This window comes from Streptomyces cylindrosporus, assembly GCF_022698165.1.
In the GTDB taxonomy this organism is placed as follows: domain Bacteria; phylum Actinomycetota; class Actinomycetes; order Streptomycetales; family Streptomycetaceae; genus Streptomyces; species Streptomyces cylindrosporus.
This window is the reverse complement of record NZ_JALDAY010000012.1, coordinates 57,672-406,385: the sequence shown is the minus strand read 5'-3', so window position 1 is coordinate 406,385 and position 348,714 is coordinate 57,672. Positions and strand designations below refer to the sequence as shown.

The window sequence follows — 348,714 nt, the reverse complement described above, 5'->3', positions numbered from 1 at the left end:
AGCGATCGCGTCCCGGTTCGCCTCCAGCAGCGCCCGGAACCTGAACAGGATCGAGGTCCGCTTCGCCAGCGACGAGGTACCCCAGGTCGCGAAGGCGTCCTTGGCGGCCTGCACCGCCGCGTCCACCTCCTCGACCGTCGCGAACGCGACCTTCGTGGTGACCGCGCCGGTGGCCGGGTCGGTGACCGGCCCGTAGTTCCCCGACGCGCCTTCGACGGTCTTCCCGCCGATCCAGTGGTTGACGATCTTCGTCATGCCCAGTTGCTCCTTTACAGATGGCGGCGTCGGGTAGAGACGTGCCGTTCGTACAGCTCTCGTGCCTTGACCGCCGACGGTCGGGTCGCGGTCTCGGCCACAGGTACATCCCACCAGGCCTGCGCCGGAGGCGCGCCCGACACTGTGTCTGCGGTTTCGGTCTCGACGTAGACACATGTGGGAATGTCGGCCGCGCGGGCCTCGGCGAGCGCCTCGCGCAGGTCCGACACGGTCTTCGCGCGCAGTACGCGCATGCCCAGACTGGCCGCGTTGGCGGCGAGATCCACGGGCAGCGGACGGCCGGTGTACGTGCCGTCGTCCGACTGGAAGCGGTAGGCGGTGCCGAACCGCTCGCCGCCGACCGACTCGGACAGGCCGCCGATGGACGCGTACCCGTGGTTCTGGATCAGCAGGACCTTGATCGCCACGCCCTCCTGCACGGCCGTCACGATCTCCGTCGGCATCATCAGGTAGGTGCCGTCGCCGACCAGCGCCCAGACGTTGCGCTCGGGGGCGGCCAGTTTGACGCCGATCGCGGCCGGGATCTCGTAGCCCATGCAGGAGTAGCCGTACTCCAGGTGGTACTGGTCCCGCGAGCGTGCCCGCCACAGCTTGTGCAGGTCGCCGGGGAGGGAGCCGGCCGCGTTGATGACGATGTCCGACTCGTCCACCAGGGCGTCCAGCGCGCCCAGCACCTGCGGCTGGGTCGGGCGTACGTCCGGCTCGTCGGCCTCGTAGCAGGCGTCGACGCGCTGCTCCCAGCGCTCCTTGTCCTCGGTGTACTCGGCGACATAGGAGGCGGCCACCCGGTGGTCGTGCACTTCCAGGGCCTCGGTCAGCTCCGCGAGGCCCGAGCGCGCGTCGGCGATCAGCGGGAGGCCGGCCAGCTTGTGGCCGTCGAAGGGCGCGATGTTGAGGTTGAGGAAGCGGACGCCGTCGGCGCCGAAGAGGGTGCCGGAGGCGGTGGTGAAGTCGGTGTAGCGGGTGCCGACGCCGATCACCAGGTCGGCGGTGCGGGCGAGTTCGTTCGCGGTCGCGGTGCCGGTGTGGCCGATCCCGCCGACGTCCTGGGGGTGGTCGTAACGCAAAGAGCCCTTGCCGGCCTGGGTGGAGGCGACCGGTATGCCGGTGGTCTCCGCGAACTCGGCGAGCGCTTCCTCGGCGCGGCTGTGGTGGACGCCGCCGCCCGCGACGACGAGGGGCCGGCGGGCCGACCTGATCGCCCGTACGGCCTCGGCGAGTTCGGTCGGGTCGGCGCCCGGACGTCGTACCACCCAGGTGCGCTCGGCGAAGAACTCGTCCGGCCAGTCGTACGCCTCGGCCTGAACGTCCTGCGGGAGAGCGAGAGTCACGGCGCCCGTCTCGACCGGGTCGGTGAGGACGCGCATGGCCTGGAGGGCCGCGGGGATCAGCTGTTCGGGGCGGTTGATCCGGTCGAAGTACCTCGACACCGGGCGCAGGCTGTCGTTGACCGACACATCGCCGGTGTACGGGACTTCGAGCTGCTGCAGGACCGGGTCGGCGGGGCGGGTGGCGAAGACGTCGCCCGGGAGGAGCAGGACCGGGAGGTGGTTGATGGTGGCGAGAGCGGCGCCCGTCACCAGGTTCGTCGCGCCCGGGCCGATCGACGTCGTCACGGCGTGGGTGGACAGGCGGTTCGATTGACGCGCGTAGCCGACTGCCGCGTGCACCATGGCCTGTTCGTTGCGCCCTTGGTGGTACGGCATGACATCCGCGTACTCGATGAGCGCCTGGCCGATCCCGGCGACATTGCCGTGGCCGAAGATGCCCCAGGTGGCGTCGATCAACCGCCGCCGTACGCCGTCGCGTTCGGTGTACTGCGCGGACAGGAAGCGGACGAGCGCCTGTGCGACGGTGAGTCGTATCGTCATCGATACCCCTCCGTGTGGTGGTCCGGGTGGAAGCAGATCCGCCACTCCCGCGTCTCACCCGGTCCCGCCATGACGTTCAGGTAGTACAGGTCGTGGCCGGGCTGGGCGATGGACGGGCCGTGCCATCCGTCGGGGACGAGGACGGCGTCGCCGGAGCGGACCTCGGCGAGGACGTCGGATCCGCCCTCACGGGAGGGAGATACGCGCTGATAGCCGAAACCGTTCGGGCCGTCGACCTCGAAGTAGTAGATCTCCTCCAACTCGGCTTCCACGCCCGGCCGGTGCTCGTCGTGCTTGTGCGGCGGGTACGAGGACCAGTTGCCGCCGGGCGTGATGACCTCGACGGCGATCAGCTTGTCGCAGTCGAAGGCGTCGGCGGAGGCGAAGTTGCGGACGTGGCGGAGCTGTTGGCCGCTGCCGCGCTGCTCGACGGGGACCTCCGGCGCGGGGCCGTAGCGGGCGGGGAGTCGTCGCTCGCACTTCGCTCCTGCCAGGGCGAAGCGGCCTCCCGCGCCGGAGGCGATCTGGACCTGGGCGTCCCGGGGCGCGTACGCGAAGTCGGTGGCCGACGCGAACACGCTTTCCCTGCCCAGGAGTTGGAACCGTTCATCCGCGATTCGCACGGTACCTCCGCCTTCCAGCGGAAGCACGATCCACTCGCTGTCACCGGTGGTGAAGGTGTGGGTGCCGTCCGGCCCCAGCTCGACGATCCGCAGACTGCAGTACTCCCAGCCGGCCCGCTTGGGGTCGATGTCGAGCACGTAGTTCGCGTCGGCGGTGGTGCCTCGCGGGATGTACAGCTCCGTACTGCTCATGCGGCCCTCACAGCAGTCCTACGGCGGTGTCCACGGCGGCGGCCACATCGCCGTCCGCCGGGTACAGCAGCGAACGCCCGACGACCAGGCCGCGCACGGTGGGGAGTTGGAGGGCGCCGCGCCACTTCTCGTACGCGCCGTCCTGGTCGTCCCCGACCTCGCCGCCCAGCAGCACGGCGGGCAGCGTGGACGTCTCCATGACCTCGGCCATGTCGTCGGGGTTCTCGGTGACGGGGAGCTTCAGCCAGGTGTAGGCGGAGGTGCCGCCCAGCCCGCTGGCGATGGCGATGGACTTGGTGACCGCCTCCGCCGACAGGTCGTTCTTCAGCCTGCCGTCGTCCGTGCGGCGGCTGATGAACGGCTCGACGAAGAGCGGGAGTCGGCGCGCGGCCATGTCGTCGATGGCGCGGGCGGTGGACTCCAGGGTGGTGAGGGAGCCCGGGTCGTCGTAGTCGATGCGCAGGAGCAGCTTGCCCGCGTCGAAGCCGAGCCGCTCGATGTCCTCGGCGCGGTGGCCGGTGAAGCGGTCGTCGAGTTCGAAGCTGGCGCCCTGGAGGCCGCCGCGGTTCATCGAGCCCATGACGACCTTGCCGTCGAGGGCGCCGAGCAGCAGCAGGTCGTCGAGGATGTCGGCGGTCGCGAGGACGCCGTCCACGCCGGGGCGGGAGAGCGCGAGGCAGAGCCGTTCGAGCAGGTCGGCACGGTTGGCCATGGCGAACTTACGGTCGCCGACGCCGAGCGCGCCGCGGGCCGGGTGGTCGGCGGCGACGATCATCAGCCGCCCGGAGTCACCGAGGAGGGGCCTGCGGGTGCGGCGGGCGGCGGCCTCGGCGATCGCCTCGGGTTGCTGGGCGCGCAGGCGGACGAGCTCACCGACGTCGACGCTCTTCGGCGCCGCGGGCGTCACGCTCGCGGCCGTGCCGCCGCCGGTCCGGTCGTCCGCGGCCCCGTGGACCCGGCCCGCCCTCACAGCACCGCTCCGGCCTTGAGGGCGGCGTCGATCTCGTCCGGCGTCGGCATCGCGGAGGAGCACTCCAGGCGGGAGGCGACGATCGCGCCGGCCGCATTGGCGTGCCGCATGATCGTCTCCAGGTCCCAGCCCTCCAGCAGGCCGTTGCAGAGGGAGCCGCCGAAGGCGTCACCGGCGCCGAGGCCGTTGAGGACGTTCACCGGGAGCGGGGGCACCTCGGCCGACTCGCCCTTGCTGTTGACGGCGAGGACGCCCTTGGGGCCCTGCTTGACGACCGCGAGCTCGACACCGGCGTCCAGCAGCGCCTGCGCGGCGGCCTGCGGTTCGCGGACGCCGGTGGCGACCTCCACCTCGTCGAGGTTGCCGACGGCGACGGTGGTGTGGCGCAGGGCCTCGGCGTAGAACGGGCGGGCCGAGTCCGGGTCCTTCCAGAACATGGGTCGCCAGTCGAGGTCGAAGACCGTCGTACCGGCCCTGGCCCGGTGGGCGAGGGCCGCGAGCGTCGCCGTACGGCTCGGCTCCTCGCTCAGGCCGGTGCCGGTGACCCAGAAGATACGGGCGTCCCGGATGGCGTCGAGGTCCAGCTCGTGGGCGTCGATCTCCAGGTCGGGCGCCTTGGGCTGCCGGTAGAAGTACAGCGGGAAGTCGTCCGGCGGGAAGATCTCGCAGAAGGTGACCGGGGTGGGCAGCCCCGGAACCGGGGTGACCCAGCGGTCGTCCACGCCGAAGCCCTGGAGGGCCTCGTGCAGGTAGGTGCCGAAGGGGTCGTCGCCGGTGCGGGTGATGACCGCGGTACGGCGGCCGAGGCGGGCCGCGGCCACCGCGACGTTGCTGGCCGAGCCGCCGAGGAACTTGCCGAAGCTCGTCACCTGCGGCAATGGGACGCCGGTTTGCAGTGGATACAGGTCCACCCCGATCCGCCCCATGGTGATCAGGTCGTACGCCATCGGCTTCCCTTCGTCACGGCTCTCCTCCGCGTTTGTAGTCCCGAGCCCCGAGCCCTGTCAATGTTTTGTCCAGACATTCGGACGAGACCTTGACAGCGCTTACCGCTGCCGCGGAGGCTGGCCGCCATGAACGCGCCCGCGACCCAGTCCTCACTGTCCCGCATCCGGATCGGGTCGGCTCCCGACTCGTGGGGTGTGTGGTTCCCCGACGACCCTCGGCAGGTCCCCTGGCAGCGGTTCCTCGACGAGGTGGCCGACTCCGGGTACGAGTGGATCGAGCTTGGCCCTTACGGGTACCTGCCGACGGACCCCGAGGTGCTGACCGAGGAGGTCTCGCGCCGGGGTCTGAAGGTGTCGGCCGGCACGGTGTTCACGGGGCTGCACCACGGTGAGGCCGTGTGGGACAAGACGTGGGCGCACGTCGCCGACAACGCGGTGCTCGCGCAGGCCATGGGGGCTTCCCACCTGGTCGTCATTCCGTCGTTCTGGCGGGACGACAAGACCGGTGAGGTGCTGGAACCGGACACGCTGACGCCGGAGCAGTGGCGGAATCTCACCTCTCTGACCGAGCGGCTCGGGCAGCGGGTGCGGGAGGAGTACGGGCTGCGGATCGTCGTGCATCCGCACGCGGACACGCACATCGACAGCGAGGAGAACGTCGTCCGGTTCCTCGACGGGACGGATTCCTCGCTGGTGTCGCTGTGTCTGGACACGGGGCACTACGCGTACTGCGGGGGCGACAGCGTGAAGCTGATCGAGACGTACGGGTCGCGGATCGGGTATCTGCATCTGAAGCAGGTGGATCCGGAGATCCTGGCGGACGTGCGGGCGAAGGGGACGCCGTTCGGGCCTGCTGTTGCACAGGGGGTCATGTGCGAGCCGCCTACTGGTGTGCCTGCGCTCGGGCCTGTGCTTGAGGCTGCGCAGAAGCTGGATGTGGATCTGTTCGCGATCGTGGAGCAGGACATGTATCCCTGCGAGCCGGACAAGCCGTTGCCGATCGCTCAGCGGACTCGGGCGTTTTTGAGGTCCTGCGGGGCGTAGTTCGGCTGCGGGTACGTTGTGGCTGGTCGCGCAGTTCCCCGCGCCCCTAGGCATGTCTGTGTCGGCGTAAGACGATAAGTGCATGTCGGATGCTGTGCGCCGCAGGTCGGGACAAGGGCCCTGGGGTTCGTGGGAGACCGTGCTTGCGTGGCCCGATCCCAGGTTGCGGCCCGGGGTCATCAGTTATCGCGGGCTGCGGCTGGCGCTTGACCGGCCTCGGCGGCGGCTGGAGGCGCCCATCGGGGCCGCCACCCTGTTGCTCGGGTTCGAGGAGCCGGTGACCATCACCCGGGCGGGGCGGCCCCCGACGACGCTCGTGTCCGTGTTCGCCGGGCCCACGACCACGCCTGCGCTCGGTGAGCACTGCGGGCGGTTGTCGGGGATCGAGGTGTTGATGACGCCTTGGACTGCGTTCACGCTCTTCGGGACGCCCTTGCACGAGCTCATCGACCGGACCCTTGATCCCGACGATCTGCCGCATGTGCTGAGGGCCCGGCGTAACAGCAGTGTCCGCGAACTCTCCGCCGCGCTTGCCTCCTTGCCCACCTGGGAGCAGCGGTTCGGGCTGCTCGACGACGTGTTGGTGCGGTGGTCCGGGGCCGGGACGCCCAGTTCGGCGCGGGTCGTGCGGGCCTGGGGCGAACTGGTCCGCACCGGGGGCACGGTGCCGGTGCGGTCGCTCGCCGATGAAGTCGGCTGGAGCGTACGGCAGTTGGAGAACCGGTTCCGGGAGCAGATCGGGCTCGGGCCCAAGGTCGCGGCCCGGGTACTGCGGTTGCAGCGGGCGCGGCGGCTGCTGGCGGAGGGGCACGGGCAGGCGGAGACCGCGGCCATGTGCGGGTTCTACGACCAGGCCCATCTCAGCGGGGAGTTCCGGGTGATGACCGGGTGCACCCCGCGCGAGTTCACCATGGCCCGCGGTGTCGCGCCGGTCTCGCAGCCCGGGGTGCCGGCCGCCGACCGGATCACCGGGGAGGCCACGAGTCTGCTGCTGACGTCCGCGCGCAGTGCGGTTTTCTCCAAGACCGGCCGGGTCCGGTCCGTGCAGGCTGATCGTCGTCCGGCCGGTTGATCCCCGGACAGCGGTCTCCCACGGCCACGGCACAGCCAAGGGGGGCGGGGGAGCCGGTGGGCCGGCCCCGGCGCAGCGGGTCCGGCCCACCTCGCCGACTCGTTTCGGCAGGAATGTCAACGCGCCGCGCCTTTGAGCCCGCGTACGCCCTTGCAGCACTCGTGTCACAAACGCCCCCTTCGTGTCACACATGTCGCGTGTACGCGGGTTCTCCGTCACACCCCGCGCACAGGCCCTGACCGGCCCTCACTCTGCGTCGTTCACGGGGCACAGGCTTTGTGATCGCCAGCGCTGCGCCCGGCTCCCCCGACGGCCGCCCCCGGCCGCCCCCGCGGCGCGCGCAGGGAGGTGCTCCTCATGACCGACCGACGGCTGTGGTCGTACAAAGAGATCGCGGCGCACATCAGCGTGCAGCCCGACACCGTGCGGTCCTACCGCAAGCACGGGCTGCTCCCGCCGCCCGACCACGTCGAGGGCGGCAAGCCCTTCTGGTACGCCGACACCGTACGGAAATGGGTGGCGTCCCGGCCCGGCAATCGCGGACGCAGAGAGGACTGAGGAGACCGAGGAGGCGGAGGAGGAGACCGGGGAGGCGGAGGAGAGGGGGCCGGCGGAAAGGGCCGTGGGTCGGGCTCAGGCCCACGGTTCGATGACCGTCACCCCCGCTCCGGGTGCCGTGCCCATCGCGGCCAGGGCCGCGGGGGTCGCGTCCAGGGTGATGGTGGAGGTGACCAGCAGGTCCGGCCGGAGTACGCCCGCCCGTACCAGCTCCAGCATCGCCGGGTAGGTGTGCGCCGCCATCCCGTGGCTGCCGAGGATCTCCAGCTCCAGGGCGATCGCCCGGGCCATGGGGACGGGGGTCGTACCGTCCGCCGACGGCAGCAGGCCCACCTGGACGTGCCGGCCCCTGCGGCGCAGGCCGTTCACGGAAGCGGCGCAGGTGACGGGTGAGCCCAGGGCGTCCAGCGACAAGTGGGCTCCCCCGCCGGTCAGTTCGAGGACGGCCGCGGCTGTGTCCGGCGTTCGCGACGCGTCCACGCACTCCACCGCGCCGAACTTCCTCGCCAGGTCCAGGGCCTGCGGCGATACGTCGACGGCGACCACCCTCGCGCCGGACGCGGCGGCGATCATCACGGCGGAGAGGCCTACACCGCCGCAGCCGTGCACCGCCACCCACTCGCCCGCGGCGGCCCTGCCCTGCTGGACGACTGCGCGGAACGCCGTGGCGAAACGGCAGCCGAGCGCTGCCGCTGTGGCGAAGGACAGTGCTTCGGGTACGGCTACCAGGTTCACGTCCGCGTGGTCCAACGCCACGTACTGGGCGAAGGAGCCCCAGTGGGTGAAGCCGGGTTGGGTCTGGTGCTCGCAGATCTGGTGGTCGCCCGCGGCGCAGGTCGGGCAGGTGCCGCAGGCGCAGACGAAGGGGACGGTTACTCGGTCTCCCGGGTGCCAGTTGCTCACGCGGGGGCCGACGGACTCCACCGTGCCGGCGAGTTCATGGCCGGGGACGTGCGGGAGGGTGATGTCCGGGTCGTGGCCCTGCCAGCCGTGCCAGTCGCTTCGGCAGAGGCCGGTGGCTTCTACGCGGACGACTACGCCGTGAGGGGTGAGGTGGGGGTCGGATACCTCACGTACGCTCGCGGGTTCGCCGTACTGTTCGAAGAGCACCGCTCTCATCTGCCGTCCCATCTTCGTCGCGGTCTGCGGGTGCATTGTGGCTGGTCGCGCAGTTCCCCGCGCCCCTTAGGGCGTTGCGCTCGCCGTCACCTTCGCTCAGACCGAACCTTTCGTGGAACCTCCGCAGCGGCCCCGGCGCCCACCAAGTCGCCGCCCCCGTCAGGCGCATCACCGCCGGGACCAGGAGGCTTCGGACGATCATCGCGTCCATCAGGACCGCCAGGGCTATGCCCAGGCCCAGCATCTTGGTGTTCGTCACGCGGGACGTGCCTATCGCCACCATCACCACCGCCAGGATCACCGCCGCCGCCGTGATCAGGCCGCCGGTGCGTTGCAGGCCGTGGCGGACCGCCTCGTTGTGGTCGCCTGTTTCGTCGTACTCCTCCTTGATGCGGGAGAGCAGGAAGACGCCGTAGTCCATGGAGAGGCCGAAGGCCACGCAGAACATCAGGACCGGGAGCGTTGTCTCTATCGAGCCCGGGCTGGTGAAGCCGAGGAGGGACGACAGGTGGCCGTCCTGGAAGACCCACACCACCGCGCCGAACATCGCCGTCAGGCTGAGGGCGTTCAGGACCACCGCCTGGACCGGGATCAGGACGCTGCCGGTCAGGAGGAAGACCAGGATCAGGGTGACGACCGCTATGAAGGCCGCGGCCCACGGGAGGCGGTCCGCTATCGCGTGCTTGGAGTCGACCAGGACTGCTGCCGTGCCCGTCACGCTGGTGTCGAAGGGGGCCTTCGCGGCGCGTACTTCGCCGACCAGGCGTTGGGCCGTGTCGTCCACCGCCTCGCCCTTCGGGAGGACCGTGAAGTAGGCCGAGTCTCCCTTCACCAGGGGGCCGTCGACCCTCAGGGCTCCGGGGAGGGCCGCCAGTCGGCTCTTGTAGGTCGTGTACTGCTCCTGGGTCGCCCTGCCCTCGGTGAGGACCTCCAGGCCGCCGCCCGGGTTGCCGGGGAAGCCGTCGCGGATGTGCTGCTGGACGATGTGCGACTGGGCCGTGGAGGGCAGTTGGCGGTCGTCCGCCGTGCCGAACTTCACGCCCAGGAAGGGGAGGCCCAGGACGATCAGGACCGTCGTCGTCGCCACGGCGAAGAGCGGGGCCCTGCGCATCACCAGCGTGGCCATGCGTGCCCAGGCCGTGCCTTCCTCGCCGGAGGTGCGCTGTGGGCGGCCACGGCGGAACAGGCGGCGCAGGTCCAGGGAGTTGACCCGGTGGCCGAGGAGGGCCAGGGCCGCCGGGAGCAGGATCAGCGCGGCTGCCGCGGCCAGCAGGACGACCGCTATGCCGGCGTAGGCGAAGGAGCGCAGGAAGTACTGCGGGAACACCAGCATCGCCGCCAGGGAGACCGCGACCGTGAGGGCCGAGAAGAGGACCGTGCGGCCGGCGGTGCGGAGGGTGGTGCCGACCGCCGTCAACGGGTCGGCTCCTGTGGAGAGTTCCTCTCGGAAACGGCGGACTATGAACAGGGCGTAGTCGATGGCCAGGCCCAGGCCCAGGGCCGTGGTCAGGTTCAGCGCGAACACCGAGACGTCCGTGAACTCGGTGAGGCCGCGCAGGACCGCGTTCGTGCCGAGGATCGCGACGATGCCGATGCCCAGCGGGAGCAGGGCCGCGATCGCCGAGCCGAAGACCATCACGAGGAGCACGAGGGTGACCGGCAGGGCGATCATCTCGGCGCGGGCGAGGTCCTCCTTGATGATCGTCTGCATGTCGTGGCGGACCGCGACCATGCCGCCGACCTCGACCTTCACCGGGCCGTGCGCGCCCCGGTAGCGGGGTGCGATGCGGTCCAGGGTGTCGGCCGCCGCCTTCTCGTCGCCCGAGATGTGGGCGGCGATCAGCGCCTCGTGGCCGTCCTTCGCCCGCAGCTCGGGCGACTTGGTCCCCCAGTAGGAGCCGACGCCCGTCACGCCCTTCTCGCCCGCCAGCTGGGCCGTCAGGCGCTCGGACTCGGCGGCCACCGCTGGGGCGTCCACGGACGCGCTGCCCGAGTCCACCAGGAGCAGCAGGTTCGGCTGGGAGGCCGGGAACTCGCGCTCCAGGGCCTTGGTCGCGTACGTCGACTGGGCGGCGGGGTCCTCCCAGCCGCCGCTGCCGAGCCGGTCGGCGACCCCGCTGCCGGCCAGCACGGCGAGGGCGGTGATCAGCAGGGCGAGGAGGAGGGACACGCGCGGGCGGGCGGTGACGAAACGGGTCCAGCCGCCCGGCCTCGGTGGCTTGTTGACTTCGGTCATCGGGCGGTGTCCCCTTCTTCGTGGCACCATGAAAGTGCAAATACGAGAGAGTGCTCGCGTTTCGCCTGGATCCAGAATGCGAGCGACCGCTCGTGTTTGTCAATGACGTTCGGAGAGCTGGGGATAACGCGTGTCCGAGAACGAGCAGAAGGAACAGCCGCGCCGCCGCCAGGCCCGCGGCGAGCGCCGTATCGCCCAGCTCCTGGAAGCGGCCGCGAACGTCTTCTGCACCACCGGCTACACGGCCGCCAGCACCAACGCGATCGCCCGCGAGGCCGGCGTCTCACCGGGCACGCTCTACCAGTTCTTCCCGAACAAGGAAGCGATCGCGATCGAGCTGGGCGAGCGGCTGATGCACGAGATGCGGGAGACGTACGGGGAGGCACTCGCGCCCGTCGATCCCGCGACCCCGCTGGAGGAGGCGGTCGGGGCGGCCGTCGACCGGTTCATCGCGTTCAACTGCGACCACCCGGTGTTCTTCGCGCTGATGCACGGGCCCGATCTGCCGGGCCGCATCACCGAGGAGCACGACGCACTGCACGCGACGCTGCTCGCGCGGGTCGAGGACCTGCTCGGCAGCCTCCTGCCCGACGCTTCCCCGGCCGACCTCACCCGCACCGCGCAGGTCTGCCTCAGCGTGCACAAGGCGGGACTGGAGCTGGTGCTGGCCCACGAGGGCGCCGAACGCGACGCCTACGTACGGGAGTTGAAGGACGTACTGATCCGCTACCTGGAGCCCCTGGTCGGCGACCGCCTCGGCCGTCCGGCGGCCGTCACCACGACTCGGTCTGCCTGACCGCCCGCTCGGCCGGCGTCCGCTCCCCGCGCAGCCGCAGTCCCGCCAGCGGGAAGACCAGCACCGACACCATCGCGGCGCCGACCAGCGCCGCCGCCTCATCGGTCGCGAGGATGCCGTCGTCGACGCCGATCGTGGTGATGGCCACGACCAGGGGCAGCGCGGTGGACGCGAAGAGGGTCAGCGCGCGCCGGTCCCGTCGTACGAGATCCGGCGGGGCGAGGACGTACACCGGAAGGCCGCGGATCAGCACGAACAGCAGCAGGAAGACCGGCAGGAGGAGCAGCGCCCTGCCGCCCGACAGCAGCGCGTCCAGGTCGAACTCGATGCCGGTGACGACGAAGAACACCGGCACCAGGAAGCCGAAGCCCATCGCCTCGACCTTCTCCAGGACCGTGTCCGCGCTCTCGGGCGCCGCCCCGTGCAGCACGAGGCGGGTGAGCAGCCCGGCCGCGAATGCGCCGAGCAGGATGTCGAGGCCCAGGGCACCCGAGATGCCGAGCATGGCCGCGAGCAGCAGCACGACCAGGCGTACGGCGAACTGGGCGCTGCTGTGCAGCGTCCGCGCGATCACCCGGGAGAACCACGGCGGGCGCGGCCGCATCGCCCACCACACCGCACCGGCCGTCAGCAGCGCGAACGCGGCGAGGACGGCGGCGGAGCGGCCCGGTGAACGCCCGCTGAGCAGCAGCGCCATGGCGATGATCGGGCCGAACTCCCCCACCGCGCCGAACGCCATCATCACCGAGCCGAACCGGGAGCGCAGTTCGCCCGCGTCGCGCAGCACCGGCAGCACGGTGCCCAGGGCGGTGCTGGTGAGGGCCGTGCCGACGTAGACGCCCTTGGACCAGCCGGACAGCAGCGTGGCCACGCCGAGCGCGACGGCCAGCGAGGTCCCCCAGGCCGCGAGCGAGCGCTTCAGGGTGTCGCCGCGGACCTTGTCGAACTCGATCTCGTACCCGGCGAGGAAGATCAGCATCGCCAGGCCCAGGTCGGACAGGGTGTCGATGACCTGCCCGTCGCCCGCCCAGCCCAGTACGTCCGGGCCGACGAGGACGCCCAGCAGGATCTCGAAGATGGCCAGCGGGACCGGCAGCCAGCGGCCGATTCCGTACGCCAGCAGGGGTGCCAGCACGGCGATGGTCATGATCAGAACGAGCGTCCCGGACTGCGACATGATCGGTATCTACCATAAAGTGCCGGTAAATCTGCCCTGTATGAGTACGAGGGGATTTGCCGTGACCTACTCACCGCCGCCCGGCGCACCCCAGGCCCGCATCCCCGGCCCGCAGCAGCCGCCGCCGACGTATCCGCAGATCCGCCCCGGGCTGTGGAAGCGGTGCCTGTGGGGCGGGCTCGCGCTGTGGGCGCTGACCGCGCTCGTCACGTACGCGACCAGGAACACGACCCTGCTGCCCACCCTGATCCTGCTCGGCAGTTTCCTGGTGCCGGTCACCTTCGTCCTCTGGGCGTACGAGCGCCACGGCCGCGATCTCGGGGTCAGCGTGATCCTCGGCTGCTTCCTCACCGGCGGCACGCTCGGGGTCCTCGGCGCCTCGGTCATGGAGTACTACCTGCTGCACCCCTCCCTGTGGATGTTCGTCGGCGTCGGCCTCATCGAGGAGGCCGTGAAGCTGGGCGCGCTGATGTTCGTGGTGCGCCGTCAGGTACGGCTGCGCGGCATGCGCGCGGGCCTGGTGCTCGGCGCGACCGTCGGCTTCGGCTTCGCCGCCCTGGAGAGCGCGGGGTACGCCTTCAACGCGGCCGTCTCCACCCAGGGCATCGACCTGCGCGCCCTGCTGGAGACGGAGATCCTGCGCGGGGTGCTCGCCCCCTTCGGGCACGGCCTGTGGACGGCGATCGCCGGTGGCGTGCTGCTGTCGTACCGCCGGATGAACGGGCGCTTCCACTTCGCCGGGCCCGTGCTCGGCGCGTATCTCGGCGTCGCGCTGCTGCACGCGCTGTGGGACTCGACGCACGGCATCGCGATCTGGCTGGTGGCGCGGCTGGCCGGAACGGATCTGCACCGGCAGTTGTTCGCCCAGGGGTACATCCCGCGCCCGACCGAGCAGCAGGAGCACCTCTTCACCCTGTTCTCGGTGGGCGGGCTGGTGCTGGTGTCGCTGCTCGGGATCGGCTGGGTGCGGTCCCTCGCCCGGCGCGACCCCTCTTGGAGAAATACCCCCTAGGGGTATAGTGTGAGGTATACGGGAAACCACCGTGGGTCCCGTCCGCCCCACATGCCTCGACGAGGAGAACGACATGACCGCCCAGACCGACACCCAGGGTTCCGTCACCACCGTCTACAAGGTGACGGGGATGAGCTGCGGACACTGCGAGGGCTCCGTCTCCGGCGAGATCTCCGAGATCCCCGGCGTGAGCTCGGTGAAGGCGGTCGCCTCCTCCGGCGAGGTCACCGTCGTCTCCGAGGCCCCGCTCGACGAGGCCGCGGTGCGCGCCGCGGTGGACGAGGCGGGCTTCGAGCTCGTCGGCACGGTCTGAGCGGCAGTGCAGGAGGCCGGGTCATGACCACCACCGCAGAGACACCCATAGCCGACACGTCCGAGGTCGAGCTGCTCATCGGCGGAATGACCTGCGCCTCCTGCGCGGCCCGCGTCGAGAAGAAGCTCAACCGGATGGACGGCGTCACCGCCACGGTGAACTTCGCGACGGAGAAGGCGAAGGTCAGCTACCCCGCGGGCATCCAGGTCGCCGACCTGATCGCCACCGTGGTGAAGACGGGGTACACGGCCGAGGAGCCCGCACCACCCGTCCAGGAGGAGACGCCGGCCGCCGAGGAGGACTCCGAACTCGCGGCCTACCGCGAGCGCTTCACCGTCTCCGCGCTGCTCGCGGTCCCGGTGATCCTCCTCTCGATGATCCCCGCCCTCCAGTTCGACAACTGGCAGTGGCTCGCGCTGACCCTCGCCGCGCCCGTCGTCGTCTGGGGCGGCCTGCCCTTCCACAAGGCCGCCTGGACCAACGCCCGGCACGGCGGCGCGACCATGGACACGCTGGTCTCGGTCGGCACGCTGGCCGCGTTCGGCTGGTCGCTGTGGGCGCTGTTCTTCGGCGACGCGGGCATGACCGGCATGCACGACGAGTTCCGGCTCACCGTCTCGCGCATGGACGGCGCGTCCACGATCTACCTCGAAGTGGCCGCCGGGGTCGTCGCGTTCATCCTCCTCGGCCGCTATCTGGAGGCCCGCGCCAAGCGGCGCTCGGGGGCCGCGCTCAGGGCGCTGATGGAGCTGGGCGCGAAGGACGTGTCGGTGCTGCGGGGCGGGCGGGAAGTGCGGGTTCCCGTGGCGCAATTGGCCGTCGGCGACCGTTTCGTCGTACGTCCCGGGGAGAAGATCGCGACCGACGGGACCGTCGTCGAGGGCACGTCCGCGGTGGACGCGTCCATGCTGACCGGCGAGTCGGTGCCGGTGGACGTGACCGTCGGCGCCGCCGTCACCGGCGCGACCGTGAACGCCGGCGGGCGACTGGTCGTCGAGGCCACGCGCGTGGGCGCCGACACGCAGCTCGCGCGGATGGCCAAGCTGGTCGAGGACGCGCAGAACGGCAAGGCGGAGGTGCAGCGGCTCGCCGACCGCATCTCGGCGGTCTTCGTGCCGGTCGTCATGGCCATCGCGCTCGGCACATTCGGGGTGTGGCTCGGCGTCACCGGCGACACGGTGTCCGCGTTCACCGCGGCCGTCGCGGTCCTGATCATCGCCTGCCCCTGCGCGCTGGGCCTGGCCACGCCGACCGCCCTGATGGTCGGCACCGGCCGCGGCGCCCAGCTCGGCATCCTCATCAAGGGCCCGGAGGTACTGGAGTCCACGCGCCGCGTCGACACCGTCGTACTCGACAAGACCGGAACGGTCACCACCGGCCGCATGACCCTCCAACAGGTGTACGTCGCCCACGGCGCCGACGAGAAGGAGGTGCTGCGGCTCGCGGGCGCCGTCGAGCACGCCTCCGAGCACCCGGTCGCCCGGGCGGTCGCCGTGGGCGCCGAGGAGCGGGTCGGCAGGCTCCCCGAGGTCGAGGGGTTCGAGAACGTGCCCGGGCGGGGCGTGCGCGGGCGGGTGGAGGGCCGCGAGGTGGCCGTCGGGCGGCTCGCCGAGTACGCGGAGGCGCTGCCCGAGGAGCTGGTCCGCGCCAAGGACGAGGCCGAGCGGGGCGGTCGTACGGCCGTCGTGGTCGGCTGGGACGGGGTGGCACGCGGTGTCGTCGCCGTCGCGGACGCGGTGAAGCCGACCAGCGCGGAGGCGGTGCGTTCGCTGCGTGCGCTGTGGCTCACGCCGGTGCTGCTGACCGGGGACAACCGGGCCGTGGCGGAGGCGGTGGCGCGGGAGGTCGGCATCGAGCAGGTGATCGCCGAGGTGCTGCCCGAGGACAAGGTGGACGCCGTACGGCGGCTGCAGGGCGAGGGGCGCGTGGTCGCCATGGTGGGCGACGGGGTCAACGACGCGGCCGCGCTGGCCACCGCCGATCTGGGGCTCGCGATGGGCACCGGGACGGACGCGGCGATCGAGGCCGGTGATCTGACGCTGGTGCGCGGGGATCTGCGGGTGGCGGCGGACGCGATCCGGCTGTCCCGGAAGACGCTGTCGACCATCAAGGGCAACCTCGTGTGGGCGTTCGGATACAACGTGGCGGCGCTGCCGCTGGCCGCCGCGGGGCTGCTGAATCCGATGATCGCGGGGGCCGCGATGGCCTTCTCGTCGGTGTTCGTGGTGACGAACAGCCTTCGGCTGCGGACGTTCCGCTGAACGGCCGGAAAGTTACCGGCGGTTATGGCCAAGTCGAGGTGAGAGCCCCTCTGGAGTCCTGGGCCGGGCTCACATAAGCTCTTCACAAGGCTCGCGCATCATCCTTACGCTTGGGTCCCGGCCAGTGCATCGGGGCTCTTGCGTATCAAACGGACAAATGCAAGAGACGCAGATCACAGTGATGTGAACGTAACCATCGAAGGGGTTCGAAGGTCTAAGTTGACGATGTCAGGGAGCGTCTTGGGGGGCGCGAACTGGCATCTGGGGATGTCTTGGGGGACCTCCTCAGAGTTGCGTTGCCGGGGCACGTACTTCGGGAAGCTTTGAGCGGCCCTCCCGAGCGTGCGTTGTCCCGGCAGACCGCACACAGGAGTAGTACGAGGAGTTTTGCTCGTTCTGCTCAATCGGCAGTACACCTGTTTGGAAAGACAGCGATTCAGGCGCTGTCCTCTCAGGCGCCCGGCCGGATCCCGTGGGGGGAATCCGCACCGGGACATGGGAAGGCGCCCTGGACGTCGGCCCGTGGGGGGACCGGCGCCAGGGCGCCTTCTGCTTTACGTCTGTGTCAGCGCGCCGTTGTCAGCACTGCTCGACGCGTCAGCGCTGCTCGACCGGGATGAAGTCCCGCTCCACCACGCCCGTGTAGATCTGGCGCGGGCGGCCGATGCGGGAACCCGGCTCCTTGATCATCTCGTGCCACTGGGCGATCCAGCCCGGGAGGCGGCCGAGGGCGAACAGGACCGTGAACATCTCGGTCGGGAAGCCCATCGCGCGGTAGATCAGGCCGGTGTAGAAGTCGACGTTCGGGTAGAGGTTGCGCGAGACGAAGTAGTCGTCGGAGAGCGCGTGCTCCTCCAGCTTCAGCGCGATGTCCAGCAGCTCGTCGGACTTGCCGAGGGCCGAGAGGACGTCGTGCGCCGCCGCCTTGATGATCTTCGCGCGCGGGTCGAAGGACTTGTACACCCGGTGGCCGAAGCCCATCAGGCGGACGCCGTCCTCCTTGTTCTTCACCTTGGCGATGAAGGAGTCGACGTCACCGCCGGTGGCCTGGATGCCTTCCAGCATCTCCAGCACCGACTGGTTGGCACCGCCGTGCAGCGGGCCCCACAGCGCGTTGATGCCGGCGGAGATCGACGCGAACATGTTCGCCTGGGACGAGCCCACCAGGCGGACCGTGGACGTCGAACAGTTCTGCTCGTGGTCGGCGTGCAGGATGAGGAGCTTGTCCAGCGCCGAGACGACGACCGGGTCGAGCTCGTACTCCTGGGCGGGGACCGAGAAGGTCATCCGCAGGAAGTTCTCGACGTAACCCAGGTCGTTGCGCGGGTAGACGAAGGGGTGGCCGATCGACTTCTTGTACGCGTACGCCGCGATCGTCGGCAGCTTGGCGAGCAGCCGGATCGTGGAGAGGTTGCGCTGCTTCTCGTCGAACGGGTTGTGGCTGTCCTGGTAGAACGTGGACAGCGCCGAGACGACCGACGACAGCATCGCCATCGGGTGGGCGTCGCGCGGGAAGCCCTTGTAGAAGTTCTTGACGTCCTCGTGCAGCAGGGTGTGCTGCGTGATCTCGTTCTTGAAGGAGGAGAGCTCGTCGACGGTCGGCAGCTCGCCGTTGATGAGCAGGTAGGCGACCTCCAGGAAGGTGGAGCGCTCGGCCAGCTGCTCGATCGGGTAGCCGCGGTACCGGAGGATGCCCGCCTCGCCGTCGAGGTAGGTGATGGCGGATTTATAGGCGGCGGTGTTCCCGTAACCGCTGTCCAGTGTCACCAGACCGGTCTGGGCGCGGAGCTTCCCGATGTCGAAGCCCTTGTCGCCGACGGTGCTGTCGATCACCGGGTAGGTGTACTCGCCGTCGCCGTACCGCAGTACTACAGAGTTGTCGCTCACGTCTTCCCTCACCGACGTAGTGCCTCATCTTCGAGGTTGCCCTGACTGTCTCTACCATCCCCCAATTGGCTCAGGAGAGTGCACTCGGGGTCGACCATCGGGCCTATCGGCGGCACTGAGTGCCGCCAACTTGCTCATCCTGCCCCCTGTCCTTCCCATCCGGAAGAGCTCTGTGACCTTCACGACTCATTTGATCGATCATTTTTCGAGATGGGTCGAGCCGAGCCGGAAGTCGAGTGCCGTACAGCGTCGTCCCGCCGACACCGTGCGCACCGCCTGGCCGATCGCCTTGCGCGAACCGACGAGGACGACCAGCTGCTTGGCGCGGGTCACCGCGGTGTACAGCAGATTCCGCTGGAGCATCATCCACGCGCCCGTGGTGACCGGGATCACCACGGCGGGATATTCACTTCCCTGCGAGCGGTGAATGGTCACCGCGTACGCGTGGGCCAGCTCGTCCAGCTCGTCGAATTCGTACGGAACCTCCTCGTCCTCGTCCGTCAGCACCGTGAGGCGCTGGTCGACCGGGTCGAGCGAGGTGACCACGCCCACGGTGCCGTTGAAGACACCGTTCTTGCCCTTCTCGTAATTGTTGCGAATCTGGGTGACCTTGTCGCCGACCCGGAAGACCCGGCCGCCGAACCGCTTCTCGGGCAGGTCTGGCCGGCCGGGCGTGATCGCCTGCTGGAGCAGTCCGTTGAGGTTGCCGGCGCCCGCGGGGCCCCGGTGCATGGGCGCGAGGACCTGCACGTCCCGCCGCGGGTCGAGCCCGAACTTGGCCGGAATTCGCCGCGCCGCCACGTCCACGGTGAGCCGCCCGGCCTCCTCCGTGTCGTCCTCGACGAAGAGGAAGAAGTCCTTCAAGCCGTCGGTGACGGGGTGCTGCCCGGCATTGATCCGGTGCGCGTTCGTCACGACGCCGGACTGCTGGGCCTGGCGGAAGACGCGGGTGAGGCGTACGGCGGGGATGGGACCGCCGTCGGCGAGAAGGTCCCGGAGCACTTCGCCGGCCCCGACGGACGGCAGCTGGTCGACGTCACCGACGAAGAGGAGGTGGGCGCCGGGAGGGACGGCTTTCACCAGCTTGTTGGCGAGGAGAAGGTCGAGCATGGAGGCCTCGTCGACGACCACCAGATCGGCGTCGAGCGGGCGGTCCTTGTCGTACGCCGCGTCGCCGCCGGGCTTGAGCTCCAGGAGCCGGTGGACCGTGGAGGCCTCGGCGCCGGTGAGCTCGGCCAGCCGCTTGGCGGCGCGGCCGGTGGGGGCGGCGAGGACGACCCTGGCCTTCTTGGCGCGGGCCAGCTCGACGATCGAGCGGACGGTGAAGGACTTGCCGCAGCCGGGGCCGCCGGTGAGGACGGCGACCTTCTTCGTCAGCGCGAGCCTGACGGCGGCCTCCTGCTCGGGGGCGAGGTCGGCGCCCGTGCGGTCCCTGAGCCAGCCGAGCGCCTTGTCCCAGGCCACGTCACGGAAGCCCGGCATCCGGTCCTCCTCGGTGCGCAGGAGGCGCAACAGCTGGGCGGCGAGGGCGACTTCGGCACGGTGGAAGGGGACGAGGTAGACGGCGGTGACGGGGTCCGAGCCGGGATCGGGTCCGGGGACCTTCTCCCGTACGACACCGGGGTCTTCGCCGTCCTCGGGCGGCCAGGCCAGCTCGGCGAGGCACTCGATGACGAGCCCGGTGTCGACCTGGAGCAGCTTCACCGCGTCGGCGATGAGCTGTTCCTCGGGGAGGTAGCAGTTGCCCTGGTCGGTGGCCTGGGAGAGGGCGTACTGGAGGCCGGCCTTCACGCGCTCCGGGCTGTCGTGCGGGATGCCCACGCTCTGGGCGATCTTGTCGGCGGTGAGGAAGCCGATGCCCCAGACGTCGGCGGCGAGGCGGTAGGGCTGGTTCTTGACGACGGAGATGGAGGCATCGCCGTACTTCTTGTAGATGCGGACGGCGATGGAGGTGGACACCTCCACGGTCTGGAGGAAGAGCATGACCTCCTTGATCGCCTTCTGTTCCTCCCAGGCGTCGGCGATCTTCTTGGTCCGCTTGGGTCCGAGGCCGGGGACCTCGATGAGCCGCTTGGGCTCCTCCTCGATGATCTGGAGGGTGTCGAGCCCGAAGTGCTGGGTGATGCGGTCGGCGAAGACGGGGCCGATGCCCTTGACGAGGCCTGAGCCGAGGTAACGCCGGATGCCCTGGACGGTGGCCGGGAGGACGGTGGTGTAGTTCTCGACGGTGAACTGCTTGCCGTACTGGGGGTGCGACCCCCAGCGGCCCTCCATCCGCAGGGACTCCCCGACCTGGGCGCCGAGCAGCGCGCCGACGACGGTGAGGAGGTCGCCGCCGCCCCTGCCCGTGTCCACGCGGGCGACTGTGTAGCCGTTCTCCTCGTTGGCGTAGGTGATGCGCTCGAGTACGCCTTCGAGGACGGCCAGTCGCCTTTCACCCGTGGGATTGCCCGCCTGTTGAGCCATGATCCGACGGTACCGGTGGGGTCTGACAGAGCGGGGCGAGATCCTCGGTTGCGGCCGGGCTCGGGGGGCGGCGGCCTGCGAGGAGGGCGGCCAGGAAGCCGCTGCGTGGCGGCACCGGCCTTCAACCACGCCGGCGCGGTGGTCACGGCGATCAGCGTCTCGGGGCCAGCGTCACGGGTGACGCGGGAACGGCTGCCGGAGATCGGGCGCCGGGTGACTGAGACGGCGCGTGAACTCACGGACCTGCTGGGGGGACCGACGCCTTGACCGCGTCAGGGGTGGGGGTGCCGGGACTTCTTGAGGGCTTCGAGGAAGGTGGTGAAGGTGGGGGTGGGGAAGGTGAGGGTGGCTCGGGTGGGGGTTTTGGAGTCGCGGACGGTGGTGTGGGTGGGGGTGGGGGCTATCTCCACGCAGTTGTTTCCGTCGCCGCCGCCGGAGTAGGACGACTTCCGCCAGTTGTCGGGGGTGGTCACGGGTGCCTCACAGTTCCTTGCCCAGTCTGTGGATGAAGTCACGGGATCGCTCGGGGTCCAGCGACGCGGCTTCCACCTTACGGAAGAGCGTTCGAAAGACGCCGAGTTGTGCTTCGGAATCGACGAAGGCGGTGCCGTGGGGTGCGTCGCGCACGGCAGTGTCCAGCCTGGGGACGGCTCCGGCGGCCAGCATCATGGTGGTCCAGGTTCCGCCGAACCCGTCCAGATCGAAGGGGATCACCCGCACGGTGACGTGATCGGCCTCGGAGAGTTCCAGGACGTGGGCGAGCTGGGCCCGTGATGCGGCACGGTCACTGAGCCTGATACGCAGGGCCGCCTCGTGAATGACCGCCTCGTACGGGACGGTGATCCGTCGGCGCTCCATTCGGTGCTGGACACGGAGTTCGAGCTCCTCGGCGGGCAACTCGGGGATCCTGGAGGAGAACGCGGCGCGGGCGTAGTCGGGCGTCTGGAGCAGGCCGGGGATGAACAAGAACTCGACGTCACGCCGGTACGTGGCGTGGTACTCCAACTCGGCGATGTCCAAGAACGGGGTGGGCAGCAGGCCCCGGTACTCCTCCCACCAGCCGCGTGTCCGGTCCGTGGCCATCGCCACCAAGGCGTTGATGAACTCCTCGTCCGTGCACGCGTAGTGGGAAGCCAAGCGGCGGAGCCGTTGCTCGCTCACGCCCGTCAGCCCGGATTCGATGTGGCTCATCTGGACCCGATTCGTCCCGAGCAGCGTTGCCGCCTCGGTGGCCGAGAGCCCTGCCGCCTCGCGGAGCCTGCGCAGCTCGGTCGCCAGGCGCATCTGACGTGCGGTCGGTTCGCGCCTCAGGACCATCAGTCGCTCCTTGTTCAACAGGCCTTCTGGGTCTGCTCGTTCGAGGTCAGATTACGCGACCACCTTGCTACGGATGACACTTTAGGTCTACCGTCGGTTACGCAACGCACACGCTGCGGAAGTGCACCGCTCCGTCCCGCCTGCCCCGCACCGCCCTGACGGTCGCGGCGATGCCACCGCCAACCTCCCACCACCGAACCGGAGTTGACGCATGCCCGAAAACACCCCGAAGCCTGGGAGTACTGCCTCTCCATCCCCAACGACCTCCGTGCCGTCACCGTCAGTCGTCGCACCCTCCGGCTGATCCTCACCGCGCACGGGCTGATCGGCCTCGTCGACGTCGCCGAGCTGCTCGCCACCGAGCTGGTGACCAATGCCGTACGGCATACGAAGGGGCCGGCCGCGCTGCGGGTGCGCTGGGCGCCGCCCGGGACGCTGCGGATCGGAGCCTGGGACGCCGATCCCGAACCGCCTGAGCCGCCAGTGCCGTTGGCGCGGATCAGTGAGGCGGAGGAGGGGCGGGGGTTGGTGCTGGTGCGGGCGTGCGCCGACGTGTGGGGGTGGCATCCGCTGTCGCGGCACGGCAATCGGGGCAAGTATGTGTGGTGCGAACTTGCGGCGGCCTAAGGCTTGTCCCGTAACGCCTGTTCAGGGCAAGGCCATGTCCAGGAGTTGTTGGTGGAGTCCGGGGCGCGCGAAGAGTGCGGCTCCGGTGTCGGTCCGGTGCTGGCCGGTGAGGTCGCTGAAGGTGCCGCCCGCTTCTTGGACGATGGGAATGAGAGGGGCGATGTCCCACGGGCCGGCGCCGAGGAGGAGGAAGGCGTCCAGTTGACCGGTTGCGACGAGAAGAGCGCCATGACAGGTGCCGGATCCGGTGGACGGTTTGCGGGGCGCTGGCGCGGTGGGGTCCGCTGTGGTCCAGTCCAGCAGCGGCCGGACCTGCCTGACGCCCCGGGCGAGTCTCGCGGCTGCGGCGCGTTCCTGCTGGTTCAGTCTGGACGGAGGTGGCCAGATGCCGATGGCTGCGTTCTGGGCGCTTGGGCCTTCGGTGAGGGCCAACCGGTGTGCTGGTGTGTCCGGGTTGGAGGGGCATGACCCTGTCCACGAGCCCGAGTCCGGCCTGGCCCACCACCGGCGGCCCAGGGCAGGGGCGGAGACCATGCCCAGGGTGATGCGGCCGTCCTCCTCCAGGGCGATCAGTGTGCTCCATTCCGGTTCGCCGGCGATGAAGCTCGCGGTGCCGTCGATGGCGTCGATGATCCAGCGCCGTCTGCCGTGTCCAAGGGCGCCGAACTCCTCACCGATGAACGCGTCGCCGGGACACTCCTGGCGGATCAAGGAGCGAAGGACGAATTCGATCTCCCGGTCGGCATCAGTGACAGGGCTGCCGTCGCTCTTGGCACGGGATTCGATGGTGGCGCTCGAGAAGTAGCGTCGGGCGATGGCATCCGCCTCATCGGCCAGGCGGTGCACCAGTTCCAGGTCTGCCAGGTCCGTCACGAGGGCGCCCTTCCCATTGTGATTCGCCATTAAGCCCCGCATGGACCGTGCAGACGCGCTGACCTCTGCCGCCTCAAGGGCGGTGGAGTACACCACGCCAGGCTCGGCATCGCCCGCCTGTGCAACGTTGCCCTCGCCAGATAGAGGGGCGGATCTCATCGCCGCTCAGCGCACGCATCGACCTCAAGATCAGTTACGGGACAAGCCTTGGCTCGTTGATCAGCTCGGTGGAAAGGAGAGCTGATGGTCAGCTCGTCGCATGAGGCGCTGCACCGGATCTTCCAGAAGGATCCGACGCTCCTGACGAAGGCGTTACAGAAGGTGCTGCGCGTACCCTTCCCCGAGCCTCGGGAGATCGCCGCGATGAATGTGGATCTCACCGAGATCGAGCCGGTCGAGCATCGCGTCGACACCCTGCTGCGTGCGGAGACGGACGAAGGCACGTATCTGCTGGTGGTGGAGTCGCAGCGGAAGGTGGACGAGCGCAAGCGGGGCAGCTGGCCGTACTACCTCAGCTACCTGTACGAGAAGTACCGCTGCGAACCCGTACTCATCGTCACCACCCAGAGCAGTACGACAGCCAAGTGGGCGTCCCAGCCGATCCGGTTCGGCTTCCGGGGCTGGCACTCGATGACGGTACGGCCCTTGGTGCTCGGGCCGGACAACGTGCCGCTGATCACGGACGAGCGGCAGGCCGAGAAGGACGTACCCCTTGCGGTGCTGTCGGCGATGACACACGGCCGTGGGCCGCAGGCTCCGGCCATACTGGAATCCCTGGCCGCCGCCCTGCGGACCATCGACCCGGACAGTGCCGCAGTCTTCGTGCAGTTTGTCGACTCCTGCCTGGCCGACCCCCAGGCGAAACAGATGTGGAGGGACCTGATGACGGCGATCCAGTACTTCTGGCGACACCCGCTGGCAGAGCAGGTGCGTGAGGAGGGGCGGGAGCAAGGCCTGGAGCAAGGGCGGGCCGAAGCCAAGGCCGAGATGGTCCTGCGCATTCTGGAGTGGCGCGGTATCTCCGTACCCGACTCCATCCGTGAGCGCGTGATGGCCTGCACGGATCTGGCGCAACTGGAGGCCTGGGCCCAGCGGGCCGTCGGCGCTACGGACGCGGCGGAGCTGTTCGCCGAGGAGTGAGGACGAAACCGCAGGGGCAGTGTGGTGGCCACAGTTGTTGTGGCCACCCGGCCTCGGCATGATGGACCACGCCGTACGCACCTGACGGCACTCGAGTCGACGTCGGACCAGGACGGAAGCATGTCGGGAGATGTCTCGCCCGCCGGGAAGCGCTCCGGCGCCGGCTCGTCGCCCGAGTTGCGGGCCTCTCACGCGGACCGGGACCGGGTAGTGGATGTGCTGCGGGTCGCGGCGGGGGACGGTCGGCTCACCGCGGAGGAGCTCGACGAGCGGCTGGAAGCCGCGCTGTCGGCGCGGACTCTGAGCGAACTGGCCCCGCTCACCGCCGACTTGCCGCCCGTCTCCGCCATGGGCGGCGCGACCGGCGTCGAGGCCAAGGACCTGGTCCGGATCGAGCAGGTGCACAGCGGGCCCATCGAACGCGTCGGGCGGTGGGTCGTGCCGCGGAGAATGGAACTCGCGGTGACCTACTGCCAGGTGACCCTCGACTTCACCGAGGCCGTGATCACGCACGACACCCTGCGGATCGACCTGGCCATGACCGGGAAGACCCTGACGCTCGTGACGAGGCCGGGGGTCGTCGTCGACACCGACGGTCTGCAGCTGGTGCATTCGAGGGTCAAGTCCCGTCCGGCTCCGGCGGATCCCGGTGCGCCGGTCGTTCTGCGCGTGGAGCTGGTCGGGCAGAAGGCCCACGGCCGTGTGGTGATACGGCCGCCGCGGCGGACCTTCGGGCAGTGGCTGCTGCGGCGCAGGCCGGCGCTCCCTTCCGCGAACTACTGAACGCGCCCCCCGTCACGCCTCCACCACGTCATGCGCCACGTCCTCCGCCTCCCAGCGCAGCAAGTCCCCCGGCTGGCACTCGAGTACCTCACACAGCGCGGCGAGTGTCGTGAAGCGCACCGCCTTGGCGCGGCCGTTCTTGAGTACCGCCAGGTTGGCGGGGGTGATCCCGACGCGGTCCGCCAACTCCCCCACGGACATCTTCCGCTTCGCCAGCATCACGTCGATGTCGACGGCGATCGGCATCAGATCACCTCGTTCAACTCGGCCTGCATCTGCGCCGCTTCGACGTCGCGCGCGACGGCCTGGGCGAGCAGCATGCGCAGCACGAGCACGATGAGCGCGACGCCCAGGATGGCTACGCCGATCCCGGCCATGATGACGGTGACGCCAGGGTCGTCCCGCTGGCCCGGCGCGTTGATGCCCGTGACGGTGAACCACACGAGCGCCGCCGACACGATCGCGCCGATCACGATGTCCACGTAACGGAAGGCGTCGTGGGAGAACACGGTCCCGCGGCGCACCATCGTCACCAGCCGCCATACGCAGACCACGGCGACCTGGACGGACACCATGCCGAGGATCGTGACGATGCGCAGCGGGGTCAGCGGGACCGAACCGTCCTCCGGGTCGTTCCCGCTGACCAACGTCCACACCAGCCCCGCCTGCACGAACAACGTGCCGGCGAACACCACCCCGAGCACGGCACACAGCGCCCGCACTGCCAGCTTGCCCATGGCCCACCCTTCCACCGACTTACGATTCCATCGACTTACGATGGGAATCTATCGAATTTCGATAGGGTGGGCAAGGGAGCCGGGACGTCCGGGAGGTGCCAGTCGCCTCCGCGGTCCTCTCCGGACAAGCGCGCCACCAGGTCGGGGACGCGCAACGCCGTCGCCAGGCCCGTGACGGTGAGGAAGGCGTCGATCGCCCGGCGGGTCATCGGGAGGCCGAGCCGCAGGATGCGGGGGTTGACCTCACCCTGGATCTCGTCGACGAAGGGCCGGAGTGTGGTGTCGTAGTTCGCCAGCGCTGTCGGCAGGTCGTCCGGGTGGCGGTTGATCTCGCCGGCCAGGACGTACGCGCCGACCAGGGCGCCGGAGACGCCCATGCCGCTGTACGGGGAGGCGCAGTGCGCGGCGTCGCCCGCCAGGACCACGCGGCCCCGGGACCAGGTGTCGGTGCGCACCTGGACGATCTCCTGGGAGTAGAAGAACGGGCTCGCCTTCATGCCCTCGACGAATCGCTCGGTCTGCCATCCGGCGTCGCGGAACCTGCCGGCCCAGAACTCCTGCTGCCGCTCGACCGGCTCGCGGTGGACGCCCGAGGCCTCCTCGGAGTCCTCCCGCAGCACGAAGTACACCTGCGTCTCGGTCGGGTTGTGACTGCGGCGCATGATCTGACGGCCGCCCGGGACCATGTACGTGTCCCGGATGTTGCCGTCAGAGGCGATGCGCGGGACGAACCAGTAGGCCATGTGGATGCCGACCCGCCAGTACGGGTCGAGGCCCTCCGGGAGAAGCGCCCGCCGGATGCGCGAGCCCTGCCCGTCCGCGCCGACCAGGAGGTCGAACTCCCGGGACGACCCGTCGGAGAAGTGCCCGACCACCGGCCCGGCCGCGTGTCCGGCCGCGTGTCCGGCCGCATGTCCGGCCGCCCGCCCGACCCCGTGCTCGTCGTCCTGGTCGAAGCCGTCCACGCCGAGCCCGAAGACGTACTCCACGTCGTCCTTCGTGGCGTCGTGCAGGATGCGCACCAGGTCCCCGCGCATGATCTCGTACTCCGACGTGAGGGACTGCCGGCCCCGGCCGGAGGTGTTGGCCATGATCGTCGCCCGGGGTCTGCCGTGGGCGTCGACGAAGGCGACACCCGCCTCGTCCACGAGTCGGCCGCGCACCGCGTCGAGCAGGCCCATGCGCTCGACGGCCTCGATGCCCTGGCCCCGCAGGTCGACCTGGGCGCCGGCGGCGCTCAGCGCCGGGAAGCGCTCGGCGACGGTCACCCGGTGGCCGCCCCGGGCCAGCCAGAAGGCCAGGGCCTGCCCCGCGATCCCGCCACCGGCGACGAGAACGCGCAGGGACTTCGTGCGCGGTCCGGATCGCTGGGCGTGCGCCATTGCCCCCACCTGCCCTCACCTCAAAATCTATCAGTGAATGATTTTCTCCAGAGTCGTCTATCGGCGATAGATTGTCAACGTGACCAAGATGAACCGAGAGACCGTCGTCACCGAGGCGCTCGACCTCCTCGACGAGGTCGGGCTGGACACCGTCAGCACCAGACGGCTGGCGAAGCGGCTGGGGGTCGAACAGCCGTCGCTCTACTGGTACTTCGGCACGAAGAAGGACCTCCTGGCCGCCATGGCGGAGGTCGCCATGGCGCCGCACGCGGAGGCGCCGCTGCCGGAGCCCGGCGACGACTGGCGCGCGTGGTTCCTGGACAACATGCGCAGCTTCCGGCGCACCCTGCTCATGCGCCGCGACGGCGCACGGCTGCACGCCGGCAGCACCCCGACCGCCGACCTGGACCGGATCCACCGCAAGATGGACTTCCTCATCGCCTCCGGCGTGCCCGAGCAGCACGCCCGGACGGCCATGCTGGCGGCCGGTCGCTTCACGGTCGGCAGCGTCCTGGAGGAGCAGGCGGAGGCCCGGTACGGCGACAGCGCGGAGCCACCGGCGGGCGTACCGGTGATCGACCACGAGTCGGCGTTCGAGGCGGGGCTGGCTCTGATCGTGGATGGCCTGGCGCAATACGTGGACACGCGGCCCCGGCCCCTTCCCTAGCCGGCTCCCCTGGTGCTCTGACCGCTTAGACACCTCAGGCACGTAACTCGTCAAGCCAGGGCGGTCGTTGTTCGAGTGTTCGTCGGTAGTGTTACGGACATGCCCGAGGCGTGGATCGGCTTCAACTCCCGTGATCGGCAGCGACTCTGGTGGCGGACCGGCATCCTGACGTCGGCGCTCGTCGGTGTGATCGGGACGATGAGCCTGACCACGCATGAACCGGGCAGATGGTGGTGGGTCGGTGGCATGGGGGCCTTCTCCGTAGTCGTGCTGTTGAGCACGATCAACTTGATCTATGGCCAGGTCCTTCTGACCACGACGGGGCTGGAATTCCGCACCTTCGTCAGCAGGCGAGTGGTTCCCTGGAGCGAGGTCGCACGCATCGAGGAGCGACAGCGGGTTTCACGGAGCGGAACCTGGTCGGAACTTCGTGTCATCAGGGCCCATGGGCGCTCGCTCACGCTTCCGGGGACCCTCACCAATCGCGTGATGGATGCGGAACTTCAACGGAAGCAGGCCGTCATCCAAGAGCGCTGGTCCCTCGCAATCGGCGGCTGAGGGATCTCATGTTGCGAGAGCCTCGGTTGCGATGGGGAGGGTGACGGCGAGAAGGGCATCCGCTGGGGCGGACGCGCGCGACCCGACCGACCCTCCCTCTCAACTCGGCGAACCATAGCGGTCAGAGCGCTGGCCGACTCCCCTCAGCCGGCCGACGCGCCCCCCATCGCCCCGTCCAGATGCGTGATGACCGCCGACACGTCGTCCTTTTCCGTCCTCCGGATCAGTTCCAGGGCCGGCCGGACCAGGCCCCCCGGGTGGGCTATCAGGCGGGCCAGCACGGCCGCCCTGATGTCGAGGCGGTCGATGGTCGTCGTCTGCTGCTCCTCGGTCTGGCCGGCCAGCAGGACCGCGTTGTACCAGGCCTCTTCGCGGGACTGGCGGATGCTGAAGTCGAGGATCTGTTCGTCCGTGCGGCCCCCGACCTTGTCCAGCAGCGACATGAACGGCGACAGCGCGTCGACCGAGTCCTGCACCGCCAGGACCACGCTCGCGAGGATGTCGTTGATCAGCAGGAAGTCGTTGCGCAGCGCCTGGATGTCCGCGCCGGGGCTGGTCCGCGCCGCCGCCACGGCCAGGTCCAGGTTGATGTGGGCGTTCACGCCGAGGAGCAGGTGCTGGACGATGACGGTGTCGGCGTCGTCGAGCAGCCCGAAGGTCTCGCGCCAGCAGCGCGGCCCGCTCCCGTCGCGGCGCCAGGCGTCGTACGCCTCGAAGTAGCGGTTGCCGAAGTGCGTGTCGAAACGGTCCATGCGGGGGCCGTCCTCGAACCGGCCGGCGTGGATCGCCTTGCGGACCTCGACCGTCACCTGCCGGTACAGCGCCGCGAAGTACCCGACCCGGTCGCCGGCCCGTCTCGCCTCCGCCACGATTCCGGCGAGCCCGTCCACGACGTCGTCTATGTTGTCTGCCCTCACACCCAACTCCCTCTCCCGGCATGACAGTTCGGGCCGCAGTTCGGGCGACAACCGAGCGCCGCTGCCCGTAGTGGCGATTAAAGCGCCGCCCCACCCCCGCGCACCGGGGAACATCACGATCCGGTCTCAAGGTCTTGCGTCCCCGCCATGTAATCGATTCCAATCCTCGGTACACGGAGTCGTGTAATCGATTCCATGAGGTTTCACGAAGTTCCACGAGGAGGTGGGGCGGCGATGGCGAGCATCAAGGACGTCGCTGCCGAGGCGGGGGTTTCCGTCGCCACGGTGTCGCGGGTTCTGAACGACCATCCGTCGGTCAGCGCCGACGCACGCACGCGCGTGCTCGCCGCCGTCGAGTCGCTGGGCTACCGCCCGAACGCCGTCGCCCGCTCGCTGCGCACCGACCAGACCCACACCCTCGGCCTGGTCATCAGCGACGTGATGAACCCGTACTTCACCGAACTGGCCCGCTCCGTCGAGGAAGAGGCCCGCGCGCTCGGCTACAGCGTGATCATCGGGAACGCCGACGAGCGGCCCGAGCTTCAGGACCACCACGTACGGACGCTGCTGGACCGTCGTATCGACGGACTGCTCGTCTCCCCCACCGACGGCGGGTCGCCGCTCATGCTGGACGCGGCGCGGGCCGGGACGCCCATGGTGTTCGTCGACCGGTGGATCCCGGGCGTGGATGTGCCGGTCGTCAGGGCCGACGGGCGGGCCGCTGTGCGGGATCTCGTCGCGCATCTGTACCGGCTGGGGCACCGGCGGCTCGCGATCATCGCGGGGCCCGCGGCCACCACGACCGGGCAGGAGCGTGTCGAGGCCTTCCGGGAGGCGCTCGGCGCGTACGGGCTCGGGCTGCCCGACGACTACATCGGGCAGGGCGACTTCCAGGCCGAGAGCGGGCGGCGGGTCACCGAGGGGTTCCTGGACCTGCCCGAGCCGCCCGAGGTCGTGTTCGCGGCCGACAACCTGATGGCGCTCGGCGCGCTGGACGCGATCCGGGCGCGCGGGCTGTCAGTGCCATGTGACATAGCACTGGCCGCCTTCGACGACATCCCGTGGTTCGTGCACACCGATCCGCCGATCACCGCGATCGCCCAGCCCACGGGCGAGCTGGGCCGGGCCGCCGTACGCGCCCTGGTCGACCGCATCGAGGGGCGGCCCCCGCAGTCCGTCACCCTCCCCGCCCGCCTTGTCGCCCGCCGCTCGTGCGGCGAGGACCGGGACCCCGGGCAGAACCAGACCCCTGTGCAAAGGAGCACGTCGTGAGCAACCGGGACGAGTTGCTGCGCATCGAAGGCATCCGCAAGACCTTTCCCGGCGTGGTCGCGCTCGACGGCGTCGACTTCGACCTGCGCCGGGGCGAGGTGCACGTGCTGCTCGGCGAGAACGGCGCCGGCAAGAGCACGCTGATCAAGATGCTGTCGGGCGCCTACCACCCCGACGAGGGCCGCGTCCTGGTGGACGGCGAGGAGGTGCACATCCGCGGGGCGCAGGACGCCGAGCGGCTGGGCATCGCCACGATCTACCAGGAGTTCAACCTCGTACCCGACCTGACGGTCGCCGAGAACATCTTCCTGGGGCGGCAGCCGCGCCGCTTCGGAATGATCGACCGGAAGACGATGGAGGCCGACGCCGAGGTGCTGCTCAAGCGCGTCGGCGTGAATGTCTCGCCACGCGCGCGTGTACGTGAACTCGGTATCGCGCGCCTTCAGATGGTCGAGATCGCCAAGGCGCTGAGCCTGAACGCGCGCGTGCTCATCATGGACGAGCCGACCGCCGTGCTCACCTCGGAGGAGGTGGAGAAGCTCTTCGTCATCGTGCGGCAGCTGCGCGAGGACGGGGTGGGGGTCGTGTTCATCACCCATCACCTTGAGGAGATCGCCGCCCTGGGGGATCGGGTCACCGTCATCCGGGACGGGAAGTCCGTCGGGCAGGTGCCCGCCACGACCGCCGAGGACGAGCTCGTACGGCTGATGGTGGGGCGGTCGATCGAGCAGCAGTACCCGCGTGAAGTGCCCGAGAAGGGCGCCGCGTTGCTCACCGTCGAGGGGCTGACCCGGGACGGTGTCTTCCACGACGTCAGTTTCGAGGTGCACGCCGGTGAGGTCGTCGGCATCGCGGGGCTCGTCGGGGCCGGGCGGACGGAGGTTGTGCGGGCCGTGTTCGGGGCGGATCCGTACGACAAGGGTGATGTGAAGGTCGCCGGGGCGCGGCTCAAGGGGCATGACGTCAACGCCGCCATGGCCGCCGGGATCGGGCTTGTGCCCGAGGACCGCAAGGGGCAGGGGCTGGTGCTCGACCAGACGGTCGAGGAGAACCTGGGCCTGGTGACCATGCGCGCCGCCACGCGCGCGGGGCTCGTCGACCTCAAGGGGCAGCACGAGGCGGCCGCGCGGATCGCCGGGCAGCTCGGGGTGCGGATGGCCGGACTCGGGCAGCACGTACGGACGTTGTCCGGCGGCAACCAGCAGAAGGTCGTCATCGGCAAGTGGCTGCTCGCCGACACCAAGGTGCTCATCCTCGACGAGCCGACCCGCGGCATCGACGTCGGCGCCAAGGTCGAGATCTACCAGCTGATCAACGAACTGACGGCCGCCGGGGCCGCCGTACTGATGATCTCCAGCGATCTGCCCGAGGTGCTCGGCATGAGCGACCGGGTGCTGGTGATGGCCCAGGGCCGGATCGCGGGCGAACTCGCCGCCGCCGACGCCACCCAGGACGCCGTGATGGCCCTCGCGGTCAGCAACCCCACGAACGAGAAGACCGAAACGGAGGCCAGCCGTGGCCACTGACACGCTCAAGAGCCGGGCGGGCGCCGACAGCCCGACGAGCGGACTGCGCCGCCTGCTCCTCGACAACGGCGCGCTCACCGCGCTGATCGTCCTGGTCATCGCCCTGTCGGCGCTGTCCGGTGACTTCCTGACCACCGACAACCTGCTCAACGTCGGCGTCCAGGCGGCCGTGACCGCCGTCCTCGCCTTCGGCGTCACCTTCGTGATCGTCTCGGCGGGCATCGACCTGTCGGTCGGCTCGGTCGCCGCCCTCTCGGCCACCGTCCTCGCCTGGAGCGCCACTTCGCACGGCGTGCCGGTCTTCCTGGCCGTGATTCTGGCCGTCGCGACCGGCATAGCGGCCGGTCTCGTCAACGGTTTCCTGATCGCGTACGGCAAACTGCCGCCGTTCATCGCGACGCTGGCCATGCTGTCGGTGGCGCGCGGTCTGTCCCTGGTCATCTCCGAGGGCTCCCCGATCCCCTTCCCGGACTCGGTCTCGCACCTCGGCGACACCCTCGGCGGCTGGCTGCCGGTGCCGGTGCTCGTAATGGTCGTCATGGGGCTCATCGCGGCCTTCGTGCTGGGACGGACATACATCGGCCGCTCCATGTACGCGATCGGCGGCAACGAGGAAGCCGCGCGGCTGTCCGGTCTGCGGGTGAAGAAGCAGAAGCTCGCGATCTACGCGCTGTCGGGCGTCTTCGCGGCGGTGGCCGGCATCGTGCTCGCCTCCCGGCTCTCCTCCGCGCAGCCGCAGGCCGCCGACGGCTACGAACTGGACGCGATCGCCGCGGTCGTCATCGGCGGTGCCTCGCTCGCGGGCGGCACGGGCAAGGCGTCCGGCACGCTCATCGGCGCGCTGATCCTGGCGGTGCTCAGGAACGGCCTGAACCTGCTCAATGTCTCCGCCTTCTGGCAGCAGGTCGTCATCGGTGTCGTCATCGCGCTCGCGGTGCTGCTCGACACGCTGCGGCGCAAGGCGGGCGCGACCCCGGTGGCCGCGGGCACGGGCGGCAACAAGGGCAAGCAGGCCGGGACTTACGCACTCGCGGCCGTCGTCACGGTGGCCCTGGTCGGCGCGACCTCGTTCCTCCACAACGGCGGCTCGTCCTCCACCACCCCGAAGATGGGCCTGTCCCTCTCCACCCTCAACAACCCCTTCTTCGTGCAGATCCGCTCCGGCGCGCAGGCCGAGGCGAAGAAGCTGGGCGTCGACCTGACCGTCACCGACGCCCAGAACGACGCATCGCAGCAGGCCAACCAGCTGCAGAACTTCACCAGTTCGAACCTGGGCGCGATCATCGTCAACCCGGTGGACTCGGACGCGGCGAGCAACTCCGTGAAGGCCGCCGACAAGGCGAAGATCCCGGTCATCGCGGTCGACCGCGGCGTCAACAAGGCGAGCGTGGACGCCCTCGTGGCCTCCGACAACGTCAAGGGCGGCGAGCTGGCCGCGCAGACGATCGCCGGGAAGCTGGGCGGCAAGGGCAAGATCGTCATCCTCCAGGGCCAGGCGGGCACGTCGGCCGCCCGTGAGCGCGCGGCCGGTTTCGCGGCGGGCCTCAAGGCCTACCCGGGCATCCAGGTCGTCGCCCAGCAGCCGGCCGACTTCGACCGCACCAAGGGCCTCGACGTGATGTCGAACCTGCTCCAGGCCCACCCGGACGTCCAGGGCGTCATCGCCGCCAACGACGAGATGGCGCTCGGCGCGATCAAGGCGCTGGGTTCCAAGGCCGGCAAGTCCGTGCAGGTCGTGGGCTTCGACGGAACTCCGGACGGCCTGACGGCCGTTGAGAAGGGCACGCTGTACGCGTCCGTGGCACAGCAGCCCTCGCAGCTGGGGAAGATCGCGGTGGACAACGCGCTCAAGGCGCTGCAGGGCAAGAAGGTCGAGGAGACGGTGAAGGTGCCGGTGAAGGTGGTCACGAAGGAGAACGTGGCCGGGTTCAGCGGCTGACGACGGGGAACGGGCGGGCGGTCACGGGGGACCGCCCGCCCCAAGTCACTTATCCGGGGAGTCTTTTGATGTGCGGGGAGTCTTTCTGATGTACGACTACGACCTCCTGGTCGTCGGTTCGGCCAACGCCGATCTGGTGATCGCGGTCGAGCGGCGGCCGGGCGCCGGTGAGACGGTGCTCGGCGGTGACCTCGCCGTCCACCCCGGCGGCAAGGGCGCCAACCAGGCCGTCGCCGCCGCCCGCCTCGGCGCCCGTACGGTCCTGCTGGCCCGGGTCGGCGACGACGCGCACGGCCGGCTGCTGCTCGAGTCGCAGCGGGCGGCCGGGGTCGACACGGTGGGCGTGCTGGTGGGCGGGGCGCCGACGGGGGTCGCGCTGATCACCGTGGACCCGTCCGGGGACAACAGCATCGTGGTGTCGCCGGGCGCGAACGGGAAGCTGACGCCGGGCGACGTCCGGGCCGCGGCGAGCCTGTTCCAGGCCTCGAAGGTGGTCTCCACACAGCTGGAGATCCCGCTGGAGACGGTGGTGGAGGTCGTACGCAACCTCTCCTCCGAGAGCCGCTTCGTCCTCAACCCGTCCCCGCCCCGGCCCCTGCCCTCCGAGCTGCTGGCGGCCTGCGACCCGCTGATCGTCAACGAGCACGAGGCGAAGGTGGTCCTCGGCGAGTCCTGCGTCTCCGACCGCCCGGAGGACTGGGCGCGGCTGCTGCTGGCCAAGGGCCCGCGGTCGGTCGTGGTCACCCTGGGCGCGGAGGGCGCGCTGGTGGCGTCCGCGGACGGGGTCGAGCGGGTGCCTTCGGTGAAGGTGGACGCGGTGGATACGACGGGTGCGGGCGACGCCTTCACGGCGGCACTGGCGTTCCGGCTGGGCGCGGGGGCGTCCCTGGCCGAGGCGGCCGGGTACGCGGCCCGGGTCGGCGCGGCCGCGGTCACCAAGGAGGGCGCGCAGGTGTCCTTCCCGACGGCCGAGGAGGTCGAGGCGCTGTGAAGAAGGCGGGGATCCTGAACCGTCATCTCTCCGGGGCGCTGGCCGAGCTGGGCCACGGGGACGGGGTGCTGGTCTGCGACGCGGGCATGCCGATACCGGCGGGACCGAGGGTGGTGGACCTGGCGTTCCGGGCCGGGGTGCCGTCGTTCGCGGAGGTGCTGGACGGGCTGCTGGCGGAGCTGGTGGTGGAAGGGGCGACCGCGGCGGAGGAGATCCGGACGGCCAACCCCTCGGTGGCCGCGCTCCTGACGGACGCGCTCCCCGACCTCGATCTCGTCTCGCACGAGAAGCTCAAGGAGCTGTCGGCGGGGGCGCGGCTGGTGGTACGGACGGGCGAGGCACGGCCGTATGCGAATGTGCTGCTGAGGTGCGGAGTGTTCTTCTAGTCGACAAAACAGACGTTTTGGACAAATTCGAGGGGGCCCGATCCGTCGACCGGGCCCCCTCGGGTTTTCCCCTCCAACATCAGAACCCCCGCGATCCCCCCAGATCCCCCTCCAGAAGTCCTGATGCCAAGTACGACCCGCGAGGTGGCGGAAGGGTTGCACGCCGTCTTCAGAATTTTTTCGGGGGGCTCTGTGCAGCCTTCGGGCGGGGGCGCCGCGGCCGACGGTCCGCCGACCGGGCCGGTGATAAATTCGGGCCCGTGATGTCTGCGGGGGCCTTGAGTCGTACGGCGGCCAGTGGGTCCGCGGTCGTTCTGAGTCGCGTCACCCTGGTCGGGGAGCGACGGCGTATCGAGCTCGTGTTGCCGGCGCGGGAGCCGGTCGGCGCCCTGTTGCCCGAGATTCTGCGCGTGCTGGACGACGGGACGGGCGGCCGGCCCGGGACACGGCGGCGGCTCGTGACGGCGGACGGCTCCGAGCTCGGCCAGGACAGCAGTCTTGAGTCGGCGGGTGTGCCCGACGGGGCGGTGTTGCGGCTGCTGCGGGACGGGGACGGTCCGTATCCGCCGGTCGAGGTCGCGGAAGGGCCGGGCGGATGGGCCTCCTGGTGGGGGCCGGGGCCGATGCGGGTCACCGCTGGGGTGCTGGCGGTTGGTTGGGCCGGAGCGGCGGGGCTGTTCGCGAGTTCGGCGTACGCGGCTGGTGTCGTCGCGGGTTCGCTGTTCCCCCTGGCCGTGGTCGCCGGTCTCGCGGGGGTGCTGGTCGCGCGGGGGCCGTGGAGGGGTGGGCTCGGTGCGACCTTGTTGTGCGTCGCCGGGGTGCTGGCGCTGCTCGGTGGCTCCGCTCTTGCCGGTGCCCTGGGTTGGCCGGCTCCGGCGCTGGTGGCCGTGTGGGCCGCCGTGGGCGTCGTAACCCTCCTGCTGCTGGGGCTTTTCACCCGGCTCGGGCGTGGTGGGCTCGTCGGGGCCGCGGCCGTCGGGCTCGTGGCGGTCGGCTGGGAGGCGGTCGTCGCGCTGGAGTCGGGGGCCGGGACGGAGGTGCGGCAGGCGCGGGTCGGCGCGGTGCTCGCCGTCGCGTCCGTGGTCGCGCTCGGCGTGCTGCCTCGGCTCGCGTTGCGGGCCTCCGGGCTGGCCGGGCTCGACGACCGGCGGGCGGGTGGGGTCTCGGTGAGCCGGTACCGGGTGTCCTCGGCGCTGGCGGCGGCTCATCGGGGGCTGGTGCTCGCGACGGTGGTCGTGGCCGGGTCCGGGGCGGTCGCCGCGGTGTGGGCGCTGCGGGTGCCGACGGTGTGGACCGTGCTGCTCGCGGTCGTCGCGGCGGTGGTCATGGTGCTGCGGGCGCGGGCCTTTCCGCTCGTGGCCGAGGTCGTGGTGTTGCTCGCGGGCGGGGCGCTGGTGGGCGTACGGCTGCTGGGCGTGTGGGCGGAACGGGTCGGCGCGGGCGGGGCGGTCGCCGTGCTCGTGGTACTGGCCGTACTGCCACTCGCCGCGCAGGTCGTACGGCCGACAGAACAGCTGCGGGTACGGCTGCGGCGGGCGGGTGACCTCGTGGAGTCCGCCGGGGTCGTCGCCCTGCTCCCGCTGCTCATCGGGGTCTTCGGCGTGTACGGGCGGCTGCTCGACACCTTGGCTTAGGGGGCGGGGACGGCATGAGTGCGGAGCAGGGGGAGCGGGAGCGGCAGGGCGGCGGCAACGGCAACTGGCGGAGCGGCGACGACTGGCAGCTGGAAGTGCTGCGGGAACTGGGGGAGTTGGGGGAGTTGGGGGCGGGCGGGGCCTCGGTGCGGATGGAGGGGGCCGAGGGGGCCAAGGAGGCCGAGGGCCCGGAGCTTCCTGAGCCCGCGAGTGAGCCGACGCCGGGGCTGGCGAAGGCGTCTGGGGCTGGGGAGTGGGAGGGGGCAGTCGCGGAACAGGGCGGGGCGGTGGCGGAACGGGCCGGAGCCATCGCGGAACAGGCCGGGACGGCCGTGGAACAGGCTGGGCGGATCGCCGAGCAGGCCGGGGCGGTCGCGGGGGAGGCCACGGCGGTCGCGGGGCAGACCGGGCCCATGGCGGAGCAGACCGAGCCGAACACCGAGCAGGCCGGGGCAGTCGCAGAGCTGGCCGGGCCGATCACGGGACAGGCCGGACCGATCGCCAAGCAGGACAGGCCGAACACGGAACAAGCCGGGGTGCTCGCGGAACAGGCCGAGCGGAACGCCGAGCAGGCCGGGCCGAACACCGGGCAGGCCGGGGCGGTCGCAGAGCAGGCCGGGCCGATCACAGGACAGGCCGGACCGATCGCCAAGCAGGACAGGCCGAACACGGAACAAGCCGGGCCGGTCGCCGAGCAGGACGGGTCCCTCGCCGGACGTGCGCCGCTCCCGTCTGCCTCAGACGCCGCCGAGCAGACCAGTCCCGTCACCAGTCCCTACGCCGTACCCGCGCCTCTCCCTCCCGTCGTCGCGTCGGCCCCCCACCCCGCGCAGCCCACCCCTGCCGCGCTCGACACGGGCTACCCGCTCCCGCCTCCGGCACCCGCCGTCCCCGCGCCCTCCGCAGCCGCCCCCACCGCGCCGCTCGGCCCGCCTCCCGTGGCTCCCCTCGCCGTGGCCGACACACCCGCGCGCCCAGCCCACACCCCAGCAGGCCCCGCATCCCCGTACCCGGCTCCAGCAACCCCCGCTCCCCCGCACCCCAGCCCCACTCCCCCTCCCCGCACCCACATCCCCCGAACCTCACCCCAACCCCCCTCCCTCCCCTCCCCCGAATCCGTCCCCACCCTCGACCCCCGCCTGGCCGTCGCCCTCGGGCGCCCCCAGCACGGGGACTCGCTCGCCCACCGCACCGGACGTACGCTCCGGCGGCTCACCTCCTCCGTCTCTCAGGACGTGGCCGAACAGACCCGTGTCGCGCGGGAGTTGCAGCAACCCTTGGCTACCGGGCGGGTCGTCGCCGTCACCTCCATCCGCGGTGGCGTCGGCAAGTCGACCGTCGCCGCGCTGCTCGGCCGTACCTTCAACCACTACCGGCACGATCCGGTGCTCACCCTGGAGGCCGACGCCGCGCTCGGCACGCTGCCGGTGCGGATGGGCGCCGAGTCGGTCCGCTGGTCGTGTGCCGACCTCGCCCGGATCCTCACCCCGGCCATGCAACTCACCGACGTCATCGGCTATTTGGTGCCCGTGTCCAATGGCGGGTGGCTACTGCCCGCCAGCCAGGGACGAGTCGGCGCGCCTCTCGACGTACGGACGTACCGGACCGTGACGCTCGCCCTGCGCCGGTACTTCGCCGTCACCGTCGTCGACTGCGAGACCCTGCCCGGCGAGGTCGCCCGTACCGCGATGGACACCGCCCACGCCCGGATCGTGGTCGCCCCCACGACCGCCGAGGGCGTCGGCGGCACCCGGCAAGTCCTCGACTGGCTCGGCCAGTTGCCCCACTCCGCCCTCTCCACGACCGTCGTCGCCCTCACCGCCCACTCCCCCGACATGACCCTGGACGTGAAGGCGGCCCGCGCGCACCTCAAGGAGACAGGCGTCAGCGTCGTCGTCCTGCCGTACGACCGCCACCTCGCCGCCGGCGGCCCCATCCACACAGACCTGCTCGCCGCGGCCACCCGCGAGGCCACCCTCGAACTGGGCGCGGAGGCGCTTCGCAGGGCGGCGGTACGGGGCAGTTGAGGACGGGGCCCGTCGGCAAAACCCCACCCAGCCCGGTACTCAGATTCGCACCGCGTCACCCTCCCGCACCCACCCACCCCGCACCACCTGCGCATACACCCCCGCGCACGGCTCCGCCGCCCGCCCCGGAAGTGCCGGCACCCGGTTGTGGTGGGCCAGGACGCGCAGGGCGTCCGGGTCTCGGGGGAGGTGGCCGTGGGCCAGGGTGGGGACGGCGCAGCGCGGGGTCGAGGCGATGACGCGGAGGGTCAACTCCTCGCCGATGTGCAGCTCTTGGCCCACCCAGGTGTGTTCCACGAAGCCGCTGCCGTCCGTCCCGCCCGTGTCGATGAGCAGGTTGGGGCGGTAGCGGGCCGCTTCCGCCGTTCCCCCGGGGCTCAGCTCGGCGATCCGTGCCAGCGTGGACGTCGTGATCAGGTGGACCGGCGCGAAGTCGAAGAACGTGCCGGGCGGGGACGCCGAGCCGAACCGGACGATGTCCGCGGCGACCTGGGCGTCCGGGCCCGCCGCCAGGACCTCGTCGGGGCGGGAGCGGTCCAGCTCGCCGCCCGGTGGGGGTACGTCGGTGAGGGCGACCTTGCGGCCGAGGAGGACGGAGAGGGCGTCGGCGTCCGGGAGTTCGGTGCCGTCCGGGGTCGTGATGCGCGGGCCCGTCGGTGTGAGCGTCGCCGTGCAGGTGAGCAACTGCCGCCACAGGCGCGGGGACTTGGCGCTCGCCACCTTGCCCGTCTCCTCGTCCAGCAGCGCGTACCCGCGGTCGCCCGTCAGGCCGCGGCCGGTGATCCCGACGGCGTCGAGCCGCTCGCCGAGCATGGACTTCACGGGATAGCGGTACAGGGCGGCAACGGGTCCGAGGGTCACGAGATCACATTCTGCATACGTCCCTGGGCGGGTCCAGCGAATATGCAGGACTGTGCAGGACAATCTATGAGCCTGCCCCACCCCGGATCGGACGGGGTGGGGCAGGGTTCATGGGGTCTCAGCGAGCGGTCGTCGCCGTCACTTGACGGTGATCGTCACCGTCTTGGAGACCGTGGCGCCGTCCTTGACGCGCAGGACCTCGACGCCCTTCTTCTCGAACTTGTCGGTGAGCTTGTAGGCGCTCTTCTTGACCTTGGTGGTGACCGGCAGGGCCACCCACTTCTTGCCGTCCTTGACCTGGAGGGTCACCTTGCTGCCTTCCTTCACACCGGTGGTCTTGCCGGTGAAGGTGACGATGTCGCCCAGCTTGACGCCGGTCTTGCTGGCCTTGAGGGTGATGGACGGCGCGGGCGCCGGCGCGGCGACGGCGGCGGTGGCCCCGGTCGCGACCGCGGCGGCGGAGAGAACGGCGACGGCTGCAATACGTACGTTCACAGAGAACTCCTCGTGCGTGAATAGGGATGGCAATTCCACCGCATTTTCCAAGCCTTTTGCCTGGCCCCTGCGGCGAGCCTGATCCTATAGACACACGCAGGTCAGGGTCGGTTCCCTATGGTTAGAAAAAATTGAATTGACAGCACAATCACAGGAATTCGGATATGCCGACAGGCCTTGAACTGCATTGATTAGCGGGACCTGTGTGAAGGTGTCCTCACAAATGACCCCGCCCCGCACCGGTCAGGTTCGGTGCGGGGCGGAGGACCGTGGTGGAGCCGGGGTTAGACGGCGTGCTCCACGAAGCGGCGGGCCGTCTCCGCGAGAACCTCGCGGCCGTCCCGTGCCCACAGGGCGTCGTTGAAGAGTTCGACCTCGATGGGGCCGGTGTAGCCGGCCGCCTCCACGTACCCCTTCCACTCCCGCATGTCGATCGAGCCGTCGCCGATCTGCCCGCGGCCGTTGAGCACGCCCTCGGGCAACGGGGTGGTCCAGTCGGCGAGTTGGAAGGTGTGGATACGGCCGCCCGCGCCGGCCCGGGCGATCTGCGCGGGCGCGTTGTCGTCCCACCAGATGTGGTACGTGTCCACGGTGACGCCGACCTGGTGGGCGGGGAAGCGTTCCGCCAGGTCGAGGGCCTGGGTGAGGGTGGAGACCACGCAGCGGTCGGCGGCGTACATCGGGTGGAGCGGCTCGATGGCCAGCTTCACGCCGCGCTCCTCCGCGTACGGGCCCAGCTCCGCCAGCGCGTCGGCGATGCGTTCCCGCGCGCCGTGCAGGTCCTTGGAGCCGGCGGGCAGGCCCCCGGACACCAGGACCAGCACCTGCGTGCCCAGCGTCGCCGCCTCGTCGATCGCGCGGCGGTTGTCGGCGACGGCCGCCGCCCGCTCGGCCGGGTCGATCGCCGTGAAGAAGCCGCCGCGGCACAGGGTCGTCACCGCCAGGCCCGCGTCGCGGACCAGCTTGGCGGTCGCCTCCACGCCGTACGCCTGGACGGGTTCGCGCCACAGGCCCACGCCGGGGACGCCGAACTCCAGGCAGGCGTCGACCAGTTCGGGCATCGACAGCTGCTTCACCGTCATCTGGTTGACGGAGAAGCGGGCGAGGTCTCCGGCAACGGTCACTGGGTCACTCCGTACAGGGCGAGGAGGTTCTTCATCCGCTCCTCGGCCAGCTTCGGGTCCGGGAACAGGCCCAGTCCGTCGGCGAGTTCGTAGGCGCGGGCGAAGTGCGGGAGGGAGCGGGCCGACTGGAGGCCGCCGACCATGGTGAAGTGCGACTGGTGGCCCGCGAGCCAGGCGAGGAACACGACGCCTGTCTTGTAGAAGCGGGTCGGGGTCTGGAAGAGGTGGCGGGACAACTCGACTGTGGGGTCGAGGAGTTCACGGAAGCCGACAGCGTTCCCTGTGTCGAGGACCCGTACCGCCTCTGCCGCCAGCGGGCCCAGCGGGTCGAAGATGCCGAGCAGGGCGTGGCTGAAGCCCTGCTCGTCGCCCGCGATCAGCTCGGGGTAGTTGAAGTCGTCGCCGGTGTAGCAGCGCACGCCCTGCGGGAGGCGGCGGCGCAGGTCGATCTCGCGCTGGGCGTCGAGGAGGGAGACCTTGATGCCGTCGACCTTGTCGGGGTGGGCGGCGATGACCTCCAGGAAGGTGTCGGTGGCCGCGTCCAGGTCGGACGAGCCCCAGTAGCCCTCCAGCGCCGGGTCGAACATCGGGCCCAGCCAGTGCAGGATCACCGGCTCGGCGGCCTGGCGCAGCAGATGGCCGTAGACCTCCAGGTAGTCCTCGGGGCCGGAGGCCGCGGCAGCCAGCGCGCGGGAGGCCATGAGGATGGCCTGCGCACCCGCTTCCTCGACCACCGCGAGCTGCTCCTCGTACGCCGCCCGGACCTCCGCCAAGGACCCGGCCGTGAGCTGGTCGGTGCCGACGCCGCAGGCGATCAGGCCGCCGACCGCCTTGGCCTCGGCGGCACTTCGCCGGATCAGCTCGGCCGCGCCCGCCCAGTCCAGGCCCATCCCGCGCTGGGCGGTGTCCATCGCCTCCGCGACGCCGAGCCCGTGGGACCACAGGTGGCGGCGGAAGGCGAGGGTGGCGTCCCAGTCGACGGCGGCGGGCGAGTCGGGCGACACGTCCGCGAAGGGGTCCGCGACGACATGCGCCGCCGAGAAGACCGTACGAGAGGTGAAGGGGGTGCCGGGAGTGACGGCGAGGGGTTCGGGGCGGGGCTCGTACGTCCGCAACGCGCCTGTGGAGTCCGGGAGTTGGATGGTCACAGCTGGATCTCCGGTACGTCGACGCGGACGCCCTCCGCCGAGGACTTCAGGCCCAGTTCGGCGAGCTGGACGCCGCGGGCGCCGGCCAGGAGGTCCCAGTGGTAGGGGGCGTCGGCGTAGACGTGCCGCAGGAACAGCTCCCACTGGGCCTTGAAGCCGTTGTCGAAGTCGGCGTTGTCGGGCACTTCCTGCCACTGGTCGCGGAAGGAGTAGGTGGCCGGGATGTCGGGGTTCCAGACCGGCTTGGGTGTCGACGAGCGGTGCTGGACACGGCAGTTGCGGAGACCGGCGACGGCCGAGCCTTCCGTGCCGTCGACCTGGAACTCCACGAGCTCGTCGCGGTTGACGCGCACCGCCCAGCTGGAGTTGATCTGGGCGATCGCGCCGCCGTCGAGCTCGAAGATGCCGTAGGCGGCGTCGTCGGCGGTGGCGTCGTAGGGCTTGCCGTTCTCGTCCCAGCGCTGCGGGATGTGGGTGGTGGCGATGGCCTGGACGGACTTCACCCGGCCGAACAGCTCGTGCAGCACGTACTCCCAGTGCGGGAACATGTCGACGACGATGCCGCCGCCGTCCTCGGCGCGGTAGTTCCACGAGGGGCGCTGGGCGGTCTGCCAGTCGCCCTCGAAGACCCAGTAGCCGAACTCGCCGCGGACGGACAGGATCCGGCCGAAGAAGCCGCCGTCGATCAGGCGCTTGAGCTTGAGCAGGCCGGGGAGGAAGAGCTTGTCCTGGACGACGCCGTGCTTGATGCCGGCGGCGTTCGCCAGGCGCGCCAGCTCAAGGGCGCCCTCCAGGCCGGTGGCCGTGGGCTTCTCGGTGTAGATGTGCTTGCCCGCGGCGATCGCCTTCTTGATCGCCTCCTCGCGGGCCGAGGTCACCTGGGCGTCGAAGTAGATGTCGACGGTCGGGTCGGCGAGGACCGCGTCGACGTCGGTCGAGATGTTCTCCGCAGCCAGGCCGTGCTGTTCGGCGAGCGCCTTCAGGGCGTGCTCGCGGCGGCCGACCAGGATCGGCTCGGGCCACAGCACGGTGCCGTCGCCGAGGTCGAGGCCGCCCTGTTCACGGATGGCCAGGATGGAGCGGACCAGGTGCTGGCGGTAGCCCATGCGCCCGGTCACGCCGTTCATGGCGATACGCACCGTCTTGCGTGTCACTTGCTTTCCCTTCGTTCGCCCTAGCCACCCATGCAGCAAGCGCTTTCTATCCAAGAAGAAGCTAGCCTCTGAGCGGTGGTCTGTACAAGGCTGTGACGGGGTCGAGTTGTTCGAGGGGGCGAACAATGGGGGGCTGGGGCCGTATGGTCTGCTCCTTGGGACGCCTCCGCAAGGATGCCCCGCCCAAGACGAAGCGATGCGCGACCGGAGGACGACGAGATGACGGTGACCCTGGCGGACGTGGCGGCCCGCGCGCAGGTCTCGCCCGCGACGGTGTCGCGCGTGCTGAACGGGAACTATCCCGTGGCGGCCTCCACCCGTGAGCGGGTGCTGAAAGCGGTCGACGAGCTGGACTACGTACTGAACGGCCCGGCGAGCGCGCTCGCGGCGGCCACCTCGGACCTCGTCGGGATCCTGGTGAACGACATCGCCGACCCCTTCTTCGGGATCATGGCGAGCGCGATCCAGGCGGAGATCGGGGGGCCCGGGGGCCGGGCGGGTGGCGAACGGCTCGCGGTGGTGTGCAACACGGGCGGTTCGCCGGAGCGCGAGCTGACGTATCTGACCCTGTTGCAGCGGCAGCGGGCGGCGGCCGTCGTACTGACCGGTGGGGCCGTGGAGAACGAGCCGCACGCGGCGGCCGTCGCGTCGAAGCTGCGGAAGCTGACGGAGGCCGGGACGCGGGTGGTGCTGTGCGGGCGGCCGCCGGCCCCGGACACCGGTGCGATCGCGCTGACCTTCGACAACCGCGGGGGCGGGCAGCGGCTGACCGAGCACCTGATCGGGCTCGGGCACCGGCGGCTCGGCTACATCGCGGGCCCGGAGGAGCGGACGACGACCCGACACCGGCTGGAGGGGCACCGCGCGGCCCTCGCCGCGGCCGGGATCGAGGAGGACCCGCGGTGGACGGTGTGGGGCCGCTACGACCGGCAGGCCGGTTACGAGGCGACGCTGGAGCTGCTCCGCCGGGACCCGTCCCTCACGGCCGTGGTGGCGGCGAACGACTCCGTGGCGCTGGGTGCTTGCGCGGCGCTGCGGGAGTCGGGGCTGCGGATCCCGGCGGACGTCTCGGTCGCCGGGTTCGACGACCTGCCGTTCAGCGTGGACGCGGTGCCGGCGCTCACGACGGTACGGCTGCCGCTGGCGGAGGCGGGGGCACGGGCCGGGCGGATCGCGATGGGGCGGGAGGAGCCGCCGCCCGGGGGGATCGCCACGGTTCGGGGGGAGTTGATGGTGCGGGGGTCTTCGGGGGTGCCTCGGGGCTAGGACGTTCCTGTCGTCGGCTGATGGTGGGCGCCGATGAGTTTCGGTGTGCCGGGCGGTCCAAGTCGGCGCATCCGAACAGAGGGAGAAGCTGATGGGTATGACGCGCCTGCAACCGACGACTCACGTCGCCCGGCGTATGTTCGAGCTCCTGGAGCCGGTCTGCCTGGTCACTTTCATGGCCGAGGAGTGCAACGAGGAAATGGCCGCCCTCGGCCACCGCACCTACTGGGACGGCTACTTCGCCAGCCGGGCCGCACCGCTGGGACGGGTGCCGGCCGAGGTCGTGCACGCGGCCTTCTACAACTTCGCCGAGGGGGAAGCCGCACGGCACATCCCCAGCGCGTGGGAGACGATCCCGCCCGAGGCCTCCCTCGCCGCCCGGGAGCGGGGCAGCGCGGCCTCCCTGCGGCGCATCCTCGGCGCCGAACTGGCCGGCTCCCCGGGCCTGGTGCGCGCCGCGGACCTGACCACCAAGGCCGCGACCAGCGCGCCCACCGAGGGCCGGGTGATGTACGCCGGCATGCGCACCCTGCCCGTGCCGGCCGACCCGGTCGCCCGGCTGTGGCACTCCGCGACCATGCTGCGTGAGCACCGCGGTGACGGGCACATCGCCGCTCTCGTCGGCGCCCGCATCGGCGGCACGGAGGCTCACGTGCTCTCCGCCCTGGACCAGGGCATCCACCCCGCGGAGTCGTTCGGACGCATCCATCACCTGCCGAAGAAGCGCCTGGCCGCGGTCATGGACGGCCTGCGCGAACGCGGACTCGTCGACGCCGACGGCCACTTCACCGACGCCGGCCGCGCGACCAAGCAACGCATCGAGACCCTCACCGACGAACTCGCCGTCGCGCCCTACGAGGCCCTGTCCCCCGCCGAGCTCGACGAACTGATCACCGAGCTGGAACCCATCACCGCGGCGCTGGTGGCCACGGGTTCGCAGTGACGCGCAGCCCTCTTCACGCGCTCTCGGCCGCTTTCCTCGCCGCCCGCTCCACCCGCTCCCGGTGCTCGGCCCACCAATCCGCGTCCCCGGATGGCAGGTTGTCGCCCGGGCCGCGCAGCCCCGCCGCCCCGTCGACGAGTTCGCGCACGATGTCGGCCTGGCCGGTGTGGCGGTGGGTCTCGCCGATCATGTGGACCAGGATGCGGTGGAGGGTGAGTTCGGGGTACGGCGGCCAGGGGACGCGGCCGACCGCGTCCAGCGGCAGCGCGGCGATCGTCTCGTCCGAGTGGGCCCATGAGCGCCGGTACTCGCCGACGATGTGCTCGCGCGTCTCGTCGGGGGTGGCCCACAGGTCGGCGTTGGGTTCGGCGGCACCCGTGACCCACAGCGGCGGGCCTCCGTCGAAGGGCCGCCCGAAGGTCTCGCCGAAGTAGACCGCCTCCGCCCCGGTGAGGTGCTTGACCAGGCCGAGGAGATTGGTACCGGTCGGCGTCATGGGCCGCCGGACGTCGTACTCCGAAAGCCCGTCGAGCTTCTGGAGCAGGCAGTCCCGGGCGTCCTGGAGGTAGCGGCGCAGGTCCGCTGCGGCGTCGAGGTCGGTCATCGGGTCAGTGTGGGGGACGGGTGATCGTCGGCGCACCGGGTTTTCTCCGCACCGAATGAAGGCTGGCGCCCAGGGCGTGGGCGTCCTACAGTCGACCCATCGATATCTCTGACTGAGTCAACTATCCGGGGGTCGATGACCATGACTGTCCAGGACGTCCGCGCCTTCAACCGTTTCTATACGAACGTCATCGGCGCCCTCGACTACAGCCGCCACCTGTACGCCCCGTACACCCTCACCGAGTCCCGCGTCCTGTACGAACTCGCGCACTCCCCCCGTACGGACGCGGCCGATCTGCGCAGCGAACTCTCCCTGGACGCCGGTTACTTGAGCCGCATCCTGAACAAGTTCGAGAAGGACGGCCTGATCGAGCGCACCCCCTCCCGCCGCGACCCGCGCCGCATCCGCATCACGCTCACCGCCCACGGCCGCGAAACCGCCGCCCTGCTCGCCGAGCGGGCCAACGAGTCCGTCGGCGCGCTGCTCGCCACCGTCCCCTCCGCCGAGCGCTCCCGCCTGACCGAGGCGATGTCGACGGTGCGCGAGCTGCTGTCCGACGGGCGCCCGCCGCGCCGCGAGGACGTGCTGCTGCGCGAGCCCGGCCCCGGTGACCTGGGGTGGATCGTGTCCCGCAACGCCGCGCTGTACGCCGCAGAGTACGGCTGGAACGCCGACTACGAGGGGCTCGTCGCCCGGATCGTCGCCGACTTCGCCGAGGACCACGACCCGCATCTGGAGCGGGTGTGGATCGCCGAGCTGGACGGCCGGCCGGTGGGGAGCGTGATGTGCGTACGGGACGACGCTCCCGCCACCGCGCGGCTGCGGCTGCTGCTGGCCGAGCCGGAGGCGCGCGGGCTCGGCATCGGCGACCGGCTGGTGCGGGCGGTCATCGACTTCGCCCGTGACGTCGGCTACCGCGACCTGGTCCTGTGGACCAACGACGTCCTCAGCTCCGCCCGCCGCATCTACCAGCGCCACGGTTTCGTCCTGGTCGCCGAGAAGCCCCACCGCTCCTTCGGGAAGGACCTGAACGGCCAGGACTGGCGACTGGACCTGCACGGGGCACCCGAGTGACAGTAGGGGTCATGAGACTGGCGTTCTCCACCCTCGGCGTCCCCGGCCTGCCCATCCCGGACGTGATCCGGCTCGCGGCCACCCACGGCTACCACGGCGTCGAGCTGCGCGCACACCCGGAGGAACCGGTCCACCCCGGCATCGGCCTCACCGAACGGGCCGACGTGGCCGCCGAGTTCAAGGCCGGCGGCATCGAGGTGCTGGGCCTCGCCGGGTACGCCCGGGTGGCCGCGCCCGGCGACGACGGCCCGGTGATCGACGAGATGCGCGAGCTGCTCGACCTCGCCCGCGACCTCGGCGCCCCCTACATCCGGGTCTTCCCGGGCGGCGGCCACGAGCAGAGCCGCGAGCGTGCCGACGCGACGGCCGCGCGGCGGCTGGGCACGGCCGCGGAGTACGCCGCCGACCTCGGCGTACGCATCCTCCTCGAAACCCACGACTCGCATCGCACCGGCGCGGACGCTATCCGTGTCCTCGGGCGGGTCGGGCACCGGCACGTCGGTGCGCTGTGGGACGTCATGCACACGTGGCTCGGCGGCGAGCAGCCGGCGGAGAGCTTCGCCGCGCTGTCGCCATACCTGGGGTACGTCCAGGTCAAGGACATCGCGTCGGCGGAGGACACGACGCCGTTGGGTCTCGGGGCGGGGGTGCTGCCGCTCACCGACGTGGTGGACGTGCTCTCGCGGCACGGGTGGGACGGGTGGCTGTGCTGGGAGTACGAGAAGCGGTGGTACGAGGAGGCTGCGCCGCTTGCGGATCAACTGGCCGCCGGGAGGGAGCATTTGGGGCGGTTGCTGAATGACTGTGCGTAGGCCTGTCGGGTAGTTGGTCGTCTGCGGCGGCGTGGGGGCTGGTCGCGCAGTTCCCCGCGCCCCTGAAGGGGCGCGGCCATCAGCGTCACTAAATGAGTCGCCCGGCGATTGGTGCGCCTTATAGCGTCCCCGGCATGTCTGTGCTGCTCCCTCTGCCCTCATGAGTCTCAGCCGTACGTTTCTCGACGTTCGGCCGCTGCGCAGCTCGCCGGTCTTTCGGCGGTTGCTCGTGGGGCGGACCGTGTCGGTGCTGGGTGGGTTCATGACCATGGTGACGGTCATGTACCAGGTCTGGGACATGACCCGCAGTACGGCGTGGACCGGGGCCGTGGGGCTGGCGCAGGCCCTGCCGTTGGTGGTGTTCGGGCTGTTCGCGGGGGCCTGGGTGGACCGGGCCGACCGGCGAAGGGTCTTTCTGGCGGCCACGGTCGGGCAGGCGGTCTGTTCCGTGCTGCTGGCCGTGCAGGGGTTCACCGGGCACGTCCCGGTGGGCGCCGTACTCGGCCTCGTGGCCGTCCAGTCCGCCTTCGGCGCGCTCGGCGCCCCCGCGGCCGGTGTCTTCGTGCCGCGGCTGCTGCCCAAGGACCAGGTCGGCGCGGGCCTCGCCCTCAACCATGTCGCCGCCCAGGCGATGATGTTCCTCGGCCCGGCGCTGGCGGGCGTCCTGCTCGCCCGCTACGGCATCGGCGTCTGCTACCTGCTGGACGCCGCGAGCTTCGGTCTCGCCTTCTACGGCGCCTTCGGCCTGCCCGCGCTGCCGCCGCAGGGCGAGCCGTCGCGGGCAGGCCTGCGCGGCGTCCTTGACGGCCTGCGCTTCCTGGCCGGCCACCGGGTGGTGCGCGGCGCGCTGATCACGGACCTGGCCGCGACGGTCCTCTCCTTCCCGGTCAGCCTCTACCCCCTGGTCAACGCGGAACGCTTCGGCGACGACCCGCGCACCCTGGGCCTGTTCCTGTCCGCGATGGCCCTCGGCGGCATCACGGCCACGGCCCTGTCCGGCCCGCTGACCCGCCTCGCCCGCCCCGGTCTGGTCATGCTCTGCGGCGCGGGTACGTGGGGTGCCGCGCTCGTCCTCTTCGGCCTCGCCACCAACCCCTGGAGCGGCCTGGCCCTGCTGGTGCTGGCAGGGGCCGCCGACGCCACGTCCGTCGTCTCCCGCTCCACGATCGTCCAGACCCGCACCCCGGACGCCCTGCTCGGCCGGGTCACCGCGGCCGAGGCGATCGTCGGGCAGGCGGGCCCCAGCCTCGGCAACGTCCGCGGCGGCCTCCTGGCCGGCTGGACCTCGGGCACGACCGCGCTGATCTCGGGCGGCCTGATGTGCCTGCTCGCGGTCGCGGCCGTGAGCGTCACGACTCCCGAACTGCGGGGCGGGGCAGGTCGGTTGGACGGACCGTGAACTCGGCGGCCGGGTCCAGGCACCACTCCAGTACGGACGGCCAGGAGCCGTAACCCGCGTTCAGGTCGAGGTGGCCTGCGCCCGGGAGGAGGTCGGTGGGGATGCCGAGCGGATCGCCGTAGACGACGCGCGCGCCCTCCGGGCAGTACGGGTCGTCGTCGCCGGCGACCAGCCGGGTGGGCGCGGGGAGGGTGAAGTCGAGGGCGGGCGGGGTGAATTCGACGACCTCGGGGTGCGGGGCCAGGACGGACGCGGACGGCGGTCCGACCAGCAGCACCCGGTCCACGGCCCCCGCCCCCACCATCCCGCGCGCGACGGCGTGCAGCCACAGCAGGGCGGAGGCGCTGTGGGCGACCACGACCCGCTCAGGGCCGCGCAGTTCGCCCAGGTACCGGTCGAGTTCGCCGAGCCAGCCCTCCAGGCTGGGGTCGTCGGGGTCGGGCAGCTGCGGGTAGAGGACGTGGTGGCCGAGTTCCGTGAGCCGGTCGGCGAGCCAGTGCTGCCAGTGGTCCTTGGGCCGGTGGTTCTGCCACCCGTGGAGGATGAGGAAGGTCATGACGCCGATCGTTCCGGCCCCCTGACCTCACGTCCAGTTAATCTTTTACGGTGGAACAGGTAAGCGAACCCTTCACTGTCGACCTACGCCGCCTGACCGTCCTGCGCGAGCTGGAGCGCCGCGGCAGTCTGGCCCGCACCGCCGAGGCCCTGCACCTGACCCCCTCCGCGGTCTCCCAGCAGATCGCCGCGCTGGCCCGCGAGACGGGCGTACCGCTGACGGAGAAGGACGGCCGGGGCGTACGGCTCACCGGTCAGGCCCGCGTACTGCTGGCCCACGCCGAGCTCATCGCGGCCCAACTGGAGCGGGCCCGCGCGGACTTGGCGGCGTACGGGCAGAGCGGGCGCGGCTCGGTGACGATCGGCTGCTTCTCCAGCGGCATCCTGGGGTTGTTGCCGGGCGTGCTGCGGGGGCTGGCCGAGCGGCTCCCGAAGGTGCGGGTGGACGTGCTGGAGGCGGAACCCCCGGACCTCTTCACCGCGCTCGACGCCGGTCAGGTGGACGTGGCGGTGGCGGTGGACTTCGCCGCGGCGCCGCCGCACACGGACGGGCGGTACGAGCGGGTCGACCTGTTCACGGACGTACTGGACCTGGTGGTACCGGCCGGCCACCGGCTGGTGGGCCAAGGGCCGGTGGCGCTGCGGGAGTTGGCGCGGGACACGTGGATCGTGGGGGCGGCGGAGAGCTGTTGCGGCGCGGTGGCGCGGTCGGTGTGCGCGGCGGCGGGGTTCACACCGGACGTACGGCACGCGGTGAACGACTGGGCGGCGTTGGCCGCGCTGGTGGAGGCGGGGGTGGGGGTGGCTCTCGTGCCGCGGCTGGTACGGGAGTTGTACGCGGGGCGGCGGGTGGCTGTGGTGCCGTTGGAAGGTTCACCGCCGTCTCGTAACGTCTTCGCGGCGGTGCGGGCGGGGGCGGAGGGGGACGCGGTGCTGGCGGCGGTACGGGATCAGCTGACGACCCGGGCCCAGACCGACTTCCCGAACTCCCGCTCCCGGACGCCCCATTCCTCGCACAACGCGGCCACGAGGAGCAGGCCGCGGCCGGAGGTTGCGTCGGGGGCGTAGCCCCTCAGGACGGGGTGGCGGGGTGATCCGTCGAAGACCTCGACCTCGATGGTCTTACGGCCGTCGTGGGTGAGGGCGACGGTGAAGGTGCGGGCGGGGCGGCAGCCGTGGCGGACGGCGTTGGTGGCGAGCTCAGTGAGGACCAGGGCGACGGTGTCGGAGACGTCGTCGGGTACGCACCAGGAGGCCAGCACGAGTTGGGCACCGAGCCGGGCCTCGGGGATGTTCTCGACGACCGGCATGAAGGAGCGGCGCCAGGTGTGGAGGTGACTTTCCGTGTTCACGTTACGACTGTCGGTCCTGGTGGCTAACTTCGATAGAGATCGCGCCTCGACGATCGGGTACGGCGAGTGACGTTGGGGGTGCGTTGAATGGGGTTGAGGTGCGTTGAGGGGGTCGTACGCGATGGGGCAACCGAAGAAGAAGGCGGCGTCGCCTGCGGCGCAGTACTTCGCGGAGGTGCTGCGGTTGCTGCGCACGGCGAAGGGGCGTTCCCAGAACGAGTTGGGTGACGTGATGGGCTACTCGGGGGCGGCGGTGAGCGCGGTGGAGACGTGCGCGAAACCGGCGACGGACGAGTTCATCGAGGCTGCGGAGAAGGCGCTGGGGGCCGGGGGGCTTGTTTTGGCCGCCGCGAAGTATCTGCGGCTGGAGAGGTACCCGGAGCACTTTCAGGGGTTCGTGCAGTTGGAGCAAGAGGCGTTGAGCGTGTCCTCGTACTGTCCGCAGGTCATTCACGGACTGCTGCAGACCAAGGAGTACGCCCACGCGCTGCTGAGCTGCGCCTTCCCTCCGCTTGAGGACGACGAAGTCGAGCAACTCGTCTCGGCACGAATGGAGCGCAGGGCGCTGCTGGACAGGAGGCCGATCTGCGTCATCAACATCGTCATCGAGGAAGCCGCACTCCGGTGCCGGGTCGGCGGCCCCGAGGTCATGCGGGCCCAGTACGAGTACCTCCTCGCCTGCGCCCAGCGGCCCAACGTTGTGCTCCAGGTGATGCCTTCGAGCACGACAGGGCACGCTGGACTGCAAGGGCCCCTGACGGTGCTCGAGACCCCGGAACTGACCACCCTCGTCTACATGGAGGGCAACGGCCACAGCATGCTCGTATCCCAGCCGGACGAGGTCGGAGTCCTCGCCCGTCGCTATGCGATGATCAGTCGACAGGCCCTCCGCCCGGAGGAATCCATCGCCCTGATCGAGCAGTTGGCAGGTGAGCTATGACTGAACTGGCGTGGTTCAAGAGCAGCTACAGCGACAGCTCCGGCGGCGAATGCCTGGAAGTCGCCCTCTCCTGGCGCCGAAGCAGCCACAGCGACAACACCGGCGGCGATTGCGTCGAGGTCGCAACCCCCTCCGCCCCCTCCCCCGCCATCCACATCCGCGACTCCAAGACCCCAGCCGCCCCCCACCTCACCATCTCCCCCACCACCTGGTCAGCCTTCCTCGCCGACCTCCACGAGTGACCGGCGCCGCGCAACGAACCGTTCCACCCGCTCCTCCAACCGCCCCCGGCACTCAGGCCACTCCTCCGCCGTAACGGAGAAGATCGCCGAGTCACGCAACCGCCCGTCCTCCCCCGGCGCCCAAGACCGCGACCACTTCCTCAGCACGCCCTCGAAGCGCGCGCCGACGCTCTGGATCGCCGCGCGGGAACGTTCGTTGCGGGCGTCGGTCTTGAGGTCGACCCTCGACACGCCCCACACCTCGAAGGCGTGCCGGAAGAGGAGCAGCTTGGCCTCGGCGTTGATACCCGTGCCCTGAGCCGTCGCCCCGAGCCAGGTGAAGCCCACCTCGACGGCGTCCAACCGATCCTCGGCCAGCCAACACCGCGGCTCCCAGTACGACGTCGCCCCCACGGCCCGCCCCGTCGCGTTGGACACCTGGGCGTACGGCAGCAGGCGACCCGTCGCGGCGCGGGCGAGCTGCGCGTCGACGTACTCGCCGACCTCATCCGCTCTCGGCACCCACGTGAACGCGTACGTGCCCCGGTTCTCCTCCGCGGCGACCGCGAGGTCGGCCTCGTGCCGGTGCGTCAGGGGTTCGAGTCGCACCAACCGGCCCTGTAGCAGCGGTGCTTCGCATCTGAAGGTCACGGCTGGAGTCTGCCCGTACCACCCTGCTCCGTCGAACGGATTTCAAGAGGCCCTCGCGCCTAGACTGGGTGGGCAGATGAGCAGGGGGAACTGGGGGACGAGGTGGCCGTGGCCGACCGTATGCGTCTGGTGCTGTCCAGCGGGGACGAGCTGGATGTCGAGGAACTCGATTCGCTCACCGGGCAGTTGAGGAAGAGGCTGCTCGAACTCGACGTGGATGACGTGAAGGTGGAGCGGTCGGACGCGGCACCGCCGCCCGGTGCCAAGCCCGGTGAGCTCATCACCGTCGGCGCACTCGCCGTGACCCTCGCTCCCGCCGTCTTCCGGCCTGCTCTGCGGGTGGTGGAGGCATGGCTGCGGAACCGTCCCGTTCGCACGGTGAAGGTCGAGGTCGACGGCCGCATCCTCGAACTCGGCCAGGCCTCCCCGGAGGAGCAACGGCTCCTGGTCGAGGCCTTCCTGGAGGGCATCCGGGACGAGTCCGCGGTACAGCCGTCCACCGACCCGGAGTGACGGGAGCGGGCCGCACATGACCGACTTCGCCTTCGGCCCGGGCCGCAGGGACGCCCTGCTGATCGCGACCGGCGCGTACGACGACCGGACCCTGAGCACCCTGCGCTCGCCCGGTCAGGACTGCGCGAGCCTCGCCGGTGTGCTCGCCGATCCCGGGATCGGCGGCTTCCGTACCGAGCAGTTGAAGGACGCGCAGGCCCACCAGGTCATGCGTGCCGTCGAACGCTTCTTCATGGACCGCAGCCGTGACGATCTGCTCCTCCTGCACATCTCCTGCCACGGCATCAAGGACGACGACGGGCACCTGTACTTCGCCGCCCGCGACACGGACCGGGACCTGCCCGCGTCCACGGCGGTGCCGGCGGCGTTCCTGCGCGAACGTATGGAACGGTGCCGGGCGCGCACCGTCGTCGTCCTGCTGGACTGCTGCTACAGCGGGGCGTTCCTGCCGGGCGCGAAGGGCGACGACCAGGTCCACGTACGCGACGAACTCGGGGGACACGGGCGGGCGGTACTGACCGCGACCAACCGGATCGAGTACGCCTGGGAAGGCGAACACATCGAGCTCAAAGGGCCGCAACCGTCACCTTTCACAGGCGTGCTGGTCGAGGGTCTACGCACGGGAGCGGCGGACCTGGACGGAGACGGCCGGATCACCGTGACCGAATTGTACGAGTACGTGTACGAGACACTGCACCGCGCCGGGGTGAGGCAACGGCCACAGATGTGGGTCGACCTGGAGTATCAGGTCACAGTGGCCCAGGCAGTCGGGGCACCGGAGCCTGTCGAACCAGAGGCACCGCTCACCCAGCCGACGGTGTCGCCTCGCGGACAGAAGGGTCGGGACGTCTTCGTCCGGCTCGAGCTCACGCTTGTGGAGACCACGCGCGGCGCGGTCAAAGGCGTCGCCGTGGAAAGACGCATCCTGTGCTCGACATGCCACGGCTTGGGCGGGCGCACGGTGGAGGAGTGCGGCTCCTGCCACGGAAGCGGCAGCGGACGGGGCAACCTCGGGCAGCATCCACCCAATTGCTTAGCCTGCGACGGCACCGGATGGGGTCTCGGCCCTCCTTGCTCGGAATGTGCGGGCAACGGCTGGCTGGACACGGTCTCCACCCTGACTGTCGAGATCCCGGCCGGCGTCGAGAGCGGGACACACATCCAACTGGCCGACGAAGGCGACGACAGCGCCGACGGCGGCCCACCGGGCGACCTGTACATCGACGTGGTGGAACTCCCGCACCCCGTATACCAACGCGTCGGTGACGACCTCCACCGCAGCCTGACGATTCCCGCGGTCACGGCGAGGGCCGGCGGAACGGTCGAGTTGAAGACCCTGGATGGCCGCAGAACCCTTCGTATCGCCCCGGGCACGCACGAGGGCCAGACTCTCCTACTCCCTGGCTTCGGCGCCCCGCGCTCCGGAGCGTTCGGCCGCGGGGACATCGTGGTGCACGTGGCAATCCGAGACTAACCCCGAAGCCCCGCCCGCAACTCCCCGAACACCTCGTGAAACCCCGGAAACGTCTTCCGCACGCACCCCGGGTCGTCGAACGAAATACCCGGCACCCGCAACCCCGCCACCGCGAACGCCATCACGACCCGATGATCCCCGTACGACTTGATCTCCGCCCCGCCCGGCGCCCGTACTCCCGGCCGGATCTCGATCCAGTCCGGGCCGGTCGCGACCTCCACGCCCAGCCGCCGCAGGTTCTCCGCGCACGCCTCCAACCGGTCGCACTCCTTGACCCGCGTGTTCGCCACGTCCTCGATCCGCACCGGGCCGTCCGCGAACGGCGCGATCGCCGCCAGCGTCGGCATCGTGTCCGAGATGTCCCGCATGTTGACCGTCAGGCCGTGCAGGGCGCCCGTCCCCCGTACCGTCGTCGCATCCGCGCCCACCGTCACGTCCGCGCCCATCCTCCGCAGTACGTCCACGAAGCCCAGGTCGCCCTGAAGCGCCCCGGCCCCCAGCCCCGGCACCGTCACCTCCGCCCCCGGCGTCACCGCCGCCGCAGCGAAGAAGTAGCTCGCGGTGGAGGCGTCCGGCTCGATGGAGTAGACAGTCGCCCGGTAGCCGCCGGGCCGGACCACGAACACATCCCCCTCCCGCTCCACCTCCACCCCGAACGCCCGCATCATCGCCATCGTGATCTCCACGTACGGGACGGACACCAGGTCCGTGACCCGGATCCGCAGCCCCTTCCGCGTCAGCGGGCCCAGCAGCAGCAACGCCGTCAGGTACTGCGAGGACTGGCCCGCGTCCAGGACCACCTCCCCGCCCTCCACCCCGGCCGCCCGGACCGTGAGGGGGTGGTGGCCCTCCGCCTCCTCGTGCCGCAGGTCCACGCCCAGGTCGCGCAGGGCCCGGGTCAGGGGCAGCAGCGGCCGCCTCCGCATCTGCGGCGACGCGTCGAAGCGGTACGTGCCCCGGCCCGTCGCCGCCAGCGTCGGCAGGAAACGGGCCGTCGTCGCGCCGTCCCGGCAGTACACGTCCGCCTCCGGGAGCGCCGGGCCCGCCGGGCGGCCGTCCACCTGCCACGCGTCCGGCGTGCGGCCGACGCGGTAGCCGAGCCGTACCAGGCCCTCGGCGAAGCCCTCCGTGTCGTCCGAACGCAGCGGGCGGACGAGGGTGGTGACACCGTCGGCCGCGGCGGCCAGGAAGAGGGCGCGGGCGGTGATGGACTTGGAACCGGGGATGGCTACTACGGGCATGCCTTCATGATCGGGCGGGCGCGGGCCGCGATGCCGTCGCGTCCACGGGATGGACCACTCCCGGTCGCCTGCGCGTCACCGACGCCAGCGCCACCCCGCCCACCAGCAGCGCCGCCGCGCACCACCGCAGCGGGCTCACCGACTCGCCCAGGAACAGCGCCGCCGACGACATCCCGAACACCGGGACCAGGAGCGAGAAGGGCGCGACCGTGGATGCCGGGTGGCGGCGCAGCAGCCAGCCCCATGCCCCGAAGCCGAAGACGGTCGTGACCCAAGCGACGTAGACGACCGTGCCGGCGCCCTGCCAGTCCAGGGCGTGCAGAGCCTCGTAGTCGCGGGTCGGGCCCTCCAGCAGCAGTGACAGGCAGAGGAGAGGCACGACCGGGATCGTGCTCACCCAGACCATGAAGTTCAGGGCGTCCGGTGGGGACGCCTTGCGGGTCAGGACGTTCGAGACTCCCCAGCAGGCCGCCGCCGCGATGACGAGCGCGAAGGCGCCGAGGGGGCCCGATGCGCCCTCGTCCAGCGCCGCCACGCCAATGCCCGCCAGGGCCACCGCCATGCCCAACAGCCGGACGCGGGAGGGGCGTTCGCCCAGGACCACGAAGGCCACGCCCGCCGTGAACACCGCCTGGATCTGCAGGACGAGGGAGGACAGGCCGGCCGGCATTCCCTGGTCCATGCCGACGAAGAGGAGGCCGAACTTCGCCACGCCCAGCACCAGGCCCACGGCCACCACCCACCTCCACGCCACCTTCGGGCGGCCCACGAAGAAGACCGCGGGGAGGGCCGCCGTGAAGAAGCGGAGGGCCGAGAAGAGGAGGGGCGGGAAGTGGTCGAGGCCTATCTCGATGACGGTGAAGTTCACGCCCCAGACGGCGGCCACCAGGACGGCGAGGGCGAGGTGTGCGGGTTTCATGCGTCGAGCATCACTTCCCACGACCGTGAAGCACCAGCGATGATTGCTGCATGGTCGGATGAAGCAACGCTAAGCATTGGAGTTCCCTCGTGCTCGATCTCCAGCGGCTGCGCGCCCTGCACGCCGTCTCCGTCCACGGCACCGTCGGAGCTGCCGCCGCCGCGCTCGGGTACACGCCCTCCGCCGTGTCGCAGCAGATCGCCAAGCTGGAGCGGGAGACGCGGACCGTGTTGCTGGAGCGGGAGGGGCGGGGGGTGCGGCTCACCCCGGAGGCCCATCAACTCGTCGACACCGCCAAGGAGTTGCTGGCCATCGTCGAGCGGGCCGAGGTGGAGATGGAGGAGCGGCGGGGCATGCCCTCGGGGCGGCTGACCGTCGCCGCGTTCGCGTCCGCCGCGCGCGGGCTGATGCCCGCAGTGCTCGCCGATCTGGCCGTACGGCATCCGGCCCTCGACGCGCGGCTCACCGAGGTCGACCCGCATCTGTCCGTGGACCTGGTCGCCAAGGGGGCCGTCGACCTGGCCGTCGTCCACGACTGGGACGTCGCTCCGCTGTCCGTGCCGGCCGGTGTCGAGCAGGCGAAGATCGGCGACGACCACAGCACCCTGCTCGTGCCCGTCGGGCACGCCTTCGCCGGGCGGGAGTCGGTGCGGCGGGAGGAGCTGGGCGGGCAGCGGTGGGTGTGCCAGCCGCCGGGGCGGGTCTGCCACGACTGGCTGGTGCGGACCATGCGTGCCGCCGGGCACGAACCGGAGATCGTGCATCAGGCCGACGAGAACCCGACGCTCGTGGCGCTGGTCGCGGGCGGGCTCGGCGTGTGCCTGGTGCCGCGGCTCGGGCGGGGGCCGCTGCCGGACGGGGTCGTCGAGGTGCGGCTCGACCCGACCCCCGTACGGCGGCTGTACGCCCTGTGGCGCAAAGGAGCCGCCCGTCGTCCGGCAATCGCAGAGAGCGTACGCACCTTGCAGGAGCAGTGGCCGAAGATCGGGGCACAGGCGTCCCGTTGACCCCTCCGGCACCGACTTCCGGGATTCACCGGGAACGCGGGAACCCTCCCCCCGTACGGTTCGTCCAACCCGCAAGCTGCCGGATGAGTCTCCGCCGTGCGGTGTCGGCCCTCGCTGCTGGCTGCGATCGCTGACCTACCCTCTCCGCCGTACTGCGGCCGGCAGCACAGCCGCCATCGGCGCGCCCCCCTCCAACAGCGCCGATGGCGGCCCCTCTCCGGCCACGCCGGTGCGTGCGCACTCCCTTGACTGGCAGAAACTTCCCGGATATTGCTTCCCCGACGGAAGTTTCCTTCAGTGGATCAGTCAGGATCACTCCGGATCACTCCGGAAGGAGCGCACGTGCCCACCAGACGTACCGTCCTCGCCGCCGGCGCAGGCGTCACCGCGGCCCTGGCACTCGGCACCCCCGCCTACGCCGACACCCCCGACGACAAGAAGCTCCGCTCGCTCATCTCCCGGATGACCCTGGAGGAGAAGGTCGGCCAGCTCTTCGTCATGCGGGTGTACGGCGACTCCGCCACCGACCCCGCCCAGGCCGACGTCGACGCCAATCTGAAGGAGATCGGCGTCCGCACGGCGGCCGAGCTGATCGCGAAGTACCGCGTGGGCGGCATCATCTACTTCACCTGGGCGCACAACACCGAGAACCCGCACCAGATCGCCGACCTGTCCAATGGCGTTCAGCGCGCCTCGCTCACGCAGCCTCGCGGGCTGCCGCTGCTCGTCACCACCGACCAGGAGCACGGCATAGTGTGCCGCGTCGGCAAGCCCGCCACCCTCTTCCCGGGCGCCATGGCGATGGGCGCCGGCGGCTCCCGCGCGGACGCCCGCACCCTCGGCCGTATCTCGGGCGCCGAGCTGCGCGCGATCGGCATCAACCAGGACTACTCCCCCGACGCGGACGTGAACATCAACCCCGCCAACCCGGTCATCGGCGTCCGCTCCTTCGGCGCCGACCCGGACGCGGTGGCGGGCCTGGTCGCCGCGGAGGTCCAGGGGTACCAGCGGTCCTCCGTCGCCGCCACCGCCAAGCACTTCCCGGGGCACGGCGACACGGCCGTCGACAGCCACTACGGCTTCCCGGTCATCACCCACACCCGCGAGGTCTGGGAGAAGCTGGACGCGGTCCCCTTCCGGGCCGCGATCAAGGCCGGCATCGGCTCGATCATGACCGCGCACATCCAGTTCCCGGCCCTGGACGACTCCGGCGACCCGGCCACCCTCTCCCAGCCGATCCTCACCGGCATCCTGCGGGGCGAACTCGGCTACGACGGGGTCGTGGTGACCGACTCCCTGGGCATGGAGGGCGTGCGGACCAAGTACGGCGACGACCGGGTGCCCGTGCTCGCCCTCAAGGCCGGTGTCGACCAGCTCCTCAACCCGCCCGACCTCGCGACCGCCTGGAACGCCGTCCTGAAGGCCGTACAGGAAGGGGAGTTGACCGAGGCGCGGCTGGACGAGTCGATCCTGCGGATCCTGCGGCTGAAGGCGCGGCTCGGGCTCTTCGAGAAGCCGTACGTCAGCCGGGCTGGCGTCGACCGGGTGGTCGGCACGGACGCGCACCTCGCCGCCGCCGACCGGATAGCCGAGCGGACCACGACCCTGCTGGTCAACAAGGGCGGGCTGCTGCCGCTGTCGCGGCGGACGCGGAAGAAGGTGCTCGTCGTGGGCGCCGATCCGGCCTCCCCGTCCGGCACGACCGGGCCGCCCACCGGCGTCCTCGCGACCGCCCTCACCGAACTCGGCTTCACGGCGACGGCCCTGTCCACGGGGACGGCCCCCTCCGCGGCCGCCATCGCGAAAGCCGTCGCGGCGGCCCAGGAGGCGGACGCGGTCGTCATCGCCACCTACAACGTCACCGCGGGCAGCTCTCAGAAGACGCTCGCCGAGCAGTTGGTGGCGACCGGGAAGCCGGTCGTCGCGGTCGCCGTCCGCAACCCGTACGACGTGGCCCAACTCCCTTCCGTCCCGGCCTGCTTGGCGTCATACTCCTGGACCGACGTCGAGCTGCGCGCGGCCGCCCGCGTCATCGCCGGGAAGGTGGCCCCACGCGGGAAGCTGCCGGTGCCGGTGCAGCGGGCCGACGACCCGGCCCAGGTGCTGTACCCCATCGGTTACGGGCTGTCGTACTAGAGGTGACGTAGGGGTCGTACGCCGCGCAACGGGCGTACGACCCCCAAAGTGCTCAAAGCATCCCGCGCGTCTGGCGTGCGCCCGCTGTGGCGGGTCACGCTGGATGCGGGTCATCTGGGGAGGTGCCCGGGGGGATTACGATGCGTGAGAGATGTTCCGCGGGGGTGGTCTGCGCACTGCTGATGCTGGTCGCCGCCCTGCTGACCGGCTGCCAGGCCTTCTCGTCGGCCGCCGAGAAGGACGACACGCCCACGTCGACACCGCGGGCGGCCTCGACGCGTCCCTCGGGCTACGGGGCGGTGTTCCTCGCGGTCGACGAGTGCAGTTCGTTCGGTACGACGAGCTTCACCGAGGTGCCGTGCACCAGCGAGCGGGCCGCGGCGCGGGTGGTGGCCCGGTTCGACGGGACCGTCGGGTCGGGGCCGTTGTGCCCGGCGACCACGGACTTCGTGCTGCACATCAGCCAGCAGAGCCCCGGCTCCGACGAGGACGGCGACGGGGCGGTGCCGCAGGGCTATGCGTGCATGCGGAACCTGGAGCCGCCGCATCCCGGGGATCCGGGCGGCGGGGGCGGTCCGCGCACCATCGTCGGGGACTGCGTCTACGGGTCCGGGAGCGGGCAGGTCCGGGAGACCGCGTGCGACGGGAGCGGGAAGCGGAAGCCGCAGTACGAGGTGGTGAAGGCCGTCGGGAAGCGGGCCGACTGCCCGGCTGCCACCGCGTTGTACGTGCACCTGGAGGGTCCGCGGGCCGTGGGCTGCGCCCGGCGGGTGTGAACGCTGGATGACGGGATGACCGAAGTGGCGTGAGCGCGCCCTAAGGTGGGCCGATGCGTGCGGACATCGGGCTCAAGGAGGTTGCGGAGCGGGCGGGCGTGTCCATGCGGACCGTGTCCAACGTGGTGCGGGACACCGGACGTTTCTCCGAGGCCACCCGTGAGCGCGTGCTGCGTGCCGTCGAGGAGCTGGGCTACCGGCCCAACACCGCCGCGCGGCGGCTGCGCACCGGCCGCAGCGGGGTGCTGCTGCTGGCCGTGCCCGAGCTGTCGATGCCGTACTTCGCCGAACTCGCCGGGCATGTGCTGCGGGAGGCCGCGGCGCAGGGGTGCACGCTGCTCGTGGAGGCGACCGGGGGGCATCCGGAGGCCGAGCTGGAGATCGCCCTGGGGCGTACGGATCCGCTGGTGGACGGGGTGATCCTCAGCCCGCTCGCGCTGGACGACCGGGCCGCGGCGCAGGTGGGGGTGCCGCTGGTGCTGCTCGGGGAGCGGGTGCACGAGCTGCCGTGCCCGCACATCACCATCGACAACACGGGCGCGGCGCGGGAGGCGACCGCGCATCTGCTGGCGCGGGGGCGGCGGCGGGTCGCCGTCATCGGGCGGCAGACCGTGCCGCACGCGGCGACCTCGGCGACGCGGCTCGCCGGGTACCGGCAGGCGCTGGAGGCGGCCGGGCTGCGGTACGAGGAGGCGCTCGCGCCCGCCGTGGCCGCGTACGGCCGGGCCGACGGGGCGGCGGCGATGCGGGCGCTGCTGGAGCTGGCCGAGCCGCCGGACGCGGTGTTCTGTTTCGCCGACGCGATGGCGGAGGGGGCGCTGGCCGTCGTACGGGAGCGGGGGTTGGGCATTCCCGGGGACGTCGCCGTGGTCGGGTTCGACGACGTCGAGGCCTCCCGCTACACCGCGCCGCCGCTGACGACCGTCGCGCCGGACAAGGGGGCGCTGGCGCGGTTGGCGGTGGGGGCGCTGGTGCGGCGGATAGGGGGTGCCGAGGCGAAGGAGCCGTCCGTGCTGCTCGCGGGCCATCGGCTGGTCGTACGGGAGAGCGGCTGACTTCGCGTCCCGGTGGTGGTCAGCCCCGTACCGCGCCCGCCGTGAGCCCCGACACGAAGTGCTTCTGCAGCAGGACGTACACGACCACCACGGGCGCCGACGCGATCACCACGCCCGCGAACAGCAGCGGGTACCGGGTCAGGAACTCGCCCTGGAAGTTCAACAGGGCCAGGGGCAGCGTCCGTTGGTCTTGGGAGCGGACGAACAGCAGTGGATACAGCAGGTCGTTCCAGTCCATCACGAAGAGGAAGATGGCCGTCGTCGCGAGCGCCGGGCGGGTCAGCGGCAGGGCGATCGAGCGGAACGCCCGCAGCGGGCCGGCGCCGTCCAACTCGGCGGCCTCGTACAGCTCTTCGGGGATGGAGCGCAGGAAGCCGCCGAGGATGAACACGGCCGTGGGGAGGGTCATCGTCGTGTCGACCAGGATCAGGCCGAGGAGGCTGTCGGTGAGGCCGAGGCGGTCGAAGAGGACGTACTGCGGCACGATCGCCGCCTGTGCCGGCACCGCGAGGCCCGCGACGAGGACACCGAACACGATCCAGCCCGCCCGCCCCGGCACCCGCGCGCAGAAGAACGCGGCGAGGCTCGCCACCACCAGCGTCAGCAGCACCGCTCCCGCGGTGACCACCGCGCTGTTGACGAACGCCGTGCCCAGACCGCCCTCGTCCACCGCCTGCCGGTAGTTGTCCAGCGTCGGCGAGGACGGCGGGGACAGCGGCGAGTCGAACAGCTGCGGCAGCGTCTTGAAGGTGCCGAACAGCACCACCAGGAGCGGGAGTACGACGACGGCCACCCCGAGGGTGAGGACAGCGGGCCGCAGGGTCTTCGTCATCAGGCGGTCGCCCTTCGTATCGCCCGCCGCTGCACCCAGGTGAGCAGCGCGATCAGCGCCATGAACACCAGGGACTGGGCGGCCGCGTAGCCGAACTGGTTGTTGGAGAAGGTCGTGTAGACCCGGGTGGACAGGATGTCCAGGGCGGGTCCGGGCGGGTTGCCGCCGAGGCCGAGGACCAGGTCGAAGGCCTTGAAGGACTGGACCGTGGTGTAGGCGAGGACGATCCCGGTCGCGGGGGCCACCAACGGCCAGGTGACGTAACGGAACCGGCTCCAGCGCCCGGCTCCGTCCAGCTCGGCCGCCTCGTACAACTCCCTTGGTATCGCCTGGAGTCCGGCGATGAAGACGACCATCATCTGGCCGGCGTGGAACCACACCTGGGTCAGCGCCAGCCAGAACACGGCCGTGTTCGGGTTGCCGAGATAGACGGACTGCCAGCCGCCCAACCCGACAGCGCGCAGCGCGGAGTTGAGGAGGCCGCCGTCAGGGTCGTACACGAAACGCCACACGAAGGCGACCGAGACGGAGGACAGGACCGTGGGGAGGAAGAAGACGGCCCGGAGGAGGGTGGAGGCCCTGGTCGTGCGGACCAGGTACAGGGCCAGCCCGAGGGCCAGTGCCGTCTGGGCCAGCACGACCACGACCGTCAGCTTCAGGTTGTTCTCGGCCGCGTTCCTGAACGTGTCGTCGGCGGTGGCCAGTCGGGTGAGGTTGTGCAGGCCGACGTTGTGGTAGGTCGCGCTGTAGCCGTCCCAGTCCGTCAGGGCGTACTGGAACGCCTGGAGGGTCGGGTAGGCGAAGAAGAACAGGTAGAGGGCGAGCGCGGGCACCGGGAAGAACCACAGTGCCCGCGCCCGGCGCCCGCTACGACCGCTTCTGGTCGATGACACGCTGGGCCTCCTCGGCCGCCTGCGCCGGCTTCTTCCCTCCTACGACGGCCACGGCCGCGTTCTCGACGGCGGTCCGGATGTCGAGGTTGAGGAACTGGAAGCGGGGGGCGAGCTGGGTCTTCTTCGTCAGCCAGGGGGCGACCGCCTTGAGGTCGGTGTTGGTGTAGTCGACGCCCTCGACAGTGACGTGCTGGCCGGTGCCGTTGGCGTAAGTACCGGCGTTCGCGGGGGCGCTGAGGAACTCCAGGAAGGCGTAGGCGGCCGGCTGGACGTCGGAGGCGCTGTTCACGCCGAGGATGAAGGTGGTGTTGAAGACGCCCTGGTACTTGGCCTTCGCGGCGGTGGTGGTGATGGGGGCGACCAGGTCGAAGGGGAACTTGGCGCCCAGTGCCCGCACTCCCGCCATCTGGAAGGAGCCGACCGCCAGCAGGCCCGCCTTGCCCTCCGCGAACAGCTGCGTGACGGCGTCGGTGGTGGAGCCGGTGGCGCGGGCCTGGAAGTAGGGCGTGAGCTGGGCGTACTGCTTCAGCGTGGTGAGGAACCAGTCGTCGGTCACCTTGTACTCGCCCGACTCGATCTTCGTGAACATGTCGTCGCTGGGCGCGTTGTTCATGACCATCGTGTTGAGCAGCTGGCCCGCGTTGGCCGTGTCGCCGCCCGGCCAGGCGATCGGGGTGTAGCCCTTGGACTTGAGGTCGTCGAGGAGCTGGAGGGTGGAGTCCCAGTCCGTCGGCGCGCTGGTGTGGCCCGCCTTGTCGAGGGCGTCGGTGTTGGCGAGCGGCATGTTGAAGACGAGCTGGTACGGAAGGCCGTACTGAACCCCCTTCTGCGCGCCGGGAGTTATCAGGCTCGCCTGATACTTGGCTATGACGTCCGTGCCGGTGAGCGGGCTGTAGACCCCGGCCTTGACGATCTGCTCGAACTGCGCGCCCCGGAAGGCGGTGAACAGGTCGCCGGTCTTGGAGCCCTGGATGCGGCGCAGGGCGGTGGTCTGGTAGTCGGCGGACGGGGAGATGTCCTGCTCGACGCCCGCGTCCGGGTACTTCTTCACGAACGCCTTGATCAGCTGGGCGATGACCGCCTTGTCCTCGGCCCGCCAGTGCGCGAAGGAGACCGTGCCCTTCACGGTGCCGGAGGTGGCGAGGGCGGAGCTCTTGGCGCCGGACGCGGTGGACCCGCCGCCCGGTCCGGCGCAGGCGGCGAGGCCGAGACCGAGGCCGGAGGCGGCGAAGAGACGGAGGGCGGTCCTTCGATCGAGGCTTCTGTCGAGCGTGCGGGACATGAGGGGTCTCCCTTTCGGACGTTTCAGAGGGCGGTGGTGGCGAGCTGGCGAGAGAGCAGCGGCCGGACGCACTCGCCGAACCGGATCGCCTCCTCCAGGTGCGGCTGGCCGGACAGGATGAAGTGCTCGATGCCGAGGGCGGCGTACTCCTCGATGCGCTCGGCGACCTGCTCGTGGCTGCCGACGAGGGCGGTGCCGGCGCCGGGCCGGACCAGGCCGAAGCCGGCCCACAGGTTGGGGTGGATCTCCAGCCGGTCGGTGCGGCCCCCGCTCAGCGCGGCCATCGCCCGCTGGCCGGTGGACTCCGAGCGGCTGAACCGCTCGTGGGCGGCCTTGATCGCCGCCGGGTCGAGGCTGTCCAGGATGCGGTCGGCCTCCGCCCACGCCTCGGCGGCGGTGTCCCGGCTGATGACGTGCAGCCGGATGCCGTACGACAGCTCCCGGCCCTCGGCGGCGGCCAGGTCCCGCACGCGGGCGATCTTCTTCTCGACGGCGGCCGGGGGCTCGCCCCAGGTGAGATACGTGTCCGCATGGCGGGCGGCGACCGGGAGGGCGGCCTCGGAGGAGCCGCCGAAGAAGACCGGCGGGCGGGTCAGCGGGGGCCTGCGCAGGCGTCCGCCGGCGACCCGGTAGTGGGCGCCCTCGAAGTCGTACGACTCCCCCGACCAAGCCCGGTGGAGCAGTTCGAGGAACTCTCCGGTACGGGCGTAACGGTCGTCCTTGGCCAGGAAGTCGCCGTAGGCGCGCTGCTCGTCGGCGTCGGAGCCGGTGACGATGTTGAGCAACAGCCGTCCGCCGGACAGCCGTTGGTAGGTGGCCGTCATCTGGGCGGCGAGCGGCGGGGCGATCACGCCAGGGCGGAACGCGACCAGGAACCTCAGCCTGCTGGTCTGCGGGATCAGGGCGGCCGTGGTCAGCCAGGAGTCCTCGCAGTCGCTGCCGGTCGGGGTCAGCACGGCCTCGAATCCGGCCGACTCGGCGGCGCGGGCGACCTGGGCGAGGTAGTCGAGCGTGGGCGGGCGGGCGGTGGAGCGGGACTGGAGCGAGTCTCGGGCGGTCACGCCGACCACGCTGCGGTCGTCGCCGGTGGTGGGCAGGAACCAGTGCAGACGCACGGTCATGGGGGTCTCCGGGTCTCCAGAAGGAGCAGGTGCAACGTTGAATCACGCCGAGGACAGCGGGTCAGGGGCGTTGGAGAGAAGGGGAAAAGGCGCCGAAAAGCCGAAAAGGGGCGCGTGGGGTCAGCTACACAGCGACGCGGCGACCCTGAGCAGGTCGACGTGCGCGCGCTTCACGAGCTCGACACCGGAATCCATGGGGCCGGACTATACACACCGGAAGTGACACGCGAGATGGGAGTCTCGCAGCGTGGACAGCGGGATTGTTGCGGCCGTGTTGCACGCGGTTTGACCGCGGTGACGGGAGCGTGGACGGCCGTTGCGAGCTCATGGCGGGCGTGCGGCAGGGCTTCCGGCGGCTGGTTACCGGCGCGTAGAACGCCGTGTCGTGAAGATCAGACACGGTGCCCTCCTGCTGGCCCTGCTCCTCGGCCTGCTGCTCCCCGCCCCCGCCCGGGCGGCCACGCAACCCGACCCCATCGTCTTCGTGCACGGCTACTCGGCCCCCACCTCGGTCTGGGACGAGTGGATCGCCGACTTCGAGGCCGACGGTTACGCGGCCGACCGCCTGTTCACCTTCGACTACGACAGCACGCGGTCCAACGCGACGACGGCGGCCGAACTCGCCGACTACGTACGGTCCGTGAGAGCCGAGACGGGCGCCGACAAGGTCGACCTGGTCACCCACTCCATGGGCTCCCTCAACAGCCGCTACTACCTGAAGTTCCTCGGCGGCACCCAGTACGTCGACCGCTATGTCTCGCTGGCCGGCCCCAACCACGGCACCAGCACCGCCCTGCTCTGCGCCTGGCTCTACACCTCGTGCTCCGAGATGGTGGCCGGCAGCGACTTCCTCACCGCGCTCAACGCAGGGGACGAAACCCCGGGCGGGACGGCCTACTTCACCTTCCGCTCGACCTGCGACCAGTACATCAACCCCGACGACAGCACGGTGCTGGCGGGCGCGGTGAACGCCACGTCCGGGTGCCGGACGCACAGTGACATGAACGACGACTACGACGTGTACGTGCAGGTGCGGGACGTGCTGGGGTAGGTCGGGTGTGGCTCCGGTGCGCCTGGCTGGTGTGCGGCGCACCGGAGTCGAGGCCGTCACGGCCGCAGCGCGGGCTCCCGCTCCACGTCACGGACGTCCAGCTTCGTATCGTACGTACGCGCCCTTCGAACCCTTACGAAGTTCCGGGGCGGCTCGTAGCCGTACCGGACGTACTTCTTCTCGATGTACGGGAATTGACATCCTCCCCCTCAAAGAGGGGGATTCCAACCCAGGCGGGCTGAGGTTCACGGGCGTTCGAACGGCTCGTGGCCGCCGTCACCCCTCCGGCACCGGCTATACGCCGGGGGCGGGGGATCCCGCCCTGTCCTGCCGCGACATTGACGCTCGCGTTCTCATCGGCGTTACAGGTGAACCCGCAGGACACGCAGACGAAGTCGGCTTGACTCTTGCGCGACCTCTTCTCGATCCATCCGCAGGCGCTGCACCGGAGAGATGTATAAGGCGCGGGGACATCCTCGACCCGGCCGGGAGCCTTGTGCCCCGTTCGCTGCCGGAGCAGGCCCCAGCCCTGGGCAAGGATCGCCCGGTTCAGTCCGGCCTTCTGCCGGACGCCTCGGCCTGGCTGCTCGACAGTTCCCCTGGCCGCGCGGGTCATGTTCTTGATGTTCAGCTTCTCGAACCGCACAAGATCACAGGTGCGGGCGAGCATCGTCGAGCTCTTCTCACACCAGTCTTTGCGTCGGTTCACCTCGCGGGCTTTGAGCTTGGCGGCCTTGGTGTACTCAGCCGTCTTCCGCTCGCTGCCCTTGGGGGCGCGGGCCGCGCGACGTTGGTGCTTGCGGATCTGGGCGCGTTCTTTGACAGTGAGCTGCGGGCAGTTCAGCTTCCGTCCGTCGGAGAGCGCCGCCGTGATGGCAACGCCCCGGTCGATGCCGATGACCGCGCCCGTACCCGGCGCGGGAACCGGCTCGGGGACGACGGCGAACGCCGCGTGCCACTGGTTGTTACGAAAGGTGACCCGGAACGTCTTCGCCTCAGGCAGCTCCGCGCCCTTGCCCTTCGCGCTGAGGCGGAGGCGGACCCAGCCGCAGCCAGGTACTTTCACCTGAGCCCACCGGCGGTTCAGCCTCTGCACCACGACCGAGCGGCCCATGACCCGCCTGCCGGTCTTCGCGTTCACCAGCGGCGCACCGTCCGCGTGGTACTCAGGCACCCGGTCGGTGCCGATGACCCTGAAGCCCTCGTGCCGGTGCTTCCTGCGCCAGGTCGGCTCACCGAACCCAGAGGCGAAACGGGCACTCTTGGCCTTCGCGAAGTCCTTGAGCGCCTGCTGCTGCACATCCGCGTTCCCGGCGGCCAGCCACTCGTTGTCGCGCCGGGCCTCGGTGAGCTGGCGGCACTGCTCTGCGAAACCGGGCGCCGCCTTCCGGCCCGGCTGCCAGTACCCATGCTGCTCGACAGCGAGGTTCCACACGTACCTCGCGTGGGCGCAGTGCAGCAGCATCCGCCGCTCCTGCTCGTCCGTGGGGTACATCCGAAACCGTGTCATACCCGCGAATCTAGATCGCACGTTCCCCGGACATGCACACTATCGATCATCATCACCCGTACGAGTGATCACACTTCGCCGGACACCATCTGCGAGTGTGCGTGCCCGCCTCATGCCTGTGAGTCAGCAGAGGATCCAGCCGGAGCTCACCTTGCCCGAGCCCACCGAGCCCTTGATCCACACGCAGCGGTGTCCGGCGTGCACGGTGATCGGGCCGGCGTGGTGGCTGTAGCGGCCCTTGTCGACGACCGGGCGGTTGCCGCGGGCCTGGACGCTGACCGACATGGGGCGCTTGGCGGTGGAGGAGTGCTTGGGGAAGGTGACGGCGCAGACGTATCCGTTGGCCTTGTAGACGTGCACGGTGCCGGTGGAGAACGGCAGGTCCTTCACCTTGCGTCCGGGGCAGTACGAGTCGGCCGCCTGCGCGCTGCCCGGCGCGGCGAGCGCGAGCAGCCCGGAGGCGGTGAGCACGGCCGTGCCGAGCGCGATCCGGCGTCGTATCGCAACACTGTCCACTGTCGTCCCTCCCGTGCAGCCGTCAGAAAGCGTACGGCTGTACGGACGCACGACGTATGTCGGACGGTTGCACGCCGGTCAGCGGGAGGCCCCGACCGGCTCCTCCGTGTCCGGCGCCCCCACGAAGGTCCGCCACAGCTCGGCGTACCGCCCGTCCAGGGCCAGCAGCTCGTCGTGCGTGCCGTCCTCCACGACCCGCCCGTGGTCCATGACGACGACCCGGTCGGCGCGGGCCGCGGTGGTCAGGCGGTGGGCTACGACGAGGGTGGTGCGGCGGCCGGTCAGGCGGTCCGTGGCCTGGTTGACCTGGGCCTCCGTGGCCAGGTCGAGGGCGGCCGTCGCCTCGTCCAGGAGGAGGATGTCGGGGTCGACCAGTTCGGCGCGGGCGAGGGCGATGAGCTGGCGCTGGCCCGCGGAGAGGTTGCGGCCGCGCTCGGCGACCTCGTGGAGGTAGCCGCCGTCGAGGGTCGCGATCATCTCGTGCGCGCCGACCGCGCGGGCCGCCGCCTCGACCTCGGCGTCGGTCGCGTCCGGGCGGCCGTAGGCGATGGCGTCGCGGACGGTGCCCTGGAAGAGGTACGCCTCCTGCGGGACGACGCCGAGCCGGTGGCGGTACGAGGTGATGTCGAGGGCGCGGAGGTCGGTGCCGTCGACCGTGACCCGGCCGCCGGTCGGGTCGTAGAACCGCGCGACCAGCTTCACGAGCGTGGACTTTCCGGCGCCGGTCTCGCCGACGAACGCCACCGTCTGCCCGGCCGGGATCCGCAACTCGATGCCGCCCAGCGCCTCTTCGCCGTCCCCGTACGCGAAGTGCACGTCCTCGAAGGCCACTTCGCCCCGCAGGGAGAGCACTTCGAGGGGCTCGTCCGCGGCCTTGGTGGAGGTCGGCTCCTGGAGGAGTTCCTGGATGCGGCCGAGGGAGACCGTGGCCTGCTGGTAGCCGTCGAAGACCTGGGAGAGCTGCTGGACCGGCGCGAAGAACAGGTCGATGTAGAGGAGGTAGGCGACCAGCGCGCCGGTGGTGAGCGTGGCGTCGTCGACCCGGCCCGCGCCCGCGATCAGCACGGCCGCGGCGGCCACCGACGACAGCAGCTGCACGAACGGGAAGTAGACCGAGATCAGCCACTGACCCCGGATGCGCGCCTTGCGGTAGCTGTCGCTGCGCTCCGCGAACCGCGCCCCGCCGTCCCGCTCGCGCCGGAACGCCTGCACGATCCTCAGGCCGGACACCGACTCCTGGAGGTCGGCGTTGACCAACGACACGCGCTCACGGGCGAGTTCGTACGCCTTCACGCTCGCCCGGCGGAAGAAGAACGTGCCGACGACCAGCGGCGGCAGCGTCGCGAAGACGACCAGCGCCAGCTGCACGTCGATCACCAGCAGCGCGACCATGATGCCGAAGAAGGTGACGACCGAGACGAACGCGGTGACCAGACCGGTCTGGAGGAAGGTGGAGAGGGCGTCGACGTCCGTCGTCATCCTCGTCATGATCCGGCCGGTCAACTCCCGCTCGTAGTAGTCGAGTCCGAGCCGCTGGAGCTGCGCGAAGATCTTCAGGCGGAGCGAGTACAGCACCCTCTCGCCGGTCCGCCCGGTCATCCGGGTCTCGCCGATCTGCGCCGCCCACTGCACCACCACCGCGAGCAGCCCGAGCAGCGCCGCCGCCCAGACCGCGCCGAGCGCCATCGCGGTGACGCCCTTGTCGATGCCGTGCCTGATCAGGACGGGCAGGAGCAGCCCCATGCCGGCGTCCACGGCGACCAGCCCGAGGCTGACGAGCAGGGGGAGCCCGAAGCCTCGTAGCAGCCGGGTCAGTCCGTACGACTCCTCGGGCCGCACCGCCCGCGCCTCGTCGATGTCCGGGGTGTCGGTCGCCGGGGGCAACGCGTCGACCTGGGCGAGGAGTTCGGGCGTGGCCGGCATGCCCTCCATCGCGGTGTCCCGGGGGACGCGCTCGCCCGCCCACAGCCGCGGGGTGATGCCGCGCTCGGCGTCGAACTCGGCGTCCAGCTCGTCCCGTACGGAGGTGTCCTCCTGGGGGCACGCGGGCTGGGTGTGGCCGGGCGAGACTCCGCCGAGTTCGTCGGGGTCGGTGAGCAGGCGGCGGTAGAGGGGCGAGCGCTGCTGGAGCTCCTCGTGGGTGCCGATGTCGGCGAGACGGCCGGCGTCGAGGACGGCGATGCGGTCGGCGAGGTTGAGGGTGGAGCGGCGGTGGGCGATGAGGAGGGTCGTGCGGCCCCGCATGACCTGCTTGAGGGCCTCGTGGATCTCGTGCTCGACGCGGGCGTCCACGGCGGAGGTCGCGTCGTCGAGGACGAGGAGCCGCGGGTCGGTGAGGATCGCGCGGGCCAGGGCGACGCGCTGGCGCTGGCCGCCGGAGAGGGTGAGGCCGTGTTCGCCGACCTTGGTGTCGTAGCCGTCCGGGAGCTCCGCGATGAAGCGGTCGGCCTGGGCGGCGCGGGCGGCCTGCCGGATCCCCTCCTCGGTCGCGTCGGGACGGCCGTACGCGATGTTGTTGCGCACCGTGTCGGAGAAGAGGAAGGAGTCCTCGGGGACCAGGCCGATCGCGGCCCTCAGCGAGTCGAGGGTCAGCTCGCGGACGTCGTGGCCACCGACGAGGACGGCGCCGTGGGTGACGTCGTAGAAGCGGGGCAGCAACAGGGACACGGTCGACTTGCCGGAGCCGGAGGAGCCGACGACCGCGAGGGTCTCACCCGGGCGGATCTCGAAGCTGAGCCCGTCGAGGACGGGGCGTCCGTCGTCGTATGCGAAGGACACGTCGTCGAACTCGACGGTCGCGGGGGCGTCGGCGGGAAGCTCCTTGGTCCCGTCCGTCATCGAGGGCTCGGTGTCGATGAGCTCCAGGACCCGCTCGGTGCCGGCGCGGGCCTGCTGGCCGACCGTGAGGACCATGGCGAGCATGCGGACCGGGCCGACGAGCTGGGCGAGATAGGTGGAGAAGGCGACGAAGGTGCCGAGGGTGATGTGCCCGCGGACGGCGAGCCAGCCGCCGAGGGCGAGCATGGCGACCTGGCCGAGCGCGGGGACGGCCTGGAGGGCCGGGGTGTACGTGCTGTTCAGGCGGATGGTGCGCAGCCGCCCGGCGAAGAGCCTGCGCCCGACCTCCCTGAGCTTCCCGGTCTCCTGGTCCTCCTGCCCGAACCCCTTCACCACGCGTACGCCGCTGACGGCGCCGTCGACCACGCCCGCGACGGCGGCGGCCTGGGCCTGGGCGTACCAGGTGGCGGGGTGCAGCCGGGAGCGGCTGCGCTTGGCGATCCACCACAGGGCGGGGGCGACGGCGAGGGCGACCAGGGTGAGCGGCAGCGACAGCCAGGCCATGATCACGAGGGAGATCAGGAAGAGCAGGAGGTTCCCGATGGTCATCGGGAGCATGAAGAGGAGGCCCTGGATCAGCTGGAGGTCGCTGGTGGCGCGGCCGACGACCTGGCCGGTGGACAGCTCGTCCTGGCGGCGCCCGTCGAGCCGGGTGATCGTCTCGAACATCTCGGTCCGCAGGTCGTGCTGGACGTCGAGGGCGAGACGGCCGCCGTAGTAGCGGCGGATGTAGGTCAGGACGTAGACGACGACGGCGGCGGCCAGCAGCAGCCCCGCCCAGGGGGCCATGTCCCGGCTGTGATCGCCGATGACGTCGTCGATGATCACCTTGGTGACCAGCGGGACCAGCGCCATGACGGCCATACCGCCGAGCGAGGAGCCGAGGGCGAGGAGGACGTCCTTGGGATACCGCCAGGCGTATCCCGCCAGCCGTCGCGCCCATCCCCGTTGCACTGCCACGCCGGTGCCTTCCGTCAGTACTCCTGATCTACCGGAAGGCACCAACACCCACGGCACCGGATTTCATCCCTCCGCAACACTCGGGGCCGCTGCCGGGAAGCGGATCATGATCTCCAGGCCGCCGTCGGGGTTGGCGGTCGCCGTGATCCGGCCGTGGTGGGCGAGCACCACCGCCCGGACGATGGAGAGCCCGAGCCCGGCGCCGTCGTCGCTGGTGGAGCGGCTGTCGTCGCCGCGGACGAAGGGGTGCAGCAGACGGTCGACGCGCTCGGCGGGGACGATCGGGCCGGTGTTGGCCACCCGGAGGAAGCTGCCGTCCGCGGCCTGGCCGGTGGTCACCGTGATCCGGCCCCCGGGATGGTTGTGCCGGACCGCGTTGGTGATCAGGTTGGCGGTCATGCGTTCCAGGAGGACCGGGTCACCGCGCAGGGGCGCCGGGCGCAGGTCCTGGCGTGCCGTGAGGCGTTTCGCGCCCAGCCCGGCGGCGGCGCCCGCGAGTGCGCCGGCGGTGACCGTGGCGAGGTCCACCGCGCGGGTCTCGCCCAGGCCGGCCTGGCTGTGGGCCAGCGCGAACAGGCCGTCCAGGGTGCGGTGGCCGCGGTCGGCGGCGGCCCGGACGTCCTCGGCCATGGCCAGCAGCTCGGCCCGGTCCGGCGCGCCGTCGAGGGTCACGTCGATCGCCGTGCGCATGGTGGCGAGCGGGGTGCGCAGCTCATGCGCGGCGTTGGCGGTGAACAGCCGCTGGCCCTCCAGCGCCCGGTCGCGTTCGGCGATGCCTCGCTGGATCCGGTCGAGCATCCCGTTGACGGTCTCGGCCAGGGCCGCCAGCTCGTCGCGGGCCGGGCTCACCGGTACCCGGTCGGACAGGTTCTCCGCGGACAGCCGTCGGGCGGTGGCGGAGATCGTGCGGATCGGCCGCAGTATCCGGCCCGCCAGCAGCCGGCCGAGCAGGACGGCCAGCAGGGTCACCGCGGCCAGGGCGATCCACTCCTGGCGCACCAGGGTGGCCAGGGTGTCGTCGCGGACCTGTCTGGCCAGCTCCGACGGGTCCAGCGGCGGGGGCGGACCGGCGCTGCCCGGTGCGGTGGCGTACTGCATGACGATCTTGTGCTCGCCCAGGCTCCGGCGGGTCAGGAGATAGGTGAAGAGGCTGAGCAGCGCTCCGGTGGTGAGCACCAGCGCGGCACACAGCAGGGTGAGCCGGCTGCGCGCGGTCAGGCGGAGGGATCTCACCGTGTCACGCCCGCAGCCGGTAGCCCGCGCCCGTCACGGTGTCGATCAGCGGCGGGTCGCCGAGCTTGCGGCGCAGGGTGCCGACGGTGATCCGGACCGCGTTGGTGAACGGATCCGCGTGCTCGTCCCACACCTTCTCCAGCAGGGTCTCCGCGCTCACCACCGCACCGCCGGCCGACAGCAGCTGGGTGAGCACGCCGAACTCCTTGGGCGCCAGGGACAGCGGCCGGCCCGCGCGTTCGGCGGTGAGCCGCGCGGGGTCGAGGGTGAGGTCGGCGGCCCGCAGCACCGGCGGCCGGGCGGGGGCGCTGCGCCGCGCCAACGCGTGCACCCGGGCGACGAGTTCGGAGAACGCGAACGGCTTGCCGAGATAGTCGTCGGCACCGAGGAGCAGCCCGTCGACCCGGTCCTCGACCGCGCCGAAGGCGGTGAGCATCAGGATGCGGGTGACGCCCCGGCCCGCCAGCCGACGGCACACCGTGTCGCCGTGCACCACCGGCAGGCTCCGGTCGAGGACCACGACGTCGTACGAGTTGACCTCGCTCTTCTCCAGCGCCGCCCCGCCGTCCAGGGCGAGGTCGACGGCGAAGCCGTGCTTGCGCAGACCAGCCGCGATGTAGCCGGCCAGGGGCTGTTCGTCCTCCACCAAGAGCACCCTCATGGGCCCGGATTATCGCCACCGGGACCTATGGATCACATATGGCCGGACGAACGATCACGCATAGGAGCGGCCCGGTAGACCTGCCGTCGGTCCCCCCAACGGCGAAAGGAATCAACCATGTTGGCCCGACCCTCCCGGCGTTCGGTGATCGGCGCGCTCGGCGTCGCCTCGGCCGGCCTCGCCCTCCCCGCCACGGCCTCGGCCGACGAGCGCCCCCTCCCGGTGCCCTCGGGTCTCCTGCCCGGCGGCAGGTTCGACGCGTACGTGGCGGCCAAGGCGGCCGCCGACGAGTTCTCCGGCTCGCTGCTGCTGACCCGCGACGGCCGGACCGTGCTGAGCCGCTCCTACGGCATGGCCGACAGGCAGCGCGCCGTCCCGAACGGGCCGGACACGCTCTTCGCGCTGGCGTCGGTGACGAAGCTGTTCACCGCGCTCGCCGTCCACCGACTGGCCCAGCAGCGGAAGATCACCTACGGCGCCCGGCTCGGCACCTACCTCGACGGCTTCCCCTCCTCCGTCGCGGAGAACGTCACCGTCCACCATCTCCTCACCCACACCTCGGGGTTCGGCGACGTGCACATGCTGCCGGGCTACGAGGACGCCGAGGCCCGCTGGACCACCCCCGAGCAGACCATGAAGGGCCTCACGGACCTCATACGCCACTCCGAGCCCGGCTTCGAGCCGGGCGCGGGATGGGGTTACAGCAATTCCGGTTACGTCCTGCTCGGCGCGATCGTCGAGGCGGTGACCGGGATGTCGTACTACGACTACGTGCGCGAGTACGTCTTCGCCGCGGCCGGGATGACCCGGACGCGCTTCCTCACCAGACCGCAGTGGGAGGCCGACCGGCGCATCGCGCACCCCTACTACCCGGACGAGCAGGGCAGTTGGACCGACGGGGTGTCCGAGGCCCGGTACATCGTGGGGGATCCGGCCGGGGACGCGTTCACGACCTGCGCGGATCTCGACCGCTTCGGGCGGCTGCTGTGGCGGGGGAAGCTCCTCGACCCGGGCTGGACACCCCTGATGCTGAGCGGGAAGGTGCCGCTGCCCCCGGCGCCCTCGGCCCCGACCGGCGACGGCACCGGCGTCCCCGCGCAGGCCCTGTTCCAGTGCTACGGCCCCGTCGGGGCGCTCGTCTCGGGGCAGTGGACGTTCAGCCACGGCGGGGGCAGCACCCTCGGCGTCTCGACCTCGGTCGAGGTGTTCCCGGAGACCGGCTGGGGCGTGGTGGTGCTCTCCAACCACGCGGGCGCCGTCGTACCGGACATCGCGAGCCTCGCGCGGAAGCTGATCACGGCCGGGCGGTGAGGGCCACGCCCGGCCGGCCGGTGTCGGCGGATCAGTGGCCCGGCTTGACCGTGAGGTAGTAGAAGCGCGTGGTCTGGGCCGTGTTCTGGTTGTCGTCGCTGACCAGGAGGACCTTGAAGCGGTCCTTGTCGTGGCCCGTGACGACCATGCCCTCGATGTTGTCGAGGAGGGGGTTGGGCTGGGGCTGCTTGGCGGTGGCGCCGAGGGACGGGCAGGTCGCGATGTCCGTGAGCAGGGTCTTCTTGATCAGGCGGACGCCTGCCTGGCCGGTGAGGTTCTCGATGCCGCTGGTGTCCGTCGCGTGGCGCGGGTCGGCCAGGAAGAGCCGGACGGTGTTGCCGACGCCGGAGGTGAAGCCGCGCTCCAGGACGAGCAGCCTGCCGTCGGGGAGGGCCTGCACCTCGGGGACGCCGAGGATGGCCTCGTCGGTGCGGTAGGCGTACTGGGCGCCGAGCCGCCAGTGGTCGCCCTTGGTGCGGTTCCAGGTCTGGAAGCGGACGATGCCGGTGGAGTCGCCGGAGATCGCGTACTCCATCGACGCGAGCAGCGTGCGGCCGCCGGGGAGCAGGGTCAGGCCCTCGAAGGTCTGGTTCGTCGTGGCCCGCCCGGCGGGGGCGACGAGCAGCGAGGACGGGACCGGGAGCCGGTCGAGGATCTTGCCGTCGGCGCTGTAGCGGCGGATCGACGGCTCGGTCTCGGAGGTGATCAGCCGGGTGCCGTCCCGGTCGATGACCAGGCCCTCGCTGTCGAGCGCGGCGCCGTTCTCGTCGGCGAGCTGTACGACCCGCTTCGGCGCGAGCGTCTTCGCGTCCAGGTCGAACAGGGACGACCTGTCCTCCAGGGCCGCGAGCGAGCCGTCCTTGTCCACGGCGAGCGCGGAGAAGTTGCCGACGAAGGTGCCGTCGTACGTCGTCTTGTCGAGCGCGTCGGAGAAGCGGTCGATGGAGACGGACGGCGAACAGGCGTGGGCGGCCGACGAGTTGGTGCCGGTGTCGGCGTCGGCGGTGGCGGTCCCGGCGGCGGACAGACAGGTGGCCGCCGCCAGGGCCACGGTGGCGGTCGCGAGTACGGTTCTCAGGCGCATGGGCGTCACCGTAGGGCGGGTCGGTGACGGACGGGAGACCGCCGCGTGAAGCGTCAGCTTGCGGCCAGATCCTTGTGAATTGCCTTTGCGACGCCCTGGATGGTCGTAATGCCGTAGTTCATGGTGCTGTTGTCCCAGGTGAGCACCGTGATCATGTAGTCGTGGCCGCCGCCGGTGAAGGTGCCGACGCTGTGCACCCGCCAGCCGTGCGTGGAGCGCTGGAGCCAGCCGTTCTTGACGTGCCAGGTGACCCCGGACGGGCGGCCGTACGGGGTGCCCCAGCGCTGGGACGAGATGACCTGGCCCATCAGCTTGAGGATGTAGGCGCGGGAGTTGTCGCTCAGCACCGAGTTCTTCGCGGTGATCAGCTTGAGCAGCTTCTGCTCGTCGGTGACGTTGATCTGGGTCAGACCCCAGTAGCCGTTGGCGCCGGGGACGGTCTTCGTCATGCCGGCCGCGCTCAGGAAGCCCTTGATCTTCGTCAGGCCGAGCTGCTTCCAGAGCTTGCTGGTCGCGTCGTTGTCCGACTTGGTGATCATGGCCTTGGCGCGGGCGGCCTCGGTGTCGGTGAGGTAGCGGTTGTGCTTCTTCGCGTCCCACAGGAGGGTCGCGAGCACGGTCACCTTCACGACGCTCGCGGAGTCGTAGGAGTTGGTGGCCCGCAGCGAGCAAGTGGTGCTGGTGGAGCGGTCGTAGAGGCCGACCGCGACCGTCCCCTTGCGGCCCGCCAGCGCGGCCGTGATGTCCTTCTGCAGCTTGGTGGCGAGGGCCGCCTTGGAGGACGTACAGCTGACGGTGGGGGTGGCAGCGGCGGCGGGCGCGGCGGCGGCCACGCCGGGTATGAGCACGCCGAGGCCGAGAGCCCCGGTGGCGAGCGCTCTGGCACGTCTGGTGGATCTCCCGTGAGTCATACCCCTGTTGACACACAAGTTCGGGTGAATGGTTGTACGTATCGGCGGACCCGTTGGGCAAAGGCTGCCCAAGGCGTTACCGCCCCCTTTGCCAATTCACAGCCAGGAGCCAGGTTCGGCACAGCGCGCACCCACGCCCCCTTTGCACGATGCGGTCGTGACGTCTGCCACCGATCCCCACCCCCACGCCCCGACCGTGTCCGCCGACTGGCCGCCGCCCACCCCACCGGCGGCGCCACCGGACAAGGCACCCCGCTGGTCGCTGCCCGCCCTGATCGCGATCCTGGTCCTGGCGGCGGTCCTGTACGCCTGGAACCTCTCCGGCTCCAGCCTGAACACCTTCTACAGCGGAGCCATCTGGGCCGGCACGAAGAGCTGGAAGGCCTGGTTCTTCGGCTCGCTGGACCCGGGCAACTTCATGACCGTCGACAAACCGCCGTTCGCGACGATGGTGATGAGCCTGTCGGCGCGGATCTTCGGCTTCGGCACCTGGCAGATGATGCTGCCGCAGGTGCTGGCCGGCCTCGGCGCGATCTGGATCCTGCACGCGTCCGTGAAGCGGGTGTGGGGCCACGGCGCGGCGGCCGTCGCCGCGCTGGTGTTCGCGCTGACCCCGATCACCGTCGCCATCAACCGCGACAACAACCCCGACACCATCCTGGTGTTCCTCATGGTCGCGGGCGCGGCGCTCGCGCTGCGCGCCACCCGTGACGAGAAGCTGCTGCCGCTGCTCGGCTCGGCCGCCTGCTTCGGCCTCGCCTTCAACACCAAGCTGCTGGCGGGCTGGATCGCCCTCCCGGCCGTCTTCGCGCTCTACCTGTACGCCTCGAAGGCCCCGTGGGTGAAGCGCGCCGTCAACCTGCTGCTGGCCGCGGTGGTCCTGGCCGTCTTCAGCTTCTGGTGGGCGCTCGCGGTCTCCCTGGTGCCCGCCTCCGACCGCCCGTACATCGGCGGCTCCACGGACGGCACCGCCTGGGACCTGATCATGGGTTACGACGGCCTCGGCCGCGTCTTCGGCGGCGAGGGCAACGGCGGCGGCGGCGGAGGCGGCGGGGGCGGCGGCTTCTCCGGCACCGCGGGCCTGGGCCGGATGTTCAACGACATCCTCGGCGGCCAGATCTCCTGGCTGCTGCCCTTCTCCGCGATCGCCCTGATCGGCGGCCTGGTGCTGTGCGGGCGCGCCCCGCGCACCGACCTCAGGCGCATGGGCCTGGTCCTGTGGGGCGGCTGGACCCTCCTGCACTACGTGATCTTCGCGACCGCGCAGGGCACCATGCACCCGTACTACACGACCGCGCTCGCCCCGGGCATCGCGGCGCTGTGCGGCGGCGGTGGCGTGATGCTGCTGGACGCGTTCCGCCGCGACAAGCGGTGGGCGTGGGTGCTGCCGGTCGCCTTCGGTGTCACCGGCATCTGGGCGATCGTGCTGCTGCGCCGGGCCTCCGGCTGGAACACCTGGCTGTGGCCGGCGATCGCCGTGGTCATGGCGCTCGCGATCGCGGGCCTGCTGGTCTTCCGCTCGGGCAACAGGGCGCGCCTGCTCACCGTGTCCGTCGCCGCGGCGGCCGTGGCGGCCCTCGCGGGCCCGACGGCGTACGCCGCCTCGCCCGCCTTCGGTTCCTCGACCGGCGGCGGAATGGGCGGCTCGAACCCGACGGCGGGCCCCTCGACGGGCGGCGGCTTCGGCGGCGGACCCGGCGGTGGCGGCAACCGGGGCGGTTTCCCGGGCGGCGGCGAGATGCCGGGCGGCACCCAGAACAACCAGGCGGGCGGCCAGGCCGAGGGCGGCTTCCCCGGCGGCGGTCAGAACGGTGAGCTTCCGGGCGGCGGTCAGATGATGCCGGGCGGCGGGAACGGCGAGCTGCCCCAGGGCGGCAACGGCCAGGCTCCGGGCGGCACCGGCGAAGCCGGCGGTACGGCACCGGGCGGCACCGGCGAGACGGGCGCGGGCGGCACGGCCCCGGGCGGCGGCACGGCTCCCGGCGGTGGTACGACCGGTCAGCGCGGCGGCTTCGGCGGCGGTGGCGGGATGGGCGGCGGCGCGTCCAGCGAGCTCATCGCGTACCTGAAGAAGCACCAGGACGGCGCCAAGTGGCTGCTGGCGGTGTCCAATTCGCAGAGTGCCGCGCAGATCGAGCTGAGCGCGCAGGAGCCGGTCATCTCCATGTGGGGCTTCACCGGCTCCGACAACGGGATGACGGTCGCCAAGCTCAAGGAGATCGTGAAGAAGGGCGAGCTGCACTACATCCAGATCAGCAGCGGCGGCATGGGCGGCGGTATGGGCGGCAACAACCAGCTCGCCACCGCGGTCGCCAACTGGGTGAAGGCGCACGGCACGGCGGTCAAGGAGAGCGCGTACAGCAAGAGTTCGACGTCGGGCTCGACGTCGAGTACGACCTCGACCTCCACCACCGCGTCGATCTACCGCCTGGACCCGTCGGACGTCAGCTGACGCACACAGGCACGACAGCACCACGGCCTGACAACGGCCCCCGACCACACGGTCGGGGGCCGTTTTTAACGTTCCGTTAACCACCGAGACCTCATGTCCATGTCACTCTCCCTCTTGCCGCCTCCATTCAACCCGCGTAGATGGGACAACCTTTATGCTGGCGACAGGCATACGCCGCTGGAAGTCGGTGGCCCTGGCCACCGCCGCCGTACTGGTCGGGCTGGCCGCCCCGGCCGTGACAGCGACCCCGGCCGCCGCGACGACGACCGCGTACGACTCGACGTACTACAAGAACGCGATCGGCAAGACGGGCACCAGCCTCAAGTCCTCCCTGCACACGATCATCAGCTCGGGGGTGTCGAAGCTGTCGTACTCGGCGCTCTGGGACGCGCTGAAGGTCACCGACCAGGACCCGAACAACAGCAGCAACGTGATCCTGCTCTACTCGGGCATCTCCCGCAGCAAGTCGCTCAACGGCGGTGACAGCGGCGACTGGAACCGCGAGCACGTGTGGGCGATCTCGCACGGCGACCTCACCACCTCGACCGGGCCGGGCACCGACCTGCACCACATCCGCCCGGAGGACGTCGCGGTCAACGCCAAGCGCGGCAACCTCGACTTCGACGAGGGCGGCTCCACCTTCACCAACAGCGGCGGCAGCAAGGTCGACTCGGACTCCTTCGAGCCGCGCGACGCCGTCAAGGGCGATGTCGCCCGCATGATCCTCTACATGGCCGTCCGCTACGAGGGCGACGACGGCTTCGCGGACCTGGAGCCCGACGACAAGGTCGCCAACGGCTCGACTCCCTACATCGGCAAGCTCTCGGTCCTGAAGCAGTGGAACGACGAGGACCCGCCGGACTCCTTCGAGGAGAACCGCAACAACGTCATCTACAACACCTACCAGCACAACCGCAACCCGTTCATCGACCACCCGGAGTGGGTGGACGCGATCTGGTAGGCGACGCGCCGCGGGCGCAACTGGGCGGCAGGACCGCTCAGTTGCGTCTGAAGCACACTGTGTAGGCGATGTCCGGGAACGCGCCGGAGCGCCAGGTGGTCCAGCCGTTGGATCCGCAGTAGGCGGTGTCGTCGTATGCGGACACACGGCCGGTGACCACCACGTTGGCGACACCGCACGAGGCCGCCTGGAAGCTGTGCCGCTGCCCGGAGCCGGTCATCAGCAGGCAGGATCCGACCGGGGCGCGGCCGGCGGCGTCGGGGAAGTTCATCGAGAGACAGTGCACGACGTTCAACTGGCTCCACTTGGTCGTGCTCTTGATGCTCTCCTCGACATTGGCGTACGCCTGGCAGCGGGACGGGTCGTCCGTACCGGTGAGCCGTGCCTTCACGGTGAAGTTGCCCGTGGCGCAGGACTGCTGGTACCAGGCGCTGCCCGCCGAGTTGGGGCCGAAGACGCACTCGCCGGCCTGCGCGTGGTAGGCGCTGGTGGCCTTGTAGGAGAGGCAGAGCACCCGGTCGTAGTAGGCGTTGCCCACGGTGTAGTCGCTGTCCGGGGTTCCGGAGCACTCTCCGGTGTCCGAGGTGTCGTCGAACGCCCGCACCACCTTGAAGTCCCCACCCGAGCAGCCGACCTTCCGCAGCACGGGCTTCTCGTACGTGCCCTCGTTGGCGACGCAGTCGCCCGCACCCGTCGTCTCCCAGAAACTCGTCGGACTGGGACTCGGCGTCGGTGTGTCCTCGGGTTCGGTCGTCGGATCGTCCGGGGTCGTCGGATCCGGTTCCGGTGCGGTGTACGAGGATGTGTCCACCGTCGGCCGGGTGGAGCCGGAGCTCTTGTCGTCGTCGCCCGAGCCGGCGTCGGCGAAGTGGACCGGCAGCCAGATCAGCAGCACCAGGCAGACCAGGGCGAGCAGGGCGCCGAGCGCTCCCCGGGGCACCTGCGGGGTGGGTGGCGTCGGGGGCGGTGGCGTGCCGGGACCGCCGGGACCGGGTGGCTGGGGCGGTGGCGGGGTGACGGGCGACCGTTTGACGGCCTCGGTCTGCATGAGGCGGCGCAGCGCCTGGTTGCGGGCGTGGATGCCGGGTGCGGCCTTCTCGACGGGCAGATAGGCGCCGGGCTTGAGCGGGCCGGTGGCCGCCGCGCAGATCTCCACCACCCCTGCGGCGGTGGGCCGTTGGTCGGGGTCCTTGGCCAGGCACTGCCGGACGAGGTCCCGGACCTCCTCGTCCAGGGCGTCGAGATCGGGTTCCTCGTGCGCGATGAGGTTGATGACCCCGAGCGGGTCCTCGGCCGCGAAGGCGTCCTTGCCGGTGGCCAGGTGGTAGATCGTGGCGCCCAGCGTGAAGATGTCCGACTTGACGGTGACCGGCTGCCGTCCCGTCGCCTGCTCCGGGGACCGGTAGGCCGGGGTGCCCAGCTGCGTGTTCGTGTGGGTCATCCGGGTGGCCGTGACGGACTTGGCGATCCCGTAGTCGATGACCTTGGGCCCGGTCTCGTCCAGCATGACGTTGGCGGGTTTCAGGTCGCGGTGGACGGCGCCGACCGCGTGGATGTCACCGAGGCCCCGGGCCATCCCCGAGGCGATCAGCATCACGTCGCGGGCGGGCAGCGGACCGGCTTCCCTGACCAGTTCGAGCAGCGACGGCCCGCACACGTAGGCGGCGGCGAGCCAGGGCGGGTCGGACCAGGGATCGGCGGCCACCAGTTGCGCGACATGGTTGCCGCGCACCCGCTGGGCGATGTCGACCTCGCGGGCGAAGCGTTTCGCGAACTCCGGGTCCTGGGCCAGGTCGTCGTGCAGGACCTTGACGGCGAGCGGCTGCCCACCGGGCGTGAACGCCAGGAAGACGCGGCCGGCCCCGCCCTCGCCCAGGCGTGCCTTGAGGAGGTACGGGCCGACCTTGCGGGGGTCGGTGTGCTTCAGCGGCTCGAAGCGGAACTCGTCGGCGGCCCGCACCGCGGCCTGGCCGCGCACGAACAGGAACTGGTCCGGCTGCCCGCTGTAGTGCAGGTCCGGCATCGGCGGAATGCTCACGTCCGGCAGGCTCGTGCCGCGCAGCCGGCCGCGGACGTCGGCGTGGAGGTCGGCCACGGTCGCCCCGAGCGAGTCCTCGGCGTGCGCCTCCCGGACCGCTTCCGCCAGGAACTTGGTGAAGTAGGTCAGGCCGCCGGCCTTCTCCTCGAAGTACGTCTTCTGGGTGTGCTTGCAGGCGGTCCAGATGTAGGTGCCGGCGCCGCGCGTCGGGGTGGAGCCGTCGGCGTGGCCGGTGAGGCCGGCGGCGGGTTCGGCGTAGCGGGTGGCGATGCCGGCGCAGCAGCAGTCGAGGACGAAGATCTTCATGCGGGCGTTGCTGCGCTCCAGCAGCTCGCGCACCTCACGGAAGCGGAGCGAGGTCAGGGCCCGCTGCGAGGGCTCCTCGCTGGTGTCGGTGAGGGCGAGCCCGAGGTCGTGACGCCCGCTGTTGCTCATCAGCAGCTGGCCGTGGCCGACGTAGTAGAACAGCAGCACGTCGTCGACGTCGTCGATCAGCTTGGCGATGTCCCGCAGGACCTTGCTGCTGTCGCGCCGGTCCGCGAAGGAGCTGATGCGCTTCGCGGGCCACTCGGCGGGCCCGGTCAGTACCCGGCGCATCTCCTCCAGACTCTTGAGCGCCGCCGGCATGGGGCTGCGGTCCTGGAATCCGGCCGTGTACTTCGAGGTGCCCAGCAGGATGGCGCGCGACCGGCCGAAGTCGATGTCGTCACGCCGGGTCATCCGGGGCCTCCGCCGGCGCCTCCAGTGCCCTGGCGACCTCCATGACCTCGCGGAGCTTGGCCTCGGCGTTGCGCCCGTTCACCCGGATGCGCCGCCCGTCGACCTCCACCTCGATCTCGGTGGTCTGGGCGCCGATCCACAGCTGCAGCGCGGTCACCGCGGCGACGATCGGCCCGCCCGCGGCACACACCACCGACAGGAAGTCCCACACGGTGCCCTGGCTGTTGCGCTCGGGCGGCGGCTCCACGACCGTCACCTCGACGCCGGCATGCCCGCCCATCCACTCGCGCAGACCGTCCAGCTGCCCGACGCCGTTCACGTAGACGCGTAATTCGACTGTCATGCTCAGTAGCAACTTCCCCCGTAGATGCGCACCGAGACTAGATCGTCACGGGGCGTCAGTCCAGGGCGCCGTCAGTCGAGATGCGTAGGCGCGAACATCCGCAGCACCGCCGGGAGTACGACCACCGAGGGGCCCGGAGCGGCGAGCGCCTTGGCCAGGTCCGTCTCCAGGGTCTTCGGGGTCGTCCGCACCCCCGGCACCCCGAAGGACTCGGCCAGGGCCACATAGTCCGGCCGCGTCAGCTCCGTTGCCGTCGGCTCGCCGAACGCGTCCGTCATGTACTCGCGGAGGATGCCGTAGCCGCCGTCGTCGACGATCAGCCAGGTGACGTTCAGGGCGTACTGGCGGGCCGTCGCCAGTTCGGCGATGGAGTAGAGGGCGCCGCCGTCGCCGGAGACCGCGAGCACCGGGCGGGTCGGGTCCGCCGCCGCCGCGCCGAGCGCCGCCGGGAAGCCGTAGCCGAGGCCGCCCGCGCCCTGCGCGGAGTGCAGCAGGTTGGGGCCCTTGGCGTCGAAGGCGGACCAGGCCCAGTAGGCGAGGATCGTCATGTCCCAGAAGGACGGGGAGTCGGCCGGCAGGGCCCGGCGGACCGACCTCAACACGTCCTGTTCCAGGGTGAGTTCCTGGGCGGCGATGCGGTCGGCGACCTTCGCGAGCAGCGCGCTCACCCGGTCGGCGGCGGTCGGGTCCTCGCGCTCGGAAACCGTCTCCAGCAGGGCCTGCAAGGCCAGGCGCGCGTCCGCGTGGATCCCCAGCGCCGGATGGTTCGACTCCAGCTTGCCGAGGTCCGCCTCGATCTGGACGACCCGGCCGCGCGGCTTGAACGTGTGGTAGTTCGAGGAGAGTTCGCCCAGGCCCGAGCCGACGACCAGCAGTACGTCGGCGTCCTCCAGGAAGTCCGTCGTGTGCCGGTCCTCGATCCAGGACTGCATGGACAGCGGATGCTCCCACGGGAACGCGCCCTTGCCGCCCGGTGTCGTCACCACCGGCGCCCGCAGCACCTCCGCCAGCCGGCGCAGCTTGCCGCTCGCGTCCGCCCGTACCACTCCCCCGCCCGCGATGATCGCCGGACGGGCGGCACGCGAGAGCAAGTCGGCTGCCACGGCGGTGAGTTCGGGGCGCGGGGGCAGGTCTTCGGGGAGGGCATCGCCGCCCGTGACCACGGGGATCGCGGTCTCGGACAAGAGGACGTCCTGCGGGATCTCCACCCACACCGGGCCGTGCGGGGCCGTCAGCGCCGACTTCCAGGCCGCCGCGATCGCGGACGGGATCTGGGACTGGGTGCGGACCGTGTGGACCGACTTCACCACGCCCCGGAAGGACGCGGCCTGGTCCGGGAGTTCGTGGAGGTAGCCGTGGCGGCCGCCGCCCAGGCCCAGGGTCGGGATCTGGCTGCTGATGGCGAGGACGGGGGCGGAGGCGGCGGCCGCCTCCTGCAGCGCGGCCAGCGAGGTCAGCGCGCCCGGGCCGGTCGAGAGGAGCAGCGGGGCCGCCTCGCCGGTGACCCGGCCGTACGCGTCCGCCGCGAACCCCGCGTTGTTCTCCACCCGCAGGCCGATGTACCGCAGGGAGGAGCGGCGCAGGGCGTCGAACATGCCGAGGGCGTGCTGGCCGGGCAGGCCGAAGACCGTGGTCGCGCCGAGCCCGGCCAGGGTCTCCACGACCAGGTCTCCGCCGTTGCGGCCGGGAGGAGGGTTCAGGGCGGCGGAGATCTGCGCCTCCGTCGGGCGGAGCTCCAGGTCGTGGTCGTGGGTCACTGCGCAGCCTTCTCCTGAGCCCTCGCCGCGGCGATCTGGCGGGTCATGATCGTGGTCAGTTCGTACGCCGTGTGGGACGCGGCCACCGACGTGATCTCGGCGTGATCGTACGCGGGCGCCACCTCGACGACGTCGGCCGATACGAGGTTGCACCCCGCCAGGCCGCGCAGGATCTCCAGCAGCTCGCGCGACGTCATGCCGCCCGCCTCCGGCGTGCCCGTGCCGGGCGCGTGGGCCGGGTCCAGGCAGTCGATGTCGATGGAGATGTAGAGGGGGCGGTCGCCGATGCGCTGCCGCAGCTGGTCGGCGACCTCGTCGGCGCCGCGGCGGTAGATGTCCGCCGAGGTGACGATGCCGAAGCCCATCTTCTCGTCGTCGGTGAGGTCCTGCTTGCCGTAGAGCGGGCCGCGGGTGCCGACGTGGGAGAGGGCCGAGGTGTCCAGGATCCCTTCCTCGACCGCGCGCCGGAACGGGGTGCCGTGGGTGTACTCCGCGCCGAAGTACGTGTCCCAGGTGTCGAGATGGGCGTCGAAGTGGAGCAGCGCGACCGGGCCGTGCTTCTTCGCGACGGACCTGAGCAGCGGCAGGGCGATGGTGTGGTCGCCGCCGAGGGTCATCAACCGGGCGCCGGTGCCGAGCAGTTCGTCGGCGGCCGCCTCGACCGTCTCGACGGCCTCGTTGATGTTGAACGGGTTCACGGCGATGTCCCCGCCGTCCGCGACCTGCGCGAGGGCGAACGGGGACGCGTCCTGCGCCGGGTTGTAGGGCCGCAGCAGCCGGGACGCCTCGCGGATCGCGTTGCCGCCGAAGCGGGCGCCCGGCCGGTACGAGACGCCCGAGTCGAACGGCACGCCCACGACGGCGACGTCGGCGCGGCCGACCTCGTCGAGGCGGGGCAGCCGGGCGAAGGTCGCGGGTCCGGCGTACCGCGGGACGCGGGAGGAGTCGACGGGGCCGCGGGGCGTCTCGTTGCTGCTCATGGTGGAGTGCCTTTCTAGCGGGAAGCCGAGATCGGTTCGGATGTGGGTTCGGGAGCCGCGCGGCCGTCGAGCCGTTCACGCCAGGTGGCCAGCACGGTCGCGTCGGTCGGCTTCGTCACGAGGGATACGACGGCGTAGGCGGCGAGGGAGGCGAGCAGGCCGTAGTAGACGGGCTCGTTGGCGAGGATGCCGTAGCCCGCCATCAGGCCGATCACCGCCAGGCTGCCGACGGTCACGGCGGCCAGTGCCCCCTGCACTGTGCCGCGCTTCCACAGCAGTCCGCCCAGGATCGGGACGAGGAGACCGCCGACCAACAGGTTGTACGCCACCGTCAGCGCCTCCACGACGTTGTTCAGCGCGATCGCCGTACCGATCACCCCCAGGCCCATGATCAGGATGAACGCCCGGTTGCCCTGCACCTCATCATGGTCACCCGAGGTGGCCTTCCCCCGCAGCCGCGACCAGATGTCGTTGTTGGCGACGGTGGCGCAGGCGATCAGCGCGCCGGACGACGTCGACATCACGGCGGCGAGCGCGGCGGCCAGCACCAACCCGCGGACGCCGACGGGGAGTTCGTCCTTGACGATGGTCGCGAAGGCGTCGTCCGGGCTGCCGAGCTTCGGGTACAGCACCCGGGCCGCCGTACCGATGACGGCACCGGCGAGGGCGTACGCGAGACAGTACGTGCCCGCGACCGTGCCGCCCCACCTCGCCGTCCGGTCGCTGCGGGCGGTGAACACGCGCTGCCAGATGTCCTGGCCGATGAGCATGCCGAACGTGTAGATCAGGACGTAGGTGAAGATCGTCTCGCCGCCGATGCCCAGCGGGTCGAAGTACGAGGTCGGCAGCTCGGCCTTCATCTCGGAGAAGCCGCCGGCCTTGACGACCGCGATGGGGAGCAGGAGCAGCAGGACCCCGATCGTCTTCACCACGAACTGGACCATGTCCGTCAGGGTGATCGACCACATGCCGCCGAGCGTGGAGTACGCGACGACGATCGAGCCGCCGAGGATGATCGCGACGGTCCGGTTCATGTCGAAGAGGACGTCGAAGATGGTGGCGTACGCGATGGTCGAGGTGACCGCGAGCATCAGGGTGTACGCCCACATGACGACGCCGGAGATGACGCCGGCCCGGCCGCCGTACCGGAGGTCCAGCATCTCGGAGACGGTGTAGACCTTCAGGCGGGCGATGCGGGCGGAGAAGAAGACGGAGAGGGCGAGCAGTCCGAGCCCGATCGTGAAGACCATCCAGGCGCCGGACAGCCCGTACTGGTACCCCAGTCCGACCCCGCCGATGGTGGAGGCGCCGCCGAGGACGATCGCGGCCATGGTGCCGGAGTACATGGCGGGGCCGAGGCGGCGCCCAGCGACCAGGAAGTCGCTCTTCGACCTGGCGCGGCGCATGCCCCACCAGCCCATGGCCAGCATGCCGGCCAGATAGACGACGATCACTGTGTAGTCGACGGCCATGGGGCCCTCCTTCTGCCGGGTCTGGATCGACAGTAGGTGGCCGGAAAGCGACTGCGAAGTGTACGTTTCATCCATTCGAGCGGTACTGGATGGAGGGAACGTCCATCATGCCGGACCCGGCAGTCCCACCCACCCCACCGGTCCCCCTGGCCGCGCTGCTGGCCCGTGAGGACCTGGCCCTGCGGCAGATCGCGGGCCCCGTCGACCCCGACACCGTCATCCACTGGGCGCACACCTCGGAGATGGCCGACCCGTACCCGTATCTGCTGGGCGGCGAGCTGCTGCTGACGGCCGGGGTGCACATCACGGAGGCGGCGGGCAGCGGCACGTACTTCGACGACTACGTCTCGCGGATCGTGGCGGCGGGCGGCGCGGCGCTCGGCTTCGGGGTGGCGCCGGTGCACGACACGGTGCCGCGGGCGCTGGTGGCGGCCTGCGACGCGTACGAGCTCCCGCTGATCGAGGTGCCTGAGCAGACGACCTTCTCCGGCGTGGCCCGCGCGGTCTGGCAGCTGATGGCCCAGGCGCGCCTCGCCGAACTCCGCCGCGTGACGGAGGCCCAGCAGAGCCTCGCCGCGGCGGCCTCCCGCCCGGATCCGGTGCCGTCGGTGCTGCGGCAGCTGGCCCAGCGGGTGGGGGGACGGGCGGTGCTGTACGGCCCGGAGGGCGTGGAGGTCGCGGCGGCGGGCCGCGTCCCGGAAGGGCCGGGCGTCCACGACTCGTTGGCCGGACTCGCCGAGGTCGTACGCCCCTCGGGTCCGGGCACCCCCACCTCGGCGACCGACTCGGCGGCCGGCACCCACCTGGCCGCCTACGCCCTGGGCGCCGGCCAGGGCTTCGTCCTGGGCGTGGCGTCCCCGCACCGCGAACCGGGCGACCACACGATCGCCTCGGTGGCGGCGGTCCTGCTCTCCCTCCTCACGGGAGAACACCAGAGCGGCACGGGAGCGGCCCGCTCCTCGGCGCTGGTACGGGTGCTGCTGGGCGCGGCACCGGAGGAGGTGGCGCCGCTGCTGGGTGGCGAACGGTGGCTGGTGGTGCAAGCCCGGACCGACGCGGGGTCTGTGGACCCGGTGTCCGCCTCCGCTCTCGGTGCTGCCCTCGGCTCGCCTCTCGTGGATCTCGCCGGTGACGTCGTCCGCGTCCTCCTCCCCGCCGACCGTGACCCCGTGCCGCCCCCCGGCTGGGTCCTCGGCGTCAGTGCCCCCGTCGGGCCCGACTCCTGGGCCTCCGCCGACGCCCAGGCCGGACGCGCGCTCGCGCGGGCGCGGGCCACGCGGGTCGCTCTCGTGCGGCACGGGGAGCGGGGCGGGCTGGCCGAGTTGGTGGGGGCCGAGGAGGCCGCCGCGCACGCCCGCGCCGTGCTCGCGCCGATCGCCGGCACCCCCGCGCTCGCGGAGACCCTGCGCACCTGGCTCTCGCTGCACGGGAGTTGGGACCGTACGGCCGTCGCCCTGTCCGTGCACCGCAACACCGTCCGCCAGCGGATCGCCCGTTGCGCGACGCTCCTCGGCACCGACCTCGACGACCCCGACGTACGCATGGAGTTGTGGTTCGCCCTCCGGCAGCAATAAGTCTCCGGCAGCAACAGGTCCCGTGACGGCAATAGGTACCGCGGCTCATCACCATGAGTACGTGACCCACGTCGCAGCGTCCGGGACGCCAGGGACGCGCGCGGTCCGCTGCCTCACAATGGGTTTCATGCCGATACCCGGGACCCCCAGCCGCGCCGAGCTCGTCGACCACCTCGTACGGACCCGCATCGCGGGCGACGTCGCGACGCCCCGCGAGAACAACCTGAACCACTACCGCAAGCTGGCGAACGGCGACCGCCACTACTGGTTCGGCCTGGAGCTCGGCGACCGCTGGAGCGACGAGCAGGACGTGCTCGCGGTGATGGCGGAGCGGGTGGGCGTGAACGACGACCCGGAGTACCGCTACGGCCAGGACACCATCGACCCCGAGCTGACGGTCGCCGCCCTGGAGCGGCTGGCCGGCCGGCTGCGCAAGGCGGCCGAGGGCCGGCAGCGAGTGCTGTTCGCGACCGGCCACCCGGGCGGCCTGCTGGACGTGCACCGGGCGACGGCGGCGGCGCTGCGGGCGGCCGGCTGCGAGATCGTGGTCATCCCGGAGGGGCTGCAGACGGAGGAGGGTTACGTCATGCAGTTCGCCGACGTGGCGGTCCTGGAGCACGGCGCCACGCTCTGGCACACCCACTCGGGCGAGCCGATGAAGGCCATCCTGACGGGACTCGAGCGCGAGGACCGCCCGCTGCCGGACCTCGTCGTCGCCGACCACGGCTGGGCGGGGTACGCGGGTCAGCACGGCGTGGACTCGGTCGGTTACGCCGACTCCAACGACCCGGCCCTGTTCCTCGCCGAGTCCGAGGGGACCGTACAGGTGACCGTCCCGCTCGACGACCACGTGGTCAGCCCGCGGTACTACGACCCGATGACGGCGTTCCTGCTCGCGGAGGCGGGGCTGGCCTAGATCCCGCTGGGATCCCGTTCAGATCCCGCTCAGATCCCGGAGATCGAACCCGGCGCTCGCTCGTCCCGGGTGAGCGCCCGCACGACCTTGAGCGGGCCGTGTCGGCGGACCGAGAGCCGGGTGAGCAGCTCGATCACCGGCGCCGTCACGTACTCCGGGAACTCCGGTGCCGGCAGGCCCACGCTGCATGCCAGGTCGTCGCTGTGGACGACGAGTTCCAGCATCCGGGTGAGCAGCAGGTCGTCGAGTTCGAGGGACCAGTCGCCCCAGGTGGGGATGTGGACGGGGCGGGAGGCGGGGACGTCCGGCAGCCTGCCCCACAGGTCGGCGGTCGCCCTGTTGATCTCCCGGCGCAGGGCCGCGTGCCCGTCCGCCGCCGCGGCCTCCCCGCCCTGCCGGATGCGCTCGCCGACGGGCGAGTCGGCGCCGCCGTCCAGCCAGGTCACCCGGTCCAGGTAGTACTCGCGCAGCGGGATCACCGGCTCCGTGGGCACGGGCGCGGTGAGCATCCCCGGCAGGGCGAACTCCTGCCAGAACATGTGCCCGGCCAGCCCCCGCACGCTCCACTTCCTGAGCACGCTCGGCTTGTCCCACGCGTCGGCGACGGCGGGCCTGCCCACCAGCTCGCCCGCGATGCCCGCGGCCACGATGAACGCGTCCCGGATCCGTCCGCCCCGCCAGTTCCACGACTCCTCGGCCATGACGGCATCCAACCGCCCACGGCAGCCGGCCTCAACCGCCTTTCACGGCCAGGGACTCAGCCCCTCCTCGCGCCGCTGCGCGAACCCCGGCGTCGGGTCCAGGTACACCCTGCTCACCGCCGGGTACACCGCGCGGATCCGCTGCTCGGCCTGCTCGCAGGCCCACTCGATCTGCGCCGCCGTGGACACGTCCCGGAAGTCCACCTTGGCGGCCACCAGCGCCTCGTGCGGCCCCTGCACGAGCGTGGTCAGCTCCAGTACGGCCTCGACGTGCTCGCTCGCCAGCAGTTCGGTGCGGATCCGCTCCCGCATGGCCTTCGGCAGCGGGCGCCCGATGAGCAGCTCGGCGTTGGAGCGGCCCAGCACCCAGGCGACGACGAGCAGCAGCAGGCCGATGAGGAGGGAGGCCAGGCCGTCCCACACCCCGGAGCCGGTGAGCTGTCCGCCGAGCAGTCCCCCGGCCGCGAGGACCAGGCCGATCAGGGCGGCCGAGTCCTCCAGTACGACGGCCTTCACGGCGGTGTCCGGGGTGTGCCGCAGGTAGAGCTTGAAGGGCGCCTTGAAGCGGGCCGCCTCGCCGCGCGCCTGCCGCAGTCCCGTCCGCAGGGAGTAGCCCTCCAGGAGGAAGGCGACGCCGAGGACGACGTACGAGACGAGCGGGTCGCCCGGCTCCTCGCCCGCGACGAGGGTGTGGACGCCGTCGTAGAGGGAGAAGACCGCGCCGCCGACGAACGTGGCGACCGCGGCGAGCATCGCCCAGATGTACCGCTCGGGGCCGTAGCCGAGCGGGTGGTCCTCGTCGGCGGGTTTCCCGCTGCGTTTGAGGGCGGTGAGCAGGAGGACCTCGGTGACCGTGTCGGCGACCGAGTGCGCGGCCTCGGAGAGCATCGCGCTGGAACCGCTGATGACGCCGGCGACCGCCTTGGCGAGCGCGATCCCGAGGTTGGCGAGGGCGGCGACGACCACCGTGAGAGTGCTCTCGCCGCCGCCGTCCGCTGCTGAGGTCATGCCCTCAGTCTTTCCCCCGGTCCTCCCGGGGGACGCGCACCACGCCTTCCTGGACGACCGAGACCGCCAGCTTTCCGTCCTGCGTGTAGATCCGGGCCTGGCCGAGGCCCCGGCCGCCGTACGCCGACGGCGACTCCTGGTCGTACAGCAGCCATTCGTCGGCGCGGAACGGGCGGTGGAACCACATCGCGTGGTCCAGCGAGGCCCCGACCACGTCACCGACCGCCCAGCCGCCGCGGCCGTGCGCGAGGAGGACCGAGTCGAGCAGGGTCATGTCGGAGACGTAGGTGGCGAGGACGACGTGCAGGAGGGGGTCGTCGGCCAGCTTGCCGTTGGTGCGGAACCACACCTGCGAGTGCGGCTCGCGCGGCTCGCCGAACTTCCCGTACGGCGGCTCCTCGACATAGCGCAGGTCGACGGCCTCGCGCGCCTCCAGGAACCGCTCGGTGATCTCGGCCGGGATGTGGTCGTAGCCACGCAGCCGCTCCTGGGAGGTGGGCAGCGTGACCGGGTCGGGCGCGGGCGGCATCGGCGCCTGGTGGTCGAGGCCTTCCTCGTACGTCTGGAAGGACGCCGACAGCGCGAAGATCGGCCGGCCGTGCTGGACCGCGATCGCCCGGCGGGTGGTGAAGGAGCGGCCGTCGCGGATGCGCTCGACCGTGTACACGATGGGCGCGCCCGGGTCGCCGGGGCGCAGGAAGTACGCGTGCAGGGAGTGGGCGTGCCGGTCGGCGGGGACCGTACGCCCGGCGGCGACCAGCGCCTGGGCCGCCACCTGCCCGCCGAAGACGCGCGGGACGACGGCGGACCGGGAGCGGCCGCGGAAGATGTTCTCCTCGATCTGCTCCAGGTCGAGCAGATCGAGGAGATCCTGTAGTGCCTGGCTCATGGTTACTGGTTGTACCGGGCAGTAATTGCCGGGACCTTACAGACCCATGTCCTTCGCGATGATCGTCTTCATGATCTCGCTGGTGCCGCCGTAGATGCGGTTGACGCGGTTGTCCGCGTACAGGCGGGCGATCGGGTACTCGTTCATGAAGCCGTAGCCGCCGTGCAGCTGGAGGCAGCGGTCGATGACGCGGTGGGCGACCTCGGTGCAGAACAGCTTGGCGGAGGCGGCCTCGGCGGGGGTGAGCTCACCGGCGTCGAGGGCTTCGAGCGCGCGGTCGGCGACGGCCTCGGCGGCGTCCACCTCGGCCTTGCAGGCGGCCAGCTCGAACTTGGTGTTCTGGAAGGACGCGACCGGCTTGCCGAAGACGGTGCGGTCCGTGACGTACTGCTGGGCGAACCGGACGGCGGCCTTGGCCTGCGCGTAGGCGCCGAAGGCGATGCCCCAGCGCTCGGAGGCGAGGTTGTGGCCGAGGTAGTAGAAGCCCTTGTTCTCCTCGCCGAGGAGGTCCTCGACCGGGACCTTGACGTCGACGAAGGCGAGCTCGGCGGTGTCGGAGGTGCGCAGGCCGAGCTTGTCCAGCTTGCGGCCGATGGAGTAGCCCTCGGACTTGGTGTCCACGGCGAACAGGGAGATGCCGTGGCGGCGGTCCTCGGCGGTCGGCGCGGCGGTGCGGGCGCAGACGATGACGCGGTCGGCGTGCACGCCGCCGGTGATGAAGGTCTTGGAGCCGTTGAGGACGTAGTGCGTGCCGTCCTCGGAGAGCTTGGCGGTGGTCTTCATGCCCGCGAGGTCGGAGCCGGTGCCCGGCTCGGTCATCGCGAGGGCCCACATCTCCTCGGCGGTGACGAACTTCTCCAGGTAGCGCTTCTTCTGCTCGTCGGTGGCGAGCATCTTGATGTACGGCAGGGCGAGCAGCACGTGCACACCGGAGCCGCCGAAGTGGACGCCCGCGCGGGCCGTCTCCTCGTACATCACGGCCTCGAACTTGTACGAGTCGATGCCGGCGCCGCCGAACTCCTCCGGCACGTTGATGCCGAACAGGCCGAGCTCGGCGAGCTTGTAGTAGAAGTCGCGCGGCGCCTGGCCGGCGGCGAACCACTCGTCGTAGACGGGGACGACCTCGGCCTCGATGAAGGCCCGGAGGGTCTCCCGGAACGCCTCGTGGTCCTCGTTGAACACCGTACGGCGCACCGCCGGCCCCTCTCTGCGCCTAAACCGGCGCCGCTCTCGCGGATGTGGTTGCTCGCCGTCGGGGTTGCTCAATTGATGGTTGCGGTCCGATGGCTAAGCGCTTGCTCAGAGTCCAACCGTACCGGCGGGTAGGAGGGGCGTCCAGAGGGGTCGTCCCGTAACGCTCGTCACTCCGCCCCGGCCGCCTCGAAGGCCCCCCGTGCCATCCGGTGCAGCAGTTGCGCCGTCGCGCCGCGGCCCGGCAGGGAGCCGGGGCGGCCCAGGTGCGGGGTCGAGTTCAGGAGGCCGAAGACCGAGTGCACGGCGGAGCGGGCGGCGGGCTCCGCCAGCCCGGGGTGGACCTCGCGCAGCACGCCGACCCACAGCTCCACGTACTGCCGCTGGAGCTGCCGCACCAGCTTGCGGTCGCTGTCCCGGAGGCGGTCCAGCTCGCGGTCGTGCAGGGTGATCAGGGGACGGTCGTCGAGCGCGAAGTCGATGTGGCCCTCGATGAGCGAGTCCAGGACCGCCTCCGAGGCGACCCCGTCCGCCTCCGCGAGGCGCCGCTTGGCCCCCGTCAGCAGCTGGCCGCTGATGCCCACCAGCAGCTCGGCCAGCATCGCGTCCTTGCCCGCGAAGTGGCGGTAGAGACCGGGGCCGCTGATGCCGACCGCGGCGCCTATCTCGTCGACGCCGACCCCGTGGAAACCGCGCTCGGCGAACAGCCGCGCGGCCTCCTTGAGGATCTGCTCGCGGCGGGTGGGGGCGTCGGTTCTGGTGGCCATGGAAGTAATTCTAGACAGGGAGGTTAGCGGTCGTTAACCTGAGGGAGATGGTTAACGCTCATTAACAGTCGGCCACTGGGTGAGGGGACCGCAGGATGCACGAGGCACCGGAGCTGACGAGCGCGGCAGACCCCGCGTCGGAGGCCTGGCGGGCCAACGAGGCGGCGCACCGCGCGCTGGTCGAGGAGCTGCACGGCAAGCTGGCCGCGGCCCGGCTCGGCGGCGGCGAGAAGGCGCGGGCCAGGCACACCGCGCGCGGCAAGCTGCTGCCGCGCGACCGGGTGGACACGCTGCTCGACCCCGGGTCGCCGTTCCTGGAGCTGGCGCCCCTCGCGGCCGACGGGATGTACGACGGGGCGGCCCCGGCCGCCGGGGTCATCGCCGGGATCGGGCGGGTGAGCGGGCGCGAGTGCGTGGTCGTCGCCAACGACGCGACCGTCAAGGGCGGGACGTACTACCCGATGACGGTGAAGAAGCACCTGCGCGCCCAGGAAGTCGCCCTGGACAACCGCCTCCCCTGTGTCTACCTGGTCGACTCCGGCGGCGCCTTCCTGCCCATGCAGGACGAGGTGTTCCCGGACCGCGAGCACTTCGGGCGGATCTTCTACAACCAGGCGCGGATGTCCGGCGCCGGGATCCCGCAGGTCGCGGCCGTCCTCGGCTCGTGCACGGCGGGCGGGGCGTACGTGCCCGCGATGAGCGACGAAGCGGTCATCGTCCGCGGCCAGGGCACGATCTTCCTGGGCGGCCCGCCGCTGGTGAAGGCGGCGACCGGCGAGGTGGTCACCGCCGAGGAGCTGGGCGGCGGCGAGGTCCACTCCCGCATCTCCGGCGTCACCGACCACCTCGCCGAGGACGACGCGCACGCCCTGCGGATCGTGCGGAACATCGTCTCGACGCTCCCCGCGCGCGGGGAGCTGCCCTGGGAGGTCACGCCGGTCGCCGAGCCGAAGGTCGATCCGTACGGGCTGTACGGCGCGGTGCCGGTCGACCCGCGCACCCCGTACGACGTCCGCGAGATCATCGCGCGCGTGGTCGACGGCTCGCGTTTCGCGGAGTTCAAGGCCGAGTTCGGGCAGACCCTGGTCACCGGCTTCGCCCGGATCCACGGCCACCCGGTCGGCGTCGTCGCCAACAACGGCATCCTGTTCTCCGAGTCCGCCCAGAAGGGCGCCCACTTCATCGAGCTGTGCGACCAGCGCGGCATCCCGCTGCTGTTCCTGCAGAACATCTCCGGCTTCATGGTCGGCAAGGACTACGAGGCGGGCGGCATCGCCAAGCACGGCGCCAAGATGGTCACGGCCGTGGCGTGCACGCGCGTGCCGAAGCTGACGGTGGTGGTCGGCGGCTCGTACGGCGCCGGCAACTACTCGATGTGCGGCCGCGCCTACTCCCCCCGCTTCCTGTGGATGTGGCCCGGCGCCAAGATCTCGGTGATGGGCGGCGAGCAGGCCGCCTCGGTCCTCGCGACCGTCAAGCGCGACCAGTTGGAGGCGCGCGGCGAGTCCTGGCCGGCCGAGGACGAGGAGGCCTTCAAGGCCCCCGTCCGGCAGCAGTACGAGCGCCAGGGCAACGCCTACTACGCGACGGCCCGCCTCTGGGACGACGGCGTGATCGACCCGCTGGAGACCCGCCAGGTGCTCGGCCTGGCCCTGACCGCTTGCGCCAACGCGCCGCTGGGCGACCCCCAGTTCGGCGTCTTCCGGATGTGAGGACCGATGTTCGAGACAGTACTGGTCGCCAACCGGGGCGAGATCGCCGTCCGCGTGATCCGTACGCTGCGCTCGCTGGGCGTGCGCTCGGTGGCCGTCTTCTCCGACGCGGACGCGGACGCCCGGCACGTCCGTGAGGCCGACACGGCGGTACGGATCGGTCCGGCACCGGCGGCCGAGAGCTATCTGTCGGCGGAGCGCCTGCTGGAGGCCGCCGCCCGCACCGGCGCCCAGGCCGTCCACCCCGGGTACGGCTTCCTCGCCGAGAACGCCGGCTTCGCCCGCGCCTGCGCCGACGCCGGGCTGGTCTTCATCGGGCCGCCCGCCGAGGCCATCTCCCTGATGGGCGACAAGATCCGCGCCAAGGAGACGGTGGAGGCTGCCGGGGTGCCGGTCGTGCCAGGCGGCCGCGACCCCGAACTGGCGGATGCCGCCCGGCAGTTGGGCGCGCCGGTGCTGCTCAAGCCGTCGGCCGGGGGTGGCGGCAAGGGCATGCGGCTGGTGCGGGACCTGACCGTCCTGGAGGAGGAGATCGCCGCCGCCCGCCGCGAGGCCCGCGCCTCCTTCGGCGACGACACGCTCCTGGTCGAGCGGTGGGTGGACCGGCCCCGGCACATCGAGATCCAGGTGCTGGCGGACGGCCACGGGAACGTGATCCACCTCAGCGAGCGCGAGTGCTCATTGCAGCGCCGGCACCAGAAGATCATCGAGGAGGCGCCGAGCGTGCTCCTCGACGAGGCCACGCGCGCGGCGATGGGCGAGGCGGCGGTGCAGGCGGCGCGCTCGTGCGGGTACCGGGGCGCGGGCACGGTGGAGTTCATCGTGCCGGGCGGCGATCCGTCCTCGTACTACTTCATGGAGATGAACACGCGGCTCCAGGTGGAGCACCCGGTCACCGAGCTGATCACCGGCCTGGACCTGGTGGAGTGGCAGCTGCGGGTGGCCGCGGGCGAGGAACTGCCGTACGGGCAGGGCGACATCGGGCTCACCGGGCATGCGATCGAGGCGCGGGTCTGTGCCGAGATCCCGTCCCGCGGGTTCCTGCCGTCGGGCGGCACGGTGCTGAAGCTGGCCGAGCCGCAGGGCGACGGGATCCGCACCGACTCGGGGCTCAGCGAGGGCACGGAGGTCGGTTCGCTGTACGACCCGATGCTGTCGAAGGTGATCGCGTACGGGCCGGACCGGGAGACGGCGATCCGCAAGCTGCGGGCGGCGCTCGCGGAGACGGTGACGCTGGGCGTGCAGACGAACGCCGGGTTCCTGCGCCGACTCCTCGCCCATCCGGCGGTCGTGGCGGGCGAGTTGGACACGGGGCTGGTCGAGCGGGAAGTGGACGCGCTCGTGCGGGACGAGGTGCCCACGGAGGTGTACGCGGCGGCGGTGCTGGCCCGCCAGGCCGCGCTCGCGCCTGCCGCCGACGCCGGTTGGGCCGACCCGTTCTCGGCGGCGGACGGATGGCGGCTGGGCGGCGAGCGGGCGTGGACCCCGCACCACCTTCGGGTGCCGGGCCACGAGCCGGTCACCGTGCGCGTGCGCAGCACGCCGCACGGCGGCGTCGAGCTGCTGCTCCCCGGCGCGGACGAACCCCTCCGGGGGTCCGGGGGCGTGCCCCCGCGTCCTGGGGCCGAGGGCCGGCTCACCTTCATGCTCGACGGAGTCCGCCACACCTTCCACCGCGCCGGCGACTGGCTGGGCCGCGACGGCGACGCCTGGCAGGTGCGCGACCACGACCCGGTCGCCGCGTCCCTCACCCGCGCGGGGCACGCGGGCGCCGACTCGCTGACCGCGCCCATGCCCGGGACGGTGACCGTGGTGAAGGTGGCGGTCGGGGACGAAGTGACCGCCGGGCAGAGCCTGTTGGTGGTCGAGGCGATGAAGATGGAGCACGTCATCTCCGCCCCGCACGCCGGCACGGTCGCCGAACTCGACGTCACCCCGGGCACCACGGTCGCCATGGACCAGGTGCTCGCGGTCATCACGCCGGCAGAGGAGGACCAGTGACACTTCCCATGGTCGTACCGGCCCCGGACCTGCCCGCGCGGGTGCGGATCCACGAGGTCGGCGCACGCGACGGTCTGCAGAACGAGAAGTCGACCGTGCCGACGCAGGTGAAGGCGGAGTTCGTCCGCCGGCTGGCCGACGCGGGCCTGACGACGATCGAGGCGACCAGCTTCGTACACCCGAAGTGGGTGCCCCAACTCGCCGACGCTGAGCAGCTGTTCCCGATGGTGGCCGAGCTGCCGGTGGACCTCCCGGTGCTCGTGCCGAACGAACGCGGCCTGGAGCGTGCCCTCGCGCTCGGCGCCCGCCGGGTCGCCGTCTTCGCCAGCGCCACCGAGTCCTTCGCCAAGGCCAACCTCAACCGCACGGTGGACGAGGCGCTGGCCATGTTCGAGCCGGTGGTCGGCCGCGCCAAGGAGGCGGGCGGCCATGTCCGCGGCTACCTCTCGATGTGCTTCGGCGACCCGTGGGAGGGCGCGGTGCCGGTCCCGCAGGTGGTACGGGTGTGCCGGGCCCTGCTGGACATGGGCTGCGACGAGCTGAGCCTGGGCGACACGATCGGGGTGGCGACCCCGGGTCACGTACGGGCGCTGCTGACCGAACTGGACGTACCCGTCGAGAAGATCGGCGTGCACTTCCACGACACCTACGGGCAGGCGCTCGCCAACACCTACGCGGCGCTGCAACACGGCGTCACGACGGTCGACGCCTCCGCCGGGGGCCTCGGCGGCTGCCCGTTCGCCAAGTCCGCCACCGGCAATCTCGCCACCGAAGACCTCGTGTGGATGCTGCGGGGCCTCGGCATCGACACCGGAGTCGACCTCGGCCGCCTCGTCGCCACCAGCGTGTGGATGGCCGAACAACTGGGCCGACCCAGCCCGTCCCGCACCGTCCGCGCCCTCTCCCACCAGGAGCAGTGATCACAGCCATGGACTACCGCCTCACCCCCGAGCTGGAGGAACTCCGGCGCACCGTCGAGGAGTTCGCGCACGAGGTCGTGGCGCCGAAGATCGGCGAGTTCTACGAGCACCACGAGTTCCCCTACGAGATCGTCCGCGAGATGGGCCGCATGGGCCTGTTCGGGCTGCCGTTCCCGGAGGAGTACGGCGGTATGGGCGGCGACTACCTGGCGCTGGGCGTGGCGCTGGAGGAACTGGCCCGCGTCGACTCCTCCGTCGCGATCACCCTGGAGGCGGGGGTCTCGCTGGGCGCGATGCCGATCCACCTCTTCGGCACCCCCGAGCAGAAGCGGGAGTGGCTGCCGCGCCTGTGCTCGGGCGAGATCCTGGGCGCCTTCGGCCTGACCGAGCCGGACGGCGGCAGCGACGCCGGGGCGACGCGCACGACCGCCCGGCTGGACGAGTCGACGGACGAGTGGGTCATCAATGGCACCAAGTGCTTCATCACCAACTCGGGCACGGACATCACGGGGCTGGTGACGGTCACGGCGGTCACCGGTCGCAAGCCGGACGGCAGGCCCCTCATCTCCTCGATCATCGTCCCGACCGGCACACCGGGCTTCACGGTGGCCGCGCCGTACTCGAAGGTCGGCTGGAACGCCTCCGACACCCGCGAGCTGTCGTTCTCGGACGTACGGGTCCCCGCCGCGAACCTCCTGGGCGAACTCGGCCGCGGCTACGCCCAGTTCCTGCGGATCCTCGACGAGGGCCGCATCGCGATCGCGGCGCTTGCCACCGGGCTCGCGCAGGGCTGCGTGGACGAGTCGGTGAAGTACGCGAAGGAACGCCAGGCCTTCGGCCGGCCCATCGGCGCCAACCAGGCCATCCAGTTCAAGATCGCCGACATGGAGATGAAGGCTCACACGGCCCGCCTCGCCTGGCGCGACGCGGCGTCCCGCCTGGTCACGGGCGCCCCCTTCAAGAAGGAGGCGGCCCTGGCCAAGCTGTACTCGTCCACGATCGCGGTCGACAACGCCCGCGACGCCACCCAGATCCACGGCGGCTACGGCTTCATGAACGAGTACCCGGTGGCCCGCATGTGGCGCGACTCCAAGATCCTGGAGATCGGGGAGGGGACGAGTGAGGTGCAGCGGATGCTGATCGCGCGGGAGTTGGGGTTGGTGGGCTGAGTCTCACCCCTGGGACAGCCCCGCGGACAGCGCGAGCGAGATGCGGGCGGTGTGGTCGTAGGCCCGGCGGGCGGCGTCGAGGACCCGGTCCTGGGTCTCGGGCTCGGCCAGCGCCTCGTTCATGCGCGCGGTGAAGCTCGCCCACCGCTCGCGGTCACCGCTGCCGTAGTAGTCGAGGCCGCCCCTCTCGCCGAGACGGTAGGCCTCCGCCACGTGCCGACGGAGAAACCGGGCGCCCAGCGTGGAGCCCTCGAAGACGTACAGGAACCCGAGCAGCTCCCGCGGTTCCGCGGCCGCCGTACGCCGGATCTCCCGCACCAGCGCCTGCGCCTCCTCGGCCGCGCCGGGGCTCGGCGCCGTACCCGACTCCGCGAAGTACCGCAGGTCGCGGTCGATGAGGGGAACCTTGGCCAGATCCGGCGACCAGACCGAGGCGACGGCCGGGCAGGTGGTGCGGGACAGTTCCTCCTCCAGCGCGTCCAGGACCGGGCGGTAGGCGGTGAGCTGGCCCACGTAGCGTTCGAACGGGAGGGTGCCGGCGAGCATCGCCATGGCGAACCCGGTGGCCTCCAGGGCGTCGTGCCACCCGCGTAGACCTGACCGCAGCCGTTCGGTCAGCGTGCCCGTCATACGCCGCTCCGCTGCCGGACCGTGCTCAGGAGCCGGTCGATGAGGTGGCCCTTGCGCTCGATCGTCACATCGAAGTAGGCGGCGCCTCGCTCGGTCCGGCACACCCCGTGCACGGCTTCCTTGGCGACGCGCTTCAGTTCGACGGCCCGCTCGGCGAGGGAGAGCAGTGTGCGGTCGAGATCGGGATGGCCGAGGATGTACGACTTCAGGTCCTGGCCTGTGAGTTCGGCGGGCGGCGGGTCGTCGTCGAGAAGTTCGAGGAAGACCCGGTTGCCGAGGCCGTCGAAGTCCTCGTGGGTGTTGGCGCCGCCGAGTTCCGGTACGACATCGGTGAGGTCGTTGAACAGCTGGCTGGCCAGGCCGAGTTGACGCATCGCCGCGTCGAGGGCGGCCTGTTCGTCCGGTACGACCCGCAGGGCGGCCAGCGCCGCGTGCAGCGGCATCCAGAAGAGAGTGCCGGTCTTGAGCGCGGCGGTCGACTCCCAGAACTCGACGCGCTCGGCGCGGGGCGCGGCCAGCAACTCGGCCCGCGTCTGCTGCGAGCGGGGGGCCATGTCGGCGGCCTGACCGGTGAATCCGGCGCCGACGGCCCGCAGCAAGCTGTCCACCACGGCCGGATCGGCCGCGTGCCGGAGGGCCGACGTGATCAGCCAGGCACCGGTGTTGAGGGCGACGGGCACGCCGTGGGTGGCGTGCAGCGCGGGCTCGCCGTAGCGGATTTCACTGCCGTCCTGGATGTCGTCGAGCGCGACCGCCGCCTTCATCAGCACCCGCACCGCCACCGCGGCTCGGCGCACCGCCGCGAAGTCGGCCGCTGCGGAGGGGCTCTCGAACTCGCCGGGGAATCCCCGGTAGTTGCGGTAGGCCCAGTACACCATCGAGGGCCGCAGTGGGGCCCTGCCGCCCGGCGTCCCGGCGACCGGGCGCAGCGCCTCCTGTCCCACCTTGGATCCGACGGCATCGGCGACCGGTTCGAACAGGGACCGCCGAAGTGCTCCGCGGTACACGGATCCGGCGTCCGCCGGCCCCGGCGACCTCCCCGACCCGTCGGTCAAGGCCCCCAGGAACGCGGCCAGATCCTCCTCCAGCAGCGCCGCGTCCTCGCGGACCACCGCCTCCACCCCGGTCACATCCAACGTGGCAGTCACACCGGTCTCCGAACATCTCCGCACATCACCACACGTGACTCAACTTCGTGCAGGATGCAGGGAGTTGGCGTGCACGACAAGTGACTTCAAGGCCAACCGCGACCGAAACACGACATGGCAAACACACAGAAACCAACACGGGGCCAGGCGGAGGCCTCGGTGAGGCAGTTGATGCGGACGAGCGCACACCGTCCGGAACGGGCCCGCCGGGTAATCGGGATCCACCGCATCCGCGTCGATGTGCAGGAAGGCGTGATCCCCGTTCGGCGCGGCCCGCCGGAAGATCCTGCCCTTCTTCGTGAAACCGGCCGCCTTCATCGCGGGGGCCGCATGCTCCCGGATGAGCGTGTCCAGGGGGTTCACCGGATCCGCCTCAGATACCGCTCGCGTCCTCGAACACCACTCGGAGGTCCGGGCGGGCGGGGTCGTCCTGCGGGATGCCCGGCGGCAGTACCGGTGCCAGGGTGTGGAAGACCGCGCGCATCGCCCGATCGTCGTACCCGGCGAGCGTCTCGGTCGCCTGCAACAGCAGGCCGCCGCAGCGCAGTTCCCGTACGGCATGGAAGGCACCGGTCGCGGTCAGGCCCAGGGCGCCGCCGAGGCGGGCGGCGAGTTCGGCCGGGACTCCGGTGACCCAGGAGTAGCCGCGCAGGTGGGTGCGGGATTCGGCGAGGTACCGGCGGTGAGTCCGCCCCAGCGCAGCCTCCAGGTCGGAGGTGTCGTGGACGTTGAGGTGGTCGACGCGCGCGAAGACCGGGTCGGCGCCGTCGAGGGCGGCGGCCAGGAAGTCGAGCAGGCGTGAGCAGAAGTCCGGGTCGGCGATCCGGTCACCACCCCGGAGGGACGCGGAGAGCTCGGTGTGCGTACCGCCGCGACCCCGGTGCCGGCTGCCGACCTGTCCGTGATCATCAACCCATTCGTCCTCGTCCGCCGATGGCTCGTGGAAGCCGACGCAGGCGTGGAAGGGATTCGGACGCAACGCGTCGGCGAGCGACGGCCAGTTCTCCCGGACGTCCTTGAGACGGATGTCCCTTCCGCCACCGCGGGACTCGGCGACGACCGCGTACGACTCGCGGAGTCCCTTCGCCCCGTCGGAGAAGAGGAAGTCGATCGCCGTCCGGAACCAGTGCACGACGAGGTCCCCGCGCGACGCGGCCGCACGCTCGTCGAGCGTGGCCCAGATGGTCACGTCCATGGCTCCCCTCAGCCCGACTTCACGAAGTCGAACAAGAACGCGCTGAAGGAGCCGGCCACGCGCATCGGCACGGCGGAGTCCTCGGTGAGGCAGTGAACCGCGCCGTCGGCCAGGTCGACGCAGTAGTAGATGTAACCCTGGTGGGAGGCGACGAACAGGGCGCGGCTCAGGTCGCAGTCGATGCCGGACTCCGTGCACATCGCCTCTGCGCCTGCCCGGATGCCGAGCACCGCCGGATGGAAGACGGTCTCCCCGGCGAGTGTCCGGCCCGAGCCGGCGACCATGCACCGCAGGAAGTCGGCGTATTCGGGATCCAGCGGCGCACCCTGGTCCCGGGAGACCTCCTCCAGTTCGCCCTCGGAGAGGCCCCGGGACTCGCGGTCGTCGATCAAGCCCTCCGCGACCAGCCGCGCGTACACCGTAATGAACGGGCCCGCCGGGTACGCGTGTTGATCGCCGGACGGCACCATCACTCAGCCGTGTCCGATGCCCAGTTGGTCCAGCATCCGGAAGAGCAGTTCCTCCGCGAAGTCGCTGTCCTCCTCCGTGAACGTCGCGAGGAGGCCCGCTGCGTCGGGGGTGAGGCCGGCTTCCCGGGCCCATGTGGTCGCGGCTTGCGCGGCCTGCTCGGGGAGGGGGAACTCGGCGTCGAAGTCCTCGTCGTCGTCCTCGCAGTAGGCCTCGGCGGCCTCACGGGCCAGGCACGCCCGCCAGTAGCCGCCCCCGCGGGAGTACCCCTCGACGAACACCGTGTCGCTGTCCAGCACGAAGCCGGTCAGCGCCGGTGCGCCCGTCTCCTCGGCCAGTTCGGGGAGCATCGCCGGGCCCTCGTCGGCGAGTTCCGGGCCCGGGTAGCGGCCGATCTGCCAGCCGCCGGGCCGGTGTTCGTGTTCGTCGATGCCGTCGTGCCGTTCGATGACGGCCCGGAGGTCGTCGAGCGGGGTTTCGCTGCGGCAGACGACGTAGGAGCCCCAGAAGCCCACGGTCAGCTCTCCTTTGCGGCGCGGCAGGCCAGCCGTTCGCGGGCCCAGGCGGCGAACGGCGGAAACAGCCCGTCCGCCTCGGCCTTGTCGATCAAGGCTGTCAGGTCCCCGACCGGATCGTCGTCCACCCGCAGCACGATCCGACTGATGACCTCGTCCTTGAGCCTCACGAGTCCGTCGTTCGGATTGGTGCGGGTCTCCTCCAGGAGGGTCCTGCGATCCAGGAGTCGCACCATCCGCGGAATCGCGTCCTCAGTGAGGACGCGGGCCAGTTCCCGCCCGCAGACGTCACGCGTGTCCGGCTCCGCGAAGGCCCACCGGTTACGGAAGTGCCCGTCGTCGTCGGGCTGATGGGCCACCCCTCTCGGCGGCACCACCGGAAAGGTCGCCAAGGCACCGCTGGCATTGGGCACGGACGTCTTGGTGAACTCCCGATGGAGAAACTCCCAGTACGGCAATGGAACCATCCACGCGCTCACGTCGAAGACGTACTTCTCCGGGTCCACCGCGTCCGCGTCGACCAGCACGACAGCGGTGTCGCCGTGGGGAGCCGTCAGACGGAAGCTCCTGCCCTTCTTCGCGAAACCGGCCGCCTTCATGACCGGGACCACGTGCTCCCGGATGAGCGTGTCCAGGGGGTTCATAGCCCTCGCTCGCCTTTCTTGCTCACGCCGCCAGTTCGAAGAGACTAGCTGCGACACCCGCGGAGACCGAGACCGCAGCCGCGGTGCCGCCACCTTCGACGATGAGCGGTGCGCCTACGACGACGATGGGCACCAGCAGCGGCCACTGGTTCACTCCGTCCGTCGCCTGGGGGACGATTCCCAGCCCCGGCTGGTCGATGGTCCCGGGGTAGGGGCCGGCCGTCGGCCCCGGGGTCGGCTGTGGGGTGGGCTGTGCGGGCTGGGCCTGCTGGATCGTGGTCATGGGGCTGGGTGTCGGGATCCGCTTGAATTTCTTGTCGTTGGGTTTGCCGTAGATGACGGCGCCGGGCTCGGGGCCGATGACCCTGTCGCCGTTGACCACGGGATAGGGACCGCCGATCGTCCAGCCCAGCACCGCCTTGTCACCATTGGCCCGCATCTTGCCCACGTACCAGTTGGCCTCCGGCACGGCCTTGGCGGCCACGCCCGCCGACTTGACCTCCCACACGTAGTAAATGTCGTGGTTGGGGTCGTAGCCGACGATGTCCGGAACGCCATAGCTGCCGCACGGCAAGGCAGGCGTCTTCATGCACTTCTTGGCGGCCCCCTGGACCTGCAGGTTCTTGTAGATCACGAAGTTCTTCACGCCCAGCTTCTTGACCTGCATCTTGATGATCTCGATGGCGACGTCCCTGGCCTGGTTGTGCCGGGTCGTCTTGTTCCCTGTGGCGGCACCCAGCACCGGCGGCGCGGGACCGTCGTGGCTCGACCCGTCGTACTGGTCGGACTCCGGGTCGTTCTCCGGCTTGTACGTCCCGTACGTGCCGTTGCTGCCCGAGCAGAAGTGGGGGTAGCAGGACTCGAGGCCGGTCGGGTCGGACTGGGTGACCGGGTTGTTGTTGGCGTAGGTGTAGCCGTTGAGGGACTGGCCCTGGTCCGTGGTGAGGACCGGGTCGACGCTGACGAAGCGGCCGGTGACCGGGTCGTACTCGCGGGCGCCCAGGTGGGTCAGGCCGGTGTCGGTGTCCGACGTCTTGCCGAGGAAGCCCTTGTCGTCCGCCCACGTGCCGGTGCCGCCGGAGCGGTTTCCGCCGAAGGGGGTGCTGTAGCGCTTGGTGACGGCCTGCGTGGCCGACTCGAGCGCCAGGGTGGAGGTGCCGTGCCGGTCGGCGGCGAGCCAGGTCAGGGTGTTGCTGCCCGACTTGTTGCTGCGCAGGGCGACGGTGGACTCGCCGGCGGTGTAGTAGCGCTGCGCCCAGTACTTGGCGGTCGAGGTGCTGGTGTCGAGGTGGACCTCGGTGGCGCCGAGGTAGAGGACGGTCTCGCCGGCGGTGTTGCGGCGGATGAGGAGGCTGCCGTCGGCGTCGTAGACGTAACCGGTGGTGCTGCTGCCCTCGACGAGCTTGCCGAGGTCGCCCTCCTCGTTCCAGACGAGGGTCTGTGCGGCGCTGCCGTCGGGGCGGGTGGTGGTGTTGCCGGTCGTGTCGTAGGCGTAGGCGGGTGTCACGCCGGTGCAGGAGGCGGCCGTGATGACCGCCGCCAGGGCGTGCTTGCGGGTGCTGTCGTAGCAGTAGGTCTTCTTGGTGTCGCCGCCGGTGGCGTGGGTGGTCTCGGTGGACCGCAGACCGGAGTCCTGGTACTCGTACGACGTCCAGTAGGGGCTCGCCCCGCCGAGGTTGGCGGTGGTGCGGCCGGCGGCCGAGCAGTCGGCCGTCTTCGGGGTCCAGGCCTCGGTCAGCCGCTGGTGGCCGTCGTAGGCGAAGCACTGGTTGTCCGCCGCCGAGGCCCCGCCGCGCGTGGTGGGGTCGAGGATGGACGTGACGTTGCCCGCGTCGTCGTAGGCGTAGTTGAGCTCCTGGAGCTCGTAGCCGTGGGTCTGGTCGGTGACCGCGGACTGCTTGAGACGGCCCGTGCCCTCCTCGAAGGTGTTGGTGATGTACGCCTTCTTGGTGCCGGTGGCGGAGGAGGTGCCCAGGGTCAGCTGTTCGGTCTCCCCCAGCGCCGAATAGCTGGTGCCGAGGACGTAGCCGCTGGCGCCGGAGACGGTGGTGGGCAGGCCGACTGCGTTGTAGTCGGTGTTGATCTGCTCGGCCGCCAGGCCGCCGGCGGCGGGCTCCTTGGTGTACTGACGGGTGCCGTCGACGTTGTAGTACGAGGAGAAGTCGAGGGTGGCGGACGGCACCGCGCCCGAAGTGACCAGGGCGTCACCGGCCGGCAGGACGATCTGGGTGCCGGTGGGGTGGTACAGGGCGTCGTAGGCGGTGACCTTCTTGGTGTAGGCCGTGCCCGAGCTGCCGCTGCCGCCGACATAGCGGACGGCGGTGTCCAACTGCCCCTTGGCCGCGGTGTCGTAGGTGTAGGCGGTCAACTGGTTCGCGGCGACCTGCTCCTCGGTGGTCGAGGTCAGGTCGGCGGTGGCGGGGGCGCTCCAGGTGCCGGAGACCCGGCCGAGGGTGTCGTAGGCGGAGATCACCACGCGCCCGGCGGCGTCCTTGATCCAGGAGACCTGGTCGAGGTTGGTGTAACCGGTGGTGGTCTTCCCCTTGTCGGGGTCGGTGGAGGTGACCTTGCGGCCGTAGAGGTCGTAGCCGTACGACCAGACGGAACCGTCCGGTCCGGTGATCGTCGACTCCTTGCCGTCCAGGGTGTAGCTGAAAGACGTGGAGGTGTACGCGGATCCGGTGCCGGCGCCGTAGGCGGAGTCCGCCGGGGAGGTGCCGGCGTACTCGCGCCGCTCGACGGTGCGGCCCAGGGCGTCGGTGATCAGCCGGGTCGCGGAGCCGCCGGCCAGGGCGGTCGTCGCGGTGGAGTCGCCGGTGTATTCGGTCGACGTGGTCCAGCGCTTGACGCCGTAGACGTACAGCGAGTTGCCGGTGGCCCGTTCCGCACCGTCGAACGTGGTCGCGGTCTGCTGGGCCGCCTCGCCGTACTCGGCCCGGGTGTAGGTGCCGTTGGGAGTCTTGTCCTGGTCGAAGATCTGCGCGTACGTCTCGTAGGCCAGGCCGCGGCTGTCGTAACGGGTGTCGGTCAGCAGCCGGCCGCCGAGCGGGCTCGGGGACTGGGTCTGCAGGGGTCGCAGCAGTGCGTCGTAGATGCTGTAGGTGGTGTTGTAGGTGCTGCCGTCCGCCTTCAGCGTCGAGGTCGACGTCCAGGACGGAGCGTCGGGCGTGACCGAGTAGGCGTAGGTGTAGTTCGCCGACTGGTCGGAGGAGTGGGAGCGGTTGGGCAGCCAGACCGAGGTGACCCGGCCCAGGGCGTCGTACGCGGTCTCGGTCAGCTTGGTGTTGACGTCGTAGACCTTGGTCTTGGAGCCCCGCGCCGGGTCCAGATAGGTGTAGCTCTTCTGGCTCTTGGGGTTGGTGATCACCGTCCGGGTCAGCGGCCCGGCGTCGGTGGGCGTGTAGGCGGCGCTCGTGGTGTTGCCCGCCGCGTCGGTCACGGACACGGGACGGCCGAGCTTGACCGTCGATGTGTCGTACGCGGTCTTGCTGACGGTCTGCCAGGACGTGGGCGGGCGTTCGCCGTCGGTCGCGCCGGCCGGGTAGGCGGAGGCGCGGCCCTTCCAGGTGGCCAGGCCCAGCGTCGGCGTCTGGGCGGCGCTCCACGCGGTCGCCGAGGTGTTGTCGTAGACGGTCGCGGTGTCGGACAGCACGTCGCCCGGGCTCGCGGCGGACGTCGGCAGGTTCAGTGCGGTCTCGGCCACCGAGCAGGACCGGCCGACGACCCGGGTACGGGAGGGCAGGGCGGTGATGCCCAGGCTGTCGTTGCGCGCGTACCAGTTGCGGGTACAGGTCTCGTCGCCCGACTTGGCGGTGTCGCCCGCGTCGTCGACGGTGGCGGCCATGCCGTAGGCGTCGTACGTGGTCGCGGTGGTGCGGGTGCGCCACTTGGCCGTCGCGGTCAGGTAGGTGTGGGTGTACGCCTTCGCCTCACGGACGAAGTACGCCTCGGTGTCCGCGTACGACTTGTGCTGGGTGGCCGTCTTCTTGGACCAGGGATCGTGGACGGTGACGCTCACCGGTGTCGAGCCGTCGTAGCTGATCTTCTCGCGCAGGAAGCCCGCGTACGGCTCGTTGTCGGTCTGGTCGGCCACGTCGAGACCGCTGACGTCGACACCCGCGACGCTCGCCGAGCGACGGGCGCTCGCGTCGAGTTCGCCGTCCGCGTCCAGCAGCCGGTCGCCGTTCATGCCCTGCAGGTAGAGGGAGACGGTCTTGCTGCGGGTGGTGCCCGTGCCCTTGGTCGCGGTGACCTGGCCGTAGCCGCGGAAGACCGACCAGGTGCGCTCGTCGGCGGGGGTGAAGGGGTTGTCGTCGTAGTGCCAGGCCGGATCGGTGTACGAGTACTGGTACTCGACCGCGTCGTTGTGGCCGGTGGGGTCGGACACGTCGACGGCGAGGACGCGGTACTTGTGGAACCAGTCGATCGACGCCTCCTCGGCGCCGTTGATGTTCCAGAACTGCGGGTAGCAGGACTTGGCGTTGTGGTCGGCCTTGGCCGGGATGTTCGAGCCGCGCACGCACTCCGGCTCGGAGAGCGTGACCCGCGTGATCGAGCCGGTCTCGGAGGTGACGGACTCGATGCGCGGACGGCTCAGCGGCAGGATGTCGTCGGTGGCGTCGACGCGGTTCTCCCGCATCTGGTACGTGAAGGTCACCGGGGGCAGGGTGACGGCGGTGCCGTTCTTGCCGGTGTGCCGCAGGCTCTTGAGCACCAGCGTCTGGTCACTGGTGTCGCCGATGTCCCCGCCGTCCAGGAACTCCTGGGTCAGCGCCCAGGTGTCGACGGCCGTGAACGCGCTGGACGCCGCCGACCAGGCGTAGGTGTCGACCTGGGTGAGTCGCTTGCGGGTGAAGAAGAACGGGCCGCGGACGTCGCAGTTCGCGTCCTTCTTGCAGATCGCGTCGGCCGGCACGTCCGGCCAGTTGTCGGCCGTGGAGTCCTTCAGCTCCGAGCAGTCGGAGGCGGTGCAGCGCTCCTCGTAGGTGAAGGTGACCTTGTCCGAGGTGACGCCGGTGAACAGGGTGTCGGCGCGCTGCCCGTAGAGGATCTTGTCGAGGTGGCCGCCGCGGATGTACTCGGTGGTGGCGGTGGAGGCGCCGTTCTTGCCGTAGTAGTTGGTCTCCGGCGTGTACCAGTACGTCATGGCGTTGCCGTTGAGGTCCTCGACGTAGTCGAGGTTCCAGCGCCAGGCCTGGGTGGTGGAGCGGTCGGCGAAGGCGGAGCCCTGGTCGTAGCCGGGTTCGCCGGAGTCGTCGCCGTAGACGGGCACGGTCCACACGGAGTTGGTGCGTTCGGTGCCGGCGCCGGTCAGCTTGTTCAGGCCGAAGACGTATTTGGTGCCTTCGCCGGTCGTCACCGTCCAGTACTCGCCGTTGCCGTCTCCGTTGTCGGCTCCGGTGGAGTGCGTGACGGTGGAGGCGTCGTCGTTCTTCAGCCGCCACACGCCGGTGGTGTCGTCCTTGACCAGCTCACTGGACTTGCCGCCCAGGACGAGGGAGGCGTTGTCGTACTTCCAGCACAGGTCCGACTTGCCGCTCTGCCCGTCCTTGTCGCAGCTGCCGTAGGACCGCTCGACGTACGAGCCCGAGCTGAGCTCGAAGCCCTCACCGACGGACGTGGACTGGTTGTTGGTCGAGGCGGTGCGCCCGTCGATGCCGCCGGAGTCGTACGACAGCTCCAGGTCGGGCTGGGGGCCGACCGCGGCGGGCGGTGTGGACAGGGGATACGACCAGGTGAACGCTCCGGACGAGCCGCCCGCCTCCCAGGTCGAGGACGAGGACAGCGAGGTCGCCGAGTAGTCGCCCGCCCCGGACGTGGAGGTGCCGGAGGTGGCGGCCAGCGCCAGCACGGTGGCGGAGGAGGCGGAGGCGAGCGCCACGTCCGCCGAGACGGTCTGCCCGTCGACGTCGTTGTCCGAGGACAGCGGCGTACGAGTACGGCAGGCGGCCTTCTCCGGGGTGGTCAGCGCGCAGGCGGGCAGCCGCACCAGCCCGAGCCGCCCCGACCACCCACCCCCATAGGCAGACGCGAACCCCGAGTAGTCCAGCGTGAGATGGGCCCGCCCCGGCTCCGTGGCCGTCGCCGTCAGCAGGACGCCCTTTACGCCCGCGGCCGCCGTGGCCCCGCGGTCCAGCACGCGGATCGACGCGTCGCCGCCGGCCACGTTGCCCACGCTGCCCGGCGCCACCGTCACCGGCAGCCCGCCCGGCTTCGTCGTCGTGCGGGCCGAGCGGCCGGCGGGCACGGGGACGGTCGTCCGGGCCGGCTTCGGCCAGGCCGCGTGCTGTTCGGCGGTGGCGCGGCGGGCCTGCGCGGAGTTCCGCGCGCGGGCCGCGGCGACGGCCGTGCGGGCCTTCTGCGCGCCCAGGCCGGTGACGGCGCGGACGTCGCTGTCCCGCTGCTCGGGCAGGTCCGGCCGGCCCAGACCGCCGCTCGCGGCCTGCGCCGGCTGCACCGCGGGCAGCGCGCCCGTGGCCAGGGCGACGGCCAGCGTCACCACGATCCCGGCGCGTCTGCCGCGCAGCCAACGAACCACTCTCGTACCGGTGTTCACGACAAACCCCTGTCAAGGCACGGCCGCGGGCGCGACCACGGAGGGAATGGAGTCGAAGGGAAGCGGGCGGCGTCAGCCGCCGATCATGGTGTCGACCTGGGTGCCGTCGGCCGCCGCGCCCACCCACATCCGGATGTCGGAGATCCGGCCAGGCAGGTAGTGGCCCCAGGCGCTGTTCACGAAGGCCTTGCCGGCCGCGAGTTCGCCCGAGCCGACGACCGCGGTGTACGGGGTGTCGGTGTCGTTCTGGGTCGAGTCGAGGTAGAGGGCGATGGTGCCGGCCTGCGCGTCGTAGACGCCGGTCAGCCGGACCCGGCTGCCGACCACGGCCGCGCTGTCGGAGTCGACGGCGGTGAAGGTGCCGTCGGCGGCGAGGCGGCCGAACCGCCAGAAGCCGACCGGGACTTCGTAGGGGTTGTCGTCGTCGTCGAAACGGGTCTCGGTGCCGGTGGTCTCGTACCACAGGCCCCAGGCGGAGCCGTCGGCCGTGCGCTGGCCGAGGACCTGGCCGATGAAGCCGGTGCCCTTGGCGTTCAGGGCGGTCTGGTCGAGTTCGACCTCGGTGGTGACGGTGAAGGAGCCGGTGTCGTCGAGGACCGGTCCGGCGGTGGTGGCCGCGTCGTCGGTGCCGTCGAGGACGATGGCCTCGCCGTCGAGGGAGGCGCCGCCCGTCAGGGTGAGGGTGCGGGCGTAGCCGGTGACCGTGTCGGCGAGCGAGGTGCCGCTCGCCCCCTCCGGGTTCCAGGCGGCGACCATCTCGGTGGCCGTCGCGGTGTCGGTGGAGTCCAGCAGCCTGGCCTCGGTGGCGACCTCGGCGGGCGTGAGCGCCGTCTGGAAGACGGCCGCCTCGTCGATACGGCCCTTCCAGTACTGCTCGAAGGTGCCGTAGACGTAGCTCGCGCGGCCGAACTGCAGCGGTGCGTCGGGGGTCTGCTTCTCGCCGCCGCTGGGCACGCTCACCGGGTCGCCCTGGGCGCGTCCGTTGACGTACAGCTGGATGGTCCTGGCGTCGGCGTCGTAGACGCCCGCGACATGCGTCCACACCTTGAGCGGCGGGCCTTCGGCGAGGGCGCCCTTGGTGACGAAGTGGCGGGTGCCGCTGCTGTCGGACCAGTTGAAGCGGAACACCCAGCGCTTGACGCCGCCCGACCAGTAGAGCGAGAAGCCGGAGCTGTCGCTGCCGGTCTGGGACAGGACGGTGCGGTAGGCGCTGCTGTCGGTGAGGTACGTCCAGGCCGAGACGGTGTACGAGGACTGGGTGTTGACGGCCGCGGAGGCGGTCGCCGCGTATCCGGACTGGCGGGTGGTGTCGGAGGTGTCGTTCAGCCACAGGGAGCGGTCGTCGGAGCCGCGGCGGCCCCAGCCGGACCAGCCGGCGCCGGTGGTGTAGAGGGTCGCGGGGTGGCGGGTGCCCGGGGCGGTCGCCTCGTCGGCGGCGAGGGTCCCGCCGGAGCCGACCGCGCTGTCGTTGAAGTGCCAGCGCCCGGTGGCGCCTTGGCTCTCCTGCACGTTGAACTTGACGCTCGCGATGGCGCCCCAGCGTCCGCTGCCCACGTTGTCCAGGGCCCGCACCTGGAGCACCTGGGTGCCGGCCAGGTCCGGTGCGATGCTGCGCACCACCGTCGTACCGGAGACCGTGGGCGACCAGGAGGTGGCGGAGGACAGCTTGTAGCGGTAGCCGACGACCGTGGCCGCGTCACCGGAGGCCGGGGCGAAGGTGAAGGTGCCCTTCACGCCGGGGCCGCCGGCGGGCGGGCAGTCGTTGGCCGTGCAGACGGAGTACGGGGTGCCGAAGGTGATCACCGGGGCCTTGGGGGCGGTGGTGTCGACCTTGAAGTAGCACCAGCCCTTGGTCGTGACCGTGCTGTGCGACTCCAGGTAGCTGGCGCCGCCGTTGTAGTAGGAGCGGGTGAAGACCGCCATCCGGTACGTGCCGCCGTCCGCGAGCGTGACCGGGGAGCTGACCTCGACCTTCTTGCCGTCGCCCGTGTAGCCGGGGCTGACCGGGCGGACCGGTTCGGTGACCAGGCTCCAGGTGTTGTCGCTGTTCTTCTTCTGCACGTAGAAGTGGGTGCGCAGGTTCGCCTCGGACTCGCCGCCGGCGAGGGTCTGGGCGACCGCGCTGAACGTGGGCGTGGGGTCGGACAGGACGGCGGGGTCGCTCGCGTCCGTCTCGCACGAGGAGATCTCGCCGGACAGGACGCCGGGGCTGGTGGGCGGGGCGGGGACGCCCACGTAGTCGACGTCGAGCACGGCGTCGTCGTCGAACCGCTTCCAGCCGTTGGGGTCCGACTCGTTGTACGCCTTCAGCATCAGGGTGAGGCGGGAGAAGTCGCCGGCCGCGAAGGCCTTCACCGTGTTGGTGAGGTTCTCGTAGCTCTGCGAGGGGTCGTCGTTGAACTCGATGGGCGCGTCGGGCTGGCTCGGGTCGCAGGCGGTACCGCGGCCGGCCGACACGGTGCGGTCGCCCATGATGTCCCAGTTGCTGGTCGGGCCCGGCCAGCGCGTCGCGGAGGAGATGTTCGGGGTGCGCACCAGCTGCACGGTGGTGTGCGTGCACGACATCGACCAGCGCTCGGTCACCCTGAAGGTGGCGTCGAGGACCCGCTTGCCGCGCAGTGCGGTCGGCGCGAACTCGAAGTACATGCGCTGCTTGTAGCCGGAGCCGCAGTAGTAGGCGTAACCGCCGGTCACGTAGGTGCCGCAGTAGCCGACGCCCTCGCCGTCGTCGCCGCCGGAGAAGTTGTAGAAGGTGTCGCCGTCGGAGGAGAGCAGGGTGCGCTCGGACTCTCCCCAGGAGACGTCGGGGTCGATGTAGAGCGGGTAGACCGTGTCGTCGCCGGTCAGCAGCCCGGTGTCGGGTACGACGGTGATGGAGTCGGCGTCCGCGGTGACCGGCAGCACCGCGGAGGCGTCGCCGTCGCTGGGGCCGGCCGCCGGGTCGGGGGTGTGGTCGCCGTCGGAGGGGATCTGCTCGTCCGCCGCGGTCAGCGACATGGTGGTCGGACCGGAGGAGGCCGCCGCGTCGCCCGCGCTGTCCCACTGCCGCGCGGTCGGCGTGCGGAAGACGGCGTTGCCGTTGTCGTCGAGGGCGTTCAGCCCGCCGCCCGCGCCCTCGCTGAGGGTCAGTCCCTCGGCCCGCACGGGGAAGTCGAGCTTCTTCAGCTCCTCGCTCGCCGCGGCCTCGGGCGTCTTGACGACGAGGACCTCGCGGTAGCCCTCGGTGGTCGCGGTCATCCGCAGGTCCACGCCGGGCAGCACCTCGGGGTAGACGGCCGACGCTCCGTCGAGGGTCGGCTCGGGCAGGGTGCCCGGCCAGCCGACGGTCAGGGAGTGGTCGCCCTCGGCCACCGTCACGAGGTCGGTGCCGACGCCGCCGCCGGAGAAGGACACGTCCGCGACCGAGGCGCGCGGGCCGACCGTGCCGTCGGCGCGGCGCTCCAGCGTGGCGTCGGGCGTCGCCCAGGAGCCGTCGGGCTGCCTGGCGCGGACCGGGACGGTGGACAGGCTGAGGGAGAAGGTGGAGCCGTCCGGGTTGGCGTAGGTGGTGGCGTATTCGCCGCGCTCGCTCTTCACCTCGACGCGCTCACCGCTCTCGACCGCTTCCTGGGCGGCTTTCTGAGCGTCGGTCAGTTCCGGCTGCTTTTCCTGCTCTTCGGCGGCGGAAACGGACGTCACGGCGGACGCGGGAATCGCGTTGAGCGTCCCCATTCCGACCGCGAGGACCGTGACGAGCGTCAACCAGCGTCTGCGCGCAGGTCTTTGACGGCATGCCAGAACAGTTGCCACTACAGCCCCCCGTGAGCCACAAGTCCCCAACTGGCGCAATTTTTACGCACCTTGACCGTTCATAGTCAAGGTTGATCGGCGAATTACCCGCCCTTTGATCAATTCCGCCGAATAAAAGGGGAGGCAAAGGAGAACGCACGGAAAACGAGGCCTGAACCGCGGGCGATGTGGCGCCGGTCACAGGGACCCCCACCCCTGGACATCACGTGAGGTTAGGCTAACCTACCTTCGAACTTGCCCTCGGGCGCTCCGCCCCGTTCGAAAGCAGCCACACCATGTCCAACGCCAGAGTCACCCACCTCACCCGACGCGGCATCCTCGCCGCCGGCGGCGCCCTCGGCCTCGGTGCCGTGCTCGCGGCCTGCGGGGACGACGACGCGAAAAGCGGTGGCTCCGGCAAGGAAACGGCGGCCGCCGAGTCGGGTCCCTGGTCCTTCAAGGACGACCGCGGAGAGACCGCCAAGGCCGACAAGATCCCCGCGAACATCGTGGCGTTCGTCGGCGTCGCCGCCGCCCTGCACGACTACGGCATCGAGTCCAAGGGCGTCTTCGGCCCGACGAAGACCAAGGACGGCAAGGCCGACGTCCAGGCCGGCGACATGGACATCAGCAAGGTCACGATCCTCGGCAACGAGTGGGGCCAGTTCAACATCGAGAAGTACGCGGCCCTCGCGCCGGACGTGCTGATCTCCACGATGTTCGACGACGCCGGCACCCTCTGGTACGTCCCGGAGGAGTCGAAGAAGAAGATCCTCGCCGTGGGCGCCCCGAGCGTCGGCATCTCCGTCTACGACCGCCAGCTCACCGAGCCGCTCCAGCGCATGCTGGAGCTCGCCAAGTCCCTTGGCGCGGACACCACTTCGAGCAAGGTCACCGCGGCCAAGAAGGCCTTCGAGGACGCCGCCGCCCGGCTGCGCGCGGCCACCAAGGCCAACCCCGACATCAAGGTGATGGCCGGCTCCGCGAGCGCCGACCTGTTCTACGTCTCCGGCTCCAACCTCTCCATCGACCTGGAGTACTTCAAGGCCCTCGGCGTGAACTTCGTCGAGCCCTCGGAGAAGTCCAAGGCCAAGGGCGGCGGTTGGTACGAGTCGCTGAGCTGGGAGAACGTCGACAAGTACGACGCGGACGTCATCATGATGGACAACCGCACCTCGGCCATCCAGCCCGCCGACATCACCGAGGCGACCTGGAAGAAGCTCCCCGCGGTCAAGGCCGGCCAGGTCATCGCCCGCAACCCCGAGCCGATCCTGTCCTACGACAAGTGCACCCCGCTGCTCACCAGCCTCGCCGAGGCCATCGAGAAGGCGAAGAAGGTCAGCTGACATGACTACGGCCGTAGCCGCCCCGTTCCGTTTCTTCTCCCTCCAGGTCGTACGGACGAGGCGGCTCGGCCCGTCCCTGGTCCGGGTCACCTTCGGCGGCGAGGAACTCCAGCACTTCTTCTCCGACGGCCGCGACCAGTCCCTGTCGCTGTTCGTGCCGCATCCCCACCAGAGCGAACCCGTCGTACCGGTCGAGCTCGGCGACGGCTGGTGGCAGGCCTGGCGTGAACTCCCGGACGACGTACGGGCCGTGATGCGCTCGTACACGCTCCGGGCCCTGCGCCGGGACCCCGACGAGATCGACATCGACTTCGTGCTGCACACCCCGGCCGGACCCGCCTCCGCGTGGGCCGCCGGGGCCACGGCCGGCGACCGGGTCTTCCTGCTCGGCCCCGCGATCGCCGACAACCGCGCGATCCGCTTCCGCCCGCCCGCCGACACCGACCTCGTGCTGCTCTGGGGCGACGAGACCGCGCTGCCCGCCGTCTCGGCGATCCTCGAGTCCCTGCCCGCCGGACAGCGCGCCCGCGTCTGGCTGGAGGTGCACGACGCCGGGGACATCCTCGACCTCACCACCGAGGCGGACGCCGAGATCACCTGGCTGGTCCAGGACGAGACCCGCGCCGAGGGGTCCCCCATGGCCCTCGGCGCGCTCCGCGACACCCAACTCCCGCCCGCCGAGCACCCGTACGTCTGGATCGCGGGCGAATCCGGCTCGGTGAAGGCGCTGCGCCGGCACTTCGTCGGCGAGCGCGGGATCGACCGGCGCCGGGTGACCTTCGTCGGGTACTGGCGGCAGGGCATGACCGAGGAAGAGCTGCGCGCGGCCGAATAGTCACGAGCATGACGGGAGTGATCACCGTCACGATCAAGGCTGCCCTCACCTTGCACTACTTAGGTTAGGCTTACCTAAGTAACTGCTTCTCGAAGTTCCCCGTAGCTCCCCCACCGGAGGACACCCCACATGCGCTCGCACCTGCTCAATGACACGACCGCGGAGCAGTACCGTCGCTCCGTCACGGAAGGCGTCGAGCGGGTGGCCGCCAAACTCGCCGCCACCGAAAGTCCGTTCACCGGCGTCACGGTCGACGCCCTCGCTCCCCGCATCGACGCGATCGACCTGGACCAGCCGCTGCTCGACACCTCGGCCGTGCTCGACGAGCTGGAGGAGGTCTACCTCCGGGACGCGATCTACTTCCACCACCCCCGCTACCTGGCCCACCTCAACTGCCCGGTCGTCATCCCGGCCGTGCTCGGCGAGGCCGTCCTGTCCGCCGTCAACTCCTCCCTGGACACCTGGGACCAGTCGGCCGGCGGCACCCTGATCGAGCGCAAGCTCATCGACTGGACCACCGCCCGCATCGGCCTCGGCGGGAACGCCGACGGCGTCTTCACCTCCGGCGGCACCCAGTCCAACCTCCAGGCCCTGCTGCTGGCCCGGGAGGAGGCGAAGAGCGACTCCCTCGCCAAACTGCGCGTCTTCGCCTCCGAGGTCAGCCACTTCAGCGTGAAGAAGTCGGCGAAGCTCCTCGGGCTCGGGCAGGACTCCGTCGTCTCCGTTCCCGTCGGCGCCGACAAGCGGATGCAGACCGTCGCCCTCGCCCACGAACTGGAGCGCTGCCGCCGCGACGGCCTGATCCCCATGGCCGTCGTCGCCACCGCCGGCACCACCGACTTCGGCTCGATCGACCCGCTGCCCGAGATCGCCGAGCTGTGCGAGCAGTACGGCACCTGGCTGCACGTCGACGCTGCCTACGGCTGCGGACTGCTCGCCTCGCTCAAGTACCGGGACCGGATCGCCGGCATCGAGCGCGCCGACTCGGTCACCGTCGACTACCACAAGTCCTTCTTCCAGCCGGTGAGTTCGTCCGCCGTGCTGGTCCGGGACGCCTCGACCCTGCGGCACGCGACCTACCACGCCGAGTACCTCAACCCGAAGCGGATGGTCACCGAGCGCATCCCCAACCAGGTCGACAAGTCCCTGCAGACAACCCGCCGCTTCGACGCCCTCAAGCTGTGGATGACCCTGCGCACGATGGGCGCCGACGGCATCGGCCGGCTCTTCGACGAGGTCTGCGACCTGGCCGTGGAGGGCTGGCGGCTCCTGGCCGCCGACCCACGCTTCGACGTGGTCGTGGAGCCCACCCTCTCCACCCTCGTCTTCCGCTACATCCCGGCCGCCGTCACCGACCCCGCCGAGATCGACCGCGCCAACCTGTACGCCCGCAAGGCCCTGTTCGCCTCCGGCGACGCGGTGGTCGCCGGCACGAAGGTGGGCGGCCGCCACTACCTGAAGTTCACCCTGCTCAACCCCGAGACGACGACCGACGACATCGCCGCCGTCCTCGACCTGATCGCCGGCCACGCCGAGCAGTACCTGGGAGAGTCCCTTGACCGCGCGTCCTGAAAACCCGAGCAAAATCTACGACTTCGTCGGCATCGGACTCGGCCCGTTCAACCTCGGCCTCGCCTGCCTCACCGAGCCGATCGACGAACTCGACGGTGTCTTCCTGGAGTCGAAGCCGGACTTCGAGTGGCACGCGGGCATGTTCCTGGACGGCGCCCACCTCCAGACCCCGTTCATGTCGGACCTGGTCACACTGGCCGATCCGACCTCGCCGTACTCCTTCCTCAACTACCTGAAGGAGAAGGGCCGCCTGTACTCGTTCTACATCCGCGAGAACTTCTATCCGCTGCGGGTGGAGTACGACGACTACTGCCGCTGGGCCGCGAACCGGCTGAGCAGCGTGCGCTTCTCCACGACGGTCACCGAGGTGACGTACGAGGACGGGCTGTACGGCGTGCGGACCGAGGCCGGTGCCGTGTTCCGCGCCCGCCACCTGGTCCTCGGCACCGGCACCTCCCCGCACTACCCGGAGGCCGTGCGCGGTCTGGGCGGTGACTTCTTCCACAACTCCCGCTACATGCAGAACAAGGCGGAGCTGCAGAAGAAGGAGTCGATCACGATCGTCGGCTCCGGCCAGTCCGCCGCCGAGATCTACCACGACCTGCTCAGCGAGATCGACGTCCACGGCTACCGGCTGAACTGGGTGACGCGCTCGCCGCGCTTCTTCCCGCTCGAATACACCAAGCTCACGCTGGAGATGACGAGCCCGGAGTACATCGACTACTACCGCGAGCTCCCCGAGGCCACCCGCTACCGGCTCACCCAGCAGCAGAAGGGCCTGTTCAAGGGCATCGACGGCGACCTCGTCGACGAGATCTTCGACCTGCTCTACCAGAAGAACCTCGGCGGCCCCGTGCCCACCCGTCTGCTCACCAACTCCGCGCTGACCGGCGCGCGTTGGGAGAACGGCACGTACACCCTCTCCTTCCGCCAGGAGGAGCAGGAGAAGGACTACGACATCGAGTCGCAGGGCCTGGTCCTGGCCACCGGCTACAAGTACGCCGAGCCGGAGTTCCTGGCCCCGGTGAAGGACCGGCTGCGCTACGACTCGCAGGGCAACTTCGACGTCGCCCGCAACTACTCCATCGACACCACCGGCCGCGGCGTCTTCCTGCAGAACGCCGGCGTCCACACGCACAGCATCACCAGCCCCGACCTGGGCATGGGTGCCTACCGCAACAGCTACATCATCCGTGAGCTGCTCGGCACCGAGTACTACCCGGTCGAGAAGACCATCGCGTTCCAGGAGTTCGCCGTATGACCTTCACGTTCCGTGCCCTCGACCCCCTGAAGGACGGCGAGCTCCTCCACTCCTGGGTCACCCACCCCAAGGCGGCCTTCTGGATGATGCAGGACGCGAGCCTGGTGGACGTCGAGCGCGCCTACATGGAGATCGCGGCCGACGAGCACCACCACGCGCTGCTCGGCCTCGACCGGTACGGCGTCCCCGCCTTCCTCATGGAGTACTACGACCCCCGCCACCGCGAACTCGTCGGCCTGTACGAGCCGTTGCCGGGCGACGTCGGCATGCACTTCCTCACCCCGCCGACCGACACGCCCGTCCACGGCTTCACCCGCGCCGTCATCACCGCCGTCATGGCGCACCTCTTCGAGGACCCGGCGACCGAGCGCGTGGTGGTCGAGCCGGACGTCTCCAACAAGGCCGTCCACGCCCTGAACGAAGCCGTCGGATTCGTGCCCGAACGCGAGATCCAGAAGCCGGAGAAGAAGGCCCTGTTGAGCTTCTGCACGCGGGAACAGTTCCTGGCGGCGACGGGAGTGCCCGCATGACCCTCGCCGACTCCGTCGCCCACCTCTCCCCCGAGCGCTGGGAGAAGGCCAACCGTCTGCTGATCCGCAAGGCGCTCGCCGAGTTCGCCCACGAGCGGCTGATCGCCCCGGAGCGGGACGGCGACACGTACGTCGTCCGCAGCGACGACGGCCTCACCCGCTACCGCTTCACCGCCACCCGCCGCGCCCTCGACCACTGGCAGGTCGACGCCGGCTCCATCACCCGCCACCGCGACGGCGCCGAACTCCCCCTCGCCGCCCTGGACTTCTTCATCGAGCTGAAGAACACCCTCGGCCTGACCGACGAGATCCTCCCGGTCTACCTGGAGGAGATCTCCTCCACCCTCTCCGGCACCTGCTACAAGCTCACCAAGCCGCAGATCCCGGTCGCCGAGCTGGTCCGCTCCGACTTCCAGGCCATCGAGACCGGCATGACCGAGGGCCACCCCTGCTTCGTCGCCAACAACGGCCGGCTCGGCTTCGGCATCCACGAGTACCTGTCGTACGCCCCCGAGACCGCGAGCCCGGTCCGGCTGGTGTGGCTCGCCGCGCACAGGTCGCGCGCCGCGTTCACCGCGGGTGTCGGGATCGAGTACGAGACCTTCGTACGCGAGGAGTTGGGCGAGAAGACCGTCGAGCGCTTCGAGGGCGTCCTGCGCGAGCAGGGCCTCGACCCCGCCGACTACCTCCTCATCCCCGTCCACCCCTGGCAGTGGTGGAACAAGCTCACCGTCACCTTCGCCGCCGAGGTCGCCCGCCGCCACCTGGTGTGCCTGGGCGAGGGCGACGACGAGTACCTGGCCCAGCAGTCCATCCGGACCTTCTTCAACAGGTCCAACCCCGAGAAGCACTACGTGAAGACGGCCCTGTCCGTCATCAACATGGGCTTCATGCGCGGGCTTTCGGCCGCCTACATGGAGGCGACTCCCGCCATCAACGACTGGCTGGCCCAACTCATCGAGGGCGACCCGGTGTTGAAGTCGACGGGGCTGTCGATCATCCGCGAGCGGGCCGCCGTCGGCTACCGGCACCTGGAGTACGAGAAGGCGACGGACCGCTACTCGCCGTACCGCAAGATGCTCGCCGCGCTGTGGCGCGAGAGCCCGGTCGCGGGCCTCCGGGACGGCGAGTCCCTCGCCACCATGGCCTCCCTCGTGCACGTCGACCACGAGGGCGCGTCCTTCGCGGGCGCACTGATCGAGCGGTCGGGCCTGGCGCCGACGGAGTGGCTGCGGCACTACCTGCGGGCCTACTTCACCCCGCTCCTGCACAGCTTCTACGCCTACGACCTGGTCTACATGCCGCACGGCGAGAACGTGATCCTCGTCCTGAAGGACGGCGTCGTGCAGCGCGCGATCTACAAGGACATCGCCGAGGAGATCGCCGTCATGGACCCGGACGCGGTGCTGCCGCCGACGGTGGAGCGGCTGCGCGTGGAGGTCCCCGAGGAGAAGAAGCTGCTGTCGATCTTCACGGACGTCTTCGACTGCTTCTTCCGCTTCCTCGCCGCGAACCTCGCGAGCGAGGGGATCCTGGCGGAGGACGACTTCTGGCGGACGGTCGCCGAGGTCACCCGCGAGTACCAGGCGTCGACGCCCGAACTCGCCGACAAGTTCAAGCAGTACGACATGTTCGCGCCCGAGTTCGCCCTGTCCTGCCTCAACCGGCTCCAGCTGCGCAACAACAAGCAGATGGTGGACCTGGCGGACCCGTCGGGCGCCCTCCAGCTGGTCGGAACCCTCAAAAATCCCGTCGCGGGGTTCTGACCACGACGGACGGGCACCCCGGAGTACGGTCCTCCGGGGTGCCCGTCGACGTCCGGCACTTGCAGCGCCCTCAGGGGCGCGGGGAACTGCGCGACCAGCCCCCACCGGCGATCAGACGAATCACCAAGGCACCTGCGGCGACCGGTAATACCCGATCCCCAACGCCTCCCACCGCGCAGCCTGCGCAGCAAGCCGCACCTTGTAGGTGTCCCAGTCGTGCGTCGCGGCCGGCGACCACCCGAGCTCGGCGACGCCCGGCAGCCTCGGGAAGGCCATGTAGTCGATGTCCGCGCTCGTCACGATCGTCTCGGTCCACAGCGGCGCCTCGACCCCCTTGACCGCCGAACCCGGCACCCCGGCAAGGTAGTTGCCCGGATCCCAGTCGTACGACCGCCGCACCTCGACCAGTCCCGCCCAGTCCTGCCCGAGCGGGGTGTCCTCGGTGTACTTCATGTCGAGGTAGACCCGGTCGGCGGGCGAGAGGACCAGTCCCGTCCCGTTCTGCGCGGCCTTCACGACCTGCGCCTTCTCCGCCGCGTCGGTGTCGTCGAGACCCCAGTACTGCGCGATGGCCCCCTTGGCCGGGTGCGCGCCGGTCAGCTGGTGCCAGCCGATCACCGTCTTGCCGTACTTGGCGACGACCGGCTGCACCCGGTCCATGAACTTCACGTAGTCGTCGTGCGGGGTGGAGTGCGCCTCGTCGCCGCCGATGTGGAGGTAGCGGCCCGGGGTGATCGCGGCCAGCTCTCGGATGACGTCGTCCACGAAGTCGTACGTGACGTCCTTGTTCACGCACAGGCTGCTGAAGCCGACATCGGTGCCGGTGTAGAGCGGCGGTGCCACGCCGTCGCAGTTCAGGTCGGCGTAGGAGGCGAGGGCCGCGTTGCTGTGGCCGGGCATGTCGATCTCGGGGACGACCTCCAGATAGCGGGAGGCGGCGTACCGGACGATCTCCTGGTAGTCGGCCTTGGTGTAGTGGCCGCCCTCGCCGCCGCCGACCTCGGTGGAGCCGCCGTACGTGGCGAGGCGCGGCCAGGAGTCGATGGCGATGCGCCAGCCCTGGTCGTCGCTGAGGTGCAGATGCAGCGTGTTGACCTTGTAGAGGGCCAACTCGTCGATGTAGCGCTTGACTTGGGCCACCGTGAAGAAGTGGCGGGAGACGTCGAGCATCGCGCCGCGGTAGGCGTAGCGCGGGGAGTCGGTGATGGTGCCGCCGGCGATCTGCCAGGGGCCGGGCTGCACGGTCCTCTTCTCCACGGCGGCGGGCAGGAGCTGGCGCAGGGTCTGGACGCCGTGGAAGAGGCCGGCGGGGTGGGCGGCGGTGAGGGTGACGCCGGCGAGGCCGCTGTGGAGGCGGTAGCCCTCCGCCCCGAAGTCGCCCTTTGCGAGCCGGAGTCGGATGCCTCCGTCGCCGTGGGTGGTCAGCGGGAGCCGGTAGCCGGTGGACGGGCGCAGGATGTCCGCCAGGTACTCCCCGATCCGGCGGACCTCGCCCGGTCCGTCCACGTGGATGGCGGTGGAGTCGGTGATGCGGTACGCAGAGCCTCCCGACGTGACCGACGCAGGTGCCGGAACCACGCGGTCCAGCGGAGTCGGGCTCGCTTTCGTCACAGTGGTCGCTCCTACCGTGAAGGTGCCGGCCGCCGCCACGAGCAGCAGCGATCCCAGAACGCGGTGCAGTCTCACATGCGCTCCCTTCGATTGGTAGAGACCACTCTCCCGCAGATCCGGTGAAACAATCCCCCCATGGCGGAAATCATCCAGAAGGACGGCACGTGGGTCTTCGACGGCGACGCCCTGCGGCTGACACCGGGACGGGACCGCAACGTCAGCCTGCTCCGCCGCACTCTGGGTGAACTCGTCGTCCCGCTGGGCGCGTTGGCCGGTGTCTCGTTCGAGCAGGGCAAGAAGTCGGGGCGGCTCAGGCTGCGGCTGCGCGACGGCGCCGACCCGCTGCTGCACGCCTCCGGCGGCCGGCTGACCGAGCCCAACGACCCGTACCAGCTGCTCGTCGAATCGGACCGCTACGGGGTCGCCGAGTACTTCGTGGACGAGGTCCGCAACGCGCTGCTGCTGGACGAGGTGCCGTCCGACCCGGTGGACGGGTACCTGCTGCCGGGCCCGCCCGTGCCGCTGTCCGTTTCCGCCGGGGACGGCACCGCGAGCTTCGACGGCGAGCACGTACGGCTGGAGTGGAACTGGAAGACCGAGGACGCGAAGGCCGCCGCCGGCACCCGCACCCTGCCGGTCGCCGATCTCGTCGCGGTGGAGTGGCAGCCCGCGGTCGGCCTGGAGAACGGGCATCTGCGCTTCACCGTGCGCCACGCGCCGACCAAGGCGCCGCCCAAGTACGACCCCAACTCCGTTGAGCTGTGGGGCTTCAAGAAGGACCCGCTGATGGCGCTGGTCGCGGCGGCGGTGCAGGCACGGCTGCCGCATCCGTCTGCGGCCGCCGTGGACGTACCGCCGAAGCAGTTGGAGGAGCCGCCCCAGGACGACCACGACGCTCTGCTACGGCGGCTGCGGGAGCTCGGCGAGCTGCACCGCACCGGGGTGCTGACCGACGAGGAGTTCGCCATGGCCAAACAGGCGATCCTCAAACGCATGTGAGGACCGCCTGTTCGACAGGGTCACTTGGCCCGGCGGGCCACCGTGAAGTGGTCGATGCGGTCACCGGTCTCGGCGATGCCCGACACCTTCAGCTTGGCGTAGCGGCCCTTCGACGCGGGCTCGACGTCCACGCGCAGGAAGGAGTAGTTGAGGTAGCGCACCCGGGACCAGGCGACGGTCTCGTTGACCTTGCCGTCCTTGGTGTTGATGAAGGAGGCGACGGAGTCGACCTCGTTCAGGTGCCCCTCGTAGGAGTCCGGCGCGGTGAACGCGTACAGGCTGCGGCCCGCGGCGCCCGCCGTCACGTAGACGACGCCCTCGGTCTCGGGGTACGCGGTCTCGCCGATCGGCAGCTTCTTGACGACCTTGTTGCCCTTGATGACGTCGGTGCGCTCGTACTGGTGGTTGTGGCCGTTGATGACCAGGTCCACCGTGTACTTCTCGAACAGCGGCACCCACTCCTGTCGCACGCCCCCCTCCGAGGCGTGCGCCGTGGAGGTGCAGTAGGCGCAGTGGTGGAAGAACACGACGATGAAGTCGATGTCCTTGGAGGCGCGGTACTTCTTCAGCTGGCCCTCGAACCACGTGGTCTGGGTGCCGCCGGAGATGCCGAGGTTGGCGGGGATCTCGAAGGACACGTCGTTCGGGTCCAGGGAGATGACGGCGGTGTTGCCGTACACGAAGGAGTAGACGCCCGGCAGGTGCGCCTTGTCCGGCCCGTTGTCGGGGAGCGTGAAGCGGGCCTCCTCGCCGCCGTAGCCGTTCGGGGAGTACCAGGCCTCCATGTCGTGGTTGCCGTAACTCACCATCCACGGCACGGACTTGGCGACCGACTCGGTCTGCGCGAGGAACTGGTCCCAGACGCGGGAGTCGAAGCCGGTGTCGGCTGCCTTGCCCGCACCCGCCGGGTCGGCGTACGCGATGTCGCCGGCGTGCAGGTGGAAGCTGGGGTTCTGGCCGAGGATCAGGCTGTCGTTGGCCAGGCCGTGGTAGCTGACGCCCTGGTCGCCGAAGGCCGTGAAGGTGAACGGCTCGCTGCGGCCGGGGGCGGTGGTGAAGGTGCCCAGGGTGCCGAGCAGGTGCGGCTCGGCCGGGTCGAAGCCCTGGTGGCCGACGCCGTAGTAGTACGTCCGGCCGGGGCGCAGGTGGCTGAGCTTGGCGTGGACGTAGTACTGGGTGTGGTCCGCGCTCGCACCGACGCCGGCCGGCGTGTAGAGCGTGCGGATCTCGGCCTCGATCTTGCGGGAAAGGTCCCACGGGTGGGCGCCGATGCGGATGAAGGGCTTCTTCACCGCGACCGGGACCTGCCAGGAGACGGTCATCTCGGTGCTCGCGTCGTTGCCGAACGCGAGGTGGCGGCCGAACGGGGCGACGAGGGAGCCGTCGACGTACTCGGTCGCGGGGGCGGTGCTCTGCGTCGGGACCGCGGCCTGGGCCACGGCACCCGGCACGAACGCGCCACCGGCGACGGCGCCGATCGTCACGGCACCGCCTCTCATCAGGTTGCGCCGCGAGAATCTCGCGCGCAGGTACTCGTGCTGCTCGGCCATGCTCATGCGCTCGGCGAGCTCTTCGGGTACTCCCATACGAGGAATGTCCATGGCGTCTGAAACTCGTCTCCACAGACGACAAACCGCAAGACGCGGAATGGACAGCCTGCGAACAGAGTGCCATGAGAGATTCAACGTTAGCCCAAAGATCCTTAACAGCGCCCTGCCCGAAATCGGGCAGGATTCTTGCGAAAGCCTCTCCGGTACCCCAGGATCTACCGGGTGCACGACGAACTCGTTGATCATCTGACGCGCTCCACGCCCCTGAGCCGGGGCGAGGCGCTGCGGGTGATCCAGGACGTGCTCGCCTTCTTCGACGAGACGACCACGGAGTACGTCCGTCGCCGCCACCGCGAGCTGCAGGCCCAGGGCCTGGTGAACGCGGAGATCTTCGAACGGATCGAGGCGGACCTGAAATACCGGGCGGTCGCGCCGCCGGAGCTTACGCTCAGGCAGCTGCGCCGCATCGTCTACGGCTAGGAACACGTATATATGTGCGGAATCGTCGGATACATCGGCAAGCGTGATGTGGCCCCCCTCCTCCTGGAGGGCCTGCAGCGGCTGGAGTACCGGGGCTACGACTCGGCGGGCATAGTCGTCACGTCTCCCAAGACGGCGGGCCTGAAGATGGTCAAGGCCAAGGGGCGCGTGCGCGACCTGGAGGCGAAGGTCCCGGCCCGCTTCAAGGGCACGACCGGCATCGCCCACACCCGCTGGGCCACCCACGGCGCCCCGTCCGACGTGAACGCCCACCCGCACATGTCGGCCGACCAGAAGGTCGCCGTCGTGCACAACGGCATCATCGACAACGCCTCCGACCTGCGGCGCAAGCTGGAGGCGGACGGCGTCGAGTTCCTCTCCGAGACGGACACCGAGGTCCTGGTCCACCTGATCGCCCGCGCGCAGGCCGAGACGCTGGAGGAGAAGGTCCGCGAGACCCTGCGGGTGATCGAGGGCACGTACGGCATCGCGGTGATGCACGCCGACTTCGCGGACCGCATCGTGGTGGCTCGAAACGGTTCCCCGGTGGTCCTCGGCATCGGCGAGAAGGAGATGTTCGTCGCCTCCGACATCGCGGCCCTCGTCACCCACACCCGCCAGATAGTGACTCTGGACGACGGCGAGATGGCCACCCTCAAGGCCGACGACTTCCGCACGTACACGACGGAGGGCACCCGCACCACGTCGGAGCCCACCACCGTGGAGTGGGAGGCCGCCTCCTACGACATGGGCGGCCACGACACGTACATGCACAAGGAGATCCACGAGCAGGCCGAGGCGGTCGACCGCGTCCTGCGCGGCCGCATCGACGACCGCTTCTCCACCGTGCACCTCGGCGGCCTGAACCTGGACGCCCGGGAGGCCCGCCGGATCCGCCGCGTGAAGATCCTCGGCTGCGGCACCTCGTACCACGCGGGCATGATCGGCGCCCAGATGATCGAGGAGCTGGCCCGCATCCCCGCGGACGCCGAGCCCGCCTCCGAGTTCCGCTACCGCAACGCGGTCGTCGACCCCGACACCCTGTACGTCGCCGTCTCCCAGTCCGGCGAGACCTACGACGTCCTCGCGGCCGTCCAGGAGCTCAAGCGCAAGGGCGCGCGGGTCTTCGGCATCGTCAACGTGGTCGGCTCGGCGATCGCCCGCGAGGCGGACGCCGGCATCTACGTGCACGCGGGCCCGGAGGTCTGCGTGGTGTCGACCAAGTGCTTCACCAACACCACGGTCGCCTTCGCACTGCTCGCCCTGCACCTGGGCCGCACCCGCGACCTCTCGGTCCGCGACGGCAAGCGGATCATCGAGGGCCTGCGCAAGCTGCCCGAGCAGATCACCGAGGTCCTCGAGCAGGAGGAGGAGATCAAGAAGCTGGCCGAGCAGTACGCCGACGCCCGCTCGATGCTCTTCATCGGCCGGGTCCGCGGCTACCCGGTGGCCCGCGAGGCCTCCCTGAAGCTCAAGGAGGTCTCCTACATCCACGCGGAGGCCTATCCCGCCTCCGAGCTCAAGCACGGCCCCCTGGCGCTGATCGAGCCCGCCCTCCCCACGATCGCGATCGTCCCCGACGACGACCTCCTGGAGAAGAACCGCGCCGCGATGGAGGAGATCAAGGCCCGCAGCGGCCGCATCCTGGCGGTGGCCCACCAGCACCAGGAGAAGGCGGACCAGACGATCGTGGTCCCGAAGAACGAGGACGAACTGGACCCCATCCTGATGGGCATCCCCCTCCAACTCCTCGCGTACCACACGGCCTTGGCCCTGGGCAGGGACATCGACAAGCCGAGGAACCTCGCGAAGTCAGTGACGGTCGAGTAGCGGCTTTTGTCTTTAGGGGCGCGGGGAACTGCGCGACAAGCCCCCACGCACCCGCAAGCGGCCGACGAAACGGAACGGACCCCCACGTGATGCCACCATTCACGGGGGGTCCGTTCTCATCGCCGGGGAGCCGCCCAACCCCCCAGCCTGCGCAGCTAGCCGGTGGCCGTCACCCCCCGGCCGGCAGCGCGTCGCGGAAGCACCGTCGGCCAGTGCGCCAGCGCCGCCGTCGCCCCGTACCAGGCAACCGCCCCCGCCGCCACGGCGAACCAGCCGCCCACCTTCGTCAGCGACCCGTTCGTCGCGAACTCCGCGATGGCGAGCAGCACGAGGGAGACGAAGAACAACCCGTAGGTGCCCTGCGTGAGTTGGTCCCCACCGGCGAGGGTGAGCGAAAGGGTCACGAGAGCGAAGAGCAACAGGAACAGCCCGGCCGCGTTGGCGGAGCCACCCGCTGTGACGGCCCAGGTGAACCACAGCGCACCCAGCGCCGAGAACGCCGTACCGTTGACGGAGTCACCGTCGCGGAACGCGAACAGACCGGCGACGAAGAGCGCAACGCCGCCTACGTAGTGGGCCAGTGATACGGCGTCAGCGGCCGATACGCCGTTGATCACGTCGGTGTTTCCGAGTCCGAACGCCAACAGGGTGATTCCCAGGGCGAGTCGGCCGACCACGGTGGTGGTCCCACTTCCCGCGGAGACGTCATTGTCCACGGCGGGCTCCCTTCATGCATGTGCAGTCGTGCGGTGACCGATATATGCCCTTCACAAGGGCACAAACACCTCTGCACACAGGAACAGGGAGTTACGGAATGACTACGGAATGACAACGACAGGGCGCTTGGCGCGCTTGGCGAGCCGCCCCGCGACGGAGCCGAAGATCCGCCCCACGATGCCGTGCGTGGACCCGACGACGATCGCGTCGGCCTCGTACTCCCGCCCGACCTCTTCGAGTTCGTGGCAGATGTCGCCGCCGCGCTCGACGAGGATCCAGGGCACCTCGGACAGGTAGTCCGCGCAGGCGAGTTCGAGCCCGAGCACCTCGGTGCGGTGGTCCGGCACGTCCACGAAGACCGGTGGCTCGCAGCCCGCCCACACCGTGGTGGGCAGCCGGTTGGCGACATGCACGATGATCAGGCCCGAACCGGAGCGGTGGGCCATGCCGATGGCGTACGCGAGGGCGCGTTCACTGGACGTGGAGCCGTCGAAGCCGACGACGACACCATGCTTGAAGGCGGGATCGCAGGAATGACGTGGCTCTTCCGCCGCCAGGGGCTCGCCCGCCGTGGGATCGGCGACGGGCCGCTTGCGGTCCGCGGGTTCGAAGAATTCGTGACCGGCCATGGCTGTCTCGGCGTTTTGATCCTTTGTGGGAGGGACAACAACGTGCGGCGAAGCTGTGTCCGGGAATGGTCTTCCCACGCCCATACCCCCAAGGGTACGGCGGCACGCCTCCTTCGCCCAGATCCCGCCCACGGCTCGTGGGGGTTCCAGGGAGCATGCACGAGGGGACGCCCGTAACGCAATGGTTGCTGCGCTGTACAGGCGGTTTGCACAGGATTCACTTCCCCGGGGGCCGTCCGGGGCCCCGCGCACAGTGACCGACGGGTCGAACACGCGTTGAACCCCGTGACCCAGCCCCAGGGAGCACGCATGTCCGGACCGCACCCCACCCCCGACTCCCCCCGCGCGACCAACCCGCCCCAGGACTCGGCGACCGACGTCGTCCGCTGGGCGGCCTTCAGCTGCGTCCTGGTTCCGGTGATCCTCCTCTGGTACGGCACCTCGCTCGCCGGCACCGCCGGCACGGCGCTCGGCCTGGCCGCCGTGACGGCCGTGTGCCGGCTGCTGCTGCGGCAGTCCGAGCGCGGCGCGGCCAGGCTCCTGGCCGAGGAGAGCGCCCCGCACCGGGGCCGCCGTCACAGAACGGGTACGGGCGCACACAGAGGCGGACGTCACACCGGGGGAAATACACCGGTCGGCTGACCGGTTTCGATGCACGCGCCCGACGCTTTTCAGCCAACTTCCCCACCCCGCGCATGCCTACCCCGCACCACCCCCCAACCCCCGTTCGACCTGCACGAACAGGGGTCATAGGGCCCCGCGCACCCTACGTGGATTGGCCACCGCGACAAGGCGCACTTCCCTGCACGGCCCACGAGTGCAACGCTTCGTGATCGAATGCTTCACGCCAAGTTGCCATGTCGACAATGTGCCGGTTCCCGAACTGGGTCACCCCGGCACCGCGCAACACAGTAGATTCGATCTTGACGTCTTACGGCGGGGGACTCGTGCAGGACCGAGGGGAAACGTGCAGGAGCGACACAACCGAGGAGCCGCGACCACCGAGGGGGGCTTAGCAGTATGAGCCACGACTCCACTGCCGCGCCGGAAGCCGCGGCCCGGAAGCTTTCCGGGCGACGCCGCAAGGAGATCGTCGCGGTGCTGCTGTTCAGCGGCGGCCCCATCTTCGAGAGTTCCATACCGCTGTCGGTGTTCGGGATCGACCGCCAGGACGCCGGCGTGCCGCGCTACCGACTGCTGGTGTGCGGCGGCGAGGAAGGCCCACTGCGGACCACAGGGGGCCTGGAACTCACCGCGCCACATGGCCTGGAAGCGATCTCACGCGCGGGCACGGTCGTCGTGCCGGCCTGGCGCTCGATCACTTCGCCGCCGCCGGAGGAGGCGCTCGACGCTCTGCGCCGGGCGCACGAGGAGGGCGCCCGCATCGTCGGGCTGTGCACGGGTGCCTTCGTCCTCGCCGCGGCCGGCCTGCTGGACGGCCGTCCCGCGACCACGCACTGGATGTACGCGCCGACGCTGGCCAAGCGCTATCCGTCGGTGCACGTGGATCCGAGAGAACTCTTCGTCGACGACGGGGACGTACTGACCTCGGCCGGTACGGCGGCCGGAATCGACCTCTGTCTGCACATCGTGCGGACGGACCACGGCAACGAGGCGGCCGGCGCGCTCGCCCGCCGCCTGGTCGTCCCCCCGCGCCGGACAGGAGGCCAGGAGCGCTACCTGGACCGCTCTTTACCAGAGGAGATCGGCGCCGACCCGCTCGCCGAGGTCGTCGCCTGGGCGCTGGAGCACCTGCACGAGCAGTTCGACGTGGAGACGCTGGCGGCACGCGCGTACATGAGCCGCCGCACCTTCGACCGCCGCTTCCGCTCGCTGACGGGCAGCGCCCCGCTGCAGTGGCTGATCACGCAGCGGGTCCTGCAGGCACAGCGCCTCCTGGAGACGTCGGACTACTCGGTGGACGAGGTCGCGGGCCGCTGCGGCTTCCGCTCGCCGGTGGCCCTGCGCGGCCACTTCCGCCGCCAGCTCGGCTCGTCCCCGGCGGCGTACCGCGCCGCGTACCGGGCCCGCCGCCCCCAGGGCGACAAGCCGACGGACGCGGAAGGCCCGACGGGACCCGCGGTACCGGGCCCCGCCCTGCACCCGGAGGGCCCCGTCCCGCTGCAGAGCAGGCGCGCGGCGGCGAGCGCGGTGGGTTCCGGCGCGTCCCTGTCGACGGCGGCGACGGCGTCGGTGGAGAACGGCCGCGAGATGTACGTCACCGGCAGGGCGACTTTGCCGGGGCAGCGCAGCGGGACGTGACGTGACCGTGTGACGCCGGACGGGCTCTTTCTTTTCAGCCCGTCCGGCGTTTGAGGACGAGGCCGTCCAGGCCGAAGCGGGGGTCCAGGGGGCGGCAGCCCCCTGGGTACGCCGACCCCAACGCCGGGGCACCCAAAAGCTCACGCCAGCTTTAGGGTGGTCGCATGAACGATCGCATGGTGTGGATCGACTGCGAGATGACCGGCCTCTCGCTGTCCGACGACGCGCTCATCGAGGTGGCCGCCCTCGTCACCGACTCCGAGCTGAACATCCTCGGCGACGGCGTCGACATCGTCATCCGTCCGCCGGCCAGGGCCCTGGAGACGATGCCGGAGGTGGTCCGCCAGATGCACACCGCGTCCGGCCTGCTGGACGAACTCGCCGGCGGCACGACGCTCGCGGAGGCGGAGGAGCAGGTGCTCTCCTACGTCCGCGAGCACGTGAAGGAACCCGGCAAGGCCCCCCTGTGCGGCAACTCGGTCGGCACCGACCGCGGCTTCCTGGCCCGGGACATGGCAGCGCTGGAGGGCTACCTCCACTACCGCATCGTCGACGTCTCCTCGGTCAAGGAGCTGGCCCGCCGCTGGTACCCGCGCGCCTACTTCAACAGCCCCGAGAAGAACGGCAACCACCGCGCCCTCGCCGACATCCGCGAGTCGATCGCCGAGCTGCGCTACTACCGCGAGTCCATCTTCGTACCCCAGCCGGGCCCCGATTCGGACACCGCGAGGACGATCGCCGCAAAGCACGTCCTGCCTGCTCAGTAGGGGCGGCGGGGCCCCGCGGAGGGGGCCCCGGAAAGCCGTGCGCGAGCACCCCTTCGGACCCTGTACACTTTTTCTCGGCCGGTCGGGGAAACCACAAAGTCCAACCTCCGGTCGTGGTGGGTGTAGCTCAGCTGGTAGAGCACCTGGTTGTGGTCCAGGATGTCGCGGGTTCGAGTCCCGTCACTCACCCTGATCACTCAGCCGGTGACCCGGAAGCAACGGGTCACCGGCTGACTGTCTTTCGGGGGCCGACTGTCTTTCCGGGGGCCGCATGAGCAGGGACGCACACACCGCCGACGTGATCCGCACCGCCCGCCTCGACCTCCTCCCCCTCCGCGTCGAACACGCCGCCGAGATGGCCGCCGTACTGTCCGACCCGGCCCTGCACACCTTCATCGGCGGCGCCCCCGCCACCCCCGAGGCCCTGCGCGCCCGCTACGAACGGCTGGTGGCCGGTTCCCCCGATCCCGCCGTCACCTGGCTCAACTGGGTTCTCCGCCTGCACCAGGAGTCCCACCTCGTCGGCACCGTCCAGGCCACCATCGCCCCGCCCACCGCCGAGATCGCCTGGGTCGTCGGCACCTCGTGGCAGGGCCGCGGCCTCGCCTCCGAAGCGGCCCGCGCACTCGTCACCTGGCTGACGTCCCGCCCCGGCATCGAGACGATCGTCGCCCACATCCACCCCGACCACACGGCGTCCGCCGCGGTGGCGCGGGCGGCGGGCCTCAAGCCGACGGACGAGGAGCAGGACGGCGAACGCCGCTGGCGCCTGGTCCTACCCAGCTGAACGCCACGGCCCCGCCAACTCCCGTACACCCGCCCACCGTTCGGCCGGAAGCATCCCGCCCACCCTCAGGACGACGTCCGCTCCACCAGTTCCGTCGCCAGTACCACCTGCCGCCGCTCCAGCCCCCGCGACACCGCCGGCCTGCGGTCCGCGATCTCCTCCAGGAGGAGGTCGATCATGCGGCGGCCCATCTCCTCGATGGGCTGGCGGACGCTGGTGAGGGGCGGGTCCATGTGGCGGGCTATGGCCGAGTCGTCGTAGCCGATCAGGGCCACGTCGTCGGGGATACGGCGGCCCTCCTCGCGCAGCACCTGGCGGGCGCCCGCCGCCATCACGTCCGAGCCGGCGAAGACCGCGTCCAGGTCGGGGCAGCGGGCCAGCAGCCTCGTCATCGCCCGGCGGCCGCCCTCCTCGGTGAAGTCGCCCGGCTCGATCAGGCTCTCGTCCACCTCGTGGCCCGCGTCGCGCAGGGCGTCGCGGTAGCCCTCGACGCGGCGCTGGGCGCCGTACACGTCCAGGCGGCCGGTGATGTGGGCGATCCTGCGGCGGTCCCGGGACAGCAGGTGCTCCACGGCGGACCGGCCGCCGCCGTAGTTGTCGGAGTCGACCGAGGTCAGCGTCTCCCCCGCGGAACGGGGGCCGCTGATCACCGCCGGGATCTCCAGCTGGGCGAGGAGGTCGGGGAGTGGGTCGTCGGCGTGGACGGAGACGAGGAGCACGCCGTCCACGCGGTGCGCGGCCAGGTACTGCGCCAGGCGGCGGCGCTCGCGGTCGCTGCCCGCGAAGATGAGCAGCAACTGCATCTCGGTGTCGGAGAGTTCGGCGCCGACGCCCTTGAGCATGTCCGAGAAGTACGGCTCCGCGAAGAACCGCGTCTCCGGCTCGGGGACCACCAGCGCGATCGCGTCCGTGCGGTTGGCGGCGAGGGCGCGGGCCGCGGTGTTGGGCACGTAGCCGAGCTCGGCGACGGCCGCCTCCACCGCCGCGCGGGTCGCGTCGCTGACCCGCGGCGACCCGTTGATCACCCGGGAGACCGTGCCGCGGCCCACGCCGGCGCGGGCGGCGACCTCTTCGAGGGTGGGCCGCCCCCCACTGCGGCTCCGCGCTCCGTGGCCTGTTGCCATTGGCTCCGCCCTCCCATGCACCTACGTCGGCCTGGAATCTAACAGTCCCGCCGGTGGCGGTGACCGCCGCCGGGGACGGCCGTTCCCAGGTCAGGACATCCCGAGGGACACCCGGTCACGGACCCCGCTATTCCACTTAACGTCCAGATAACTGAACGCATAACTCCGCGTCCGCTCCCTTGACACCCCCGCCCGAACCGGCGAACCTTCAACACATCACTTGTGGGAGCGCTCCCACAGTACCTGACACATACACATCCCGCACGTTCCCCGCCCGAGCCGCAGCGAGTACGAACGGGCGCCACCAATGCAGTTGGCCGGGGGGTCGGCACGTCAGGCAACAGGAGGACGCAAATGGGCACGAGTACCCGACGGTCCCGCCGGCTGATGGCCCTGGCGGCCGTCGCCGCGCTGACTACGGGGCTGCTGGCCGGCTGCTCCAAGGACTCGGACGACGGCTCGTCGAACTCGAACGACGGCGGCAACGCCAAGGGCAAGACCACGTTGACCATCGGCACCTTCGGTGTGTTCGGCTACAAGCAGGCCGGCCTCTACGACGAGTACATGAAGCTGCACCCCGACATCAGCATCAAGGAGAACGTCACCACCCGTACCGACGTGTACTGGCCCAAGGTACTGACCCGGCTGCAGGCCGGCTCCGGCACCGACGACATCCAGGCCATCGAGGTCGGCAACATCACCGAGGCCGTGCAGACGCAGGGCAGCAAGTTCGTCGACCTCGGCAAGGACGTCGACAAGTCGCAGTGGCTGGACTGGAAGAACGCGCAGGCCACGACGAAGGACGGGAAGCTCATCGGGCTCGGCACCGACGTCGGTCCGATGGCGATCTGCTACCGCAAGGACCTGTTCAAGAAGGCCGGCCTGGAGACCGACCGCACCAAGCTCGCCGCGGAGTGGAAGGGCGACTGGGCGAAGTACGTCGACGTCGGCAAGGAGTACATGAAGAAGGCGCCCGCGGGCACAAAGTTCGTGGACTCGGCCTCCTCGGTCTACAACGCGGCCCTCGGCGGCGGCACCGAGCGGTACTACGACAAGGACGGCAACGTCATCTGGGACAAGTCCGACGGCGTGAAGAAGGCCTGGGACGTCGCGATGTCGGTGGCGACCAGCAACATGTCGGCCAAGCTGAAGCAGTTCGACCCGACCTGGGACCAGGGCTACGCCAAGGGCTCCTTCGCGACGGTGGCCTGCCCGGCCTGGATGATCGGCTACATCGAGCAGAAGTCCGGTGACTCCGGCAAGGGCAACTGGGACGTGGCGGCCGCGCCGACCGCGTCCAACTGGGGCGGGTCCTTCCTCGGTGTGCCGACGGCGAGCAAGCACCAGAAGGAGGCCATCGCGCTGGCCAAGTGGCTGACCGCGCCCGAGCAGCAGGCCAAGGTCTTCGCCAAGCAGGCGAGCTTCCCGTCGACCCCGTCGGCGTACTCGACCCTGAAGCCGGCCGCGGACACCACGGCCTACTTCTCGAACGCGCCGATCACCCAGATCTTCGCCGACTCGGCCAAGACCATCCCGGTCCAGTACTTCGGCATCAAGGACCAGCCGATCAACACCGCGATCACGGACGTCGGCATCCTCCAGGTCGAGCAGAAGGGCAAGAGCCCGACGCAGGGCTGGGACGCGGCCAAGAACGAGGTCAAGGACGTGCTCGGCCAGTGAGCAGCTCCAAGCAGGCTCTCGCGCATCCCGCGACGAGCGCCGACGCCGCGCCCGGCACCCCGCCGGGCGCGGCCCGGGGCGCTCACGGTCGCGGTACGCCGCCCGGCCCCGAATCGTGGCGCAGCCGGCTGTACCGCTGGGACATGAAGGCGTCCCCGTACGCGTTCATCGCCCCCTTCTTCGTCATCTTCGGGGCCTTCGGGCTCGTACCGCTCCTCTACACGGCCTGGTACTCGCTGCACAACGTGCAGCTGTCCGGCCTGGACCACCAGACCTGGGCCGGCCTGGACAACTACAAGAACCTGCTGTCCTCGGAGTTCTTCTGGAACGCCCTGGAGAACACCTTCACCATCGGCGTGATCTCCACGGTGCCGCAGCTGCTGATGGCGATCGGGATCGCGCATCTGCTCAACTACCGGCTGCGCGGCTCGACCCTGTGGCGGGTCGTGATGCTCACCCCGTACGCCACCTCGGTGGCGGCGGCGACGCTGGTCTTCACGCTGCTGTACTCGTGGGACGGCGGCATGGTCAACTGGCTGCTCCACTTCGTGGGAATCGACCCGATCAACTGGCGCGAGTCCGACTGGGGCGGACAGTTCGCCGTCTCCTCGATCGTGATCTGGCGGTGGACCGGCTACAACGCGCTGATCTACCTCGCGGCGATGCAGGCGATCCCCTCCGACCTCTACGAGTCGGCGGCGATCGACGGCGCGGGCCGCTGGCAGCAGTTCCGCCATGTGACGATCCCGATGCTGCGGCCGACGATCCTGTTCACGATCGTCGTCTCCACGATCGGCGCGACGCAGCTGTTCGGTGAGCCGCTCCTGTTCGGCGGGGTCAGCGGCTCGAAGGGCGGTTCCGCGCACCAGTACCAGACGCTCGGCCTCTACATGTACGACCAGGGCTGGGGCATCGGCAACCTCGGCAAGGCCTCCGCGATCGCCTGGACGATGTTCCTGATCCTGCTGATCGTCGCCGCGGTCAACCTGCTGATCACCCGACGGCTGAGGAAGTCCCAATGACCACGAGTGAACTGACGGCACCTCAGGTGCGAAAGGAACCGCGACGGTCCCGCCGGGTCATGGGCGCGGGCAAGCAGATGCACGCCGGTCCGGTCACCTATGTCGTCCTGACGGTCTTCGCGCTGATCTCGCTGGCCCCGCTGGTCTGGACGGCCATCGCGGCCTCCCGCAACAACGAGCGGCTCGCGCAGTCGCCGCCGCCGCTGTGGTTCGGCGCGAACCTGTTCAAGAACCTTCAGGCCGCGTGGGACCAGGCCGGGCTCGGCACCGCGATGGTCAACTCCACGATCGTCGCCGGTACCATCACCATCGGCACGGTCGTGTTCTCCACGCTCGCCGGGTTCGCCTTCGCCAAGCTGCGGTTCAGGTTCTCGAGCACCCTGCTGCTGCTGACCATCGGCACGATGATGATCCCGCCGCAACTGGCCGTCGTACCACTGTACTTGTGGATGTCGGACCTCGGCTGGTCCAACCAGCTGCAGACGGTCATCCTGCCCACCCTGGTCAGCGCCTTCGGTACGTTCTTCATGCGGCAGTACCTGGTGCAGGCGCTGCCCACCGAGCTGATCGAGGCGGCCCGGGTGGACGGCGCGAGCAGCCTGCGGGTGGTGTGGCACGTGGTCTTCCCGGCGGCGCGGCCCGCGATGGCCGTACTGGGGCTGCTGACCTTCGTGTTCGCCTGGAACGACTTCCTGTGGCCGATCATCGCCCTGAACCAGCAGAACCCCACCGTGCAGGTCGCCCTGAACTCGCTCGGCACCGGCTATGTCCCCGACCAGGCCGTGATCATGGCGGGCGCGCTGCTGGGCACCCTGCCGCTGCTGCTCGCCTTCATCCTGTTCGGGAAGCAGATCGTGGGCGGCATCATGCAGGGCGCGATCAAGGGCTGATCAAGGGCTGACACTCCAACGACCCCGTTTCGAACTCTTCGGTCTGAACCTCTTCGGTCTGAACGACCATTTATGGGAGCGCTTCCATGCCTGAACCCGCAACGCCGGCCACCCCGGTGACCTTTCCCCCCGCCTTCCTCTGGGGCGCCGCGACCTCCGCGTACCAGATCGAGGGGGCGGTGCGGGAGGACGGCCGTACGCCCTCGATCTGGGACACCTTCAGCCATACGCCGGGCCGGACCGCCGGCGGCGAGCACGGTGACATCGCTGTCGACCACTACCACCGCTACCGCGAGGACGTGGCGCTGATGGCCGACCTGGGCCTGTCGGCGTACCGCTTCTCGATCTCCTGGTCGCGGGTGCAGCCGACCGGCCGGGGCCCCGCCGTGCAGGTGGGCCTGGACTTCTACCGGCGGCTGGTGGACGAGCTCCTCGCGCACGGCATCAAGCCGGCCGTGACCCTCTACCACTGGGATCTGCCGCAGGAGCTGGAGGACGCGGGCGGCTGGCCGGAGCGGGACACGGCGCTGCGGTTCGCGGAGTACGCGCAGATCGTCGGCGAGGCGCTGGGCGACCGGGTGGAGCAGTGGATCACGCTCAACGAGCCGTGGTGCAGCGCCTTTCTGGGGTACGGCTCCGGGGTGCACGCGCCCGGCCGCACGGACCCGGAGGCCTCGCTGCGGGCGGCCCATCACCTCAACCTGGCACACGGCCTGGGCGCTTCGGCGCTGCGGTCGGTGATGCCGGCCCGCAACTCGGTGGCCATTAGCCTCAACTCGGCGGTGGTCAGGCCGCTTTCGCCGAGTGATCCGGCGGACCTGGCGGCGGCCCGGAAGATCGACGACCTGGCCAACGGCGTCTTCCACGGCCCGATGCTGCACGGGGCCTACCCGGAGTCGCTGTTCACGGCGACGGAGCCGGTCACCGACTGGTCGTACGTCCTCGACGGCGATCTGCGGGCGATCCACCAGCCGTTGGACGCGCTCGGCCTCAACTACTACACGCCGTCGCTGGTTTCGGCGATGGACACGCCGCCGAGCGGTCCGCGCACGGACGGCCACGGCGCGAGCGAGCACAGCCCCTGGCCGGGCGCCGACGACGTCGCCTTCCACCAGACACCCGGCGAGCGCACGGAGATGGGCTGGACGATCGACCCGACCGGCCTGCACGAGCTGATCATGCGCTACACGCGCGAGGCCCCCGGACTGCCGCTCTACATCACGGAGAACGGCGCGGCCTACGACGACAAGCCCGACCCCGACGGCCGCGTCCACGACCCGGAGCGCATCGCGTACCTGCACGGCCACCTCTCGGCCGTACGGCGCGCGATCACCGACGGCGCGGACGTGCGCGGCTACTACCTGTGGTCGCTGCTGGACAACTTCGAGTGGGCGTACGGCTACGAGAAGCGTTTCGGCACGATCTACGTCGACTACGCGACCCTGGCCCGCACCCCGAAGTCGAGCGCCCACTGGTACGGCCGAGCGGCCCGCACCGGCACGCTGCCCCCGGTGGAGGCGGCCCAGTAGCGGGGCCCACGCACGGGGGGGGGTGCGGGGCGCGGCGGCCGAGGGGGCCGCCGCGCCCCGGTCCTCAACCGGTCAGCACTCCATGTACCACTCCCCCGAGAACGGCTGCAGCAGCAGGAACACGAAGGCCGCGAGCAGCAGTCGTACGACGATCAGCACCCACATGGCCGGGCGGGCACCGCGACCGCCGCGGCCGGCGAGGAGCCAGGTCAGCGGCAGCGAGAGCAAAATCCCGGCGGCGAGCCAGAGGCGGCTGTCCTGGGTGGCCTGGTCGCAGTAGACGTGTCCGCTGAGCGAGTACATGCCGTAGGCGGTGCCCAGGCCGAGAACCGCCTCGACCCCGAGCGGCACCGCCCACCGCAGCGGCAGCCGGAGCACGCCCAGGCCTTTCACACGTGACGTGGCGGGCATAGGGGGCCCTTCCTCACTCGTACCAGGGGAAGACGGACACGATCCAGACGTCCATGTTCTTGTACTTGCCTGTGCGCTGCTTGCCGCTGGGGTGGTCGTCGCCGCTGATGTGCCGGTTGCGGACCCACAGGGACCGCTCAGCAGGAGATCAGCGAGCTCTCAGTGCCGGGGTGTCTCATGTGGTGTGCGGGACGGAGGAGACGAGCAGCCCGCAGGTCTCGGGAGGACGTCATGGGTTTCATCGCGCTGGTCCTGCTGGCGCTGGTCATCGGCGGTGTGGTCGCGTTCGTCGGCAAACGGCAGGCGGGCGGGGCGAGTTCGCCGCCCGGTTCCGGCTTCGGCGGCGGCTCCGCGCAGCAGTCGTACGACGCCGCCGCGGACGCCGGTGCCGAGGCGCACCGCTGGGTGGAGTTGCTCGGCGGGAGTCTGTCGACGCTGGACGCGGGTGGCAATCAGGCCGCCCGGCAGGCCCTGGCGGACGCGGGCGAACGGCACCGGGCCGCCCAGGGCCAGCTGGCCACCGCCTACTCCCCCGCCCAGTACGCGCTGGTCACCCAGAGCGCGGTCGAGGGCCTGCACCATGTCCGCACCGCCCGCACCGCGTTGGGCCTCGACCCCGGTCCGGCCCTGCCGACGACCGGCCTGGGCGGCGGCCAGGTCACGGTCGGCGGCCGGACGTACACGGCGTCCGCGCAGCCCGGCGCCGCGAACCCGTACTACTACCCCGGCGGCGTGGTCGGCGGCCGAACCGTGCCCGGCGGCTGGTACAGCCAACCCTGGTGGAAAACGGCCCTGGTGGCGGGCGCGGCCGGCGTCGGCGGGATGCTGCTGGCGGACGCGATCTTCGAGGGGTTCCACCACCCGCACGGCCCGGGGCCCGGCGGTCCGGGCGGGCCGGGCGGCTTCGGGTTCGGGGGCTTCGGAGGGCCCGGGCCCTTCTGACCGCCACCGCCGTACAGCTCCGCATACGTCCGCGCGCCCCGGCCGGATGGGGGGAAGTGCCGGCCGGGGCGCGTCAGCCCCCGTGTCGCGTTGGCTAGTTGAAGGCGCCGAACGCCTTCGAGAACGCGTCCTTGTCCTGGACGATCGAGCTGCACGTAGCGTCGGCCGAGGGCTTCGCGCCCCCTGCGCACTGCTTGTCGCGCGTGGCCGACCACATGGACAGCCAGCCGAGGCCCTTGGACTTGGCGAAGCTCACCAGCTGGGAGGCGTCGTCGACCTTGAAGATCTCGGAGGAGACGTCGTTGACACCGATCATCGGCGTGACCGCGACCGTCTTCCAGGCGGCGGCGTCGGAGAGCCCGAGCACGCTCTTGACCTGGGCCTGCGTGGCGGTGGCGGCCTGCTCGGCGTACGTGCCCATGTCGCCGCTGTACGAGGCGCCGTAGTCCATCGCCATGATGTTGACGGTGTTGATCTTCACGCCGTTGGCCTTGGCGTTAGACAGGAGGTTCACGCCGTCCTGGGTGAGGCCCTCGGGCATGACCGGGAGGGTGAAGGAGACGTCCAGGTCGGGGTGGGCCGCCTGGAGCTTGGCTATCGCCTTGGCGCGGTTGGTGTTCGCCGTGGTGTTGGGCAGCGCGCCGCCCTCGACGTCGAAGTCGACCTTGGTGAGCTTGTACGCGTCCACGACCTTGCCGTACGCCGTCGCCAGCGCGTCCGCCGAGGAGCAGGTCGTCGCGAGTTCCGAGCCCGACGCGCCGCCGAAGGAGACACGGACGTCGCCGCCCTTGGCGCGCAGCGCGCCGATCTGGGAGGCCACACCGTCGCTGCCGAGGTCGGTGACACCGCCCCACTTGGGGGTGCAGCCGCCGCCGTCCGTGATGAAGGCGAGGTTGTAGTTCTTCACGCCGGTCGCGTCGGCGCTCGCGAGCAGGTCGAAGGCCGGGTAGAGGGAGGTGTCGACGTACGGGGCGAAGCCGGCGCTCGCGGTCGTGCCGGTGCCGGAGCTCTGGGACGGGGAGGCGGTGGCAGTGGGGGTTGCGGTGGGGGTCGGAGTGGCCGTCGGTGTGGTGGTGGGGGTGGCGGACACGGTCGGGCGACCGCTCGGCTCCGGCGTGGCGCTGCCGTCGGTGGAACACTTCGCTCCGTCGACGAGACAACCGGTCGGATCCGCGGTGCCGTTGACGACGAAGCCGACGGTGACCGACTCACCCGGCGCCAGGCCGTCCGTGTCCCACTTCGCCGAGGTCACGGTGACGTGCTGCCCGCTGACCGCCGACTCCGCGTTCCACAGGGAACTGAGCCGGTCGCCCGACGGGAGGTCGAACTCCAGCTTCCAGTCCTTCTCCGTCGCGCCACTGTTGTTGGTCACGACGTACTGCGCGGTGTAACCCGTCGACCAGTCACTGGTCTTCGTGTACGCGGCCCCGATGCCGGCCGCCTGAGCGGTGCCGGTGAGGAGGACCGCGCCACCGCCCACCACGGCCGCCGCGACGACCCCGCCGATGACCTTGTTTCTGCCACTCACCTTGCGTCGATGCATGCTCATGGCGTGGCACGCTAGCGACCCCGAAACGGGCAAAGTGCCTGTTCCGGGCGGGGGTTGAGGATCTTAGGGTGCGCTTAAGGAAGGGATCGGGGACGGTTAAAGGTCGAGACCAATCGGACGGTACGGCGCCTGCGCACCCGGTGTCCGCGACGCTCGGGCACCCGGCCGTCCAGCTGGATCCAGATCCGCACCTCGGTGCCGCCGAGGACCGACGAGCCGATGCGTACGTCGCCGCCGGTCGACTCTGCGAGCCTGCGCACGATGTCCAGGCCCAGGCCGGTCGACCCGGCGTTGCCCGAGCCGCGCCCGCGTGCCATCGCCGCCTCCGGGTCGGGTATGCCCGGGCCCGCGTCCGAGACGAGCACGATCACCGCGTCCTCGCCGTTGTGCAGGTCGACCGCGAAGGCCGTGCCCTCGGCGGTGTGCCGGAACACATTGCCGAGCAGGGCGTCGAGCGCGGCCCCGAGGTCGGCCCTGGCCACGGGTATCCGCACCGGCCGGTCCGCGCCGGCCACCCGCCACTTGCGGCCCTCGTCCTCGGCCAGCGCCGACCAGAACGCCATCCGCTCCCGCACCACCTCCGCCGCGTCGCACCCGGCACCAGGCCCGGCCGCCGCGGTCTGCGGCTTGGCCTCCCGCGCGGTCCGGATGATGGTGTCGACCTCCCGCTCCAGCTGGGCGACGGCGGCCCGGGTCTGCTCGGCGGCCGGCCCGTCCCCGAGCGAGGCGGCGTTCAACCGCAGCACGGTCAGCGGTGTACGCAGCCGGTGCGACAGGTCCGCCGCCAACTCCCGCTCGTTGGCCAGCAGTTGTACGACCTGGTCGGCCATGGAGTTGAACGCGACGGCGGCCAGCCGCAGTTCGGTCGGCCCCTCCTCCGGCACCCTCGACCCCAGCTTCCCCTCCCCCAGCTCGTGCGCGCCCTCGACCAGCTTCCGCGCGGGCCGCACCATCCGTACGCCCAGCCGGTCGGCGACCGCGACCGAGCCGACGATCAGCGCGAGGCCCACGCCGGCCAGGACCGCCCAGGCCATGCCCACGCCGTTGCTGACCTCGGACTCGGGGACGTACACCTCGACGACCGCGATCTCGCCCGAGCTCAGCGCGACGGGCTGGAGCAGGGTGGAGCCGCCGGGCACCTCTGTGGTGGAGGCGCGGCCGAGTTTCCGTACCGTCGCCACGTCCTTGTCGGCGGCCCGCTGCCGTCCGATGTCGGTGGCCTCGCCGTCGGCGCTCGCCGGTATGTGGACGGCCATGCCGTCCTCGGTGCCGGCGGAGGCGACGACCCGCTCCAGCTGCTCCCGGTCGGTGGTGATGGACAGGGCCGGGGCGACGGCGGCGGCCTCCCGTTCGGCGTTGGAGAAGGCGCGGTCGCGGGCCATCTCCTTGATGACGAGGCCGAGCGGGATCGCGAAGGCGACGACGACCATGGCGGTGACGGCGAGACAGACCTTGACCAGTGCCCACCTCATACCGGCGGCTCCAGCTTCACACCGACGCCCCGCAGGGTGTGCAGATAACGGGGTCGCGCCGCGGTCTCCCCCAACTTGCGGCGCAGCCAGGACAGATGGACGTCGATGGTCTGGTCGTCGCCGTACGACTGCTGCCACACCTCGGCGAGCAGTTCCTTGCGCGGTACGACGACACCGGGGCGACCGGCCAGGAAGGCGAGCAGGTCGAACTCGCGCCGGGTGAGGTCGAGGCGGACGCCGTCCAGCTCGGCCTGGCGGCGCAGTGGGTCGACGGTGAGGCCGCCGACGCGCAGGACCGAGGAGGGCGGGGCGTCACCGGCGGCGGTGCGGGAGCGGCGCAGGACGGCCGCCATCCTCGCCGACAGGTGCTCGACCGAGAAGGGCTTGGTCAGGTAGTCGTCCGCGCCCGCGTTCAGCAGCCGGACGATCTCCGTCTCGTCGTCCCGGGCGGTGGCGATGATCACAGGCACGTCCGTGATCCCGCGCAGCATCTTCAGCGCCTCGGACCCGTCCAGGTCGGGCAGACCGAGGTCGAGGATGACCACGTCGAAACGGAAGTGGGCGACCTCGCGCAGCGCCTCCAGCGCCGTCCCCACACTGCGCACGATGTGCGCGGCATCGGTCAGGTGCCGGATCAGCGCCGAACGTACGAACTGGTCGTCCTCGACCACGAGCACACTTGCCATGCGCCGCACCGTACGCCATGCGGGCGAGCCGCATCGGGGCCTGTGGACAACTCACGGCACCCGCCGATAAGGGCTGTGGACAACCCCGGACGGGTGCGGCGGGTGGGACGCGTGAGGCAGTATGACCGGCGATGCGCAGAGGACTCGTACACGTACTGGCTTGGCTGCTCGCCACGGGCGCGGCGGTCACGCTGTCGTGGTGGGGTGTCCACACGGTGATGACGGGCACGGCCTACGACCCGCCGCGCGCCCTGCCGATCACGGCCGCGGGCGCGACCACACAGGAGTCGAAGCCACTGGCGTCGTCGACCGCCCGCCCCTCGCCGTCGAGGACCCCGACGCTCAGGCCGTCCGCGACACCCACGCCGACACCCTCGAAGACCCCGGCGCACAGCCCCACGCCCACCACCTCCCCCACCGCCTCCGGCCAGGTCAAGAGTTACGACACCGACGGCGGGCGGGTGGTCCTCGACCTCGGCGAGACGTCCGCGTCGCTCGTGATGGCGACACCGGCCACCGGCTGGTCGATGCAGACGTGGAAGACGGACACCTGGATCCGGGTGGAGTTCACCTCGGGCACGGACAAGGTCTCGGTGATCTGCACCTGGCACGACGGGCCGCCGCGGGTGGACGTGGGGAACTACTAGCGGAACACCGAGGCCGGCGGGGCCGGTGAGGCGACCGCCGCCGCGTCCGTGACCGGGGTCGCGCCGCCCGTGAAGTCCAGCAGGGCGCGGCCGTGTTCGACCCGGCCGGGATGGGGGTCGGAGGCGGCCCGGCGGGTCAGTTCCGGGGTCGGCAGCGGACTGTCGGAGCCGACCAGGACGGCGTTGCCGAAGCGTTTGCCGCGCAGCACCGTCGGGTCGGCGACCAGGGCGAGCTCGGGGAAACGGGCGGCGGCGGTGGCGATCTGGCCGCGCAGGTGGGCGAGCGGGGGGCCGTCGGCGAGGTTGGCGGCGTACACACCGCCGGGTCTGAGGGCCCTGCGGACCTCGTCCAGGAACTCGGTCGAGGTGAGGTGGGCGGGGGTGCGGGCCCCGCTGAAGACGTCGGCGATGACGAGGTCGGCCCAGCCGTCGAGAACCTTGGCCAGCCCCTCGCGGGCATCGACGGCGCGCACCCGGATGCGGGCGTTCGGGTCCAACGGCAGCTCACGGCGGACCAGTTGGACCAGGGCCGCGTCGCGTTCGACGACCTGCTGGGTGGAGCGGGGGCGGGTGGCGGCGACGTAGCGGGCGAGGGTGAGGGCGCCCCCGCCGAGGTGCACGGCGTGGACGGGCCTGCCGGGCGGCGCGACGAGGTCGATGACGTGGCCGAGGCGGCGCTGGTACTCGAAGGAGAGGTACGTGGGGTCGTCGAGGTCGACGTGCGACTGCGGCGCCCCGTCGATCAGCAGCGTCCAGGCCCGCGCCCGGTCCCGGTCGGGTATGAGCTCGGCCAGCCCGCCGTCGACGGCCTCGACGACGGCTTCGACGGCGGCCCCGCCGCGCCGGGGGTTCCTGGACTTTCCCATTGGGCCATTATCGACGGCCCGGTACGGGTGCGCCTGCGCACGCCGGTCACTGGCAGTTGTCCGCCGCCTCGATCAGCCGGGCCGCCTCGCCCAGTGCCGCCCGGAGCACCGCCGGGTCCGTCGCGAGGTCGACCTCGCCGGGCGGGAGCAGCCAGTCCGAGCCCTGCACCGGGGGCTCGGGGTTCAGGGACAGGCCTCGTCCGTCGGTCTCCGTACAGGTGCTGCCGGGCACGTCCCAGCCCGCCGCCGTGCCGGGCGGGACGAGGAACCCCAGGGTGTCGCAGCCGTCGTCGTGCAGTACCGGGCCGACCGCCTCGTACGCCCCGCGGCGCAGGATGTCGACGGCCTCCAGACCCTGCCGGGCCGGCACGGTGACCAGGTCGCACGCGCCCCCGGGCAGGGGTGGCGCGCTGTGCTCGGGAGTCGGCGCGTGCCCCGCCGACGTCAATGGCGTCGTCTCCATCCCGGTCTCCACCACGGAACCCCTCCTTGAACGAAGCGGGTCGGGAGTTCGGGCGGCTCCCGGTCCACAGGGTTCAACGCACGCGCGCGTCAACGGCTACGGCGGAAGTCAGCCGCAAAGGATGGCAGTTCATGGCGGATCCCGGATGAGATATCCGGTTTGTAGCCAAACCCTGCGTGGCGGGTCCGACACAGCAGGTACGTTCTTGCCCGCCGGAAACAGGGTGGCACACGAACAACTCACCCCAATTCCGGCATGGTTCGACGGTTCGCACGAGAGGACCCGGCCATGGCGTCGTCAAAGGTGACTTCGTCCCAGACCACCCGGCCACCGCGGCCGAACCTCGCCTTCCGGCAGCTGCGCGGCCGGCGCTCCCCGGCCGAGTTCGCCGCCGCGGTACGCCGGGCGGCGCGCGAGATCGGTGAGCGGGTCAGCTGTGACGCGCGCTACATCGGCCGGGTGGAGGCGGGCGAGATCCGCTGCCCCAACTACGCGTACGAACGGGTGTTCCTGCACATGTTCCCCGGCCGCGCGCTCACCGACCTGGGCTTCGCGCCCCGCTCGTCCGTACGCGGGCGCCGGGCGCACGCGGCCGAGGACGCGCCCCTCGTTCACCCAACGAGCCGGGCATATGCGCCAGGTGAGACACCGGGGGCGTACGAGCCGTATGACACGCAGGACCACGAGAAGCACGACACGTACGAGACGTACGAGAACGAGGAGAGCGACGTGCTGCGTCGCGCATTCATGACCGGCGGGGGCGCCACCGTGGCCGCCGCCTCGCTGGGGCCCATCGGGCTCGCCTTCGACGCCGCGGCCGCGGGACGTCCCGTGCGCCGCCCCGGGACGAGCGACGCGTACGCGCTGGAAGAGGCCGTACGCAGAATCCGGCTGCTGGACGACCGGCACGGCGCGGACGGCCTCTACCGGCGCGCGTCCGAGCCCCTGCGCGCCGCGTACGCGCTGCTGGACGCCGGCGCGACCCGGCAGACGACCGCCGACCGGCTGCACTCGGGCGCCGGTGAACTCGCCATCTCCGTGGGCTGGCTGGCGCACGACTCGGGCCGCTTCGACGACGCCCGCTCGCACTACGCGGAGGCGCTCGCCACCGCGCGGATGACCGGGGACGACGCCCTGGAGGCACACGCCTTCTGCAACACCGCCTTCCTCGCGCGCGACGCGGGACGGCCGCGGGAGGCGGTGCGGGCCGCGCAGGCCGCGCAGCGCGTCGCGCGCCCGCTGGGCTCGGCCCGGCTGATGTCGCTGCTCGCGCTGCGCGAGGCGGGCGGCTGGGCGGGGCTCGCCGACCGCACCGGCTGCGAACAGGCCCTGGCCCGCGCGCAAGCCCTCTACGACCGGGGCACCTCGGACGCCGACCCCGAGTGGATGAGCTTCTACGGCGAGGCCGAGCTGGAGGGCCTGGAGGCACAGTGCTGGTCGACGCTCGGCGACTGGCCGCGCGCCGCCCGGCACGCGCGCCGGGCCGCGCAGCTCCAGGACGCGCACTTCAGCCGCAACATCGCCCTCTACACCGCGGAACTCGCGGACGACCTGGCACGCGGCGGGCGCCCGGACGAGGCCGCGGCGGCGGGCATGCGCGTACTGGACCTCCTGGACCAGGTCCAGTCGTCCAGAATCCAGACCATGCTGGCCGGGACGGCGCGCGTCCTGCTGCCGCACCGGCGGGCGTCGGGGGTGTCGGCGTTCCTGGAAAGGCACGCGTCACTGCCGCGCACGGCGTGACGCTTCCGGGGCGTAAAGCGTGCCGGTCGGGCCGCGATCAGGCCAGGTGCCCCAGATCGTTCCAGCTCTCGATGGCCGGCTCGCCGTACGCCCAGCCCAGTACGGACAGCGACGTCGGATTCAGCCTGATGCGGGCCGCGAAGTCGATCGGCAGCCCCAGCCAGCGCGCCCCGATCGACCGCAGGATGTGCCCGTGGGCGAACACGAGCACATCCCGGTCGGCCGATCGCGCCCAGGCCACCACCTCGTCGGCCCGCGCGGTCACGTCGGCGAGCAACTCGCCCTCCGGCACCCCGTCCCGCCAGATCAGCCACCCGGGGCGTACGCCCTGGATCTCGTCCGGCGTCATGCCCTCGTAGGCGCCGTAGTCCCACTCCATGAGCGTGTCCCACCGAGCCGCGCGCTCCCCGAACCCGGCGAGTTCGCACGTCTCACGCGCGCGTGCCAGCGGACTGGTGCGCACCTCCACCCCGGGCAGGCCGTCGAACGGCGCCCGGTGCAGCCGCTCGCCGAGCAGCTTCGCGCCGCGCCGGCCCTCCTCCAGGAGCGGCACATCGGTCCTGCCCGTGTGCTTGCCGGACAGCGACCACTCGGTCTGTCCGTGCCGGGCCAGCAGGATGCGCGGTGCCATGGGAGAAGGACCCCTTCCGGAAGAAATGACAGGCGGACCTCTCCATCATCGCGCACCCTGGTCAGGGGCAACCCTGCGGTCGATCTCTGCGTCTTTGAGGGCCGGGGGCGCCCCACGCGGGCGCGCACGTACGCCGTAAAGTGGCACGACCCGCGCATCACCGGGCGCCGCGCGAGAATGAAGGGGGAGGCGATCGGATGCCGAAGACCGAGACGACACCGGGCACCGAGGCTGCAGCCCCACGCACCCGCCTGCGCTGGTGGACCGAGCTGCCGCTGATCCTGCTGGTGTACGCCTGCTACTCGGCCGGCCGGCTGTTCGCGCGTGGCGAGACCGACGGCGCCGTCGACCACGGCCTGGCGATCCTGCGCATCGAGAAGTTCCTGCACATCAACGCCGAGCACCCGCTCAACCGGCTCTTCACCCGCGAGTCCTGGCTCGGCGTCCCGGCCGACTTCTGGTACGCGTCGCTGCACTACCTGGTCACCCCGGCGATCCTGATCTGGCTCTTCCGCTCGCGTGCCGTGCACTACCGCGCCGCCCGCATCTGGCTGATGACGTCCACCTTCATCGGCCTGATCGGCTTCACCCTGCTCCCGACCTGCCCGCCCCGCCTGCTCTCGGCGGGCCACGGCTTCGTCGACACGATGGCCCAGTACAGCTCGTACGGCTGGTGGGGCGGCGCGGCCAGCGCGCCGAAGGGCCTGGGCGGCATGACGAACCAGTACGCGGCCATGCCGAGCCTGCACGTGGGCTGGGCGCTGTGGTGCGGGGTCATGCTGTGGCGGTACGGCAGGACGCGTACGACCAGGGTCGCCGCCGTGGCCTACCCGCTGCTGACCACGATCGTGGTCATGGGCACCGCCAACCACTACTTCCTCGACGCGGTGGCGGGCGCGGCCGTGATGGGTGTCGGCCTGTTCCTGACGCCGTACGTGATGCGGGTCGCGGACCTGATCAGGAGGCAGCTCCCCTTCGGCGCAGGGGGCTCTCAGGCCGCAGGTTCCTCAATTGTCAGTGCCGGATGCCAGACTTCCACGGGTGAGCGATTTCCACGGCAGCGCGAGTCCCGGGCCGGATCCGGAGCCCCGCCGAGTGCCTCTCCCACGGACGCGGGGGAAGGCGCTCCGGCAGCGGCTCGCTGAGCTGCGCGGTCCCGACGTCCCGGCCAAGGCCCTCGACGCGCGCGCCCTCGCGGCCCTCGCCGCCAACCCCGGCTGCAGGCGGCGCGCGATCCTGGACGGCGCCGGGGTGGACAAGACGGCGCTGGCCGGCGCGCTGGGCTCCCCGTCGGCCTTCGGGCAGTCGCAGTTCGCGCTGACGCGGGGCAACGCGTTCGAGGCGAAGGTCAAGGCGGACGGCGGCGCGGAGCTGCTGCGGCTGGTGCACGAGAAGCTGGACCGCCGCGCCGAGCCGCCGGCCGACGCGGCGGTGCCCGACCTCTCCGCGATCGGTCCCGAGGGGCGTACGGCCCGTACGGCGCTGGCGCTGCGCGAGGCGACCGAGGCGCCGGGCACCTGGACGCTGCTGGACCACCCGATGCTCGCGCTCGACGTGGCCGGCTCCCCCGCCTTCCTGGAGCCGGACGCGGTCGTCGTCCACCCCGACGGCAGCTGGACGGTCGTCGAGATCAAGTCCTTCCCGATGCTGGACGGTTCGGCCGACCCGGCGAAGGTGGGCGCGGCGGCGCGGCAGGCCGCGGTGTACGTGCTGGCGCTGGAGGAGGTCGCCGCTCGCCTCACCCAGAGCGGCGCCCCGGCCCCCGAGGTACGCCACCGTGTCCTGCTGGTCTGCCCGAAGGACTTCTCCAACCTCCCCACCGCCTCGGCCGTCGACGTCCGCAAGCAGCGCGCGGTCACCGGCCGCCAGCTGGCCCGCCTCACCCGCATCGAGGACATCGCCGACACCCTCCCCGAGGGCACCTGCTTCTCCCCGGACCTGCCCGCCGCCGAGCTGACGGCAGCCGTCGAGTCGGTCCCGGCGACCTACGCCCCCGAGTGCCTCTCGGCGTGCGAACTGGCCTTCCACTGCCGCGCCCGCTCCCGCGAGGCCGGAGCGGTCACCACCCTGGGCCGCTCGATCCGCGCGGAACTGGGCGGCCTGACGACGACCGAGGACGTCCTGTCGGCCGCCCACGGGGAGTCGGGCGACCCGGAGGACCCGGCGGTGGCGGCCCTGCGCAGAGCGGCACAACTGCGGGCGGAAGCCCTGGGCCTGGAGGTCACCCCATGTCCCTGATCTCCACCCTCGCCCGTCTCGAAGCCGTCAGCACCGGCCGGGCCCAGCCCGCCGCCACCGTCCGGCATCGGCATCTGTCCGCGCGGCCCCTGGTGTTCGTGCCGCTCACCACCGCCGGTGAGGCCGGCGCCCCGCTCGGCGCGCTCGTCGGGACCGAGCGGGACGCGCCGCGGCTGCTCGTCGTACCGCAGCCGCGCGACCGGGATCTGCGGTTCGCGTTCCTGGCCGAGCTCGCGGACGTCGTCCTGCCGTACATCGACTCGTACGCCGAGGACGTGGAGGCCGCCGAGCGGGGCGAGACCGATCCCGAGACCGGCAAGCGGGTCAAGGTCGAGGTCGAACTGTGCGCGGACGCCCCGCAGTTGATCGTGCCCAGCCGCACGGGCGTCGACTTCGTGCGACTCCTCGGCCGCTCCATGCGCTTCAGGCGTACGGCGGAGCAGGACCCGGAGACGCCGTATCCCGCGCCCCCGCGCGTGCCGCTGCTCGGCCGCTGGCTGACGCACTACGGGGAGCGGGCCCGCGTCCCCGGCTCCTCGCTGCTGCTCGCGATGACCGACGTGCTGTCCCGGCACTGGGCGACGGGCCAGTCGAGCCTGGAGGACCAGCACCTGGGCGCGCTGCTCGCCTGGATCGCCCCGCCGGAGGGCATGACCGGCGCGGAGGCGGCGCTGCACGCCGAGCTCGCCCGCGACCCGCGCGGCCAGCTGCTGTGCCCGCCCGCCGGACCGGCCACCGACCCGGCCTTCGACAACAAGCTCCTCGCCCCGGCCTTCGAGCGCTACGACCGCGCGCGCACCGCCCTCGCCGCCGCCGAGGACGGCCTGGAGGCCGACGACCGGCTCGGTGCGCTGACCGCCGCCGAGCGGGAGGTCCGCGAGCTCGTCGCCAGCCGTACCCGGCCGACCTGGGAGAAGGTCTGGGCCGGCATCGACCTGCTGCGGGCCCTGCCGGCCGGCGCGCACGTCGAGGAGCGGTGGACCCGCGACCGCTGGTCGTTCACCGCCCATCGCGACCGGATCACAGCCGGCGAGCCCCCGCAGCCGCGCCGCGACGACGCGGTGACCGCCGCCAACAAGCTGGCCTCGCGCGAGCGCGAACAGGCCCGCCTGGAGGCGCAGGAAGCCCTCGACGATCCGCTGGTGATGGCCGCGCGGCGGCTGTCCGGGGAGGCGTTCGCGGGCGAGGTCACGGACGTGGTGATGGCGTACAGCGAGAGCAAGCGGCCCAGCCCGCGCCCGCTGGTCACCGTCCGGACGGACGACCGGCCGCATCTGGCCGAGCGGGCGAAGGTGTACCGCTCGCTGGACGGGAAGCCGCAGTCGGCGGAGTTCGTGGGGTACGAGGAGGAAGGCGCCGTCGTGGTCCTCCGCATCCTCGACAAGATGGGCCGCGGCAAGGAGCCCGAGGCCGGGTCCGTGCCCGAGAAGGGCGACCGGCTCTGCTTCACGCTCTTCGAGCACGAGCAGCGCGGCGGCCCGAAGCTGCCCGACCCGGAGGCGACGCCGTGGACGCACGGCGGGCCGCCCGGTGAGGCCGCCGCCGTGCCCGAGTCCGCCGACCCCGTGACCGCCGAGGACGTCCTGTGACCGCAAGTTCCGGCCCCGGCGCCGCCCCTCCCGCCGCCTCCCGCCCCGCCGCCTTCGACCCCGGTGCCGAGGCCTCCCGAGCCACCGCCGACATCCTCCACGACACCCTGCACGGCACCCACCGCGGCGTGGTCGTCGACTCCCCGCCCGGCGCCGGCAAGTCCACGCTCGTCGTGCGGGCGGCGCTCGAACTGGCCGACGCGGGGCGCCCGTTGATGGTGGTCGCGCAGACGAACGCCCAGGTCGACGACCTCGTGCTGCGGCTCGCCGAGAAGAGCCCGGAGCTGCCGGTCGGCCGGCTGCACAGCAGTGACGCCGACCCGTACGACAAGGCGCTGGACGACCTGCCGAACGTACGCAAGTCGGCCAAGGCGGCCGACCTCACCGGCCTCTCTGTGGTGATCTCCACGGCCGCCAAGTGGGCACACGTGAAGGTCGACGAGCCGTGGCGGCACGCGATCGTCGACGAGGCGTACCAGATGCGCTCGGACTCGCTGCTGGCCGTGGCCGGCCTCTTCGAGCGGGCGCTGTTCGTGGGCGACCCGGGCCAGCTCGACCCGTTCGCGATCGTCGGCAGCGAGCAGTGGGCGGGACTGTCGTACGACCCCTCGGCCTCCGCGATCACCACCCTCCTGGCGCACAACCCGGAGCTGCCGCAGCACCGTCTCCCGGTCTCCTGGCGGCTGCCGGCGTCGGCGGCGCCGCTGGTCTCGGACGCGTTCTACCCGTACACGCCCTTCCGCAGCGGCACGGGCCACGACGACCGCCGGCTCTCCTTCGCCGTCGCCTCGGACGGCTCGGGGCCCGACCGGGTCATCGACGAGGCCGCGGAGTCCGGCTGGGGCCTGCTGGAGCTGCCCGCCCGGCACACCCCGCGGACGGACCCGGAGGCGGTACGAGCGGTGGCGACGGTGGTACGACGCCTGCTGGACCGCGGCGGCGCGGCGACGTCGGAGCGCTCGGCCGACCCCGCCCCGCTCACCGCCGACCGCATCGCCGTCGGCACGGCCCACCGCGACCAGGCGTCCTCGGTCCGCGCGGCCCTCGCGGAACTCGGCGTCACGGACGTCACCGTCGACACCGCCAACCGCCTCCAGGGCCGCGAGTACGACGTCACGGTCGTCCTGCACCCCCTCTCCGGCCGCCCCGACGCCACGGCGTTCCACCTGGAGACGGGCCGCCTGTGCGTCCTGGCCTCCCGGCACCGGCACGCCTGCATCGTGGTCTGCCGAGCGGGCGTGACCGACCTGCTGGACGACTACCCGTCCACGGAACCGGTCCAGCTGGGGACCCTCGTGAAGTTCCCGGACGGTTGGGAGGCGAATCACGCGGTGTTGGCGCGGCTGGGGGAACATCGGGTCGGCTGGGCGCCTTGAGGGGACGAGGTCACCGCGGTCCCGGGAGCTGGGTCACCTCGGTCCCGGGACCGGATCCCGGGCCTCACGGGGACCGGAATCCCCGGTCTCACGGCCCTCTTGCGTGGGCGCGGGACAATGGACGGTGGCCCGCGGACCCGCGAGCGTGAACGAACGAGGAGGAGAAGACATGGCGGAGCAGACGCCGCGTCGGAACGAACCGCGGCTGCGCCCCGCGCCCCTGCTCTTCGAGCCCGCGGAGGTGGCGGCCGATCCCGAGCACTTCTTCGACCTGGAGTCGATCGACGACCCCCGCGCCCTGCTGGCCCGCGCGACGGAGCTCACGCACGCCTTCCGCGCCGCGGCCGACCGGGCGGTGGAGTTCCAGGCGATGGCCGCCGCACAGCTCGCCGACCCGCGCCGCTTCGACCGGCTGACGCCCGCGGACATCGCCGAGCGTGCCGAGTGGACCGAGGACTACGCCAAGAAAATGGTCGAGTTCGGCCGCGACCTGCTGAGCGGCGCGGAGGGCGGTCACGGCTCGGCCGACCCGGTGTGAACACGCATCATTTCGGTTTGGCATATGCCAGGTGGGCAAGATACCCCTCCCCGCGCGCCTCTGTCCCGAATACCGGCAACTCTCAGAAACGGAACGTTCACGCCCGGTAGATGTAGATGCCATGAGCATCGACCGTTTCGACATCAGCGGTGTCACCCCGGACGGAGCCTCCTGGCTCGCCTCCGCAGGAACGTATCCGCGCAGCACGCTCTCCCTCTGGGAGGAGCGCCCCGAGGCCCCGGTCGTACTGCCCTGCGGCGCCGTCTTCGACGTCGTCAACGCGCCCGCGGTCTTCGGGCGCCGGATGATCGACCGCCTGTGGGACGAGGGCCCGGGGTCCGGCCCCGTCGCCGTGTTCCGGGGCCGGATGCTGCTCTTCGCCGCGCCCGGCACGGCCCAGCGGCTGCCCTCGCTGCTGCGGTGGGAGGAGTTCGGCCGCACCGGGGCGATCCCGCCGCTGCTGTGCCACGGCAACGGCGACGCGGTGACCGTCCCGCCCCTGCTCGGCATCCCCGCGCCGACCTCCGCCGACTGCCGCTGGCTGGTCGCGCCGGACACCCGCCACCCCTGGCTCCCGGGCCCGGAAATCCTGCTGTGGGCGGCCGTGCGGGCGGCCCGCGCGGCCGTACGGATATCGATTTCGTCGTCCGCCGATCAGGATGCTAAGGTCTACGACGTCAGCAGGCGCCGCTAGCTCAGTTGGTTAGAGCAGCTGACTCTTAATCAGCGGGTCCGGGGTTCGAGTCCCTGGCGGCGCACCTGTGAAGGGCCTCTCGTGGAAGCGAGGGGCCCTTTGGCGTTTTTCTGCTGGGGGTCTGGGGCCCGCGGCGGAGCCGCTATTGGACACAGCCCCCCAGATGGATGCAGCATCAGCGGGTCCGGGGTTCGAGTCCCTGGCGGCGCACAGACAGCGAGGCCCTCCGTGAGAGCGGGGGGCCTTTTGCGTGCCGTCGGTCGGCCGCCGGCCTACCCCACCGTGATCTTCACCGTCCACGCTCCCGAAGCCGTCCGGCCCTCCGCCTCCACCCGTACCTTCGTGCCCGGCACCGTGAAGCTCTCGCCGAGGGCGACCGGGGCGTCGGCCAAGGGCGGGTAGACGGAGTTCTCCCAGCAGGCCTCGGTGTGCGGGTGGGCGTCGATCACCTGGACGGGGCCGTCGCCGGACTGGGCGCCGCTGCGGACGCGATAGACGAGGATGCCGGAGCGGCAGGTCGCCACGTCGTTGCCGACGGGGCCGCGCGCCTCGAAGGCGAGCACGCTGTCGGGACCGGTGCGCACGACCACGAGCTTGGTGCCGTGGCCGAGCCCGAAGGCGGGCGCCCCGGCCGCGCCCGTCACCGGCAGCCCGGGCCCCGCGCCGAGCGGCTCCAGCGTCAGCCGGGTGGTGCCCGAGTCCCGTACGCACACCACCTGGCGCGGTTCCAGCCACCCCAGCTTCCACTTGTGCCAGCCGAAGAGGTCCGGCGCGAGTCCGAACTGGCTGCCCATCAGGTCCCAGTCGCCGACGTAGGTGTCCCAGTCGCCCTTGCCGTCGACCGGCCGGTGGTAGAGGTCGGGCAGGTCGAAGACATGGCCGGTCTCGTGGGCGAGGACCAGCCGGTCCGGCGGGTGCTTCTCGAAGACCGTGACGACCCGGCGCACGTCCGCGCCGTCGGCCCGCAGCGGGGTGTCCAGGTTGACGACCTTCGTGGCGTCCGAGTCCACGCCGGGCGCGTCCGGGTCGGCGACGAAGTACACGACGTCGTAGCGGGAGAAGTCGACCGCGGGATCGGCGGCGGCGAGCGCGTCGCGCAGGTAGGCGGCGCGGTCCTCGGGCCGCCAGTCGCGCTGTATGGCGTACGCGGTGGACGGCTTCGGCATCCGGATCCAGTGCCTCAGCGGATGCGGGCGCAGGGTGAACCTGCCGTAGGAGGCGCGCTCGAAGAAGCGGCTGGTGGCCGGGAAGTGATCGGCGGTCAGCTGGGCCGGGGTGGTGCGCGGCGCCGAGTCCGGGAAGGACAGGAAGACCATCACCGCGTCCAGCCGGCGGGCCGGGCGCGGATAGGCGGCGTTCCAGGTGTCGAGGCCCTCCGAGTGGTGGGCCTCGGTGCGCCGGAGGGCGCAGGGGCCGGCGGAGAAGGGCTCGGCCACCGAGGGGCCGGTGATCAGTGAGGTCGCCGCGAGTGCGGACAGGGTGGTGCACACGGCGGCCGTGCTGCGCAGTCGGGAGCCCCTGAAGGTTTTGAGGGGGAACTGACGCGGCACAGGGACCTCCGGGAGCGGTTCGCGGGACACCGCACCCAGCCTGTGTTGGATTGTCGTACTACGCCCTGTTTGTCTGCCCCAGAAGAGTGAGCCACCCGAAAGGCCGTCAGGCCCGACACCCCCGAATCGCTCACGGAACGTCACAAGTGGTCGGGGGGCCCAAGAACCCGCCCAGCTGCGGGCAGAAACGATCTGTCAGAAGTGCCGCTCCATCCGGGACACTGGATGGTGGCTGGAAGGCCCTCGGGTCTGCCTCTATGATCGGCACACTTTCCTGCACGGACAGCGATCGAGTGCACTGCGGGAGCTAGCGGTGAGCGGAACGTCCGAAGGGCCGGCGCCCGCGGCAGACCTCGACCGGGGCGCCGTAACAGAGAGTGACATCTATGCGGCCGTCGGTGCCGAACCACCGCCGTACCGCTCGGTCTTCGCGGCCGCACCCCTCGCCATGGCGGTCGTCGACCGCGAGGGCCTGGTCGTGACCGCCAACGACGGCTTCGGGGCGCTGCTCGGCAGCCCGGCCGCGGCGCTGGTGGGGCGGATCGGCGCGGACCTGGTGGACCTGTCGTCCGACGCGCGCACCTGGCACGCCTACCGCGAGGTGCTGCGCGGCCGCGAGGCCCGCCTGCGCTGCACCCGGCGGCTCAAGCACCCCGACGGCCAGTCGGTCTGGGTGCAGGTCACCGTCACCCCCCTGCCCGGGCCGGAGGACGGCATCCTGCTGTCCGTCACCGACATCAGCGCCCAGCGCGAACTCCAGGGCCGGCTGCGGCACTTGCAGATGCACGACCCGGTGACCCGGCTGCCCAACCGCACGCTGTTCTTCGAGCGGCTGACGGCCGCTCTGGAGGCCGGCTCGTACGAGGAGAGCGGGACCGGGCGGATCGGGCTGTGCTACCTGGACCTCGACGGCTTCAAGGCGATCAACGACACGCTCGGCCACCGGGTCGGCGACCGGCTCCTCGCCGCCGTCGCCGAGCGGCTCACCCGGTGCGCGGACGAGGCCGGTTACGCCAGAGCGAGCGCGCCGCTGGTGGCGAGACTGGGCGGCGACGAGTTCGCGCTGCTGGTCGAGGACTCCACGGGGACGGACCAGCTGGCCGACCTCGCCGAGTCCGTACTGAAGGCGGTGCAGGCGCCGTTCGACCTCGCCGGGCAGCGGCTGTCGGTGTCGGCGTCGATCGGGGTTGTCGAGCGGCACGCGGCGGGCACGACGCCAACCGCCCTGATGCAGGCGGCCGATACGACGCTCTACTGGGCGAAGGCCGACGGCAAGGACCGCTGGACGCTCTTCGACCCGGAGCGCAACGCCCACCGCATGACCCGCCAGGCCCTCGCCTCCACCCTGCGCCCCGCCATCGAGCGCGGTGAATTCGTGCTGGAGTACCAGCCGTTGGTGGGCATGGAGGACGGCCGGGTCAACGGCGTCGAGGCGCTCATCCGCTGGAACCACCCCCAGTTCGGCGTCCTGACGCCGAATCGGTTCATCGGACTGGCCGAGGAGGACGGCTCGATCGTGCCGCTCGGCCGCTGGATCCTGGTCACAGCCTGCCGTCAGGCGCGCCGCTGGCAGCTGGACCACCCGGACGAGCCGCCGCTGTTCGTGAGCGTCAATGTGGCGGTCCGTCAGGTCTGGGACTCGGACCTGGTGGCGGACGTCGCACAGACCCTCGCGGAGACCGGACTCGCGCCGCATCTCCTCCAGTTGGAGCTGACCGAGTCGGCCGTGATGGGCTCGGCGGGCCGCCCCCTCCAGGCCCTCCAGGCGCTCAGCGAGATGGGCGTGCGCATCGCGATCGACGACTTCGGCACCGGCTACTCGAACCTGGCGTACCTGAGCCGCCTTCCGGTCTCGGTCCTGAAGCTGGACGGCTCCTTCGTACGGGGCTTCCAGTACGAGGGCCGCAGCGACGAGGCCGCGCCGCCGAACCCGGCCGACGAGGTCGTCGTGGAGGCGATGATCCAGCTCGCCCACCGGCTGGGGCTGACCGTCACCGCGGAGTGCGTGGAGACGTCCGCGCAGGCCACCCGGCTGCGCAGCATCGGCTGCGACACCGGCCAGGGGTGGCTGTACTCGCGGCCGGTGTCGCCGGATCGTATCTCCGAGCTGATGGGGAATCAGCCGAGCGAGACCTCGGCGGTCGGCAACCCGTAGGCGTCCGCGACCAGTTCGTAGGAGCGCAGGCGCAGCTCGCCGCGGTGGGCGTGCGAGGTGAGCATCAACTCGTCGGCGCCGGTGCGCTTCTGGAGGGCGTCCAGGCCGTCACGGACCTCCTCGGCGGTGCCGTGCACGATGTTGCCGGCCCAGGACTGCACGAACTCCTCCTCGTACGGGCTGAATTCGTGCTTCTCGGCCTCGTCCGGGTCCGGGAAGAGACCGGGGCGGCCGGTGCGCAGCCGGATCATGTTCAGGGCGGTGGCCCGCACCTGGCGGCGGGCCTCGCGCTCGTCGTCCGCGGCGAGGGTGGAGACGCCGATGAGGGCGTAGGGCTCGTCGAGGACCTCGGAGGGGCGGAAGGACTCGCGGTAGAGCTCCAGGGCCGGGACGGTGTTCTGGGCGGAGAAGTGGTGCGCGAAGGCGAAGGGCAGGCCGAGGGCGGCGGCGAGACGGGCGCTGAAGCCGGAGGAGCCGAGCAGCCAGACCGGCGGGCGGTGCGGGGACTGGACGCCGCCGGGGGTGGTCGCCTGGACGGGGCCGGGGATCGCGTGGATACGGCGGTAGGGGTGGCCGTCGGGGAAGTCGTCGTCCAGGAAGCGGGTCAGCTCGACGAGCTGCTGGGGGAAGTCGTCGGCGCCCTCGTTCAGGGTGTCGGTGCGGCGCAGGGCGGCGGCGGTGGCGCCGTCGGTGCCGGGGGCGCGGCCGAGGCCCAGGTCGATGCGGCCGGGGGCCATGGCCTCCAGGGTGCCGAACTGCTCGGCGATCACCAGGGGCGCGTGGTTGGGCAGCATCACGCCGCCCGAGCCGAGCCGGATGCGGTCGGTGTGGGCGGCGAGGTGGGCCAGGATCACGGCGGGCGAGGAGGAGGCGACGCCGGGCATGGAGTGGTGCTCGGCGACCCAGTAGCGGTGGAACCCGCGGGACTCCGTGAACCGGGACAGCGCCACGCTGGTGCGCAGGGCGTCGGTGGCGGTACTGCCCGCGCCCACGGTCACCAGGTCCAGTACGGAGAGGGGGACGGGGGCGGAGCCCAGTGCGGTACCCCGGATTTCGTCTGCCGCCACGGTGGATGCCTCCTGTTGTGGGCCGTGCGCTGTCCGACCGGCGTTAACAGGAGGCACTCTCCGTTTTATTCCCGTCGACGAAGGAAGGTGCTCAGGCCTGCACGATCGGCTCCCGGGTGAACAGCGCCCCCAGCGTCGGCGCGTTCACCCTGCGGTCCGCCAGGCGCAGGCCCTCCCACACCGTGACCTGGTTGGCGGTGAGGACCGGCTTGCCCAGTTCCTTCTCCAGGGCGGGGATGTGGGCCGCCGTGTGCAGGGCCGTGTCGGGGAGGAGGAGCGCGTCCGCGTCGGGGCGGTCGGCGTCCCGTGCCAGCAGGAAGACCTCCGCCTCGCCCCAGGTGCCGACCTCCGCCGCCGTGACGATCCCGGCCCCGCGGACCGACGTCACCTCCAGTCCGGCCGCGCGCAGGAAGTCCGCGAAGAGCCCGGCCACGTCCTCGGGGTAGGTCGCGCCGACCGCCACCCGCCGCACGCCCAGCTCCTGTGCCGCGTGCACGAAGGCGAAGGACGTCGAGGAGGCCGGCATGCCCGCGCTGAGCGCGAGGGTGCGGACCTGCTCGTGGGCGCCCTCCCAGCCGTACACGAAACTGCCGCTGGTGCACGCCCAGACCACGGAGTCCGCGCCCGCCATGCGCAGTTCCTCGACCCCGGCCCCGAGCCGCTCGGCCGAGCCCATCTCCAGCAGGGCGTCGACCCGGTGCGCGTCCGTGCCGATGTCGGTGTGGACGACGTCGAGCCGGATGTCACTGCCCAGGAGCTGCTCGATGCGCGGGTAGTCGTCCTCGGCGGAGTGCCCCGGGTAGAGGAATCCGAGTGCGGTCATGGCCTGCCTTCCTGCTGCTGTTCACCGTCCGGGAGTTCCGGCAGTACGGGACCGGAGCGCGCCGCCGGATCGATCAGCGCCTGATACGGCCCTACCGCCCGGGTACCCAGCCGGGCCAGCGCGGCCCACATCGTCACCTGGTTGGCCGAGATCACCGGAATGCGCAGTTCGGCCTCCAGTTGGGGGATGACGTCGTACGTCGGCAGGTTGGTGCAGCTGATGAACAGCACGTCGGCCGAGCGCCGGACCGCCTTGTGCGCCATGGCGACCACATCGCGGTACGGGACCTTCCAGATGTGCCGGGTCAGGCCCATGTAGGCGCAGCCGGTGACCTTCGCGCCCGCCTCGGCGACGTACTCCTCCAGCGCCCGGGTCACCGAGACGGTGTACGGCGTCACGAGCGCGACCCGGCGTGCTCCGAGCGCCGCCAGCGCCTCCAGGAGCGCGCCGGAGGTGGTGACCGAGGGGACGGCGCCCGCGCGGGTCATCGCCGCGCACATGGCCCGCTCGCCGGGGATGCCGCCGACGAAGCTGCCTGAGGTGCAGGCGTAGGCGACGACCTCGGGACTGATCGCGGTCAGGGTGCGGACCGCGTCGTCGAGCGTCTCGTGCTCGCTGACCAGCCGGGCCAGGTCGAGGCTCACCTCGACCGGCACGTACGGGGTCCGCGTCAGATGCAGCGAGACCTCGTCGGGCACCCAGCGCCACAGCTCGCGGTCCAGCGCGAAGTCGAAGGGGGCGACCACTCCGACGCCGCGCTGCGGCCGGGGTCCACCAAGGAAGGAAACGTCCATGACGGACACCGCCCTCACATCGAGAAAGTGGTGAGCAACGGACCGTACGCAACGCCCGTGTTGACGAAGGTAGGTTCGGGTGCGAGCGTGGTCAAACCTCGCATGTCAGACGGCCGCCACCGCACCGGAATCGAGCCCTCCTGCATGACCGTCCCCACCCTCCTCGTCCTGGACGCCGAACCCCTCCCCCGCCTCGGCAGTCTCACCGGCCGCGCCCGCATCGAGCACGCGGACGCCTCGACGCTCGCCGAGCGGCTGCCGGGCGCCGACGTCCTGCTGGTCTGGGACTTCACGTCACGGGCGGTACGGAGTGCCTGGCCGGGCGAGGGGCCCCGGCCGCGCTGGGTGCACACGGCGAGCGCGGGCGTGGACCATCTGATGTGTCCGGAACTCGCCGCCTCCGACACGATCGTCACCAACGCGCGCGGCATCTTCGACCAGCCGATCGCCGAGTACGTCGCCGCCCTCGTCCTCGCCATGGCCAAGGACCTGCCGACCACCTGGGCGCTCCAGCGGGAGCGGACCTGGCGGCACCGGGAGTCGCAGCGGGTGGCGGGCACCCGCGCGGTCGTCGTCGGCTCGGGGCCGATCGGCCGGACGATCGCCCGCACGCTCAAGGCCCTCGACATCACCACCGCCCTCGTCGGCCGCACCCCGCACACCGGCATCCACGGCCCCGACGACCTCGACCGCCTGATCGCCCGCGCCGACTGGGTGATCGCGGCGGCCCCGCTGACCGAGCAGACCTACGGCATGTTCGACGCCCGCCGCTTCGGCGTGATGCAGCCCTCGGCCCGGTTCGTCAACATCGGGCGCGGCGGCCTGGTGGTCGAGGACGCGCTCGCCGAGGCGCTGGCCAAGCGGTGGATCGCGGGCGCCGCCCTGGACGTCTTCGAGCACGAACCCCTCACCCCGGAAAGCCCGTTGTGGCAGGTCCCGGGCCTGATCGTGTCCCCGCACATGAGCGGCGACACGATCGGCTGGCGGGACGAACTCGGGAAGCAGTTCGTGGAGTTGTACGAGCGGTGGGCGGCGGGCCGGCCGCTGGTGAACGTGGTGGACAAGAAACGCGGGTACGTACCCGGACGTTGAACCGCCGAGCGCTGGAGGGCAGATGACGGACCCCGACCTCGACCTCACGCAGCTGACCGCCGTACGCATCGTCGAGGGCTATCGCAAAGGCGAGTTCAGTCCGGAGGAGGTCACCCGCGCGGTGCTGGAACGGGCCGAGCGGATCCAGCCGGAGGTGAACGCGTTCGTGCGGCTGCTGGGGGAGGAAGCTCTCGCGCAGGCGCGGGAGTCGACGGACCGGTGGCGGCGCGGGGAGCCGAAGGGGCTGGTGGACGGGGTTCCGACGACCGTCAAGGACATCATCCTGTTGCGTGGGGCGCCGACCCTGAAGGGCTCCAAGACGATCTCCGAGAAGGGGAGTTGGGACGAGGACGCGCCGTCCGTCGCCCGGCTGCGCGAGCACGGGGCCGTGTTCGTCGGCAAGACCACGACCCCGGAGTTCGGCTGGAAGGGCGTCACGGACTCGCCGCTGTCCGGGGTGACGCGCAACCCGCACGACCCCTCCCGTACCGCGGGCGGCTCCAGTGGGGGCGCGGCGGCCGCCGTGGCGCTGGGTGCGGGGCCGCTCGCCCTCGGCACCGACGGCGGCGGCAGTGTCCGTATCCCGGCCGCCTTCTGCGGGATCTTCGCGCTGAAGCCGACGTACGGGCGGGTGCCGCTCTATCCGGCGAGCGCGTTCGGGACGCTGGCGCACGTGGGGCCGATGACCCGGGACGCGGCGGACGCGGCGCTGCTGCTCGACGTGATCGGGGCGCCGGACAGCCGGGACTGGTCGGCTCTCGATCCGGCGGCGGGACCGTTCTCGGCGGGGCTCGCGGCGGGCGTGCGCGGGCTGCGGGTCGCGTACTCGCCCTCGCTCGGCGGGCAGGTGGCCGTACAGCCGCAGGTCGCGGCGGCGGTGCGGCGCGGGGTGGAGCGGCTGGCGGAACTCGGCGCGTACGTCACCGAGGCCGACCCCGACCTCACCGACCCGGTGAAGGCCTTCCACACCCTGTGGTTCTCGGGGGCGGCCCGGGTGACCCAGCAACTCGGCCCGCACCAGCGGGAGTTGCTGGACCCGGGGCTCAGGGAGATCAGCGGGATCGGCGCCCGGTACTCGGCGCTCGACTACCTCGCCGCGGTGGATGTCCGCATGGACCTCGGCCGCCGTATGGGCGCCTTCCACGAGTCGTACGACCTCCTCGTCACCCCGACCCTGCCGATCACGGCGTTCGAGGCGGGCGCGGAGGTGCCGAAGGGGTCCGGCCTCCGCCGCTGGACGGGCTGGACCCCGTTCACGTACCCCTTCAACCTGACCCAGCAGCCGGCCGCGTCCGTCCCGGTCGGCGCGGACGGGGACGGTCTGCCGATCGGGCTCCAGCTGGTGGCCGCCCGGCACCGCGACGACCTGGTGCTGCGCGCGGCGCACGCGCTGTTCGAGACCGGGATCACGCCCTCGGCGGCCTGACGGGGCCGGAGTCGATCACGTCGACCGGCGTGTCCTGCAGCCGGTCGACGTAGGCCAGGAGCTTCTCGTTCAGCTCGGCCCGCGAACTGTGGAGGTTCTCCCGCCAGCGGTGCACCAGGTCGGGCATCACCTCGTCCGGGAAGGCCCCGCCGAGGAGATCGGGCAACCGCCGGGTCACCAGGTCGAAGGCACCGAACTGGAGGGATCCGAGCCAGAGTCCGCCACCCAGGAGGTCGTCGGAAGCCGTTCTCGCCTCCTTCCTCAGGGCCTTGGACTCCGACACGAACCGCTCCACTTCCACGGAGCGACCGGCCTCGATGTCGGCGAGGACGTCGTTCAGGAAGTCCTGCCACTCGCGCATCGCCGTACGCACCCGGGCCACCCGCTGCAACTGGGAACGGGCCGACTCGCGATCCCCCCGTTCCCGCTCCTGCCGGGCGATCTGCCGCTGGTGGGCCAGCGGTCCCAGGAACATGGCGAGTGCGGAGAGCAATGCCCCGAGGACACCGCCGACCAGGCCGGCGATCGTGTTCGACATGGCCTCAAGTCTGCCCGAATCGCGCCCGGTTCCGCCCCTACAGCCGCCGGAAGCCGAGCGTCTCCCCCGCCGCCCCCGTCCGCCACAGGTCGTTGCAGCCCTCGGCCATCTCGTCCAAGCCCTCCACGATCTGGCCCCAGACGATGCCGGGGACCCAGCCGACGTCGGCGTTCAGCAACAGGTTGTTGCGCTCGTAGAAGAGGGCCAGGTCGACGACCGTGGTGCCGGGGCGGACCTCGCGGTCGTAGCCGTACGCCTTGGTGCCGAGTTCGCTCCCCGCGAAGGAGAAGTAGCAGAGATCGCCGGGGATCGGGGTGACCGTCGGGTTTTCCAGCGGGGGTTCTGTGGGGGCGAAGGGCGGGAAGAGTGCGTAGATCTCATTGCGGGCGTACTTCGCGTGGTAGACGTCACCGCCGAGTGGGAGGGCGTCCCACACAGCCGCGCAGGTGAGAGGGGCGCGGTCGTCCAGCAGCTTCGCCCGGCAGGTGATTCCGCGCTTGACCAGCGAGACTTCGATGTAGCGGTCAGCCGTTTCATCCATGCGTTCCATGGTGCATACATCGCATGCTCTCGGGTAGCCGCGCCGCCATGGCTCCACCTATTGGGAACGAGAGAGACACAACCGGGACCACACGCCGGTCGCTGCTCGCGGGGGTGGCGGCGCTCGGTGCGTTGGGTGCCGCCGGCTGCAGCCGCGTGGCCACCGCGTCCACCACCGAGGGCGGTGATCTGCTCGAACGCCTGAAGGCGGCCGGTGTCGTACGCCTCGGCATCGCGGGCGAGATCCCGTTCGGGTACATCGACAAGAACGGCGAGCTGACCGGCGAGGCGCCGGAGCTGGCCAGGGTCATCTTCAAGCGGCTCGGCGTGGACCGGGTCCAGCCCGTGCCGAGCGAGTTCGGCTCACTGATTCCGGGGCTCAAGTCGCAGGTGTTCGATGTCGTCGCGGCCGGGATGTACGTCAATCCCGACCGCTGCGAGCAGGTCATCTTCGCCGACCCCGACTATCAGATGCTGGACGCTTTCATCGTGCGCAAGGGGAACCCGAAGGGGTTGCACGACTACAAGGACGTCGTCGAGAAGAAGGCGAAGTTCGCGACCGGGACCGGGTACGCGGAGATCCAGTACGCCGTCGAGGCGGGGTACAAGGAGAGCGACATCCTGATCGTGCCGGACCAGGTCGCCGGGCTGAACGCCGTGGAGGCGGGCCGCGTCGACGTCTTCGCCGGTACGGCGCTCACCACGCGGGAAGTGGTCAAGAAGTCCAGCAAGGCCGAGTCGACCAAGGCCTTCGCCCCGCTGGTCAAGGGCAAGCCGCACGTCGACGGGGGCGCCTTCGCGTTCCGGCCGACCGAGACCCGGCTGCGGGACGCCTTCAACGTCGAGCTGCACAAGCTGAAGAAGAGCGGGGAGCTGTTCCGCATCCTCCAGCCCTTCGGCTTCACCAAGGCCGAGATGACCGACCTGACCGCCAAGGAGCTGTGCGCGGGAGGGACGGGCTGATGACCTCGGGACTCTGGGAACTGGTGCTCAAGGGGATCTGGACCACCGTCCAGCTGCTGTTCTTCAGCTCGCTGGTGGCCGGTGCCGTCTCCTTCGTCGTCGGCGTCGCGCGCACCCACCGGCTGTGGATCGTCCGCTTCCTCGCGGGCTTCTACACCGAGGTGTTCCGCGGGACCTCGGCCCTGATCATGATCTTCTGGGTGTACTTCGTGCTGCCGCTGGCCTTCGGCTGGCAGCTCGTGCCGATGTGGGCGGGCACGCTCGCGCTCGGCCTGACCTACGGCGCCTACGGCTCGGAGATCGTGCGCGGGGCGCTGAACTCGGTCGACCCGGCGCAGAAGGAGGGCGGCATCGCGCTCAGCTTCACGCCCTGGCAGCGGATGCGGCTGATCCTGCTGCCGCAGGCGGTGCCGGAGATGATCCCGCCCTTCTCCAACCTGCTGATCGAGCTGCTCAAGGGCACCGCCCTGGTGTCGGTCATCGGCATGGGCGACCTGACCTTCAGCGCCAACCTGGTGCGGCTGGCGCTCCAGCAGAGCGCGGAGATCTACACGTACGTCCTGCTGATCTACTTCGTGATCGCCTTCCTGCTCACCCGGGTCATGCGCGGTCTGGAGAAGAAGCTGAAGGCGGGCGTGGGCAAGGCGCCCCAGCACGGGGTGGGCGCGCATGAGCTCAAGCGCGCCGAGACGACCGGTGTCGGAGGTGCTGTCTCGTGAAGTGGGACTGGAATGCCGTCGGCGACTTCATGCCGCACTTCTGGGACGGCGTGCTCGTCACCCTGCAGGCCCTCGTCCTCGGTTCGCTGATCTCGTTCGCGCTGGGCCTGGTGTGGGCGCTGCTGATGCGGACGCCGAGCAGGTGGGTGCGGTGGCCGGTCGGGGTCGTGACGGAGTTCGTGCGCAACACCCCGCTGCTGGTGCAGCTGTTCTTCCTGTTCTACGTGATGCCCGAGTGGGGCCTGACGATGTCGGCGCTGACCACCGGTGTCATCGGCATCGGCCTGCACTACTCGACGTACACCATGCAGGTCTACCGGGCCGGCATCGAGGCCGTGCCGGCCGGCCAGTGGGAGGCGGCGACGGCGCTGAACCTGCCGCGGCTGCGGACCTGGCAGGTGGTGATCCTGCCGCAGGCGATCCGCCGGGTCGTGCCGGCCCTCGGCAACTACGTGATCGCGATGCTCAAGGACACGCCGCTGCTGATGGCGATCACCGTGCTGGAGATGCTCGGCGAGGCGCGGCTCTTCTCGCAGCAGCACTTCCAGTTCACCGAGCCCCTCACTGTGATCGGCGTGGCCTTCATCGTCATTTCCTATCTGGCCTCCCTTCTTCTGCGAGCTCTGGAGCGACGTCTTGTCCACTGACGCCCCCCTCATGAAAGAACCCGACTCCCATTCCAACCCGCCGGTGGACGGCAGCGAGCTGATCCGCCTCGACCAGGTCACCAAGCGGTTCGGGCAGAACACGGTCCTCGACCGCCTGGACTTCTCGGTGAACTCCGGCAAGCACGTCACGCTGATCGGCCCTTCCGGCTCCGGCAAGACGACGATCCTCAGGCTGCTGATGACGCTCACCAAGCCGGACGAGGGCACCATCACCGTCGACGGGGAGAAGCTCTTCCCCGCGCCCGAGAAGCAGGTCCGCGAGGTCCGCAAGAAGATCGGGATGGTCTTCCAGCAGTTCAACCTGTTCCCGAACATGACCGCGCTGCGCAACATCATGGAGGCGCCGGTCACCGTCCTGGGCATGCCCAAGGACGAGGCGGAGCAGCGGGCGCGCGACCTGCTCGACCTGGTGGGCCTCGCCGACAAGTGCGACGCCCGCCCGAGCCAGCTCTCCGGCGGCCAGCAGCAGCGGGTCGCGATCGCGCGGGCGCTGGCGATGCGGCCGCGGGTGCTGCTCCTGGACGAGGTGACCTCCGCGCTCGACCCCGAGCTGGTGGCCGGCGTCCTGGACGTGCTGCGCGACATCGCCCGCACCACCGACATCACGATGCTCTGTGTGACCCACGAGATGAACTTCGCCAGGGACATCTCGGACCAGGTGCTGATGTTCGACTCCGGCAAGGTCATCGAGTCGGGTCCGCCGGAGAAGATCTTCAGCGAGCCCGAACAGGACCGGACGCGGGAATTTCTCAGCGCGGTGCTGTGACTTCACGGGTTGAACGCGATTGAACTCTGTTCAACCTCCGAGGTCCGGGCGCCGGGTCTTGTCATCGGCATATGCCAGAGTGCCTCCGCCGCTGCTGAGAGCGGTGCGGCGGGGTCGGAATCTCGTCAACAGTCGCTCACAACAAGCCTCTTGGCCGTTATCGTGGAAGAGATCCGCTGTCTGGTATTACGGCCCAGTTGTAGAGCGACCGAGCGCGCAGGGGGAACCGTGGCGCTGAAGCACGAGCCGACCGCGCCGTACCACTCGGCCCAGGACGCACTGCGCGTCCTGGAGACCGTGTCACGGCACACCACCGGAATCAACGACACCGAGCTCGCCAGGCTCACCGGCCTCACCCCGGAGCGGCTGACCACCCTCCTGCGGATGCTGCGCCGGGAGGGTTACGTCGAGCAGATCACCGACGGGGCGTACATCACCGGCGACGCCCTCAGCCGCCTCGGCTCCGCCCAGGGCCGCGAGAAGGCGCTGCGCGACAAGCTCCAGCGCACCCTGGACCGGCTGCGCGACTCGGTCGGCGCGGCGGTCTACCTCAGCCGCTACGTCGACGGCGAGGTCAAGGTCGCCCAGTACGCGGACGGCCCGACCACGCCCGTGGTGAACGAGTGGGTCGACTTCCGCTACTCCGCGCACGCCACCGCGATCGGCAAGAGCCTGCTGGGCCAGCTGGACAGCAACGGCCGGCGCGACCATCTCTCCCGTCACAAGATGGCCCGCCTGACCTCGCGCACGATCACCAGTGACAAGCTGCTCCTGCACCGCCTGGAGTCCCAGCCTCCGACCGTGCCCCACCTCGACCTCCAGGAGTACGCGGTCGGCACGGTCTGCGCGGCCGTCCCGATCACGGCCGGCTCCGCGGTCGGCTGCCTGGCCCTGTCCCTCCCGGTCGAGCACGCCCACCGCCTCCGCCAGGCCGCCGACGCCCTGAACCGCAACGCGGCCCCGGTCCTGCTCTCCCTGGCCATCTGAGGTTGGTCGGAAGCACCCCTCGGGACCAGGTAGTATTTTCTTCGTCGCCGCCCACGAGGACCAGACCAAGTGGCCGGCGAGAGTCATGCGCCGCTAGCTCAGTTGGTTAGAGCAGCTGACTCTTAATCAGCGGGTCCGGGGTTCGAGTCCCTGGCGGCGCACCGGTGAAAGGCCTCTCGTGGGAGCGGGGGGTCTTTCATGCTTTTCTGCTGGGGGTCTGGGGGTTAGCCCCCAGATGGATGCAGCATCAGCGGGTCCGGGGTTCGAGTCCCTGGCGGCGCACCGGTGAAAGGCCTCTCGTGGGAGCGGGGGGTCTTTCGGCGTCTTTCGGGGCAAGGCGCCGGTACGTCTCCTCGCCCGGGGGGCGCCACCACACCGGGTCCGCGCAGTGCACGCCCTCTCGCCTCAGCAGTGCTCGGTGGATCTTGTTCGTGGCCGTCACCGGCATCCGGTCCACCACCCGTACGAACCTCGGTGCCATCTTCGTCCCGAGGTCCGGCTGGGCGGACAGGAAGCGGGCGAAGGCGGACGGGTCGAAGGTGCCGGCCAGCGTGGCCATCACCTGGTCCCCGGTCACCGGATCCGGCACCGCGTACACGGCGACGGCATCCGCACCCTCGTACCGCGCGAGGATGTTCTCGATCATCGCCGCGGCCAGGTTCTCGCTGTCGACGCGGATACGGTCGTCGGCGCGCCCGGCGAAGTAGAGGTAGCCGTCGGCGTCCCGGTAGAAGAGGTCCCCGGTCCAGTACGCCCCGTCCCGGCGCCGCTCCGCCTCCGCCTCCGGGTTGCGCCAGTACCCCTCGAAGGGGTTCGGCCCCCGGTTGACCAGCTCCCCTATCGCCTCGTCCCCGTTGACCAGCCGCCCGTCCGCGTCGAACACGGCGGGCCCGCACTCCTCCCCCGTCTCCGGATCGAGTACGACGAGACCGGGCGCCGCCCGCCCCACCGCCCCGGCCGGCGTCCCCGGCGACCACTGCACCGCCGCCCCGCCCTCCGAGGACCCGTACCCCTCCACCAGCCGCACCCCGAACCGCCGCCCGAAGGCCTCCGCGTCCACCACCCCCGCCTCCGTGCCGAAGCCGAGCCGCAGCGGATTGTCCCGGTCGTCCGCCCGCTCCTCGGTCGCGAGGATGTACTGCACGGCCCGCCCGACGTACGTGAAGTACGTCGCCCCGTACCTCCGTACGTCCCCCAGGAACCCGGACGCCGAGAACCGCCGCCGCAGCGCCACCCCCGCCCCGGCCGCCAGCGCGGGCGCCCAGTCGGCGATCACCGCGTTGCCGTGGAACATCGGCATGCACACGTAGTGCACGTCCTCGCGCCGCACCCCGAACTGCCCCACCAGCGACGCCCCGGCCGCGGCCAGCCGCCCCTGCGTGCAGATCGCGGCCTTGGGCGCGCCGGTCGAGCCGGAGGTGAAGTACAGCAGCAGCCGGTCGCCCGGACCGGCCTTGGCGGCGTCCGGCACGGCGGTCGTATACGGCGCGAGAAGGGCGTCGTACTCCTCCGTGTCCGTCAACAGGACCCGTACGCCGGGGAGTTCGAGGTCCGTGAGGAGCGGGAGGTGGGTGTGCTCGGTGATCAGGACACGGCACTCGGTGTGCAGGATGTCGCGGGCGAGTTCGGGGCCGCGGCGGGTGGGGTTGATACCGGCCACGGCGGCTCCGGCGAGGGCCGCCGCGCTCAACCAGAGCGGATATTCAGGGGTGTTGTCGAGGAGGACACCGACGTGCGGCTCGGCGCCGGGCGGCAGGAGGTCGGCCAGCAGCGCCGCGCGCGCGGCGGCGCCCGCGGTCACCTCGTGGTGAGTGAGGACGCGGTCCTCGAACCACAGGCCGGGGCGGTGGTCGCCCCAGCCCTCGGTCACCAGCTCGGCCACCGTGCGCGTCTTGGACTCCATGGCCGCGCACGGTAGTTGACGTACCGTCAGATGTGGAGGGGCAGGAAGACCTCGGTGTACGTGACCATGAAGCCGACGCAGAACACCACCACGACACCGAGGAAGGCGAGGATGCCGAAGGTCGCCGCCGCCTGCTTGAGCTGCCCGGGCTCGTGGGCGGTGGCGACCACGTTCTCGCCGGCCGTGTAGTACACGGTGACGAGGTCACCCTCCAGGCGGGTGCCCGGACCGTCCTCCTCCTCGAAGCGGACCACCCGGCCGTCGCGGGTCGTGAACTCGTAGACGTGATGGAGGGTCGTGTGCACGCTGGTGTCGTTCATGCCGCCGTGCGTCGTCGTGAACATCCGCAGGCAGCGGCCCTGCGCCGTGAGCCCGCTGTTCCAGGCACCACGCACCTGCAGCCAGCGGCGCACGACGCGGTACGCCATGAAGAGAGCCACGGCCATGATCAGGCCGGGCACGAGGTAGAACAGCACGTCCATGGCTTCCCCCGAGGTCAGGTACTGCTTGGTGCGGTGAACCTACCCGCAGGGGAAGCCGGTTTTGCTCAAGCCAAGCTCAGAACGTGACGTCCGAGCAGGCGTAGAACGCGTTGCCCGTGTCGGCGATCGTCCACACCGCGACGATCACGTGGTGGCCGCTCAGCCCGGACGGCAGCGTGCCGCTGTGCGAGAGAGTGGCCGGCGGGCGCTGGCCGTTGTAGGGGACGGTCAGGAACGGGGTGGTGTTGAGGTCGGAGCGGGCCAGGTTGTGGTTCTGGTTCCAGCCCTGCTTGGTGACGTAGTACTTGAAGTCGGTCGTGGCGTGCATGGCGGTGAACTGCCAGCGGAACGTGTAGCTCTGACCGCCCGTCACCTTCGTGGTCGGCCAAGCACCGCCGGACGGCGTCGTCGGCGAGCTGAGCTGGCTGAACCTGCTGACACCGCCGTTGCATATCTGGCCGTCGGCGGGCCCGGCGGCCGGGAAGCCCTTGGGGCCCTCGACGCTCTGCGGCTCCCACTGGATGTCGCCGCAGTTCGTCACGGTGCCGTTCTGGCAGAGCTTCTGCCTGCTGATGGGAAGGTCGGTGTAGCCGTGGCTGCTGGCGCCGCCGGCGGAGAGCACGATGGCTCCCGCCGTGGTGAGCCCGAGCGTGGCGGCGTACCACTTGGACTTTCTGCGCATGCTGCCGCTCCTGGAGAACGTGGGGGAAGTTCCGTGAGGCGTGCAGGTCTAGACCAAGTACCAGATTATTACCGTGTGTTGACCGTGTCCATACACCCGGCGCTGAAGGCCACCGTCAAGTCCTTCACCAGCGCCTTGCGTTCGTAGTCGTCCAGTTCCACGAGCCCGCGCACGGTCAGCCGGGTCACCGTGTCCTCCACCGAGTCCACGACCGACGAGAGCACGCTCGCCCGGTGCCGGGCGTCCAGCGCGGCGATCCGGCGGCGGTGCATCGCCGCGGCGACCTCGGGCGCGTACTCGACCCGGACCGGCCGCACCGAGAACACCTCCAGGCCGACCGGCGCCGCGTCCGCCGCGACCAGCCGGGTCAGCGCGTCCCCGGCCGCCTCGACCGAGCCACGGGTGCCGCCCGGCGTCTCGACCGGCACCCGGGCCAGGGCCGCCTCCACGCACTCGCGCAGATACGTCTCGTGGTCCTCGACCCCGAGCACCGCCCGCGCGGTGTCCCGCACCCGCCACACCACCAGCACCACGGCCCGCAGCGCGACGCCGCTGCCGTCGGCCGCGGGCATCGGCTCGCTGCGCCAGTGCCGCAGCCGTACGTCCACCCGGCGGCGCAGCAGCAGCGGGTTGACCCACATCAGGCCGGTGCGCCGGACCGTCCCCCGGTACCGCCCGAACAGCCCCAGCACCCAGGCCCGCCCGGTCCGCCCGCGGGCCAGCCCGCCGAACCCGAACAGACCGAGGGCACCGGCACCGGCGTACGCGGCCCACTGCGCGGGACCGAGTCCGGCGCCCGCGTACTCCGGGAGCCGCAACGCCTCCGTGGCGAGCGGCGGCAGTACGCCCGCCCACCAGGAACTGGCCAGACAGCTGGCCACCCCGCAGGCCCCGGCGAGCACGCCCGCCGCGCCGGGCAGCACCCTGGCCGGCCGCTCGGCCAGCTCGGGGTCGACCTGCGCGGCCGGGCGGGGCTTGGCCGGCACCGGGCGCCGGAAGCGGGGCTGCTCGCCGGTGCCCTGGCGGCGCCCCACGACGGCGGGCTTCAGCGGCACGGACACCGGGTCCGGGTCGTCGCGGAAGAGCAGGTGGACCGGGATCTCCATGGTCGACTCGTTCTGGATGAGCCGACCGGGCCGGGCCGGTCCCTCGGACTCGGGCGTCTGTGAAGTGGTCGTCGTACTCATGCGTGCCTCCAGCCTCCGCGCCAGATGCGTCACAACAAGGGGTCACAACAGGGGTCGCGACAGGGGGTGTCACGACAGGGGGGTCGCGGAACAGCGACCGGTCAGGAGAACAGGCGCCTCCAGGTCTCCGGCCCCGGGTAGCCGTCCGCCGCGCCGCCCCGCCAGCCCTGAGCACGCTGGAAGGCCTCGACGTTGCGCCGGTCCGCCTCGCCCCAGCGCGGCCCCGGCCCGGTCGTGTAGTACTTGCCGAACCCCTTCTTCACCAGCTGCTTCCCCAGCCGGATGACGTAGTCGTTGTTCGCACCGGGCCGGAACATGCCGCGCCCGGGATAACCGGGGACACCGTGCGAGGCGGGCTTCCCGGAGGAGCCGGGCTTCCCGTTGGCCGAGGTCGCGGGCGGACCCGCCGCCCCCACCGCCCCTGTGGCCCCCGTCGTCCCCGTCGTACCGGCCGTCGCGATGTCCTTGCCCGTCCCGCTCACCAGCAGCGCCCAGGTCTGCGGCCCCGGCAGCCCGTCCGCGTCCGCGCCCCGCCAGCCCTGGGCCAGCTGGAATGCCTGGGTGGCCCGCCGGTCGGCGTCCGACCAGCGCGGGCCGGGCCCGGAGGTGTAGAAGCGCGCGGCACCACGGGCGACGAGCATCTGCCCCAGCCGGGTGACGTACTTGTTGTTGGCACCCGGACCGAAGTACACGGCCCCCGGATACGCCGTCGCGTCCTTCCCGGTGCCGGCACCCACCCCCACGTCGACCCCGGTGCCCGTACCCACACCCGTCCCCCCGCCCGCCGTGTCCGCAGCCAGCCCCTTGTAGCGGAAGGCGAGATAGCGGTCCGAGTGGCTCCAGTAGGCGTACGGCGTGGCCTGGCGGCGGGCGTGCGGGCGGGTCTCCTCGTAGGCGATGTAGTAGCTGTGGGTGTAGTCCGCCCAGCCGCCGAAAATGACGACGTGCGAGCCGTTCTCGGGGTTCGAGGGATTGTGGAACAGCAGAATGTCGCCGGGCTGGAGTTCCTCCTTGGAAATGCGCTGCCCGTACTGGTCGAGGCTGCCGGTCCATTCGTTCCCGGGCAGATTCCAGGCCATCGAGACGAATCCCGAGCAGTCCTGCCGGTAACCGTCCGACCAGTACTCGTCCATGCTGTACGGCACCTGCGCGGCGACCCAGATCTTGGCCCGGCGGATGATCTCCGCGCGGGTGGTCACGGGTGCCTTGACGACGTGCGGCGGCTTGGCGGGCTTGCCGGCCGGGCCGTGCAGCGGGGCCTTGCCGCCTTGCGGGGTCGAGGGCTCGTCGCCCGTGTCAGCTGCGGGGACGCCGGGGGCGGGGGGAGCGTGCGGGGCCGCGAGGGCCGGGACGGCGTGGCCCGCGCCGAGGGCTGCGGAGGCGGCGGCCGCGACGATCACCGCTCGGTGGGCGGCCGGGTGGTGGCCGGTCCGGGAAAGGGGAAGGGCCCGGCGCCAGTGCAGGCAACCCGGGCAGCCGCAGTCGCTCGCGGGATCGAATTCCTCGAATACCGGAGTCTCCATGCGATTCCCCTCACACTCCAGATGGAAATGTCCGCGCTCGTGCACGTCGATCAGTTTCCCAACTGTCTTCCCGACGCGCATTCTGACGGTCCGAATGACGTACCCGGCCACCCCGGCACCCGGCCGGCCCCACCGCCCCGTGGTCCGGAGCACCTCCCGAGATCCGGTAGAGTTACGACGTCAGCAGGCGCCGCTAGCTCAGTTGGTTAGAGCAGCTGACTCTTAATCAGCGGGTCCGGGGTTCGAGTCCCTGGCGGCGCACAGACAGCGAGGCCCTCCGTGCGAGCGGGGGGCTTTTGCTTGGCCGGAACAGGGGGCTCCCCCGGTTTGGCCGGATACTCTCTCGCCATGGCAGCGCGTGACCTTCAGGAGCGGATCAAGAAGCTCATCATCGACCGCAGGCTGCCCTCCGGGGCCCCGCTGCCGACCGAGCCCGAGCTGATGGAGTTCCTGGGCGCGAGCCGGAACTCGGTGCGGGAGGCGCTCAAGGCGCTACAGGCCATGGGCATCGTGGAGATCCGGCACGGCTTCGGGACGTACGTCGGCCCGATGTCGCTCGCGCCGATGATCGAGGGCCTCGCCTTCCGCACGGTCGCCGGGCACTACCGCGGCGAGGACTCCTTCCTGCAACTGCTGGAGCTGCGCGAAGCCGTGGAGAGCGGGCTGGTCTCCCGGCTCGCGGGCCGGATTCCCGAGCGAGACCTCGTTGAACTGGAGGCGCTCGTGGGACGTATGGAACAACAGGCCGCACAGGGAGGTGCCGGCCTGGCCGAGACCGACCGCGCCTTTCACGCCACCCTCTACCGGGGTCTGGACAACGTGCTCCTGGGCGAGGTGCTCGAAGCGTTCTGGGACGCCTTCCACCGTGTCCACACGGATCTGGGCGGCGCGCCGCCCGACCACCGGGTCACCTGCCGGCAGCACCGGGACATCCTCGAAGCGGTGCGGTCCGGCGATTCGGCAAGGGCGGAGGAGGCCATAAGAGAGCACTTCGGCAACATCCGCACCCGCCTGTCCACAGAGCATCCACAAGACCCCCACAGGCGCCACAATGAACGCGTATGACCGGTAAACACCGCGTTTCGCATCTTGCGATCATGATGAACACCGTAGAACCCTGTTTTCCAAGATGCTGCGGATACGCGGTAGTTGGGGGTCTAGTAAGCGGTTGCCCGGTCTGCGGGGATAGGGGGCCCCGTTCACGAGGGGATGCCGAGGGGGGCATCATGCAACCGGAAGGCCGCGGTTCCATGTCTATGGGTGTGGAAAGTGTGGTGACTGCGGCCGGTCACTGATACGTCTGTGACGAGTCGAGGGGGACTCGTGCGCGGACGGAAGGAACCGACACAACACGCGGTGACCTGCGTGTGGGGGGATGACTCATGACGTCGACGCCGACGGGCGCCCGGCAGAACTTCGACCCGTCAGAAACCACCCAGCTCAGGGTGCCTTCGCACCGGAACAGCACGACGGGCCAGTTCCGCCGTATCAAGAAGACACTGCCGAGATACGACTACGAGCACTACAGCAGGCTGGCAGGCCCCCTCACTCAGCCGGATCCGAACAAACCGTACAAGGTGCAGTACCGCTCGCTGCTCTCGCAGGAGCCGCACCGCCTGCGCGCCGCCCTGATGCTGGGCGCCGCGCCCCTGCTGTCGCTCATTCTGCTCGCATGGCTGCTCCAGCCGGAGCATTGGACCGAACGTGACTACCCGGCGTTCGATTTCCTGCCGGCGCTGGACGTCGTGATGCTGGTCTCGATCGGTCTTATCGAGTTCTTCCGCTGTATGAACGTGCTGTCGAACGCGCACGCGACCCTGGTCGCCCGCGACCCGGTGCCGGTGGTGCCGGAGACCGGCACGAGAGTCGCCTTCATCACCACGTACGTCCCCGGCAAGGAACCCCTGGAGATGGTCACGAAGACCCTGGAGGCCGCCGTACGGCTGCGGCACCGGGGCCTTCTGCACGTCTGGCTCCTGGACGAGGGCGACGACGACGAGGTCAAGGCGGTCTGCGCACGGCTCGGCGTGCACCACTTCTCCCGCAAGGGCGTCGAGCAGTGGAACCGCAAGAAGGGCCCGTTCCGCGCGAAGACCAAGCACGGCAACTACAACTCCTGGCTCCAGGCGCACGGCGACGAGTACGACTTCTTCGCCTCCGTCGACACCGACCACGTGCCGCTGCCCAACTACCTGGAGCGGATGCTCGGCTTCTTCCGCGACCCGGACGTCGGCTTCGTCATCGGCCCGCAGGTGTACGGCAACTACGACAACCCCATCACCAAGGCCGCGGAGTCGCAGCAGTTCCTGTTCCACGCCCTCATCCAGCGGGCCGGAAACTTCTACGGCGCGCCCATGTTCGTGGGTACGTCGAACGCCGTACGCATCAAGGCGCTCAAGCAGATCGGCGGCCTGTACGACTCGATCACCGAGGACATGGCCACCGGCTTCGAGATCCACCGGCACCGCAACCCCGCGACGGGGAAGAAGTGGCGCTCGGTGTACACGCCGGACGTGCTCGCGGTGGGCGAGGGCCCGGGTGCCTGGACGGACTTCTTCACGCAGCAGCTGCGGTGGTCCCGGGGGACGTACGAGACGATCCTGAAGCAGTACTGGAAGGGCTGGTTCTCGCTGCCTCCGGGCAAGCTCTTCAACTACACGATGATGATCATCTTCTATCCGATGTCGGCCCTCAACTGGATCCTGGCGGCGCTGAGTTGTGCGCTGTTCCTGGGCCTGGGCGCCTCGGGTGTGAACATCGACCCGACCGTGTGGCTGATGCTGTACGGCAACGCCTCGGCGCTGCAGATCGGCCTCTACATCTGGAACCGCCGGCACAACGTCTCGCCGCACGAGCCCGAGGGCTCCGGCGGTGTGGCGGGCATGGTGATGTCGGCGCTGTCGGCGCCGATCTACGCCCGCTCGCTGATGGACGCGGTGCTGCGCCGCAAGAGCAAGTTCGTGGTGACGCCCAAGGGCGACTCGGCCAGCCCGGACACCCTGTTCGGGACCTTCCGGATCCACCTGTTCTTCATCTTCGTCTTCGGTGCCTCGATCTCCGCCGGGTTCGCCTACGGGCACTCGCATCCGGCGATGATCATCTGGGCCTCCTTCGCCCTGCTGATCACCGCGTCGCCGATCTTCGCCTGGCAGTACTCGCTGCGGAAGGCGAGGAAGCAGCCGCCCGAGCCGGTCGAGTACGAACCGGCGAGCGCGCCGGCGCCCGCGAGCGCCTACCCGCCGCACCAGGTGCCCGCGCAGCACGCGCCGCACAGCACCGGGCACAAGCCCACCTGGGCCGCCTCCGACGGGGCGTCGGGCGAGGGCAATGACCAGACGATGCAGATCGCTCTTGGTGGATTTGGGGGACGTAAGGAATGAACGACCGTGCAGGCCGCCGCCGGGCCCGTCGACTCGCGATCGGCACGGCGGTGGTGCTCGCGCTGGCCGGGATGAACGGGCCGTGGCTGTACCGCTTCGGGACCGAGAAGTACCACCAGTACCAGATCAACAGACCCGAGTACAAAGCGGACAACGGCCACTGGCAGATCGTGGAGTTCCCCAAGGAGTACCGCCAGGACACCATCCACGCGGCGCTCCTGCGTACCGGCAAGGTGCTGCTCATCGCCGGCTCGGGCAACAACCAGGACAACTTCAACGCGAAGAAGTTCGACACCCGGATCTGGGACCCGGTCAAGGGCACGATCAAGAAGGTCCCGACGCCCAAGGACCTGTTCTGCACCGGGCACACCCAGCTCGCCAACGGCAATCTGCTGATCGCGGGCGGGACCAAGCGGTACGAGAAGCTGAAGGGTGACGTCACCAAGGCCGGCGGCCTGATGGTGGTGCACAACGAGAACCCGGACAAGCCGATCACCCTGCCCGCGGGCACGAAGTTCACCGGCAAGGAGAACGGCAAGACCTTCGTGTCGAAGGACCCGGTGCTCGTGCCGCGCGCGAAGAAGGTCTTCGACCCGAAGACCGGCAAGTTCCTGCGCAACGATCCCGGTCTCGGCCGTATCTACGTCGAGGCGAAGCAGAGCGGCACCAAGTACGAGACCGGTACCCAGGACAACTACCGGATCCAGGGGCTGACCGGCACCGACGCGCGCAACACGTACGGCATCGCGCAGAAGCTCGCGCTCGACAAGAAGGACTTCCAGGGGATCCGGGACGCCTTCGAGTTCGACCCGGTCGCCGAGAAGTACATCAAGGTCGACCCGATGAACGAGGCCCGCTGGTACCCGACGCTCACCACGCTGTCGGACGGCAAGATCCTCAGCGTCTCCGGGCTCGACGACATCGGGCAGCTGGTGCCGGGCAAGAACGAGATCTTCGACCCGGCGACGAAGAAGTGGACGTACACCAAGAAGATCCGGCAGTTCCCGACCTACCCGGCGCTGTTCCTCATGCAGAACGGCAAGATCTTCTACTCGGGGTCGAACGCGGGGTACGGGCCGGACAACGTCGGGCGTGAGCCGGGCATCTGGGACGTCGACAGCAACCAGTTCACGAAGCTGCCGGGGCTGAGCGACGCGGACGAGATGGAGACCTCCGGGACCGTGCTGCTGCCTCCGGCGCAGGACGAGAAGTTCATGGTGATCGGCGGGGGCGGGGTCGGTGAGTCGAAGAAGTCCAGCAACAAGACGCGGCTGATCGACCTGAAGGACGCCAACCCGAAGTTCACGGACGGGCCGACGCTGGAGAAGGGGACGCGGTATCCGCAGTCCTCGATCCTGCCGGACGACTCGGTGCTGGTGTCGGGCGGCTCGGAGGACTATCGCGGGCGCAGCGACTCCAACATCCTTCAGGCCCGGCTGTATCACCCGGACACGAACACCTTCGACCGGGTCGCGGATCCGCTGGTGGGCCGCAACTACCACTCCGGGTCGATCCTGCTGCCCGACGGGCGCGTGATGTTCTTCGGGTCGGACTCCCTCTACGGGGACAAGGCGAACACCAAGCCCGGCAAGTTCGAGCAGCGGATCGAGATCTACACGCCGCCGTATCTCTACCGGGACTCGCGGCCGTCGCTGTCGGGCGGGCCGCAGACCATCGCGCGGGGCGGGTCGGGGACGTTCACGTCACCGCAGGCGTCCGCGATCAAGAAGGTGCGGCTGATCCGGCCCAGTGCGTCGACCCATGTGACCGATGTCGATCAGCGGTCGATCGCACTGGACTTCAAGACGTCCGGCAACAAGATCACGGTGACCGTGCCGAAGAACAAGAACCTTGTTCAGTCGGGGTGGTACATGATCTTCGTGGACGACGACCAGGGGACGCCGAGCAAGGCGCAGTGGGTCAAGGTGCCGTAGCCGTCGGCTACTTGCTGGCCTTGGCAAGGGCGAGTGCGTAACTCGCCCACCACTGGCCCGCCTTGGGCCCGCCCTTGCACGTCCCGTCCGACTCCCCCGGCCGCTTGACCCACAGGTACGCGTCCACCAGCGGGTCCGCCGTCTTCGTCGTCGGGGTTTCGCCCAGGGCGCGGCCGGGCGGGTTGCACCAGCGTTCGTCCTCGGCGCCCGCCGTGTAGGGGCCGTTGCCGTTGCGGCTGGTGTCGATGACGAAGTGCTTGCCCCCGACCTTGGCCGAGAGCTCCTTGCCGTAGGCGATGGAGTCCTCGGTCGAGTAGAAGTTGGAGACGTTGACCGCGAAGCCGTCGGCTTGGTCGATGCCCGCCCACTGGAGCGGCTGGAAGATCTGGTCGGGGTGGCCCCAGCCCGCGTTGCCCGCGTCCAGGTACACCTTCGTGTTCTTCAGGGACTTCAGCTTGGTGATGGCGCCCTTGAGGAGGTCGTAGCGCTCCTCGTGGAACTCCTCCGGCGTGCAGCCGTCCACCAGGTGCAGTACGGCGTCCGGTTCGAGGACGATCGTCGCGGACCGGTCGCCGATGCCCGCGGCCACCCCGTCGATCCACTTCCGGTACGCGTCGCCGTCCGCCGCGCCACCCTGCGAGTACTGCCCGCAGTCGCGGTGCGGGATGTTGTAGAGGACGAGCAGGGCGGTGCGGCCGGCCTTGTCGGCGGCCTCGGTGAAGCCCTGCGCCTCCTGCTGCGGGTTCTCCGGCCCGATCCACTCGCCGGTCGGCTGCTCGGCGATCTTGCGGATCTGCTCGGCTTCACTGTCCTTGCCGGACTTGGCGTACGCGGCCACCTGGCGGGCCGCGTTGCCGTCCGGGTTGACCCAGAACGGGTCGCTGCTCCTTGGCTGTTGGGTGATCTTCGCGCCGGCGTCCTTGTCGCCGTCGCCCCCCGAGGAACACCCCGCGATCAGCAGTGCCGCCCCCAGCACCGCCGTGGAAGCGCGCATTCCGGCCCCCCTGCTGCCGTACATCCAACTCCCCCTTGGGTGCACTGGTCCAGGTCTCAATCCTGACATACGCCCCGTGGCGGCCACGAGATCGCCCGAGCCTTGTCGGAGAGCTGTTACAGCACGGACCGTATGGGTAGGCGCGCGCCAGGGACGCGGCGGGCGGCAGGGGGAAGGGATGTGCGCGCATGCACCACACCACCCGGGAACTCCGGCTGGCGACCGCGCTGGTGGAGGCGGCCGACACGCTGCACGACGACTTCGACAGCGCGGACTACGTACGGCGCCTCGCGGACCGGTGCGTGGAGCTGCTGACGGCGCGGGCGGCCGGCGTGATGCTGGTCGACGGCGGCCGGGAGGTGTCGCTGGTGGGGTGCAGCGAGCAGGAGCACATGGCGCTCGACCTGCTGCGGTCCCAGCACTCCGGCGGGCCCTGTCTGGAGAGTTACGGCTCGGGCCGGCCCGTCCCGCCGGTCGCGGTCGACACGGCCCGAGCGGCCTCGCGGTGGCCGGAGTTCACCGAGCGGGCGCTGCGGCACGACATCGTCGCCACCTACGCGGTGCCGCTGCGCTGCCGCGAGCAGCTGCTCGGCGCGGTCAACGTGTTCACGCCCGTCCCGCTCGACGGCTCCCCCGACGGTGCGACGGAGCTGCTGCTGGCCCAGCTGCTGGCCGACTGCGCGGCGCACGGACTGCGCAACAACATGCTCTACGACCGGTGCCGCACCGTCAGCGGGCAGCTGCGCCAGGCGCTGTCCAGCAGGATCCGCGTCGAGCAGGCCAAGGGCATGCTCGCCGAGCGCTGGCAGGTCCACCCCGACCGGGCCTTCACCGCGCTGCGCCGGTACGCACGGCGCCGGCAGCAGCCGCTGGACGAGGTCGCGCGGGCCGTCCTTTCGGGGACGGCGAACGACTCGGAGCTGCTGCGGGACGTGCCGGGAACCTCCGGCGGACCGGCCGGTGGACCGTCGTAGCGGCCTCAATCACCTGGGCATATGACAGAGAGCCACCGTATCGGAACCTGGCGTCAAACACCCCCTAGGCTCTGGCGCTCATCCGTTCTACAGTCGTCTCAGACGGCCCCAGCCCCCGGCCGGCGGTTCGATCACTCGGGCTCCCACACCTCCCGCGCCGGTCGCCGGGTTACTCCCGCAGCCCGTGCACGCGCGGTCGAGGACCAGCCCGGTCGGCGGCCTCGGGGGGAGCGGGCCGTCGACCGGGCTAGGGTCTGTCCGGCGGATCAGGCCGGCTGCAAGAAACGGTGCTTCCTGGCCAAGCCGAGCGGGGTCTGGTGCGTGCAGTTGCAAGGCGGAGGAGGGAGTCGACGCGGTGGGGGCACCTCCCGGCCGAAGGCTGGGGGACGTCGGCGACCGACGACAACGCCGCTGGGGGTACCCCCTCTGGGGGAGCGCGTGCCAGACCCCGCGACGCCGGCCTGATCCGCCGGACAGGCCCTAGGTGCCGGGACCTGGCTAGAGACCTGTTCCCGTGAGGTACGCCGACACGATCACGTTGGCCGTGTAGCCGCGGCTCGCTCGGTCGAAGGTGCCGCCGCAGGTGATGAGCCTCAACTCGGCGCGCCCGGACCGATGTTGGCCGTACGCCTGCCGGGCGTCGAAGCGGTCGCGGCTCAGCACCTGTACGTCGTCGACGGTGAACTCGGCGACCCTGCCGTCATCGCGGACGACGCGGACGGTCTCGCCGGGTCTGAGGGCGCTGAGCTTGTAGAAGACGGCGGGCCGGGTCTCGGTGTCGACGTGCCCCACCATCAGGGCGGTCCCGGCGGCGCCGGGTTTCGCCCCGGCCGCGTACCACCCGACGACGCCCGCCTGGTCGAAGGGCGGCGGATCGATGGCCCCCTGCCGGTCCAGCCCCCGCGCGACGACCGGCGCCTGCACGCCGAGGTCGGGAATGTCCACGCGCTGCGGCAGCGCGTCCCCCAACGGCCGCGCCGCGGGCGGCAGTTCGGCCTCGGGCGGCCGGCCGACGGCGGCCATGTCGCCGGTGGCGGGCGCGGATATCCCCTGCCGCACATCGGTCACCTGCCGCCCCCACAGCCACAGCCCGAGCAGCAGCAGGGCCCAGGCGACGCCCATGACGAGACGACCTGAGGCGGAGGAACGCTCGCGGGTGGGCGGGTCTTCGGGGGTCATCGGATCTCCTCGTCACAGGAGCGGGGCGAGCACCCGACCGGTGGGCCGGCGAGTGGGCCGGCGGGTGCCATCCGGTCGCCGGGGCGGAGTGCGCCCGTGTGATCGGCCGTGCGGTCACCCATGCCCCGCTCACTCCGCCCTGCGGCTCCGGCTCCGGCGCCCGCTCAGCAGGGCCACCGCGGCAGCGGCGACGGCCGCGAGGATCACGCCGGTGATCGCGTGGGCGGTGCCGGGGCTGTCCGCGCGGGCGTCCACCGAGGCGAGGTGGGCCGTGCCGCCGCCGCCCGCGTGGACCGGGGCGACGGGAGAGGCGGGCGTGGAGGGCTGCGTCCCCTCGGCCACGACCGTGATCCGGCCCTTGATCTCGAAGTCGGCGCAGCTGATCTTCACGTCGTAGGAGCCGGGGTCCGCCGTGGAGCGCACCCGGGTCTCCCCGGCGAGCGCGCCGTCGGCGCCCGCGAGCCGCGCGTCCGCGACGAAGGCGGCCGAGACCGCGGTGGCCGTCTTGCCGGAGCAGCCGGTCACCCGCAGCGCGACGTCGGCGCCGGCGGCCGGGGACGACGGGGTCACCGAGACACCGCCTCCGCCGCCACCGCCGTCGGCCGCGGACGCGTGCGCCGCCGGGAGGACGGCGGCCGTGGCGGCCAGGAGTCCGGTACAGAGAGTGAGGCGAAGTGAGCCCATCGTGAAACCTCCAGATACCTGGAGGCTCCCCCCGCGTCCGGCCCGGCGCATCCTCTGCGGGGTCTCACTGCTCCGTACGGGTTCAGAAAGGTTTCGCGCCCGTCCCGACCAGTCAGACCAGGTCGACGAGATCCGCGATGGAGTCGACGACGTGCGAGGGCCGGTACGGGAAGTCCTCGATCTGCTCCGACCGGGTCAGCCCGGTCAGCACCAGGAAGGTCTGCATCCCGGCCTCCATCCCGGCCAGCACGTCGGTATCCATGCGGTCGCCGATCATCGCGCTGGTCTCGGAGTGCGCGCCGATCGCGTTCAGCCCGGTCCGCATCATCAGCGGGTTCGGCTTGCCCGCGAAGTACGGCTGCTTGCCGGTCGCCTTGGTGATCAGCGCCGCCACCGCCCCGGTCGCCGGCAGCGGACCCTCGGTGGAGGGCCCGGTCTCGTCCGGGTTGGTGCAGATGAAACGGGCGCCGCCCTCGATCAGCCGTACCGCCTTGGTCATGGCCTCGAAGGAGTAGGTGCGGGTCTCGCCGAGGACGACGTAGTCGGGCTCGTGGTCGGTGAGGATGTACCCGATGTCGTGCAGCGCGGTGGTCAGGCCGGCCTCGCCGATGACATAGGCGCTGCCGCCCGGCCGCTGGTCGTCCAGGAACTGGGCGGTGGCCAGGGCCGAGGTCCAGATGGACTCGACCGGCACGTCCAGTCCCATGCGCTGCAGCCGGGCGTGCAGGTCGCGCGGGGTGTAGATGGAGTTGTTGGTGAGGACGAGGAAGGGCTTGCCGGACTCGCGCAGCTTCTTCAGGAACGCGTCGGCGCCGGGGATCGGTACGCCCTCGTGGATGAGCACACCGTCCATGTCGGTGAGCCACGACTCGATGGGCCTGCGGTCTGCCATGTGCGAGATCTCCTGCCGTACGCGGTGCTGCGTGGGCTCCAGCCTAACGATCAGCTGTCGGTCGCAGACTTCCAGTTCTCAACGTAACTCTGAAGGTTCTTGTCGATCTCGGTCCAGTCCGGTTCAAAGACTGACACGCCCGTCATCAGCCTGGTCAGCGCGACGGCGTTGGCGTCGGTGGCCTCGACGTCCTTGCGGACGCTGAATCCGCCGCCGACCGAGCTGACCTGCTCCTGGGCGGTGCGGGAGAGCAGGTAGTCGAGGAGCTTGCGGCCGTTCGCGGAGTGCGGCGCGTCGTCGACGAGCCCGGCGGCGTACGGCAGCGCGAAGGTCGTCGGCTTCCCGCCCGCCTTCGCCGGGAACCAGATGCCGAGGTTGGGCATGGTCTTGGACTGGGCGTAGTTCATCTGGACGTCACCGTTGGCGACGAGCAGCTCGCCCTTGTCGACCTTGGGCGCGAGCTTGCCGGTGGAGGCGGAGGGGCCGACGTTGTTGGCCTGGAGCCTGCCGAGGTAGTCGAGGGCGGCCCGCTCGCCGCCGAAGTCGTGGATCGCCTTGACCAGTACGGCGGTTCCGTCGCCGGCGACGCCGGGCGTGGAGTACTGGAGCCTGTTCTTGTACTTGGCGTCCAGCAGCTCGTCCCAGGTGGTGGGCGCCTGCTTCAGCTCCTTCTTGTCGTAGACGAACCCGAAGTAGTTGTCGACGACGGAGATCCACTTTCCGTCGGCGGCCTTGTCCGCGCCGCTGACCTGGTCGGCCCCGGCGGGCACGTACTTCGCCAACAGCCCCTTGCTGTCGGCCTGTTGGATGAACGGCGGCAGCGTGACGAGCACATCGGCCTGCGGGTTGCTCCTCTCCCGCAGGGCCCGCTGCACCATCTCGCCGGAGCCGCCCTCGACGTAGTCGACCTTGATCCCGGTCTGCTTCTGGAAGTCCTTGAAGACCTGGTCGTACCAGCCGTCGCCGTTCTCGCCCTTGAGCCCGTCGGCGCTGTAGACGGTGACGGACCTGGCGTCGGAGGCGGCGGAGGTGCCGGAGCAGGCGGTGAGGGGGGTGGCGAGGAGGGCGACGGCCAGGTCGAGGGCGTCCAGGACGACGTTCCCGTCGTAGGCGACGGTCACCGAGTCGAAGCGGATGCCGCTACCGCTGCCGCTCATCCGAGCGCTCCCGGCAACTGTCCGACCCCGTCCAGCACCTGCCCCGCCCCGGCCGCCCGCAGCGCCTCCGCGCCGTGCGCGCCGGTCAGGACGCCCGCGACCACACCGGCCCCCGCCCGCACCCCGCTGAGCATGTCGTACGAGGTGTCCCCCACGACCGCGACCTGGCGGACGTCGTCCGCGGCGGCCGTACGGAGGAAGGCCGTGAGGACCATGTCCGGGTACGGGCGCCCCCGGCCGCCGGCGTCGGCGGGGCACAGCGTCAGAGGTACGAGGTCCTGCCAGCCGAGCGCGGCGAGGATCGCGTCCTGGGTGGGACGGGCGAAGCCGGTGGTCAACACGACCGTGCGGCCATGGGAGTTGAGCTCCTCGATGGCCTCGCGGGCACCCGGCAGGGCCTCGACCCTGCCGTCGTCGACGAGTTCGGCGTACGCCGCCTCGAAGGCCTTGTTGGCCTCCTGGGCCTTCGTCTCCTCGCCGAACAGGTGCCGGAAGACGGAGATCTTGGACTCGCCCATGGTGGCGCGGACGTGGTCGATCATCCCGTCGGGATCCGCGCCCAGGTGCCGGGCCGCCGCCGCGAAGGCCTCCTCGACGAGGCCGCCGTCGGCGACGGTGGTGCCGGCCATGTCGAGCACGACCAGCCTGATGTCTCGGTTCGTGTGTGCCATGTCTGCTGTCACCAGCCCAACTGCTGTGCGGTCTGTTCGGCGATGGCGGGCGAGCAGGTCATCCCGCGCCCGCCCGGTCCGGTGACCAGCCACACCCCGTCGGCCACCTGCTGCCGGTGCACGACCCGGGTGGGGTCGGTGCACTGCGCGTACACGCCCGCCCAGCGGCGCCGGATTCTCGGCAGCGGGCGGCCGAGCAGGGACTCGACGACCTCGGTGAGGTGGTCGTAGGGGTCTTCGAGGGTGTCGAAGGCGAAGGGGTGCTCGTACTCGTGGGTGTCGCCGATGGTCAGTCCGCCGTCGGCGCGCTGCACCATGAGCAGCTGCATGCGGTGCGCCGCGGCCGTCTCGCCCTGCGGCTGGCGGGAGTTGAGCTCGTCCAGGGCCGGGGAGGCGTACGCCGGGTAGTACCGGAAGCTGTCCGCGTCCGCGACCGAGGTGGTGAGGGGTTCGCCCAGCGGGTCGGTCTGCATCATCTGCAGCCGGACCCGGCGGACGGGCAGATCCGGCCCGGCCAGCTCACGGACGAGCCCGCCGAGCCAGGCGCCGGTGCACAGCAGGACGGCATCGGCGCCGTGCACGTCCCCGTGGTCGTCGCGGACGGCACCCGCGCCGACCACCTCGCGCACCTCGCGTCCCGGCAGGAAGCTGTAGTTCGGCGACTTCAAGAGCTCGGCGCGCAGGGCGAGTTGGGCGGTACGGGGCTCGACCGCCGCGTCCCGCTCGCAGTACAGGGCGGCGTCGAACCCGCCGCGCAGGGCCGGGTTGACGGCTCGGGCCTCGCCGGGCGTGAGCAGCTTGTGGCCGCGGGCGGCCGCGTCGTCCCGGGCCACGGCGGCCTCGGCGACGGCGAGTTCGAGGGGGCCGCGGACGGGGGTGAGGGAGCCGTTGGCGCGGAACCCGAGGCCCGGGACGCGCCGGCCGAGCTCCTCCCACAACTCCCTTGCCCGCAGGGCGGTTTCGAGCTCCTCGCCGCTCGCGCGCCCGCTCACCCAGATCTGCCCGAAGTTGCGCAGCGAGGCACCGCGGGCCTCGGCCTCGCGCTCGATCTGCACGACCTCGTGGCCGCGTTCCACTGCATGCCAGGCGTGCATGGTGCCCACCACGCCTGCTCCGACGACTGTCACTTTCACGGCGGTCACGCTCCTCGCGCAGGGGGAACCGGAGAGGTCCGGCCGACAACGAGAGCCTGAACGAGCCATCACGTTTGGGCTAGACCCGTTATCTATCCGTGATAATCCAAGGGAGTGGGAACCGGCATTTTTCAGCCGCCGAGATGCGCCGTGAAGGAGAACCGGTCGCCGCGGTAGAGCGTCCGGACCCGTTCCAGCGGCCGGCCGTCCGTGTCCCGCGACACCCGGTGGATCAGCAGCATCGGGAGGGCCGGCGGGGTGCCGATGAGGAGGGCCTCGCGCGGGGTGGCCAGCACCGTCTCGATGCGCTCGTCGGCGTCGCCGAAGGTGATGCCCTGGGCGTGGAGGTAGGCGTAGAAGGAGGAGTCGGGTTCGAAGTCGGTGTCGAGGCGGGGGACGCGGGACACGGCGACGTAGGTGCTCTCCAGGCCGACCCGCTCGTCGTCGGCGAGCAGAACGCGCTCCAGGTGCCAGACGGGTTCGCCGCGCTCCAGGCCGGCCTCGGCGGCGAGGGCGGCCGGGCAGGGGAAGCGGTCGAGGGTGACCAGGCTCCGGCCGGGGGTGCGCCCCTGCCGCCGTACGCCTTCCGTGTAGCTGGCCAGCGAGAGCGGCTGCTCCAGCTTGGGGCCGGCGACGACGGTGCCGCGCCCCTGCCGCCGCAGCTTGCCCTCCAGCACCAGCTCGCGCAGCGCCTGCCGCACGGTCTCGCGGGCGACGCCGTACTCCTCCGACAGATCACGCTCGGTCGGAATCGCATGGCCCTCCCCCAGCTCGCCGATGAGCCGGTCGATGCGCGCCTTGACCGCGTAGTACTTCGGGATGCGGCCGTGCTCCGGAATGCCGGAGCGGACGGGGGCGCCGGGGGCCTGGTCGTTCGGGTAGTCCACGCAGGGATGGTCGCAGACGGCCGCCCCCGGTTCAGCGGCGCCTCCGGACCAGCAGCAGGGCGCCGCCGGTGAGGGCGAGGGCCGTGGCGGTGAGGAGGCCGGCGGGGGTGTCCAGGCCGGTGCGGGCGAGTTCGTCGGCGAAGGGGAGGGGCTCGTCGCGGGCGGGTGGGGCGGTGCCCGTGGGGCTGGGGTCGGGGAGGGGGTCGTCGGAGATGCGGAAGCGGTAATCGTTCGACTGGCCGATCCAGTCGCCGTCGTCGTCGTGGCGCTGGACGACGGCCGCGTTGGCGGTGACCTCGTTGGGTACGGCGTCCGAGGTCAGCGCGAGGCGGACCTTGACGGTGAGGGTCTTTCCGGGGCCGACGGTGAAGCCGGGGAAACCGTCGTCGAAGGCGCCGACGAGCTCGGCCTCGTCCGTCGTCTCGAAGTGGACGGGGTGGGTGCGGGGGCCGTCGTAGAACTCCAGGCGGGGCTGGGACGGTCTCAGCGCGCGCTTCTCGTCGATGAGCACGACGACCGGGTGTACGGCCGCGCAGGTGCGGTCGGTGGTGTTGGTGAGGTCCAGATACCAGGTGCCGTATCCGCCGCCGGCCTCGTATCCGGCGGGGGCGCCGTGGATGCGGGTGGTGAGGGGGAAGCCACGGGCGTCCGGCGCGGCGCAGGTGGGGGCGGGGCGCGTGGGGGTGGTGGAGGCGGATGCCGGGGGCGGGACGGGGAGGAGGGCGGCGGCTGCTGCCAGGCAGAGGGACGTGGGCGTGAACAGTCGCATGAACACATGAGCCTGTCGGGTGGGGATGCGGATCGGGGGGTGGCGCACCGGGGGAGGCGGAAGTCCGCTCGATCGGCGGAGGGGTGGGGATGGCGAGGGGGAGGAAACCGCGGTCCCACGAGCCCTGCTGAGCCCTGCTGAGCCCTGCTGAGCCCTGCTGAGCCCTGCTGAGCCCTGCTCGGCCCCGCCGCCCCACAAGCCCAGCTCAGCGCACGCGCCCCCGCCTCAGCCGTCCGCCCTCCCGAACAGCGGCGCCAGCAGCAGCTGTGCCGCGCCCTCGGCGACCTCGCCCGGGGCGAGCCGCACCGGGACCGGGTCCTCGCCGACGCGCCGGGCGCGCTCCGCCAGAACGGCACCCACCCCTCGTACGAAAACGTCCGGATCGGCGGCGACCGTCCGACCGCCCAGCAGTACGAGGTCGACGTCGAGCAGGGCGACCAGGTTGCCGGCGCCGGTGCCGAGGACGCGGGCCGCCTCGGGCAGGTCGTCGCGGGCCGCGGCGGCGAGACACAGCGCCTCGACGCAGCCGCGGTTCCCGCAGGTGCAGGGCGGCCCGTCCAACTGCACGACCTGGTGCCCGAACTCCCCCGCCCCGGTCCGCGCCCCCCGATGCACGGCACCCCCGATCACCAGCCCGGCCCCCAGCCCCGTACCGAGATGCAGATACGCGAAGGACCCGCCCTCGCCCCGCACCGCCAGCCCCAACGCCGCCGCGTTGGTGTCCTTGTCGACGACGACCGGCACCCCGAGCCGCCGGGCGAGCGCGTCCCGCAGGGGAAAGCCGTCCCACTCGGGGAAACCGGTGACGCGGTGGAGGACACCGAGGCTGTGGTCGAGGGGGCCGGGGAGAGCGATGCCCACGCCGAGGAGGGAGCCGACGGTGAGCGCGCGGCCCGCGATTCGAGCGACAGTCCGGGCGGCACCCTCGGCGACGCCCTCGACCAACCGCCCCACCTCCCCCGCGACCCCCTCCACCACAGCCTCCGCCCCGGCCCCCAGATCCACGGCCGCCCGCCGTTCCCCCACCACCGCGCCGGTCAGATCGGCCAGCACCACCCGCATCTCGTCCCGCTCCAGATGCACGCCCACCGCGTGCCCGGCCTCCGGTACCAGCCGCAGTACCGTCCGCGGCTTGCCCCCCGTCGACGCCCGCCGCCCCGCCTCCGTGGCGAGCCCGTCCGCCCGCAGCCGGGCGGTGATCTTGCTGACGGCCTGCGGGGTGAGCCCCGTGCGGTCGGCGAGTTCGAGGCGGCTGATGCCGTCCGCGCCCGCGGTCCGCAGCAGGTCCAGCACCAGCGCCGTGTTGTGGCTGCGCAGGCCGAGCAGGTTCACGCCACCGAGCAGGTTCACGCCACCGACCACGTCCGCACCCCTCACGACCTGCCGCCTTCCGCCCTCGCCGCACCCTTCACGACCTGCCGCCCTTCACCCTCGCCGCTCCCCCTCCCGGCCCCCATTCTCCCCCGCACTTGCACTTTGGCAACAGCGTTGCGAAAGTGGAGGGCATGACTGGTACGCCCGGCACGCCCGGCACCCCCCTCCGCGTCGGCCTCGTCGGCTACGGCCTCGCCGGCTCCGTCTTCCACGCCCCCCTGATCGCCGCCACCGAGGGCCTGCGCCTCGACACGGTCGTCACCTCCAACCCGGAGCGGCAGCGGCAGGCCCGCACCGAGTTCCCGGACGTCCGCGTCGCCGCCACGCCCGAGGAACTGTTCGACCGCGCCGCCGAGCTGGACCTGATCGTCATCGCGTCCCCGAACAAGACGCACGTCCCGCTCGCCACCACCGCCCTGAAGGCCGGCCTCCCGGTCGTCGTCGACAAGCCGGTCGCCGGCACCGCCGCCGAGGCCCGCGAGCTCGCCGCCCTCGCCGAGGAGCGCGGCCTGCTCCTCTCCGTCTTCCAGAACCGCCGCTGGGACAACGACTTCCTCACCCTCCAGCAGCTGCTCGCCGAGGGCGAGTTGGGCGACGTATGGCGGTTCGAGTCCCGCTTCGAGCGGTGGCGGCCGCGGCTCAAGGGCGGCTGGCGCGAGTCCGGCGACCCCGCAGAGATCGGAGGTCTGCTCTACGACCTCGGCAGCCATGTCGTCGACCAGGCCCTGACCCTCTTCGGCCCGGTCACCACCGTCTACGCCGAGTCGGTCGTCCGCCGCGCCGGTGCCGAGACCGACGACGACACCTTCTTCGCCCTCACCCACGCGAACGGCGTCCGCTCCCACCTCTACGCCTCCGCGACGGCCGCCCAACTCGGCCCGCGCTTCCGCGTCCTGGGCTCCAAGGCGGGTTACGTCAAGTACGGCCTCGACCCCCAGGAGGCGGACCTGCGGGAGGGCCGCCGCCCCGGCGCCGGCTGGGGCACCGAGCCCGAGGAGCTGTACGGCCGTATCGGCGCCGGAGAGTCCCCGCTCACCGGCGGCGGCACCCCCGTACCCACCCTCCCCGGCGACTACCCCGCGTACTATGCGGCCGTGACCAGGGCCCTCAACGACGACGGTCCCAACCCGGTGACCGCCCTCGAAGCGGCCGCCGCCCTCGACGTGATCGAGGCGGCCCGCCGTTCGGCCCGCGACGGAGTGGCGGTGACGCTGTGACGCACAACACCGAGATCACGCCCAAGTTCCACCCGGAGATCACTCCGTCCCTGGAGGAACTGGAGGGACAGGAACGGCGCCTGGTCTTCAGCCGGTTCACGTACGAGGACGCCTGGGCCCTCGGCTCGCTCCTGGTCGACCTCGCCCGCGAGCGGCAGGCCCCGGTCGCCATCGACATCCACCGCGCGGGCCAGCAGCTCTTCCACGCCGCGCTGCCCGGCTCCACGCCCGACAACGACGCCTGGATCGCCCGCAAGCGCCGGGTCGTCGAGCGCTACGGCGAGGCCTCCTACCTGGTCGGCGCCCGCTTCCGCGCCAAGGGCACGACCTTCGAGGACTCCTCCCGCCTCGACCCCGACGAGTACGCGGCCCACGGCGGCTCCTTCCCGATCAACGTCGAGGGCGTCGGCGTGATCGGCGCGGTGACGGTCAGCGGCCTGCCCCAGCTCCAGGACCACCGCTTCGTGGTGGAGGCGCTGGAGGAGTTCCTCAAGCGCTGAGTCCCAAGGGCACCGGGAAGATCCGGCAGCGCCCTCCGGTTGGCACAGTCGTACCGCACCGATGTACGGCACACCGACCGGAGGGACCACCCCATGAGTGACGCGTTGCCCGTGAGCGACGCCCTGAAGCAGTCCATCGGCCGCTACGGCATCTGGAGCGTCGCCCTGCGCTCGGAGGACCCGTCCGGCCGCACCGAACTCGCCGAGGCCGCCGCCGAGTTGGAGCAGCTCGGTTACGGTGCCGTCTGGCTCGGCGGCAGCAGCGCCGCGCGGCACGCCGTTCCGCTGGTCGAGGCGACGTCGACGCTCACCGTCGGCACCAGCATCCAGTCCATCTGGCAGTACGAGGCGACGGAGAGCGCGGCGGCCTTCGCCGACGTGGAGTCCGGGCACCCCGGCCGTTTCGTCCTGGGCCTCGGCGTGAGCCACGCCAAGCTCGCGGAGCAGTACCGGCGCCCGTACTCGGCCCTGGTCGCCTACCTCGACGCCCTCGACAAGGCCGGCGTCCCCGCCGAGCGCCGGGTGCTGGCCGCGCTGGGCCCCAGGACCCTGGAGCTGGCCCGCGACCGCTCGGCGGGCTCGATCCCGTACCTGGTCACGGCCGAGCACACCGCCCGCGCCCGCGAGATCCTGGGCGAAACTCCGCTGCTGGCCCCCGAGTTGAAGGTGGTCCTGGAGGCGGACCCGACCCGCGCCCGCGCCCTGGCCCGCGACTACCTGGCCATGTACCTGGCCCTCCCGAACTACACCAACAACTTCCTCCGCAACGGCTTCACCGAGGACGACCTCAAGGACGGCGGCAGCGACCGGCTGGTCGACGCGGTGTACGCCTGGGGCGACGACGAGGCGATCCGCGCCCGCATCGACACGTTCTTCGACGCGGGCGCGGACCACGTGGCCTTGCAGGTGGTGGACGGCAACGGCGACCGAAACGCCCTCCCGAGGGAGGCGTGGCGCAGGCTGGCTGGTCTACTGGCGTGAGTGCACGCCGCCAAGGGGCGCGGGGAACTGCGCGACCAGCCACGAACAACCCGCAGCCGCCGCCAATGCACAGCTCCCCACCCCCTAGGCGTCTTTGAACTCCTGCCGCTGACGACCCAGCCCCTCGATCTCCAGCTCCACCACATCCCCGGCCCGCAGGAACGGCTTCGGCTCCGGCTGCCCCAACGCAACCCCCGCCGGCGTCCCCGTGTTGATGACGTCGCCGGGGTACAGGGTCATGAACTGGCTGACGTACCGCACCACTTCCCCCACCGGGAAGATCTGCTCCGCGGTCGTCCCGTCCTGCTTCAGCTCCCCGTTGACCCACAGCCTCAGCGACAGGTCCTGCGGGTCGGCGACCTCGTCCGCCGTCACCAGCCAGGGCCCCAGCGGGTTGAACGTCTCGCAGTTCTTCCCCTTGTCCCAGGTCCCGCCCCGCTCGATCTGGAACTCCCGCTCGGACACGTCGTGCGCCACCGCGTACCCGGCGACATGCCCGAGCGCCGCCTCCGCCGACTCCACGTACCGGGCCGTACGCCCGATCACGACCGCGAGCTCGACCTCCCAGTCGGTCTTCACCGAGCCGCGCGGCACCAGCACCGTGTCGTTCGGCCCGACGACCGTGTCCGCGGCCTTGAAGAAGATCACGGGCTCGGCCGGCGGCTCGGCACCCGTCTCGCGCGCGTGGTCGTGGTAGTTCAGCCCGATGCAGACGACCTTGCCGATCCGCGCGAGGGGCGGACCGACGCGCAGCCCGGCCGCGTCCAGCACCGGCAGCCCGCCGCCCGCGCCGGCGGAACGCACCCGCTCCAGCGCCTCGTCGTCGGCGAGCAGCGCTCCGTCGATGTCGTCCACGACACCCGACAGGTCCCGCAGGACCCCGTCGGCGTCCAGCAGCGCGGGCTTCTCCGCTCCGGCCGTACCGACTCGCAGCAGCTTCATGATCACAATCTCCCTCGATCGCGGGGCGTCCTCCGACGGGTGCAGCCATCGGATGACTGGTCGATCCTCCAAGCTCGGCGTCCATCCCGCAATACCCGGTTCACGGACTGGACCGCACTCTCACCGGTACAGCACAGCACGCTCCACGGCGCTCCACGTCGTACTGGTCACCACGTACAGCGCGGCGGCCAGCGGTACGACCGCGACGGTGAAGAGCGTGAGGAACGACATGAACGGCATCACCCTGCTCACCGCCCCCAGCCCCGGCACGGACTCGTCCTCCCGAACGGGCACGGGACCGTTCGCGGCCATCATCTGCCTGGTACGCCGGTAGTTGAAGGCGGCGACGATCGCGACCAGGACGAACAGCCCCAGATACACAAGCCCCGCACCCCCGAACGCCCCGCCGCCCCCGCTCAGCACGTCCACGAACCGCCCGCCCAGCGGCGCCGCGAACAGCCGATGGTCGAGCAGCCCGTTGCCCTCCCCGCCGATGCTCGCGCTGGAGAACAGGTGGTACAGCAGGAAGAACGCCGGCAGCTGGAGCAGCCCGGGCAGGCACCCGGACACCGGCGACACCTTCTCCTCGGCGTGCAGCTCCAGCACGGCTTCCTGGAGTCTCTTCGGGTCGTCCTTGTACCGGGCACGCAGCTCGGCGATCCTCGGCTGCAGCGCGGTGCGGGCCCGCTGCCCCCGCGCGGCGGCCCGGGACAGGGGATGCACGAGCAGCCGTACGAGAGCCGTGAACAGGATGATCGCCGCCGCCGTGGCGGTGCCGGCGAACAGCGGATGGAGCAGGTCGGCGAGGTGCTCGACCAGGTCGGCGAACACGCTGAAGACGGACACGGTGAAGACGGACATGGGTGAACCCTCCGAGGGTCATGCCGGGATGTGGTCGTGACGGCATGACGACCCGCGCGAGGGCAGGCGGTGGTACGGGCCCTACGCGACGGTCGCCGGAAGGGCGCGTCCGGGGGCTCGGGGCCGGGTGCGCCCCCGGGCGTCGGGGTCGCGCTGCGGCAGGAAGGCCGTACGGCGGGCCCGGTCGCGTATCGCCGTACGTATTCGGGTGCGCGGCACCGCGGGCGCGCAGCGGGCGGCGACCAGCGCGCAGGCGGCGAGCGCGGAGCCGGCCGCGGCGGTGGCGGCGAGCGCGACGGTGGCGGTGAGGATGCCGGTGGCGGTGAGGGTGCCGGTGGCGGTGGCGGTGAGGGTGCCGGTGTCGAGCAGGGCGAGCTGTAGCAGTAGGAGGAGGAGCGGGACGAGCGGGAGGCGGAGTACGGCGGCGGGGCGCGCGTGGGTTTCACTGCGGATCACCGTGCACCCCCCTCCTGGGCTCAGGTCTCCTGGACCGCCGCCCCCGTCGTCGTCTCGATCGGCTCCAGCAACCGCTTCGGCCGCAGCAGCGCGCGGCTGACCGGATCCGCCGGGTCCGGGTTGAGTCCGGGCCCCGGCACCATCACAACGTCCGGCACCGGCACGACAGTTCCGCACGCGGGACATTCGCCGTAGGGACCGAGTTCGGTGCCGCAGTCGGCGTGCTCGAAGCGGCGCAGCTGGGTCTCGGCGAAGTGCTCGCGGCCCCACACCCCCAGGGAGCGCAGCGTCGGCCACAGCGCGATGCCGCGCTCGGTGATGACGTACTCCTCGCGCGGCGGCGACTCCTGGTACCGGCGCTTCTCCAGGATCCCCTCCGCCGTCAGCGTCTGGAGGCGGGCGGCGAGGACCGCGCGCGGGATGCCGAGGTGGAGGAGGAAGTCGTTGTAGCGGCGGACGCCGTAGAGCGCGTCGCGGATGACGAGCAGCGTCCACCGCTCGCCGATGACCTCCAGCGCGCGGGCGATGGAGCACTCCTGTGTCGCGTAGTCCTTGCCCAGTGCCATGCCGTCCACTGTAACCATTTTTCACGGGGTTGGTTCAATGACCGAACCTATGGTGTTAGGCTCCAGCCATGACTAGGTTCAATGACCGAACCCTCACCGTCCCCGATACCGCCCCTGGTACCGCCCGTGATGCCGCCCCTGATGCGGCCCGTGGTACGGCCAACGACACGGCACCCCACCCCGAGCGGTCCCCGCACCCCCGCGCCACCCTCGCCCTCACCAGCGCGGCCACCGCCGTGACGCTGATGACGTACACCGCCCCGGTCGTCACCCTCCGCGACACCGCCACCGCCCTGCACACCCCGCTCTCCCAGCAGGCCTGGCTGATCAACGGCACCCCGCTCGGCCTCGCCGCCCTCCTCCTGGTCGCCGGCAGCCTCGCCGACGACTACGGTCGCCGCCGGCTCTTCCTGCTCGGCACCCTCACCCTGGGCATCACCACCGCGCTCGGCGGCCTCGCCTCCACCACGCTGCAGTTCACGCTGGCCCGTGTCGCACAGGGCGCGGCGAGCGCGGCGATCCTGGCGAGCAGCCTGGGCCTGCTGGTGCACGCCTTCCCGACCCCACGCGGCCGCCTGCACGCGACCGGCGTGTGGGGCGCCTTCGTCAGCGGCGGCATAGCCCTCGGCCCCCTGCTGGCCGGCGTGATGCCCGACTGGCGGGTGGCATACGGCGTCCTCGGCGCCGCCGCGCTCCTGGTGGCCGCCCTCGCACCGCGCCCCCTGGCCGAGTCCCGGTCACCGAGGGGCGGACGCCCGGACATCCTGGGCGCGCTGGCCTTCGGCCTCGCCCTGGTCTCCCTGGTCGCCGCCCTCACCCTGGGCCGCGACGGCTGGCTGCGCCCGGAGGTGGGCCTGCTTTTCCTGGCCGCCGTCGTCCTGGTGGGCGTGTTCGCCCTGGTGGAACGCCGCACCGCGACCCCGATGATCGACCTGTCCCTCCTGCGCCGCCCGAGCTTCCTGGCCTCCTCGGCCGGCGGCCTGTTCACGGGGCTCGCGGTGATCGGCCTGTTCAGCTTCCTGCCGGTGCTGTTCCAGCAGGTGCTGGGCCTGTCCCCGATGGACACGGCGTGGCTGTTCCTGCTCTGGTCCGGCCTGTCCTTCACGGTCGCCCTGCAGGCCAAGCGCCTCGCGGGCCGCGTCCCGCCGCGCCACCAGCTGGCCGTCGGCTTCGCCCTGCACGCGGCCGGCGTGCTGACCATGCTCGGCGCGATCGACTCCGGCTCCTGGCAGCGCCTGCTGCCCGGCCTGGTCCTCGGCGGCATCGGCAGCGGCCTGCTGAACGCGGCCCTGCCCCTGCTCTCGGTCGAGTCCGTCCCGGCCGCCCGCGCGGCCATGGGCTCCGGCGCCCAGCAGACCTTCCGCTACATCGGCTCCTGCGCCGGCGTCGCCCTGACCATCGCGATCGTCACCTCCACGAAGTCCGGCCTCGGCCACGGCGCGAACACCGCGCTGCTGGTCTCCGCGGCCCTGTCCCTGCTGGCGGCGGTGGCGGTGCTGGTGCTGCGGGAGCGGGCCTGAGCGAAGCCGAACACCCAAGTCATACAAGCCCCAGGGGCAACAAGGTCACCGAGAACTCTCAAGTCACCCTGAGAACTCTCAGGTTCCCGTCCCACGGCCCGCGTTCCACGATGTAGCGAGCCGGCCGGCCCGGCCATCTTTCGACATCGGGGGACACCATGAAGAGTCACATCCGTCAGGCGGCACCGACGCGCCTTCGCGCCGCCGCCTTGACCGGCGCCCTGGCACTGGCCGCAGTCGCGGTGGGCGTGTCCGCCTCCCCGGCATCGGCCGCGGGCTGGGCCTGCGACCACGACGGCCACACGGTGTGGTGTGCGTCCGTGACCGGCATCTCCGCCGGTTCCTACCTGGCCTCCCACAACGGGCCGTCCTACGCCTCGGGCACCACCGGCCACCGCTACGCCAACGGCGACACCATGATGCTGGCCTGCTGGACCACGGGCGACGGCGACGCGGACGGCCACGGCGACCACTACTGGTTCGCGCTCGACTTCGACAGCGACAGCGGATACATCAACGACTGGTACGTGACGACCGGATCGCCGTCCCAATGGAAGCCGCATGTGCCGCAGTGCCGGTGAGAACCCCACCGTGCAGGCGAGAACACCACAGTGCCGGTGAGAACACCGCAGCAAGCACCCACACCCACACCCGCTCATGCGATCCGTCAGGAGTTCACCATGCGTCGTGCCTTCGTCGTGCTACTGGCCTGTCTGGGGCTGGCCGTGTCCGCGGTCGTCACCGCGTCCACGGCCGCGTCCGCCGCACCGGCGTCCGCAGAGACCACCGCCTGCAACGCCGGCCATGTCTGCATCTACAAGGGCGACATCTGGGACGACAGCCCCAACCACCCGAAGGTGTACGACTTCTACTACTACGGCACGTACAACGTGCACAACCTCATCGGCGACTACACCGTACTGAACTGCCAGACAGGCGGCGCGGGCGTCAAGGGGTTCTCGGGATACAACGGCACGGGAAGCGTGACGTGGGATCTCGACCAGAACAACTGCGCGGGGGGCCTTTGGACGGACCTCACGCCGACGAACTCGGTGAGGCTGTACGCCTGACCTCACTCACGCATCGGGGCCCGTCAGCACACCGACGGGCCCTTCCGCCCGCTAGGACCGGGGCCGCATCGACACCAGCTTCCCCCACACCACCAGCCGGTACCTGGAGGTGAACTCCGGAGTGCAGGTCGTCAGCGTGATGTAGTACCCGGGCTCGCTGTACCCGTACCGCGGCTTCACCGTCGACCGCGGAACGGCCCGGACGACCCCCGAGTCACGCGCCGAGGTCTGCGGCAGGGTCTTGTCGACGGCATACGTGTACGTGGCACTGCTCGTCTCCACCTCCACCACGTCCTTCGCCCGCAGCCGGTTGATGTACCGGAACGGCTCCCCGTGCGTGTTCCGGTGCCCGGCCAGCGCGAAGTTCCCAGCCTGGCCCGGCTGTTGGCTGCCGGGGTAGTGGCCGACGTACCCCTTGTTGAGCACCTTCTGCTTGCTCACTCCCTCCGCGACCGGCACGCGCAGGCCGAGTCGCGGAATGGTGAGGATGGCGTAGGCCTGGGACCAGGAGGGGCTGGACTGCCGTGCGGTGGCGCTCTGTTGGCGATCACGGCCGCTGGAGTCCTGGTACGGCGACGCGGACGGCGTCGGCACGGACGCACCCGAATCACCGCCTCCCGCCCCGGAGTTGTCGTCGCCCCACTCCCGTTCCAGCGCCTCCACCTTCCGCTCGGCGCCGCGCTTGGCCTCCCGGTTGGTCCACCACAGCTGGTGGACGACGAGGAGGGCCAGTACGACGCCGACGGTGACGAGGAGTTCGCCACCGCCCCAGAGCACGCGCCGGCGCCGGGCCGACCGCCGCCGGCTGCTGTGCTGCACGACGGGAATCCGCATCCGTACGCCTCCTCGACCGGCACCGGGCCGCCCGCACGATAAGGGGCGGGCCTTCAAGTCACCAGCCCCGCACACCTCCACCCGCCCTGTCCGGCACTTCGTACATAGGTTTTAGAAAGGGCTGTCGTAACCCTCGACAAGCCCGCGCCGCACCCCCGATGCTTCGTCGTGGCATGAACGGGACAGGCCACCACATCGGAGAAGAAGCCATGATCCGACGCAGAACCCTGCTGGCCGCGGCCGGCGGCACCCTCCTCGGCAGCGCGCTCGCCACCGGCACCGCCCGCGCGGACGCCACGATCTCCGTCGCTCCCGGTACCTCCTACGGCACCTGGGAGGGCTGGGGCACCTCCCTGGCCTGGTGGGCCAACGTCTTCGGCGCCCGGGACGACTTCGCCGACATCTTCTTCACCACCAAGTCGACGACGTACAACGGCACTTCACTCCCCGGCCTCGGCCTGAACATCGCCCGCTACAACCTCGGCGCGTGCAGCTGGAACAGCGTGAACGGCGAGAGTATGGTCGCCTCCGCCAACATCCCCGCCTTCAAGCAGATCGAGGGCTACTGGCAGGACTGGAACAACGAGGACCCCACCTCGTCCGCCTGGAAGTGGACGGCCGACGCCACCCAGCGCGCGATGCTCACGAAGGCGGTGTCGCGCGGCGCGACCGCCGAGCTCTTCGCCAACTCCCCCATGTGGTGGATGTGTCTGAACCACAACCCGTCCGGCGCCTCCGACGGCGGCAACAACCTCCAGTCCTGGAACTACCGCCAGCACGCCTCCCACCTGGCGTCGGTGGCCCTGTACGCCAAGAACAACTGGGGCGTGAACTTCGCGACGGTCGAGGCCTTCAACGAGCCGTCCTCGTCGTGGTGGACGGCGACCGGCACCCAGGAGGGCTGCCACATGGACGCGACGGTCCAGTCGGCCGTACTCCCGTACCTGCGCAGCGAGTTGAACAGCCGCGGCCTGACGGGCGTGAAGATCTCCGCCTCCGACGAGACCAGCTACGACCTGGCCCGCACCACCTGGAACTCCTTCTCGTCCACGACGAAGGGGTACGTCGACCGCGTCAACGTCCACGGCTACCAGGGCTCGGGCGGCCGCCGCGACCTCCTCTACACCGACGTCGTCACGACCGCCGGCAAGGCCCTGTGGAACTCCGAGACCGGCGACAACGACGGCACCGGCTACACCCTCGCCTTCAACCTCCTCTACGACTTCCGCTGGCTGCACCCCACCGCCTGGGTCTACTGGCAGGTCATGGACCCGTCCACGAACTGGGCGATGATCGCGTACGACGAGAACACGCTCGCGGCGGGCGCGGTGCAGACGAAGTACTACACAATGGCCCAGTTCAGCCGCCACATCCGCCCCGGCATGAAGATCCTCGACACGGGCGTGAGCTACGCGGTGGCCGCCTACGACTCCTCCGCCAAGCGCCTGGTCATAGTCGCCCTCAACACTTCTTCCTCCGCCCAGACCCTGACCTTCAACCTCTCCAACTTCACGACGGTGAGCGGCGGTTCGGGCGGCCTGGTCCCGCGCTGGAACACGGTGACGACGGGCGGCGACCTCTACAAGTCGTACTCCGACACGTACTTGAGCGGAAAGACGGTCGCCGTCCCCTTTGCGGCGAAGGCGGTACAGACACTGCAGATCGACGGGGTGGTGATCTAGCTGGAGGGGCGGGGGGTGCGTGATGGGAGCGAGGCCGTTGATGCCAGTGATGCCGGTGATGCCGGTGATGCCGGTGATGCCGGTGGTCGTACCGGCGCCACCCCCACCCCCTCACCCCGAGCCGGTTCCGCCCTCGCCGCCCTCGCCGCGCTCGCCGCCCTGGCGCTGGGCGGCTTCGGCATCGGTCTCACCGAGTTCGTGATCGCCGGGTTGCTCCCACAGGTGGGCCGCGACCTCGACGTGTCGGAGGCCGCGGTGGGCCGCCTGATCTCCGGCTACGCCCTGGCGGTGGCGGTCGGCGCGATCGCGCTCACGGCCGCCACCGCCCGCCTCCACCGCAAGACCGTCCTGACCGGCCTGGTCACCCTGTTCGTGACCGGCAACCTCCTCTCCGCGATCACCCCCACCTACCCCGTGATGCTCCTGGGCCGCGTCGTGGCCGCCCTCTGCCACGGCTCCTTCTTCGGCATCGGCTCCCTGGTCGCCCGCCGCCTGGTCCCGCCCGAACGCGCCTCCCGCGCCGTCGCCCTCATGTTCGCCGGCCTGACCGTGGCCAACGTAGTGGGCGTCCCCTTCGGCGCCCTGATCGGCGAACACTGGGGCTGGCGAGCCACGTTCTGGTCGATCACGGCGATCGGCCTGGCGGCCCTGATCGCGATCACCACCCTGATCCCACCCTGGGCAGGCACCACGCCGACCGCCCCGGGGGCCGGGGACGGGCCAACCGCCCAGGGGTCCAGGGACGGGCCAATGGTCCCGAGGCCCGAGGACGGGCCAACCGCCCCGGGGTCCGGGAACGGGCCAACCACCCCGACGCCCGGGGACGGCCTCCGCCCCCAACTCCAGGCGGCCTTCCGCTCCCGCCAGGTCTGGCTGACGCTCACGGCCACGGCCCTCGGTTACGGCGGCATGTTCGGCGCCTTCAGCTACCTCGCGTACACCTTCACCGAGGTCACCGGCTTCTCCCCCGCCGACCTCCCCTGGCTCCTGGTCGTCTACGGCACGGGCCTGGTCGCCGGCAACATGGTGGGCGGCCGAGGCGCCGACCACAACCGCGACGCCACCCTGATCGCGTCCCTGGCCGCCCTCACAGCCACCCTCACGCTCTTCGGCCTCCTGGCCGACAGCAGACCGGCCGCCGTACCCCTCCTCTTCCTCCTCGGCCTCTCCGGCTTCGCCTCGGTCCCCGGCATGATCACCCGGGTCACGGACGAGGCGGCCGGCGTCCCCCTGGCGGCCAGTGCCAACGTCTCGGCCTCCAACATCGGCAACGCCCTGGGCGCCTGGCTCGGCGGCCTCACCATCAGCACGGGCCTGGGCTACAGGGCCCCGCTGTACGCGGGCGCGACCCTGACCGCGACGGCCCTGGCGGTGATGACGTACGCGGCCCACACATCACACCGCCGCCCGTGACTCCCGCGGGCCCCGCAGGCGAGGTGCTCATGCCCGACCTGCCCACTTCCCCTCCCCCTCTCCTCTTGCCGCCTCTCTCCGCCTCCGCCGGTCATCGGCAGTACGGTGTCGTCCATGCGCCCCGACACGCCCGCCGAGAACGTCGACCACCCCGCCGAAGCGGCTCGCCTTGAGCGGACCGCCGGCCTGTATCCCGAGGACGCCGAGGCCCTGCTCCTGCAAGCCGCGGCCCACCTGGAACTCGCCGGCGACCGCCCCGCCGCGACCGCGCTCTACGACCGCCTGCTCTCCACCCCGTCCGGCCTGGAGAACCCGTATCTCGTACGAGCCCTCAAGGCCTCCAACCTCTGGGAGTACGGCCACGAGGCCGAGGCCCGCGCCATCATCACCGGCGTCCGCGCGGCGGCCCCCCGCGACCCGGCCCCCTGGGTGATCGTCGCGGAGGCCCTGGAGGCCCATGACGAGCTGGAGGCGGCGCAGGAGACGTTCACGGAGGGAGCCCGCCTGCTCCTGACGGACGTGCCGGAGCCCCCGTACTCCACCCACCCCCTCCTCTTCGGCCGCCACCGCGTCCGCCGCATGCTGGGCGTGGCCCACGACGACTGGGACACCCTGGCCGACACCCTGCACTCCTCGCCGGCCTCCCCGGTCACCCTGGACGAACTCCACGACCCGAAACGCGTCTGGTCCCTGGGCTCGGACAACCCGGCGGAACTGGAGGCGGAAATCTCCCGCCTCCGAGCAGAACTAGGCGCGTACAGGGAGGCCCTCTCCCGCCCGTTCCCGGTAGCGGTCCTGCACTGGCCGTCGTCGGAACTGTCGGAACTCCTCGCGGCATACCCGACCCTCGCCGCCGAATACCCGTCCCACGAAGCCCACCTCGCGACCATAGAGTCCTCCCTCCGCGAACTGTCCACCTCCGGCACCCCCAACCTGGGCATCGTCACGGGCACGGTCCCGTCATACGAGGCCTTCGCAGCCTCGGAGGCAACGTCCCCGTCGAACACGGAACTGCTACCGCAGTACGCGACGACACTCGCGGCACGGGGGCGAGCGGTGGCTTGGCCGCCGCAGCGGGGGGCGGCGTGCTGGTGCGGCTCGGGCAACCCGTACGAAACGTGCCACGGGTTGTAAGCAGGTGTCCACCCGCCCCTACACGAGCCTGCCCAACATCGTCCAACGAGTCGAACCTGGAGCTGCCCGGAAGAGCATGCCGTCGGTGATCCTTCGGTGGTCCGTGTCCACCGTTCCTCCTACGCATAGGTCAGCTCGTGCCACCACCCCTTACCCGGCTGCCGCCCAGGACCACTTGAAGATCCACCCACCAGACGAAGAGCTGTCAGATACGACCTAGGCTGTGCGGAAACCTGCGGCGCGAGGGGACGAAGAGCAGAGTGGAACAGAACGACCTCCCATTGATCCGGCAGTACCAGGCGTGGCTCCAGATCGGCGACAGCCTGCCCGATGCTGAGCGGGAGCCCTTCTTTACAAAGGGCTTGGTCGTCCTCGACACCAACCTTCTGCTGAACCTATACGAGTACACCCCCTCTGCCCGCGAGCAGGTTCTCGCCGCACTCGAACTGATCGCACCGCGCCTGTGGCTTCCCTATCAAGTTGGCCTGGAGTTCATCCGGGGTCGGCACCGCGTGATTGCCAACCGCGTCAAGACACTGACCGACGCCCCAGATGCGATCAACCACAAGCTCAATGAGGCGCGTCGCGCAGTGGTGGCAGCCCGCGACGCGGTGAAGAACTTGCTTTTGAAGTACGCGCAAGACGACGAGGCCGGTGCCGAGTTGGACAAGCACATCAACCAGCAATCATTCGACGATGCGCTTGCAGACTGGCGGAGTATGCTGCTCAACCACATCAAGAAGCTCAAGGCCCAACAAGACCTCAAACCTGGTTCAGTTGCATCTGACGACAAGATCCTTCCACGAATCGCCGCTCTGTTTGGCGACCGAATAGGGGTGCAACCACCGCCGGAAGTATTGCGTCGCCGGGTGGAGGAAGCATCGGCCTATCGCTTCCCCAATGAGATTCCTCCTGGGTTCAGGGACGCAGGCAAGGAGACCCCCCTGCGGTCCGCAGGAGACTTCCTGCTCTGGGAGGAAATCGTCGAGAAAGCTGCCGGCACCGAGGGCCACGAAAGAGTGCTGTTGGTCTCCGCTGACGCCAAAGAGGACTGGTACGAACCGGCCGAACAGGGGCGCGGCCCGCGACCCTGGCCGATACTCGCCGACGAACTGCGGCTCCGCGCCGACGCCAGCCTGCGGATCGAGACCCCTAGGCAGTTTTACCAGGGAATCAAGCAGTTTCTGGACGCCGACCTAACAGAGAACACCTACGAGGAGATCGACCGCGCGGCTGAACCTCGCGAGCCTGAGGGGCCGCTCATCACCGAGACCGAGGCCCTAGTCACCGATCCTCCCGATGGTCTCGCACTTGCCGCCTACCGGGCTGCAGGCCTAGCGACTTCTGCCATACGCAAGGCCATCGAATCGCCTTCGCAGCGCCTATTCCAGTGGTGGCTGATTGGCGTGACAAGGGAGTTGGGGCGCCGCGAGGCCCAGAGAGGCGAGCCGCCGGTCGAACTGCCTGCGGCTATCTGCACGGATGCGCCTCCAGCACCGCATTGGGAGCGAGGCACTGCACTGAAGCCGGGGGAATGGCCCTACCGCGCCTCCTCATGGCTCGCTCCCTGGTTCCTGCAGGTCGTCTACGCAACTCCCGACGCCGACCGACAGACACTGCTCCGGCTGGCCGTTCGCCAGGCTGATCCATCCCGGTAGCGTTTCAGACCTCGGGGGCACGCGCTTCACCTGCGCGCTACTGGCCCAGCCAGCCAGCTGTGCAAGTCGCCAACTTGGCTCGCCCCTCTTGGTCCGTAATGCTCCATCAGAGCATGGTCATCAGTGATGTGTGCGGCAGCAGCGCCCGGCCGTCGGGCGGCGTCGGCTTGGTGGTGCATTGGGCTTCCTACGGCACGTCACGCACAAGGCAATCGGCGAGCGACAGACGCGCGTGGACTGCCGATGCACCACCTGTTCGGCATGCCCGACCGCCGCCCGGTGAAGTCTGTGGAGAGACTGAGGCCGAAACGACCACGCGAACACGCAAGGTCGGTACTAGAGTTGACCGTCGCGCTGAGCAGGTGGAAGCGGGCGGAAAACAGGACGGGGAACGTTCTCGATGGCACACAAGCTGCTGGACATCACTCCCACACCGCAGGTGCTGGTCGCACTGACACGGACCCCGATCACTCCGTTGGACGCGCTGAGTGAACTGATTGACAACGCCATTGACTCCTTCCGTGCCGCGGAGGTCTCGGGCAGTCCCTCGCCCGTGCGACAGGTCCTGATCGAGGTACCAGGTGCGGCGGAGGTGCGCCGCGGCGAGGGGATCATCCGGGTCCGGGATACTGGCCCTGGCCTGACCGAAGAGCAGATCGCCGACGCCATGCGGGCCGGATACAGCTCAAAGAACCACTTCGACACGCTCGGCCTATTCGGCATGGGCTTCAATATCGCCACCGGTAAGCTCGGCCGGGTCACCCGCGTGATCTGCGCCCGCACAGAACAGAAGCACGCCATCCAGGTCACCCTTGACCTGCCCAGGCTCCTCCAGACCGGCGCATTCACGGTACACGCCGAACAAGTCGAAAAGCCCCGCGGCCTGGAGCATGGCACGGTTGTCGAGATCCGCGGCTGGTGGCCAGAGGGCGACGCTAACCGTGGCTTCATCCGTGACCTGGTCAAGATCCCAAAAAACACGCTGCGCGACCGGATCGGCCGCCGATATGCGACCCTGCTGCGCGGTGAGGTCGGCGCACCGGTGGTAATCAGCGTCAACAGCGAGCGGTGCCGTGCATTCGAACACTGCGTCTGGTCGGAGTCACGGTTCGTCGAACGCCAAGGCCATGGCAAGATCCCCGCGCAGATCAGATTCGATGAGGAAGTGGACCGCTCGCGGCGGTGCCTCCATGACGGAGCAGAGTTCGGCGCCGCCGACGCCTGCCCCCGATGCGGGCGCCGCGACAGCCGAGAGATTGCCCAGCGGGTGCGCGGATGGGTCGGCATCCAGCGTTTCGACGACCAGAACGATTTTGGAATCGACTTGATCCGCAACGGGCGGGCCATCCGCATTGCCGAGAAGAGCGCCTTCTTCGAGTACACCGACGAAACCGTGGGCAAGGTAGAGCGGGAATACCCAATCGACCAGCAGTACGGGCGCATCATCGGGGAAGTGCACGTCGACCAGGTACCAGTCGACTTCCAGAAGCAGAACTTCCAGCAGTCCAGCACCGAGTGGCAAGCGGCCCTGCAGTTCCTTCGCGGCGGATCGCTGCTGCCAACAAAGTGGAAGGACGGAGAGCGAAACGACTCCCCGATCTCCAGGCTATTCCAGGGATATCGCAAGGTCCGCAACTTCGGGCGGGCCGACATGTATATGGGTCAGTACAACCCTGCCAAGGGCAAAGCTGACCGCATCTCACGTGAAACCGAACGCGCCTACTATCAGCGATTCCTTGATCGGGAGCCCGGCTACCACGACGATGAGCGCTGGTGGGAGCTAGTTGAAAGGGCTACGGAGCCGCCCCTCGAGGAACTGCCCGAATGCCCTGACTGCGGCTTCCAAAATCCGAGCGGGGCTGAAGCCTGTGGTGGCTGCAGCCGGGTCCTTGACGGCAGACCGTGTCTGAATGCCGCCTGCCGCCAGGTCATCGCTAGGTCAGCCACCGCTTGCTCGCACTGCGGGGCATCGCAGACTCCAAAGATCGAGCTGCCATGGACCTGCGCGTTCTGCCGTACCGAGAATAAGGCGGGCGATGAACACTGCCGCGAGTGCGGCATCGTCGAAGGCGCACCCCACCCGGCCAGCCCTGAGGCCCTCGCCCCGGGGTCGGAAGAAAACGCCGAGCTTGGTGCCTCTCGGCTGACCGTCACCCTAGCCGACGGCAGGGCGAGCGACCCCCTGGATATCACTGTGCGCACCGTCGCCCGACCAATTATCGCTGCGCATGGCTGCCCGCCAGTTCCTTTGGTCACCGATGTTAAATCAGGCCACCTGACCATCTACACCTACCTATCGCATCCGGCGTTCACCGCGATGGGCGTACGCCCCGAATACCTGATCGCCTCCGAGGCCGGTCAGTACCTACACGCCCTGCATGCCAACTTGCGCGGAAGGCCCGGACACACCGTGTCTGCCCTGACTGCCGAACTCCTCAAAGAGGGTTGGGGCGACACGATCGCCGAGAACGCCGACACGGTGCGGGACGACATCAAGTCCCTGTTCAACTCGATCACAGAGAAACTCCTGGATGCCCCGCATGCAGACGACTTCTATGACGAACTCGACGAGGCCCAGCAACGCGCCATGGCGGACTCGGTGATTACCTCCGGAGTTGATCTGTCCGAGCTGGAACGGCTGAAGACTACTGGCGCCTACCTGCGCTATTGCGACCGTGACACTCTCGCGGCCTTTTTCGCTCGCTACCCCCAAGGCTGGTTCGGGGGCCGGGTATGGCGCGATCCATGGCCCCATTCCAGCGCGCTCGGGCCGGTCGTTGCAGAGAAGCTCCAGCACGAACTGTCCATCAAATACCTGCGCTGCCTAGAGGATTGCGCTTCTTACATCCGCTACGAACAGCCAGAGCGGCTTCTGGTGGTGCGCGCCAGAGCAGCTGCAGAGTTCCTTTCCGACAAGCTGTCATGACCCAGCGGATCGTCAGCGACCTTTACCTGAGCGGCACCGGCTGGCAGGCATTCGAGCGCACCGTACAACGGCTGCTCGTCGCCCGCGGTTACAGCAGCGTCCAGCTCGCCGGCGCCTCCGGTGATGGCGGCGCCGATGTCATCGGTACGTTGGCCGGACGCCGCTGGCTATTTCAAGTCAAGCGGTGGCGCACCCCGGTTGGCCCGGAGGTAGTCGCCCAAACAATCGCCGCATGTCGCCGCTACGACGCGGACGTCCCTGTTGTCGTCAGCCTCAGCGGCTTCCAGCCGGCGGTGCGCGCCCAGCAACAACAGCTCGCCGCCGATGGCATCCCGCTGCAACTATGGGACCGTCGCGCCCTATTCCGCCAGGCCGAGAGGGTTCCCGCTGAGCCGCTGTCGCAGCACAGTCCTGATCGCTACGAACTGCGCTCATATCAGGCCGACGCAGTCGACCGGATCATGAACGAGCTAATAAACGGCGCCCGCAGCGCCCTGGTCGTGCTGGCTACAGGCTTGGGCAAGACCTTCGTCGCCGCCGAGTTCCACCGGCGATTCACCGCTACCCGCCCCAGTGCCAGGACCCTTGTTCTTGCCCACCGCAACGAACTCGTCTATCAACTGGAGCGCTCCTTCTGGCCGATGCTTCCCGCCTCAGCCGCTACCGGTGTATGGAATGGCCATGAGCGACCCGACCCCGACGCACTGGCCGATCTTGACATCGTCTTTGCCTGCGTCGACAGCGTCGCCAGTGCTGTAACCGCAGGGCGCACCCTGCCTGAATTCGGCCTGGTAATCGTCGACGAGTGCCACCACCTCGGCACTAAGGCTTACGACACAGTCCTGGATGAGCTCTCCGCAGGAGACGGCGGGTCATTCCTCGTCGGGATGACGGCCACACCTTGGCGCCCTGACGGAAGAGCTCTCCGCCAGTGGTTCGACTTCCCTATCGTCGATATTGACATGGTGCGCGGCCTGCGCGAGGGCTACCTTGCCAATGTCGACTACCGCATGTACACCGACAACCTTGACTGGGACGCCCTCACCGCCCTTCCTCGCACCACCCCCGCTCTGACGCCTCGCGGCATCAACAAGACACTGTTCATCGAAGAGTGGGATGACGCCGTCGTCGAACGACTCGCTGAGACCTGGCATGAGCAGACCAGCCCCCGTGCCATTGTCTTCTGCGGCACGATCGACCATGCCGAGCGAATGGCCGCCCGCATCAATGCCCTCGGCTTCACCAATGCCGATGTGATCGCCTCCCGGAGTGCTGACGGCAAACCGGCGAGTGCTGCCGTGCGCAGCCAGACTCTGTGGGATTTCGCTGACGGCCGCACCGGGGTGCTTTGCGCCGTAGACATCCTCAACGAAGGCGTAGACGTCCCGGACGTCAACATCGTAGTTTTCCAGCGCGTAACCCACAGCCGCCGCATCTTCGTCCAGCAACTTGGGCGTGGCCTGCGTCTTTCTCCGGGCAAGAATCGCGTAATCGTCTTGGATTTTGTTTCCGATATCCGCCGCTTCGCCGCCGGCCTGGATCTCCAGGACTCTCTTCGGGCGCCGTCCTCCAAAAGGCGCGATCCGCGCGTCAGTATCGGCAGCAAGATCACCTTCATGCGTGCCAACAATGAGGACCAACAAGGGGCGCATTTTCTGCGCGAATGGCTTGGCGATCTTGAAGCAGTGCAGGACGCCGAAGAAGACGTCCACATCCTGCGCTACCCGCCCGAAGACTCCTTGGACCTGATCCCCAAAAGATAAGGCAGAACCGTACCGATGCCCTTGAAGGGTTCAAACCCCCAAGCCGACTGGAACCGGCTCAAGCCCGACACCATCCACGCCGTCCGGCAATTGCTCAGCCAGCTAGAGCACAGCGAGTCCTCCCAGGACCTACTAGACTCCTATCTCTATGCCAAGCGCCTTCTCGCCCAATCTCTGCAGGCTTACATCCGTATTACCATGGCGGACGAGCTCACAACCCTCCAAGAGTTGCGGGCCAGGCTGGGACATGAGATGAAACGCCGATACGGCGACCGCATACCAGAGGAGTACCTGATAGTTCCTTATGGCAGCAGAACACACGAGGAGCTGTTCACCCTCCTGCTCCAGCAGCAAGGGAGACCTGTCGAGGCCGCGTTTCTGCGGATCATCACCGCTGACTCCGTCCACACCGAACGCCGAACCCGTGAGCTCCGGGAGCTCGGACTGGATATCGAGACCACAAAATCCGGCGGCTCCGACGTCTACACCCTCAAGTCGCTAGAGATCGACACAAACATGATTCCGACGATTATCAGTAACACCATCAAGCGAAAAAAGCCACCGACTCGCGAAAGAAGGGCTCTCCACGCGATACTCGGAATCGAAGACCGCGCTTGAGCGGCTGCGGGCAGCCATCCACTTGACGCCAGCGGGATTTCTCACATCAGGCATTGACAGACCTAGATTGCCAGATCGAGAGGCAGGTCACTGATATCGCGGAGGCGTTTGCCGTCAAGCAGAGTATGCAGCATGCCGATAGCCTCATCGTTCTGGGTGCCGTCTACCGCCTTAATCAATTCCGGCAGAGCGAAATGATAGACAGTGTCAATATCCCCAGTCCCGAGAGCCAGGGACGCCAATCTAGATGGCGACGGCTCTCCGGTAACAACCGCAATGTGCGGTGTGCGGCCCTTCCGGTTTCGGATTATATTCAACGCCTCTGAACGCGCGTTCTGGGCACGGTCACTGCGAAGCGTCCATTTACATGAAACTATGGCATGGACGATGGGGCGCTCCTGATTAGCCATCCTGATGACAGCATACCTGCCGGAGTTCGCATCCACCAAACACCGGTCGCCATTAATGACGTCATCGAGCTCGGGATTTCGCAGCACGAGGATATCCGGGCTGATTTCATACGAATTCCCTAGCACCGAGGCCAATGTTCGATCATTCTCGACTGCACTTGCAAGGTCGGCAAGATGAGTATAGGGCTCGTATTTGGAAATTTGATATTCGGCACGCGATCCGCCGACATTTTCAATAGTCCATGCGCCTGGGCGGAGACGCTGAAACAGAGGGAATGTCTCCCTCAGGAATCCCTCCACGGCCTCTTCAAATTGTTTTCCGGCCCGTTGCCCCTTGAGCTTTTCTGGGATGACCTCGGCAGAGAGGTCATTGGCGATACTCAGCGCGATACCCAGACTAGTCTTCTGACTGCTGTCAGCATTCGACGCCACACCGCCGGGCGACAGCGAAAGCGTATGCCCACTGACTAGATTCTGGTGGAACCTATTTCTCGCCTCGCTGAGTTCCGCTGTCACGTGAAGCCATCCCTTCAAGAAATAAGCTGAACCGCTCTATGCGTTGACAAGTTCCGTTTTCGGAACCTGGCCGTGGCAGGCCCCTTCCGCCAGATGCCTCTCCGGCAACTCGTCGTCCGCTGGCCGTCGCTGTCTTCCGTCATTACAACGCAGGCCTCGGAAGACCTGTCCTACAGAGCCCCAGCCCCCAGGCCGCCGCCGAGTTTTGGGCGCATGGCGTAGGGTTCTCTCCGCCACTGGCAAGCTTCCACAAGCCGGGGCCAAACTTACCGATCAACGTCGAGGAGAGCGGTCATGTCTGACAACTGGACTCCTCCTCTTGGCTCTTGGGCTTCGTCCGCCGCCCGGCGCCGTAACATGCAGGCGATCCGCAGTCGAGACACGACACCTGAGCGTCTGATCCGCCGGTTCGTCCACGCTCGGGGGTTAAGGTACCGAGTCGCAGCCAGACCCCTCCCAGACCTTCGGCGGACCGCCGATATGGTCTTCCGTCCAGCGAAGGTGGCTGTCTTCATCGACGGCTGCTACTGGCACGGCTGCCCCGAGCACTACGTGCCACCGAAAACCAACCCGGGCTACTGGTCCGACAAGGTGGCCAGGAACATGGCCCGAGACCGGGACACCGACCAGCGCCTGGAAGCGGCGGGCTGGACGGTGCTCCGGTTCTGGGAGCATGAGCCCTCCGAAGACTGCGCCACGCGCATCGCGGCCGAAGTCGAGAAGCGTCGCAGCGCAGCTCGGAAGGCAAAGCCGAACAGTTGATCAGTCCTTCTGGTCTCGCTCCCGTGCGGCCTTCAGTACATCGATGATCGATTCACCGATGGCCTGCGCGACAGGCGGCGGAAACGCATTTCCGACCTGTCGGTACTGAGCCGTCTTCCCCCCGCTGAAGTCCCAGCGCAGCGGGAACCCCTGAATGATCGCGGCCTGCCGCACCGTAAGCATCGGGCCTTCGGCACCGAACAGATCCCGGTCCTCGGTACCCGTCGGCTCACCGTTCACGGGCGCGTTAGCGACGCCCATACCCGAGACCCCAAGCGCTCGCCAAGCCTTCTTCGCACGGCTGGGGCCGAGGTCAGCGCCACCGTGCTTCTTTGAGCCGCCGACGAGTGTGGGAGCCACGTCCTTGTCAGCCGCCAGCTTCCATTCGTCGAAGGCTCGCCGCGCCTGGGCAGCCCGAGGCCCCTTCTCAAACGGCTTGAAGCGCTCCTTCATCGACTCTTCCAGCGCCTTGAAGACCGAGACGCGCTCGGCGCTGGGCGCGGGAGCTTCGTACTTCAGGTCCTTGAGGACGTCCTTCCGGAAAGCGACGAGGATGGAGCGGGGGCGGAGCTGCGGAACGCCGAACTTCTCTGCCTCGTACACGTTCCACCCGACGACCTTGTAGCCCGGCAGCCCGTCGTCTGTAGGCTCCATGTCCTCAAGCTCGGCCTGGATCCTTGACCGGTAGTCGTCGAACTTGGCGTCCATAAGGCCGCGCACGTTCTCGATCATCACAGCGCGGGGACGGATCATTTCGGCAAGGGCCAGGATGCGCGGGAAGAGGTCGCGTTCATCATCCTCGCCGAGCTGCTTACCAGCGTGGGAGAACGGCGGGCAAGGCACGCCACCCGCCAGCAAGTCGACCTCACCTCGGCGATAAAGACCGCGGCTCTTCTTCAGGTCACGCTCAGGCTCAAACTCCACCACGTCTTGGCAGAGCACGTCGCAGTTGTCGCGCTCCCAGTCCCACTTCGGGTGCAGTTCGATGTTCTCGCGCAGTGTGGCCACGGCGTATCTATCGATCTCGATCAGAGCCAGGTGCCCGAAGCCAGCCTGGTGCAGGCCGATGGCCTGTCCGCCGGCCCCAGCACAGATCTCGATCGACGTGAACTCAGGCTTCTGCACCTTGGCAGCCACGCCCTCGGGTTCCTTCGTGCGGGTCATGCCCCCTCCTTACAGTTGTGCAGCGGCAGACACATCTTGCAATCCACCATCACTGAGGGTGACAGACCCCACTGACAACGAGACCGGACCAAGTGTGCAACACGCCCCGCGCTCCGCTGAACGCACCCTCCGTAGCGCCGAACACTCATACGATATTGCTCATGCGGACACCGACGTGGACTGAGGACGAACTCGTACTGGCCGGAGCGCTCGTCGTGCGGAACGGCTGGCGCGAGATGCGGACCGAGGACCGCGAGGTCCAGGAGCTCTCCGAACTGCTCCGTTCTCTGCCGCTCCACGGCCCGGAAGCGCTTGCCCTTCCCGATTTCCGGTCTCCAGGCAGCGTGAGCCGCAAGACCACCGACTTCATGACGAACCACGGCCTGTACTCCGGCAAAGCCACTCGATGCGGCAAGCCCACCTTGCTGATGATCGACGCCTTCACCCACCGCGAGGCGGAAATGCTCCAGGCGGCCGAGGCCATCGAAGAGGGCATCTCTTCCGGCGAGCTGTACACCATCCCCAAGCAACTCGATGAGGTCGACGAAGCCGGCGCCACAGCCATTGAGGGACGCCTCCTCGTCCGCCGGGCACTCGCCCGCGAGCGGGATCCGAAACTCCGTGCGCTGAAGATCAAGCAAGTCCGCCGAAACGGACAGCCGCTCCGGTGCGAGGTCTGCGACTTCGACTTCGGCCACGCCTACGGAGACCTTGGCGAGGGCTACATCGAAGTGCACCACGTCACTCCCCTCTACATCTCCGGGACGCGGGAGACCAAGCTCGGCGACCTCGCCTGCGTGTGCGCCAACTGCCACCGCATGTGCCACAGAAGCCGTCCGGGAGAATCCTGGCGCACGCCGGCTGCTCTGCGCGAGCACATACGCAAGTCCGTTCAGGATGCCGCCCACTAGGCAGCATCCCTATCGGCCTCGTAGTGCATCTGGGCGCGGTCAAGGATGTCGTCCGGATCATGGCCGCGTGCAGCGGTCCAGTGGAGCAGGTCCGCGATCAGCTCCACGGCTGACTCCTCAAGACCGATGTCCCGCAGGACGGCTTCCCCCCTGCTCCCCATCAGGGCAGCACCGCCACAGGAACCTTGGTAGCTCTCCAGCGCCTCGGCGGCACGCTCCACGCGGCGGCAGGCGCTTCCCGCTCTGAGCGGGATCTCGCACCAGACTGCCTTGCCTACCGCGGTGAGCACCGTGCCCCAGTCCACCGCCAAGGCTGCGAGCAAGTGCAGGCCACGACCGCACTCGGCGTCGCAATCCGCCGTGCCCGGCCTCGGCACCGCCCTGCTCTTGTCATGCACTTCGAGCCGGAGCCGCTCACCTCGCCGCTCAAGGATCAGACTCGCAGGTACACCCTCGCCGACATGCTTAACGACGTTTGTTGCCAGCTCCGTAACGACTAGCTCCGCTTCGTCCGCCACCGTCGTCATGCCCCAGCGACTCAGTTGCGTGACGGCTGCCCTCCGCAGTAAGCGCACTTCCGCTGGTGCCGCCTCGAAGGGCAGTACACAGCGGAGTCGGGGTTCGGTGACTTCGCAGTCAGACATCAGGGCCGCTCCTCCCTCCCAAGCCACGCACCTGCCGCGCATGCCGTGTCCGTACGGCTGCTCTGCGTAGCCATCCGGTAAGCGAGCATGACACAGAGAAATCTCATCGTGTAACTTCTCACGAGAATCGATCGAGTGAACCTGATGGTGGATCCCGTCGGCCGCTACCTAGCCTGAGGGGGACTCCGGGCCTGGTGCCCCGAGCACTGACAAGGAGTTCCATGCCTGAACGGACGACAACCCGCCGCCGCCAACTGGGCGCGATGATGCGCAAGTTGCGCGCCCGCAAGGGCCTGACGCTTGAAGAGGCAGGGCAGCTGGTCGGGGTGTCCAAGGCGACGGTCAGCCGGTACGAGACTCAGTCCGGGCCGGTCAAGTGGATCGTGATTGATGCTCTGTGCCGCGAATACGGAGCAACTGACGCCGAGCGCGAGGCCGTTGTGGGACTCGCCAAGGACGCGAAGCAGCAGGGCTGGTGGAGTTCCTTCTCCGACTCCATCCCCGAGAGCATGAACTTGCTGCTCACGCTTGAGGACGAAGCCGTACGCGAGAGTCACTTCTCCTGCGTCTACGTTCCTGGTCTGTTGCAGACGCGCGAGTACAGCACCGCGCTGCAGAAGGCCAACGAAATCCCCCTGGAATCCGAGGAGATCGAGCGGCTGGTCGACATCCGGATGAAGCGGCAGGAGATCCTCACCCGCCTCAAGCCGTTGCAGCTGTGGGCGATCCTCGACGAATCCGTGATCCGCCGGGTAGTCGGATCACCGCAGGCGATGCGAGAGCAACTTGACCGGCTGCTCGAAGCGAACGAGTCCCCTCACATAACGCTTCAGGTTCTGCCCTTCTCCAAGGGAGCCCATGCCGCTGCGCTTGGAAGCTTCGTCATCATCGGAGGAACCGAGCAGGCACTCGACGTCGTGTACGTCGACTTCCACACCGGCTCCCTCTTCCTTGAGAAGGATGAGGAACTGGAGCGATACAGACTTGCGTTCGAGTACCTGAGGGCACAAGCGTTGGACATGGAGGCCTCCTCCGCCATAATCCATCGCGCCCGCAAGGAGCTGTAGATGTCTGCCGAACCCCGCCCCGCCCACGAGTACGACTGGGTCAAGTCGTCGTACAGCGGTGGTAACACGACCGAGTGCGTAGAAGCTGCCTTCACGTCGGCGGTAGTGCTGATACGAGACTCCAAGCGGCCGGACGGTCCCCAAGTATCCGTGTCAGTCGAGGCGTGGGGCAGGTTCGTGGCTGGACCGAGAAATAGTCGGCAGGAGCCAGCAGCACGGCACGCGACATACTCACGGCGCATCGCGAGAGCGGCATAGTGTCACCTAACTCTGCGGCAGTCCCGGGAGCTCGGTCCAGGAAGCGGACATCGGCAAGTGCCTTGCATGACGGGATCTCGCGCTAGAAAGCTCCCTACCGTCCAGGGCCAATCGAACCTGAATCACAAGCGCGGGAAGGAAGGATCCCGCGGAGGCTCTACGGGATCTCAGCCACGCTTCCGGTCAAACGGCTGGCTCATCGCTGCAACATGTATGTCGCCGCTACGCAGACACACACTGGAACAGGGCCTGCTCCCAGGCGCCAGCCGCCTTACGCCAGCGACCTGCGCACCGCGTCGACCAACGATGCCGCACGTACGTCGTCAACTCCCCCGATGATGTTGTTCATCACGTAGCCGAAGGCGATGCCGCACTTGAGATCGGCGAAGCCGAGCGAACCGCCGCGGCCGGTGTGGCCGAAAGAGCTCCCCCCGATCATCGGGTTGGTCTCGGTGGGCAGCATGTATCCGGAGCTGAATCGGCTCGGGATCAACATCACCTGATCCCTCCCGCTGGCCTGCTCCTTGGTCGCTGACTCCAGAGTCTCTGGCGTAAGCAGGCGCACACCGTCCACTTCGCCGATCAACGCGGCGTACATGCGTGCCAGTGCGTGTGCGGTGCCGATGCCGTTGGAGGCCGGGAGTTCGGCGGCCTGCACCTCGGGCGAGTCGAAGTCGATCTCGGCGGGGTCGGTGACCATGTACGCCCTGTTGCTGAACGACTGCGGATCCCTCCAGGCGGCCACCTGTTCGCGGAGTTCCTCGGGAACCGACTCGGCGGGCACGGTGGTGAGGTCCACTGCGGGTCGCTGGTACACCATGCGGCTGACTCGGCTGCGTTGATCCGCCGGCAGTCCGATGAAGAAGTCCAGTCCGAGGGGGGCGGCGATCTCGTCGGCGAAGAGGCGGCCCGGCGTCTGGCCGGATACCCGGCGGATCACTTCGCCGACAAGCCAGCCCCAGGTCCTGCCGTGGTAGCCGTGCGCTGTGCCCGGAGTCCACTGGGGGCGTTGAGCGGCGAGTGCGGCCGCCATCGGGTGCCAGGCCAACGCTTCGTTCAGCGGGACAGGTTGGTCCAGTGTGATCAGGCCGGCTTGGTGGGACAGCAGCCAGCGCACCGGGATGTCCGCCTTGCCGTTCGCGGCGAACTCCGGCCAGTACTTCGCCACCGGCGCGTCCAGGTCCAGCGCCCCGCGCTCGGCCAGCATGTGTGCCGCGGTCGCGGTAGCCCCCTTGGTCGCCGAGTAGACGAGCTGCAGCGTGTCTCGCGTCCACGGACGACCGGTCTCGGGGTCGGCGACGCCGCCCCACAGGTCCACCACCGGTCGACCGCACTGGTACACGCACACCGCCGCGCCGATGTCCCCGTGCTCGGAGAAGTTCGCCGCGAACGCCTCACGCACCGGTTCGAACCCAGCCGCGACCTCACCGTGGATCGTCGTCATGCCGTCCATCCTGGCATTGCGGCAACCTGCTCTGAGGGGGCGGGCTCGGCCTCGCAATCCGAAAGGTGACAGTCACGCCGCGATGGGCACCGCCTGAAGCCGCTCGCGGAACTCACGGACAGCGGGGACGGACTTGCGCGGTTCGAGGTGTGCGGAGAACTCCTTCAGGCGGTCCAGCGCCCGTACGGAGCTGACACTGCTCTCCAGGAGTTCGGTGCCGTAGTTCGCGGCGTCGAGCGCCCCGTCCAGGTCGCCGCCGGCGAGCCGGGCCTCGGCCAGGCGGCTGGAGCGCACGGCCTTGTCCCGAGGAGCCGCGCTCTTCACGGAGGTCTCCAGGGAACCCGTTGCGCGCTCCACCTGCCCGGACCGCAGCAGGACCTTGCCCTCGGTGGACTTCAGTTGGGCCTCGCCGAACCAGTTGAGCCAGTCCGGGTTTTCCTGCGTCGTGTGGCTCTCCCAGTAGGAGACGGCGCGGTTGAGCGCTGTTCCGGCGTTCCGGTGGTCGCCGTCGCGGGAAAGTGCCTCGGCCTGGTGTAGATAGAGGAAGGACTTGGTGTACGGCGACAGCGTGCGAGGGGCGTTGTCGATGGCGGTCGAGATAAGAGCGACGCGCTCAGCGGTCCGTCCGGCCTCGGAGACGTGAACGCCCATCTCCGCGAGGATGAAGGCACCGAACGCATCGTCGCCGGCGGTGCGGGCGCTGCGCAGGGCGCCGACGTAGTAGCGCTGGCCGACGGACCGCAGCCCCGCATCGTAGGCCATCCAGCCGGTCAGGTGCGACACCCGGGCCGCCAGGGCGTAGAGGCGGATTCGGATGTTCTCTGTGTACCTGCCGGTGCTCAGGAGGCCGGTGACGAGGGCGAGATCGCCACGTGCCTGCTCCAGGAGCGTAGCGCCGCCGAGTTGGTCGTCGAGGGTGCGCAGCGTGCTGATGCGCTGCTCGATCGTCGAGACCATCGTGTCCGAGACCTGATCCCCGCCCAGGGCCGAGGCGAAGGCGGACGGCGCGTCCACCCAGCTCGCCGCGAGGCCCGTCAAGGCGGCGCCGGTGATGGTGAGAAAGCCCCGGCGGTCCATGCGGCCACTCCCCACTAGTTCGGACAACGCCTCAACGGTACCGGCCTCGGTCCACGGGGCAGTGAGCCCCGTGACCTCCCAGACCGGCAGCCACCGGGGCCAGCCTTCCCTACGCGCCTGCTGGTAGGGGACGCGCAGCAGGTCGGCGAGTACGCGCTGGGCGTCCGCGTCCGGCTCCTGCCCCTGCTCCCACTTCCATACGGTGGTCCGGTTGGTCGCGAGGGGGATTCCGAGCGACCGCCCGTGGGCCTGCATGAGGCGGGCGAACTCGGCCTTCCCCCATCCGCGCGTCTGGAGAAGGAAGCTCAGCGGGTGGACCGCCAACGGCTCACCAGGCATCTCATCACTCCCGTCATCCCTCACGGCGTAGTGGGGAGGCTACTTCGCGTGACCGCGTACGGGGAGGGCGTCCCCAGGAGGAACCCCCTAGAAACGTTCCGCCTTGCTGGCTGGGGCCGTTGACTGAGTATCAGCCGTCCGCGCAGTCCGCCGCAGAGCGACTGTTCCCGGAACGGCTACTCAGATCGGCGGCTCCGTCCCTGTTTCCCCGTCGGGGACGGAGCCGCTTTCCAACTCCTCGGAGGCGTCCGCCATGCCCACGCTTGTCCATCGGTTCGTCCTCGCGGGAGAAGAGAGGGAAGTGTCCCTCGCTCGGCGCAAGGTCGTCGACAAGGTGCGTGCGTGGGGTGTGCCGTTGGACGACGAAACGGCTGACGCCATCCGTCTTGTCGCCTCCGAGCTCATCAGCAACGCCGTGGTCCATGGGGAAGGGCCCGTCACCGTCGCGTTGTACCACCGTCCCGGCCGCCTGGTGATCGACGTGCTCGATGCCAATCCTGCTGCTCCGCAGACGAGTTGTGCCCAGGCCCAGGACGAGAGCGGGCGCGGCCTGGCGCTGGTCGAGCTTCTCGCTTCTCGGTGTGCCTGGGAGCCCGTCGGCCAGGGCAAGCACGTTTGGGCGGAGATCGCGCTTCCCAAGGCGGCGCCCGCCATCCGAGCCGCCGTACTGCGCAGGCTGTTCGTGCTACGGCCGAAGCGCGGCGTGGTGGCCGAGCCCGAGTCACTCACTCTGGCGGTCGCGTGATGGGGCGGCACACCTTACGAGCGAATCCGCTTCCTGATCCCGACGTGGTCTTCCGGCCCACCCGCCGAGACATCGACCCCGTCACCAGGGAGCCCACTGACTACGCGCTATGGGATCGCCACGAGTGGCGGGGGCGCGGCGAGTGCTGGCTGTGGTGCGGACGTGACGACGTCGAGGTGACGTGGATCGGGCCCGTCCGGTCGAGCGGCATGCACGCGGCCCTCTACGCGTGTCGTGCCTGTCTGTACGAACTGGACCAGCGCGTTCTGGAGATCAACATGCGCGAGGACGTCGGCGGTCTTCCGAATCACCGCTGACCCGCCCTGCCCCTGGTGCCGGACGGCCCTTCATGGCGCGCCCCATGACCGCCGCCCCACGGCGACTCACATCTCTCACGGCCGTGGAGCGGCCATCGACCTCCCGTCGGAGCCCTGACGGGAGAACCGAAGAGGAAGGAGCACGAGGTGACAGAGCCCACGACACCGCCTCCGGCCCGGAGCGGCCTCCTGGTGGCGGTGCAAGAGCTGACCGCCGTCCACGACCGGTACGACAGCCTCCGGTCGGACAACCAGGGCAGTTCTGGCGACGCGCCGTGGCCGGGTGGCGACGGCAACCTGCACGACAGCGAGTAGGCACCAAGCGGTGAGGGCCGGCGTGGTCGGCCGCGCCGGCCCCCACCGTGTCCGCATCAGTGGTCGAACCCATGGAGGACGCACGATGGAACACCGGTTGATCAGCGCCATCGAAGCAGCGCTCCGCTGGAGCGGAGCCGAGGCGCTGGGCAAGGACTTCGTACGCGGGAGCATGGACGACCCCGCACTCGTCTCCCGCATCATGACCCCGAACCGCCTGCTCGACACCGCGATGCGCAGGAGCCTGAACCGCCCGCAGTTCCGGTGCTTCCAGAAGGGCGAGGAGGTCCATCCGGCCATCTACTACACCGACAGCGTCAGCCCCCGCGGCCAGAGCATCTCCATGGTCAACATGCGCAGCCTGGGCAGGCTCCTGGGAGAAGGCGCGACGGTGATCATGGACCAGGCCAACGTCTTCGATCCGACGATGGAGGTCGCGTGCCGGGCCCTGCAGTGGTGGTCCCGTGAGCGCGTCCAGGTCAACGCGTACCTGACGACGAACGACGCCTCCGGCTTCCCCCTGCACTGGGACGACCACGATGTCGTCATCGTCCAGCTGGCGGGTGAGAAGGAGTGGGAGGTGCGCGCGACCTCCCGCGCGGTCCCGATGTACCGGGACACCGACCCCAACAGCACACCCAGTGAGGAGATCATCTGGTCCGGTCTGATGCGGACCGGCGACGTCATGCACATCCCCCGGGGCCACTGGCACCAGGCGACACGGACCGGCAGCGGCTCCGGCAAGAGCCTTCACGTCACGTTCGGCATCACCAAGCGCACAGGGGCGAGCTGGCTCGCGTGGTTGGCCGACTGGTGCCGCGAGCGCGAGATCTTCCGCCACGACCTCGACCGCTGGCAGGGAACCGGCACCGATGCCCTGACCGAGGCCGCCACCCAGCTGGTCAGCGAGCGCCCGCCGGCCGACTTCCTGGACGCATACGAGCAGGCGACGACCCTGCCTCGGCACGTGCCGTTCCTCGACATACTCGGGCCGCTCGACGCCGTGGTGTGCACCACCCATTTCCCGCCCCAGATTCAGGAGCGCGGAGAGACCGTCGACGTCGTGGCCTCGGGGAAAAAGCTCACCCTCGCGGCCAAGACTCTGCCCGCAGTGCGTCTGCTGCTGAGCGGCCAGCCGGTCGCGCTGGAACAGGCCGCGGCCGTCGTCGGAGCCGAGGTGGCGGAGGTCGCTGAGATCCTGGTGGAGGAGGAGCTGTGCGCGGTGCTGACCCCCGAGTTGTTCTCGGGCTACACCGGTCTCGTCACGAACGCCGGCTCCTGACCGGGGCGCTCGACCTTGGAGTTACGGCACTCGACACCAGCACCAACTACCTCGGCTTCCGTTCGCATCAGATCCTGGTGCAGACGGCCGGAGACCTGTTGCCCAAGTTCACGGTCTCCACGAAGGTGGGCTACTTTCCAGGACCGGGCGGGGCGGAGCATTCCTTGGACCCCGTACGGCTGCACGCGGCCGTGGAACAGGCGGCTAGGGACCTGGGGCAGGAGCCGGATCTGGTGTTCCTGCACAACCCTGAACACTCGATCCGCGAGGCTGGCCCTGATCGCCAGGAGGCGCTGACAGAAGCGTGCGCCGCCCTCGATGACGCCACGAGCAAGGGCCTGTGCGCCGCATGGGGCATCGCGTCCTGGGATCCATCACCCCTGGTAGGACTGATCGGCCCTGCCGTACCGAGGCCAGCGACCCTCATGGTCCGCGCTGGCCTACTCGTCGGAGTCAGAACGCTGGACGCTGCGGACACCCTCATCAGGGCATGGGACCTGGACCCCAGCGAGGTATGGGGCATGAGCCCCTTCGGCGGCAGCACCGGCGACTCGGTGTGGGCCAAGATCGACCCCCGTGTCTTCCTCGGTGACAGCCGCCAACTCTCGCGTGTGCAGGCGGCGTTCATGGCCGCCTATCATCTGCCGAGGGTCGGCACTGTGGCTGTGGGCACTGATGAACCTGCCCATCTGGGCGAACTCGTCGGCGCCCTGGTCGGCCAGGTCGAGGAACGAACGGTCCAGGAGTACCGGCGTCTCCTGCGAGACCGTTCACGCGATCAGCCGGCCTGAAGCTCCTTGATGACCTGCTCGGCCATACGCCGGGCGGGTTCCAGCCGCGGGTCTTCCGGGTGCGCGTACGGCCCGAGGATCTTCGAGCAGACAAACAGCGTCATCACCTTGCCGTCCCGGCTCTCGAAGTCGGACCGGCGCTCGTGCCATACGCGATCGGCCAGAGCCGGGACAGCAAGGGAACTCGCCCACAGCGAGGCCGAGTCCAGCCCCAACGGCGCGTTACCCCAGTCCTCCCAGTCAAAGAGACTGAACCCCGGAGCGGTCATGTTGGCCCAGTTCAGGTCCGCGTGGGCCGGCACCCATCGCTCGGTGGTCGTATCGAGATCGCCGGAGAAAACACCGCGGATGAACTCGGTGATCAGGGCCTGGGTGATGGTGTCGGTGTCCGGCGTGGCGATCCGGCTCGTGCTCTGGGTCGCCAGCGCGTCCAACGACGCGTTCAGCGCCTCCCACCAGTCATCCGGCAGCTCCGGGGCTTCACTCAAGATGGCGCTTCCGACAGGAGCCCCTGGCAAGAGCTCGGTTTCGTCGGCCCGCCACATCACCTGCCCGTCCGCGGCCCGCCAGACCACACATCCGTACCATCCGGGCTGGGCGATGCCCTTCAGACGGGCGGCACTCTCAGTCCCGTTCCACCCCTGGTCAGAGATCTTGTCGAGCAGGCGCCGCTCGATCCGTACCCAGGTGTCGCGGTCTGTTCTGGCTCCCACGGATCGGCGCTTGCGCACCATCGTCTCCGGGAGCAGCCCAACTTGGAGAGACCGCTCGACGCGGTCAAGAACCTCGTCAACGGGCTGTACGCGTAGGTCGACAGCCTGACCCATGGAGACCGAGAGCGCCATGAACGCGACCGTAGCAAAGGGCCGTCAGGATCCGCGCACGCCAGCCGCCCCCACCCACCGCCAGTAAGCATCCACGTCCACATTGCTCCCGCACACGACCGTCACCACATGCCGCCCCGCGAAGCGCTCCCGGTTCTCCAGGATCGCCGCGATGCCCAGCGCCGCCGACGGTTCGACGACCAGGCCCGCGTGGGCGAGGAGCAGGCGCATTCCCGTGATGATCGATGACTCATGTACCAGGACCGCGTCGTCGGCAACTTCGAGGAGGTCGTTCAGGACGGGTGGGATGGGGATGCGGCCGGCTACTCCGTCGGCGATGGTGTTGGTCGTGGCCGTGGTGACGACTCGGCGTTGGTGGAAGGAGTGGGTCAGCGCCGGTGCGCCCAGGGGTTGGACGCAGATCACCTCGACGGTCGGGTTCAGGGATTTCAGTACGTGACCCACTCCCGTGGCCAGTGCGCCGCCGCCGAGGGCGATCAGGATCATGTCGAAGGGCGGCGCACTGGCCTCCGCCGGGTCGAGGAGTTCCAGGGCGATCGTCGCCGCACCCTCGCATGTTTCGATGTCCAGGCTGTCCTCCACCAGGCGGATGCCGTCTTGCCGGGCGATGGCCGCCGCTCGTTCTCGGGCCAACTCGTGGTCGCCGTCCACCAGTTCCAGCTTGGCGCCGAGTGCGCGGATGCGGTCGAGCTTGGTTCGGGTCGCGTGGCGGGAGGCGATGACCGTGACGTCGAGGGACCGGGCGCGGGCTGACCAGGCCAGGGCCTGGCCCAGGTTGCCCGCGCTGGCGCAGACCGCGGCCCGTGTGCCGTTCGCGGCGAGTTGGCTCGCGACCAGCTCCGTGCCGCGGGCCTTGAAACTGCGGACCGGGTTCGCCGTTTCGAGCTTGATGCTCACCGCGCAGCCGAGGTCGGGCTCCAGTGCCTCGCAGCGGTACAGCGGGGTGTTGAGGAACATCGGGTCGATGAAGCTGCGAGCGGCCCGGATACGGGCCAGGTCCAGGCGCGTCCGCGGTTCCTGCATGGCACGGGAGCGTAGTACGTCCTCCTGTATTACCTGGCGGGTAATCGACCCCCACCCCGCCCGCCTGCCACGATCGTCCACGTACGGAGCACGCAGGCCGCACAGACCGCACAAGCCGCACCAACAAGCACCGACCGCCGCCTCCAACCGACGGAAGGACACCAGCCATGACCGCCTACGCCATCGCCCACCTCCGCGAGGCCGCCCCGCACCCCGAGATCGCCGAGTACATCGAGCGCATCACCGCCACCTTCGAGCCGTACGGCGGGCGTTTCCTCGTGCACGGTTCGCAGCACGAGGTGAAGGAAGGCAGTTGGCCGGGGCATGTCGTGGTGATCGGGTTTCCGGGGATGGACGAGGCCCGGGCCTGGTGGGACTCGCCCGCGTACCAGGAGATCGCGCCGCTGCGTTCGCGCCACATCGCGGGCGACATCGTCCTCGTCCCGGGTGTCCCCGACGGCTACGACCCGGCCGTGACCGCGAAGGCGTTGCGCGCGGCCATGGACGGGCGGTAGTAGGTTCATCCCGGGTTCATCCCGTCATGCATCAGCAGCCGATCACCTTCCGACCCGCGGGCCCCGCGGACGCCACCGCCGTCGCCCGCATCTGGCGTACCGGCTGGCGGGACGGTCATCTCGGCCATGTGCCCGAGGAGTTGGTCGCGGCCCGTACGCCGGAGTCGTTCGCAGTCCGGGCCGCCGAACGGGTCGGGGACACCGAAGTGGCGGTCGTGGACGGGGCCTTGGCCGGGTTCGTGATGGTCGTCGAGGACGAGGTAGAGCAGCTTTACGTCTCACCCAGTTATCGCGGTACGGGAGTTGCCCGCGCCCTCCTCACCCACGCCGAGCATCTCGTACGACGGCACGGGCACCCGCGCGCCTGGCTCGCCGTCGCCACCGGCAACACCCACGCGCGTCGCTTCTACGAGCGCCAGGGCTGGACCGACGAGGGCCCGTTCGACTACCCGGCACAAGGACCCGACGGGCCGATTCCCGTGCCCTGCCACCGGTGCGTCAAGAACCTGGCCGACCTCGACGACGGCACCGACTCCCGATAGCCACCGCCATCGCCAGGGACGCGTCGCGCGGCGCCTCGTACAGCGGGACCAAGCGGGACCAGGTCGGCCATCGCGGGGGGGGGCGTTCGGAGCCAGGGGTCGGTTCCGGGGCGATGAAGGTGACGTCCAGGCCGAGCCCCATGCCGAGCAACTGCCCAGGTGCGGCGGAAGGCGGCGGTCACGGCGCGGGAGGTGGAGTTCTCGCCGTACGCCGATGTCCTGCCGCCCGCTCCAACGCCTCCGCAGCTTCCGCCGCCAGCCGCTCCACCAGCTCCGTCGCCGGCGGCCGGTCGGTCACGAGGGCGACCGCCTCGCCCGCCCACACGGGAAGCGGCGGGACCGTACCCGCCAACACGTCGTCCCGATAGGCCTGTTGGGCCTCCGGAGAGGCGGCGAGCTCCGCCTCCCGGCCCCGCCACCGGTCGAGGTACGGATGGCCGAGAGTGCGTGCCGTGTACTTCGAGGCCGACCAGGCGGTGGCTCCCCGGGCGATGTCGAGGACGCTGTTGCGTTCGGTGTCCTGGCCCTTCCCCTCCACCACCGCCTTGACGATCGAGGGGTCCGCCAGGGACTCGGCCGTGGCCTGGAACCGGGTGCCGAGAAGCGCTCCGGCGGCACCCAGCGCCAACACGGCCGCCACCCCACGCCCGTCGCCGATGCCTCCCGCCGCCAGCACCGGCACCGGCACAGGCACCGGCTGCGACACAGAGTCCGGTCCCGCACCCCCTTTACCTCCCGCATCCGCCAGATCAACCACAACCGGCACGAACGCCAGCGTCGACATCCCGTGCCGAGCCCCGTGCCCGCCGCTCTCCGTCCCCTGCGCCACGACGACGTCGGCACCGAGGTCCAGCGCCTGCCGGGCCTCGTCCGGGTCGGTGACCTGGAGGATGACCTTCGTGTTCGTACCGGCGGCCCGAATGCGTTCGACGTACGGTGTCGGGTCCCCGAAGGACAGCATCACGGCGTGGGGGCGGTACTCCAACGCCCGTTCGACCGCGGCGACTTCGGTCGCCCAGGTGAGGAATCCGACGCCCCAGGGCCGGCCGCAGTCCGCCACGAGGGGCATCTCGCGGGCGAGCAGCTCCCGGTTCCCGTCCCCCGCGCCGAGCAGTCCGAGCCCGCCGCCTCGGGACACGGCCGCCGCGAGCGCGCCGCCGGCCGAACCGCCCATCGGCGCGGAGACGATCGGGTACCGCACGCCGAACATCCGCGTGAACGCCGTAGAAGTCGCAGAAAAGGCCACGATCTGCGTCAACTCCCCTTCACCCAAAGGTCCTTACCAACAGGTAAAAGATCTACGTGAACTCCGGGACGCCCTCCCGCCGTTCGCGATCTTCCCTATACCGTCCTCCCTTGTGTCGGACGGCGCTCACTCAACGGCCGTTCTACGCGCGAAGATTCGGCACCCGCACCGCCGCTCCAGCTCCCCCCACTCATGGAGTCCCCCCATCATGGAGGTCAACCGGATGTTCGGTCCTCGTTTCACCACCGCCCTGGCCGTCTTCGGCCTGCTGGCCACGGGCGCCGTCGCCCAGGCGACCGCGACCGCCGCTCCGGCCGCCGCGGCCACCACGCACCGCGTCCTGTTCGACGACGGCCACGCCGAGGAGGCCGGCAACGCGGACTGGATCATCTCCACCAGCAAGCCCGACCCGCTCTCCGAGGACTCCTCCCCGTCCTCCGAGACGGACTGGACCGGCGCACTGTCGTCCTGGGGCGTGGCGCTGCAGAAGACCGGCGACTACAGCCTCAAGACCGCGACCAGCGCCCTCACCTACGGCGGCTCGTCCTCGACCGACCTGTCGAACTTCGACACGCTGGTCCTGCCGGAGCCCAACACGAAGTTCACGACGGCCGAGAAGACCGCCATCATGAACTTCGTCAAGAACGGCGGCGGTCTGTTCATGATCTCCGACCACACCGGCGCCGACCGCAACAACGACGGCTACGACGCGGTCGAGATCTTCAACGACCTGATGACCAACAACAGCGTCGACTCGACCGACCCGTTCGGCTTCTCCGTCGACACCCTGGACATCAGCTCCGGCTACCCCGCGGCGATCAGCGACAGCACCGATCCGGTGCTGCACGGCTCCTTCGGCACCGTCACCAAGAGCCTGATCGCCGACGGCACCACCGCCACCCTCAAGCCCGCCGACAACTCCAGCGTCAAGGGCCTGCTGTACCGCAGCGGTTACTCGGGCAACACCGGCGCCTTCTTCGCCACCTCCACCTTCGGCAGCGGGCGCGTCGCCTTCTGGGGCGACACCTCACCCGTCGACGACGGCACCGGCCAGTCCGGCAACACGCTCTACGACGGCTGGAACGACACCGGCGCCACCAACGCCCCCCTCGCCCTGAACGCCACCGAGTGGCTGTCTTCGTGAGGCAGTGAGGCAGTGAGGCAGTGACGCAGTGACGCACGTGCGCGTCGGCCGCCAGGGGGTGCGGGGTCTCTCCACCCCGCACCCCCTCTACTCATCCCCGTTCAACCGCCGCAGCAGCTCCAGCAGTTGCACGCGTTCCCCCTCGGCGAGCGGCTCGAAGCACTCCGCGAGGACCTCGTCGGCGACCTTGTGACCGGCCGCGAGGGTGCGTTCGCCCGTCGCGGTGAGGTGGTGTTCGATACGGCGGCCTCGCCCCGGACGCCGTTCGACCAGCCCTTGCGCCGCGAGCCGGCCGACCAGAGTCCCGAAGGCCTGTTCCGTCTGGAAGGTGGCGGACGCGAGTTCACGGGCCGAGGCTCCGGGCGTACGACCGATGGCACGCAACGCGTCCCACTGGGCCAGGGTCGTGCCGACGGCCGTCAACGCGGTGTCCAGGGCGCGGTGTTGGCGGTACTGGGTCTGCTTGACCGCTCGGCCGAGAAGTTGGAGCTGAACTTGCAGGTCATCGCGCATGGGCCAAGTCTAGCCCACAAACTAAGCTAGCTTATATAAATATCCTTAGTTACAGTGGGGGCATGACTCCTACCACGAAGTCCCGCCGTCCCGTCCTCGTCCTGCACGGCGGGGGCGGCCCCGCCACCGTCGCCGGACTCGCCGGCTACCTCTCCGAGACCGGCGCCGACGTCATCGCGCCGGTCCACCCCGGCTGGGACGGCACCCCGCGCCCCGACTGGTGCACCGGCATCGACGACCTGGCCCTGACCTACCTGGACCTCCTCCAGGAGCGCGACCTGCACGACGTACTCGTCGTCGGCTCCTCTCTCGGCGGCTGGATCGCCGCGGAAATGGCCGTACGGGACACCGCGCGGCGCATCACCGGACTGGTGCTCGTCAACGCCGTCGGCGTGCACGTCGAGTCCGAGCCGATCGCCGACTTCTTCGCCCTCGACCCGCGCGCCGCGGCCGAACACTCCTGGCACGACCCGGACCGCTTCTACGTCGACCCCACCACCCTCCCGGCGGACGAACTCGCCCGCAGGCAAGGCAACATGGCCACCATGCGGCTGCTCGCCGGCGACCCGTACATGCACGACCCGAAGCTCCTCCGACGCCTCGCCCGGGTACACCAGCCCGCGCTCCTCGTCTGGGGCGAGAGCGACCGCATCGTCACGCCGGCGTACGGGGCGGCGTACGCGGACGCCTTCGCGAACGGCCGGCTCGAACTCGTACCGAAGGCAGGCCACTTGCCGCACATCGAACAGCCGGAGGCGACGTTCGCGCTCATCGACGCGCAGGTGCGGCTGACGGGGGCGGAGTAGCGGAGTCAGCGCCGCGCGCGGGTGTCATCGGCCCGCGTTCAAGTCGTTCAAATAGCCCGCGATCGCCTCATACAACTGCTCCGGCCGGTCCAGGTGCACGTCGTGGCCCGCGTCCGGGACGACGACGTGCCGCACGTCGTCGTCGGGTCTTCGGCGGGCCAGCATGTCGGACGGTTCCGTGGGGCCCATGGTGCCGTTCGCGCCCTCGACGAGGAGGGTCGGGCAGCGGACGGCCGACCATTCGCGCCAGTGGTCGTCCGTGGCCAACTCCGCGACGCACGCGACCATCACGGCCCGGTCCGCCGGATGCCAGTCGGCGAGCCAACTCGCTATCAGCGAGGGCAGTTCGGGGTTGCGGCCCGCCGGGCCCGCCTCTATCAGGATCAGCGAGCGGACGAGATGGGGCTGGGCTGCGGCCACGAGGAGAGCCGTGTGGCCGCCCAGGGACTGGCCGACGAGGGTCACGGGGGCCAGACCGAGTTCCTCGACGAGGGCCACGCCGTCCGCGACATGCGCCGCGCGGGTCACGTCCGCCGGGCGACGGGTGCTGGCGCCGTGGGCCCTGGCGTCGTAGGCGACGACGCGGTGACCGTCGGCGAGGAGTCGCGGGATCAGGTCGCTCCACTCGGCCCGGTCTCCCGCGAGGCCGTGCAGGAGGAGGATCGTGCGGTCCGGGGCGCGGGGCGGGAGGTGATCCTCGTACGCGATCTTCGTGCCGTCGGGGGCGGTGAGGTGGGGCACAGTGATCAGCTCCGTGGGCGCGCGAGGTGGACTCTGGCTGCGGTGATCCGAGCGGCACGGTCAGGGTGGCCCACCCTGACGGTCGCCGCCAGCGAATTCGGCACCGTCGGGACTTGACTTGACAGGACTCGACTCAGGTTTGGTCATGGCAGGAGCGTCGGGGCTAGCCTCGGGCGCAACAGTCGAAGCGGGTGGCAGGAGGCAGGTATGGCCAAGGTTCCCAGTGCGGTGGTCGCGGCGACCGGGCTCGTCGGGGGGTACGGCGTGGCTCGGTGGACGAAGAAGCGGCAGCTGGGCGGGGCCGTGCTGGCCGTCGCGGGGGTCGCTGCCGCGCAGCAGTGGCGGCAGCGGGCCGGCGGCAAGGCGGCGGGGGCGCTGACGGCCACGTACGTCGCCGCCTTCGCCGGGTCGCATCCGCTCGCGAAGAAGGTGGGCGCCTGGCCGGCCGTGTTCGGGGTGGCCGGTGCGGTGGCGCTGGCGTCGTGGGCGGTGGCGGACCGGCGCGGGTAGCTCCGCCGGTCGGGCCGCGCCGGGTTGTCTGCCGTCTGCGGCACGGTTCCAGTTTTTGTTATCGGCTGTGCCTCGGCACGTCTCCGTGGCATGCATGTGACTGGACAGATCAGCCGCCGCACCTTGCTCAAGGCCACCGGCGTGGCAGCGGGGACCGTCGGTATCGGGGCGACGACCGCGCAGGCCGCAGCCGGTGGCTTCGCGCATCCCGGGCTGCTGCACACCCGTACCGACCTCGCCCGCATGGCCGCCAAGGTGAAGGCGAAGGCCGCGCCCTACAGCGCCGGTTACGCCAAGCTCGCCGCCAACCCCCATGCGCAGGCGGGCTGGACGGCCAACCCGCAGGCCACCGTCTACCGCGGCGAGGGCAGCCCGCAGAACTACGCGACCCTCTACAACGACATCCACGCCGCCTACCAGAACGCCCTGCGCTACCACGTCAGCGGCGACAGCGCCCACGCGGACACGGCGGTCGCCATCCTCAACGCGTGGTCGGCCAAGCTCACAGCCGTCGCAGGCAGCGCCGACCGCTTCCTGGCCGCCGGGCTCTACGGCTACCAGTTCGCCAACGCCGCCGAACTCGTCCGCGACCACGGCGACTTCGACCTCGCCCGCTTCCAGGAGATGCTCAGCAAGGTCTTCGCCCCGCTCAGCGACGACTTCCTGGTCCACCACAACAACGCCGTCATCACCAACTACTGGACCAACTGGGACCTTTGCGCGATGGCCTGCGTCCTCGCGACGGGCATCTTCTGCGACGACAAGGCCCAAGTGGCCCGCGCGGTCGACTACTTCAAGCACGGCGAGGGACTGGGCTCGGTCAAGAACGCGATCCCGGTCGTGTACGACGACGGGCTCGGCGAATGGCTGGAGGCCGGCCGGGACCAGGGGCACGCGCTCCTCGGCGTGGGCCTCATGGGCACGTTCTGCGAGATGGCGTGGAACCAGGGGATCGACCTGTACGGCTACGACGACAGCCGCTTCCTCAAGGGCGCGCAGTACGTGGCCAAGTGGAGCTTGGGCGGGCAGGTCGACTACACGGCGAACACCCGCCGCAAGGGGGAGATCGGCGGCTGGTCCGGCTCCGAGACGGCCACGGCCGCGGCGCCCGTCGATCCGGCCATGACCCGACCCATCTGGGCCATGATCAGCAACCACTACACCAAACGCCGAGCCCTTCCCGCGACGTACCTCACCCGGATCACCGCCAAGTCGGCTCCCGAGGGCGGGGGCGGGGACTACGGCCCCAACAGCGGTGGTTACGACCAACTCGGCTTCGGCACGCTGGCGTTCACCCGCGACAGGTCGACGACACCGACGACGACCGCGTCACCGGATGCGCGCACGCAGTCGGCTGGGAGCACGGCGGTGTCGCCCTCTCCCACCGGCAGCGGTGACGACCTCGCGGCCACGGGTTCCAGCGACGCCGTCGGCTGGGCAGCGGCGGCCGGGATCACTACCGTCGCCGGGGGCCTGCTACTGCTGCGCCGACGGGAGCGGGTGCGCCGGGGAAGCGTGGAGTAGGTAGGTGCGGCGACTGGTCGTAGCGCGGAGAGGAGGGGCAGCGACAGGGCGTAGAGGGTCGTAGGAGGGTGCCGCGGCAGGTCGTGGAGCGGCTGCGGGTTCGTCGTGGCTGGTCGCGCAGTTCCCCGCGCCCCTGAGGGCATGCCCGCACCCGGCGACACGACCGCAGCCGTACCCCCACGGCCCGCAGACGCGACACACCGAGCACGGATGGAATCGAACCCACCGGCCCCAGCCCCCACGCCCGGGCACGGGTGGGATGGGCTCCACCGTCCCACAGCCGCCCACAGGCGGGCACGGGCGCAATCACACCCACCAGCCCCGCAGCCCCCAGCCGCCCACGCACCGGAGCCACCCAGGACCAGGGCTCACCAGCCCCCAGCCGACCACACACGGGAGCCACCCAGGATCAGGGCTCACCAGTCCGCAGCCGACCACCCACGGGCAGGGGCGCAATCGCCCCCACCGGGCCCGCAGGCGCCCACACACATGCGCGGGCGCAATCGAACCCACCAGCCCCCAGCCGCCCCCACACCGGAGCCACCCAGGACCAAGGCCCACCAGCCCGCAGCCAACCACACACGGGCGCGGGCGGAATCGCATGCATCGCCCCCACCGGCCCGCAGGCGCCCACGCGCCGGAGTGGGTCGGGGCGGTGCGGCGCAACCCGTCGCGTACATGGCAGTCGGGTTCGCCCGCCCCGCGAAGAGACAGCGACACCGTGGGCGACGGGTTCGCCGTACCGCCCCGACCCCGACCCACAACGCACCCCCGGCGCCCGCGCCCTCGGCCCACCGCTACGCCGCTAAGCCGCAGCCGGCCGAGACCCCTTCGCCCCCGCCGCCACCCGCGCCTTCGCCCCCACAGCCGTAAGCGGCCGAGCAATGTCCTCCAGCGACCGCCGCTCCGCCCGCACCGCCAGCACCGCCGCCACCAGCCCCGCCGCGCACATCAGCGCCGCCCCGATCTCGAAGGCGAGCACCGTGTCGGCCACCTTCCCCGTGTTCGTCAGGTCCGCGAACAGCAGCGGCCCGCTGATACCCCCCGCAGCCGTCCCCAACGCGTAGAAGAACGCGATCGACATCGCCCGCGTCTCCATCGGGAAGACCTCCGAGACCGTCAGATACGCGCTGGACGCCCCCGCCGAGGCGAAGAACAGCACCGCACACCAACAGGCCGTCATCGTCACCGCGTTCAACGACCCCCGGTCGAACAGCCACGCCGTACCGAACAGCAACAGCCCCGACAGCAGATAGGTACCCGAGATCATCACCCGCCGCCCCACCGTGTCGAACAGCTTCCCCAGCAGCAGCGGCCCGCAGAAGTTCCCGACCGCGATGACCGCGAAGTAGTACCCCGTGTTCCCGCTCGGTACGTCGAAGAACTTCGTCAGGATCGCGCCGAAGCCGAAGGTGATCGCGTTGTACAGGAACGCCTGCCCGATGAAGAGCGAGAACCCCAGCACCGACCGCTTGCGGTAGTCCGCGAACAGCGTCCGCGCGATCTCCGCGAAGCTGACACTCCGGCGCTGATGGATGGTGATCTCCCCCTCCGGCACCGCGAGAGCCTCCCCCTTCTGCGCCTCCACCGTCTCCTCGATCGACGCGACGATCTCCTCGGCCTCCCGCTCCCTCCCGTGGATCAGCAGCCACCGCGGACTCTCCGGAACATGCCGTCGTACGAGAAGGATCACCAGAGCCAGCACCGCACCCAGCGCGAACGTCAGGCGCCAGCCCACGTCGGCCGGGAAGATGTTCGTGTTCAGCGCGAAGATCGACAGCAGCGAACCGCCCACCGCGCCCAGCCAGAAGCTGCCGTTGATGATCAGGTCCACCCGGCCCCGGTAGTACGCCGGGATCAGCTCGTCGATCGCCGAGTTGATCGCCGCGTACTCACCACCGATACCGAACCCGGTCAGAAACCGGAACACGAAGAACCACCACGGCGAGAAGGACACCGCGGTCAACGCCGTGGCCGCCAGATACACCGCCAGCGTGATCATGAACAGCCGCTTACGGCCCCACCGGTCGGTGAGCCGCCCCCAGAACAGCGCACCCACACACGCACCGGCCACATACAGCGCGGCGGCGATGCCGGTGATCTGCCCCGAGCTGATCGGCAACCCGCTCCCAGGCTCCGACAACCGACTCGCGATGTTCCCGACGACCGTGACCTCGAGGCCGTCGAGGATCCACACGGTGCCGAGTCCGATGACGATCGTCCAGTGCCAGCGCGACCAGGGCAGCCGGTCGAGCCTCGCCGGGATGTTCGTGGTCACGGTACGGCCGGTTTCGGCCTGCGCGGTGGTCATGGGCACACTCCTCTTCGAGCGAACCGCTACGAATCTTCGGGCGAACCCAGCCCGAGTGCCCCGCCCCACCCTCCCTACGCCCCCGGCCGACCTGCCCTACGTTCCCCGCCGTACGCCCCCGACCGACCCGCCCTACGCCCCCAGAGCCCGCGACACCGTATAGATCAACAACCCCGCCAGCGACCCCACCACCGTGCCGTTGATCCGGATGAACTGCAGGTCACGCCCGATGTGAGCCTCGATCTTCCGGGTCGTGTGCTCGGCGTCCCAGCCCGCCACCGTGTCGGTGATCAGCGAGGTGATCTCCTTCCGGTAGGTCGTGACGACGTACACCGCCGCCCCTTCCACCCACCCGTCGACCTTCCCCTGCAGCTTCGGCTCGACAGCCATCCGCGCCCCCAGCGACAGCAGCGAGGCCCGCACGCGCAGTCGCAGTTCGCTGCGCTCGTCCTCCGCCGCGGACACGATCATCGACCGCACCGAGGTCCAGGCGGACGCGATCAGGTCCTGCACCTCGCCCCGCCCGAGCACCTCACCCTTGAGCCGCTCGACACGCGCGCGCGTGTCCGTGTCCGACTGGAGGTCCGAGGCGAAGTCCTTCAGGAACCGGTCGAGCGCCCCCCGCGCGGGATGCGTCGGCATGTCCCGCATCTCGGTGACGAACCGCAGCAGCTCCTTGTAGACCCGCTCCCCGACCCTCTTGTCCACAAACCGGGGCGTCCACCCCGGCGCCCCGCCCTGCACGGCGTTCATGATCTCGTCGTCGTGCCACACGAGCCAGTCGTGCGCACGCGTGACGACAAGATCGACGACCCGCCGATGCCCTCCGTCGGCGACGATCTTCTCCAGCATCTTCCCTATGCCCGGCGCGATCTCCTGCGCGTCGGCCCGCCGGGTGATCGCCTCCCCCACCACCGCCTGCACGTCCGAGTCCCGCAGCACGGTCAGCGCGCCCCGCAGCGCGGCCGACAGCTCGGCGGTCACCCGGTCCGCGTGCTCGGGCTCGGCCAGCCACGCCCCCAGCCGGCTCCCGATGCCCACCGCCCGCAACCGCTGCCGTACGACGTCCTGGGACAGGAAGTTCTCCCCGACGAACTCCCCCAGCGACACCCCGAGCTGGTCCTTCTTCGTCGGGATGATCGCGGTGTGCGGGATCGGCAGCCCCAGCGGCCGCCGGAACAGCGCCGTGACCGCGAACCAGTCGGCGAGCGCGCCGACCATGCCGGCCTCCGCCGCCGCGGCGACGTAGCTCGCCCAGGCGCCGGCGCCGGAGTTGTCCGCCCACTTGGCGAGGACGTACACCAGCGCCACGAACAGCAGCAGCCCGCCGGCCGTCAGCTTCATCCGCCGCACCCCGCGCTGCTTCTCCAGGTCGGCGGCGCTGAAGGTCGTCATCGCACGCACAGCTGAGGAGGTTTTATCTGGATTCGCTGGATTCGTACGTTCCATCCACTCCACCCGTTCGTGATCCCCTGCACACATTGTCCCTTCCTGACCGACTCCTGGAACGGAACAAGAGTTCCCGGCGTCTGTACGGAGGGGGAAGCTCTCGCGAACTCCGGTGACCCAATGGGGGGTCCTGTTCAACTACCCCTCATCCCGTGAAGCATCATTGGGATGATCACTTCGGAGCCTCGGGCTCCCACTCGCCCGAGGAGAACCGCCACCGCATGACCAGGCGACACGGTTATGCCCTGCTTTCCGCGATCATCGCCCTGATCGTTGGCCTTTCCGCCGCTATATACGTCGGCATAGCGGCCGACGACGGCAGCACCGGCACCAGCACCACCGCCCTCGGCAACGCCGGCGCCGCCCCCGCCTCCACCGGCATCTGGGTCGGCGCCTGGTCCGCGTCCCCGGCGGGCGCCGAGCCCGGCACCGAGACGACCGGAATGGCCGGCCGCTCGGTCCGCAACGTCGTGCACATGAGCGTGGGCGGCACCAGCGCCCGTATCACCCTCTCGAACCTCTACGGCCAGTCGGCACTGACCATCACGCACGCGTCGATCGCCGTCGCGGCCGCCTCCGGCACCGCGGCCGCCACCGCCGACACCATGCGGCGGCTGACGTTCGACGGCAACACCACGGTCGTCGTCCCGGCCGGCCGGCAGGTCCTCAGCGACGCGGTCCGGATCGTCGTCCCGCAGGGCAGCGACCTGCTGGTCACGACGTACTCCCCCACCGCGTCCGGCCCGGTCACCTACCACCCGCGAGCACGCCAGATCTCGTACGTCGCCCAGGGCGACCTCACCGAGGACGTCACCGGCGCCGCGTACACCGAGCAGACCCCGTTCTGGCGGTACGTCACCGCGGTCGACGTGCTCAGCCACGACGCCGACGGCACGGTGGTGGCGTTCGGCGACTCGCTCACCGACGGGATCACCTCCACGCTGGGGGCCAACCACCGCTGGACGGACGTCCTTTCGCAGCGGCTGCGCACGGCGGTCGAGTCCGGCCGGGACCTGCCCCGCTACAGCGTCGTCAACCAGGGCATCAGCGGCAACCAGGTCCTCGCGGGCGGCCTCGGCCGCCCCGCCGACAACCAGAGCGGCCTGGACCGCTTCTCCCGGGACGTCCTCTCGCGCACCAACGTCAAGGTCGTGATCGTCGACCTCGGTGTCAACGACATCCTGCGCAACCCGCGGGTCGCCGACCCCGACAGGATCGTCGCCGGTCTGCGCACCCTGGTCCGCCAGGCCCACGCCCACGGCATCAAGGTCGTCGGCGCGACCCTCATGCCCTTCCAGGGCCACCGCGGTTACAGCCAGGCCCGTGAGGCGGTACGGGAACAGGTCAACGCCGAGATCCGCTCGGGGCGGGTGTACGACGCGGTGGTCGACTTCGACAAGGCGCTGAGGGACCCGTACAACCCGCGCAAGCTGCGCGCCGACTACGACTCGGGCGACCATCTGCACCCCAGCGACAAGGGCTACGCGCGGATGGCGGGCGTCTTCGACCTGAAGGACCTCAAGGGCTCGGCGCCGGCGGAGCTGTAACGGTCCGGGGACCGGCTCAGTAGTCGTCGTACCGCCGCCGGTCCCTGCGCTCCCGGTGCCGCTCGCGCCGTTCCTCCTGCCGCTCGCGGCGCTCGTCGTGCCGCTCCCTCAGCAGGTCCCGGTGGCCTTCGAGCATGCGGCGGTGGGCGTCCATCACGTCCTCGCGGTAGTCCTCCTGGAGCTCCCGGACGGACTGCCTGCGGTCCAGCTTGCCCTGCCGCCGCTCCTCCTTCAGGCGGCGGCGCTCCTCCTTGGTGAGCTTGCGCTCCACGCCGACCCCGCCCCAGAAGGCGAACCCGTTCACGATCACCCGCGGCGCGCCCGGCTCCGGCGGCACGCCCTCCTCGCTGTGGTCGAAGCCGCCCATGATCCCGATGCCGCGCACCACGACCTCGACGCCGGGCGGCACGATGATGTTCACCCCGCCCATGATGGCGACGCAGTTGATCTCGACCTCGTGGTCCGCGAAGTTCGCCTCGCGCAGGTCGATCTCGCCGCCGCCCCAGAACGCGAAGCAGTTGAACTGCTTCGGCACGGTCCACCGCCCCTTGCGCTGGAACCCGGACATCACGGCGACGGCCCATGTCGAGGAGCCCTCGCCGCCGGTGATCCGGCTCGCCCAACTCCCGCTCGCCACCGGCTCCTTGACCAGCGAGATGGGGGGTACGGCCACCCCGGCGGCCGGCAGGTCCCGGGTGATCGGCGTCAGTTCGCCGTACGTCCGGGCCTTGTACGTGGCCTCCAGCCGCTCCTCGAACTCCTCCATGTCGAGACGCCCCTCGGCGAGGGCGTCCCGCAGGACCTCGGCGACTCGTTCACGGTCGGCGTCCGATGCGCGGAGTTCCGGGACTGCGTCTGCGTCGTCGGTCATGTACAGCAGCCTACGAGTTCCCCCGGCGGGAGGCTACGAGACCGCTTTCTCGGCCTGCCCCGGAGCGGAACCCGCGTACATCTTCGCGATCACGGCCTCGATGTCCGGCTCCCGCACCGACAGATCCACCAGCGGGTACTCCGCCGCGATCCGCGCCACCAGCGGCGCCGCCGACTCGGCCGCCGGGAACGCCAGCCACTGCCGGGGCCCCTCCACCCTCACCACCCACGCGGGCGCCGCGTCGATCGGCGGCAACTCCCGCTCCAGGTCCACCACCAGCGTCCGCTCGCTCTCCCCCACCTCGTGCAGCCCGGCGAGCGCGCCGTCGTACATGAGCCGCCCGTGGTCGATGACCATCACCCGGGAGCAGAGCTGCTCGATGTCCTGGAGGTCATGCGTGGTCAGCAGCACCGTGGTGCCCCGCTCGTCGTTCAACTCCCGCAGGAAACCACGCACCTTGGCCTTGGAGATGACGTCCAGTCCGATCGTCGGCTCGTCCAGGTACAGCACCTCGGGCTCGTGCAGCAGCGCCGCCGCGATGTCGCCGCGCATCCGCTGGCCCAGGGAGAGCTGGCGGACCGGGACATCCAACAGGCCGCCCAGTTCGAGGAGTTCGACGCAGCGGTCGAGGTTGTCGCGGTAACGGGCGTCCGGGATGCGGTACATGCGGTGCATCAGCTTGTACGAGTCGATCAGCGGCAGGTCCCACCACAGGGTCGTACGCTGCCCGAACACCACCCCGATGCGGTGCGCGAGGCGCGTCCGCTCGCGCGACGGATCGATGCCCGCCACCCGCAGCCGGCCGGCGCTCGGCGTCAGGATGCCCGTCAGCATCTTGATCGTCGTCGACTTCCCGGCGCCGTTCGGCCCGATGTAGCCGACCATCTCGCCGCGCGCCACGGTGAAGGAGATCGAGTCGACCGCCCGTACCTGCCGCCGCTCCCGTTTCAGGAAGCCCGCCTTCTTGCGGACCTCGAAGACCTTCTCGACGCGGTCGAGCTGAATGAAAGCGTCCATCACTAACTCCCCGTACTCCGATACGCCCCGAGCCCCGCCCGCCACGCCAGCCCGGCCGCCGCGCAGCACGCCACGGCCACCAGCGGCGGGGCGAAGGCCGCCCACTCGGGCAGGTCCAGCGGGTACGGCCGCCCCAACACGTAGGAGGCGGGCACCCAGTTGACGAAGGCGAGCGGGAGCATGAAGGTCACCCCGCGCACCAGGTCCTTGCCGAACACGGTCGGCGGGTACTGCAGCAGTGTCGTACCGCCGTAGGTGAACGCGTTCTGCACCTCGGAGGCGTCCTGCGCGAGGATCTGGAAGGCCGCGCCCGCCACGAACAGCGAGCAGAAGATCGCCGCGCCGCTGACCACCATCACCGGCACCAGCAGCACCTTGGGCAGCGTCCAGTCGATGTCCACGGCGGCCAGGGCCCAGCCCAGTACCGCCCCGCCCTGGGTGATCCGGCCCAGCCGGCGCACCGCGAAGCGGTCGGCGCCGATCTGCGCGAGCACCGGCGCGGGCCGCACCAGCAGCGTGTCGAAGGAGCCGTCGCGGATCCGGGCGCCCAGCACGTCCATGGAGCCGAGCACCAGGTCGGCGATTCCGAACGAGGTCGCCGACAGGCCGTACAGGAAGGCGACTTCGGGCAGCGTCCAGCCGCCCAGCGAGTCGATCTGCGCGTACATCAGCAGGATCGCGACGAAGTCCATGGCGGTCATCAGTCCGTTGCCGCACATCGTGACGACGAAGGAGGTGCGGTACGTCATCGCGGACCGCACCCACATCCCGGCGATCAGCCAGTAGGCCCGCAGCCCTTCGGCGAGCCTGCCCCGCTCACCCACCCTGGACCACCACCCGCCGGGTCGCCGCCGACTGCAGCAGCCGCCCGGCCGCCAGCAGGACGACCGCCCACGCCGCCTGGAAGGCGAACGCCCGCCACGGGTCGATCTCGTCCATCAGCACGTCCGCGGGCATCTGGATCTGCGCCGCCCACGGCAGCACCTGCACGAGGTCGCCGAAGGCGCCCGGGAAGGCGTTCAGCGGGAGCACTATGCCGGAGAAGAACACCCCGGCGATCATCACGGCCTGCGACACACCCATGCCGTCCAGCAGCCAGAACACGCTCAGCGCGGCCAGGTACCGGATCGCGAAACTGACCACCATCGCCAGCAGCAGCGCGACCAGACAGGCCAGCCACGGGCCGGCCCCGGCGGGCAGCGCCATCGGGAAGAACAGCGCGCCGAACGCGAACGGGACCACGCCCCGGCCCAGGAGCTGGAACAGCGAGCGCCCCAAGTCGCTTGCCAGCCACCACAGTTGGAGGTCGGCCGGCCGGTACAGGTCGACGGCGATCTCGCCCGTGCGGATGCGGTCCATCAGGTCCTTCTCGGCGCCGCCGCCCTGGATGGCGAGGGTCGCGTACAGGCACTGCCCGAGCCATACATAGGTGACCGCCTGCGCCTGGTCGTACCCGCCGAGGTGCGGCTTCTCGTCCCACAGCGCGAGATACGTGTAGACGAGGATCACGCCGAAGACGGTGTTGGTGAACACCCCCGCCGCCGTCGCCGCCCGATACGTCGCGTACCGTCTGAATCCGCCCGCCGCGACGGTGACGTACAACCGTCCCGCGCCCACACCACAGCCCTCCTCGGCCCGCCGACACCGAAGCGCAGGAGCCTACTGCCCGGCCCGTGACGCACGCCACGCATTTTCCGGACCCGAAGCGTGCCGTGATCCGGGAACGGAACGCTTGGTGCGAGAGTCTTCAAGAGGGGGCGCAGAAGGCGTACGAGGGCGTACGGGAACGTACGGCACAGAAGTCACGTAAAACAGGAGTCCGTGCACGACATGAGCGACGAGCCGCAGCCGCAGCAGGCACCCCAGCCGGAGGGCTGGGCGCCGAGGGAACCGCAGGGGCCCGCCGTGCCGGGCGGACCCCAGGAACCCGGCGGCAAGAAGCCGAAGCGGCCCAAGCGCACGGGCTGGCGGCGGATCATCCCGACCTGGCGGATGGTGCTGGGCACCTTCGTGGTCGGGATACTGCTGCTGATCGGCCTGTTCTTCCTCGGCTACTCGCTGGTGAAGATCCCGCCGGCCAACGCGCTCGCCACCAAGCAGGCCAACGTCTACCTGTACGCGGACGGCTCCCAGATCGCCCGCGACGGCGAGATCAACCGGGAGAACGTGACGCTGGCGCAGGTCTCCAAGGACGCCCAGCACGCCGTACTGGCCGCCGAGGACCGCGACTTCTACAGCGAGTCCGCGATCGACCCCAAGGCGATGCTGCGGGCCGGCTGGAACACCGCGACCGGCAAGGGCAAGCAGTCCGGCTCGACGATCACCCAGCAGTACGTCAAGAACTACTACCTGGCGCAGGAACAGACCGTCACCCGAAAGGTGAAGGAGTTCTTCATCTCGATCAAGCTGGACCGCGAGAAGTCCAAGGACGAGATCCTGGAGGGCTACCTCAACACCAGCTACTTCGGGCGCAACGCGTACGGCATCCAGGCCGCCGCCCAGGCCTACTACGGCCAGGACGCCACCGACCTCGACCCGGCCCACGCCGCGTACCTCGCCGCGCTGGTCAACGCGCCGAGCGAGTACGACGTCATCGCGCACCCGGAGAACAAGGCGGCGGCGGTGGCCCGCTGGAACTACGTGCTGGACGGCATGGTCAAGAAGGGCTGGCTGAGCGAGAGCAAGCGGGCCGGGCTGAAGTTCCCGATGCCGAAGGAGCAGACCGTCTCCACCGGCATGTCCGGGCAGCGCGGCTACATCGTGCAGGCGGTCAAGGACTACCTCACCACCAACAAGATCGTCACCAGTGACGAGCTCGCCGCGGGCGGCTACCGCATCACCACCACCCTGGACAAGAACAAGCAGGACGCCTTCGTGAAGGCGGTGAACGACCAGGTGATGGACAAGCTCGACAAGAAGAACCGCAAGGTCGACAACTACGTCCGCGCGGGCGGCGCCTCGGTCGACCCGAAGACCGGCAAGGTCGTCGCGATGTACGGCGGCATCGACTACGTCAAGCAGTACACGAACGGCGCGACCCGCGGCGACTTCCAGGTCGGCTCCACCTTCAAGCCGTTCGTGTTCACCTCGGCCGTCCAGAACCACTCGGAGACCCAGGACGGCGAGATCATCACGCCGAACACCTACTACGACGGCACCAACAAGCGCCCGGTGCAGGGCTGGTCCGGCGGCACGTACGCGCCGGAGAACGAGGACCAGACGTCGTACGGGAACATCACGGTGCGTACCGCCACCGACAAGTCGGTCAACGCGGTGTACGCGCAGATGGCGGTGGACGTCGGCCCCGAGAAGGTCAAGCAGACCGCGATCAGCCTCGGCATCCCCTCCGACACCCCGGACCTGACCGCGACGCCGTCCATCGCGCTCGGCGTGAACACCGCGAGCGTCCTCGACATGGCGGAGGCGTACGCGACGCTCGCCAACCATGGCAGGCACGGCACGTACACGATGATCGACTCGGTGACCAAGGACGGCAAGGACGTCATGGAGCTGCCGAAGAGCACCGGCGACCAGGCCGTCAGCCGGGAGGCCGCCGACACCACGACCTCGATCCTGCGCAGCGTCGTCGAGAACGGCACGGCGACCGCCGCGCAGGCGGCGGGCCGTCCGGCCGCGGGCAAGACCGGTACGGCGGAGGACGACAAGGCGGCCTGGTTCGCGGGCTACACCCCCGACCTCGCCACGGTCGTGTCGGTCATGGGCCAGAACCCGGTGAACGCCCAGCACGAGCCGCTGTACGGCGCGATGGGCCTGCAGCGCGTCAACGGCGGTGGCCCGCCGGCCCAGATCTGGGCGCAGTACACGAAGGCCGCGCTGAAGGGGAAGCCGGTCAGTGACTTCGACCTGCAGCTGCAGGCGGGCGCCGAGCAGACCGCGCCGCCGAGCGTCGAGCCGTCCCAGCCCGGCACGGGCGGCCAGGACAACGGCGGCGCGACCACGGACGGCGGCCAGGACAACGGCGGCCAGACCCAGGGCCAGGACAACGGCGGCGCGACGACGGGCGGGACGACCACCACGACGGGCGGCGACACGACCGGCGGCACCACGGGCGGCACGACCACGGGCGGCACGACGACCGGCGGCACGACGGGCGACGCCACCGGCGGCACGGCGACGGGCGGCACCACCGGGGGCACGACCGGCACGGACACGGGAGGCACGACCGGCGGCACGACCGGCACGGACACGGGCGGGACGACAGCAGGCACGGCGGGCCCACAGTCGACGAGCCGCAGACAGTGAGAGGCCAGTGACCGGTCAGTGACCGGAGGTCGCCTTCAGCCCCACCACGGCGACCAGCAGCAGACACACGAAGAAGATCCGAGCGGCGGTGACCGGCTCCCCCAGCACCACCATGCCGAGCACCGCCGCCCCCGCGGCCCCGATCCCGACCCAGACGCCGTAGGCGGTACCGATGGGCAGGGACCTGGCGGCGTACGACAGCAGGAGCATGCTGGCGACGATGCCGGCACCGGTGAGGACGCTGGGCACGAGACGGCTGAACCCGTCCGTGTACTTCATGCCGATCGACCAGCCGACCTCCAACAGACCGGCGACGACGAGCAGAACCCAGGCCATGACGCACCTCCGAAACACATGACGGACAGATCGGGTGCGTCGTCTTTGCTGTCCTGGTCGTCCTGTCCTGTTCGGCTCTCCCGGTACGGCGCGTCTCGTCGGGATGGCACCTTCAAAGCTAGCAAAGAAACGACAAAAAGGGCTGGTGACGGTGGTCACCAGCCCTTTTGGACCGTTGATTCAGAGGTACAGGCCCGTCGTGTCCTCGGAGCCCTCGAAGCGGTCGGCGGCCACGGCGTGCAGGTCGCGCTCGCGCATGAGCACGTACGCCACGCCCCGCACCTCGACCTCGGCACGGTCCTCCGGGTCGAACAGGACGCGGTCGCCGGGCTCGACGGTACGTACGTTCTGGCCGACGGCGACGACCTCGGCCCAGGCCAGCCGCCGTCCGACCGCCGCGGTGGCGGGGATCAGGATGCCCCCGCCGGACCGCCGCTCGCCCTCACCGGTCTCCTGCTTGACCAGCACCCGGTCGTGCAGCATCCGGATCGGCAGCTTGTCGTGCTGGCTGCCGCTGTGCTCGTTTCTGTTGGCGCTCACGCCCTCGAACCTACAACTCTCATTCAGCTCTTGCGCCGTCGGGTACCGAAGGCGAGCAGCCCCACGACCCCGACCACGACGAGCGCGACGGGCACGATCCGCTCCAGCCTCGGCGCGCCCTCCTCGTCCACGAACCGGTCCTTCACATCGCTGACGGCCTTGTTGACGCCGACGTACGCCCGGCCCAGCGTGTGATCGATATTGGACACGACCTTGGCCTTGGCGTCGCCGACGATCGTCTTCGGGTGCACGCGCACGCCGATCTCGTCGAGGGTCTCGGCCAGCACGTCACGGCGGCGCCTGATGTCCGCCTCGATCTGCGCCGGGGTTCTGGTGTCCGACGTGTCCGCCACGGTGGGGCCTCCGAAGTCAGGCGATGGTGTGGTGTTCTGGACAGTCTGTCAGTTCCTGCCGCGCCCGCACTGTCAGGACCCCCGGTTACGCTGGTCCGATGAGCGAGCGACTCCAGCCCGGGGACGTGGCCCCCGACTTCACCCTCCCGGACGCCGACGGCAACGACGTGTCCCTCTCCGCCCACAAGGGCCGCAAGGTCATCGTCTACTTCTACCCGGCGGCCCTCACCCCCGGCTGCACCAAGCAGGCCTGCGACTTCACGGACAACCTCGACGTCCTGGCCGGCGCCGGCTACGACGTCATCGGCATCTCCCCCGACCCCCCGGAGAAGCTGGCGAAGTTCCGCGAGAAGGAGTCCCTGAAGGTCACCCTCGCCGCCGACCCCGACAAGAAGGTCACGGAGGCGTACGGCGCGTACGGCGAGAAGAAGAACTACGGCAAGACCTACATGGGCGTGATCCGCTCCACGATCGTGGTCGACGAACAGGGCAAGGTCGAACGGGCCCTCTACAACGTCCGGGCGACGGGCCACGTGGCGAAGATCATCAAGGACCTGGGGATCTGACACCCCGTCCCCGTCTGCCCTTCGAACGGCCCGCACGAGGATCGCCTGGTGCGGGCCGCTTTACGTTCCGGGAGTGACTGTCCGACAAGCAGTTCGTTACTCCGTACGGGCCACGAACACGCGGCCGGGACGGAGGGGGCATGGCTGTCAGGTACACCCGCGAACTGCTGGAGGAAGCGGCCCGCGAGACGAGGCACATCGACGACGCCGTCCGCTGGTGCGGCGGCAGACCGACTCCCGGGAGCAGGCGCTACCTGCGCGAGAAGATGGCCGAGGCCGGCATCGACGTCTCGCACCTCGGCACGAACCAGGTCCGGCACACGGAAGAGCGCCTACGAGCGGCTGTGGCGGTGTCGACCAGTATCAAGGACGTCGTGCGCCACCTAGGAATCAGCCAGGTCGGCGGCAACCAAACGCACATCAGTCGCCGCATCGCCACGCTCGGAATCGACACTTCCCACTTCGCCCCGGCGCGCCAAGGCCGCCCGAAGGGATCGCTCGGCGGCACGCTCACCCTGCGCAGCCCCGAGGACGGAAGGGTCCCCGGTGAACGGCTGCTCCGCGCGCTCCTGCGCACCGGAGTCCGTGAAGTGTGCGTCGTATGCGACACAGGGCCGGAGTGGAATGGCAAGCCACTTCGCCTCGAAGTCGACCACATCAGCGGCGAGTGGTGGGACAACCGCCCGGAGAATCTACGGCTGCTGTGCCCCAACTGTCATGCCGCGACCGACACTTACCGGGGCCGCCAGAGGCGGAGGGGCGCATGACGACTACCAAGTACACCAAGGATGTGCTGTCGAGGACCGCGGCCGTCTCCACCAGCCTGGTGGACCTGATGCGACGGCTGGGCACGACATTGGGCAGCGGCCCTCGGCGCTACCTGCGCAACAGGCTGGAGCATTATGGGATCGACACCTCGCACTTCGTCGAAGAGCCGCTGCCACCCCGGGCAAAACGGTCCTATGCGCGCGAGCTGCTGGAAGAGGCGGCAGCCCGCTCGCACAGCATCCGCGAGATGTTCGAGTATCTGGGCTATCCGCCGGAGGACAGTCCTTATTGGCTCGTCAAAAAGCGACTCGACCAATTCGGCATCGACACATCGCACTTCACACGTGGCGGCGGACACAGCCTCGAGGATCTTCCCCGGGACGTTCTCGCATCGGCGGCCGCCCGCGCCACCAGCATGAGCGGCCTAGTCAAGATCCTCGGCTACCGCGACACGAATGGCGCTGCCCGCGCACGAGTAAGGCGCAGTTTGCAAGCACACGGCATCGCCACTGATCACTTCACCGGCCAAGGCCACTTTCGTGGGTCCGCTTCGCGGCACCGAAAGTCTGCCGACCAGATCCTGCGACGAGAGGAGCCGGGCTCGAGCCGCACCAAGACCGCCCTGCTGCGACGTGCCCTGGACGACCTCGGTGTGCCGCACGTCTGCGCCGAGTGCGGCATGGACGACATCTGGCAGGGCAGGCGCCTGGTCCTGGAGATCGATCACATCAACGGTGACCCGCTGGACAACCGTCGCGAAAACCTCCGGTATCTGTGCCCTTCATGCCACAGCCAGACCGACACCTTCGCGAATCGATCCGGCCGCATACCGACTCCCGAGGGCCGGTAAGGTAGGCGGCGCTGCGGGCCCGTACCCCAGCTGGCCAGAGGGCGCCGGTTTAGGTCCGGTGTGTCGTGGGTTCGAGTCCCACCGGGCCCACAGGAAGGCCCCGCAGATGCGGGGCCTTTTTGCATGCTCAGCCCAGCAGCTCCCGAACCACCGGCACCAGCGCCCGGAACGCCTTCCCCCGGTGGCTGATCGCGTTCTTCTCGGCCGGGGTCAGTTCCGCGCACGTGCGTGACTCGCCCTCCGGCTGGAGGATCGGGTCGTAGCCGAAGCCGTTCGTGCCGGTCGGGGTGTGGCGCAGGACGCCCCGGAGTTGGCCTTCGACCACCCGTTCCGTGCCGTCCGGCAACGCGAGCGCCGCCGCGCAGGCGAAGTGGGCGGCGCGGTGTTCGTCGGCGATGTCCGAGAGCTGGGCCAGGAGCAGGTCGAGGTTGGCCTTGTCGTCGCCGTGGCGGCCGGCCCAGCGGGCGGAGAAGATTCCGGGGGCGCCGTTCAGGACGTCGACGCAGAGGCCGGAGTCGTCGGCGACGGCGGGCAGGCCCGTCGCCCGGGCGAGGGCGTGGGCCTTGAGGAGCGCGTTCTCGGCGAACGTCACCCCTGTTTCCTTGACGTCGGGGATGTCCGGGTAGGCCTCCGCGCCGACCAGCTCATGGGCGAGTCCTGCGTCGGCGAGGATCGCCCTGAGCTCGGTGATCTTTCCGGCGTTACGGGTGGCGAGGATCAAGCGGGTCATGGGCCCACAGTATTAGGGCCCGACCGTCGGTGATTACGAGGTGCAGACCTTCGTCAGCTCCCCCGCCGCGTCCGTCACCGGGCTGATGTCGGGGGTGTTGTCACCGTTCTTGATCGACGTGCGGACGTTGGAGACCGCCTGGTCGAGATCGTCGACCGCCTTGTTGACGTCGGCGTTGTCCGTCTTGTCGCCGATCTTGTCGAGGTTCTTGTCGATGGTGGCGAGGGACTCGTCGAGTTGGGTCGGGTCGTTCGCCGCGTTCTCCGCGGCCTGCTGGAGCGCGGTGACGCTGTCGGCGATGGTGTCGGCGGTCTGAACGCAGTCCAGGGCCTTGTCGACGGCGTCGCAGCCGGTGGTGAGACCGGCCGTCAGGCCGACTGCCGCGAGTGCGGCGAGAGTGGTGGCGATACGGCGGCCCCCGCGGCCCCCTCGGCCCCGGTTCGCGTTCCCGGCCATGACTGTGGTTCCTCCCTGTCCAGGCCCGAAAGGCCCCCCGTACTGGTCGGGCGCACGGTGGTGTGCCGTGCGCCCGCATTCATAGGGACGCCCCCGAAGGTGTCGGGGGTTGCCCGGCCGACCGCCTTTTCTTGGTGCGCCCTTTACTTTTCGAGGACCGTATCAAGGGCCTTGCGCTGGAGGACGGCGAGTTCTGCGCAGCCGGTGACCGCCAGGTCGAGGAGGGCGTTGAGCTCCTCGCGCGCGAAGGGCTCCGCCTCCGCCGTGCCCTGGACCTCGACGAAGCGGCCGTCGCCGGTGCAGACGACGTTCATGTCGGTGTCGGCGCGGACGTCCTCCTCGTAGCAGAGGTCCAGGAGCGGCACTCCGCCGACGATGCCGACGGAGACCGCCGAGACGGTGCCGGTGAGCGGCTGGCGGCCGGCCTTGATCAGCTTCTTGCCCTGCGCCCAGGCGACGGCGTCGGCGAGGGCCACGTACGCGCCGGTGATCGCCGCCGTGCGCGTGCCGCCGTCGGCCTGCAGGACGTCGCAGTCGAGGACGATCGTGTTCTCGCCGAGCGCCTTGTAGTCGATGACCGCGCGCAGGGAGCGGCCGATGAGGCGGGAGATCTCGTGCGTACGGCCGCCGATCTTGCCACGGACCGATTCGCGGTCGCCGCGGGTGTTGGTGGCGCGGGGCAGCATGGAGTACTCGGCGGTGACCCAGCCCTCGCCGCTGCCCTTGCGCCAGCGGGGGACGCCTTCGGTCACGGAGGCGGTGCAGAAGACCTTGGTGTCGCCGAAGGAGACGAGGACGGAGCCTTCGGCGTGCTTGCTCCAGCCGCGTTCGATGGTGATCGGGCGGAGTTGTTCGGGGGTGCGGCCGTCGATTCGAGACATGCCGTCGAGCCTATCGGCACATGCGGAAAGGGCCCCTCCCGTGGCGGGAAGGAGCCCTCGGACCCTCCGGCCTCACATCATGTCTTCGATCTCCGCCGCGATGGGGTCGGCGTCCGTGCCGATGACGACCTGGATGGCGGTGCCCATCTTGACGACGCCGTGCGCGCCCGCGGCCTTGAGGGCGGCCTCGTCGACCTTGCCGGCGTCGACGACCTCGGTACGCAGGCGGGTGATGCAGCCCTCGACCTCTTCGATGTTCTCGATGCCACCGAGTCCGGCGACGATCTTCTCTGCCTTGCTGGCCATTTCGCTCTCCTCATGCACAGTTGGCCCAACTTCACGAGCGATTGCGCCGCGCGTACCGAAAGCTGACGTCACAGCATCCCAATCGTCGTAACTGGTCTACACCACCTGACGGGCGGTCGCCAACTGATGAGCGCGGACACCACCGAGACCCCTCCCGCGCGCCGACGGTGGCAGTCGGCGTTCCAGGGCCTGCAGAAGATGGGCCGCAGCCTCCAGCTGCCCATCGCGGTACTGCCGGCCGCGGGCATCCTCAACCGGCTCGGCCAGCCCGACGTATTCGGGGACGACGGGCTGGGGTGGACGAACGTCTCCAAGGTGATGGCGGGCGCGGGCGGCGCGCTGCTGGACGGCTCGCTGGGGCTGCCGCTGCTGTTCTGCGTGGGCGTGGCCATCGGCATGGCGAAGAAGGCGGACGGCTCGACCGCGCTCGCCGCGCTCGCGGGGTTCCTCGTCTACTACAACGTGCTGCGGCAGTTCCCGAAGGACTGCGTGGGCGGGGCGAAGGCGGTGGCGGGGATCGGCTGCCAGGCCTCGGACGGGACGGTGGCGGCGTTCACGTACCAGAATCCGGGGGTCTTCGGCGGCATCGTGATGGGGCTGCTGGCGGCCTTCTTCTGGGTGCGGTTCCACCGTACGAAGCTGGTGGACTGGCTCGGCTTCTTCAACGGGCGGCGGCTCGTCCCGATCATCATGGCGTTCGTCGCGATCGTGTTCGCGGCGCTGTGCCTGTGGATCTGGCCGCCGATCGGTGACGGGCTGGAGAACTTCAGCAACTGGCTGAGCGACGCGGGTGCCTGGGGCGCGGGTGTGTTCGGCGTCGCCAACCGCGCGCTGCTCGTCGTGGGCCTGCACCAGTTCCTGAACGTGCCCATCTGGTTCCAGTTCGGGAGTTTCACGAAGCCGGACGGCACGGTCGTGCACGGTGACATCAACATGTTCCTGGCGGGCGATCCGAACGCGGGTCAGTTCACGTCCGGGTTCTTCCCGATCATGATGTTCGCGCTGCCGGCAGCGGCCCTGGCCATCACGCACTGCGCCAGGCCGAGCCGTCGCAAAGAGGTCGGCGGCCTGATGCTCTCGGTCGCGCTGACGTCGTTCGTCACCGGCATCACGGAACCGATCGAGTACTCGTTCCTGTTCATCGCCCCGCTGCTGTACGCGATCCACGCGCTGCTGACCGGGGTGTCGATGGCGGTGACCTGGGGGCTGGGCGTGCACGACGGCTTCAGCTTCAGCGCCGGGCTGATCGACTACATCATCAACTGGAACCTCGCGACGAAACCCTGGGCGATCATTCCGATCGGCCTGTGCTTCGCGGCCGTCTACTACGTCATCTTCCGTTTCGCGATCACGAGATTCGACCTGAAGACCCCCGGCCGGGAGCCGGAGGAGGAGCGCGAGGACGTCACCAAGGCCTGACAGGGGCCGTTCAGCAGCGACAACACCAGCCCTCGGACCACCGGTCCGGGGGCCTTTCGCCGTGTACGGCGCGTAGCGCTCCGGTAGCCGGATTCGCGGGTTCCTTTATGCGGACTTCATCTGCTACAACAGGTCTACACCACTGAGTGGTTTAGACCAGCGACGCCGCCGTCCCACCCTGTCCCCGGGCGGCGCTCTGCCCCCTGGAGGAAGTTGTGACCACGGCCAGCGCCGCTCCCGCGGCCGAGAAGAAGAAAGGCCCCGGCGTGATGGCCGTGCTGCAGCGCATCGGCCGCAGCCTCATGCTGCCGGTCGCCGTGCTGCCCGCCGCCGCACTCCTGGTGCGCCTCGGCAACACCGACATGCTGGGCCGCCCGGAGTTCCCCGCTTTCTTCACCAAGATCGCCGGCTTCATGGCGGCCGGCGGCAACGCCATCCTGGACAACATGCCGCTGCTGTTCGCGGTCGGTATCGCGATCGGCTTCGCCAAGAAGTCGGACGGCTCCACGGCGCTCGCCGCGGTCGTCGGGTACCTGGTCTTCAAGAACGTGCTCGGCACCTTCACCGACAAGAACCTGCCCAAGGTGGCGACGGCCGTCGACGGCAAGGTCGTCATGGTGGACGCCCCGGCGGACGCCAAGGTCCTCGGCGGTGTGGTGATGGGCCTCGTCGTCGCCCTGCTCTACCAGCGCTTCTACCGCACCAAGCTGCCCGACTGGGCGGGCTTCTTCGGCGGCCGACGACTGGTGCCGATCCTCTCGGCGCTCGCGGGTGTGCTGCTCGGCATCGTCTTCGGCTACATCTGGCCGGTCCTCGGCACAGGTCTGCACAACTTCGGCGAGTGGCTGGTGGGTTCGGGTGCCATCGGCGCCGGCATATTCGGTGTCGCCAACCGTGCGCTGATCCCGATCGGCATGCACCACCTGCTGAACTCGTTCCCCTGGCTGCAGGCCGGTGACTACCACGGCAAGAGCGGTGACATCGCGCGGTTCCTGGCCGGCGACCCGACCGCGGGCCAGTTCATGACCGGCTTCTTCCCGATCATGATGTTCGGCCTGCCCGCCGCCTGTCTCGCCATCGTGCACTGCGCCCGTCCCGAGCGCCGCAAGGTGGTCGGCGGCATGATGCTCTCGCTCGCGCTGACCAGCTTCGTCACCGGCGTCACCGAGCCGATCGAGTTCACCTTCATGTTCATCGCACCCGCCCTCTACGCCATCCACGCGGTCCTCACCGGCATCTCCATGGCACTGACCTGGTCGCTGGGCATGCGGGACGGCTTCGGCTTCTCGGCGGGCGCGATCGACTGGTTCCTGAACCTGGGCATCGCGAGCAACCCGTGGGGCCTGGCCCTGGTGGGCCTGTGCTTCGGCGTCGTCTACTACGTCGTCTTCCGCTTCGCGATCATCAGGTTCAACCTGCCCACCCCGGGCCGCGAATCCGACGAGGAGCTCGCCGAACTCCAGAAGGCAGAGGCGAAGTAGGGCACCCGACAACCCGAACGAAGCCGGATTCCCCGCGCCCGCACGGGCCGGGGAATTCGGCGTGCCCGCGCAGGGAGATGCACGGAAAACCTCCTGCAGGAAGACGCAATTTCCGTTCCGTGCGCTCCAGTGACCATGCTCACCCACTGGCCGGCCTTGATCAGCTCCGATTTTCACACCTAAGGTCTGGACCACGCCCATCAGGGCTGTGACCGACAACAAGTGGGGAAAAGAATGAGCATTCAAGCTCTGCGCGACCTGAAGTTCGCCGCACTTACCGACGAAGAGGCAGCCGCCGCCTCGGGCGAGGGCAAGAAGCCGAGCCGGGCCCAGTGCGAATGGATTTTCGCGCAGATCGGAAATCCGCTGTCGTGCAGCTACGGGGACTACTACAAGCTCTGGAAGTCCTTGGGCTGCGACAAGCTGTAGCACGGATACGCGCCCGCCTCTCCCGGAGGCGGGCGCGCGCCCTCTTCTCGTCCAGCCATCCCCGTCCGGGAGTTCTTCGGTGAAGTGGCAGCGTTACCACACCCATCAGTCGGGGGAGACCGACTGCGGCCCGGCCTGTCTGCGCGCCGTCCTCCTGCGGCACGGCACCGCGGTCGACGCGGCGCTGCTGCGCGAGTCCACGGGGCTCGGTGAGCGCGGCTCCAACCTGCTGCGCCTGCGGGAGGTATTGAGCGGGTACGGCGTCGACAGCGAGCTGCTGCGGCTGGACACGGGCCAGTTGGCGCAGGCCGTGCGAGTGGCGGGACCCGCGGTCGTGCTGCTGGACGAGGACGGCGACCGACACTTCGTGGTGGTCCACGAAGTCACCGGCAGCGGTCACTTCGTCATCGGCGACCCCCTGCTGCACCGGCCGATGCGAGTCGCACCCGAGGTGTTGGCCGAAGTCTTCCACGGGGAGGCCCTGGTCACCGACCGGCCCTCGGCACGGCTGCCACTCGGCGCCAGGGTCAGGGCGTCGGCTGCGCGTGGTCTGCTGTGGCAGAGCGTGCGCGCCCACCGCGGACGGCTCTCGCTGATCCTGGCCGCGACCGTCGTCGTGGCACTGGTGGCGCTGCTCAACAGCCTGTTCGTGCAGCTGGCAGTGGACCGCGTGCTGCGGGACGGTTCCCGGCGGGGGCTGGCTCTCATGTCCGCGGAGTTCATCGGCATAGCCCTCGTCGCAGTAGGCGTCCAGTATCTGCGCGGCCGCGCCATCGTTACGCTGAGCCAATCGCTGCAACAGCGGTTGTCCGAACGCTATCTGCACAAACTCCTGCGACTTCCGGCCCATTACCTCAAGAGCCGCCGGGCCGGTGATCTGGTGAGCCGGATCGACGATGTGCAGGAGATCCAGCAACTGGTCACAGCGGCCTCGGTGCGGGCGGCCATCGACCTGTGTGTCGTTTTCTCGGTCGGAGGCTATCTGCTCGTAACGGGACCGGCACTCTTCCTCTTCCTCATTCCGCCCGCCGCAATCAACGTGCTCAGCTCCCTGATCCTCTTCCCGTACATAAGAAATGCCGCCGCGGAAGCACTCCAGCGGGACGCCACCCTGAAGTCGGAAACCCTCAACTCCCTGCGTGGGCAGACGGAGTTGACCAGCTACGGCAGACGTGACTTCGCTTTCGAACGGATGCGGCGGGCACTGCACCGCAGAATCGACTCGGAGACCCGGCTCGGTCGGCTGGAGAACGTCAACTCGGTGATCAAGACGGGCAGCCAGACGGTCTTCACGGTGGTGGCCGCCTGGGCGGGTCTGAGCCGGATGCTCTCCGGCTCGCTCACCGTCGGCGAGGTCTTCGGTTTCCTGACCATGGCCGGCTACTTCCTGGGCGCCATGGACTCTGTGGCCTCCCTCCAGGTCACCGCCCAGCGCACCTCCGCCGCGCTGGGCCGCTACCGGGACGTGGTCCTGCAGCAGGAGGACGTCCGGCCGGCCGTGTCCGCCGACCGGGCCGAGACACCGTTGGAACCCGCCGACATCACGATCCGTGGCCTTCGCTTCCGCCATATCGGCGCCCGGCACGACACGTTCACCGGGCTCGACCTCGCCATCCCGTACGGCACGAGGATGCTACTGGGCGGCGCCAACGGCTCGGGGAAGAGCACCCTCCTCGCCCTACTGGCGGGAGTCCACTCCGGCTACGGCGGCAGCATCACGATCGGCGGGGCCGAGATCTCCCGGGTGCCGGCCGCCGAACTGCCGCACCACGTCCTGTACGTCCCGGAGAACCCGGTCCTGCTGACCGCGTCCCTGCGCGAGAACCTGACTCTAGGCGTCCCGCACAGCACCGCGGATATCCTGGAGGCCTGCCGCGTCGCCTGCTTCCTGGACGTTCTCGACGGTCTGCACGACGGCCTGGACGAGCCGGTGCGCGAATCGGGCGCGGGCCTGTCCCGGGGCCAGATCCAGCGGCTGTCGATCGCCCGCGCGGTGCTTCACGGCCCTCAGGTCTACCTGTTCGACGAGTCCTTCAGCGGCATCGACCGGGACACGTTCGACCGGATCTGGACGGCGCTCCGCGCCGTCAAGGGGACCAAGGTCATGGTCTCGCACGGGCACGTCGGGGACGTCGTGTTCGACCTGGAGCACTCCCTCGGCCCGTCCCCCGACCTCTGCGCAGAAAGCCCGGCCCCACGATGAAGCTCTCCCAGCTGCTCGGCCTCCTCCAGGTACCCGGGGCCGTTCCCACCTCCCGGTTCGCCTCCGACCTCGCGCTGATCGCCTCGGTGTCGCCGGGGCTGGCGGCAGCGCCACTGCCGTCCACGGACGCGGCCGGGCTGGCGGAGGCGTACGCGTCGTACCGCCCTCGCCCGGTGACCGCGGTGGTACTCACCCAGGACGAGGAGGAACGCATAGCCCGCTGTCTGACCGCACTCGCCGAGGACACCGACCGCTGCCTGCTCATCGACTCCGGATCCGCCGACGCCACCGTCGAGCGAGCGCTGCGGGCCCGGGCCGACGCGCGGATCCGTTCCGCGCCCTGGGCCGACGACTTCTCACGGCAACGCAACCTGGCCTTCGACGAGGTCGACGAGGGCTGGCTGTGGTACGTGGACGCCGACGAGGTGCTGGCGCCCGAACACTCGGGCCGGCTGCGGCGGGCCCTGTCCGTGCTCGACTTCCTGCTCGGCACCCGCGACTTCGTCGTCTCGCCGGTGATCGCCGACCAGGGCGGTCCGGCGTACACCAACACCCAGCGCGTCCTGCGGGCGGACGGCCCCTTGCGCTTCCGTGGGCGTGTCCATGAGCACCCCTATGACGCCGAAGGCCGCGCCCCGGAGCGCGTCCAGGTCGATGTGCGCCTCGACCACACCGGGTATCTGCCGGAGGTGATCGAGCGACGAGGCAAACGGCAGCTCTACGTCAGACTCGATCAGCTGGCCCGGGCCGAGGAACCGGACAACCCCAAGTGGGTCTACTACGAGGTCCGCGACGGCCTCGACCGCCGGACGGCCTCCGAAACGGAACTGCGCTCGGCGTTCCGGCGGCTGGCCGAAGCCGCCGGGGACGTCGTCCCGCCCGGGCCGCCCGGCTATCGCACCGAGCGGATCGTCGACTCCTGGAGCCTGCTGTGCGAGCTGGCCCTCCGGCTCGGCGAGACCGACGCCCTCCTGACGTACACCGCTCTGCTGAGCGCGGCCGGGCGGACGGTGGAGGCCACCTACTACCGCACGTTGTTCGAGTCGAGCCGACTGCTGGGCCGGCTCTCGACCCTCGTCGACACGATCGCGTCGGTCGAGGCGGACGAACAACTCGCCGACCGGCACCTCATGGGCCGCCTGTTCGAGCTGCAAGCGACGCTCGCACTGGCCGGCGGCCGCTACGAGGCGGTGCTCCCTGCCTACCGCAAGGCGGTCGCCCGCAGCGCCGGTCACGGAGTGAAGGAGGACTTCACGCAGCTCGCCCGAGTACTGGCCGAGGCACCCGACGCCACATCCTGAACCAGCCCGGGCGGATTCCGCGGCGGGAATCCGCCCGGGCCTGTTCAGATCTCGTACGACCGCCTCGGCGTCGCCAGTTCCACCGGCCCGGAGTACACCGCCCGGGCGTCCGTGAGGTTGACCTGGGGGTCGGTCCACGGGGGGATGTGGGTGAGGAGCAGGCGGCGGGCGCCCGCGCGGGTCGCCGTCTCTCCTGCCTCGCGGCCGTTGAGGTGCAGGTCGGGGATGTTCTCCTTGCCGTGGGTGAACGCGGCCTCGCACAGGAACAGATCGGTGTCGCGGGCGAGTTCGGTCAGGGCCTCGCTCACTCCGGTGTCCCCGGAGTACGTCAGCGACCTGCCGGCGTGCTCGACGCGGATGGCGTACGCCTCCACCGGGTGCGCCACCCGCTCCGTGTGCACGGTGAAGGGGCCGACCTCGAACGTCGACGGCTTGACCGTGTGGAAGTCGAAGACCTCGCTCATCGAGGAGGCGGTGGGGGTGTCGGCGTAGGCCGTGGTCAGGCGGTGTTCGGTGCCCTCGGGGCCGTAGACCGGGATGGGGTCGCAGCGGCCGCCGTCGTGGCGGTAGTAGCGCGCGACGAAGTACGCGCACATGTCGATGCAGTGGTCGGCGTGCAGATGGCTGAGGAAGATCGCGTCGAGGTCGTAGAGACCGCAGTGGCGCTGCAGCTCGCCAAGGGCGCCGTTGCCCATGTCGAGGAGCAGCCGGAAGCCGTCGGCCTCGACGAGGTAGCTCGAGCAGGCCGATTCCGCGGACGGGAACGACCCCGAGCAGCCGACGACGGTGAGCTTCATGAAACAGAAACCTCCGCTGGCGGGACTTTTCTGGGAAGGAGACGGGGGTCGTGCGGTCCGTCGAGCGTAAGGCGCAAAACCCCCCGTCGCTCCTCCGCCAGGGGCCGTTGTGGGCGAACTCACCTGTGGTGTCACCGGTTCGGCTGGAAGCGGGGCGTGTGAGGTGTGAGAGAGGGCGCGCGGCTGCGGGCGCGCGCCGGTAACGTCGTCGTATGGACACGTCCTGGTGGCTGGCGCTCGCGGCGGTGGTACTGCTCGCGCTGGTCGCCACGCTCGTCGACGGCTGGGGGCGCGGGCGCCGGCCCGCGGGGCGGCGGACCCGGCCGCCGGGGCGGCCCGGACCGCGCGGCGGGGGCGGGCGGCCCAAGCCGGCGGAGATCTGGTGGGCGAACGTGCCGTTCGAGGACGGGCCGGGGACGAAGGACCGGCCGTGTCTGGTGCTGGTGGTGCACGGGGAGCGGGCGACGGTCGCGAAGATCACCAGCAAGTACCACGACGAGCGGGCCGGGGTGATCCCGCTGCCGCCGGGGGCCGTCGGCGATGCCAGGGGGCGGGCCAGCTTCCTGGAGACCGACGAGTTGCGCGAGGTTCCCGTGTGGGAGTTCCGGCGGCGGGTGGGGGTGGTGGACCCGGTGCTGTGGGACCAGGTCCGTCACCTCGCGACTTAGGACCTCGCGACTTAGGACCTCACGCCCAGAGCTGGCCCTGGAGCGTCTCGATCGCTTCCTCGGTCGTCGCGGCCGTGTACACGCCCGTCGACAGGTACTTCCAGCCGCCGTCGGCCACGACGAACGCGATGTCGGCGGGCTCCCCCGCCTTGACCGCCTTGTTGCCGACGCCGATCGCCGCGTGCAGGGCCGCGCCCGTGGAGACGCCCGCGAAGATGCCCTCCTGCTGGAGGAGTTCGCGGGTGCGGGTGACGGCGTCCGCGGAGCCGACCGAGAAGCGGGTGGTGAGGACGGAGGCGTCGTACAGCTCGGGTACGAAGCCCTCGTCGAGGTTGCGCAGGCCGTACACCAGGTCGTCGTAGCGCGGTTCGGCGGCGACGATCTTCACGTCCGGCTTGTTCTCGCGGAGGTAGCGGCCGACGCCCATGAGGGTGCCGGTGGTGCCGAGGCCGGCGACGAAGTGGGTGATGGAGGGGAGGTCGGCGAGGATCTCCGGGCCGGTGGTGGCGTAGTGGGCGCCGGCGTTGTCGGGGTTGCCGTACTGGTAGAGCATCACCCAGTCGGGGTGCTCGGCGGAGAGTTCCTTGGCGACGCGTACGGCGGTGTTGGAGCCGCCCGCGGCCGGGGAGGAGATGATCTCGGCGCCCCACATGCCGAGCAGGTCCCGGCGCTCCTGCGAGGTGTTCTCGGGCATCACGCACACCATGCGGTAGCCCTTGAGCTTGGCGGCCATCGCCAAGGAGATACCCGTGTTGCCGGAGGTCGGCTCCAGGATCGTGCAGCCCGGGGTGAGGCGGCCGTCCTTCTCCGCCTGCTCGATCATGTGCAGGGCGGGGCGGTCCTTGACCGAGCCGGTCGGGTTGCGGTCCTCCAGCTTGGCCCAGATGCGGACGTCGGCGGACGGCGAGAGCCGCGGCAGGCACACCAGGGGGGTGTTGCCGACCGCGGCGAGCGGGGAGTCGTACCGCATCCGGATCAGGCCATGCCGCCGGCCACGGCCGGCAGGATCGTGACGTTGTCGCCGTCGGCGACCTTGGTGTTGATGCCCTCCAGGAAGCGGACGTCCTCGTCGTTCAGGTAGACGTTGACGAAGCGGCGCAGCTCGCCGTTGTCCACGATGCGGGCCTGGATGCCCGCGTGCCGGGTCTCGAGGTCGGCGAAGAGCTCGGCGAGGGTGTCCCCGGTGCCCTCCACCGCCTTCTGACCGTCGGTGTAGGTGCGGAGGATGGTGGGGATGCGGACCTCGATGGCCATGGTTGCGGGCTCCTGTCGGGAAGTGTTCTGGTCGGTGGGCGCACGACGACGCGCGCCGCGGCTCACGGCCGTACGGCGGCAGGGAACGTCAACAGATGGCGCTGTTCAGCCTGCACAGGTCGACGTGCAGCCGCGCCACGAGCATGGTGCTCGGCGCCTCGATGCTCACGTCGTTCAGAACCATGGGGTCATCGTATCGATTCCCGGTCGGCCGTCCGGAGTGTGATCTCACATTCCGGACGAATTTCATCCAGGGTTCGAGATCAGTACGCCTCGACCACCCTGACCTCCTCCTCCGTGACCTCGCCTTCCACGATCCGGAACGAGCGGAACTGGAAGTCGCCGAGGCCGTCGGTGTCGGCGGTGGAGACCAGGACGTAGTGGGCGCCGGGCTCGTTGGCGTAGGAGATGTCGGTGCGGGAGGGGTAGGCCTCGGTCGCGGTGTGCGAGTGGTAGACGATCACCGGCTCCTCGTCGCGGTCGTCCATCTCGCGGTAGAGCCTGAGGAGGTCGCCGGAGTCGAACTCGTAGAACGTGGGCGACATGGCCGCGTTGAGCATCGGGATGAAGCGCTCGGGGCGGTCGGAGCCGGCCGGCCCCGCGACGACGCCGCACGCCTCGTCGGGGTGGTCCTTGCGCGCGTGCGCGACGATCTGGTCGACGAGGGCCTGGGTGATGGTCAGCATGTTCGCCAGGATAAGCAGAAGGGCAGCCCTGTACCGATGGGTGGTACGGGGCTGCCCACATGGTGAGCGGAGCGATCAGCCCACCTTCTGCAGCTCCGGCTCGCGGCGCTCGGCGACCTGCGGGTTGCGGGCCTTCAGCACCGCCCAGCCCACGCCCAGCGCGGCGGCCCAGCCGGCCATCACGTACAGGCAGACGCGGGAGTCGGCGTCGTACGCGATCAGGCCCGTGACGAAGAGCAGGAACGCGATCGCGACGTACGAGCACTTCGCGCCGCCGGGGGCGGGGAAGGACGAGGCCGGCAGGCGGCCCGCGTCGACCGCGCGGCGGTACAGGACGTGGCTGATCAGGATCATCAGCCAGGTCCAGATGCCGGCCGCGGTGGCCACCGAGGTGACGTAGCCGAAGGCCTTCTCCGGGACGACGTAGTTGAGGACCACGCCGATGCCCATGAAGAGGACCGAGACCGTGATGCCGAGGGCGGGCGTCCTGGAGGCGGACAGCTTCCTGAAGGCCGCCGGGGCCTCGCCGCTGTCGGCCAGGTTCCGCAGCATGCGGCCCGTGGAGTACATGCCCGAGTTGCAGGAGGACAGGGCCGCGGTGAGGACGACGAAGTTGACGATGCCGGCGCCGGCCGGGATGCCGATCTTCGCGAAGGCGGCGACGAACGGCGAGACGCCCGGGGCGAACTCCGTCCACTTGACGACGCACAGGATGACGGTGAGCGCGCCGACGTAGAAGAGGGCGATGCGCCAGGGGAGGGTGTTGATTGCCTTGGGGAGGGTCTTCTCCGGGTCCTCGGACTCGCCGGCCGTGACGCCGACCAGCTCGACGGCGAGGTACGCGAACATGACGCCCTGGAGGGTCATCAGGGACGAGCCGACGCCCTTGGGGAAGAAGCCGTCGAAGGCCCAGAGGTTGGAGACGGCGGCGGTGTCGCCGGCGCTGCTGAAGCCGAAGGTGAGCACGCCGAGGCCGATGACGATCATGCCGATCAGGGCGGTGACCTTGACCATCGAGAACCAGAACTCCAGCTCGCCGAAGAGCTTCACGGAGATCAGGTTGACCCCGAACAGGACCACCAGGAAGACCAGGGCGGTCACCCACTGCGGGATGTCCGGGAACCAGTAGTTGACGTAGATCGCGGCGGCGGTGAGCTCGGCCATGCCGGTGACCACCCACATCAGCCAGTACGTCCAGCCGGTGAAGTAGCCGAAGAACGGGCCGAGGAACTCGCGGGAGTACTCCGCGAAGGAGCCCGACACCGGGCGGTACAGGAGCAGTTCGCCGAGCGCCCGCATGATGAAGAAGATGATCACGCCGGCGAGGGCGTACATGACGATGAGGCTGGGACCGGCCTTGGCGATGTTCGCCCCGGCTCCCAGGAAGAGGCCGACGCCGATGGCGCCGCCGATCGCGATCATCTGGACCTGGCGGCTGCCGAGTCCGCGCTCGTACCCCTCTTCGGAGGTCTGCCCCGCGTTGTCGACCTGAGCGGAGGTCATGTCTGGTGTGCGCCTTTCTCCATGCCGACCCGGGCCTCTCGTCGGCCTCGGATCGGGTCTCGATCCCCCCGGATTGATGGAGCGGTTGCCCGCCGGCGGTTACCGGCTCGGTGGCGCACCCGGCCGAACATGGGTGGTGTTCGCCGGGCGGTCGTGAAGATTTATCACGGCCGCAACATTGATCATCCGGGCGACTTGTGGCGCATCACACAGGAAGAAGCGGACATACGAGGGTCAACGCGGGCGGTCCCGGCCGCGCCGGTGACGCGATCGTTATCCGGATTTGAGCGTCCTCTGAGCGAACGCCGGAAGGTCGCAACTCAGGGCATAAGGGTGTTCACGAGCGTCTCCTGGAGCCCGCCGAGCCAGAGATAGGCCATCACCATCGGCTTACGGGGGTCCTCGTCCGGGAGCCGGTAGAGGACGTCGGTGTCGTCCTCGTCCTCGATCTCCAGGCGGGAGCCGATCGCCAGGCGCAGGTCGTTGAGCGCGCCCAGCCACTGGCGGGACTCGGCGGTGGAGAGCTTGAGGATCGCGCCGCCGTCGAGGGCCGGGGTGAGGGCGTCCAGGCAGCGGATCACCGCGAGGGCGTTCTCCCGCTTGCCGGCCCGCAGGTCGTTCTCGGTGTAGCGGCGGAACTCGGCGGAGTGCGCCTGCTGCTCCTCGGCCTCCTCGGGGCCGGGGGTGCCCTCGGGGTCGCTGTAGGCGTCCGGGAACAGGCGGCGCAGCACCGGGTCCTTGGGCGGCTCGGTCGGACCCTCGGCGAAGAGCTCGGCGAGGGGGTCGTCGGGGGCGTCCTCACCCGGACCGGGTCCGATGAGCTCCAGGAGCTGGACGGCCAGCGAGCGGATGATGGAGATCTCGACGTCGTCGAGAGCGACGGCGGCGCCGCCGCCGCGGAGCGGTTCGAAGTGTCCAGGCATGAAGGTCAGTTCAGCTACTTCCGGTCCTGCTGGAGGGTGGCCCACAGACCGTAGCCGTGCATGGCCTGCACGTCGCGTTCCATCTCCTCGCGGGTTCCGCTGGAGACGACCGCCCGGCCCTTGTGGTGGACGTCGAGCATCAGTTTCGTGGCCTTGTCCTTCGAGTACCCGAAGTACGTCTGGAAGACGTAGGTCACATAGCTCATGAGGTTGACCGGATCGTTGTGGACGATCGTGACCCAGGGGACGTCCGGCTCGGGGACGGCGAACACCTCTTCCGCCGACTCGGTGCGTTCGATCTCTAGGGGAGCGGGTGACGTCACACGGCCCATGCTGCCACGGGCCCCACAAATCGTCACACTGACGCGAAGGGGTGTTAGCATCTTCGTCATGAACACAGCGGACCTTGGGCTGCCGGTGGACGTTCCTTCGACGGCGCTCTTCACGGACCAGTACGAGCTGACGATGCTGCAGGCCGCGCTGAAGGCCGGTACCGCCGAACGGCGCAGTGTCTTCGAGGTCTTCACCCGGCGGCTGCCCGAGGGGCGGCGCTACGGCGTCGTCGCGGGCACCGGGCGGGTCCTGGACGCGGTGGAGAACTTCCGCTTCGACGCGGGCGTCCTGGGCTTCCTGCGGGAGCGGGACATCGTCGACGAGCCGACGCTGGAGTGGCTCGCCTCCTACCGCTTCTCCGGCGACATCTGGGGCTACCCCGAGGGCGAGGTGTACTTCCCGGGCTCGCCGATCATGCGGGTGGAGGGGTCCTTCGCCGAGTGCGTGCTGCTGGAGACGGTGATCCTGTCGATCCTCAACCACGACTCCGCGATCGCCGCGGCCGCCTCCCGCATGTCCTCGGCCGCCGGTGGGCGCCCGCTGATCGAGATGGGCGCCCGCCGCACCCACGAGCTCGCCGCCGTCGCCGCCTCGCGCGCCGCGTACGTCGGCGGCTTCACCTCCACCTCGGACCTCGCGGCCGGCTTCCGCTACAACATCCCGACCGTCGGCACCTCCGCGCACGCCTTCACCCTGCTGCACGACCGCGAGCGGGACGCCTTCCGGGCCCAGGTGAACTCGCTCGGCCGCAACACGACCCTGCTCGTCGACACGTACGACGTCGCCGAGGCGGTCCGGATGGCCGTCGAGATCGCCGGGCCCGAGCTGGGCGCGGTCCGCATCGACTCCGGTGACCTGCTGCTGGTCGCGCACCGGGTGCGGCAGCAGCTGGACGAGCTGGGCGCCGGCAAGACGAAGATCATCGTGACCTCGGACCTCGACGAGTACGCGATCGCCTCGCTGGCGGCGGCGCCGGTGGACGCGTACGGCGTGGGTACGCAGCTGGTGACCGGGTCCGGGCACCCGACCTGCTCGATGGTCTACAAGCTGGTCGCCCGCGCCGAGTCCGCCGACCCGAGGGCGCCGCTGGTGCCGGTGGCGAAGAAGGCGGCCGGCGGCAAGACGTCCATCGGCGGCCGCAAGTGGGCCGCGCGCCGGCCGGACGCGGACGGGGTCGCGGAGGCCGAGGTCGTCGGCACGGGCCCGGTCCCGCCCGAGCTGGCCGGCCACCAGCTGCAGGTCGAGCTGGTCAAGGGCGGCGACGTGGTGGCCCGCGAACCGCTGGACACCGTACGGGAGCGGCATGTGCGGGCCCGCGCCGCTCTGCCCCTGTCGGCCACCCAGCTCTCGCGCGGGGAACCCGTGATCCCGACGGAGTACGCGGTGGGGCGCTCGGGTAGCTAAAGCTGGTGCCGTCGGACGCGCCCCTGTGCAGCCCCTCCCGTACCGCCCCGGAAGTCAATAGGCTCGGAGGTTCAACGGCCGGGCCCGCACCCCACCCCCGCCCCCATAGTCGAGAAGGACACCCACCATGCGCCGCGCCTTGATCGTCGTAGACGTGCAGAACGACTTCTGCGAGGGGGGCAGCCTCGCCGTGGCCGGTGGTGCCGACGTGGCCGCCGCCGTCACCGAGCTGATCGGGCAGGCGGGCGGGTCCGGCTACCAGCACGTGGTGGCCACCCGCGACCACCACATCGCGCCCGGCGGCCACTTCGCCGACAACCCCGACTTCCGGCACTCCTGGCCCGCGCACTGCGTCGCGGGCACGGAGGGCGTCGGCTTCCACCCGAACTTCGCGCCCGCGGTCGCCTCCGGCGCGATCGACGCCGTCTTCGACAAGGGGGCGTACGCGGCGGCCTACAGCGGCTTCGAGGGCGCCGACGAGAACGGCGTCAAGCTCGCCGACTGGCTGCGGGCGCGGGAGGTCGGCGAGGTGGACGTGGTCGGGATCGCCACCGACCACTGCGTACGGGCCACCGCCCTGGACGCCGCCCGGGAGGGCTTCCGTACGCAGGTGCTGCTCGACCTGACCGCCGGGGTGGCCCAGGAGACCACCGACCGGGCGCTGGAGGAGCTGCGCGAGGCGGGCGTGGAGCTGTCCGGGAAGCCGGTCGTCGCCTAGGCCGGGCTGCCCCGGCCCGCGTGGCTCATGCCGGAGCCGTGGGGCGCCTCAGCAGGGCCCTGATGGGGTGCCACAGCTCCTGGGCGAGTTCGGGGCCCGGCACGACACCGTTGTCAGGGGCCGTACGCCATATCAGGCCGTCGGGATGGTGCAGGACCGCGGTGATCTCGTCCGGGGTGGGCGGGGCCGCGTTGCCGCGGAGGTAGACCGCCCGCATGCCCAGGTTGCGCAGCCTGGTCAGGGCGCGCGCCCGGTTCTGGGCGTGGACGAGGACACGGACCGAGCCCGTGCCGTCGGCGGTGGGTCTGGGCAGGTTCAGAGCCACCACCACGCTGCCGGTCGGCAGCTTGCAGAAACCTCCTGCGGCCATGCAGGTCACACCCCCGTGCGAGTCGTCGGCGACGCGTCTGTCGATGCGTCTGTCAATAAGAAGGGCACAGGACGCACCTAAACACGATCGGCGGCGACCCGCCAGGGGGTCACCGCCGATACGCTTCTGACCTGCGGAAATGCCGACTACTTCACCGCGGGGCCGACCTGGAGCGAGATCGTCGAGCCGTCCAGGGCCTCCCGGACGATCTTGATCTTGGTGTTGGTGTCAGTGACCTTGACACCGGCGGCCGGGTTCGAGGAGTCGTAGTAGGTGCTGGTGTGGTCGTTGAAGACCGGAACCCCGAACGACCACTTGATCTTGGTGGCGACGTCCGCCTTGTGCAGCGTGATGCCGTCCGTCGGGTACAGGCTGAACGGCGAGTCGTAGGCCTGGATGCGGTTGCGCATCAGGGTGCCGTCGGACCACTTCAGCGGCGCCGGGTGGGAGTCGACCGGGAGGATGAGACCGGTGCCCGGGTGGACGCTGGTGTTGTCGTCCGCCTCGGAGAGGTCCCACTTCCAGATCAACAGGCCGTTCTGGTACGGGTAGTGCTCCACCCAGTCCGGACGAGTCGTCGAGAAGCCGAAGTTGTACGGGCCGACCTTGAGGGTCTTGTCGTACGACACGTACTGGCGGTTCTCGGCGATGTAGTACTGCTTGTAGTCCTTGGTGAAGGACGCGCCGATGCGGGAGAAGCCGCTCGCGGTCCAACCGGCGTCCGCGGACTCGGCGTTGTCGGAGAAGACGGCCGCGCCGTCCGCGGTCACCGTGATCTCGTCGGCCGCGAAGCCCTTGAGCGCGACGCCGCCGTCGGTCTGGTAGCGGAAGCGCAGCTGGACCTTCTGGCCCGCGTAGGCGTCCAGCGGGTACGACAGCTTGGTGTACGCGTCGACCGAGCCGGTGAGCGCCGGCTTGTCGCTGCCGTCGCGCGGGATGGCCGCGCCGTTCACCGTGCCGTCCAGGGCGGTCCAGTTGGCGCCGCCGTCGGTGGACACCTCGGCGTAGAGGTAGTCGTAGCCCGACTCGATGTCGTACCAGCCGTCGAGCGAGAGCGTGGCCGACGACTTGCCGGTGAGGTCGACCTCACGGGTCAGCGTGTTCTTGAGGTTGTCGCCGCTGCCGCTCCACCACTGGGTCGAGCCCTGCGCCGGGGTGACGACGGTCGTGGTGACCGCCTTGTCGGGCAGTGAGACCACCAGGGCCTGCTTGTTCTTGGTGTTGTACTCGGCGACGCCCAGCTTGTGCGCGGACTTGGTGCCCGCCTTCGCCACGTCGTAGTTCAGCCAGCCCAGTTGGAGCTTGTCCCAGGCGTTCATGTCGCCCGGCAGGTCGCCGATGGCGTTCTTGCCGGTGCCCAGCCACGAGCCGGAGGACATCAGGGTCCAGAAGCCGGTGGAGTTCTCGCCGCCGTTGGTGTCGTACTCGTCCGGCAGGCCGAGGTCGTGGCCGTACTCGTGGGCGTAGACGCCGAGGCCGCCGTTCTCCGGCTGCATGGTGTAGTCGCCGACCCAGATACCGGTGTCGCCGACCTGGGTGCCGCCGAGCTTGTTGTTCTCGGGGCCGGTGGCGCCGGCGTCGGTGCCGAAGGCGTACCAGCGGTGCGCCCAGATCGCGTCGGTGCCCTGGGCGCCGCCGCCCGCGGACTCGTCCTCGCCGGCGTGCACGATCTGGAAGTGGTCGACATAGCCGTCGGGCTCGTTGAAGTCGCCGTCGCCGTCGTAGTCGTAGCGGTCCCACTGGTCGTACTGGGCGAGGTCCGCCTTGATGTCGGCGTCGGACTCGCCGGCCGCCTTCTGGTCGGCGACCCAGGCCGTCAGGCCGTCCTTGACCAGGTTCCAGACGCTGGAGCAGGTGGTGGAGCCGCAGGCGTTGTTGCCGTAACGGGCCTCGTTGTAGGGGACCTTGACCCAGTCGGTGACCTCGCCGTCGACCGAGTAGCGGCCCGAGGACTGCTTCTCGTAGTACTTCTTCAGCGACTCGGTGTTCTTGCCGGTGCCGAAGTAGAGGTCCTGGAAGTGCTGCTGGTTGTAATCCGCCTGCCAGGCCGTGGAGTTGTCCTTGGTGCGGTCCGGCTCGGCTATCTGGTTGTGCAGCGGGCCGGCCGTGCCGTTGTACCGCGGGTCGGTCTGGTCGCCGAACTCCACCAGGATCGTGAAGATCTTGTCCGTCTTCTCGCGGCCGAGCTCGACGTACTTGCTGTCGCCCTTCTTGCCCTTGAGCTGAACGACCTGGGAGCCGTCGCGGTCCTTCACCTGGCTCTTGCCGGATATGACCTGGTTCAGGGCTTCTTGGCGCTGAGCCTCCTGGGTCTTGGAGAGCGGGCCGTCGAGGTCGTGCTCGGTCCTGCTCTCGGCCGCCGAAGGGTCGTGGCGGTCGACGGTGGCGGACTTGGCGCTGTCGGCGGCCTGCGCCACGGCGAACGTCGAGAACGTGGCGGTGGCCGCCGCGAGCGCGACACCGACCGCGGCCGCTCTGAACGTCCAGGGTTTTAGGGTCACTTGAGATCCTCGTGGTCAAGGTGGTAAGTCAAGTGACGCAATTTGACTAGAGGCTGGTAAGAAAAAACAGACCTTGACTTGGACAGAACAAGTGCACTATGCGGAGCCGGGGTCCGCTTTACGGACACCCCGACCGGCGCGTTCGAACGTCCACGTGCTGGACGCCATGACTCCGTGCGCCCCCTGTGCACCGGCACTGTTGGTTAGGTCACGCTTACCGTTCGTTCCACTCGGGCATGCACGCGATTAGAGTCGGACGGCGGCACGCCTCCAAATCGGCGGAAAGCCAGGCCGACGACCCCTGTGGACCCCCACTTCCGAGGACACGATTGCCATGCCTCGTCCGACTGCCGCACAGCTCGCCTACGGATCCTGCACCGTGATCTTCTCGACGCTCGCCATGCTGCTGCTGTCACAGACGAGTTCGGGTCTGGGGATCGCGATCATCGCAGTGTCGGCGCTCGCCCTCGGCCTCCTCGTCGCCATGACGGTGCCGCTGCCGAAGACGCGGGTCGTCGCGGTGGGCGGGCCGGCCGCCGCGCCGGCCGAGGAGCCCGCGAAAGCCGAGGAGCCCGTGCCGGTCGCGGCTACGGGCTCGTCGACTGCTGCGTGACGCCGGTCAGTTGGTGCTGACCACCACCGTCTTCGCCGCCTTGTCGTGCAGGCCCTGCTTGTAGGGCCGGTCGAAGTAGCTCCAGCCGCCCGAGATCGCGGTCCAGATGCACGCGCAGCAGAAGGCGAACGGGATCCAGAGCACCGCCGAGCGGGCCAGCGCGGTCTGCACGGAGGGCGTGGAGCCGTTGTCGAGGTTGGCCACCCGCATGTTCAGCCACTTCTTGCCGAGCGTCTGGCCCGACTTGCTGATCAGGTAGGTGTCGTAGCCGATGTAGAGGACGGCGGCGACGAGCGACTGCGCGAAGGACTTGCCGTACTCGACCTTGTCGCCGTTGACGGTGTACTCGTGCACGCCCATCGGCCAGGTGACCAGCCAGACGACGATGCCGACGAGGATCAGGTCGATGATCCGCGCCAGCGTGCGCTTGCCGCTCTCGGCGAGCGGGGGCATGCCGGCGAGGGGGTCGTTGGGGTAGGAGGCGCCGCCGCCGTAGGGCGGGGGCTGCTGGCTGTACGGGGGCTGCTGGCCGCCGTACGGGGGTGGCTGCTGGCCGCCCTGGGGTGGGTCGTACGGGGAGCCCGAGCCCGCTCCCGGCGTTCCGGGCGCTCCGGGCGGGGGCTGCTTCCTGAACGGGTCGTCTTCCGGCGGCTGCGGGCCGGAGCCGGGGGGTTCGCTGCTCATGGCCCGAGTGGACCGCGAACCTCCCGGCTCCGCATCCGGCAGACGTCCGTCCGGAGTACCCAATCAAGTACGCCGTTCGGAGTAGTCGGCTATCCCGCTACGAACGTACGAGCCGCCTTGTCGTGCCAGCACTGGTGCCACGGGCGGTCGAAGACGCACCACAGGACGCCGAGGACACCGATGCCGAGCAGGCCGGGGACGACGTAGACGAGCCAGCGGCGCAGGGCTCCGCCGAAGGTCGGGGGCTCGTGCGCCTCGATGTCGCGGACCTCCAGGCCGAGCAGCTTCTTGCCGAGGGTGCGGCCCCACTTGGCGGTGGGCAGCGCCTCGTAGAGGACGCCGAACAGGAGCAGGACGGCGAGGATGACGCCGAAGCAGACCGAGGTGGTGCCGTCGAGGAGCCAGACGGTGACGGTCTCGCCGCTGAGCCTGGCCGCGTCGATCTTGTCGTTGATGTGGTCGATCGCCTTGGTGCCGAGGGGTACGGCCACGGCGGCCGTCACGGCGCCCACGACGACGGTGTCCAGCAGCCGCGCGGCGAGCCGCTTGCCGAGCCCTGCGGGGCGGGCGGCGGCCTGCCGTCTGGCGGCGGCCTGGAAGACGTCCTCGACGGGAGGCTTCCAGGGGGCGACGGGCTGCTCCCCCTCGGAGGCCCCGGCGAGCCGGTGCACCTGCTGCGCCCAGGAGGGCTGCCCGCCACCGGGCCCGCTGGTCATGGGGGCGGCGGACTGGTTGGCCGGGGACTGGCCCACGGCTGCGTGTCCGGCGGAGGCGTGTCCGGCCTGCGGGCGCCCGGCGGGTGTCTGGCCGCCCGGCGTCGACTGGGGTCCGCTCGGCTGTTGGGGGACCACGGGAGCGGGGTGCTGGGGGCCGGAGAGGGCGGTGGGGGCGGACTGGGCGCCCTGGGCGGCGGAGCCCGCCTGGACGGCGGAGCCCGCCTGGGCGGCGGCTCGGTCGGCTGCCGCCTTGCCCGCGCCGAAGCCCGGGGAGTCGGTCGTGCCGGAGCCGGCCGCGCCCTGCCCCGCGGAACCGCTCGCGGGCGCCCCCGTGCCCCCGCTCTGCGCCCCGCCCTGCTGCCCCGTGCGCGGGGACAGCGCGCGGAAGGTCATGGTGCCCTCGTCGGGGGCGGGGGTGGCGGGGTTGGGGATGCCGGGAGCCGCGCTGCCCGTAGGACGCCCGGCACCGGGAGCGACCGCGCCGCTCACCGCCGGGCCCTGAGCACCGAAGCCTGCGGCACCCTGTGCGGCGGCGCCTCCGGCACCCGCGGCGCCACCGAAGCCCGTAGCACCCTGCGCGGCGGTGCCACCCGTACCCGCGGCGCCCTGCGCGCTGGCGCCACCCGTACCCGCAGCGCCCGTGCCCGGTCCGCCCGCCGCTCCCTGCTGTCCCGAGTCCGCCGCCGACGCCGAACCCACTGTCGGCCTGCGGAACATGAACGTGCCGTCGGGAGGCGCGCCGCCGTCCGAGTCGTGGCCCGCCGGCGGGATCGTCGCCGTGCCGTCGGTACGGGAGGCATGGCCGGCCGGCTGGGACGCGCCGCCCGACGCGCCGCGGCCAGCGGACGCCATGTTGCCGTCGGGCGCCGGGTGGGCCTCGGACCCGGCGCGGCCACCGGCCCCCGCACGCCCGTCCGCCCCGCCCTGCCCGTCGGCCCCCGTGCGCGGGTCGGACCCCCAGGACACGCGACGGTCCTGGTCGCCGCCGAAGCCCGCCTGGTGGGACCGGTCGGCGCCCCAGGCGGACGCGGGTTCGGGGCGGTTGCCGTGCTGGGACGGGGGCGCGGACCGCGGCTCGGGGTCCTCGTCGAAGAAGTGCGGGCCCGTCTCCTCCACCGAGGGCGCGGCCGGCGCCGAACCGGGCGGCGGGGCGAGCGACTCGCCGTCCGAAGGTGCCGGACGGCTGGTGCCCGGCACCCACGCGGCACCGTTCCAGTACCGGACATATCCAGGAATGGACGGGTCCGGGTAATACCCTTCGCGGGGCCTGTCGTCACCGGGGGCCGGGGTTGGGGCGCTCATGTCCGTCGCCTGTATCTGCTCGGGGGTGGATATGGGGGGCTCCACATCTATCAGACCGGCGCAATCCCCACCGCCAGTCCCACCGGACCCACACTTTCGGGCAGAGCTCCGACAGCGAAGGGGAAGTGAAGGGGAAGCGAAGCGAAACCGGCGAAAAAAATCTCTCCGAACCCGCGTAATGGTCGAGCACCCTCGCCCCTCTCCCGTGTGCAGGCCCGCTCACCGGGCCCGTACACCTGCCCGAGAGAGGAACCGCACGACATGCACTACACCGTTGTGGAGCGCGAGCTGGAGCTCAAACTCATCCTGTCCCCGGAGCGCAGCATCCCGGTCCCGGCCCGGCTGAGCTACCGCACCGACGACCCGTACGCCGTCCACGTCGCCTTCCACATCAACTCCGAGCAGCCCGTGTACTGGACGTTCTCCCGTGACCTGCTGGTCGAGGGCGTGTTCCGGCCCTGCGGGCACGGTGACGTACGGGTGTGGCCGACGAAGTCGGAGGGCCGCAGCGTCGTACTGATGGCGCTGAGCTCGCCGGACGGCGACGCCCTTCTGGAGGCGCCCGCCGCCCAGGTGTCCGCCTGGCTGGAGCGCACGCTGCGGGTGGTGCCCCCGGGGACTGAGGGCGAGCAGCTCGGGATCGACGACGCGCTCGACCAGCTGCTCGCCCAGTGAGCCGTACGCGCAAGGGATCAGAACAACTTGCCGGGGTTGAGGATGTCCAGCGGGTCGAAGACCTGCTTGATCTGCCGCTGCATCTCCACCCCGACCGGCCCGATCTCGCGCGCCAGCCACTCCTTCTTCAGTACGCCGACGCCGTGCTCGCCGGTGATGGTGCCGCCGAGCTCCAGGCCGAGCGCCATGATCTCGTCGAAGGACTCGCGGGCGCGCCGGGACTCGTCGGCGTCCCGGGCGTCGAAGCAGACGGTGGGGTGCGTGTTGCCGTCGCCGGCGTGTGCGCACACCCCGATGGTCAGCTGGTACTTCTCGGCGATCCGCTCGACGCCCGCCAGCATGTCACCGAGCCGGGAGCGGGGCACGCACACGTCGTCGATCATCGTCGTGCCCTTGACCGCCTCCAGCGCGGTCAGCGAGAGCCGCCGGGCCTGGAGGAGGAGCTCGGACTCGGCGAAGTCGTCGGCGGGCACGACCTGGGTCGCGCCGGCCGCCTCGCACAGCGCGCCGACCGCGGCGAGGTCGGCGGCCGGGTCGGGGGTGTCGAAGGCGGCCAGGAGCAGCGCCTCGGTGGTCTCCGGGAGGCCCATGTGCGCGAGGTCGTTGACGGCTTTGACCGTCGTACGGTCCATCAGTTCGAGGAGCGAGGGGACGTGGCCGCCCGCCATGATCCGGCACACGGCGTCGCAGGCGGCGGCCGCGGAGCCGAACTCGGCGGCGAGCACGAGCTGTTGGGGCGGCTGGGGGCGCAGGGCGAGGATCGCCTTGACGACGATGCCGAGGGAGCCCTCGGAGCCGACGAAGAGGCGGGTGAGGTCGTAGCCGGCGACGCCCTTGGCGGTGCGGCGGCCGGTGGACATCAGGCGGCCGTCGGCGAGGACGACGTCCAGGCCGAGGACGTACTCGGCGGTGACCCCGTACTTCACGCAGCACAGGCCGCCGGAGGCGGTGCCGATGTTGCCGCCGATGGTGCACATCTCCCAGCTGGAGGGGTCGGGCGGGTAATAGAGGCCGTGTTCGCCCACCGCGCGGGAGAGGGTGGCGTTGACGACGCCGGGTTCGACGACCGCGATCCGGTCGACCGGGCTGATCTCCAGGATCCGGTCCATCCTGGTCAGGGACAGCACGATGCAGCCCTCGGAGGCGTTGGCGCCGCCGGACAGGCCGGTGCGGGCGCCCTGCGGGACGACCGGGACGCGCAGTTCGGTGGCGATGCGCATGACGTGCTGGACCTGTTCGACGTCACGCGGCAGTACGACCACCGACGGGGTGCCGGCCGGGCAGAAGCTGGCCATGTCGTTGGCGTAGGAGGCGGTGACGTCCGGGTCGGTCAGCACGGCCTCGGCGGGCAGTCCGGCCAGCAGCCGGTCGACGAGGTTGCCGGTGGCTTCGTCGGTGGGCGCTTGGATACGGCTCATGATCACAGGTTCGCACCCGGGGCCATCGGTGTGAACCCCGTCTACGGCAGTGGACGTATGCCGGGTGTGGTCGTCATATGGCCGCACAGTGATCGACATGAAGAAGCGACAGGGCGCCCCGGCGGAGGGCCGACAGGGGGAAGCGGGGGCCGGTCGGCGGGAGGCTTCGAACACCTCGCACGCCTCGGACACCTCGACCGCCTCCAGTGCTTGGGGGGCTGAGGGTGCTTCGGGCGCCGCGGGTAGTAAGGGCGCCGGGAGCACTTCGAGGGCCGCGGGCACTTCGGGCGCCGCAGGCGCCTCGGGCATCGCAGGTACTTCGGGCGCCGCAAGTACTTCGGGCGCCGCAGGCACTTCGAGGGCCGCGAGCATTTCCGGCACCGCAGATGCTTCGAGCGCCGGACATGCTTCGGCTGCCGCGGGAGCTTCGGGCGCCGCGGACCCTTCGAGGGCTGCGGGCACTTCGGGCGCCGCGGACACTTCGGGCGCCGCGGACACTTCGGGCTCCGCAGGCGCTTCGAGGGCCGCAGGCACTTCCGGCGCCGCAGGCGCTTCCGGCGCCGGACATGCTTCGGCTGCCGCGGGTGCTTCTGGGGCCGCGGGCAATAAAGGCGCCGGGGGCACTTCGAAGGCCGCAGCCACTTCGAGGGCCGCAGGCACCTCGAGCGCCGCAGGCACCTCGGGCCCCGCAGGCACCTCGGGCCCCGCAGGCACCTCAGGCGCCGCAGATGCTTCGAACGCCGGACATGCTTCGGGTGCCGCGGGGGCTTCGGGTGCCGTGGGTGAGTGGCGTCGGCCTCGGGGGCTGTGGGGGGTCGCTGTTGCTGTTGTGGGGTGTGTCGTGCTTGGTGGGGTGATGATGGGCTGGCCCTGGCAGCGGGCTGTGCACGAGGTGGTCGGTCCGGCGCCGGGGGCGCGGGCGCTTGCCGCCGTCGGGGCGGGGGTGTCCGCCGGGCTGGCCGATCTCGCCGTGCTGATCGGTGAGCGTGAGGCCTTCGTGCGGGCGCATCCCACCGATGCCCGGGCCTGGGCGGTGCTCGGGGCCGCGTACGTCGAGCAGGGGCGGCGGACCGCCGACGCCACGAACTATCCGCGCGGCGAGCGGGCGTTGCGGGCCTCGCTGAAGGTGCGCGGCAGGGGGAATGTCGAGGCCATGGACGGGATGGCCGCGCTGGCCAACGCCCGGCGGGACTTCCGGGCGGCCCGGACCTGGGGCGAGGCGGCGCTGAAGCTGGCGCCGAAGCGGTGGACGACGTATCCGCTGCTGATCGACGCCTACACGGGGCTCGGCGACTACAAGGCGACGAAGCGGACGCTGGACCGGCTCCTCGAACTGCGCTCGGGGCCCGCGGTGCTGGCGCGGGCCGGGGCCGTCTACCGGGACCGCGGCTGGCGCGAGGACGCGGCGGCCGCGCTGTCCGACGCCGCGGCGGCGGCGCACTCCCCCGCCGAGCGGGCGGCCTGGCTGGAGCGGTCCGGGCAGCTGTCCTTCGAGCGCGGGGACCTGGAGGACGCGCTGCGGCGCTTCCAGGAGGCCGTACGGATCGACCCCGACCAGCGGGCCGCGCTGGCCGGGCAGGGGCGGGCGCTGGCGGGGCTGGGGCGGCCCACGGAGGCGCTGAACGCGTACCGGGTGGCGCTGGCCAAGCAGCCGTGTCCTCAATACGCCCTGGAACTCGGGGAGTTGTACGAGTCGCTGGGCCTCGGCCAGGCGGCCCGGGTGCAGTACGACCTGCTGCGGGCACGGGTGCGCGAGGAGGCCGCCGGGGGTGTGGACGACGAGCTGGTGCTGGGTGTCTTCGAGGCGGACCACGGGGATCCGCAGTCGGCCGTACGGCGGCTGCGGGCCGAGTGGCGGCGGCAGCCGGGGATCGCGGTGGCCGACGCGCTGGGCTGGGCGCTGCACCGCGCCGGGAACGACAAGGAGGCGCTGCGGTACGCGGCGGTGGCGACGGACCGGGTGCACGGGGGCGGCGTACGCAGTGCGCCGTACATGTACCACCGGGGCGTGATCGAGCGGGAGTTGGAGCAGTACGGGCCGGCGCGGCGGCACCTCCAGGAGGCCCTCCGTATCAACCCGTACTTCTCGCCGCTCCAAGTCCCGCTCGCCGAGGAGGCGTTGGCGGCGCTCGGGGATGTTCCGGACGAGCCGCTGCCCACGGGGGAGGAAAGCAAGGAGCCGACGGAGAAGGAGCGTTGAGTCCCGTTGAGCCCCTACGACTGCTTGCCGTCCTTGACGAAGATCGAGAAGCGGCGGGCCCCCAACTCCCCCGTCCCGAAGCCGATGTACGCCTTGGGGGCCGAGTCGCCGCGTATGGCGATGCCCTCCGGTTCGCGGTACACGAGGCTGTGGCCGGCCTCGGTGCGCTGCTGCTGGAGCAGCTTTCCGGTGGTGATGTCGAGGCTGGAGACGTAGGCGTTGCCGCGCCCCGCGACCGGGTTGGTCTTCGGGTCGTAGGCGGTGCCGGCGATCTGGAAGACCGTGTCGCGGTGGAGCGCGTAGCCCTGGAAGGGGATCTTCGGGTCGGGGTGGGCGCCGACCTGGGCGACGTCCGCGATCGGGTCGTCGTAGTCATGGGCGGTGAAGGCGGCGAGGTCCCAGACGCGGTAGCGCGGCCTGTTGGCCTTGTCGCGGTAGCGGACGGCGATGCGGCCCGAGGCCGTGCAGACGGTCGGCTGGTTGTTGGTGGAGTCCGCTATCGGCTTGCGTATCCGCACGTCCGCGCTGGTACGGACGGCGCCGTCCTTGAAGTGGAAGCGGGTGACGCCCTGGCCGTAGCCGTTCTCGGCGTCGGCCTCGGTCCAGATCCAGGTGGAGCCGTCCGTGGCGTCGTACTGGATGCCCATGCTGACGCCGTGGCCGAAACCCTTGAGGTACATCGCGCCGAGCCGCTCGCCCTTGTAGTCCAGCCTGTTGAGGCACAGGTCGCCGGCCGCGTGGCCGGTGGCGGTGACCTGGAGGACGTACAGGTGCTTGTTCTTCTCGTCGAAGGCGAACGACTGAAGCACCGTCGGTTCCTTGAGCGTGGCTTTCTGCCACAGCCAGCGGTCGGACGGTACGGCGAGGTCTATCGGCGCGGTCACACTCTCTCCCGGTCCCGGGGTGCCGCTCGGCACCCGCAGGACCTGAGAGTGTCAACTTCCGTTCACCGGTTGCAAGATGCCGGGAATCCCGGGCGGTTCACAGGTTTCCCCGCTTGGCCTGCTCCCGCTCGATCGCCTCGAACAGGGCCTTGAAGTTGCCCTTTCCGAAGCCCATGGAGCCGTGCCGCTCGATGATCTCGAAGAAGACCGTCGGACGGTCCTGGACCGGCTTGGTGAAGATCTGCAGCAGATAGCCGTCCTCGTCGCGGTCGGCGAGGATCTTCAGCTCGCGTAGGGTGTCGAGCGGCACGCGGGTGTCGCCGACCCACTCGCCGAGGGTGTCGTAGTACGAGTCCGGGGTGTTGAGGAACTCCACGCCGGCCGCCCGCATGGTCCGTACCGTCTGCACGATGTCGCCCGTGTTGAGCGCGATGTGCTGGACGCCGGCGCCGCCGTAGAACTCCAGGTACTCGTCGATCTGGGACTTCTTCTTGGCGATGGCGGGCTCGTTGATCGGGAACTTGACCTTGAGCGTGCCGTCGGCGACCACCTTCGACATCAGCGCGCTGTACTCGGTGGCGATGTCGTCGCCCACGAACTCCTTCATGTTCGTGAAGCCCATGACCTTGTTGTAGAAGCCGACCCACTCGTTCATGCGGCCGAGCTCGACGTTGCCGACGCAGTGGTCGATGGCCTGGAAGGTGCGGTGGGCGGGCGGCTCGACGATCGGGGCCGCGGCGACGAAGCCGGGGAGGTAGGGGCCTTCGTAGTCGGTGCGCTCGACGAGCGTGTGGCGGGTCTCGCCGTAGGTGGCGATCGCCGCGAGTACGACGGTGCCGTGGTCGTCCTTGAGTTCGTACGGCTCCGCGACCGACCGGGCGCCGTGTTCGAGGGCGTAGGCGTACGCGGCGCGGGCGTCCGGGACCTCGATGGCGAGGTCGATCACGCCGTCGCCGTGCTCGGCCACGTGCTGGGCGAGGAAGTGGCCCCAGGTGGTGGCGGGCTTGACGACCGAGGTGAAGACGAAGCGGGCGGAGCCGTTCTCCAGGACGTAGCTCGCGGTCTCGCGGCTGCCGTTCTCCGGTCCGGAGTAGGCGACCAGCTGCATGCCGAAGGCGGTGGAGTAGTAGTGCGCCGCCTGCTTGGCGTTGCCCACGGCGAAGACGACCGCGTCCATTCCCTTGACCGGGAAGGGGTCGGCCTGCCGGGCGGTGTCGGGAGTGTGGTGTGTGGTCTGCGTCATAGCGGAAGCCTGAGCCTGGAGCGGCAAGATGCGCAATAGTTTGCGTATTAGCTGGACAACTTGTTCAGCGGCAGGCGCGGATTTACGGGTTCCCTGTACAGGATGACCATCGGCTCGGGAGGCTGCTGTGGGGATCGACCAGCTGGACGGCCGGATCATCGTGCTGCTGGCGCGGGAGCCGCGGATCGGGGTGCTGGAGATGTCCCGGCGGCTGGGGGTCGCCCGGGGCACCGTGCAGGCGCGGCTCGACCGGCTTCAGTCGAATGGCGTCATCCGGGGATTCGGGCCGCAGGTGGATCCGGCGGCGCTCGGATACCCCGTCACCGCGTTCGCCACCCTCCAGATCCGGCAGGGCCAAGGCCCGGACGTACGGGCCCACTTGGCGACCGTGCCGGAGGTGCTGGAGCTGCACACCACCACCGGCAGCGGCGACATGCTGTGCCGCCTGGTGGCCCGCTCCAACGCCGATCTCCAGCGGGTCATCGACCGGGTTGTCGGTTTTGATGGCATTGTCCGGGCCGCCACCGCGATCGTGATGGAGAACCCCGTTCCGCTGCGGATCATCCCGCTGGTGGAGCAGGCGGCCGAGGACGACGAGAGGACGTAGTCGACCTGGGGTGAGCGCGCGTGAATTTCTGGGAGTACCTGGGCAACCGGCACCAGCAGTTGCTCACGGACGCCTATCAGCACGCGAGCGCCGTCTTCCAGTGCATGGTCGTCGCCACCTTGCTGGGCGTGTTGATCGGTGTCGTCACCTACCGCACCGCGTGGGCCGGGAACCTGGCCACCATGGCCACCTCGACCATTCTGACCATCCCCTCGCTCGCCATGATCGGTCTGCTCATCCCGATCGTCGGCCTGGGCGTGCCGCCCACGGTGATCGCGCTGACCCTGTACGGGCTGCTGCCGATCGTGCGCAACGCGATCGTCGGGCTGCGCGGGGTGGACCCCTCACTGGTGGACGCGGCGAAGGGCATCGGCATGTCCCGCCCCGCGCGGCTGCTGCGGGTCGAGCTGCCGCTGGCCTGGCCGCCGATCCTGACCGGGATCCGGGTCTCGACGCAGATGCTGATGGGCATCGCCGCGATCGCCGCGTACGCCTCCGGCCCCGGCCTCGGCAACGAGATCTTCCGCGGCATCGGCTCCCTGGGCAGCAAGAACGCGCTCAACCAGGTCCTCGCGGGCACGCTCGGGATCATCGTGCTGGCCCTGCTCTTCGACGCCGCGTACGTCCTGATCGGACGGCTGACCATTCCGAGGGGGATCCGTGCCTGAGACCGCCGGCACCGCGACGGGCGCCACGATCGAGCTGGAGAACCTGACCAAGCGCTATCCGGGCAACCCCAACCCCTCCGTGGACAACGTCAACATGGAGATCAAGGCGGGCGAGATCGTCATCTTCGTCGGCCCGTCCGGCTGCGGGAAGTCCACGACGCTCAAGATGATCAACCGGCTGATCGAGCCGACCGGCGGCCGGATCCGCATCGGCGGCGAGGACGTCACCGACATGGACCCGGTGAAGCTGCGCCGCAAGGTGGGTTACGCCATCCAGTCGGCCGGCCTGTTCCCGCACATGACGGTCGCCCAGAACATCGCCCTCGTCCCCAAAATGGTCGGCTGGTCCAAGTCCCGTATCAAGAACCGGGTCGAGGAGCTGCTCGACCTGGTCGGCCTCGACCCCGGCGAGTTCCACGGCCGCTATCCGCGCCAGCTGTCCGGCGGTCAGCAGCAGCGGGTCGGCGTGGCGCGGGCGCTCGCCGCCGATCCCCCGGTCCTGCTCATGGACGAGCCCTTCGGCGCGGTCGACCCGATCACCCGTGACCACCTCCAGGACGAGCTGATCAGGCTGCAGCACGAGCTGCACAAGACGATCGTGTTCGTCACCCACGACTTCGACGAGGCGATCAAGCTCGGCGACCGGATCGCCGTACTGCGCGAACGCTCGCACATCGCCCAGTTCGACACCCCCGAGGCGATCCTCACCAACCCGGCCGACGACTTCGTGTCCGGTTTCGTCGGCGCGGGCGCGGCGCTGAAGCGGCTGAACCTCTCCCGGGTACGGGACGTGGAGATCACCGACTACCCGACCGTGACCGTCGACGACCCGCTCCAGGAGATCTTCAACAAGCTCCGCGGCAGCGGTACGAACGAGATCCTGCTGCTCGACAAGCGCCGCCGCCCCTACAAGTGGCTCAGACGCGGCGACCTGATGCGGGCCCGCGGCTCGCTCGCCCGCGCGGGCACCCTCGTGCACGACACCGTGACCAGGGACGCGACCCTGCGCGACGCCCTGGAGGCGGTGCTCACCGACAACGCCGGGCGGGTCGCGGTGACCGGGCGGCGCGGCGAGTACGAGGGTGTCGTCGACATGGAGACGCTCATGAACTCGGTGCACGAACTCCTGGAGGCCGACCGGCTGGAGGCCATGGAGCACCAGCACGAGCTGGAGGAGGCGCGGGCCGCCCAGACGCACGCCGAGCAGGAGGGCGACGGCGGGGAGGCGAAGGCGTGACGAGCCCCGCGGATCAGCAGCGGCCCGACGGCGAGCACGACGTCAAGGGCCTCGCCTTCCGCGACGAGGGCGAGGCCGAGCAGGAGGCTCCGCCGCCGCCCCCGCAGCGCACGGCCCGGCGCATCACCTGGCAGAAGCTGACGTTCCTGCCCGCGGTCCTCGTCGCCGTGCTGCTCGCGACCTGGCTGTGGTTCGAGCAGGCCACCCTCGACTCGATCTCCGAGAACGCCCTCTCCGGCGGCCAGGTCTCCAAGGCCCTGTGGCAGCACATCGAGCTGACCGCGATCTCGACCTTCTTCGTGCTGATCATCGCGATCCCGCTGGGCGTCCTGCTGACCCGCAAGGCGTTCCGGAAGGCGACCCCGGTGGCGATGGCGTTCGCCAACATGGGCCAGGCGACCCCCGCGATCGGCCTCCTCGCCCTGCTGGTGATCTGGCTCGGCACCGGCACGAAGGCGGCCCTGATCGGCATCATCGCCTACGCCGTCCTGCCGGTCCTGTCCAACACCGTCGCGGGCCTGAAGGCGAACGACCCGACCCTCCTGGAGGCGGCCCGCGGCATCGGCATGTCCCCCCTGGGCGTCCTGGGCAAGGTGGAACTCCCCCTCGCCGTCCCCCTGATCCTCGCCGGCGTCCGCACCGCGCTCGTCCTCAACGTCGGTACGGCCACGCTCGCGACCTTCGGCGGGGGCGGCGGCCTGGGCGTCCTGATCACGACCGGCATCACCACGCAGCGCATGCCGGTGCTGATGCTGGGCTCGATCCTCACGGTCGTCCTCGCCCTGCTGGTGGACTGGCTGGCCTCGCTCGCCGAACTCCTGTTGCGCCCGCGGGGTCTGGAGGTGAGGACATGAGACACGGACGCCTCCTGACGGCCGGGACGGCCCTGCTGCTGGCCTCCGCCTGCGGCCTGCAGAGCGGCTCCCCCATGGTCGACGACGTTCAACCGGGCACGGTCGGCAAGGGCGAGCCCCTCAAGGGCGCCCATCTCACCGTCACCTCCAAGGAGTTCACGGAACAGCTCATCCTCGGCGCGATGATGGGCATCGCCTTCCAGGCGGCCGGCGCGGACGTCCTCGACCGCACCGGCATCCAGGGCTCCATCGGCGCACGCGAGGCCGTCAAGTCCGGTGACGCGGACGGCATGTACGAGTACACGGGCACGGCCTGGATCACGTACCTCGGCAACAGCGACCCGATCACCGACCCGCAGAAGCAGTGGGAGGCGGTACGGGACGCGGACCTCAAGAACGGCCTGACCTGGCTGCCCCCCTCGGCCCTCAACAACACCTACGCCCTCGCCATGAACCAGTCCAACTCCAAGAAGTACGGCACGAAGACGCTCTCGGACGTGGCCGCGCTGTCGAAGAAGAACCCCGGCGCGGTGACGCTGTGCGTGGAGAGCGAGTTCGCCAACCGCGCGGACGGGCTGCCGGGTATGGAGAAGGCGTACGGCATGAAGGTGCCGGCGAAGAACATCACGCAGATGGACACCGGGATCATCTACACCCAGGTGAAGAAGGGCAGTTGCACCTACGGCGAGGTCTTCACGACCGACGGCCGCATCAAGTCCATGAACCTCGCGGTGATGCAGGACGACAAGAAGTTCTTCCCCAACTACAACGCGGCACCGGAGATCAACACGAAGACCCTGAAGAAGTGGCCGGCGATCGCGGAGGTGCTGGCGCCGGTGACGAGGAAGCTGAACAACACGGTGGCGCAGTCGCTGAACGCGAAGGTGGACGTGGACGGGGAGGATCCGCATCAGGTGGCGTTGGAGTGGATGAAGGCGGAGGGGCTGGTCAAGTAGGGACGGGACTTACAAAGAACCAGTTGCAAAGGGTCCTTTGCATAGTTACCTTTGTACGCATGGCGGAACAGCCCGATGTACGGAAGCTCGACGCACGCTCCTTGCGCGGCCTCGCTCATCCCCTGCGCATGGAACTGCTCAACGCACTGCGCCGGCACGGCCCGGCCACCGCGTCGATGCTCGCCGAACGACTGGGCGAGTCGAGTGGGGCCACGAGCTACCACCTGCGGCAACTGGCGGCACACGGCTTCATCAAGGACGCGCCCGAGCAGGGAAAGGGGCGGGAACGGTGGTGGCAGGCCGCGGACAAGGGCATCACGTTGGACGCCGAACTGTCCCAGAGCACGGACCCGCAAGTGCGCGGCGCCGCCGACCTGCTCCTGCAGGAACTCGTGAACCAGCGCAACCGCGAGCTGGCCACCTGGCTGGCCACCCGTGACCGCTGGTCCCCCCGGTGGACCGACCACTCGACGGACCTGAGCGACTGGACCCTGCGCCTGACTCCGGAGCAGGCACACGAACTCATCGACAGACTGCACGAGTTGCTCAACAGCTATCGCGCGTCCGAAGCCCCCGAGGACGACCCTGAAGCAGAACAGGTCCGCCTGCACACACACCTGTTCCCCATCGAATCGGACCGAAGGAGCACTCAGTGATCGGCCCTGGGATCCATCTCACCCTGCACCACACCCGCGCCGCCGAACTCCAGGCCGAAGCCAAAGCCCACAACCAAGCCGCGGCAACCCGCCCCCATCGCCCCCTCCGCACCCGAGTCGGCTGGACGTTAGTGGAAGTAGGCCTACGCCTGGCAACACCAGCACCCCAGCTATCGCCCCGCAGGGGCGTCTAAGGGGCGCGGGGCTGTATCGATATGCGGCTCCGCCGCGTGGGCGCGACCAGCCCCCACCGCCCCGCACCCGGCCCTCAACAGCCAGGCACAGACCCCTTCCCCGTCTCCAGCGCCACCAGCGAGTTCACAGCCCCCTTGAGCGTGGTCACCGGAATCAGCCGCAACCCCTTCGGCAACTCCGCCTTCGCATCCCCGCACTCATCCTTCGGCACCAGAAACACCGTCGCCCCATCCCTCCGAGCCGCCTGCGTCTTCAGCGCGACACCCCCCACCGCCCCGACCTTCCCGTCGGCGTCGATGGTCCCCGTACCGGCGATGTTGCGACCCCCCGTGAGCTCGCCCCCGCTGCCGTTCCCGTCGAGCTTGTCGATGATGCCCAGCGTGAAGAGCAGCCCCGCGCTGGGACCGCCCACGTCCGCCAGCTTCAGCGTCACCTTGACGTTCTTGTCGCTGAGGTGGAGGTAGTCCAGCGCGGCCTGCGTCGCCTCGTCCTGGGACTCCTTCATCTGCTCGGTGTTGTGCTCCTCGATCTGCTTGGTGCTCTGCCCGCTCGGATACACGGAGTCCCGCGGCATGACCGCCTTGTCCGTGGCGAACCACGCCGACAGCACGTCACCGAGCGACACCCGCGTGTCCGGGTTGGTCGCCTCGATCGTCGTCATCCGCAACTGCCCGGTCGTCTTCCGCACCGGCGCCCCCGAGATCGTGATCACGGGAGTCCCCTTGTTGTCGGCCAGCACGTTCGCCGTCATCCCGGGCTGCGCCAGCGAGAACGGCAGCGGCGCGAACACCGCCGTGGCGAGCAGCGCCACGACGGGCACGGCACAGACGGCGAGGGCCTGGGGGCGTGTGAGGCGAGAGAGCACGGGATCAATCTAACGTGACGGTGACTTCCGGCCAGGCGCCGGTCGGCTTACGTATCGGCTCGCGTATCCGCTTACCTATCGGCTTACGTACAAGTCTCGCCGTTCCAGCGTGAAGCGCCGCAGCGCCTCCGGCAGCGGTTCGGTACCGATTCCCGGAGTCGTCGGAACCGCCAGACAGCCGTCCCGCAGCACGAACGGCTCCGTGAGGTCCTCGGCGAAGTACCGGCTCGACGCCGACGTGTCGCCGGGGAGCGTGAAGCCGGGAAGGGCGGCCAGCGCGAGGTTCGGCGCGCGGCCGATCCCCGTCTCCAGCATGCCGCCGCACCACACGGGCACGCCGTGCGCGTGGGCCACGTCGTGGATGCGGCGGGCCTCCAGGTAACCGCCGACGCGGGCCGGTTTCACGTTCACCACCCGGCACGCGTCCAGCGCGATCGCGGACGCGGCGTCGCGGGCGTTGTGGAGGGACTCGTCCAGGCAGACGGGGGTGCGCAGGCGTTTCTGCAGCTGCGCGTGGGCGTACAGGTTGTTCTCGTCCAGCGGCTCCTCGATCAGCAGCAGCCCGAACTCGTCCAGGCGCCGCAGGTGCTCCGCGTCGGCGAGCGTGTACGCCGTGTTGGCGTCGACCTGGAGCGGCAGCGCGTCGCCGAAGCGGTCGCGTACGGCCCGTACCGGATCGAGGTCCCAGCCCGGTTCGATCTTCAGCTTGATACGGACGTAACCCTCGGCGAGGCAGCGCTCGACGTCGTCCAGCAGTTCGGGGACGGACTCCTTGATGCCGACCGAGACGCCCGCCGGCACCCGGTCCCGCACCGCGCCCAGATACGTCGCCAACGGCATGCCGTACGACCGCAGTTCCGCGTCCAGGACGGCCGTCTCCAGCGCCGCCTTCGCCAGCTCGTGGCCCTTGACCTTGGCCATGGCGGGGGCCAGCAGCGGGGTCGTGAGGTCGGGGAGCGCCGCCGCCCTCGGCAGCAGGAAGTCCCTGAGCACGAGTTCCGCGCCGGCCGTGAACTCCGAGCAGTACAGCGGCTCGGGGTCCGCGGCGAACTCCGACCAGCCCTCGGCCGCGTCCGTGACGACGTGGAGGAGGAAGGTGTCCTTCGTCGTCATCGTGCCGAAGGAGGTGCGGAAGGGTGTGACCAGGGGGATCGCCACGTGGACGAGCTCTACGCGTTCGAGCTTCATGCCGTGGCCCTCCGGGTGAGCGTGTACCAGCCGTCCCGGGACATCCCCGTCGCCGTGAAGCCCTCCGCGAAGGCCGCCACGAACACCTCGCGCACCGCCCGCCGCCAGCGCAGGGCGAGGTCCGGGTCGGCGGCGCGGAGTCCGACGATGTCCTCGGGGACCCGGCACCAGATCCGCCGGCCGTCGGGATCGCGACGGGCGAGGGTGCCGCCGTCGGGGGCGGTGTGGGTGGCGGGGGCCGTTTCGCGGTCTCCCTCACCGGGCTCGTACGGGGGTGAGGGCTCCCCCAGCTTCCCCAGTTCCCCTAGCTCCCACGTCACCGTCACCCGGTCGCTCTCGTCCCCGTCGTTCACCCCGTCCGCCATGGGGCCGTAGAAGTCGACGAGGTACTCGGTCCCCGTGGCACCCAGCTTGACCAGGTTGAAGCGGGCGTTGCGGCCGACCAGCGGGTCGAAGGTCCAGCGCATGGTGCGGGCGCCGACGCCGAGGGCCCAGTCCCGCTGGGCCTGCTTCACCGCCAACCCGAGCCCCCGCTCGGCGGCGGCGACCAGCGAGTACGTGTCGCCGCCCGGCCCGAACACGGCGACCGATGCCCCCGTCGGCCGCGTGCCGACGTACGCGGCGTGCACGGCCCCGCCCGCGTGGACCAGGCTGTGCAGCACCTCGGCCGGGTAGGGCGGGGCGGTGCGCGGGGTCTGCCAGACGTCACTGAAGTAGTCGGCGACGGCGGCAAGGCCGGCGACGTCGCGAACGGTACGAATGCTCACCCCGGGCGGACGGTCGAGAGTCATGGGACGAGTCTCGCGAGCAGGCGGTGGTCCTCACATTGTGCGGACGGACAAGGCATGCGTACGTTCGTTTCCGGATCAGCCAACCGTCTGCTGAAGGAGCCCCGTGGACGCCTGCACCCTCGGCGACCTCCTCGACGTCGTCGGCGGCACCTCCGTACGCCTGCACACCGCGCCCGCCGCCGGGCTCGCCGCGCCCGTGACGGAGGCGGTGCTGTACGACGCCAATGTGCCGCTCGGCCGGACGCCGGGGGCGTTGCTGCTGGCGGTGGGGGTGCGGGCGGCGGCCGCGGGGCCGTTGGTGCGGGCGGCGGCGGAGGCCGGGATGGCCGGGGTGGTGGTGCGCGGCGGGGACGGGCCGGTGGGCGAGGCGGAGGCGTGCGGGCTCGCGCTGCTGTCGGCCGCCGAGGACGCGGCCTGGCACCACGTGCATCTGCTGCTGAGCTCGGCGATCGGCGCCCGCCCCGCGCCGGCGGCCGGCGGGCACGGGGACCTGTTCGCGCTCGCGGACGCGGTGGCCACGGCGACCGGCGGGGCGACGGCCGTGGAGGACCCGCGCCAGCGGATCCTCGCCTACTCGACCGTGTCCGGCCAGCCGGTCGACGAGGACCGGCGCGAGGGCATCCTCGGCCTGCGGGTGCCGGCCAGTTCACGCAGTCGTTACACCGAGCAGTACCGGGTGCTGTTCGCGGCCGACGGTCCCGTACGGCTGCCCGCGCTCCACGAGGGCGACCTGCCCCGGCTCGCGGTCGCCGTGCGGGCCGGCGGCGAGACCCTCGGCTCGATCTGGGTGGTCGACGACGGCACCCTAGCCGCCGACGCCGAACAGACCCTCGTGCAGGGCGCGTCCACGGCCGCCCTGCTCCTGCTGCGGGCCCGCGCCGCCCAGGAGCTGGCCCGCCACCAGAACAGCGACCTCCTGCGCCGCCTCCTGGACGGGACAGCGGACGCACCAACGGCCGTGCAGCGGCTGGGACTTGAGGGTGCCGTGCGGGTGGCCGCCTTCGTCCTGGATACAGTGAGCCTCCCGGACAGCGAGCAGACCGCGCTGCGGCTCCTGGACGTCGTACGGCTGCAGTGCGAGGCGCGTTACGGGCGGCACGCGTGTGTGCTGGTCGACGGGGTGGTGTACGCGCTGCTGCCCGCACCCGGGACCCGGTCCGACGCACCCGGCGGCGGGAGCCACAAGCGGCTGGCGGAGGACATCGTGGCGCGGGCCGGGCAGGCGCTGCGGGTGCCGGTGCGGGCGGCGCTGGGCGAGGTGGTGGCCGGGGCGGCGGAGGCGGCGGCCTCGCGGGAGGACGCGGACCTGGTGCTGCGGGTGCTGGGGCCGCGGCTGCCGGTGGCGACCGTGGACGAGGTGCGCGCGCGGGTCACACTGCTGCGGCTGACCGAAGTCATGGGCGAGCGGCGGGAGTTGAGCGCGGGGGCGTGGCGGCGGGTGCTGGCGTACGACTCGGCGAACGGCACCGACTACGCGCGCACGCTGGTGAGTTGGTTCGACGCGGGCTGCGACATGGCCAGGGCGGCGAAGCTGCTCGCCGTCCACCCGAACACCTGCCGCTACCGGCTGCGCCAGGCCCAGCGGCACATCGGGATCGACCTCGACGATCCCGACGAACGGCTGGTGCTGTGGCTGCAGTTGAGGACGCTCGCGGGGCTCGGCCCAGCCGGCGCCTGAGCGGCTGCAGGCCAGCGCCGCCGAGTCCAACTGCCGTTCCCTCCGCCTCCGGGCTGGTCATGGCCCTTGATGATGCGGAGGGGACGACTGAAGTCGGCGTAACTGTCGGTAGCCGATAGCCGATAGCCGGTGATGATGGTTCAGCGCAGGGCTTCCGCGACCTCCTTCGCCGCGTCCACCACCCGCGGCCCGACGCGCTCGGGCACGGCGTCGGCCAGCATCACGACTCCGACGCTGCCCTCCACCCCCGTGACCCCGATCAGCGGAGCCGCGGCCCCACTGGCCCCCGCCTCCAACTCCCCGTGCGTCAGGGTGTATCCGGGCTCCTGCACCGGCTTGGCCCGCGCGGCGAGAATCGCCTTGCCGGCCGCCCCGCGGTCCAGCGGATGCCGGAAGCCGGCCCGGTAGGCCACGTGATAGTCCGTCCAGGTGGGCTCGACGACGGCGACGGCCAGGGCGTCGGCCCCGTCCACCAGCGTCAGATGCGCGGTCGCCCCTATGTCCTCGGCCAACGAACGCAGCGCCGGCAGCGCGGCCTCCCGCACCAGCGGATGCACCTGCCGCCCGAGGCGCAGCACTCCCAGCCCGACGCGGGCGCGACCGCCCAGGTCCCGGCGTACGAGCGCGTGTTGTTCAAGCGTGGCGAGCAACCGGTACACCACGGTCCGGTTCACGCCCAGTCGGTTGGATAGCTCGGTGACGGTCAGCCCATGGTCCGTGTCGGCCAGCAGCTTGAGGACACGCAGTCCTCGGTCGAGCGTCTGAGAGGTCTCCGCGGTCACGACGCCCACTCCTCCAAGTGGTGAGGTCGACGACCTCCGCGCGGCGATGCGTCACCGAGTCCCGTCAGTGACGCGCAACAGAGGCCGCCGATCGGCCGGCGGCCCGGCCGATACCGGGCCGCGTCGCTTCACGGCTGCGCTCCGCGGCGGCGCTGCCACGGGGCGTGTGCGTAGCGGGACAGTAGCGAAGGGGGTTCGCTGAGCGGAAGTCTCCGTCCAGAATCCGGGCACATACGGGGAGGGAGTAACTCCGTTTGTCCGGATACGTACGGCGTGCGCAGGGAGCGCGGGCGCGTGTCAGCGCATCCGCGTGGCCCACTCCTGCACCTTGGCGATCCGCTGCCGCAGCTGACCGGCCGTGGCCTCGGCGCTCGGCGGCCCGCCGCACACGCGCCGCAGCTCGGTGTGGATGACCCCGTGCGGCTTGCCGCTCTGATGGACGTACGCACTCACCATCGTGTTGAGCTGCTTGCGGAGCTCCATCATCTCCTTGTGCGAGACGACGGGCCGCCGCTCGGCGGGCAGTTCCAGCAGGTCGGCCTCGCTGTCCGGCTTCTTGCGGCTGTGCGCGATCTGCCGGGCCTGCCGCTTCTGGAGAAGAAGCTGCACCTGGTCGGGCTCAAGGAGCCCCGGGATGCCGAGGTAGTCCTGCTCCTCCTCGCTCCCCGGGTGCGCCTGCATGCCGAACTCGGCGCCGTCGTACAGCACCCGGTCGAAGACCGCCTCGGACTCCAGCGCCTCGAAGGCGAACTGCTCCTGCTCGCCGGTGTCCTCGTCCTGCTCCTTGTTCGCCTCCTCCATCTCCTTCTCGGATTCGGCGTACGGGTCCTCCTCGCCCTCCTTCTTCGGCTTGTCGAGGGCGTGGTCGCGCTCGACCTCCATCTCGTTGGCGAAGGTGAGGAGGTCGGGGACAGTGGGGAGGAAGACGGAGGCGGTCTCGCCGCGCCGCCGGGACCGCACGAAGCGTCCGACGGCCTGGGCGAAGAAGAGGGGCGTGGAGATGGTGGTGGCGTAGACCCCGACCGCGAGCCGGGGCACGTCGACACCTTCCGAGACCATACGGACCGCGACCATCCACCGGTCGTTGCTCTCGCTGAAGTCGTCGATCCGCTTGGAGGCGCCGGCGTCGTCGGAGAGGACGAGGGTGGCCTTGCTGCCGGTGATCTCGCGGATCAGCTTGGCGTAGGCGCGGGCGGAGTCCTGGTCGGAGGCGATGACGAGGGCACCGGCGTCCGGGATGGCCTTGCGCACTTCCGTGAGCCGCTGGTCGGCGGCGCGCAGCACGCTGGGCATCCACTCACCGCGCGGATCGAGGGCGGTGCGCCAGGCCTGGCTGATGGCGTCCTTGGTCATCGGCTCACCGAGCCGGGCGGCGATCTCGTCCCCCGCCTTGGTGCGCCAGCGCATGTTGCCGCTGTAGGAGAGGAAGATGACGGGCCGCACGACATGATCGGCGAGGGCGTTCCCGTACCCGTAGGTGTAGTCGGCGGCGGACCGCCGGATCCCGTCGTTCCCCTCCTCGTACGTCACGAAGGGGATGGGATTGGTGTCGGACCGGAAGGGCGTACCGGTGAGCGCGAGCCGCCGCGTGGCGGGCTCGAAGGCCTCCAGACAGGCCTCGCCCCAGGACTTGCTGTCACCGGCGTGATGGATCTCGTCGAGGATGACGAGGGTCTTGCGCTGCTCGACCCGGTTGCGGTGGAGCATGGGCCGCACACCGACACCGGCGTACGTGACGGCGACCCCGTGGTAGTCCTTCCCGAGCGGCCCCGCGCTGTACTCGGGGTCCAGCTTGATCCCTATCCGCGCCGCCGCCTCGGCCCACTGCTTCTTCAGATGCTCGGTCGGCGCGACCACGGTGACCTGCTGCACGACGTGGTGGTGCAGCAGCCAGGAGGCCAGCGTCAGCGCGAAGGTCGTCTTGCCGGCGCCGGGCGTGGCAACCGCGAGAAAGTCACGCGGCTGCTCCTGGACGTACTTCTCCATCGCCCCCTGCTGCCAGGCACGCAGCTTGCTGGCGGTACCCCAGGGGGCACGGCCGGGGAAGGCGGGAGAGAGGTGGTGGGAGGAGGTGGAGGCGGCGGTGGTAGTCACGGTCTCCGTAGGGGGGTCGGGCGGCTCTGCGGAACTGGCGGAACTATGAGGCTCGGTATGACAACCGGGCCACCCTACCGGCGACCCGATGGTGTCAACGCGCGGACGAGGCCGGGTCGCCCGTGGGTGGGACCGAGGTCACATGGCGTCGTGCAACGCCCTCAAGCGGAGGGCGACGAGCCCCACGTCCTCCAGCGCGCCGGACGCGACCTCGATGACCAGCTTGTACGCCTCGTCCTGATCGACGGCGAGCATCTCGGTGCCGTTGAAGTCGAGGAAGACGACAGTGCACATCCATGCCATGCGCTTGTTGCCGTCCACCAGGGGACGGTTCGCAGCCAGCGACTGCAGCAGCGCCGCGGCCTTCTCGAAGAGGTCCGTGTACGCCTCGACGCCGAACACCTGCGACTGAGGGCGGTGGACTGCCGAGCTGAGCAGACCCAGGTCGCGCACGGCGACCTGGGTCTGCTCCCCGCATGCCAGCTCCGCCAGGTCCAGCACTTCCTGGACCGTGAGGTACTTCATCTACTCCCCCAGCCTCCGCAGCAGATCAGCGTGGCCGGCCGCGTACTTCGCCCCCAGACGGCGAACCGTGGCCCGATCCGCTTCCTGCTCCAGATACCGGTCGATCGCCTGAAGCACTATGGCGTGCATGCTGCGTCCCTCCTCCTCGGCCCGCAGCTTCAGCGCCTCCTGCTGGTCGTCACGCAGACGAAGGTTCATAGCCATACCACGACGGTACCACCTATGGGGTCACCGTGGTACCGCCTTGTCCAGCCGCCCGCAACCGCGTAGTCACCCAGGCGCCGACGAGCGCCACCCCCGCCATCGGCAGAAACACCGCGGCGAAGGCCGCCGGATGCGCCCCGCTGCCGGGCGTCGCCGTACGGCTCACCGCACCCCCGCCCAGCGCCGCGAACGCCGCTCCGCCCGCCGCCAGCAGGATCACGTTGGACAGACCGTCCGATATCTGGAGGGCGGCGGAGTTGGCGCCGGCCTCCTCGGGGGCGGAGAGCTGAAGCAGGAGCACGCTGGTGGAGGAGATCACCAGCCCCATCCCGAAACAGCCGAACGCCCAGGCGACGGCCACGGTCCACGCCGGCACCGACTCGATCAGCACACTCGGCGCGGTGGCGATGGTAGCCGTCACGAGAAGCATCCCGACGGTCATGAGCCGTTCCCGGTACGGCTCCAACCGCGGCCGCGACTGCAACCACGACGCCAACGCCCACGTCCCGCCCCCGGCCGCGAGCGAGAACCCGGCCAAGGTCGGCGACAGCCCCCGCTGCGTCACCAGCATCAACGGGATGAACGACTCGGCCGCGATGAACGACCCCGCGGCAACCCCACGCAGCAGCACGACGGACGGCAGCCCCCGCACGGCCCGATACGTGCCCCGCGGAAGCAGCCCGAGCACGGCCGGCACGAGCAGCGCGGCGCCGACGATGCCGGGGAGGAGGGAGAGCGGCCGCAGATCCTGGGCGGCGTACTGAAGCAGCCCGGCACCGAGGGAGACGGCGAGGGCGAGGCGGATACGGCGGCGGTCGGGGGAGGTACGGAAAGTGCCGTCGCCGGATTCCCTCGGGACACCGGCGTCACTCACCGGCCCACCCGCCCGCCGCCGTATCTGCGGCAGCGCGAGCGCCAGCGGAAAGACGACCAGTGCCGGAATCCCGACGAACACCCACCGCCACCCGAGATGCTCGGTCACCGCACCCGCGGCCAGCGGCCCCACCACGGACGGCACCACCCAGCTCGCCGCGAACCCCGCCATGATCGCCGGCCGCAACCGCTCCGGATACGCCCGCCCGACCACGACGTACAGCGCGACGATGACGAGCCCACCGCCGAGCCCCTGCACGGCCCGCCCCAGCACGAACACCCACATGACCCCCGCGGTCCCGGCCACCAGCAACCCGGCCCCGAAACACCCGATCCCCGCGGTCAGCGCCCCGAGCGGCCCACGCCGGTCCGACCACTGCCCTGCGAGCACCATCCCGAACAGGCTGGTGGTGAAGTACCCGGAGAAGGCGAACGCGTACAGCCCCACCCCGTCGAGCTCCCGAGCGGCGACGGGCATGGCCGTACCGACGGCGGTCGCCTCGAACGCGATCACCAGCACGACGGACACGATCCCGACACTGAGCGCCCGATACGACCGCCCCAGAACCCCCTCGCCGACCCCGTCGACCTCTGCTCCAACGACTACGGCATCACGCGGCTCAAGGACGCTCATGCCCGCCAGCGTAAGCCCCACCAGCCACTTCGCCCCCTACCCAAAGTCCCCCCACCCCTACGACCTTGGTCGTACACCCACCGCCCCCTCCCCCTTTCATGAACGGCGTATGGCAGTCCCATTGCAGCCCACCTGATCCCCTTGAGCCCGCCTTCCACCCCGCCCTACGGTCTTCTCAACAACACGGCCGTGTGCCCGAGTGGCTTAGGGACTCGCCTGCAAAGCGAGGTACGTGGGTTCAATTCCCGCCACGGCCTCTGAGAAGGCTGCGTGGCCGGTCATCCCTTGGGGTGGTCGGCCATGTGGCTTTGGAGGAGGCGGGGAGACGGTTCGAAGCCGTGGCGGACGTAGGCGGGGACGGCTCTCGGGGAGGAGTGGACCGTTACGCGTTCCAGGCCGAGGGATCGGGCCGTCGCGAGGATCTCGTCCATGAGGTGGCCGCCCAGGCCCGTGTTGCGCGCCTCGGGGATTACGTAGACGCATTGCAGGTCGCCTGACATGCGGTGCAGGGCTCTCGGGGACGGGACCCGGGGGAGGATCGCCAGCCAGGCCATCCCGATGATGGGGGTCGTGGTGGTGTCTCGGGTCAGGACCAGGCAGCGGTGCGTGGACGTGTTCTGCTCGGCCCACGTGACGAAGTGGGTGGTGAAATCCGTGCGGTTGATCGGCAACGGGTCGTCGGACGTCTCCGACAGCCAGTTGTAGCGGAGTTCGGCGACCCTTGGGAGGTCCGCCGGTTCGGCCTGGCGGATCGCGATCGTTCCCCGGGTGATTCCGGTGTTTCCGGTGTTTCCCGTGTTTCCGGTCAGAGCACTCCACCCGCCTCGTCCTGGAACGCCTGCGTCCAGTAGTGCCAGTCCGCGTCCGTCGTCGTGGCCGTCGGGTCGACCGAGGCGAGGACGTGGAGCATGGTGGCGGCCAGCTGGTCGTAGGCGCGGGTCGTCAGCTCGTGGGAGAGGGCCTCGTCGATCGTGCGCTCGCGGTGGTGCAGCCAGAGCGTGAAGGCGAGGGTGGAGACGTCGGTGTTGAGCGGGAAGAGCTTTGCCTCCGGCTCGCTCCAGTTCAGGACCTCGCCCGTCGCGCCGTCCACCACCAGGCTGTTGTCCTCCACCAGGTGGCCGAGGCGGATCAAGTGGTCCGCCCTGGCGGGGAGTTCGAAGGGAGAGGCCGTGCCGGGGCGGTCGTCCGCCGCGTACTCCGAGAGGGTCTGCAGGGGGACCTCCGTGTCCACCTGGAAGAGGACTGTGTCCTCCGGCAGGCCCGTCTCGCGGAGGAAGCGGCGTGTCGGCTCGTGCGTGAGCGTCGCCGGGAAGTCGACGTCCTCGAAGCGGACCACGCGGCCGAGGCCGAACTCCTCGTCCAGGAGGCGGGCCGGCACGTCCAGGGTGAGGCCGCCGGCCGTGCCGGGGCCCGTGGCCAGAGCCAGGGGGCGGATCAGGGCCGCCGCCTTCCAGTACGCCGGGACCTCGCCGTCCGTGCCCTCCTCGAAGAGGGCCAGGAGCCGGCGGGACGCCTCGGCCGCCGCCTTCGGGCCGTACCGGCCGGCGAAGGACGCGAACTGGCCTCGTACGTCCGCCAGTTCCTCGGTGACCGCCGCGAAACGCACGAGCGCCTCGAGGGAGGGCGCGAGCGGGCGGTCCTCCAGCAGCTCGAAGAGGTACGCGGTGCTGATCTCGCCCGTGCCGCCGTCGAGGAGTATCGACTCCGGCGCCATGCCGGCCGGGGCGAGCAGCTCGCCCAGCACCAGCCGGTCGCGCAGCTCGTCGGCCAGGTCCGTGCCCGTGTCCGTGCACTCCGCGAGCCTGCGCAGGCCGCGCGTGTGCAGTGCCGCGAACGTCAACAGCCCTTCCGCGTCCGGCAGTCCGGTGCCGGTCAGCCAGTGCCGCGTCGGCACGTGCGTGACGTACGGATCGAGCTGGTCCTCGGTGAATCTGATCGCCGCGAAGGCGGTGTCGGTCGTGCTCATTGCTCCCCCGGATGTTCCTGCGCACGCGGCCGTCCGCTGTACGGACCAGGCCGCCGTCCCCACTGCCAAGAACACTACGCCTCGCCACTGACAACGGCCCCACAGCACATGCCACCCGGCTCGCGTGACGCTCTACACACTTGACGCTCAGCGCACCCTCGCGCGTTCCCTCCCCGCGAGAATCGCCTCCACCGTCTCCCCCGCCGTCAGCCCGGACGTGTCCAGCCACAGCCCGAGACGCGGAGTACGCGCCCGCAACTCCTCGTCCAGGTCGGCCACCGTCCAGGCCCCGTACCCGGTCTTCGCCCGCCCCGCCTCCCGCGCGGCGACCGCCTCGGGGCTGGGGGCGAGGACCACCACGTACACGGGCCGGGTGCGGATCAGGTCGACGTACCGGCGCAACTCCTCCCCCAGCAGCACGTCCTGCACCACCGCCGTGAACCCGGCCTCCGCGTACGCGTCCGCAGTCGCCGCCGACAGCCAGTACCGCAGCCGAAGTTGGGCCTCGCCCTCGCTGCCGGGGGCCGTGCCGGGGACGTAGTCCTCCCGGCCGGACACCACCATCCGGCGGAACACGTCTCCACGCACGTGTGCCGCGCGCGGCAGCCGCTCCGCCAGTGCCTGCGCGACCGTCGACTTCCCGGACGCCATGACGCCGGTGACGACCACCACGCCCTTCACGGGCGGCTCAACGGTCCGTGACCACCGCGGCCTGGGGGCGGATCGGCAGGCGGTTCACCGGGCGGCCCGTCGCGGCTCGTACGGCGGACGCGATGGCCGCCGGGGTCGTCACCACCGGTACCGCGCTGACCGCCTTCGCGCCGAAGGGGGCGACCACGTCGCGCTCCTCGACGAGCTTGACGATCCGGATGTCCGGCGCGTCCAGGGCGGTGGGCAGGGCGTAGCCCGTCAGGTCGGGGTGGCGGATCAACCCGCGCGCGGTGCGCAGGTTCTCGGTGAGCGCTATGCCGACGCCCTGGGTCGCGCCCGCCTCGACGCGGGCGGCCAGCTGCGCCGGGTTGAGGACGCGGCCGACGTCCTGGGCGAGCGCGAGCTCCACCACCCGTACCGAACCGAGTTCGATGTCGACGTCGACGACCGCGCGGATCGCGCAGAAGGCCATGCCCACGAAGGCGTCGCCCTGGCCGTGCTCGCCGAGCGGCTCGGTGGGGTGCGGGCGGCACTGGGCGGTGGCCCAGAGTTCCTTGCCGTCCATCGCCTCCGTGACGGTGGTGGACAGGACGCCGTCGTACGAGGTGATCTTGCCGTCGGTGATCTGGAGGAGTTCGGTGGACATGCCGAACTTGTGCGCCAGGGGCTGCAGGAGCTGGGTGCGGACCATCTTGGCGGCCCGTTCCACCGCGCCGCCGGACACCCAGGTGTGGCGGCTGCGGTTGCCCGCGCCGGCGGGAGGCTGGTCGGTGTCGACGGGTGCGACGTGCACCTCGTCGATGCCGAGGGTCTCCTGGACGATCTGGCGGGCGAGGGTGGTGAAGCCCTGGCCGGTCTCGACGGCCGCGCAGAGCACGGTCGCCACGCCGTCCTGGACCTTCACCGTCGCCGTGGAGACCTCGTCGGCGCCCTCCGCGCCGAGCATGTGCACCATGCCCAGGCCGTAGCCGACACCCCGGCGCACCGCGCCCGGTTCGCCCGCGCCCTCGGGGCCGCCGGGCAGCAGCCACTCGTCCTCGGGGGTGTCCTTGGGCAGCGCGGGCAGCGGGAAGTCCCGGACGGCCTGGAGGAGCTCCGCCACCGGTGCGGGGCAGGTCACGGTCTGGCCGGTCGGGAGTACGTCCCCGGTGGCCATCGCGTTGCGCAGGCGCAGTTCGGCCGGGTCGACGCCGAGCTTCTTGGCGAGCTTGTCCATCTGCGCCTCGTAGGCGGCGCAGACCTGCATGGCGCCCTCGCCGCGCACATGGCCGGAGGGCGGGTTGTTGGTGCGTACGGCCCAGCCCTCGATGAAGGCGTTCGGGACGACGTACGGGCCGCAGGCGAAGCCGACGGCGGCGGCCAGGGCCTCGGAGGAGGTGTCGGCGTACGCGCCCGCGTCCAGCAGGATCTGCGCCTCGACCTTCACCAGCCTGCCCTCGGCGTCGGCGTGGTGGCGGTAGCGCAGCAGGGTCGGGTGGCGGTGTGCGTGGCCGAGGAACGACTCCTCGCGCGTGGCGGTGAGTTTGACCGGGCACTGGGTCTTCAGCGCGAGCAGGCCGAGCGGGAGTTGGAAGCCCTGGTCCTCGCGGTCGGCGGTGGCGCCGGGGACGCCGGTGACGACGATCTTGACGCGCTCGGGCTCCAGGCCGTAGCAGGCGGCGGCCGTGTCGCGGTCGGTGTGCGGGTCGGTGGAGGCCAGGTACAGCTCGACGCCGCCGTCGGGGCGGGGCACGGCGAGGCCGGCCTCGGCGCCGATCGGGGCGGGGTCCTGGCGGCCGATGCGGTAGAGGCCCTCGACGACGATCTCGCCGGCCGCGTCCGGGTCGCCGTGGCGCAGCGGGATGTGCCGGATCAGGTTGCCGTCGGGGTGCAGCGGCTCGGCCTCGAAGGCCTGCTCGGGGTCGGTGACGGGCTCCAGGACCTCGTACTCGACCATGATGGCCGCGGCGGCCATGCGCGCGGTGTCGGGGTGGTCGGCGGCGACGGCGGCGATGGGCTCACCGTGGTGGCGCACCACCTCGGAGGCGAAGACCGGGCGGTCGGCCTTGCCGCGGCCGTGGTGCGCGGCGCCCGGCACGTCCTCGTGCGTGACGACGGCCCGTACGCCGGGCATGTCCCGCGCGTGGGACGTGTCGATGTCCACGATGCGCGCGTGCGGGTGCGGGGAGCGCAGTACGGCCGCCCACAGCAGGCCCTCGGCCCACAGGTCGGCCGCGTACGGGAACGTGCCCTCGGTCTTTGCGCGGGCGTCGGCGGCCGGCAGGGAGGCGCCGAGGCCGTGCGGCAGCGGCTCGGGGGCGGGTGCTGCCTCCGCGGTGGTGGTCGCGGTGGCGGCTTCGTTGCTCACGCCTGGCCTCCGTCCGGTCCGTACGCCTGGTCCTGCGGGGCGGGTGAGTCGAACGCCGACGGGTTGACACCGCCGGCTCCCGGGCCCGCCTGGTGGGGAATACGTGCCTCGTCGCCGTCCTGTTCGGCGCTGTCGGCCGCGGAGTGCGCCTCGCGTTCGGCGACGACCTCCTTGACCGCGTCGACGACGCCCCGGTAGCCGGAGCAGCGGCAGAGGTTGCCGCACAGGGCCTGGCGGGTCTCCAGCTCGGTGGGGGCCGGGTTGCCCTCCAGGAGGTCGTGCACGGTCATCGCCATGCCAGGCACGCAGAAGCCGCACTGGACGGCTCCGCAACGCGCGAGCGCGCGCTGGACGTCGGACGGCTGGCCGTCCTCGGCGAGGCCCTCGACCGTGCGCACCTCGCTGCCGGCAGCGGTCACGGCGGGTACGAGGCAGGACGCGACGAGGCGTCCGTCGACCTGCACGTTGCAGGCCCCGCACTCACCCTGCGAGCAGCCGTCCTTGGCGCCGGCCAGCCCGAGCCGCTCGCGCAGCACGTAGAGCAGCGACTCGCCGATCCAGGCGTCGGAGACGGGGCGCTCGACGCCGTTGACGCGCAGGACGTAGGAGGCGAGGGGGTGTTCTTCGGCGGGGGGCTGGGGGGTCGGCTCCTCCTGGGCGGCGGCTGGGGAGTCGGGGCGACCGGAGGGGTCCGCGGAAGCGGGCTCGGCGGAGCGACCGGGCCGGTCGGGGTGGCCCTCGGCCCCGGGACCGGCGTGGCCGTCCGAGCCGGGCTGGGCGGCGCCGGGGGCCGGGTGGCCGGAGCCGCGGGAATCCGCGTGGGCCGAAGTACCCGGGGAATCGGGCGTGTTGGAGGCGTTCGGCCCGTCCGACGGGCGCGCGGGCCGGGCGGCATCGTCCGGTCCGGCCGCGGAGGGCTCCGCAGAAGGCTGTACGGCCCCCTGAGCGGCCGCGGCGGCCCGACGGGCACTGTCGACCGCCCCAGCGGCCTCACCGGCCTCCTGAGCGGCCTGTGAGGCGTCCGAGGCGGAGACGGACGGCTGCTGCCCGCCGACGTGCCCTCGCGGGGTCTCGGCGTCGTGGTCGGTACCGTCGGCGTCCACGGGGGCGTGGGCGGCGGAGCCGCTGGGGCCGCCGGTGCCGAGGGGGGGCCGGGCGGGGTCCGCGGAGGTGGTGGGGCCGTCGACGACAGGGATGGGCTGCGAGGCGTCCATGGCGGCCGGGTCCGCGTAACGCCCGCCCGCGTGCGGATCGGTCGGGTGCGGGTCGGTCGGGTGCAGGGTGGCGTCCTGGTCACCGGCGTACGCCTGGCCGTAGGCGGCGGCGTGCGGTGCTGTGGGACCGGTGGCGTGCGGCCCTGCCGGACCGGCCGAGTGCAGCCCTTCCGGACCGGCGGGGTGCGGGCCCGTAGGACCGCCCGGGTGCAGCCCTTCCGGACCGGCAGGGTGCGGGCCCGTCGGGTCTGTGGTGTGCGGGCCCGTCTGATCGGCGTCACGCGTGCGTGCCGCGGTCGGGTCCTGTGCGGCCGGGTTCGGCGCCGTGGGTCCGGGGTGTCGCTCGGCGGACGTACCGTGCGCGGGGCCCGGATCGAGCAGCCCGTGCGCGTGCCCCGAATCGGCGCCCTCGCGCGCGTGCCCCGTCGGGGCGTCCTGGGCCGGGCCGGGGGCGATGCCCGTCCCTGCCGACGACTCGTGGACCCGGCCGGTGTTCTCGTCGCCCACCCCGGGCTGCTGCCCCCACGGCTGTCCCGTCGCGTCCGTCGCCCAGGGGGCGGGGGCGCCGCCCGGGAGGGTGGCCGGTGGGGTGCCGCCCCACTGCTGGACCAGGGACGACGTCGTGAACTCGCCCGACTCGTCCGGGAGGTCGCCGCCGGCCACCGGGATCGACCACTGGCCGGTCACGTCGTGGCCCGGCGCGGGGGCGGACTCGGCGGGCGGCGGCTCCTCGAAGTTCCACTGCTGGGTCGCGCCGGGGTTGTACGCGAACCGGTCGCCGCCGTTGTCCTGCGGCACGGCGTTGGGGTCGGGCCACTGCGCGCCGTCGGCGGGCACGGCCCAGTTGCCGGTGGCGGACGGGTCGCCGCCCGGTGCGGCCGCTATCTGCGGCGGCACGTACCCGTGCCCCGGCGCGGCGAGCGGGCTGTCGGCGGAGGCCAGGAGCGCGTCGATGCCGCCCTCGGGAAGCTTCACGAAGGCCGTCGCGCCGTCGTCGTAGTCGCCCTGGGGCAGCGGATCCCAGCGGCCCCCGCTGCGGGGCGTGCCCTCTCCGTGCTGGTCGTCGGTCACGACAGCGCCCTCCCCAGTGCTCGTCGGGCCAGCGCGGCGACGGTGCGCCGCAGGTGCAGTACGGCGGGCGGAAGCGGTTGGACGGTGCCGTCCGCCTCGGGGACGGGGTCGGGGATGCAGGCCGCGGCGACGTACTCCCCGAACGCGGCGAGCGCCTCCGGCACGATCGTGCGGTTGTTGTCCCAGTCGATGAGCCGGGCCACCCACTGCTCGGCGTCCAGGGGGCGCAGCGGCATCGGCGCTATGGCGCCGACGGCGCACCGCACTCCGCGCCGGGCGGGGTCGAGGACCACCGCGACGGACGCGACGGCGCGCCCGGGGCCGGTCCGGCCGGTCGCCTTCAGGAAGACCTGCGGCGCGTGCAGCAGCGGCACGCGCACGTACCCGATGAGTTCGCCGCCGCGCAGCATCTCCACGCCGGCCAGCAGGTGCGACACGGGGATCTCCCGGCGGGCTCCGCCCGGGCCCGCGATGATCAGTGTCGCCTCCAGGGCGGCCAGCACGGGGAGCGCGTCGCCCGTGGGGGCCGCCGAGGCGATGTTGCCGCCCAGGGTGCCCGCGTTGCGGATCTGCGGCGGGCCCGCGGCGCGTGCCGCGGCGGCGAGCGCCGGGATGAGCGCGGCGAAGTCGGGGCGGCCCATGCGCGCGTGCGTGAGTCCGGCGCCGAGCAGCGCGTGTCCGTCCTGGTACTGCCAGCCGCGGATCTCGCTGATCCGGCCGAGGCCCACCAGCGCGGCGGGCCTGAGCTGTCCGGAGTTGACGGCGGCCATGAGGTCGGTGCCGCCCGCGACGGGCACGGCGGTGGGCACGGCGGTGAGCGCCGCCACGGCCTCGTCCAGCGTCGTGGGCAGCGTGACGGCCTGCGCCGCCTGCGGTGCGTGCGTGGTCAAACCGGCTGCCCCTTCCCGCTGCCCACCTGGTCCTGCCTGTTGCTGCCGTACGGTACGTGCTGACAGGGCGGACGTGGCAACTCTGGCACATCTTCGCAACACCCGAAGACAGGGGTCCGCTAGGAGGCATTCGCCCCCGTCACCTGGGAGATGGTCCGTTTTGGCACGGCATCACCGAAGCATGCGAATTGGCACTCTTCGGTGATGCTTGCGAGGTTTTTCCACTCCCTGTTCGGGGGCCCGGCAAGGCGTTCGTGGGCTACCTGTTCGGGGGCGTGCCGTCGATGGGGCGGCCCAGGACGCCGGGGCGCCGCTGCCACGGCAGGGGGCCGGCGGGCGGCCGGTAGGCGACGCCCAGGGCGTCGAGTCGCTCGTAGTGCCCGGCCATGCGCCGTTCGAAGTCGGCGAAATCCCGCTCCCCCGGGGCCGGCAGGGCACTCCACGCCACCTCGGCGAAGGCCGCGAGCCGCGGGAAGGTCTGGTAGTCCACGCGCGCGTGGTCCTCCATCACCTCGGTCCACACGTTGGCCTGCGTGCCCAGGACGTGCCGGGCCTCCTCCTCGGTCAACTCCCGTGGAACGGGCTCGAAGCGGTAGACGTCCTCCAGGGTGCGGACGTAGCCGATGGGGACCGGCTCGTCCGCGCCCGCGTGCTGCCGGTGGTCCAAGTACACGTACTGCTCGGGGCACATGACGACGTCGTGGCCGGCCCGGGCGGCGGCGACTCCGCCTCCGTAACCCCGCCACGAGGAGACCGCGGCGCCCTCCGCGAGGCCGCCCTCCAGGATTTCGTCCCAGCCGATGAGCCGGCGCCCGCGCGCGCTCAGCCACTTGTCGAAGTGGCCGATGAACCAGGACTGCAACTCGTCCTCGTCCGCGAGCCCGAGTTCCTTGATGCGGGCCTGTGCGGTGGGCGACCGCCGCCACTGGTCCTTGAGGCATTCGTCACCGCCCACGTGAATGAACTCCGACGGGAACAGGCCGAGGAGTTCCTCGAAGACGCCCTCGTAGAAGCGAAGGGTGTTGTCAGTGGGGGCGAGTACGTTTGCGGAGATGCCCCAGCTGTCCCAGACCGTGAGGGAGGTCGTGTCGATGACGTCGGTGTTGCCGAGTTCCGGGTACGCGGTGATGGCGGCCTGCGAGTGGCCAGGTACGTCGATTTCGGGGACGACGGTGATATGCCGCTCGGCGGCGTAGGCGACGATCTCCCGGATGTCGTCCTGGGTGTAGAAGCCACCGTGCGGCTTCTCCTCCCACAGCGGTGAGGCCCGGTGGCCGAATTTGGTGCGGGCCCGCCATGAGCCGACCTCGGTGAGCCGGGGGTACCGCTTGATCTCGATCCGCCAGCCCTGGTCGTCCGTCAAGTGGAAGTGGAAGACGTTGAGTTTGTGCGCGGCCATCAGGTCGAGGTGGCGCAGGACGCCTTCCTTCGGCGTGAAGTGCCGGGCGACGTCGAGCATGAGGCCGCGCCAGCGGAATCGAGGCGCGTCCTCGACGGTGACCATGGGGACGTCCCAGTCCCGCTCCGGCCGGACCGGGGCCCGGCGGAACGCGTCGGGGCCGAGCAGTTGACGGAAGGTCTGGGCGCCCCAGAAGACACCGGCCGCGTCACCGCCCCGAATGCGGTACGGGCCGCCGTCATTGACGACCCGGTAGCCCTCCGGGGGCAGGTCGGGGTCGATGCCCAGCACGATGCGGTTGTGGGCGTCGCCGGTCTCCGGGAAGGGCAGCCCCGTCGCCGCGCCGAGCGTGGCCCGCAGCCAGCGGGCGACGCCCTCGGTGCCCGGCCCGGCCTCCAGCGCGGTCTCCGCGTCCAGGCTCGCGTACCCGGGGCTGTTCCAGGTGCAGTTGGCCGGCGCCGGAATCACATCCACCATCTCAGTCACCTCAGTCACCTCAGTCCTTGACCGCTCCGCCCAGCCCCGAGACCAGCCGTCGCTGTACGAGTACGAAGAACACCAGCACCGGAATCGTCATCACCGTGGACGCCGCCATCACGCCGCCCCAGTCCGGGTCGTCCGGCTTGAAGAAGACCAGCAGCGCCATCGGCAGCGTGGACTGCGAGGTGTCGCTGATGATGAAGGACTTGGCGAACAGGAAGTCGTTCCAGGCCGAGATGAAGGAAAACACGCTCGTGGCCACCAGCCCCGGGAGGACGAGCGGGAAAAGGATCTGCCACAGAAAGCGCGCCCGGCTCGCCCCGTCGATGTACGCGGCCTCCTCCAGCGCCTCCGGAACCGCTTTCACGAACCCCCGCAGCATCCAGATCGCGAAGGGCAGCGAGAAGGCGATGTGCGGCAGGATCAGCGACCCCAGCGTGTTCAGCAGACCGAAGTCCCGCATCTGGAAGAACAAGGGGATCGTGAGCGCCTCCACGGGCACCATCTGGGCCACCAGAAACATGATCAGCAGGGTGGTCCGGAAGCGGAAGCGGAATCGCGTCACGGCGGTCGCGGCGAGAAACGCGACGAGCGCCGAGACGATCACGACACTGCCCGCCACCACAACGCTGTTGACGAAATACCGACCGAAATCCTGCTGCCCGAACACGCGCCGGAAGGAATCCAGAGAAGGCGCCGTGGTCCACGGCCGCGGCTCGCTCGACTCGATCTCCCCGGCCGGTTTGAAGGCGCTCAGCACCATCCAGTAGAGAGGGAAAGCAACCACCACGGCGAAGAGGAGTGCCGCCGCGTCGGGCAACCACCGGGAGCGGCTCACAGCTCCTCCCCCTGCCTGCGCAGCAGCCGCAGGTACACCAGCGTCACGGCGAGCAGGATCAGCAGCATCACGATGCCGATCGCCGCGCCGAGGCTGTACTGCGAGGACGCGAACGCCTGCTGGTAGGCGTACACGTTCAGGACGAGGTTCTGATTGGCGATGCCGCCGCCACCTGTCATGACGTAGATCTGCGTGAAGACCTTGAAGTCCCAGATCACCGACTGGATGGTGACCACGGTCAGGATCGGCCGGAGCATCGGCGCGAGCACGGAACGCCAGATCCGCCACTGCGAGGCGCCGTCCAGCGCGGCGGCCTCCAGCACCTCGGCCGGTACGGCGCGGATCCCTGCGTACACCGTGACCATCACGAACGGGAAGGAGCACCAGACCACTTCGAGCAGTACGAGGAAGAACGCGCTGAAGCGGCCGTACGTCCATGAGTGGTCGCCGAGGCCCAGGATCCGGTTGACCGGGCCGAAGTCGGGGTCGAAGAGGAAGAGCCAGACGGTGGAGCCGGTGACGGCCGGGGTGGCCCAGGCGCCCAGTGCGGCCAGCATCAGCGCCAGCCGCGGCACGGCACGCACGCGCGTGAGCAGCACGGCGAGCGCGCAGCCGACGGCGAGGGTGGAGGCGACGCAGGCCGCCGCGAACAGCACAGTGGCCAGCAGCACCGACCAGAACTCGCCGTCGGAGAAGAGCGCGGAGTAGTTCCCGAACCCCTCGAAGCGGGTGGGCTCACCGCCGCTGACCTGGGCCTGGGTGTAGTGGAAGAGGGAGATGAGGCCGAGCTGGTAGATGGGGTAGAGGAGGAGGCCGCCGAGGATGACGAGGGCCGGGGCGAGATAGAGCCAAGGGCCGCTCCAGCGCCGCCAGGGGCGCGAGGAACTGCGCGACAAGCCACGAATCACAGGCAGCCGCCAGCGCTCCGAAGCCCCCGAGCTACTGGGCGCCGTCACCCGGCGGAGCCAAACGCGGAGTTCATCTTCTTCGCCGCTTCCTCCGAAGCCGCCGCCACGCTCTTCTTCCCGGCGATGATCTCCTGCAGCATCGTCGGCAGCACCAGCTGGGAGTCGATCTGGGACCAGGCCGGGGACGCCGGTACGAACTTGGTGCCGGCCGCCAGGGTCTGCGCGAAGGGCTTCACGTACGGGTTCTTCGCGGCCACCTGCTGCCGTACGTCCGCGAACGTCGGCAGGAAGCCCATCGCGTCGAACATCGCCGCCTGTGTCTTCTTCGACGTCAGCTGCTCCATGAGGTCCACGGCGAGCGTGCGGTGCGAAGTGCTCTTCAGGACACCGATGTTGTTGCCGCCCGCGAAGGCCGGCGCGATCGAGCCGGCGGTCACGCCCGGCAGCGGTACGACGGCGTACTCGCCCTTCACCTTCCCGGCCTCCACGGCCGTGTGGCTGAAGTCGCCGCCGATCGCCATGCCCGCCTTGCCCGCGGCGAACGCGGTGATCGTGTCGTTGCCGCCCATGCCGGCGCACTTGGCGGCGGGACAGTTGTCATCGCCGAAGAGGGAGGTGTAGGCCTTGATGCCCTTCTGGGCGGCGGCGCTGTCGATCGCGGAGGCGTAGTCGCCGCCCTTGCCGGTGGCGAGTTCACCGCCGTTGGCCCAGACGAAGGGCATCGCGCCGTACGTGTAGGCGCCGCCGACGACCAGGCCGTACAGGTCGGGCTTCGCGGCCCGGATCTTACGGGCCGTGGTCGCCAACTCGTCCATGGTCTTCGGGGGTTGCAGGCCGAGTTCCTTGAAGACGTCGGTGCGGTAGTACAGGGCGCGGACGCCGACGTAGAACGGGGAGCCGTACAGCTTGCCGTCGACCGTGACGGACGTCTTCGCCGTCGGGTCGGTGTCCTTGGACTCGTTCCAGGCGCCGAACTCCTTGGTGACGTCGAGGAGTCCGCCGTCCTTCACATAGCCGGCCGTGTCGGTGTTGCCGAACTCCATGACGTCGGGCGCGGACTTGGGGTCGTTGAAGGCGGCCTTGACGCGCTGGGCACGGGTGTCGACCGGGATGTACTCGACGTCGACCTTGGTGCCCTTGTGGGCCTTCTCGAAGGCGGTGACCACGGAGTCGACGACCTCGGCCTTGGGGTCGTTGCCGACCTCCTGGAAGAGCCAGACGCGCAGGGTGCCGCTCTTGTCGTCCTTCTCGGAGGAGGAGTTGGAGGAGGTCTGGGGGGCGCAGGCGGTGACGACCGCGGCCGCGGCGAGGAGCGCGGCCAGTCGGGAGGGGAGCTTCATGGGCGTGGGGCCTCCGAGCGTGCGTTGCAACATATGCAATGACGGTTTCGCTCTGCACAACACAACGGAGGCTAGGGACTACATGAACATGCCGACAAGAGGTCTCGACCAATTCGTGACCGAGTGACGCACTCCGTGCAACGACAGACAGCACAAAGGCCCCCGAGGCGCGCCAAATCGCGCGCCCGGGGGCCTCGCGGACCTCAGGTGTGAAGGAGCGGCCGGGCTACTTCTTGTCGCCGCCCTTGCCGCTGTCGCCGCCGGCGCCCATGGAGTCGTAGATCTCCTTGCACATGGGACACACCGGGTACTTCTTCGGATCGCGGCCGGGCACCCACACCTTGCCGCAGAGCGCCACGACGGGGGTGCCGTCGAGGGCGCTCGCCATGATCTTGTCCTTCTGGACGTAGTGGGCGAAGCGCTCGTGGTCGCCGTCGCCGTGGGACACCTGTGGCGTCGGCTCTACGAGGGTCCCCGTACCAGTCCCGCGCTCGGGCTCGAGAGTGCTCATGACGCCAAGGGTACTGAAGCTCACACGCATCAGTTGAGCGAAGGGTCGTCCGGATACGTGGCCACCATCGCGAGCTCGTTGCGCTGGCGGCGCAGGACCTCGCGCCACAGGCGTTCCGGGGCGGGGGACGAGACGTCGCCGGGCTCGGACTCCACGACGTACCAGGCGCCCTCGGTCAGTTCGTCCTCCAGCTGACCGGGGCCCCAGCCCGCGTACCCGGCGAAGATTCTCAAGGAGCCGAGGGCCGAGGCGAGCAGCTCCGGCGGGGCCTCCAGGTCGACCAGCCCGATCGCGCCGTGCACCCGGCGCCAGCCCAGCGGGGCGCCGTCCACGGAGGAACCTCCCGGGATGACGGCGACGCCGAGGGCCGAGTCCAGCGAGACCGGGCCGCCCTGGAAGACGACGCCGGGTTCGCCGGTGAGGTCGGCCCAGCCCTCCAGGATGTCGCCGACGTCCACCGGCGTGGGCCGGTTGAGGACCACACCGAGTGAGCCCTCCTCGTCGTGGTCGAGAAGGAGCACCACCGCGCGGTCGAAGTTCGGGTCCGCCAGGGCGGGCGTTGCCACGAGCAACCGCCCTGTGAGCGAGGACACCTCGGTCATGCCAGACATGATCCCGCATCTTCCCCGGGCGCGGGGAGGCAATCGGGGTAAGGAGGGTGATTGCAGCTCAGGGCGGAAGGGAGCATCCCCGGCGCACGCCCGGCCACCGGTGACCCCATGTGCCCGATAGGGAACGGTTCGTGTTGTGACACAGCTATGACGTAGCTGGGCCGTCCCTGGGCTTACAGGAGGGGGGTGGGCGGCGACTACCCTTTCCCTTCTGGCCCCTGCCCCACTCATCGGAACGCGAGATACATGACCGTCAACGGCTCTGACGATGTACTGCTTGTCCACGGCGGAACCCCGCTCGAGGGCGAGATCCGTGTCCGCGGTGCGAAGAACCTCGTACCGAAGGCCATGGTCGCCGCGCTGCTGGGCAGCTCGCCGAGTCGACTGCGCAACGTTCCGGACATCCGTGACGTGCGCGTCGTACGCGGCCTGCTGCAGCTGCACGGGGTGACGGTCCGTCCGGGCGAGGAGCCGGGCGAGCTGGTGATGGACCCGTCGCACGTCGAGAGCGCGAACGTCGCCGACATCGATGCCCACGCGGGTTCGAGCCGCATCCCGATCCTCTTCTGCGGTCCGCTGCTGCACCGGCTCGGCCACGCCTTCATCCCCGGTCTCGGCGGCTGCGACATCGGCGGCCGGCCGATCGACTTCCACTTCGAGGTGCTGCGGCAGTTCGGCGCGCGGATCGAGAAGCGGGCGGACGGGCAGTACCTGGAGGCCCCGCAGCGGCTGCGCGGCACGAAGATCCGGCTGCCGTACCCGTCCGTGGGCGCGACCGAGCAGGTGCTGCTGACGGCGGTGCTCGCCGAGGGCGTCACGGAACTCTCGAACGCGGCCGTGGAGCCGGAGATCGAGGACCTGATCTGCGTCCTGCAGAAGATGGGCGCCATCATCGCGATGGACACCGACCGCACCATCCGCGTCACCGGCGTGGACAGCCTCGGCGGCTACAACCACCGCGCCCTGCCGGACCGTCTGGAGGCCGCCTCCTGGGCGTCCGCCGCGCTGGCGACCGAGGGCAACATCTACGTCCGCGGGGCGCAGCAGCGGTCGATGATGACGTTCCTGAACACCTACCGGAAGGTGGGCGGGGCGTTCGAGATCGACGACCAGGGCATCCGGTTCTGGCACCCCGGCGGCCAGTTGAAGTCGATCGCGCTGGAAACGGACGTGCACCCGGGCTTCCAGACGGACTGGCAGCAGCCGCTGGTGGTGGCCCTGACCCAGGCGACCGGCCTCTCGATCATCCACGAGACGGTGTACGAGTCCCGGCTCGGCTTCACCTCCGCGCTGAACCAGATGGGTGCTCACATCCAGCTGTACCGCGAGTGCCTGGGCGGCTCCGACTGCCGCTTCGGCCAGCGCAACTTCCTGCACTCGGCGGTCGTCTCGGGCCCCACCAAGCTCCAGGGCGCCGACCTGGTCATCCCCGACCTCCGCGGCGGCTTCTCGTACCTGATCGCCGCGCTGGCGGCCCAGGGCACGTCCCGCGTCCACGGCATCGACCTCATCAACCGCGGCTACGAGAACTTCATGGAGAAGCTCGTGGAACTGGGCGCGAAGGTGGAACTGCCGGGCAAGGCGCTCGGCTGATTTCAGCCCGGCCTGGGGGTCCCCCCGCTCGAGCGAAGCCGAGAGTGGGGGAGTTTGAGGCCTTTGTAAGCGCACAACGATGGGGCGGCACCCGGAAGTCCGGGTGCCGCCCCATCGCATTGCCTACGTGCCGTACACCGTCCCGTGAGGTGTAGACGGCGAGGTCACTTGCCCTTCGCGGCTTCCTTGAGCTTGCTGCCCGCCGAAACCTTGACGCTGTAGCCGGCCGGGATCTGGATCGGGTCGCCGGTCTGCGGGTTGCGCGCGGTGCGAGCGGCACGGTGGGTGCGCTCGAAGGTCAGGAAGCCGGGGATGGTGACCTTCTCGTCGCCCTTGGCGACGATCTCGCCGACGGTCTCGGCGAACGCGGCCAGAACGGCGTCGGCGTCCTTGCGGGTCACCTCGGCGCGGTCGGCCAGCGCGGCCACCAGCTCACTGCGGTTCATGTCGTTACTCCCGTGTTCTTCTTGCCGTTGGGGTGTGCCACGCGGCGGAGTCGCGCGAGGCACAGCGAAGCCGATGCGCTCGCGCCCAGGGACGCATCCTGCCCCTACCTGCTGCGGGAAAGCCAATCCGGCACCCGCTGGAGTCGTGAGAACACCCTTGGGTGTCACACGAAGAGAGGTCCCGAGCCTGGCCGACACGATAAACGCCGACCAGGAGAGCCGGGTTCCACGACGCGCCGATGCAAGGCCTTGCCGTGGTGATCCTCACAGCCTACGCACATCGCCCTACGACGCGGCGACCGCCTTCGCCGCCTCGCGCACCGCGCCCGCCACCGCGCCCGCGACCTTGTCGTTGAAGACGCTCGGGATGATGTAGTTCGGGTTCAGCTCGTCCTCGGTCACGACCTCCGCGAGGGCGCTCGCGGCGGCCAGCATCATGTCCGTGTTGACCGTGCGGGACTGGGCGTCCAGCAGGCCGCGGAAGACGCCCGGGAAGACCAGCACGTTGTTGATCTGGTTCGGGAAGTCGGAGCGGCCGGTGGCCACGACGGCGGCCGTCTGGCGGGCGATCGCCGGGTCCACCTCGGGGTCCGGGTTCGCGAGCGCGAACACGATCGCGCCGTCGGCCATGGCTGCCACGTCGGTGCCGTCCAGGACGTTCGGGGCGGACACGCCGATGAAGACGTCCGCTCCGCGAACGGCTTCCTTGAGCGTGCCGGTCAGGCCCTCGGGGTTGGTGTTGTCGGCGATCCAGCGCAGCGGCGAGTCGGCGACGGCGCCCACCAGGTCCTCGCGGCCGGCGTGCACGACACCGTGGATGTCGGCGACGACGGCGTTCTTCACGCCGGCGGCGAGCAGCAGCTTGAGGATGGCCGTACCGGCCGCGCCGGCGCCGGACATGACGACCCGGATGTTCTCAATCGCCTTGCCGGTGACGCGAAGTGCGTTCTTCAGGGCGGCGAGGACGACGATCGCGGTGCCGTGCTGGTCGTCGTGGAAGACGGGGATGTCGAGGGCCTCGCGCAGGCGGGCCTCGATCTCGAAGCAGCGGGGTGCGGAGATGTCCTCCAGGTTGATGCCCGCGAAGCCGGGGGCGATCGCCTTCACGATCTCGACGATCGCGTCGGTGTCCTGGGTGTCCAGGCACAGCGGCCAGGCGTCGATGCCGGCGAACCGCTTGAAGAGGGCCGCCTTGCCCTCCATCACGGGCAGCGCGGCCTTCGGGCCGATGTTGCCGAGGCCCAGCACGGCCGAGCCGTCCGTCACGACCGCAACGGAGTTGCGCTTGATGGTGAGGCGGCGGGCGTCCTCGGGGTTCTCGGCGATCGCCATGCAGACGCGGGCCACACCCGGCGTGTAGACCATGGAGAGATCGTCACGGTTGCGGATGGGGTGCTTGGACTGCATCTCGATCTTGCCGCCGAGGTGCATCAGGAACGTACGGTCGGAGACCTTGCCGAGGGTGACGCCCTCGATGCCGCGCAGCTTCTCGACGATCTCGTCCGCGTGGGCGGTGGAGGTGGCCGCGATGGTGACGTCGATCCGGAGCTTCTCGTGACCGGAGGCGGTGACGTCGAGGCCGGTCACCGAGCCTCCGGAGGACTCCACGGCGGTGGTGAGCTGCGAGACGGCGGTTCCGCTCGCGGGCACCTCCAGCCGGACCGTCATCGAGTAGGAGACGCTGGGCGCCGTTGCCATGGCCGACTTCCTCTTTCACCTTTGACGCTGGTATGCCGTCCGATGGTCGCACCTACCGACGAGTAGGCGTTAGTCGCGCAGGATTGCGAACGTTTTGTTCACGGGTGAGAGAGAAGGTCAAAGAGAAAATGACACCGACCCGCCATGCTCGCCTCGCGGCAAGTGGTCGCTCGTAGCGACGAAGGTTGGGCCCGGGGGCTTGGATCGGGCCGGTGTCACATCCAGGCTAACAAACAGATCCCGTAAGGCCATTCCCGTACCGAGAGTTCATCCGCTTCTAATCCCGGAGCAGATCCGGTACGCCGCTCCCGTCCGGCTGGTCCCGGTCCGCCGACACGACCGTCAGCTGCTGTGTGGCCCTGGTGAGGGCGACGTACAGCACCCGTAGCCCGGCCGGCGACTCGTCCGCGATCTCCGCGGGCGACACGACGACCGTGGCGTCGTACTCCAGACCCTTCGCCTCCAGGCTGCCGAGCGCCACCACCCGTTCGCCGAGCCCGGCCAGCCACCGCGCGGCCTCCTCGCGCCGCTGCATGGCGACGACGACGCCGACGGTCCCGTCGACGAGGTCGAGCAGCCGGGCGGCCTCGGCCCGGACGGTCTCTCCCAGCGACTTCTGTACGACGGTGAAGCGGGGCTCGACGCCTGTCGACCGTACGGCCGACGGGGCCTTGGAGCCGGGCATGGCGAGGGCCAGGACCTTGGCGGCGAGTTCGGCGATCTCGGCCGGGTTGCGGTAGTTGACGGTGAGTTCGAAGCGGCGGCGGGGGCGGGTGCCGAGGGCCTCGTCGCGGGCCTCGGCCGCCTCGTCGGGGTCGGACCAGGAGGACTGGGCCGGGTCGCCGACGACCGTCCAGGTGGCGTGCCGGCCGCGGCGGCCGACCATGCGCCACTGCATCGGCGTGAGGTCCTGGGCCTCGTCGACGATGACGTGGGCGTACTCGGTGCGTTCCTGGGCCAGCCGCTCGGCGCGCTCGCGCTGCGACTCCTCGCGCACCGGCATCAGCTCCTCCAGGCCGGTGAGCTGGTCGAGCGGGTCCAGCTCGCGCTTCTTCCTCGGGCGGGCCGGGGTGCCGAGGATCGCCTGGAGCTCGTCGAGCATGGCGATGTCGTGCACGGAGTGGCCGTCCCGCCTGAGCGAGCGGGCGACGCGGCGGACCTCGCCGGGGTTGAGGATCCGGCGGGCCCAGCGGCCCAGGCGCCGCTCGTCGGCCATCGCGGCGAGTACGGCCCTCGGCGTCAGCTCGGGCCACCAGGCGTCGAGGAACGCGATGAAGGAGTCCTCGGAGGTGACGTCCTCGTCGAAGGAGGAGCGCAGCTCGGCGGCCAGCTCCGGGTCGGTGTGCCGGGTGGCGGCCCCGGACTGCGCCCACAGCGCGTCGAGCAGCAGCTTGCGGGCACGGGGGCGCAGGAGGTTGACGGGCGCGGTGCCGCCGAGGGCGTTGCGCCGGATGCGCTCCAGCTCGGCCGCCTCCAGCTCCAGCCGGCGCCCGAAGGCGACGACGCGGAGCCGGGTGGGCGGGCCGACGGGGGCGGGAGCGGCCGGGGACTCGCCGTCACCGTCGTCGCCGAAGGAAAGCTGGGTGGGGGCGGTGGCTGACGCGGAACCGGAGGAGGCCGGCGCGGTGCCGGAGCCGCGACCGTTCGCCGCGGCCGTCCCGACGCCGCTGCCGTTCCCCGCGCCGGCGCCGTTCGCGCCGCTCCTCCCGGACCGGGTGCCGTACGCGCCGCTTGTCCCCGTGCCGGACGCGTCCGCGCCGCTTGTCCCCGAGCCAGACGCCTCCGCCTCGCCCGCCTCCGAGCCAGACGCATCCGCCCCGCTCATCTCCGAGCCGGTGCCGTTCCCCGCGCTCCTCCCCGACCGGGTGCCGTTCGCCCCGCCCACCCCCGTGCCGGACGCCTCCGCCCCGCTCATCTCCGAGCCGGTGCCGTTCCCCGCGCTCCTCCCCGACCGGGTGCCGTTCGCCCCGCCCGTCCCGGTACCGGACGCGTCCGCCCCGCCCGCCCCCGCGCCGGACGCGTCCGCGCCGCTCGCCCCCGAGCCGGACGCGCTCCCCCCGCCCGCCCCCGTGCCAGACCCGTCCGCGCCGCCGAGCATCCCGGCCGGCCCCAGTTCCAGTGCCCCCCGCGCCGCCTTCCGCAGGACCCGCAGCATGCGGTACGAGCCCTTCGCGCGGGCGGTCGACGGGGAGTCGTACAGCGTGGCCTCCGCGCCGTCGACCAGCGAGCCGATCGCGCGGATCGCGACCTGGCCCTCCTCGCCCAGCGAGGGCAGCACGCCCTCGGTGTAGGCGACCAGGAGGGGCGTCGGGGAGACGATCAGGATGCCGCCGGAGTAGCGGCGGCGGTCCTGGTAGAGGAGGTAGGCGGCGCGGTGCAGGGCGACGGCCGTCTTGCCGGTGCCGGGGCCGCCCTCGACGTACGTCACGGACGCCGCGGGGGCCCGGATGACCAGGTCCTGCTCGGCCTGGATGGAGGCGACGATGTCCCGCATGGTGTGGCTGCGGGCCTGGCCGAGCGCGGCCATCAGGGCACCGTCGCCGATGACGGCCAGTTCGCCGCCGTCGAGGAAGGCCTTGAGCTCGGGGCGCATCAGGTCGTCCTCGACACCGAGGACCCGCCGCCCCTTGGAACGGATGACCCGGCGTCGTACGACACGCCCGGGATCCACCGGAGTGGACCGGTAGAAGGGGGCCGCGGCGGGGGCCCGCCAGTCGATCACCAGGGGGGCGTACTCGCTGTCCAGGACGCCGATGCGGCCGATGTGCAGGGTCTCGGCAATGTCGGCCGTGCCGTCGTCCCGGACAGCCCCTTCAGCCGGTTCCACGGCGGTGTAGGCGCCGTCGGGCCCCTTCTTGCCGTCCTTGCCGAGGAGCAGGTCGATGCGGCCGAAGAGGAAGTCCTCGAACTCGTTGTTGAGCCGGTTGAGATGGATGCCGGCCCGGAAGACCTGGGCGTCCCGCTCGGCGAGGGCGCCGGGCGTGCCGACCTGGCCGCGCTTGGCCGCGTCGTTCATCAGGAACTCCGCCTCGTGGATCTTCTCCTCGAGGCGCCGGTAGACCCGGTCCAGATGTTCCTGCTCGACGCTGATCTCTCGGTCGCGCACTGAGTCGTGATCCGAGCCGACCGCGGTTTCCTGTTGAGCCTGAGCGGCCACCGGGCCCCCTTCTGACGTGCTGGGCAGCCGTCAACCGTACGCGAAGGGGGCCCCGTATAGCTACGAAAGCTACGCGTCGACCTGTACCAGCTTCTTGCCGTTGAACGTCATGACCTCGAAGTGGTCGATCTCGTTCGGGGTGAAGGCGGCGCCGCCGTGCACGTAGAGGGGGTTCCTGGCCTCCTCGGTCTTGGCGTTCGCGATGCCGTAGCCCCAGTTCGGGACCGCCCAGGAGGTCACCGTCTCGCGCTCGCCGTTCTTGCCCACGGCGATCAGGGAGCACTTGAGCGGGCCCTTGACGTTCTTCAGCTGGAGTACGGCGTGCGTGCCCCAGTCCTTCTTCTCGATGGCGACGGTCGCGCTGACGTGGGTCGAGGGGTCCGTCGCCGATGTCTTGTCGGTCATGACGTTGAAGGCCGCCTGGGCGGGTCCCATCGCCATGTTGCCGCTGTTGCCGCTGTCGTCGCCGCTGGTCGCAGCCCAGACGGCGAGCGGGCCGCCGGCGATGAGCGCGACGGAGGCGGCGAGGGCGAAGAAGTTGCGCCGGCTGCGGACCTTCCGCTTCTCGGCGACCTCGTCGACCAGCTTCTCCGCCAGCCGTGGGCTGGGCTTGGCGGACAGCGACTCGCCGATCGCGGGGGTGCCGGAGCCCGGCAGGTCCGCGAGGGCGGCCAGCATCGGCTCCATCCCGGCCAGCTCGTCGAGCTGCTGGGCGCACCACTCGCAGGTCGCGAGGTGTGCCTCGAAGGCGGTCGCCTCGGCGTCGTCGAGGATGCCGAGGGCGTAGGCACCGACCGTCTCGTGCTCGCTCGGCCCCGGTGATCCCATCATGGGTCCAGACATACCCGACCCACCTGTGCCGAATCCCTGGTTTCCCCCGTAAACACTCATCACGCCGTCACCCCCCGCTCCTCCAGTGCCAGCTTCATCGACCGCAGGGCATAGAACACCCGAGACCGCACCGTGCCACTAGGAATGCCCAGCGTCTCGGCCGCCTCATTGACGGTACGCCCCTTGAAATACGTCTCGACGAGCACCTCCCGGTGGGCCGGGGTCAGGTCGTCCAGCGCGTCCGACAGCGTCATCAACCACAGCGCCTTGTCGATCTCGTCCTCCGCGGGGATGACCTCCAGCGGCGACGGATCGACCTCCTGCGGCCGGGCCTGCCGGCTGCGGTGGCCGTCGATGACGATGCGCCGAGCGACCGTCACCAGCCAGGGGCGTACCGATCCGGTCGCCCGATTGAGCTGACCGGCGTTCTTCCAGGCACGGATGAGCGTTTCCTGGACCACGTCCTCGGCACGCTGTCGGTCTCCGGCGACCAGCCGGAGTACGTACGCAAGGAGCGGTCCGGCGTGCTCTCGATACAGAGCACGCATCAGCTCCTCATCAGGTTCCGAGGGCTGGGACATGCGATGTCGGGCCCTCGATCCACGTTCATTGGCCACGACGGAATCCTTGCGCACGCCCACCTCCGATGTCCGGGGGTTCCCCCAGTCGGTCGCTCGTGGACAGGTACGGATGTGGCGCCCGTCATGTTCAAAGTGCGACGACAGTTTTCTTCGGAGTGACGTGATGAGAGGGACATGAGAGCACATTCCCACCGCGCGATCTTTACATTTCCGCCACATCGGCAAGATCGCGCCAGCTGCCCGGAGCACGACAACGGCAAACGGAGTGTTGTCGAAATCACTTCGACAACAGGACCCGCCTCACCTCACACAAGCGGCATAACGGACAGTCAGACGCGGGCGAGCGCCGCCCGCCGACGGTGCCGGGCCACCCTTTCGCGGTTCCCACAGACCTCACTGGAGCACCAGCGCCTCCTCCGCCCCCGGGACGAATCCACGTAAACGATCGGGCAGTTGTCGCCCTCGCACTGCCGCAGACCGGCTCTCGCGACGGGGTCGGTGAGCAGTTCCACGGCATCCCTCGCGATGGCCCCGAGCAGTTCCTCGCACCCCGGCGGACCGACCAGCTCCCGCACCAGCGCCCCGTCCTCGCCACGCACGGCACGCGGGGCCGGCGGGGCGACACGGGCGAGCTCGTTCACCCGGGCGAGCGCGATGTCGTACGACGGCCGGAGCGCCGTCGGTGCCAGGCCGCTCCGCACCAACTGCCCTATATGTCCCCGCAGTTCGCGGAAGCCGACCAGCCAGGACGGATCGACGTGGGTGAGCGGAGTGCCGGACGGGACCAGTCCCGCCCCCACGATCCACGCGCCCAACACCTCGACGGAGTCGAACCGTTCCTCGGGATGAGTGGTCGCGAGGAGGTCGAGACAGATCCGTCCCGCGTCGAACCGCAGCTCGTACGCGACCGTGGCCGTACCCAGTGCCATGTGCCTGTCACCGCCTGGGGCTGGAAAACCGTTCCTCTTACAGTGCCCGCCCGTACGCGCGGCCGGAACCCCTCGGACCGGCGACGGCGGCTGGACGACGGCTTATGCGGGCGCGCTTCTCGGCGATGTCCCGGCGGGGCCGCGGTCCGTTGACTGGAAGACATGACAACCAACAGCAGGAGCACGGGAACCGCCGACGGGAGCACGGGAACCGCCGGCAGGGGCACGGGACTCGTCCTGGGCGCGGCCACGGTCGCCATGGGCCTGATCGCCGGGGTCTTCTACGTCTTCGCCTGCGCGATCATGCCCGCGCTGGCCCGCAGCGACGACCGGGTCTACGTCGAGGTGATGCGGAACATCAACGACGTGATCCAGAACCCGGTGTTCTTCCTCAGCTTCATGGGCGCGCCGCTGCTGGCGGCCGTCTCGGCGTGGCAGCTTCGGGGGCAGCCGTACCGGTGGTGGGTGTGGGCGGCCGTGGCGGCGTACGGTCTGGGCTTCCTCACGACGGTCGCCTTCAACATCCCGCTCAACAACGACCTGGCTAACATGAGCAGCCCGACAGCGGCCCGGGAGCACTTCGAGGACCCGTGGGTGGCGTGGAACGTGTTCCGGGCGGTGCTGTCGACGGTGGCGCTGGCGTGTCTGGCCCGCGCGCTGGTCCGGTACGGCCGCGGCGCTCAGACGTCCGAGTACTTGGCGTCCGCCGCCGGGTCCAGGGCCAGCCGGTAGCCCCGCTTGACGACCGTCTGGATCAGCTTCGGCGCGCCGAGCGCGGTACGCAGCCGGGCCATCGCGGTCTCCACCGCGTGTTCGTCGCGGCCGGCCCCGGGCAGGGCCCGCAGCAGCTCCGCGCGTGCCACCACCCAGCCCGGCCGCCGGGACAGCGCGCGCAGCAGCGACATCCCGGCGGGCGGTACGGGCTTGAGGTCGCCGTCGACGAGGACCGCGTGGCCCCGGATCTCCACCCGGTGCCCGGCGATGGGCAGTGCCCGGGCCCGTCCCGGCAGCTCCTGGCACAGCAGCTGCACCAGCGGCCCGAGCCGGAACCGCTCCGGCTGCACCGTGTCGACCCCGTGCGCCTGCAACGGCAGCGCGGTCACCGGCCCGACACACGCGGGCAACACGTCGTGGTGGAGCGCGGCGAGCAGCTCGGGCAGCAGCCCCCGCTCCTCGGCGCGGTTCAGCAGCGACACCGCGGCGGGCGCGCTGGTGAAGGTCAGCGCGTCCAGCCCCCGGGAGACCGCGGCGTCCAGCAGCCGGTCCACCGGCCCGATGTCCTCCGGCGGCATCCACCGGTACACCGGCACGCCCACCACCTCGGCCCCGGCCGCCCGCAGCGACTCCACGAACCCCGGCAGCGGTTCACCGTGCAGCTGTACGGCGACCCGGCGGCCGTCGACGCCCTCCTCCAGCAGCCGGTCCAGTACCTCGGCCATGGACTCGCTGGACGGCGACCACTCCTCGGTCAGCCCGGCGGCCCGTATCGCGCCCTTGACCTTGGGACCGCGGGCGAGCAGCTCGACCTCCCGCAGCCGGTCGAGCAGCGCCTCGCCGAGCCCCCACCCCTCGGCGGCCTCGACCCACCCGCGGAAGCCGATCGCGGTGGTGGCCACCACCACGTCCGGGGCCTGGTCGATGAGGTCCTTCGTCGCCGCCAGCAGCTCGCTGTCGTCGGCGAGCGGCACGATCCGCAGGGCGGGTGCGTGCAGGACGGCGGCTCCCCGTCGCTGCAGCAGTGCGCCCAGCTCGTCGGCCCGGCGCGCGGCCGTCACGCCGACGGTGAAGCCGGCGAGCGGCCCGTGCCGGCCGGTGTCGGGTTGCTGCTGTTCGTCGTACATGGCTCTCGTCCCGAAGAGTCGTCGTACCTGCAGTACGGCGGTACTGCCTGCATGCCGATCGAGCCTGTCAACGGTCCGTGACAGGCTCGGTTCGGCTTGATGTCGCGGGTGTTACGTCACACCTCGGCGTAGCTGAGCTGCGGCTTCTTCTCTGCGGCGGCTTCGGCCGCGGCCGTGGTCGCCGGGCGGCGAAGGTATACGGCCCAGGTGACCCCGAAGCAGAGGGCGTAGTAGGCCAGGAAGGCGACGAACGCGCCGGTGCCGGAGCCGTAGGTGAGGAAGGACTGGCGGAAGGCGAGGTTGATGCCGACACCGCCGAGCGCACCCGCCGCGCCGATCAGCCCCATGGAGGCTCCGGAGAGCCGGCGCCCGTACTTGACGGCTTCCTCACCCTCCAGCCCCTTGGCCAGCGCCTTGGTCTGGAAGATGCCGGGGATCATCTTGAACGTGGAGCCGTTGCCGATGCCGGTCAGCGAGAACAGCACGACGAAGGCGACCACGAACAGGGGCAGCGACTTCTGCATGCTGGCCGCGACCAGGACGGCGGTGGCGGCGGCCATGGCCACGTAGTTGTAGAGGGTGATCTTCGCGCCGCCGTACTTGTCGGCGAGCCAGCCGCCCAGGGGCCGGATCAGCGAGCCGAGCAGCGGGCCGAGGAAGGTGAGGTACGTGGCCTGCAGCGGCGTACGGCCGAACTGGTTCGTCAGCACCTGCCCGAAGGCGAAGCTGTAGCCGATGAAGGAGCCGAACGTCCCGACGTAGAGGAAGGACATGATCCAGGTGTGGGCGTCCCGTGCGGCGTCCTTGGCGGCGCCGGTGTCGTTCTTGACGTTCTCGATGTTGTCCATGAAGAGCGCGGCCAGCACGGCGGCGACGACGATGAGCGGGATGTAGATCCCGAGCAGCACCCGCGGGCCGCCGCTGGCGCCGATGACGGCGAGCGCGACCAGCTGGATCGCCGCGACGCCGATGTTGCCGCCGCCCGCGTTGAGGCCGAGGGCCCAGCCCTTCTTCCGCAGCGGGAAGAAGGCGTTGATGTTGGTCATGGAGGAGGCGAAGTTGCCGCCGCCGATGCCGGCCAGCAGGCCGATCCACAGGAAGGTGTCGAAGGAGGTCCCCGGCTTCATCACCGCGAAGGCGGCGACGGTCGGGACGAGGAGCAGACTGGCCGAGATGATCGTCCAGTTCCGCCCGCCGAAGATGGCGACGGCGAAGGTGTACGGCACCCGGACCACGGCGCCGACCAGCGTCACCATGGACGTCAGCAGGAACTTGTCGGCCGGGGTGAGCCCGTACTCCGGACCCATGAAGAGCACCAGCACGGACCACAGGGTCCAGATCGAGAAGCCGATGTGCTCGGAGAGCACGGAGAAGAACAGGTTCCGCTTGGCGATCTTCTCGCCGGTCTCGTTCCAGAAGGTCTCGTCCTCGGGATCCCAGTGCTGGATCCACTTGCCAGCGGCTGTCATGACGCCTCCACGGTGCTCCGGGGCTCGGTCGTGCTCGGGGGGAGATGAGCGGTGATGAGTCCCGAAGGTAGGGAGGCGGCGTTTCCACCCTGTGGCACCGGGTGACCGGAAAGGAACTTTGCTCTCACCCCGGCCGGGGGCGGGATGAGAGGTAGTGCGTCGGTAGGTTACGAACATCTCCCCGGCGGAGAGCGGCCACATGTGAACCGGGCGTCACCGGCCTCGCCGACCTCGACGGCGAGGAGGATGTCCGGCTGTGGAAATCTGGCGGGTCAGCCCCTCCGCCGCGCTCCACCCCTCCGCGCCCCGTCCGGCCACAGCCTCGGGCTTCGCTTCGCCGCGATGTCCTCGATCCAGCCGAACGCCAGGATCACCAACCCGATCAGCGGCCACACCAGGAAGAACATCCACAGCATGTACGTCGAGTCCAGCGCGCCCACCGCGCGGTCGCTCTGCATGAACGGGAGGTCGTAGGCCCGGTCGATGATCGGGACCGTGGCCATGATCAGCATGTTGTGCCAGAGGTAGATCGTGACCGCGCGGTTGTTGGAGAGCGTCACCAGCTTGTCCCACCTCGCCAGGCGGCCCGGGAGCTCCTGCCAGGACGGCGAGTACTGGAGCAGGATCACCACGAAGCCGAAGCTCCAGGTCGCCTGGGCCAGCGGGATGTCGTTCAGGTCCCAGCCGTCGGGGCCCAGATGGCCCGACGCCCACCACAGGCCGAACGCCATCAGCAGCGCCGAGCAGGAGACGGCGACATAGCGCGGGATGCGCTGGAGTACGCCCTCGTGGTGGGCGAAGCCCAGGACCCAGCAGCCGCCGTACACCGCGAAGTCGGTGACCGCGTTGCCGGTCTCGCCGGGGATGGAGACCAGGCCCGTGCCGACGATCGCCGTAACCCCCAGAGGGGCCAGCAGCGTTGCCCACGGCACGCGGCGGAACGCCCACAGCAACAGCGGGGACGCCACCACGAACCACAGGTAGGCGCGCAGGTACCACAGTGGCCCGCACGCCTGGACCGCCCAAGTGTCCTCCAGCAGGCCCGACTTGGAGCCGATGTGCCAGGGGAAGGGCGGGGCGCCGATCGGGATCACGTAGTTGATCAGGTCGACCACGCCCCAGGTGCCGCCGTGGTCGGGGTCCTTCACCGGGTTCCAGCCGCCCGCGAACATCAGCGCCAGCGCCACCGCGCTGAACGCCCAGAGGGGAGGCAGCAGACGCCGGACCCGGCCGCGGATCACGCTCAGCGCCGGGCGGTTCAGGGAGCGCGCCATCAGCGAGCCCGCCAGCGCGAACATCACGCCCATCGAGGGGAAGAGGACCGTCAGCCACGCCCAGCCGAAGAGGTGGTAGACGACCACGCGGACCAGGGCGATCGAGCGGAGGAGGTCCAGGTAGCGGTCCCGGCCGCCCGGCTTCTTCGCGCCGGCGGCCGGTGCGGTGGCCGGTTCGGTGGCCCCTTCCGACACGCGCTGCTGCGGAATGCCGTACACCGGCGTCGACTCCGGCGTCCCGGTCGTGTATCCGTGCGTCATGCCACCGGCCTCCGATCACTGCTGCTGTTGCGCGTCCGCTGGCGCGGCACCCCGTCGGCGCCCGGCGCCTCCACGACCCCCGTGCGGCGCAGCTTCTGCCAGCGCAGGCGGCCGCCGGTGAGTGCCGTGATCCAGGACTGGAGCAGCACGACGTACATGAGCTGGCGGTAGAGGATCTGCTGGAGCGGCAGGGAGATCAGGTGGGTCATGCGCTCGCGGTCGAGGCGGAACGCGTACGCCGCGCAGGTCGCCTGGATCGCCAGTACGCCCAGCCAGGCCACGATCGTCTTCTGGGTCGGGCCGAACACCACTCCGTACAGGAGGAACACGTCGATCAGGGGGGCCAGGAGCGGGGCCACCACCATGAAGAGCGAGACCAGCGGGAGGCCCACCCGGCCGAAGCGGCCCGACGGGCCCCTCTCCACCAGGGCTCGGCGGTGTTTCCAGATCGCCTGCATCGTGCCGTACGACCAGCGGTAGCGCTGGGACCACAGCTGCTGGACCGACTCGGGGGCCTCGGTCCAGGCGCGGGCCTTCTCGGCGTACACCACCCGCCAGCCGTCCCGGTGCATCGCCATCGTGATGTCGGTGTCCTCGGCGAGGGTGTCGTCGCTCATGCCGCCGACGCGTTCCAGCGCGGAGCGGCGGAAGGCTCCGACCGCGCCGGGGATCGTCGGCATGCAGCGCAGGATGTCGTACATACGGCGGTCGAGGTTGAAGCCCATCACGTACTCGATGTGCTGCCAGGCGCCGATGAGCGAGTCGCGGTTGCCGACCTTCGCGTTGCCGGCGACGGCGCCCACGCGCGGGTCGCCGAAGGGCTGGACGAGTTCGCGGACCGTGGCGGGTTCGAAGACGGTGTCGCCGTCCATCATCACGATGATGTCGTGACGGGCGTTCGCCAGACCGCGGTTGAGGGCGGCGGGCTTGCCCGCGTTGAGCTGGCGGACCACCCGGACGTTCGGCAGGCCCATCGCCTCGACGATCCGCGCCGTGCCGTCGCTCGAACCGTCGTCGACGACGATCACCTCGACCGGATGCTCACTGGCCATGAGGGAACGGACCGTGTTCTCGATGCACTTGGCCTCGTTGTACGCCGGGACGAGCACCGACACCGGTTCGGTCACCGGCGGGCCCCAGCGGAAGCCGCGGCGCCGCACCCGGCGGGCGTGGACGCCGGAGAGCAGCAGCATCAGCACGAAGCGGGCGATCACCAGCGCGCCGACCACCGAGAGGCCGACCACCATCACGCTCGTGATGCCGTCGGAGGCGCCGACCAGGAAGATCCAGGCCTTGCCCTTCCACAGGTCGATGCCGGAGACCTTGGTCAGCGCGCTGGGCGCGTCCAGGGCCTCGGTGAGGTTGTCGAACTCGTACCCCTGCTTCTGCAGCGTCGGCAGGAACTCGTCCAGCGCCTGCACGGTCTGGTGGCGGTCGCCGCCGGAGTCGTGCATCAGGACGATGGCACCCTTGCCGCCGTGCGGGGTGGCCCGGCGGATGATCTCGTCCACGCCCGGCTTGCGCCAGTCCTCGCTGTCGGTGTTGTTGACGACGGTGAGATAGCCCTTGGTGCCGATGTACTGGGTCACCGGCCAGGACTTGTCGTCCATGGCGTCCGCGAAGGACGAGTACGGCGGCCGGAAGATGGAGCTGCGGATGCCGGCCGCGCCCGCGAGGGCCAGCTGGTTCTGGGACAGCTCCCAGTCGATGCGCTTCTTGGACTGGTAGGAGAGGTCGGGGTGGTTGAAGGTGTGCAGGCCCACCTCGTGGCCCTCGGCCACCATCCGCCGGACCAGCTCCGGGTAGCGGGAGGTCATCGTGCCGGTGACGAAGAACACCGCGTGGGCGTGGTGCTTCTTCAGCACGTCCAGGACCTTCGGGGTCCAGGTCGGGTCCGGGCCGTCGTCGAAGGTGAGGACCAGGCGGTGGTCCGGCACGCTGATGCTGGTCGTCCGCCCGCTGCGGGTGTCGATGACCGGGCCGCCGTCGAGGATCTTCTCCGGCACCTTGTCGGTGGCGGCCTCGGGGCGGACGCGGTGGTCGGCGAGGATCTCGCTGTGCACGTAGCCGCGCAGCATCAGCATCGCCATCAGGGCGACGAGGACGAGGCTGGGCAGCAGCAGACGCATGGGCACGCGGCGGCGCGGTGAGCTGTCACGGGCTCGGGGCGCGGGACCGTGACGGCGGGTGCGGGAGGCCATCAGAGGAGGTTCTCCGGGGACGGGGAGGCGCGCGAGGCGCCGGTGACGACCGGGGCCTCGGCGAGCGGACTGGGGTCGTGCGGGCCGTCGGCGACCGTGCCGGTGCCGGGCCCGACCGCGGACTCGGTCGGGGTGACCGGGCTCTCGCTGGTGCTGGGGTCGGGCGTGGGTGTCGTCGGGTCGGCCGACGTCGACGGGTCGGGGTCGCCCGCGCCGGTGCCGGGCTTGGTCGAGGTCTTCGTCGCCGTCGGCTCGGGAGCGGTGGACGCGCCGGTGCCGCGCGTGCCGGCCGTCGCGCCGGACGCGGTGCCACTGACGCCCGGCGACGGCGTCGTACCGGCGCTGACGCTCGGCGTCGCCCCGGGCGAGGCTCCGGCGCTGTCCGAGGGCAGGGCGGAGTCCGCGGGCGGCGTGGACGGCTCGACCTGCCCGGCCGGCTGCTCGTCCTTCTGCCCCGGCACGGGCAGCCAGGGCGCGTCCGAGCTCCCGGACAGCAGGGTTACGACGATGACGACCGCGTAGACCGCACACGCGACGGCGACCGCGATGCCGAGGCGGCGGAAGCGGCGGCTGCGGCGGCCGGAGGCGTCGACGAACACCGGCCCGTCGCCGCCGTCGGCCGCGCCGCCCTCGGCCTTGCGCAGCCGCAGATCCTCCTGGAGGCCGACCGCGTCGAGCTGGACGGTCACCTCGTGCGGGTCATGGGTGTGCTCCGGCTCGGCGGACGCCGCCCAGGGGTCGCGAGGAGCCGGGTCACGAGGAGCCTCGTGAAAAGCCCCCCGGGACGTTCCGGTCGCCCGGAACGCATCCCACCCGGTGTCCGGATCCGACCGGTCGGCCCGCGCCTGGGCGGCCTTCCTCTTCGTATCCTCCATCGCCGGAACGACCTGGGTGTCCGATGGAATATCGGGCCATTCCGGTTGGGCGTCTTCCCGCCACTTTTCCACGCGCACGTACATCCCCCCACGGGACAGGACCGGGTGCGCACACGACTCCGAGCACTCGTCGCCGAACCCGGCCCCCACCAGGCTCCAGCGCCCCCTTCAGCACAGCGTGCTCGGTCCACGAATGTAGCGCACAAGGAGGTTCCGTGTTTGACATGTGTCAGTTGTGAGACGGAATGAGCTCCCGATCGATGGCCGGAATCCATCCTTCGGCCGGCCGCCGCAGCCAGCCCTCCGCGGCCGAGAGTTCGCGCGCGGCCTGTCGAAGCGCGTCGAATCCGGGGTGCACCAGCCCCTTCCGCCACACAAGTGACACCGGCGACAAAGGCACAGGGTCGATCAAGGGCCGCAGCACCGTCCGAGGCATGGCCGGAAAGTCCACCACGGCGAGGATCGGGTTCCGCATCTTGGCCATGATCCGCTCGAACTCCTCGTAGCCGACGGCGAGCGGCGCGGGCGGCGCGATCCCGATGCCCCGCCCGTCGAACAGGCTGCGGGCGAGGTCCGTCCACTCCGGTGTACGGGGGTTTCCGGCGCCGGCGTACACGGTCTCGCCGGCCAGCGCGGCGAGCGGCACCGCGGGCAGGGACGCCAGCCGGTGGTCCTCGGGCAGGACGACGGCCATCGGTTCGTAGCGGACGGGCTGGTGGTCGAGGCGGCCGCGCAGCGCCGGGTCCAGGCCCGCGAAGCGGCCGAACGAGGCGTCGAGCCGCCCGGCCACCAGCTCCTCCGCCGCGCCGGTCAGACCGCTCTCGTAACGGGCCATCAGCTCGTGTTCGGGGGCGAGTTCGCGGGCCCGGAGCAGGACGCGGCGGGCGGTGACCGCGCCCCGGTAGTTGAGGTCGACCAGCAGCGGGCGGGCCTGCCCGAAGGCGCCGAGCAGCTCGTCCTGGGCCGCGAGCACCCGGCGCGCGTACGGCAGCAGCCGCTCGCCGTCGGCCGTGAGCGTCACCTGCCGGGTGGACCGGACGAACAGCTCGGCCCCCAACTCCCGCTCCAGGCGCCGTACATCCCGGCTGAGGGCCTGCTGGGCAACGTAGAGCCGGGCCGCGGCACGGGTGAAGTGCAGTTCCTCGGCGACGGTGACGAAGGCGCGCAGGAGGCGGGGGTCGAGGTCACGGGGTGCGGGCATCCGGCGAAGCTACAACGCGGGTGAGCGGACCGGCGCGCGTATTTACAACCGGGGTGCGTGAATCGGTGCGGAGAAGGTGTTGGACCGCTTGATCGTCCGCGGGCGACGGTGGTGTCCATGCCGCAACCGACGCCCAGGAAGCCCCTGTTGTTCACGGTGACCGCCGACGCCGTCGTCGCCGTCGACTTCAACGCCCGTACGGGCAGCCGCCCGCCCGGCCCCTACCGCCGCCTCCTCACCACACCCGGCGCCCGCGCCTTCACCCTCGGGAATCTCCTCGCCCGCCTCCCCATGGGCATGTTCGGTGTGAGCGCGGTCGTGATGATCGCCGGGGCGCGCGGCTCGTACGCGCTGGCCGGGGCCGTCACCGCGACCGGCCTCGCGGCGACCGCGCTGGTCGCGCCCTGGACCGCGCGGCTGGTGGACCGGCACGGGCAGGCCCGGATCGCCGTACCGGCGACGGTGATCGCCGCGCTCGGCTCGCTCGCCCTGCTGCTCTGCGTGCACTACGACGCCCCGGCCTGGACCCTCTTCGCCTCCTACGCCGCCACCGCGACCACCCCCAACACCGGCGGCATGTCCCGCGCCCGCTGGAACCACCTCCTCAAGGGCGACGACCGCGCGCTGCACACCGCGAACTCCTTCGAACAGGCCGCCGACGAGCTGTGCTTCATGCTGGGCCCGGTGCTCGCGGCCTTCCTGTGCGGGGCCTTCTTCCCGGAGGCGGGCACGCTGGTCGGGGCGGTGCTGCTGCTGACCGGCATGCTGCTGTTCGCCGCCCAGCGCTCGACCGAGCCGCCCCCGCACGCCCGTACCACCGCCGGATCCCCTTTCCGGGCGCCCGGGATCCCGTCCCTGCTCGCCGTCTGCCTGGCGATGGGCGCGGTGTTCGGGTCGATGGAGGTCGTCACCATCGCCTTCGCCGACGCGCAGGGGCACCGCTCGGCGGCGGGGGCCGTGCTGGCGCTCCAGGCGGGCGGCTCGTGCGCGGCGGGGCTGCTGTTCGGGGCGCTCAAGCCCTCCGGCTCGGCCGCCGCCCGGCTGCCCTGGTGCCTCGCGGCGATGACGGCCCTGCTGACCCTGCCGCTGCTCGCCGCCGCCCGCACCGGCTCGCTCGCGCTCCTCGCGCTCACGTTGCTGGTCGCCGGCATGGCCACCGCGCCGACCATGGTCACCACCATGACCCTGGTGCAGCAGCGCGTCCCCGAGGCCCGCCTCAACGAGGGCATGACCCTCGCGGTGACCGGCCTGCTCGGCGGCATCGCGGCCGGGTCGGCGACCGGCGGCTGGATGGTGGACCACCTCTCACCGGCCGCCGGTTTCGGGGTGCCGGTGACGGCGGCGGCCGTCGCGCTGATGACCGCCCTGGTCCAACAGGCGGCAACAGATCCGGACAGCAATTCCCGTCCGATGCATTGACGGGCCCACAGCCCGCACATACCTTCCTCCGTCGAAGCGCTTCGACGCCACGCATCGAATCGATTCGATGAATCGATCACCGGTGCGTGACGCCCCGATACCCATCCGGCTCTCCTGGAGGCAGGGATGTTGACGGCACGAAGGCGTGTGGCGACGGTCACGGCGGCGCTCCTGAGCGGAGCGCTGCTGCTGACCGCCTGCGGCGGCTCGGACAGCGGGTCGTCCGACGCCAAGACGCTCAAGCTCTGGCACTACGAGGGCCCCGACAGCGCGATGGGCGTGGCCTGGAACGAGGCGATCAAGGAGTTCGAGGCGAAGCATCCGGGCGTCAAGGTGAAGTTCGAGGAGAAGGGCTTCGAGCAGATCCAGAAGACGGCGCCCATGATCCTCAACTCCTCGGACGCGCCCGACATCATGGAGTACAACAAGGGCAACGCGACCGCGGGCACCCTCTCCAAGCAGGGACTGCTGACCGATCTGACCGCCGAGGCGGCCAAGCGCGGCTGGGACAAGAAGCTCAGCTCGGGCGTGGCCACGACCAGCATGTACGACGCCAACGGCGTCATGGGCTCCGGCAAGTGGTACGGCGTGCCCAACTACGCCGAGTACACGATGGTCTACTACAACAAGGACCTCTTCAAGAAGTACGGGATCGCCGAGCCGAAGACCTTCGACGAACTCACCGCCGCCATGGACAAGTTCGTCGCCAAGGGCGTCACGCCGCTCGCCAACTCCGGCGCCGAGTACATGGCCCAGCAGTACCTCTACCAGCTCGCGCTCTCCAAGGCCGACCGCTCCTGGGTCGACAAGTACGAGCTGTACAAGGGCAAGACGGACTTCCACGACGCGGCCTGGACGTACGGCGCGACGACTTTCGCCGACTGGGTGAAGAAGGGCTACATCAGCAAGAAGTCGACCAGCACCAAGGCGGAGGACGCGGGCGTCTCCTGGATCCAGGGCAAGGCGCCGATCCTGTTCTCCGGCAGCTGGTGGTACGGCCGCTTCCAGTCCGAGGCCAAGTTCGACTGGGACACCACGCTGTGGCCCGGCTCGAACCTCACCCTCGGCTCCGGCGGCAACATCTGGGTGGTCCCGAAGAACGCCAAGAACAAGGACCTGGCGTACGACTTCATCGACATCACCATGTCGAAGAAGATCCAGAACCTCCTCGGCAACAAGGGCGGCATCCCGGTCGCGGCGGACACCAGCGCGATCACCGACCCGAAGTCCAAGCAGCTCATCGCCAACTTCAACACCGTCAGCCAGCGCGACGGCCTCGCCTTCTACCCGGACTGGCCGGTCAACGGCTTCTACGACACCCTCGTCTCCGAGACCCAGAAGCTGATCACGGGCAGTGAGAAACCGGACGCCTACCTCAGCGCACTCCAGCAGGCGTACGACAAGGGCGCCCCGAAGCAATGACGGTCACCGTCGAACGGGACGCGCGGGCCGTCGGCAAGCACCCGCACGCCGGCCCGCGCCGCCCCCGTACCCGCGACTCGTACGCCCTGTTCCTGCTCCCCGGCGTCCTCGCCTTCACGGCGATCATCATCGTCCCGTTCCTGATGAACACGGGCGTGAGCTTCACCGAGTGGCAGGGCATCGGCAGCCCGAAGTGGACCGGCCTCGCCAACTACCGTGAGCTGCTGGACGATTCGGAGTTCTGGGCGTCCTTCCGGCACAGCCTGTTCATGGTCGTCGCCATGGCCGCCGTACCGACCGTGATCGGTCTGGTCCTCGCCGCGGCCCTGTTCGACTACATCGGCAAGCACTTCGGCTCGAAGTGGGCCGCGGTGCTCCGCGCCTGCTTCTACCTCCCCCAGGTGCTGCCGATCGCGGTGGCCGGCATCGTCTGGAGCTGGATCCTCGCGCCGGACAACGGCTCGCTCAACGAGCTGTTGAAGGCCGTCGGACTCGGCAGCTGGCAGCAGGACTGGCTCGGCGATCCCGACATCGCGCTCTACAGCGTGATGGGCGTGATGGTCTGGGTGCAGATCGGCTTCCCGCTGGTCGTCTTCATGGCCGGACTCCAGCGCGTGGACCCGCAGTTGTACGAGGCGGCCGAGCTGGACGGGGCCGGCTGGTGGCGGCGCTTCTGGCACATCACGCTGCCGCAGATCCGCCCGGAGATCTACGTCGTGCTGACCTGGTGCACGATCGCCGCGCTCAAGGTGTTCGGCGCGGTGTACGTGCTGACGAAGGGCGGCCCGGGCGGCGCGACCGACGTGCCCTCCTACTTCTCCTTCTCCACCTTCTTCGAGAAGACCCAGGTCGGCTACGGCGCCGCGATCTCAACCGTCCTCACCGTGATCATCCTGGCGCTCTCCCTCGTCCTGCTGAAACTCCAGACCCGCGACGAGGAAGGGGCCCGCGCATGACCACCGCCCTGCGCCGCTACCCGGTGCTGATCGCCCTGTGCATCGCGGCCCTCTTCATGGTCGTGCCGTTCCTGATCGTGGCCGTGAACGCGGTCAAGTCCCCGGCGGAGTACTCCGAGCACGGCCCGCTGAGCCTGCCCCAGGGTCTCTACCTGGACGGCCTCAAGGACTTCTGGAGCCGGGTCGACTACGGCCAGAAGCTCTTCAACTCGGCGCTGATCAGCGGCTCGGTGGCGGTCCTGGCCGCCGTCCTGTCCGTCCTCAACGCGTACGCGATCGGCATCGGACGGATCAGGGGCCGCACCTGGGTGCTGGCCTTCTTCGTCCTCGCCAACATGCTCCCGCAGGAGGCGCTGGTCTACCCGATCTACTACCTGAGCAAGCAGGCCGGTCTCTACGACACCCGGCTGAGCGTGATCATCGTCTTCACGGTGATCCAGGCGGCCTTCGGCACGTATCTGCTCTCGTCGGTGCTCGGCCAGTTCCCGCGCGAGATCATCGAGGCGGCCAGGATCGACGGCGCCAACAAGTGGCAGGTGCTGTGGCGGATCGTCGTGCCGGTCAGCCGCCCGACCATCGGCGTGCTCCTGGTCTTCTTCTTCATCTGGACCTGGAACGAGTTCCTGCTCCCCCTGGTCATGCTGATCTCCAACGACAACCAGACGGTGTCGGTGGCCCTCGGCGTCCTCCAGGGCCAGCGTCTGATGGACGCCACGATGACCAACGCGGCGGCCCTGCTGGGCGTGCTCCCGGCGATCGTCTTCTTCCTCGTCTTCCAGCGGACGCTCACCCGCGGCATCGCCGTGGGAGCCGTGAAGTAAGGACCCCCCACATGAAGTTCACCGATGGTTACTGGCTGCTGCGCGAGGGCGTCACGGCGGCCCACCCCGTCGAGGTGCTCGACGTCACCGCCACGGACGGCGCGCTGGAGATCCACGCGCCGACGCAGCCCATCCGGCACCGCGGCGACCTGCTGAAGGGACCGGTCGTGACGATCAGCGCGCACACGCCGATGCCGGACGTCATCGGCCTCACCTTCACCCACTTCGAGGGCGAGCAGCCGCGCGGACCCGAGTTCGAGATCTTCGAAGAGGAGTCCGCGGCGCACACCGAGTACGACGAGGAGCACGCGACCCTCACCTCCGGCGCGCTGTCGGTCAAGGTCGCCCGCACCGGCACCTGGCACGTCGACTTCCTCGCCCACGGCCGCACCCTGACCTCCAGCGGCCCCAAGGGCATGGGCATCATGCGGGACACCGCCTCCGGCGCCCACTACCTGCGCGAGCAGCTCAACCTCGGCGTCGGCACGTCCGTCTACGGCCTCGGCGAGCGCTTCGGCCCGCTGGTCAAGAACGGCCAGGTCGTCGACATCTGGAACGCCGACGGCGGCACGGCCACCGAACAGGCCTACAAGAACGTCCCGTTCTATCTGACGGACGCGGGCTACGGCGTCTTCGTCGACCACCCGGGCAAGGTCAGCTTCGAGGTCGGCTCGGAGGCGGTCTCGCGGGTCCAGTTCAGCGCGGAGACCCAGGAGTTGACGTACTACGTCATCTACGGCCCCACGCCCAAGGACATCCTCCGCAAGTACACGGCCCTCACCGGCCGCCCGGCCCTGCCGCCCGCCTGGTCGTTCGGCCTGTGGCTGTCGACCTCCTTCACCACCTCCTACGACGAGGAGACGGTCACCTCCTTCATCGAGGGCATGCGGGAACGGCAACTGCCGCTCTCCGTCTTCCACTTCGACTGCTTCTGGATGCGCGAGTTCAACTGGTGCGACTTCCAGTGGGACCCGCGGGTGTTCCCCGACCCGGAGGGCATGCTCTCCCGGCTGAAGGCGCGCGGACTGCACGTCTGCGTCTGGATCAACCCCTACATCGCCCAGCGCTCCCCGCTGTTCGCGGAGGGCAAGGCCCTCGGCCATCTGCTGAAGCGGCCGGACGGCAGCGTCTGGCAGTGGGACATGTGGCAACCCGGCATGGCCCTGGTCGACTTCACGAGCCCGGCCGCCCGCGACTGGTACGCGGCCAAGTTGGAGGCGCTGCTCGGGCAGGGCGTCGACTGCTTCAAGACCGACTTCGGCGAGCGCGTCCCGACCGACGTGGCCTGGTCCGACGGCTCCGACCCGGAGCGGATGCACAACTACTACACGTACCTCTACAACCGCACCGTCTTCGACGTGCTGCGCAAGCACCGCGGTGAGGGCGAGGCGGTGGTGTTCGGGCGCTCGGCGACGGCGGGCAGCCAGAAGTTCCCGGTGCACTGGGGCGGGGACTGCGAGGCGACCTACGAGTCGATGGCGGAGTCGCTGCGCGGAGGCCTCTCCCTCGGCCTGTCCGGCTTCGGGTACTGGAGCCACGACATCGGCGGCTTCGAGGGGACGCCGACGCCGGAGCTGTTCAAACGGTGGATCGCCTTCGGCCTGCTGTCCTCGCACAGCCGGCTGCACGGCAGCTCCTCCTACCGCGTGCCGTGGCTCTTCGACGAGGAATCCGTGGACGTGCTGCGGCAGTTCACCCAGCTCAAGCTCAGCCTCATGCCGTACCTGTACGAGGCCGCGCGCACCGCCCACGCCGAGGGCGTGCCGATGATGCGGGCGATGGTGCTGGAGTTCCCGGACGACCCCGGGTGCGCGCACCTGGAGCGGCAGTACATGCTGGGGCCGGACCTGCTGGTGGCGCCGGTCTTCTCCGACGAGGGCGACGTCGACTACTACGTGCCCGAGGGGACCTGGACCCACTTCCTGAGCGGGCGGACGGTGACCGGGCCGCGCTGGGTGCGCGAGCGCCACGGCTTCCTGAGCGTGCCGCTGCTGGTGCGGCCGGGTGCGGTGATCCCGGTGGGGGCCGTGCACGACCGGCCCGACTACGACCATGCCGACGGGGTGACCCTGCGGGCGTACGGCCTGGAGCGGGGAGCGCAGGTGACGGTGCCGGTGGGGGACGTGAGCTTCACCGTCGTACGCGAGGGGGACACGCTGCGGGCCTCGTGCAGTGATCCGGTGGCCGGGTGGAGCCTGGCGGCCGGGGAGCGGACCGTGCGGGCGGCGGCCGGGACCGGGTTCCTCTCGCTGGAGCTGGGCTGATGGTGAAGATCACGGACGTGGCACGGCACGCCGGGGTCTCCCCCAGCACCGTGTCCTACGCGCTCAGCGGCAAGCGCCCGATCTCCGAGGAGACCCGGCAGCGCGTCGAGGCCGCGATCCTGGAGCTGGGCTACCGCCCGCACGCGGGCGCCCGCGCCCTGGCCAGCAGTAGGTCGAACGTCCTGGCGCTGGTGATCCCCTTACGGACCGGCATCCACGTCCCGGTGGTCATGCAGTTCGCGGTGTCCGTCGTGACGACCGCCCGCCGGTACGACCATGACGTGCTCCTCCTCACCCAGGAGGAGGGCGAGGACGGACTGCGCCGGGTCGCCGACACCGCGCTGGTGGACGCCCTGATCGTGATGGACGTCCAACTGCACGATCCCCGGCTGCCGTTGCTGCGCTCCCTGGACCGGCCGTCGGTGATGATCGGGTTCCCGGCCGAGCCGGACGGGCTGACCTGCATCGACCTGGACTTCAAGGCGGCCGGCGAGGCGTGCGTGGAGCATCTGGCGCGGCTTGGGCACCGGGTGGTGGCGCTGGTGGGGTCCCCGCCGGAGGTGTATGTGCGCGGGACGGCGTTCGCCCAGCGGGTGGTGCAGGGGTTCACGGCCGCCGCCGACCGCAGCGGGCTGTCGTCCTCAGTGCATCCGTGCGAGGCCTCGCCGGGGGCCGCCCGCCTCGTCGCCGAGCAACTGCTGCGCGAACAGCCCGCGTTGACCGGGGTCGTCGTCCACAACGAGGCCGTCCTGGAGCCGTTGATCGACGCCTTCGAGCAGCTCGGGCTGCGGGTCCCCGGCGACCTCTCGGTCACCGCCATCTGCCCCGACGAACTCGCCGAGACCGTCCGCGTCCCCGTCACCTCCGTCGCCCTGCCCTCGGCCGAGGTGGGCGAACGGGCCGTACAGCTGCTGATGAAGAAGCTGGGCGGATCCGCCGTGCCGGAGGCGACGCTGCTGCCGCCCCGGATGACGGAGCGGGCGAGCACCGCACCGCGCAATGCCTGAACCCGTAGTCAATCTCCTTGTGCAAGGCCCTACTTGAAGGAGCCGTGACATGAAAGGCAAGCGAAGAAGACCGAGAACGGTCCTGCTCGTGGCGCTGGCCCTCGTCGCCGGACTGGGCGCCACCGTCCCCGCCCACGCCGACGACCCGGCCTACCCCTTCCGCGACCCGAGCCTCTCCGTCGACGCCCGCGTCTCCGACCTCCTGTCCCGCCTCACCCTCGACGAGAAGATCTCCCTCCTGCACCAGTACGAGCCGGCCATCCCCCGCCTCGGCATCCAGTCCTTCCGCACCGGCACCGAGGCCCTGCACGGCGTGGCCTGGCTCGGCAAGGCGATGGTCTTCCCGCAGGCCGTCGGGCTGGCCTCCACCTGGGACCCGTCCCTGATCCGGCAGGTCGGCTCGGCTGTCGGCGACGAGGCCCGGGGCTTCCAGCAGACCCGCCCGGCCGGCTGGGGCCTCAACCTCTGGGCGCCCGTGGTCAACCTGCTGCGCGACCCGCGCTGGGGCCGCAACGAGGAGGGCTACTCCGAGGACCCGTACCTCACGGGCTCGATCTCCACGGCGTACGGCACGGGCCTGACCGGCGGCGACCCGGACCATCTGAAGACGGCCCCGACCATCAAGCACTTCCTCGCCAACAACAACGAGGTCAACCGCGACACCAGCACCTCCGAGCTGCGCCCGCGCGTCCTGAAGGAGTACGACGAGCAGGCCTTCAAGCCGGCGATCGAGGCGGACGCGGCGACCGGCGTGATGTCGTCCTACAACCTCGTCAACGGCCGCCCGAACACGGTGAATCCGGCCCTCGACGACACCGTCCGCACCTGGTCCTCGCAGCGGCTGCTCAATGTGACCGACGCCTACGCGCCCGGCAACCTGGTCGGCAGCCAGAAGTACTACGGCACCCAGACGGAGGCCGACGCGGCGGCGCTGAAGGCCGGCATCGACAGCTTCACCGACAACGACACGGACTCCGCCCCGACGACCACCGCGATCAAGTCGGCGCTGGCCACGGGCCTGTTGAAGGAGTCGGACGTCGACAAGGCCGCCGGTGACGTGCTGAGCGTGCGCGTCCGGCTCGGCGAGTTCGACCCGGGCGGCGGCAGGTACGGCTCCATCGACGCCTCCGTCATCGACAGCCCGGCGCACCGCGCGCTGGCCCGCAAGTCCGCCACCGAGGCGGCCGTACTGCTGAAGAACCAGTCCGGCGCGCTGCCGTTGAAGAAGTCCGCGAAGGACGTGGCCGTGGTCGGCCCGCTCGCCGACACTCTGTACACCGACTGGTACTCGGGCAGCCTGCCGTACGCGGTCACGCCCGCGCAGGGCATCGCGGCGAAGCTCGGCACGTCCGTCGCGGGCAGCGAGGGCGTGGACCGGATCGCGCTGAAGGACGCGGCGACCGGCAAGTACGTGACGGCGGGCGAGGGAGACACGGGGGCCGCGCTGAAGGAGTCGGCGGACACGGGCCCGACGAGCCAGTTCGACGTGTTCGACTGGGGCTCCGGAATCGTCACCCTGCGCTCGGCCGCCAACGGCAAGTACGTCGGCTACAACTGGTCGAACTTCGTCAACGACCAGGCGCAGCCCAACGGCTGGTTCGTGCAGCAGCAGTTCAAGCTGGAGGAACAGACCGACGGCACGTACCTCCTGCGCTACGCCGGCTACGAGACGGCGGAGTCCTGGTGGTCGAACCCGGTCTACCTCGGCCCGACCGGCACCGACGGCACCCTGGGCCTGGTGGCCAAGGACCAGGCCGCGCACTACACGAAGGACGTCGTCCGCAGCGGCGTCGACGAGGCCGTGGCCGCGGTGAAGGGCAAGGACACCGCGGTGGTCGTGGTCGGCTCCGACCCGTCGATCAACGGCCGCGAGGCCCACGACCGCACCGACATGGCCCTGGCCCCCGCCCAGGAGTCCCTGGTCAGGGCGGTGCGCAAAGCGAACCCGAACACGGTCGTGATCGTCGAGAACAGCTACCCGACCACCCTCGGCTCGCTCCAGAAGGAGGTCCCGGCCCTGCTGTGGACCACCCACGCGGGCCAGGAGACCGGCAACGCCCTCGCCGACCTCCTCTACGGCGACGCGAACCCCTCGGGCCGCCTCACCCAGACCTGGTACCGCTCCGAGTCCGACCTCCCCTCCATCCTCGACTACGACATCATCAAGTCGGACCGCACGTACCAGTACTTCAAGGGCCAGGCGCTCTACCCCTTCGGCTACGGCCTGTCGTACACCTCCTTCCGCTACGGGGAGTTGAAGCGCACGGGCGACGGCTACGAGATCCCGGTCACCAACACCGGCAGCCGCACCGGCGCCGAGGTCGTCCAGCTCTACACCCACCAGCGCACCTCCCGCGACAAGCAGCCGCTGAAGCAGCTGAAGTCCTTCCAGCGGGTGTCGCTGAAGCCGGGCGAGACGAGGACGGTCCGGCTGAAGGTGCGGCCCTCCGACCTGGCGCACTGGGACGTCACGCGCTCCAAGTGGACGGTGGAGAGCGGCACTTACGACGTCCTGGTCGGTTCCTCGTCCACCGACATCAGGGCCCGTACGGCGTGGCAGGTGAAGGCCGAGACGATCCCACCACGCGACCTGTCGCGGGTCACCCGCGCCGAGAACTTCGACGACTACTCGGCGATCACCCTCGTCGACGAGTCCAAGGCGAGCGGTACGGCGGTGTCGTCGACCTCCGACGGCGCGTGGCTGAAGTTCGCGGACACCCAACTGGGCAAGGGCGCCGAGGAGTTCAGCGCCCGTCTCGCCGGTACGGCACCCGGCACGGTCGAGGTCCGGCTCGGCTCCCCGACCGGCACCCTCGCCGGCACCGCGAGCTTCCCGGGCACGGCGTCGCCGTACGACTACACGACGGTGACCGCGAAGCTGTCGGGCGCGGCGAAGGGCCGTACGGACGTCTACCTGGTCCTGTCCAAGGACCTGCGCCTGTCGGAGTTCAACCTGAGGTGAGCCCCAGCCGGTAGGCGGCGCACAGGTTCACATCGAGGATGTAGACCCCGGCAGTCCCGCACTGGGCGGTACCGCTGCCGGGGTCGCTGACGTCCGCCGTCTGGTCAGTGCCCTGCACATCGGTCCACTGCTTCATCAGGTCGGTCATGTTGACGGGCTTCACGGTGTAGTCGGCGCTGCCCTGGAAGACGGTGAGGGCCGGCCAGGGGACGGTGTAGCCGGGCCGCGCGGCCCGCACCCGGTCGCCCCACTGCTTCGCCGTCTGCGTGGCCCCGACGTACATGCACACCCACGGCGACCCGGCGGCCTGCACACACCCGTACGCCAGCCCGGCGACGATCCCGCCGCCCGCGGACAGCCCGGTGACGTACACCCGCGCCGGATCCCCGCCGACGTCCCCGCTCTGGAACCAGTCGAAGCAGGAGGAGGCGTTGTTGGCGCTGCTCTGCTGGGGCAGCACGACGGAGAATCGGCCCCACAAAAAGAGCCCCTGACCTGGGTAGGTCAGAGGCTCTTCCACATGGGATGAGTGGAGATGGCGGGAATCGAACCCGCGTCCAACGGTGCGGAATCAGGGCTTCTCCGTGTGCAGTTCGCTGCGATTTTCTCGGCCCCGGCGATCACGCGAACAAGTCGCCGACGGGCCCAGTCACTGTTTGGTTTCCCTCTTCACCCCGTGACCGGGATCAAGGTTTAGTCCCCTAGCTGATGCCAGGATCCGGGTCGGGAACACCCCCGGGCTGACACTCCCATCAAGGAGCTATTCGATCACTACCTGATCAGGCAGCGAGAGCGAAGAGCTCGGGAGAATCGCTCTTGGAATTGGCGATTATTTTTTGCGACATATGGTTTACGAGATCATTGCCGCTTCCTCGACACGCTTCCCCTGCTTCGACAGCCGCTGTCGAAACCGATCATCCCCATGTTGCCCTATTCAATTAAATACAGCTCAATGCTCACACCGGGTTCAGCCGGTGTTGGTGCCATCGTACGTGACCAACGCCCGTCGATGCCACCGTATTCCCGGCGGCTACGCGCCCCGCTGCCTGCGCTTCGCCGCCGCGATCGCCCGGTCCGACTCCCGCCGGTCCTGCTTCTCGCGCAGCGTCTGGCGCTTGTCGTACTCCTTCTTGCCTCGCGCGAGCGCGATCTCGGCCTTCGCCCGGCCGTCCTTGAAGTACAGGGCGAGGGGCACGATCGTGTGACCCGTCTCCTGCGCCTTGGCCTCCAGCTTGTCGATCTCCTCGCGGTGCAGCAGCAGCTTGCGCTTGCGGCGCGCGGAGTGGTTGGTCCAGCTGCCCTGGTGGTACTCCGGGATGTGCGCGTTGTGCAGCCACGCCTCGCCCCGGTCGATCTGGACGAAGCCGTCGGTCAGCGAGGTCCGGCCCTCGCGCAGCGACTTGACCTCGGTGCCGGTCAGCACGAGACCGGCCTCGTAGGTGTCGACGATCGCGTAGTCGTGCCGGGCCTTCTTGTTCTGGGCGACGATCTTCCGCTTGCCGCCCTTCTCGCCGTCCCGGGCCTTGGCGGCACTCCCGCCCTGCTTGGGCTGGGACTCCTTCGGTACGTACATTCCCTTGCTCATAGTGCCGTCCATTTTCGCACTACGGAGGGGTGTCGGGGCCAGCCCTTAAACCGGGGTCCCTGGTGGGGCTACTCCGCGTCGCCCAACCCGCTCAGCACTGTCTCCGCCCTCTGAACAGCCGCCGCCGAATCCGCCTGCGCCACCGGCAGGTCCGGCGTGATCCCCCGCCCGTCCACACTCCGCCCGGACGGCGTCCGGTAGTGCCCCACGGTCAGCTCGGCGACGGACCCGCCCGGCAGCCGGCTCGGCATCTGCACCGAGCCCTTGCCGAAGGTGCGGGAGCCCACGACCACCGCGCGCCCACGGTCCTGCAGGGCCCCGGTCAGCAGTTCGGCCGCACTCATCGTCCCCCCGTCGACGAGCGCGACCAGGGGTCTGGTGGTGTCTCCCCCGGCATCGGCGTGCAGCGCCTGCTGCTCGCCGTTCACGTCGTACGTGGCGACCAGCCCCCCGTCCAGGAAGGCGGACGCGGTGGTGACGGCCTCGGTGACCAGCCCCCCGGAGTTCCCGCGCAGGTCGAGGATGAAGCCGGTGCCGACGGGAGCCTGCCGGACGGCGGTGCGCACGAGGTCCCCGACGCCCTTGGTGAACGCGGCGATCTTGATGACGGTGACCCCGCCGGCGAGCTTTCGAACGGTGACCGAGTCGGTGGACAGCCGGGCCCGCCGCAGGGTCTGCGTCCACGCGCGCGTGCCCCGCTCCAGGCCCAGCTGTACGGACGTACCCGCGGGCGCATCCGTCGCGTCGCCGCGCAGTAAGGAGACGACCTCGGTGACCGGGCGGCCGTCGACCGGCGCCCCGTCGATGCTGGCCAGCCGGTCGCCGGCGTGGATGCCGGCCGCCGCCGCGGGCGACCCGGAGGCCACCTTGGTCACCTCGATACGGCCGTCCCGCTCGCGCCGCGCCCACAGCCCGACGCCGGTGTACTGGCCGTCGAGGGCCTCCTCGAACTCCTCGTACTCGCCCTCGGAGTAGACGGCGCCCCAGCGGTCCCCGCTGCGGCTCACGGCACGCTCGGCGGCCTCCATCGGGGACTTGCCGTCGGCGAGCGCCTCCTCGGCCGCCTTGGCGACGTCCTCGTGATGCCCGGCCGGGACGGCGGAACGCGCCTCGCCCGCCGCGGATTTCCGGTCGGTCTCGGGAAAGGAGCCGGTCGCGGCGGCCGCGACGACCACGCTCGCGAAGAGCAATGTCAGGGCCGCCCCGCGGCGCATGCGGCGGGGCTGACAGAACAGGTCGCGGCCTGACATGCCGGTGAGTCTAGGACAACGCGAAGGGCCGTACGGCGTCTTGACCGTACGGCCCTCTTGGCATGCGTCACACCTTCAGGTACTTGCGCAGCGCGAAAAACGCGGCAAGCGCGGGCATCAGCAGACTCGTGGCCAGGATGAGCGGCAGTTTCGTGAGCACGGCGTCCCAGCCGATGAAATTGATCAGATTCAGCTTGTGGGACAGGTCGAGTCCGTGATCGATGATGAAGTACCGCGCGATCACCAGGAATCCGCAGGCGACCGTCCCGCCGATCAGCCCGGCGACCGCGGCCTCCATGATGAACGGCGCCTGGATGTAGAAGCCGGAGGCGCCGACCAGCCGCATGATCCCGGTCTCACGCCGGCGGCTGAACGCGGAGACGCGCACGGTGTTGACGATCAGCATCAGCGCGACGACCAGCATCAGCGCCATGACCGCCCGCGCGGCCCAGTTCATGCCGTTGAGCAGCCCGAAGAGGTTGTCGAGGATCCCCTTCTGGTCCTGCACCGACTGCACGCCGTCCCGCCCGTCGAAGGCGGTGGCGATGACCTGGTACTTCTCCGGATCCTTCAGCTTGATGCGGTACGACTCCTGCATCTGGTCCGGGGTGAGGGAGCTGGCCAGCGGGGAGTCGCCGAACTGCTCCTTGTAGTGCTTGTACGCGTCGTCCTGCGACTCGTAGGTGACCTTCTGGACGACGTCCATCTTGTCCAGATCGGCCTTGATCTGCTTCTTCTGGTCGTCGGTGACCGCGCCCTTGGCGCAGTTGGGGTCGGACTCGGCGTCGCTCTTGTTGCAGAGGAAGATCGAGACGTTGACCTTGTCGTACCAGTAGCCCTTCATCGTGTTGACCTGGTCGCTCATCAGGAGCGACCCGCCGAACAGGGCGAGCGACAGGGCGACGGAGACGATGACGGCGAAGGTCATCGTCAGGTTGCGGCGGAGACCGACACCGATCTCGGACAGTACGAACTGGGCGCGCATGGCGTCTTCTTCAGGCCTTTCCGGGGACGGTCGCGGTCAGTGCTGGTAGCCGTAGACGCCGCGGGCCTGGTCGCGGACGAGGCGGCCCTTCTCCAGCTCGATGACGCGCTTGCGCATCTGGTCCACGATGTTCTGGTCGTGGGTGGCCATCACGACGGTCGTGCCGGTCCGGTTGATCCGGTCCAGCAGCTTCATGATGCCGACGGAGGTCTGCGGGTCGAGGTTGCCGGTGGGCTCGTCGGCGATCAGCAGCTTGGGCCGGTTCACGAAGGCGCGCGCGATCGCCACGCGCTGCTGCTCACCACCGGACAGCTCCCCGGGCATCCGCTCCTCCTTGCCGCCGAGGCCCACGAGGTCGAGCACCTGGGGGACGGACTTGCGGATCTCGCCCTTGGACTTGCCGATCACCTCCTGCGCGAAGGCGACGTTCTCGGCGACCGTCTTGTTCGGCAGCAGCCGGAAGTCCTGGAAGACGGTCCCCAGCTGGCGGCGCATCTGCGGCACCTTCCAGTTGGACAGGCGCGCGAGGTCCTTGCCCAGGACGTGCACCTGGCCGTGACTGCACCGCTCCTCGCGGAGGATCAGCCGCAGGAAGGTGGACTTTCCGGAGCCGGAGGACCCCACGAGGAAGACGAACTCGCCCTTCTCCACTTCCAGGGACACATCCCTGAGTGCAGGGCGGGTCTGCTTGGGGTAGACCTTGGAGACGTTGTCGAATCGGATCACGGGTGCACCACGGGTCGCCGGGGGTAGATGAGCGTGACCATACGCGAATCGGGTGTGCAACCGCAGGCACGGGCATAGGTTGCGTACGCGATGGGCGTTATGTGCACACCTCACCCACCCCCCGGAGGCGACCCCCGCGCAGCCTCCGGAGGAACCTGGCACAGTAGGGGGAGGGAACGTTCGCCGACCCACGGACGTTCTCAAGACGGAACCGTTGGTCAAGGAGGGCGAGGCGCATGACGTACGACCGGCTGGTGTGCGCGAACTGCGCGGCGCCCGTGAGCGAGGGCCGGTGCCCCGTGTGCCGCGCGAACCGCGAGCGGCTGCAGCAGGAGAACTTCATGGCGGGGCTCAACCCCATGGCACTCATCGCCCTCCTGGCGGTGCTGATCGCAGCCGTGGCGCTGCTGGCCCACCAGACCGCGTAGGGCATCCACAGACGGAGAAGGGCCCGGAGCGTGTGACACGCTCCGGGCCCTTCGTCGTACGACATCCGTACGCTCCGTAGGCGCACGCCTACTGTCGGCTACCGTCAGGCAGCCGCACCGCCACGGCCGGCCACCAGGCGCGGGAGCACCCGGAAGCCGATGCCGCCGGCGATCATCGTGGCCGCGCCGACGATGAGGAACGCGGTCTGGCCGGCACCGGTCTCGGCGAGCTGGTCGCCGCTGCCCTGGGCCGAGGTGTCCGAACCGGTGTCGGTGAGGGCCGAGGAGCCCTCCTCCTGGGCGGAGTTGTCGTTGCTGCCGCCGTTGGGGTCGGTGTCGTTGCCACCGGTGGAGCTGGAGCCGCCGGTGCTGCTGCCACCGGTGCCGCTGTCACCGCCGGTGGTGGTGCTGCCGCCGCTCGTGCTGCCGCCCGTGGTGGTGTCACCGCCAGTCGTGGTGTCACCGCCGGTCGTCGTGTCACCGCCCGTGGTGGTGTCACCGCCAGTCGTGGTGTCACCGCCGGTCGTGGTGTCGCCACCCGTGGTGGTGTCACCGCCGGTCGTAGTGTCGCCGCCGGTCGTGGTGTCACCGCCGATCAGGCCACCGATGCTGGTGTCGCCGCCGGTCGTCGTGTCACCGCCCGTGGTGGTGTCACCGCCCGTGGTCGAATCGCCACCCGTGGTGTCACCACCGATCAGGCCGGCGATGGCGCCGCCGTCGGTACCGCCGTCGCTCGTGCCACCGTCCGTGTCACCGGCGTCGAGGGTGACACCGACATTGGCGTCCAGGGCGGAAGCGGCACCGGCCGCCGTCAGCGAGGCGCCGGCCGCGATCACGACACCGGCCGCTATCCGCGCGATGCGGACGCGCGTCTTCTTGGTCATCTGGTTGCTACCCCCAGTAGCTCATCGTCAGTAGGCGGCGCTCGGGGGCCGTGATCGACGGAGGAGGTCGCTGCGCTGAACCTTCCCCCGGTTCACATGCGCCCCAGAGATACGCATGCCGCGCTTAACCCTTCCCATTTTTCAAAGCAACGTCAAGGCCGTTGCGAGCGCAATGTCCACTTGCGCCTCGTTTACTGGGAGTTGGAACCTGTGAGTGTGATGTAAAACCCAGACAAACGACAACTGCCGCCCCGAGGGCGGCAGTTGTCATGTCGACAAAGTAACTCGCGTCGACTACTTCTCCTGCTGCTTGCGCCAGCGAATACCGGCCTCGATGAAGCCGTCGATCTCGCCGTTGAACACAGCTTCGGGGTTGCCGACCTCGTACTCGGTGCGCAGGTCCTTGACCATCTGGTACGGGTGCAGGACGTACGACCGCATCTGGTTGCCCCAGGAGCTGCCGCCGTCCTTGAGGGCGTCCATCTTGGCCCGCTCCTCCTGGCGCTGCCGCTCCAGCAGCTTCGCCTGAAGAACGTTCATGGCGGTCGCCTTGTTCTGGATCTGGGACCGCTCGTTCTGGCAGGAGACGACGATGCCGGTGGGGAGGTGGGTGAGCCGCACCGCGGAGTCGGTGGTGTTGACGCCCTGCCCGCCGGGTCCGGACGACCGGTACACATCGACCCGCAGCTCGGACTCGTCGATCTCGATGTGGTCGGTCTGCTCGACCACGGGGAGCACCTCGACACCCGCGAAGGAGGTCTGCCGGCGCCCCTGGTTGTCGAAGGGGGAGATACGCACGAGCCGGTGTGTCCCCTGCTCGACGGAGAGCGTCCCGTAGGCGTACGGCGCCTGCACGGAGAAGGTGGTGGACTTGATGCCCGCCTCTTCCGCGTACGAGGTCTCGATGAGCTCGGTCTTGTAACCGTGCTGCTCCGCCCAGCGCAGGTACATGCGCTGCAGCTTCTCCGCGAAGTCGGCGGCGTCGACGCCGCCGGCCTCCGCGCGGATGTTGACGAGCGCCTCCCGGGAGTCGTACTCACCGCTCAGCAGCGTCCGGACCTCCATCTCGTCCAGCGCCTTCTTGACGGCGGCGAGCTCGGACTCGGCCTCGGCGCGGGTGTCCGGGTCGTCCTCCTCCTCGGCCATCTCGAAGAGGACGCCGAGGTCGTCGATGCGACCACGGAGGGCCTCGGCCTTCCGCACCTCCGCCTGGAGGTGGGACAGCTTGCTGGTGATCTTCTGCGCCTCGTCCGGGTTGTCCCACAGGGACGGCGCGGCCGCCTGCTCCTCGAGCACGGCGATGTCTGCCCTCAGCTTGTCGAGGTCCAGAACGGCCTCGATCGACTCCATGGTCGAGGAGAGGGACTTGAGCTCTTCGGATACGTCGACGACTGCCACGCCTCCAGCCTAACGGCTGTGGCAACCGAACCTTGCCGTACGGCAGCCCTGCCCTGTGACCGGCGCCTTTGTCCTGGGGCTCCGCTCCCACCCCCCGGATCCCGGCCACTTCTTGGCCGACTGGAAACGGGTGGTGGGTGGGCAAAGGTCTCGGGGGTCCAGGGGGCGGAGCCCCCTGGGGCGTTCACGGGGACGCCGGTGCCGTGCTCGTCGGGCCTCCCGGGGTCGCGCCCGCGTCGTCGCCCGACGTCGCCCACCACGTGCCGACCCCCACCGCCGCCACCAGGGCCACCGCGGCCGCCCCCAGCGTGATCCGCCGGCGCCGCGTCACCGCCCGGTGCCTCGCCGAACCCGGCCTGGGAGATCCCGTCGGCCTCGGCACCCGTGCCGTACCCCGGGCCCCGCCCGCCAGCTCGTCCGGCCCCGGCACCCTCATCGACGTATGCGTGTCGCGGTTGGAGTCGGCAGGCTTCGCGCCCGGCACGAGAGGGACCGCGCCCCGCCGCCGTACCGGCTCCCCGGAGCGCGCCGCGGCCGGCTCCTCCTCGGCCTCCTCCAGCGGCTCCGCGTCCGGCTCGTCCACGTCCAGTGGCGGCATGCCCGCGACCAGCGGCAGCAGCTCCCTCAGCCGTGCGCCCATCTCGGAGGCGCGCAGCCGGGAGGCCGGGGCCTTGGCCAGGCACTGCACGATGAGCTGCCACAGCTCGTCCGGGATGCCGGGGAGCGGGGCGACCGTCTCCGTGACGTGGCGGCGCAGGACGGCCCCCGGGTGTCCGCCGCCGAAGGGCGTGAAGCCCGCCAGGAGCTCGTAGAGGACGGTCGCGAGGGCGTAGATGTCGACCGCGGCCCTCGGCGGCAGGCCCTCGACGATCTCCGGGGCCAGGTAGTCCGGGGTGCCGATGATCTTCGTGGCACGGGTGCGGCGCGGGGAGTCGATCAGCTTGGCGACCCCGAAGTCGGTCAGGAGGGCCGGGTGGGACCCGCCGGGGCCCAGCGGGCCCTGCATGTCGAGGAGCACGTTCTCCGGCTTCACGTCCCGGTGCACGACCCCGGCGGCATGGGCGGCCGCCAGCCCGTCCGCGATGTCGGCGACTATCGCGACCGCGGCCTCCGGCGCGAGCCGCCGGTCGCGGTCGAGGCGGGTGCGCAGATCGGTGCCGCGGACCAGGTCCATGACGAGGGCCAGGTCGTTGCCGTCCACGACCAGATCCCGTACCGACACGACGTTCGGGTGCTCCAGGCCCAGCAGCGCCGTGCGCTCCTGGACGAACCGTCCGACGAGTTCCTGGTCGGAGGCGAGATCCTCGCGCAGCAGCTTCACGGCGACGGGCCCGTCCGGTCCCTCGCCCAGCCACACCGTGCCGGCGCTGCCCCGCCCCAGGATCTGGTTCGCGGTGTACCGGCTGCCGATCTTCCGTCCCAAGACTGCTCCTACCGACGCGTGTTGTCGCTAAAACTACGCGTCGCGGCAGCCAACCTTCACCGCGGAGACGGAAATCACCCGCTGGATGTCGACAAATCCCCAAGCTCGGCGCTATTTCAGGGCGCCGGGGCGCTATTTCGTGGCGTTGCCGAGGTCCCCGATCCACCCGGTGACGGTGTTGAACATGTCGGTCAGCTGCTGCCAGTAGCTCTTGGTCGTGCCGATCCAGTCCTGCAGCGGACTGAACTCCCACACCAGCCACCCGGCCACGAACAGGATGACGATCGTGAACAG

General features: G+C 70.4%; 319 protein-coding genes, 6 tRNA genes, 1 other RNA gene and 2 pseudogenes (1 of these 328 cut by a window edge). 150 read left to right on the top strand and 178 right to left on the bottom strand.

Annotated features, from left to right (window positions below):
• The 5 genes from MQP27_RS36900 to iolC all read right to left on the bottom strand — a co-directional run.
• A partial coding sequence (locus MQP27_RS36900) for an aldehyde dehydrogenase family protein (protein WP_242773462.1) occupies positions 1-255 on the bottom strand: 255 nt, incomplete at its 3' end.
• A 14-nt stretch (positions 256-269) separates the two neighbouring features.
• Positions 270-2,147: a 3D-(3,5/4)-trihydroxycyclohexane-1,2-dione acylhydrolase (decyclizing) gene (iolD, locus tag MQP27_RS36895; RefSeq protein WP_242773460.1), complete on the bottom strand. Its 1,878-nt coding sequence runs from the start codon at positions 2,145-2,147 to the stop codon at positions 270-272.
• On the bottom strand, positions 2,144-2,962 hold the full coding sequence (gene iolB, locus MQP27_RS36890; RefSeq protein WP_242773457.1) for a 5-deoxy-glucuronate isomerase: 819 nt from the start codon (positions 2,960-2,962) through the stop codon (positions 2,144-2,146). The genes iolD and iolB overlap by 4 nt, the downstream gene beginning before the upstream one ends.
• Positions 2,963-2,969: 7 nt before the next feature.
• Positions 2,970-3,869 (bottom strand): Cgl0159 family (beta/alpha)8-fold protein, encoded by a 900-nt coding sequence (locus tag MQP27_RS36885; RefSeq protein ID WP_242773497.1) that lies wholly within the window; start codon positions 3,867-3,869, stop codon positions 2,970-2,972.
• 59 nt (positions 3,870-3,928) lie between these two features.
• On the bottom strand, positions 3,929-4,879 hold the full coding sequence (gene iolC / locus MQP27_RS36880) for a 5-dehydro-2-deoxygluconokinase (protein ID WP_242773454.1): 951 nt from the start codon (positions 4,877-4,879) through the stop codon (positions 3,929-3,931).
• A gap of 126 nt (positions 4,880-5,005) precedes the next feature.
• On the opposite strand from iolC, the gene MQP27_RS36875 reads away from it, so the two are divergent.
• The 3 genes from MQP27_RS36875 (at position 5,006) to MQP27_RS36865 (ending at position 7,553) form a co-directional block, all read left to right on the top strand.
• Positions 5,006-5,923, top strand: coding sequence for a sugar phosphate isomerase/epimerase family protein (locus tag MQP27_RS36875; RefSeq protein ID WP_242773453.1), 918 nt, complete (start codon positions 5,006-5,008; stop codon positions 5,921-5,923).
• Positions 5,924-6,005: 82 nt separating this feature from the next.
• Positions 6,006-6,995, top strand: coding sequence for an AraC family transcriptional regulator (locus tag MQP27_RS36870; protein WP_242773452.1), 990 nt, complete (start codon positions 6,006-6,008; stop codon positions 6,993-6,995).
• 357 nt (positions 6,996-7,352) lie between these two features.
• Positions 7,353-7,553: a helix-turn-helix transcriptional regulator gene (locus MQP27_RS36865; protein ID WP_242773450.1), complete on the top strand. Its 201-nt coding sequence runs from the start codon at positions 7,353-7,355 to the stop codon at positions 7,551-7,553.
• 75 nt (positions 7,554-7,628) lie between these two features.
• On the opposite strand, the gene MQP27_RS36860 is transcribed toward MQP27_RS36865, so the two are convergent.
• Together MQP27_RS36860 and MQP27_RS36855 are read right to left on the bottom strand one after the other, a co-directional pair.
• Entirely contained in the window at positions 7,629-8,672 is a 1,044-nt protein-coding gene (locus tag MQP27_RS36860; protein ID WP_242773448.1) for a zinc-dependent alcohol dehydrogenase family protein, read from the bottom strand.
• Positions 8,623-10,908: an MMPL family transporter gene (locus MQP27_RS36855; RefSeq protein ID WP_242773447.1), complete on the bottom strand. Its 2,286-nt coding sequence runs from the start codon at positions 10,906-10,908 to the stop codon at positions 8,623-8,625. The genes MQP27_RS36860 and MQP27_RS36855 overlap by 50 nt, the downstream gene beginning before the upstream one ends.
• A 130-nt stretch (positions 10,909-11,038) precedes the next feature.
• On the opposite strand from MQP27_RS36855, the gene MQP27_RS36850 reads away from it, so the two are divergent.
• Positions 11,039-11,704, top strand: coding sequence for a TetR/AcrR family transcriptional regulator (locus tag MQP27_RS36850; protein WP_242773446.1), 666 nt, complete (start codon positions 11,039-11,041; stop codon positions 11,702-11,704).
• On the opposite strand, the gene MQP27_RS36845 is transcribed toward MQP27_RS36850, so the two are convergent.
• Positions 11,682-12,881, bottom strand: a complete 1,200-nt coding sequence (locus tag MQP27_RS36845; RefSeq protein ID WP_242773444.1) for a cation:proton antiporter — start codon at positions 12,879-12,881, stop codon at positions 11,682-11,684. The genes MQP27_RS36850 and MQP27_RS36845 overlap by 23 nt on opposite strands.
• Before the next feature lie 61 nt (positions 12,882-12,942).
• Between MQP27_RS36845 and MQP27_RS36840 the strand changes: the two genes are divergently transcribed.
• The 3 genes from MQP27_RS36840 (at position 12,943) to MQP27_RS36830 (ending at position 16,467) form a co-directional block, all read left to right on the top strand.
• Positions 12,943-13,893, top strand: a complete 951-nt coding sequence (locus MQP27_RS36840; RefSeq protein WP_242773442.1) for a PrsW family intramembrane metalloprotease — start codon at positions 12,943-12,945, stop codon at positions 13,891-13,893.
• A 73-nt stretch (positions 13,894-13,966) separates the two neighbouring features.
• On the top strand, positions 13,967-14,206 hold the full coding sequence (locus MQP27_RS36835; protein WP_242773440.1) for a heavy-metal-associated domain-containing protein: 240 nt from the start codon (positions 13,967-13,969) through the stop codon (positions 14,204-14,206).
• Positions 14,207-14,229: 23 nt separating this feature from the next.
• Positions 14,230-16,467: a heavy metal translocating P-type ATPase gene (locus MQP27_RS36830; RefSeq protein ID WP_242773438.1), complete on the top strand. Its 2,238-nt coding sequence runs from the start codon at positions 14,230-14,232 to the stop codon at positions 16,465-16,467.
• Between the two features lie 597 nt (positions 16,468-17,064).
• On the opposite strand, the gene MQP27_RS36825 is transcribed toward MQP27_RS36830, so the two are convergent.
• Together MQP27_RS36825 and recD2 are read right to left on the bottom strand one after the other, a co-directional pair.
• Positions 17,065-18,354 (bottom strand): citrate synthase, encoded by a 1,290-nt coding sequence (locus tag MQP27_RS36825; protein ID WP_242773436.1) that lies wholly within the window; start codon positions 18,352-18,354, stop codon positions 17,065-17,067.
• Positions 18,355-18,552: 198 nt separating this feature from the next.
• Positions 18,553-20,820, bottom strand: a complete 2,268-nt coding sequence (gene recD2 / locus MQP27_RS36820; protein ID WP_242773434.1) for an SF1B family DNA helicase RecD2 — start codon at positions 20,818-20,820, stop codon at positions 18,553-18,555.
• 15 nt (positions 20,821-20,835) lie between these two features.
• Between recD2 and MQP27_RS51145 the strand changes: the two genes are divergently transcribed.
• Positions 20,836-21,087: an IclR family transcriptional regulator domain-containing protein gene (locus tag MQP27_RS51145; protein ID WP_308290056.1), complete on the top strand. Its 252-nt coding sequence runs from the start codon at positions 20,836-20,838 to the stop codon at positions 21,085-21,087.
• Between the two features lie 5 nt (positions 21,088-21,092).
• Here MQP27_RS51145 and MQP27_RS36810 read toward each other — a convergent pair whose 3' ends face one another.
• Both MQP27_RS36810 and MQP27_RS36805 read right to left on the bottom strand, forming a co-directional pair.
• Complete coding sequence (locus tag MQP27_RS36810; protein ID WP_242773431.1) at positions 21,093-21,293, bottom strand: DUF397 domain-containing protein; 201 nt, start codon at positions 21,291-21,293, stop codon at positions 21,093-21,095.
• A gap of 7 nt (positions 21,294-21,300) precedes the next feature.
• A complete protein-coding gene (locus tag MQP27_RS36805) occupies positions 21,301-22,137 on the bottom strand; it encodes a helix-turn-helix domain-containing protein (protein WP_242773429.1) in 837 nt (278 codons plus the stop codon).
• A 204-nt stretch (positions 22,138-22,341) separates the two neighbouring features.
• Between MQP27_RS36805 and MQP27_RS36800 the strand changes: the two genes are divergently transcribed.
• Positions 22,342-22,764, top strand: a complete 423-nt coding sequence (locus tag MQP27_RS36800) for an ATP-binding protein (protein ID WP_242773428.1) — start codon at positions 22,342-22,344, stop codon at positions 22,762-22,764.
• A gap of 21 nt (positions 22,765-22,785) precedes the next feature.
• On the opposite strand, the gene MQP27_RS36795 is transcribed toward MQP27_RS36800, so the two are convergent.
• The gene (locus tag MQP27_RS36795; RefSeq protein WP_242773427.1) at positions 22,786-23,637 is read right to left on the bottom strand and encodes an inositol monophosphatase family protein; all 852 of its coding nucleotides are present in this window, start codon (positions 23,635-23,637) and stop codon (positions 22,786-22,788) included.
• A gap of 243 nt (positions 23,638-23,880) precedes the next feature.
• Here MQP27_RS36795 and MQP27_RS36790 point away from each other — a divergent pair, with 243 nt between their 5' ends.
• Both MQP27_RS36790 and MQP27_RS36785 read left to right on the top strand, forming a co-directional pair.
• A complete protein-coding gene (locus tag MQP27_RS36790) occupies positions 23,881-24,777 on the top strand; it encodes an RpnC/YadD family protein (protein ID WP_242773426.1) in 897 nt (298 codons plus the stop codon).
• A gap of 120 nt (positions 24,778-24,897) precedes the next feature.
• Positions 24,898-25,560 carry a DUF1707 SHOCT-like domain-containing protein gene (locus tag MQP27_RS36785; protein ID WP_242773425.1) on the top strand — a complete coding sequence of 221 codons (663 nt, stop codon included), beginning with the start codon at positions 24,898-24,900 and terminating at the stop codon, positions 25,558-25,560.
• 12 nt (positions 25,561-25,572) lie between these two features.
• On the opposite strand, the gene MQP27_RS36780 is transcribed toward MQP27_RS36785, so the two are convergent.
• Genes MQP27_RS36780 through MQP27_RS36770 form a run of 3 tightly spaced genes read right to left on the bottom strand, consistent with a single transcriptional unit; the run spans position 25,573 to position 27,679 of the window.
• Entirely contained in the window at positions 25,573-25,806 is a 234-nt protein-coding gene (locus tag MQP27_RS36780; RefSeq protein WP_242773424.1) for a helix-turn-helix domain-containing protein, read from the bottom strand.
• Positions 25,806-26,297, bottom strand: a complete 492-nt coding sequence (locus tag MQP27_RS36775) for a DUF2975 domain-containing protein (protein ID WP_242773422.1) — start codon at positions 26,295-26,297, stop codon at positions 25,806-25,808. The genes MQP27_RS36780 and MQP27_RS36775 overlap by 1 nt, the downstream gene beginning before the upstream one ends.
• Positions 26,298-26,332: 35 nt before the next feature.
• A complete protein-coding gene (locus MQP27_RS36770) occupies positions 26,333-27,679 on the bottom strand; it encodes an FAD-dependent monooxygenase (protein WP_242773420.1) in 1,347 nt (448 codons plus the stop codon).
• 88 nt (positions 27,680-27,767) lie between these two features.
• On the opposite strand from MQP27_RS36770, the gene MQP27_RS36765 reads away from it, so the two are divergent.
• Positions 27,768-28,346: a TetR/AcrR family transcriptional regulator C-terminal domain-containing protein gene (locus MQP27_RS36765; RefSeq protein ID WP_242773493.1), complete on the top strand. Its 579-nt coding sequence runs from the start codon at positions 27,768-27,770 to the stop codon at positions 28,344-28,346.
• Between the two features lie 99 nt (positions 28,347-28,445).
• Positions 28,446-28,904, top strand: a complete 459-nt coding sequence (locus MQP27_RS36760; protein ID WP_242773417.1) for a PH domain-containing protein — start codon at positions 28,446-28,448, stop codon at positions 28,902-28,904.
• 143 nt (positions 28,905-29,047) lie between these two features.
• Here the strand turns inward: MQP27_RS36760 and MQP27_RS36755 are convergent, their stop codons facing one another.
• Positions 29,048-29,821 carry a DUF5995 family protein gene (locus MQP27_RS36755; RefSeq protein WP_242773414.1) on the bottom strand — a complete coding sequence of 258 codons (774 nt, stop codon included), beginning with the start codon at positions 29,819-29,821 and terminating at the stop codon, positions 29,048-29,050.
• 234 nt (positions 29,822-30,055) lie between these two features.
• Between MQP27_RS36755 and MQP27_RS36750 the strand changes: the two genes are divergently transcribed.
• From MQP27_RS36750 to MQP27_RS36720, 7 genes are all read left to right on the top strand, one after another.
• The gene (locus tag MQP27_RS36750) at positions 30,056-31,093 is read left to right on the top strand and encodes a LacI family DNA-binding transcriptional regulator (protein WP_242773412.1); all 1,038 of its coding nucleotides are present in this window, start codon (positions 30,056-30,058) and stop codon (positions 31,091-31,093) included.
• Positions 31,090-32,619 (top strand): sugar ABC transporter ATP-binding protein, encoded by a 1,530-nt coding sequence (locus MQP27_RS36745; protein WP_242773409.1) that lies wholly within the window; start codon positions 31,090-31,092, stop codon positions 32,617-32,619. Before MQP27_RS36750 ends, MQP27_RS36745 begins: the two co-directional genes overlap by 4 nt.
• The gene (locus MQP27_RS36740) at positions 32,609-34,558 is read left to right on the top strand and encodes an ABC transporter permease/substrate-binding protein (protein WP_242773406.1); all 1,950 of its coding nucleotides are present in this window, start codon (positions 32,609-32,611) and stop codon (positions 34,556-34,558) included. Before MQP27_RS36745 ends, MQP27_RS36740 begins: the two co-directional genes overlap by 11 nt.
• An 88-nt stretch (positions 34,559-34,646) precedes the next feature.
• Entirely contained in the window at positions 34,647-35,549 is a 903-nt protein-coding gene (locus MQP27_RS36735) for a ribokinase (RefSeq protein WP_242773403.1), read from the top strand.
• Positions 35,546-35,935 (top strand): D-ribose pyranase, encoded by a 390-nt coding sequence (rbsD, locus tag MQP27_RS36730; RefSeq protein WP_242773401.1) that lies wholly within the window; start codon positions 35,546-35,548, stop codon positions 35,933-35,935. Before MQP27_RS36735 ends, rbsD begins: the two co-directional genes overlap by 4 nt.
• A 263-nt stretch (positions 35,936-36,198) precedes the next feature.
• Complete coding sequence (locus MQP27_RS36725; RefSeq protein ID WP_242773399.1) at positions 36,199-37,569, top strand: EsaB/YukD family protein; 1,371 nt, start codon at positions 36,199-36,201, stop codon at positions 37,567-37,569.
• A 14-nt stretch (positions 37,570-37,583) separates the two neighbouring features.
• Complete coding sequence (locus MQP27_RS36720) at positions 37,584-39,596, top strand: hypothetical protein (RefSeq protein WP_242773398.1); 2,013 nt, start codon at positions 37,584-37,586, stop codon at positions 39,594-39,596.
• A gap of 39 nt (positions 39,597-39,635) precedes the next feature.
• On the opposite strand, the gene MQP27_RS36715 is transcribed toward MQP27_RS36720, so the two are convergent.
• The 5 genes from MQP27_RS36715 to MQP27_RS36695 form a co-directional block, all read right to left on the bottom strand.
• Positions 39,636-40,457: an MOSC domain-containing protein gene (locus tag MQP27_RS36715; protein WP_242773397.1), complete on the bottom strand. Its 822-nt coding sequence runs from the start codon at positions 40,455-40,457 to the stop codon at positions 39,636-39,638.
• A gap of 138 nt (positions 40,458-40,595) precedes the next feature.
• Positions 40,596-40,952, bottom strand: a complete 357-nt coding sequence (locus tag MQP27_RS36710) for a hypothetical protein (protein WP_242773396.1) — start codon at positions 40,950-40,952, stop codon at positions 40,596-40,598.
• A gap of 284 nt (positions 40,953-41,236) precedes the next feature.
• Positions 41,237-42,034, bottom strand: coding sequence for a sugar phosphate isomerase/epimerase family protein (locus MQP27_RS36705; RefSeq protein WP_242773491.1), 798 nt, complete (start codon positions 42,032-42,034; stop codon positions 41,237-41,239).
• A gap of 38 nt (positions 42,035-42,072) precedes the next feature.
• A complete protein-coding gene (locus MQP27_RS36700) occupies positions 42,073-43,224 on the bottom strand; it encodes a dihydrodipicolinate synthase family protein (protein ID WP_242773395.1) in 1,152 nt (383 codons plus the stop codon).
• Positions 43,221-44,378, bottom strand: a complete 1,158-nt coding sequence (locus tag MQP27_RS36695) for a Gfo/Idh/MocA family protein (RefSeq protein ID WP_242773394.1) — start codon at positions 44,376-44,378, stop codon at positions 43,221-43,223. Before MQP27_RS36695 ends, MQP27_RS36700 begins: the two co-directional genes overlap by 4 nt.
• 219 nt (positions 44,379-44,597) lie before the next feature.
• Between MQP27_RS36695 and MQP27_RS36690 the strand changes: the two genes are divergently transcribed.
• Together MQP27_RS36690 and MQP27_RS36685 are read left to right on the top strand one after the other, a co-directional pair.
• Positions 44,598-45,644, top strand: coding sequence for a LacI family DNA-binding transcriptional regulator (locus tag MQP27_RS36690; protein ID WP_242773393.1), 1,047 nt, complete (start codon positions 44,598-44,600; stop codon positions 45,642-45,644).
• A gap of 91 nt (positions 45,645-45,735) precedes the next feature.
• Entirely contained in the window at positions 45,736-46,587 is an 852-nt protein-coding gene (locus MQP27_RS36685; RefSeq protein ID WP_242773390.1) for an SCO6745 family protein, read from the top strand.
• A 13-nt stretch (positions 46,588-46,600) separates the two neighbouring features.
• Here MQP27_RS36685 and MQP27_RS36680 read toward each other — a convergent pair whose 3' ends face one another.
• Complete coding sequence (locus tag MQP27_RS36680) at positions 46,601-47,191, bottom strand: DinB family protein (RefSeq protein ID WP_242773387.1); 591 nt, start codon at positions 47,189-47,191, stop codon at positions 46,601-46,603.
• Between the two features lie 141 nt (positions 47,192-47,332).
• Here MQP27_RS36680 and MQP27_RS36675 point away from each other — a divergent pair, with 141 nt between their 5' ends.
• From MQP27_RS36675 to MQP27_RS36665, 3 genes are all read left to right on the top strand, one after another.
• Positions 47,333-48,265, top strand: coding sequence for a bifunctional helix-turn-helix transcriptional regulator/GNAT family N-acetyltransferase (locus MQP27_RS36675; protein ID WP_242773490.1), 933 nt, complete (start codon positions 47,333-47,335; stop codon positions 48,263-48,265).
• An 11-nt stretch (positions 48,266-48,276) separates the two neighbouring features.
• Positions 48,277-49,077, top strand: coding sequence for a sugar phosphate isomerase/epimerase family protein (locus MQP27_RS36670; protein WP_242773384.1), 801 nt, complete (start codon positions 48,277-48,279; stop codon positions 49,075-49,077).
• 160 nt (positions 49,078-49,237) lie between these two features.
• Positions 49,238-50,476 carry an MFS transporter gene (locus MQP27_RS36665; protein WP_242773381.1) on the top strand — a complete coding sequence of 413 codons (1,239 nt, stop codon included), beginning with the start codon at positions 49,238-49,240 and terminating at the stop codon, positions 50,474-50,476.
• Here MQP27_RS36665 and MQP27_RS36660 read toward each other — a convergent pair.
• A complete protein-coding gene (locus MQP27_RS36660) occupies positions 50,427-51,032 on the bottom strand; it encodes an RBBP9/YdeN family alpha/beta hydrolase (RefSeq protein WP_242773379.1) in 606 nt (201 codons plus the stop codon). The two genes, MQP27_RS36665 and MQP27_RS36660, sit on opposite strands and share 50 nt — an antisense overlap.
• Positions 51,033-51,082: 50 nt before the next feature.
• Between MQP27_RS36660 and MQP27_RS36655 the strand changes: the two genes are divergently transcribed.
• Entirely contained in the window at positions 51,083-52,099 is a 1,017-nt protein-coding gene (locus MQP27_RS36655; protein WP_242773377.1) for a LysR family transcriptional regulator, read from the top strand.
• On the opposite strand, the gene MQP27_RS36650 is transcribed toward MQP27_RS36655, so the two are convergent.
• Positions 51,982-52,383, bottom strand: a complete 402-nt coding sequence (locus MQP27_RS36650; RefSeq protein WP_242773375.1) for an ATP-binding protein — start codon at positions 52,381-52,383, stop codon at positions 51,982-51,984. The genes MQP27_RS36655 and MQP27_RS36650 overlap by 118 nt on opposite strands.
• 121 nt (positions 52,384-52,504) lie before the next feature.
• Between MQP27_RS36650 and MQP27_RS36645 the strand changes: the two genes are divergently transcribed.
• Positions 52,505-53,323 carry a helix-turn-helix domain-containing protein gene (locus MQP27_RS36645; protein WP_242773373.1) on the top strand — a complete coding sequence of 273 codons (819 nt, stop codon included), beginning with the start codon at positions 52,505-52,507 and terminating at the stop codon, positions 53,321-53,323.
• Positions 53,320-53,565, top strand: coding sequence for a DUF397 domain-containing protein (locus MQP27_RS36640; protein WP_242773370.1), 246 nt, complete (start codon positions 53,320-53,322; stop codon positions 53,563-53,565). The genes MQP27_RS36645 and MQP27_RS36640 overlap by 4 nt, the downstream gene beginning before the upstream one ends.
• On the opposite strand, the gene MQP27_RS36635 is transcribed toward MQP27_RS36640, so the two are convergent.
• The gene (locus MQP27_RS36635) at positions 53,536-54,195 is read right to left on the bottom strand and encodes a GNAT family N-acetyltransferase (protein WP_242773367.1); all 660 of its coding nucleotides are present in this window, start codon (positions 54,193-54,195) and stop codon (positions 53,536-53,538) included. The two genes, MQP27_RS36640 and MQP27_RS36635, sit on opposite strands and share 30 nt — an antisense overlap.
• 108 nt (positions 54,196-54,303) lie before the next feature.
• On the opposite strand from MQP27_RS36635, the gene MQP27_RS36630 reads away from it, so the two are divergent.
• Together MQP27_RS36630 and MQP27_RS36625 are read left to right on the top strand one after the other, a co-directional pair.
• Positions 54,304-54,708: a hypothetical protein gene (locus MQP27_RS36630; RefSeq protein WP_242773364.1), complete on the top strand. Its 405-nt coding sequence runs from the start codon at positions 54,304-54,306 to the stop codon at positions 54,706-54,708.
• A 16-nt stretch (positions 54,709-54,724) separates the two neighbouring features.
• The gene (locus MQP27_RS36625; RefSeq protein WP_242773359.1) at positions 54,725-56,182 is read left to right on the top strand and encodes a caspase, EACC1-associated type; all 1,458 of its coding nucleotides are present in this window, start codon (positions 54,725-54,727) and stop codon (positions 56,180-56,182) included.
• On the opposite strand, the gene aroA is transcribed toward MQP27_RS36625, so the two are convergent.
• The gene (aroA, locus tag MQP27_RS36620) at positions 56,179-57,423 is read right to left on the bottom strand and encodes a 3-phosphoshikimate 1-carboxyvinyltransferase (protein ID WP_242773357.1); all 1,245 of its coding nucleotides are present in this window, start codon (positions 57,421-57,423) and stop codon (positions 56,179-56,181) included. The two genes, MQP27_RS36625 and aroA, sit on opposite strands and share 4 nt — an antisense overlap.
• Positions 57,424-57,427: 4 nt before the next feature.
• Positions 57,428-58,342 (bottom strand): EamA family transporter, encoded by a 915-nt coding sequence (locus tag MQP27_RS36615; RefSeq protein ID WP_242773356.1) that lies wholly within the window; start codon positions 58,340-58,342, stop codon positions 57,428-57,430.
• An 89-nt stretch (positions 58,343-58,431) separates the two neighbouring features.
• Here MQP27_RS36615 and MQP27_RS36610 point away from each other — a divergent pair, with 89 nt between their 5' ends.
• The 4 genes from MQP27_RS36610 to MQP27_RS36595 all read left to right on the top strand — a co-directional run bounded on the left by MQP27_RS36610 (position 58,432) and on the right by MQP27_RS36595 (position 63,316).
• On the top strand, positions 58,432-59,349 hold the full coding sequence (locus MQP27_RS36610; protein ID WP_242773355.1) for a LysR family transcriptional regulator: 918 nt from the start codon (positions 58,432-58,434) through the stop codon (positions 59,347-59,349).
• Between the two features lie 342 nt (positions 59,350-59,691).
• Complete coding sequence (locus tag MQP27_RS36605; RefSeq protein WP_242773354.1) at positions 59,692-61,485, top strand: glycoside hydrolase family 3 protein; 1,794 nt, start codon at positions 59,692-59,694, stop codon at positions 61,483-61,485.
• A 140-nt stretch (positions 61,486-61,625) separates the two neighbouring features.
• Positions 61,626-62,261 (top strand): hypothetical protein, encoded by a 636-nt coding sequence (locus tag MQP27_RS36600; protein ID WP_242773353.1) that lies wholly within the window; start codon positions 61,626-61,628, stop codon positions 62,259-62,261.
• A 53-nt stretch (positions 62,262-62,314) separates the two neighbouring features.
• Positions 62,315-63,316: a LacI family DNA-binding transcriptional regulator gene (locus tag MQP27_RS36595; protein ID WP_242773350.1), complete on the top strand. Its 1,002-nt coding sequence runs from the start codon at positions 62,315-62,317 to the stop codon at positions 63,314-63,316.
• A gap of 19 nt (positions 63,317-63,335) precedes the next feature.
• Here the strand turns inward: MQP27_RS36595 and MQP27_RS36590 are convergent, their stop codons facing one another.
• The 5 genes from MQP27_RS36590 to MQP27_RS51780 form a co-directional block, all read right to left on the bottom strand.
• Complete coding sequence (locus MQP27_RS36590) at positions 63,336-64,148, bottom strand: carbohydrate ABC transporter permease (protein ID WP_242773347.1); 813 nt, start codon at positions 64,146-64,148, stop codon at positions 63,336-63,338.
• Positions 64,148-65,041 (bottom strand): carbohydrate ABC transporter permease, encoded by an 894-nt coding sequence (locus MQP27_RS36585; RefSeq protein ID WP_242773345.1) that lies wholly within the window; start codon positions 65,039-65,041, stop codon positions 64,148-64,150. Before MQP27_RS36585 ends, MQP27_RS36590 begins: the two co-directional genes overlap by 1 nt.
• Entirely contained in the window at positions 65,016-66,323 is a 1,308-nt protein-coding gene (locus tag MQP27_RS36580; RefSeq protein ID WP_242773343.1) for an ABC transporter substrate-binding protein, read from the bottom strand. The genes MQP27_RS36585 and MQP27_RS36580 overlap by 26 nt, the downstream gene beginning before the upstream one ends.
• Before the next feature lie 23 nt (positions 66,324-66,346).
• The gene (locus MQP27_RS36575; RefSeq protein ID WP_242773342.1) at positions 66,347-67,444 is read right to left on the bottom strand and encodes an LLM class flavin-dependent oxidoreductase; all 1,098 of its coding nucleotides are present in this window, start codon (positions 67,442-67,444) and stop codon (positions 66,347-66,349) included.
• Positions 67,445-67,564: 120 nt separating this feature from the next.
• Positions 67,565-67,639, bottom strand: coding sequence for a putative leader peptide (locus MQP27_RS51780; RefSeq protein WP_372511412.1), 75 nt, complete (start codon positions 67,637-67,639; stop codon positions 67,565-67,567).
• A 190-nt stretch (positions 67,640-67,829) separates the two neighbouring features.
• On the opposite strand from MQP27_RS51780, the gene MQP27_RS36570 reads away from it, so the two are divergent.
• A complete protein-coding gene (locus MQP27_RS36570) occupies positions 67,830-68,495 on the top strand; it encodes an esterase/lipase family protein (protein WP_242773339.1) in 666 nt (221 codons plus the stop codon).
• A 56-nt stretch (positions 68,496-68,551) separates the two neighbouring features.
• Here the strand turns inward: MQP27_RS36570 and MQP27_RS51775 are convergent, their stop codons facing one another.
• The 6 genes from MQP27_RS51775 to MQP27_RS36545 form a co-directional block, all read right to left on the bottom strand.
• Positions 68,552-68,680, bottom strand: coding sequence for a hypothetical protein (locus MQP27_RS51775; RefSeq protein WP_372511411.1), 129 nt, complete (start codon positions 68,678-68,680; stop codon positions 68,552-68,554).
• Positions 68,629-69,960: an RNA-guided endonuclease InsQ/TnpB family protein gene (locus tag MQP27_RS36565; RefSeq protein ID WP_242773337.1), complete on the bottom strand. Its 1,332-nt coding sequence runs from the start codon at positions 69,958-69,960 to the stop codon at positions 68,629-68,631. Before MQP27_RS36565 ends, MQP27_RS51775 begins: the two co-directional genes overlap by 52 nt.
• 168 nt (positions 69,961-70,128) lie before the next feature.
• Entirely contained in the window at positions 70,129-70,521 is a 393-nt protein-coding gene (locus tag MQP27_RS36560; RefSeq protein WP_242773334.1) for a hypothetical protein, read from the bottom strand.
• A 78-nt stretch (positions 70,522-70,599) separates the two neighbouring features.
• On the bottom strand, positions 70,600-74,319 hold the full coding sequence (locus MQP27_RS36555) for an ABC transporter ATP-binding protein (RefSeq protein ID WP_242773331.1): 3,720 nt from the start codon (positions 74,317-74,319) through the stop codon (positions 70,600-70,602).
• 63 nt (positions 74,320-74,382) lie between these two features.
• On the bottom strand, positions 74,383-75,552 hold the full coding sequence (locus MQP27_RS36550) for a sensor histidine kinase (RefSeq protein WP_242773329.1): 1,170 nt from the start codon (positions 75,550-75,552) through the stop codon (positions 74,383-74,385).
• A 4-nt stretch (positions 75,553-75,556) separates the two neighbouring features.
• Positions 75,557-76,213: a response regulator transcription factor gene (locus MQP27_RS36545; protein WP_242773327.1), complete on the bottom strand. Its 657-nt coding sequence runs from the start codon at positions 76,211-76,213 to the stop codon at positions 75,557-75,559.
• Positions 76,214-76,330: 117 nt separating this feature from the next.
• On the opposite strand from MQP27_RS36545, the gene MQP27_RS36540 reads away from it, so the two are divergent.
• Positions 76,331-77,524, top strand: a complete 1,194-nt coding sequence (locus tag MQP27_RS36540; RefSeq protein WP_242773325.1) for a serine hydrolase domain-containing protein — start codon at positions 76,331-76,333, stop codon at positions 77,522-77,524.
• Between the two features lie 31 nt (positions 77,525-77,555).
• On the opposite strand, the gene MQP27_RS36535 is transcribed toward MQP27_RS36540, so the two are convergent.
• The gene (locus tag MQP27_RS36535; RefSeq protein ID WP_242773323.1) at positions 77,556-78,608 is read right to left on the bottom strand and encodes an esterase-like activity of phytase family protein; all 1,053 of its coding nucleotides are present in this window, start codon (positions 78,606-78,608) and stop codon (positions 77,556-77,558) included.
• A 53-nt stretch (positions 78,609-78,661) separates the two neighbouring features.
• On the bottom strand, positions 78,662-79,519 hold the full coding sequence (locus MQP27_RS36530) for a serine hydrolase (RefSeq protein ID WP_242773321.1): 858 nt from the start codon (positions 79,517-79,519) through the stop codon (positions 78,662-78,664).
• Positions 79,520-79,676: 157 nt separating this feature from the next.
• On the opposite strand from MQP27_RS36530, the gene MQP27_RS36525 reads away from it, so the two are divergent.
• Both MQP27_RS36525 and MQP27_RS36520 read left to right on the top strand, forming a co-directional pair.
• Positions 79,677-81,971: an ArnT family glycosyltransferase gene (locus tag MQP27_RS36525; RefSeq protein WP_242773319.1), complete on the top strand. Its 2,295-nt coding sequence runs from the start codon at positions 79,677-79,679 to the stop codon at positions 81,969-81,971.
• A gap of 154 nt (positions 81,972-82,125) precedes the next feature.
• Positions 82,126-82,932 (top strand): endonuclease I family protein, encoded by an 807-nt coding sequence (locus MQP27_RS36520; protein ID WP_242773318.1) that lies wholly within the window; start codon positions 82,126-82,128, stop codon positions 82,930-82,932.
• A 37-nt stretch (positions 82,933-82,969) separates the two neighbouring features.
• Here MQP27_RS36520 and MQP27_RS36515 read toward each other — a convergent pair whose 3' ends face one another.
• The 5 genes from MQP27_RS36515 to MQP27_RS36495 all read right to left on the bottom strand — a co-directional run bounded on the left by MQP27_RS36515 (position 82,970) and on the right by MQP27_RS36495 (position 90,242).
• Entirely contained in the window at positions 82,970-85,690 is a 2,721-nt protein-coding gene (locus tag MQP27_RS36515) for a caspase, EACC1-associated type (protein WP_242773317.1), read from the bottom strand.
• A complete protein-coding gene (locus tag MQP27_RS36510) occupies positions 85,677-86,033 on the bottom strand; it encodes an effector-associated constant component EACC1 (RefSeq protein WP_242773316.1) in 357 nt (118 codons plus the stop codon). The genes MQP27_RS36515 and MQP27_RS36510 overlap by 14 nt, the downstream gene beginning before the upstream one ends.
• A gap of 71 nt (positions 86,034-86,104) precedes the next feature.
• Positions 86,105-87,790 carry a thiamine pyrophosphate-binding protein gene (locus MQP27_RS36505; RefSeq protein WP_242773315.1) on the bottom strand — a complete coding sequence of 562 codons (1,686 nt, stop codon included), beginning with the start codon at positions 87,788-87,790 and terminating at the stop codon, positions 86,105-86,107.
• Positions 87,787-88,770, bottom strand: a complete 984-nt coding sequence (gene speB, locus MQP27_RS36500; protein ID WP_242773313.1) for an agmatinase — start codon at positions 88,768-88,770, stop codon at positions 87,787-87,789. The genes MQP27_RS36505 and speB overlap by 4 nt, the downstream gene beginning before the upstream one ends.
• A gap of 14 nt (positions 88,771-88,784) precedes the next feature.
• Positions 88,785-90,242 carry a sodium:solute symporter family protein gene (locus tag MQP27_RS36495; protein ID WP_242773312.1) on the bottom strand — a complete coding sequence of 486 codons (1,458 nt, stop codon included), beginning with the start codon at positions 90,240-90,242 and terminating at the stop codon, positions 88,785-88,787.
• Positions 90,243-90,349: 107 nt separating this feature from the next.
• Here MQP27_RS36495 and MQP27_RS36490 point away from each other — a divergent pair, with 107 nt between their 5' ends.
• Both MQP27_RS36490 and MQP27_RS36485 read left to right on the top strand, forming a co-directional pair.
• Positions 90,350-91,816 carry a PucR family transcriptional regulator gene (locus tag MQP27_RS36490; protein ID WP_242773310.1) on the top strand — a complete coding sequence of 489 codons (1,467 nt, stop codon included), beginning with the start codon at positions 90,350-90,352 and terminating at the stop codon, positions 91,814-91,816.
• A gap of 127 nt (positions 91,817-91,943) precedes the next feature.
• The gene (locus tag MQP27_RS36485) at positions 91,944-92,732 is read left to right on the top strand and encodes a phosphatase (protein WP_242773308.1); all 789 of its coding nucleotides are present in this window, start codon (positions 91,944-91,946) and stop codon (positions 92,730-92,732) included.
• 29 nt (positions 92,733-92,761) lie between these two features.
• Here the strand turns inward: MQP27_RS36485 and MQP27_RS36480 are convergent, their stop codons facing one another.
• The 5 genes from MQP27_RS36480 to MQP27_RS36460 all read right to left on the bottom strand — a co-directional run bounded on the left by MQP27_RS36480 (position 92,762) and on the right by MQP27_RS36460 (position 97,288).
• Positions 92,762-93,433 carry a maleylpyruvate isomerase N-terminal domain-containing protein gene (locus MQP27_RS36480; protein WP_242773306.1) on the bottom strand — a complete coding sequence of 224 codons (672 nt, stop codon included), beginning with the start codon at positions 93,431-93,433 and terminating at the stop codon, positions 92,762-92,764.
• A 42-nt stretch (positions 93,434-93,475) separates the two neighbouring features.
• Positions 93,476-94,441, bottom strand: a complete 966-nt coding sequence (locus tag MQP27_RS36475) for a cation diffusion facilitator family transporter (RefSeq protein WP_242773304.1) — start codon at positions 94,439-94,441, stop codon at positions 93,476-93,478.
• Between the two features lie 4 nt (positions 94,442-94,445).
• The gene (locus tag MQP27_RS36470; protein WP_242773302.1) at positions 94,446-95,330 is read right to left on the bottom strand and encodes an acyl-CoA thioesterase; all 885 of its coding nucleotides are present in this window, start codon (positions 95,328-95,330) and stop codon (positions 94,446-94,448) included.
• 36 nt (positions 95,331-95,366) lie between these two features.
• Positions 95,367-96,524: an acyl-CoA dehydrogenase family protein gene (locus MQP27_RS36465; RefSeq protein ID WP_242773299.1), complete on the bottom strand. Its 1,158-nt coding sequence runs from the start codon at positions 96,522-96,524 to the stop codon at positions 95,367-95,369.
• 167 nt (positions 96,525-96,691) lie between these two features.
• Positions 96,692-97,288, bottom strand: a complete 597-nt coding sequence (locus MQP27_RS36460) for an SACE_7040 family transcriptional regulator (protein ID WP_242773296.1) — start codon at positions 97,286-97,288, stop codon at positions 96,692-96,694.
• A gap of 95 nt (positions 97,289-97,383) precedes the next feature.
• On the opposite strand from MQP27_RS36460, the gene MQP27_RS36455 reads away from it, so the two are divergent.
• From MQP27_RS36455 to MQP27_RS36440, 4 genes are read left to right on the top strand one after another with little or no spacing between them, the layout of a single operon-like run.
• A complete protein-coding gene (locus MQP27_RS36455; RefSeq protein ID WP_242773292.1) occupies positions 97,384-99,000 on the top strand; it encodes a carboxyl transferase domain-containing protein in 1,617 nt (538 codons plus the stop codon).
• Between the two features lie 6 nt (positions 99,001-99,006).
• The gene (locus MQP27_RS36450; protein WP_242773289.1) at positions 99,007-101,001 is read left to right on the top strand and encodes an acetyl/propionyl/methylcrotonyl-CoA carboxylase subunit alpha; all 1,995 of its coding nucleotides are present in this window, start codon (positions 99,007-99,009) and stop codon (positions 100,999-101,001) included.
• On the top strand, positions 100,998-101,921 hold the full coding sequence (locus MQP27_RS36445) for a hydroxymethylglutaryl-CoA lyase (protein ID WP_242773286.1): 924 nt from the start codon (positions 100,998-101,000) through the stop codon (positions 101,919-101,921). Before MQP27_RS36450 ends, MQP27_RS36445 begins: the two co-directional genes overlap by 4 nt.
• 8 nt (positions 101,922-101,929) lie before the next feature.
• Positions 101,930-103,090, top strand: coding sequence for an acyl-CoA dehydrogenase family protein (locus MQP27_RS36440; protein WP_242773489.1), 1,161 nt, complete (start codon positions 101,930-101,932; stop codon positions 103,088-103,090).
• Between the two features lie 3 nt (positions 103,091-103,093).
• On the opposite strand, the gene MQP27_RS36435 is transcribed toward MQP27_RS36440, so the two are convergent.
• The 8 genes from MQP27_RS36435 to MQP27_RS36400 form a co-directional block, all read right to left on the bottom strand.
• The gene (locus MQP27_RS36435) at positions 103,094-103,720 is read right to left on the bottom strand and encodes a biliverdin-producing heme oxygenase (protein WP_242773284.1); all 627 of its coding nucleotides are present in this window, start codon (positions 103,718-103,720) and stop codon (positions 103,094-103,096) included.
• Entirely contained in the window at positions 103,717-104,868 is a 1,152-nt protein-coding gene (locus MQP27_RS36430) for a polyprenyl synthetase family protein (protein WP_242773281.1), read from the bottom strand. Before MQP27_RS36430 ends, MQP27_RS36435 begins: the two co-directional genes overlap by 4 nt.
• Before the next feature lie 373 nt (positions 104,869-105,241).
• Entirely contained in the window at positions 105,242-106,063 is an 822-nt protein-coding gene (locus MQP27_RS36425) for a hypothetical protein (protein WP_242773279.1), read from the bottom strand.
• Positions 106,064-106,071: 8 nt separating this feature from the next.
• Positions 106,072-106,533: an SMI1/KNR4 family protein gene (locus tag MQP27_RS36420; protein WP_242773277.1), complete on the bottom strand. Its 462-nt coding sequence runs from the start codon at positions 106,531-106,533 to the stop codon at positions 106,072-106,074.
• Positions 106,534-106,536: 3 nt separating this feature from the next.
• Positions 106,537-107,046 (bottom strand): hypothetical protein, encoded by a 510-nt coding sequence (locus tag MQP27_RS36415; protein ID WP_242773276.1) that lies wholly within the window; start codon positions 107,044-107,046, stop codon positions 106,537-106,539.
• A gap of 2 nt (positions 107,047-107,048) precedes the next feature.
• A complete protein-coding gene (locus MQP27_RS36410) occupies positions 107,049-107,690 on the bottom strand; it encodes a hypothetical protein (RefSeq protein ID WP_242773275.1) in 642 nt (213 codons plus the stop codon).
• A 22-nt stretch (positions 107,691-107,712) separates the two neighbouring features.
• Positions 107,713-114,246, bottom strand: a complete 6,534-nt coding sequence (locus MQP27_RS36405) for an RHS repeat-associated core domain-containing protein (RefSeq protein WP_242773274.1) — start codon at positions 114,244-114,246, stop codon at positions 107,713-107,715.
• Between the two features lie 72 nt (positions 114,247-114,318).
• Positions 114,319-117,924, bottom strand: a complete 3,606-nt coding sequence (locus tag MQP27_RS36400; RefSeq protein ID WP_308290054.1) for a LamG-like jellyroll fold domain-containing protein — start codon at positions 117,922-117,924, stop codon at positions 114,319-114,321.
• Positions 117,925-118,310: 386 nt separating this feature from the next.
• Here MQP27_RS36400 and MQP27_RS36395 point away from each other — a divergent pair, with 386 nt between their 5' ends.
• The 6 genes from MQP27_RS36395 (at position 118,311) to MQP27_RS36370 (ending at position 125,324) form a co-directional block, all read left to right on the top strand.
• Entirely contained in the window at positions 118,311-119,360 is a 1,050-nt protein-coding gene (locus MQP27_RS36395) for an ABC transporter substrate-binding protein (protein ID WP_242773273.1), read from the top strand.
• 1 nt (position 119,361) lies between these two features.
• Complete coding sequence (locus MQP27_RS36390; RefSeq protein WP_242773271.1) at positions 119,362-120,195, top strand: siderophore-interacting protein; 834 nt, start codon at positions 119,362-119,364, stop codon at positions 120,193-120,195.
• Positions 120,196-120,324: 129 nt separating this feature from the next.
• Positions 120,325-121,767, top strand: a complete 1,443-nt coding sequence (gene desA, locus MQP27_RS36385; protein WP_242773269.1) for a lysine decarboxylase DesA — start codon at positions 120,325-120,327, stop codon at positions 121,765-121,767.
• Positions 121,751-123,028, top strand: a complete 1,278-nt coding sequence (locus MQP27_RS36380; protein ID WP_242773268.1) for a lysine N(6)-hydroxylase/L-ornithine N(5)-oxygenase family protein — start codon at positions 121,751-121,753, stop codon at positions 123,026-123,028. The genes desA and MQP27_RS36380 overlap by 17 nt, the downstream gene beginning before the upstream one ends.
• Positions 123,025-123,558, top strand: a complete 534-nt coding sequence (locus MQP27_RS36375; protein ID WP_242773267.1) for a GNAT family N-acetyltransferase — start codon at positions 123,025-123,027, stop codon at positions 123,556-123,558. Before MQP27_RS36380 ends, MQP27_RS36375 begins: the two co-directional genes overlap by 4 nt.
• Positions 123,555-125,324 (top strand): IucA/IucC family protein, encoded by a 1,770-nt coding sequence (locus tag MQP27_RS36370; RefSeq protein ID WP_242773266.1) that lies wholly within the window; start codon positions 123,555-123,557, stop codon positions 125,322-125,324. Before MQP27_RS36375 ends, MQP27_RS36370 begins: the two co-directional genes overlap by 4 nt.
• A 120-nt stretch (positions 125,325-125,444) precedes the next feature.
• Here the strand turns inward: MQP27_RS36370 and MQP27_RS36365 are convergent, their stop codons facing one another.
• Complete coding sequence (locus tag MQP27_RS36365; RefSeq protein WP_242773265.1) at positions 125,445-127,010, bottom strand: beta-N-acetylhexosaminidase; 1,566 nt, start codon at positions 127,008-127,010, stop codon at positions 125,445-125,447.
• Between the two features lie 60 nt (positions 127,011-127,070).
• Here MQP27_RS36365 and MQP27_RS36360 point away from each other — a divergent pair, with 60 nt between their 5' ends.
• Positions 127,071-127,934, top strand: coding sequence for a DUF4429 domain-containing protein (locus tag MQP27_RS36360; RefSeq protein ID WP_242773264.1), 864 nt, complete (start codon positions 127,071-127,073; stop codon positions 127,932-127,934).
• 20 nt (positions 127,935-127,954) lie between these two features.
• Here the strand turns inward: MQP27_RS36360 and MQP27_RS36355 are convergent, their stop codons facing one another.
• On the bottom strand, positions 127,955-129,520 hold the full coding sequence (locus tag MQP27_RS36355) for a purple acid phosphatase family protein (RefSeq protein WP_242773263.1): 1,566 nt from the start codon (positions 129,518-129,520) through the stop codon (positions 127,955-127,957).
• 186 nt (positions 129,521-129,706) lie between these two features.
• On the opposite strand from MQP27_RS36355, the gene MQP27_RS36350 reads away from it, so the two are divergent.
• Positions 129,707-129,964: a hypothetical protein gene (locus tag MQP27_RS36350; RefSeq protein WP_242773487.1), complete on the top strand. Its 258-nt coding sequence runs from the start codon at positions 129,707-129,709 to the stop codon at positions 129,962-129,964.
• A gap of 12 nt (positions 129,965-129,976) precedes the next feature.
• The gene (gene glmS, locus MQP27_RS36345; protein ID WP_242773261.1) at positions 129,977-131,794 is read left to right on the top strand and encodes a glutamine--fructose-6-phosphate transaminase (isomerizing); all 1,818 of its coding nucleotides are present in this window, start codon (positions 129,977-129,979) and stop codon (positions 131,792-131,794) included.
• A gap of 155 nt (positions 131,795-131,949) precedes the next feature.
• Here glmS and MQP27_RS36340 read toward each other — a convergent pair whose 3' ends face one another.
• A complete protein-coding gene (locus MQP27_RS36340; protein WP_242773257.1) occupies positions 131,950-132,510 on the bottom strand; it encodes a GPR1/FUN34/YaaH family transporter in 561 nt (186 codons plus the stop codon).
• A gap of 102 nt (positions 132,511-132,612) precedes the next feature.
• Positions 132,613-133,140 carry a universal stress protein gene (locus MQP27_RS36335; RefSeq protein WP_242773254.1) on the bottom strand — a complete coding sequence of 176 codons (528 nt, stop codon included), beginning with the start codon at positions 133,138-133,140 and terminating at the stop codon, positions 132,613-132,615.
• Positions 133,141-133,449: 309 nt separating this feature from the next.
• Here MQP27_RS36335 and MQP27_RS36330 point away from each other — a divergent pair, with 309 nt between their 5' ends.
• From MQP27_RS36330 to MQP27_RS36310, 5 genes are all read left to right on the top strand, one after another.
• Positions 133,450-133,782, top strand: coding sequence for a hypothetical protein (locus tag MQP27_RS36330; RefSeq protein WP_242773251.1), 333 nt, complete (start codon positions 133,450-133,452; stop codon positions 133,780-133,782).
• A gap of 378 nt (positions 133,783-134,160) precedes the next feature.
• Positions 134,161-135,402 (top strand): helix-turn-helix domain-containing protein, encoded by a 1,242-nt coding sequence (locus tag MQP27_RS36325; protein WP_242773248.1) that lies wholly within the window; start codon positions 134,161-134,163, stop codon positions 135,400-135,402.
• A 164-nt stretch (positions 135,403-135,566) separates the two neighbouring features.
• Entirely contained in the window at positions 135,567-136,169 is a 603-nt protein-coding gene (gene orn / locus MQP27_RS36320; RefSeq protein WP_242773246.1) for an oligoribonuclease, read from the top strand.
• A 116-nt stretch (positions 136,170-136,285) separates the two neighbouring features.
• A tRNA-His gene (locus MQP27_RS36315) sits at positions 136,286-136,358 on the top strand.
• 82 nt (positions 136,359-136,440) lie between these two features.
• Positions 136,441-136,956, top strand: a complete 516-nt coding sequence (locus tag MQP27_RS36310; protein WP_242773243.1) for a GNAT family N-acetyltransferase — start codon at positions 136,441-136,443, stop codon at positions 136,954-136,956.
• 65 nt (positions 136,957-137,021) lie between these two features.
• On the opposite strand, the gene MQP27_RS36305 is transcribed toward MQP27_RS36310, so the two are convergent.
• On the bottom strand, positions 137,022-138,080 hold the full coding sequence (locus MQP27_RS36305) for a LacI family DNA-binding transcriptional regulator (protein WP_242773241.1): 1,059 nt from the start codon (positions 138,078-138,080) through the stop codon (positions 137,022-137,024).
• A 354-nt stretch (positions 138,081-138,434) separates the two neighbouring features.
• Between MQP27_RS36305 and MQP27_RS36300 the strand changes: the two genes are divergently transcribed.
• The 4 genes from MQP27_RS36300 to MQP27_RS36285 all read left to right on the top strand — a co-directional run bounded on the left by MQP27_RS36300 (position 138,435) and on the right by MQP27_RS36285 (position 143,201).
• Positions 138,435-139,760: an ABC transporter substrate-binding protein gene (locus MQP27_RS36300; RefSeq protein ID WP_242773239.1), complete on the top strand. Its 1,326-nt coding sequence runs from the start codon at positions 138,435-138,437 to the stop codon at positions 139,758-139,760.
• A complete protein-coding gene (locus MQP27_RS36295; protein WP_242773237.1) occupies positions 139,757-140,782 on the top strand; it encodes a carbohydrate ABC transporter permease in 1,026 nt (341 codons plus the stop codon). Before MQP27_RS36300 ends, MQP27_RS36295 begins: the two co-directional genes overlap by 4 nt.
• Positions 140,779-141,672, top strand: a complete 894-nt coding sequence (locus MQP27_RS36290; RefSeq protein WP_242773234.1) for a carbohydrate ABC transporter permease — start codon at positions 140,779-140,781, stop codon at positions 141,670-141,672. The genes MQP27_RS36295 and MQP27_RS36290 overlap by 4 nt, the downstream gene beginning before the upstream one ends.
• Before the next feature lie 86 nt (positions 141,673-141,758).
• The gene (locus MQP27_RS36285) at positions 141,759-143,201 is read left to right on the top strand and encodes a GH1 family beta-glucosidase (RefSeq protein ID WP_242773231.1); all 1,443 of its coding nucleotides are present in this window, start codon (positions 141,759-141,761) and stop codon (positions 143,199-143,201) included.
• A 72-nt stretch (positions 143,202-143,273) separates the two neighbouring features.
• Here MQP27_RS36285 and MQP27_RS36280 read toward each other — a convergent pair whose 3' ends face one another.
• Positions 143,274-143,612, bottom strand: a complete 339-nt coding sequence (locus tag MQP27_RS36280; RefSeq protein WP_242773228.1) for a hypothetical protein — start codon at positions 143,610-143,612, stop codon at positions 143,274-143,276.
• Between the two features lie 231 nt (positions 143,613-143,843).
• Between MQP27_RS36280 and MQP27_RS36275 the strand changes: the two genes are divergently transcribed.
• Positions 143,844-144,554, top strand: a complete 711-nt coding sequence (locus tag MQP27_RS36275) for a hypothetical protein (protein ID WP_242773225.1) — start codon at positions 143,844-143,846, stop codon at positions 144,552-144,554.
• Positions 144,555-144,648: 94 nt separating this feature from the next.
• Here the strand turns inward: MQP27_RS36275 and MQP27_RS36270 are convergent, their stop codons facing one another.
• The 3 genes from MQP27_RS36270 to MQP27_RS36260 all read right to left on the bottom strand — a co-directional run bounded on the left by MQP27_RS36270 (position 144,649) and on the right by MQP27_RS36260 (position 148,261).
• The gene (locus MQP27_RS36270) at positions 144,649-146,103 is read right to left on the bottom strand and encodes a glycoside hydrolase family 18 protein (RefSeq protein WP_242773223.1); all 1,455 of its coding nucleotides are present in this window, start codon (positions 146,101-146,103) and stop codon (positions 144,649-144,651) included.
• Between the two features lie 74 nt (positions 146,104-146,177).
• Positions 146,178-147,575, bottom strand: coding sequence for a sensor histidine kinase (locus tag MQP27_RS36265; RefSeq protein WP_242773221.1), 1,398 nt, complete (start codon positions 147,573-147,575; stop codon positions 146,178-146,180).
• Entirely contained in the window at positions 147,572-148,261 is a 690-nt protein-coding gene (locus tag MQP27_RS36260; protein WP_242773219.1) for a response regulator transcription factor, read from the bottom strand. The genes MQP27_RS36265 and MQP27_RS36260 overlap by 4 nt, the downstream gene beginning before the upstream one ends.
• 131 nt (positions 148,262-148,392) lie before the next feature.
• Between MQP27_RS36260 and MQP27_RS36255 the strand changes: the two genes are divergently transcribed.
• A complete protein-coding gene (locus MQP27_RS36255; protein ID WP_242773216.1) occupies positions 148,393-148,908 on the top strand; it encodes a hypothetical protein in 516 nt (171 codons plus the stop codon).
• Here the strand turns inward: MQP27_RS36255 and MQP27_RS36250 are convergent.
• Both MQP27_RS36250 and MQP27_RS36245 read right to left on the bottom strand, forming a co-directional pair.
• Positions 148,905-149,774, bottom strand: coding sequence for a spermidine synthase (locus tag MQP27_RS36250; RefSeq protein WP_242773214.1), 870 nt, complete (start codon positions 149,772-149,774; stop codon positions 148,905-148,907). The genes MQP27_RS36255 and MQP27_RS36250 overlap by 4 nt on opposite strands.
• A gap of 46 nt (positions 149,775-149,820) precedes the next feature.
• A complete protein-coding gene (locus tag MQP27_RS36245) occupies positions 149,821-150,252 on the bottom strand; it encodes a hypothetical protein (protein WP_242773213.1) in 432 nt (143 codons plus the stop codon).
• Between the two features lie 273 nt (positions 150,253-150,525).
• Between MQP27_RS36245 and MQP27_RS36240 the strand changes: the two genes are divergently transcribed.
• Complete coding sequence (locus tag MQP27_RS36240) at positions 150,526-151,980, top strand: NsdA family TPR-like regulatory protein (RefSeq protein ID WP_242773212.1); 1,455 nt, start codon at positions 150,526-150,528, stop codon at positions 151,978-151,980.
• Between the two features lie 37 nt (positions 151,981-152,017).
• Here the strand turns inward: MQP27_RS36240 and MQP27_RS36235 are convergent, their stop codons facing one another.
• Entirely contained in the window at positions 152,018-152,611 is a 594-nt protein-coding gene (locus MQP27_RS36235; RefSeq protein WP_242773211.1) for a histidine phosphatase family protein, read from the bottom strand.
• A 197-nt stretch (positions 152,612-152,808) separates the two neighbouring features.
• On the opposite strand from MQP27_RS36235, the gene MQP27_RS36230 reads away from it, so the two are divergent.
• The 7 genes from MQP27_RS36230 (at position 152,809) to MQP27_RS36200 (ending at position 159,110) form a co-directional block, all read left to right on the top strand.
• Positions 152,809-153,756 carry a phosphatase PAP2 family protein gene (locus MQP27_RS36230; RefSeq protein ID WP_242773210.1) on the top strand — a complete coding sequence of 316 codons (948 nt, stop codon included), beginning with the start codon at positions 152,809-152,811 and terminating at the stop codon, positions 153,754-153,756.
• Entirely contained in the window at positions 153,707-154,849 is a 1,143-nt protein-coding gene (locus tag MQP27_RS36225; RefSeq protein ID WP_242773209.1) for a hypothetical protein, read from the top strand. The genes MQP27_RS36230 and MQP27_RS36225 overlap by 50 nt, the downstream gene beginning before the upstream one ends.
• The gene (locus tag MQP27_RS36220) at positions 154,840-156,438 is read left to right on the top strand and encodes an amino acid adenylation domain-containing protein (protein ID WP_242773208.1); all 1,599 of its coding nucleotides are present in this window, start codon (positions 154,840-154,842) and stop codon (positions 156,436-156,438) included. The genes MQP27_RS36225 and MQP27_RS36220 overlap by 10 nt, the downstream gene beginning before the upstream one ends.
• Complete coding sequence (locus MQP27_RS36215) at positions 156,435-157,814, top strand: AAA domain-containing protein (RefSeq protein ID WP_242773205.1); 1,380 nt, start codon at positions 156,435-156,437, stop codon at positions 157,812-157,814. The genes MQP27_RS36220 and MQP27_RS36215 overlap by 4 nt, the downstream gene beginning before the upstream one ends.
• A 169-nt stretch (positions 157,815-157,983) precedes the next feature.
• Positions 157,984-158,352: a DUF8844 domain-containing protein gene (locus tag MQP27_RS36210; RefSeq protein WP_242773203.1), complete on the top strand. Its 369-nt coding sequence runs from the start codon at positions 157,984-157,986 to the stop codon at positions 158,350-158,352.
• Between the two features lie 121 nt (positions 158,353-158,473).
• The gene (locus MQP27_RS36205) at positions 158,474-159,046 is read left to right on the top strand and encodes a bifunctional DNA primase/polymerase (RefSeq protein WP_242773201.1); all 573 of its coding nucleotides are present in this window, start codon (positions 158,474-158,476) and stop codon (positions 159,044-159,046) included.
• Positions 159,037-159,110 (top strand) — tRNA-Lys (locus MQP27_RS36200). Before MQP27_RS36205 ends, MQP27_RS36200 begins: the two co-directional genes overlap by 10 nt.
• Before the next feature lie 208 nt (positions 159,111-159,318).
• Here the strand turns inward: MQP27_RS36200 and MQP27_RS36195 are convergent.
• Complete coding sequence (locus MQP27_RS36195; RefSeq protein ID WP_242773199.1) at positions 159,319-160,596, bottom strand: M6 family metalloprotease domain-containing protein; 1,278 nt, start codon at positions 160,594-160,596, stop codon at positions 159,319-159,321.
• A 313-nt stretch (positions 160,597-160,909) separates the two neighbouring features.
• Here MQP27_RS36195 and MQP27_RS36190 point away from each other — a divergent pair, with 313 nt between their 5' ends.
• Positions 160,910-162,751: a putative bifunctional diguanylate cyclase/phosphodiesterase gene (locus MQP27_RS36190; protein ID WP_242773198.1), complete on the top strand. Its 1,842-nt coding sequence runs from the start codon at positions 160,910-160,912 to the stop codon at positions 162,749-162,751.
• Here MQP27_RS36190 and MQP27_RS36185 read toward each other — a convergent pair.
• From MQP27_RS36185 to MQP27_RS36175, 3 genes are all read right to left on the bottom strand, one after another.
• A complete protein-coding gene (locus tag MQP27_RS36185) occupies positions 162,715-163,818 on the bottom strand; it encodes an LLM class flavin-dependent oxidoreductase (protein WP_242773197.1) in 1,104 nt (367 codons plus the stop codon). The two genes, MQP27_RS36190 and MQP27_RS36185, sit on opposite strands and share 37 nt — an antisense overlap.
• Positions 163,819-163,909: 91 nt before the next feature.
• Entirely contained in the window at positions 163,910-164,641 is a 732-nt protein-coding gene (locus MQP27_RS36180; RefSeq protein ID WP_242773195.1) for a maleate cis-trans isomerase family protein, read from the bottom strand.
• Positions 164,638-165,435 (bottom strand): maleate cis-trans isomerase family protein, encoded by a 798-nt coding sequence (locus MQP27_RS36175; RefSeq protein WP_242773194.1) that lies wholly within the window; start codon positions 165,433-165,435, stop codon positions 164,638-164,640. Before MQP27_RS36175 ends, MQP27_RS36180 begins: the two co-directional genes overlap by 4 nt.
• A gap of 144 nt (positions 165,436-165,579) precedes the next feature.
• On the opposite strand from MQP27_RS36175, the gene MQP27_RS36170 reads away from it, so the two are divergent.
• Positions 165,580-166,527, top strand: coding sequence for a D-2-hydroxyacid dehydrogenase (locus tag MQP27_RS36170; protein ID WP_242773193.1), 948 nt, complete (start codon positions 165,580-165,582; stop codon positions 166,525-166,527).
• A gap of 22 nt (positions 166,528-166,549) precedes the next feature.
• On the top strand, positions 166,550-167,953 hold the full coding sequence (locus tag MQP27_RS36165) for an amidase (protein WP_242773192.1): 1,404 nt from the start codon (positions 166,550-166,552) through the stop codon (positions 167,951-167,953).
• On the opposite strand, the gene MQP27_RS36160 is transcribed toward MQP27_RS36165, so the two are convergent.
• Entirely contained in the window at positions 167,934-168,491 is a 558-nt protein-coding gene (locus MQP27_RS36160; RefSeq protein ID WP_242773191.1) for a hypothetical protein, read from the bottom strand. The two genes, MQP27_RS36165 and MQP27_RS36160, sit on opposite strands and share 20 nt — an antisense overlap.
• Before the next feature lie 37 nt (positions 168,492-168,528).
• Positions 168,529-169,032: a DUF3830 family protein gene (locus MQP27_RS36155; protein WP_242773189.1), complete on the bottom strand. Its 504-nt coding sequence runs from the start codon at positions 169,030-169,032 to the stop codon at positions 168,529-168,531.
• 47 nt (positions 169,033-169,079) lie between these two features.
• Here MQP27_RS36155 and ehuB point away from each other — a divergent pair, with 47 nt between their 5' ends.
• From ehuB to MQP27_RS36125, 6 genes are all read left to right on the top strand, one after another.
• Positions 169,080-169,994 (top strand): ectoine/hydroxyectoine ABC transporter substrate-binding protein EhuB, encoded by a 915-nt coding sequence (gene ehuB, locus MQP27_RS36150; RefSeq protein WP_242773188.1) that lies wholly within the window; start codon positions 169,080-169,082, stop codon positions 169,992-169,994.
• Positions 169,994-170,713, top strand: a complete 720-nt coding sequence (gene ehuC, locus MQP27_RS36145; protein ID WP_242773186.1) for an ectoine/hydroxyectoine ABC transporter permease subunit EhuC — start codon at positions 169,994-169,996, stop codon at positions 170,711-170,713. The genes ehuB and ehuC overlap by 1 nt, the downstream gene beginning before the upstream one ends.
• Positions 170,710-171,360: an ectoine/hydroxyectoine ABC transporter permease subunit EhuD gene (gene ehuD, locus MQP27_RS36140; protein ID WP_242773185.1), complete on the top strand. Its 651-nt coding sequence runs from the start codon at positions 170,710-170,712 to the stop codon at positions 171,358-171,360. Before ehuC ends, ehuD begins: the two co-directional genes overlap by 4 nt.
• Positions 171,361-171,370: 10 nt before the next feature.
• Positions 171,371-172,147, top strand: a complete 777-nt coding sequence (gene ehuA / locus MQP27_RS36135; RefSeq protein WP_242773184.1) for an ectoine/hydroxyectoine ABC transporter ATP-binding protein EhuA — start codon at positions 171,371-171,373, stop codon at positions 172,145-172,147.
• Positions 172,148-172,375: 228 nt separating this feature from the next.
• Positions 172,376-173,134, top strand: coding sequence for an IclR family transcriptional regulator (locus tag MQP27_RS36130; protein WP_242773183.1), 759 nt, complete (start codon positions 172,376-172,378; stop codon positions 173,132-173,134).
• An 87-nt stretch (positions 173,135-173,221) separates the two neighbouring features.
• A tRNA-Lys gene (locus tag MQP27_RS36125) sits at positions 173,222-173,295 on the top strand.
• Positions 173,296-173,381: 86 nt separating this feature from the next.
• Here MQP27_RS36125 and MQP27_RS36120 read toward each other — a convergent pair.
• The 5 genes from MQP27_RS36120 to MQP27_RS36100 form a co-directional block, all read right to left on the bottom strand.
• Positions 173,382-175,037 carry a long-chain-fatty-acid--CoA ligase gene (locus MQP27_RS36120; RefSeq protein ID WP_242773182.1) on the bottom strand — a complete coding sequence of 552 codons (1,656 nt, stop codon included), beginning with the start codon at positions 175,035-175,037 and terminating at the stop codon, positions 173,382-173,384.
• 26 nt (positions 175,038-175,063) lie between these two features.
• Positions 175,064-175,519, bottom strand: coding sequence for a DUF3592 domain-containing protein (locus MQP27_RS36115; protein ID WP_242773181.1), 456 nt, complete (start codon positions 175,517-175,519; stop codon positions 175,064-175,066).
• A gap of 76 nt (positions 175,520-175,595) precedes the next feature.
• Entirely contained in the window at positions 175,596-176,201 is a 606-nt protein-coding gene (locus MQP27_RS36110) for a lytic polysaccharide monooxygenase auxiliary activity family 9 protein (protein WP_242773179.1), read from the bottom strand.
• Between the two features lie 68 nt (positions 176,202-176,269).
• On the bottom strand, positions 176,270-177,388 hold the full coding sequence (locus tag MQP27_RS36105; protein WP_242773176.1) for an SPFH domain-containing protein: 1,119 nt from the start codon (positions 177,386-177,388) through the stop codon (positions 176,270-176,272).
• Positions 177,389-177,489: 101 nt separating this feature from the next.
• Complete coding sequence (locus MQP27_RS36100) at positions 177,490-178,911, bottom strand: peptidoglycan-binding protein (RefSeq protein ID WP_242773173.1); 1,422 nt, start codon at positions 178,909-178,911, stop codon at positions 177,490-177,492.
• Between the two features lie 187 nt (positions 178,912-179,098).
• Between MQP27_RS36100 and MQP27_RS36095 the strand changes: the two genes are divergently transcribed.
• From MQP27_RS36095 to glxA, 4 genes are all read left to right on the top strand, one after another.
• Positions 179,099-179,172, top strand: a tRNA-Lys gene (locus MQP27_RS36095).
• A gap of 87 nt (positions 179,173-179,259) precedes the next feature.
• A complete protein-coding gene (locus tag MQP27_RS36090; protein WP_242773171.1) occupies positions 179,260-179,976 on the top strand; it encodes a FadR/GntR family transcriptional regulator in 717 nt (238 codons plus the stop codon).
• Positions 179,977-180,293: 317 nt separating this feature from the next.
• On the top strand, positions 180,294-182,291 hold the full coding sequence (locus MQP27_RS36085; protein WP_242773170.1) for a glycosyltransferase family 2 protein: 1,998 nt from the start codon (positions 180,294-180,296) through the stop codon (positions 182,289-182,291).
• Complete coding sequence (glxA, locus tag MQP27_RS36080; protein ID WP_242773169.1) at positions 182,288-184,225, top strand: radical copper oxidase GlxA; 1,938 nt, start codon at positions 182,288-182,290, stop codon at positions 184,223-184,225. The genes MQP27_RS36085 and glxA overlap by 4 nt, the downstream gene beginning before the upstream one ends.
• 7 nt (positions 184,226-184,232) lie before the next feature.
• On the opposite strand, the gene MQP27_RS36075 is transcribed toward glxA, so the two are convergent.
• Positions 184,233-185,243 carry a glycoside hydrolase family 6 protein gene (locus MQP27_RS36075; RefSeq protein ID WP_242773168.1) on the bottom strand — a complete coding sequence of 337 codons (1,011 nt, stop codon included), beginning with the start codon at positions 185,241-185,243 and terminating at the stop codon, positions 184,233-184,235.
• Between the two features lie 164 nt (positions 185,244-185,407).
• Here MQP27_RS36075 and MQP27_RS36070 point away from each other — a divergent pair, with 164 nt between their 5' ends.
• Positions 185,408-186,193 (top strand): GAF and ANTAR domain-containing protein, encoded by a 786-nt coding sequence (locus tag MQP27_RS36070; RefSeq protein ID WP_242773167.1) that lies wholly within the window; start codon positions 185,408-185,410, stop codon positions 186,191-186,193.
• 498 nt (positions 186,194-186,691) lie between these two features.
• Here MQP27_RS36070 and MQP27_RS36065 read toward each other — a convergent pair whose 3' ends face one another.
• The 9 genes from MQP27_RS36065 to MQP27_RS36025 form a co-directional block, all read right to left on the bottom strand.
• A complete protein-coding gene (locus MQP27_RS36065; protein ID WP_242773166.1) occupies positions 186,692-187,372 on the bottom strand; it encodes a class F sortase in 681 nt (226 codons plus the stop codon).
• Positions 187,373-187,501: 129 nt separating this feature from the next.
• Complete coding sequence (locus MQP27_RS36060) at positions 187,502-188,056, bottom strand: hypothetical protein (RefSeq protein WP_242773164.1); 555 nt, start codon at positions 188,054-188,056, stop codon at positions 187,502-187,504.
• 112 nt (positions 188,057-188,168) lie between these two features.
• Positions 188,169-188,948 (bottom strand): HAD-IIA family hydrolase, encoded by a 780-nt coding sequence (locus MQP27_RS36055; RefSeq protein ID WP_242773162.1) that lies wholly within the window; start codon positions 188,946-188,948, stop codon positions 188,169-188,171.
• 50 nt (positions 188,949-188,998) lie between these two features.
• Positions 188,999-190,105, bottom strand: a complete 1,107-nt coding sequence (locus MQP27_RS36050) for a 2-aminoethylphosphonate ABC transporter substrate-binding protein (RefSeq protein WP_242773159.1) — start codon at positions 190,103-190,105, stop codon at positions 188,999-189,001.
• The gene (locus MQP27_RS36045) at positions 190,102-190,776 is read right to left on the bottom strand and encodes a phosphonatase-like hydrolase (RefSeq protein ID WP_242773158.1); all 675 of its coding nucleotides are present in this window, start codon (positions 190,774-190,776) and stop codon (positions 190,102-190,104) included. The genes MQP27_RS36050 and MQP27_RS36045 overlap by 4 nt, the downstream gene beginning before the upstream one ends.
• Positions 190,777-190,784: 8 nt before the next feature.
• The gene (locus tag MQP27_RS36040) at positions 190,785-191,909 is read right to left on the bottom strand and encodes a TIGR03364 family FAD-dependent oxidoreductase (RefSeq protein ID WP_308290052.1); all 1,125 of its coding nucleotides are present in this window, start codon (positions 191,907-191,909) and stop codon (positions 190,785-190,787) included.
• Between the two features lie 131 nt (positions 191,910-192,040).
• Entirely contained in the window at positions 192,041-192,796 is a 756-nt protein-coding gene (locus MQP27_RS36035; RefSeq protein WP_242773157.1) for a GntR family transcriptional regulator, read from the bottom strand.
• Positions 192,797-192,827: 31 nt separating this feature from the next.
• Entirely contained in the window at positions 192,828-193,565 is a 738-nt protein-coding gene (locus MQP27_RS36030; RefSeq protein WP_242773156.1) for an LPXTG cell wall anchor domain-containing protein, read from the bottom strand.
• A 225-nt stretch (positions 193,566-193,790) separates the two neighbouring features.
• Positions 193,791-194,942, bottom strand: a complete 1,152-nt coding sequence (locus MQP27_RS36025) for an ROK family transcriptional regulator (RefSeq protein WP_242773155.1) — start codon at positions 194,940-194,942, stop codon at positions 193,791-193,793.
• 128 nt (positions 194,943-195,070) lie between these two features.
• On the opposite strand from MQP27_RS36025, the gene MQP27_RS36020 reads away from it, so the two are divergent.
• The 3 genes from MQP27_RS36020 (at position 195,071) to MQP27_RS36010 (ending at position 197,637) form a co-directional block, all read left to right on the top strand.
• Positions 195,071-196,156, top strand: a complete 1,086-nt coding sequence (locus tag MQP27_RS36020; RefSeq protein ID WP_242773154.1) for a Gfo/Idh/MocA family oxidoreductase — start codon at positions 195,071-195,073, stop codon at positions 196,154-196,156.
• On the top strand, positions 196,153-196,656 hold the full coding sequence (locus MQP27_RS36015; protein ID WP_242773152.1) for a heme-degrading domain-containing protein: 504 nt from the start codon (positions 196,153-196,155) through the stop codon (positions 196,654-196,656). Before MQP27_RS36020 ends, MQP27_RS36015 begins: the two co-directional genes overlap by 4 nt.
• A gap of 93 nt (positions 196,657-196,749) precedes the next feature.
• The gene (locus MQP27_RS36010; protein ID WP_242773150.1) at positions 196,750-197,637 is read left to right on the top strand and encodes an LLM class F420-dependent oxidoreductase; all 888 of its coding nucleotides are present in this window, start codon (positions 196,750-196,752) and stop codon (positions 197,635-197,637) included.
• Positions 197,638-197,721: 84 nt separating this feature from the next.
• Here MQP27_RS36010 and MQP27_RS36005 read toward each other — a convergent pair whose 3' ends face one another.
• From MQP27_RS36005 to MQP27_RS35990, 4 genes are all read right to left on the bottom strand, one after another.
• Positions 197,722-198,579 (bottom strand): fumarylacetoacetate hydrolase family protein, encoded by an 858-nt coding sequence (locus MQP27_RS36005; RefSeq protein WP_242773147.1) that lies wholly within the window; start codon positions 198,577-198,579, stop codon positions 197,722-197,724.
• 120 nt (positions 198,580-198,699) lie between these two features.
• Positions 198,700-199,440, bottom strand: a complete 741-nt coding sequence (locus MQP27_RS36000) for a YidC/Oxa1 family membrane protein insertase (protein WP_242773144.1) — start codon at positions 199,438-199,440, stop codon at positions 198,700-198,702.
• An 81-nt stretch (positions 199,441-199,521) separates the two neighbouring features.
• Positions 199,522-199,896, bottom strand: a complete 375-nt coding sequence (locus tag MQP27_RS35995) for a DUF6412 domain-containing protein (protein ID WP_242773141.1) — start codon at positions 199,894-199,896, stop codon at positions 199,522-199,524.
• Positions 199,897-199,916: 20 nt separating this feature from the next.
• Positions 199,917-200,471 (bottom strand): winged helix-turn-helix transcriptional regulator, encoded by a 555-nt coding sequence (locus MQP27_RS35990; protein ID WP_372511405.1) that lies wholly within the window; start codon positions 200,469-200,471, stop codon positions 199,917-199,919.
• Positions 200,472-200,530: 59 nt separating this feature from the next.
• Here MQP27_RS35990 and MQP27_RS35985 point away from each other — a divergent pair, with 59 nt between their 5' ends.
• The 3 genes from MQP27_RS35985 (at position 200,531) to MQP27_RS35975 (ending at position 203,052) form a co-directional block, all read left to right on the top strand.
• Complete coding sequence (locus tag MQP27_RS35985; RefSeq protein WP_242773137.1) at positions 200,531-201,982, top strand: MFS transporter; 1,452 nt, start codon at positions 200,531-200,533, stop codon at positions 201,980-201,982.
• Positions 201,983-202,140: 158 nt separating this feature from the next.
• A complete protein-coding gene (locus tag MQP27_RS35980; protein WP_242773135.1) occupies positions 202,141-202,563 on the top strand; it encodes a hypothetical protein in 423 nt (140 codons plus the stop codon).
• Between the two features lie 99 nt (positions 202,564-202,662).
• Positions 202,663-203,052: a hypothetical protein gene (locus tag MQP27_RS35975; RefSeq protein WP_242773133.1), complete on the top strand. Its 390-nt coding sequence runs from the start codon at positions 202,663-202,665 to the stop codon at positions 203,050-203,052.
• 51 nt (positions 203,053-203,103) lie between these two features.
• Here MQP27_RS35975 and MQP27_RS35970 read toward each other — a convergent pair whose 3' ends face one another.
• Entirely contained in the window at positions 203,104-203,886 is a 783-nt protein-coding gene (locus MQP27_RS35970; RefSeq protein WP_242773132.1) for a class E sortase, read from the bottom strand.
• Between the two features lie 209 nt (positions 203,887-204,095).
• Between MQP27_RS35970 and MQP27_RS35965 the strand changes: the two genes are divergently transcribed.
• From MQP27_RS35965 to MQP27_RS35935, 7 genes are all read left to right on the top strand, one after another.
• Positions 204,096-205,568: a glycoside hydrolase gene (locus MQP27_RS35965; protein WP_242773126.1), complete on the top strand. Its 1,473-nt coding sequence runs from the start codon at positions 204,096-204,098 to the stop codon at positions 205,566-205,568.
• Positions 205,569-205,727: 159 nt separating this feature from the next.
• Positions 205,728-206,981: an MFS transporter gene (locus MQP27_RS35960; protein ID WP_278196968.1), complete on the top strand. Its 1,254-nt coding sequence runs from the start codon at positions 205,728-205,730 to the stop codon at positions 206,979-206,981.
• A 114-nt stretch (positions 206,982-207,095) separates the two neighbouring features.
• Positions 207,096-208,115 (top strand): SEC-C domain-containing protein, encoded by a 1,020-nt coding sequence (locus MQP27_RS35955; RefSeq protein WP_242773124.1) that lies wholly within the window; start codon positions 207,096-207,098, stop codon positions 208,113-208,115.
• A 260-nt stretch (positions 208,116-208,375) separates the two neighbouring features.
• Entirely contained in the window at positions 208,376-209,773 is a 1,398-nt protein-coding gene (locus MQP27_RS35950; RefSeq protein WP_242773122.1) for a PIN-like domain-containing protein, read from the top strand.
• A 400-nt stretch (positions 209,774-210,173) separates the two neighbouring features.
• The gene (locus MQP27_RS35945) at positions 210,174-212,699 is read left to right on the top strand and encodes an ATP-binding protein (RefSeq protein ID WP_242773120.1); all 2,526 of its coding nucleotides are present in this window, start codon (positions 210,174-210,176) and stop codon (positions 212,697-212,699) included.
• Complete coding sequence (locus MQP27_RS35940; protein WP_242773118.1) at positions 212,696-214,462, top strand: DEAD/DEAH box helicase family protein; 1,767 nt, start codon at positions 212,696-212,698, stop codon at positions 214,460-214,462. Before MQP27_RS35945 ends, MQP27_RS35940 begins: the two co-directional genes overlap by 4 nt.
• A 15-nt stretch (positions 214,463-214,477) precedes the next feature.
• Positions 214,478-215,080 (top strand): KpnI family restriction enzyme N-terminal domain-containing protein, encoded by a 603-nt coding sequence (locus MQP27_RS35935; RefSeq protein ID WP_242773117.1) that lies wholly within the window; start codon positions 214,478-214,480, stop codon positions 215,078-215,080.
• Positions 215,081-215,142: 62 nt separating this feature from the next.
• Here MQP27_RS35935 and MQP27_RS35930 read toward each other — a convergent pair whose 3' ends face one another.
• Entirely contained in the window at positions 215,143-216,006 is an 864-nt protein-coding gene (locus tag MQP27_RS35930; RefSeq protein ID WP_242773115.1) for an NgoMIV family type II restriction endonuclease, read from the bottom strand.
• Between the two features lie 294 nt (positions 216,007-216,300).
• On the opposite strand from MQP27_RS35930, the gene MQP27_RS35925 reads away from it, so the two are divergent.
• Entirely contained in the window at positions 216,301-216,768 is a 468-nt protein-coding gene (locus MQP27_RS35925) for a very short patch repair endonuclease (RefSeq protein WP_278196934.1), read from the top strand.
• On the opposite strand, the gene MQP27_RS35920 is transcribed toward MQP27_RS35925, so the two are convergent.
• Positions 216,769-217,932 carry a DNA cytosine methyltransferase gene (locus MQP27_RS35920; RefSeq protein WP_242773100.1) on the bottom strand — a complete coding sequence of 388 codons (1,164 nt, stop codon included), beginning with the start codon at positions 217,930-217,932 and terminating at the stop codon, positions 216,769-216,771.
• A gap of 161 nt (positions 217,933-218,093) precedes the next feature.
• On the opposite strand from MQP27_RS35920, the gene MQP27_RS35915 reads away from it, so the two are divergent.
• A complete protein-coding gene (locus MQP27_RS35915) occupies positions 218,094-218,843 on the top strand; it encodes an HNH endonuclease (RefSeq protein ID WP_242773098.1) in 750 nt (249 codons plus the stop codon).
• Here MQP27_RS35915 and MQP27_RS35910 read toward each other — a convergent pair.
• Positions 218,840-219,487, bottom strand: a complete 648-nt coding sequence (locus MQP27_RS35910) for an ATP-binding protein (RefSeq protein WP_242773096.1) — start codon at positions 219,485-219,487, stop codon at positions 218,840-218,842. The two genes, MQP27_RS35915 and MQP27_RS35910, sit on opposite strands and share 4 nt — an antisense overlap.
• Positions 219,488-219,708: 221 nt before the next feature.
• Between MQP27_RS35910 and MQP27_RS35905 the strand changes: the two genes are divergently transcribed.
• Together MQP27_RS35905 and MQP27_RS35900 are read left to right on the top strand one after the other, a co-directional pair.
• Complete coding sequence (locus MQP27_RS35905) at positions 219,709-220,554, top strand: helix-turn-helix domain-containing protein (protein WP_242773095.1); 846 nt, start codon at positions 219,709-219,711, stop codon at positions 220,552-220,554.
• Entirely contained in the window at positions 220,555-220,812 is a 258-nt protein-coding gene (locus tag MQP27_RS35900) for a DUF397 domain-containing protein (protein WP_242773094.1), read from the top strand.
• A 271-nt stretch (positions 220,813-221,083) separates the two neighbouring features.
• Here MQP27_RS35900 and MQP27_RS35895 read toward each other — a convergent pair whose 3' ends face one another.
• Together MQP27_RS35895 and MQP27_RS35890 are read right to left on the bottom strand one after the other, a co-directional pair.
• The gene (locus MQP27_RS35895) at positions 221,084-222,256 is read right to left on the bottom strand and encodes a serine hydrolase domain-containing protein (RefSeq protein WP_242773093.1); all 1,173 of its coding nucleotides are present in this window, start codon (positions 222,254-222,256) and stop codon (positions 221,084-221,086) included.
• A gap of 72 nt (positions 222,257-222,328) precedes the next feature.
• The gene (locus tag MQP27_RS35890; RefSeq protein WP_242773092.1) at positions 222,329-223,672 is read right to left on the bottom strand and encodes an NsdA family TPR-like regulatory protein; all 1,344 of its coding nucleotides are present in this window, start codon (positions 223,670-223,672) and stop codon (positions 222,329-222,331) included.
• A gap of 253 nt (positions 223,673-223,925) precedes the next feature.
• Between MQP27_RS35890 and MQP27_RS35885 the strand changes: the two genes are divergently transcribed.
• The 5 genes from MQP27_RS35885 (at position 223,926) to MQP27_RS35865 (ending at position 227,122) form a co-directional block, all read left to right on the top strand.
• Positions 223,926-224,417, top strand: a complete 492-nt coding sequence (locus tag MQP27_RS35885) for an ATP-binding protein (protein ID WP_242773091.1) — start codon at positions 223,926-223,928, stop codon at positions 224,415-224,417.
• 44 nt (positions 224,418-224,461) lie between these two features.
• Entirely contained in the window at positions 224,462-224,734 is a 273-nt protein-coding gene (locus MQP27_RS35880; RefSeq protein WP_242773090.1) for a hypothetical protein, read from the top strand.
• Between the two features lie 147 nt (positions 224,735-224,881).
• Positions 224,882-225,049, top strand: a complete 168-nt coding sequence (locus MQP27_RS35875; RefSeq protein ID WP_242773089.1) for a hypothetical protein — start codon at positions 224,882-224,884, stop codon at positions 225,047-225,049.
• 85 nt (positions 225,050-225,134) lie between these two features.
• Positions 225,135-226,331 carry a JmjC domain-containing protein gene (locus tag MQP27_RS35870; RefSeq protein WP_242773087.1) on the top strand — a complete coding sequence of 399 codons (1,197 nt, stop codon included), beginning with the start codon at positions 225,135-225,137 and terminating at the stop codon, positions 226,329-226,331.
• Positions 226,265-227,122: an aldo/keto reductase gene (locus MQP27_RS35865; protein WP_242773085.1), complete on the top strand. Its 858-nt coding sequence runs from the start codon at positions 226,265-226,267 to the stop codon at positions 227,120-227,122. The genes MQP27_RS35870 and MQP27_RS35865 overlap by 67 nt, the downstream gene beginning before the upstream one ends.
• Here the strand turns inward: MQP27_RS35865 and MQP27_RS35860 are convergent.
• Together MQP27_RS35860 and MQP27_RS35855 are read right to left on the bottom strand one after the other, a co-directional pair.
• Positions 227,110-227,967 carry a hypothetical protein gene (locus tag MQP27_RS35860; protein ID WP_242773083.1) on the bottom strand — a complete coding sequence of 286 codons (858 nt, stop codon included), beginning with the start codon at positions 227,965-227,967 and terminating at the stop codon, positions 227,110-227,112. The genes MQP27_RS35865 and MQP27_RS35860 overlap by 13 nt on opposite strands.
• A gap of 24 nt (positions 227,968-227,991) precedes the next feature.
• Positions 227,992-228,990 (bottom strand): threonine ammonia-lyase, encoded by a 999-nt coding sequence (locus MQP27_RS35855; protein ID WP_242773081.1) that lies wholly within the window; start codon positions 228,988-228,990, stop codon positions 227,992-227,994.
• A gap of 167 nt (positions 228,991-229,157) precedes the next feature.
• Between MQP27_RS35855 and MQP27_RS35850 the strand changes: the two genes are divergently transcribed.
• Positions 229,158-229,505: a DUF1330 domain-containing protein gene (locus MQP27_RS35850; protein WP_242773080.1), complete on the top strand. Its 348-nt coding sequence runs from the start codon at positions 229,158-229,160 to the stop codon at positions 229,503-229,505.
• 26 nt (positions 229,506-229,531) lie between these two features.
• The gene (locus MQP27_RS35845) at positions 229,532-230,047 is read left to right on the top strand and encodes a GNAT family N-acetyltransferase (RefSeq protein ID WP_242773079.1); all 516 of its coding nucleotides are present in this window, start codon (positions 229,532-229,534) and stop codon (positions 230,045-230,047) included.
• 178 nt (positions 230,048-230,225) lie between these two features.
• Here the strand turns inward: MQP27_RS35845 and MQP27_RS35840 are convergent, their stop codons facing one another.
• Positions 230,226-231,257 carry a nitronate monooxygenase gene (locus MQP27_RS35840; RefSeq protein ID WP_242773481.1) on the bottom strand — a complete coding sequence of 344 codons (1,032 nt, stop codon included), beginning with the start codon at positions 231,255-231,257 and terminating at the stop codon, positions 230,226-230,228.
• Between the two features lie 259 nt (positions 231,258-231,516).
• Here MQP27_RS35840 and MQP27_RS35835 point away from each other — a divergent pair.
• Positions 231,517-232,431 (top strand): annotated as a pseudogene (locus MQP27_RS35835) (hydrolase); the annotation flags it as partial.
• Positions 232,432-232,524: 93 nt separating this feature from the next.
• Here MQP27_RS35835 and MQP27_RS35830 read toward each other — a convergent pair.
• Positions 232,525-232,950: a MarR family winged helix-turn-helix transcriptional regulator gene (locus MQP27_RS35830; RefSeq protein WP_372511404.1), complete on the bottom strand. Its 426-nt coding sequence runs from the start codon at positions 232,948-232,950 to the stop codon at positions 232,525-232,527.
• Positions 232,951-233,012: 62 nt separating this feature from the next.
• Here MQP27_RS35830 and MQP27_RS35825 point away from each other — a divergent pair, with 62 nt between their 5' ends.
• Positions 233,013-233,756, top strand: coding sequence for an alpha/beta fold hydrolase (locus MQP27_RS35825; RefSeq protein WP_242773078.1), 744 nt, complete (start codon positions 233,013-233,015; stop codon positions 233,754-233,756).
• A 24-nt stretch (positions 233,757-233,780) separates the two neighbouring features.
• Here the strand turns inward: MQP27_RS35825 and MQP27_RS35820 are convergent, their stop codons facing one another.
• Complete coding sequence (locus MQP27_RS35820; RefSeq protein ID WP_242773077.1) at positions 233,781-234,497, bottom strand: alpha/beta fold hydrolase; 717 nt, start codon at positions 234,495-234,497, stop codon at positions 233,781-233,783.
• A 207-nt stretch (positions 234,498-234,704) separates the two neighbouring features.
• Between MQP27_RS35820 and MQP27_RS35815 the strand changes: the two genes are divergently transcribed.
• The gene (locus tag MQP27_RS35815) at positions 234,705-235,007 is read left to right on the top strand and encodes a hypothetical protein (protein WP_242773076.1); all 303 of its coding nucleotides are present in this window, start codon (positions 234,705-234,707) and stop codon (positions 235,005-235,007) included.
• A 90-nt stretch (positions 235,008-235,097) separates the two neighbouring features.
• Entirely contained in the window at positions 235,098-236,531 is a 1,434-nt protein-coding gene (locus tag MQP27_RS35810; protein ID WP_242773075.1) for an alginate lyase family protein, read from the top strand.
• An 805-nt stretch (positions 236,532-237,336) separates the two neighbouring features.
• Here MQP27_RS35810 and MQP27_RS35805 read toward each other — a convergent pair.
• Entirely contained in the window at positions 237,337-238,842 is a 1,506-nt protein-coding gene (locus MQP27_RS35805) for an MFS transporter (protein WP_242773074.1), read from the bottom strand.
• A gap of 132 nt (positions 238,843-238,974) precedes the next feature.
• Positions 238,975-240,324, bottom strand: coding sequence for a DUF445 domain-containing protein (locus MQP27_RS35800; RefSeq protein WP_372511403.1), 1,350 nt, complete (start codon positions 240,322-240,324; stop codon positions 238,975-238,977).
• Positions 240,325-240,512: 188 nt separating this feature from the next.
• On the opposite strand from MQP27_RS35800, the gene MQP27_RS35795 reads away from it, so the two are divergent.
• Positions 240,513-241,838: an SGNH/GDSL hydrolase family protein gene (locus MQP27_RS35795; protein WP_242773070.1), complete on the top strand. Its 1,326-nt coding sequence runs from the start codon at positions 240,513-240,515 to the stop codon at positions 241,836-241,838.
• Between the two features lie 16 nt (positions 241,839-241,854).
• On the opposite strand, the gene MQP27_RS35790 is transcribed toward MQP27_RS35795, so the two are convergent.
• Genes MQP27_RS35790 through MQP27_RS35775 form a run of 4 tightly spaced genes read right to left on the bottom strand, consistent with a single transcriptional unit; the run spans position 241,855 to position 245,343 of the window.
• Positions 241,855-242,709, bottom strand: a complete 855-nt coding sequence (locus MQP27_RS35790) for a DUF1707 SHOCT-like domain-containing protein (RefSeq protein ID WP_242773067.1) — start codon at positions 242,707-242,709, stop codon at positions 241,855-241,857.
• Positions 242,710-242,742: 33 nt separating this feature from the next.
• Positions 242,743-243,726 carry an ABC transporter ATP-binding protein gene (locus MQP27_RS35785; protein WP_242773064.1) on the bottom strand — a complete coding sequence of 328 codons (984 nt, stop codon included), beginning with the start codon at positions 243,724-243,726 and terminating at the stop codon, positions 242,743-242,745.
• Between the two features lie 2 nt (positions 243,727-243,728).
• Positions 243,729-244,550: an ABC transporter permease gene (locus MQP27_RS35780; RefSeq protein ID WP_242773062.1), complete on the bottom strand. Its 822-nt coding sequence runs from the start codon at positions 244,548-244,550 to the stop codon at positions 243,729-243,731.
• Positions 244,543-245,343, bottom strand: coding sequence for an ABC transporter permease (locus MQP27_RS35775; protein WP_242773060.1), 801 nt, complete (start codon positions 245,341-245,343; stop codon positions 244,543-244,545). Before MQP27_RS35775 ends, MQP27_RS35780 begins: the two co-directional genes overlap by 8 nt.
• A 213-nt stretch (positions 245,344-245,556) precedes the next feature.
• Between MQP27_RS35775 and MQP27_RS35770 the strand changes: the two genes are divergently transcribed.
• Entirely contained in the window at positions 245,557-247,989 is a 2,433-nt protein-coding gene (locus MQP27_RS35770; RefSeq protein ID WP_242773058.1) for a transglycosylase domain-containing protein, read from the top strand.
• A 15-nt stretch (positions 247,990-248,004) separates the two neighbouring features.
• Here MQP27_RS35770 and MQP27_RS35765 read toward each other — a convergent pair whose 3' ends face one another.
• From MQP27_RS35765 to MQP27_RS35755, 3 genes are all read right to left on the bottom strand, one after another.
• Positions 248,005-248,325 carry a DMT family transporter gene (locus MQP27_RS35765; RefSeq protein ID WP_242773055.1) on the bottom strand — a complete coding sequence of 107 codons (321 nt, stop codon included), beginning with the start codon at positions 248,323-248,325 and terminating at the stop codon, positions 248,005-248,007.
• A gap of 180 nt (positions 248,326-248,505) precedes the next feature.
• Positions 248,506-248,865 (bottom strand): GroES family chaperonin, encoded by a 360-nt coding sequence (locus tag MQP27_RS35760; protein ID WP_242773052.1) that lies wholly within the window; start codon positions 248,863-248,865, stop codon positions 248,506-248,508.
• Positions 248,866-248,888: 23 nt separating this feature from the next.
• Positions 248,889-249,218 (bottom strand): DUF3618 domain-containing protein, encoded by a 330-nt coding sequence (locus MQP27_RS35755; RefSeq protein WP_242773049.1) that lies wholly within the window; start codon positions 249,216-249,218, stop codon positions 248,889-248,891.
• Between the two features lie 98 nt (positions 249,219-249,316).
• On the opposite strand from MQP27_RS35755, the gene bcp reads away from it, so the two are divergent.
• From bcp to MQP27_RS35735, 4 genes are all read left to right on the top strand, one after another.
• A complete protein-coding gene (gene bcp, locus MQP27_RS35750; RefSeq protein WP_242773046.1) occupies positions 249,317-249,784 on the top strand; it encodes a thioredoxin-dependent thiol peroxidase in 468 nt (155 codons plus the stop codon).
• Between the two features lie 140 nt (positions 249,785-249,924).
• The gene (locus MQP27_RS35745; protein ID WP_242773043.1) at positions 249,925-250,551 is read left to right on the top strand and encodes an HNH endonuclease signature motif containing protein; all 627 of its coding nucleotides are present in this window, start codon (positions 249,925-249,927) and stop codon (positions 250,549-250,551) included.
• A complete protein-coding gene (locus MQP27_RS35740) occupies positions 250,548-251,402 on the top strand; it encodes an HNH endonuclease (protein WP_242773040.1) in 855 nt (284 codons plus the stop codon). The genes MQP27_RS35745 and MQP27_RS35740 overlap by 4 nt, the downstream gene beginning before the upstream one ends.
• Positions 251,403-251,417: 15 nt before the next feature.
• Positions 251,418-251,492: transfer RNA gene (locus MQP27_RS35735), tRNA-Leu, on the top strand.
• A gap of 37 nt (positions 251,493-251,529) precedes the next feature.
• Here the strand turns inward: MQP27_RS35735 and rdgB are convergent.
• From rdgB to MQP27_RS35715, 4 genes are all read right to left on the bottom strand, one after another.
• Complete coding sequence (gene rdgB / locus MQP27_RS35730; protein WP_242773039.1) at positions 251,530-252,132, bottom strand: RdgB/HAM1 family non-canonical purine NTP pyrophosphatase; 603 nt, start codon at positions 252,130-252,132, stop codon at positions 251,530-251,532.
• A gap of 33 nt (positions 252,133-252,165) precedes the next feature.
• A complete protein-coding gene (locus MQP27_RS35725; protein WP_242773038.1) occupies positions 252,166-252,588 on the bottom strand; it encodes a hypothetical protein in 423 nt (140 codons plus the stop codon).
• A gap of 143 nt (positions 252,589-252,731) precedes the next feature.
• Positions 252,732-253,469 (bottom strand): ribonuclease PH, encoded by a 738-nt coding sequence (rph, locus tag MQP27_RS35720; protein ID WP_242773037.1) that lies wholly within the window; start codon positions 253,467-253,469, stop codon positions 252,732-252,734.
• A 72-nt stretch (positions 253,470-253,541) separates the two neighbouring features.
• The gene (locus MQP27_RS35715; protein WP_242773036.1) at positions 253,542-253,775 is read right to left on the bottom strand and encodes a PTS sugar transporter subunit IIB; all 234 of its coding nucleotides are present in this window, start codon (positions 253,773-253,775) and stop codon (positions 253,542-253,544) included.
• A 126-nt stretch (positions 253,776-253,901) separates the two neighbouring features.
• Between MQP27_RS35715 and MQP27_RS35710 the strand changes: the two genes are divergently transcribed.
• From MQP27_RS35710 to MQP27_RS35690, 5 genes are all read left to right on the top strand, one after another.
• On the top strand, positions 253,902-255,194 hold the full coding sequence (locus MQP27_RS35710; protein ID WP_242773035.1) for a PTS transporter subunit EIIC: 1,293 nt from the start codon (positions 253,902-253,904) through the stop codon (positions 255,192-255,194).
• A 215-nt stretch (positions 255,195-255,409) separates the two neighbouring features.
• Complete coding sequence (locus MQP27_RS35705) at positions 255,410-256,675, top strand: PTS transporter subunit EIIC (RefSeq protein ID WP_242773034.1); 1,266 nt, start codon at positions 255,410-255,412, stop codon at positions 256,673-256,675.
• Between the two features lie 234 nt (positions 256,676-256,909).
• On the top strand, positions 256,910-257,104 hold the full coding sequence (locus MQP27_RS35700; RefSeq protein WP_242773031.1) for a hypothetical protein: 195 nt from the start codon (positions 256,910-256,912) through the stop codon (positions 257,102-257,104).
• A gap of 79 nt (positions 257,105-257,183) precedes the next feature.
• Positions 257,184-259,307, top strand: coding sequence for a peptidase domain-containing ABC transporter (locus tag MQP27_RS51495; protein WP_242773029.1), 2,124 nt, complete (start codon positions 257,184-257,186; stop codon positions 259,305-259,307).
• Entirely contained in the window at positions 259,304-260,608 is a 1,305-nt protein-coding gene (locus MQP27_RS35690) for a glycosyltransferase (protein WP_242773027.1), read from the top strand. The genes MQP27_RS51495 and MQP27_RS35690 overlap by 4 nt, the downstream gene beginning before the upstream one ends.
• A gap of 44 nt (positions 260,609-260,652) precedes the next feature.
• Here the strand turns inward: MQP27_RS35690 and MQP27_RS35685 are convergent, their stop codons facing one another.
• Positions 260,653-261,405, bottom strand: a complete 753-nt coding sequence (locus MQP27_RS35685) for an MBL fold metallo-hydrolase (RefSeq protein ID WP_242773024.1) — start codon at positions 261,403-261,405, stop codon at positions 260,653-260,655.
• Between the two features lie 212 nt (positions 261,406-261,617).
• On the opposite strand from MQP27_RS35685, the gene MQP27_RS35680 reads away from it, so the two are divergent.
• Positions 261,618-262,073 carry a type II toxin-antitoxin system PemK/MazF family toxin gene (locus tag MQP27_RS35680; RefSeq protein ID WP_242773022.1) on the top strand — a complete coding sequence of 152 codons (456 nt, stop codon included), beginning with the start codon at positions 261,618-261,620 and terminating at the stop codon, positions 262,071-262,073.
• 19 nt (positions 262,074-262,092) lie between these two features.
• Here MQP27_RS35680 and MQP27_RS35675 read toward each other — a convergent pair whose 3' ends face one another.
• The 7 genes from MQP27_RS35675 to clpS form a co-directional block, all read right to left on the bottom strand.
• Positions 262,093-263,043: a PLP-dependent cysteine synthase family protein gene (locus MQP27_RS35675; protein ID WP_242773020.1), complete on the bottom strand. Its 951-nt coding sequence runs from the start codon at positions 263,041-263,043 to the stop codon at positions 262,093-262,095.
• A 5-nt stretch (positions 263,044-263,048) separates the two neighbouring features.
• Positions 263,049-263,327, bottom strand: coding sequence for a MoaD/ThiS family protein (locus tag MQP27_RS35670; protein ID WP_242773018.1), 279 nt, complete (start codon positions 263,325-263,327; stop codon positions 263,049-263,051).
• A gap of 88 nt (positions 263,328-263,415) precedes the next feature.
• Positions 263,416-263,511, bottom strand: a complete 96-nt coding sequence (locus MQP27_RS51770; RefSeq protein ID WP_372511401.1) for a putative leader peptide — start codon at positions 263,509-263,511, stop codon at positions 263,416-263,418.
• A 79-nt stretch (positions 263,512-263,590) separates the two neighbouring features.
• Complete coding sequence (locus tag MQP27_RS35665) at positions 263,591-264,013, bottom strand: M67 family metallopeptidase (protein ID WP_242773016.1); 423 nt, start codon at positions 264,011-264,013, stop codon at positions 263,591-263,593.
• Between the two features lie 75 nt (positions 264,014-264,088).
• Positions 264,089-265,516, bottom strand: coding sequence for an amino acid permease (locus MQP27_RS35660; protein ID WP_242773014.1), 1,428 nt, complete (start codon positions 265,514-265,516; stop codon positions 264,089-264,091).
• Between the two features lie 320 nt (positions 265,517-265,836).
• Positions 265,837-266,439, bottom strand: coding sequence for a DUF2017 domain-containing protein (locus MQP27_RS35655; protein ID WP_242773012.1), 603 nt, complete (start codon positions 266,437-266,439; stop codon positions 265,837-265,839).
• 14 nt (positions 266,440-266,453) lie between these two features.
• Positions 266,454-266,771 (bottom strand): ATP-dependent Clp protease adapter ClpS, encoded by a 318-nt coding sequence (gene clpS / locus MQP27_RS35650; RefSeq protein ID WP_242773010.1) that lies wholly within the window; start codon positions 266,769-266,771, stop codon positions 266,454-266,456.
• A 58-nt stretch (positions 266,772-266,829) separates the two neighbouring features.
• On the opposite strand from clpS, the gene MQP27_RS35645 reads away from it, so the two are divergent.
• Both MQP27_RS35645 and MQP27_RS35640 read left to right on the top strand, forming a co-directional pair.
• Positions 266,830-268,176 (top strand): nicotinate phosphoribosyltransferase, encoded by a 1,347-nt coding sequence (locus tag MQP27_RS35645; protein ID WP_242773007.1) that lies wholly within the window; start codon positions 266,830-266,832, stop codon positions 268,174-268,176.
• A gap of 127 nt (positions 268,177-268,303) precedes the next feature.
• Entirely contained in the window at positions 268,304-268,894 is a 591-nt protein-coding gene (locus MQP27_RS35640; RefSeq protein ID WP_242773005.1) for an isochorismatase family protein, read from the top strand.
• A gap of 25 nt (positions 268,895-268,919) precedes the next feature.
• Here MQP27_RS35640 and MQP27_RS35635 read toward each other — a convergent pair whose 3' ends face one another.
• Both MQP27_RS35635 and MQP27_RS35630 read right to left on the bottom strand, forming a co-directional pair.
• Positions 268,920-269,264 (bottom strand): hypothetical protein, encoded by a 345-nt coding sequence (locus MQP27_RS35635; protein WP_242773002.1) that lies wholly within the window; start codon positions 269,262-269,264, stop codon positions 268,920-268,922.
• A gap of 146 nt (positions 269,265-269,410) precedes the next feature.
• Positions 269,411-271,765 (bottom strand): immune inhibitor A domain-containing protein, encoded by a 2,355-nt coding sequence (locus MQP27_RS35630; RefSeq protein ID WP_242773000.1) that lies wholly within the window; start codon positions 271,763-271,765, stop codon positions 269,411-269,413.
• Between the two features lie 334 nt (positions 271,766-272,099).
• On the opposite strand from MQP27_RS35630, the gene MQP27_RS35625 reads away from it, so the two are divergent.
• Positions 272,100-272,378, top strand: coding sequence for a hypothetical protein (locus MQP27_RS35625; RefSeq protein WP_242772998.1), 279 nt, complete (start codon positions 272,100-272,102; stop codon positions 272,376-272,378).
• Between the two features lie 6 nt (positions 272,379-272,384).
• On the opposite strand, the gene MQP27_RS35620 is transcribed toward MQP27_RS35625, so the two are convergent.
• From MQP27_RS35620 to MQP27_RS51920, 3 genes and pseudogenes are all read right to left on the bottom strand, one after another.
• Complete coding sequence (locus MQP27_RS35620) at positions 272,385-273,062, bottom strand: RDD family protein (RefSeq protein ID WP_242772996.1); 678 nt, start codon at positions 273,060-273,062, stop codon at positions 272,385-272,387.
• A gap of 89 nt (positions 273,063-273,151) precedes the next feature.
• Positions 273,152-274,630, bottom strand: a complete 1,479-nt coding sequence (locus MQP27_RS35615) for an RDD family protein (RefSeq protein ID WP_443735763.1) — start codon at positions 274,628-274,630, stop codon at positions 273,152-273,154.
• 357 nt (positions 274,631-274,987) lie between these two features.
• Positions 274,988-275,080, bottom strand: a pseudogene (locus tag MQP27_RS51920) (DUF2510 domain-containing protein); the annotation flags it as partial.
• 261 nt (positions 275,081-275,341) lie between these two features.
• Between MQP27_RS51920 and MQP27_RS35610 the strand changes: the two are divergent.
• Complete coding sequence (locus MQP27_RS35610) at positions 275,342-275,755, top strand: SsgA family sporulation/cell division regulator (protein ID WP_242772990.1); 414 nt, start codon at positions 275,342-275,344, stop codon at positions 275,753-275,755.
• A gap of 17 nt (positions 275,756-275,772) precedes the next feature.
• Here MQP27_RS35610 and MQP27_RS35605 read toward each other — a convergent pair whose 3' ends face one another.
• Positions 275,773-277,179, bottom strand: coding sequence for an FAD-binding oxidoreductase (locus MQP27_RS35605; RefSeq protein WP_242772987.1), 1,407 nt, complete (start codon positions 277,177-277,179; stop codon positions 275,773-275,775).
• Between the two features lie 772 nt (positions 277,180-277,951).
• Between MQP27_RS35605 and MQP27_RS35600 the strand changes: the two genes are divergently transcribed.
• Complete coding sequence (locus MQP27_RS35600; RefSeq protein ID WP_242772984.1) at positions 277,952-279,373, top strand: tetratricopeptide repeat protein; 1,422 nt, start codon at positions 277,952-277,954, stop codon at positions 279,371-279,373.
• Positions 279,374-279,387: 14 nt separating this feature from the next.
• Here the strand turns inward: MQP27_RS35600 and MQP27_RS35595 are convergent, their stop codons facing one another.
• Positions 279,388-280,257 carry a phage baseplate protein gene (locus tag MQP27_RS35595; RefSeq protein ID WP_242772981.1) on the bottom strand — a complete coding sequence of 290 codons (870 nt, stop codon included), beginning with the start codon at positions 280,255-280,257 and terminating at the stop codon, positions 279,388-279,390.
• A 97-nt stretch (positions 280,258-280,354) separates the two neighbouring features.
• Positions 280,355-281,500, bottom strand: coding sequence for a 4-hydroxyphenylpyruvate dioxygenase (gene hppD, locus MQP27_RS35590; RefSeq protein ID WP_242772978.1), 1,146 nt, complete (start codon positions 281,498-281,500; stop codon positions 280,355-280,357).
• Positions 281,501-281,627: 127 nt separating this feature from the next.
• On the opposite strand from hppD, the gene MQP27_RS35585 reads away from it, so the two are divergent.
• Genes MQP27_RS35585 through MQP27_RS51485 form a run of 7 tightly spaced genes read left to right on the top strand, consistent with a single transcriptional unit; the run spans position 281,628 to position 286,672 of the window.
• Entirely contained in the window at positions 281,628-282,107 is a 480-nt protein-coding gene (locus tag MQP27_RS35585) for an Lrp/AsnC family transcriptional regulator (protein ID WP_242772975.1), read from the top strand.
• A gap of 20 nt (positions 282,108-282,127) precedes the next feature.
• Entirely contained in the window at positions 282,128-282,775 is a 648-nt protein-coding gene (locus MQP27_RS35580) for an ABC transporter permease (RefSeq protein ID WP_242772972.1), read from the top strand.
• Positions 282,768-284,012, top strand: coding sequence for a betaine/proline/choline family ABC transporter ATP-binding protein (locus MQP27_RS35575; RefSeq protein WP_242772970.1), 1,245 nt, complete (start codon positions 282,768-282,770; stop codon positions 284,010-284,012). Before MQP27_RS35580 ends, MQP27_RS35575 begins: the two co-directional genes overlap by 8 nt.
• Complete coding sequence (locus MQP27_RS35570; protein WP_242772969.1) at positions 284,009-284,866, top strand: ABC transporter permease; 858 nt, start codon at positions 284,009-284,011, stop codon at positions 284,864-284,866. The genes MQP27_RS35575 and MQP27_RS35570 overlap by 4 nt, the downstream gene beginning before the upstream one ends.
• The gene (locus MQP27_RS35565; protein ID WP_242772968.1) at positions 284,863-285,822 is read left to right on the top strand and encodes a glycine betaine ABC transporter substrate-binding protein; all 960 of its coding nucleotides are present in this window, start codon (positions 284,863-284,865) and stop codon (positions 285,820-285,822) included. Before MQP27_RS35570 ends, MQP27_RS35565 begins: the two co-directional genes overlap by 4 nt.
• Positions 285,823-285,881: 59 nt before the next feature.
• A complete protein-coding gene (locus tag MQP27_RS35560; protein WP_242772967.1) occupies positions 285,882-286,478 on the top strand; it encodes an ArsR/SmtB family transcription factor in 597 nt (198 codons plus the stop codon).
• Positions 286,478-286,672, top strand: coding sequence for a hypothetical protein (locus MQP27_RS51485; protein WP_242773477.1), 195 nt, complete (start codon positions 286,478-286,480; stop codon positions 286,670-286,672). The genes MQP27_RS35560 and MQP27_RS51485 overlap by 1 nt, the downstream gene beginning before the upstream one ends.
• 74 nt (positions 286,673-286,746) lie before the next feature.
• Here the strand turns inward: MQP27_RS51485 and MQP27_RS35550 are convergent, their stop codons facing one another.
• The 3 genes from MQP27_RS35550 to MQP27_RS35540 all read right to left on the bottom strand — a co-directional run bounded on the left by MQP27_RS35550 (position 286,747) and on the right by MQP27_RS35540 (position 289,517).
• A complete protein-coding gene (locus tag MQP27_RS35550; protein ID WP_242772965.1) occupies positions 286,747-287,538 on the bottom strand; it encodes a S16 family serine protease in 792 nt (263 codons plus the stop codon).
• A gap of 75 nt (positions 287,539-287,613) precedes the next feature.
• Positions 287,614-288,726 (bottom strand): o-succinylbenzoate synthase, encoded by a 1,113-nt coding sequence (gene menC, locus MQP27_RS35545; RefSeq protein ID WP_242772963.1) that lies wholly within the window; start codon positions 288,724-288,726, stop codon positions 287,614-287,616.
• Positions 288,723-289,517 carry a chorismate synthase gene (locus MQP27_RS35540; protein ID WP_242772960.1) on the bottom strand — a complete coding sequence of 265 codons (795 nt, stop codon included), beginning with the start codon at positions 289,515-289,517 and terminating at the stop codon, positions 288,723-288,725. Before MQP27_RS35540 ends, menC begins: the two co-directional genes overlap by 4 nt.
• A gap of 103 nt (positions 289,518-289,620) precedes the next feature.
• Here MQP27_RS35540 and MQP27_RS35535 point away from each other — a divergent pair, with 103 nt between their 5' ends.
• Positions 289,621-291,195, top strand: coding sequence for a PucR family transcriptional regulator (locus MQP27_RS35535; RefSeq protein ID WP_242772957.1), 1,575 nt, complete (start codon positions 289,621-289,623; stop codon positions 291,193-291,195).
• Positions 291,196-291,335: 140 nt separating this feature from the next.
• Here MQP27_RS35535 and MQP27_RS35530 read toward each other — a convergent pair whose 3' ends face one another.
• The 5 genes from MQP27_RS35530 to MQP27_RS35510 all read right to left on the bottom strand — a co-directional run bounded on the left by MQP27_RS35530 (position 291,336) and on the right by MQP27_RS35510 (position 296,307).
• Positions 291,336-291,977 (bottom strand): IclR family transcriptional regulator, encoded by a 642-nt coding sequence (locus MQP27_RS35530; protein WP_242772954.1) that lies wholly within the window; start codon positions 291,975-291,977, stop codon positions 291,336-291,338.
• A gap of 297 nt (positions 291,978-292,274) precedes the next feature.
• Positions 292,275-294,071 (bottom strand): DEAD/DEAH box helicase, encoded by a 1,797-nt coding sequence (locus MQP27_RS35525; RefSeq protein WP_242772951.1) that lies wholly within the window; start codon positions 294,069-294,071, stop codon positions 292,275-292,277.
• A gap of 138 nt (positions 294,072-294,209) precedes the next feature.
• On the bottom strand, positions 294,210-294,596 hold the full coding sequence (locus MQP27_RS35520; protein WP_242772947.1) for a type II toxin-antitoxin system death-on-curing family toxin: 387 nt from the start codon (positions 294,594-294,596) through the stop codon (positions 294,210-294,212).
• Positions 294,597-294,794, bottom strand: a complete 198-nt coding sequence (locus tag MQP27_RS35515) for an Arc family DNA-binding protein (protein WP_013003224.1) — start codon at positions 294,792-294,794, stop codon at positions 294,597-294,599.
• A 22-nt stretch (positions 294,795-294,816) separates the two neighbouring features.
• On the bottom strand, positions 294,817-296,307 hold the full coding sequence (locus MQP27_RS35510; RefSeq protein ID WP_242772945.1) for an MFS transporter: 1,491 nt from the start codon (positions 296,305-296,307) through the stop codon (positions 294,817-294,819).
• 185 nt (positions 296,308-296,492) lie between these two features.
• Here MQP27_RS35510 and MQP27_RS35505 point away from each other — a divergent pair.
• Positions 296,493-296,564, top strand: a tRNA-Cys gene (locus MQP27_RS35505).
• A 21-nt stretch (positions 296,565-296,585) separates the two neighbouring features.
• On the opposite strand, the gene MQP27_RS35500 is transcribed toward MQP27_RS35505, so the two are convergent.
• From MQP27_RS35500 to MQP27_RS35445, 12 genes are all read right to left on the bottom strand, one after another.
• Positions 296,586-296,978, bottom strand: coding sequence for a GNAT family N-acetyltransferase (locus MQP27_RS35500; RefSeq protein WP_242772943.1), 393 nt, complete (start codon positions 296,976-296,978; stop codon positions 296,586-296,588).
• 134 nt (positions 296,979-297,112) lie between these two features.
• Positions 297,113-298,273 carry an SUKH-4 family immunity protein gene (locus MQP27_RS35495; RefSeq protein WP_242772941.1) on the bottom strand — a complete coding sequence of 387 codons (1,161 nt, stop codon included), beginning with the start codon at positions 298,271-298,273 and terminating at the stop codon, positions 297,113-297,115.
• Between the two features lie 147 nt (positions 298,274-298,420).
• Complete coding sequence (locus MQP27_RS35490) at positions 298,421-298,954, bottom strand: AAA family ATPase (protein WP_242772939.1); 534 nt, start codon at positions 298,952-298,954, stop codon at positions 298,421-298,423.
• A 7-nt stretch (positions 298,955-298,961) separates the two neighbouring features.
• A complete protein-coding gene (locus MQP27_RS35485; RefSeq protein ID WP_242772935.1) occupies positions 298,962-301,271 on the bottom strand; it encodes a xanthine dehydrogenase family protein molybdopterin-binding subunit in 2,310 nt (769 codons plus the stop codon).
• Positions 301,268-303,556 (bottom strand): 2Fe-2S iron-sulfur cluster-binding protein, encoded by a 2,289-nt coding sequence (locus MQP27_RS35480; RefSeq protein WP_242772932.1) that lies wholly within the window; start codon positions 303,554-303,556, stop codon positions 301,268-301,270. The genes MQP27_RS35485 and MQP27_RS35480 overlap by 4 nt, the downstream gene beginning before the upstream one ends.
• Positions 303,553-304,446, bottom strand: coding sequence for an FAD binding domain-containing protein (locus MQP27_RS35475; RefSeq protein ID WP_242772930.1), 894 nt, complete (start codon positions 304,444-304,446; stop codon positions 303,553-303,555). Before MQP27_RS35475 ends, MQP27_RS35480 begins: the two co-directional genes overlap by 4 nt.
• Before the next feature lie 259 nt (positions 304,447-304,705).
• Positions 304,706-306,322 carry a beta-N-acetylhexosaminidase gene (locus MQP27_RS35470; protein ID WP_242773475.1) on the bottom strand — a complete coding sequence of 539 codons (1,617 nt, stop codon included), beginning with the start codon at positions 306,320-306,322 and terminating at the stop codon, positions 304,706-304,708.
• 19 nt (positions 306,323-306,341) lie between these two features.
• On the bottom strand, positions 306,342-307,145 hold the full coding sequence (locus MQP27_RS35465; RefSeq protein WP_242772928.1) for a carbohydrate ABC transporter permease: 804 nt from the start codon (positions 307,143-307,145) through the stop codon (positions 306,342-306,344).
• A gap of 14 nt (positions 307,146-307,159) precedes the next feature.
• Positions 307,160-308,068 carry a carbohydrate ABC transporter permease gene (locus MQP27_RS35460; protein WP_242773474.1) on the bottom strand — a complete coding sequence of 303 codons (909 nt, stop codon included), beginning with the start codon at positions 308,066-308,068 and terminating at the stop codon, positions 307,160-307,162.
• Positions 308,069-308,115: 47 nt separating this feature from the next.
• Entirely contained in the window at positions 308,116-309,411 is a 1,296-nt protein-coding gene (locus MQP27_RS35455; protein WP_242772926.1) for an extracellular solute-binding protein, read from the bottom strand.
• Positions 309,412-309,637: 226 nt separating this feature from the next.
• Positions 309,638-309,922, bottom strand: coding sequence for a DUF3039 domain-containing protein (locus MQP27_RS35450; RefSeq protein WP_242772924.1), 285 nt, complete (start codon positions 309,920-309,922; stop codon positions 309,638-309,640).
• 29 nt (positions 309,923-309,951) lie between these two features.
• On the bottom strand, positions 309,952-310,524 hold the full coding sequence (locus tag MQP27_RS35445) for a YqgE/AlgH family protein (RefSeq protein ID WP_242772922.1): 573 nt from the start codon (positions 310,522-310,524) through the stop codon (positions 309,952-309,954).
• A 255-nt stretch (positions 310,525-310,779) separates the two neighbouring features.
• Here MQP27_RS35445 and murA point away from each other — a divergent pair, with 255 nt between their 5' ends.
• A complete protein-coding gene (gene murA, locus MQP27_RS35440) occupies positions 310,780-312,126 on the top strand; it encodes a UDP-N-acetylglucosamine 1-carboxyvinyltransferase (RefSeq protein WP_242772920.1) in 1,347 nt (448 codons plus the stop codon).
• Between the two features lie 164 nt (positions 312,127-312,290).
• Here murA and MQP27_RS35435 read toward each other — a convergent pair whose 3' ends face one another.
• The 6 genes from MQP27_RS35435 to MQP27_RS35410 all read right to left on the bottom strand — a co-directional run bounded on the left by MQP27_RS35435 (position 312,291) and on the right by MQP27_RS35410 (position 319,768).
• Positions 312,291-312,572, bottom strand: a complete 282-nt coding sequence (locus MQP27_RS35435) for an HU family DNA-binding protein (protein ID WP_007382399.1) — start codon at positions 312,570-312,572, stop codon at positions 312,291-312,293.
• Positions 312,573-312,857: 285 nt separating this feature from the next.
• Entirely contained in the window at positions 312,858-314,270 is a 1,413-nt protein-coding gene (locus MQP27_RS35430; RefSeq protein ID WP_242772918.1) for an NAD-dependent malic enzyme, read from the bottom strand.
• 277 nt (positions 314,271-314,547) lie between these two features.
• Positions 314,548-317,376 carry a UvrD-helicase domain-containing protein gene (locus MQP27_RS35425; protein ID WP_308290049.1) on the bottom strand — a complete coding sequence of 943 codons (2,829 nt, stop codon included), beginning with the start codon at positions 317,374-317,376 and terminating at the stop codon, positions 314,548-314,550.
• Between the two features lie 120 nt (positions 317,377-317,496).
• A complete protein-coding gene (locus MQP27_RS35420; RefSeq protein ID WP_372511396.1) occupies positions 317,497-318,318 on the bottom strand; it encodes a zf-HC2 domain-containing protein in 822 nt (273 codons plus the stop codon).
• Positions 318,318-318,839 carry a sigma-70 family RNA polymerase sigma factor gene (locus tag MQP27_RS35415; RefSeq protein ID WP_010039908.1) on the bottom strand — a complete coding sequence of 174 codons (522 nt, stop codon included), beginning with the start codon at positions 318,837-318,839 and terminating at the stop codon, positions 318,318-318,320. The genes MQP27_RS35420 and MQP27_RS35415 overlap by 1 nt, the downstream gene beginning before the upstream one ends.
• Before the next feature lie 329 nt (positions 318,840-319,168).
• Complete coding sequence (locus tag MQP27_RS35410) at positions 319,169-319,768, bottom strand: CGNR zinc finger domain-containing protein (protein WP_242772912.1); 600 nt, start codon at positions 319,766-319,768, stop codon at positions 319,169-319,171.
• 162 nt (positions 319,769-319,930) lie between these two features.
• On the opposite strand from MQP27_RS35410, the gene MQP27_RS35405 reads away from it, so the two are divergent.
• Positions 319,931-320,500 carry an anthrone oxygenase family protein gene (locus MQP27_RS35405; protein WP_372511395.1) on the top strand — a complete coding sequence of 190 codons (570 nt, stop codon included), beginning with the start codon at positions 319,931-319,933 and terminating at the stop codon, positions 320,498-320,500.
• Here the strand turns inward: MQP27_RS35405 and MQP27_RS35400 are convergent.
• The 6 genes from MQP27_RS35400 to MQP27_RS35375 form a co-directional block, all read right to left on the bottom strand.
• On the bottom strand, positions 320,449-321,609 hold the full coding sequence (locus MQP27_RS35400) for a uroporphyrinogen-III synthase (protein WP_242772910.1): 1,161 nt from the start codon (positions 321,607-321,609) through the stop codon (positions 320,449-320,451). The genes MQP27_RS35405 and MQP27_RS35400 overlap by 52 nt on opposite strands.
• Positions 321,610-321,725: 116 nt before the next feature.
• Positions 321,726-323,078, bottom strand: a complete 1,353-nt coding sequence (locus tag MQP27_RS35395; RefSeq protein ID WP_242772908.1) for a NarK family nitrate/nitrite MFS transporter — start codon at positions 323,076-323,078, stop codon at positions 321,726-321,728.
• A 272-nt stretch (positions 323,079-323,350) separates the two neighbouring features.
• On the bottom strand, positions 323,351-324,613 hold the full coding sequence (locus tag MQP27_RS35390) for an acyltransferase family protein (protein WP_242772906.1): 1,263 nt from the start codon (positions 324,611-324,613) through the stop codon (positions 323,351-323,353).
• Positions 324,610-326,814 carry a bifunctional polysaccharide deacetylase/glycosyltransferase family 2 protein gene (locus MQP27_RS35385; protein WP_242772905.1) on the bottom strand — a complete coding sequence of 735 codons (2,205 nt, stop codon included), beginning with the start codon at positions 326,812-326,814 and terminating at the stop codon, positions 324,610-324,612. Before MQP27_RS35385 ends, MQP27_RS35390 begins: the two co-directional genes overlap by 4 nt.
• On the bottom strand, positions 326,814-327,503 hold the full coding sequence (locus tag MQP27_RS35380) for a hypothetical protein (protein WP_242772904.1): 690 nt from the start codon (positions 327,501-327,503) through the stop codon (positions 326,814-326,816). Before MQP27_RS35380 ends, MQP27_RS35385 begins: the two co-directional genes overlap by 1 nt.
• A 415-nt stretch (positions 327,504-327,918) precedes the next feature.
• Positions 327,919-328,890: a LysR family transcriptional regulator gene (locus tag MQP27_RS35375; RefSeq protein WP_242772903.1), complete on the bottom strand. Its 972-nt coding sequence runs from the start codon at positions 328,888-328,890 to the stop codon at positions 327,919-327,921.
• A gap of 117 nt (positions 328,891-329,007) precedes the next feature.
• On the opposite strand from MQP27_RS35375, the gene MQP27_RS35370 reads away from it, so the two are divergent.
• From MQP27_RS35370 to MQP27_RS35340, 7 genes are all read left to right on the top strand, one after another.
• The gene (locus MQP27_RS35370) at positions 329,008-330,309 is read left to right on the top strand and encodes an MFS transporter (RefSeq protein WP_242772901.1); all 1,302 of its coding nucleotides are present in this window, start codon (positions 329,008-329,010) and stop codon (positions 330,307-330,309) included.
• A gap of 126 nt (positions 330,310-330,435) precedes the next feature.
• Positions 330,436-331,731 carry an extracellular solute-binding protein gene (locus tag MQP27_RS35365; protein ID WP_242772899.1) on the top strand — a complete coding sequence of 432 codons (1,296 nt, stop codon included), beginning with the start codon at positions 330,436-330,438 and terminating at the stop codon, positions 331,729-331,731.
• On the top strand, positions 331,728-332,687 hold the full coding sequence (locus MQP27_RS35360) for a carbohydrate ABC transporter permease (RefSeq protein WP_242772897.1): 960 nt from the start codon (positions 331,728-331,730) through the stop codon (positions 332,685-332,687). The genes MQP27_RS35365 and MQP27_RS35360 overlap by 4 nt, the downstream gene beginning before the upstream one ends.
• Complete coding sequence (locus tag MQP27_RS35355) at positions 332,684-333,508, top strand: carbohydrate ABC transporter permease (RefSeq protein WP_242772894.1); 825 nt, start codon at positions 332,684-332,686, stop codon at positions 333,506-333,508. Before MQP27_RS35360 ends, MQP27_RS35355 begins: the two co-directional genes overlap by 4 nt.
• 11 nt (positions 333,509-333,519) lie before the next feature.
• On the top strand, positions 333,520-335,772 hold the full coding sequence (gene yicI, locus MQP27_RS35350; RefSeq protein WP_242772892.1) for an alpha-xylosidase: 2,253 nt from the start codon (positions 333,520-333,522) through the stop codon (positions 335,770-335,772).
• Positions 335,772-336,779: a LacI family DNA-binding transcriptional regulator gene (locus tag MQP27_RS35345; RefSeq protein WP_242772891.1), complete on the top strand. Its 1,008-nt coding sequence runs from the start codon at positions 335,772-335,774 to the stop codon at positions 336,777-336,779. The genes yicI and MQP27_RS35345 overlap by 1 nt, the downstream gene beginning before the upstream one ends.
• A 49-nt stretch (positions 336,780-336,828) precedes the next feature.
• Positions 336,829-339,741: a glycoside hydrolase family 3 C-terminal domain-containing protein gene (locus MQP27_RS35340; protein ID WP_242772890.1), complete on the top strand. Its 2,913-nt coding sequence runs from the start codon at positions 336,829-336,831 to the stop codon at positions 339,739-339,741.
• Here the strand turns inward: MQP27_RS35340 and MQP27_RS35335 are convergent.
• From MQP27_RS35335 to ftsE, 6 genes are all read right to left on the bottom strand, one after another.
• Positions 339,728-340,201 (bottom strand): alpha/beta hydrolase family protein, encoded by a 474-nt coding sequence (locus tag MQP27_RS35335; RefSeq protein ID WP_242772889.1) that lies wholly within the window; start codon positions 340,199-340,201, stop codon positions 339,728-339,730. The two genes, MQP27_RS35340 and MQP27_RS35335, sit on opposite strands and share 14 nt — an antisense overlap.
• Before the next feature lie 67 nt (positions 340,202-340,268).
• Positions 340,269-340,663: a transfer-messenger RNA gene (gene ssrA / locus MQP27_RS35330) on the bottom strand.
• Between the two features lie 108 nt (positions 340,664-340,771).
• Positions 340,772-341,314 (bottom strand): SsrA-binding protein SmpB, encoded by a 543-nt coding sequence (gene smpB, locus MQP27_RS35325; RefSeq protein WP_242773468.1) that lies wholly within the window; start codon positions 341,312-341,314, stop codon positions 340,772-340,774.
• An 80-nt stretch (positions 341,315-341,394) separates the two neighbouring features.
• Positions 341,395-342,576, bottom strand: a complete 1,182-nt coding sequence (locus tag MQP27_RS35320) for a S41 family peptidase (protein ID WP_242772888.1) — start codon at positions 342,574-342,576, stop codon at positions 341,395-341,397.
• Between the two features lie 67 nt (positions 342,577-342,643).
• Positions 342,644-343,561 (bottom strand): permease-like cell division protein FtsX, encoded by a 918-nt coding sequence (gene ftsX / locus MQP27_RS35315; RefSeq protein WP_242772887.1) that lies wholly within the window; start codon positions 343,559-343,561, stop codon positions 342,644-342,646.
• Between the two features lie 36 nt (positions 343,562-343,597).
• Positions 343,598-344,287 carry a cell division ATP-binding protein FtsE gene (gene ftsE / locus MQP27_RS35310; RefSeq protein ID WP_133046264.1) on the bottom strand — a complete coding sequence of 230 codons (690 nt, stop codon included), beginning with the start codon at positions 344,285-344,287 and terminating at the stop codon, positions 343,598-343,600.
• A 236-nt stretch (positions 344,288-344,523) separates the two neighbouring features.
• Between ftsE and MQP27_RS35305 the strand changes: the two genes are divergently transcribed.
• Entirely contained in the window at positions 344,524-344,715 is a 192-nt protein-coding gene (locus MQP27_RS35305) for a hypothetical protein (RefSeq protein ID WP_242772886.1), read from the top strand.
• 104 nt (positions 344,716-344,819) lie between these two features.
• Here MQP27_RS35305 and MQP27_RS35300 read toward each other — a convergent pair whose 3' ends face one another.
• The 4 genes from MQP27_RS35300 to MQP27_RS35285 form a co-directional block, all read right to left on the bottom strand.
• A complete protein-coding gene (locus tag MQP27_RS35300; RefSeq protein ID WP_242772885.1) occupies positions 344,820-345,599 on the bottom strand; it encodes a hypothetical protein in 780 nt (259 codons plus the stop codon).
• A gap of 294 nt (positions 345,600-345,893) precedes the next feature.
• Complete coding sequence (gene prfB, locus MQP27_RS35295; protein ID WP_242772883.1) at positions 345,894-346,997, bottom strand: peptide chain release factor 2; 1,104 nt, start codon at positions 346,995-346,997, stop codon at positions 345,894-345,896.
• A 184-nt stretch (positions 346,998-347,181) separates the two neighbouring features.
• Positions 347,182-348,420 (bottom strand): serine/threonine-protein kinase, encoded by a 1,239-nt coding sequence (locus MQP27_RS35290; protein ID WP_242772882.1) that lies wholly within the window; start codon positions 348,418-348,420, stop codon positions 347,182-347,184.
• A 132-nt stretch (positions 348,421-348,552) separates the two neighbouring features.
• Positions 348,553-348,714 carry the end of a serine/threonine-protein kinase gene (locus tag MQP27_RS35285; protein WP_242772881.1) on the bottom strand. 1,530 nt of this gene lie beyond the right edge of the window, so 162 of the gene's 1,692 nt are visible here — the last part of the coding sequence; its start codon lies beyond the right edge, outside the window; the stop codon is at positions 348,553-348,555.

What these genes read in the sequence shown, in the direction of transcription:
- MQP27_RS36835 (WP_242773440.1), top strand. Translation starts at nt 13,967, where the DNA reads ATGACCGCCCAGACCGACACCCAGGGTTCCGTCACCACCGTCTACAAG.
- MQP27_RS36085 (WP_242773170.1), top strand. Translation starts at nt 180,294, where the DNA reads ATGACGTCGACGCCGACGGGCGCCCGGCAGAACTTCGACCCGTCAGAA.
- MQP27_RS35860 (WP_242773083.1), bottom strand. Translation starts at nt 227,967, where the DNA reads ATGGCGCTCTCGGTCTCCATGGGTCAGGCTGTCGACCTACGCGTACAG.
- MQP27_RS35360 (WP_242772897.1), top strand. Translation starts at nt 331,728, where the DNA reads ATGACGGTCACCGTCGAACGGGACGCGCGGGCCGTCGGCAAGCACCCG.
- hppD (WP_242772978.1), bottom strand. Translation starts at nt 281,500, where the DNA reads ATGACGCAGACCACACACCACACTCCCGACACCGCCCGGCAGGCCGAC.
- MQP27_RS36155 (WP_242773189.1), bottom strand. Translation starts at nt 169,032, where the DNA reads ATGGATGAAACGGCTGACCGCTACATCGAAGTCTCGCTGGTCAAGCGC.
- MQP27_RS36440 (WP_242773489.1), top strand. Translation starts at nt 101,930, where the DNA reads ATGGACTACCGCCTCACCCCCGAGCTGGAGGAACTCCGGCGCACCGTC.
- MQP27_RS35340 (WP_242772890.1), top strand. Translation starts at nt 336,829, where the DNA reads ATGAAAGGCAAGCGAAGAAGACCGAGAACGGTCCTGCTCGTGGCGCTG.
- MQP27_RS36645 (WP_242773373.1), top strand. Translation starts at nt 52,505, where the DNA reads ATGGGGCAACCGAAGAAGAAGGCGGCGTCGCCTGCGGCGCAGTACTTC.
- MQP27_RS35970 (WP_242773132.1), bottom strand. Translation starts at nt 203,886, where the DNA reads ATGCGGATTCCCGTCGTGCAGCACAGCAGCCGGCGGCGGTCGGCCCGG.
- MQP27_RS36615 (WP_242773356.1), bottom strand. Translation starts at nt 58,342, where the DNA reads ATGAAACCCGCACACCTCGCCCTCGCCGTCCTGGTGGCCGCCGTCTGG.
- MQP27_RS36170 (WP_242773193.1), top strand. Translation starts at nt 165,580, where the DNA reads ATGACCGTCCCCACCCTCCTCGTCCTGGACGCCGAACCCCTCCCCCGC.
- MQP27_RS35635 (WP_242773002.1), bottom strand. Translation starts at nt 269,264, where the DNA reads ATGGCCGCAGGAGGTTTCTGCAAGCTGCCGACCGGCAGCGTGGTGGTG.
- MQP27_RS36220 (WP_242773208.1), top strand. Translation starts at nt 154,840, where the DNA reads ATGTCCCTGATCTCCACCCTCGCCCGTCTCGAAGCCGTCAGCACCGGC.
- MQP27_RS36875 (WP_242773453.1), top strand. Translation starts at nt 5,006, where the DNA reads ATGAACGCGCCCGCGACCCAGTCCTCACTGTCCCGCATCCGGATCGGG.
- MQP27_RS35625 (WP_242772998.1), top strand. Translation starts at nt 272,100, where the DNA reads ATGCCTCGTCCGACTGCCGCACAGCTCGCCTACGGATCCTGCACCGTG.
- MQP27_RS35685 (WP_242773024.1), bottom strand. Translation starts at nt 261,405, where the DNA reads ATGAAGCTCACCGTCGTCGGCTGCTCGGGGTCGTTCCCGTCCGCGGAA.
- MQP27_RS35850 (WP_242773080.1), top strand. Translation starts at nt 229,158, where the DNA reads ATGACCGCCTACGCCATCGCCCACCTCCGCGAGGCCGCCCCGCACCCC.
- MQP27_RS35565 (WP_242772968.1), top strand. Translation starts at nt 284,863, where the DNA reads ATGAGACACGGACGCCTCCTGACGGCCGGGACGGCCCTGCTGCTGGCC.
- MQP27_RS36475 (WP_242773304.1), bottom strand. Translation starts at nt 94,441, where the DNA reads ATGACCTCAGCAGCGGACGGCGGCGGCGAGAGCACTCTCACGGTGGTC.
- MQP27_RS36855 (WP_242773447.1), bottom strand. Translation starts at nt 10,908, where the DNA reads ATGACCGAAGTCAACAAGCCACCGAGGCCGGGCGGCTGGACCCGTTTC.
- MQP27_RS35665 (WP_242773016.1), bottom strand. Translation starts at nt 264,013, where the DNA reads ATGCTGACCATCACCCAGGCCCTCGTCGACCAGATCGTCGCGCACGCG.
- MQP27_RS36270 (WP_242773223.1), bottom strand. Translation starts at nt 146,103, where the DNA reads ATGAGCATGCATCGACGCAAGGTGAGTGGCAGAAACAAGGTCATCGGC.
- MQP27_RS35770 (WP_242773058.1), top strand. Translation starts at nt 245,557, where the DNA reads ATGAGCGACGAGCCGCAGCCGCAGCAGGCACCCCAGCCGGAGGGCTGG.
- MQP27_RS36520 (WP_242773318.1), top strand. Translation starts at nt 82,126, where the DNA reads ATGCTGGCGACAGGCATACGCCGCTGGAAGTCGGTGGCCCTGGCCACC.
- MQP27_RS36780 (WP_242773424.1), bottom strand. Translation starts at nt 25,806, where the DNA reads ATGCCGATCGCCGTCGACATCGACGTGATGCTGGCGAAGCGGAAGATG.
- MQP27_RS36120 (WP_242773182.1), bottom strand. Translation starts at nt 175,037, where the DNA reads ATGGAGTCCAAGACGCGCACGGTGGCCGAGCTGGTGACCGAGGGCTGG.
- MQP27_RS36045 (WP_242773158.1), bottom strand. Translation starts at nt 190,776, where the DNA reads ATGGCACACACGAACCGAGACATCAGGCTGGTCGTGCTCGACATGGCC.
- MQP27_RS36590 (WP_242773347.1), bottom strand. Translation starts at nt 64,148, where the DNA reads ATGACGAAGACCCTGCGGCCCGCTGTCCTCACCCTCGGGGTGGCCGTC.
- MQP27_RS35830 (WP_372511404.1), bottom strand. Translation starts at nt 232,950, where the DNA reads ATGCGCGATGACCTGCAAGTTCAGCTCCAACTTCTCGGCCGAGCGGTC.
- MQP27_RS35895 (WP_242773093.1), bottom strand. Translation starts at nt 222,256, where the DNA reads ATGACGACGATCCACGGTGAGGTCGCGGCTGGGTTCGAACCGGTGCGT.
- MQP27_RS36300 (WP_242773239.1), top strand. Translation starts at nt 138,435, where the DNA reads ATGGGCACGAGTACCCGACGGTCCCGCCGGCTGATGGCCCTGGCGGCC.
- MQP27_RS36805 (WP_242773429.1), bottom strand. Translation starts at nt 22,137, where the DNA reads ATGGTCCTGAGGCGCGAACCGACCGCACGTCAGATGCGCCTGGCGACC.
- MQP27_RS36420 (WP_242773277.1), bottom strand. Translation starts at nt 106,533, where the DNA reads ATGGTGCCGTCCGGCGATCAACACGCGTACCCGGCGGGCCCGTTCATT.
- MQP27_RS35520 (WP_242772947.1), bottom strand. Translation starts at nt 294,596, where the DNA reads ATGAAGTACCTCACGGTCCAGGAAGTGCTGGACCTGGCGGAGCTGGCA.
- MQP27_RS36685 (WP_242773390.1), top strand. Translation starts at nt 45,736, where the DNA reads ATGGGTATGACGCGCCTGCAACCGACGACTCACGTCGCCCGGCGTATG.
- MQP27_RS35810 (WP_242773075.1), top strand. Translation starts at nt 235,098, where the DNA reads ATGCATGTGACTGGACAGATCAGCCGCCGCACCTTGCTCAAGGCCACC.
- smpB (WP_242773468.1), bottom strand. Translation starts at nt 341,314, where the DNA reads ATGTACGTACCGAAGGAGTCCCAGCCCAAGCAGGGCGGGAGTGCCGCC.
- murA (WP_242772920.1), top strand. Translation starts at nt 310,780, where the DNA reads ATGACCGTCAACGGCTCTGACGATGTACTGCTTGTCCACGGCGGAACC.
- MQP27_RS36530 (WP_242773321.1), bottom strand. Translation starts at nt 79,519, where the DNA reads ATGACTCACGGGAGATCCACCAGACGTGCCAGAGCGCTCGCCACCGGG.
- MQP27_RS36670 (WP_242773384.1), top strand. Translation starts at nt 48,277, where the DNA reads ATGAGACTGGCGTTCTCCACCCTCGGCGTCCCCGGCCTGCCCATCCCG.
- desA (WP_242773269.1), top strand. Translation starts at nt 120,325, where the DNA reads ATGCGCTCGCACCTGCTCAATGACACGACCGCGGAGCAGTACCGTCGC.
- MQP27_RS36485 (WP_242773308.1), top strand. Translation starts at nt 91,944, where the DNA reads ATGCCGATACCCGGGACCCCCAGCCGCGCCGAGCTCGTCGACCACCTC.
- MQP27_RS35715 (WP_242773036.1), bottom strand. Translation starts at nt 253,775, where the DNA reads ATGGCCAGCAAGGCAGAGAAGATCGTCGCCGGACTCGGTGGCATCGAG.
- MQP27_RS36360 (WP_242773264.1), top strand. Translation starts at nt 127,071, where the DNA reads ATGGCGGAAATCATCCAGAAGGACGGCACGTGGGTCTTCGACGGCGAC.
- MQP27_RS36370 (WP_242773266.1), top strand. Translation starts at nt 123,555, where the DNA reads ATGACCCTCGCCGACTCCGTCGCCCACCTCTCCCCCGAGCGCTGGGAG.
- MQP27_RS35690 (WP_242773027.1), top strand. Translation starts at nt 259,304, where the DNA reads ATGAAGCTCTCCCAGCTGCTCGGCCTCCTCCAGGTACCCGGGGCCGTT.
- ehuA (WP_242773184.1), top strand. Translation starts at nt 171,371, where the DNA reads ATGAAAGAACCCGACTCCCATTCCAACCCGCCGGTGGACGGCAGCGAG.
- MQP27_RS35390 (WP_242772906.1), bottom strand. Translation starts at nt 324,613, where the DNA reads ATGACGCACGGATACACGACCGGGACGCCGGAGTCGACGCCGGTGTAC.
- MQP27_RS35855 (WP_242773081.1), bottom strand. Translation starts at nt 228,990, where the DNA reads ATGCAGGAACCGCGGACGCGCCTGGACCTGGCCCGTATCCGGGCCGCT.
- MQP27_RS36775 (WP_242773422.1), bottom strand. Translation starts at nt 26,297, where the DNA reads ATGGGCAAGCTGGCAGTGCGGGCGCTGTGTGCCGTGCTCGGGGTGGTG.
- MQP27_RS36565 (WP_242773337.1), bottom strand. Translation starts at nt 69,960, where the DNA reads ATGCTGCTGCACTGCGCCCACGCGAGGTACGTGTGGAACCTCGCTGTC.
- MQP27_RS36470 (WP_242773302.1), bottom strand. Translation starts at nt 95,330, where the DNA reads ATGAGCCAGGCACTACAGGATCTCCTCGATCTGCTCGACCTGGAGCAG.
- MQP27_RS35420 (WP_372511396.1), bottom strand. Translation starts at nt 318,318, where the DNA reads ATGAGTGTTTACGGGGGAAACCAGGGATTCGGCACAGGTGGGTCGGGT.
- rph (WP_242773037.1), bottom strand. Translation starts at nt 253,469, where the DNA reads ATGTCTCGAATCGACGGCCGCACCCCCGAACAACTCCGCCCGATCACC.
- MQP27_RS35940 (WP_242773118.1), top strand. Translation starts at nt 212,696, where the DNA reads ATGACCCAGCGGATCGTCAGCGACCTTTACCTGAGCGGCACCGGCTGG.
- MQP27_RS35345 (WP_242772891.1), top strand. Translation starts at nt 335,772, where the DNA reads ATGGTGAAGATCACGGACGTGGCACGGCACGCCGGGGTCTCCCCCAGC.
- MQP27_RS36010 (WP_242773150.1), top strand. Translation starts at nt 196,750, where the DNA reads ATGAGTGACGCGTTGCCCGTGAGCGACGCCCTGAAGCAGTCCATCGGC.
- MQP27_RS36580 (WP_242773343.1), bottom strand. Translation starts at nt 66,323, where the DNA reads ATGTCCCGCACGCTCGACAGAAGCCTCGATCGAAGGACCGCCCTCCGT.
- MQP27_RS36105 (WP_242773176.1), bottom strand. Translation starts at nt 177,388, where the DNA reads ATGAGTACGACGACCACTTCACAGACGCCCGAGTCCGAGGGACCGGCC.
- MQP27_RS36165 (WP_242773192.1), top strand. Translation starts at nt 166,550, where the DNA reads ATGACGGACCCCGACCTCGACCTCACGCAGCTGACCGCCGTACGCATC.
- MQP27_RS35870 (WP_242773087.1), top strand. Translation starts at nt 225,135, where the DNA reads ATGGAACACCGGTTGATCAGCGCCATCGAAGCAGCGCTCCGCTGGAGC.
- MQP27_RS35445 (WP_242772922.1), bottom strand. Translation starts at nt 310,524, where the DNA reads ATGACCGAGGTGTCCTCGCTCACAGGGCGGTTGCTCGTGGCAACGCCC.
- MQP27_RS35395 (WP_242772908.1), bottom strand. Translation starts at nt 323,078, where the DNA reads ATGACAGCCGCTGGCAAGTGGATCCAGCACTGGGATCCCGAGGACGAG.
- MQP27_RS35710 (WP_242773035.1), top strand. Translation starts at nt 253,902, where the DNA reads ATGAGCGCGGACACCACCGAGACCCCTCCCGCGCGCCGACGGTGGCAG.
- MQP27_RS36285 (WP_242773231.1), top strand. Translation starts at nt 141,759, where the DNA reads ATGCCTGAACCCGCAACGCCGGCCACCCCGGTGACCTTTCCCCCCGCC.
- MQP27_RS36660 (WP_242773379.1), bottom strand. Translation starts at nt 51,032, where the DNA reads ATGACCTTCCTCATCCTCCACGGGTGGCAGAACCACCGGCCCAAGGAC.
- rdgB (WP_242773039.1), bottom strand. Translation starts at nt 252,132, where the DNA reads ATGACCCGCTTGATCCTCGCCACCCGTAACGCCGGAAAGATCACCGAG.
- MQP27_RS36535 (WP_242773323.1), bottom strand. Translation starts at nt 78,608, where the DNA reads ATGCGCCTGAGAACCGTACTCGCGACCGCCACCGTGGCCCTGGCGGCG.
- MQP27_RS35915 (WP_242773098.1), top strand. Translation starts at nt 218,094, where the DNA reads ATGCGGACACCGACGTGGACTGAGGACGAACTCGTACTGGCCGGAGCG.
- MQP27_RS36425 (WP_242773279.1), bottom strand. Translation starts at nt 106,063, where the DNA reads ATGGACGTGACCATCTGGGCCACGCTCGACGAGCGTGCGGCCGCGTCG.
- MQP27_RS36230 (WP_242773210.1), top strand. Translation starts at nt 152,809, where the DNA reads ATGCCGAAGACCGAGACGACACCGGGCACCGAGGCTGCAGCCCCACGC.
- MQP27_RS35740 (WP_242773040.1), top strand. Translation starts at nt 250,548, where the DNA reads ATGACGACTACCAAGTACACCAAGGATGTGCTGTCGAGGACCGCGGCC.
- MQP27_RS36410 (WP_242773275.1), bottom strand. Translation starts at nt 107,690, where the DNA reads ATGAACCCCCTGGACACGCTCATCCGGGAGCACGTGGTCCCGGTCATG.
- MQP27_RS36455 (WP_242773292.1), top strand. Translation starts at nt 97,384, where the DNA reads ATGCACGAGGCACCGGAGCTGACGAGCGCGGCAGACCCCGCGTCGGAG.
- MQP27_RS35455 (WP_242772926.1), bottom strand. Translation starts at nt 309,411, where the DNA reads ATGAAGCTCCCCTCCCGACTGGCCGCGCTCCTCGCCGCGGCCGCGGTC.
- MQP27_RS36490 (WP_242773310.1), top strand. Translation starts at nt 90,350, where the DNA reads ATGCCGGACCCGGCAGTCCCACCCACCCCACCGGTCCCCCTGGCCGCG.
- MQP27_RS36545 (WP_242773327.1), bottom strand. Translation starts at nt 76,213, where the DNA reads ATGAGGGTGCTCTTGGTGGAGGACGAACAGCCCCTGGCCGGCTACATC.
- MQP27_RS36390 (WP_242773271.1), top strand. Translation starts at nt 119,362, where the DNA reads ATGACTACGGCCGTAGCCGCCCCGTTCCGTTTCTTCTCCCTCCAGGTC.
- MQP27_RS36830 (WP_242773438.1), top strand. Translation starts at nt 14,230, where the DNA reads ATGACCACCACCGCAGAGACACCCATAGCCGACACGTCCGAGGTCGAG.
- MQP27_RS36280 (WP_242773228.1), bottom strand. Translation starts at nt 143,612, where the DNA reads ATGCCCGCCACGTCACGTGTGAAAGGCCTGGGCGTGCTCCGGCTGCCG.
- MQP27_RS36175 (WP_242773194.1), bottom strand. Translation starts at nt 165,435, where the DNA reads ATGGACGTTTCCTTCCTTGGTGGACCCCGGCCGCAGCGCGGCGTCGGA.
- MQP27_RS36460 (WP_242773296.1), bottom strand. Translation starts at nt 97,288, where the DNA reads ATGGCCACCAGAACCGACGCCCCCACCCGCCGCGAGCAGATCCTCAAG.
- MQP27_RS36785 (WP_242773425.1), top strand. Translation starts at nt 24,898, where the DNA reads ATGTCGGGAGATGTCTCGCCCGCCGGGAAGCGCTCCGGCGCCGGCTCG.
- MQP27_RS35430 (WP_242772918.1), bottom strand. Translation starts at nt 314,270, where the DNA reads ATGGCAACGGCGCCCAGCGTCTCCTACTCGATGACGGTCCGGCTGGAG.
- MQP27_RS35795 (WP_242773070.1), top strand. Translation starts at nt 240,513, where the DNA reads ATGACCAGGCGACACGGTTATGCCCTGCTTTCCGCGATCATCGCCCTG.
- bcp (WP_242773046.1), top strand. Translation starts at nt 249,317, where the DNA reads ATGAGCGAGCGACTCCAGCCCGGGGACGTGGCCCCCGACTTCACCCTC.
- MQP27_RS35615 (WP_443735763.1), bottom strand. Translation starts at nt 274,630, where the DNA reads ATGGCGTCCGCTGGCCGCGGCGCGTCGGGCGGCGCGTCCCAGCCGGCC.
- MQP27_RS36640 (WP_242773370.1), top strand. Translation starts at nt 53,320, where the DNA reads ATGACTGAACTGGCGTGGTTCAAGAGCAGCTACAGCGACAGCTCCGGC.
- MQP27_RS36110 (WP_242773179.1), bottom strand. Translation starts at nt 176,201, where the DNA reads ATGCGCAGAAAGTCCAAGTGGTACGCCGCCACGCTCGGGCTCACCACG.
- MQP27_RS35745 (WP_242773043.1), top strand. Translation starts at nt 249,925, where the DNA reads ATGGCTGTCAGGTACACCCGCGAACTGCTGGAGGAAGCGGCCCGCGAG.
- MQP27_RS36020 (WP_242773154.1), top strand. Translation starts at nt 195,071, where the DNA reads ATGACTGGTACGCCCGGCACGCCCGGCACCCCCCTCCGCGTCGGCCTC.
- MQP27_RS36090 (WP_242773171.1), top strand. Translation starts at nt 179,260, where the DNA reads ATGGCAGCGCGTGACCTTCAGGAGCGGATCAAGAAGCTCATCATCGAC.
- MQP27_RS35935 (WP_242773117.1), top strand. Translation starts at nt 214,478, where the DNA reads ATGCCCTTGAAGGGTTCAAACCCCCAAGCCGACTGGAACCGGCTCAAG.
- MQP27_RS36870 (WP_242773452.1), top strand. Translation starts at nt 6,006, where the DNA reads ATGTCGGATGCTGTGCGCCGCAGGTCGGGACAAGGGCCCTGGGGTTCG.
- MQP27_RS35560 (WP_242772967.1), top strand. Translation starts at nt 285,882, where the DNA reads ATGGCGGAACAGCCCGATGTACGGAAGCTCGACGCACGCTCCTTGCGC.
- MQP27_RS36180 (WP_242773195.1), bottom strand. Translation starts at nt 164,641, where the DNA reads ATGACCGCACTCGGATTCCTCTACCCGGGGCACTCCGCCGAGGACGAC.
- MQP27_RS35815 (WP_242773076.1), top strand. Translation starts at nt 234,705, where the DNA reads ATGGCCAAGGTTCCCAGTGCGGTGGTCGCGGCGACCGGGCTCGTCGGG.
- iolD (WP_242773460.1), bottom strand. Translation starts at nt 2,147, where the DNA reads ATGACGATACGACTCACCGTCGCACAGGCGCTCGTCCGCTTCCTGTCC.
- MQP27_RS35370 (WP_242772901.1), top strand. Translation starts at nt 329,008, where the DNA reads ATGCCGCAACCGACGCCCAGGAAGCCCCTGTTGTTCACGGTGACCGCC.
- MQP27_RS36705 (WP_242773491.1), bottom strand. Translation starts at nt 42,034, where the DNA reads ATGACGGTGAAGCAGCTGTCGATGCCCGAACTGGTCGACGCCTGCCTG.
- MQP27_RS36050 (WP_242773159.1), bottom strand. Translation starts at nt 190,105, where the DNA reads ATGAGCGGCAGCGGTAGCGGCATCCGCTTCGACTCGGTGACCGTCGCC.
- speB (WP_242773313.1), bottom strand. Translation starts at nt 88,770, where the DNA reads ATGAGCAGCAACGAGACGCCCCGCGGCCCCGTCGACTCCTCCCGCGTC.
- MQP27_RS36055 (WP_242773162.1), bottom strand. Translation starts at nt 188,948, where the DNA reads ATGGCAGACCGCAGGCCCATCGAGTCGTGGCTCACCGACATGGACGGT.
- ehuB (WP_242773188.1), top strand. Translation starts at nt 169,080, where the DNA reads ATGGCTCCACCTATTGGGAACGAGAGAGACACAACCGGGACCACACGC.
- MQP27_RS36515 (WP_242773317.1), bottom strand. Translation starts at nt 85,690, where the DNA reads ATGACCCGGCGTGACGACATCGACTTCGGCCGGTCGCGCGCCATCCTG.
- MQP27_RS35410 (WP_242772912.1), bottom strand. Translation starts at nt 319,768, where the DNA reads ATGGCACTGGGTACGGCCACGGTCGCGTACGAGCTGCGGTTCGACGCG.
- MQP27_RS35405 (WP_372511395.1), top strand. Translation starts at nt 319,931, where the DNA reads ATGACAACCAACAGCAGGAGCACGGGAACCGCCGACGGGAGCACGGGA.
- MQP27_RS36665 (WP_242773381.1), top strand. Translation starts at nt 49,238, where the DNA reads ATGAGTCTCAGCCGTACGTTTCTCGACGTTCGGCCGCTGCGCAGCTCG.
- MQP27_RS35920 (WP_242773100.1), bottom strand. Translation starts at nt 217,932, where the DNA reads ATGACCCGCACGAAGGAACCCGAGGGCGTGGCTGCCAAGGTGCAGAAG.
- MQP27_RS36060 (WP_242773164.1), bottom strand. Translation starts at nt 188,056, where the DNA reads ATGGGCTCACTTCGCCTCACTCTCTGTACCGGACTCCTGGCCGCCACG.
- MQP27_RS36075 (WP_242773168.1), bottom strand. Translation starts at nt 185,243, where the DNA reads ATGTACGGCAGCAGGGGGGCCGGAATGCGCGCTTCCACGGCGGTGCTG.
- MQP27_RS36690 (WP_242773393.1), top strand. Translation starts at nt 44,598, where the DNA reads ATGACGGTGACCCTGGCGGACGTGGCGGCCCGCGCGCAGGTCTCGCCC.
- MQP27_RS35515 (WP_013003224.1), bottom strand. Translation starts at nt 294,794, where the DNA reads ATGAACCTTCGTCTGCGTGACGACCAGCAGGAGGCGCTGAAGCTGCGG.
- MQP27_RS35450 (WP_242772924.1), bottom strand. Translation starts at nt 309,922, where the DNA reads ATGAGCACTCTCGAGCCCGAGCGCGGGACTGGTACGGGGACCCTCGTA.
- MQP27_RS35385 (WP_242772905.1), bottom strand. Translation starts at nt 326,814, where the DNA reads ATGGCCTCCCGCACCCGCCGTCACGGTCCCGCGCCCCGAGCCCGTGAC.
- MQP27_RS36290 (WP_242773234.1), top strand. Translation starts at nt 140,779, where the DNA reads ATGACCACGAGTGAACTGACGGCACCTCAGGTGCGAAAGGAACCGCGA.
- MQP27_RS35470 (WP_242773475.1), bottom strand. Translation starts at nt 306,322, where the DNA reads ATGGTGGATGTGATTCCGGCGCCGGCCAACTGCACCTGGAACAGCCCC.
- MQP27_RS35700 (WP_242773031.1), top strand. Translation starts at nt 256,910, where the DNA reads ATGAGCATTCAAGCTCTGCGCGACCTGAAGTTCGCCGCACTTACCGAC.
- MQP27_RS35965 (WP_242773126.1), top strand. Translation starts at nt 204,096, where the DNA reads ATGATCCGACGCAGAACCCTGCTGGCCGCGGCCGGCGGCACCCTCCTC.
- MQP27_RS35655 (WP_242773012.1), bottom strand. Translation starts at nt 266,439, where the DNA reads ATGCCTGGACACTTCGAACCGCTCCGCGGCGGCGGCGCCGCCGTCGCT.
- glmS (WP_242773261.1), top strand. Translation starts at nt 129,977, where the DNA reads ATGTGCGGAATCGTCGGATACATCGGCAAGCGTGATGTGGCCCCCCTC.
- MQP27_RS35355 (WP_242772894.1), top strand. Translation starts at nt 332,684, where the DNA reads ATGACCACCGCCCTGCGCCGCTACCCGGTGCTGATCGCCCTGTGCATC.
- aroA (WP_242773357.1), bottom strand. Translation starts at nt 57,423, where the DNA reads ATGCCCGTAGTAGCCATCCCCGGTTCCAAGTCCATCACCGCCCGCGCC.
- MQP27_RS36335 (WP_242773254.1), bottom strand. Translation starts at nt 133,140, where the DNA reads ATGGCCGGTCACGAATTCTTCGAACCCGCGGACCGCAAGCGGCCCGTC.
- MQP27_RS36860 (WP_242773448.1), bottom strand. Translation starts at nt 8,672, where the DNA reads ATGAGAGCGGTGCTCTTCGAACAGTACGGCGAACCCGCGAGCGTACGT.
- MQP27_RS36450 (WP_242773289.1), top strand. Translation starts at nt 99,007, where the DNA reads ATGTTCGAGACAGTACTGGTCGCCAACCGGGGCGAGATCGCCGTCCGC.
- MQP27_RS36205 (WP_242773201.1), top strand. Translation starts at nt 158,474, where the DNA reads ATGAGCATCGACCGTTTCGACATCAGCGGTGTCACCCCGGACGGAGCC.
- MQP27_RS36760 (WP_242773417.1), top strand. Translation starts at nt 28,446, where the DNA reads ATGCCCGAGGCGTGGATCGGCTTCAACTCCCGTGATCGGCAGCGACTC.
- ftsX (WP_242772887.1), bottom strand. Translation starts at nt 343,561, where the DNA reads ATGCGCGCCCAGTTCGTACTGTCCGAGATCGGTGTCGGTCTCCGCCGC.
- MQP27_RS35785 (WP_242773064.1), bottom strand. Translation starts at nt 243,726, where the DNA reads ATGGACGCTTTCATTCAGCTCGACCGCGTCGAGAAGGTCTTCGAGGTC.
- MQP27_RS36250 (WP_242773214.1), bottom strand. Translation starts at nt 149,774, where the DNA reads ATGGGAAAGTCCAGGAACCCCCGGCGCGGCGGGGCCGCCGTCGAAGCC.
- MQP27_RS35375 (WP_242772903.1), bottom strand. Translation starts at nt 328,890, where the DNA reads ATGCCCGCACCCCGTGACCTCGACCCCCGCCTCCTGCGCGCCTTCGTC.
- MQP27_RS36845 (WP_242773444.1), bottom strand. Translation starts at nt 12,881, where the DNA reads ATGTCGCAGTCCGGGACGCTCGTTCTGATCATGACCATCGCCGTGCTG.
- MQP27_RS36070 (WP_242773167.1), top strand. Translation starts at nt 185,408, where the DNA reads ATGCACCACACCACCCGGGAACTCCGGCTGGCGACCGCGCTGGTGGAG.
- MQP27_RS35365 (WP_242772899.1), top strand. Translation starts at nt 330,436, where the DNA reads ATGTTGACGGCACGAAGGCGTGTGGCGACGGTCACGGCGGCGCTCCTG.
- MQP27_RS35300 (WP_242772885.1), bottom strand. Translation starts at nt 345,599, where the DNA reads ATGACCAAGAAGACGCGCGTCCGCATCGCGCGGATAGCGGCCGGTGTC.
- MQP27_RS35825 (WP_242773078.1), top strand. Translation starts at nt 233,013, where the DNA reads ATGACTCCTACCACGAAGTCCCGCCGTCCCGTCCTCGTCCTGCACGGC.
- MQP27_RS35980 (WP_242773135.1), top strand. Translation starts at nt 202,141, where the DNA reads ATGAAGAGTCACATCCGTCAGGCGGCACCGACGCGCCTTCGCGCCGCC.
- recD2 (WP_242773434.1), bottom strand. Translation starts at nt 20,820, where the DNA reads ATGGCTCAACAGGCGGGCAATCCCACGGGTGAAAGGCGACTGGCCGTC.
- MQP27_RS35765 (WP_242773055.1), bottom strand. Translation starts at nt 248,325, where the DNA reads ATGGCCTGGGTTCTGCTCGTCGTCGCCGGTCTGTTGGAGGTCGGCTGG.
- MQP27_RS36375 (WP_242773267.1), top strand. Translation starts at nt 123,025, where the DNA reads ATGACCTTCACGTTCCGTGCCCTCGACCCCCTGAAGGACGGCGAGCTC.
- MQP27_RS35495 (WP_242772941.1), bottom strand. Translation starts at nt 298,273, where the DNA reads ATGAGCACGACCGACACCGCCTTCGCGGCGATCAGATTCACCGAGGAC.
- MQP27_RS36000 (WP_242773144.1), bottom strand. Translation starts at nt 199,440, where the DNA reads ATGTCCGTCTTCACCGTGTCCGTCTTCAGCGTGTTCGCCGACCTGGTC.
- MQP27_RS36100 (WP_242773173.1), bottom strand. Translation starts at nt 178,911, where the DNA reads ATGGAGACTCCGGTATTCGAGGAATTCGATCCCGCGAGCGACTGCGGC.
- ehuC (WP_242773186.1), top strand. Translation starts at nt 169,994, where the DNA reads ATGACCTCGGGACTCTGGGAACTGGTGCTCAAGGGGATCTGGACCACC.
- MQP27_RS35510 (WP_242772945.1), bottom strand. Translation starts at nt 296,307, where the DNA reads ATGAGCGTCCTTGAGCCGCGTGATGCCGTAGTCGTTGGAGCAGAGGTC.
- MQP27_RS35415 (WP_010039908.1), bottom strand. Translation starts at nt 318,839, where the DNA reads ATGTCCCAGCCCTCGGAACCTGATGAGGAGCTGATGCGTGCTCTGTAT.
- MQP27_RS36255 (WP_242773216.1), top strand. Translation starts at nt 148,393, where the DNA reads ATGCGCAGAGGACTCGTACACGTACTGGCTTGGCTGCTCGCCACGGGC.
- MQP27_RS36735 (WP_242773403.1), top strand. Translation starts at nt 34,647, where the DNA reads ATGTACGACTACGACCTCCTGGTCGTCGGTTCGGCCAACGCCGATCTG.
- MQP27_RS35905 (WP_242773095.1), top strand. Translation starts at nt 219,709, where the DNA reads ATGCCTGAACGGACGACAACCCGCCGCCGCCAACTGGGCGCGATGATG.
- MQP27_RS36790 (WP_242773426.1), top strand. Translation starts at nt 23,881, where the DNA reads ATGGTCAGCTCGTCGCATGAGGCGCTGCACCGGATCTTCCAGAAGGAT.
- MQP27_RS35320 (WP_242772888.1), bottom strand. Translation starts at nt 342,576, where the DNA reads ATGTCAGGCCGCGACCTGTTCTGTCAGCCCCGCCGCATGCGCCGCGGG.
- MQP27_RS36115 (WP_242773181.1), bottom strand. Translation starts at nt 175,519, where the DNA reads ATGGACGTGCTGTTCTACCTCGTGCCCGGCCTGATCATGGCCGTGGCT.
- MQP27_RS35675 (WP_242773020.1), bottom strand. Translation starts at nt 263,043, where the DNA reads ATGCGGTACGACTCCCCGCTCGCCGCGGTCGGCAACACCCCCCTGGTG.
- MQP27_RS35620 (WP_242772996.1), bottom strand. Translation starts at nt 273,062, where the DNA reads ATGAGCAGCGAACCCCCCGGCTCCGGCCCGCAGCCGCCGGAAGACGAC.
- MQP27_RS36395 (WP_242773273.1), top strand. Translation starts at nt 118,311, where the DNA reads ATGTCCAACGCCAGAGTCACCCACCTCACCCGACGCGGCATCCTCGCC.
- MQP27_RS36435 (WP_242773284.1), bottom strand. Translation starts at nt 103,720, where the DNA reads ATGACGGGCACGCTGACCGAACGGCTGCGGTCAGGTCTACGCGGGTGG.
- MQP27_RS35985 (WP_242773137.1), top strand. Translation starts at nt 200,531, where the DNA reads ATGACTAGGTTCAATGACCGAACCCTCACCGTCCCCGATACCGCCCCT.
- MQP27_RS35680 (WP_242773022.1), top strand. Translation starts at nt 261,618, where the DNA reads ATGGACACGTCCTGGTGGCTGGCGCTCGCGGCGGTGGTACTGCTCGCG.
- MQP27_RS35400 (WP_242772910.1), bottom strand. Translation starts at nt 321,609, where the DNA reads ATGTACGACGAACAGCAGCAACCCGACACCGGCCGGCACGGGCCGCTC.
- MQP27_RS35725 (WP_242773038.1), bottom strand. Translation starts at nt 252,588, where the DNA reads ATGGCCGGGAACGCGAACCGGGGCCGAGGGGGCCGCGGGGGCCGCCGT.
- MQP27_RS35610 (WP_242772990.1), top strand. Translation starts at nt 275,342, where the DNA reads ATGCACTACACCGTTGTGGAGCGCGAGCTGGAGCTCAAACTCATCCTG.
- MQP27_RS35955 (WP_242773124.1), top strand. Translation starts at nt 207,096, where the DNA reads ATGCGCCCCGACACGCCCGCCGAGAACGTCGACCACCCCGCCGAAGCG.
- MQP27_RS35305 (WP_242772886.1), top strand. Translation starts at nt 344,524, where the DNA reads ATGACGTACGACCGGCTGGTGTGCGCGAACTGCGCGGCGCCCGTGAGC.
- MQP27_RS35645 (WP_242773007.1), top strand. Translation starts at nt 266,830, where the DNA reads ATGAACACAGCGGACCTTGGGCTGCCGGTGGACGTTCCTTCGACGGCG.
- MQP27_RS36675 (WP_242773490.1), top strand. Translation starts at nt 47,333, where the DNA reads ATGACTGTCCAGGACGTCCGCGCCTTCAACCGTTTCTATACGAACGTC.
- MQP27_RS36210 (WP_242773203.1), top strand. Translation starts at nt 157,984, where the DNA reads ATGGCGGAGCAGACGCCGCGTCGGAACGAACCGCGGCTGCGCCCCGCG.
- MQP27_RS35800 (WP_372511403.1), bottom strand. Translation starts at nt 240,324, where the DNA reads ATGTGTGCAGGGGATCACGAACGGGTGGAGTGGATGGAACGTACGAAT.
- MQP27_RS35840 (WP_242773481.1), bottom strand. Translation starts at nt 231,257, where the DNA reads ATGTTCGGCGTGCGGTACCCGATCGTCTCCGCGCCGATGGGCGGTTCG.
- MQP27_RS36030 (WP_242773156.1), bottom strand. Translation starts at nt 193,565, where the DNA reads ATGCGACTGTTCACGCCCACGTCCCTCTGCCTGGCAGCAGCCGCCGCC.
- MQP27_RS36235 (WP_242773211.1), bottom strand. Translation starts at nt 152,611, where the DNA reads ATGGCACCGCGCATCCTGCTGGCCCGGCACGGACAGACCGAGTGGTCG.
- MQP27_RS35900 (WP_242773094.1), top strand. Translation starts at nt 220,555, where the DNA reads ATGTCTGCCGAACCCCGCCCCGCCCACGAGTACGACTGGGTCAAGTCG.
- MQP27_RS36720 (WP_242773398.1), top strand. Translation starts at nt 37,584, where the DNA reads ATGAGTGCGGAGCAGGGGGAGCGGGAGCGGCAGGGCGGCGGCAACGGC.
- MQP27_RS36865 (WP_242773450.1), top strand. Translation starts at nt 7,353, where the DNA reads ATGACCGACCGACGGCTGTGGTCGTACAAAGAGATCGCGGCGCACATC.
- iolB (WP_242773457.1), bottom strand. Translation starts at nt 2,962, where the DNA reads ATGAGCAGTACGGAGCTGTACATCCCGCGAGGCACCACCGCCGACGCG.
- MQP27_RS36495 (WP_242773312.1), bottom strand. Translation starts at nt 90,242, where the DNA reads ATGGCCGTCGACTACACAGTGATCGTCGTCTATCTGGCCGGCATGCTG.
- MQP27_RS35435 (WP_007382399.1), bottom strand. Translation starts at nt 312,572, where the DNA reads ATGAACCGCAGTGAGCTGGTGGCCGCGCTGGCCGACCGCGCCGAGGTG.
- MQP27_RS36600 (WP_242773353.1), top strand. Translation starts at nt 61,626, where the DNA reads ATGCGTGAGAGATGTTCCGCGGGGGTGGTCTGCGCACTGCTGATGCTG.
- clpS (WP_242773010.1), bottom strand. Translation starts at nt 266,771, where the DNA reads ATGGGCCGTGTGACGTCACCCGCTCCCCTAGAGATCGAACGCACCGAG.
- MQP27_RS36595 (WP_242773350.1), top strand. Translation starts at nt 62,315, where the DNA reads ATGCGTGCGGACATCGGGCTCAAGGAGGTTGCGGAGCGGGCGGGCGTG.
- MQP27_RS36355 (WP_242773263.1), bottom strand. Translation starts at nt 129,520, where the DNA reads ATGGGAGTACCCGAAGAGCTCGCCGAGCGCATGAGCATGGCCGAGCAG.
- MQP27_RS36005 (WP_242773147.1), bottom strand. Translation starts at nt 198,579, where the DNA reads ATGAAGCTGCTGCGAGTCGGTACGGCCGGAGCGGAGAAGCCCGCGCTG.
- MQP27_RS35805 (WP_242773074.1), bottom strand. Translation starts at nt 238,842, where the DNA reads ATGACCACCGCGCAGGCCGAAACCGGCCGTACCGTGACCACGAACATC.
- MQP27_RS36575 (WP_242773342.1), bottom strand. Translation starts at nt 67,444, where the DNA reads ATGACCGTGCGTCTGCACTGGTTCCTGCCCACCACCGGCGACGACCGC.
- MQP27_RS35945 (WP_242773120.1), top strand. Translation starts at nt 210,174, where the DNA reads ATGGCACACAAGCTGCTGGACATCACTCCCACACCGCAGGTGCTGGTC.
- MQP27_RS35790 (WP_242773067.1), bottom strand. Translation starts at nt 242,709, where the DNA reads ATGACCGACGACGCAGACGCAGTCCCGGAACTCCGCGCATCGGACGCC.
- MQP27_RS35910 (WP_242773096.1), bottom strand. Translation starts at nt 219,487, where the DNA reads ATGTCTGACTGCGAAGTCACCGAACCCCGACTCCGCTGTGTACTGCCC.
- MQP27_RS36680 (WP_242773387.1), bottom strand. Translation starts at nt 47,191, where the DNA reads ATGACCGACCTCGACGCCGCAGCGGACCTGCGCCGCTACCTCCAGGAC.
- MQP27_RS35885 (WP_242773091.1), top strand. Translation starts at nt 223,926, where the DNA reads ATGCCCACGCTTGTCCATCGGTTCGTCCTCGCGGGAGAAGAGAGGGAA.
- menC (WP_242772963.1), bottom strand. Translation starts at nt 288,726, where the DNA reads ATGAAGCTCGAACGCGTAGAGCTCGTCCACGTGGCGATCCCCCTGGTC.
- MQP27_RS36275 (WP_242773225.1), top strand. Translation starts at nt 143,844, where the DNA reads ATGGGTTTCATCGCGCTGGTCCTGCTGGCGCTGGTCATCGGCGGTGTG.
- glxA (WP_242773169.1), top strand. Translation starts at nt 182,288, where the DNA reads ATGAACGACCGTGCAGGCCGCCGCCGGGCCCGTCGACTCGCGATCGGC.
- MQP27_RS35845 (WP_242773079.1), top strand. Translation starts at nt 229,532, where the DNA reads ATGCATCAGCAGCCGATCACCTTCCGACCCGCGGGCCCCGCGGACGCC.
- MQP27_RS35670 (WP_242773018.1), bottom strand. Translation starts at nt 263,327, where the DNA reads ATGGCCATCGAGGTCCGCATCCCCACCATCCTCCGCACCTACACCGAC.
- MQP27_RS36330 (WP_242773251.1), top strand. Translation starts at nt 133,450, where the DNA reads ATGTCCGGACCGCACCCCACCCCCGACTCCCCCCGCGCGACCAACCCG.
- MQP27_RS35890 (WP_242773092.1), bottom strand. Translation starts at nt 223,672, where the DNA reads ATGCCTGGTGAGCCGTTGGCGGTCCACCCGCTGAGCTTCCTTCTCCAG.
- MQP27_RS36065 (WP_242773166.1), bottom strand. Translation starts at nt 187,372, where the DNA reads ATGACCCCCGAAGACCCGCCCACCCGCGAGCGTTCCTCCGCCTCAGGT.
- MQP27_RS36265 (WP_242773221.1), bottom strand. Translation starts at nt 147,575, where the DNA reads ATGAGGTGGGCACTGGTCAAGGTCTGTCTCGCCGTCACCGCCATGGTC.
- MQP27_RS36240 (WP_242773212.1), top strand. Translation starts at nt 150,526, where the DNA reads ATGGCGTCGTCAAAGGTGACTTCGTCCCAGACCACCCGGCCACCGCGG.
- MQP27_RS36540 (WP_242773325.1), top strand. Translation starts at nt 76,331, where the DNA reads ATGTTGGCCCGACCCTCCCGGCGTTCGGTGATCGGCGCGCTCGGCGTC.
- MQP27_RS36305 (WP_242773241.1), bottom strand. Translation starts at nt 138,080, where the DNA reads ATGGCAACAGGCCACGGAGCGCGGAGCCGCAGTGGGGGGCGGCCCACC.
- MQP27_RS35660 (WP_242773014.1), bottom strand. Translation starts at nt 265,516, where the DNA reads ATGACCTCCGCTCAGGTCGACAACGCGGGGCAGACCTCCGAAGAGGGG.
- MQP27_RS35540 (WP_242772960.1), bottom strand. Translation starts at nt 289,517, where the DNA reads ATGACTCTCGACCGTCCGCCCGGGGTGAGCATTCGTACCGTTCGCGAC.
- MQP27_RS36260 (WP_242773219.1), bottom strand. Translation starts at nt 148,261, where the DNA reads ATGGCAAGTGTGCTCGTGGTCGAGGACGACCAGTTCGTACGTTCGGCG.
- orn (WP_242773246.1), top strand. Translation starts at nt 135,567, where the DNA reads ATGAACGATCGCATGGTGTGGATCGACTGCGAGATGACCGGCCTCTCG.
- MQP27_RS36725 (WP_242773399.1), top strand. Translation starts at nt 36,199, where the DNA reads ATGTCTGCGGGGGCCTTGAGTCGTACGGCGGCCAGTGGGTCCGCGGTC.
- MQP27_RS36750 (WP_242773412.1), top strand. Translation starts at nt 30,056, where the DNA reads ATGGCGAGCATCAAGGACGTCGCTGCCGAGGCGGGGGTTTCCGTCGCC.
- MQP27_RS51770 (WP_372511401.1), bottom strand. Translation starts at nt 263,511, where the DNA reads ATGGTTCTGAACGACGTGAGCATCGAGGCGCCGAGCACCATGCTCGTG.
- MQP27_RS36770 (WP_242773420.1), bottom strand. Translation starts at nt 27,679, where the DNA reads ATGGCGCACGCCCAGCGATCCGGACCGCGCACGAAGTCCCTGCGCGTT.
- MQP27_RS36160 (WP_242773191.1), bottom strand. Translation starts at nt 168,491, where the DNA reads ATGTCGAACACGATCGCCGGCCTGGTCGGCGGTGTCCTCGGGGCATTG.
- MQP27_RS35640 (WP_242773005.1), top strand. Translation starts at nt 268,304, where the DNA reads ATGCGCCGCGCCTTGATCGTCGTAGACGTGCAGAACGACTTCTGCGAG.
- MQP27_RS36625 (WP_242773359.1), top strand. Translation starts at nt 54,725, where the DNA reads ATGACCGACTTCGCCTTCGGCCCGGGCCGCAGGGACGCCCTGCTGATC.
- MQP27_RS36310 (WP_242773243.1), top strand. Translation starts at nt 136,441, where the DNA reads ATGAGCAGGGACGCACACACCGCCGACGTGATCCGCACCGCCCGCCTC.
- iolC (WP_242773454.1), bottom strand. Translation starts at nt 4,879, where the DNA reads ATGGCGTACGACCTGATCACCATGGGGCGGATCGGGGTGGACCTGTAT.
- yicI (WP_242772892.1), top strand. Translation starts at nt 333,520, where the DNA reads ATGAAGTTCACCGATGGTTACTGGCTGCTGCGCGAGGGCGTCACGGCG.
- MQP27_RS36510 (WP_242773316.1), bottom strand. Translation starts at nt 86,033, where the DNA reads ATGACAGTCGAATTACGCGTCTACGTGAACGGCGTCGGGCAGCTGGAC.
- MQP27_RS36765 (WP_242773493.1), top strand. Translation starts at nt 27,768, where the DNA reads ATGAACCGAGAGACCGTCGTCACCGAGGCGCTCGACCTCCTCGACGAG.
- MQP27_RS35925 (WP_278196934.1), top strand. Translation starts at nt 216,301, where the DNA reads ATGTCTGACAACTGGACTCCTCCTCTTGGCTCTTGGGCTTCGTCCGCC.
- MQP27_RS36325 (WP_242773248.1), top strand. Translation starts at nt 134,161, where the DNA reads ATGAGCCACGACTCCACTGCCGCGCCGGAAGCCGCGGCCCGGAAGCTT.
- MQP27_RS35975 (WP_242773133.1), top strand. Translation starts at nt 202,663, where the DNA reads ATGCGTCGTGCCTTCGTCGTGCTACTGGCCTGTCTGGGGCTGGCCGTG.
- MQP27_RS36480 (WP_242773306.1), bottom strand. Translation starts at nt 93,433, where the DNA reads ATGGCCGAGGAGTCGTGGAACTGGCGGGGCGGACGGATCCGGGACGCG.